Source organism: Paraburkholderia sp. BR14320 (genome assembly GCF_040948665.1).
Classification (GTDB): Bacteria; Pseudomonadota; Gammaproteobacteria; order Burkholderiales; family Burkholderiaceae; genus Paraburkholderia; species Paraburkholderia youngii.
In genome coordinates this window covers 111,415-572,787 of sequence record NZ_JBFPKG010000001.1, presented here as the reverse complement: position 1 = coordinate 572,787, position 461,373 = coordinate 111,415, and the positions used below count along the sequence as shown (strand labels likewise).

Sequence of the window (461,373 nt, the reverse complement as noted above, 5' to 3'; positions counted from 1 at the left end):
GGTCGATGTCACGCTTGGCCAGATAGTCCTGCGCGCCGTACTGGATTGCCAGAAGGCCAACCGACTTGTCGGCGAGGCCGGTGAATACCAGCACGGGCAACTCCGGCACCCGATCGCGAAAGGTCCTGAACGTGGAGATTCCGTGCGCGTCGGGCAAACCCAGATCGAGAAGTACGATGTCGAAGCGAATGGCCACACAGCGAGAAATGGCGTCCGCAAGACGTTCCACATGCACGAGGTCGTGCTGGAAATCGTCCACATCGGCAAGCGCCTCCCCGATCAAAAGGGCATCGGTCGGACTATCTTCGACAAGGAGAATTCGCAGATGCTGGGGCGTGTTCATGGCTTGGCCGGCGGCAATGTCACGACGCTGAACCAGAAGTCGTTGATTCGGCGCAGGACATCGACGAACATCGTAAAGTCGACTGGCTTGGTGACGTAGCAATTGGCATGTAATCCGTACGTTTTTGCAACGTCTTCCTCCGATCTCGACGTGGTGAGCACGATGACGGGAATACTCATCAGATCGGGATCGGCGTTCAGTTCCTCAAGGACTTCCCGGCCGCTCTTTTTCGGCAGATTGAGATCGAGAATGATCAGGCCGGGACGGGGCGCGTCGTGATGCCGACCGCTGCGGTGCAGGAAATCCATGGCTTCGGCGCCGTCCTGCACGACGTGCAACGGATTGAGCACCTCCTGGTCCTCGAGCGCTTCGCGCGTCATCAACACGTCGGTAGGACTGTCTTCGACCAGAAGGATGTGTACGGGATTGCTCGTAACCTGTGACTGCATTGGCGTCTCCTCGGGCGGACATTACGTTCGAGCGCCGCCATCCAACTTCGCATTCAGCGTGAAAAAGAAGGTCGATCCGCCGTCTGGCCCGGATTCCACCCAGATGCGGCCGCCATGCTGTTCGACGATACGCTTGCATAGCGCGAGGCCGATTCCCGTGCCGGGGTATTCGGCACGCGAATGCAGGCGCTGGAAAATCATGAAAATGCGTTCGAAGTATTGCGACTCGATACCGATTCCGTTGTCCTTGACCGAGACGATCCATTCGTCTCCTTCACGGCGGGCGCCGATGTCGATCCGTACCGGTTGATCGAGTCGCCGGAATTTGATCGCGTTGCCGATGAGGTTCTGGAACAGCAGAGCGAGTTGCGTCGGAATGCCCATGACCACGGGGAGCGCATCGCGATTGATCTGCGCGTGAGATTCCTGCAGCACGACGCTCAGACTTTTGAGCGCCTGGTCGAGAGCCGTTGTGCAGTTGACCAGTTCCTGGGTGGCGCCTGACCTTCCGACGCGCGAGTACGCAAGCAGATCCTCGATGAGCTTCTGCATGCGCGTCGCACCATCTACCGCATGTGCGATGAATTCGTCCGCGCGGGCATCCAGTTGCCCGTGATAGCGGCGCTGTAGCAGCTGAAGAGGCCCGGCGACGGCGCGCAACGGCTCCTGAAGGTCGTGCGACGCGACGTAGGCGAATTGCTCGAGATCATGGTTGGAACGCGCGAGTTCTTCGGTACGCCTGATAAGTTGCTGCTCGGCGCGCTTGCGTTCCGTAATATCGACGATCGCGGCCAGCACAAAGACTTCCTCCGGGGTCGTGACCGGATTGAGTCCGATCTCCACAAGGACTTCGGAGCCGTCCTTTCTGAGCGCGAAAAGATCGCGTCCGGTGCCCATCGGCCTGCTGCTGAGGTTGCCGTAGAACATGCGGCGATACTGAGGATGCGCCGAACGAAAACGCTCGGGCACGAGCATATCGACGCTATGGCCGACCAGTTCGTCTCGCAGATAACCAAACATCTTCTCCGCCTGCGCGTTGACGAGCACAATCCGGCCGTCCCGGTCCGCCATCACCATCGCGTTGGGGGCCGCTTCGACGACCTGGCGGAATAGCTCGTGCGTGGGGCTGTTCAATTGCTTGGACGATTCCATTCGATCTCCGGCTGTGCGAAGAGTACCGCCGACGAGCAACAAAGCTCATTCACTTTATAGCATCTATTACCCGCCTGGACGGGCAGGGAATGCAATTCTTGCGCCCGAATCGCAACATTGAATTAACCGTTCAGGTAGTACTGGTAAATCGCCGATCAGCTTGCACGAAAGCACCGGCTCGTTGACGTGATCCGGTTGACGTGCGTCAACGGGGCCCGGAGCGAGACGTCTAAATTGCTTCATATCGCGACACACTTTATGTGCGCCCAGCGCTCTTTGCGCGGAAGGGGGTTTGTTGCGACGAGCCGCAAAAAGATGGGGGAGCACTGCCATGGCGAAGAAACTTGAACGACGTGACAAGCGCCGGCTTGCCGGTTGTGATTCGAACTGCGAGGCCGAGTCGGCGTGTAGCGGCAGGAACAGGCGCTGTCATCGTATCAACGCCCGCTCGCGCAACGCGTCGCTCGCGCGGAGCGGCGCCGCGCTCACGGATGTGCCCCGCGTCGAAGTCGTGTTCTACAAGGAGATCCTCGACCACCGCGGCTTTCCACATCACTGCGAGGTCATGCGCGTCTGCTATGACGGCGCCGCGCAGGAGGCTGCGATTTCCGGCGCCATTCATCGTTTCGAAAGACTGCAACGCGTGACGACGTGGAAGGTCGCGGCCGACGGCTATGAAGTCGTTACACACTGACACGTTGCGGTTTGCCGGAATGGACTTCTGCGGTCTTGATCTCGCGTGCGGTTCGAAATCAGGCAGCGGTCAGCGGCATCGGAACAGTCCTGCTCTAATCTCTGATGTGCCGGCACACCGCGTCGAGTTGTGTAGCGTGGGTCATCACGATGGCTCGTTGCGCGTCGTTCCGCCTTGCGCGATTGACCCACATCAATGAGCCATGCGCGGGACCGCCTACAGTGAGCCTGAATGGATGCAGCGATGCGACCGACAGCTGCATGACATAGCTTCCGATTGTCGGAGATCGATACGGTCGCGTTGGAGAATCGCATGAACTGGCTTGCAGAGTTTTTTTCGCAGAAAACAGCATCGTTGGCTCTGTCGATGTGGGCCTACCCGCCACTGATTCTCGGACCGGAAGGGCCGGCCCCTCAGCAGATACACACTCTTCCGTATCCCGGCGCGACGCTCGTGTTCACGCCAGGTGAGCGGGTCGAACGGAGCGGTCTCGAGTACGAGATTCCCGCGCGGTTCGATTTGGGCCGCGCCTCCGGAGCGCGTGGGATCGACCTCGACCGCCCGTTCCAGACGTCGCAGTTCTTTCGCTCCGTGACGATCTTCGCGCCATCTCGCTACAACCGCGATTTTCTGATCACGGTGAACGATGAGTTCGCTTTCGTGCCGGTCTTCTCGTCGGATGGCGCCCCAGGGTTCTCGGGCACGTGCTTCGAATGCGGCGGCGAATCGGCGAGGCAGGCGCAAATGCAGCTGCCGTGGACTTTCCAGGGCTATATCAGCATCTAGTAAGAGCCCTGCTGCAGCCGGGACGTCGCGCCGCGCAGGCGCGCGCCCACGGCGCGGCAAATGGTCGGGGCAAGGAGCACAACATGGATCAAGCTGTCGCGCAGGTGATCTGGTTCGAGGACTTGCGACGCGAGGACGTCGCAAGCGTTGGAGGCAAGAACGCGTCGCTTGGGGAACTATTGTCCCAGCTGGACGGGCATGGCGTTCGGGTTCCGCCGGGATTCGCGACCACGGCGCAGGCCTATTGGCGCTTTATCGACGCCAATCGTCTGCGTGAGCAAATTTCGGCGCGTCTCGAGGACCTTGCGCAAGGGCGCCTCACGCTCGCCGAAGCCGGGGAGGCGATCCGCGCGGCCATCGTGCATGGCGACTGGCCGACCGAACTCGCGCAAGCCGTCTGTGCCGCATATCGAACGCTCGGAGAGCGCAGCGGCGGCGCTGACGCTGACGTCGCGGTACGTTCGAGCGCCACAGCCGAGGATCTTCCCGACGCGAGCTTTGCCGGCCAGCAGGAAACTTTTCTCAACGTGCGCGGCGAGCGGGCGCTGCTCGATGCCTGCCGGCGCTGCTACGCGTCGCTGTTTACCGACCGGGCCATCGCGTATCGAACGGCGAAGGGCTTCGACCATTTGCAGGTTGCACTGTCGATCGGCGTGCAACGGATGGTGCGCTCGGATCTCGGCGGCGCGGGCGTGATGTTTACGATCGACACAGAGACCGGGTTCGACAAGATTGTGCTGATCAATGCGGCCTGGGGCCTTGGCGAGAACGTCGTGCAGGGCGCGGTCGATCCGGACGAGTACGAGGTGTTCAAGCCGCTGCTGGCTGAACGCGGGTATTCACCGATCGTCGGCAAAAAGCGCGGGGAGAAGGCCCGCAAGATGATCTACGCGAAAAACGGACCTCATCCGACGAAGAACGTGCCGACCTCCAAAGCCGAGCGCGCCGCATTCGTGCTTGACGATGCCGAGATCCTGTCCCTGTCGCGCTCGGCCTGCGCGATCGAGGCTCACTACGGGCGGCCGATGGACATCGAATGGGCGAAAGACGGCGCGACCGGTGAGATGTTCATCGTGCAGGCGCGTCCCGAAACGGTGCAGTCGCGCCGGGAAGCGAGTTCGGTCAGGAACTACCGGCTGTGCGACGCGGGGCGCCGTCTTTTGCGCGGCGTCAGCGTGGGTGAAGCGATCGCGGCCGGCGCGGTTTGCGTGATCGAGCATCCGAGCGACATGCACCGTTTCGTCGACGGCGCGGTTCTCGTGACGCCCACCACCGACCCCGACTGGGTGCCGGTGATGCGTCGCGCCGCCGCGATCATCACGGACCACGGCGGGCGCACTTCGCACGCGGCCATCGTGAGCCGGGAACTGGGGCTGCCCGCGATCGTCGGTACCGGCAACGCCACGCATCTGCTGCACGACGAACAGGAAGTGACGGTGTCGTGCGCGGAAGGCGACGAAGGTTTCGTATACGAGGGCACGGCCGCGTTCGACGTGGAGGAGATCGATTTCCGATCGATCCCGCAAACGCGCACCCACGTGATGCTCAATCTGGCCAATCCCGCGGCCGCCTTCCGTTGGTGGCGCTTGCCGGCTGACGGCGTCGGTCTCGTGCGCATGGAGTTCGTCGTAAGCAACGACATCAAGATTCATCCGATGGCGCTCGTGCGATTTGATGAGCTCGCGGACGCGACCGCGAAGCAGCGCATCGAGGAACTGACGGCAGGGTACCCGGACAAGGCGGAGTATTTCGTGGATCGGCTTGCGCGTGGACTCGGCCGCATTGCCGCGGTCCAGTACCCGCGGCCGGCGATCATACGCATGAGCGACTTCAAGACCAACGAATACGCGCATCTGATCGGCGGCCAGGCGTTCGAGCCGCACGAGGAAAATCCGATGCTGGGGTTCCGTGGCGCTTCGCGCTATTACTCGCCGCGCTATCGCGAAGGTTTTGCATTGGAGTGCAGGGCGATCCGGCGGCTGCGTGAAGAAATGGGGCTGCGTAACGTCGTGGTGATGATTCCGTTCTGTCGCACGGTTTGCGAAGCCGATCAGGTGCTCGAAGTCATGGCGCAGAATGGCTTGCGGCGCGGGCAGGACGGACTGCAGGTATACGTGATGTGCGAGGTTCCGTCGAACGTGATTCTTGCGCGCCAATTCGCGCAGCGTTTCGACGGCTTTTCGATCGGCAGCAACGATCTCACGCAATTGACGCTCGGTGTCGATCGTGACTCGGCGGAGCTGGCGCCACTGTTCGACGAGCAGGACGAAGCCGTCGAATGGATGATCCGTCGGGTGATCGACGACGCGCATCGTGCAGGCGCGAAGGTTGGTCTGTGCGGTCAGGCGCCGAGCGATCACCCGGAATTCGCGGTGTTTCTCGTCGACTGTGCGATCGATTCGATGTCGGTGAGCCCGGACAGCTTCATTGCGGTCAAGCGCGCAGTGGCAAGTGCGGAAGCTCGCGTGGCTTCGCCGGCGGCGACGGCCTGAACGGGTTGAAGACGCCCCGGCGCGACCGGAGATGCCAGATGCCCGAGATCCTCACTCTGACACTGAACCCAGCGGTCGACGTCGCGACCTCGGTCGATAGAATCGTCGACACGCGCAAGCTTCGTTGCAGCGCGGCGCGGCGAGATCCTGGCGGCGGTGGGATCAACGTCGCGCGCGTGATACATCGGCTAGGTGGCGACTGCGAGGCGCTCTATATGGCGGGCGGTCCGCCTGGCCTGACGCTGAGCGCGATGATCGAAGCGGAAGGGGTGCACGCCACTTGTATCGGCATCGCCGGCGAGACCCGTGAAAGCTTCTGCGTCCGGGAGACCTCGTCCGGGCGCGAGTTCCGCTTCGTGTTACCCGGGCCCGTGCTCGCCGAGGCGGAATGGCAGGCCTGCCTGCGGCACATCGGTGAGCTCGCCGTCGTGCCACGCTACCTCGTACTCAGCGGCAGCGTGCAGCCGGGCGTCCCCGACGACATCTACGCTCGCGTCGCAAGGATTGCACGGGAACACGACACCCGCGTCGTGCTCGACACCTCCGGGGCGCCGCTTGCCGCGGCGCTGGCGGCTGGGGTTTTTCTGGTCAAACCGAGCCTGTCGGAACTTTGCACGTTGGCAGGCCGCGAGCTCGAAGACGATGGGCAGCGGCTCGCCGCCGCAAGGAAGGTCGTGCGTGACGGCGGCGCGGCGATCGTCGCGCTCACGCTCGGCGAACACGGGGCACTCGTCGTCACTGCGGATCGTGCGCTGCGCGTGCCTGGAGTTGCGGTACCGGTTTCGAGTTCGATCGGCGCGGGAGATAGCTTCCTCGCCGCAATGGTTTGGTCACTCAATCGCGGCATGACGTTTGACGAAACCTTGCGCTATGCGGTGGCGGCCGCTTCGGCGTCGTTGCTCACTGAGGGAACCCGCCTGTGCGAGCGGGAGCAGATAGAGCGGATTTACCGCGAGCTCGAGCTCGCGGGTGCAGATATCGTCTCCTTGGCTTGACGCCCGATTCCCGCGGACGAACGACGGACGCTTGGACCGCGATTCGTTTGACGCGAATCGATCAGACTGCGTGGCGACTCCCGGGTTTCCAGTTGGCTCTGCAGGATCTTTGGCGGTCATTGCGCAAAGCAGGGCAACTTCTAGAACACCAGGCCGAACAGTCTTTTCACCAGATCTTCCAACGACATCATCGTCAGGGCCAACGGCACGATCGGCACAAGTACCGCGGCTGCGAGGCGAAGGATGGCTTCCTTGGTAATGGGAGCGATACGCATGGTTCGGACCACGTCGAAACTGTTGGCGAGGTCCGCAAGCGATTGAATGTCACCGCTGCCCACCAACGCCTCACCGCCAGACGAGCCGCCCCGCAGCCACTTGGCGTCGAATTCACGCACGTACTGTTCGGCCAGAGCGCCGTATTCACTCAGGCCTGTTCGCTTCGCCTGGGCCAGTTGAGGCGCGAACACCAGTAAGGGACCAAAGACCAGACACAACAGGAAGAGAACCATCGATGCAGTCTCGACCTTGAATTCCGTGAGGGCGGCCCCGGCGAAGAAAATGCGGTTCGCGAACTGGGCCGCAAGCATCGCGCCGTGCGCGGCCAGGAGGGCCATGAACGCATAGACGGTGTTGGCGAGAAATCCCAGACCGCCGACGCGATCAGGATGAGTGGGAACAAGGCTCAGTTCGATGCGCGACACCTGCCAGAGAAACCGTGCCCAGATAAAGATCCGGAAATACCAGCGGATCAACAGGAACTGAAACAGTGGGACGCTCACAAAGGCATACCAGAATCCAGCGAGCGAAAACGTCAAGCCATTGGCAGTGGGTACTGCGTACCACGTCGACGTCGTTTGCAATGCGATGTATTGGCGCCACACCACAAGGACACCCACACCGTACACAAGAGCGATCAGCATCAGCTCGGCGGCCACTGAATTGCGCAGACGGAATGCCGACCTGACAGCTTCATCGAACCGCGCAACGGACGCTTCCGGAATGATCTTGCGTTCGAGGAAGGCCTGCGCGATCGGGCGCAGCCGCCGATGCACAACCAGCTCGGCGATGATCAAAAGGGGCACCGCCACGAGGAAGCGGATGTGAACTTCCAGGTCCAGCAGGAACGGTAGCGCCACACGGTTGCCTAGCAAATGCCCGCCCACAGCAGCGAGCACCAGTAGCGGCAGCCAGGCCAACAGCGAGATGACGAGAACCCGCTGGCGCACCAACGCCAGCGCATCGTCGGCCATGTGCGTGCGGCGCAAAAGCTGATAGAGCGGGCCGCCCAGAACCAGTGAGAAACTCTGCGTGTCCTGCAGGATTTCCTCGGCGGTCGGCGCATTACGTTCCGTTCTTTCAGGCCCAAGATGCAGGTAGCGATTCATGATTTGGCGCCTCATCCACGTTGTCGCGTACTCTCTCTCGACTTGGGATTCATCGTAGAACCGCACGGCCCGCGCATATTGATCCAGGTCATGCTTGCATGTTCGCGGACCGGTGCTAGCTGGGCGCACTTAAATTCATTCCCGTCCGAGAGAGAGTTCGCGACAGCTTGTATGACCCAGATCAAATGACGACGGGATGCGTGGCGTACGGTAGGCGAAAGACCGCCGGAGCGCATGATGTACTCGATCAAACCTTTCTTCGTTGAGATTTTTCCCGAACGTGTAGATGGATGGACGGCGGAGGCGCGCTTTTCTCGTCAAGGCGACTACGCGAAACCAATCAAAGTGCCGAAGGTCCGTTTCTTTCTCCGGGCGGTCAAGCCAACCAAGGCAATGGCTGAAGGTGACGCCATTGAATGGGCGCGTCGCTATATAGCGTCGTCTGCCGAAGTTTTGGAAACGTCGCTAAAACGGGAGGAGATGCGCGGGAATCCGCGTCCTCGTTCATAGAGTTCATTGACATGGTCCGTGACCTGGTTCTCGAAATCTGACAGCGATAGGAAGTCCACGATCGGTTCCGAAGTGAGGAGGCGGACGGCCGGCTTTCATAGAAGCCTTTTGATGGAGGACGGCGCTACAGCACGATGCCTGTTGCTCGCGCACCGCCCCCGTTTGGGGCGCGCGACAGCCGGCCTAACGGCGACCGCTCAGCAACAAGACGAGGGCGAGCGGGGCGAGCAGCACGATCCAGAACAAAGGCGTGGCGGCGATCGATGCATACAATCCGCTCGCCGCCCCGACGTATCCAACGACGCCCGTCAGCACGAGGCCCGCTGCCATATAGTTGTAGACGCGCAGCACATATTGCGCGAGCCCCGGGTCGCTACTTTCGAGTCCGCGCTGCGCCGTTGCTGGCTGGTCGCTGCCGGTGAATCTGTGTGCCATGGTCGCTCCTGTTACTGCGATTGCGGGACGCGTTCAGCGTACCGGAGCGCCGTCTCGCGTGATCTGAACCGCAGTCGCCTCGACGTAGTCGACGTGTACGCTGTCGCCCGCTTCGAGCCCTTCGAGCAAACCGTCTGACGACGCCTGCAGCACAACGGTGCGCGTCGGTCCGCGCAACGTCAATTGACGCTTGCCGCGATCGATCTGCACGACGGTGACCACTGCCTCGACCCGGTGTAGGGCAAGGGACGCGCCGAGCGATGCGCCGGTCGTGAACCCCTTATCGACGCGCTCGCGGATGCCACTCGAGTTGGACTTGTCGGCCCGCAGCAATAGCGCGCGGTTGAACGTGACGGCGACGGTGTCGCCCAGCCGCAGTTTTTGCACGTCTCCGATACTCGGGTCGACCACCACGTCGACGGGTTCACCGTTGTCTTCGAGGAGTGTCATGCTGTTTCGTCCGGCATCTATCGCGAACACGACCGCGTTCGCATGTGTGACGCTGGTGCCCGAGAAAGGCTTGTCGGGGGCCGTCTGGGTTGTGCCTTCTTCCGCCGTTGCCGCGCGCGGAAGCGCTGCGGCGAATATAAGTCCTGCCGTGGCCGCCAGCAGTCCGCCTTGCCATCTGTGTTTCATCGTGTAACCTCCGCGCCGTGCAACTCAAATGCGTTTGTTCACGCCGCCACGTTCGAAGAATGTGGACGGCGCAATACGTCTGTTCACACGAGCGAGCAACTGCGGCGCGTATGCGAGTTCGGCCAACCTTGCGCGGACGCGAGGATGAACGCACGCGAGCGACACGACGACGAACGAGCCCGGCAGTGCGAGAAATCCTATTAGCAAGATCCGTTTAAGCATGCTGAGCCCCGTCTGCACTTCACGCACGGTTTCATCGTAGGGGCTCGCGCGCCAGTTCGGTTGATGCATGTCAACGGCGATACGGATCTGATGCGAACGCGTGCTGTGCGAGGCACCGCGCGGCAAGATGCACACCTGACGCAGGTCAATCCGAAAGGCGTTCGACCGTTGACGCACGCATTGCGCCACATCGCGGAGTCCGAGACTGGGCGCGCGAATCATGTCCAGAGCGAACGACGGTATTCGCGAACATGGCGTACCTCACGCAAACTGCGCGGATTCAGTTCGACATCAGAACCGGGACAGTCATCGATTGCAGCAGCGCGCGCGTAACACCGCCCCACACGGCTTCGTGCCAGCGCGCGTGACCGTATCCACCCATCACGATCAGGTCGCTGCCATGAGCCTGCGCGCACGACAGCAACTTGCTTCCCACGCGCTCTCCGGTGGCGCCTTCGAGTTCGAGCAAGTCGATGACCGCGTCGTGACGGGCGAGCGTACGTGCCATTTCCGTGCCCGGAATGCGCGCGCCAAGCGGCGCGTCCGCCGGTCCATGCACCGTCACGAGGATGTTCTGTCGCGCGCGGGAAATGAACGGCAGGGCGTCGTGGATGGCGCGGGTCGCCTCGCGGCTTCCATCCCATGCGATCAGGATGCGGTTGCCGACGCTCGGGAATACGCCCGTGTAGGGCACGAAGAGCACGGGTCGCCCTGCTGTCATCATCAGCTGTTCGCCAACGTGATCGTGGATGTATGTTTCGGAGGCGTTCGGGTTCGACTGGCCGGCGATGATAAGGTCAGCCAGACGCGCGTACCGTACGATGCTACGCATGTCGCTGGCGTCGCGGCATCGGAATTGGCCGGCGACCTCTGCGTGCCGGCACGCGGCGTCGAATAGATCACGCAAAGCCGCTCGCTGTTGATCGCTCTGCCGCATTACTTCCGCGTACATGCTGGCCGCGCCCGGTATCGCGGACAATATGTGAGGATCCGGAATGGGGGTGGCGTCCAGCCCCACCAATAGCGCATCAAACTGCCGGGCGACGCGCAACGCGATTTCGAGGCGCTGCCGCGCTGCCTGACTATCGTCCAGATGGACCAGCAAGTTGCGGTAGTTCATCGCATTGACTCCATCGGCACGCAAAAGATGTCTTCGCGCATGACTGAATCCAGTCCGGGTAGGCGGGAGACCGCAGCGTTGACGCAAGTCAACCGGATTGGGGGCCTGCGGGCTGTACAGCACAAAGGGCTTTGACCGGCAGCAGGAGCGCCACTATCCGGCGGATCAGCGGCGCGCTATCCACTCATTGCCGCCCTTGACGTAACGCCGCTTGACTGCCGCCCATGCCACGCGATGCGCGATTTCTTCGTGACGCGCATCGGCCGCGTATTCCTCGTATGCAGCGTTAAATGCAGCCCGATAGATCTCCTGCGCGTGCTGCGGCAGATGATCCCGAACCGATTCGGGCAGATCGGCATTGCTGAAATAGGGCACTTCGTTCTCCGCTCGAAGAGTCGGCATGTGCGTCGCGTGCACGGCGGCAGATCACGCCCAATTGCAGATGACCGCTGGGATGAAAAAGCGTGACGCTCAAATAAGAGGATGAGCGCCTGCGAGGCGCAGGCGTTGACGTGTATCAATGATGGAGCATCGGGACGTCCGACTAAAGGGTCTAGTTCCGTTGAAACGACGTCGATTTTGGTTTTACGCCACCGGTTTCGAACCACGTTCCCCGGATTTCATTCAGATCCCGGTGGGCCGATATGTTCCGCATCTTGTGGAACCTGCCGTATTCGCTGAACGTTGAAGCCCATACCGGCGAGTCGGGCAATCAGATCGAGGTAAGTCTCGTCGCCCATCGTTGGACTGCGCGAGAGCACCCACACCATGTCGCTGTCGACCATGCAGCGAATCGTGTGGTGATACTCAGGATCCACATACGCGGTCACAACCCGGACTTCGAATGGCCAGATGAGTCCGACTCGCCACGTCGTATTCCCCGTTCCACCCGCAACCTTCGCCACGAAGTGGCTTCCTGTGACCGGCTGTTCGAATGAGTGTCGTCGGCCGCGATAGTCGTCTGTGATTTTTCCATCGGCACGCAACGTCCATTCGTCGTAGCTGCCGACATAGTCGTTGTCGCTGAGATATGGCGTTTCCGCAATGACGAACCACTTTCCCATGTAGCGTTGCAGATCGATCGGCGGACCCGCGACACAGGCTGTGGGTTGGCCGGGGGCCTGCGGCGAAGCTGCCGGGATGTGCGCGCAGCCGGTCAGGCAAGCGGCGATGGCCGTCAAGCACGCTATCGAATTTCGCATTGGCGCAGTGTATGTTGAGCGGTCGTCATCGAGACGCGATTTCGCGAGACCAGCGATGCAGCGACGGTTGATCGGAGCGTTTAGCGCATGTCGCCATTGCACTCGCGCTGACTGCTGGCTCCGTTGATCTGCATCAATTCGCGCGCATCTCGATTGCGCAGGGCGATTCCGGCTCGGAACGAAGCTTTTAACGATCACGCGCGCTACGATAACTGCCCGACCGAGACGTCCCCGCAAGCGAGTCACTTACCAGTCTTGACCTGGATCAATTGACATGTCCCCGTCCGGCAGTCTGATAGACGCGTGGCACATTAGCCTGACTGACGCGTAGGCGGGCAGGTGCATCGTAGCCGGCGCCTGTGACAGGGGGACACTCCGTTCGGCAGAAGAGCACACGCGTGGTCGCCGTGATATTTGCTAGCACGGAGCAGTCAGGGCAACTACTATTGCGATTGTGGATTCGCCACGGTTCACGTGACCACGCGCAATGTGAGACTCTTGTAAGAGGTGAATTATGGGATTGCTTGCCAGTCTGTTCCATCCCATGCGAGCACGAGCTGCACATGTCGAAAGCGCGCGCGTGGCCGAGATGATCGATCGCGTCATTGCGATGAACCCGCGCCTGCGGCTGGCACGACATTACAGGGAACGGCTCGAGAAAGCCGTTTCCGTCTCGCTGACCTACATCGACGATCTGATAGGCTCGCTGCCCGCGCCCCACGAAGCCAATGCGGCCGCCTGGTCGACCGATCCATTGATTCGCGTTTTCTTCGCAACGCCCGATGATCTGGTGAAGGCCTTCAGCCGCTCCGAAGAACTGCGCACATATTTCGCCCGGAACTCTTTGCTGACAGAAGCCTACGCGACGCTTGGTATGGCGATGTTCGAACGCCACGTGCTGGGCGTTGCATCCGAGGGCGGCGAGGTGCGGCACGACGTCCCCCAAACCACGCTTTGCTTCAGTGACCATCGTGTCAGCGTCTGTGGCAAATCAGACGCCGACCTCCGCGAGGAGATTGCGCGCCGCCTGGTGGATCAACTGGCGCTGGAGGGGCTCGCCAGACTGGCCGCTGATCGTCACGCGCTTGTAGCAAAAGGCAGAGAGCTTATCGAGGCGCGCGTCGCGCTACTGGAACGCCGCGGCGTGGGCATGCGCTCGGTGGTCGGGGGCAGTCAGGACGCTGATTCGGAAGAACTGGTGCGGCTCGAGAACCACATCGCTGAGAACACCCGAAAACTGGCTGCCCTCCGCGTCCCGACCGAACTTATTGACCTTCAACTGGACCGGGTTTGCGAGGTATTTTCGACTCCTGCCGAGCATATCTATGTCGAGAAGCGTCGCCTGCGTCTGGATTTGATGAATGTGATCCGCAACGACGATACCGAGGCCAGCCGCGAAATTGAGCTACGCCTTGCGCGCATTCCGGGCGATCCACCCCGCATGCGCGCATTCATACTCGTACGTTTCGCTCGTGACGAACTATTGCCCGCGGGGTTGCATGTCGACGCAGCAACGCGCGCGATGTGACGCTTCGGACCTTGGCGTATGCGTGCCGTCGCCCGTTCAAACAATGGAATCCGAGCACGATGCAGTGTGCCGTATTATCTCCGTTGCAGACTTCGACAACTTTCGACGGGCGATCGTTAGCACGATTGTGGATTTACCCGCAATGGACTCGAACGCGCCGCTCGACGGCACGAAGATCGGCTGGACCTCGAACCTTCTGTCGAACGGTAGCGAGGCGTTCAGCGTAACGCGCAGTTAGAGGTTCGAACATCCGCACGATCCGATAAGCCGATTCGGTATCGGGGGTTGGGTATTGCGAACTGAAACGGGGGCTTCATCTATTCTCCGGTTTACCTTCCCCGTACCGGTAACTGAATCACGTCAACATGGCCGGGTAAGGCTCCTGCCAGTTCACTTTCTGTGTAACTGAAATACAGGACCGATTGCCGGCTCGCATCGAGTATCCGGAATACGTGAAGGACCCTGAAAATCGGGTCCACGGATTCGTCGAATACCTGCGCCTGTTTGGGGACACGGTTCGAGGCCGTCAGCTTGCCCACTTGATGACAGGAAACTTCCGCATCAGGTGCCCGCGTCGGCTGAGATGTGCCACCCAGAGCATTTTCGTCGTGTGATTTGGAGACATAACAGGTGATGCCCCTCAAGAACGGATCGTCATACGCGGAGATTTCTATTTGCCCACCATAGCGGTGGGAATGCGTCGCGATTCTCGCCAATTGCTCGCCGGGAGCCGGATCGGGTAGCGAAATGGCCAGCGCGGCTGCCATACTCGAATAAAGGACGAGGCAACGTGTCATCACACATCTCCTTGATTCGCTGGACGGTATCGAGGAACCGTTCGGACGGTCGTATGGGTTGTTTCGGACAGACTATGGCCTCGTAAGTGCGAAGGCTTGACGCATGTCAACAGATGGCGGAAAGGGAGACACCGTGCGGGATCAGATCAGCGCGCCATCGCAACCGCGTGAAGCTTTTGCACGCCTGTAAAGGCGTGCAAAAACGCGCCTGGCTGGTCGAATAGCCGTGTTCAATCCTTAGGGGGTGGGCCGCGCTCAGCGACGGGGGGAAGGCTGACTGAGCGCCGCCACCTCAGCTTGCGTTGCTCCATTAGCATCTTCCAGTCAAGTTTCATCAGGATGTACACAAAACCTAGCAAGGCCAACTGGGAGATGACAAAGTAGCCGCTGAGATATCCGCCTTCGAAGTCGGACTCCGAATCGATAAATGTGGAAGCGAACCGCCCAAGGTGAGCCCAGACGGAATAACTGATCGTACGACCCGCGAAGAATGCGGCACCGATGACGCGCAGGGGCAATCCCGACAGTCCATATGCGATGAACAGGAAGTTTGAAGGCAACGGTCCCAGCGCATATAAAAAGAACACGCCCACGGTGAGCTTCCTGCGCTTCCTGAGCCATTCTTCAACAACAGCAATGTTTTCCCGGTCGGACTCGCGCATCAGCCGCCCGCGCATCAAGGACCTTGAAAACCTGGCCAGCACCAGCCGGCCAATGGTTGCGGCGCTGGCGGCTACGACGGCAAATACGAACGGATTGCCCTCGGAGATATTGAAGCCGACCCAGGACATGGCCATCCACGTAGGCGGCGCAAACGCAGGCGCGAGATTGAGCAGCAGCACGACAACGAACAGCGTTGCCAACGTCGACATGTCAGGGCCTCTTGACCGATTGACCACCTTTTCGAACTTGCCGTGCGACGGGAGGCGCGAATCGACACGGTTCGACCGGCGAACGGCAAGTATCGGATTGGCGGGGAAACGTCCGGTTTGACGCAAGTCAAGCAAATGTAAAAGATGGATCCCTACACTAATTATGATTCGGATCTCGCGTGATGCGCGCGCGTAGCGCTTCCTGGTCGACTGGACTCCTCTTCACCTGCCCGCCATGTCACGTCCGTTACCCGCAGTCGATCTGGCTCTCCTGCTCGTCTCGGGAGGGAGCCTGCTAGCCGGGGCTGCTTTCGCTGCGATCGGCAGGGGCGCGGTCGCACATGCGCTGTGGATAGCCGGTGCATTACCGATCCTGGTGGCGCTATCGATATCCATCGTCACGGCGCTACGGCGCCACGAAGCGGGCGTCGATGTGCTCGCGCTGCTTGCCATTGGTTTCGCACTGGGCCTCAGCGAATATCTGACAGCGGCGGTGATCTCCTTGATGCTCGCGAGTGGGAGGGCGCTCGAACAGTACGCCCAGCAGCGGGCGCGTCGCGAAATGACCGCGTTACTAAACCGTACTCCGCGTCACGCCAACCGCTTCGAGGCTGGCGAGTGGCGCCAGATCGGGCTGGACACGGTGCGTCCCGGCGATCGTCTGCTCGTTCGCAATGGCGAGTTCGTACCGGCCGATGGCTCGCTCACGGGCCACGCGCAGCTCGACGAGTCCGCACTGAGCGGGGAATCCGCGATTCAGCAGCGATCGTCCGGTGAATCGGTGTGCAGCGGCGTAGTCAACGTGGGGGCGGCGTTCGAGATGGTCGCCGCGGCGAGCGCCGCAGATAGCACGTTTGCCGGAATCGTCCGCATGGTGGAGTCCGCGCAGCAGGAGCGCAGCCCCGCAACGCGTCTTGCCGACCGCTACGCGCTGCTGTTCGTCGCTGTCGCGCTGGTGCTGGCCGGTGGCAGCAGGCTTGTCACCGGCGAGGTAGTTCGGGCGCTCGCGGTGCTCGTCGTGGCAACGCCTTGCCCGCTGATTCTTGCTGTGCCGGTGGCCGTCGTCTCCGGCATGTCGCGGTGCGCCCGACGTGGCGTGCTAGTCAAGGGCGGCGGCGCGCTCGAAACGCTCGCGCGAGCCAGTGTGCTGTTCTTCGACAAGACGGGAACCCTGACGAGCGGACGCGCGCGCCTCGTCTCGATCGAAACCGGTCCAGCTATTTCACCCGAGACCGTATTGCGCTTTGCGGCCTCTCTCGGCCAGGCTTCTGCGCACGTGATATCCGAAGCAGTGACGACGGCCGCACGCGAGCGCAATCTCGTGCTGCCAGCGCCCCGAGGGGTCGTGGAGCAGGCTGGAGCCGGGGTGCAGGGCGAAGTGGAAAACCGTGCCGTCGCAATCGGTTCGTTTGCCTACGTGTCGTCGCTAGCGACGCCAGCGCTGTGGAGCGCGGCATTCCTTCAGCGCGTGGGCTATGGGGGAGCTTCCGCCGTGTTCGTTAGCGTGGACGGCGTGATGATAGGCGCCCTCCAGATGGCCGATCAGATCCGTCTCGAGACGCCCCGGGCTCTGCGGCTGTTGCGGCAGGAAGGCATCCGGCGCTTGATCATGCTCACGGGCGACAGGCGCGACGTGGCAGAGACGATCGGCGCGACGCTCGGCCTGACTGAAGTGCGGCCAGAACAGACGCCATCGGACAAGCTCGAAGCCATTCGCGCAGCGCGCCGGGAAGGCACGGTCATCATGATCGGCGACGGCGTCAACGACGCGCCCGCGCTTGCGGCCGCCGACGTCGGCGTAGCAATGGGGGCGCGCGGAGCAGCGGCGTCGTCGGAGGCTGCCGACGTGGTGCTTCTGGTTGACCGGCTGGATCGGCTTGTCGAGGGATTACGGGTAGCACGCCAGACAAGGCGAATCGCCTTGGAGAGCGTGATTGCCGGGATGGCGCTCTCGTTTGCCGCAATGGTCGCCGCCGCCTTCGGGTTTCTGCCTCCTTTGCTGGGCGCGCTGATCCAGGAGGTCATCGATGTGGCTGTCATCGCGAACGCGCTGCGCGCGTTGCGGATACGTTCGACGGCGACTGCCGGCTCCCTGTCCCGTAGCGATGCGGAGCGCCTCAAAAGTGAGCATGTCGAGCTCGGTCCGGTTATGGAGCAAATCCGGGAACTGGCAGACAAGCTGCCCCGTTTGCCGCGAACGTCAGTGGTGGGCGCGCTCGCCGGCATGAACGATCTGCTGAAGCGTCATCTCGTGCCGCATGAACAGCGCGACGATCTGGAGGTGTATCCGGGTCTCGCACGTCTGGTTGGCGGGGAAGACCCGATGGCGGCGATGAGCGCTACGCACCGCGAAATATTCCGGATTGCCCGGTTGCTCGGACAAATGACGGAGGACATACGACCCGAGGGGCCCGATGCTGCCAGCCTGTGCGAATTCCAGCGCCTGCTGTACGGGCTCGATGCGATCGTACGTCTGCATTGCGCGCAGGAAGACGAACTGTTCCACGCCCTTGGAGACGGGGCATAAGGCCGAAGCTGCAGCCTGAATCCGTCAAGCCCCGGTCGCTTGAACGAGCAGGAGCGGCGTTTGCGTGATCTGAGCGACGCGCCCAGCAACGCTGCCCAGTATCCAGCGTGCCATGCCCCTCCTGCCATGAGTGCCCATCACGATCAGCTGCGCGTCCCAGCCGCTCGCTTCGCGCACGATAGCGTGCGCAACGTCGTCGCTGGCCGGGCCTGTCCTGACGAGCGCGGTAGTGGTCTGCGCCGACACGTCGGCAAGAACCGGTTCGGCGGCGGCTAGCGCCTGATTGCCTTCTTCGACGAACGCGTCCTGGAGCGCATCGATGGGGAAGAAATCGGAGAACCGCACGGCGCGATCGATCACGTAGACCGCTCGCAGGTGCGTGTCGGGCGTGGCGAACCGTGCGCCATGCCGCAATGCCGACATCGACTGAGGGCTTCCGTCGACCGCAAACAGGATGCGCTGCGGCAAGTGGCCACCCGTCATGCTGTGGTTTTCAGGAACGACGAGTATCGGGCATCGCAGACGTCTCGTGAGCGGTTCCGACACGGTACCCTCGACCCAACGCTGCAAACCCTGGTGTTGACGGGCACCGACAACCATCAGGTCGGCTCGCCACGAGTCGGCTGCCTCGAGCAGGGCATCCGCGACGTCGCCGCCGCGCTTCGAGAGATCGATCACTTCGGCTTCGATACGCACATCGCACTCGGACATCAATTCCCTCGCGCGGTCGAGCGCTTCGGCCGCATCGTGCAGCAATTCTTCGCGAGCCACGTCAAGTGCGCGGGCAACATGCCGGCCCGTTGGAAAGAGCGTATGCGGATTCTCGGCTACGCTCACGAGCCGTACCTCGGCACCGAAGGGAAGAATGTTTCGGGCGTAGGTGAGTGCCTGTCGCGAGGCCATCGACGAATCGACTGCGATCAGGACCCTGCACGGCAGCGTCGACATGGCGTCGCCTGAACGAGGGGAATTCATGATTTGCTCCGTACACACGAATTTAGTGTGCATTCATGGGCATCCTACCGTCGAACATGCAATGGCGGTTGACCAAGGTCAACTCTTCGGCCCGGGTCATTGATCGGGTCCGGATCGCCCCGGGACAGGTTCGAGCCAGTGCTGGCATCGCGAGGATGTCGATCAGTTCCCGGCCGGGTGCCACCTGAGCCCCCCGAGGGCACTGGAGCGCCGCACGTCGACCGACGCCGCGTGAAGGTCGACGATCCGTTGCACGATCGACCAGCCGAGTCCACTGCCGCTTTCCGCCGTGCCTGGCACGCGGAAGAAACGTTCCCCCAGTCGCGGGCGGTCCGAGTCCGCGAGCCCGGGACCGCTGTCCTCGACTGACAGGATTGCTCCGTCCTTGCCGTTTTCGGTTTTGATCAGGACCGATGCGCCGGGTGGGCTATCGCACCGTCGAATTCCAGCGACTGACGCTTCGTGATCGCCGTCGGTGCCAGTTCCGCGACCACGCGTTGCACCAGCGCGCTTAGATCAACTACGGTCAGTTCGAGAGTCGCCCCAGACTCGAGCCGTGATAGAACCAGCAACTGGTCCACCAGCCGCGTTGCACGGTCACACCCTTCCAGCGTAGCGCGCAATGCATGCTGGCGAAGCGCATCATCTGTTTCGGCGAGCGCAACCTGGGCTTGGGTTCGAATCGCCGCGATCGGCGTGCGCAACTCATGAGCCGCATCCGCAGTGAACCGGCGCTCTGCTTCCCAGACTGTCTGAATGCGGATGAAGAGATGGTTGAGGGCGTCGAGCACTGGGGACATTTCGGCGGGCGTTTGCGTCGTCACCACAGGCGCAAGGTCATCGGGACCACGCAGGGCGATCGTACGACCCAGCCGTTTGAGGGGCGCTACGCCTCGCCGCACGGCCCACCAGGTGACCAAGCCGAAAAGCGGTAACGCAACTGCCATAGGCCACAACGTGCCGCGCAATACTGCAAGCAGTATCGAAGTGCGCGAATCGACACGCTCACCAACATACACGCGTGTGTCTTCATGCGGCCCGCTGGTGGAAAACACCCGCCACGCTTCACCGTTGATTTGCACGGTTGCGAAACTCTGGTCGATCTGTCGATCCGCGGGAATCATGGGGGCTGTTGGAGCGTTGGCGGAACGCAGGACCGCCTGCCCCTCATGAAAGATCTGAAACGCAACCTTGGGCGCGTACGGGTGGGGCACACGCGAATCGATCGTGTCATCGTCGTCGATCGATTGAGTTTGCTGGATGACCAGCAGCGCCGCTGCCTGGGCGAGATGACTGTCGAGCAGTTCGTCGAGTTCGCCGCGTGCGTCGCGCCAGATGAACAGCGCGGTAATCAGCCAGACGCCGACCACGACCGCGATCACGAGTACGAGTACGAGCAGACGGCTCTGCAGTGAGCGCGGCCGGATCATCACGTGGTGGCAGCCCGCGCCACGCCTTCGGCAGATCGACGGCGAGCACGCGCCAGCGGGCCAGCACCACGGCGAACGTCCCGTTGAGTTTGGCGCCGCGGACTTTGTCGACAACGTTCCAGCCGCGCACGTACAGCGCGAAACTGCGCTGGCTTGACAGATAGTGCGGCGCGTGGACGCCGACCCATGCGAGTATCTCGTCGGGCGGCACGTCAGGCGCGGCGGGATCGGGCTCGATATTGACCGTGATGCCCGCAGCTACAGCTTCCGGCTGTGGATTGGCCGCCACGGCGGACGGCGCTGCGCCGGCGCTGGCCTCGCAGGTAATACGGCGCAGCAGTTCGATGCGATGCCACGGTGGGCATTCATGGATATCGGGGGCAGGTGCGCAATGTGACCATATGTAACGCAGGTTACAGTTTTCCGCATTGAACCTTAGAGAAATGCCGGCCTTGACTTTGTTAGCCGCTTCAACTTTACATAAGATAAATTATCAATATTTTTGATGTAGGTCCCAAATAGAAATGTCGGGTTTCCGCTAAATAGAAATGTCGTGTTCTGGGTAGTTTGACTGCCGGACATCCGCTCAGGGAGCCGGCGATGAACGCGACTCGGACGATCACGATGACGATGCGCGAGATCGATCGGCTGAAGGTCATCCAGGCCGTGACCGAGGCCCGGCTCAAGCCGGGCCAGGCCCCCGAACGTCTGGGGTTGAGCGTGCGCCAGATCGAACGGCTGGTGCTGCGTTACGACGCGGCCGGCGTGGCCGGGCTGGTGTCAGGCAAGCGTGGGCGTGCGGGCAACCACCAGCTGCCTGCTGGCAAGGCGCAGCGGGCGCTGGCGCTGATCCGCGAACGCTACGCGGATTTCGGGCCGACCCTGGCGCGCGAGAAGCTGCGGGAATGTCATGGCATCGAACTGGCGGTCGAAACGGTGCGCACGCTGATGATTGCCGCGGGACTGTGGGTGCCGCGCAGGGATCGGCCGCCGAAGGTGTACCAGCCGCGTAACCGCCGCGCGTGCCTCGGTGAACTGATCCAGATCGACGGCAGCGATCACCGCTGGTTCGAGGACCGGGCGCCCGCCTGCACGCTGCTGGTCTTCATCGACGACGCGACCGGACGGCTGATGACGCTGCACTTCACGGCGACGGAGTCGACCTTCAGCTATTTCGAGGCACTGTCGAAGTATCTGGGCGCGCACGGCAAGCCGGTGGCGTTCTACAGCGACAAGGCCAGCGTCTTCTACGTGAAGCAACGCTCGGAGACGGCGGGCAAAGGCGTCACCCAGTTTAGCCGGGCGCTGTATGAGCTCAATATCGACGCATTCTGTGCCAACACGAGCCAGGCCAAGGGACGCGTGGAACGCGCGAACCAGACGTTGCAGGACCGGCTGGTCAAGGAGCTGAGGCTGCGCGGCATCAGCACGCGGGACGCCGCGAATGCGTATGCGCCCTCCTTCATCGCCGACTTCAACCGGCGGTTCGGCAAGCCACCCAGGAGCGACTACGATGCACACCGGCCGCTGCGCGACGACGAGGATCTGCGGCAGATCCTGGCCTACCGTGTCCCGCACAGGATCTCGAATGCACTGACGGTGCAGTACGACCGGGTGCTGTACCTGCTCGATGACACGCCCGTCAGCCGGGCGCTTACGCATGAATATGTCGAGGTCGTCGAGTATCCCGATGGCGTGATCGAGGTGCAGGCCCGCGACGCGGTACTGCCGTACCGGCAATATGACCGCATCACCCATATCGATCAGGGCGCGGAGATTGAGAACAAGCGCCTCGCGGGCGCACTGGAAGTCGCCCGCCGCGTTCAGGCCATCCGCGACGATCGCCGGGCAGCGGGGTCCCCATCGCGCACGCACTGCGGCGAGCAGGTCCAGGCAAAGAAGGCGCTGATCGGGCTGAAGAAGCAGCGCGCAATCGAGGTCGCCGACCTTAATCAGGCGATTCTCGAAGTCAGCTCAAAATGAGGGATGGACAGGGGGCGGCTTCGCCGCCCCACCCCAAAACCTTGAAAAAAGACAGGAAACAGCGAGAAAAACCCGACATTTCTATTTAGCTGGCACCACGACGTTTGAACTTGACGGGGACATTTGATGCGATGCAATCGTACAATCGGAAAATTACGCGGCGGCTCCGCTGGTCCGTATCCGTTTCCCTGTGATAATTTCAATACGGGCGTGCTCATCGGCGCCCAACGACCGAACGCATGACCAAAGACCTGAGCGCTCCCGCATGGGCTGAGGATTGTCGTCACTGGTTTGCCGAGCTCAAGCAGCGCGCCGTGGTCAGCGCAAATCGCGAGCTGGTCACCCTGTATTGGCAGATCGGCCGCGACATTCTCGAGCGGCAGGAGCAGCAAGGCTGGGGGTCCGGTGTTGTAGACCGGCTCGCGCGGGACTTCAAGGCAGCCTTTCCCGACATGCGCGGATTCTCCTCGCGCAACCTAAAGTACATGCGAGCCCTGGCGCAAGCCTTTTCCGCAGCCGGAATCTGTGCAACAGCCCGTTGCACAATTACCGTGGTCGCATGTCGTCACGCTGCTCGACAAGCTGGACGACGGCGCACAGCGGCTCTGGTACGCAGAAAAATCGCTCGAGCACGGCTGGTCGCGCAGCGTGCTGACCATGCAGATCGAGACGGCGGCGCATGCGCGTGCCAGCAGCGCCGTCACGAATTTCGCCGACCGGCTGCCCCCCCCCAGCAATCCGATCTCGCGCGCGACGCCCTCAAGGATCCCTATATCTTTGACTTCCTCGGCTTGACCGAGAACGCCCAGGAGCGCGACATCGAGCGTGCACTCACGCAGCACATCACGCGGTTTCTCCTCGAACCGGGGTACCGGCTGGAGGTCGGCGGTGACGAGTTTTTCATCGACCTGCTTTTCTATCATCTGAAGCTGCGCTGCTATGTCGTCGTCTAACTGAAAACGACGCCGTTCAGGCCCGAGTACGCAGGCCAGCTCAACTTCTACCTTTTTGCGATCGACGCACAGGTCAAGGCTCCGGAAGACCAGCCGACCATTGGACTGCTACTGTGCAAGGAGAAGAACCGGCTCGTTGCGGAATATGCGCTGCGCGGCGTGGCCAAGCCGATGGGTGTCGCCGAATATCAGCTTTTGCGCCATGTGCCTGAATCGCTGGAAAGCGGGCTGCCATCCATCGACCAGATCGAGGCGGAACTCCGACCGGACTTGCCGACGCACACGGCCACTGAGCCACACGCGCGATTGGACGATTGCGCGATACATGGTGCCTGCGATGACGCCCTTGTCTGCCGGGACTTGTACGCACCCGAGCTTTTTCGAGCCGCTGCTGCGCATCCATCCGCCCCGGGGCTATTGAGTATGTTCTGGCGCACGAGACGCAGTCTCCTGCCCTACGTCGCCCATCTAACCGCGCTGCACGTCGCGCCAGACTGTCGCTTCGCTTGAGCAATCAGTTCCTTGAACACCTCGATCCCGGCATCCGTGAACCGGTTACCGTGACCAACTGCTCAGCGAGGACGTCCAGATCGCGGATGATCCCGAGGCACCCGTCCTCTGACTCCAGATTCATCCAGATTCATATTCGCCAGTTCGTCAAGCCAGTCCCTCCGACTCTCCGAGCATCGCGTCGCCTGACCAGACAGCCGCGCATCCAGCGCAAAGATTCGGCGTTGAAACAGCGCTGTCCGTCACGTCTCAACCAGCTTAAGCCCCTTTTCGGCACACCATTGCATCAACACGCTTTCGTCAGCATCGGCCGCCAAAGAATACCAACGCTCGGGAACGGCTTCACGCTCGAGCAAACCTTTGAAACGTGCACAGGCCCCCTGCCGCCGGAAGAATCCCTCGACCTGCTCGTAACGCGCAGGCAACTCCTGCGCGACAAAGCGCAGCGCGTGATGTCCTCCGAGATCAAACTCGTTCTTATGCGGTATCGCAAGATAAGTATCTGAAGTTTCAAGATTGTCGGGGAGCTCCTCGTCGAACGCGTCACTGGAATCGGAAGTCCACCAGATCATGCCCGTATCGAGCGAGACATACGCGTTATGCTCCATTGGACCTCCGTAACTGACGAAGTCAAAGGCCATCGCAAGATCGTCGTGTATGACTGCGACCATAGCTCTGCCCCGCTAGCGTTGCCACGTTCGAGCGGCCGGGCTGGAATACCGTTTCCGAGCCAACGTTCGGGGCCCATTCCGCAGCGTCGGCGTTGCAATTCAAAGCTCTTCGCGCGGATCAGCGATATCGAGCCGGAAATACCGTCCTTCCATGCTCATGAGCATTCGCCCAAGCTCGTTCCACGAGACCTTCTTGCCGTCGATCACCACAAGCGGCAGGTATCCTGCCTGCGACTCGTCCCGTCCGATACGCCCACGGACCGTGCTGTCGATAATCCGGCGTTCGTGAATATCGATGCGCCTCACCGACAGCGCGCGACTTACCATGTTAAGCCCCCAACACCTGGCGCCCGGCTTCCACAGCGTTTCCCCGGAAAGTATTCCATCCAGTGCCAACTATCCTTAGCTCAATTCGATGTTTTACCTTCTCCGTCCATGCGGTTTAGATTCGCAGCACAGTGCGACTTCCCCCTTCACACGGCGAAAGCCTGGACAACGAATCGACTACGACATGAACCGCGAGACAACCCGCTCCATCGCTCCGATCAAACGCGCCGCTGCCGCGCTTGCCGTCGCCCTCGGCGTATTGACAGGATTCAACGCCGTAGCCCACGCCCAAGGTGATGCCGATGTACCTTCGCTCAAAGGCAAGCGCATAGGTATTACGGCGGTGGGCACGGACCACTACTGGGATCTGAAAGCCTATCAAGGCGCCATCGACGAGGTGAAGCGTCTGGGCGGCACGCCGATCGCGCTTGACGCGGGCCGTAACGACAATCGCCAGATCGCGCAGATACAGACGCTCATCGCGCAGAAGCCCGACGCCATCATCGAGCAGCTCGGTACCGCGACCGTGCTGGAGCCGTGGTTGCAAAAAATTCGCCAGGCCGGCATCCCGCTGTTCACCATCGATACGGCGTCCCCGTCGAGCCTCAACGCCACCACATCGGACAATTTTTTCATCGGCGAACAACTGGCGCTCAAACTCGTCAACGACATCCATGGCGAAGGCAACATACTCGTATTCAACGGCTTCTACGGCGTGCCCGTGTGCGCGATCCGTTACGACCAGTTGAAGGCCGTGCTCAAGTATTACCCGAAGGTGCACATCATCGAGCCTGAATTGCGCGATGTGATTCCCAACACCGTGCAGAGCGCCTATGCGCAGGTGAGCCAGTTGCTCACGAAATACCCCAAGGGGCAAATCTCGGCGATCTGGGCCGCGTGGGACGTGCCGCAGGTGGGGGCGACCCAGGCCGTCGACGCCGCGCATCGCAGCGAGATTCGCACCTATGCCGTCGACGGCAGTCCGGACGTGGTGTCGCTAGTCAAGGATCCGAAGTCGAGCGCTGCCGCCGTGGTGGCGCAGCAGCCCGCGCTGATCGGCAAGACCGCCGTCGACAATGTCGCGCGCTATCTCGGTGGCGAGCGCAATCTGCCGCCCTACACTTACGTCCCGTCGATTCTCGTGACCAAGGACAACGCTGCCGAAGTGCAGAAGACGCTCGGTCAGTCCGCGCAGTCCGGCCAGCTCGCCTCGAAATGAGTGAGCCGCTCAACGGCAAGCGGGCCGCAGCCGTTGCGCCCGCACTCGAACTGCGCGCTCTCTCGAAGCAGTACGGCGGCGTGCAGGCGCTGCGTGGCGCATCGTTGAGCGCCGCGCGGGGCACGGTGCATGGACTGATTGGCCAGAACGGCGCAGGAAAATCCACGCTCATCAAGATTCTCGCGGGGCTCGAGCGAGCGGACGCGGGCGAGATTAAGGTCGATGGCGTTGAGATTGGCGCGGGAGTGCGCAGCGAGATTGCCTTCATTCACCAGGAGCGTCTGCTCTCACCGACATTCACGGTGGCCGAAGCGCTCGCGCTCGGTGACGAGCCAGTAGCCGTGCCCGGCGTGCGCCGTCTGCGCGCCCTGCTGCCGCTCGATTTGCGCCGCATGCGCCGCCGCGCGAACGAGGCGCTGGCCGCGCATTTCGACATCGCGTTGCCACCAGAGCGTCTGATCGGCGAATTGAGCGTCGCAGAGCAGCAGATCGTACAGATCACGCGCGCGCTCATGCGCACGCCGCGCATCCTCGTGTTCGATGAGCCGACCGCCGCGCTCGTGAGTCGCGAGGTCGAGCGCCTGTTGCAGACCATTGATCGCCTCCGTGCACGCGGACTCACGATCCTCTATGTCTCGCACTATCTGAACGAGATCGCCTCGCTGTGCGACCAGGTGACGGTGTTGCGCGATGGCGTCGATGTGGCGCACGTCGATGCGCGCGACACGCCTGTCGACGTGCTTGTCTCGGCGATGATCGGCACACAGCCTGCGGCGCGTTCGCGCCGTGAAACCGCATCGCCCCGGGAGGTCGTGCTTGAAGTAAGCGATCTATGCGCCCCGGGACGCTTCGGGCCGTTGTCCTTCGAGCTACGGCGGGGCGAAGTGCTGGGCGTAACCGGGCTGGTCGGCTCGGGCGGCAAGCCGCTGGTGCGCAGCCTGTTCGGCCTGGAGCGCGGAGTCCGTGGCGAATTGCGTGTGCGCGGCAAGCCCGTGCGCTTGCGCCGACCGGCCGACGCAGTGCGCCAGGGCATCGCTTTCGTGCCTGAGGATCGACGCCGCCAGGGCGTCGCGACTGCACTGTCCGTGCGCGACAACCTTTCACTGCCGAGCCTCGCGCGCTTCAGCCGCTTTGGCGTCTTGAATACGCGCCGCGAGACCGCGTCAGCATGTGCACTGATCGACACGCTCGGCGTGCGCACGCCTGGCCCGCACGCGCCTGTGCGCCATCTCTCGGGCGGTAACCAGCAGAAGGTCGCGCTCGGCAAGTGGCTCGGCCGCAAGACAGTCGACGGCGCGGCTATCTATATCCTCGACGAGCCGACAGTCGGTGTGGACGTCGGCGCGAAAGCGGACATTTATCGCCTCATCGATGCGCTCGTGGCTGAAGGCGCGGCCGTGCTGATTTTCTCCAGCGACCTGCACGAACTGCTCGATGTGACCGACCGCGTACTCGTGCTTGCGCGTGGCGCGATCGTCCAGAACGTGCCCTCGCACGCTGCCAATACCCAGGACCTGCTCGCGTGGGCCACGCTCGCGCGGTCGCGCGAAGAAAACGCGCCGAAACAGGAGAATGCAGCATGATCGGCAAGGTGATCGAGCGCCTGGATGCGCTGCGGGGCAACGACGATCTTGCCGGAGATCGCGCCGGTTCGGCGACGCCCCAGCCAGACGCCCCTCGCGCGCAATTCTGGCTGCGCGGCGGCGCCGTGCTGGCCTTCGCACTGGTGTTCGCGGTTTTCGCGGCGACCTCCCCGCTCTTTCTCACGCTCGCCAATCTCGCCAATATCTTGCAGCAGTCGGCCGTGCTCGGCGTGCTCGGGTTCGGTCTGACCGCAGTGCTGATCGGCGGCGGCGCGGACTCGATCAAGGGTGGACTGGATCTGTCGATCGCCGCGAACATGGGTCTATGCGCGGCTGTTCATGCGGTGGCACTGCATGCGGGTGTGTCGAGCGCGGGCGCGGTCGGCCTCGCGCTCGCGGCAGGCGTGACGATCGGCGCGCTCAACGCCTTCGCGGTGCTCGGCCTGCGCATCCTGCCGCTGCTTGCCACGCTCACAACGATGAACCTTTGCGCGGGCCTCGAACTCGTGCTCACGCAGAACACCTCGGTGCCGGCTACTTCCCCGCTGCTCGCCTTCCTGATCAGTGAAGGCGCATCAGGTATCCCGCACCTTGCGACAGCGTTGCTCGCCGTCGCCGTGCTCGTCACTCTGCTGGTGCACTACACGCCATTTGGGCTGCGCCTGCGCGCGTGCGGGGAAGACGGCCAGGCAGCCCGCGCGGCGGGATTGAATGTGCGCGCTTATGCGGCCGCAAGCTACATGCTCGGCGGCTTCGCGGCGGCGCTCGCCTCGCTTGCGTCGTCGGCGCTCCTGAGCGGCAGTTCGCCGGGCGCGAGCGAAAACCTGCTGGCCGTCGTGGCAGCGGCGCTGCTCGGGGTGGTTTTCTCGCGCCGCATGCTGCCGACGATGCCGGGCACGCTACTGGCCGTGCTCTTCCTCGGCGTCGTCAGCAACGGGTTTCAGCTCGACAACGTCTCCAGTTACTGGGTCAACGGCGTGGAAGGAGCGCTGATTCTGTTCGTCGTCTCCACCACGGCGCTGCTGCGTCGCCGTCACCTCGGAACGCATGCTCATGACTGATCGGCTCGTGCACATCCAGCGCTTTTCGCTGCCGGGCGCGCTGGTCGCCGTCAGCCTATTCTTCGCGGTGTGCTCGCCAGGTTTTGCGCAGCCCCGCAATCTAGGCAATGTGCTGCTCAACGATTTCGCGCTGCTGGCGATTGCTGCGCTCGGCATGACCCTTGCGCTATCGATCGGCGCCGTCGACCTGTCGCTTGGCACGGCTATCGACGTGAGCAGCCTCGTTTTCGTCCTTTTGAGCGCACATCACGTTGGGGTGCCGCTGGCCGCCCTCGCCGCGCTCGGCGCAGCGCTGCTGGTGGGCGCGTTCAACGGCATGCTGGTGGCGGCCCTCGGCATCGCACCATTTCTGGCGACGCTCGGCACGCTCTTCATCGGGCAGACTCTGCAGCAGCTTGCGACCGATGGCGGCCAGCCCGTCTACCTGCTCGGCCTCCCGTTGCCGCCGCTGTTCGGCGCGCTGGCGCACGGCACGTGCGCCGGCGTACCGGTGCCCTTGTGGATCGTGGCGGCGCTCGCGCTAGTCCTACACGTGTCGCTCGCGCATTCGGTGTTCGGCCGCTACAGTGCCGCACTCGGCACGCAACCGGGCGTCGCTCGTTATTCCGGCCTGCCGGTTGCGATCATCGTCGTCGCAACTTTCGTGGCGGGCGCGCTGGTCTATGGCGTGGTGGGCCTGCTGCTGTCATCGATGGTGAAAGCCTATGTGCCGCAAGCTGGCAACGGCTACCTGCTCAACGCGATCGGCGCGACCTTCATCGGCACGACGCTGTCGCGCGCGCGGCGGCCCAATGTGCCCGGCACGCTACTCGGCGTGCTGCTGCTGAGCCTCGTGGCAAACGGGCTGTTGCTGATCGGCTGGAACTTCTACTGGCAGCAGGTCGCCACGGGCGTGCTGATCTTCGCGGTGCTGGCGTTCAGCTTCGCATCGCGGAGCGAGCAACAGGCCTAGTATTCGGCGGACGAATCAGGAGTTTGGTATGGCCCAGCCCACGCAGCCATGTTTGATTCATAGGTGTTTGATCACACTGCCCGTCAGCATGCGTAGCTCGTCGAACTGCGTGGCGAGTTCGAGGCACACGATAAAGGCCAGCATCGCTGATGGTCCCGGGTAACGCTCCATCCATCGCAGCGCCGGAGTGGCGCAGCGCACGCGAATCGCGTCTCGCGTCATCAGATAGGTGATTCCGGCACCCACGAGCGCGCCCGCCAGCAAGTCGGTCGGGTAATGAAAGCCAAGATAGGCACGCGGCAGGCAAATGACCAGCACCACATAGAGAATCGCCAGCACGCCGATGCCCCGCCACACGAGGAAGATGCCAGTGGCGACCGCCATCCATAACATCGCGTGGTCGCTTGGGAAGGAACTCCAATTCGACAGCTGTGCGTCCTCGATGACGTGACCCGCAAAGTGCAGATGCAGTTCGCCGCTAAAGACAGGGCGCGCTCTGAACGGTAACCAGTGAGCCAGCAATCTTCCGACGAGGAGCGCCAGGAGACCGCTGAAAAGCGTTGTGAGCACCATTTCTCGCCGCCATTCTCGACGCTCATCTCGCTGAAACCACATCCACCACAGCAACGGTATGAGTACGAGCCCTTTGAAGGTGTAGAGGTCGGCAATGACCTCTATGGTTTTGGCCGCGAGATAACCGAAGTGGAGGGAGGACAGATATGTCTCGATAGACGAATCGAAGCTATTCATAGTCTTGTAAGAAAATCGGACAAAGCCAATTTCCGATGCGACTAGCTCGTATCGGGCTCTGTCGTCGGCAAAGCCTTGAACCAAAGACGTTGCAACCGACGACGATAAGCAATAACGACAGCCTCCTCGATGCGCCCCGTCGACCGATGCATTGTCTAGTCCGTCTGACTCTCGTGCGTCATGGTCGTCTGCGGTCGATATTTGAACTCAACGGGGACGCAGTTCATAGAGCCGATGTTCAGGTAACGTCGCAACGAGTTGCCATCCATCAAGCGTCTCGGGTAAGCGCCGGTACGGGTCAAGTACCGCAAGATAGACCGTCGTGAACCGGCTTGTAAGGTCAGGAAAACGATCCAGCAGCTCAGTGGACCACGCGCGTAACATGTCGCCATTTGCCAGGACATTCGGTTTTCGGGTAGAGCTGTCGTCCTGGAACTCCCTCAATGCTACGTTCTCGCTCCGGTAAAGCACGGGTTGCTGGCCCGCTTTGAGATACAAATCGGGCACGAGAACGCCATTCACTGTTGCGAGCGCCACCACCTTGTCCAAATATGGGTTCCAGCGGTAGGGGTCCTTCCATGGAGAGCGGTCGGCGGTGTCCTGCTTGTACTGGAACAAGACGGAACCAGCCTTCAAGGACGCGAACGTGGTGCGGTAAGTCTGAATGACAGGACTGCCGACCTGCCAATCCTCAGTCACGGTCACGATCCGGAAAACAAAGACAAGCGTGAGAGCGAGTGCGCCGACTCCCTGGAGACGTGGCGCCACCGAATGTCGTACGCCAACCAGCGCAGTCAGCAAAAACGCGAAGCTGATCGCGCATCGCTCTATCACACCGTACGAAGCAAACGCGTCAAACGGTGCGAGCAGGACTACCAGCGGAAGCGAAAAGACGGTTATCCGGAATTCTGGCTGGCACGTCCACCATTTCAGAACCAGACCAATGACCACGAACAGGCTCAGACCAGCCACGATAGCCACATCGCCCGCACGATTGCCCACTGAAAAGACATCGATGCAAAGAGCGAGCTTCGAAAGTACGTGGGTAACGCCGAAATGGGTTGACCCATGAAGGCCGCCGGTGCTGCTGTGGATCAACAGTGCAAGGGGGAGCAGCAACGGAACCAGACTCGCGGCCGCGTGACGAGCCAGTGAATGAATCGAGACCTTCCCCTCTCGAAGAAGACAACCAAGTTCCCACGTGCCGACAACCAGAGCGAAAACGGCAAGCGGAAACAGATGGCAAAAATAAATGACAAGGGCACTGAAGCACGAAACGAGGACCCGCGCGAGGGTGGCCCGGCGCAACGTCACGTGCGCAGCGATCGCCCAAAAGGAAATCCCGAGACCAAACAGAAAGTTATCGTAGCCGCGTATGAGTATCCAGTTATAGAGCAGCAGGAAGCTGATAAACGGTAACCACGACCAACGGCCATTGGCAACACGGCTCAACACGAGGCAACCCGACGTCAATAGCGCGAGTTCGACGAGGGTAAACAGCCAGGCAGCCCATTCTACCGGTATCAGTTTCGTGAACCACGGTAGGGCGAGGTCCATGGCAAGGTCGGGCACGGCTTCCCACCGAACGACAAAATTTCTTGCATACGATGCCGGATGAGAAAGGATATCGAGCCGGACGATATTGTAAAAGTGTTGCCCAAGAGGAGGATACGGCGTGACGAAGAATGGCATCGACGCAACCACGGCCGCAATCAGCCACACACTCCACAGACGCAAAGGAGAAATGCCAGTGTTCATCGGGCTTCTGATAGTCATCAAAAACCTCGGAAGGTTGATCTGGAACCCTCCACGCAAGGTATTCTCGATTTGTTGGGTTATACGAAATGCACATTGCTTACGGAAGATGTCGCGTAGCTAAATCCGTGGCCGGCTTTCGATCTCATCGTGCTATATGTCATTTTTTTGACGAGTATACGCGCGCCACTGTAACCATTTGTTCGTCACCTCACACAAAGCTCAAGACATTCCTTTGCGCTCGCTCACGAATGCACGGAGGTTCCTGGACAGGCGCGGGAAAAATGAAGCGATAAAGCAGACGAAATCGGTTTATCCGTCGCCGGTCACCAACGTCGTCGTCGGCTGTGCCGTTCGCTGGTATGACAGTTCGGCCTCTTCCTGCGCGGCAACCCGAACGAGACATGTAGAGACGACCACGCACGACAAGAATCTGCTATTCAAGCCCGCGTCGGTCGAGGGCCTGGGCCCGCTAAGCTCCACGGGTCCAGACGTCCTTGCTTTTCGTCATACGCCTTCGACGACAACCGCACGATAGCGCGCGCCCTTGAAACGGTGCTGCGCGACTTCCTGATACGCAGGGCCGTCGTACCACGCGCGCGCGGCCTGTTTTCGAAGAGACTTCGCCGAGTACCTACGTCAAACCGGTGTATCGACGGCCGAGGCATTACCCGGCGCGTTGTCTATGGGCCAGCAACTGGCTACGTCCGAAAGCGGAGCCGCGTCCTGACGATGCGCTGCTGATCGACTGGCCGACGCGCTGCGCGCGGGATGAGGAGACCGATAGAAGGTCCTCGTGGATAACGGTTTTGCGAGCCGGTGACTGTGTGGAGCGTAAGTACCGCGCGTTGTACGCCGCCTTCGTCTTGCACCGGTTCGAAGTGACGCTTCGACACTGCCAGCCTGTGTCACGCTTCTCGCAGCTTATTGCGCGGCAGGAATCCACGCAGCGGTGGCCGCATCACTCGAACGGAACGCAGGGAATTTCTCGCCAAGATCCGCAATCGTTTTGATGTCGTTCTTCAACAGATCGTCGCGCGTGATCAGCGTCGGCTTTACCGCGATGTGATGACCCGGGTCCTGTCCTGCCACCAGCAAGGCCGCCGCACGTACCGACACGGCGCCGACCACGGCGGGATTGGTCGCCGCTGTCGCCACCCAGGCGCTGCCTGGCGCGCGGATCGCTTCGATATCGGCAGTCGAAATGTCCGCGCTGTAGATGCGCAGCTTCGACGACAGCCTGGCTTCGTCAGCGGCCAGTTTGGCGCCACGCGCAAATTCGTCGTACGGTGCGAACACGACGCGGATCTCCGGATGCGCGCGGTACGCGGCCGACGCCTGATTCGCAACGGACTGCGCGATCGGGTTATCCACCGTGCCCCAACGCGCCTTCTCCTGCACGTTCGGATGCGCGCGCTTGAAGTCGCGCCACACCGCGTCACGCCTGTCGAGCGGCGCGAAGCCCGCGACATACACGTAACCCGCTGCGAACGCGTCGCCGTTGTCCTTCACAGCCTGATCGAGCAACAGCGACGCGAGATCGTGATCGCTCTGCTCGATTTGCGGCACCTTCGGATTGGCGAGATCCACGTCGAACGCGACGACCTTGACGCCCTTGTCCAACGCACGCTGCACGACGTCTTTCAGCGACTCCGGCAAGCCGTGATTGACGATGATCGCCGAGACACCCAGGCTGATTGCCTGCTGGATCTGCTCGCGCTGCTCCGACGCATCCTGGCGGCCCTCGTAGATGCGCAAGTCGACACCCAGCGCCCTCGCCTGCTTCTGCGCACCCGCTTCGTAAGCCTGGAAGAAGTCACCCGTCGACAGATAGTTGACGAGCGCGATCCGCACACCGCCCTTGTCGAACGGCGCCGGTGCGCCTTTGAGCGGCTCGCAATGTGCGGATACGGCAGACAGCACGGCAGCCGAGCACAACGTCAGTGCGCCCAGCGCACGCACCGAGATCGAACGGCTTTGAAACAGCGATTTCATCGAAAGTCCCCTTGTTCGATGCCTGATTACTGGCAGCGTCAGTTCCATGCGTGACGTGCCGGTTTCACGCCGTTCAGATAGTAGTTGCCGACGAGGTGATACTTCCATCGGACGGGATCGTGCAGCGTATGCGTGCGCGCGTTGCGCCAGTGACGGTCGAAGTTGTGGTCGCTCAGGGTCGACTGGGTGCCGGCCAGTTCGAAGAGCTTTTCGCCGGCCAGCAGCGCGATTTCGGTCGTCAATACTTTTGCCTCGCCGACGGCGACCGAGGCACGCGCGACATCGTCTGCCGTGGTCGCGCCTTTGGCCGAGAGTTCGTCGAGCACGCGTGCAGCGCGTTCGAGCAGGGCTTCGGCGGCATGCAGCTGGATGTGCAGGCGGCCGATTTCACGCAGCGTGAGCGGATCGTCGCTGGCCTTGTCGACACCGCTGTCGACCCACGGTCGCGTGCGCGTGCGAACGAATTCGAGCGTATCGGCGATGGCGGCTTTCGCGATGCCTGCGTCGATGGCAGCCTGAATGATCTGCGACACGGGGCCATTGAGTGTTGGTTCGTCGGAAACGCGCTGCGCAGGCAGCACATGCGACGCCGGCACGCGCACGTCTTCCAGCGTGACCGTACCGCTTGCCGTCGTACGCTGGCCAAAGCCGGACCAGTCGTCGATGACTTCAAGACCCGCCGTGCCCTTGGGGATATACGCGAGCCACGCTTTGCGTTCTTCATCGAGCCCAAGCACGGGCACGTAGTGCGCGAACAGTGCCCCTGTCGAATAGAACTTCGTGCCGTCGATCACATAGTCGTCGCCATCGCGCCGCACCGTGGTCCTGAGATCGAGCACGTTCTTCGTGCCCTTTTCGGAGAAGCCGTTGCCGAAGCGCTTGCCCGCCAGGATTTCCGCAAAGAAATAGCGCTTTTGTTCTTCGGTGCCTGTCAACACGATCACATCGACCAGGCCGAAATGATTCTGCGGCAACTGGCCAAGCGACGGGTCGGCCGCAGAGACGATCTTGATGACCTCCGTCAGCGTGACGAACGACACGCCCGCGCCGCCATACGCCTTCGGCACCGTGATGCCCCACAGCCCCGATTGCGAGAACCACTCGATTTCTTCGCGCGGCAACCGGCGCTCGCGATCGCGCTCGGATGCACCCGCCGCAATACGCCGCGCCAGCTCATGCGCGACGGCAATGGCTTGCGCATCGTCGGCGATCACCCGCACCGCGCGGGCATGCGCGTCCGCCCGCTGTTGATCGGCTACGTCGGTTTCGGCCATGAATGTCTCCCTTTGATGACGATTGGCACAATCTAGCAACGCTCGTCACGAACACAAACTGAGCGATTCGAAATTAGATATGACGTCGATGCGCAGAAGGTTTTCTCGTCTCACACGCGCGCACCCGAACGCGAGCCGACACTGAATGTGAAAGCCAATGCAAACACGAGCAGCACGCCCTTGATGAAGTCCTGCATGTAGTACGGCGCGTTCAGCATGGTCAGGCCGTTGAGCAGCACGCCGACGAACACCGCGCCCACCACCGTGCCGAGCACGTTGGGCCGCTTCGCGCCCCATACCGCGTAGCCGACCAGCGCCGCCGCGACGGCGTCGAGCAGCAACGAATGCCCCGCGCTCACATCGCCCCGGCCGACGCGTGCCGCAATCAGCACACCGCCCAACGCGGCAATCGTCGATGACGCGACATAGGCCGCGATGCGATAGCGAGCCGTCGGCGCGCCGGCGAGGCGCGCGGCCGTTTCGTTGCCGCCGATCGCATAGATCACCCGCCCCCAGCGCGTCGCCTCCATGACGAAGCACGCCACCGCCGTCAACGCCGCCAGCAGCAGAACAGGCAGCGGCACGATGTCCAACAGGCGCGAACGCCCCAGCGCGAGAAACAGATCGGGAAAGCTGCCCGTCGCTTCCGTGCCGTCGGGCAGCACGGTGCCCGTCGCAAGCGAACGCCCGCCTGTCGGAATCAATTGCAGACCCGCCAGCAGGAACAGCGTGCCGAGCGTGGCAAGCTGGTCGGGCACGCGCAGACGTGTGATAAGCACACCATTGAACAGGCCCGCGACCACGCCGAATGCCAGACAGGCCAGCACGGCGCTCCACGCTCCGCCATGCCATACGATCAGCACATAGCTCGCGACCATTTGCGCGGTTGCAGCGACGCTGCCTACCGAGAGATCGAAGCCGCCTGCCGCCAGCGTGATCGTGACGCCTATGCCCAGCAGCGCGACGATCGACACGGCCTGCAGAATGCTCAGCAGATTGTCGACGTTCAGAAAGGCCGGCTCGCGCACCGCGAACACGACGATCAGCACGGCCAGCACCAGCAGGATGCCCGTGCGTTCCAGATGCTCGCGCAGACTGCCCCAGCGCGGGCGCGCCGACGATTGGGCAGGGACGTTCGTCGTCACGGACGGGGTGGTGGATTTCATGAATGAGGGAGAGCAACAAAAGAAAGAGAATCGGCGGGAGCCGCGCGCTCGAGTGTCGTACCGCGATCGAAATGCACGACGCGATCGGCGATTTCGAACGCTTCTTCGAGATCGCTGACGAAAACCAGCGTGGCACGCCCCGCCGCACGCTTGCGCAGCAGTGCCACGATGTCGGCGCGCGCGCCTGCATCGACGCCCTGAAACGGTTCGTCGAGCAGCAACAGCTTCGATGGTTCCGCGTGCCAACGCGCGAGCACGACCTTTTGCTGATTGCCGCCCGACAGACGCGACAGCCGGTCGTCCGGTCCCGTGCAGCGCACGCCGAATGCGGCAATCGCCTCGCCGGCCGCCGCCCGCTCCGTCTCACGACGCACGAAGCCGCCCTTATGCCAGCGTGACAGAAATGGAAAACTGAGCGTGCCCGCGATCGATGCGAACGGCACGCGGTCCGGAAAGAGCGACGAGCGCCAGCGGTCCTCTCCCGCGAGGTAGACACCCGCGCGAATCGCGTCAGCGGGCGAGCGCGGTCGCCATGGCTGGCCGAGCAACTGCATGTCGCCTTGCACGGCGCGCGTTTCGCCAAAGATGACGCGCGCGAGACGCGATTTTCCGCCGCCGATGGGGCCTGCGATCGCCACGATCTTGCCTTCTTCGACGTCCAGATCGAAAGGTATCGAGGCTGGCGTCAGCTTCAGATCGCGCGCGCTGAACACCACGTTGCTGGATGTGCCGCTGTCGTGCGGCGCAGCGCGATCGGCGGGCAGTGCATGGCCGATCATCGTTTCTACCGCGGCGTCGAAATCGATGGGCGGACGCAGATCCGCCACGATGCGGCCATCGCGCATGACGGTCACGCGGTCCGCGATGCGGCGCAGGTCACCTAGCCGGTGAGACACCAGCAAGATCGCCGCGCCGTCGGCACGCAAACGCTCGATCAAGGCGAAAAGCCGCTCCGCTTCGGGCGCAGAGAGACTCGCCGTAGGCTCATCGAGAATCAGCAACGACGGATTGCCGGCCAATGCACGCGCCAGGGTCACAAGTTGCTGCCCTGCCAGCGACAGCGTATGCAACGGCGCAGACAGGTCGACTTCGAGTCCGACGCGCAGCGCAAGTGGCCGCGCGGCATCGACGCGCACCGCTGGCGTCATACGCCACGCAGACGCCGCATCGCAAAGCTGATCGAGCAACAGGTTATCCGCAATAGATAAGGCCGGTACCACGGCATCGGCGGTGCTCTGATGCACGGTCGCGACGCCAAGCCGTTTGGCCTGCTGCGGCGACGAAGGCGCGAAGGTTTCGCCGCGCAAAGTCAGCGCACCGCTATCCGCTCCGTAGACGCCGCTGATTATCTTGACGAGCGTCGATTTGCCAGCGCCGTTCGCGCCCATCAACGCAATCACTTCTCCCGCACGGATGTCGAGGTCGAGATGGGTCAGCGCAGTCGTCGCGCCGAATCGCTTCGTGATGGAGACGGCCTTCAGGACAGGCTGATTCATTGCAGGGAGGATCGCTTCTGGATGCATGACCGTTCATGCTAGACAAGCTCGTCCATGCCGCAAACGAATCGCTATTCATATGCTTAGTATTCTCAACCGATTGATGGCACTTTCTGTCCCTGCAGTCATACCACCGCTATCGCCGACATAAGTCGCCATACGGATAACGATCTGCCAATCCGTTATTTACGTGCGGCGAGCGGTGATTTTTATACTCGCCATTGTCCAGCGCTCAACCCGCGTCGTGGGCTTCGCTACTGCCTTTTCAAAGGATGTGCATGACCTCATCGAACGCCGCCGATCTCTCCGTCGGAACCGACTACGAATCACTCGCCAATCGCTTTCGCCCTATCTTCGCGCGTATCGCCGAGGGCGCGGCACAGCGCGACCGTTCGCGCGAATTGCCGCATGAAGCGATTGGCTGGCTCAAGGACGCGGGCTTCGGCGCAGTGCGGATACCGGTCGCGCATGGCGGTGCCGGTGCGTCGCTGCCGCAACTGTTTCGTCTTCTGATCGAACTCGCCGCGGCCGATTCGAATCTGCCGCAGGCGTTGCGCGCGCACTTCGCTTTCGTCGAAGACTGGCTGAATGTGCCGCCCGGCACCGAGCGCAACACCTGGTTCGACCGTTTCGTGAGCGGACAACTGGTGGGCAGCGCGTGGTCCGAAGTGGGCGACGTCGCCGTCGGCACGCTGTCGACCAGGGTATCCCGAAGCGATGGCCAGTACGTGCTGAATGGCTCGAAGTACTACAGCACAGGTAGCATCTTTGCCGAGTGGATCGACGTGCTCGCGAAACGCGAGGAAGACGGCGCCGACGTAATCGCCGCCGTCAGCACGAATCAACCCGGTGTGTCACGCAAGGACGACTGGGACGGGTTCGGCCAGACAACCACGGGCAGCGGCACGACGGTATTCACCAATGCCTCGGTCGATGCCCATAACATCATTGCGTTCGAGCGGCGCTTCAAGTATCAGACCGCGTTTTATCAGTTGGTGCATGTCGCCACACTGGCGGGCATCGGTGCGGCCATTACGCGCGACGTCGGCACGCTGGTGCGGCAGCGCAAGCGCATCTATAGCCACGGCAACGCGCCGCACGTGAGCGAAGACGCGCAGATCCAGCAGGTGGCGGGCGAAATCGCCTCATGGGCCTATGCGGCACAGGCGCTGACCGGGCAGGCGGCGCAGCCTTTGCAACGCGCGTACGAAGCCCGTTTTTCCAACGATGCCGAAGCGCAGCATCGCGCCAACGTCGATGCCGAACTCGAATCGGCGCAGAGCCAGCTTGTCGTGTCGGACCTCGTATTGCGCGCGGCGACGCATCTGTTCGATGCGCTCGGTGCGTCGGCGACCAGCACCACGCAGGCGCTCGATCGTCACTGGCGCAACGCGCGCACCGTGTCGTCGCACAATCCCCTCGTCTACAAGGCGCGCATCGTCGGCGACTGGGTAATTAACGGCAAGGAGCCGCCGTTTATCTGGAGTATCGGCAACGGCCCCGGCCGAGGGAGCAAGTGAGCGTCATGACCAAACCCATTCGCTTCAATGCATTCGAGATGAATTGCGTCGGTCATCAGTCGCCGGGCCTGTGGGCGCATCCGCGCGACCGCTCCTGGCAATACAAGGATCTCGAATACTGGACGGATCTCGCGAAGGTATTGGAGAAAGGTATTTTCGACGGCATCTTTATCGCCGACGTGATCGGCTATTACGACGTCTACAAAGGCAACAACTATCACGCGCTGCATCAGGCCGCGCAGATTCCCGTCAACGATCCGCTGCAACTTGCCGCGCCGATTGCGATGGTCACCGAGCACCTTGGCATCGGCATCACGGCGTCGACGAGCTTCGAGCATCCGTATACCTTCGCGCGCCGCCTCTCGACCGCCGATCATCTGACGAAGGGCCGGCTCGCGTGGAATATCGTCACGTCGTATCTGGAGAGCGGCGCGAAGAACATCAGCGAAGGCGGATTGCGCGATCACGGCAATCGCTATGAAGTCGCGACGGAATACGTCGAAGTCTTGTACAAGCTTCTGGAAGGAAGCTGGGAAGACGGCGCGGTTGTCCGCGACCGCGAGAAGCGCGTGTTCACAAACCCGGAGAAGGTCCACGAAATCGGCCACAAGGGCAAGTACTTCGAAGTGCCCGGCTATCACCTTTGCGAGCCTTCTGCGCAGCGCACGCCGGTGCTCTTTCAGGCGGGTGCATCGGGTCCGGGTAAGGCATTCGCTGCGCAGCACGCCGAATGCGTGTTCGTCGCCGCGCCGACGCAAGCCGTGCTGAAAAACTACGTGAGCGATGTGCGACGCCAGGCAGCGGAAGCAGGCCGCGATCCGGACAAACTGCTTATCTACAACCTCGTCACCGTGATCGTCGATGAAACGGATGCGAAGGCGCAGGCGAAGTTCGAAGAGTACAAGCGCTATGTGTCGTATGACGGGTCGCTCGTGTTCATGTCGGGATGGACGGGTATCGACTTCGGCCAGTACGCGCCCACCGATCTCGTGAGACGCGTCGAAACCAACGCCATCGTCTCGGCCGTCGAACATCTGTCAGGGGGCGACAAGGCATGGACCATCGAGGAACTCGCGATCTGGGGCGGCGTCGGCGGCATGGGTCCTGTATTCGTCGGATCTCCTTCGACGGTGGCGGACATCCTGCAGCAATGGGTCGAGGCGACCGGCGTTGACGGATTCAATCTTGCGTATGCCATCGCGCACGAAACGTTCGAAGACGTCGTCCATTACCTCGTGCCGGAGTTGCAGCGCCGTGGCGTGTACCCGACCGCGTACACGCCCGGCACGCTGCGCGAGAAGCTGTTCGGCGACGGTGCGCGTCTGCCGCAGACGCATCCGGCTACCCGCTTTCGCGATATCGAGCGGGTCAAGCGCGAGTCGCAACAGGTGCAGCCGGTCACGGCAACGCCCACCCTTGCCAAACCCCATGCGGTGAGGTAAGCGCGTTGCGGCCCGTCATACCGCTGTTCACATTCCTGCGTCTATCCGGCCGTGCCAGGCGCTTATCCGATCTTGCCCGTGCACGCTTCGGCAAGCATCAGAAGAACAATAGCGTGCGCAGTTCGATACTCCGACGCGGTCTTGCGTCCGGCGGCGACGACGGATCATCGAATGCCGTATGTGCTGTCAGCCGCGCGACACCGTCGCCCGCGGAATCGTAGATTTTCAGGAGCAGGACTTCTTCCGGCTTCATCAGCGGAAAGTAGTACCAGCGGTGCTTCGGGTTGTACACGAACGCATAGGTCTCGCCGACTTTGTCCTGATAGATCAGATCCGCCGGCACCAGATCAGTCGGCGCGATACTGCGCGCATCGCACAACGCCAGCGGCGACGATTCGACCGTCGATCCGATGGGACGCCACAGGTTGACGATCGCCACCCTGCCCTTGAGCAGTTCTTCCGCTTCGTGCGGCGGCAGGTGATCACGCACGCGGCGCGGACCCGATACGAAGGTCTGGTCGTTGTGAATGAACTTGACCGGCTCGCGCACGTTGCCTGGACGCGCCGCATGGCCATCGCGAATCGTGTGATCGAAGATGACGGCGCGCGTCGCGCCCGTCCAGCGCCTTAGCAGCGCCTCCGACTCGGGATAGTAAATGCGTTCGATCGCAGCAGGGTCCGTGAAATCGCGGAGCGCGCTCGCGTGCTGCCGCAACTCGAAACCGTTGCGGTCCAACGATAAACCACCCGGCGGCGGCGAAACCCGCGCATTGACGATGTTCACACGCTGCGTCCGATACACGCCACTGCGCTGCGGCACGCCAGCAGGCGGCTCATAAGCGTAGGTAGCGGGCTTTTCCCCCGTCGCGACGAGATAGTTCAAGGCGGCTTCGACGACGGCCGGCTGTTCAATGACGACATCGCTCATTAGTTGCGCTCCTTGCCTGCGAGTGAACGAATTCAGTCCGGCGCTATTTCGCCGATGATCTGACACGAATCGGATGTGACTGTGATGTTGAAGTAGCCGGCGCGCGCATAGCGGGCAATGCGTTCGAGGCGCTCAGGATTGTCCTTCCACGTATGCTCTGGTACAGACGGCACAGGCCGCGCCTGCGCGCGCCGACGCACGAATTCGAACGGATGAAGCACGGCCAGACGGCAAAACGATGCGAGGCTCATCGACATGATGCGCCCTCCTGCTCATGGCAACCTCAGTTGAATCTAGTCAGTGAAGTGGCAATGCACAAACAAGCATTTGTGCTTTGCTTTGCAACGTTTGGACCTTGTATAGGCTGGCCGTTCGAAGCGCGTGGCGCGTCTGCGCAGCGGCACACCCGCCGACGAAAGCCGACGCGCAGTCTGCTTCCCAAGGCGCGTCGGTGCGTCGGATGCACCGACGCTCTACACGATTTGCACATTCCTTCCGCCACGCTATCAATGTGCAAAACGCTTATTTGGGCGTCGCAAGGGTTGCTTTTTGGGCCGCTCACGAATGCCTCTTGAACGAATCAAGCGCACATCGTAGTTCGATCAAAAGCCGTTGAAAACGAATTGATCCGCACAACGATGTCAGCAGATGCAACAGCGTGGGCGGCTCAGAAGCGTGACTTACGACGACATCGGGACACCTCGCCAGCGGGACCAAAGCGGTTGTAAGATTGCTCGGGTGCCAGTTTGCCGGTCGTCCAGGGCCCCTTCGCAATGAAACTACTTCCAAAGCAACTGAACACCCGCCTGCAACTGCGCAAGCAACTGCGTCGCGCCAGCGGCTTTCAAATCGCTATTGCGCATCGCCTGCGACAGCTTAACGTGGAGGATTGGCGCACAGTCACTGCTGCGCAAAGCTTTTATTTTTCGCCTGAATACCTGCAAATGATCGAAGTGGCCGGTCCGGCCAATCTGGAGCCGCGCTACGCCTTGATCTCGGATGACGACGGACCGCGAGCCGCAGTCTGCATGCAAATCGTCCAGGTAAGCCTCGAGCACTTCGGTGAACCAGGCAAGCGCAAACTCAACGTGCCGCTCACCGAGCGTATTCTTGTCTGCGGCAACCTGCTCAGTTACGGGCAGCACGGCGTTTGTTTCGCGCCCGGCAGTACTCCTGCGGAACTGTGGCCCGCCGTGGCGGACGCACTGTATCGTACCCGCCGATGCGAAAAGCTGGACGGACAGACCAACCTTATTGTGGTTAAGGACATTCTCGAGGCCGACAAGGAACCCAGCGCCTGCCTCGGCAAACTCAGCTATTCCGCCGTCGAAACCGAACCCAACATGGTGCTGACGCTACCCGAAGGCGTCCATACCCACGCTGACTATCTTGCCAGTCTTGCTTCCAAGTACCGCAATGCGGTCAAGTCCCAGATCTACAAACCGTTCGATGCGGCTGGGTTCCGGATGGAACGTCTTGACGACGTGGCGTCGGTTACTGGACATCTGCACGATCTTTACCTGCAGACCCACACCAATGCCAGGTTGCGGCCATTTATGCTGGATCAGGAATACTGGCCAGCGTTAGCGGCAGCCGCCGGCGCAAGAATCGTTTTCCACGTCGCGGTCAAGGGTAGCCATATTTATGGCTTCGTTGTCACGCTCAAGGACGCGGACACGGCGGTCGTCTGGCATATCGGTTTCGATCGCGAAGCTGCTACCTATGGCGTGCCGCTTTATCTACGCCTTCTGCATGCGTCGCTGACGCAGGCAATCGATTTCGGTTGCCGACGTGTCTCTTTCGGCAGAACGGCGCTCGCACCCAAAGCCCGCATCGGCTGCCGGCCGGAGCCGATGCAGGTTTGGGTGCGCCACCGCCAGCCTTTGCTGAACCGGGCGATCAGCCCTTTGCTGCGACTGATCCAGCATGAAGACGCGCCGGAATACTCTCCGTTCAAAAAAGACAACCAACCGCTCTGAAGCGCTTCGATATCTGCTCGAAGCAATCCATCAGGCCGCGGACCGCGGCCTACGTGACCGTCAGCTGCTGCGCGAGCCTGGCATCGCCTCCGGTTCGCGGTCCACACGCCGAAATTCAATGGTTTGCTGTCGGAGTTTTCACGCGTCAAGATCCATGTCGGTGCTGTTGCAGTTTGTGTTGTGTGTTCTTTTGTCTGCCGCGGCACCGCCTATGTGTCGGCCTGAGCCGTCGAAAACACGAACTCGCCTAACGAGCCGTGTCGATAGCCAACGCGTCGAGAGGCTTGCGCTGATAGCCATTCGTCGAGGAACCAGGCGATGACGTTCTGAAAGGTTTGCGCGATCGAGCGATGCTGTCGATGCTGCTGCGGCACCGCCCGAGAGCGCGCCACATTAACTTACCCGCGGAGTTCTATGCAAAACGCTGGGAGCGGTACGGATCCATCAGGTTCACCATCACGCCGTCAAGCAATTCGGTCGTGATGAACTGAGACAGTCCGGCCGCAAGACTGATGCCTGCGTTCGTTGTAATGGAAAGCACGCCGGGCAGGTCTTCAGAACGGCTCACGACGGGCAGTCCATCAGCGGGAATGACGCGACGCGTTTCGGTGACTTTCTCCACGACGGCGTCCTTCAAGCCGGGCAGCACGCGCGCGGCGACACGTACAAGCTCCTCGGGGTCGGGCGTGCCTGGATCGCCAACGGGCGAACCGGAGAAGTGCCTGGCGATGACCACACGACCGTCGATGCGCTGGATCGCGTGAACATGCGCGCCAAGAATGACCGAATCGAAAATGCGTGGCAACGGCGCGAGATGGACGACGCTCCCCATGCTGTGGATGAGCGGGGCCTTAAGCCCCGTGCCTTCGACGAGTTCCGGGTTCGCGATGCCGCCCGCGAAGATGAGAATGTCGGCCTCGCGCTTGCCACTTCCGCTCTGGATCTCGTAACCGCCCGCCGTCTTCGCGAAGCCTAGATACGCATCGTGTGGCGAGTATTGCGCCCCGTGTGCGACCGCGGCATCGAGCATCCTTGACGTTAGCTGCACCGGGGACATCATCCCTTCGTCGGGCGTGTAGAAAATGTCCGTCTCGGCTCCCGGCTCAAACCCCGGCTCAATCTCGCGTGCCTGGGCCGCGGTGACGCGGTACGTCGGGCTGCCCCAGCGCAGGCGCCGGTCCAGTTCCGCCGCGAGTTCCCGTGCCTCCTCGGTGCCGGGCTCGGCGCTTTGAAAGCAGCCTGACCAGCGAATCGGCAGACCGTCGATTTCGCTTTGCAGGTAACGCCAGCGCAGGTGCGACAGGCGATGCAGATTGAAGTAATGCTGCGCGCCAACTTCGCCAAGCGAGTCCGCATTGCGGAACTTCGTCTGATTCGTTATCCACGCGAATGATCCAGAAGTGGCGCCTTTCGCGACTTCGTTCTTGTCGAGCACGGTGACGCGCGCGCCGCGTTTCGCGAAATCATAAGCGAGTGTGGTGCCGATGATGCCAGCGCCGATGATGATGACTTTAGGTGCCGAATTCATAGAGTGCCTCTTTGCATTGGTGCAAGAAGTGTTGCCAGGGTGAGATTCTTAAGTCCGAGTTGCTGTGGCTGACCGGCGTCAGCGATGGCTACGCCGTCCTTTCCGCTCAGCTGCGAGCCTCTCTTCGCTGCAGAGAGTGTTCGCTGGCGCTCGCTGCCATGCTCGGAGCATTCGCCGCGCCGAGCGACACGTTACGGGTCTCGGGAGCCATGCGAACCGATACGAGCAGGCCAATCAGGCTGATCCCACCCGCGATAAGCAGACCAGTCGCGCTTCCAAAATGGACTAGCACGGTAGGAAGGAGGAACGTTCCTGCCGCGGCTCCGATGCGGCTTGCAGACATCGCGAGTCCCATACCGGTTGCACGAAGATCAGTCGGAAAAACCTCGTTCGGGTAGATGAATTGCAGCCCGGAGCCGGCAGCTTCAGCCACCGTGAAGAGAACGAACAAACCGATCGCAACCGTGGCAATGTTCGACATCGGCGTTGCCAGAAGAAAAAGCGCGAGCGTTGCAAGAACGAAAGAGACCAGACAAAGCGTGCGCCGACCGACGCGGTTGACGACGAACATGCCGATCGCAGTTCCGACGATGGCAAATGAAATGATCACGAGCGAGCCGGCGAGTGGCTGAGTGACGCCGAGCGATTTCAATAGCATCGGTTGAAACGTCTTGATTGCGAACGAAGGCGCAATCTGACACATCCAGAAGATCGAGCAAAACACCAGCATGCGCCCATAGCCTCGCGAAAGCAGTTCGCGGATTTTGGACAGCCCGAGGCCACGCCCGGAGGTGCTGACTCGGGTTTCAGCAACGAGCGCCTCAAAGTCAACTTGCGGCCCAAGATGCTGTGCCACGATGCCACGAGCGGCGTCTACGCGTCCTGCGGAAATCAACCAGCGCGGCGACTCGGGGATGTTAAGGCGCAGCAGCAGGAAGATTGCCGAAGGAATCGCAGCGCTTGCAAGAATGTAGCGCCATACACCGCTTTCGCTGCCGCTAACGATCAAACCCGTTGCAAGGCTTATGGTGTATCCGACCCAGAGCAAAAGCACGAGGCTCGCGAGCACCGGCCCGCGAAGCTTCCGAGGCAGAAATTCAGCTGCCAGCGCGGTCGCTATGGGATAGTCCGCGCCCAGCGCAACCCCCATGACGAAACGAAGGATGAACAACGTCGTCACGTCATGCACGAACAGGTGCGCGAGTGAGCAGATAACGAATACGGCGAGATTAAGCACATACATCTTCTGGCGGCCGAAGCGGTCCGTCATGGGTCCGAAAACCAGGCCGCCGGCGAACATGCCGATCAGGCTCGACGCGCCGATCAGACCGATCTGCAGCGCGTTCAGCGCGAGGTCCTTCGCAATGAACGGCAGCGCTACAACGATGATCCCTAGCAGATACCCGTCACAGAACGGTCCCCCTGCCGCCACGAGGGCTATCCTCTTATGAAAGCGGCTCGGAGGTAAATCTTCGATGCCGACGAGTGCCTTGCCCATATGTGCCTCCAAACGTTACCGAATCAAATGACGGGATTTGTTTTTCTATTCAGCTAGGCTAAGGTGGGGGCACAATATCGGTCAATGTCAGATTTTATTCACCAAATATCGAAGGATTCGATATGCTGTTCAGCGAGGAGATCAACACGTTCCTGGCGGTGGTCCGCTCGGGAAGTTTGCTTCAGGCGGCCGAGATCGTATCTACGACGCAATCGACAGTCTCGTATCGGATCCAGTCCCTCGAGCGCCGGTTAGGACATCCGCTGTTGCGGCGTTCGAGGGGCGCGCGGGGCATATCGCTGACGGCGGAAGGTGAGCGTTTTCTCGACATTGCCGAGCGCTGGAAAATGCTCGAAATAGAGGCTGAGCAACTTCAGGCGAACCAGGTGCGGCACCTCGCTGTCGGTTCCGTGGACGCCGTTGCAATCAACGTGCTACCGCCGTTTGTCGCTGCGCTCTCTGATGAGACACCGCCTGTCCGATTACATATGGAAAGCTCGCGCTATTTCCAGCTCGCTAACCGGGTTGTTTCTGGTCACCTTGACGTAGCCTTCACACTGACTCCATCCGAACACGTCGATCTTGTTTCAAGAAAGATCCGAGACTATGCGATGTTTGTGGTCTACGCTGCGTCGGGTTCAGCCCCGTTGCCCGAAGTTCTCGACATGACGGATCTCGATCCATCAAGAGAAATTCATCTGCCGTGGTCGCCTCAGTTCGATCTATGGCGCGCTCGGCGCGGGTTTTCGCGGCACGTAAATTGGGTGGAGAAAGCACACATGCTGGCGCCGATGCTGAGAAACGGAGCGTGGGCCATTGTTCCTGCTTTTTTAACGACGCCATTGGCCAAGGAAACCGGATGCACGATCCATCGGATCGCTTTAAATCCACCCGATCCGCTTTCTCTTTTCATGATTTTGCGCAAACAGAGTGGCGATCCCAATGCACGACTGCAGCAACTCATCGAGATGGCTCTCACAGCCCTCAAATGACGTGACGCGGCAATAGAAGGAGAGGCCGGCGAAGATCACCTTTTCACGCTTCGCTTGCGGGTCTTCTTCGGCGTTGAGTCCGGCACTATCCGCGCCATTTTCTCCATCAGCTCGTCGTGCTCCTCGCGCAGCACTTCGATGAACGCGGACGCCAGCCGTTCGCGCGGCCGGTGCGGCGGGAACAGCAGATACATCGGGAACATCACCGCCGGCGAGAACGGCCGGATCGCGATGTCCGGCCCGACGAAGTCCAGCGCCACGCCTGGATGTGCGAGCGTCACACCCATGCCGCAGCGCACCAGCTCGCAGCAGATCGCCGTATATTGCGCCTCGATCGCCAGCTTGCGTTCGACGCCCGCCCGCAGGAACACCTCATCCATCTGCGCGCGCGTGCCGTCGCCGTGACACAGCGAGATGAACGACTCGCCCTCGAGATCAGCGGGCCTGATGACAGCCTTTGAAGCAAGCCGGTGCACCGCCGGCATCACGCACACGGCGGCCACTTTGGACAGCATCTCAACTTCGCAATTCGACGCCTCGCTGATGTACACCGCCACGCCCAGATCGCAGAACTGCGACGCCGTCCAGTGATTCACCGTGCCCGAGGTATTGACGTGCAGCGACACGGTCACACCGGGATGCAGCGCCTGAAAACGCTTGATCGCATGCGGCACGAGTGTGAGACCCGCTGAAGGCATCGCCGCGATGCGCAGACGCCCACTGCCCAGATTGCGGATCTGCGCAGCGGCGTTCGTGAGCCCCTGCAAGCCGACATACGCGCGCTCCACTTCGCGGAAAAACGCTGTGCCCTCGCTGGTTGGAATCAGCCGCACGCCGCTGCGCTGGAACAGCAGCAAGCCGGTCTCACGCTCCAACTGCGAGATCAGACGGCTCACATTCGGTTGCGACGTGAAAAGCGCTTTGGCCGCCGCCGTCATCGACCCGGCTACCATCACCGCCCGAAATGCCTCGACATGTTTCAGGTTCATCGGCTTCAACCCATATCAACAATGTATAGATTGCTATTTTATTCGTATTGGACTATATGACCATCCCGGCACAGACTGTGATGCATGGACACGCCACCAGAGCGTCCATTCCCACACTGACTGGAGATCGCCGTCATGCAAGAATCGCCGCGCCGCCGTTGCCGTTCTACGCTCCGCGCCCTCGTCTCCACACTGTCCGTCGTCTGTCTGACCGCTCCCTTCCACGTCCACGCCGAAACCACGCTGTATGTCGCGAACGTCGGCGGCTCGAACGAGCAGTTGTACCGGCAGAAAGTCATTCCGCCGTTCGAAAAAGCGCATGACGTGAAGATCGTTTATGTGGCGGGCAATTCAAGCGACACGCTCGCGAAGCTTCAGGCGCAGAAAGGCCATCAACAGATCAACGTTGCGGTGATGGACGACGGCCCCATGTATCAGGCGATGCAGCTCGGCCTGTGCGCGAAGGTCGAGGATGCGCCCGTGATGAAAGACCTCTACCCGCTCGCGCGGCTGGGCCCGACGGCCGTCGGCGTCGGCATGGTCGCGACGGGCATCGGCTACAACGAAGAGGCGTTCAGAAAGCTCGGCCTGCCCGCGCCCGATTCATGGCAGGCGCTCACCGACAAGCGCCTCAAGGGCAAGCTCGGCGTGCCGCCCATGACGAACACGTATGGACTGCACACGCTCGTCATGCTCGCGCGTCTGAACGGCGGCGGCGAAAAGAACATCGATCCGGGCTTCAACGCGATGACGAAACAGGTCGCACCCAACGTGCTGTCGTGGGCGCCGACGCCGGGCGAAATGGACGGCTTGATGCAATCCGGCGACGTCATCATGGCGCCGTACGGCAGCGGCCGCGCCGTCGCGTTGCAAAACACGGGCTTTCCGCTCAAATTCGTGTATCCGAAGGAGGGAGGCGTCGCGCTACAGGTAGCGGCCTGCGCGCTCGCCGAGAACGCACAGCCCAAGCTCTCGCAGGAGTTCATCCAGTATCTGCTGAGCCCGGAAGTGCAGGCGATGCAGGCGCAGGCAATCGGGCTCGGCCCCGTCAACAAGACCGTCAAGCTGACGCCCGAGGTCGCGGCGCGCGTGCCGTATGGTCCGGAACAGGTGCGCAAGTTGACGGCAATGGACTGGGCCACGATCAACCAGCATCGCACGGAATGGACGGAGCGCTGGAACCGCTCGGTCGAACGCTGAGCGCCGCAACCGCAGCATAGCCGCTTCACAGTTCCCACGTCCCGACTCCGAACCGGACCGACGCCATGACCTTTCTCACCCTGCAGGGCATCTCGAAGCGCTACGGCCATTTCACTGCCGTCGAGCAGCTCGATCTGTCCGTCGAACGCGGCGAGTTCCTGTCGCTGCTCGGGCCGTCCGGCTGCGGCAAGACGACCACGCTGCAGATGATCGCCGGCTTCGTCACGCCGAGCGCAGGCCGTATTACACTCGGCGGACGCGACATCACGCACGAGCGCCCCGAAAAGCGCGGCATGGGCGTCGTGTTTCAGAGCTATGCGCTGTTTCCGCATATGACGGTGGCGGGCAACGTGGGCTTCGGTCTCGAAATGCGCAACATGAAGCGCGACGAACGCGCGGTGCGCATCACCGAAGCGCTCGATCTGGTGCGGCTCAACGGGCTCGACGCGCGTTATCCGAAGGAACTGTCGGGCGGACAGCGTCAGCGCGTCGCGATTGCGCGGGCGCTGGCGATGCGCCCCAACCTGCTGCTGCTCGACGAACCGATGTCGAATCTCGACGCGAAGCTGCGCGAGGAGATGCACATCGAACTGCGCGCGATTCAGAAGCGACTCGGCATCACGACCATCCTGGTCACACACGACCAGGTCGAAGCGATGACGATGAGCGACCGTATCGCGGTGTTGCACAAGGGACGCATTGCGCAACTGAGCACGCCGTTCGATGCCTATGAACGTCCCGCTACGCCGTTTGCATCGACCTTTCTGGGGCGCACCAACACGCTGCCTGGCGAAGTGCGGGAGCGTAATCCGCGCTGCGCCGTCGTGGATGTGGCGGGCACGACGCTGCACGTGCCGCACGAAGGGCGCGATGTCGAAGGCGCAGTGCACGTCTACATTCGCCCGGAGAAAGTACGCCTTGCGAATGGCGACGCGCGCATGCACGGACGTATTGCGAACCGCGTGTTCATCGGTAACCAGTGGCTGCTCGAAGTCGATACGGCGCTCGGCAAACTCCATGTCGCGCAGCCGAACTTCGGCGCGCCGCCGCCCGACGAAGGCCATGAAGTCGGACTCTCGTTCACCGACGACGATCTGCGCGTGCTGACCCGGGAGCGTGCTCATGGCAACGCTTGACGATTCACGCGCGGGCGCGGCGCCCTGGCTGCTCTCTTCGCCGGCACTGCTGCTGTTCGGCGCGCTGCTGTTCGTGCCGCTCGTGCTGACGCTGCTGCTGTCGTTTCGCGTGTTCAGCGATGTGGCCGGTGTGCAGGCCGCGTACACGCTGAAAAATTACGTCGAAGTGCTGAGCGATCCGTACTACGGCGAAATCTTTTTGCGCACGGTGGGTCTCGCGCTCGCCGTGACGCTGCTAAGCGTACTGCTCGGCGTGCCGGAAACCATCGTGCTCGCGCGCATGAAGCGGCCCTGGCAGTCGCTATGTCTGCTGATCGTACTCGGCCCGTTGCTGATTTCCGTCGTGGTGCGCACGCTCGGCTGGCAGATTCTGCTTGGCAATAACGGCGTGCTCAATAACGCGCTGCAAGCCTTTCACATTACGTCCGAGCCGATCCGTCTCGTCTTCACGATGACGGGCATGATCATCGCGCTCACGCATGTGCTGGTGCCGTTCATGGTGATGTCGGTGTGGGCGACGCTGCAAAAGCTCGATCCGCACGTCGAATGGGCGGGGCTGTCGATGGGCGGTTCGCCACTGCGCGTGTTCCGCCGCGTGGTGCTGCCGCAGATCATGCCCGGTGTGCTGTCGGGTTCAATCATCGTATTCGCGCTGTCCGCCTCGGCTTTCGCGACGCCGGCGCTGATCGGCGGGCGCCGTCTGAAAGTGGTGGCCACCGCCGCCTACGACGAATTCCTCGGTACGCTGAACTGGCCGCTCGGCGCGAGCATCGCCGTGTTGCTGCTGATTGCGAACGTCGCGATCGTGATGGGTTGCAGCCGTCTCGCCGAGCGCCGTTTCAAGCATATTTTCGAGTGACGCCATGAAACAGAACGGATTGTGGGGCCTGCTGTTCAACGCGCTGTTCCTCACTTTCATCCTCGCACCGCTCGTCGCCGTGATGCTGGTCGCGTTCACCGACAAGGGCTTCATCTCGATGCCCTTCGACGGAGCGTCGCTGCGCTGGTTTCGCGCGATCCTGCAGAACGACGACATCGTGTCGGCATTCTGGCTTTCCGTGCGGCTCGCGTTCGTGGCGGCGACCATCGGCGTGGCGCTCGCGGTGCCCGCCGCGCTCGCTATTGCGCGCTATCGCTTCGCGGGCCGTGGCGCGCTGATGAGCTTCTTCCTGTCGCCGATGATGATTCCCGCCGTCGTGCTCGGCATCGCGTTCCTGCGCTTTCTGTCACTGCTGCATCTGAGCGGCTCGTTCTGGGCGCTGGCGGCAACGCACGTGATCATCGTGCTGCCGTATGGGCTGCGCCTCGCGCTGTCGTCGGCCGTCGGGCTCGATCGCGATGCCGAACGCGCGGCGCTGTCGTGCGGTGCGAGCCGCTTCACCGCGTTTCGCCGCGTCGTGCTGCCGATGATCCGCACGGGCGTCGCCGGCGGATGGGTGCTGTCGTTCATCCAGAGTTTCGACGAGCTGACGATGACCATATTCGTCGCGACCCCCGGCACGACCACGCTGCCCGTCGCCATGTACAACCAGATCGCGCAGACCATCGATCCGCTCGTCGCTTCCGTGTCGGCGGTGCTGATCGTCGGCACGGTTCTGCTGATGGTGCTGCTCGACCGCATGGTCGGACTGGACCGCATCCTCATTGGAGAAGCTCGATGATTCGTCACGCTACCGACAACCCCGACGTGCTCGTGCTGGGCGGCGGACTGGTCGGTTCCGCCGTTGCCTGGGGCCTTGCGCGCGAAGGCGCGAACGTCACCGTGCTCGACCAGGACGACGGCGCGTTCCGCGCGTCGCGCGGCAACTTCGGGCTGGTCTGGATTCAGGGCAAGGGCTATGGCTTGTCGCCGTATGCACGCTGGTCGCGCAGCTCGGCTTCGCGCTGGCCGTCGCTCGCTGCGGCGTTGCTCGACGAAACCGGTATCGACGTCGCGCTGCGCCAGCCGGGCGGCTTCCACTTCTTTTTCTCCGAAGACGAAATCGCAGAACGCGCGAAGCGTCTCGGCGCCTTGCAGCGTGAACTGGGCGACTACCCGTATCAGTTGCTCGATGCGCGCGAAGTGCGAGAGCGTATTCCCGAAATCGGGCCGGACGTGATCGGCGCGAGCTACACGCCGATGGACGGCCACGTCAATCCCCTCAAGCTGCTGCGCGCGCTCCACGCGGGCATGCAGCGGCGCGGCGTGAAGCTCGTCAACAACGAGGAAGCGCTGCGCATCACACCCGAACACGGCGGCTTCACGGTACAAGGCAAACTCGGCACCTACCGCGCGGCGCGCGTCGTGCTCGCGGCGGGCCTCGGCAATCGCGCGCTCGCGCCGCACGTCGGACTGCATGCGCCCGTCGCACCGAATCGCGGACAGGTGCTGATCAGCGAACGCGTCGCGCCGTTCCTGCGTTACCCGACCCTCAACGTGCGCCAAACCGACGAAGGCACGCTGCAATTCGGCGATTCGATGGAAGAAGTCGGTTTCGACGACTTCACGACGACGCCCGTGCTGTCCGACATTGCGCGGCGCGGCGTGCGCGCCTTTCCGCTGCTGAAGAACGTGCGGCTGGTGCGCACGTGGGCCGCGTTGCGCGTCTACAGCCCCGATGGTTTTCCGATCTACGACGAATCCGCTCGCCATCCCGGCGCGTTCGTCGTCACCTGCCACAGCGGCGTGACGCTGGCCGCCGCGCACGCGCTGCGCATCGCGCCGTGGATCGCGGGCGGCGCGATGCCCGATGAAATCCCCGCGCTGTCCGGCACGCGCTTTCTCGAATCCCCTGCACTCACCCCCGCTCACTGATTCCGACATGACCCTCACACCGCTCTTCAAGGCCTTGCCCGGCGCCGATGCGCCGGTCGACATCTGGTTCAACGATCAGCCGCTGCGCGTGCCGGGCGGCCGGTCGGTGGCGGCGGCGCTGCTCGCTGCCGGCATCGCGCGGTTCCGTGCGACACCCGTCTCGGGCGCGCCGCGCGCGCCGTATTGCATGATGGGCGCGTGCTTCGAGTGTCTCGTCGAGATCGACGGCGTGCCGAGCCGGCAAAGCTGCATGGTGACCGTGCGCGCCGGCATGCGCATCCGCTCGCAGGAGGGCGCGCGCGATCTGCCGCCCGTCGATGTTTCACTGGAGGACGCTCATGCCCGCTGATCACGCTGTCGAAACCGTGTCGAGTTTCCCTTCGGAAGCCGTCGATGTCGTCGTGGTCGGCGCCGGTCCCGCCGGCATGAGCGCGGCGACGCGCGCCGCGAGCGCTGGCCTGTCAGTGGTGCTGCTGGACGAACAGGACGCCGTCGGCGGGCAGATCTATCGGGCGATCGGCCGCGCCGATGCGCGCCGCAAGGAGATTCTCGGCCCAGATTACGCAGCGGGCGCATCGCTCGCCGACGCCTTCTCGCGCTCTGGCGCACGGCATGTCGCGCATGCGTCCGTGTGGCAGGTGACGCGCGAACATGCCGTGCACTATCTGAGGGACGGCAAGGTCGGCAGCTTCGACGCACGCCGCGTGATTCTGGCCACGGGCGCGCTGGAAAGGCCGTTCCCGATTCCCGGCTGGACGCTGCCCGGCGTACTGACGGCGGGCGCCGCGCAGATCCTGCTGAAAAGCGCGGGCGAGGTGCCCGCCGAGCCGCCCGTGCTGGCGGGCTGCGGTCCGCTGCTCTATCTGCTCGGCTGGCAGTACGTGCGTGCCGGCGTGCCGATCCGCGCACTCGTCGACACGACTCGTCACGAAGACCGCTGGCGCGCGAAGAAACATCTGCTGTCGGCGTTGCGCGCGTGGCCGTTCCTGAGCAAGGGCCTGCAACTGATCCGCACGCTGCGCGCCGCGGGCGTGCCCATCTACGAAGCCGCCGACGAACTGCGCGTCGAGTCGAAGCAGGACGCGCAAGGCGTCGAGCGCGCCGCCGCGCTGAGTTTCAGCACGCAAGGCCGTGCGCAGCGGATCGACGCGAACGTGATCCTCCTGCATCAGGGCGTCGTGCCCAATACGCAGTTCACGCTGTCGTTGCGCGCGCACCACCATTGGGACGCCGCGCAGCTATGCTTCGCACCGACCACCGACGCATGGGGCGAACTCGACGTGCCGGGCATCTTCGTCGCGGGCGACGGCGGCGGTATCGGCGGTGCGCTGGCGGCGGCCGAACAGGGCGCGCTCGCCGCGCTACGGGTCGCCAGTCAACTCGGTGCCATCGATGCAGCTGCCTGCGAGCGCGAAGCCGAGCCGCACCGCCGCGCGCTGGGGAGCGTGATGCGCATCCGTCCGTTTCTGGACAGCCTGTACCGCCCGCGCGACGCGAACCGCATTCCGCGCGACGACGTGGTCGTGTGCCGCTGCGAGGAAGTGACGGCGGGCGACGTGCGCGGTTTCGTCGAACTCGGCTGCCTCGGCCCGAACCAGGCGAAATCGTTCGGGCGCTGCGGGATGGGCCCGTGTCAGGGTCGCATGTGCGGCCTGACCGTCACCGAAATCATCGCCGACGCGCGCAAGGTGCCGCCGGGCGAAGTCGGCTATTACCGCATCCGTCCGCCCATCAAGCCGCTGACGCTCGGAGAACTCGCCGGTGAATGACGCTACCCGCTCCTCTTCCGGCGCCGTGCGCGAGGCCGACGTGCTGGTGATCGGCGGCGGGCTGCACGGCTCGAGCAGCGCGTTCCATCTGGCCGCGCGCGGCGCGAACGTGATCGTGCTCGAAGCCGACTACGTCGGGCGGCACTCGTCAGGCGTCAATGCGGGGGGCGTGCGCACGCTCGGCCGCCCGCTGCCCGAGATTCCGCTCGCGTTGATGTCGCGCAAAATCTGGCACAGCCTGCGCGAAACGATCGGCGACGACGGCGGCTTCGTGCCGTCCGGCCAGTTGAAGATCGCGGAGACGGAAGCCGAACTCGACGAATGCCGCGCCCGCGTCGCGCAACTCGAAGCGCACGGCTTCACGCACGAAAAGCTGATCGACCGCGCGAGCGTGCTCGAACTCGAGCCGGCGCTCGCGCGGCACGTGACGGGCGGCATCTGGGTCGAGCGCGACGGCTATGCGCTGCCGTTCAAGACCACCACCGCCTTCCGACTCGCCGCGCAGCGGCATGGTGCGGCGTTTTTCGAAGGCACGCCGGTCACGCGCATCGAACAACGCGGCACGCGCTGGTTCGCGCAGACGCCGCGCGGCGGGTTCAGCGCGGACAAACTCGTCGTCACGGCGGGCGCGTGGGCGGGACAACTGGCCGAACAGGTGGGTGAACGCGTGCCCGTGCACCCCGAAGGGCTGATGCTGATGGTCACGCATCGCGTCGCGCCGTTCTGCCGCGCGACGCTGGGTGCAACCGGGCGTCCGTTGTCGTTCAAGCAGTTCGACAATGGCACCGTCGTGATCGGCGGCAAGCTGATCGGTATCGCCGATCTGCACGGCCGGCATGGCGAAGTCGATTTCGCGCGGCTCGTGCGTAGCGCCAATACCGTCGTCGATCTCTTCCCGCATTTGCGGCATCTCGGCGTGAACCGCGCGTGGGCCGGCGTCGAAGCATTCACCGACGATGCGCTGCCCGTGCTCTCACCTAGCCGCCGCGCGTCGAATCTCGTCTATTCGTTCGGCTATTGCGGCAGCGGTTTCCAGCTTGGACCGGCCTGCGGGCGGCTCGTATCCGAACTCGTGCTCGACGGCAAGGCTTCGCTGCCGCTCGACGACTTCGCGATCGACCGCTTTACGCGCCAGTCCGTGCCGCAGCCGACGGCCAGCGCCGCCGCGCACTGATCGCACCCGCGCGCCGCCCGGTGCGCTTTCCTGTACTCAAACCAAGGAGAGCCGGGCGAAAAATCGACCGCCATAAGCCCATTCCGTCACGTCGACGACGCGCGCGTGTTGAATCAACTTGCGCACTGGGTACCCGAACCGGATTTGCGACAGCGCATCCTGGTCATCAATCCAACTACGCTTTATGGCTTTTGCTGCATTGTCCGGGTCCCGGAGGTTTTCAGAACCGGTACTTGAACCGGATCTGGCCGCCATTCTCGACCTCGTGCGCGGCAACGACGCCGTCATACTCCAGACGCACATCGAGACGTTTGGTCGTATAGACCTCTACCCCAGCGGAAAACTTGCCTGCAACGTGCGCATTGGTGAGCGTATTGGTGAAGCTGCCGAAACCCGGGGCAGCGGCGAACGACGCGTTGGTCGTGTAGCTATTGCCTGCAATGAAGCTCACCCCAGCGCCGACATAAGCGTCGACTGTCGCTGACCCTATCTGCGCGCGCGTCCCGATCCGCAGATTCGGCGTGCCGGTCGCAATGACGCTGTTCGCACTATTCACCTTCAGGTTGAGCGCGCCCGCACCGCTCTCCGTGTAGCCCGGGAGATTGATGTAGTTCAGGTCGCCGTCGAGCGCCGGCTCCAGGTAGAAACGGCCGAACGGAATCTGATAGGCCGCGCGCATGTGCATTCCGAGATTGAACGAATTGGGCGAGGCGGTCGCCACCGCATTGGCGCTCGGGATCACGCGCGAGCTGTTCAACCAGCCGTAGCTCGCGTCCATCGCACCGCTGAAAGTCCACGGCCCGACCTCGTGCTTGAGCGCGACGACGCCAAGAAGCGCATTGCCGTTGGCGCTCGTCAGGTTGTCGTTGCCGGTGAAACGGTCGGTCTCGTAGCCGATGGCGCCACCGAGGAACCAGCCGGGCTGTAGCTGGACCTGCCCGCCGACTTTCATCGTCGTACCTTGCCAGCCGAAACCTGGGAACGAAGCGTCGGCGCTGCGGTTTTCCCACATACCCGTGGCGCGGAACCACACGCAGGAGCCCTGCTTTCTCACGGTGGTGTCGTCGTCGCCGAACTCTGGACAACTGAAGACGGAGCGCGAGAATGCCTGGCTGGACTGGTAGCGTGCAGCGGCAACGCCGAGCAACTCCTGGCCGGAAACGGCGGTTAGCGTCTGGGCATAGCCCGCTGTGCTACCGGCGCTACCGAAGGCTCCGAAGATGGGAGCAAAGGTAGGATCGGCACTGTTCCACAACCGGTCCAGATTGGCTGCGACACTCTGCTGCGTGGCCGAAGCCCCCTTGCTCGCACCGACGAAGTCCGCATCGGTTTTGATCGCGACGGTGTTGCCCTGCACCAGCGGCGTGAAGCGGTAGACCGGCGTGGAAAAACCCGCGAGCGCCGTATCCGGCCGAATTCCGCCGGCCGCCGACAGCACGGTGCTCGTGCTCTTCAGATAGCTCACCGGATCGGCCTGCACCTTGCCGGCAAGCGCGGCGGTACCCGTGATGTTGAGCAGATCGGACCGCTTGTTGGCCGGATCGATCTGTACGTTCAGCGTGCCAGTCGAACTCTGCACGAGATTGCCGGTGAGAATCGTATTGCCGATCGACTTCGCGCCGCCGACTTTCAGCGTACCGGCGTTGTTCACCGTGCCGCCTCCGACGTTCAGCGTGGCCGGTGTGTCGATAACGCCACCGGGCAGATTGTTGACAACGCTGTTGCCGGGGCCACCAAGGACGTGGATGTCACCGGTGATAGTGCCGGAGTTGTTGACCGTGGTGGTGGCGGACGCCTCGCCATACAACGTGGGGTCCACCAGGATCGCGTATTTGCCCAAGGTCTGGATGGTGCCCTGGTTGGTGATGATGTTGTTATTGCCGCCGATCAGACGGACGGCGGCAGCGTCGCGAAACTCCGGGTCCAATCCCCCCATTGAGGAGGTCCGGAAATTGGGATCGGTCGTGCCGCCTATGACTTTCGACCCGGGCGCCAGGTGGATCGAGATTTGCCCGCCTTTCTGGCCGTCGCTTTGCGCGAGGATGCCGGCGGACCCGACACCTGTGGCCATGACCGTGTCGTTATCCCTGACGTTGACGGCGACCAGGCCGCCCACGCCGGCGCCACCCGCGCTGCCACGTGCCACATCATGCAGCGGGCCGAGCGGGCTTGAGTTGTAGTTGGAGGCCACCAGACCACCGCCACCGCCGATCGATTGCGCGAAGATTGCCGGCGCGTACCGGCCGGTCGTCACGACCTTCCCGCCGTCTACCACGATGACGTTGACGGTGCCGCCATTGCCGCTGTTGGCAAATACCACGCCGCCCGTATTGTCACCGTAGTAGTTCGGGGCGGACGGGTCGCCGGCAAAGCCCCCGCCACCGCCGATCGATTGTGCGACGATCCCATACGCACCGTCGCCGGTGGTAGAGACAGTGTGATTGGTGTCCACGACAAGAACGTTGCCGCCATTGCCGCTCGCGCCGCCGGCGCCAACGAGCGCGTTCGTGTTCGTGTTGATCTGTCCGCCCGCCACGAACCCGCCCCCGCCGCCGATCGACTGCGCGACGATACCGTGCGCGTCGAGCCCGCTCGTCGTCACGTTGCCTTGCGTGTTGACAGTGACGCCGCCGCCATTTCCCGAACTGCCGTTCTGACCGCCGAAGCTCAGTGTCACCCCGTAGATGTCGGCGATCCGTCCCTGCGGATTCTGGACGGCTTTGGAAGGATCGAACGTCTCATCGCTGCTCGCGGTCGTCACGACACCGCCGCCGCCTCCGATACTTTGCGCGAGGATGCCGACGCTGTGCTTGCCAAGTGTCGTGACCGTGCCGCCGTTGCTGACGCTCACGTCGCCACCATTCCCGGCGCCTCCGCCATTGCCGCCCACGGCGATCGACAGGCTTTTCAGCGAACCGCTGACCGCCCCCGACATCGCGCCGTTGCCGCCACCGCCGCCTACGCTCTGCGCGTACACGCCGAACGCTTCCACCCCCTGCGTCTCGACTGCACCATTTGCCTTCTGCACGACACTCACCGCCCCGCCCGAGCCCGCCGCGCCACCGCTGCCGCCCACGGCGACCGCGGCCTGCACCTTCGAATCATTATTCGACTTGCCGGTCGAATTCGCCGCGCCGCCGCTGCCGCCGCCGCCGCCAATGCTCTGCGCGAAGATGCCGTGGGATTGCGCGCCATAGGTGCCGATCGCGCCGGTGTTGCTGGCGTTCACCGCGCCGCCCAGGCCACCCGCGCCGCCACTGCCGCCGACCGCCACGCCGACGCTGATCTGGTTCACGGTGCCCAGAACTTTCGATACCCCGTCCGGCTGCGTGAGAAGTTTTTCCAGGTCACCATAAGTCGCTTTGATTTTTTCGCCGAGCACTCCGACCTGCAGGATGTTGTTGCCCAGGTTCTGCACGTTCTGGTTGAGGCCGAGGCCCTGACCCAGAATGCCAAACAGCGTCTGGGCGTTGGAGATCGTGTCGAGGCCGCCGCTGCCGCCCGCGGCCGCCGCGCCCTTGCCGCCTTTGCCCCCGCCGCCGCCGACGCTTTGCGCGAAGATGCCGGTCGAGGCCGCGCCGCGGGTGACGATGTTGCCGTTGTTGGTCGTCGTCACCGTGTTGCCGTCGCCGCCGACGCCACCCTTGCCGCCAACACCCACGGCGATGGCATCCTTGCCGCCGCTGGCCGCAGCGGTACCTCCGCCGCCTGCGCCGCCGCCGCCGCCCACGCTCTGGGCGAACACGGCATCGGCGCCGTCGCCACGCGTCGCGATCGAACCGTCGTTGGTCAGGCCGACCGTGCCGCCCGTCCCCCCCGTTCCACCCGTTCCGCCCACCGCGATTGACGCGCTGAAGCTGGCTTTGGCGTTAGCCGCCGTTGCCGAGGCATCGCCCGTTCCGCCATTGCCGCCGCCACCGCCAATTGACTGTGCGAACACGCCATGGGCGTCCTGGCCCAGGGTTGCGACGAGCCCTGAGTTTTCGAGGTTGACGGCGCCGCCCGTGCCGCCGCTGCCGCCGCTGCCCCCGAGAGCCACGGAGACCGACAGGGACGCCCCCTTGGCATGCGACGCGGAGTAGGACGCGGCGGTTGCGTCGCCGCCCGTACCACCGCCGCCACCGACGGACTGCGCGAAAACGCCGGTCGCGCTGTCGCCCGCAGTGGTGATCAGGCCGGAATTATCAAGCGTGACATTGCCGCCGGTGTTGCCGGTCCCGCCGGCGCCGCCGATAGCGGCGCTGACACTGATCGAAGGAATATTTGGGCTGGCCGATGCTGCAACGGCACGCGCCGTGGCGCTGCCGCCGGAGCCGCCGCCGCCGCCGATACTTTGCAGCACGACACCTTCGGCGTCCGAACCATACGTAACGACCTGCCCCGTGTTGGTCAGCGACACCGCGCCGGCCGCGCCGCCTCCGCCGCCTTGTCCCCCGATGGCAACCGAGCTCGACAGCGGGCCGCCGACGGTGAACGCTGTAGCGTTGCCGCCATTGCCGCCACCGCCGCCGATCGACTGAGCCTTGATACCGGCTGCGTGGTCGCCGTAGGTCGTGACGAGTGCGCCGTTGTCAACGGTGACCTGGCCGCCCGCGCCGCCACCGTGGGCATCACCGCCGATCACCATGGTGATCAGCCCCCCGCCGCTCGACGTCGCGCTGCCGGCATTGCCGCCGGAGCCGCCAATGCTTTGCGCAAGGATGCCGGCTCCGCCGCTCTGGTCGAGGCTGCCAAACACGCTGTTCTGGCCCAGCGTGAGTTTCACCGCGCCGCCATTGCCGCCCTGGCCGCCGTTGCCGCCGATCTCGAAGCCCGCGCCAGCGGTGAAGCCGCTGGCGTCACCGCCGCTTCCGCCGCCACCGCCGATGCTTTGCGCGATCAGCGGGATGCTGCCTACGCCTGATTGACTGCCGACCGTGACAAGGGCGTGGTCCGAGTTCACCGTGACCGCGCCGCCATCGCCGCCCGCGGCACCTGCACCGCCCGTGCCGGCCAGCGCGAAGCTGACACTACCGCCATTGCCCCCGCCGCCTCCGACACTTTGCACCAACGCGCCATGTGTATATGGGCCGTTCGTTTTAATCGTCGCCGTGTTCGCCGCGTCTCCAAGGGTCAGCGAAGCCTCCCCGCCAGCGCCTGCCTTACCACCATCACCGCCTTCACCCACGACAGTGCTCTGGGCGCCGTCACCGATACCGCCGGCGCCTCCATTGGCCTGCACCAGCACCCCCTCACCCCCGATCAACCCGGTAGCAGACTGCCCGGCCGGAACATTCGCGGTGTAATCGATGGAACCAAGGACGGTGGCGCTGGCGCTGCGGGCAATTCCGCCGTTGCCGCCCACACCACCCTCGTTGCGGAATGAGCCGTCGATGGCAGTGCCACCGCCCCCGCCCGCTCCGCCGTTCGCCTTGGCGGTTACGCCGCTGCCCGGCTGATACCGACTATTCGCCGGTTGCATCTGATCGGAGAACACGATATGGCCACCGCTGCCCAGTTCCGCGCTCGCTGTGCCGCCGTTGCCTCCGTTGCCGCCGGTCCCGCCAAAACTGCCACTTCCACCGTACGCGCCACCAGCGCTGCCGCCCGTACCGCCATCGGCGTCGGCCTGCATCGGAAAGATCTGGCCTGCCGGGGTGCTGGCGGTCAGACTGCCGTTCTGAAAGGCAAGCGTCGCGGTACCGCCGGCGCCGCCGTTGCCGCCCTTGCCTCCATGGCCTTCTACAACCAAATCGCCCGGAGTGGGCGAGTTGCCACCTACCCCGCCGGTCCCGCCCAGGGCGGACGCTCGCAGGCCGACACCATAGAACTGAATGCTGCCGGAGGCGTTAAGCGCTGCCTGACCACCCCGCCCCCCTGCTCCGCCGTTGCCGCCGTAGAGCGGCTCAGTACCTTGGGCATTGGACACGGCACCCACTCCGCCGGTGCCGCCATTGGCTTGCACGTCGAGCGCAACTTCCGGAAGGACACCTTTCGGGTCGGGACCAACCGTGCCGCTAAACTGCACGGAGACCGCGCCGCCATTGCCTGCCGCCCCGCCGTTTCCCGTGTGGGCGGAGCCATTGGCGTCATAACCGCCCTGTCCACCGGCACCACCATCACCACCGTCGACGGACCATCCCGCTCCCATCGTGGGGCTGATGAAGGTCGGCGCGAATCCCCCCTTCACCGTAATTCCGCTGTTGACACTGTTAAAGGAACCACCCGACTGACCAGCGAAGCCATCCTGGCCCACTCCGTTCCAAGAGCCGTCGTCGGCGCCTTTGCATCCCGCCTGCCCCGCGGCGTTCAGGTAGTACTGCGGAAGCGGCGCTGCGCCAAACGACTGATTGGAAAAGTTGGTCTGTGCCGGCGCCGCAGGCAGCGCCGGGTTGGCGCTGCTGTTGCACTGGGCTCGCACAGCGACCGGAACAAACAGCGCGGCAAGCGACGTTACGGCAGAGGCCAAGGCAACCACGGTCCGACGCTTGCGGCCGCAGCAATCCTCAAAACAAGGCGCCGACGTCAATGTCCGCGCAGACTCACAATGCGATGAATGCTTGAATATGTACACGAACTTCCTCATTCGGTTCTGTCGCAATAACAGGTGCAACTGGTTCCAGTCTTTTGAAAAGACATCGAATCTGTCTGCGAGTCGCACAGAGACTGGTTTTACTGGCGACCCGGCTCGATCGGACAAAATCCGATTTCTGGACACGACGAATGACCGCAAGCCGGCACTCGCAAGTGATGCCTACGAAATTGAGCGCTGCACAGGAAGATGATTAATTTCTAACTTTCGCCGGAATAATTCGGCGGAGGCATGGTCACATAATCATGAAACTTAAAAGCGACTTAATATGGTTAAATGCTTTCATAATAAATCTCACGATCCAGCGTGCCGAGGCACCCAATGCGCGTTTGAAAAGACATCAATCCGTTGCGCTTAAGTTGCATAGTGCGCGTGATAACTTAGATAACTATTAGTAGGAGGGAACATCAGGTGCCGCTAGCCGGGCTTTGTTCAATGGAACAAAAATGCGAATATCGAGGAGCTGAAGAGCGCGGCGCGAATTTCGAGCCTGGGACTCCGCTTCCACTACGGGCGTCGCGCTATGGCAAGCCGGTTGGTGTTCTATGGTGACCGGGCGAAGGTGTTCTGCTGAACATCGGCCGGCAAGACCGGCAACGGCGTAGTGTTGACGAAAGTATGGATTAGCACGATTCGATATGTGAATGGCTGCTTCCTGAGCGCCGCAGAACTATGCTTTTCTTCGGGGGTCTCCGATCATCACAAGTGCGCCGAAGAAGAATATTTGGAGATTCGCTTTATTTCCGCCAACAAGAGCCCGGAAAATTGACATCGCCGTCGTACGGGAACATAGCCGAAACGCGCGGTCACACCTCGGGCGATTCGCCGAGCGTCACAGTCCAGCCGAGGCCACGCACGTTGCGAATCACAGACTGTCCAAACTTCTTGCGTACACCGTGGATCAGCACGTCGACCGCGTTGCTCTCGACTTCCTTACCCCAACCATAAAGCTTCCCCTCGAGCTGATCTCGCGAAAGGATAGTGCCGGGGCGCTCAAGGAACGCGAACATCAATGCGAATTCGCGCGCCGACAGAACGGATGACACTCCGTTGCAGCATAGAGTTCGTTTGTCGAGATCGAGGTTCAACGTGTCATTGCCTAGACGCGACGACGCAAAGCCTGCCCTGCGACGCAACACGGCACGAATCCGCGCGAGCAGTTCGGGCAGGTGGAAGGGCTTGAGAACGTAGTCGTCAGCGCCGAAATCGAGCCCTTGGACCCGGGCGTCAAGGTCGTCAAGTGCGGTCAGGATCAGTATGGGTACCTTGCTCCCCTTCTCACGCGCCGCCTTCAGCAATTCGATGCCGCCCATGCCGGGCAAACCAAGATCGAGCAAGACCAGCGTATATTCAACGGCAGCGATGGCCGCGCTGCCGGCATTGCCGTCGCGGACCCAGTCGACGCTGTACTCCGCATCCTGAAGCGCGCGCAGCAAACTTTGACCGATCTGCAGGTCGTCTTCGACTATGAGCACTCGCATAGTGCAATGTCCACGGCAATGGAGCGTTGTCGTTGGGCGCAGGGCAAGGAACATTCTTCCGCGGGCGCGTTTCTCGCCTGAGCGATTTGCGATTCATGCGTAATGCGCCGGTTTTTCTCAAGAGTTCGGAAGCTTCGCATCAGGCGAATTAGCTCTCCGCGGGAAAACCTTCCTGAACCACTCGAGAATGCCGGAACTGATGAAGCTGTATCGCCCCGGATTTCCACAGGTGGCTGAACACTCACTATCCTCGGAATCGACGGGCAGTAAATACACATTAAGCATGTTGTCCCTCTCGCGTAGGCGACGATCTTGCGCTAGGGATTCCCTCGCAATAACTCCCGGAATCCACTCTGCACCGGGGCTTTTCAGCCCGCCAATCCGCAATCTTCGTCTCAGGAAATATTTTAGATCCTAAGAATTAGATTGGAATGAGAATCGACGGAACGGCCCTTCCTCGGGCCTATTAAATGGGGTCGGTCGCGATGCACGGCTGCGGATGAAGTCAGGCGACCTATGCATGCGCCCGCTGCGCCGCCAAAGTGTCCTTCCCTCGCCGCGATGATTGGCGTCTACCGACGTTCGATCACGCTACTCCCCGACACGTGACATCAAAGCAACGTCAGAAACCCATTCCAATCTTCTTATGTCTTCAAGTATTCGATCCATTTCCATTGATCGACAGATGTACTGTGAAGGGTTGCGATAATCCTTAGAACATCTCCAAAGCGCTCGCCGCAAGTCGCTATTGCAATCGCACTGATCGCAGGCATCACCAAAAGAGCTGCAAGCAACTCGCTGCTCAGAGAAGGCGACCTGACAGGAACGTAGTCACAATGCCAGTATGTACGGTGCCTATTTGATGAGAATTAGCGTTGCGCCGCTTCCCGACCGAAACCCGTGACCGGGTGCCATTCAGGGCCCACTCTCCTACATAGTGCCGCGCGCCGGCAGAACGATTGTAGCGATCAGACCACTGTGTCCATCGCTGCGATTTGCAAGCGAAATAGAACCCCGGTACTTCGCCACGACCGATTTGACGATCGAAAGCCCGAGACCACTACCTTCCGAATCCTCCGCACGCAGACGGAAGAAGCGATCAAACACCCGGTCCAGGGACGCTTCCGGAATGCCCGGTCCGTTGTCGGTCACGCGCACCACCACGTCGTCGGCGCTTCGGAACAGATCGATGTCGACGGTTCCGCCGGCAGGCGTATAGCGCAGTGCGTTCTCAAGCAGATTGCGCACGGCCATACGCAATTCTCCTTCACGCGCTTCAACTTGCGCGCTCTCGAACTTCCCTACACCAAGATCGATCGAGCGTGCATCCGCAACCGGCAGAAAATCCGCGACGAGCTTCTGAACCAACTGGGACAGATCCACTGTCTCGATTGCTGTCAGATCGAGCTGTGCATCAGCTCGCGCTAGCGAGAGAAGCTGTCGGATCATCGTCGACGCTCGAGCGATGGCCTCGCGCAATTCGCGCAGACGCTCGGAGCGTGCCGCCTCGTCGGGAGCGTTGACGAGGTTGTCGACGCGGAGCTGCATCGCAGCGATAGGCGTGCGCAACTCGTGCGCGGCATCGGCGACGAATCGTTTCTCAGCGTCGATACCAACCTGAAGCCGGGCAATCATCCGATTGACCGAAGCCGCGAACGGTCGTACCTCGTCCGGCACGCCCGATATATCGAGAGGCTCGAGATGCCGGATGCCGACTAACTCCGACTGCGCCGCTGCACGCGACAGCGACGCGAACGCCGCGTTGACGACAAACGGAATAGCGAGCCAGACGAGTGGAATCAGGATGAGCGTGGGTATCAGGCTTTCGAGCGCGGCATGCCTTGCTGTTTCTTCGCGGAACGCCACCGGCTGTCCGACCTGGTACGTGTACTGGCCGTCGGCCTTTCTCAACGTGTAAATGCGATAGGCATGCCCGCCGATACGCTCGATCGAATATCCGTCCGGCGCATTGCGATCGAATAGCAGCTCCGGATCGGTATTATCCGTTGGCGCCGCGTCGCCGCTCCTCCAGATTTGCCCGACAAAGCCGTCGACGGAGTGCTGCGGCGGACCGTGTGAGCCTATCGCGCCGACGTTGCCGGCGGACAGCCAGATAGCGGCGCCCTGTAAGTGTACGTCGAGCAGTTCGCCGATGTGCTTGCGCGACAGCCAATACGACGTATACGCATCGATGAGGCCGACTGCCGTGACCAGTACGATCAACGTTACAGTAATCTGGTTTTTCAACGAGCTCATGCGATCGAGTTCAGCGTATATCAGCGGTTACCCGTGCGGCCACACAATCTTCCAGACATTGTCCGTATCGACGACGGGGTAGTCGCCGCCCTCAAATCGGCCCGCGACCACTCCATCGACGAAACGCCGGAAAATGATGCCCGTGTCGATGATCACGCTCGCTGCGACGTTTCCGTACCGACGCGATGCATCGGCCATCCAGCCGATCACGCGGACGCGCGGATGGCGGGCGGCCGCGACGATCACCGCGTCATTTGCATCTGCAACGAGTACGTCGGCACCGGCGTCGATCTGCTGCACGGTCAACTGCTGCGTGCGTCGGCGGTCACCCCAGTTGCCGACCCAATCTATCAGAACCGTTGCGTCGTGCGCCTTGGCAAGTACGGCCTGCCTGAAGCTTTGCGCCTCCGTACCGTCGACAGACTCTACGCCGCCGACGAAGCCGACGGTCTTCGTCTTCGACACGCTCGCGGCAACAGCACCAGCAAGCGCGCCACCGAGGCTCTTGCAATCGAGACAATAGTTGACGACGTTGGGGCCACTCGCCTTACCCGACAAGGTCGCGAAATAGGCTTGCGGGTATTGTGCTGCGGCCGTTGCGGTGACTGCGCTCAACTCAGCGCCTGCCAGAATGAAACCGCGTACACCTGCCGTGTAGTGGCGGCCGATAACCGTGAGAATTCGCGCGGCACCCAGACTGTCGGCATCGCGCACGACGGTCATCCGGTAGCCGTCGTGGCGGACCTGGAGGTAGCCGCGATATGCGGCTTCGCTGAATCCGAGATCGCTTCCGGCGAAGGGAATGAACAGCAACACGGGCCATCTGCTAACCGTGCCTGCAACGGATGCATGCGTCGCGCCTCGGAGTGCGGTCGGGGCGAACGCAGACAGTGCGAGCAGCGAACAGGCAACGCGACGTCGCTCGTTGACGGGGGCCGGTTTCATTCGGGCAGGATTTCTATGCGCTTCCTCAGATAGTCGAATGTTCCGCAGAACTGACCTGAATACGTCCAAAGTCTATGCAGGCGCGGAAGATAACGTCAAGAGCGATTTGTCGCACCAACAGCGGGTTGTGGGTTTTTGCCGGCTTTGTCAGGTTAAGCGAAATGGGCTACTGCTTTCCACTCAGATAAGGTCACCGACCATGACAATTAAGTAGTTGAGATTTTTAGACTCGGGCTGCGGCTAATCCACACCAAGCTGAAGTTACAGCGCTCGGGAGGTGCTGCGCAACGAATTCTCCCCCTTGAGAATTAGGCTGGAATTAGATGCGTGAGACGGCGCCCCCGCCACGATCTCGCGAGAACGCGATGAAGTGGCGTGGTGATCCAGCGCACGGCTTTCTTTGTACGCAGGTTGCACCCCTCCGCGAGCTTGCTGCAGGCAACCATCCGGCTCGCAAAGCGCCGAATTGCGGGCTGGGTCCAGTCTTTTTCGAAGCTTCGCTTCGCCGAATTGCGGCCTAAGCTTTGGCTCAATTTCCTGCACTAAAACAAGGTAAGAACAGCGATGTCCACACGACGTCACCGGGCGTCTCGCGCGATCGGCTTTGCCCTTGCCGCCGCGACGTTCGTCGTGTCTGGCACGGCGGTGGCCAGACACCCCACCCGACTCTCCTCGCTTTCCGCTGACGATCAGATTTTCATCAAGTTGCGTGACGCCGCCCGCGACAACGATCCCGAGCGTGCCGCGCAGCTGGCGAGCCTGATCCGAAATTATCCGGCGCCGGCTTATCTCAGCTATTTTCAGATCAAGCCGCGTCTGTTCATCGGCGCGGGGCATGCGAATCTCGATGCGCCGGACGTACCGGTGCTATCGTTTCTGCAACGCTACGACGGACAGGCGATTGCCGACCGTCTGCGCAACGACTACCTGCGCGTGCTGGGCGCCCGCCACGACTGGAAGGATTTCGATTCCCAATATTCACTGTTCGTCCTGAACGACGACACGCAGGTGAACTGCTATGCGCTCGAGTCGCGCGCCGCGCGGGGTGAAAACGTCGCCGACGCGGCGCGCGCGCTGCTCGTCGAGCCGAAGTGGTACGGCGACGGCTGCGTCGATCTGATCACCGCGCTCGACGGTAATCACCAGTTCACTTCGGAGGATGTCTGGCAGAAGATTCGCGAGGCCTATGAACAGGGCGCGACGAGGACCGGTGGCGGACTGGTCGATGCGCTGGGCACGGCGCGCCCGGATCCGCTGCGGCTCGATCAGGCGAGGAACCAGCCGCGCGTGCTGCTGGCGAAAGGCGTCCCGATGGACTCGGCGTCCCATCAACTCGCGCTGCTCGCCATCACCCAGGTCGCGGCCAGCGATCCGGCAGCGGCCGCAGCCATCTTCACCGCGATCGCACCGGCGCTCACCCTGGCGGAACGCGCTATCGGCTGGGGCACGATTGCCTATCAGGCGGCGACCCGGCAGCTGCCAGGCGCGGTGGACTGGTACCGGCTGTCGGCGAACGCGCCCCTGTCGAGCCAGGCCTATGAGTGGCGCACGCGCAGCGCGCTGCTGGCAGGAGACTGGATGATGGTGCGCTGGTCGATCGAGCAGATGCCGGCCGCGCTGCGCTCACAACCACCGTGGGTCTACTGGTACGCACGCGCGTTGAAGCAGGCCGGCGAGGTGACAGCGGCGAACCAGGAATTCGGGAAGATCGCGGGAACCTATACCTTCTATGGCCAACTGGCCTCCGAGGCGCTCGGCCAGCAGATCGTGATTCCGCCACAGATCAAAGTGACCGACGAAGAAGTTAAGAAGGCCAGCCAGACACCGGGCTTCGAACTGGCAAAACGTTTTTATGCGCTGAACCTGCGCACGGAAGGCAACCGGGAGTGGAACTGGCAGTTGCGCGGCATGACCGACCGGCAACTGCTCGCAGTCGCCGAGTACGCACGCCGCATCGAGCTCTACGACCGGACTGTGAGCACCGCCGACAGGACGCAGACCGAGCATGATTTTTCGCTGCGCTATCTGGCGCCGTTCCGCGCGATTGTCGAGCGAGATGCGCAGTCCAACGGGTCCCATATCGAATGGGCATATGGCCTCATTCGCCAGGAGTCGCGCTTCAACATCAGTGCGCGCTCGGAGGTTGGCGCAGGCGGCCTGATGCAGGTGATGCCGGAAACCGCGGAGATGGTCGCGAGGAAAATCGGGCTCGGTCCGCTCTCGCGGGCGAGGATGAATGAGCTCGACACGAACATCCAGCTCGGCACGTATTATCTGTCGATGATTTACAACCAGCTTGACCGTTCGGCCGTGCTCGCGACCGCCGGCTACAATGCCGGCCCTGGACGCCCGCGCAAGTGGCAGGCCAACCTCCCGCGTCCGGTGGAAGGCGCGATTTTCGCGGAAACTATTCCGTTCAACGAAACCCGCGACTACGTCAAGAATGTGTTGTCGAACACGGTCTACTACGCGGCGTTGTTTGATGGCCGCCCGCATTCGCTGATGGAGCTGCTTGGTCATATCGAGCCCCGGTGACATAGCAACGCTTCCCCGCTGACCGCACGGATAAAACAAAGAGCCATTGTGGTACGTGGGCGAAGGTAACTGCAGTTCGGGGCATTCGTCCTTTTCGTGATAAATCTGGCGCTTTCATCCGCCCCCGCGCCTGGCCGGCGAGCGCATGATTGTGGGCGGTCAACAAAACCGCACCACGCGCTGCAGTCCTGCGGTCTGTGAGCATGCAGAACGCGTTCACGATCCAGCCATGCGCCGCCATGGCGCCGCATCGAGAAGCATCTCTCGATAGAGATCGATCGGAAAGCTCAGCGTTCCGCGGAAATTCACATGCGCAAAATGCGCTGGACCCATCCGCCGTAACCAGTCGTCGTCCACCCCTTGGCCCTTGCTTTGCCAACGATCAAGGGTTGCCTGGATGCGCTGTGTATTCCACGCAATGACCAGCCTGGTCAGCAGCGTCAAGGAGCCAGAAATCGCGATCATTTCGTCGCGGCGCCGCCCGCGCTCCTGCGCGATCTTGCCGGTATAGATTGCGCGCTGCAACTGATGGACCGATTCACTGCGGTTGAGCAGCGTATGCATTACACGCCGGAATTGAATGTTGCTGAAGTAGTCGCACAGCAAAAGCGTGCGCAGTAACCTACCGAGAACCAGCTCTGGGTTTCGGATTTCACCGACGTTTCTCGGCGACCGTCGGTTCCGCTAACGGCGCGGATGAACAGGGCGGACACCTCGGCAAGGCGAAGAACGCGCTGGAAACGGGTTTGAGCTTCGCTTGTATGGCCGGCCTGATTCGTGTGCCGAGGGAACCTGTGACTTACGACGGCAAATCCGCCAGCCGCCCGAACCACAGACCTTCCGGCACATTCCGCTCGAGGAAGATGTTGCTGGCGAAGTCCGGATTGCGCTCAGGAAAGTCTTCGCGGTAGTGACCGCCGCGACTCTCACGTCGGGCAAGCGATGCGCAGGCCATCAATTCACCGACCTGAATCAAGTTCGCCAACTCGATGCTCCGGATGAGTTCGGCCGGCGTGCGGATCATCGTGTCCTGAAACAACTGGTCGCGCGTCTCTCTGCAGATCCGCCGGAAGGTCTGAAGCCCGGCTTCCTCGCGCACGATCAGCAAATACCGGTTTGCACTCTGCTGAATCCGTGCTCTCAGTTCTTCCACCGTGTGTCCGCCACTTCGGCGGAATTGCGTGGCGACCGTGCGACTGTCGTCGAGGGCTGCCGCGGTCGCGCGGTGCGTTGTCATTCTCGCTCGTTCGGCCGCGGCGAGGCCCGCGCGGCGGCCGAAGACCTGGCACGTCAAGGCCATATTGCCGCCGAGACGGTCGGCGCCATGCGGACCCGCTGCCACCTCACCCGCAGCGAACAAACCCTTCAGATTGGACTGAGCGTTTTCGTCGATGTACAAACCGCCGTTGATCGCATGTGCGGAACAGGTGATCTGCACGCGGTCGCGATGAAGGTCGACGCCGTGTTCCTTATACCATTGGCAGGTCAGCGGCCACATCCTTGCGATGCTGCGGCTCTTGTCGGCCAGTATCGCTTCGAGATCGCATCCGACGAAGTCGAGAAACACGCCGCCTTCAACCGTGCCGCGGCCATCGTTGAGTGCCTTCTGAATCGAAATTTCGACGTAGCGCGAGATGTCGCTTGAGCTGAATGGGAAGTGCCGCTCTTTTTGCCGAATGACATCGACCTGAGCGAGTCCCGCCGGCAGATAGTCAGGGACGAACGCCCTGCCATCGCGGTCGGTGAGATTCGGCTGCGCGTCCCACAGGTAGTTGCCGAACAGGTTGACGAAAGGCGTCAGCACACTCACACCGGCCTGCATGAACTCCATGTTGACCAGTCTCGCGCCCGCGCGATAAGCCATTGCATAGCCGTCGCCGGTAATGTCCGATGGATACAGGTTTTGGGCGAACAGCTGACTTGCGCCGCCGGTGGTAAGAATCGTCGACTTGGCATGGATCAGCACCGGGTTGCCATCAGAATCGATCGCATATGCGCCGAGACATTCGCCGTCCCGCGATAGCAGGTCGACGAGCATCAACCGGTCCATGACCTTGATGCCTCGCCGGGACGCTTCGGTCCCCAGCGATTTCACGATGGGTTTGAAGTGCTCATGAATCACATGTGAGCGCGCCCTGGAAGAAAAGCATGCGCGAAAAACCAGGTAATGGTCGTCCTCGCGCTCGAACTTTACGCCGTACCGTTCGAGGTACCGCAGGGAATCCTGCGCTTCGTTCGCGAGAATCGCGCTCAAGCGCGGGTCGGCCATGCCTTGAGCGGCATGCAGGATATCGGCGAGAAAAACATCGGGACTATCGCTGGGATCCCCGGCTCCGTCCGGCACATTGAAGGCGCCTACTTCAGCTACGCTATGAAACGTCGCGCCGCTTTTGCCAAACTGACCTTTGATCACGACCAGCACGTCAGCGCCGCTGGAATCTGCTTCGAGCGCAGCCCGCAGCGCAGCGCCGCCGCTGCCAACGACCAGCACGTCCGTCATGACTTCCCTGTACTTGTCACTCATGCCCGCTTCTCCTGTTTCCATCGACACGTGCGGCACGCTTGCCGCGTGGACGGCGCACCCCTGCTTCACGCAACGCCGTCTTTTGCCGCATCCGCGGCAACGGCCGCGGCGTCCTCGGCAACGCCGATTACGCCGTCCGCCAGCAACGAGTCGATGGTCGGCCGGCTCATTCCCAACCCTGACAGGATGTCGATCGTGTGCGCGCCCAATCGTGGCGGCGGCGTGCGGATAGCCGGCGCGCTGCCGTTGTAGCGCACCGGATGATTGACGAGCGTCACGGGGCTGCCGGTTGCACCTTCGACTGTCTCGAAGCTCTTCAAGTGGCGCACCTGCGGATCGGCGACCACCTGCTCATAATCGTTGACGCGCGTGTGCCAGACATGCTGCCGCTCGAAGAGTGGCAACCAGTGCGCCGTCGTGTGCTGCGCAAGCCGGCGCGCAAGCCGGTCGGAGATTTCGTGCTGCTCGTCGAATGCGCGCTCCGCGGGAATCCGTTCCTTTGCCGGGATCTCGAGGATCTGATAGATGATGTCAAGAGGACTCAGCGACAATGCGATGAAACCGTCCGCAGTTGCGTATATGCCATACGGCGCGGGGAAGTACCAACCTGATACACGCCCAGCCTGTCGCACGTCGTCATGGCCTTCGCCGTTCAGGAAGCATGTGAGAGACTCCTGTTGCAGATCGAGCGCCGCCGCCAGCAAGCTAACGTCGACCCGGCAGCCCTCGCCCGTACGCTCACGGTTGAGCAGTGCCGTCAGGATACCGTTCGCATACAGCGCAGCGCCGTGATGATCGACGACGGACACGCCCACCGCGCGCGGACCGTCCTGCCGGGTTCCGGTGACTGTCGCGATACCCGACATGGCCTGAATGATCAGGTCCTGCCCCGGCCGGCTGGCATAGGGTCCGTCAGGACCGAACCCCGAGCCGGACGCGTAGATGATGTCCGGCTTGACTGCCCTGAGTGCGTCGTAACCCAATCCCAGCTGTTCCATCACACCGGGACGGTAGTTTTCGGCGACGACGTCGACTTGTGGCAGCAAGCTCATGACGATATCGATTGCCCGCGCGTCCTTGAGATTGAGCGCCAGACTGCGCTTATTGCGATTACCCATCAGAAGCAGCATCGTCTGTCCATCGATGGCGCGGTTAGCGCCGCCCCATTTGCGCTGAAATGCGCCGTCGACAGGTTCGACCGATATGACTTCGGCCCCGCAATCGGCGAGGTGCTGCACGCCCAAAGGCCCCATCAGAAAATGATTGAAGCTGAGAATGCGGATACCGTTCAGCCCGTTCATGCAATCTCCGTTAGGTCGTGAGTCCGGCTATCTGCCGAGGCGGCCCAAGGCCCTGCCGAACTCCGCGTTCACCCTGAACATTCGATGCCCGTCAAAACCAAAGGCAAGCGTTGCCCACCGCCGTCGAAAGGCGCATGTGCGACGCACCAGTGATCAGCGACCCTTGAAATGCGGCGGCCGCTTTTCGACGAATGCGCGGTGGCCTTCGGCGCGATCCTCCGTCTTGAACACGTCGAGATTCGCCTGATGCTCCAGCTCCAGGCCTCGTTGAAGATCGGTCTCGAACGAATCGAGCACCGCGCGCTTGGCCAGTCGGACCGCGAGCGGTGCGCGGGCGGCGATCAGCGACGCGATCTCGACAGCGCGCGCGATGCTGCGTGCCGGCGCGACGACCTCGGTCACCAGTCCGTGGCGCTCGGCCTCGGCAGCCGTCAGCGGTTCGCCGGTCAGCACGAGTTTCATCGCCAGTGTCTTGCCGAGCACCCGCGGCAGGCGCTGAGTGGCGCCGTCGCCCGGGAGCGCGCCGATCACGATTTCTCGTTGCGAGAAGGTCGCGTCGTCCGCCGCGACGACGATATCGGCCAGCATCACCAGTTCGTGACCACCACCGATGGCAAAGCCGTTGACCGCGGCGATCAGCGGCTTCGAAAACGTCTCGATCGTCTTCCAGCTCGCGAGGCGCACCGGGTCCGCATACGCTGCGACCCCGCGTGCCGCCATGTCGGCGATATCCGCTCCCGCGCTGAAGAAACGCTCGCCGCCGGTCAGCACGACAGCCCTGACGTCGTCGCTAGCTTCGGCCGCCGCGAGCACGCGCGCCAGTTCCTCCAGCAGCGGCACAGACAGCGCATTGCGCTTGTCGTGATGATTCAACGTGATCAACCAGACGAACTCAGCGGGTTGTTCCAGCTTCAGGTACCGCAGGTCCTCGCCTGCGGCCAGCGGGACCGGGGCGGCGCCGCTTCGTTCGATGTGAGCCGTGTTCATGATGAGCCTCTCGGTATTGCGATCGTTTTGCGCGCGAGAACAGTCGCCGCATACGAAGTTCTAAAGATTGGGCCGGGCGCGTGCGGCCGGTGGCCCATTCTCCTCGTGTTATTTGATTGCCAGCAGGTTCGGCAGGAACCGTGGGATATGCGGGAAGACGATGATCAGCAGCAGGTCGACCGTCAGCGCGAAGATGAACGGCAGGATCGCCCGAGTCGCTTTTTCGACGGACACGCCGCCGATCGATGCAGCCGTAAAGAGGCAAAAGCCGATCGGTGGCAGGTTGATGCCGATGGCCGAGTTGATCAGTACGATGACGCCGAACACCACCGGGTCGATATGCATCTGCGCGACGAGCGGCAGGAACACGGGGATCACCACCGCGATACTCGAGATCGTTTCCAGTACCGTATGGGCTGCCAGAAGGAAGAGATTGATCAGGATCAGCAATACGAACGCGCTGGTCGTCACGGCGAGAAAGCTGTTGGCGACGTGCAGCGGGATTTGCGCCTCGATCAGATAGCGGCCGAGCACGAACGCGAGCCCGAGAAGAAACGATACCCGCGTGGTATTGATAGCAGTGCGCGTGAGTATTTCCCTGAAGTGCGACAGCCTGAGCGACTTGAAGACGAAGGTGCTCACCAGCGTCACATAGACCGCCGCGATGACGCCTGCCTCAACCGGGGTGAAGATGCCGCCGAGAATGCCGCCCAGAATGATCACAGGAGTCAGCAGTGCCAGGATCGCCTGTCTGAACGTGGTCCACAGCCGTGCGGCGGAAAACGCTTCGACGGCCGTATAGTTCTGGCGCACGGCAGTGACGTAGTTCACGAGCATGAAGGAAATCACCACCAGCAGCATCGGCACGATCCCCGCGACGAACATCGTGCCGACGGACACGTTGGCGGTGTACGCATACACCAGCATGCTCATCGACACGGGCGACAGCAGTCCGAGCGAGCCCGCCGCCGACTGCAGCGCCACTGCGAACGCGCGTGAATAGCCCTGCTTGACCATCCCCGGAATCATGACCGAGCCGATCGCTGCGGTGTCCGCAGTCGCCGAACCGGAGAGGTCGGCGAAGAACATGCTGGCAACGATCGTCACCTGGCCGATGCCGCCACGCATAAACCCGACAAGCGCCTGCGAAAAGTCGATGATCCGGCGCGAGACGCCACCCGCATCCATGATGGCGCCAGTCAACATGAAGAACGGGATGGCCAGCAGGCCGACGTTATTCAGGTTCGCAAACAGCTGCTGCGGAATCACCAGCAGCGGGGTTCCATTCAGCGTCAATGCAATCGTCGCCGCAATGCCGATGCAAATGGCCACCGGCACACCGAAGCCGAGCAATCCGGCGCCTAGAGCGAGTGCCCACATGTTGATTCACCTCAGATATGTTCGGAGACGCCCTGCAACAGAGAGGGCCTCGTTTGCGCGCCGGGCGCGAGATGGGAAACCGCGATTCGCACCGCGGAATGAAAGACCAGCAGCGCGCCGCAGACGGGAATCGAGAGATACGGGTAGACCATGGAAACTGGCAAAGAGGTCGCGGTTTCCGTGCCCATCAGCTCCAGCATCTCTCCACCGTACATGACGAACACCACGCCGAGCGCGAGGACTACGCAGTCGGTAAGGTCCGCCAGTGTCTGCGCGAAGATGGGCGGACAACGGTCGGCCAGTACCCGCACCTCCGGATGAACCCGCAGCTTGGCCCCTGCCGCCGCACCGAGGCACGTGAGCCACACGAACAGATAAGCCGCGAGTTCGTCGGACCACGACAGCGAGTCCTGCAGGATGAAGCGAAAGACCACGCCGAGGCCAGCGACGCACACCATCGTGAGAAGCAGTCCACCGCATAGGAACAGCGTGATCTTCAGGACCAGGTCGTCGATAAACAGGAGACTACGCGCAAGCTTTTCCATGGCGCTCCCCGTTCATTTCGAAGCGACAGCGGACTGGTCGGCTGCTTCGATTTCCCGATAAAGCGCCTTGCCATCCGGAATGCCACTGAGCAGGCCGTCGCGCGCCTTTTCGGTTGCTGCGGCCCACGGCGCGGTGTTTATCCCGGTCACCTGGGTGCCGTTCTTCTTCATCGTTGTTAGCGCGTCGTCATACTCGCGCTTGTATTCTTTCATGTCATAGTCAGCGGCGACGGCGGCAGCCGCCTGAAACGCCTTCTGCTCGTCAGGCGAAAGACGCGTCCAGGCGCTCTTGCTCATTGCCAGCACCACGGGCAAGTAGTTCACGTGGGTCAGGTAGTAATGCTTCGCGACATCCGAGAACTTGTCCTGGATGAACTGCTCCGGTGACGTGTCGCCGCCGTCCACCAGACCTTGCGAAAGCGCCAGAAATAACTGGTTATAAGGCAACGGCGTCGGGTTTGCGCCCAGTGCCTTATAGCCCGTGATATAGCCGGGGCTCTGCATCACTCGCACTTTCATATCCTTCATGTCACCGAGCGAGCCGACGGACTTCTTAGCCGTGAACAGATTGCGTTCGCCCACCGATAGCCACGTCAGGCCGATCATGTTGACGGCCGGCATCATGTCGAGGAACTTGCGGCCGACCGGTCCTTGCAGAACCCGGTTGGCGTCGTCGATGCTGCTAAAGAGATAAGGCGTATCGAAGATCTGCCATTGCCTGATCGTGTTTCCGATCGGCGCCTGTGCGGAAATCATGAGCTCCTGCGTGCCGGTGCGCAGCGCTTGCGCCATCTGCACTTCGCCGCCGAGCTGTGACTGCGGAAAGATCTCGATCTTGACCTTGCCGTGGGTTCGCTGCGCGACCTCCTTGGCGAACACCTGGGCAGTCAGCTGATAGTGGTTGTTCGGAGCGAGGGTGTGGCCCAGCTTCATGACGATCGGGTCGTCGGCGCGGGCGACGCCTGCGACAACGACGCCTGCCGCGAGCAGCGTACCTACCATGATGGCGCGTCCTGCGCGGCGCGCGCTCAAGAATGCTTTCATTTCGTCTCCTTCCGTACTGGAATTTAGTCTTCGCTCCGCGTCAGGTCGATCCGTCAGCAGGCGCTTCAAGTATTCGTGAGTGCACGCAACGGGCGTTAGGACCGGTCGCCCGATTTCTTGTACTTTTTTACGGCGTCTTCGATAGCAAGCGTTTCCCGGACTGTCCGGCGATTGATCCGGCGCACACGGCGGAAGACCCTTGGCGATACTGGCGAAGGGCACAGCGGGGGCTATCCGCGGGCGCCTTGCGGATCAGGTGAAGACTGAAATCACCGCGTGCGTGCGGTCAAAAAAGTCCAAGCATTCCCCCAAACCGTCCTAACGGTCAGCAACCCGCACTGATTAGATTTGAGTCATGCCTGCCGGCCCCAATCAACGAGGAACAGGCAGGCTTCTCAACCCACTCTCACCGTCAGAACCACCATGGCCAAACGCCCGCACATGGATTGTTACGCGCTCGGCGACACTGCCGATTTCGCCAAGACCGTCACCGAATTCGATATCTACGGTTTCGCCGGGATCGTCGGCGATTTCTATGCCGTGCATTTGAACGAGGAATTCGCCAAAACCACGCGTTTCGAAAAGCGCATCGCGCAAGGATGTCTGTCGGTCGGCTTCTTATCGACTGTGATGGGCTATATGGCGCAAAAGGCGCCGAGCCCTGGTGCGGTTTCCTACCGCTACGACATCACGTTCAACGCGCCGGTATTTATCGGCGACACCGTCACTGCCCGGCTCACGCTGCGCGAGAAGGACGACGATCGCAACGTATGCGTGTTCAGAGCAGAGGTCACGCGCCAGGACGGCACGGTGGTCGCATCCGGCGATACCTATCTGAAGGTGCTGTAACCCAGCGCACTGCCTTTAATCTCTCCCGCTTTTCACGGAATCGAACATGCCGCATTGGTTAAACGAACAACACACCGCGATACGAGACGCCGTGCGCCGTTTTGCGGAAAACGAAATCGCTCCTGTCTCGGAAGAGCTCTGGGAAGCCGAAGCCTTTCCTTACGACATCTGGAAGCGTGCCGGCGAGCTCGGCTTCACCGGCCTGCCCTATCCGGAGAGTTGGGGTGGCGGCGGTGGCGAATGGCTTTCCTATGTGATCGTGCTGGAAGAACTCGCACGGGTGGATTGCGCAATCGCCAATTCGCTGATGGCCAATTCGACGGTCGCGAGCCTGCTCTCCAACTATGGCACCGATGAGCAGAAGGACCGCAATTTGCGCCCTATTCTCGACGGCCGCAAGGTCGGCGCGATCGGATTATCGGAGCCCAACGCGGGCTCCGACGCGGCTAACATCGCGACGCGTGCGACGCTGGAAGGCGACCGATGGATTATCGATGGATCAAAGACCTTCATTAGCAACTCCGGCACGGAAGTGACCGGACCGGTCGTCATCGCCGCGGTAACGGGCACGCGCCCCGACGGCCGCAAGGAAATTTCCAACTTCATCGTGCCCAACGGCGCCCCCGGTTTCAGCTACGGACGCAAACTGCGCAAGATCGGCTGGCGCGCATCGAGCACCTACGAGTTGTTCTTCGAGCGCTGCGCGATTCCGGCCGCCAACCTGCTCGGCGAACGCGGTGCGGGCTTGCGACAGACGCTCGCCCAGATCAGCACGGACCGAATCCTGATCGGCGCGCTCGCGCTGGGCATCCTGCAAGGGTCGCTGGATCGGTCGATCGCGTACATGAAGGAGCGGCGCGCGTTCGGAAAGCCGATCGCCGAGTTCCAGGCGCTGCAGTTCAAGATCGCCGACATGGCGGCCCACGCGCACGCCGCGCGGCTGATGCTCTACGATGCCGCCGCGCTGAAAGATGCGGGCGTTCGCTTCGATCAACAGGCGTCGATGGCCAAGCTCTTCGCCACCGAGCGCGCGATGGAGGCGGCTCATCAGGCGTTGCAGATACACGGCGGCTACGGCGTGATGAGCGAGTACCCGGTGTCGCGCGCATTCGGCGACGCCAAGGTTCTGGAGATCGTCGAGGGGACCTCGGAGATTCAAAGGATGATCATTTCGCGAAACCTGCTTGCCTGAGCGATCAGTCAAACAGATAGGAACACGCGCTCAGGAGACGAGTCATGCTGGAAGGCATCAAGGTAGTAAGTTTTACTCACTTCTTACAGGGCCCCGCTGCCGTGCAGATGTTGGCCGACGTCGGCGCGGACGTGATCAAGATCGAACCGCCGGGCGGCGCGTTCGAGCGAAGCTGGACCGGTTTCGATGCGTATGTCGAAGGTGTGAGCATGTTTTTCCTGCTCGGCAACCGCAATCAGCGCAGCATCTCGCTGGATCTCCGAGACGAGCGCGCGAGAGAGATCGTCTGGCGGCTGATCAAGGAAGCCGATGTCCTGATCGAAAACTACCGCCCAGGCGTCCTGCAGCGCATGGGCTTCGGTTACGACGATGTCCGCGAGATCAATCCGAGGCTCGTGTACTGTTCGTGCACCGGCTACGGGTCATCCGGGCCATATCTGAAGCGGCCAGGGCAGGACCTGCTGCTGCAGGCGATCAGCGGCATGACGATGCTCTCCGGCGACGCCGATTCCCCGCCCACACCAGTCGGCTCCGCGATCGTCGACCAGCACGCGGCGGCGTTGGCAGCCTTCGGCGTCGTCGCGGCGTTGCAGGCGCGTGAACGTACCGGCAAAGGCACGCTGGTCGAAAGCAATCTGCTCAACGCGGCGCTCGATCTTCAGATCGAGCCGTTCACCTACTACCTGAACAAGGGGCCGCTCTGGCCGCGCACAAACCCGCCGACCGGCAGCCGGTTCCATCCGGCGCCCTACGGGATTTACCGGACGCTCGACGGCTGGATCGCCGTTTCGCTGACGCCCACTGAAAAGCTGGCGGCGGCCTTGTCTCAGCCCACGCTCGCCGGGTTTTCGCACCCCAAGGACAACGTGCGCCGCCGCGACGAATTGAACCGCATCGTGTACGACGCGCTGACCACGCGCACGACGGCGGACTGGATGACGACCTTCGACGAGCACGACGTCTGGTATGCGCCCGTGAACGATTACGATCAGGTCGAGGCCGACCCGCAAGTGGCGCACAACCGCATCATCATGGAGGTCGACCATCCGCAGGCCGGGCCGGTTCGCTTGCTCGCGCATCCGGTTCGATACGACGGCGCAGCACCGCCGCTCACCCGCCAGCCGCCGCGGCAAGGCGAGCACACCCGTGAGGTGCTCGCCGAACTCGGCTACGAGCCACACGAAATCAATACGCTGGTTGAAGCCGGCACAGCGTTGACCGAGCGGAGAACCGCATGAACACTCATCCGAATCGGTGCCACGAGATGCTGCGTTTCGACGATATCGAGATTGGCCGCTGCCAGATCCTCGTGCATACCATCGCGGAAAGTGACGTGAACGCTTTCGGCCATCTGTCGGGCGACCTGAATCCGTTGCATATGGATCCCCACTTCGCGGCACGCACGCCATTCGGCCAGCGCGTGGCGCACGGCCTGCTGACCGCGGCATTGGTGTCGACGACGCATACCGGCTTGACCGGTCCCGGCTTCGTCTACGTCGGGCAGGAGTTGCGCTTTCTCGGACCCGTCTTCATCGACGATACGATCAAAATCCATGTGACCGTGGTCGAGAAGAAACCCGCCAAGCGCATCCTCGTGATGGACACGATGGTTCGCAATCAGGACGGCAAGCCGGTGCTGACCGGACTGTCGGCGCTGAAGGAATTGCGTTTCCAATCAGCAGACGTAATGAGCTGACAATCAGCACGCGAGGCCGAACCTGTGCGGGTTTTCGGCAACAGCCGTCACGCCGCTTTGCCAATTACAATTAGACTACTTTCGATGCCGAACGGGCGAAGGAGAAACAGCAGGCTTGACTTGGCTGGGGGGCAACTGGCTAGGCGAGCCTGAGAAGTGCGCTGGATGCAGGAGACAAGTCAGATGCCTAGCAGTTGTGGTTGTGAGTTGCCGGTCTTCAAGATCGCGCACTACGAGTATGGGTCGAGAATCAAGTCGATCGATTTTCATCTCGCGCCTCTCGAAGATATGAAATCGACGTTGCCGTATCCTCATCGGCACGAGTTCTATCACATCGTCTGGGTCGAGTCGGGCAGCGGTCACCACATCATCGACTCGATTCGCTACGAGGTGCGGCCCAATACGCTGTTTTTCATGGCCCCTGGCCAGATCCACGATTTCGCGTTGTCCGAAGACACCATCGGGCACGCGATCAGTTTCTCGTCCGAATTTTTCGCGTTCAAGGTGCAGAACCGCCATTCGCAGACCGAGATTCCCGTCTACGATTTCGAGCGAATTCCAAATACGGTTTATATGAGCGACGCACAGGCTCAGGACCTTCGCCGTGTGCTGGATGGAATCAATGCGGAATATCAGGGTGAAGAGGCTGGCTACGAGGACGTGATCTGGTCGTATCTGCGGGTTCTGCTCATCAAGTCCGCGCGCCTCGGCGGCGACACCGTCACCGAGGTCAATTCGTCGCGTAGCGTGCTGTTGTCGCGACGCTTCAAGAGCCTGCTGGAAAAGCATTTCGCCACGATCCACGACGTCGCTCGCTACGCCTGCCTGCTGAACGTCACGGAACGAGCGCTAAACGATGCGACGCGCCAGGCGCTCGGCAGCACCGCAGCCAAGCTGATTCGTGAACGCGTGATGCTGGAAGCGAAGCGTCTGCTGCTGCATTCCGAGGTCAATGTGGCCGAGATCGCAACACAGCTTGCGTTCGACGACCCGGCCTACTTCAGCCGATGTTTTCGCAAGCATACGGGCCGCTCGCCCATCGACTTCCGCCGCAGCCTGGAAAAACTGAGCATCTGAAGCAGTGGCACGACACACGCCGGTGCGCGTAGAAAAGTCCAACATAAGCCGCACTTCGTCCTAACTGCCGGAACCGCCGCGCTCCTAGAATTTGCGTGTCCCCGTCACTCGGGAAACGTGAAAGCAATCAGGAGAGAAAAGGCGTGAATGCTTCGTACCAAGATCAAGGGTTGTCCTCTGAACGGTCCGCGCTCTTCACCGGCGTCCTCGACCGCATGGCAGCCAAAGTTGCAGAGGACGAGCCGACGCTCGGCGTCGAATTCCCTCAGATCACGGCGGCCGATGGAAAGTGGGTGCTGCTCCCGGCGTCGCTGTCCGCAGGCTACAGCGGTTCAGCCTGGAGCCACGGCAACTGGTTTTGTGGCTTCTGGGTCGGACTTCTGCTGACGTCGTATTTGCACACCGGCGAGGACAAATACCTCTCGTGGGCCCGCGAGCGCATGCGCCTCGTCGCGCAGCGCGCGCAGGACCCCAACACGCACGACATTGGCTTCATCTTCGACAGCAGCGCCGTGCCCGGTTATGAAATCACCCGCGACCCGTGGTACGCGCAAATTGCAATGGAAGCCGCGGACAAATTGCGCGCCCGTCTCGTCACCACACACAGTGGCGCCTATCTCGCCTCCTGGGGCCCGCTCGACGATCCGCGCGGACGCAGCGCTTCAGCTATCGACACGATGGCTAATCTATCGTTGCTTTACTGGGCGGCCAACCATTCCGGGGACGGCAGTTATCGCCTCGCCGCGGAAGCACATTCCGTCATGACCGCGAAGTCGTTTATCCGCCCGGACGGTTCGACTTATCACGCGGTCGAGTACGACGTAACAACCGGTGAGCGTCGGCGCGGCTACACGTTTCAGGGCGCATTCGACGAATCGGCGTGGAGCCGGGGCCAGGCGTGGGCCGTCTATGGCTACGTGAACACGGCGCGTGAAACCGGCAAGCGCATCTGGCTGGATCTTGCAGGGCGCCTGGCGGCGTACTATCTGCGCCGGCTCGATGGACGTCTGGTGCCACCGTGGGATTTCGACGCCACTGGCGCGGACGCGGAAATCAAGGACACTGCCGCAGCAGCGGTGATGGCGTCAGCGCTGATCGAGCTGGGCCGTCTGCATCCCGATCCGGCCAGTTCGGTTCACTGGCGAGAACACGGACTTGCGATGCTCGAAGCTCTGTGTCGTGACGAGTTTGCCTACGAATCTGCACATCGCGGACTCCTGAGAAATTCCTGCTATTCGAAGCCGCACAATGAAGGCGTCGACGGCGCGACGATGTTCGGCGATTTCTTCTTCGCCGAAGCGCTGAGTCGCGTGATGTTGCCAGGCAAGCTTCGGCCCGGCACGCAACGCGTATCGCTCGCCGGAAGCACCCCTGCCTCGCGGTTCCGAACCCTCGCTAGCCAATCCGTCCATGATATCGAACGATCTTCCGCCTTTCGTACCTGCTGACCTACCCGATGCGTTGCTGGTCGGACGCATCTGGCGAGACGCGCCGATAGACGGGCCGTCGGTCGTCGTTGTCCGTGCCGGTCAGGTCTACGACATCACGGCGTCGGCGCCGACGAGCTCCGATCTGTTCGAGCGCGTGGACCTGTTGGAGTTTGCGCGTCACGTCGAGGGCGAGGCGCTCGGTCCCGTCGAGAACATCGGCCAGGCATTGCTCGCGCCATGCGATCTTCAGGCTATCAAGGCATGTGGCGTGACCTTTGCCGTGAGCCTGCTCGAACGGGTCATCGAAGAACAGGCTGCCGGCGACGCGACGCAAGCCGACACGGTGCGCGCGACGATCGCGCAACTGATCGGCATTGATCTCTCCAGAATTCGCCCCGGCACGCCAGCCGCCGACAGTCTGAAGCGGGAACTGGAACGGCGCGGTGCATGGTCGCAATATATGGAGGTCGGCATTGGGCCTGACGCAGAAGTGTTCACCAAGTCTCAACCGATGTCGGCAGTCGGCTACGGCGCGGACGTCGGGCTTCACCCGGCCTCCCACTGGAACAATCCCGAACCAGAAATCGTGCTGGCGGTAAACAGCCGCGGAACGATCGTCGGAGCAACCCTTGGCAACGACGTCAATCTGCGCGACATCGAGGGCCGCAGTGCGTTGCTGCTCGGCAAGGCGAAAGACAACAACGGCTCATGCGCGATCGGTCCTTTTATCCGCTTGTTCGATGATCGCTTCACGATGGACTCGGTGCGTGCGGCCAGCGTGTCGCTGAGGATAGAAGGCGCGGACGACGGATTCATTCTCGAAGGCGTGAGCCACATGCGCGAGATCAGCCGTGACCCGGAGGAACTCGTCGCTCAGACTGCCGGCCCACATCACCAGTATCCCGACGGCTTCATGCTGTTTCTCGGCACGATGTTCTCCCCGATTAAAGACCGGCATGCTCCGGGCAGTGGCTTCACGCATCACCTCGGAGACAAGGTGACTATTGCAACGCCGGAGCTCGGCGCACTGGTCAACACCGTGCAGTCGTCAACCGAAATCGCGCCTTGGCGATTCGGCGTGCGCGCTCTATACGAAGCCCTTGCAAAACGGCTTGCGCTTGCCCGCGCCATGGGGCCGGTAAGCGATGCGTAAATCAGCGAACGGGCCGACGAGGCTTCCATTCCACCCGCGTTAGCGAGTTCGCCCGCCCCCTCGCCGGGCTGCCGCTCCAGCACCGAAAATGATCAGGTCCCGGACGGCACAGCAACCGGATCGATTTGCACTCACCGCGCCAGAGGATGCGGCGAGTGCGCGGACGCTCGCGCGCCCGGCGCCGCGGCCGCCTCATCTCCCGGCTCGGCGGACAGATCGCGCTTGAAAGTCTCTGCGAGGAAAAACGCGCACGCGAGGCTCAGCAATCCTGTCGCCGCGATATAGATCGAAATGGGCAGCGTCTGGCCATACGTCGCGAACAGATAGGTGGCGATCAATGGCGTCGGTCCCGACGTGATGATGCCGGCGATCTGATACGGCAGCGAAGCACCTGTATAACGCACCCGGGTCCCGAACAGTTCCGCGAACCACGTCGATTGCACGCCGTACACCGACGCCTGGCTCAACGCGATGCCGCAGACGTACGCCACGAAAATCAAAGTCGGATTGCGTGTCTCGAGCAACGGGAAGAACGCGAATCCATAGATTGCCACGAATACCGCGCCGAGCATGAAGACGGTCCGGCGTCCGATAGCGTCCGACAGCTTGCCGAACAGCGGCAGCGTGAACAGCGCAACCACGCAGCCCACAATGATGGCGTTCAGCAGCAGTCCGCGCGACAAGCCGAGCCGCGTCGTTCCGTACACCAGCACGAACACGTTGATCACGTTGAAGGTGATGTCGACCGCGAAGCGCGTGCCGATCGTCAGCACGAGGTCTTTCGGATGCCGGCGCAGCAATTCGATCAGCGGCGCTTTCACGACCTGCCTGCTCGCCTTGATCTGTTCGAATACCGGCGACTCCATGACGCGCAGGCGGATGAACAGGCCGATCGCGATCAGCGCGACGCTCAGCAGGAACGGCAGGCGCCATCCCCAGGAATAGAACGCCTGCGAAGGCAGACTCGAGACGGCTTTGAACACGGCGGTCGAGAGCATCAATCCGAGCGGCACGCCCAATTGCGGAAACGCGCCGAAGAAACCGCGTTTTCTGGCCGGTGCCGTTTCGACCACCATCAGCACCGCGCCGCCCCATTCGCCGCCGACGCCGAGCCCTTGCAGGAAGCGCATCGCGACCAGCAGCATCGGCGCCCAGACGCCGATCGAGGCGTAAGTCGGCAGCAGGCCGATCACGAAGGTGCCGACGCCCATGATCGTCAGCGTCGCGACGAGCGTCGCCTTACGTCCGATGCGATCGCCGAAGTGCCCGAAAAACACGGCGCCGAAGGGCCGGGCGAGATAGCCGACCGCAAAACTTCCGAACGCCGCGATGGTGCCGACCATCGGATCGAACGAGGGAAAGAACAGCTTGGCGAAGACCAGCGCCGAAGCGGTGGCATAGAGAAAAAAGTCGTACCACTCGATGGCGGTCCCGACCACCGAGGCGACCAGCACACGGTTGACGGCCGACCGGCTGATAACCGGCGCGTTGCCGGATGAAATGGGCGATGTTTTCACGTCTCCTCCCTTCTCTGGGAATCTATGTTTTGAACTGCTGCGTGTCGGCGGCGCGGGGCCGCCCGCACGTTACGATCAGTTCACTGTGCTCACCAGTGCAGTTCCATCGGGAAATGGTCGAGCGTTTCGACGCCGCCCGAGGTCAACCGCACGATACGTTCCGTGCGCAGGCCGCCGACGTTCGGCACCGTGATCGTCGCCTTCAGCGTAAAGACCATGTTTTCCTGCAGCACGGTCCTGTTGCCCGGCCCGATCCACGGCGCTTCTTCTTCCGGGTCCATGCCGGTGCCGTGACCGGTGCCATGGCCGCGCGCTTCGCTCGAGTATTGCTCGTAGTTCGACTTCACCAGCGCCTGCTGGATCACCGCGTTCAACTCCATGGCCGCCATGCCGGGACGCGCGGCGGCCAGCCCCGCTTCGACCGCGCGCGCCGCTGCCGCGACGATCGCCATCTTCTGTGGATTCGCCGGACCGTAGGTAAAACCGCGTCCGCCGTCGGCCACATACCCACGATAACGCGCACCGATGTCGGTCATGATGAGGTCGCCCGGTTGCAGGATGCGGTCGGTGGGGCGCGCCAGGTTATACGCCGAGCGCGGACCGGATTGCACCATCGAATCGAACGCGGTCCGGTCCGCGCCTCCCGCGAGCATCGCGCGGTCGGCGATTAAAGCGAGTTCGCGCTCGGTGTAGGGACGGCCGTCGGCGAGCGCGTCGCGAATCGCGGCCATCGCCGAATCGGTCAAGGCCGCGGCTTTGCGCATCAGCGCGACCTCGGGCTCGCTCTTGATCGCCTTGATTTCGGCCAGCACCATCGTCGGTTCGAGCTTCAGTTCGCCGAGACCGGCGTTCAGGCGCTGCAACAGGTCCGCGGGGATATAGGCGGCGCCAGCGAGGCCGACCGTGCCGCTGCGGTGCCGCGCAGAAAAGGCCTGCACCTGTTGCGTGACTTCACGCAGGCTGCGGACCTCGAAGGCGGTCACGCTCGTCGCGTAATCGAAGCATTGATCCGACACGAACAGCACGGGGTCGCCGCCCACCGGCAGCAGCAGGATCGCATTGGCAATGTCCGACACGCCGTCGAGCGGGCGGAACTCGGTGAAGTAGCCGATGTTCGCGCCACGCCAGCAATCGCCGAATGCAAGCAGGCCGACCAGGCCCGCCTTGTCGAGCGCGCTGCGGACCTTGGCGACGCGGCCGAGGAATTCGTCGGAGGTGATGCCTTCCGGCGGGATGTCTGCAGTACGGATGTTCATTAACTCTTCGCCTCCTGTGCGGCTGCATGCGCGAATGCTGGATGCAGCCGGTCTCGATGCCCATGATGGGAAACCGCCCGCCTTGAAATGCAGGGCGACTGCTGCATAGTAGGATTGTTAGATATGCTTTTATAATGAAAAATAACGCAAGATCTATATCAATACGGAATACGTGGAGGCGACATCGTGAGCTCGGCACTTCATCCGGACGACGGCGCGGGGGCCCTCGCGCCGGGCCGCTTCGACCCCACGCGCCTGAAGACGCGCCAATTGGCCCTGATCGTTCAGCTCGACACCCATCGCTCGGTATTGCGCGCGGCGGACGCCGCGCACATGACCCAACCCGGGGCGACCAAGTTGCTGCGGGAACTGGAAGAGACGATGGGTGTGCCATTGTTCGAACGCCATCCGCGCGGTGTCGAGCCCACCTGGTACGGCGAGGTGCTGATCCGCCATGCGCGCAGCGTGCTGGCGGAGCTGCAGCACGCGTACGACGAAGTGTCCGCGCTCAAAGCCGGCCTGACCGGGCAGGCGATGATCGGCACCGAGGTCACGGCGGCCACCAACGTCGTGCCGCAGGCCGTGGCGCTACTCAAGAAGCGCTTTCCGCAGATTCGCGTCAACATCGAGATGGAGTTCAGCGAGGTGCTTGTGCAGCGTTTGCAGGAAGGCAAGCTGGATATGATCGTCGCGCGAGTCCGCAATCCGGACGATCTGGCGGAACTGCACTACGCCCCGCTCGCAGAAGCTCAGCATGCGCTGTTCGCGCGCGTTGGCCATCCGCTCGCCAGGCGTAAGGCTCTCAGTTGGAACGAACTGGCGCCGCAAACGTGGATCCTGCCGCCGAAGGGCAACGTGATGCGCAATCAGTTCACGCAACTTTTTCTCGAACGGCAGCTCGCGTTGCCGACGGATGTGGTGGAGAGCTCATCGCTGCCTGTCATTACGAGTCTGCTGCAGATCAGCGATATGATCGCGCCGCTTGCGCGCGAGCCGGTGCGGCCGTATTGCATTGCCGGCGCGCTCGAACCGTTGCCGTTCGAGCTCGATCTGAAGCTCGGGCCGGCGGGCATCGTCACACGGCGCGGGGACCGGCTCTCACCGGGTGCGCGGGCGATGCTGCAAGCGCTGCGCGAGGCCGCCGGATTCGATACCGGAGCCCCCGACGCCGACAACGACTGACTTACCTCGACGGGACTCAGCGCAGGCCGTCCACCGCGAAGGTGCGCGTGGCGGTCGATTTCCTGAGCCAGCAGTTGAGCGATGGACCGCTCGCCTTACGGCGCCTGTCCCTGCCCTTCACCGCAACGGCGCGATGCCTTCCGCCACGCCGGCCGGCATGCAGATGTGCTTCAACTCGGTGAAGTCCGCCAGCGCATCGTAGCCGTGCAGCCGACCCAGTCCGCTTTGGCGATACCCGCCCGTTTCGGCTTCGGCGAAAAGCTTGTTGTGGTCGTTGATCCACACCGTGCCGTTGCGCAGCGCACGCGCGACGCGCAATGCGCGCGCTCCGTCGTGCGTCCATACGCTCGCCGAGAGACCGAAGACCGTGTCGTTGGCTTTCTCGATCGCTTCCATTTCGTTCTCAAAGACCTCCAGCGTGACGAACGGGCCAAAGATCTCGTCCTGACAAAAGAACGCCTTCGGATCGTCATGCTCGACGAGCGTCGGCGACAGAAACGCGTACCCCGAGCAAGTGCCTCGCAGCAGCACACGCTCGGCCGCACGCGCGCTCGATCGTCCGTGCCACCGCATCGCGCGTGGTGCCGTCGATGAGCGCGCCGATATCCGTCGCCGGATCGATGCCCGGTCCGACCCGCAGCGACGCAAGCGCCGACGCGAGGTGCTCGCGCATTTGCGCAGCGCGCGACGCATGGACCAGCACCCGGCGCGCCGCCGTACATTGCTGCCCGGAGATGATCGTCGCGGCGCGCGCGAGACGCGGCGCGATCGCCGCGATATCGGCATCGTCGAAGACGACGCAGCATGACTTGCCGCCAAGTTCGAGCGACAGCTTCTTCATGCTGTCGGCAGCGGCCGCCATGATCTTCTTGCCCGTCGCCGTCGATCCCGTGAAGCTCACCACGTCGACGCCGTGCGAATCGACGAGCCGCTGGCTGGCCGCATATCCCCGTTCGTTGACGAGGTTCACCGCGCCTTCAGGCAACGCCGTGTGTTCGAAGCAGCGCAGCATCGCGGCCGTGAGCAGCGACGTTTGCGCCGCCGGTTTGACGATCGCCGTGCAGCCGGCCGCGAGAGCGGGCGCGAGCGAGCGCACGAGCAGCACGGCGGGCGCATTCCAAGGCACGATGATCGCCGCGACGCCGGCCGCTTCGCGCAGCATCGTCGATATCGTGCCCGGTTCCGGTTCGAGCACGTGCCCGGCAATATGGCGCGCGAGCCCCGCGTAATAGCGCACCTCCGATATCGCGCCGGCAATCTCGCCGCGCGATTGCGCGATCGCCTTGCCGTTTTCGCGCGTGAGCAGCGTCGCGAGCATGTCGCGTTCGGCTTCGAGCGCCGAAGCCCAGCCGAGCAGCACGTCCTGGCGCAAGCGCGCGTCCTGCGCCCATGTCGTGCGATCGAACGCGTGGCGAGCGGCGGCGATGGCGGCATCGGCTTCGCTCGATCCGCCGTCGGCGAACCGGCCGATGGCCTCGCCCGTCGCGGGATCCATGCTGTCGATGTTGGGCGTTCCGGTCCATTCGCCGGCAATCCAGTGTCGTGCGTTCATGAAGATCGTTCCTTGATGGTGTGTGAGGGCTCGTCGCCCGACAGGCTCGACGCGCGGTGCAACTCGTCGCCGATGATCTCGATCAGTGCTTCGGCCGCCGCGCTCAACGGGCGGCGCGGATGATTCACGCAGACGATGTGCCGCACGATGCGAGGCGCCAGAATCGGGTACGCGCGCAACGTGCCGTGCCGCGCGGCGCGCTCGACGACGATGCGCGGCAAAATCGTCGCAAAGCGCGTGTGCTCGACGAGCTTCAGAATCGTCGAAAGCACGTCGATCTCGAAGCGCGGCGCGAGCAGCACGTCCTCGTGTTGCGCGGCGCTGTCGAGCACGCCGCGCAGGCCGTGACGTTTGGTGGGCAGCACGAGTTCCAGTTCGGGCAATTGCGCGAGTTCGATCGCATGCGGCAAGTCGGGGCCATGCGCGGCGCTGGTGGCTAGCACCATCTCTTCGTCGAGCAGCGGGCGCGAGTCGAGCGACAAGCGCGCGCGCGGCTTGTTGATGAGGGCGGCATCGAGCTGCCCGCCCGCCACCCAGTCGATGAAGGTCGCGCTGTAGCCATCGGCGACGGTGACTTCGACATCGGGGTAACGCGCGTGAAAGCGCGACAGCGAATCCGCGAGCACGCTTTCCGTCACCGATGCGATCAGCCCGATGCCGACATGCCCCGTCACCACTTCATCGCGCTGCACGAGTTGCTGCCGTGCGTGGGCAAGGTCACGCACGATCGGTAAAAACAGGCGGTACATCAGCCGTCCCGCGGCGGTCGGCGCCATGCCGTGCGCGCCGCGCTCGAACAGCTGTTGATGCAGTTCGTCCTCGAGCTTGGCGATCTGCATGCTCAGGGCCGGTTGCACGATGTTTAGCCGCTTCGCGGCACGGGTGACCGAGCCGTCCTCGAATAGTGCGATGAAGTACTGGATTTGCTTGAGGTCCATGTTCCCTCACGGCATCAGCGATGCTAATGGGGCGCGGTGACATTATCACCCTGCGTTCGTCGACGGTGCAGGGCCCCTTTTGGTAGTGCGCCCTGCAGTACGGGCGTGTGTGAGCGGTCTATTGATACGTAACCGTAAGACCGCTGTCATCCGGGCTAACACCGATATAACGACGAATGATTCGTCGCATCAGTAAACAGTATTAGATGTTATGGCGCGATCTCGCTACGCTTCATCCCATGCGCTTGCTACGGTAGCGCGCACAGATGGAGACGCTGATGAACACACGCGATGCCGCAACGCACGGCAATCCCTCATTCACCTGGGCACGAGATCACGCCGACACCGGCTCGCTGTCGCTGCGCGACTGGCTCGCGCATCTCGCGAAAACCGGCCGGGTCGCGACGATCGACAAGCCCGTCGCGCTCGAGCACGAACTCGCCGCCATTGCAAAGCGCCTCGACGGCGAACAAGCTGCGTTTTTCACGCAGCCGCACGGACATGGGATTCCCGTCGTGAGCGGCTTCATGTCGAAGCGCGCGTGGATCGCCGAAGCGATGGGCGTCGATGAATCGGCGTTGCTCGCGCGTTTTTCCGCTGCGGCCGCGGCGCCGCTCGCATCGAAACTGATTCAACGTGAAGACGCGCCCTGTCAGCAGGTGGTGCATACGAGCGGCATCGATCTCCACGCCCTGCTGCCCATTCCCACGCACAGCGAACACGACAACGGCCCGTACATCACCGCCGGTCTCGTGATCGCGCGCAATCCGCGCACCGGCGTGCAGAACGTCTCGATCAACCGCATTCAGGTGCACGGCCCCGATCGCATGGCGATCCTGCTGCTGCCGCGTCATCTCTACGCGTTCCAGCGCGACGCGGAAGCCGCGGGCGACGCGCTCGACGTCGCCATCGCGATCGGCGTCGATCCCCTGACGATGCTCGCGTCGCAAGCGATCACGCCGATCGATCACGACGAACTCGAAATCGCAGGCGCGCTGCACGGTGCGCCGCTGCCTGTCGCGCGGTGCGTGACGAACGGCGTGCACGTGCCGGCGTTCGCGGAGATCGTCATCGAAGGGCGCATTCTGCCGAACGTGCGCGAGCCGGAAGGTCCGTTCGGCGAATTTCCCAAGTACTACAGCGCGAAGGAAGCACGCGAAGTCATCGAAGTGACGGCCGTCACGCATCGGCGCGATCCGATCTTTCATACGATCGTGCCCGCCGAAATGGAGCATCTGCTGCTCGGCGCGATTCCGCGTGAAGCCACGTTGCTCGCGCATCTTCAGCGCAGTCATCCCGCCGTGAAAGACGTGCATCTGTCGGTGGGCGGCGTGTGCCGCTATCACCTGTGGGTGCAATTCGACAAGAAGCGCGAAGGCGAAGCGAAGAACGTCATTCTGTGCGCGTTCGGCGCGCATTACGACATCAAGCAGGTCGTCGTCGTCGATACCGATGTGAACGTGCACGATCCCGCCGAAATCGAATGGGCCATCGCGACGCGCTTCCAGGCCGACCGCGATCTCGTCGTGATAGCAGGCGCGCAAGGCTCGCCGCTCGATCCGTCGACGACGGTCGGTCAGCCCGACGATGCGCCGTCGCATCTGCAAGGCGTCAGCGCGAAGATGGGTCTCGATGCGACGCGCCCCGTCGTCTACCCCGCGCATGTGTTCACCCGCGTGCGCATACCGGGGCAGGACACGGTCGACCTGCAAGCACTCGTCGCCGCCGACAACAGCGCGTTCGACGCCTATCTGTCACGCGATCATGGCTGAACGAAAGAAACGCATCGTCGTCGGCATTTCGGGCGCAAGCGGCGCGGTGATCGGCGTGCGTTTGCTCGCCGCCTTGCGCCGGCTCGGCACGCACGAGACGCATCTGATCGTGTCGTCGTCGGGCGCGGTGACGGCCGCCCAGGAACTCGGCCTCGCGCGCGGTGACCTCGAAGCCGCTGCCGATGTCGTGCACAACGTGCGTGATATCGGCGCGGCCGTGGCAAGCGGATCGTTTCTGACCGAAGGCATGGTGATCGCGCCATGCTCGATGAAAACGCTCGCGGGCGTCGCGAACGGCTTCGCGGACAACCTGCTGACGCGCGCCGCCGATGTGATGCTCAAGGAGCGCCGCCGCCTCGTGCTGGTCGCGCGCGAAACCCCGCTCAATCTCGCGCATCTGCGCAACATGACGCTCGCCACGCAAATGGGCGCGATCGTGATGCCGCCGGTGCCCGCGTTCTACGCGCATCCGCAGACTATCGACGACGTGGTCGACCACACTGTCGGGCGCATTCTCGATCTGTTCGAGATCGAGCACGACGAGATTGCGCGCCGCTGGAGCGGTCTAGCCGATGAATTCGGCGGCCGCGCCGCACGTGAGGAGTAAGGTCATGAATCAGCGCGAAACCGCATTCGCCGACATGGACGCGCGCGTCGCCGGCAACGAGGCGCGCGAAGCGAGCGCACCGCAGCGTCACATCGGGCGCTCGATAGAGCGCCTCGAAGACCCGGCGATCCTGACGGGCCGTGGCCGCTATGGCGACGACATCGCCGTCAAGCCGGGCACGCTGCACGCCGCGATTCTGCGTTCGCCGCACGCGCACGCGGACATCCTGTCGATCGATACGCAAGCCGCGTCGAAACTCGCGGGCGTGCGTGCCGTGCTCACGCGCGACGATTTGCGTCCGTGGTCGCGACCGTTCGTCGTCGGCGTGAAATCGCCGATGGAACAGTGGGCGCTCGCGCTGGACCGTGTGCGCTACGTCGGCGAGCCGGTCGCGGTCGTGATGGCCGAATCGCGTGCGCTCGCGGAAGACGCGCTCGATCTCATCAAGGTCGACTACGCGATGCTCGATCCCGTGACGTCGATCGAACAGGCCGCGAAGGACGACGCGCCGGTGCTGCACGAACGCGTCGGCAGCAACGTCATCAGCGACCGGCATTTCCGCTACGGCGAGCCCGAAGCGGCCTTCGAGCGCGCGCCGCATCGCGTGAAGCTGGTCGCGCATTATCCGCGCAACACCTGCGCGCCGATCGAGTGCGGCGTGGTCATCGCCGAGTATCTTTCGGGCGAAGAAGGCTACGACGTCACGTCCAATTTCATGGGGCCGTTCTCGCTGCACGCCGTCATGGCGATGGCGTTGAACGTGCCTGCCAATCGGCTGCGTCATAAGGCCCCGCGCGATTCCGGCGGCAGCTTCGGCGTGAAGCAGGCGGTGTTTCCGTATGTCGTGCTGATGTGCCTCGCGTCGCGCAAGGCCGGCGCGCCGGTGAAGTGGGTCGAGGATCGGCTCGAACACCTGAGCGCGGCGACATCGGCGACGGCGCGTGTTTCAACCATAGAAGCGGCGGTCGAAGCCGATGGCCGGATCGTCGCGCTGTCTTACGATCAGTTGGAAGACGTCGGCGGCTACGTGCGCGCGCCCGAGCCGGCGACGTTCTATCGGATGCACGGCTGCCTGACGGGCGCGTACGCGATCCCGAATCTGCTCGTGCGCAATCGCGTCGTGCTGACGAACAAGACGCCGACGGGGCTCGTGCGCGGCTTCGGCGGCCCGCAGGTGTACTTCGCGCTGGAGCGGCTGATCCAGCGCATCGCGATCGAACTGAAGCTCGATGTGCTCGACGTGTATCGCCGCAACTTCGTTCCCGCCGATGCGTTCCCGTATCGCGCAGCGGCGGGCGCCCTGCTCGATTCGGGCAACTACCAGGAAGCGCTGCGCCGTTCACTCGACGAAGGCGGCTACCGGGAACTCGTTGCGCGCCGCGACGCCGCGCGCAACGAAGGGCGGCTGTATGGCATCGGCTTCGCGGCGATCGTCGAGCCGTCGGTATCGAACATGGGCTACATCACGACCGTGATGCCCGCCGACGCACGCAGGAAAGCCGGGCCGAAGAACGGCGCGATCGCGAGCGCGACCGTCAGCGTCGATCTGCTCGGCGGCGTGGTCGTCACGATCGCATCGACGCCCGCGGGCCAGGGCCACATGACCGTGTGCGCGCAAGTCGTCGCCGATGTGCTCGGGCTCGATCCGAAGGACATCGTCGTCAACGTCGAATTCGATACGCACAAGGACGCATGGTCCGTCGCGGCAGGCAATTATTCGAGCCGCTTCGCGGGCGCGGTGGCGGGCACGGTGCATCTCGCCGCGACGCGCGTGCGCGACAAGCTCGCGCGCGTGCTCGCGAAGCAGTTCAACTGCGCGCCCGGCGACGTGCGCTTCGAACGCGCGCGCGTCTTTCCGCACGACGCCGAAGACCGCGCGCTGCCGTTCTCGCGTGCCGCGAGCAATGCGCCGCACTGGGCGCCCGCGCTCCTGCCCGAAGGCGAAGAGCCGGGCCTGCGCGAAACCGTGTTCTGGTCCCCGCCGCACATGGATGCGCCCGACGAACAGGACCGCATCAATACCTCGGCGGCATACGGCTTCGCGTTCGACATGTGCGGGGTCGAAGTGGATCGCGCGACGGGACGCGTGCGCATCGACCGGTATGTGACCGTGCACGACGCCGGCACCCTCCTCAATCCCGCACTCGCCGATGGCCAGATTCGCGGCGCGTTCGCGCAAGGCCTCGGCGCGGCGCTGATGGAAGAGTTCCGCTACGGCGCGGACGGCAGCTTCCAGTCCGGCACGCTCGCCGACTATCTGATGCCGACCACCTGCGAAGTGCCCGATCCGCTGATCGTGCATCTGGAGACGCCTTCGCCTTTCACGCCGCTGGGCGCGAAGGGTCTCGGCGAAGGCAACAACATGAGCACGCCGCCGTGCATCGCGAATGCGGTGGCGGACGCGCTTGGCGTCGAAGACATTCGCCTGCCGCTCACGCCGCCCAGAGTGATGGCGATGATCGGCATGGACGATCCCGAACCGTCGCGGCCGGAATATCGCGAAGCGCCCGCCGCGAAGCCGGCGACGCCAGGCGGCGGTCGCGCACTGACGGCGCAGGGCGCGGTCGACCTGCCCGCGACACCCGAAGCCGTGTTCGCCGTGCTGCTCGATCCGAAGGCACTCGCTAACGTCATTCCCGGCTGTCACGCGCTCGAAGAGACGGCGCCGAACCAGTATCGCGCTGACGTGACCGTCGGCGTCGGCATGATCAAGGCGCGTTTCGAGGCGCGTATCGGCTTGTCGGAGATCGATGCGCCGCGCCGCCTGCGACTCGCCGGCGCGGGAATCTCGCCGCTCGGCAGCGCGCGCGGCAGCGGTCTCGTCGAACTGACGCCGCAAGGCAGCGGCACGCGGCTCACGTACGACTACGAAGCACAGGTGTCAGGCAAGGTTGCGGCGGTCGGCGGCCGGATGCTCGAAGGCGCGGCGAAGGTCGTGCTCAAGCAGTTGTTCGAATCGCTCGGACGGCAGGCGGCGGGCAAGCCCGTGCAAGCGCACGGATCGTGGATCGCAAGACTCCTTGCACGTTTCAGGAGACACGCATGAAGCCCGCACCGTTCGATTACCTGCGCGCGATGACCGCGCAAGACGCGCTCGACGCGCTCACGCAATACGGCGAAGACGCCCGCGTGCTGGCGGGCGGCCAGTCGCTGATGGCCGTGCTCAATATGCGGCTCGCGCAGCCGAAGGTGCTCGTCGATATCTCGCGCACCGCCGAACTCGATGCCGTGCGCGTGGACAAGCAGGCGGGGCATCTCGTGGTGAACGCCGCGGCGACGCAAGGCAGCGTCGAATGGCGCAGCACGCTCACCGACGAAGCGCCGCTGCTCGCGATGGCCTTCCCGCACATCTCGCACTTTCAGATTCGCAATCGCGGCACCGTGTGCGGATCAATCGCGCATGCGGACCCGAGCGCGGAGTTGCCGCTTGTGCTTGCGGCGCTCGGCGGCGACGTGATGCTGCGCTCGCGAAAGAGGCGCCGCACGCTCGCGGCGCAGGACTTCTTTCAGGGAATGCTGATGACCGCGCGCGAGCCCGACGAACTCGTCGAAGCCGTGCGCTTCCCGCTGCGCAAGGAAGGCGAGCGCTACGCATTCGCCGAATTTTCCGCGCGGCACGGCGACTTCGCGATCGTCGCGTGCGCGGCCGTGGTCACCGACGAGTCGATCCGCATTGCTGTCGGCGGCGTCGCCGACCGGCCGGTGACGGAGCAATGGCCGCGTCTGCGGGGCGACGACCTGCGCGGCGCACTGAACGATTTGAGCTGGAAACTGAACGCGCAGGACGATGCGCAGATCAGCGCGGCATATCGCCGGAATCTGGTCCGGCAACTCGGATGGCGCGTGATCGAGGAGGCAAAGTGAGCAGGATACCGGACACCATCATGCGGCACGGCGAAGCGCGGCGCATCGCGCTGACGCTGAACGGCCGCGAACGAAGCGGCTATTGCGAGCCGCGCGAACTGCTGTCGGACTTCATCCGGCACGAACTCGGCGCGACGGGCACGCACGTCGGCTGCGAACACGGCGTGTGCGGCGCATGTACCGTGCAGGTCGATGGCGTCGCGGCGCGCTCGTGCCTGATGCTCGCGGTGCAGGCCGATGGGCGGCATATCGATACCGTCGAAGGCCTTGCGCCCGATCAGACGCTTGGCGACCTGCAGCAGGCGTTCCAGCGGCATCACGCGCTGCAATGCGGCTTTTGCACGGCGGGCATTCTCATGTCGTGCGCGGATTATCTGCGGCGCGTGCCCGATCCTTCCGAAGAGCAGGTGCGCGAGATGCTCTCGGGTCATATCTGCCGCTGTACGGGCTACACGCCCATCGTGGCCGCCGTGCTGGACGTAGCAGCGCGCCGCCGGGCCGAGGCAAGCGCGAAGGAGGCCGAACATGCTTGATCTCGGACGTACTTTCCTGCAAAGCGTCGAGCGCAGTCCGAACGCGCTCGCGCTCGTCGACGGCGATGTGCAACTGACCTACGCGCAGTGGCATCGCATGATCCTCAATGTCGCCGATGGCCTGCGCGAACTGGGCCTGGAACACGGCGACCGGCTGCTCGTCGTACTGCAAAACCGCTGGGAAATGGCGACGCTGCATTGGGCCGGACAGTTCGCGGGCATCGTGATCGTGCCGCTCAACTGGCGGGCGAAGCCGGAAGAAGTCGACTACTGCGTGACCGACGCGGGGGTGAAGGCGATCGTCTACGAGCCCGTCAGCGCGGATTCCGTCGCGCAGAGCGCCGCCGCGCAAAAAGTGCCGCGCGTCGGACTCGACGATGCGCCCGGCCGCACCACCACCTTCGATGCGCTCATCGTCGAACGAACGCGCAGTGCAGAGGCGACCGACACGACGCGCGCCACCGCCGACGACATCTCGCTGATCCTCTATACGTCCGGCACGACGGGCAAAGGCAAGGGCGTGCCGCGCCGGCATCGGCATGAACGCGCGGGCGCGCTCGCGCACGTCGCGCAGAACCTCTACAGGCGCGGCGAACGCACGCTCGGCGTGATGCCGCTCTATCACACGATGGGCGTGCGCTCGCTGCTCGCGATGGCGCTCGTCGATGGCCTGTTCGTCTGCGTGCGGCGCTGGAACGCGAAGCTCGCGCTCGATTGCATTTCGAAGCACGCGCTCACCTGCCTCTATCTCGTGCCGACGCTCTATCACGATCTGCTCGCCGACAGCGCGTTCGCGAGCACGGACACGTCGTCGGTCAGAAAGCTCGGCTTCGCCGGCGCACCGATGAACGACGGCCTGCTCAAGCGCCTCTCGGCCGCGTTCGAGCCGGAGCTGTTCGTCAATCACTACGGCTCGTCCGAGGTCTACACGTTCAGCATCGATCAGGACGCGACAAAGAAGCCCGGCAGCGCGGGCCGCGCGGGCATCAATACGCGGCTGCGCGTCGTGAAGCTCGATGCCCTCTCGCCCAACGAGATCGCCGAAGCCGGCGAAGAAGGACAGATCATCGTGGACCTGCTCGGCGACGAAGCCTTCGAAGGCTACTGGAATCGTCCGGACGCGAATGCGAAGTGCCTGCGCGAGGGCTGGTACTTCACCGGGGACACGGGCTATCTCGACCGCGACGGCGATCTGTACGTGACGGGCCGCGTCGACGACATGATCATCAGCGGCGGAGAAAACATCTCACCGGTGGACATCGAATCGGTGCTGTCGCTGCATCCCGCCGTCGATGAAGTCGCGGTCGCGGGCGTCAAGGACGAGCGCTGGGGGCAACGTGTGGTCGCATTCATCAAGCGCCGCGAGTACGTCGATGCCGACTCGCTCGATGCATGGTGCCGTCAGTCGGACCTCGTCAACTTCAAGCGTCCGCGCGATTACGTGTTCGTCGACGACATTCCGAAGTCGCCGGTCGGCAAGATTCTGCGCCGCAAGCTGCAAGCGGGCGAGTACACGCCCGATTCGAACGCCCAGGCCGCGCAACCTACAGAAACCACCAAGGAGTAACACAATGAGTGATCTCAACCATCGCGGCCAGACACTGCTGCAAGACCTCGACGGCTTCTCGGTCGAAATCGACGCGCAGCGCGAGCGCGCCGACATCATCCTGCATCGGCCGCCGTTCAACGTCATTTCGATGCACGCACGCGATCAGTTGCGCGCCGTCTTCGAAGCCCTCGACGAGGACGACCGCGTGCGCGTGATCGTCGTGCGCGGGAAGGGCGAGCATTTTTCGAGCGGCGGCGACATCAAGGGCTTTCTGGAAGCATCGCCGGAACACGTGTCGAAGCTCGCGTGGAATATCGCGGCGCCCGCGCGCTGCTCGAAGCCGGTGATTGCGGCCAATCGCGGCTTCTGCTTCGGCGTGGGCTTCGAATTGTCGCTGGCGTGCGATTTCCGCATCGTCACCGATACGACCTTCTATGCGCTGCCGGAGCAGAAGCTCGGCCAGATTCCCGGCTCGGGCGGTTCGGCGCGTTTGCAGTCGATGGTCGGCATCGGCCGAACGAAGGACATCGTGATGCGCTCGCGCCGCATTCCTGGCGAGCAGGCGTACGAGTGGGGCATCGCGGTCGAATTCGTCGCGGACGCCGAACTCGAAGCGGCGACGGACGCGCTCGTCGACGAACTGCGCGCATTCTCGCCGCTTGCGCAACGCACCGCGAAGAAGCTCTTGAACGATTCGGAAGACGCGCCCTTGTCGATCGCGATCGAACTCGAAGGCCATTGCTATAGCCGTCTGCGCTCGTCGGACGATTTCCGCGAAGGCGTCGAAGCGTTCCATGGCAAGCGCAAGCCGGTGTTTCGCGGCAGCTGATACCTGACACGCCGCGCGGCGGACGAGACAAGAGGAGACAACGCGATGAATCGCTTCGACTACGTGATCGTAGGCGGCGGCTCGGCCGGATGCGTGCTCGCGCATCGGCTGTCGGCGGCGCCGTCGGTGCGCGTCGCGCTGATCGAGGCGGGCGCCGATACGCCGCCGGGCGCGGTGCCCACGGCGATTCTCGACAGCTATCCGATGCCTGTCTTCTGCGGCGACGCGTACATCTGGCCCGATCTGAAAGCGAAAGCCACGCCGCACGCCGCGCCGCGCGTCTACGAGCAGGGCCGCGTGATGGGCGGCGGCTCGAGCATCAACGTGCAGTCGGCCAATCGAGGCCTGCCGCGCGACTACGACGAATGGGCCGCGAACGGCGCCGAAGGCTGGTCGTGGCGCGACGTGCTGCCGTACTTTCGCAAGCTCGAACGCGACGTGAACTTTCCCGGCGGCGAATTGCACGGCAGCGACGGACCGGTGCCGATCCGCCGGATCATGCCCAAGGACTGGCCGGCGTTCTGCCATGCATTCGCGAAGGGTTTGCGCGCGAACGGCTTGCCGGAACTTCAGGACCAGAATGGCGAATTCGGCGACGGCTTCTTTCCGGGCGCATTCTCGAACATCGACGACAAGCGCGTGTCGACAGCGATCGCCTATCTCGACGAAGCCACGCGCAAGCGTCCGAACCTCAGCATCTATTCGAATCTGCGCGTCGAACGCATCATGATGGCAGGCGCGACGGCCCGCGGTGTCGTCGCGATCGCTTCGAACGGCGAGCGCGTGGGTTTCGATGCGGGCGAGGTGGTGCTGAGCGCGGGCGCGTTGCAGTCGCCCGCGATGCTGATGCGCGCCGGTATCGGCGATGCTCGCCAACTCGTGGCGATGGGTATTCCGTGTGTGGCCGACCTGCCAGGCGTCGGACGCAATCTGCAGGATCATCCGTCGCTCACCTTCTGTCATTTTCTCGAGCCGCGCTTTCGCATGCCGCTCGCGCGCCGCCGCGCGAGCATGATGGCCGCGCGCATGAGTTCGGGCGTCGCGGGCTGCGACGAGTCGGACCTGTATCTGTCGAGCGCGACGCGCGCCGCGTGGCATGCGCTCGGCAACCGGCTCGGCCTCTTTTTCCTCTGGTGCAATCGGCCGTATTCGCGAGGCCGCGTGCAACTGGCATCGCCCGATGCGGCCGTTGCGCCGCGCGTCGATCTGAATCTGCTCGACGACGAACGCGATTTGCAGCGGCTCGCCGCCGGCGTGCGGATGCTGGCGCGCGTTGTCGACGCATCCGGTCTTGGCCGCGATTCGCGTGACTTCTTCCCGGCCGCGTTCTCACCGCGCGTGAAAGCGCTGAGCAAGGTCGGCGAAGGCAATGCGCTTCTGACTTCGATCCTCGGCGTGCTGCTCGATACGCCCGCGCCGCTGCGGCGTCTGCTGATCGAACGCTTCTTCACGCGCGGCCTGCAGATGCCTTCGCTGATCCACGACGAGCGCGCGCTCGCCGATTTCATCCGCGCGAACGTGTTCGGCGTGTGGCACGCGAGCGGCACGTGCCGCATGGGCGGCGCGCAGGACCTCGACGCGGTCACCGATACCGAAGGCCGCGTGCGAGGCACGCGCGGGCTGCGCGTCGTGGATGCATCGCTGATGCCGCGGCTGCCATCGGCGAATACGAACATACCGACCATCATGATCGCCGAGAAGATCGCCGATGCGATGGTCGCCCAGCGACGGGCGAGCGTGGCATCGCCGTTCGCCTCCGCGCACTGACGGTTTTTCAACCTCGACAAGAGCGCGCATCCAACAAAGCGCGCCTGTGACACAAAGGAGATGCAAATGTCTGTAGCAGCGCAAGACGGGGCCACCGTGCTTTCGGTCAATCAGCGCCAGGTGATGGGCGCTGTGATGGCTTCATGCTTCGGCTGGGCCCTCGACCTGTTCGACCTGTTCGTATTGCTGTATGTGGCGCCGGTTGTCGGGCGTCTGTTCTTTCCGTCCGAACATGCGATGCTCTCGCTCGCGGCGGTGTACGCGTCCTTCGCGGTGACGCTGCTGATGCGCCCGCTCGGTTCCGCGCTGTTCGGCTCCTATGCCGACCGTCATGGCCGCAAGGGTGCGATGATCGTCGCGGTCGTCGGCGTCGGGATTTCGACGGCGGCCTTCGGCGCGCTGCCGACGGTCGCCCAGGTCGGGCTCGTGGCTCCGGTCCTGTTTCTGCTGCTGCGTCTCGTGCAGGGCGTGTTCGTCGGCGGCGTGGTGGCGTCGACGCATACGATCGGCACCGAATCCGTCGCGCCGAAGTATCGCGGCGCGGTGTCCGGTCTCATCGGTGGGGGTGGGGCCGGGCTCGGCGCGTTGCTCGCATCGCTCACGTATCTGGCGATGTCCGCGGTCTTTCCCGGCGATGCGTTCGACGCCTGGGGCTGGCGTTGCATGTTCTTCACAGGCATCCTGAGTTCGGTGCTCGGTCTCTTCGTGTTCAACGGTCTGGAAGAATCGCCGCTCTGGAAGAAGCTCGCCGCGGAAAAGGCTGCGAAAGCCGCTGAACAGAAGAAGATCGTCAACGCCGATCAGGCGCGCTCGCCGATCCGCACGCTGTTCTCGCGGGAATATCGCGGCGTGCTGTTCGTCAATCTGCTGCTGACTATCGGCGGCGGCAGCGGCTACTACCTCACGTCAGGCTATCTGCCTACCTTCCTGAAAGTCGTGAGTCATGCGCCGAACGGCGCCGCCGCCGCGATCCTGATGATCTGCAGCGTGGCCGTGGTGATCGCTTCGGTCGCGGCAGGGCACGTCAGTACGTTCATCGGACGCAAGGGCGCGTTTATCTGGATCGGCATCATCCGGCTCATCGCGATGCCAGCGCTGTTCCTGCTGCTGCCGACGGCGCAAAGCATCACGATGGTCGGCGTCTACGCGGTGCTGCTTTCCGCGCTCGGCAGCGCCGGCTATGCGCCCGTGCTGATCTTCCTGAACGAACGCTTCCCGACCGCGATCCGCGCGACCGGCACGGGTCTGTCGTGGAACATCGGCTTCGCGATCGGCGGAATGATGCCGACCTTCGTGTCCCTCGTCGCGAAGGACGCGGGCCAGTTGCCGTCGACGCTCGCGATCTTCGTCGGTGCGATCAGCGTGATCTTTCTCGTGGGCGCGTTCGTGGTGCCCGAGACGCTCGGCAAGCTCGAAGGCGGTTCCGCGCGCAGTCGATCCTGAATCATTGGACGTAACGGCGGACGCCAACGGGCGCACGCCTTTCACTATAGCCGGAGACATCGATGAAATATGAAGAAGACGTTCGTGCGCGTTCCTACAAGTTCCGTGACGAGTATGTCAATGCCACGCCATGGTGGTATCGCGGCGAAATGCACCTCGGCTTCACATTGCTCTTCACCGGCGGCGTGATCGTGTATTGCCTGATGCAGCTTCATGCACCGACGCTTGCCGAATGGCTGGCGGTCATTCCGCTCTTTCTGTTCGGCAACTGGGCGGAATGGGCGGCGCACCGCTACGTGCTGCATCGTCCGACGAAGTATTTCAGCATGATCTACAAGCGCCATTGCGCGGTCCATCACCGGTTCTTCACGCATGTGACGCTTGAATACAAGGGCCACCGTCACTGGCGCGCGCTGCTGTTTCCGCCTTTTGCGCCGGTTGCGTTCGTGCTGGCGGCCGTGCCGTTCGCGCTCGTGATTGGGTTCGTATTCTCCCGCAATGCAGGCTACATCGCGCTGCTCACGATGGCGGCGTACTTTCTGATGTACGAGGGCCTGCATACGCTTTCACACGTCACCGACAGCCCGTTTCTCGACCGCGTTCCACTCGTCAACACAGTCCGGCGCCTGCACGCCACACACCATGATCCCGAAGTGATGGCGGCACAGAACTTCAACCTCACGTTCCCGATTTGCGACACGCTGTTCGGCACGCGCAGCGACGTTCCGAGCCGTGCGCGCGAACCGTTGGAACGCGGCCGCTAAGGCGCCTGTTTCCCCACAACACCCGTCGTCACGCGCTTTATCTCATCAGTGATGATCGTGATGAGCGCCTGGGCGGCCGGTCCGATCGGCCGCTTCGGATGCGTGACCTGAATGATGTGGCGCACGATCGGCGGCGACGCTATCGTGCGTGCGCGCAAGCGCCCTTCCTCCACTTTCGCCTGCACGACGACGCGCGGCAGGATGGTCGCGACACCGCTCTGCTCGACGAACTGCACGATGGTGCTGAGCAGATCGATCTCGAACTTCGGCTTGATGACGACGTCAGCGGCCATCAGCGCGGCATCGAGCGCGCCGCGCAGGCCGTTGCGGCGCGTGGGCAACACGAATTCGATGTCCGACTGCTGCGTGAGATCGATCTCGTCGGGCAGCTTTGGGCCGTGCTCCACGCTCGTCACCAGCACCATTTCCTCGACCAGCAACGGTTCTACGTGGAGCGTCAGCCGTCCGCGCGGCTTGTTGATGATGGCGGCATCGAGCCGGCCCGATTCGACAGCGTCGATCAGCTGCGCGCTGAAGCCATCGGCGACGGAGACTTCGACTTGCGGGAAAAGCGCATCGAATCGGGCGAGCGATTCGGGCAATACGCTCTGCGCCTCCGACGACACCATTCCCAGCGACACGCGGCCCGTCACGATGACATCGCGACGGCTCAGGTGTTCGCGTGCGTGATCGATGTCGCGCATGATCGGCGTGTAAAGGCGGTACATCAACCGTGCGGCTTCGGTCGGCGCCATGCCGTGCGGCCCCCGCTCGAAGAGCTTCTGCCGAATCTCCGTTTCGAGCTTGGCGATCTGCATGCTGAGCGCCGGTTGCGCGATGTTGAGCCGCCTGGCGGCGCGCGTGACGGTGCCTTCTTCGAAAAGCGCGATGAAGTACTGGATCTGCTTCAGTTCCATGGGACAGGCGTATACGTGACGGGCCGACGAAGATAGTACCGCGCACTGTCTTTCATGAGGTGGGCGTCGTATGACTAACCCACGGTATCGAGTCGCTGTTCGCAGCCGAGCGTCCCTATGCGTGCCCGATCCGGCAGCATGTCGCACTGAAACGACATGTGCTGCGTGCTTCTCTCTATCGAGAGCGTTGCAGATCGGCATCGATTTTTTTCGATGCGCTCCGTGAACATATAATCCGGACTCCGACGAGCTCACGCACGGCTCGTCTCCTGTAACGGAGCAGCAATCGATGCGCGACACGCGACTCGCCGGCCTGACCGGCGGCATGGTCACCAGCCCCCACGCGTTGGCGAGCGAGGCCGGACGCGACGTGTTGCGCGCCGGCGGCAATGCGATCGAAGCGGCTATCGCGATCGGTGCCGCGCTGTGCGTGACGTATCCGCATTTCACAGGACTCGGCGGCGACGCGTTCTGGGTAATCGGCGACCGCGAGGGAACCTTGCGCACGCTGTCGGGCATCGGCCAGGCCCCGGCGCAACTGCCCGCGTTCGACGGCGCGATCCCGTTGCGCGGCGCGGCATCCGCGCTCACCACCGCAGCGACCGTCGATGCATGGCAGCACGCATACGAGATCAGCAAAGGCGCATGGGGCGGCACACAGTCGTGGTCGTCGCTGTTCGACCGCGCGCTCAACTATGCCGGCGACGGCTTTCCCGTCACGCCGTCGCAGCATTTCTGGCAAAGCCTGCGTGCCGGCGAGCTGAATACGTTGCCGGGCTTTGCGGCAACCTTCGCTCCGCACGGCAGGATTCCCGCTGTCGACGAGCGTTTCACACAACCGGCGTTGGCAAAGAGCATCGAGCGGATTGCCCGTTTCGGCGCACGCGAGTTTTATGAAGGCGAACTGGCGGAGCGCATCGCGCGCGGTTTGCAGCAGGCCGGCTCGCCGCTCACTTCGAGCGATCTCGCCAGAACGCGCGCGCGCGACGAAGCACCGCTGCGGGTCGCGTATCGCGGCGGCGAACTGGTGAGCCTGCGTCCGCCTACGCAAGGCGTGACGACGCTGCAAATCATGGGCACGCTGGATCGCTTCGACATCGGCGCGATTCGCGAAGGGACTGCCGATTACTATCACCTGCTGGTGGAAGCGGTGAAGTGCGCGTTCGTCGACCGTGACCGCTTCGTATCGGATCCCGAGTTCAACACCGTGCCCGTCGAGCAGATGCTGTCGCCCGCGACGCTCGACGCCCATGCTCGTTCGATCGACCCACATCGAGCGCGAGCGTGGCCACACGTGTTCCATCCGGGCGACACGGTGTTCATCGGCGCGACGGATAGCCAGGGCCGCAGCGTCAGCGTGCTGCAAACGGTCTACTTCGACTGGGGCAGCGGCGTAGTCGCGGGCGATACCGGCATTCTGTGGCACAACCGCGGCGCGTCGTTCAGCACGCACCCCGCGCATCACAACGCGGTGCAGCCGGGCAAGCGACCTTTTCATACGCTCAACCCCGGCATGTACCTGAAAGACGGCCGACCGTACCTGCTGTTCGGCACACAAGGCGCCGACGGTCAGCCGCAAACGCTCGCCGCCATTCTCACGCGGCTGATCGACTACGGGATGGACCCGCTCACCGCACTCGCCCGTCCGCGTTTTCTGCTCGGCAAGACGTTCTCCGACACGCGCGATGCGTTGAAGCTCGAAGAAGATGCAGGCGCCGACGTGTTCGCGGCGCTCGCCGCGCGCGGCCACGAGGTGAGCGCGATCCCGACGCAGAGTCCGCTGGCGGGTCACCCTGGTGTGATACGCATCGATGCGCACGGCGCGGTGTCAGGCGCGCACGATCCGCGCAGCGATGGCCGCGCGCTCACCGTGTGATGGATCGGCGCGTGGGTTCTTTCCCACGTGCTGGTTCACGCGGGCCGTTCAGGTTCGCCTACGTGGCGGCCTACGCACAAGGTCCAGACGCAGTGATTCGCCAGCTAACGCAAGCGCGTCTATACGCGCGTTGATCGCCGAAGGGGCTAACGCTTGTGGTCCATACGCGTGAACGTCAACGTCAACCCAACGTAAAGCGGTCACGCGTCGTCACATAGTCGCTCGCGCCGAAACGGCCCACCGGAAAATAGTGCTGCAAACGCACGCGCCACGTTTCGGTGTCGATCAACCCGTCGCGCGCATGCAGCCGATGTACGCGGCCAATAAAGATCTGCCGGGTGGTGGTCTCCAGCGTCTCCCATATCGTGCACTCGAACGCAACCGGCGCTTCGGCGATGCGCGGCGGCGCAACGCACGAGCTCGGCACCGGCGTCAAGCCGACCTCGACAAGTTCGCTAACGTTGGGCGGCAGCCTTTCCCCGCAGCGATGCATTTCTTCGGCGATCGTCTCGTCGGCGAGATGCACGACGAACTCGCCGGTCCGCACGATGTTGACCGCCGTGTCCTTCAGCGTGCCGTCCGCCGCGCGGTTAATGCTGATCATCACGATCGGCGGTTCTTCGCCGAGCATATTGAACATCGAAAACGGCGCGGCGTTGATCGTACCGTCGGCGCCGAGCGTGGTGACGAGCGCGATCGGACGCGGCACGATCAGGCTCGCCATCAGCTTGTAGCGCTGGTATTCGGTGATCGCTTCGAAATCAATTTCCATGTCGGGCCGCCTGGTTCGTAGTCGCGTGCTCAATGATGCCGAGCAATTGGCCGAGGCTTTTCTCGCCGCGCATTCGCGAGGTTTCAATGCGTTCTTCGAGATCGCGCAGATGCGCTTCCATATGCCCCATTGCGCCCGCCGAGTCGCGCGCCTCGATGCAGTCGACAATCGCAGCATGCTCGGCGTGCTCGCACGGCGCATGCCCCGGCGGCTCGTACACCCCGACGATCAGCGAACAGCGCGATACCAGTTCCTTCAGATAATTCTGCAGGATCGAATTGCCGGCCAGCGCGGCGATGCGCATATGAAAGCCGCTGGCGAGCGTCGCCCACGAAGGCTGGTCGTAGCGGTGCATGGCGTCATGCTCGCTCGCGAGTTGTTGCCGCAGCGCCTTGATGTCCGTCGCACTCGCGCGCTGCACGGCAAGCTCTACCAGCATCCGTTCGACTGAGCGCCGCGCCTCGAATATCTCGCGCGTTTCCTCGGGCGAGGGCTCGGCGATTACCGCGCCCTTGTTCGGCCGCAATACGACGATGCCGTCATAGGCGAGCTTTTCCAGCACACGACGTACGACCGCGCGGCCCACGCCGAACAGTTGGCACAGTTCGGGCTCCGGTAACTTCGTGCCGGGAATCAAACGATGATTCATCACGCCGTCGAAGATCGACTGATAGATGCGTGCGTTGATATCCGTGTCGTCACCGGCGTTTTTCTTCGCGGTGGCCGCGCCGGCTTTCGCGCTCATGCGACGGCCGGGCGCACGATGCCGGCCCGCTCCAGATCGTCCATATGACTCGCGATCTCGCCTGGCGTGGTGATCCACACATCGCCTCGTGCGCGCGCCGTGGCGATATGTTCGAGCGCGCGGCGCAGATGCCGCAACCGGTATGGCTGTCCGACCAGATACGGATGCAGCGCGATGCCCATCACCAGCGCCTGCGCTTGCGCGCCGCGATTCGCCTGTTCGAGCATCTCGTCGAACTGATCGACGATCATGTCGGCGAACGCGCGGCCGTCCATGTGACGGCCCACCATCATCGGCAGATCGTTGAGTTCCTGCGGATACGGAATCGACCACAGCGGCGCGCCACGCGTGGCCATTCGTACGGGGCGGTCGTCGTGACACCAGTTCAACGTGTAGCGATAGCCGGTCTCGGCCAGCAGATCGGGCGTCAGATGCGACTCCGAAATCCACGGCGACAGCCAGCCTTGCGGCGGCGTACCGGATTCTTCCGCGATCCGTTCGTAGCAATGCAAAAGCAGCTCGCGTTCACCGCTTTCGTCGAGGTCGCTCTGCCGGTGCGCGTTCGTGTGGCCGTGGCCGATCAGTTCATCGCCACGCGCGACGCAAGCCTCGATCAGTTCAGGACAGTGGTCGTAGAGCGCGGTATTGATCAGCGTGCCCGCGGGCAGCGCGAGCTGATCGAACAGTTCAATGCAGCGCCACGCGCCGACGCGATTGCCGTACTCGCGCCAGCTATGGTTCAGCACATCCGGTTGCGGCGAGAGCGGACCGAGTGCCGCACCGAGGCCTTCGCCGAACGCAAAGTGCTCGATGTTGAAGCCAAGATAGACCGCGAGTCCGGTGTCGCCAGGCCAGCGGAACGCGTCACTATCGGTGATAGGGCGGTAGGGAAAGCGGCCATGCGTGGCAAGCGATTGACGCGCGCGGTTCTCTGCTACGGGCATGTTCCGTGTGTCGTTCATGAGCAAGAAATCGTGGATGTCGAAAAGCGCCACGACACGTAATGGATGAACCCGATTGGTCAGTTCATGCCCCGAGACGGATCGAAGACGCACCGTGATCGCGCAATCCCATCCTTTCTGATCGCAAACGATCGACGCTGCGGATCGTTTGCAATATGTGAGCCAACTCGTAGACGTTAAGCACAACGGTACGTCGGCAATCGCGAGCGTCACAATTCGATGGATGGCACACGTCTTGCGTTTGCATGGCTTCGCATGGGCGGCGCATTGATTTGACGCGTGCCCCACCCCACTGTTCGCCGTTCACGAGGACACATCCTTCATGATTCAGCCTGCTTCAACGGTGCTCGAAACCAAAGCCGCCGATATCGAACTGGTCCACGTGTCAAAGCAATATGGCGATTCGCTGGCCGTCGACGCGATCGACCTGCGCATCGCCGGCGGCCAGTACTGTTGCCTGCTCGGCCCGTCCGGATGCGGCAAGACCTCGACCTTGCGCATGATCGCCGGTCATGAATCCGTCACTGAAGGTGACATTCTGATCGCGGGCCGCAACGTCACGCGCGCCGAACCCGCCGCGCGCGGCACCGCAATGGTGTTTCAGAACTACGCGCTGTTCCCGCATCTGAGCGCGCTCGACAACGTCGCGTTCAGCCTGAAGGTGCGCGGCGTCGCGAAGGACGTGCGACGCAAGCGCGCCGCCGAACTGCTCGAACTGGTCGCGATGTCCGCGTATGCCGAGCGCAAACCAGCCCAGTTATCCGGCGGCCAGCAGCAACGCGTGGCACTCGCGCGCGCGTTACTGAATCAACCGGGCTGCCTGCTACTCGACGAACCGCTCTCCGCGCTCGACCCGTTTCTGCGTGTGCAGATGCGCGCCGAGCTCAAGCGTTGGCAGAAGGATCTCGACATTACCTTCGTGCATGTCACGCACTCGCAGGAAGAAGCGATGGCGCTGGCCGATCTCGTCGTGGTGATGAGCCATGGCCGTATCGAGCAGAGCGGCACACCGCACGAAGTATTCAACCGTCCGCGTACCGAATTCGTGGCCCGCTTCCTCGGCGGCCATAACGTCTTCAATACGAATGGCCGCCTGTTTACCGTGCGCGCCGACCATCTGCGCGTGGTGCCGCACGGCGTCACGCCAGTGCAGAACGCCGGCGGCGAGAGCGGCCTGACACGCATTGGCGGCGTACCCTGCAGGGTCCGTGAAACCGAATACCAGGGCACGCATCTGCGCATGACGCTCGACCCGCTCGACGGCTCGCCCGAATTGATCTCGCTCGTGAGCGACGGCGACTACGACGCGACACGGCTCGGTCCCGACGCGCGCGTGGTGATCTGGTGGAACGAGCGGGACGCGCATCCGCTGGCAGCCTGAGTGCTTGCATCGCAGCGCATCGCAATGCAGTGAACCGAACGTCGAATAAGCGCGAATTGAACGTCAACTGAGGAGAAAGCAATGAGTGAAACGAACGAGAGCCCGGCAGTGGCCGCAGCCGATGTGAAGGAAAAAGGCCTGTCGCGCCGCACGTTCATCAAGGGCGCGGTGGCGGCGGCCGGCATTGCCGGCTTTCCGTACGTGCATGCGCAGGAAAAGATCACGTTGCGCTACCTCGGCACCGCGGTCAATCAGAGTGCCGACATCGCGAAGAAATTCAAGGAAGACACCGGCATCGAGATTCAATACGTGCCAGTGACCACCAACGACGTCGCCAAGCGCATCATCACGCAACCCAACTCGTTCGATATTGTCGACACCGAATACTTCGCGCTCAAGAAGCTGATTCCGGCCGGCACGCTCGCGGGCATGGACGCCAAACGCATCAAGCTCGCCGACAAGATCACGCCCGTGTTGACGCGAGGTGAAGTCAATGGGAAGAAGATCGGCGACCAGGGCACCGCGCCAAAGAAGGTGATGTTCCTGACCGGCCCGCGCTCGACCGAGTTCTCAGCGACGCCGACCGAATGGATGACGCTGATCCCCACCACCTATAACGCGGACACGCTCGGCATTCGTCCCGACCTGATCAAGCGCCCGATCGACAGTTGGGCAGAACTGCTCAACCCGCAGTTCAAAGGCAAGGCGGCGCTGCTGAACATTCCCGCGATCGGCATCATGGATTCGGCGATGGCGATCGAGGCGATGGGTCACATGAAATACGGCGACAAAGGCAATATGACCAAGGCCGAGATCGACCAGACCATCAAGATCCTGATCGACGCCAAGCATGCTGGCCAATTCCGCGCGTTCTGGAAGGACTTCAACGAAAGCGTGAACCTGATGGCGTCGGGCGAAGTGGTGATCCAGTCGATGTGGTCGCCGGCGGTGACGAAGGTGCGCACGATGGGCATCGCGTGTAAATTTCAGCCGCTCAAGGAAGGCTATCGCTCGTGGGCCTCGGGCTTCGGCTTTCCGCGCTCGCTGCAAGGCAAGAAGCTCGACGCCGCGTACGAATTCGTCAACTGGTTCCAGGACGGCTGGGCCGGCGCCTACCTGATGCGCCAGGGTTACTACCCCGGCGTGATCGAGACCGCGAAGACGCACATGCAGCCGTACGAATGGGACTACTGGATCGAAGGCAAAGCGGCCGCGCAGGACATCAAGGCGCCGGACGGCCAACTGCTCGAAAAGGCCGGCGCCGTGCGGGACGGCGGTTCATACACCCAGCGCATGAGTGCGATTGCGTGCTGGAACGCGGTGATGGACGAGAACATCTACATGGTTCAGAAGTGGAACGAGTTCATCGCGGCCTGATCGACGCCGCGGTTCGATGTGCTTGCCGAGGTGTGACGCGTCGGCAAGCACGGCTCCTTTGAGCAGCGTAGTCATTTCTCGTTCTCGCGCAGCGATGCGCCGCGCAGTCATTCGATAGACACCCGCCCATGGCAACCATCGACCTTCCCTCGCACGCGCAGGACACGCCCGTCAAACATCGCCGCGCACCGGCATGGTTGCAGGCGACGCCGCTGTCGCTGACCTTCCTGCTGTTTTTCGTCGTGCCGCTGGTCATCACGCTGATCGTCAGTTTCTGGGACTTCAACGAATACCAGATCATTCCCGCGTTCACGCTGAAGAACTACACGGCGATCTTCAACGGCTGTTCGTCGATGACGGACGTTTGCGTGACCTTCAAGACGTACTGGTCGACGCTCAAGTTCTGCGCGATCGTGTGGGCAATGACCTTGCTGCTGGGCTTTTCGATCGCCTACTTCCTCGCGTTTCACGTACGCACGACGAGCATGCAGACGGCGCTGTTCCTCGTCTGCACGATTCCGTTCTGGACCTCCAACGTGATCCGGATGATTTCGTGGATGCCGCTGCTCGGCCGCAATGGCCTCGTCAATCAGGTGCTACTCGGCGCGCATCTTATCAACCAGCCGCTCGAATGGCTGCTGTACTCTAACTTCTCGGTGGTGCTCGCGTTCGTCCATCTCTACACGTTCTTCATGATCGTGCCGATCTTCAACGCGATGATGCGCATCGAGCGGTCGCTGCTCGAAGCCGCGCGCGATGCCGGTGCGAGCAGCTGGCAGGTGGTACGCGACGTGGTCCTGCCGTTGTCGAAGACGGGCATCGTAATCGGCTCGATCTTCGTGATCACGATCGTGATGGGCGATTTTCTGACCGTCGGCGTGATGGGCGGGCAACAGATTGCATCGGTGGGCAAGGTCATTCAGGTGCAGACCGGCTACCTGCAATTTCCCGCAGCGGCAGCCAATGCGATCATTCTGCTCGCCGTCGTACTGATGATCGTGTGGGGTTTGACGCGGGTCGTCGATATCCGCAAGGAGCTGTGAAAATGCAGGCCATTCGCGTCAAGCATCGGGAACGCCGTCCAGCCAGTTTCTACTGGCTTGCGCTGCTGTTCGGCCTGTTCGTGCTGTTCTTGTATGGGCCGGTGATTACTATATTCATTCTGTCCTTTCAGGGCCCCGAGGGCGGCCTGACGTTTCCGATGCGCGGTGTCTCGCTGCATTGGTTCGCCGCGTTGCGCGACGGCGTCGGCGATGTTGATATTTGGGGCGCGTTCGGACGATCCGTGCGGCTCGCGCTGGCGGTCACGGTGCTGACGGTGCTGTTTTCAGTGGCGGCGGGCCTCGCCTTTCGTCGAAAGTTTCGCGGCGACACGGCGGTGTTCTACGTGTCGGTCGCGAGTCTGATCATGCCGTCCATTATTGTGTCGCTTGGGATCGGTTTGACGTTCCGGCTGCTCGATAATGGGGTGAAGTACCTCGCGTCGGCATGGGGGTATCAATCGTTTTCCGATAGCTATACGACGTCGATGGGCCTGTTCACTTCCGCGCTCGGAGCGCATTTGACGTGGACGCTGCCGTTCGGTTTGTTGGTGATGTTCGCGGTGTTCAACCGCTTCAATCCGGCCTATGAAGAGGCGTCGCGCGATCTGGGCGCGACGCCGTGGCAGAGTTTCCTGCATGTCGTGCTGCCGATCATCGGACCGTCGGTGGTCAGCGTCGCGATGTTCGGCTTCACGCTGTCATGGGACGAGATCGCTCGCACCTCGCAGGCGATCGGCGATCAGAACACGCTGCCGCTCGAGCTTCAGGGGCTCACCACGTCGGTGACGACGCCGGTCATATATGCGCTCGGCACGATGACGACGGTGTTGTCGTTGACCGTGATGGGCGGGTGTCTGCTTGCGGTGAGGGTGTTGGCGCGTCGGCGCGCAGTGGCAGGGTTGAAATGACTCTTGGCGTGGCCGCGTGGCGAGCGCCAAGCGCCATTGCACGCTCACTGCCAAGAATCAGCGAAATGCTTCGTTGCTAGCGCCCCGCGTCCTCCCGTCTAGTGGATGCCATGCTATACGCGATGCCGACTTCGTTCAAAGTGATGCACCCGCGCTGCGACACGTATTTACCTGTCCCAACGGCTCCTTTGGGCAACGGTTCTCTCTCCGGTCCGAAAAGCATGGCAGCGCATATACATAGCTGCATTGCTTTCTTGTCCCGAGCAACACCGTCGACAAGAATGAGCATTCCACGACCACGCCGCGCTACACGTCGCCCCGACCAATGGCTAACCAGAGCTCTCGGAACCTTCTGCAAATCCTCTCACTGCTGAAGTGCACATTACTCGCCGCAGCTTTGGCACTCACGGCATCGGCCGCCCACGCGGACAAGCCAACGGTGATCCGCATCGGCGTCGCGCAGCAAGGTGCCGGCGACCCCCCAACCTTCGGCGGCTCGCCCGCCGCCACCGTGCAGCAGCTTCAACTGCTCGAAAAGGAGTTCGCCGCCGACGGCATCAAGGTCGAATGGCTCTTCTTCAAGGGCGCGGGCCCCGCTGTCAACGAGGCCATTGCCGACAAGTCGCTCGACTTCGCGTTTCAGGGCGATCTGCCGTCCGTGCTCGGCCGCGCGAATGGATTGAAGACGCGCATCCTGCTCGAATCGGGTGTGCGGGTCGGCGTCAAGATCGCGGTGCCGCCCGACTCGCCCGTGCAGACAATCAAGGATCTGAAGGGTCGGCGCGTGTCGATCTTTCGGGGCACCAACCTGCAGATCGTCGCGGACAACCTGCTCGCCGCAAACCAGCTTGACGAGCGCGATCTGCGCGTGATCAATCTCGATTCGGCCAGCGCGCTCGCGGCGCTGTCCTCCAAGGGCATCGACGCGTCGGTCAGCGACTATCACCTCTACAAACTGCGCGACCAAGGTCTCGCCAGGATCGTCTTCGAATCGCAGACGGCCGGTCCACAGTTCACCCGGCAATCGCACCTGCTAGTGATCGACGATTTCGATCGCGCCCATCCCGACATCGTGCAACGGGTCGTCAACGTGTTTGTCAAAGGCGCGCAATGGTCGTCCGATGAAGCGAACCGCGACGCGCTGTTCAAGCTATGGGCGAAGAGCGGCGTCAGCTACGCGTCGTGGCAGTCGGAGCTCGCGAACCAGCCGCTGAAGTCGCGCAACTCGCCGCTGATCGATCCGTTCATCGTCGCGCGCTACAAGGCCGTGGCGGGCGATGCGCTGAGGCTCAAGCTGATCCGGCAGCCCGTCGACGTCGACGGTTGGTTCGAGCCGCGCTATCTCGACAACGCGTTGCACAGCCAGTCGCTCGACCACTACTGGACGCGTTACGACGCGCAAGGCAAACCCCTCGGCTGACCGGAGTCGACAATGAGCAAGGTGCTTGGCGAATGGTCCCACGCCGCGGCGCACGCAACCGCGCGCCCCGCGGCCAAAGCGAACGACAGCAACCCGAAGGCACGCGCAAACCTGCAGCGACGCGCACGCGCCGTAGGCTGGCATCTCGCACCGTGGCTACTGCCCGCCGCGCTGTTCGCGCTGTGGACCGTTGGCTGCGAACGCGGCTGGATCGCGCCGCAAATTCTGCCGCCGCCGCAGACGGTCTTCGACACGTTGTACGAACTCGCGCGCAGCGGCGACCTCGCGCACCACACGGTCGTGAGCCTGCAGCGCGTGCTGCTGGGCTTCGGCGCGGGCACGCTGGCCGGTTTCCTGATCGGTGCGGCGCTCGGTATGTCGCGAACGCTCGAATCGTATGCGTTGCCGGGCTTCAATGCGCTCGTGCAGATTCCGGTGCTCGGCTGGCTGCCATTACTGCTGCTGCTCGTGGGCGTCGGTGAGCCGCTCAAGTACATCCTGATCGCGCACGCCGCGCTCGTGCCCGTCACGCTGAGTGCCATGCAGGGCTTTCGCCAGACGCCCGCCGCGCTGGATGAAGTCGCGCGCGGATTCGGCTATGGCCGCTGGCAGCGCATCGCATACGTCGTGCTACCCGCCGCCGTACCGACGCTCGCCACCGGCGTGCGGCTCGCGTTCACGAAAGCATGGCTAGCGCTGGTCGTCGTCGAACTGGTAGCGTCGTCAGAAGGGCTCGGCTATCTGATCGTCAATGGACGACAGCTCTTTCAACTCGATCTGGTCATGGCGTCCGTCGTGATCGTCGGCGCGATCGGATTTGCGATCAACCGTCTGCTTGATGCGCTCGAAGCGCGGCTGCGGCGCGGCCAACCTTCGGCGTTTCGCGAGTAAGCGCTGTAGTTCGGGGACTTGTCATGTCACTCACTTCTGCTTCCGACGCGCTGCGCCGCTTCCTTGAGCCGCGGCGAAGTGCTCCACCGCCATGCGGGTGCGAAGCGCCGGCGAGGCAAACTCGCGTGTCAGCGCTTCGGAAGCGCCTGGGCACATTCAACTGGCGCGGACTGGTGCTGCCGCTCGCGGTGTTCGCATTCTGGTGGCTCGTGTCGGCGTTGCATATCGTCAAGAGCGGCCTGCTCGTGAGCCCCGCCGATGTCGCGCACACCGCGTGGCAGCAAGTCGAAAGCGGCGCATTGCTGCGCGCGCTGTCGGCTTCGCTGGCGCGCGAGGCGAGCGGATTCGTCATCGGCACGGCGGGCGGCCTGCTGCTCGGCTCGGCGCTCGGGCTCTCGCGCCTTGCGACGCGGCTGATCGGGCCGACGTTCGATACGTTCAAGCAGATCTCGCTGTTCGCGTGGATCCCCCTGATCTCCGTCTGGTTCGGCCTCGGCGACATGGCGAAGGTCGTGTTCCTGTCGCTCGCGGCATTGCTGCCGGTCGCCGCCCATACCTGCGACGCCATCCATGCGGTGCCGCGCCGCTATATCGAGGTCGCGCGCGCGTTGCGCTACTCGCGCATCCAGCTGATCCGCTACGTGATTCTGCCCGCCGCGTTACCGTCGATTTTCACCGGTCTCTATCTGGGGCTCATCTATTCGTGGCTCGCGACGCTCGGCGCCGAGTATCTGCTCGTTGCAGGCAGCGGCATCGGCAATATGCTGATCGACGGCAGCGAGCAGTTCCGGATGGACCTCGTGCTATTCGGCATCATCGTCGTGGGACTGACGGGTTGGGCGCTCAACGCACTGGCGCGCGGCGTCGAGCGACGAGTAATCGCGCGCCGCAGCGGTGCGCCGCGCGAACGCGCCGTAGCTTGAAGCGGCTCAACAACAGGAAGCGAACTCATGACCACCACGATTTCCGAAGGCATACGCATGCGCGGGGTCAGCAAGCGCTATGCGCGCCAACCCGATGCGGACGACGACCTGCTCGTGCTCGATGACATCTCACTCGACATCGCGGCCGGCGAATTCATTAGCGTGCTCGGCGCCAGCGGCTGCGGCAAGTCGACGCTGCTGCGGCTAGTCGCCGGACTCGACACCGACTATCGCGGCGAGATCAGCGTGGACGGCGAGCGGGTGCACGATACGTCTCTCGAACGCGGCATCGTGTTTCAGGATCACCGGCTGTTTCCGTGGCTCACAGCCTCGCAGAATATTCTCGCCGCGCTGCGCAACGCGCCGCTTTCGCCGCAGCAGAAGCGCGACGCTGTGTCTGAGCACGTCGCACTCGTCGGCCTGCAAGGCTTCGAGCATGCGTATCCGCATCAGCTTTCCGGCGGCATGGCGCAGCGCGTGGCGATTGCGCGCGGGCTCGTAAATCGCCCGCGCGTGCTGTTGCTCGACGAACCGTTCGGGGCGCTCGACGCCCTCACGCGCACACGTTTGCAAAACGAGTTGCAGCGGATCTGGAACAGCGAGCGCATCACGATGATCCTCGTCACGCATGACGTCGACGAAGCGATCCATCTTGGCGATCGCGTGGTGACGATGGCGCCGCGCCCCGGCCGTATCAATCGTATTACGCAGGTTGGCTTGCCGCGGCCGCGTGATCGCAACGACCCGCGTTTCGTGCAGTTGCGCGAACGGATCCTCGCGGATTTCTCGGAGCGCGCCGAAAACGCACGCTGACATCTGCGCCGATCAACACGATCTTTCCTCAACGTCGGTCACAAGGAGCGAGCAGTGAGCGCAGCATCACAACATAAACGACAGATGAGCCTCGGTGCATTCCTGATGGAGACGGGCCATCATATCGCCGCGTGGCGTCACCCCGACACGCATGCGGCGGGGGGCCTCGACTTCGCCCACTACGCGCAGCTCGCGCGCATCGCCGAGCAGGCCAAATTCGACGCGATCTTTTTCGCGGACAGCGTCAGCGTGCGCGATACGCATCTGCCCTCGCTGTCGCGCACCGCGCGCGCCGATCACTTCGAGCCGTTGACGCTGCTGGCCGCGCTGTCGGTCGTGACGGAGCGCATCGGGCTGATCGCGACCGTGTCGACCAGCTTTAACGAGCCGTACAACGTCGCGCGCAAATTCGCGTCGCTCGATCATCTGAGCGGTGGCCGATCGGGCTGGAACCTCGTCACCTCCAGCACGGAAACGGAAGCGCACAATTTCAGCCGTGACAAACACCTCGATCACGCGGTGCGCTACGAGCGCGCGAAAGAGTTCTACGACGTGGTCGCGGGTTTGTGGGACAGTTGGGAAGACGACGCGTTCGTGCGCGACAAGGCGAGCGGCATCTATTTCGATGCCGACAAACTGCATGTGCTTGACCATCGCGGCAAGCATTTCAGCGTGCGCGGACCGCTGAACGTCGCGCGTTCGCCGCAGGGTTGGCCAGTCGTCGTGCAGGCGGGCGCGTCGGAAGCCGGGCGCGAGCTGGCTGCGCAAACGGCCGAGGTGATTTTCGTCGCGCATCAGACGCTCGACGAAGCGCAGCAGTTCTACCGCGACGTCAAAGGACGGCTCGCGCGTTACGGACGCGCGCCCGAACACCTGAAGATCATGCCGGGCATCTTCCCGGTGATCGGCAAGACGCAGCAGGAAGCGCGCGACAAGTTCGACGCGTTGCAGGAGCTCATCGATCCGGCGGTCGGTCTCGCGTTGCTATCGAACGTGTCCGGCGGCATCGACCTGTCGCAATATCCCGTCGACGGACCTGTGCCGGAGCTACCCGAAACCAATGGCGGCAAGAGCCGGCAAAGGCTGCTGCTCGACCTCGCACGGCGCGACAACCTGACGATCCGCGATCTGTATCTACGCATCGCGGGCGCGCGCGGACACCAGCAGGTGATCGGCACGCCGCAGAGCATCGCCGACCAGTTGCAGCAATGGTTCGAAGAGGAAGGCGCGGACGGCTTCAACATCATGTCGCCGTGGCTGCCGGGCGGACTCAGCGAATTCGCCGATACGGTCGTGCCGGAATTGCAGCGCCGTGGACTTTTTCGCACCGAGTACACGGGCAGCACGCTGCGCGAGCATCTGGGGCTGGCGCGTCCGGTCAATCGCTATACGCAGACAGCGCGGGAACGCAGGGAACTCGCGGTGGCCGCTTCCTGACCAGGGCACGCCGGCGAGCCGCCGAATGCGCATTGAGACGCGCATCGTCCGGCAGGATGCCGTTGCGGCTCAAGATGCATGCGCTGAGCGAACACGCTTCGCTCGGTTGTTCATGTGCACTGCACGCGCGGACAGCGGCGTGGCGCCAGTCGCCGTCCTGACTCCGGCGGGCGTACACGCGTAAGCATCGCCCCTCTCTCCCCCTCAATGGCACAAACATGACCACCTCGAACTCCCGTACCGCCGAGTATCCGATCGACAGGCAATTTCTCGAACGCTGGTCGCCGCGCGCGTTCACGAACGACACCATTCCAGAATCGACGTTGCTAACCTTTCTCGAAGCGGCCCGCTGGGCGCCCTCCTCGTATAACTCGCAGCCGTGGCGGTTCGTCTATGCGCGCCGCGACACGGAGCACTGGACGCGCTTTCTGGGCTTCCTGAACGAGTTCAACCGCGGCTGGGCACAACATGCCGCCGCGATCCTGATCGTGCTGTCGAAGCGCACGTTCGCGCCACCGGGGGCCGCAACGGAAGTTCCGCTCGCGTCGCATTCGTTCGATACAGGCGCCGCGTGGGGTTATTTCGCGCTGCAGGCAAGCCTCTCGGGGTGGAAGGCACACGGCCTTGCCGGCATTGAACGCGAGCATATCCGCGCGGAACTCGCGATCCCCGAGGACTATACGATCGAGGCGGCCGTCGCCATCGGCCGCGCTGGTGACAAGGCTTCGTTGCCTGAAGCCCTGCAAAAGCGCGAGACGCCGAGCCCGCGCAATCCGCTACCGACATTCGTCGCGGAAGGCCGTTTCGCGCTCTGAGCGCGCCGCTTGCGGGGCGCGTCGCCGTCACCGGGTTTCACGGCGCGCGCTTCAACGAACTCGACCGCCCCACGAGCGACCTGCGGCTCAGTTCAGCGCAATGGCTGCGGCCGCTCCCATCGGCGAACCTTCGAGCGACACCGACGGCCTTCCGTCTGGCCCGACCGGCACGTCACCAACGAGCGTCGTGCGATACAACTGACGGTCGAAGTCGAGATCGAAGATGTCGGTCGGCGCGAGATGTGCAGTCGTGCGGTTGTCCCAGAACGCCACGCTGCCGGCTTCCCATTTGAAGCGCACGGTGAATTCCGGTCGCGTGACGTGCTCCCACAGCAGTTCGAGCAGCACCTGGCTTTCGCGCGGCGTGACGCCGGCGATCTGCTTAAGAAAGCCGGGGCTCACGTATAGCGCGCGCTCGCCGGTCTCGGGATGCACGCGCACAATCGGATGCTCGCTGACGAGGGTATGCTGCTCGACCGCCGACGCAAACGCGTCAGTGCCTTTCACGCCTTGCGGCGGCGCAAAGCGATGCACGCCGCGCAGACCGTCGACGAACTTGCGCAGCGGTTCGGACAGCTTTTCATAGGCTATGACGAGGTTCGTCCATTGCGTGTCGCCACCGTACGGCGGAATCGTGACACCGCGCAAAATCGACGCAAACGGAGGATTGACGGCGGCCGTCACGTCGGTGTGCCAGCCTGTCCATGGCCGCAGCAGTGGTTGCCCTTCGAAGCGCGTCGCCTTGCGAAACTTCGAGATCGAGTAGACCTGTGGGTGCCCTTCGACGTGGCCGAATACCGGGTGCCCGACCGTCAGTTCGCCGAATTGCGCGGAAAACGCAACGTGCTGCTCATGGCTTAGAAACTGCTCGCGAAAGAACAGGACGCGCCACTTCAGCAATGCGGCGCGGATCGCCCGAACCTGTTTCTGATCAAGCGGTCGGGTCAGATCGACTCCGCTGACTTCGGCGCCGATATGCGCCGACAGCGGGCTGATCTGGAATTCGGCTTCCTCCGTAATGCGGGCTGCGCTCATCATTTCTCTCCTTGGTCGCGGCGCTTGTCGCTCGACGTGCGTCGGGGTATTGGTGACGTGGCGCCGTGCAACGCGCAGAACGCCACGCGCATGGAACGCTAGCTACGCCGCGCTGACGTGCCGCAATTCACCGACGATCGACTGCGGGTTTTTCAGCAGGTTGTAGATCGGGCAAACCGCCTCCACCGCTTCATGCAGCGCGCGAATCGCTTCGGGTGGCTCCGGCGACACGATATCGAGCGTATAGCGCAGGTTGTGCGGAAAGATCGGCACATGCTCGAAACCCGGTTGCTGTGCGAGCGGATGCTGTTCACCGGTCACTTCCACATCGATTGAATCGATCCGCAACTGCCGCTCGGCAGCCTGAATCAGCGTGATATGCGTGAGGCAACTTCCCAGCACACCGAGCTGTAATTCAGGCGATGCTGGTCCGAGGTTGTAGCCGGCGAAATCAGCGGGGCTGTCGCTGATGACCTGAAAGTCACGAATGCGGATTTCGCGTACGCCACTGCGTCCCAAGGCACGCACATTGGCTTTCAGCTGGTTAGCCTTGATATCCGGGTTGTTGCGCGCCGCTTCGCGTTTCGCGAGCCACGCAATGCGTTTGTGCTGAAGGTACTCGTTTAGCGTCGTCATGAATGAATGGTCCGATCGATCGTTGAAACTGCGAGTAGGATTCGCCGAAAAGCATAGCCAGCTACCGTGGATACACCAACGAAGCGATTCTGCTTTGCTTACATCCATGTATCGGTTTCGCTGTCTCCCGATCAAGGCGCATATAAGAATAGAAATTATTGTTTGTTGTCCAATGGATTCATTTACCGGTACATTTTTTTGCTCAGCGCTGCCTTAGAGAGGTTCTGCTCTAAAGCGAACGTTGTATGTCAAAGCATCGTATATGTCTGTAAAAACCGATTTTTCTGTCGCCACAGGCACTGAGCCGTCGTCGTGACCTCGGAAGAAGCCGACACCGCGTCACGTGTTTAAAAGCGATCCCGCGTTAAGCCTTAGCCCCGTTCCCGAATGCACTGCCCAGGAGTCGTCGATGACCGCCCACGCTTCAGACGTCGTGTTCCAGGAGAGCGCCCGAGCTACCGCACGCGCCTATTCACCGGCGCACGTTCTCAAATCCGACGATGAAGCGCTGCACACCGCGCGAACGCTCGCCCAGCGCTTCGCGCTCGACGCGGCGCGTCGCGATAGCGAACGCGTCCTGCCTTTCGCCGAGCTCGATGCCTGCTCCGGTGCGGGACTGTGGGCCATGACGGTGCCGCGCGAATACGGTGGAGCACAAGTTTCATACGCGACGGTTGCGCGCGTATTCGCGATCCTCGCGCAAGCCGACCCGTCGATCGCGCAGATCCAGCAGAACCATAACAGCGCGGTGTTCTGGATCTGGAAAACCGGCAACGCGCGACAGCGGTCGTTCTTTCTCGGCGAGATTCTGGGCGGTGCTCGCTTTGGCAATGCGAATGTCGACGTCGGCGGACGGCAACCAGGCGGCTCCGCGATGACCATCACACCGGATCAAGACGGCTTCCGGCTGTCCGGCACCAAACTCTATTCGACCGGCGCGCTTTTCGCCGACTATGTGTCGACCATCGGTCAGGACCAGGAAGGACGCCGCACGGTGGCGGTGGTGCCGGCCGGTCACCCAGGCATGAAGATCATCGACGACTGGCAAAGCTTCGGGCAGAAAACCACGGCAAGCGGAACTGTGATTTTCGACGATGTTTGGGTGCCCGCGCTCAACGTGCTACCGATTCACCAAAGCTACGCGCACTGGCCGCAAAACGCGGTCACACAGATCAGCCATGTCGGCATCGACGCGGGCATTGCGCGCGCCGCAATCGATGCGACGATCGCCTTTATTCGCGAACGCGACGCGGCTTCGTCGTCGAGCGCCATCTCGCCCCTCAGCGCCGATCCCTATGTGATCCATCAGCTTGGCGAATTGACGACGCGTCTGCACGCGGCCGAAGCGATGATGGAACGCGCCGGTCGCGAGATCGATCGCTGTCTCGCCGATATTGGGCCAGACTCGATTGCGGCCGCGTCCATCGCCGTAGCGCAAGCCAAGGCATTGACTACCGAAATCGCAATCGAAGCGAGCAGCAAGCTGTTCGAATTGGCCGGAACCCGCTCGACGCATCCGTCGCTCAATCTCGACCGGCACTGGCGCAACGCGCGAGTTCACACCGTGCATGATCCGGTGCGCTGGAAATACGCCGCTGTTGGCAACTTCTATCTTAACGGCGTGCGTCCTTCACCCACCGGTCAGACCTGAAACCCACGTGCGCGCTCGCGACGCGAGCATTCGGCAACTCCGGCAACGTGGGCTGCATCGTCCAGCAGGCGCCAGGCGGACATAACGACTAGATCTCCGCACAACCGTCGGGGCCGAACCGCGAGGGCATTCTGGTCCTCCGCGAGGATATCGACGGTTCCAAAGAAGCAGCTGCCTGGGCAAAGGCGCATTCCGAGGAAGTCGCCGCGGCGCTTTCCACATCCTCTGGAACGAGCAGCGCTGACTGACGTCCACAGAGCAGTGCAATGCGTCAAATGAAAAGAAGAATTCATTGTTTTGCGTTGCAAACCTTGCGTGATCTACTGTGTTATCGGGATCCCTCATGCCTTGCTTTCAGGTGTGATTCGCGCGCCAGGCGCCAACCACTATGCAAGATAGCCGAGCGCTTGAAAGAACAAGCGCCTTTTACGTCAAACGGCACGGACAATAACTGTGACCCAATCCATTTTCGCCGCTCAACCGCAAGCGCCGGCGCAGTCATTGGACAGCAAGCGCGACGCTACGCCCTTCGTACCGGTGCGCTCGCCTGTCGAATTCAACGATAGTCCGGTTGCCCGGGCGCTCGAGCAGCCGTTGCTGCTCGGCCTATTCCTGCCGATTCAGGCAGGCGGCTGGAGCGCCTCGACGTTGCCTCGCACCACCGACTGGAACTTCGACTACAACCTGGCGCTCGTGCAAAAAGCTGAGAGCCTCGGCTTCGATCTGGTGTTCGCGCTGTCCCAGTGGCTGCCGAAGGGCGGCTATGGTGGCGTGTTCAACGGTCAGGCCCTCGACTCGTTCATGTCGCTCGCGGCGATGACCGCGCGCACCGAACGCATCATTCTTGTTGCTACCAGCCATGTGCTTTATGGCCCGTGGCATCCGTTGCACTTCGCGAAGTTCTCCGCGACGCTCGATCACATTTCGAAGGGGCGTTGGGGCATCAATGTCGTGACCGGCCATCGCGCGGTCGAGCACGAAATGTTCGGCTGGCAGCGCATCGAACATGACCGACGCTATGACCTGGCGGGCGAGTTTCTCGACGCGGTGCAACAGCTCTGGTCACAACCGGAGAACTTCAGCTTCGTTCCCGAGCTGTCGAGCTGGAAGCTCGACAAGGCGTTCGTCACGCCAAAGCCGCAATACGGGCGCCCGCTGCTCGTGAATGCGACGGGATCGGATGCAGGGATCGACTTCGCCGCGCGTTACTCGGACGTCGTGTTCATCACCAGCCCCGCCGGCTCTGAAATCGAAGCGGCGCTGACGGCGTTGCCGGCCCACACGGCGCGCGTGAAGGCGACGGCCGCGAAGTACGGACGCAAAGTCCGCACTCTGATCAATCCGATGGTGATTTGCCGCGACACCGAAGCCGAAGCACTCGCTTATCGCGACGCGATCGTCGCGCATGGCGACGAAGGGAGCTTCCATCGCTTCGATAGTGACGCCCACGCATGGCGAGGCAACGCCGAGCAGCGAAACCAGGCGGCCGCGAGAGCAGTCGGCGGCAACATCTCGATCGTCGGCTCGCCGCAGCAGATTGCCGAATACATCGTGCGCCTGCATCGCGCGGGTATCGACGGCGTGCAGCTGAGCTTCTTCGACTTCCAGCCGGACCTCGACTTCTTTGGCGCGCGCGTGCTCCCGCTGCTACGTGAAGCGGGCCTGCGCCTCTGACTGCCCCGCCATCTCCGAATGCAAAGGTGATTGAATGAGCCGACTCTGGTACACCCGCTGCCCTGCCCCGACTCCGTTCGGCATAACCATACAGAAAGGCTGGCTCGAACAGGAATTCGCCGCCGACGGCATCGACGTCAAAGCGCTCCAGGACGCCGACGACGCCACCGTGCGGCGCTCGCACTTCACGCACACGCAGCCATGGTCGTTTCGGCAGGGTGGCAATATTCCCGCGCTATGGGCGCGCTCACAAGGCAGCGATACGCGACTGATCGGTGTGAGCTGGGTGGATGAATTCCAGGCGCTGATCACGCTCGACCGGCAACTCGATGCCAGCGCGCAAGCGCTTGCAGGACGCCGCTTCGGCTTTCCGCTCAATACACGCGCAAGCGTGGTCGACTTCCATCGCGCGACTGCCCTGCGTGGCTTCACGTCATTGCTCGGCGCGCTTGGCGTGCAACTCGAAGACGTCGATCTGGTCGACCTCCCGCATACGCCGCGCGGCCTCGAAGACGCCAAGCCCGCTGCCGATGCCCCGCTCGCCGACTGGCTGGACGCGCAGCGCTCTCACGAATTCGCCCGCGAAGCCGAAGCACTGCTGCGCGGCGAGGCCGACGTCGTGTTCGTCAAAGGCGCGACCGGGCTCGATATCGCAAACCTGCTGAACGCGAAGATCCTGATCGATATCAGCGCCCAGCCGAATCGGCTGCTGCACGCGAACAATGGTACGCCGCGGCCGTTGACCGTCGACGCGCAACTGCTGCGCGAGCGCCCCGATCTGGTCGAGCGGGTGCTGGCCCGCACGCTGGACGCGGGTGACTGGGCGCAACGCCATGCCGGCGACATTGCGCGCTACGTGGCGCGCGAAACGCGCAGCGCGGAGCACTGGGTCGAGCGAGCCTATCCGGGCGGGCTACATCGGCAATTGAGCATCGGACTCGATCCGCAAGCGTTGGCGGCGCTCGCCGACTTCAAGCATTTCCTGTTCAAGTGGGGATTCATTCCAACGGACTTCGATTTCGACGCGTGGGTCGATCCCGCGCCTCTGCGTGGCGCACTCGCGCGCCGTGACGCGACTGCTCACGCCACGGTCTGAGCCGGTTCCCGCTTTCTTCCCTTCTCTCTTCCCGCACAACCATACGATGGCATACGTCACATCGCAGGCGGCGCCGCGCCGGCGCGGCGCGCGCCTTGTCAATGGCGCGCTCGGATTCGCGGCCGCGCTCGTCGTCGCGCTCTCTGTTTCTCACGCTCACGCCCAAACGCGCGGCGGCACACTCAATTTCGTCGTCACGCCGGAGCCCACCGCTCTCGTCGATCTCGCGACGACCGCGACCAATGTGCTGAAGGTCAGTCCAAAAGTCGTCGAAGGTCTGCTCGAATACGACTTCAGGTTGCAGCCGAAAGCTTCGCTCGCGACGTCGTGGGAAGTCAGCGACGACAGCCGCAAATACGTTTTTCATTTGCGTCACGACGTGAAATGGCATGACGGTCAGCCCTTCACGTCCGCCGATGTCGCGTATTCGATCCAGACGCTCAGGCAAGTCCACCCGCGCGCCAAAACCACCTTCGCGAATGTCACCGCTGTGACGACGCCGGACCCTTATACAGTCGTCGTCACGCTGTCGAAGTCCGCGCCGTATCTGATCAAGGCGTTCTCGTCGTCGGAAACGCCGATCGTGCCTAAACACATTTACGAAGGCACCGACCCGCTGACCAACCCAGCCAATAACGCGCCGATCGGCACGGGCCCCTTCCGCTTCGTCAAGTGGGTGCGCGGCAGCTACGTCGAATATGCACGCAACGACGACTACTGGGACAAGGGCAAGCCCCTGCTCGACAAGATCGTCGTCAAGGTCATCACCGATCCTGCCGCGCGCACTGTCGCGTTCGAAGACGGCTCCGTCGACCTGAGCGGCGACACGCCCGTGCCGCTCTCAGATATCGAGCGGCTGAAAAGCAATCCGAAGCTCGCGCTCGACCAGCGCGGCTATGAGTTCCAGGCTGGTGTGACGCGCATCGAGTTCAATCTCGACAACCCGGTACTGAAGAAACTCGAAGTGCGTCAGGCGATTGCGTCGGCGCTCGATCGTGACGTGATCCGCAAGGTAATCTTCTACGGCTATGCGACGCCGCTCGCCAGTCCGATCATTCCGACGAGCCCCTACTACGACCCGGCACCTGCGCCGTATCCGTTCAACGTGGAGCGCGCCAACGCGCTGCTCGACGAAGCCGGCTATCCGCGCAAGGCGGACGGTACGCGTTTCGCGCTGACCGTCGACCCGCTGCCGATCGGCGATCTGCCCACGCGCACCGCCGCTTATGTGAAATCCGCACTGGCGCGGGTCGGCATTGCGGTCACCGTGCGCAGCCAGGATTTGCCCGCGTATCTGAAACGTATCTATACCGATCGCGACTTCGACTTTTCGATCAACGGCATGAGCAACCTGTTCGATCCGGTGGTCGGCGTAGCGCGGCTCTATACGAGCAACAACTTCCGGCGCGGCGTGCCGTTCACGAACGGATCGCACTATAGCAACCCGCAGATCGACCTGCTGTTCACGCAGGTCGCCGAAGAAACCGATGAAGGCAGACGCAAGCAGCTCTTCTCGCAGATTCAGCGCATTCTCGAACACGATCTTCCGGACATCAACCTGGTGTCGCCGCAATACCTGACCGTGTACTCGCGCGCGGTCCATAACCATACGACGGGCCCGGACGGCGTGTCGGCGAGTTTCGCCGACGTCTGGCTGCAACGCTAAAACGCTTTCGCCTCAAACTCTCTCACGGAATTCGACTCTCATGGAATACAGACAACTCGGTCGCAGCGGTATCAAGGTCTCGGCACTGACTCTGGGCACGATGATGTTCGGCGGCCCCACGGACGAGGCCACCGCTGCACGTATCATCGAACAGGCGCTGGAACAGGGTGTCAATTCGATCGACACCGCCGACGTCTACGTCAAAGGCGAGTCGGAACGCGTGGTCGGCCGCGCGATTTCCGCGCAGCGCGAGCGCTGGGTGCTGGCGACCAAATTCGCCAATCCGCTCGATGAGCGCGACGTCAATGCGCGAGGTGCGTCGCGCAAACATATCGCGCGCGCCGTCGATGCGAGCCTGCAGCGGCTCGGCACCGACTACATCGACCTGCTGTACATCCATCGCGAAGATCATCAGACGCCGGTCGAAGAAACCGTGCGCGCGCTCAACGAGCTGATCCGCGCTGGCAAGCTGCGCTACTACGGGCTGTCCAATCATCGCGCGTGGAAGATCGCCGAGTTCAGCCATACCGCCCAGGCGCTCGGACTCGACGCGCCTATCGCAAGCCAGCCGCTCTACAACATCGCGAACCGCCAGGCCGAAGCCGAGCAATTGACGGCGGCGCATCGTTACGGGCTCGGCGTCATTTCGTATAGCCCGCTCGCGCGCGGCGTGCTGACGGGCAAATACGAACCGGGCGCCACGCCCGGCGCCGACACTCGCGCGGGGCGTAGCGACCGGCGCTTGCAGCAGACCGAGTGGCGTCCCGAATCGCTCGAACTGGCGCGGCGCGTGCGTGAGCATGCGCAGGCCCGCGGTCTTTCTGCCGGTCAATTCGCGCTCGCGTGGGTGCTCAATAGCCGCTACATCAGTTCGACGATCGCCGGGCCTCGCACCGAGGCGCAGTGGCAGGACTATCTGCCCGCGCTCGCCTACCGCCTGAACGCTGAAGACGAAGCCTTCGTCGATTCGCTCGTGACGAGCGGACATCCGTCCACGCCGGGTTTCAACGATCCGGGGCATCCATTTTTTGGTCGCCTCGCGCGTCACGGCGAGGTTGAAGCCGTCCAGACGCCGCTTCAACAGGGATAGCCATGCGCTTAGATCGCCGGCATTTCATCCAGAGCTCACTGGCGCTTCTGTCCGCCGGCGCGCTGGACTCCTCGGTGCGCCTCGCACATGCGGCCAGCGCCGCTGCTTCGTCGAGCGCGCTTGCCGGAGCCAACGCCGCGCCCGTACAGGGCGGCACGCTGACCTACGCAGTGCAACAGGAACCGCCGTCGTTGGTGTCGCTGCTCGACACCAACACGGTGATCCGCAACATCAGCGCCAAAATCACCGAGGGACTCTTGCGCTATGACGCGCAGTTCAGGCCGCAGCCGTTGCTTGCCATCGCGTGGAGCACGAGTGCCGACGGTCTGCACTATACGTTCAGGCTGCGGCCCGGCGTGAAGTGGCACGACGGCGAGAACTTCACATCGGCCGACGTGCGTTACTCGATCCTCACGCAAAAACGTCTCGGTCCGCGCGGGCGCATCACGCTCGCGAACGTCGAACGCGTCGACACGCCCGATCCGTTGACGGCCGTGATCGTACTCGGCAAACCAACGCCGTATCTGATCAAGGCTTTGTCGTCGGCGGAGTTGCCGATCGTGCCGCAGCATCGCTATGGCGACGGCGATCCGCTCACGAGCCCCAATCTGAGCGCGCCGATCGGCACCGGTCCATTCGTGTTCGATGAGTGGGTGCGCGGCAGTCACATCAGCCTGCGCAGAAATGCGAACTACTGGCGCGCGGGGGCGCCGCATCTCGACCGTGTGGTCTATCGGATCGTGCCCGACCAGGCATCCATCTCGGCCGCGCTCGAAACGGGCGAAGTCGACGCCGCGGCCAATGTCGGTCTGGCCGATCTCGGGCGGCTCGCGAAAGTGCCGTATCTGAAAATCGACGACAGCTACGACGCGTACCTGAACAACGCGGCCTTCCTCGAATTCAACCTGGAAAATCCGGTGCTTGCGCAGCTTCCGGTTCGCAAGGCAATCGCGCATGCAATCGATCGGAACTTCATCAAGGACAACGTGTTCTACCGGCGCGCGAGCGTGGTCGACTCGCCGGTGCCAGCCGTCTTGGCAGCCTACTACGACGACAGCACGTTCCACTATCCGTTCGACATCGACGCCGCGAACCGTCAGCTCGACGCTGCGGGTTACCCAAAGCAGGCGGACGGTCAACGCTTCGCGCTGAAGATCAACTACATCAGCGGCGCGGATTTTCGGCACGCGGCGGAGTATCTGCGCGCCGCGTTGGCGCGCATCGGCATCAAGGCGACGATTCTCGACGGCGACCTGCCAACCTATTTGCGCCGCGCGTACACGGCACGCGAATTCGATTTGAACCTGAATGGTCTCGGCCGGTTGTATGACCCGACCGTCGGCGTGCAGCGCATCTACTGGTCGGACGGCGTCCGGCATCCGCTGATCTGGATCAACGCGTCGCATTATCAGAACCCGCAAGTGGACGAGTTGTTTCGCGCGGCCGCGACCGAAACCGACGAGACAAGGCGCGCGGCCGCGTTCAGGGAAGTCCAGCAGATCGTCGGCCGCGACCTGCCGGTGTTGCCGCTCGTTACGGTGCCCTCGGCATTGCAGGTGTATCACGCGCGCGTGCACAACCTGAACAACAGTATTGACCTGACCGCCGGCGATTTCTCCGACACCTGGATCGAACCGAAAACCTGACAAACCGACGAGGGCCTCGAACAATGAGCACACCAGAACTGGACGACCCGAAATCCGCGCTACTGAATGCGCTGACCTTTGCGAGCGCGAAGCAACAAGCCGACGCGCTGGCCGAGGGCCGCGTTTCTGCGGTCGACCTGCTGGAACACAGCCTCGCTCGCATCGCGCGCTTCGATGACGTATTGAACGCCGTGGTCGCGCGTGACTTCGACGCAGCGCGCAACGCCGCCCGCGAAGCCGACGCGGCGCTTACGCGTGGCGAGCGACGGCCGCTGCTCGGCGTGCCGATCACAGTGAAGGAATCGTTCGATGTTGCCGGGCTAGTTACTAGTGTCGGCAACCCGTCCTATGCGGATAATCGCGCCGAACGCGATTCGCTCGCCGTCGCCGCGTTGCGTGAAGCGGGCGCGGTGATCATTGGCAAGACCAACGTGCCGCTCGGTCTCGCGGATCTGCAAAGCTATAACGAAGTCTACGGGCTGACGCGCAATCCGTGGGATCTGGAAAGGACGCCCGGGGGATCGTCGGGCGGCTCGGCGGCGGCGCTCGCGGCCGGCTATGTCGCCCTCGAACTGGGCTCGGATATCGGCGGCTCGATTCGCATTCCCGCGCACTTCACCGGCGTTTTTGGCCATAAGCCGAGCTACGGCCTCGTGTCGCTCGCCGGCAGCGGTGTGCCGAGAGGACGTGCGTCCGCACGCGATCTCAGCGTGGCGGGCCCGCTCGCGCGCAGCGCGGCTGATCTCGAACTCGCACTGGATCTGCTGCTCAACCGCGATCCGCTGACGTCCAAGGCATGGCGCGCCACGTTGCCACCTGCGCGCCACGCACGGCTCGCCGAGTTCCGGGTGCTCGTGCTCGACACATGGCCAGGCACGCAACGCAGCCTGTCCGAGCGCCTCGTGATCGAGCGCGTGGTCGAGCGGTTGCGCACGCAGGGCGTGTATGTAAGCCGCCCCGCCGATCTGCCGCAGGGGCTCCTACCCGATCTGGTGCGTGCGCATGCGCTGTACCGGACGCTGCTCGGCTCGTCGCTCGCCGAACCGCCTGTGCCGAGCGAAGCGGCTCGACAACGCCTCGCGGCGCTCGCCCCCGCTAACGAGAGCGCCGACGCCGCGTGGCTGAGGGCGCCATACCTCGCGCACCGCGACTGGCTCAAAGCCGACGAGCAACGCCATGCATTGCGTCACCAGTGGGAGCGGCTTTTCAAAGCATTCGACGTGATCGTCACGCCGGTCGCTCCGGTCGCCGCGTTCCGTCACAACCATCAGGAGCCGAAAGACGAGCGCACCTATCCGGTCGCCTTCGACGACGGCGTGCGGGACGTGCGCTTCCTCGATTTCTTTCATTGGGCGGGTCTGCCCGTGCTGCCGGGGTTGCCGGCCACCAGCTTTCCGCTCGGTCTCGATGACGACGGCTTGCCCGTCAGTGCGCAAGCCGTTGGCCCGTGGCTCGAAGACCGTACGCCGATCGCGTTCGCGCATTTGCTTGAACAAGCGTATGGCGGTTTTGTCGTGCCGCCCGGATATGGGGCGTAGGCCGTCGCCATCGCGCGACGGGTGAGGTCAAGCCGCTCGCGCGTCGTCGAAGATCTTGCCCGGAATCGCGTCGAGCAATGTACGGGTGTAGGGATGCTGCGGCGCACGCCAGATATCGCGGTGGTCTCCGCTTTCGACGATCCGACCTGCCTGCATCACATGCACCCGGTCGGCGATGTAGCGCACCACGGACAGGTCATGCGAGATGAACAGATACGCGAGCCCGAGGTCGCGCTTCAGATCGACCAGCAGATTGAGAATCTGCGCCTGAATCGACACGTCGAGTGCGGAAACCGGTTCATCGCAGATCAGCAGATCCGGTTCGAGGACCAGGGCCCGCGCAATGCCGATGCGCTGCCGCTGCCCGCCGGAGAATTCGTGCGGATAGCGGCCGAGCGCCGAACTGGGCAAGCCGACGCGGTCCAGCATCGCGGCGATGCGTGTGCGGCGCTGCTGGGCGTTACCGATCCGATTCACCACGAGCACGGTGTCGAGAATCTCGGCCACGGTGCGGCGCGGATTGATCGACGAATACGGGTCCTGAAACACCATTTGCACATGGCGCCTCAACGGCCGCAATTCGCGTTCACCGAGCGGCGCGAGATCGGTGCCTCGCAAGCGGATCGCGCCGGCGGTAGCCGGCACGAGCCGCAGGATCGCTTTGGACAGCGTCGATTTCCCGCAGCCGGATTCGCCCACCAGGCCGACCGTCTCGCCGCGCGCGATCGTTAGCGACACGCCATCGACCGCGTGCAGTGCGGGTTGGCCGCGCCGCTGCGGATAGTCGACGCGCAGATCCTGCAATTCGAGCAACGGCATGGCGCTCACTGCGTTGCCTTCCAATGACGCATTGCTGTGCGCGTCCGCTTTGACATCCGCCACATGGAGCCCGGCGCGCGGCGAGCGCGGCAGCACCGTAAAGGAAGGCCCGCCGTCTTCGGCGATGCCATGACGGATTTCCGGCAGCTTCCAGCCGCGATAGTGCAGATCGTCCGCGAGATTGAGCGACGCGCCCAGCAGACCCCGCGTGTAAGGATGCTGCGGCTGCGGGAAGAGCCGGGCGACCGGCGCTTCTTCGACTTTTTCGCCCGCCAGCATCACGGCCACGCGATCCGCATGCTTCGCGACGACGCCGAGGTCGTGGGTGATCAGCAACAAGGACATCGACAGCTCCCGCCGCAAACCGTCGAGCAGCTCGAGAATGTGCGCCTGAATCGTGACGTCGAGCGCTGTGGTCGGCTCATCCGCGATCAGCAGACGCGGGCGGCATGCCACCGCCATCGCGATCATCACCCGCTGCCGCTGCCCGCCGGACAACTCGTGGGGATAATCGAACACCCGGCGTTGCGGCTCGGGGATCTGCACGAGTTCGAGCAATTCGACGGCGCGCTTTAACGCGGCCGCCTTCGACAGATCTTCATGCTGACGCAAGGTCTCGACGATCTGCGCGCCAATCGACAGCACCGGATTGAGCGACGTCATCGGCTCCTGGAAAATCATCGAAATCTGCTGGCCGCGGACCTGGCGGATTTCGCCCGGCGACAGGTCGAGCAGCTCGTGGCCATCGAAGCGCAAGCTCCCCGTCACGCGTCCCGGCGCGGGCACGAGGCGCATCAGCGACAGCGCCGTTGCCGATTTGCCGCAACCGGATTCGCCGACGAGCGCCAGCGTCTCCCCTTGCGCGATGTCGAAACTCAGGCCGCGCACCGCTTCGTGCGTGCCGAAACTGACGCGCAGATCGCGTACTTCAAGCAGGTTTGCCACAGAGCGTCCTCGATTACATTGTGAGCCGCGTGAGCCGCGGGCTCTTCAAGCTCGTTCCCGCAGGCGCGGATTGAGCGCGTCGTTCAGACCGTCGCCGAGCAGGTTCAGCGCGAGCACCGCCAGAACGATCGCGGCACCTGGCACGGCCGTCAGATACCAGGCGGTACGCAACGAGTCACGGCCCGCGCCGATCATGCCGCCCCAGCTGACCACGTTCGGGTCTCCCATGCCGAGAAACGACAGCGACGACTCGATCAGGATCGCACTCGCCACCATCACGGACGCGGTCACGATCACCGGTGGCAACGCGTTCGGCAGAATCTCGCCAAAAATGATGCGTGCGTTGCTGAAGCCCTGGCTGCGCGCGGCAAGCACGAAATCGGAACGGCGCAGGCTGCGAAATTCGGCCCGCACGATCCGCGCAACGGTGGGCCATGACGCAATGCCGATTGCCAGCGCGATGATCGTCACGCTCGGATGACCAATCGCGACGATCACGATGACCAGCAGAAAAGACGGCACGGTTTGAAAGAGTTCGGTAATGCGCACCAGCACATCGTCGATCACCCCGCCGAAGAAGCCGCCCGTCGCACCAACCAGCGTACCGATCACGAGCCCGATGCTGGCCGCGCTCGCGCCGATCAGCAGCGACACGCGCGCGCCGTGCGCAATGCCGGCGGCCACGTCGCGTCCGAGCGAATCCGTGCCGAGCCAGTATTGCGGATCGGTGCCCGGCCATACGAACGGCGCCGCCACCATGTCGAGCGGATCGCCCGGAAACAGATGTCCCGCGCCCAGCGCAAGCGCGATGAACGCCGCGAGCAGCGCGAAACCCCCGAGCGCCGAGCGATTGCGCAGCAGCGCGCGCCACACGCCGAACCCTGCCGCACCGTGCGGAGCGTGGTTCGTGGCAGTCGCCGCGCCGTCGCGCCGGAAACCGAATAGCGCGCCGCCAAGCTGACGCCGCCATGCGGAAGCACGGGGTTCGGGCGGCGTGGAAACCAGATTGGAAGAGTCGGAAGCCATGTATGCCTTGGGGGAGAAATCGCCGGCGCGTGCGATCACGCGACGCGCGGATCGAGCCACGCCTGCAAAAGATCGACCAGCACATTCGCCAGGATCACGAGCATCGACGACAGCAGCAGCACGCCGAGCAGCACGCTGAAATCACGCGCCATCACCGCATCGAGCGCGAGGCGGCCCAGTCCTGGCCAACTGAACACCGTTTCGGTCACCGCGGCGCCACCCAGCAAGGTGCCAAAGTGAATGCCGACCATCGTTGTGAGCGGCATCAGCGCGTTGCGCAGGACATGCCGCACCGTCACACGCCACGGATGCAAGCCCTTGGCCTGCGCGGTACGCACGAAGTCCTGGCGCTGCACTTCGAGCATCGCCGCGCGCGTAAGCCGTGCGTAGATCGCGATGAAGAACGTCGCCAGCGTCGCGGCAGGCAGCAGCACGTGCTTCAGTGCATCGATCACGTAGGCGGCGCCGTGAAGCTGCGCGCCGAGCGTAATATTGCCGCCGCTCGGCAACCAGCCCAGATGCACCGAGAACAGCACGATCGCGAGCAGACCGATCCAGAAGCCGGGTGTCGAGTAGAACAGCATAGCCACGACGGACAGCACGCGATCGGGCCATCTGCCAGCCCAATGCGCCATCACCACGCCGAGCACTACGCCCACGACGATCGCGACCGATAGCGCGACGCCCATCAGCAGCAGCGTATTGGGCAGGCGCGAGAGGATCAGTTGCATCACCGGCATGTCGTAGCGCGGCGAATAGCCCAGGCTGAAGTGCGACAGATGAGCGAGGTACGACCACAACTGGTGCAGCACCGGTTGATCGAGGCCGAACTTCGCGCGCAATACCTGCATCGTTTCCACCGTCGCCGAGCCGGCTTCGCCGGCCAGCACATCCGCGGCGTCGCCCGGCATCAGCTTCAGCAGGAAAAAGTTCAGGATCACGATACCGATCACCGTCGGTAGCGCCTGCCACGCGGTACGCCGCGCGATCGCGGCAAAACGCAAACCCCTGCTCATCGTGTCGCTCCTGTCATGCGCTCAGATAGACGTCGGCCAGATTGCCTTCGAGGCCTTGCGCGGACACGGTATGGTTGTGAACGCGCCGGTTCGCGAGCGTGACCATGCGAGGTGCGACGAGGTTGAGAATCGGCAGGTCGCGATAGACGATCTGCTGGAATTGCTGATAAAGCGCGACGCGCTTGTTTTCGTCGGTTTCGATCGCGGCGCTCTCGAGCAGGCGGTCGACCTCGGCATTGCTGTAGTGCGGCGCGTTCGAGAACGGCACGCCCGGCCGAATGTTCTGCGACCAGTAGAGCCGCTGCACGCCGACGCTCGGATCGAATAGCGTATTCACGCCGATGCTGGTGAAATCGAACTGGCGGTCGGCATACACGCGCTTCAGGAAAGCGGGCAGGTCCTGAGAGCGCACCGTCACGTCGATGCCAACGCGAGAGAGTGCCGATTTCACGTAATCGGCCTGGCGGCGGTACATGTCGCCGTACGGCAGGAAATCATGCGTGAGACCGAAGCGCACCCCGCCCGCCTTGCGCGGATAGCCGGCCGCGTCGAGCAGCTTTTCGGCGGCGGCAGTATCGAACGGGTACGGTGCGAGTTTGCCGTCGTGATAGGGCGAGCCCGGCGTGATCGGTGTCGGCGACAAGTCGGCGTAGCCATACGCGACCGTGCGCAGCACCACTTGCGGATTGATCGCATGCGCGATCGCCTGGCGCACCCGCAGGTCGCCGAGGATCGGATGTTGCAGATTGAAGTCGATCTCGGACAGCGGTTCGAGGAATCGATAGCCGCGCGTTTCGACAACCAGCTGCGGCAATTGAGTGAGGCGCGGCAAATCGGTGAGCGGTACTGGATTTTCGCCGCCCAGATCGAGCGCGCCCGTCTCGAACGCGGCGGATCGCGCGGCGGCGTCGGGAATCACCTTCAGTACGAGACTGTCGATGTACGGTTTGCCGGCATCCCAGTAGTCCGGATTGCGTTCATAGACGATGCTGGCACCGCGCGTCCACGACTTGAAGCGAAACGGCCCGGTGCCGATTGGCGCGTTATTGTGCGGGTTGGACAGCGGATCGCCCGACGCATAAAGATGTTTCGGGACGATTGGGGATTCACCGGCCGACAGTGCCTTCAACAGATAGGGCGCCGGCTTCGACAATTCGATCACCGCGGTCCGGGCGTCCGGCGTCGATACGCGCGTGACATTGGCGAAAGTGCTGCGTCCGCGCGGATGCACCGTCTTCAACAATTCGATCGAGAACGCTACGTCCGTCGACGTGAATGGCTGCCCGTCATGCCATTTGACGTTCTCGCGTAGTGTGAAGCTGTACTTCAAGCCGTCAGGACTGACTGCCCACGCGGTTGCCAATTGCGGCCGTGGACGCAGATCGAAGTCGTATGCGAGCAAGCCTTCGAGCACCTTGGAGCTCGCGACCAGAGCGGGCCCGGTGGTCTGAAAGATCGACACCAGCACTGGCGGTTCCGGATTGATCAGCATATTCAGCGTGCCGCCCCGCTTCGGCACCGATGCTGCGCTGCCTTGTGCGAACACGCGTGCCGGCATGCCGGCGGCCGCGAGAGCAGCGCCCGAGGAAATCAGAAAGTCGCGTCGATTCAGCCGTGCCATGTAATTCATATCCTGGTGCTTCGGCCGAGTCACGTTGGCCGCGTCAAAGTACCGAGCGGCTTGACGCTCGTGCAGCGCTTACGATAAAGCCGCAGTCGCAGTAAAAGAACCAATCGTTCGGCATATGCAAAGCACGCCACCGAAGAAAGACGGATTCCTCATCGAGCAGTCCGATCGCATCTTGCGCGACGGAGCCTAATCCAGTTGCGGCGCTATGCAATCGACAATCCATTACTAGCGTTTTGGCGGCAGGCTTCGCATACTCGGACCACCCTACTGTGGACCTCGCTCGTCATGTCTCTTTCAATCGACCACATCGTGATCCGCGTGCAGGATCTCGAGCAGACCATCGCCGATTTCACTACGCTTGGCTTCACCGTGCAACGCGGCGGCACGCACGCCGACGGCGCCACACATAACGCGCTGATCGGTTTCGCCGATGGCAGCTACATCGAACTCATCGCCTTTCTGCGCGACGCACCGGAGCATCGCTGGTGGGACGCTAGCCGTCGCATAGGAGATGGTTTCGTCGACTACGCGCTGCTGCCGCAATCGGTTGCCAGCACCATCGCCGCGGCACGCGAACGAGGTCTCGCTTACGACGGCCCCCTAGCCGGCGGACGTCTGCGTCCCGATGGCGAGCGCCTCGAATGGCAGATCGGCAAGCCGTCGAGCGCGGATCTGCCGTTCCTGTGCGGCGACGTGACGCCGCGCCACCTGCGCGTGGCCGAAGGCGACGTTCGCCATCATGCGAACGGGGCGCACGGCGTCGCGAACATTACGCTCGCGGTGCACGACCTGGATGCGAGCCTCGCACGATATCGCGCGCTGCTCGGAGAACCCGACGTGCAGCGCGCGCCGCTGCCTGGTTACGACGTCGCATTGGCGATCCTGTCGCTTGGCGCGACGACGCTCACGCTTGCAAGCCCGGCCCGCGAAACCCGTCCGCCAGCCGAAGGTCTTGCCGCTGACCTTCGGCATCACCTCGCCTCGCGCGGCGAAGGGGTTTTCGCGGTCGCCCTGGAGACGTACGTCGATGGCGCCGCGCGGCGCCTCGAGCGTACGCTCGCCCATGGCGCCATCATCGAACTGGTAGCAAACCCGTCGATCCGACGCGATCGATAGCGTCGCGCGGCGAGCGAAACACCAGGCGATCCGGCGCCGCTCACGACGCCGTCTGCACCGCCAGCGATCCGCCGAGATAAGCGTCGCGAATGCGCTGGTCGCCGAGCAATTCGCTCGCGGTGCCGGACAACACCATGCGCCCCGTCTGCAGCACGTAGCCACGATGCGCGATCTGCAGCGCGAGGCTCGCGTTCTGCTCGACCATGAAAAACGTGATGCCCTGCCGGTTGATGGTCTGGATCAGGTCGAGCACCTTGTCGACGTATAACGGCGACAGGCCCATCGTCGGCTCGTCCATGCAGACCAGCGCGGGGCGGCTCATCAACGCGCGCGCCATCGCCAGCATCTGCTGTTCACCGCCGGAAAGCGTGCCGGCCCGTTGGGTCAGCCGCTCTTTCACGCGCGGAAAAAGTTCGAGCATGCGTTCGTAGTCCTCGCCGATGCCCGCGCGGTCGTTGCGCGTGAACGCGCCCATCAGCAAGTTTTCGCGCACGGTCATGTCGCCGAAAAGCCGCCGGGCCTCCGGCACCGAAGCGATGCCTCGCCGCACGATCTGCGAAGTCGGCAGACCGTTCAACGGCTTACCGTCGAAGCTGATGGTGCCGGCTCGCGGTTTGTGCAGTCCAAGAATCACCTTCATCGCCGTCGATTTGCCGCTCGCATTGCCGCCCAGCAGGCTGACGATCTCGCCGCGCCCGATGCTGAGATTCACGCCGAAGTGCACCTGGATCTGTCCGTAGAACGTGTCGATCTGTTCGAGTTTCAGCAGCGGCTCGGTCATGGGGGCTTGTGCGGAGGCTAATGGGTTCGGCGCAAGCAGATGCAGGTTTGATGTCTTCATGCTGCCGCCGTTTCGTTGCGGCCGGCAGCCGCGCCGACCTGACGGTGTCCAAGGTAGGCCTCGATCACGGCGGGGTCCTCGCGCACCTCGGCCGGCAGGCCGGAAGCGATCTTGCGGCCGTCTTCGAGCACGAGCACGCGATCGGAAAGCTGCATCACCAGGTCCAGCTTGTGTTCGATAAGCAGGATGGTGAGCCCGTCGCGCTTGAGTTCGAGTATCAGTTCGAGCATTTCGGCGGTTTCGGACTCGTTCATGCCGGCGGTCGGTTCGTCGAGCAGAAGGATGCGCGGCCGCAGCGCTAGCGCACGCGCTATCTCGACGCGCCGGCGGTTCGCATAGGACAGGCTGTGCGCCGGCTGATCGAGTCGCGGCGACAGGCGCGTACCGAAGCGGGCCAACAGCGTCGTCACTTCTTCACGCAGCGCGGCGTTTTCGCGACGTACCGATGCAGGCCCGATCAGCGCGCGCAACGCTTCCGCAAATGCCCCCACCACCGGCCAGCCGCAGCGCGTCATCGCAAGCCTTGCGTGCGCGCCGATCAGCACGTTATCGAGCACGCTAAGATTGCCGAATACCCGTCCATGCTGGAACGTGCGGGCGACGCCGCGCGCGGCAAGCTGCTCGGGCGCCATGCCGGTCACGTCTTCGCCGGCGAATCTCACCTCGCCGGCGTCCGGCGCGTCGATACCGGTCAGCAGATTGAACAGTGTGGATTTGCCGGCGCCGTTCGGACCGATCACGCTCACGCATTCGCCGCGCGCAACCGACAGGCTCACCTCGTCGACAGCCACGAGACCGCCGAAACGGCGCGTAACGCGCCGCACGTCGAACAGGATATCCGTGCCGCGTGGCAAAGAAGATGTCATGGTCGCCTCCGTCATACCGAACCGAACAGCCCTTGCGGCCGGAAGCGCACGAGCAGCAACAAAATCATGCCGTAAATCAGCATCCGGTAGTCGGCGGCAAAACGGAACAGTTCCGGCAGGCTGATCAGCGCCACCGCACCGGCGACCGCACCGATCACGCTGCCGAGACCGCCGAGAATGACCATCGTCAGCGCAAGGATCGACACTTGAGAGTCAAAGGTCTGATAGTTGATATAGCTGTACAGGTGGGCGGCGATCCCGCCGCCGATGCCAGCCGCGAGGCCGCCGCAGGCGAACGCGATCGCCTTGTAGCGATTGGGGCGGATGCCATACGCGCGCGCCGCCACGTCGTCCTCGCGGATCGCGCGCCACGTGCGGCCCAGGTGCGAGTTCAGGAGCCGCGCCTGCAGCAGTGCGAGCAGCACGAGCACCGCGAGCGTGAACCAGTAGACGGCGCGCACGCCCGTCAACTGCCACCCGAACAGCGACAGCGGGGCAATGCCGGTGATGCCCACCGGACCGCGCGTCAGGCTGTCCCAGTTGAGCACCACGAGGCCGATGATTTCACCAATGCCAAGCGTCGCAATCGACACATAGTGGCCGCGCAGCCTGAACGACGGGTAAATCAGCACCGTGCCAACCGCCGCGGTGATGAGGCCGGCGAGCGGAATCGTCAAAGCCGGCGACCAGCCCAGATTGACGGACAGCAGCGCCGACGCATAGGCGCCGATCAGCAGCAGCGCCGCATGCCCTAATGAAATCTGCCCGACCGTGCCCGCGACGAGCGTCAGACTGAGCGCCAACAGCCCATAGATCCAGCCGTTGGTCAGCGTCTGCAGCACGTACGACGACGGCACGACGAGCGGCAGCACGAAGGCGAGCGCCACCAGTGCCACGATCGTGCGACGCGCAACGTGCAGCGCGCGGCGGTTCGACAGAAACGTGCCGGTGAGCGGCTCAGGCGGCAACCGGCGGCTGGCGCTGAAGAGACCATTTGGCCGCCAAACGAGAAACACCAGCAGCAGCACGAACGCGAAGAGGTCGCGATAGCTGGTGCCGAACAACGCGACCCCATAGCTCTCGACCAGACCGAGCAGCAAGCTGCCGGCAATCGCGCCGGGCACGTTCCCCAGGCCGCCGATCAGCAAGGCGACGACGCCCTTCAACGTCGCCTGAAAGCCCATCGCTGGATCGATGTTGTTGTAGTACATGCCGACGAGCAAGCCGCTGAGGCCGCCGAGCCCGCAGGCGATCGCAAACACGGCCTGATTCACGGCATTCACATTGACCCCCATCTGCTGCGCGGCATCGCGATCCTGCGCGGTCGCGCGCACCGCCCAGCCGAGCCGCGTGAAGCGCAGGAACAGGTAAAGCATGCCCGCCGCGCCGATGCCGATTGCCGCAATCAGCAGATCGAGCGAGCCGATGGCGGCCCCGCCAAGCGATAGCGTCCAGTCGGGCAGCGAACTCGGCACAGGACGTGGATCGGGCCCGAACACGATCTGCGCGAGCTGGTCGAGCACGAAGCTGATACCTATGGTGGCGAGCAGCGGCGCAATACGGGCCGCGCCTTGCAGCGGCCTGAGGCCAAGCCGTTCGATCAGGATGCCGAGCAGCGCGCAGCCCGCGACCGTCGCGAGCAGCGCCACGGGTAGCGGCAAGCCGAGCCGCGTCAGACATAGCCAGCCGATGAAGCCGCCCACCATATACACCGAGCCGTGAGCGAAATTGATCAGATGCGATACGCCAAAGATCAGCGCGAGGCCGACCGCGAGCAGCGCATAGATATTGCCGACGATCAGGCCGTTGACCGTGTAGTCGAACCAGGCGGTCATGGCGTATGCACGGCGCTCGCCCCATCCCACAGAGCGAATTTGCCGTCCTTCACGACGAGCTCGAGATTCTTCGCGCCTGCCACGCGGCGCGTCTGCGGATCGAACCTGAACTTGCCGAAGATCACGCTCGGTACATCGCTGATCTTCGCAAAGCCGTCGCGCACGGCCGCGCGATCCGCGCCGTAGCGGCGAATCACTTCGCCCGACAGGATCATCGCGTCGTAGGCGCGCGCGGCAAAGGTGTCCGGATCGGCGCCGTATCTGGCGCGGTAGCGCTGCACGAAGCTTTGTACTTCAGGACGCGGATCGCCGGGGAAGAAGTTCGACTCGGTGTAGACGCCGTTCACCGCAGGGCCGCCAAGATCGATGAACTTGGGTGAATACACCGAGCCGACCGCCGCGATCGGCGTGCTCACACCGGCCGCTCGCGCCTGGCGAACGATCTGGGCACCGTCGGAATAGTAGGAGATCAGCACGATCGAGTCGGGCTGTTCGCTTCGCACGCGCGTGAGCGTCGCGCGAAAATCCTTCTCGTTCGGTTGATACGCTTCGGCCGCGACGACCTGCGCGCCGTCCGCGCTCGCGGCCTTTGCGAAGATGTCCTTGCTGGTGCGACCCCAGTCCGTGTTCAGATAGAGCACGGCGATCTTCCTGAAGCCGAGTCCTTTGGTCACATAGTGCGCGAGCAGCGGCTGTTCCTCGGCCTGGCTGATCGCGGTACTCCACATATAGTCGCCGCCTTTCGTGAAGTCGGGATGCGAATTCGTGAAGCCGAACTGCACGAGACCCGCGCGCTGATACACCGGCGACGCGGCCATCGACGCACCGCTCGACAGATCCCCCAGTTCCAGCAGGATGCGCTTGTCGTCGGCGAACTTCTGTGCGATGGCTACGGCCTGACGCGGATCGCTGCGGCTGTCCTCGAACTGATAGCTGAGCGGATGGCCGTTGATGCCGCCGTTGCCGTTGATCTGATCGAGCGCGAGATCGAAGCCGCGCTTCCATTGCTCGCCGTACTGCGCATCCTGGCCGCTCAGCGGTCCGGTCACGCCGACCCAGTAAGGATCGGCCGCGTGCGCCACGGGCATCACGCCGCAGGTTGCCAGCGCCAGCGCGCCGGCCAGGTGAAGCAGTGAGCGGATCGCGCCACGCTTGTTGTTCCACAGAATCGCCATACAGGTCTCACGCATTCGAATTGAGTGAGGCCATGTAACCATGTCGCGCGGACGCGGGCCAACGAAGATACGCGACGAAGCTTATTCCATTGCATTAGCAAAGCTTTTGACGACGAATGCCGAAGCACTTTGGAAGCGCGCTCGGTACAGCATCGGATTACGAAAAACTCCTTGTTTCAAGCGCTTTTCCGCGATCGATGATCGTAGTGAACCGACCGCTACTAAGTACATAGGTGTCGGCGATTCGTCGTTTTCATCAATTACATAGCGGAATTTATTATAAGAATTGCGCATTCAAGCGCTCCTAAAATGCACCCATCACATGGATGAGGCATTGCATGGAGTTGCATCAACTCGAAGCGTTCTCCGCAGTCATGTCGACGGGCAGTATGACCGGGGCCGCTCGTATGCTCGGCCGCTCGCAACCCGGCGTCACGAGAACAATCCAGGATCTCGAACAGGAGATCGGCTACGCGTTGTTCGACCGTAAAGGACCTCGCGTCACGCCGACGAGCCGCGCGTTCCGGCTTTATGGCGAAGTCGAGCGCTCACTGATCGGCCTGGCCGCTATCGAGGCCAGCGCGCGGGCGATCGGCCGCGACGAGACCATGCCATTGCGCGTCGTTGCGACACCCGCGCTCGCCGCGACATTGGCGCCACGTGCAATCTCAAAGCTCGCGCAGGCAGGCACACGGGTCGACACGCAATTGCGCAGTGCGTCCGCCGAGCAGGTCGTCGAGGCGTTGCTGTCACGTTCGGCCGACATCGGCATCGCGACACTGCCGCTCGATCATGCGGCGCTCGACGTGCACTACATCATCGAGGCGCCCTGCGTCGCGGTGCTGCACCGAAACGATCCGCTCGCGCACGAGGCCGTGCTGCGACTCGCGTGGCTCGCGGGCAAGCCGGTCGCCACGCTGGCGAACCGTTATCGGCTGCGCAGCCGCATCGATCGCGCATTCGACGAGGCCGGCGTCGCGCTTCACGTTGCACTCGAAACGAATGCGTCGCTCAATGCGATGATGGCCGCGCAACAGCAGCTCGGCGTCGCCATCGTTGATCCGGTGACCGCTTTCGGCATGCGCGTCGCGGACGTCGAGGTCAAAGCGCTCGATGTGCCTATTCCGTTTCTGTATGGTGTCGTCACGCTTTCCGGCCGTCCCCACAGCGACGACGTCAACGCAATGATCGATGCGCTCGCGGAGGTATCGCACGGGCTGCTGCCCGGAGCCATGCGTCACGCAGCGTCACGGCATGGCGCGCTGGTTGCCCACGACCAGGCGGATGGAGCGCAAACCGCCGCCCAATCGCCCACTTTCACTCACCGCGACATCGGGACCACTGCATGAGCGCAACGACTCCTTTCCACGCCGCTGCCGGACTGAACGCGCTCGAAGCGCGGCTTCGCGAGGATCTCGCCTGGCTCGAGCTTCCCGCGCCTTCGTGGGTGCCCGCGCGGACATCGGCCGGCCAACGTGTGCTCGATGTGGCCATCATCGGCGCCGGCATGGCCGGGCTGACCGCGAGCGCCGAATTGCGCCTGCTCGGCATCGACAATCAGCGGCTCTTCGATCAGGCGCCGGCCGGTCAGGAAGGACCGTGGATCACCTACGCGCGAATGCAGACGCTGCGCTCGCCCAAGCAACTGACGGGGCCCGCACTGCGCTTGCCCGCGTTGACGTTTCGCGCGTGGTACGAGGCCCAGTTCGGCCGCGAACAATGGCACGCGCTCTACAAGATTCCACGCGTGCAATGGATGGACTACCTGCGCTGGTATCGGCGCGTGCTCGATCTGCCGGTCTCCAATGACACGCGCGTAGAGAAACTGCAGACGCGCAGCGACGGTCTGATCGAACTCGTGCTGTTGCGCGGAGCGGTCAACGACCGCAAAGATGCGCGGCGCGAAACCGTGCTTGCTCGTCATGTCGTGCTCGCGACCGGCCGTGAAGGACTTGGCGGCCCGTACGTTCCCGACGTGGCCCGCGACATTCCGCGGCACTTGCGCGCGCACTCGTCGGACCCGATCGACTTTGCCGCGCTGCGCGGCAAACGAGTCGGCGTGGTCGGCGCGAGCGCATCCGCGTTCGACAACGCCGCGAGCGCTCTTGAGGCTGGGGCCGGGCGAGTCGATCTATTCGTGCGGCGCGCCGCGCTGCCCCGTATCAACAAGCTGACCGGCATCGGTAGTCCCGGTCTCGTTCACGGGTTCGCGAATCTGCCAGACGCCTGGAAGTGGCGCTTCCTGCACTATTCGGCGCAAACGCAGGCTCCACCGCCGCGCGACAGCGTGCTGCGGGTCGCCGCTCACGCGCAGGCGCGCCTGCACCTGGCGAGTCCGCTGACGGGGTTGCGCCACGAAGGCGACACGATCGTCATCGACACGCCCCGAGGTCAATACACCCTCGACTACCTGATCTTCGCGACCGGCTTTCACTCGGAAATCGACACGCGCGACGAGTTTGCGCCCATTGCGCCGCACGTGCGCCGCTGGCGCGACCGCTTTACACCGGCGGCGGAATTGCCGAACGAAGAACTCGCCAGCTCGCCGGACCTCGACCGCAACTTCGCATTCCAGGAACGCGTTCCCGGGGCCTGCCCGGCCCTCGCGCGCATCCACTGCTTCAATCACGCAGCCAGTCTGACGCACGGCAAGGTCGCCGGCGACATCCCCGCGATCAGCGACGGCGCGCAGCGGCTCGCGCGCGCGATCGCCGCAATGCTGTTCGACGCCGACCGCGATACGCACTACGCGGCGCTGCAAGCCTTCGACACCGCGGAACTCGCGGGAGACGAATGGGACGACGCCGATGCCACTGCCGGCACGGTGGCCGCCGACAACGCTGCCCTCTAATGGACCCACATCTGATGTCTTCATCCGCTGATTCCCTATCGGCCACCATGGCCGATGACTTCGTCGCGCAACTCGCGGGATTGGCGCCCGACGGCGCGACCGCGGCTCTGCGCGCGTTTCGCGGCGACGCGACGCGTTATACGCAAGGCAGCCACGACGCGCTCTTCTCGACCGATGTCGCCGATCTGACGTTTCGCGAACGCCTCTTTGCGGCGTGGTATGCGGCGCTGTTGTCGAATTCGGAGCAGACGGCACTCGCATATCGCGAGCGTCTGCTGACACTGGCGGCCGCGGCTGACGCGCAAACTGAAACCACGAGGTCGCTTCTCGATGCAATCGCCGCGCAGCGCGCGGTTCCCGCCGCGTCGATGGCAACGACGGACCAGCGGCTCGTCGCGATCCTGCGTCACACGGAAGCCTTGACGCTGCGTCCCGCCGCGACCGGAAAGCCGGCGCTCGCAACACTGCAGGCTGCCGGCCTCACGACGCGCGCCATCGTCGCGCTATCGCAGCTCGTCGCGTTCGTCACGTACCAGGTGCGGGTCGTCGCCGCGTTGCGCGCATTGGAGGCACGAGCATGAGTTCCGATCACGGCTTTACGACGCAGACCCTCGGCTGGTCCGCATGGCTCGATACAGTCGCGCTCGAACAGGCATCCCCCGAGCAGACCGCGGTACTCGAAGCGAGCCACCCGCAAGCGAAGACTTCCGATTACTACCTGTTGCTGGTCCACCAAGCGGAAATCCTGCGGCAACGATCAGGCGCGTTCAACAGCATCATGTATGCGCCGGGCGGATTGTCGCGAGCGGAGCGCGAGCTCGCGAGCACGGTGGTCTCGCGTGTGAACGGATGCGTGTATTGCGCGTCGGTGCATGCGCAGCGTTTCCAGCAACTCGCGAAGCGCGAGGACGTCATCCAGCAGATCTTCGCCGCGCCTGAAACGGCGGGTACGACCGAACGCGAGCGCGCCATCGTGCGATACGCGATCGATCTCACGTTGCAGCCGCAGGCGCTCACGCCGGAATCGCTCGATGCGCTTCGCCGCGCGGGGCTCGACGATGCGCAGATTCTCGATCTCAGCCACACGATTGCGATCTTTGCCTGGGCCAACCGCTTGATGCTGACGCTGGGCGAACCGGTGTTTCCGGCTTGACCGGGACCGCCGCGTCGACTTCGCAGTAGTGCGGTCCCCAGCGAATGAATATGACAATCGCTTCGTTGCCGCACGATGCGATGCGTTAGAGACTTGCAGTCCCACTCACTACGAGAGAATCCGTCATGTATGCCTCGCGTTTCTCCGCGCTGCACCGGCGACTTTTCACGCTCGCCGGCGCGGTAATCGTTTTCTCGCTTTCCGCCGTTTCTTCTGCGGCGCCTGCCAGCGGCGAGCCGGTTTTCTTCGGCGTCAGCGGACCGCTGACGGGTCCGAACGCGCAATACGGCGCACAGTGGAAAGCCGGCTTCGACCTCGCGCTCGATGAAATCAACCACGACGGCGGCATTGACGGCCATCCGCTGCAGTACGTGTTCGAAGACAGCCAGAGCGATCCGCGCCAGGCGGTCGCGATTGCACAGAAGTTCGTCGACGACAAGCGCATCCTGATCGAACTCGGCGACTTTTCGAGCCCCGCTTCGATGGCGGCCTCGCCGATCTATCAACGCGCGGGCCTCGTCCAGTTGGGCTTTACCAACTCGCACCCGGACTTCACGAAAGGCGGCGACTTCATCTGGAGTCCGTCGGTCAGCCAGGCGGATGCGCAACCGCTGCTCGCGGATCTGGCCGTCAAGCAGGGCTTCAGGCGAGTCGCCGTGCTGTTCCAGAACACCGACTGGGGCCGCGCGAGCAAGGACGTGTTCGTGAAGGCAGCAGCCGCACGGGGGGCGCAGGTAATCGCGACCGAAGGTTACCAGCCCACCGATAAGGACTTTCGCGCGACGCTGCTGCGCGTGCGCGATACCAAGCCTGACGCGCTCGTGCTGATTTCGTACTACTCGGACGGCGCGCAGATCGTGCGTCAGGCCCGCACGGGCGGCATCACGCTGCCGATCGTCGCGGCGAGTTCGGTGTACTCGCCGAAATTCATGGAACTCGGCGGCGATGCCGTAAACGGCGTGACCACCAACACGAGCTTTTTCCCCGGTGACCGGAGCCCCGAAGTCCAGCGCTTTGTTCGCGACTTCCAGGCGAAATATCATCACGAGCCCGACGCGTTCAATGCGTTCGCCTACGACGCCACGATCATTGCCGCTTACGCGTTGCGCACCGGCGGACTCGATCGCCATGGCGTGCGTGATGCGCTCGCGAAGTTGCATGACGTGCCGAGCGTCGTCTTCGGCAAGGCGACGTTCGATCCGGCGAATCGACGCGTGATCGGTGTAAAAAGCGTCAATCTCGTCGTCGAGAATGGGCAGTGGGCGCTGCTTGGCAGCAAACCCGCACTGGCGGCCAGGTAGCGGCAGGCACATTCGCGCGGGCCGCCCGCCGATGCGGCCCCGCGCGATTCGCCTTATGCGGCAAAGAACCGGTTCGCAGGTCGTGGCAGCCCAAGATTCTCGCGCAGGGTCTTGCCTTCGTACTCGCGCCGGAACAGCCCCCGCTTCTGCAACTCGGGAATGACTTTGTCGACGAAGTCGTCGAGGCCGGCCGGAAGATGCGAGAACATCACGTTGAACCCGTCCGAGCCCTCTTCCAGCAACCACTGCTCCATCTGATCTGCAATCATCCGGGCGGTGCCGATCATCTCCAGCCCGGAGTATCCGCCGATGCGCTGCGCGAGCTGACGGATTGTCAATCCATCGCGCTGCGCCCATTCCACGACTCGTTGCCGCGCGGTACGGCTTGCGTTGGTCTCGGGAATTTCCGGCAACGGGCCGTCCGGATCGAGACCGGATACATCATGCCCCAACGCGATCGACAACGAAGCGATGCCGCTCTCGTAGTGGACGAATGTATCGAGCCGCTCACGCGTTTCGCGCGCCTCTTCGAGCGTATCGCCCACCACGACGAAAGCCGCCGGCAAAATCTTCATGTGATCGCGCGAGCGGCCGAGTTTCTCCATGCGGCTTTTTACGTCGGCGTAGAAACGCTTCCCGTCGGCCAGCGTGGTTTGCGCGGTGAACACGACTTCGGCCGTTTCCGCGGCAATCTGCCGTCCCGCCTCCGATGAGCCCGCCTGCACGATCACGGGCCAGCCCTGAATCGGCCGGGCGATATTCAACGGACCGCGCACCGAGAAGTTCGCGCTTTTGTAGTTCAGCACGTGCAGCTTTTGCGGGTCGAAGAATGTTCCGCTCGCCGTGTCGCGGATAAAAGCGTCGTCGGCCCAGCTATCCCACAGACCTGTGACCACGTCGAAGAACTCGCGGGCGCGCCGGTAGCGCTCGTCGTGTTCGACGTGCTCGTCGAGGCCGAAATTGAGCGCCGCGTCTGGATTCGATGTCGTCACGAGATTCCATCCAGCGCGGCCACCGCTGATATGGTCGAGCGAGGCGAACCGCCTTGCAACGTGGTACGGCGCGTCGAAGGTCGTGGACGCGGTCGCGACGAGACCCAGCCGCTCGGTGACCGCCGCGAGCGCGGGCAGCAGCGTGAGCGGCTCGAACGAGGTGACCGTGTGGCTGTGCCTGAGGGCGTCGAGCGGCATGTTGAGCACCGCGAGGTGGTCGGCCATGAAGAACGCATCGAAGCGGCCACGCTCGAGCGTCTGCGCAAAACGCTTCAGATGCCCAAAATTGAAGTTGGCATCAGGATAGGCGCCAGGATAGCGCCATGCACCGGTGTGGATCGTCGTGGGGCGCATGAAGGCGCCGAGGCGAAGCTGACGTGACATGAATCGACCTCAATCGGGAACAGGTCGCGCCAGTGTAATGCGGCCGCGCTGACGCTGCCTGGCGGCAACTCGATTTCAATTTGCAGACCGACAGCAGCGACGGTCAAAGTCCGCCGTATGCAGGCGCTTTATGCCTGATGCGCTGCGTACGGACGAATCGATTTCCTTCCTCGAGTGCTTTTCATATGCGCAAACATTGGTTGGATTTGCGCTGGCGCCGACTTACCTTCCTGAATCTGGCGCCGTGGAGCGCATTGTCAACAGCTACCCATCAGGAAGGAAATAACAGATGAGCCTACGTCCTTTACATGATCGAGTGATCGTCAAGCGTCTCGGTCAGGAGACCCGCACCGCGTCTGGCATCGTGATCCCCGACAGCGCCGCGGAAAAGCCCGACCAGGGCGAGATCCTCGCTGTCGGTCCCGGCCGCCGCGGTGACGATGGCAAGCGTGTCGAACCGGACCTGCAGGTCGGCGATCGCGTGCTGTTCGGCAAGTACTCAGGCCAGGCGGTAAAGGTCGACGGCGACGAACTGCTGGTGCTGCGCGAGGAAGATATCGTCGCAGTCGTTCAAATTTGAGGAGAAAGCAAACATGGCAGCCAAAGAAGTCGCTTTCAGCGACAACGCGCGTTCCAAACTGGTTGAAGGCGTCAACCTGCTCGCCAATGCGGTGAAAGTGACGCTCGGGCCGAAGGGCCGCAACGTCGTGCTCGAACGCAGTTTCGGCAGCCCGGTCGTGACGAAGGACGGCGTGTCCGTCGCGAAGGAAATCGAGCTGGCCGACAAGGTGCAAAACATCGGCGCGCAGCTCGTCAAGGAAGTCGCGTCCAAGACCAGCGACGCCGCGGGCGACGGCACGACCACCGCGACCGTGCTCGCACAGGCGATCGTGCGCGAAGGCCAGAAATACGTCGCGGCGGGCCTCAACCCTCTCGATCTGAAGCGCGGCATCGACAAGGCCGTCGCCGCGGCCGTCGACGAACTGAAGAAGATCAGCAAGCCCACGACCACCAGCAAGGAGATCGCCCAGGTTGCGACGATCTCGGCGAACGGTGAAGAATCGATCGGCCAGCGCATCGCCGAAGCGATCGACCGGGTCGGCAAGGAAGGCGTGATCACCGTCGAAGACGGCAAGTCGCTCGCGGACGAACTCGACGTCGTGGAAGGCCTGCAGTTCGACCGAGGGTATCTGTCGCCCTACTTCATCAACAACCAGGACCGGCAGCTCGCCGCACTCGAACAACCATTCGTGCTTCTGCACGACAAGAAGATCGCGAACATTCGCGATCTGCTGCCGATACTGGAACAGGTCGCAAAGTCCGGCCGGCCGCTTCTGATCATCGCGGAAGACGTCGAAGGCGAAGCACTCGCGACGCTCGTCGTGAACAATATTCGCGGCATTCTGAAGACAGTCGCGGTGAAGGCGCCAGGCTTCGGCGATCGGCGCAAGGCGCTGCTCGAAGACATCGCGATCCTCACCGGCGGCCAGGTCATTGCGGAGGAAACGGGTTTGACGCTCGAGAAAGCGACGCTCGCCGAACTCGGCGAGGCCGCGCGCATCGAGGTCGGCAAAGAAAACACCACGGTTATCGATGGCGCCGGAGAGAAGGCCAGCATCGAAGCTCGCGTCAAGCAGATTCGCGCGCAGATCGCGGAAGCAACCTCGGATTACGACCGTGAAAAGCTGCAGGAACGCGTAGCGAAGCTCGCGGGCGGAGTCGCCGTCATCAAGGTGGGCGGCGCGACGGAAATCGAGGTGAAGGAGAAAAAAGACCGCGTCGATGATGCGTTGCACGCGACACGCGCCGCTGTCGAAGAAGGCATCGTTCCGGGCGGCGGTGTCGCGCTGATTCGCGTGAAGCAGGCGATCGCCGCACTTCAGGGCGCGAACGCGGATCAGAACGCCGGCATCAACATCGTGCGTCGCGCGCTCGAAGAACCGTTGCGTCAGATCGTCGCCAATGCGGGCGAGGAACCGAGCGTGATCGTCGCCAGGGTGGCCGAAGGCAGCGGCAATTACGGCTACAACGCCGCCACGGGCGAATACGGCGACCTCGTCGAAACCGGCGTGGTCGATCCGACGAAAGTCACGCGTACGGCCCTGCAGAATGCCGCCTCCGTGGCGAGCCTGCTGTTGACGACCGACGCCACCGTGCACGAAGCGCCGAAAGATGCGGCACCGGCTGCGTCGCCGGCGGGACCTGGAGCCGGCGGTCCCGGCTTCGACTACTAATCGAACTGCTCGAGCCTGCTGACGCCGTGAGGCGTCGGCGCAACGCGCCGCGCATCGCGACCGTCGATGCGCGGCGCGTTGTTTTGAGGGGGCAGGCCGCAATCGCTTCGTGTGCCCTGCCCCGATCCTGATTCAATCCGTCACGGCTTCACGCTGGTAGCGCGACACCGGCTGTCGCAAGCCGAGATGCTCGCGCAACGTGCGGCCTTCGTATTCGTGGCGAAACAGGCCTCTGCGCCGCAATTCCGGCAGCACGAGCCGGATGAAGTCGTCGAGACTGTTGGGAAGCAACGCCGGCATCACGTTGTAGCCGTCTGCGCCGTAGTTGACGAAACGTTCCTCGAGCGCATCAGCTATCTGCTGCGGCGTGCCGACCAGTTGCCAGTGCCCGCGTGCGCCAGCCACGCGCAGATAAAGCTCGCGGATAGTCAGGTTCTCGCGCCGCGCCAGTTCGAGGGTCAGCGACTGGCGGCTCTTGCTCGCGTTGGTTTCGGGTAGTTCGGGGATCGGCCCGTCGAGCGGATAGCCCGACAGATCGAAGCCGCCGCTCAGCGTGGACACCAGCGCAAGACCGACCGCGGGGTCGATCAGTGCCTGCAGCGCATCGAACTTTTCGCGCGCCTCGCGCTCGGTCTCGCCGACGATTGGCATCACGCCCGGCATGATCTTCAGGTCGTCGGGCTCGCGACCGTATTGCGCGAGGCGGCCCTTGACGTCCGCGTAGAACGCGACCGCGTCTTCGAGCGTCTGTTGCGCGGTAAATATGACTTCCGCGGTGCGTGCCGCGAGCGCCTTGCCCGCTTCCGACGACCCGGCCTGCACGACGACGGGCCGACCCTGCGGCGAGCGTTCGACGTTCAGCGGTCCGCGCACGTTGAAGAACTCGCCGCGATGATCGAGCACATGGCGTTTCGCGGGATCGAAGTAGCGTCCCGCTGTCTTGTCGCGCACGAACGCGTCGTCGTCCCAGCTGTCCCACAGTCCGGCGACCACTTCCGCGAATTCGACGGCGCGCTCGTAGCGCCGCGCATGCGCGAGATGTTCGTCGAAGCCGAAGTTCTTCGCCTCGTGCGCGCTCGACGACGTGACCAGATTCCATCCTGCGCGCCCCGCGCTGATGTGATCGAGCGACGCAAACTTGCGCGCGATGTGATACGGCTCGTTGAAGGTCGTCGAAGCGGTGCCGACGAGGCCGATACGTTCGGTCAACCCGGCCAGTGCCGAGAGCAGCGTGATCGGCTCGAACTGGGCCACATAGCTATGCGCGGTGCGACTCAGGAAATCAACATTGTCGCCGCGCGTGCCCGAGCCGTCGGCGAGAAAAATCAGATCGAACTTCGCGGCTTCCGCTGCCTGGGCAAGCTGCACGTAGTGGCGAAGGTCGCGGCCGGCATCCGCGCGCGCGTCAGGATGACGCCACGCGGCGATGTGATGCCCGGTCGGATAGAGAAACGCGCCGAGGCGCAGATGTCCTTTGCGTTGGCTCATGATCTGTGCGAGTCGTTGATCTGGCGGTAAGGTGGCGCAGCCTATGCGCTGTCGCGCCAGCGTTGCGGGTTCGGTGGACGGTCCAGTCCGAGGTGCTCGCGCAGCGTCGTGCCCTCGTATTCGCTACGAAAGATGCCGCGCTGCTGCAGGATCGGCACGACCCCATCGACGAAATCTCGTAACCCGCCGGGCAGCGCATCGGGCATCAGGTTGAAGCCGTCGGCCGCGCCGCCGTCGAACCAGAGCTCGATGTCGTCCGCGATCTGCTCTGGCGTGCCGACGATCACCCGGTGACCGGTGCCGCCCGCCAGCGCACGGATCAGCTCTCGTACGGTGTGGCCATGACGGCGCGCCTCGGCGAGCGTCGCGTGAAAGAACGTGTGGTTTCCATTGCCGCCGCCGGGCAGCGCGAGATCGCCGGGCAACGGCGCGTCGAGCGTCAGACGCTCTACGTCGATGCCCAGCGTACCCGCGAGGCGGTTCAGGCTGTAGCGCCACGGAATCTGCTCGACGAGTTCATCGCGCCGGCGCAATGCTTCGCTGTGAGTCGCGCCGATGATCGTCGTCAGACCGGCGAGCACCTTGACGGGCGGGCGGCCATGGGCGGCTGCCCGCTCGTTCAGATCGCGCCGGTAAGCCGCCGATTCCTCGAATGATTGCGACGCGGAAAAGACCGCTTCTGCATGACGGGCTGCCAGCTCCCGGCCATCTGCCGACGCCCCCGCCTGCACCACCACAGGATGCCCTTGTGGGGAGCGCGGCAGGTTCAGCGGCCCTTGTACGTCGAAGTAGCGGCCGCGATGCGTGATCGCATGCACTTTTGCAACGTCGACGAAACGGCCGCCGGCTTTGTCGCCGACGAACGCGTCGTCCTCCCAGCTATCCCATAGCGCCTTGACCACTTCGGTGAATTCGGCGGCCCGCTCGTAGCGTTGCGCATGGTTCGGTACCGCGTCGCGGCCGAAATTGCGCGCCGATGGCAGGTCGGCGGTGGTCACGACGTTCCAGCCGGCGCGGCCGTTGCTGACGTGATCGAGCGTCGCAAAGCGCCGGGCGATGTTGTACGGCTCGTTGTAGCTGGTCGACGCAGTGCCGATCACTCCGATGTGCGTCGTCGCCGCCGCGATGCTGGCGAGCAGTACCGTCGGTTCAAGCGCGGTGATCGGGCGGAAGTCGATCTGGTCGACGATCGCTGCATTGTCGGCGAGGAATACCGCGTCGAGCTTGCCCGCCTCGGCGATCCGCGCGACGCGAACGTAGTGATCCGCATCGACGAACGCGCGTGGCTCGGCCTCGTCAAGCCGCCATGCCGAGGGCACGAAACCCGAGTGCAGAATGTTGACGTTCAGATGCAGGCGGCGCCGCGCGGCGCGTGCCGGAAGACGACTCATCGGCGATGACCTCGCGTTGGATCAGTGGACTTTCGGAAAACCGTGCCGCTCGGCGAGCAGGTCGAGGATGCGGCGCGGGTCGGTGACGAAGCGCCGCTCCCCGAGCGAGTCCGCATCGGCGGGCGCGGGCTGTTCGTCGCCGAACACGAGCGCGGGCAGCCCCTGATGCGCTTCATCGAGCGCTTCGATCACGGCCTTGCGAGGCCGCTCGAATGGCACGCGCAGCACGTCGAGCCGTCCTACGCGCGCGGGGTCGCTCGCAAGCAGCCCTTCGATCGGGGCGCCATGCGGACAGATAAAGCGTTCGCCGGGATGATGCGGGTCGGTGAATCCCGGTTCGAGCAGGATCAGAAGGTCTCGGCTCATTGCGCAGGTTTCCTCAAAAAATGTGCAACCAGACTGGTTGGCAGGCTGGCGACGCTATCTCGCCACCAGGAGAATCGCGGATTGATATGCCCCACTCGGCGTTGGCTAGAACACACGTCCTTCCGTCAGATGCGTCGTCACGCCGTTCAGCTCGTAATCGCCGATCACGCGAGCCTTATGCAACAGCGGGTTGTGGTTGAAGATCGTGCGCAGATTGCGCCAGTGCCGGTCGTAGTTGTGCGCGCGCGACGTCGCCGACGCGCCGCCCGCCTCGAACATGCGCTCCGCCGCGTAAAGCGCGAGCTTGCTGACCACCAGCTGAGTGCGTGCAGTCGCGAGTGCGCCCTCCAGCACGAGCTCGGGCGCATCGGCGGCGCCCTCGCGGATTGCCCGCGCCGAGCGGTCGAGCACGCGTGCGTTATCGCGCACGAGCGCATCGATCGTATGGCTGTGTGCGCCCAGATCGCCGATTACCTGCTGGATGAAGGCATCCTCGCGCGCGGAAGGCGCGGGGCTGTGCAACGCGGGACGGCCATGCCGCAACACGTAGTGCTTCGCATCGGCGACGACGTTGCGCACGATGCCTGCCGCCACCGCCACCAGATGCAGTTGCCGCAGCGCTCCGCCATGACGCCCAACAAGCGTGGTCTGCACGCGCGGCGTCACTTCGTCGTCGCGAACCAGCAGGTTGTCGAATTCGAGGCTGCCGCTTGCCGTCATGCGTTGCCCCATGCCGTCCCAGTCGTCTAGCACACGCAAGCCTTCGCGCTTCACCGGCACGATCGCGAGCACCGGGTCGCCGTCCTCGTCCTGCAGGTTCAGGCGCGCGAAGTCGGAGAACGCCGTGCCGGTCGCGTAGTACTTGCGGCCGCTTAGGCGGTAGTGCGCACCGTCGCGGCGCAACTGGGTCGTGATTTCGCCGGGGCGCGAGGTGCCCAGCTCAGTCGAGGCGCCGCCGAAAATCGCGCCATCGGCGATGCGCTGAATCTGGATCTCGTTGAACGCCGTGCGTGGCGACAGCAGTAATGCTTCGACCTGGTCGAAGTGGATGCGTAGCGCGTGCGCGAGATTGCTGTCCGCGGCCGCAAGCGTCGCGATGAGCTCGAACTCGTCTTCGAGCGAACCTCCGAGTCCGCCCCATTCGAGCGGCAGGCGCAGGCGTGCGAGACCGGAGCGGCGGAACAATGCGAAACCGTCGAACGGCAATTCGCGGCGCGCTTCCCGTGACGCGGCGTCTTGCGCAAGGGCATGCGCGAGCGCGGGTAGCGACGCCAGCGCGGTTCTTAGGCGCTCGTGCGCAGCGGTGGTATGTTGATCGGATTCAGCCATTTGTCGTTCCTCATACTGTTCAGGCAGACCGGCATACGTGCGCCGGGCGTCGGATTTCATCGACAGGACAGCGTGCCAGTATAGGGACGCGCATCGGTGCGGATAACAACCGATTTGCGCTTACGTTATTCGCGTGTCTGCAATGAAAATGCCGCGACCTCGATGTGCGGCGCACATTGCGAGAATTTGCGCGAGCACGGTGCGCAACCGCAGACATAGCGACGGCCGTGTTTGTCCGAACGGCCCAGGGCACGCTAAAGCAACAGGCGAGCCGTGCTGCGAACGCGGCGCGCTTCAAAGCTCAGAAATGCTTGCGATGTGAGCGATTGCGATAGCGCGGGTGCCCAGGGAGAATGCGCAAAGCCGTCGCGCCCGCTTGTCGTATCGCGGGCGGCCGCCAAAGAGATGTCACCCGAGTGTCGTCGGGTGACGTTAGGACGAAGGTCGGGAGGCCGCATTGGCGCTTCGCGAGGCGCGAAGCGAGCGGCGCTTGCGTCCCATAGCCGCTAGCGAACCGCTTTACGGCTGAATATACAGATCGGCGAAACTGCCACGAATCCCTTCACCCGTCGGCGCGTAGTCCTTCACTTTCTTCGCAACGATCGTGATATTGGGATTTGCACCGAACTCGATCGATGGGATGTCGTCATGAACGAGTTGCTGGAACTGTATGAATAGCTGCCGGCGCTTTGCATCGTCCGTTTCCACCGATGCTGCTTCCAGAAGTCGATCGACTTCCGGACTGGAGTAATGCGCGGCATTCGAGAACGGCAGCCCGACCTTGAAGTTCTTCGACCAGAACACCCGCTGCACGCCAACCGTCGGGTCGAATGCATTCGACAGTGCTTCGAGCGTGATGTCGAAGGCACGATCGGTGTAGGCCTTCTTCACGTAGGTCGCGAAATCGTAGCTTTCGACCTCGCCGTCAATGCCGATTCGCGCGAGCGATTGCCGCACGAAATCGGCGGCACGCGGGTCCTGGAACGGGTTGAAGAGCAGGCGCAGTTTGAAGCGCTTGCCGTCCGGTCCACGTTTCAATCCGGCGGCGTCGAGCGCCGCATTGGCCTGGGCCACATCGTAGGGGAAGTAGTGAATATCGGCGTCGTGGTACTTCGTATTCGCCGCGCCGATTGCGGCCGCGGACACCTGGCCATAGCCATACCAGACGACCCGGTTCAATGCATTGACGTCGACCGCTTGCGAAATCGCCTTGCGTACCGCCCTGTCCTTAAGAACCGGCGTGTCCAGATTGAAGATCAGCTGCTGGTGGTTGCTGACGTACGGCCAGTTGGTCGTATCCACGGTGAAGTTCGGCAGCGTCGCGAAGCGCTTCACATCCGACAGCGGAATCGCCTGGTCCCCGAGGTTGGCCGCGCCGGATTCGAGCGCCGCCGCACGAGCGGCAGCATCGGGCAGGAAGCGCACGAGGATCTTGTCGATGTACGGCTTCGGTTTATCCCAGTAGTCCGGATTGCGTTCGAGAAGAATATAGCTGCCATGCACGAACGACTTGTAGATGAACGGGCCCGTGCCGACCGGAGCGCTGTTGTATGGGCTCGAAACGATGTCCGTGCCTTCGTACAGATGTTTCGGGATGATCGGCGATTCGGTGCCCGCTAGCGCGGTCAGCAGGAACGGCGCCGGCTTCGACAATTCAATCACCGCGGTGTAGGGGTCCGGGGTCTTTACGTCGGTCACGTTCGCGAACGTGCTTCGGCCCCGCGGATGCACCTGCTTGAGCGTGAGAATCGAGAACGCAACGTCGGCGGACGTGAAGGGTTTCCCGTCGTGCCACTTCACGCCGCGGCGAAGCGTGAAGCGATACTCGAGCCCGTCTTTACCGACCGACCATGCGGTCGCCAGCAGCGGTTGCGGATTCAGATTCTTATCGTAGGTCAGCAGCCCCTCAACCACCTTGGGACCGATCTCCGCGTTGCCGCCGGCAGTGGTCGTCAAGGGGACGATCGACGCCGGCTCCGGGGTGACGAGCCATGTCAGCGTGCCACCGTGGTTGGGCTCGGCCTGCGCGGCAAGCATGCCGGCGCACATCGTCGTCGAACTGATCAATACCCCGAAAGCGTATCCGTACCACCTGTTTCGCATGCTCATAGTTAACCTGTTTTATTGTAAGAGTCATGGATACTAAGGCGCTTTGAACGGCTCGAAAAACAAGCAAAAGTGATTTGCTTTGCATCGCCGTTTCAGATCTCTGCCGCCTGTCTGCCTTTAGGTCCCTGCTTTACCTCGAAACTCAGCCGAGCAATCGATCGTCGACGTGGTGCTTCGGGTGGCCGAAGAAAGAGAGGCGCGTGAAACGCCACTCAGTGCCTTCCGGGTAGGCGGTCTGGTCGTATCCGTTCAGACACGTCGCGACATCCTTCACGTTGCGGATGCCGTAGAACGACTTGAGCTGATGCAGTCGCTGCGAGACCGGCGGCCTGACGCCTCACAGTCTGATTCGCAATTGGAGAACAGAAGGCACTTAAGAAAAGTCGGAGTTCATTGGGCGCTATTAACACTACCTTCAGTCAGATTCGCAGACCCCAATCCAGCCCCCGCTTTTGGCACAGTCCCGTTTCTTCACGCGTATGCCCTTGATTAACAACAGTGTCTAGCGGCGGCTATTGCCCACACACGGGGTTGGCGGTCACGGTGTCCGAAATCGGCGTCATAGTGGGCGGAACATAATAGATATAGGCACTGGCGACGCAGGCCGGCTGCCCGTCGGTTGTAACGGAACACGTGTTTCGGATGCTATTGCCGGACGCATCGGTTGCCGTGAATGCAGGGTCCGGAACCAGGTTGTCATAAGGCTGCAGTTTGTAGTTCTGGCGCAGGTCCCACAGGATGGTGTGCCAGGACTGATAGGTCTGGCTGTGATAGCCGCCGCCGCGCCCCGAACTGCCGCAGCGGGTCCACGCGTACACCTCGCCACGGATATACCCGTTCTCGTCGAATCCCGTGACATAGCTGGTCACATTCACGCCGCCACACGAGACCCCAAGCAGCGTTGGGTATCCTGGCGGCAACGGCAGGGTGGTCGGGAATGCCGGCGGCAACGGCAGGGTGACCTGAGCCTGCACAGCGGCACTCGCCAACAGTCCCAGCAAACCAATCATCTTCATGTCGTGTCTCCCGGCTGGTCGAACTGTCGTGACAGGTGGCTCGAACTGACGCATGGAGCCTCCTCGGGACTTGTGTCCGAGGAACTGACGGTGCTTTGCGGATATCCAATAGGGAATTCGAGAGCCGGTCGTGGCATGTTTACCACCTGTTCTGTCCTTGTTATAGGCGAATTCAGGTAATGCAACGAACAACTTGGCGCGTTGCGCCTAGGGCCGGCGCATTAAAACTGGCGATGGTTGCCGTTGTAACGCAGGCGTCGGACATTGTGTGCAGCGCATGTCCGTGACACCGATATCTACATCGTGAACGATGGACGGGAGCAATCGTCTGTATGATGATTTCCATCTTCCGCTGCAACTGGGCCACTGTCTGTTCAGCGCAAGCCGCCCATGCTGCGCCCATTGAAAGTGGGCAACGAGCCGTTCAGAGGATCGAAGGAGCTTGGCGGCTTCGGCGGCGCGCTCAGCGTGTTCGTGTTCGTGTAGTTACGCACGACCGGCGGCAAATAGAAGAACTGCCAGCCGCCGTAGGTCTTCTGATTTTCGAAGTCCTGATAGAGAAGCGGAAAACCAGCGTGTTTGATCGGCAAGTCGGTGGAACTGCTATACACGCCGTATATACGCGCGCCCTGTTGCATCAAAACCCAATCGTTCTTACCCGTCACCGGATCCGGATAGGCGCGGCGCAAATGATGCAGCGGCGCCGGAAAACGCGAGTCGTCGAGCAGTTCGTCGATCGACGCCGGCAGCGCCCTTCCAGCGCGGTAGTAGCGAAGAATCGCGAGCCGGTACTGATTGCCTACGAACAGCAGTTGCCGCTCCCGTTCGCGCTGCCGCTCAAGCGACCACACGTCGAGCGCGCCCATCAATGCGATCGACATCAGCATCAGCGCAATCAGGAGCGCCAGCAGAACCATTCCATTTTCGCGAGTGACAGGGTGACGTCGGATTGCCCGCGGGCTCACATCGCTCATTGCGCCGCTCCCGCCCGATCTTTCGGCATCCCCTGCGGACTGCTCGCCGGCATGACGTCGTACACACCCGTCTTGCTCTCGTCAGGCGATGCCACCGCCGCCCATTTATCGTCACCGTTGATGGGGTCCACCGGAATTGCGCGCAGATAGTGCCTTGTCACCAGATCGTCGAGCGTGTCCGGGTATTGGCCGTTGTCGCCATAGTATTTGTCGATGGCGTCCCGCATCACTGCCAGGTTCTGTTGACGCACCTGCTCCTTGCCGCGCTCGATACTGTGCATGTAACGGGGCAATGCAACCGTCAGCAACAGACCGATGATCGCCATGACGACCACCAGTTCGATCAATGTGAAGCCTCTGGCTTTACGCGCGCGCACGGTTGTCATGATGCGGCTCACCACTGTTTGTATGGAATGCCGTTGATGCCGACCCGATCGGATTTCGATGTCACGTCGAACACGTCCTTACCGGCGCGCGAATTGCCGGCGGAGCCGTTGTCCGCGTCACCGCCCTCACCTGGATTCGGTGCCTCGCCGAAGGCGCGCACGTTCCACGTGTCCTCGGCCGCAATATCCGCGTCCCCGGTAAAGAACGGATCGCGGGGCACGCGGCGAAGAAACATCAGCAAGCCGCCTTTGGGATCTTTCGCATTCTTCACGCCCGTCACCATCACGGTCAGCGAGGGCGGATAGCCGGATGCATCCGCCTCCCGCTCGATCAGGCCGGTGTCGCTCGCTTCCTTGTAAGCGTCCAGTGCGGTGCGAATCTCACGCAGCGCCGCGCTCAGTTGCTGCTCCTTCTGACGCTGCACGATCAGTTCCGAGAACGGCATGATCGCGAGCGCCAGGATGCCGACAAGCGCCAGCGTAATCACCAGCTCGATCAGCGTGAAACCGCGCTGGCGAGCGCCCGACCGGCCACGCGAAGCCAATGCGTCCGCCTGCGCTTTCATGGCTCAGTAACCACCGTTCTGAATCGGACGCAGCGGGTTGTCGCTCGGCATATCCCCTGGCGGCATCACGACGTTCCCCGGCGGAAACGCGGGCGGCGGAGCCGGCGCTTGAGCGGGTGCAGGAGCGGCCGCGGGGGCCTGAGCCGGAGCCTGAGTGCCTGGCTGTGCCGCATTCGCGTCTGGGGACGCAGCGCTCTCAGCCCCGCTCTGCTCCGCTCCCGGAACCGCCACAGGGCCCGGCGGCGCCGCTGGCACGCTCGGCAGTGTCGAGAAACGGCCACCGTAGGGCGCGGGCGGAGGCGTGGTGCGCGGCGCCGGCGGCAATTGGCCGAACGAACTGGTCGGCGGCACCGTGCCGGAACTCTGCGCAGCGGCTTGGGAATCGCGTGACGCCCCTGTCGTGCCGCCTCCGACACTGCCGGGCGCACGCACCGCGGGGACCGGCACCTGTTGAGCCGCCTCGGCGCCCACCGGATCGAGCCGCAACTGCTCCGCATGCACATTCACGTCGGTCCCCGACCACAGCTCTTGCGTATCGGCGTCGGCGGATTGCTGCGGACGCACGATATGCGGCGTAATCTGCAGCACGATTTCCGTCTTCAAGTGGTCGCCGTTGTGATTCGAGAACAGGCGCCCGAGCACGGGCAACTGTCCAAGCCCCGGCACTTTGTCGGCGGTCACGCGGTCCTCATCCTGAATCAGGCCGCCGAGGATCTGGCTCTCGCCATCGCGCACCCGCAGACTCGTCGACGCACTGCGCGTGCCGATCTGATAGGCGAGCGAAGTGAGCCCCGTTGACGAGTTACTGCTGGAAATCGTCTTGGTGATGTTGCTGACTTCGAGGTTCAGCTTCATGCCCACGTCGCCGTCACGGTAGACCTGCGGCTCGACCTCGAGCTTGATGCCGACATCGAGGTACTGAATGGTCTGTGCATAAGACGGCCCGCTCGTGCTCGGCGTGCTCGAACTCGAAATCACCGGTACCTTGTCGCCGATCAGAATCCGCGCCTTTTCCTTGTTGCGCGCGCGGATGCGCGGACTCGCCAGCAGGTTGGCATCGACGTCGCTGAGCTTGAAGTTCGCTGTGGCCGACAGACCGCTGACGTTATATGCATTGAGCGGCAAATGACGCAACGCGCCCCACGTGTCCACGGTAGACGGCGTCGACATCGTAAATGTATTAGGCCACTCGATACCGAGGTCGGTCAGCCGGTCGTGGGACACCTCCAGAACCTTCACTTCCAGCATCACCTCGGGCTCCGGCAGATCCTGCGCCGCGATCATTTCCTCGGCGACGCGAATGGTATCCGGCGTGCCCCGGATCGTGACGGTATTGGCGCGCTCGTCGACGACGACCTCCTTGATCTTCAACAGGCTTTTCAAAAGCGACTGGACCTGCTTGGCTTCGACGTTCGACAACTGGAATGTGCGCACTTTCAGCTCCTGGTATTCGAGCTGCTTCGCAGCGGTAGCCGGGTAGATGAAAAGCGTGTTCGCGTTGAGCTGTTTCTTGTCGAGCTGGTTCTGCATCAGGATCATGTTGACCGTGTCCTGCAGCGACGCGTTGGTCACGAAGATCGTGGTCTTCAGATCGGCACGCACGTCCCGATCGAAGATCACGTTCAAGCCCGAGGTCCTCGACAACGCTTCAAACACCATCCGCACATTCGCGTCGCGGAACTGCAGCGTCACCGGTGTGCGCATGATCGACGAAGCCGCAATGTCCTCATCTTTCGCCGCACGTTGCTGCTGCCGTTTTTCGTCGATCTCCTTCGCCATCTGCAGCGCCATCGCATTGGTTGGATTCTGGGCCAGCACGCGGTGAATGCGTTCGGAAGCCAACGTATATGAACCTCGCTGCATCATCCGGTCGGCCTCCTGCAGCGAGACCAGATCGCGGCGATCCCGATCGATCGCTGCGCCGATATTGCGCCCTCGTTCGCTGTTCGGATCGAGCCGGCTGGCCGCGTAGAGCTTCTGGATCGCCAGATCGAATTGATAGCTCTGACGCAACTGGTCGGCTTCGTCGAGCAGCGCATTGACCTTATGATCGCGGTCGCGCAGATAGTTGAGCTGCAACTCGGCGTTGGTCGGATCGCTCTCACGGGTCGGCGGATGAATGCAGCCGCTGAAGGCAAGCATGATTGCGATGCTCAGCAACGCGAGCCGCCCCGCGGCCCAATTGACGGTGGGACGCTGGTCGCGAGGCGATCTGGCAGCGGACAGATGTTTCCACGAGCCGCTGTCACCGTGGCGGCTTTCACCCCGGTTGCGTGCGGTTTTCATTTATTGTCCTTCGCTTGCGTGGTTAGTACCTGTCTCTCATTGAGAGGCAGATAAGTCAGCACGACGCCACTCTCCGAAATCGACTCGATGCGATACTGCCCGTCGATGACTTCACCCGGCGAAACGATCAGCAGGCGATCGCCGTTGCTGAGGAAAACCTGGGGTTTTGCGGCTTTGGCGTCGAGTTCGCCGAGATAGGTAAACGGCACGGGCGGCGCGGTGGGCGGCGCAACGGGCTCCGGTGGCGCGGGGGCGACGACCACGGGTGGCGGTGGCGGCAGCCACGACGACGCGGCGAACGGATTGTTCGCGGATTCAAGCGAGAGCGGCGTACGCAGCGCGCGGAGTTTGTCGCGCGCTGTCGCTGCTGATTTCGCTGACCCGGTCGTTTTGACAGGAGTCGGCGAACTTGCTGAAATTGCTGAACTCGCGGCGTTTGTCGCATTCGCCATGCTTGCCGGATTCGCTGCGTTCACTGGGCTCGCCACACTCGCGACATTCGGTGCACTTGCCACGGCCGGCGCAGCAGCCGGCACCGCACCGGCCGCACGCGCCGCCCCGTCGCGATGCAAGGCAACCATCCGCAGCGCAGCCCCGCTGCGAAGCGCGCCTGTCATCGCAGTCACGACCGTCGGCTTGCACAGCACGGCTTTCAGCTCACGCAAAGACATCCCTACCGCAGCGATCGCGCAGACCATCAGCAACACGCGGCCGACGAGATCGGGCTTCATGGCTGCGCTGCCCGATAGACGAGTTCAAAGCGCACCCGCGCATCCAGTACGTTGCCATCTACCGCGGGGCGTTCGACATGGATCTCGCGCAACGCCGCGTTCGGTACGTTATTGAGCACTGACGCCAGAAAACGCCGGATCGCACCATACTGATCCTTGACCGGCAGCAGCATCTGATAGCGCACAAAATGCGCGCTCGAATCGTTGGTCACGAGATACTCGGCCGAGCCGAGCGTCAGGTTGCTGTCGTGCGCCTGGGCGAGGATCGTCGCAATATCGTCGGCGCTCTGCGCGAAACCCGGGAACAGTTCGGGTAACGCATGAAGTGAAACCGCGTCGACAACCGCCGCACGCTCGGCGTCGGCATGACGCGCCCTGGCGGGGTGCGCAAGACGCTCGGAGTCGCGCAGCTCGTGCGAATCGAGGTTTGCGTCGACTCGCATAGCCGCTACGGCGACCACCGCCGCCGCCCCCAGCAGCAATGCGCCGAGCAAGCCCGGCAGTCCGAGCGTGCGCCGCAGCTCGAAACGCCACGTGAGCAACCTGTCCTCCATCTGAGCGCCGTTCATGACTTTCTCCAGACGGCGGTAATCTGAAAGCGCACCGGCGTGCCAGGCACATTGGTTTCGATAACGTGATCGTTGAGCACGGCTTCGCGCAGCAGCACACTGCCCTGCAGATACCGGAGGTACGCGATCATTGCGTCGAAGTTCTTCGCTTCCGCGGTGATACGGATCTGGCTTTGCGCAGGACTCTGATCGATGCCTATCAGCGCGACGTCGTGGTCCGGATAGTCCTCGACGATCGACAGCAGGTCCTGCCACGGCACGGTCAACTCGCGCAACACCGCGAGGCTCTGGTTTTCCGCGAGCCGCGTGGCAGGCGTTGGCGGCGTCTTCGCGGAGTGCGATTCTGCAAACAGCCGGTGCCGCTGCGCGTCCTGTTGCGCCTGCGCGCGGTCGCTTTCGTCGTAGGCGTGCCAGAGCCGTTCACCACTCACCAGCAACAACAGGCTGGCGACACACAGCAGCACCATCCCCGCGGGAGCGCCCTGCAAGCGGCGGCGGCCAAAATCGATGTGAAGGCGGGGCATCATCGCGCGGCCTCCATCAAACGATACGCGACCGGCTTGTCCATCGCCGGTTGCGCGACGCTCTGCGTCGCGCAAAAGCGCCCCTCGAATGGCGCAGGATCCAATTCGGCGCCGCACAGACATATTCTGCATTCTTCGCGTTTCCCGCTCGTTCGTCCGGCGAGACGCTCGAACGACTGTTCGGCGCGTGCGGCGATCCGCTCGGCGTCGCTAGCGTCGCCGGGAAAAATACGCTGCGAGTCATAGGCGACCCAACGGTTTTCCTCGAACAGCACAGCCTGCATCAGCGTGTCCGCGACGAACAACAGCAGCGCCGTGCCGGCGCCGGCGGCGGCGTCCTGCACGCGATTGAGCAATTCTGGCAGACATAGCTTGAGAGACCGGACGTCGACGCCCGCCGCCATCCCCACATCGTGGATGCCGTCGTGCAGCGTGCAAGCGATGGCACTCGCGAAGACCGCATGGCCCCCGCGCTGCACCGAAAAGCGCACCTGCACGGACTCGGCCTCGATGCCATACAGATCAGAGAAGTGAGCGAGCACGATCTGGTTGGTTTCGCTTGCGCTCAGTGTGCGGAAGTCGCCGCGCAAGATGGCGTGGCTCGCCCAGAAATCGTCCAGCATGATGTGCGCCCGGCGTTTGACCAATACCGTGCGCGCCGTCTGCCCGGCGTCCGCGGCTAATGCAATGTTCAACGCGTCGAGTACGCCTCTTTCGGTGAAGCACTGCTCATCGGGAATGGCAACGCTCGTGGGTTCCGCAAGCGCTGCGGCATGACGGCGCGCAACCCTCCAGCGCGGCGCCGTCGCCGCCATGACCAGTTCGCGTGTACCGACGCCGATGGCGAGCGGACTATTCAACCATGGTGACACGGTTGATCTCCTCGAGTGTGGTTTCGCCCTGCTTCACGAGCGAGAGCGCGGCCGTGCGCATGGTCTGCATCCCATAGCGCAGTGCGGCTGCCTTGATGTGCCCAAGTGGCGCGCGCTCCGATAACAATTGCCGCAACTCGTCGTTCATGCGCAGCGTTTCCGCGACCGCGCGCCGCCCGCGGTAGCCGCTGCCACGGCAAGCCGCGCAGCCAGCGCCGTGGCGAAAGCGGTAGCTGCCCACGTTGTCCGGATCGATGCCGGAACGGGCCAATGTGTCTCGATCGACCGTGTCGTCCACCACGCAGTCGGCACAGCACTGGCGCAACAACCGCTGCGCAATCACGCCATTCAGGGCCGACACGAAGCTGTACGGATCGACGTCCATGTTCGTGAAGCGGCCTATCACGTCGAACACGTTGTTCGCGTGCACCGTCGTGAACACCTGGTGTCCGGTCAACGCCGCCTGCACGGCGATTTGCGCGGTTTCAGGATCGCGGATTTCACCGACCATGATCTTGTCCGGATCGTGCCGCAGGATCGATCGCAATCCGCGGGCGAACGTCAGTCCCTTCGCTTCATTCACCGGTATCTGCAGGATGTCACCCAGTTGATATTCAACTGGATCCTCGATCGTGACGATCTTTTCCAGGCCGTCGTTGATCTCGGTGAGAATCGCGTACAACGTCGTCGTTTTGCCGCTGCCCGTCGGCCCCGTCACCAGCAGCATTCCGTAGGGCATGGACGCCACCGAGCGCATGAAGCGCGTGTCGTCGCTACGAAATCCCAGCGTTTCGAGTGTCAATCCGCCCGGCGCCTGCGAAAGCTGATAACGGTCGAGAATGCGCAGGACCGCATCTTCGCCGAACTGGTTCGGCATGATCGACACGCGAAAGTCGATTTCGCGGCCCGCGTACACCGCCTTGAAGCGACCGTCCTGCGGCACGCGGCGCTCCGCGATGTCGAGTTCGGAGATGACCTTCACGCGCGACAGCACCTGGTCCGCGACATCGCGTCCCTCGGCACGGCCGACCACGGTCAGCACGCCATCCACCCGGCACTTGATCTTCAGCCCGTTTGCACGGCATTCGAGATGGATGTCGCTCGCCATCATCTTCAACGCGTCGTAGATGGTGGAGTTGAGCAGACGCACCACGGCGCTGTCGTCGCTGCTGATGCCCTGCAACGTCAGCGCGAGCGAAGCGGGATCGGCGGTGTGCTGCACCTCATCGTCGAGGGCGAGCGAATCCATCGCGCGCACGTCTTTTTCGCGCATGGCGAGCCACGCGGTGAGGTCACCGACGCTCGCCAGCGCCCAGCTGTACCGCGAAGTGGGCCGCGCACGCATCCGGTGCTCCATCACGCCGCGCGTGCGGGCGTCGAGCGGATCGGCGATCACGAACAGCAGCGCGCCGTTCTGATCCGGCTCGCGAAAGCACACGCACAGCCGGGTGGTGGCTTCGACGAACGGCAGTACCTCGAAATCCGCTTCCAGCCGGTTCAATTCCTGCATGCCGATCGACTTCATGCGGAATTGCCCGGCGAGCCGAACCACCATTTCGTCGGCGCTTAGCGACGCCTGCACCATCAACTCTTCCAGTGCGCGAATGCCCGAGCCGTGCGTGTCGCTGAGCGTGCGCAGCGCGTCACGCAATTCAACGCCCTGAGATTGCGGTGCCTCGCTGATCGTATCCATGCGTTTCCCCTCGACACGGCCTACTGGATGCTCGACGCAATTTCAAAGATCGGCATGTACATCAACACGACAATCCCTCCGATCACCACGCCGATGAAAATCATCATCGCCGGCTCGATCAGTCGCGAAATCAGATCGATCGTGCGCGACACTTGCGCTTCCTGGAATGCGGCGATTCTGTCGAGAACAGGACCCAGGCCACCGGTCTTCTCAGCGACGGTCAGCAAGCGATAGGTAATCGCGTTGGCGAGACCCGCTTGCTGGAACGCGTCGGAGATCCTCGCGCCATTGCGTACCTGCTGCATGGCACTTTCCACGGCCGTCTGATCGGCCCGGCTCACCAGTCCACTGGCGAGTGTGAAGGCACGCGTGGCGGGAATGCCGCCTTCGACCAGCATCGCTGTAGTGCGAAAAAACTGCGACTGGCGAAACACGCGGAAGTGCAGACCAATCCCCGGCAATGCGAGCAGGCGATCCGCGATCCAGTTGCGCGCCGCGACCCGGCGCAGCGCGACGCCGACCGTCACCGCCACCACGGCGAGGCCCACAGTGATGGCCATTCCGTGGGCATGCACCATGCCGCCCCAGGCCATCAGCAACTGTGAGAGCAGCGGCAGCTCGCGTCCACTATGCTCGAGCAGGGTCGCAAAGCGCGGCACGACGAAACCCAGCAGAAACAGCACGACGGCCGCGCCTACGAGCAGTAGCACGGATGGATAGATCGCGGCCGACACCACGCGGCCGCGCAGTTCGTGAAGCAGCGCACTGTTGCGTGAATAGCGCGTCAGACTGTCGGCAAGACCGCCGGTCTGTTCACTGGCTTTCACGCACGCCACGAGGATAGGGGGAAACACGCGGCTAGCATGCTCGAGCGCCGCGGACAGCGAGTGCCCTTCTTCGAGCTGCCGCAGCAGATCGCCATAGATCTCCGCCGACGCCTCGCGGCGCTCATTGCCGCGTAGCGTGCGCAATGCGTCGATCACGCCGACGCCAGCATCGAGCAATGCCGCGAGTTCGCGCGCGAACAGCTCGACGTTGAATTTCGCGCCCGGCATTGCGCTCCAACCAGACCGGCGCTGACCTCGCGCTTGCGCGCGTACCGACACCACGCGCAATCCCCTTGCGCGCGCGAGCGCTATTGCGGCTGCGGACGAATCGCAGTCGACGCGAAGCGTCTGCACTGAACCGCTGGTATCGAAGCCGCGCAGCAGGTACTTCACGTCGATTCTCCTCGCTGAGAGCCGCACTACCAGGACGTGACGTTCGTGTTCTCACCGGTGCCGCCCACCTTGCCGTCCTTACCAAGCGAGTACAGGTCGTAGTCGCCATGCTCGCCGGGCGAGCGGTAATGGTAGGGGCGACCCCAGGGATCCGGCGGCACCGCTTTCTGCAGATACGGGCCACTCCAGTTCGTTGCGTCCTGAGGTTTGGTCATCAGCGCCTGAAGGCCTTCCTCGGTCGTCGGATAGACGCCCATGTCGAGCCTGTATTGATCGAGCGCCTTGCTCAACGAGTCGATCTGGGCCCGCGCGATCTTGGTGTTCGACTTGCCAACCTGTTCGAAATAGCGCGGCGCGACCAGCCCCGCGAGCAAGCCGATGATGACCATGACCACGAGCAGTTCGAGCAGCGTGAAACCGCCGTTGCGCCGACGTGCATCGCCAATGCCTGGAGGGAACGTCACGCTGCTGCGCATGGCGGCCCTGATCGGGAAAGATTCGTTGCGCACGGTGCCCCCTTTCTGTCGACCCACCGGCCCGATAACACCAGAGCCGTTTTACTCATTCTTGTTCAGGTGGACAGCGGCAAGAAGTAGGGAGACCAGACCAAAGGGATGGGTAAAGACCCTCCAGTTCCCGCGTCGTTCACAGGAAGCGATCGAGCGCGCGCGCCGGTTTCGACAACGGCAGCACACCCATGTCGAGCGCGATCAGCACGAGGCCGGTGATGTTCGTCACGTCGAGCTTGCGCATCAGGCTCGCGCGGTGCTTTTCGATGGTCTTCGGGCTGAGTTGCAGATACTCGCCGACCTGCCGATTGGTGCAGCCTTCCGCGACAAGCCTCAGCACCGCGCGTTCGCGAGCGGTCAAGGTGTGCCATAGCTGCGCATGGCGCGAAACGCCTGGCAGCGGATCGCACGATACGCCGTTCCCGGCATGCTGTTCGAACGCGGGGTTGCGTTTGCCCTCCATCACGAGGCGCATTTCGCCGACGAGTTCTTCGAACGAGGCGTCCTTGATCACGTAGCCATCGGCGCCCGCCGCGAACGCCTCCTGCACGTGTTCGTCGCTGCTGTGGATCGTCAGCGCGATGATCCGCACCTGCGGGATCCGATACTTGATCACGGTAATGGCCTCGATGCCGCTCATGCCTGGCATCGAGAGATCCATCAGGATCAGATCGGGCCGGATGGCCCAGGCGAGACTGCACGCCTTGATACCGTCGGTCGCCTCGCCCGCGACGGTGTAGTCAGGCAGGGAGGACACCATCGTACGGAGACCGCCGCGCAACAGATGCTGATCCTCGGCGATGAGTACGTGATAAGTCGTCGCCACTTTGCTCGCTCCTGGCGGCCCGCCATGACTAGTTCGAGGCGACGACGTCGTGGTAAGCACTCAGCAGTTCGGCCGGCGTTGCGAGACCGTCCAGACGCAGCCACGGCTCGCCGGGTGCCGCGCGGAAAAAGACTACGGCGGTGTGATTCATCTTGTCGCCACGATAGACGTTGAACGCGCGTTGAGCCGCGATACTAGCCTCGACGGTGCCGGTGTAGTGCTGCCACTCGGGGCCGGCATCGAAGCGGGCGGCGTAGGCCTTCAGGCGGGCTGTCGTGTCCTCTTCGGGATCGATCGAGATCGACACAAGATGAACCTTGTCACGGTCGGCGCCGAGCCTCGCTTGCAATTCCTCGAAGGTTTGACTGACCATTGGGCATATCGTCGTGCAACTCGTGTAGATGAACGTCAGGATGACCGGACGGCCGTCGTTCAGCTCGTCGGGGAGCGAAACAGCTTTGCCGTCGTCGCGAACCAGCGTCACCGCGGGCAGTGTGTATTGCACAGTCGAGCGCACCGTGCCCGTGGTCATGTCATGGTGGTGATGCATGTGCATCGCGGTGTCGTGGGCCATCTCATGGGCCATCTGCCCGGCAGGCGCCGGCTGCATGTCCGTCGCCTGATGATGTTGCACCTCGATCGCGGCGCCATCGGCGACGTCTTCGGCAGTCGCGGCCACCGCGCCGACGCCTGTCAGCCCCGCGCCGGTCAGCACGAGCGCGCCAATCATCCATGTGCGGTTCGTCTTCATGGGGTCTCCTGAGACAATGGAATGGCAATAGCGCGATAAGAAGCACAGCGACGCGCCCGGCCGTTCAATTCAGTCTCATGAAATCGCCCGCGCACGTCATTGGATAAAGTCCCCCAAAACGCGGTAGGGTACGTCTACCAGCGGTAACATCCACCCCGCATAAAGCGGAGTGTCCCCCGCGTGACGTGCGTAGTTGTCCCGTTGGCAGAGCGACGTGCGCGGACCTACAATTCATAACCAATGCTTAAGGTTTCCTTAAGCAAACTCGCTGGGGAGATCCCATGCAGGCACCTCCGCCCGCTGCACGGCAACTGAGGTTGCGCGACCTTGTCGATGCGATGCGCAAGCTTGGGATCGCGGCGCGACTCGACGAAACGCGACTGGACAACGTCACTGACGCGCGCGGCGCCGCGCTTGCGATCCTGTCGGCGCATGGCGCGTTCCTGTCGGTGAACCGCAGCGCCGCAGCGTTGCTCGGATACGCGAACGGCGAACTCGTCGGCCGCTCGCTGCTTGACATGGCGCCCGAGGGCGAACGCGCATCGCTCGCCGCCCAGCTATCGGTCGATCCCGCTCACGACTTTGCTCCGATCACCACGATGCTGACCTTGCGCAATGGCCGTCCCACCTTGCTGTTACTGCACCGCCAACCGATCGCGTCCGACGAGGCGCAGCAGAGACCGCCCGATGGGCAAGCCGCGCAACTGATGCTCTTCGAGGAACCCCTTGCAGCCGATGCCTCGCTTGCGCCTGGCGTCCATCTCCCCAAAGCGGCGGCCCGCGATCGGCTGAAGTATCTGATGATCGGTCAGCAACGCGAGCGTCAACGCCTCGCCGCCGAACTGCACGACGGTCTAGGCCAGGCGCTCACGCTGATCAAGCTGATGGTCGAGGACTCGCGCATGCGCCTGCGTCACGGACAAGCCGAAGACGCCGCGCAAAAGCTCGACGCCACCGTCCTGCAAATCCGCGAGGCGATCGGCGAGATGCGACAGATATGCGGCGAACTTCGTCCGCTAGCACTCGACCGGCTGGGTCTCGCCGTCGCGTTGAGCACGCTGTGCCGGCGCGTCGAGCGCAGTGCCGAAGGCCTGGCGGTGAACTTCCGCTGCGACGTCGACGACCGCGATGTGCCCGACTACCTGAAGGCGGACATTTTCCGCCTCGCTCAGGAAGCGCTCAATAACATCGTCAAACACGCAGCGGCAACCGAGATCCGGCTCACCCTGCAACGGATCGACACCGGTCTGCTGCTCACCGTTCAGGACAACGGCACCGGCTACGATGCGCGCCCCCTGTCACCTGAGGACATTGGTTCGATGGGCCTCGGCCTCGCCGGCATGCAACACCGTGTCGAATCGCAGGGTGGCTTTCTCTCGATCCACTCTTCCGACGCCATCGGCACACTCGTATCGGCGAGTTGGACGCTTTGACGGACACCGCCGGCTCACCTCCGCGCGCTGCCCTCATCCGGCTGCTGGTCCACTGAGCCTCGACGCTGGCAGTTCCTCGACATCGCCGGGTGCCGCTGGCGGCTCCGGATGCGCAACCGGCGGCTGGACTGGCTTGTCGGAATCGCGTTCCGCGCATTTGGTCGCGAGCGAAGTCAACAGCCCCATGCTGATCGCGACCAGCACGAGTTCCGTCAGATTCTCAATGGCGAGCTTGTGCATCACGCTCGCCCGATACTTCTCGATCGTCTTCGGGCTGAGGTTCAGATACTCTCCGACCTGGCGGTTGGTACGCCCTTCAGCAATCAGCTTCAGCACACTGCGCTCGCGCGCCGTGAGAATGTCCCACGCGTTCTTCGGCGCCACTGCTTCGCGGCCGGTAATGAAAGAGTCGACCATGTAGCCGTACACATCGGCGCTCAGATGCTTTTTTCCCTGCATCACCGCGCGCATCGCAACAATCAGTTCGTCGAACGAAACATCTTTCAGCACATAACCGTCGACGCCCGCACGCAGCGCTTCACGCACGTACTCTTCGTTTTGATGCACGGTGAGCGCCAGGATACGCACGTGAGGCGAACGGCGCTTGATCGCCGCGCTCGCGTCGATGCCGTTCATGCCGCGCATCGACAGATCCATCAGGATCAGATCAGGATTGAGCGCCATGGCGAACTGGCAGGCTTGCTTGCCGTCCGTCGCCTCTCCGACAACAGGAAATTCGCCTTGTGCTGACAGCATCGAGCACAATCCTTTTCGCAGCAGATCATGATCCTCGCTGACCAGGACGCGATATTTGGTATTCACGATCCCCACTCCCTCGTTAGAGCATGGACGGTTGATTCATCAACCGTAAGCGCCTGTGGCAGGACGATTTTCTTCTTTCAAATATTTCTTTCTAATTCCTTGGATATTTCTTTCCAATAAATTAACCTATTCTTACTTTGACTTAACATATTTTTTGACCACATCCGATTGCCCGCGCGGCCTTGCTGTGCAAGGTTCGCGCCATCTGGCTCAGGACCTTTTCCAGAGTCGGGAAGCACGACGCAACCTTTAGTTTGATTAACTAAGTTGGCGAAAAACGTTTCAAAACAGATACGTTCGACGGAAAAACTGATTTTGGTAAAAATAGGAATAAAGTGCGTCCTTCCTGTGTTTCGCGAATGCGAGGTAGTACAAACTACGCCATCCGCCCCCATCGGAACTATTTTCCTTCCCTGAGGCGAATGACAAACAATAGCCAAGCCTGACGGATCTCACGATTCGTTACAGATGTAACATTCCTGCAAATCAGTAAATACCCTCCTCGGCGCACCTCCAAAAGTAGGAGGGTGCCCCATTGCTCAGGTCCTTTTGCGCGACTCACAATGTCGACGCGGAGGGATGTCGAACATGCGCAAGCGCTCTTCTTTGCTGTCGGCGAGTACGCTTCGGGCGGTCACGATGACCCTCGGCATGACATCAACTGGGCTCGCGCATGCGGACATCTTTGGCGCGGTCGACAGCCAAGGTGCGATCGTCCTGACCAATACACCGGGCACGGCGGGACTGCGCGTGATCGTCGCGGGGGACCCGCCGCCCGAGCGAAGTGCGAAACGTACAAACAGCACATTCAGCGCCGTGATCGAAGAAGCAAGCCGCACCTTTCGCGTGGCGCCCGAACTGCTGCGCGCGGTGATCGACGTCGAGTCGCGCTACAACCCGAATGCGGTATCGGACAAAGGTGCCCAAGGTCTCATGCAGTTGATGCCCGACACCGCGCGGCGCTTTTCGGGCGGCAACATGTTCAATCCGCGCGACAACGTGCTGGCAGGCGCGCGCTATCTACGCTTCCTGCTCGATCTCTTCCAGGACGACATGGAACTTGCGCTGGCCGCGTACAACGCGGGCGAGAACGCCGTGATTCGGGCCGGCTATCGCATCCCTTCGATCCCCGAGACGCGTCAGTACGTGCCGCGCGTGCTGGACCGCTACCGGAGTCTGCTGACGGTCAGCGGCTGATGCGCGCCGGCGGCGCTGTCATGCCGCCCTGCCCGGCTGCTAGGGCACGATCCACGCGCCATCGGCAACGACACGCGTGTTCTCGGGTTGCGCAAAGCGAACGAGATAACCGCCCTTCGAGGCAAAGCGCTGACCCGGCGCGAGCGTCAGGCGCGGATAGTAGCCCGTCAGGATCCGATGGTCGAGCATGTCATCGACGCGTTCTACCAGGTAGTCTCTGACGAACGCATCGGCCATGTGACTGAGGGTCTCGGCGAGCAGCCCGCACGCGAGATAGGTATCCGCCTGAACGCGCTCGTCGACGACCTGAATATGCCTGATCGCGAACCAGCCGAACGCGTAATCGACACGCACGCGCCGTCCCTCGGGCAGGTCGACCGGATAGGCGATACGCGCGGCGTCGCGCCACCTTTGCGGCAAGGGTATGCGGTCCAGGCCACCCATCAGTCCCGACACAAAGACCTGAGTCGAAGCGGGCGGCTTGCCTGCGACCGCCGCGATATCAGGTGGCCGCAGCCACAGCACCAGCGCATCTGCTCCACGCGCACCGCGAAGCGCTTCGGCAACGCTATCGCCCGGCGCGAGCCTGTGGCTCGATACGCTCACGCCGTGGTCCTTCAGTGCGCTCGCGAGCGCAAGCGCCGCCGCCTCGCCGCTGTCGCCCGCGCGATACACCTGGCGTACGGTCTTCACCATGCCAGCCGGTGAGCCGCTATTCGCGTCGAGAATACGCTTCGCGATCAGCCCGGCCTCGAGCAGAACGCCCTTCGAGAAATACATCGAGTAAAAGTCCTGGTCGGTCTCGACTGGCACGTCGACGTTGGGAAAGAGGCACGGCACCGCTTCCTGCTCGCAGAAGTCGTGAACGGGCGCCCAGTTCTTGCCGCCGATTCCCGACAACACCGCAAATACGGGTTGCTGCGTCAGATACGCTTTCAACTGCTCGTGCCAGGTCTCGGGTGGGCCGTGCAGTTCCCACACATGCAACTCCCAGCGTCGGTTGACCATGAACATCATCTTGCGCGATGTGCGCAGCGGCGGCGTTGCACCGAGCGGCGAAGCGTTCTTGTCGGCGAAATAGTGTTCCAGCACGTCGAGCATGCCGCGCCGTTTCACCGGATCCGCGTCCGGTGTGATGATCGTCGCGAAGTGCAGCACGGTATCCGTGACGCCCGGCGCCCTGCGCCGGTCGAGCCGCTTCAGATAGCCGATCAACGCCGCCATGTCCGCGTCGTTCAGCGCGAACTGCGGCATCAGATTGCTGAGTGGCTTGCCCTCGGAGTCGACGCCTTCGCGGATCGCACGGGCGATCGTCGCGTCCGTGTACGGCTCGCGATTGGCCCGCATGCCGTCGACGTAGGGTATCTCCAGCTCCTCGGGATTCTGAACCCGCGGGTGGAACAGATACTGCCCGCTGATCGGTGGAATGGTGCTGTTGCCTTCGCGCGCGCCGAGCCCGCTGCGCCGGTGACAATTCATGCATGCGACGGCGGCGCCTTGCATGCGCACGCCGCCATCGTGGCTCGCTTGAACCGCTTCCCCGGAGCCGGCAATGCCGCGCTGGTAGATCGACTCGCCGGCATCGATGGGAGGCGCGCCGCGCGCTAGTTGCACGCCGGCCAGCAGCAGCGCGGCAAGCGCGGCCGCTACCCCAAAGAACCCGGCGCGGCGCATGACTAAGGAACCGGCCGGACCGGCGAGCCGCTCGCCGGCGAGGTGTCGGCGCCGATCGTGACGGAAGCGTGCCGCCCCTGCCAAACAGGTTTGGCGAACGTCAATCTGTCGAGGGGCGGATTGAGCGTGACCTTGTCGATCACCAGCCGGTCTTTTCTATCCGTCCCGATCGGGCCGCTTTCGATGACGAACGGAATCCGCACGCCATCCACGTCCCTGAAGTCGCGATACATCACCTCGACGATCGCGGGCTGGCCCGAAGGACCGCGCGCCTCGCGGTCGGACTTCACATCGAGGAAATTCTGCGCGTCGACCCACACGTGGCGCGTCGCACCGGAGGGCAAGCGCAGCGACAGACGATAGGTATCGCGTCCTTCGACCTTGTCGGTGCCTTCGAGTGCGACGTCGATGCCCTTCGCGGCGTGATCGAGCAACGGGCCGTCGATGACCTGCGCGTCGCGCGCGAACTTCACTTCATCGCTCGTATACGGGCGCACATCCGGACCGCCGCTTCCCGACGGGCGCACTTTCCAGCCTTCCTTGCCGTCGAATACGTGCACGATCATCTGATTGGCCGCCGTGACCTCGAAGCGAGTAAGGTCGGGACGTTTCAACGTGAGCATGAATGGCAGATTCGACGCGGGTGCATTCGGACTGTCCACGTGCCCGACCCACTCCATCGACATGACCTTGCGCCAGGCATCCGCGCCGCCGCGAGCCTCGGCGTTCCTCGCGACGATTTCCTCCGTGCCAAGGCTGTCGTCCGACCTCGCGGCCGGCATCTGCTCCAGCGCGAACGCGGCGGCGATCGCCACAAGCAACCACCACCAAGAAATCCGTTTCATGACCTTCTCCCGGTGTGCTGCCGTCGCTAGCGAGCCGGCACCTTGACCATGACGAGTTGCGGCTTGGCGAACAGCGAATCGTCGGCGGCCTGATTCACCGTCACGTGCTGAATCGTCATCTGATGGGTCTGCTTCACGCCTGCGACTATTGTCTCGAGCGTATGCGGCACGACCAGGCCGTTTTCCGCGTGGTAATCGCGGAAGTAGACGGCGACGTTGTGCATGCGCCCGTCAAGCTTGCGCGGGTCGCCATCCATTTTCAGCTCGAGAAAGTTCGTCGCGTCGATCCACACATGACGCTCGGTGTGATCTTTCGTCGTCAGCATGAGCCTGTAGGCGCGGTGGCCCTCCACGGTATCCATGCCCTGCACCGCGACCTGGCTGCCCTTGCTCGCGTAGTCGATCAGCGGGCCGTCGAGATCGGCGGTGTTCGCGGCCGATTTCGCCTCGGCAGACGTATAAGGCTCGGCGTCATTTCGTCCGAGGAACGGCCGGACTTTCCAGCCTTGCGAACCGTCGTAGACCTGATACGCGGTCTGATTGTCGAAACGAAGTTCAAAGCGGCTCTTGTGCGGCCGCTTCATCGTCATCGTGAACGGCAGCTTGACTGGTTTGGTGCCGCCCACGTCGATCTGTCCTGTCATCGTTATCGTGTTGACGGCGTGCCACGCCTTCAGACCGCCGCGCGCAGCGACGTTGCGCTCCACGATCTGCGCCGCGCTCAGGTCGGCCGCCGACGCCGCGGCCGGCATCAGGGCCGCGGCCAGCAAGGCCGCCATCGGGACCGTCATCGAAAACAACCGCTTCATGGCTCACCCCTCCCTTTCTTCGCGGATCGCTGACGCGATCATTCGACCACCAGTCCATCGATATGAAACGTGCCGATCAGCACGTTGACGCGATCGCCTGCCCTGATCAGGTTGCCTTTGTTGGAGAACACCACCCAGTATTGCTGGCCGACCTCCTGCGGACCGGTCTGGCGAAGCTGGCCGATCGTGTCCATCACCGGCACTTCGAGCAATGCATGACTTCTCTCGCCATACAGATACGGCGTCGAGTTCTTGTCGCCGAGCAACTGCGCGACCGCCGGGTCGGTGACCCGATAGCTGAAGCGCAGCAGATTGCCGGAGGCGGTGCGCCGCACGCTCAGGTTGTCGACGCCATGCATCATTTGATACAGCTGCTGCGCGTGCTGCGGCACTTTCACCGGCATATACGGCGACGCCCCTGCCGAAGTCGCGGCCGCCGGGTTTTGCTGCGCCGCGGCTGCATCCAGCATGGTCGCGGCCAGACAAACTCCCGATAGCAGCGATGCTCTGCGCCACGCCGACGACAACGGGTGTTTCATGGCAAGGCTCCCGTCAGGGTACTTTGCACCTGAGTCGCGTCGTTGATGACGTTCAGCAACTGGTCGAGCCCTGCGGGACCGAACGACAGATTGCTTCCTGTCACCAGCCCAGCGAGACCGGCAAGTCCACCCGTGCGCGGCAACTCGACCGCGCCGATATCGACCCCCCCGTTTTGCGGGCGGGCCGTGCCGAAGAAGTCGTGGTTCGGCGCACCAACCGGCGTGGCTGCGTTGACCGCCGGCGAATTCGACTGGATCGCATAGTTGCCGAGCGGCACGCCGTAGCCGGCGGTGCCCGACGGGATCGTCGCGTTGAACAGCGACAGCGGCCCGTACGACATGTTGATCCAGTTGTTGCCTTCATCCGGCGTGGCCGAGGGCAGCAGGCTGAAGAGCGGATTCGGCAGCACCGTGTCGGCAATCCCCGGAGGCACCGCAAAGCCGTTACCGCCACCTTCAGGCGGCACACGCGAACCGTTGCAGTACTGGCTGACCACGTTCGGATTCGCACCGCTGTTGTGCGCGTTCGGGTAATCGCCGGCATCGGTCAGGATCGAATACTGCGGGGCCAGCGTCACCCCCGACTCGTGAGTCGAGGGCTTCACATCGCCATACGCGCCGATGTCCCAATACATCGCATGCGGATCGCAATACCCGGTCTTCTGGCCCGACTGGTTCAGCGTCGGGTTCAGTGCGACCGTGTTCTGCAGGCCCGGAATGTTCGGATTGAGTCCAGCCACGGTGATATAGAACGAGCGGTTTTGCCAGAACACGTTGTTCGTCAGCACCGGGTTGGAGAACCTCGTGCAGTTCGGCAGGTTGCCAGGACACACCACGTTCGGGCTCGTGAACGCACTGATAAAGTTCGACGTATGCCGCGCGACCTCGAGACCCGACGGTTGGAACGTGGATGTCGTGATCGGGCTGCAGGTCGTTTCGGCGCCCACCGTCGTGCAGTTCGGCGGCCCGACGTTCGCCTGTGCAGCCAGCGCCGTGTTGAACAGCACGCCGGCCGACGAAGTCGAATCGTTCGAGATCACCGTGTTATTGACGAAGCTCACCCGCACCGCGTCCTGCAGCGACACGCCACCACCCGACCAGCCCGCCACGTTGTTCGCGATGATGTTGTTGATCACGCTAACGTCGTGCCACGCGTTGCGGTTGTTCGGACTGCGCTGCACGTCCGTGCCGTTGATGTTCTGCAAGCGCAGACCGCCGCCTTTACCGCTTTCCGCGGTATTGCCGACAATCAAGTTGCCATCGATCACGAGGCCCGGGCCGACGCCGTCGGAAAGCTGCGGCGCGCAGTCGATGTCGACCGTCGAGTTTTCACAGAAGGTGCCGTCCGGCGGCACGCCCTGGGCGATGATGCCGCCGCCGTACGTGGGCAACGTCGGGTTGTTGCTCTGGTTGAAGATCACCCAGTTGTGCGAGATGTCGCCGTTGTAGCTGAAGCCGAAGTGAGCGATGCCGCCGCCGTCGCCGCTGCTGATATTGCCGCACACCCAGTTGTAGTTGAAGTGATAGTTGTCGGCGCCCGAGCAGAACGTCACACCGGCTGCGGACGAAGGCGTCGTCGAGTTGATTTCATCGCCATACGATGCGTTCGCGGTCACCGCGTTGTGGTGCACGTTCACATGGGTGTTGTACGCGAACGGCAACTGCGTGATGCCGTTCGCCGCGATCGTGCCGTCCGGCACTTCGACCTGGCCGATCGTGATGCCGCCCGTGAGCGTTCCGGCGTTGCTCGACACGCGGTTGTTCGACACCTCCGTGTAGTGGTTCCAGCCGTGCAGGAAGATCCCGCCCCCGCCTTGCGAGCTATTCGTGAAGGTCATGCCGTCCACCCGCGACGGATTGCACAGGAAGTTGCTGGGGTACTGAGTGCAATCCGTGTTGCTGCTGGTGAGCGGCGTGCAGATGCCGTTGGCCGTGCAGTTCGGATCTGCCGCGTTGTTCACGTCGCGCACGCCCTTGGCGAGCACCGTGATGGCGGCGCCTTCGTAGGCACCCATCAGCGTGGGTTCGATCAGCAGTTCGCCGAGGTTGCCGTTGAGCGTGTTGTCCCAGCCTATCGTCGGTTCCAGCGGAATCGCATCCACTTTTCGTTGCATCGCGGTGCTGCACGAGTACTTTCCGGTCGGGTCGTACGGGTTGCCGGAGCTGATCAGCCCACCGTTTAGCGCCACGCCGAACAGGCAGTCGACCTGTCTGCGCCACGGGTCCATCTTGCCGGACGGGTGGGGATTCGCGTTGACCGTCACGGAACTCGCGCCGACGCCTTGCAGACGAACCGGCTTCCACATCAACAGCATCTCGTTGTAGACGCCGGGTCCGACGATGATCATGTCACCCGGGGTTGCACTATCGATGGCCTTCTGAATGGCGTTGCTCGTGCCGTTCTCGCCAGCCACATACGTCGGCGCCTTGCCGCCGATCGTGACCGTGACGGTATCGATCGACTTCTTGCCGTTGCCGGCCGTAATCGACAGTTCACCGCAACGCGTCGTCGTGTTGACGCCACGCTGCTGGATCGTGCAGCTCGATTGCGCCGCGCTCAGGTTCGGCACCGTCACCGTGATCTGCGTGTCGCTCCACGAGGTCACCGGCGCGACGACACCGCCAATCGTCACGGTGCCCGTGCCCTGCGCGGCCCCGAAGCCATAGTGACGCGTGACGAACTTCTGGTTATACGGCGCCGTGGTCGCGGCCGGTCCTGTATAGGCATGGTTGACCACGGTCTGGTCGCCGAGCGATTTGATCGTCAGCGCATGGCCGGCCGCACTGACCCACGGACCCGCCCCGCCGCCGCTCGAGTCGCCGGTCACCGTCGAGACGGCCGGGGTCGCGTCGGGATACGCGCAGTCGGGCTGGTTGTAGCCGTCCGCGAACGCCTGGACCGGCACGACCGGGGTATCCATGTACTGCGTCTGGCCGGGCATGAACGGAATCTCGTAGCAGAACTGGCTGTACGCCGGGTTATAGAGCGGATCGCGTTTCGTCTGGCCGGGATGCGCCGGATCGGGCATGTCGGGATCGTTCATGCAGGCCACCATCATGGTCGGCGCGTAACCCGTCGGGTTCGGCGGATTCACTTGCCACGTCGAATAGTTCAGGCCGTTGAAGATGCCCCACTGATCCGAATACACACGCGACACTTCGTTGCCGGCAAAGTCCTTCAGCGAAACCGGCACGTTCGGCACCGCGAACTTTTCACCGAACTGCGGCGAGTACGGGTCGAATTCCGACGAGAAGTCATCCAGCATGAAGCCCGTGAAGTGAGCGGCGACATGCGTGGAGCTGAACACCCAGAACTTCGCGACCGCCGACATCTGGTTGGTCAGCGTGACTTCCTTGCGGTCGCACAGATGCCGGGACGCGCCCGCGAACGGTGCGACTTCCTGCGAACCGGGGAACAGGCTGATGTAGTCGGGCACGATCCGCAGCGCGCCCACGCACGGCCAGGCAGGTTGAATGACGCCGGTGACCTCTTCGTTGCGAGGCTGCATGCCGAGATCCGTGGTCGGGTTCTGCGCATTGTTGGCGTTGTAGCTCGAATTCACCGCCGCCTGGTCGGGCAGGATGAAGATGTTGCCGAGACTGCCGAACTGTTGCGTCACCGGCGCGATGTAGTTATCGCCGATCAGGATGTTCTTGTCCTCCTCCTTCACGAGTTCATAACCCGGCGGCACGATGACTTCGACCACGTACTTGCCTGCGGGCAGCATCTTCGTGCCGTCGCCGGACGGGTTGGTCACGCAGATCGAGCAGTTCGTGCCGGTCGGCTTGCCGGTGGTCGGGTTGCGGCCCGTCACGCTCGGGAACTGATACATCCCGTCATACGGCGCGGGCTGCAACTGGTTGAACGCGTGCATGCCGTCATAACACTTGAATTGCGAGTTTGCCGGCAACGCGCGCTGCTGGGAATCGAGCCACTGCTTCGAGTTTTTCAGCGTGAAGAAGAACGGGTCCGTGGTTTCCTGGCCCGGACAGTTCATGTTCGGCACGCCGTCCGAGCGGAAGCCCTGCGCCCAGTCGTCCCAACTGCTGGTTTTGGTTGTATCCACGAGCGCGAGGCTCTGGGTGCCGTCCGCGGCAACGTTCTCCTGATAGAGGTTCACGGTGACGTTCGGCACGTTCGGCGTCCAGCTCGTGTGGACGAGCTGGGCCGGGTCGTCGAACGGCCGTGTCGACGCATAGACTACTTCGCCGTGAATGCCGCCGTTTTCGGTCGGGCCGAACGGCGCCTTGCCGAATTCGATGAACGAGCTCTGACCGGAGAAGCCTTGCCAACCCATGGTCGTCACCCATGGCGGATCGATCCGTCCCGTCGATGGATTGGTGCCTGAGCGATCGTTGCAGTCCGCGTCGTTGCAATACACCGAGCCGGGAAAGCGCAGGGTGGTTGGCAGGTGCGACGTCGCGGATTCCTTGGTGTTGGCGTAGTGAGCCGCAATGGTCGAGGTGCCGCCGCCGGGCGTGCCATCCGGCGGACCGCCCGCATCGTAGACCGCATGGACGCCGGTCTGCTTGTAGCGCGTCGTATCGGTCTCGGCGATGTACCAGTTGAACAGCGGGAATACTTCGTTGAACGACGCATAGCCGTTCAGGTCGGTGGTATTGAAGTTCGAATAGCTGCCGTCGCGGAACCGGATGGTGGTGGGTACGAGCGCGACACCGGGCTTGCTGGCATCCGACACGCCATTGCCATTGGTATCGAGGAAGGTTCGCGTGTACAGATTGGTGTGCCATTGAAGCACTGACAGCTCGCCGACGTTCGCCGTCTGGCCGCCCTTCACCGCTGCGGCCGTCGCCAGCCCGTCGACGATCTGATCGTTCCACTGATCGAACACCGTGATTCTGTACGTGCCGTCGGGCAAGCCGCTCACGCTGAACGAGCCGTCGGCCGCGCACTTGGTGAACGCAACATCCTCGCCGTCCGGATCGCCGACGCTCACATAACACTGCGTGAAGCTGAGCGAGTCGCGCGAGCCGGCGCCATAGAGGTTTTCATTAGGCGGCCGGCTGTAGTGCAGGTTGGTAATCCGGCCTTTGATGCCGTTGTTGCAGGTCACGCCTTTGCAAAGAGCAGGCAGTCGCGCATTGATGATCTTCGGATTTGCAAAGCCGATCGTCACGTGAAAACCCGCCGGCCCGAATTCCTGGAAGTACGCCGGGCCGCCGACCTTGATGAACGCATCGTGAGCTTTCTGGCCGTCGAGCGTGTTGGTCTGCAGCCACTCTTCACCGCGTCCGATACGGTCGGCCGCAGGGTACGCTTGCACACCATAGCGCCCCGGCATCAGATTGGCGATGATCGCCTGGCCCACCAGCGGCGACAGTGTCTTGCCGTCGGACTCGAATTTCGGGCATGTCGGGATCATGCCGACGATGCCGTCATGTGTCGTCTTCGAGATCGGGCAAGCGTCGAGACCGGTGGTCGGGTCCTTCATTCCGGCCAGCGAGTTGGACAGCGGCATGTTGAACATGTCGTAGCTCATCTGCCCGGTCGGGTCGCCCGTGCCGCCCGCGTCGTCGAAGAGTTTGATTTCGAAGCCGCCGAGGCCCGGTTCGCGCGCCGTGCCGAATGCGTCCGTACCGCCGCTCACGTCCACTTCGCCGTTGACCGGCGCGTCATCTTCAAACACGAACACCGAGATTTTCGCGGTCTGCAGCGGGGTCTGTTGCAACAGCACGTTCACTGCCGTTTGCGCTGCTGCGATCGGCGCGCCGCCCATTGCGTGACCGCATTTGCCGGTACCGGGCGCGAAGTCCGCGCCGCCCGGACCGGACGGGCAGTCCTTCGAGATGTCGAATTGCCGTTGCGTACCGTTCGGCCCCGGTTGCGGCGTGCCGGAGCCTTGCGAGAACGTGTTGCCCGCGTCGCCCGGCAGGATCGAAATGTAGTAATGCCTGGTTGGATCGAGCGCGACTTGCGCCGGATCGACCGGAGTCTGTTGCGCCGCGTCCGTGCGGCATACTCCGTTGCCGACGTCGCAAACGGCCGGCAGATGCGAGTTGCTGGACGGATCGAGCACCGTCTGCCCGGACTCGCACGATACGGTTCCCACGCAGCCCGACGCGATCACCGGCATGTAGCTGGTATGGAAACTGGTGCCGAGACTCGGCACCGGCAGCGGCGGACAGGTAGCCGGACGCCCGGCGCCGTTCACCTGGCAGGCGGGGTCGATCTGGAACGTGCGGTCCTCCTCGATGATCCAGCGATAGTCCTTGATCAACGTGCCGGTCGGCGCGTCCTTAACCGCCACGGCGAGTCCGCTGCCGCCGTTGAACTTCACGGTGACCGTTGCGGGTGCGCTAGCCGTGTTCTGCGAATTGACCGCCTTGTAGTGGAACGTGACCGTGGCTGTCGAGCTGCCCTTCGGCGGCACCGACGGTACGGCGTTGAACGAACCATCGGCGTTCAGCGTGACGGTGCCGCCCGTTACCGCACCCGACAAGGTCGCGGTGAGCGGCAGGCCAGACGGGTCAGTGTCGTTGGCGAGCACGCCCGGTGCGCCGATGTGCAGGAGCGAAGCGATATTGCTGGTGTACGAGTCGGCCTGCGCAACGGGTGCGCCGGACAGGCAATGGGAACTTGCCGTGCAGGGCGCCAGTGTCACTAGCGCTGTCAGCGCGGGATTGCCGTTCGCCTGATAGACGAAGCTGTCCGACGTCGTGCCGCTGTTCGGCACATACGTGAAGGTGCCGTTCTGATTCAGCGTGAGCACGCCGCCTGTCGGCGGGGTCTTGACCTGCACGCCGGAGACGCCCACATCGTTGGCGATCACGCCGCGTGCGGGATCGGCCACGCTCAGGGTGTTGCCGGGCACGAGGAAATACTTGTCGGGGTTGGCCACGGCGCCGGTGTTGGCAGCCGTCGACACCGGCGTTGCGCCACCGTTCACGCTGATATACCCCTGCATGCCCCCATCGCGTTGATTATTGGTGGACAGGCTCAACTCGCGATCGAACACAGGCAACGCGAGTGCGCCCGTTGCAGGCGCATTCATCAGCACGTCATAGGTTTTGCCGGCAGCGAGGAACACCTCCGACTGAACCCGCAGATTGCCCGGCAAAACGTTGCCGTCTTCCGCCAGCAGCGAGAAGCCGGACATCGCCGGGTTGCCGGTTTGCGCGCCCACCACGGACGGCACGTGCATGCGCAGCCCGGCATTGACGAAGCGCAGCAGCACGAGCCCCGTCGAGGCCGGCGCTGCAGCCGCAAAGGTCGAACCGGCCGCGTTGTTGCGGTCGAACGCGATGCCGTTGATCAGGTAATAGCGCGGGTCGTAGTTCACCGCCGGCGGATAGCAGGTGCCATACGTCGACGACGACGGATTGCCGCAACCGTTCGGCTGACCGGACCAGACTGTGGTCTCGCTGAAGCCGGACGTCGTCACCGCCGCTGCCACGGCGGCGTTCTGCACCGGATCGATTTCGCTCAGCACGAGCGGCACGTCCGCGTCATAGCTGACGCCGGGATAGGCCAGCGCGCGCGTCGAGCCATTGGCCGGCGTTCTGACCACCAGTACGCCGTACAGGCCCATCGGCCCTTGAATGGACGGATGCGTGCCCGACTCGATCAGGTAAGTGCCGGGGCTGAGATTGTTCCAGGTCAGGGAGGTCGTCTTTCCATGCGTCACTTCGTTGGCGAACGACTGCACACGCGGCGGCTGGGCGGGCGGCGTGAAACTCGCGCCGCTCGCGCTGCTGGCGATCGGCCAGGTGGTCGCGGTTTGCGTCGCATGCACCGGGCTTGCCGTGCTCGTCGCCGTCGTGCCTTGGCCGACACCGAGTTGGCCGACCACGACAAGCGAAGTCGGTATCGACCCCGGCAGACTGTTCGTGAGATTGATGGTCAGCGAGCCGGGCGGCACCGTGATCACGACAGGCGACCAGTTTGCGCCCGCGCCCGCATTCGACGCCGCGCATGTGGCGGGCGCCGTCGCCGCCGCTGAACAGGCGTAACCCCACATCGGCACGACCTGTCCGTCGGGAAGCGCAATCGTCGAGGCCTGCGCCGTCAGACTGACGCTTTGGGCGCAGGCCATGCCGCTTGCCGTGAGCAGAATCGTTGCGGCGACGCCCGCCTTGATCAGACCGAGGAGCGTCCCTTTGAAATGGGTGGATCTCATCGCGTTTCTCCCCGCCTCTAATTGCCTTCGTTGATCGTGAAAGCTTGTGGATCCACGAGCATCATCATCATCATTCCGCCAGGGAAAATGTTGTTCGTGGTGATCTCGCGTTCATTGTGTGAGTGCCACATGTAGGCGAAGCCGGCTTCCGCAGACGGTGAGTTAGCAACCGTGCCGCTGGGCGGCGTCGTCCCGTTGTAAGCGGTCGCTCGTGCCGTGGCGTCGGGCCCGAGATAGGGACTGCCACCGAACCAGGCGCCGTTGGTCAGCACACGCGCATCCGGCAAGGTGACCGGACCGCCGCTGCCCACGTTGCCAAATGGATGAGCTTCCAGCGCCTTGTTGTGATCGGCGCACCACTCGTAGTAATTCGGCGCTTTCGGGTCAGCGGTGTAGTAGCCGTTCGCATCCGGAATGCAGACGCTGCCATCGCCCGGCTTGTGTCCGTACACGTCCCAATTCAGGCCTTTGCCGGTCCAGTAGAAGATGCCGTCCATCGCGAGGCCCGGCGTGGTCGTGGTCGTGAACAGCAAGGGGCCGGCGAGCTTGGTCGCATCCGTCTTGCTGAGCAGCAGGTTGCCGTCGCGCGCCAGCACGCGCACGTGATTGCCGTGTTCGTGGAACGGATGCTGCCAGCGCCCCGTGCCGATCACCCGCAGCAGCACCAGTTCGCCGGGATGCATGTGCGGATTGCCGTTGTACGGCTGATTCGGATATTGCGGTGCGTAGTTCGGGTCCATGTCATCAGGCATGGAGCGCCCGTTGATCAGGAAATAGGCCGGGTGATAGGGCTCGGTTTCGACGGTCATACAACCGGTGGACTGGGTGCACGCTTTGGCCGCCTGCTGTTCCGCCTGCGAATGAATGCGCGGATCCATTTCGGAAAACTGGAACAGATACTCGCGGTCGTAGCAGGTCGCGCTATGGTTGTAGGCCGCCGCGGCATTCCGGTAATCGGGCTGTCCGTCGGGCAGCGTCGAGGATACGGCGCGGCAGCCCGTCGGCACCGCGAGGGTCCCGGGCGAGCTGGTCGGCAACACGATCAGCGCGCCGGACAAGCCCATTTCGATCTGCAGATCGCCTTGCGTGCCACTGTAGTAGCTATGCGTTCCCGGCGTCGCAGCCACGAAGCTGTAGGTGACCGTATTGCCGTGGGTCGCCTCGCGTGTCAGCACACCCGGCACGCCGGTCTGCGTCGCCGGACAGGTGCCGTCCGGATTCAGCGCCGCGGCGCATACCTGGAAGCCCGGAAACAGGATCGAGGTATTGCCCGCGGCGGCCGGCAGGTTGTTGGTAAGCGTGACCGTCACGACGTCGCCCTGCTTGACGATCAGTGTCGGCCCCGGAACCTGCATGCTGGGACAGTTCGCGCCCGCAATGCCCGCTGGCGAGAATCCCGCGGGCGCCGTGCGGCACCCGTAACCCCACGCGTAAATGCTCGAACCGTCCGGTTGACTGATACGGTTCGCCTCGGCGCTCAGATTGAACGTCGTTCCGGTGATGCCCGGCGCGGCGGCCTGCGCATGCAGGCAAATCAGTGCCGCCAGCAACGCGGCGCCGAATCGCGCGTAGCGTGCCAATCGCGCCAGGCATGCGGGGTACGCACGCATGGCGATCCCCCTTGCGTTGACGAAAATAGCCACGGTATTTCTCCTAGGAGCAGGACTTCGTGGTCGGGTCCACCGAGTGGCAGATATGGACCTCGGTCATTAACCCGCCGAAGTTCTCGGCGTCGTTGGACAGGTGATCGAGGTTCGGCGTGTACAGGTAATAGACCGAGCCCGGCGCGTACTTGGTCGTATCGCTCGCGTCGAGAATTACGTCGACCGACTCGCCGCCGCCCAGGGTGACCGAGTTGGTGTTGTAGGTCATGTCGTTGCCAGCCAGGTCGCGCAGCAGCCGCGCATTCATGCCGATCACGTGCATCGGAATACCCAGCGAAGCGAGCGTCTGAAACTCCGTGACGTCGAGGTCAGAGATTCTGAGCAGCGCACGGCCGCCGGCCGGAATGTTGACCAGTGCGGGCAGCGGTTGCGAATAGTGCTTCGTTCCGTCCGCCACCGGAGTCTGCATCGGCCCCGGCGTCACCGTGTCCGGATAGCTGCGGCCGTTCAACATGAAATGCTTGTCCTTCATGTCGACAAATGGCTCAGGATTGAACGTCATGCCGATGAAGTGGAAGTTCGGATCAAAGCCGTGGATCTGGATCGGATACTCGACGTCGTAAGCAGTCGAACCGTCGCCATCGTTGTAGGCGTAAAGCGTCGGCGTGCCGCTCTTGTTATTCACGTGCATCACGCTGTTTTGCGGCGGCAGCGGCGTCGAACACAGAATGTCGCTGCCGCATGCCGTGCGCGGATCGGTCTGCTGCGTCTGCAGCGAGGCGTAGAGCGTCCCCGTCTTGACGCGGTTCTGCCTGGGCCGCACGTAGATCTGCCCGACCATCCCCATCTGCAAATGCTCAGGCGGCGTGATGTGGCAGTGCCAGAAGTAAGTGCCGGCATCCGGCGCGAGGTAGTAGTACGTAAAGCTCGCACCGATGTTGATCGCCACCGACGCATCCGGCACCCCGTCGTAGAACGCGGACGCGTTCGGATAGCCATGAAAGTGCACCGTGTGCTGCTCGAACAGGTCGGGGCGCATGATCATCCCGACGTTGGTGAGTGTCAGGAAGAACTCGTCGTCCTCGTCGATGGCCATGGTCGGCGCGGGAATGTTGCCGTTCATCACGCCGATGTCCATGATCGGCCGCGGGTCGACGTGACCCGTCAACTGACCGGGTGGCACTGATTCCGGGTCGGGCACGAGGCCGACCGCGCCGTTGTAGTTCGGATTGGTTTTCGCATCGCCCTGGACGTTGAACACCGAGGCGAACTCGGTGCCGGGCAGTCCGTTGCGAATGTCGGCAAGACCGGACAGCGGGCCGAACGAGAACATATAGGTTTGCGTGCCGTCGCCCATCGTCGCGTATCCATCGCCGCCTGAAATCTGCTGGCACTTGATAGCGCCGTTGATCTTATTCGTCGGCGTAATAGCATGATTGATCAACGTCTCGGACGGGCCGGTGTAGGCCGGTTCGCCCGCACCGGCCGGCAATGCGGTCGGATGGAGCGTCGTCGTCGTTGGACATTGCACGCGGAACGACTGGGCAAATGATGGCAACGCGAATAGCAGCAGCAGCGCTGCAAAACCGTTCCGGCAGATTGGAATGCTGAACATATGACCTCCGTTCAGTGGGCAGCCAGCGCGAACCGCGCTGGAGGTCATGCTCTACGTTGGGGCACTCACTGGGTACCGTCGACCTGAACCCGTAGATGAATTCTGCAGATGCGTGCAGGCGTCCGGGATGGGTCAACCCCCTACACTTGCGGTAGGGGCGAACCCTGCGGGGGTGGGAGGTGTTTGCTGCGAACGGGATCTTCTAGCCGCCATGAGCCGCGTGCTCATAAGGGCAAGCGGCGCTCGCGATGCCAGGTGGATATCTACGTGCGCAATCACACACCCGGTATACGATCAGGTTGACGCTTGACCGCGCTGCACGCTAGATTTGAACGTTTAAGCGCCGAAAGCGGCGCGCAGCAAGCCGCGTAGCACGTGGCACCTCGATGAAATGTTCGTCACACTGCGTGGGGAACCGTGCGAGACCGCATAGCCGTCAAGCGTGATGGTCTTTGGTGGCTGGCCTTGATGTTTGATTGCCTTCCTGAAAAAGGCTTGTGCCGCCTCCACGTCGCGCTTTGCACGGAGCATGAAGTCAACCGTCAGGCCAGCCCGATCAACCGCTCGATAAAGGTAAACCCACTTACCACGAATCTTCAGGTAGGGCTCATCGACACGCCACGACTGGCCAGTGGGCCTGCCAAAGCGGTTCCACCGTTTGACGAACTCCGGCGCAAAGCGCCGCACCCAGCGCAGGATCGTCGTGTGCGCCAGCGCCACGCCCCGTTCCGCCATCATTTCGACCAGATCTTGCAGGCTAAGCTTGTAGCGCAGGTGCCAGCGAACACACAGAATGATCACATCGCGGTCAAAGTGGCGGCCGGCGAACAGTTCGTCCAGCCCCATCAGCTTGCTGATCGTCGGTTCTCAATTCGTTCAGCCCGACACCTTAACCGATTCGCCCCCGCGCTATTTGCGCCAGAGCCCGCATTACACCAATCCTGCCGCGCCGAGCGCTGGACCTTCCCTGCTGTGCCTCAAGGCGTCGCCGCTTTTATTGTGGTGCGTCACCCTCGCGATGCACGGGCTGCGTCTCTTTCAGGCTCCTCGCGAGGCGCGACGCCTGCACATAGCCGGGATTCGCGGGACGCTTCAGGTAACGTCCGGCGCCTCGCCGCGCCCGCAGGTCGCCGTCCACCCAGACGAGTTCGCCTTGCGAGACGGTGTGGGTCGGCACGCCGCGCACCGTCATGCCCTCGAACACGTTGAAGTCCACGTTCTGATGATGCGTTTTGACCGAGATGGTGCGCGTGGCCTCGGGATCCCATACGACGATATCGGCGTCGGCACCGACGGCCACCGTGCCCTTGCGCGGGTAGAGGTTGAAGATTTGCGCGGCATTGGTGGAGGTGACGCGCACGAACTCGTTCGGCGTGAGCCGGCCGGTGTTCACGCCTTGATCCCACAACACCGCCATGCGATCCTCAACGCCGCCGCAACCGTTCGGGATCCTCGTGAAATCATGGCGGCCCATGGCTTTCTGCGAAGCGCAGAACACGCAATGGTCAGTCGCGGTGGTGTGCAGCAGCCCGCCCTGAAGTCCGCGCCAGAGCGCGTCGCGATGCTCCTGCGTACGGAACGGGGGGCTCATCACGTGGGCGGCGGCGCGCGTCCAGTCCGGGTCGCGATAAACGGCCTGATCGATCACCAGATGCCCCGCGAGCACTTCGCCGAATACGCGCTGACCTTCGCTGCGCGCGCGCGTGATCGCCTCGAGCGCGTCTTTCGCCGACACATGCACGATGTACACCGGCACACCCAATACCTGGGCGATGCGGATCGCGCGATTCGCTGCCTCGCCTTCGACTTCAGGCGGCCGCGACAGCGGGTGCGCCTCCGGACCCGTGAAGCCGCGCGCCAGCAACTGACGTTGCAATTGAAATACGAGCTCGCCGTTTTCCGCATGCACGGTGGGCAGCGCGCCCAGTTCGAGCGAGCGGGCAAAACTGTTCACGAGGATCTCGTCGTCCGCCATGATCGCGTTCTTGTAGGCCATGAAGTGCTTGAAGCTCGACACGCCATGCTCGTTCACGAGCAGCCCCATGTCGCGATGCACGCTTTCATCCCACCACGTCACCGCCACGTGAAAGCCATAGTCGGCAGCGGCTTTTTCGGCCCAGCCGCGCCACTCGCGAAAGGCATCCATCAGCGCCTGCTTCGGGTTGGGAATCACGAAGTCGATGATGGATGTCGTGCCGCCCGCAAGCCCCGCCGCCGTGCCCGTGTAGAAGTCGTCGCTGGCGGTCGTGCCCATGAAGGGCAGTTCCATATGCGTGTGCGGATCGATGCCGCCAGGCATCACATATTGACCGCCGGCGTCGACCACGGTCGCGCCCGCGGGCGCGTCGAGGTTTTCACCGACGCTCTGGATAACGCCGTTTTCGCAGAGCACGTCCGCACGCCAACTCTTGTCTGCATTGACGACGGTGCCGCCTCGAATCAGGATCGCCATGATGCCAAGTCTCCTTCAGTTGAACATTGACGCTTGAAACGCTCACGCGCTCGCCACGCTCGGGCGCCGGCTCCGGCCGACTTTCATCATCACGCCGTAGACGAGCGCCGCAATCGCGAGCCCCACGAACCACGCATAGGTATAAATGCTTTTGAACGCGTCGGGCACCGAGGCAAACACATTCGGGAACGCGACATTCAGAAAGCCCGGCAGGTTCGGCAGCACCCCGGCGATCAGCGCGATCACGGCCGCCGGGTTCCAGCCGTTCGAGTACGCGTATTCGCCGTTTTCCTCGAAGAGCTGGGTCGTATCGAGGCGTGTGCTGCGAACCAGAAAGTAGTCGACCAACAGGATGCCGGCCACCGGCCCAAGCAGCGCCGAGTAGCCGACCAGCCAAGTGAAGATGTAGCCCTGCGTGGTCGCGAGGATCTTCCACGGCATCATCGCGATGGCGATGGCCGCGGTGATGAGCCCGCCCGTCTTGTACGAAATGCCCTTGGGCCACAGGCTCGAAAAATCGTAAGCTGGGCCGACGAGGTTCGCGGCAAGATTGCAGCACATCGTGTCGAGCGTGAGGATCACGAGCGCGACGCCCACGCCGACGCCCTCCATGCGACTCGTGAGGTCGATCGGGTCCCAGATCGCCCTGCCGTAAATCACGACCGTTGCCGACGTCACGACCACGGAGACCACCGAGAGCAACGCCATCGGAATGGGCAGGCCGATCGCCTGGCCCACGAACTGGTCCTTTTGCGTTTTTGCGAAGCGCGTGAAGTCGGGAATGTTGAGCGCGAGCGTGGCCCAGAAACCCACCATGGCCGTGAGGCTCGGCCAGAACGTCGCCCAGAACAGCCCCGCCTTCTTGCCGCCGGCAACGAACTGCGACGATTGCGACAGCATCGAGCCCACTCCGCCTGCCCTCGAACAGGCCCACCACACGAGCACTGCGCACATCACCACCTTGATGGGCGCGGACCAGCTTTCGAGCCAGCGGATCGAATCGGTGCCGTGCAGGATGAAGTACAGCTGCAACACCCAGAAGATGAGAAAGCAACTGGCCTGCCCGATCGAAATGCCAAGAAACGGCATTGCGTTGCCCACCAGCGCGTTGTGCGTGAGGATGTTGGCGAGCGTATAGATGGCGCTGCCGCCCAGCCATGATTGAATGCCGTACCAGCCGCACGCCACGATGGCGCGCAGCATGGCGGGCAGCTTCGCGCCCTGGGTGCCGAACGATGCTCGCACCAGCACCGCATAAGGAATGCCGTACTTGGTACCCGCATGACCGATCAGCAGCATCGGCACGAGCACGATCAGATTGCCGAGCAGCACGGTGAGCACCGCCTGCCAGGGCGACATGCCCTGCTCGGTGAGGCCGGCGGCGAGCATGTACGAGGCGATGTTCATCACCATGCCCACCCATAGTGCCGCGAAGTGATACCAGCGCCACGTGCGCTGCGCGACGCCGGTGGGCGCGAGGTCATCGTTGTATAGATCGCTTTCGGCGCGGCGCGCAGTGGCGTCGACGGCTAAGGGCTGGCTCATGAAGTGGGTTCTCCGTCGCTTGTCGTGGGTTCGGCTCGGTCCGGCTTCAACGTGTCAGGCGGCTTTCGGGTCGGCGACACGCGCCGGGTTGTTCGGGTGCGTGGTCCAGTTCTCGTAGCGCTCGCCCGAATCGACGCGCTCCATCGTGATGCATTGATCGACCGGGCAAACATGCATGCATAGATTGCACCCGACGCAGTTCGCATCGACCACCTCGAAGTGGCGCTGGCCATCGCGGATGGCGGTGATCGCCTGATGCGAGGTGTCTTCGCAGGCGATGTGGCAGAGCCCACACTGGATGCAGCGGTCCTGATCGATGCGTGCCTTGATGTCGTAGTTGAGGTTCAGGTATTGCCAGTCGGTGACGTTCGGCACGGCGCGGCCGCGAATCGTGTCGAGGCTGGCGTAGCCCTTGTCGTCCATCCAGTTGGACAGGCCGTCGATCATGTCGCCGACGATGCGGAAGCCGTAGTGCATCGCGGCGGTGCAAACCTGCACGCTGCCCGCTCCCAGCACGATGAATTCCGCGGCGTCGCGCCAGTCGGAAATGCCGCCGATGCCGGAGATGGGCAAGCCATGCGTTACCGGGTCGCGCGCAATTTCCGCGACCATGTGCAGCGCGATCGGCTTCGCGGCAGGACCGCAATAGCCGCCATGCGTGCCCTTGCCGTCCACAGTGGGCAGCGGCGCCATCACGTCGAGATCGACGCCTACGATCGAGTTGATCGTGTTGATCAGCGAGACGCCGTCCGCCCCGCCCTTCATCGCCGCGCGCGCGCCGTGACGAATGTCGGTGACGTTCGGCGTGAGCTTCACGAGGCAAGGCAGGCGCGTGCCTTCTTTCACCCAGCGGGTGACCATTTCGATGTACGCGGGCACCTGTCCCACCGCTGCGCCCATGCCGCGCTCGCTCATGCCGTGCGGACAGCCGAAGTTGAGTTCCACCGCGTCCGCGCCGGTCGCTTCCACCTGCGGCAGGATCCACTTCCAGTCATGCTCGTTGCACGGCACCATCAGCGAGACGATCAGCGCGCGGTCGGGCCAGTCCCGCTTCACCTGCGCGATTTCCTTGAGATTCACGTCGAGCGGCCGGTCGGTGATCAGCTCGATGTTGTTCAGGCCTGCAATGCGCTGGCCGCGCCAGGTGGTCGCACCGTAGCGCGAACTCACGTTCACCACGTGCGGGTCGAGCCCGAGCGTCTTCCAGACCACGCCGCCCCAACCCGCCTCGAACGCGCGGTTGACGTTGTAGGCCTTGTCGGTGGGCGGCGCGGAAGCGAGCCAGAACGGGTTCGGCGATTGAATGCCGGCAATCGTGCAGCGCAAGTCGGCCATGATGCGACTCCTTCGTTTTTGCTTGATTCAATGTAGCTTTCGCGCGGCTCAGGCGGCTCTCGCAGACAGGTTCGCAAGGAAGCGGTCGATCGCGTGCGCGGCGAGCTTGCCGTCCTGCACGGCCTGCACGGTCAGATCCGTCGCACCGTGGCCGGCACAGTCGCCGCCTGCGAAAACGCCCGTGAGCGAGGTGGCACCGTTCGCGTCCACTGCGATGCGCCCGGTTCCGTCGGTCAGTTGCAGCCCATCAAGGCCTGCGGGTAAGAGCTTCTGGCCAATGGCCTTCAGCACCATGTCGGCCTCCACGCGCACGATCTCCCCAGTGCCGCGCAACGCGCCGGCCATATCGAGCTCGGTGCGCTCGAATTCCACGGCCTGCACCTGCGTGTCGCCGACGATTCGCAGCGGCTTCATCCATTCGGCCACGGCCACACCCTGGCTACGCGCGAACTCCAGTTCGGCCCAGGTGGCGCTCATCTGCGCTGCGCCGCGACGATAGGCGAGCGTCACCTGCTCCGCGCCCAGCTTGCGGCTTTGCACGGCGGCGTCGATTGCCGTGTTGCCACCTCCGAGCACCACCACCTTGCGGCCGACGGGCACGCTGGCTAGATCGTCGGCCGCGCGAACGCCTGCGATGAAATCCACCGCATCGAGCACGCCGTCGAGCATTTCGCCTTCGACGGACAGCGTGTGCGTGCCGCCGAGTCCCACGCCGATGAACACCGCGTCGTACGCTGCGCGTAGTTCCTCTAGCGTCATGTCATGCCCCAGCCGCTGGCCCTGGCGCAGTTCTATCCCGCCGATTGAAAGCAGCCACCGCACCTCGCGCTGTGCGTAATCATCGACGGTCTTGTACGCCGCGATGCCGTACTCGTTCAGACCGCCCGGATGTTTGCCCGCATCGAAGACGCTCACGCGATGCCCGGCCAGCGCGAGCGTGTGCGCGCAGGCAAGACCCGCGGGACCCGCGCCGACCACCGCGACCTGACGGCAGGTGTCGCTCGCGGGCTTGAAGAGCGCAGGCGCACCGGCGGCTTCGCGCGCCATCTGGAAGTCGGTGGCATGACGTTGCAGCGCGCCGATCCGAACCGGCTCGCCATCCTGATGAATTCTCACGCAGGCGCCTTCGCAGAGAATTTCGGTGGGGCACACTCGCGCGCACATGCCGCCCAGCGGGTTCGCGCTCAGAATGTCGCGCGCCGCGCCCCTCAGATTGCCGTTGCCAATCTTGCGGATGAAGCCGGGAATGTCGATGCCCGTGGGGCACGCGTTCACGCAAGGGGCGTCGTAACAGTAATGACAGCGGTCGGCCGCGATCACGGCCGCGTTCGCGGAAAGCGGCGGCGCGACGTCGGCAAAATTGCAGCCGAGCTGCTCGGCGCTGAGACGGCCCGGGGCGATGCCGTCGGCGGCATTTGAAGTGGTCTGGGACATCCGGGTGCTCCTTGCGAGGCAAAACACGGGTCCGCCGGCCGTGCGCGTGATGCGCGCGGCCGGTACAGGGGAATCGTTGGAAAGACAGCGCGGCGCTGAGACCGCTAGCGTTCAATCGTCGTGCGTCAGCCGGGTTCGCTCGCGCGTTCCAGCATCGCGTGCAGCAACACGTTCGCGCCGGCTTCGATCCATTCGATCGTCGCGTCCTCGACTTCGTTGTGGCTGATGCCGTCGATGCACGGCACGAACACCATCGAGGTCGGCGCGACCGTCGCGAGATAGCACGCGTCGTGACCCGCGCCCGACACGATGTCCCGATTCGAATAGCCGAAGCGCTCGGCCGCCGCGCGCACGGACTTCACACACGCCTCGTCGAACGGCACGGGCGCGTAGTAGAAAATCTGCTCCACTTCGGCTTCCAGCTTGCCCTGTTGCGCGATCTTCGCGATGCCTTCGCGCAGTTCGGCGTCCATCTGCGCGAGCACTTCGTCCTGCGGATGGCGAAAGTCGATGGTGAAGAACACGCGGCCGGGAATCACGTTGCGCGAGTTCGGATGCACCTGCATCATGCCAACTGTCGCGCACGCGAGCGGCGCGTGATGCAGGCCGATTTCATTGACGAGCTGCACCACACGCGAGGCGCCCAGCAACGCGTCGCGGCGGCGCGGCATGGGCGTAGGCCCCGCGTGCGCCTCCTGCCCCGTGAGCACGACTTCGTACCAGCGCTGGCCTTGCGCGTCGGTGACCACGCCTATCGTTCTGTTTTCGGCCTCGAGTATTGGCCCTTGTTCGATGTGCAGCTCGAACGCAGCGTGAATCTTGCGACCGCCGCACGGCACTGCGCCCGCATAGCCGATCCGCTGCAATTCCTCGCCGATGGTCTTGCCGTCGACGTCCTTGCGCGAAAGCCCGTACTCGAGCGTGAACACGCCGGCAAATACGCCGGAGGCGACCATCGCCGGCGCGAAGCGCGAACCCTCTTCGTTGGTCCAGATCACCGTTTCAACAGGCCGCTCGGTTTCGATGCCGTAATCGTTCAGCGAACGAATCACCTCGAGCCCGCCGAGCACGCCATAGATACCGTCGAAGCGGCCGCCCGTCGGCTGGGAGTCGGCGTGCGAGCCGGTCATCACGGGCGGCAGGTCGTTGTCACGCCCCGCGCGGCGCATGAACACGTTGCCCATCTGGTCGACACTCACCGTGCAGTTCGCCTCTTTCGCCCATTGCACGATGAGATCGCGGCCCTGCTTGTCGAGGTCGGTCAGCGCGAGACGGCACACGCCGCCCTTGGGGGTGGCGCCAATCTTCGCCATCGCCATCAGGCTGTCCCACAAGCGCTGGCCGTTCACGTGGATCGCGGTCGTCAGCGCGGCTTCGCTTACTGCGTTCATACGTGTCCTCCTGTCCGTGTTCGTCAAACGTGCCTGCACGCCACCGTTTGGGGCGCGAAGAGCCATCGCGGTGCACGCCTGGATAGCACTATGCGGCTCCTGAAACCCCGCCCTTCGAATCCTGTCCGATTGGACAGGTTTTAGACGATAAACTTCGCTAATTCAATGCGGAGTTACCAGCGAGAACCGTGCCATCGATGCTGCAGTGCGCGAAAAGCACGCGGACGTCCGACTTGCGCGCTTCTGCCGACGCGGGTGAATACGCGACGCACTTGCATCGTGGCTACAATGAAGCCGGCACGCGCGCGGCCGACGCGCTTCTCATTTCTTTCGAATGGACCGAACACTATGCGCAACGACGAACCCACCGCGCGACCCGTGCCCTTCGGGACGCGTGGCACGGCGCTGGCGCAGCCAACCGCTGACGCAACGCATAGGCCCGGCCGGCGCAAAGCCGCGATTCGCGCGTCGAATGAATCTCACCTGCTCGCCTGTGCCGAAGCCGTGTTCGCCGAACGCGGTTTCGAAGGCGCGAGCACGGCGCTGATCGCCGAGCGCGCGGGCTTGCCGAAGGCCAATCTGCACTACTATTTCCCGACCAAACTCGCGCTCTACTGGCGCGTACTCGACGATGTTTTCGAGGAATGGAACGCGGCCGCCAACGTGTTCGATGCAAGCGACGATCCGGTCGAGGCGATAGGCGGCTACGTACGCGCCAAGATGGCCCTGTCACGGCGCCGCCCGCTCGGCTCGAAGGTGTGGGCCAACGAAATCATCAGCGGTGCGGCGCATATGCAGGAGATCCTGCTCGAACGCGTGAAGCCGTGGATGGACACACGTGTGAAGCTGATCGAGCGATGGATTGCCAAAGGCTTGCTCGCGCCCGTCGATCCGCCGACCCTACTGTTCATGATCTGGGCAACCACTCAGCACTATGCCGATTTCGAGGCACAGATATGCGCGCTCTCGGGCAAGCGCGCGCTAGCGACGAAGCGCTTCGAGGCGACTACGGAAGAAGTGGTGAGCATGATCCTGCGAGCGAGTGGAGCGCGATCGCCGGCCGAATGACGATGCGGATTCAACCGTTCGTGCCGTCCGTGAATCGTGGCAGCCGTCGATTGAACAACGGTCGTTGGATCGAGTTAATGAGCGCGCCCATCTGATACGTGACGAAGGTGGGTTCAGATGGCAACCGGTACGCCGAAAACCGAGGCAGCGGTCCACCTCGCCGACTTCGCGAGCGTGAAGCCGAACTGCGTCGTACACCAGGCAGCTAGTGTAGTGTTCGATTCTTGATGGAGCTTAAATGAATTGTGTCGCTCCAATGCTCTACTTCGGTTCGGATTGGAGAGAGCAATTGCGGGTCGCCCCGGTTGTTGTGTTGAGCGAGGAGCAGGAAGCAGAGTTGACCAAGCTCGCTTGTTCCAGACTGACGAGTGTGCGTCTGTCGCAGCGTGCACGAATTGTTCTGCTGGCCGCCCAAGGCCTACAGAACAAGGACATCGCTGAGCAACTGGGCATTGGTCGCGTGCAGGTTTCGCGATGGCGCGAGCGCTATGTTGAGTCTGGCCTTGAGGGCATCGAACGCGACTTGCCGCGCGGCGCCCCGCCGTTGAAGGTAGACGTTCAAAAGCTGGTTGAACTGACCACGCAAAGCAAGCCCCAGGCAGCCACGCACTGGAGCACGCGCAAGATGGCTGCCGAGCTGGGCGTCAGCGCCAGCACCGTGATGCGGCATTGGCAAGCCAATGGGCTGAAACCGCACATCGTTCGAGGCTTCAAGGTATCGCGCGACCCAAAATTCCTTGAGAAGCTCGAAGACATCGTGGGCCTGTACATGTCTCCGCCCGAGCACGCCCTGGTGCTGTGCTGCGACGAGAAGAGTCAGGTACAGGCGCTGGACAGGACGCAACCTGGCTTACCTCTGAAAAAGGGGCGTGCGCAGACGATGACTCACGACTACAAGCGCCACGGCACGACCACGCTGTTTGCAGCGCTCAACGTGCTCGACGGGCAAGTGATCGGCCAATGCCAGCAGCGACACACCCATGCCGAGTGGCTGAAGTTCTTGCGCCAGATTGATCGCCAAACGCCCAAGGGCAAGACGCTGCACCTGATTGCCGACAACTACGCCACGCACAAGCACCCGGCGGTACAGGAGTGGCTGGCCAGGCGCCCGAGGTTCAACATGCACTTCACACCGACCTCGGCGTCGTGGCTGAACATGGTCGAGCGGTTCTTCCGAGACATCTCTGAGAACCGGTTGCGTCGCGGCGTGTTCACCAGCGTGCCCGAACTCGTGACCGCCATCGACGAATTCGTCGCCCATCACAACACCAACCCCAAGCCGTTCATCTGGACCAAGACCGCGCGCGACATCCTGCAGAAGGTCATTCGAGCCAACTCGCGCTTAAGTTCCAAACAGAACGGAACACTGCACTAGATGCTGAGACCGTGACACCCGAGGTCTACCAGCAAGCACATGAAGATAATGCCGACACTGTGCCTGGTTACGCAATTGGGAAACGTACTCTCACGACCGTCACGTTGACCAACCTAGCATTGCGCGGCGATTGCGAAGAGGATGGCAACGAATTCGTTCACCGCTTGCGAAGCAGCTTCGTCTTTTCGTGTAATGACGCTGTAGTTCGACATTGTCCGCCGTATCGGCACGTCCAGATAACCTAGAAGGCCATGCTTGACGTACCTGTCCATCGCTGCCTTTGGTTGAAGGGAGATCATGTCGGTGGCCTGCAGCAACTCTAGCGTCGAAAAAATCGAGGGGGTTTCCACGATGCCCACAGGCGCGACCATGGCAGCCGCCGCGAACGTCTCTTCGAACAGCTGCCGCATGGCTGTGCCTTGCGGATACAAGATCCACGGCCACTCGCCCAGGTCGGCGATCCCGATGCGCCGCTGCTTTAGCAACGGATGATGCTGCCCGACGACCACACGCGCCGGCTCCGCCAATAAATCGACCACATTGAAAAGCGCTTCATGTCGTGGCTCTGTCGGGCGCCCAATCATCACATCTAGTCGCCTTTCCTCAAGCCATGTCGCGAGTTGATCGCTACTTTGCTCGACCAGCTTGATGACGAGTCTCGGGCGTCGGCGCTGGATCTCCTTGATGGCGGTGGTGACGAGTTGTGCGGCGGAAGCCGGAATGAAGCCGACCGTGAGATGACCATAGCCGCCATTCTTCAATGTCGCGAACTCGCTCGAAAACTTGCCCAGATCGGACAGCGTCGTGCTCGCATAGCGCACGGACAGCGTACCGAGATCGGTCGGCCGCATTTCGCGCGGTAGCCGGTCGAACAGCGACGCACCAAACATCGCCTCCAGGTCGCTCAGGATCTTCGTGGCGGCCGGCTGCGTGACGTGCATCTGCTCAGCCGCGATACGGAGGTTGCGGCTACGCCCGAGCAGTTCAAGCAACTGGAGATGCCTGAAGCGCAGCTTTGTCAGCAGTTGGGTAACGGAGAGGGTGCAATCTTGCGGCATAGGGTAAACACAGACAAACTCATAACCAGATGGAATTGATTTTACTCAATTCGCAATTGGACGCTTATCAAAAGCTCAAACGACAATCCGAAGCGCGTCGGGCATTTCCGACCCGGCAATCTTCGAACAATCACCCTCACTGACCCAATCACGATGAATACATCAGTCCGCTACTCCGCCGATGAACTGCAAGACTTCGCACAGCGTCTGCTGGTCAGGGTCGGAATGGAGGACGTCAAAGCGCGCACAGTCGCTCGTACGCTCGTAGACGGTGACTTGATGGGACACGACACGCACGGCCTTGCGTTGCTGCCCGCATATATCCGTGAGATCGAAAACGCGACGATGACCTGCTACGGCGAGCCCGAGGTCGTTTCAGACCGGGGCGGCAGCGTGTTGTGGGATGGTCGGCGTCTTCCGGGCCCGTGGCTGGTTGTCAGTGGCATCGAAACGCTGGCGCCGCGGGCGAGGAAGTATGGCAGCGCGACGTTGGTGATTCGGCGAAGCCACCACATCGCATGCCTTGCCAGTTATCTGGAGAACGCCACTGCCGAAGGATTCATGATCTTGCTCAGCAGTTCCGACCCGGCGGTGCAAAGCGTGGCCCCTCACGGCGGCACGCGGTCCGTATTTACACCTAATCCGATCGCGGCGGGCATTCCGACCTCGGGCACGCCGTTTCTGATCGATATCTCCTCGTCGACCGTGACGAACGGCATGACCGCGCGCCAACATAAAGCGGGACAATTCTTCGAGGAAGCATGCTTTCTCGATGCGGACGGGCAGCCCAGCCGAGATCCCGGCGTGCTCTCCGCTGAGCCCCCGGGATCCATCTTACCGATTGGCGGCATGACGTGGGGGCATAAGGGCTTCGGGCTGGCGTTGTTGATCGAGGCGCTGACGGGAGGCCTGGCAGGCCACGGTCGAGCCGATCCTGCCGATGGATGGGGCGCCACCGTGTTTCTGTCGCTATACGATCCGGCGGCTTTTGGCGGTCTCGGAGCGTTCGCGCGGCAGATGGACTGGCTCGGCGATGCATGCAGAGATAATCCGCCGCGCCCCGGAACGGCAGGTGTGCGGATGCCGGGAGATCGCGGACTCAGCCTCAAGCGCGAGCAACTGCGCGATGGAGTGGCACTGCACCCGACGATCGCCCCGGCGCTTGAGGCCTGCGCGCAGCGCTATGAAATCCGGCTTCCTGCCGCACTACCTGACTGATTAGAGCGAGAGCCCCAGACCCTCGCCCGCGGTAGCGTCGTTTTGCCGTTACACATCACGGGTAAGCGCGGCCGGCGGTATTGGGCCGCGTACGAGTAGCCAATAGCCGATCACCGCGACAGCGGCAACACCCGCCCCTACGAACAGCGCGGGCTGGAACGAGTGTGTTTGCTGCACGATGAAGCCCGTGACCACAGGTGCCAGCGCGCCCCCGAAGTAGCCCCCGAAATTCTGCATGGCGCCGATGGACGCGGTGCAATTGGCGGGCGCAGCAACGGACGCCGTCGCCCAGGCCGCACTGCTCGAGACATACAGCAGCAACATCGAGATCGAGATGAACACGACCGCCAGCGTTGCGCTGTGCGTGAGACCGGTCAGTGCCGTGAACACGGCGACACCGGCAAGCGAGGCCGCCATCGGGTACTTCCGGCTGTTGATTGCCGATACCCCTCGCCGCGCGAGCACATCGCAAATCTTTCCGCCAGAGAGGCTGCCCACCACGCCAAAGAGATAGGGAACCGCAGCCACCCATCCCGACTTCGCAATAGTCAGGTGAAGTTCCATTTGCAGATACGTCGGCAACCACGCGTTGTAAAGCCATAAGACGTAGATCGTGCCGAAGAATCCAAGCAGCATGCCCCACGTGGTGCCGAACTCGAACAGACGGCGCCACTCGCGCCATGTCGGACGGCTCTGGGCTTCCCCATCGACGTCGGATAGATGCGCGCGCTCCCGCGGCGTCAAGTCGACGTGATGCGGGTCGCGATGCACGAGGAAAAAACACAGTGCAACGAGGAGGCCCGCGATTCCCATGATGCCGAACATCCATCGCCATCCCACGGTCAACATTAAGACCGTCAGCAAAGGCGCCGATATTGCAGTGCCAAGCGTCGACGAACTGTTCCAGATGCCGGTCGCGGCGCCGCGCTCTTTTTTGCCGAACCAGTCGCGAACGACTTTGGCCGCCGTTGGAAACTGCGGTGCCTCCCCTATTCCCAGCACCATGCGAGCGGTGAAGAACTGGCCGAAGCTGTTCACGACGCCGCCGAACGCTTGCGCCACCGACCATGTCGCCAGGCTGACGGTTAACATGACGCGCGCGCCGAAGCGATCGACCAGCGCGCCCGCTGGCAGTTGCGCAAACGCATAAGCCCAGAGAAACGCCGAAAGCAGCAGGCCCATTTCCGCGACCGAGAGTCCAAGATCGTGCCGGATCAGCGGGTTCGCGATGGACAGCGTTGCGCGATCGATATAGTTGATGACCCCGCTCAGGAGGAGCAAAACAAGCGCGGTACGCTGAATTCGCCGCACCCTTGGCGAAGCCTGGTCGTTGGAAGCGATGTTCTGAGCGCCACTAGCGCCCGACTCCGGCACACGCGGCGCCGTAGAGGATTGCTCCATAAGGTAAGTCTCCTGGATGTTTTGTTCTATCGGCGAGGCCGTTTTTCGATCCGAACGCACGCATTGCGGCATTGGACTGACGCACGATATGTCCGCATCCGTTGGAAATCCAATCAAAATTCGTCGAAAAGCAATTCCATTTGTTTATCGCGAACCAGGGGCAAACCCGAGTCGTCGCCGGCGGCCGGAACGCTATGAGCTGGCACCGCCCAGGTCATTGCGGTCCGCCTCGTTCGGGCCGTCGCCTGTGAGGCATGCATGGATGAATTCGGCATGAAGCCGCTCCCGGTCGGCCGCCGTCAGGTGGTGCTCGAAGACATCGAGCGCGGTGCCCGGGAGCTTGTCCGCCGCAAGCGCGCGCCGCGTGCAGCGTCGCGATGGCCCGCCCCGCTATCCGCACTTTCATGACGGATAACTCCGGCCTTTTTGCGGTCCACGCAGACGGGATCAAAACGTATGCGCGCGACGTTGCCGTACGACTTCAATTCGCGACGGCAAGCGTCATGGCACTTGCCAACGCCATTGGCGAATAGACGCCCGACAGCGAGTAGTGCGTGTTGAACACGAAATGCGGCACGCCGCTCACCTTCGCGTCGCCGAACGAGCATCGCTGGCCGGCGAGCTCCGCGGCACGCTTTGACGCCGTCAGGTGTGCCGTCAGACTCGTGTACTCGAGGCCGAATTCGAGGCCAAGGCGCGCGAGGACCTCGCTGTCGCCAACGTTCTCGCCTTCCATGAAGTAGGCGGTGAGAATCCGGTCGATCAATTCCGTCGTCTGCACGCCGGTTCCACGGCTCGCCGCGAAGGTCACAAGTTCGTGCGCAGCGGCGGTGTTCGGCATCACCTCGATGCGGTCGAAGGCGAATTTGATGCCCGCGTCATCGCCTGCTCGCTGCACCTGCGCACGCCTCGCCGCCACGGCTTCCGCACTCCCAAGACGATCGCGATAGAACGCCTGGTAGGGCAAACCCTCGACAGGCATGCCGGGCAGCAACTGGTGAGAACGCCACTGCACCGATACGCGCACATCGGGCCGCGAGCTTTCGAAACGCGAAACGGCCACATCCAGATTGCGCTTGCCGATCAGACACCAGGGGCAAACGAAGTCGAAGAACGTTTCGATCTTGAGGACGGATCGCTCGCCTCTTTCACTGCAGGCTTGCTGATTCAGGTTTTTGTCAGAAGAGGTCATCGAGGAGTATCCTCGCGATCGGCGTGGCCCAGCAGGCTGGTCCGTGTGAAACACAAAATCATTTCGTATGGTTTCCCAAGCTCGTTAGTACCGCGCGGTCGCTGCAAGAACGGGCCACGCGGGCGCCTATGAAATGATAAGGCAATCCCGCGATGCGCTTTGATGATCAGGCGCCATGGTTTTAGGTTTTCGCGCCAACCGGCGTTAACCCCGAAGCATCACAAATTGCCGGCAATCGTTGCGTATGGCCTGGCCGCTATCTCGTCTGAAGTCGGCAATCGTCTTGACGTCCTAGTGCCGTGCGACTGCCGGTCAAGGGTGGTGTGCGCCAATGCACACGGACACGTTCACCCTCGGACCTGCTACTGCCCTGGCGGGCGGATGGAAACCGTGTTTTTCACGGAACTGACTCCGGCGACTCCCTTGGCAACCTCGCCAGCCCTATCGATCATCGTAGCGTCTGGCACGGTACCCGCGAGCGTGACCGCGCCATTGTTCGCCCGCACATTGATGTTGCTGATGTTCAGGTTTTTCGTCCTGGACAGAGCGCGGCGGACCTCCCTGGCGAGCGCTCGATTGGCCTGCTTTGCCGACTTGGCGCTCGATGCCGCCGTGCCGGCGTCGCTTGCCTGTGCGAAGACATTTGCGGTCGCCGCTAGTGCGAGCACACCGGCCGCAGCGACAAGAAGCTTTTTCCCTAGCATAGTTCTCTCCTGTTGACGCCAAATGGGTTGGCGCACAACGGCGGCCAACCGATCAGCGTCCTGACCGACGCTTCCTCTATCGAGGCCAGAATGTCAGTGCGCCGGTTCCATCTCACGACGCTGCACTCAAAGATTCGTTGCGGCCGAGCGGCTTGCCGCTTGCCAGCACATCGCACGCACATCCTGGCGTTACTCACTCTCACCCGGTTGCCGCATTTGATCACCTGCCCGAGCTTCGCCGCACTGGCCAACCACACGCCTACCCTCGCCGACGAACAGCTGACGCGGACGACCAATCTTCTGCTCAGGATCGGCGATCATTTCGTTCCACTGCGCGATCCAGCCGACCGTGCGTGCCATCGCGAAGATACACGTGAACATCGACGTCGGAATGCCCAGCGCGCGCTGCACGATACCCGAGTAGAAGTCGACGTTCGGGTACAGCTTGCGCGACACGAAGTATTCGTCTTCGAGCGCGATCTTTTCGAGTTCCATCGCGAGCTTGAACAGCGGGTCGTCGTGCAGGCCCAGTTCTTCGAGCACTTCGTGGCAGGTTTCGCGCATCAGCTTCGCGCGCGGGTCGTAGTTCTTGTACACGCGGTGGCCGAAGCCCATCAGCTTCACGCCCGAGTTCTTGTCCTTCACCTGCTTGATGAACTCGGGAATGTTGTCGACCGAGCCGATTTCTTCCAGCATGTTCAGCGCGGCTTCGTTCGCGCCGCCGTGCGCCGGGCCCCACAGACATGCGATACCGGCCGCGATACACGCGAACGGATTCGCACCCGACGAACCGGCGAGACGCACGGTCGACGTCGACGCGTTCTGCTCGTGGTCCGCGTGCAGGATCAGGATACGGTCGAGCGCGCGCACCAGCACGTCGTTGACCACATATTCTTCGCACGGGTTCGAGAACATCATGCGCATGAAGTTCGCGCTGTACGACAGGTCGTTCTTCGGATAAACGAACGGCTGGCCGATGCTGTACTTGTACGCCATCGCGACCAGCGTGGGCAGCTTCGCGATCATGCGGATTGCCGACACTTCGCGGTGACGCGGGTTATTGATGTCGAGCGAGTCGTGATAGAACGCCGAGAGCGCGCCGACCGCGGCAACCAGAATCGCCATCGGGTGCGCGTCCCGACGGAAGCCGCGGAAGAAGAACTGCATCTGCTCGTGCACCATCGTGTGCTGCTTGACGGTGTTCTCGAACTCGGCTTTCTGCTGCGCGTTCGGCAGTTCGCCCTTCAGCAGCAGGTAGCAGGTTTCGAGGAAGTCGGCGTTCTGCGCGAGGTTGTCGATCGGATAGCCGCGGTACAGCAGCTCGCCCTTGTCGCCGTCGATATACGTGATTTCGGAGTTGCACGCCGCCGTCGACATGAAGCCCGGGTCGTACGTGAATTTGCCGGTCTGGCCGTACAGTTTGCGAATGTCGATGACATCCGGGCCAATCGTGCCCTTGTAAATCGGCATTTCAACGCTCGGCGAGTTATCGCTGAACGATAGTGTGGCTTTGATCGTGGACTGCTTCATATTAGCGAACTCCATAAGAATGCAAAAAGCCATCAATTCATGACTTCTTCTACGTCCGGCCGCACCGAGTCGTTCGGGTCGCTGACGAGACGCGAACGTCGTTCCGGGGGCGACGAGTCGTACTGGAACACGCCGCGACCGGTCTTTCGACCGAGCCGTCCGGCACGAACCAGTTCTCTCAGAAGCGGACATGCGCGGTACTTCGGATCGCCGATGTCGCTGTGAAGGACATCCATCACCGAAAGACACACGTCGAGCCCCACGAGATCCGCGAGCGCAAGCGGACCAATCGGATGGTTGGCGCCGAGCCGCATTCCGGCATCGATTTCCTCCGCGGTCGCCACGCCCTCCGCGAGTACGAAAAAGGCTTCGTTGATCATCGGAACGAGAATTCGATTGACGGCGAAACCCGGCGAATTTTTGACTCGAAACGCGGTCTTGCCGAGACGTCGCGTCAGCTCGACGACAGCTTCAGCGGCCGCTGCGCTGCTTTGCAGACCGCAGATGATCTCGACGAGCTGCATGGTCGGCACCGGATTGAAGAAATGCATCCCGACGAGCCGTGAAGGATCCGCTAGCGATGCGGCCAGCGTCGTGATCGATATCGAAGAGGTGTTCGTGGCGATAACGGCCTTCTCGTTGGCGACCGATTCGATTCGCTTCAGAATGCCGAGCTTGATTTCGACGTTTTCCGTGACCGCCTCGATAACCAGATCGCTGTTCGCGAGCCGCTCATAGTCGGTCGATATCTGGATGCGCGCGAGAGCGGCTTCTCGCGCTGCGTGGTCTAGCTTCTCATTGCTGACCAGCCGCTCCAGGCCAGCTTTGATTGCGGCAAGACCTTTTTCCAGCGCGGCTTCGGTTACGTCGATGACCACGACCTCCAGGCCGGCAACGGCGGCCACCTGGGCGATACCGCTGCCCATCGCACCTGCACCGATCACGCTGATCGTTTCGATTGACATGTTGTTCCCCTGCGATCGACGAGCCTAGGCGCGCCGAAGATTCTCGAATATCGCCGCAATCCCCTGCCCGCCTCCAATACACATGGTCACGAGCGCATAGCGTCCATTGATCCGTTCGAGCTCATGCAGGGCTTTGACTGTGATCAGCGCACCGGTGGCGCCGATCGGATGGCCGAGCGAGATGCCCGACCCATTGGGATTGACTTTCTGCGGATCCAGTTCGAGCATCCGCGTCACCGCACACGCCTGTGCCGCGAACGCCTCGTTCGACTCGATCACATCGAGATCCGACGCATGCAGCCCCGCGCGCTTCAACGCAGCGAGCGTCGCGGGCACGGGACCGATGCCCATGTACTGCGGATCCACTCCCGCGTGCGCGTATGAAACGAGGCGCGCGAGCGGGCTGATCCCGCGCGTGCTGGCGGTTTGGGCGTCCATCATCAGAAGCGCCGCTGCCGCGTCGTTGATGCCCGAGGCATTGCCTGCCGTCACGGTGCCGCCTTCCTTGACGAACGCGGGACGCAAACCGGCAAGCTCGTCATATCCGAGGTCGGCGCGCACGTGCTCGTCGGTATCGAACACCGTGGTTTGCCCTTTGACCGTTTTCTTCAACGCGGCGATCTGATCTGCGAAACGTCCCTCCGCGATGGCCCGCGCCGCGCGCCGATGCGACTCCAGCGCGAGCTCATCCTGCTGCTCTCGCGTGATGCCGTACTTGCGCGCGACATTCTCGGCGGTGATGCCCATGTGAATCGAATGAAACGGGTCGTGCAACGCACCGAGCATCATGTCGACGAGGCGGCTGTCGCCCATCCGCGCGCCAAAACGAGCATCTGTCGCGAGATAAGGCGCGCGACTCATATTCTCCGCACCACCGCCGAGCGTGACCTCGGCGTCACCGAGCAGAATCGCCTGAGCAGCGCAAATGACCGCTTCCAGTCCCGAGCCGCACAGACGGTTCACCGTCATTGCCGGCGTCTCCTCGGAGACGCCGGCATCCAGCGCCGCGACCCGGGCCAGATAGAGATCCCTTGGCTCGGTGGCGATCACGTTGCCGAACACCACACGGCCAACGTCCTGGCCCTGCACGCCTGCGCGCGCCAGCACCTCGCGTGCGACGAATGCGCCGAGCGCGGTGGGCGGCTGATCCCTGAGACTACCGCCGAACTTTCCAATCGCGGTGCGCACACCGCCGACAACCACCACTTCCCTTTGCATGCCCGACTCCTGAGATCAGAACTGTTTTACAGCGCCCGTCAACCGCGGTCTCGTCGAGAATGCCGCTGGAGTTCGAGCCGGGCGATCGCGTTGCGATGCACTTCGTCCGGGCCGTCCGCCAGCCGAAGCGTGCGCTGGTTCGCCCACGCATAGGCCAGCGGGAAATCGTCCGATACCCCCGCGGCGCCGTGCAACTGGATCGCCCAGTCCAAGACCTTCAGCGCCACGTTCGGCGCGACGACCTTGATCATCGCGATTTCGGCTCGCGCCGCCTTGTTGCCGACCGTGTCCATCAGCCACGCCGCTTTCAGCGTGAGCAGGCGCGCCATTTCGATCTCACAGCGCGCTTCGGCGATGCGCTCCTGCGTCACGCCTTGCTCGGCCAGCGGCTTGCCGAACGCCACGCGGCTGAGACTGCGTTCGCACATCAATTCGAGCGCACGTTCGGCGGCGCCGATGCTGCGCATGCAGTGGTGAATGCGGCCCGGCCCGAGCCGGCCTTGTGCAATCTCGAAGCCGCGGCCCTCGCCGAGCAGCAGATTCGCCACGGGCACGCGCACATCCTTCAGTTCGACTTCCATATGGCCGTGAGGCGCATCGTCGTATCCGAACACGGGCAGATAGCGCTTGACCGTAATACCGGGCGCATCGGCCGGCACCACGATCATCGACTGTTGCTGATGACGCTCCGCGTCCGGATCGGTCTTGCCCATCACGATGTAGACCTTGCAACGCGGGTCTCCGGCGCCCGACGACCACCACTTGGTCCCGTTGATCACGTAGTGATCGCCGTCGCGCTCGATGCGGCAGCAGATGTTCGTCGCATCCGACGAGGCGACTGCAGGCTCCGTCATCAGAAACGCAGACCGAATCTCGCCGCGCAACAGCGGTTCCAGCCAGCGGTCCTTCAATGCCTCGCTCGCGTAACGCTCGAGCGTTTCCATATTCCCCGTGTCCGGTGCGGAGCAGTTGAACACTTCGGGCGACCAGGGGACGCGCCCCATGATTTCGCACAGCGGCGCGTATTCGAGGTTCGAAAGACCTTCCGGCGCGCGTGGCGAGCGCGGCAGGAACAGATTCCAAAGTCCGGCCTTGCGTGCGAGCGGCTTCAGTTCCTCGATAATGCGCGTCGGAATCCACGCGTTGCCGGCTTGCCGATTGGCCTGAATCTCGGCCTGGTACCGGTGCTCATTCGGATAGATATGAGTCTCGAAGAAATCGAGCAGCTGCGATTGCAGCTCTCGGACCTTCGGTGTGTAATCGAATTGCATCGTGTCTCCTTTCGCTCGCCTGCCGCGTCAAAACCGTGCACCGATCCGGTCGCGACGATATAGCGGCGGCGACTCCTTTCACTAGATGGTCAGCCCGCCGTCCACGACCAGGCATTCCCCATTGGTGTAGCTCGCGGCATCGGACACGAGATACAGCACCGCGCCGGCAAGCTCGCGCGGCTCAGCGTGGCGACGAAGCGGGATCTTTTTCATCCACTCTTCGTAGATCGACGGGGTCTCGAACAGCGCGCTGGCGAACTTCGTCCGCGTCAGGCCGGGAAGCAGCGCATTGACGCGAATCCCGAATGGGCCGCACTCCTTGGCGAACGCCCTCGTCATGTTGACGACCGCCGCCTTGCTGATCGAATAGATGCCCTGCATATCGCCCGGCTGCAGCGCATTCACCGAAGCGGTGTTGACGATGGCGCCGCCGCCATGCTCGCGCATCAATCGGCCGGCTTCCACGGACATGAAGAAATAGCCGCGAATGTTCACTTCAACGGTCTTGTCGTATGCCGCGAGATCGGTATCGAGGATGTGCCCGAAATACGGGTTGGCCGCCGCATTGTTCACGAGTATGTCGAGGCGCCCATGGTGCGTGCGAATGTAGTCGAACGTTCTTGCGATGTCCTCCATGCGGCCCACGTGGCAGGCCAGCGCTTCGGCGTTGCCGCCCTCGCGGCGGATCTTCTCCGCGACGGCCAGACACTCTTCCAGCTTGCGGCTAGACACGATCACGTGCGCGCCCTGCTCCGCCAGCAACCGGGCGATTTCTTCACCGATGCCTCGGCTGGCCCCCGTGACGAGCGCGATTTTTCCGCTCAGATCGAAAAGTTTGGTGCTCATGCTGCTCCGTACTCCTGTCGATGATTCATGTTCGTTGGGGCGTCACCCGTTTGCGCAGTGCGCTCCTCCGCAGCCTGTCAGCTTTGCTCTTCCAGCGCGCTCACTGCCATCTGCGCGAGTTGTTCCACCATTTCGCCGACTGCGCCCGCGTTGGCATGCGAAGCGTTGCCCTCCATCGCACGTTTCTTGACGCCCTGTGCGATGGCGGCGAGGCGGAAAAAGCTGACCGCGAGATAGAAGGACCAGCCGTAGATTCCCGGAATGCCGCGCAATTCGCAGTACCGCGCGACGATCGCCTTCTCGTCCGGAATACCCAGCGCAGCCCGGTTCATTCCTTGAAGGCCCGCGACCGGCCCATTGGCGGGAAGCCGCAGACACATGCAGAAGTAAGCGAGGTCGGCAAGCGGATTGCCCAGCGTCGATAATTCCCAATCGAGCATGGCCTTGATCCGGCACTCCTGCGAATCGAAGATCAGGTTGTCGACGCGGAAATCGCCGTGCACGAGCGAGCGGGTTCCGTCGTCGGCTGGGCAATGAAGCGGCAGCCATGCGATCAGCTTCTCCATCGCGTCGATACGGCTCGTCTCCGACGCCCGGTACTGCCTCGTCCACAGATTGATCTGACGCTCGAAGTAATTGCCGGCCCGGCCATAGTCGGACAGGCCGACCGTATCGACGTCCACGTCGTGCAAGGTCGCCATCGCGCGCACGATTGCGTCGTAATACTCGCCTCGCTGGTCACGCGAAATCTCCGGGAATGCGGGATTCCAAAAAATGCGTCCCTCCTCGAAGCTCATCACGTAGAACATCGTGCCGATCACATCGCGATCCGTGCACAGGTGATATGCGCGCGCGACCGGCACGTCCGTTTTCGTCAATGCCTCGAGCACGCGGAACTCGCGATCCACCGCATGCGCCGACTTCAGCAGCGGGCCGCCGGGCTGGCGGCGCAACACGTAGTTGCCGCTGGCCGCCTTCAGCAGGAAGGTCGGATTCGACTGACCGCCCGCGAACTTCTGCGCACTGACCGGCCCGTTGAACCCTTCGATCGTCCGCTCGAGATACGGGGCAAGTGTTCCCACATCTATTTGCATGGCGTCGTTCGTCATCGTTTCACCCTGTTCTCAATTAACCAAAAGTCTGGAAGCGGCGCCGGTCTGCGTGATCGAGGTGCGGATCGCTGTTGAAGCTGGCGAGGTGAAACGCATCCCGATTGAAGAAGAACCGGCAAAAGCTGCTGTTGCGGATCTGCAGATTCAGCGCAATCGCGGCGTCGGCCGGCGCCTGCAGCGCCTGTTGCGCGATGGCCGCCATCACACCGCCCGAGGTCACCACCAGCACCCGCTCAGCCGGGCTCTGCTGGATCGCCTGCCTCGCCGCTTCGACGCGATGCTGAAACTCCCGCCATGTCTCCGGAATCGGACCGCGGATCAAATCCTTCGACCACAGTTGCAGCACCCGCTTCAGGCTCCGGTAGAACTCTTGCCGGGAAGCACCGCGCCACGCCTTCAAATCCTGATGTGAGTCATCCAGTCCGTCGAAGAGCGCCTGAAAGTTGTACTCGTCCAAGCCGGCATGCTGCTCGACCGGCCCGAACGAACGACCCATGCCGCGACAGATTGCGTCGAGTGTCTGTCTGTGGCGGCGCATGCCGCCCGTCATCACGCGGTCGAAGTTCAGATCGAGCTGCGCGAAGTATTCGCCGAGCCAGACCCCCTGACGCTCGCCGACCTCGGACAGCACGTCGTAGTCACTCGCGCCAAAGGATGCCTGGCCGTGACGCACGAGATAAAGTTCTGCCATGAGTTTTCCTCGTCCGATCCGTCACGCCGCGGCCTTGACCATGTCCTCGATCACCTTCTTCGCATCGCCAAAGACCATCATGGTCTTGTCCATGTAGAAGAGATCGTTGTCGAGCCCGGCGTAGCCGGCCGCCATCGAGCGCTTGTTGACGATCACCGTGCGCGCCTTGTACGCCTCGATGATTGGCATGCCCGCGATCGGCGACTTCGGGTCATTCTTTGCTGCCGGATTCACCACGTCGTTCGCGCCGAGCACGAGCACCACGTCGACCTGGCCGAATTCGCCATTGATGTCCTCCATCTCATGGACCATGTCGTACGGCACTTCGGCTTCGGCGAGCAGCACGTTCATATGGCCCGGCATGCGGCCCGCCACCGGGTGAATCGCGTACTTCACCTCGATGCCCTTCTCGACCAGCTTGTCGGTCAGTTCCTTCAGCGCATGCTGCGCGCGCGCCACGGCCAGCCCGTAGCCCGGCACGATCACCACCGATTCCGCGTTGCCGAGCATGAACGACGCGTCATCGGCCGAACCCGATTTCACGGGACGCTGCTCCGTCGCGCCGCCCGCCGCCGTGCCCGGTTCGGCGCCGAAGCCGCCGAGGATCACGTTGAAGAACGAGCGGTTCATCGCGCGGCACATGATGTACGACAGAATCGCACCGGAAGAGCCCACCAGCGAGCCCGCGATGATCAGCATCGCGTTGTTCAGCGAAAAGCCGATGCCCGCCGCCGCCCAGCCCGAATAGGAGTTCAGCATCGACACCACGACCGGCATATCTGCGCCTCCGATCGGAATGATGATCAGCACACCCAGCGCAAACGCGATGGCTGTCATGGCGATGAACGGCAGCCACGACTGCGTGAGGAAGAACATCACGCCGAAGCCGATCATCGCCAGCGCGAGCACGAGATTGATCAGGTGCTGGCCCGGATAGACGACGGGTGCGCCTTGAAACAGGCGGAATTTGTATTTGCCCGACAGCTTGCCGAACGCAATCACCGAGCCGCTAAAAGTGATCGCGCCGACGAACGTGCCGATGAACAGTTCGATCCGGTTGCCGTAGGGGATGAAGCCCGCATGCGGCGCGTCCTGGACACCAAGTCCGAATGCCGCGGGTTCCGACACGACCGCGTACGCGATGCACACGGCGGCCACGCCGATCAGCGAGTGCATCGCGGCGACGAGCTCCGGCATCTTCGTCATCTCCACCCGCGCGGCGACGAACGCACCGACCGCGCCGCCGATGACTAACGCGGCAAACAGAAGCGCCAGTCCCAAAGCAAGGTTGGAGCCGAGCGATGCGGCCTGTTTCGCGATCAGCGCGACGGTCGTCAGAATGGCGATCGCCATGCCAGCCATACCGAATGCATTGCCGGCGCGTGCGCTTTTCGGGTTGGAGAGCCCCTTCAACGCCTGAATGAAGCAGACAGACGCGAGCAGATAAAAGAGCGTGACGACGTTCGCGCTCACGAAATCAAAGGACGTCATACGGCCTCCTTGCCGCCAGTGGCCAGTTTCTTCGGTTCCTTCTTCCTGAACATTTCGAGCATGCGTCTCGTGACGAGAAAGCCGCCGAACACGTTCACCGCGGCGAGCCCGACGGCGACCGTGCCGAAGAACTTGCCCGCGCCGCCGAGCGTGAGGCCCGCGGCAATCATCGCCCCGACGATCACGATCGCGGAGATCGCATTCGTGACTGCCATCAGCGGCGTATGCAGCGCCGGCGTCACGTTCCAGACGACGTGGGAGCCGACATAAATCGCCAGCACGAAGATGATCAGGTTGATCACCGTGTGATTGATAACTTCCATTGCGCTCCCCTCATCCGTTGCGCTTGACCACGCCTTCGTGCGTGAGCAGGGTTGCCGCGACGATGTCGTCCGCGAGATCGATATTGAGCGTGCCGTCTTTCGTGACGATCAGCTTCAGGAAGTCGACAAGGTTCCTCGCGTAGAGCGAGGACGCATCGGTCGGCACCATCGCCGCCAGGTTCGTGTAGCCGACGATCTTCACGCCGTTCTCCGTGACGACGACCTTGTCGGTCTCGGTGAGCGGACAGTTGCCGCCTCGATGTCCGCCGATGGCCGGCCCGCGTCCCGCGGCAAGATCGACGATGACGGAGCCCGTCTTCATCGCCTGCACCGTTTCGGACGAGATCAAGGTCGGCGCGTCGCGCCCGGGAATCAGCGCCGTCGTGATCACGATATCGGCCTGTTTCGCCTTTTCGTGCACGAGCGCCGTCTGGCGTTGCAGCCAGCTCGCCGGCATCGGCCGCGCATAGCCGCCCGTGCCTGCCGCAGCCTCGCGCTCTTCGTCGGTCTCGTAGGGCACGTTGAGAAACTTCGCGCCGAGCGATTCGATCTGCTCTTTCACTGCGGGGCGCACGTCCGACGCTTCGATGACCGCGCCGAGGCGCTTGGCCGTCGCAATCGCCTGAAGTCCCGCGACGCCTGCACCGAGCACCAGCACCCGTGCGGCTTTCACCGTGCCCGCGGCTGTCATCAGCATCGGCATGAAGCGCGGATAGTGCTCCGCCGCGACGAGGACCGCCTTGTAGCCCGCGATGTTCGCCTGCGACGACAGCACGTCGAGGCTTTGCGCGCGCGTCGTGCGGGGCGCGGCTTCGAGCGCGAACGCAGTCAGTCCCGCGTCGGCAAGACGGCGGGCGTTGTCGGTATTGAACGGGTCGAGCATGCCCGCCAGCACCGAGCCGCGCTTCATCAGCGACAGTTCGGAATCAGTCGGCGATGCGACTTTCAGCACGATTTGCGCGCCGAAGGCCGCCGCCGCATCCCCGATCTGCGCGCCCGCTTTGCGGTAAGCGTCGTCCGTGTAGTGCGCGCATTCACCGGCACCCGACTCGACGGTCACGCTGCGTCCTTGCGACACGAGCATCTTGACCGTCTCAGGCGTTGCCGCGACGAGCGATTTTTGACCCCGCGACTCGGCGGGCACTCCAATCTGCATTTCAGACCTCACCTTGCGCTTACCTGCGCCGATAGTCTCTGTGGTTCACCTGACGATGCGGTCTTCGCGCGCCGGGAACGGCGCGCGATATGCCGCACGTCTCATCATTCGACGTCCGAAATAAATTGATGTCGAAAGCGCATTCGTTCTGCATCGGCTCCTGTCAGACCGGCACTTCGCCCTCGAGCGTGATGCGGTTGAGCACGCGTTCAGCCTCGCCGTAGTCGTGCACCGCGTAGTGCATGGTGCAGCGGTTGTCCCACATGACGACGTCGCCTTCCTGCCACATATGGCGGTATACGTTGTCCGGCGTGGTCGAGTGTTCGTACAGGAAGTCGAGCAACGGGCGGCTTTCGGCGACGGTCATCCCTTCGATCTGCTGGGCGGTCTCACGGTGGCCGACGTAGAGGGCCTTGCGGCGCGTCTCCGGATGCGTGCGCACGATCGGGTGGACCGCCTCGGGAATCTTGTCGATCCCTCGCATTCTGGCCAGTCGCAGCCCCGTGAACCGCGCACGCAGACCTTCGAGCATGCGCTGCATGGTCGGAGACAAGCGCTCGTACGAAAGGTATTGATTGCACCACATCGTGTCGCCGCCGTGCGGTACCACGACTGCCGACAGGATCGAGATCTTCGGCGGCACCGGCGTATAGATCGAATCGGAGTGCCACGCCTCGGTCGACGCCGTTTCCTTCGGAATCTTGGTTACCTGAATGAGTCCCGGGAAACCCGGCACGCTCGGATCGAGCGGATTGTTTTGCGCAGGCTTGCCCCAGAGTTTGGCGAACTCGACGTGAGCCGAAGGCTGCAGCCGCTGGCCGCGAAACACGAGCACACCGTAGTCGAGAAACGCGCGATGCAGCACTTCGAAGTTCGTCACGTCGACCGGTTCGTTGAGGTTGATGCCTTCGACGCGCGCGCCCACCGAACCGGTGAGCGGAGTGATCTGGATACCCATGAATATCTCCTTTTCCTCTGCTTGAGGTTTAGTTTGTGGTGAGGACAATCTTGCCGATATGTTGATCGAGCAGCATGTAGGCATGTGCTTCGCCGATCGCATCCATTGCGAAGGTGCGATCGATCGGCAGGCCGATGCGGCCCGCTGCGAGATGGGGCAGCAAGTCGCGCGCGCATGCCTCGATGCACTGCAGCCGCTCCTCCTCGGTACGGGTGCGGAACGTCACGCCAATCAGCTTCAAACGCTTGAGCCAGAGCTGGCTCAGATCGATCTGAGCGGTGGCCGAGCCGAGTCGGGCGATGTTGACGAGCCGACCCTTGACCGCGAGGCTTTGCATGTTCGCCTCGAAGACCGGTCCGCCCACGGTGTCGATGATCAGATCGACCCCTCGCTTGTCGGTGGCGGCCATCACCACATCGAGCTGTGATTGGTGCGACGAGTCGATGCCTACGTCGACGCCGAATTCGGCCAGCCGATCGAGCTTCGCGGCCGAGCGCGATTGGGCCATCACGGGCCTGGCACCCCATACGGACGCGATCTGAATCGCCGCCATCGCAACGCCGCCCGAGGCGCCGTTGATCAGCACCGACTCGCCTGCGCGCAGTTCCCCATTGGTGATCACGGCGTCGTGCGCGGTGATGAACACGTTCGGGAAAGCCGCCGCTTCGATCCAGGAAAGCCCTTCCGGCACCGCCATCAAGGCCCGGGGATCAGAGAGCACGTACTCGGCCTGGCAACCCTTGCCGTGTCCCATCACGCGATCGCCCTCGCGCCAGCCGCTGACGCCCTCTCCGACTGCCGCCACTTCCCCGGCAAATTCGACGCCCGCGGTGATCGTATTGCCCGAGCGCAGGTCGCGAGCCTGATTGATCTCGCCACGATTCAGGCCGGCCGCGCGCACCCTGACCAGAACCTGTCCCGCGCCAACGACCGGGACCGGGATGTCTTGCACCTCCACGATGCCGCCCGACGGGGCCGGTATTACACGCACTGCTTTCATCGACGTCGTCTCCTTTGAAGAACTCGTTCTGTCTGGTCCGCTTTGCGACCCGCTAGCGCTTTTTTCCGACGAATATTCGCGCCTCGTTGACGCAGTCGGCGGATTTCTTTCGTTGAGTCAAAGATAGTCGCGCCCCCTTCGAGTGTCAACAACTTATATATAGGACCATGGAAAATACCTATATAGGACTTCGCGAACTCGACCTATTCTGTTTCCACGGATTCGCGCAATTTCAAACGCGATTCGCTGGATCCACCGGTCCTACGCTAGTTCATAGATCTATATAGGAGTTTAACCAATGCCTCGCGCCATCGTGCTTCATGCCACCGACAACGTGGCAACACTGCTGGACCCCGGACAGGAAGGGGAAACCTGCGTCCTGCAGGGAGAAGTAACCGGTCAGGTGACCCTGACGCAGGACGTCCCCTTTGGCCACAAAGTCTGCATCGCACCGACTATGGAAGGCGCCAAGGTACTCAAGTACGGCCAGGTCATCGGTACTGCTCGCCGCGCGCTCCGGGTTGGCGAGCACACCCATGTTCATAACGTCGATTCCACCCGCGCTCGCGGTGATCTGAAAACGAGGTAACTACGTGATGAAAACATTCCTTGGCTATCGACGCGAAAACGGCGCCGTTGGCGTACGCAACTGGGTCGCGGTGATTTCCGTCATGGATAACTGCAATCCCGTTACGCGCACGATCAGTGAGGCGGTCGAAGGCACGATCCCGGTCACGACGCTGTTCGTGCGCGGGCAGTTCGGCGCGGATCTCGATTTCGCCTATGAATCGCTGGCCGGTCTCGGGCGCAACCCGAATATCGCAAGCGTCCTGCTGGTGGGACTGGAAGAATCGTCCACCGAAGAAGTGGCGTCCCGTATCCGCGCCACCGGGAAAGCGGTCGAAACGGTGCATCTGCAGCCGAACGGCACCATCGCCTGCATTGCGGAAGGCACACGCAAGGCGATGCGCCTTTCGATTGCCGCATCCCGCTTGCGCCGCGAGCCGTGTCCTGTTTCCGAACTGGTCGTGGGCGTCGAGTGCGGTGGGTCCGATACGACTTCCGGACTGAGCTGCAACCCGACGATCGGCCGGATGGCCGACCAGATCATCGCTGAGGGCGGCACGGTCATCATTTCGGAGACCTCGGAGTTCATCGGCGCCGAGCATCTGTTCGCTGCACGGGCCATCGACGAAACGGTCAAGGCGGCCTTCGTCTCCGCGGTTCGCAACATGGAGCAAGGCGCGATCGACCGGGGCGTCGATATGCGCGAATCGCAGCCGTCGCCCGACAACAAGAAAGGCGGCTTGACGACGGTCGAGGAAAAGGCGCTCGGCGCGATGGCGAAGGCAGGCTCGAGCCCCCTCGTCGGCGTGCTGCGATACGGCGAAGCTCCTCGCCGCAAGGGTCTGCACTTCATGGATGCCCCTGCGGCGGCGGTCGAAAACCTCACAGCGCTTGCCGCGGGTGGTTGTCAGCTTACGTTCTTCGGCACTGGCGTCGGCAATCCGATCGGCAACATGGTTGCGCCGACGGTGAAGGTGTGCGGAAACATCAATACCGTCAGGACGATGCGCGACAACATCGATTTCGATGCGAGCGGCGTGCTCGAACAGGCCATGAAGATTTCCGATATCGGTGACCGGCTGTACGAATACGCGCTGGACGTCGCGTCTGGCACCTGCCTCGCGAGCGAAGTGCTCGATGTCCGCGAAACAGCGGTCAGCCGTTTCGAACGCAGCCTCTGAAGCAAGATGACAAAACTGTCCATGGTGTCGGATGCCATCATCCGCGATATCGAATCGGGGTCATTGCGCGAGGGTGATCGCCTTCCTTCCGAAGGCGAGCTGGCGGCACGGCACCATGTAAGCGTCGGCACGATCCAGAAGGCGCTCACCCAGCTCTCGCACTCCGGACTCATCACGCGCGAGCAGGGTCGCGGCACCTTCGTGTCGGGCACGCGCGTGGCTCCCGCGGACGTTCGCTACCTGCGCTTTCGCGGCGCAGACGGCAACGATCTGCCTTGCTATGTCCACGCGCGCTCCGTCAAGCGCACGACACGCAAGGGGCCGTGGTCGGAGTTTCTGGGCGGCGACGGCTTCGTGCGAATCGAGCGCATGATCAACGTCGGGGGGCGGTTCGACCTCTATAGCGAATTCTGGCTGCGAGAGGAAGACTTCGCGGAGCTGGGTGGCCTCGACCGCTCCGCACTCGAAAAAAACCTCCGCGAACTCGTGGGTCAACGGCTTTCGCTGCCCACCTTGCGCGTGGACCAGTGGATCCGATTTGGCGAACTGCCCTCGGCCGTCGCACAGGAACTGATGATCGCAACCGGCCAGGCAGGCTTAATCAAGGAATTGCGCGGCTACACACTGCGCAATCGGCCGCTCTACTACCAGTCCGTCTATGCCGGGCCGTTTCAGGAGCGTCTTGTCATCGAGCGGGAGAACGGGCAATGAGTACGCATTGGTCACCTGACACCATCGGGCATTGGACCGCGCGGATTTTCGAAACCTGCGGCGTACCACGGGATCACGCCGCGGAAGCTGCGTCGATCCTCGTTCGCAGCGAGCTGCGGGGTTACAAGACGCATGGCATGACGCGCCTTTCGTCCTACGTGAACCGGCTGAAGAACAGGGAGTTCAATCCGAAGCCCACGATGTCGCATCGGGCTTTCCCGGGCGGCATCGTGCTGAACGCCGACGGCGCAATGGGACAGATTGCCGGCCCTCACGCCGTGCGCCTTGCGCTCGAAGCGCTGAACACGAGCGCCTCCGTGCTCGTCGTGATGCAGTCGTGCGGCCATCTCGGTGCGCTCGGCATCCACACGCTGCTGGCCGCCGAAGCAGGCGCCTTCAGCATGATGGGGCAGCACACGCCGCCGGCGCTCGCGCTCGAAGGCTTTCGCGGCCCGGCGATCGGACACAACCCGATCTCCTTCGGCTGCCCTTTGCCGGGACAAGCGCCGATCGTCTTCGACGTGGCCTGCAGCGTGGCGGCGCGCGGCCACATTCTGCTCGCCGCCCGCGAAGGCAAGTCCATTCCCGAAGGCTGGGCGCTCGACTCACAAGGCCGGCCCACCACGGATCCGCAGTGCGCGCTCGAAGGCTCGCTGATGCCGATGAGCGGACACAAGGGCATGGGCATCGCGATGATGGTCGAGTGCCTGGCGGGCGCGCTTGCCGCTACCGCGGGTTCACTCAACTCGCCGCGCGGCGATGCGATGCAGGACGCGTTCCTCTGGCTCGTGCGTCCCGAATCCTATACGGGGCGTGAGGCCTTCGACGAGTACATGCGCCAGTGGACCGAGACCTACGTGACAGCAGGCGGCGACGCCCGGCTGCCGGGTGCGCGTGGCGACGTGCTCGAGCGCGAAGCCCGCGAACGCGGCATGACGCTGCCCACCGCCATCGCCGACGAACTGGCCGCACTTGGCGAGCAGCTTGGCGTGCGCTTTCCTGCGTAATCGCCCTGCCCCTGACAACATCAATTGACGAGTAACAGCAATGAATGCCCCACTCTCAGAAGCAAACCGTGAGGCCATGGCGGCCGTCACCCTCGACGACAAGTACGCGCTGGATTCCGGGCGTGCCTTCATGAGCGGCGTCCAGGCGCTCGTGCGCCTGCCGCTCGTGCAGCGCGCACGCGATGCGCAAGGCGGCCACAATACCGCCGCGTTCATCTCCGGCTACCGGGGCTCACCGCTCGGCACCTATGACCAGGCGCTGTGGCAGGCCAAGAAGCACCTTGCGAACAACCATGTCGTGTTCAAACCAGGCGTCAACGAAGAACTCGGCGTCACGGCGGTTTGGGGCTCGCAGCAGCTCGAGTTCGACCCGGCGAGCAAAAAATACGATGGCGTGTTCGGCATCTGGTACGGCAAAGGCCCCGGTGTGGACCGCAGCGGCGACGCGCTCAAGCACGCCAACCTCGCGGGCACCGCGCCCCTCGGTGGCGTGATCGCGCTAGCCGGAGACGACCATGTCTCCAAGAGCAGCACGCTCGCGCATCAGAGTGACCACACGTTCATCGCTGCCGGACTGCCGGTGTTCTTTCCCGCGAACGTGCAGGACATCCTGGACCTCGGCGTGCATGCCTTCGCGATGAGCCGCTTCAGCGGCTTGTGGGCGGGCATGAAGACCGTGCAGGAAGTGGTCGAGTCCGGCTCGTCGGTGCTGACTGCTGTCGACCGGGTGGGCATCCTGCTGCCTGAAGACTTCGCGGTGCCCCAAGGCGGCCTGCACATCCGCTGGCCGGACGACCCGCTCACCCAGGAAGCCCGGATGATGGAGTACAAGTGGCCGGCCGCGCTCGCCTATATCCGCGCGAACCGGCTCAACCACAATGTCATCGAAGGTCCGAATGATCGGCTCGGCATCATCGCGAGCGGCAAGGCCTACAACGACACGCGCCAGGCGCTGATCGACCTTGGGCTCACCGAAGAGCTGTGCCGCGAGCTCGGCATCCGGCTGCACAAGGTCAGCGTGGTATGGCCGCTCGAGCCTCAGGGTGTGCGCGAGTTCGCGCGCGGCCTGCGTGAAATCCTCGTCGTCGAGGAAAAGCGCTCGCTGATCGAACAGCAGTTGAAGGACGAGCTTTATCACTGCAACCCGGATACACGGCCGGTCGTGCTCGGCAAGTACGGTCGCGCCGACGGTGAAGACACCGGCGGCGAATGGAGCCACGGCAGGCCGGGCGACGACTGGCTGCTGCGCGCGAAGGCCGATCTCACGCCCGCGATGGTCGCCAGGGCGATCGCGGGGCGCCTGAAGAAGCTCGGCGTGCCAGCGGACGTGGTCGCCCGCATGGACCAGCGCCTCGCGCAGATCGACGCGGCCGAACGTACCGCCGCCGAAGGCGCGAGCGGCGGCGCGGACCGCCTGCCATGGTTCTGCCCCGGCTGCCCGCACAACACCAGCACGCGAGTTCCGGAGGGATCGCTCGCCACCGCCGGGATCGGTTGTCACGGCATGGCGGTGTGGATGGACCGCTCGACCACGTCCTGGTCCCAGATGGGCGGCGAAGGCGTGTCCTGGATGGGACAGGCGCCGTTCAGCAAGCGCTCCCACATGTTCGCCAATCTGGGCGACGGCACGTATAACCACTCCGGGCTGCTCGCCATCCGACAGTCGGTCAATGCCGGGGTCAACATCACCTACAAGATCCTGTTCAATAGCGCCGTGGCGATGACGGGCGGCCAGCCGGTCGACGGTCAGCTCGACGTGCCGGGCATGACCCGCGAGCTTGCCGCCGAAGGCGTGAAACGCACCGTAGTGGTAACCGATGAGCCGGAGAAGTACGCGGGCGTGACGGATCTCGCGCCCGGCGTCACGGTACGCCATCGCGATGCGCTCGATGACGTGCAGCGCGAGCTGCGCGAGCTCGAGGGCGCCACCGCGATCATCTACGACCAGGTCTGCGCCACCAAGAAGCGTCGCGAACGCAAACGCGGCACGATGCCCGATCCGGAAAAGCGGGTGATCATCAACGAGCTCGTGTGCGAAGGCTGCGGTGATTGTTCGGTCGAAAGCAACTGCGTCGCCGTTCAACCGCTCGAGACCGAGTTCGGCCGCAAACGCCAGATCAATCAGAACACGTGCAACAAGGACTTTTCCTGCGTCAAGGGTTTCTGCCCGAGCTTCGTCACGGTCGAAGGCGGTCAGCTCAAGAAGCCCGCGGCAGCGCGCAGCGCGAAGCTCACCGAGATGCCGGCCCTGCCCGAGCCGACGCTGCCCGACGCTGCCATCGCGCGGCGCATCCTGGTGGCCGGCGTGGGCGGTACGGGCATCGTCACGATCGGCCAGGTGCTCGGCATGGCGGCGCACCTCGAAGGCAAGTACGTGACCACGCAGGATGCAACCGGCATGGCGCAGATGGGCGGCGCCACCTGGAGCCACATCCAGATCACGAGTGACGACAATGCCCTGCACGCGACGCGGGTCGATACCGCTTCGGCCGATCTCGTGCTGGCTTGCGACACGGTGGTGGGCGCGAACAAATTCACCCTGTCCACCATGCATCCGGGGCGCACTTATGTCGTGCTCAATAGCCACGTGACGCCAACCGCGGCTTTCGTGCGCAATCCCGACTGGCAAGCCGGCACCGACCAGTCCATCGCGGCAATCCTGAACGGGGCAGGCCCTGGTCAAGTCGGCGTTTTCGACGCCGAGCGCATGGCCACGCAACTGCTCGGCCAGTCGATCTACTCGAACCTGATGCTGCTGGGCTACGCGTGGCAGAAGGGCCAGGTGCCGCTTACGCGGGCCGCGCTGATGCGTGCGATCGAGCTCAATGGCGTGCAGGTCGAAAGCAACAAGGCTGCCTTCGAGTGGGGCCGTCATTGCGCGCACGACCTCAACAGGGTGCCGGTGCGCTCCGCTGACGCCCAGGTGATTCAGTTCGCGAAGAAGCCGTCGCTCGCCGAGTTCATCGAGAAGCGATCGGCGTTTCTGGTCGGCTATCAGAGCCGCGCTTATGCCGCTCGTTACGAAGCGTTCGTCGCAAGAGTGCAGGAGGCCGAGAGCCGCTTTGGCAGCGATCGGCTCAGCAGAACCGTCGCGCGTTACCTGTTCAAACTGATGGCCTACAAGGACGAGTACGAGGTGGCGCGCCTGCATACCGACGCGGCATTCACGATCAAGGTCGCGGAGATGTTCGAGGGCGACTACAAGCTCGTGCATCACCTCGCACCCCCGCTCCTGTCGAAGCGCAATGCGAAGGGCGAGCATGTCAAGCGAGCCTTCGGACCCTGGGTTCGTAGCGCGTTCCGCGGCGTGGCAGCGTTCAGGGGCTTGCGCGGAACCGTCGTCGACCCATTCGGATACAGCGCCGAACGACGCACCGAACGTGCGCTGATCGGCGAATACCGCGCCTGTATCGAGGAACTTCTGCGGACGCTTTCGGAGGACAAGCTCGAACTGGCGCTGGAGATCGCGGCCCTTCCCGAGATCATCCGCGGTTACGGCCACGTCAAGGCCCGCAACCTCGATGCCGCACGGGTTCGCTGGGCAGCTTTGATGTGCCAGTGGCGCGATGGCGAACGCGCTCCGCAACGAACGTCCGTCGCGCTCGAACAAAGCGCCAATTGAGTGAAGCAACCTGCCGCGGCCTGATGCGCTCATCGGGCCGCGGCCCGCTGGGACGCGGCTTCGCCGGTCCCTTCAGCCATCACACAGATGCTGGCTGACACCTGACAAAAACCCAGGAGACACCATGCCTCATCATCGTTCCGTCATCAGCACGTCTTCGCCGTCGATGATTTCAGCCGTCTCATCCGGCAAACCGTTGTCGAAACCGTGGGCCATTGGTGCAATCACGGTTGGCAGCGGTCTCGAACTCTACGACTCGGTCGTCTACAACTTCTTTGCCACGCTGATCGGCCCACAATACTTTCCACTGACCGACCCTCTCGGCCAGTTACTGTTCTCTTTTGCCGCCTTCGGCGTCGGCTATCTGATGCGACCGATCGGCGGATTGGTGATCGGCGCCTACGCCGACCGCGTCGGCCGCAAGCCTGCCGTGGTGCTTACCCTGTGGCTGATGGCGTTGAGCGCCACGATGCTAGTGCTGGCACCAACCTACGCCCAGATCGGTCTGGCCGCGCCGGTCATCATGACGATTGCACGTCTGCTTCAGGGCTTTGCGATTGGCGGCGAGATGGGACCGGCCAGCGCGATGCTGCTCGAATACGCCGACGATAAGTCACGTGGGTTCTATACGAGCTGGCAGCCGTTCAGCCAGGGGCTCGCGGCGATCTTCGCGGCGCTCGTCGCCCTTTCGTTGACCAATTTCCTGCCGCAGTCCGCGCTGTCATCCTGGGGTTGGCGCGTCTCGTTCGTGATCGGCATTCTGGTGATTCCGCTCAGCGTGATGATCCGGTCACGTCTGGACGAGACTCTGGTTCCGACCAAGTGGGGCGAAAGCGATGCGATCTCGCACCGCCGCCTCGTGAAAGAACACCGGCGGGAGCTGCTCGCCAGTGTGCTGCTGATGATTGGACTGGCATCGGCCGTGCATATCGTTGTTTTCTATCTTCCCAACTACGGCGCGATCCAGCTTCATCTGCCGCTTTCGCAATCGATCTGGGCGGGCTTCGTGGGCTCGGTGGCGCTCACCCTGCTCTCACCGTTCGCCGGCTGGCTCAGCGATCGCATCGGCCGTAGAAAGGTCGTGTGGTGGTCGCGCGTCGCGATGCTGGCGATGATCTATCCGGCGTTTTACGCGCTGAATAATCTGCACTCTCTGACTTGCCTGCTGATCGTCGCCGGCTGCCTTGCCGTACCAATGGCCATGACTTCCGCCTCGACCCTGGTGCTGGTCAGCGAAGTGCTGCCGCAGCGGCTGCGCGCAACGGGATTGTCGGTCAGCTATTACGTTGCCGTCGTGATCTTCGGGAGCTTCTCGCAATTCTTCTCGACCTTGCTGATCCATTTGACGAAGGACGCCAACGCCCCCGCTTACTATGTGATCGGCTGTGGATTGATATCGCTCATCGGTCTTGCGATGGTCCACGAAACGAAGGGACGCCGGCTCGCATAGTTTGCGACGAACTAGCGCTTGTCTGCTCGCATACCGACACAGGCGAAGCTGCCCGCAAAACCGCCACCACCCCGCTTGTGTTGAACAAGCCAACGGGCGGTGGCGGTTTTCAGCTATCCGCCTTCTCAAATGTGCGAACTTAGTCGCTGAACCAATCGATTGGCGGCAGGGGAAAGCTGCCGCCCAGCACGCGTGATCAGATGAGCCTCAGGACTCTGAAGCAAGCGGTTCTCCACTGGCAAGGCCACTAACTCACCGGCGGCGATTTCGGGTGCAATGGAAATCGGCGTGAGAAAGGTGAAGCCGAGATTGCTCTTTGCGAACAGCTTGAGAACGGCGACTGAATTCGTCGTGATCACTGGCGTAAGCCGGACCTTGTCGACCAGCATCGCCGCATCGACCAACCGCCGCGTGCCATGCTCCGGGTGTGTCAACGCGACCGGATATGAAAGAAGATCGTGAAGCGTGACCGACTCGACTTTTCCCACCAGAGAAAACGTCGGGGAAACGATCGCATGCATCGGCTGACGCGACTTCACGCGGGTCACGATTCGGGCGTCCGGCGTCGGGTTGAACACCAAACCGACATCCGCTTCGTCCTCCGACACCCGGCGCATCACCTCGTTGGTGCTGCAAAGATCCAGCGTGATTGAAATGTCCGGATAGGTCTCGCAGAACTGCTTGATCGGTCCATCGACCATGGTGGAGGCAAACCCTTCACCCATGACGACGGTAACCAGTCCTCGACGCAGCCCCCTGATTTCCTGAAGCTTCGACACGAGATCAGCCTGATTGGAACGCTGCTGGCGAAAATACTCGACGAGCAGCGCACCGGCCTCGGTGGCCTTGACGCCACGCTTGTCTCGCTCCACCAGCTGCATCGCGAGTTCCTGTTCCAGCAAGGCGATCTGCCTGCTGACGGCCGAGGGCGCCAGGTCGAGATGCTCGGCAGCCGCCCGTACCGTGCCGCGCCGTACGGCTTCGTACAGGTATCCAATGCGGCTTTCGTTGATTGCACCGTCCATTCTGTGTCCTCGCGCATTGGACAAAGGCTTTCGGGCTTGCGATTCATTGTCGCATTCTGGGCCGTCACAATGCAACGCGTGTTCCGGCGCAGGTGGGGCGCTTGCGTCAGCTTCATCCACCTTCCGAAATGAAGCTCGTCGCTTTGCGTCGGCGAACGACGGGAAGCTCATGGCGTCATTCCGAAACCTGGCGACCCACGGCCATGGGCTTTCGATCGCCGCGCTTCTTATGCCTCGTGACCATCAACACCGACAATACGACCGGGACGATCAACAGCCCTTCGACCAGTTCGGGATCGAGCGGCAGCGCGGCCGCGTGAAGTGACTTGAGCGCCGCACCCGCGAGCGACAGCACATAGTATGAAACAGCTGCGACCGACAGCCCCTCGACCGCGTGCTGGAGCCTTAGCTGACTGCGTGCCGTCTGATTCATGCCTTCGAGAAGCCGCGTCGTATCCTCCTCCTGCGCGACATTGACGCGCGTGCGCAGCAGCGCGACCACCCTCGCAACACGCGCCGCGAACTGCTCCTGCCGGGTCCAGACCGCGTTGCACGTTTGCATCGCCGGGCCGAAACGGCGTTCCATGAACTCGGCGATCGTCGGCATACCCTCTATCCGTTCCTCCCGCAACTCATGAATGCGGGCTTGCACGAGACCCTCATAGGCCCGCGACGCGCTAAAGCGTGGCGCCGACCCGGCGAGCGTCTCGACTCGCACAGCGAGATGCGTCAGGCTCACCAAAAGTTCCGAATCGCGGTATCCCCTTTCGCTCTGATCCATGGTTCTCATGATCGGCACGAGTGAATACTGGAGTTCGTCCAGCGCCATGCTCATATCGCGAGCGACCGGCAACGCGAGCAAGGCCATCATCCTGTAGGTCTCTATTTCGTAGAGACGTTGAAGGAGCCGTCCGCTCTGAACTTCACGCAAGCCTTTGTCGATCACCAGGAAGCGTGAAAACCCGTCGCTCTTGATGGTCCAGTCGCAAAACACCTGCGCGCTTCCGAGCACATGACTACCCACCATCCCAGACCCATCGATCCATCTGTTTGCATTGTCGGACGCGTAAACGGCGGCCTCGCCCGACACCAGTTCGGTCCTGACGGCGACGAATTGCTTCCCCTTGATTGCTTCGAACCACGCAGACGGCACGTGTTCCGTCGCAAGGTCCGAGAAGTAATCGGTATCATCCCGGCGGGCTACGAAGGTAAAGGTCGAGAACTCGGTGTGTCGTTCCCATTTCAGCTGCTTGTCGTCGCTCCACCGGAACGAATAGTGCTTGGTATCGGCAATGGGCTCGGCAATGCCGGTGAGCCGGCACAGGTGCCTTAAAAGCGCTTCGTGAATCGTCGCTTCGCCGTCGGCATAGACCGCTATATGCGTCAATGACACCGACCCACTGATCCGCAGAAATGGCCGTGCGTGCAGCTCGTCGGCCAGCGTGGCTCGTAAGGGATGATCCATGGGCAACTCGCATACTTCGTCAATCATGAGCTGGACGGCACGCCGAGCGCGGTGCAAGCAGGCAAGACCGTGATCAGGCTTTCGAAAGGGAACTCGCGACCTCGCCCGTAGCGGGTTGTCCTGCACGCCGATAACGCCCAAGCGTAAGAGTCAGCACACACGCAACCAGCAAGATGCACGGCAAGATCAGGAGCGGCAAATCGTAGTTGCCGTGCCGGTCGAAGTAGCGGCCGATCGCCACCGGGCCGACCACAGCACCAAGGCCATACCCGCAGAAGCAGATGCCGTATAGCGTCCCGAACGAACGCAGACCGAAATAGGAGCGCACCAGGTACGAGATCAGATCGCCCTCCGCACCGATCGTCAGTCCGACCAGGGCCGCCGCCATCATCAGCGTCGGAAGTTCGTGCGAACCACGCAGCATGAGAAGACCAATCGCGCCGGACACGAAGAACACGCAAGTGACGAACGGCGCATGCATACGGTCGAGCATCAGACCGGTCAGAAGGCGCCCCGCGAGCAAGCCGGTTCCGAGCATCGACGCACCGCGTGCGGCATCGGCCGGGCTGAAGCCGCGATCGGCGAGCATGGTCGGCAGGTGCGGGACCAGGGCCAGCGTGCACGACGAACCAACCAGGAAAATCAGCCAGATCGCCCACAGTCGATAAGTCTTCGCCGCCTGGACGAGCGACAGACCGTCCGCAGGTTCGACATCAACCCGCCGCAAGCCGCGCGGCGCGCGTCTACGCTCCCTGATCAGCAGGCATGCCAGCAGCGTGAGCGGAATCGAGCCGGCCCCAAGCGCGACGTAGGCGGCTCGCCAACCGAATTCCGATACCAGCATTTGCGCGAGTGAAGGCATCAGCGTCGTACCGATGCCGAGACCGCACATGGCCAACGCAAGTGCCAGCCCGAGGCGACGGTCGAACCACTGCGGCAGTACGGCAAGATAGCCGACAACCGAGACCGCGGCCCCGAAGATGCCGACCAAAGCGGACAGCCCGACCCAAAGCATCTTGTCGCCATTCTGCAAGGCCATGCAGATGACGGCGAAACCGTAGGCAACGCCGAGCGATGCCACCACCCGACGCACGCCGAATCGATCCATCAGCATGCCAACCAGCGGACTGCCGACGGTGAGCCCCATCATCGAAGCAGAGTACGACAGGGACGCCATCGAACGACCCCATCCGAACTCTCCTCCCACTGCTCGCGCGAAAATACCTCCAGCCGCATGAAACGACGGCGTCAAGCCGGCGAACATGCCCAGTGCAGCACCTAGCACAACCGCACAATACGTCCACCTCCCGATTGGGCGGTCATTTTTCCGATCCATGGTGTCTCCTCCGTGGGCGGCCCGCCGGCCTTGGTGGCGGCTGTGGCTCGCAGCATCAGTTACGATGTGAATGGAATGTCAATCGTCAGGTCGCCCCGTCTGAACGCCACGCGTATCGGGCAGTTCGACGTGTGACGGGCTTCAGCGCATTGCATGCTTACTGGGATCAGACTGCTCCCGATCTATGTGCTGCCATCACGAGATCAGCGGCCTTTTCACCGATCATGATCGACGCAGCATTGGTATTAGGCGAGCACATCGTCGGCATCACCGAGGAATCGACGACGCGCAAACCGATGACGCCCCTGACTCTCAATTCTGGATCGACCACGGCCATTGCGTCCGTGCCCATCTTGCAGGTGCCGATTGGATGCCAGCTCGTCTGACCAGACTGACGGATGTACTGCAGTAGCGCGTCGTCATCCTGGACATCGATTCCCGGGCGCGTCTCCCGCGCGACGAACTCCGCCATGCCGGGCTGCCTGACGATTTCGCGCGACATCCGCAACGCTTCCAGCATGACCCGCTTGTCCGCCTCGTTGCTCAGGTAGCGTGGCTCGATGACGGGCGCATCCAGCGGATTCCGGCTGCGCACGTGCAAATGCCCGCGCGATTCAGGGCGTAGCTGGAAAAAGCCGACATTGAAGCCCGGGAAGGAATCGAGTCCGAATCCCTTGCCGGCGTACCGGTCGGCGCCGCTGAGGTGGCCGATCTGAATCTTCACGCTCGGCCGGGCATCATGAGGTCCCGAACGCGCAAGCGCATGGGCGGAAACGGACGGCGTTCCCATGATTCCGCGGCGGGTCAGCAGGTAAGCCAGTCCCATCCGGCCCTGGCGCCAGCGGCTGTGCATGATCTCGTTCAACGTAACCGGCTGCGTGCACGCATAGGTAAGGCGTGACTGCAAGTGATCGATCAGGTTCTCTCCGACACCGGGCAAATGCTGTTGAACCGCAATTCCCAGAGCGCGGAGCCGTTCCGCGTCGCCGATGCCGGATAGTTCCAGCAATTGCGGCGACTTGATCGGGCCAGCACTGACGATCACCTCGCGCCTTGCGAGGGCGCGACGTGTCTGCCCGCCCTGCGTGTATTCGACGCCTGTCGTCCGTTTGCCGTCGAACAACAAATGCGTGGCAAGCGCCTCGGTGACGAGGTGCAGGTTTCGATGCGGGCGACCACGCAGATAGCCCGCTGCCGTGCTGCAACGTCTGCCGCTGCCGGTCGACAGTTGCAGGTAGCTGACGCCTTCATAGGATGCGCCGTTGTAGTCCTCGGTAGCGGGGATGCCAGCGCTCCGGCATGCGCTGATGAACCCATCACTGAGCGGGTTCGGGCTGACCTGAGCCACCGACGACACCTGAATCGGTCCGCTTCTGCCACGGTAAGCGTCCTCGCCGAACGCGACCGCCTCGAGCCGCCTGAAGTAAGGCAGCAGCGACGCATAGTCCCACCCTCGATTGCCGAGTTCGGCCCAGTGATCGAATTCTGCCGGCTCACCGCGCACATAGATCATGCCGTTGACCGAGCTCGATCCGCCGGGCATGCGTCCGCGCGGCCAATAGACCTTCTGGTCGGCCAGATCTTTCTGCGGCTCGGTGGAAAACTGCCACACGTATTTGTCGTTCTGCAAAAGCTTGGCGACACCGATCGGAACCTTCACCCAGAAGTCCCGATCGCGAGGGGCGCCGGCTTCGAGCAACAGGACCGTCCCTGCGTTGCGCTCGGCCAATCGCGTAGCGAGCGTGGCACCAGACGATCCGGCGCCGATCACCACATAGTCGAAAGTCTCAGTGTGTACCGTATTCATGATCGGCTTGATTCTCCTTTTCCTTCGCTCAGGCGCGACCGAACGGGGTGACTGCCGAGGCGGCCGTCTGAACCCAGACACTCTTGGTCTGCGTGTACTCGTAGAGCGCCTCGATGCCGCTCGTGCGTCCGTATCCGCTGTTCTTGTAGCCGCCAAACGGCGAACCCACGTGAATCGAGCGGTAGCTGTTGATCCAGAAGGTTCCCGCGTCCACCTGTGCCGCCACACGGTGTGCTCGTGCGACGTCATTGGTCCACACGGCGCCCGCCAGACCAAACTCGTTGTCGTTGGCGATGGCGATCGCCTCTTCCTCGGTTTCGAACGGAATCGCCGCGATGACGGGACCGAATACCTCGGTGCGCGCGATGTCCATGTCGTTCGAGACGCCCGTGAATAGCGTTGGGGGTACGAAGTATCCTTCGTCGCCGAACTTCGTCGTCCCAGCGGCAAGGTGCGCGCCTTCCTCGACGCCTCTGGCGATCATTCGCTTGATGTGCTCGAACTGATTCCGGTTGTTGATGGGGCCGATCTCAGTGGTGTTTTCAAGGGGATGCCCAACGCGCAGCTTGCGCGCACCGTCGGTGACCTTGCCGACCACCTCGTCATAGACTTTGCGATGCACCAGCAAGCGTGATCCCGCCGTGCAGCTCTGCCCTGCGCCCGAAAAGACCGCCACTTGTGCGCCCGCCGCCGCCTGATCGAGGTTGGCGTCATCGAACACGATGTTGGCTGACTTGCCGCCGAGCTCCAGGATGCACGGAATGACTCGCTTTGCCGCAGCTTCGGCGATTCTCACGCCGGTTGCGGGCGATCCGACGAAAACGACCTTCTTCACGGCATGGTCTGCGATCGCCGCTTGAGCGGTGGTGTGACCGTACCCTGCCAGAACATTGATCAGGCCCACCGGCACGCCGGCTCGTTCCGCCAGCATCGCGATCGCGAGCGACGTGAACGGGGTCAGCTCGGACGGTTTGAGCAGCACGGCGTTGCCGACGGCGATGGTCGGAGCCACTTGCCACCCAAACGACAGCATCGGGATATTCCACGGTGCGACGTGCAGAATCGTGCCGTACGGCTCGCGGCGAGTGTAGTTCAGATGCGTGGTCGGCACAGGGATCACGTGGCCATAAAACTTGTCGGCCCACCCTGCATAGAATTCGAACATTTCCGCCACCATCTCGGCTTCGCGGCGGCTATCGCGAATCGGCTTGCCGGTCGAAATCGCTTCAAGGCGAGCGAGCGGCTCGTTGTGCTCCCGCACTTTGGCCGCGACGGCGTAGAGAATTCGGCCGCGCGCGGCATGCGTCATGCCCCACCATTTCTTCTGCGCTTCCTGCGCGGCGACGCACGCCTGCTGCGCGCATGCCGCGCCGCCGTCCCGATAGCTGACCGATTTTTCTCCGCTGGCTGGATCGTATAGCTGGATCTCGTCGCCGGTGCCCGGAATGAGTCTGCCGCCTACATAGGATCCGATCTCCGTCGCGCCGGGGAAAAACTCAGCAAATGCTTCGAACAAACCTTCTACCGTTGACTGCTCCATCAGTACGCTCCGATCAGATGTGGGTTGAATCTCTCGCTCACAGGCTGCGTTGGTCGTTCGACCGCTGCTATCGAACGCTGCCAGTCACTGTTTGCGTTGAATGCCGAAGCAGTATGTTTTGAAGAGGGGTGTCGATCAATTAGACAGGTTGAGCAATCGTGTTCTAACAAAGAGAACACCTCTGCTAGAGCCCCACGCGGCGGCGCGCTCTAACGTCGGCAGGTGGCCGCGGCACTGCGCGCTGACTGCAGGTGTCCGCGGAGTTTCAGGCGGACGCGAGGCATCCGCGTGTGCTCCGTGAACGGGTGCTATCAGCCTGGAATTTGCTCGGTGGGGTGAACGTCGCCCGCGCACTGAATTTCAACGGCGCGGGGACAAGGAATGCGAGCAGAACGGATGGCGCTGTCGCATCTGCGAGCCGGAAAGGATCGGCAGCAGATGGATTTTGAATAGCAAAGAAGCGGCGACTCCCTTTGCGAAGGAGTTTTGTCAGGTACGAGGCACCGTTGAATCAGCGCCGCGATCTGGCCGAAGTTTCGTATGTGACGCTCCGAATCATGCAGCCGATCGGGCTTGCGATGCGTTTGACGTAGGGGCGCCGACGCATCGCCTTGCGTTACGACGCAACCGCCTCGATGCGGCCGCTGGTCCCCGGATAACGTCCGAGCGTCAATATCAGCGCACACGCACCAACGAGGACGCACGGGAGCACGACCAGGAGCAGATCGTAACTACCGTGCCTGTCGAAATAGGCGCCGATGCCAAGCGGGCCGACGACGGAGCCCAGGCAATATCCCGAGAAAGCGATTCCGTACAGGGTGCCAAACAGGCGCATTCCAAGATACGCGCGCACGAGGTAGGAAATCAGGTCGCCCTCGGCGCCAATCGTCAAGCCGATCAGCGCCGCGGCCAGCAACAGCACCTGATAGTCTCGAGAGATATGAAACAACAGGATGCCGGCGGCGCCACCCAGAAAGAACAGCACAGCGACCAGAGGAGCATGCACATGATCGAGCAATACCCCGGTGAGGAGTCGGCCCGCCAACAGGCCCACTCCGAGCATCGAAGCACCGCGTGCAGCGTCTTCCACGTTGATGCCCCGATCGATGAACATGCTGGGAAGGTGCGGCACCAGTGCGAGCGTACAGATCGACCCCAGCATGAAAGTCAGCCAGATCGCCCACAACCGGTAACTCTTCATCGCCCGCCCGAGCGTCAGTCCTTCCGCACGCACCGGTACGGTTGAGCGCTGATCTGGCGCGTCGATCCTGTGCTCCCTCAGTAGCGAACAGGCCACCAGCATCAAGGGCAGCGACGCGCCTCCGAGGATGACATAGGCCGTACGCCACCCGAAATGGGTCACCAGATATTGCGCGAAAGTCGGCATGACCATCGACTCAACGCCGAGACCGCACATAGCCAGTGCGAGCGCGAGGCCGAGACGACGATCGAACCATTGTGGAAATACCGCGAGGTAGCCCAATACCGAGACCGCCGCGCCGACGACTCCGATCAGCCCGGAGAGTCCGATCCACATGATCTTGCTGCCGTCCTGCTTCGACATGCAGATGACGGCGAGGCCGAAAGCGACGCCAGACCAGAAGATGACGCGCCGAATTCCGAACCTGTCCATCAGCATGCCGATGAGTGGACTGCCTATAGCCATGCCAAGCAGCGTAGCCGAGAACGACAGCGACATTTCCATCCGGCCCCACCCGAACTCCGCCGCGAGTGGCCGGGCGAAGATGCCCGGTACCGAGTTAAACGACGTCACGCCGGCAAACATGCCGATTGCCGCGCCGATCACGATCGAAACATAAGTCCACCACCCGATGGAGCGGATACCCTCGCGATCCATGCCATTCCTCCTGGATCCAAACCAACGTTTCAGCGACGCAATAAGCGTCTATTACATTCGGCGTGAATCGACTGCCCTTATATTGCGCCGGTTGCGGCTTGCACAGGTGGTCACGCGCCACGAGAACGCCCGGCAGCACCACCCCCGTCGCCCGGCGCCTGTAGCCTGGGGCCTCAAAACATGTGACGAATGCCGATCTCCGCACCGAACTGATTGCCGCCAGGAGCCGGCGCGGCAGGCACCGTGCTCGCCGCGGAGACGGAATAGATGCCGCCTTTGCCGTTGTTCTTCAGGTAGGAGAGCACGCTGTATACCGCAGTGCGTTTGCTGAAGTTGTAGTTGACGCGCACCGTACCAAGGGTGCCGTCGGCATCGAACGCAGTGTTATCGATCCGAGAAATCTGCGCTTCGAACGTCCAGGCCTGATAGGGGTAGGTCGCGCCAAGATATTCGAGGTCGGTAGTGGCCGATTTCACGTCCCCCTGAATGCGCCGGTGCAGCCACCCGGCGCCCAGTTGCACAGGCCCGACGAAGAGCTTGGCTGCAACCTGGTACCGCCGATCAGTATCCGATGACTTCGTGAAAGCGATGCCCGGCAAGCCGGGAACTACTGTGACGGGTGCCGCTCCCGCTCCACCGCGCTGCTCGTCATAGGTTGTCGCGATGCCCCAAGCGTTAGCGTCATACTTGAGCATGGCGGACACAGCGCGACAGGCCAGAAAGTCATTGCCGCTCTGGCCCGGGCAGTTGCCTGCCGGACTCGAATCACGACCGAACGAATAGCTCGCCCCCACGGTCAAGCCAGCGAATGTGCCCAGATACACCACGTCGCTATCGAAACGTGCCGCCAGCAGGTAAGGATCGAACGAAGCCAGACCACCCATCCCGCCTGAGCCAAGGATATTCGAATCATACATTCCCCAGGTCGTCATGCTGTACTGGCGCCCGAAGGAGAGTTGCCCCCAAGGTCCAGCCAGGCCGGTGTAAGCCTGCCGGCCGAACAACCGACCACCCTGCTGCAACGAGCCGTTCGACATCGAGAATCCGCTCTCCAACGTGAAAATGGCCTTCAACCCGTTGCCGAGGTCCTCCGAACCTTTGATGCCCCAGCGCGACGCCGCGTCACCACCGCCAATCACCGGCATACGCACAACAGTCCCTCCGGTCGACGTTGCATGCGTGATGTATTCGACACCGGTATCGACAAGCCCGTACAACGTGACCGAGTTTTGAGCAAACACCGGTACCGATGTCATCGCGCAAGCCGCAAGGGCGGCTATCTTTGTCTTCCTCATTTCATCTCCTTTTCTGTGGAAGGCAAATCACCTTTCACCAATGATCATGAATTTGCGGGTGCGCCGGGGATCACGCGTACGGAACGGAGTCCATACATCGCGATGCCTTCCTAACGCATCCGTAGTACGCCGAATCAATTGATTGGTATTTACTGATTTACCTCGCGGCTGAACTACGTCCAGCGATAACGGGACCACCCGTGTCGATGGCGTTTTCTCCATCGCGTGTGGCCGCGAAAATGACGCATCAAACGACGTTTTCTGCCTTGCGACGAATGACCGACAGCAATTCGAGCGCTCGATCCGCCGCAGCCTTGGCGCCCGGCCGGTTTCCGCGCACGTATGGCGGACGCAGATCTTCGATTTCGGAAAGCGCCTTGACCATCTCTTCGTCAGCAACACATAGACGCCGGTACTCGTTCACCGTCAGCAGATAAGTATGAAATACGTCGGCGCCAGGACCCGTCGCACCCGTTCCATGCAGAACTGCGTTCAGCCAATGCGTGCCTGCCAGCATCGCCCCCTCGATCTTCATTTCGCAGTCGTCGTCGGCGCACTTCTTCAGGGATCGCTCGATGCGCCGCGCAGCTTCGAGATGTTTTTCAATGTCCATGCGCGTCTCCTTGCAGGCGCTCATTCAAAAGCCGCTGGCACCGCGCAAGCGCTGCGTCGCATTCGGCGACGATGGCTGTCGTCGGTACCACGCCTTCACGCACGCATGGATCGCGGTATCGTTCTACAGTCTCCATCAGGTGCATCATCGATTCGATGTCTTCCGGTATCGCAGCCTCGATTACCGGGCGACCTACATGCAGGATGTCGCCGAGCGGTCGAACTTCGGTCGTCAGCGAGCCGTCGGCGTGGGGAACGAGATAAACCCCCGGTTGTGTCGGATGGATGTCGTCGCTCGCGGTAACCCCTGCGCAATGGAGCGCGGCATTGACCGCATGGGTGCCTGCGGTCATGCCGGCCCAAAACCAAAGTTCGAAGTCGACGAGCGGGTCAAAGCGATTGCGCAGCAACTCCAGTCTCGCGATCTTCTCCAGGTGGGACTTCACATTCATTTGCTCAAAACCTCCTTCCGCGTGGCCCAGCACATTGCGTCTCCAATGTCTGCAAGATACGGCGCGTCGCACAGGCGAGTCAACACTTCTATATAGGAGTTAAGGGAAACTCCTATATAGGACATTATGATCAGACGGCAAAAGCTCTTGATTTAGATAAAATTAAGCATTACATTCATGCATAGGACTGGCGCCTGATACGGCGCGTGAGGAGTTCGATGCTCCAGCGGCAGGTCCCCGAGTACATTTCCCGCGGTTAGGGAGTTCGTTCACGGGGATTTCAACGCAGTGTTTGGAAAAAAATGACAAAACTATCCATGGTGTCGGAATCGATCATCCGGCACATCGAAACTGGCGACCTTCGCGAGGGCGACCGGCTGCCCTCAGAGGGCGAACTGGCGGCCACGCACGGCGTGAGCGTGGGCACCGTCCAGAAGGCGCTCATGCAACTCGTGCACTCGGGACTCATTACACGCGAACAGGGCCGCGGAACATTCGTGTCGGGCGCGCGCGTGGCCCCCGCGGACGTTCGCTATCTCCGCTTTCGCGATGCCGACGGTAATGACTTGCCCTCCTATGTTCATCCGCGTTCAGTGAAACGCCTTAAGCGCAAGGGGCCCTGGTCCGACTTCCTCGGAGGCGAAGGCTACGTCCGCATCGATCGTGTCATCAGCGTGGCTGGCCGGTTCGATCTGTATACCGAGTTCTGGATGCGTGATGAGGATTTCTCGGAACTGGGCGGACTCGATCGCGCTGCGCTCGAACGAAACTTGCGAGAACTGGTCGCCCAGCGTCTGTCATTGCCGACGCAGCATGTCGACCAGTGGATCAGGTTTGATCCGCTGCCTGACGTTGCCGCGAAAGAGTTGAAAATTGCAAGTGGCCAGCCAGGGTTCATCATGGAATTGCGCGGATATACGCTGCGTAACCGTCCGCTTTATTTCCAGACAGTCTATTCAGGACCGTTCTCCGACCGGCTGGTCGTTATGCGGGAGAGCGGCCAATGAGCCCGCTTGGTTTTGGCGCGAGTTCGACCGAACCAGGGGAATTGCCCTCGGCCGCCTCGCAAATGAAGTTCGCGATGAGAACGCGCCGAAATATCGAATGATTGCATCATGGCCCGGCATTTTGTCGGAGCGCCCGGCGAAGGCCGCTCAGCAATGCTTGATGGCGGGATAAGCCGGCCTCAATTAGGGTTAGTCAAGCGCGATCCTGACCGGAGAAATATTCCAGATCCGCTCACAATACTCGCCGATCGCGCGATCGGACGAAAATTTCCCCGAGCGTGCTGTGTTGAGGATCGACATCCGCGTCCAACGTCCCGGATTCTGCCAGGCGACGCTTACAAGTTCCTGGCACGCCACATATCCAGCGTAGTCGGCCAACACCAAAAACGGATCGAAGTTGCGCAGGTTGTCCACGAGCGGACGGAACACCTCCCGGTCGCCGCGCGAGAAGTATCCTGACGAGATCAGGTCCAGCGCTTCGCGCAACTCCGCATTGCCCTCAACGTGAACTTCAGGGTGATAGCCCTCGCGTTTGATACTCGTCACCTCTTCAGCGGACAAACCGAAAAGGAAGAAGTTTTCCTCGCCCACCTCCTCACGGATCTCGATGTTCGCACCGTCCAATGTTCCGATCGTGATTGCGCCATTCATCATGAACTTCATGTTGCCGGTTCCGGATGCCTCCTTGCCAGCCAGTGAAATCTGCTCTGACAGGTCGGCAGCCGGATAGATGAAATGGGCATTTTTGACGTTGAAATTTGGAAAAAACACGACCTTGAGCCGCCCCTCCATTGCCGGATCGTTGTTGACTACTTCGGCCAGACCTGTCATCAGACGAATCATCAGCTTGGCCATCGTGTAGCTCGGTGCCGCCTTGCCGCCAAAGATGAAACAACGCGGCACCACGTCTTGCTCCCGGTGGCGGCGAATACGCTGATAGAGCGTAATGATGTAAAGCAGATTCAGGTGTTGCCGCTTGTATTCATGGATGCGCTTGACCTGGATGTCAAACAATGCATCGGGATCGACAACGATGCCCGTGCTATTCCGTACGAGCTGCGCAAGATCCGCCTTATTGCATCGCCTGACGTGACGCCAGTCGTCCTGGAAAGCCGTGTCGTCGACGTGGGACTCGAGTGTGCGAAGACGCGCCAGGTCGGTTACCCATCCCTCGCCCACCGTCTGGTCGAGCAGGCGCGCGAGACGCGGATTGCCCAGCAGCATGAACCGGCGCGGTGTGACGCCGTTGGTTACGTTGTCGAACCTCTCAGGCCACAATTCGGCAAAGTCGCGCAGCACTGTCTGTCTCAGGAGCGTCGAATGCAGTGCGGCCACACCGTTGATCGCGTGACTGCCGATTGTCGCCAGATGGGCCATGCGGATCTTCTTCTCGCCGGTTTCGTCGATCAGCGACATTCTCGCAATACGCGCTTCGTCGCCGGGATAGCGTTGCCGGACCTCAGCGAGAAACCGACTATTGATCTCGAAAATGATCTCGAGCGGGCGCGGCAACAGGTTGCGAAAGAGCGGCAAACCCCATGTTTCCAAGGCCTCGGGCAGCAGCGTATGGTTGGTGTAGGCAAACGTGCGCTGTGTGATGTTCCACGCCTGCTCCCAGGGCAGGCGTCGCTCGTCCACGAGCAGACGCATCAGTTCGGCGACCGCGATCGACGGATGCGTATCGTTCAACTGCACGATGAACATTTCCGCGAAGCGTTCGACCGGCTCGCGCCTGCGGTCGAGCAGGCGCAGCATGTCCTGCAGCGAGCACGAAACGAAAAAGTATTGCTGTGCAAGGCGCAGGCGCTTGCCGGCGTCGGGTTCGTCGTTGGGATAAAGCACCTTGGACAGCGTTTCGGAATTTACCTTTTCCTGCACGGCCTGGTAATAGTCGCCAGCATTGAAGTCGTGCAGGTCGAAGGACTCGACAGCCTCACTCTTCCAAAGCCGCAACGCGTTGCACGTGTTGACCCGGTATCCGAGCATTGGCATATCGCAGGCCACGCCCTTCACCTGGTGCGCCGGTATCCAGCGCACGCGAAAGCCGCCCTGCGCATCGAACTCATATTCTGTATGGCCGCCGAAAGAGACATAAAAGTTGACGTCGGGGCGCACGAACTCCCATGGATTGCCACGCTGAAGCCACTTGTCGGTCACTTCTGCCTGCCATCCATCACAGATTTCCTGTTTGAAGATGCCAAACTCGTATCGAATGCCATATCCGATTGCCGGAATTTCGAGCGTCGCGAGCGAATCCAGATAGCAGGCAGCCAGCCGCCCAAGCCCCCCATTGCCGAGCCCGGGCTCTTCCTCGATCGCCAGCAGCGTATCAAGCTCCTGGCCGAGCGCCTGCATGGCGGCGCGCGTGTTGGCTTCGATCCCGAGGTTGACGAGGTTATTGCCGAGTTGCGGTCCAATCAGGAATTCAGCGGAAAGATAACAGGCAACCCTTAGTTCCCGGGCGGTGTAGCCCTCGACGGTTGCCGCCCAGCGCCCCAACATGCGGTCGCGCACGGTATGTGCAAGGGCCATATACCAATCATGCCCGGTGGCCAAGGCAGGATGGCGGCCTTGCAGACAGATGACGTTCTCGACAACGCCATGCCGCAGCGCATCGACATCCAGCCCACTGCGCGCGTCGCCAGCTCTCTCCTTTATGCCGAATCCTTCAAGAGTGCTCATGTTGCTTCCTCCGCGAGTTGCGGTCGGTTCGCGATCTGCGAAGCTGCATCAGCCGCACGGGCATTTCAATGGCGTCCCATTTAACTCACGCAGTGGGTCAGGTAACCGGACGGCGTTTCTGACCTGAAAACGAGAGCCCGCGTGCAGCGGTCGCTAGCGACAGTCCCAGAAGTCCAGACCAGCGGCCTATTACCGCCAAATCTAGTGCGCGGAGTTGAGTTTCGACCTTCGCTTCTGCCTGGCAGAGGAGGCCAAACGTGTATGGCGAACGCCCAAAGTCCAGTGCGCAGCGCCGGAGCGCGCTGTGGTTCGGTTCAACTTATCCGCTCATAGGTATCAACGGTATTTTACGTTCACGCGTATGGCACATGCACTCGCGATCGCGAGTCTTGGTTGAGTCGATCCAAAACAGGGCCGATCAGTCGATGGCGCGATCAGCCGCGACATTTGGTATGCGTACGCGCGTCACTGCGGTGCTTCAAGTCCACCCACTACGGCGAATCGTACGGTCGCCCCACTCAAGGGCTGCTAACGTTTACGGTTATTCGACGCCTGCCTTCATTCACATTGCTGTGAGCGTGTCGCGGCGCCTGCGGACAGGCGTCGCTCCCTGCCGGATACGTCGGGGTCATGTCGACCCACCGCCGCCTTTCGCGCCAATGCAAGGGCTATGGCCGGTTGCAAGCCCGAAGGGACGTTCGCCAATACCGGAAACGGACATTGAACGCTAGACTATGCGTTCTCTATTTCGATTGGAGCAACTCATGTCACGCCCGTCGGCGGTTGTTGTCGCGGTCTCGACCGCGGTCCTTCTCGGAATAGCTGTTCTTTCGTCGCCCGCTATCGCCGACGTTACGGCACGCCAGAGGGAAGTGGAGCAACACGGCACGGAGGTGATGCCGTTCTCCCTTGCGGCCACCACACACATCTTTACGAAGACGGCCGACGGCGGAATCCAGCAGGTCGTCACGAAGCATCATGATCCGAAGCAGGCCGCCATGATCCGCGGACACTTGGCCATGATCGCCCGGCATTTTTCGGAGGGAGATTTCAATGCGCCGGAGCTAATCCACGGCAACGACATGCCGGGCCTAGCCGTGCTACGTACCGCGAAGCCGGGCGAACTGACGATCCACTATCACGACTTGCCCGATGGAGGCAAAATCGTATATCACGCGGACGAGCCTCGCCTCGTCATGGCGCTGCACGAATGGTTCGACGCCCAGTTGTTCGATCATGGCCACGACGCGATGGCAGGGCACGATCCAAGCATGACGCACCATCATCCGGCAGACGCCTCGACAGCGGAATAGATAGCGCACACGATCAGGATGCCAATGATTGGCCGGTCCGATTTCCCGCTCGGTCAGTGGCGGGTCAGCGCCGGACCTTTAACTTGTTACGAATTCAAAAGTAAGCGCCGAAGGGCCGCTCGTGGCCGGCAGCACGCATTCGTCCGCGTCGCCGGAAAGCATCCATTGAAAACTCCATAGTCAGCTCTGGAAACAAGTTGGCAGAACTGCGCTCGCGTTGCGTTGGAAAGTCCGGTGACGACGCCTACGCCGACAAGGTTATCTGGTCACGAATACCGTTCCAGACCATGAGGTCGACTGATCCATCACCTTGTCGAACTTGATGATCACCGACACGACACGCAGGGAAAACCGTGTATAGACTTCGACGTTGATATCCAGCGCCGGCAACGGGATCGAAGGCGGAATTCGAACTCGCCGGCCTAGCGAAGCTCAGCCTCCTTCTTCTCGCGGAAGCGAACGGCCACTCTGCCTTTCGAAGAAGCCGTTCACCCCGTTCTTGTCACCTTCGCCCAGCCGCCTTCAACGGACTCTGCTTCTGCATGCTCAGCGACGGCCGCTTCATCAACCGGCAGGCGATGCCAGACGACACGTCACACCGGAATCGTTTCGCCCTAGCCGCCGATTGTTTTGAGCAACACATTTCTTCACAGATACCTGCGACGCATGCCATCGTTGTAGACGCTCAGGAGGATTCACGCCCCCGCGCGTAGTTACGCCTTGCTTTCGCGCAATTGCCGCAATCCCCCATCGAACACCAGCGCCTGTTTTGCGCACGGCTCTCATCGACGAAAAGCCATCCGCAGCCGCGCGCGTCTTCGCACTGCTTGATCCGTTTCGCGCGTGGCCCCGTCAGGAGCCCCAACGCCGAGACGACGAATGGCCTTATCAACGCCGCGGCGCGCAACGCGTTCGCGTCCCATGACCAGACGTACCTACCGTTTCTGTGCAGCAGCGTTGCGCCCGGCGTGTCGACGCTGAGCAATCGAAACAGCAACGACAGGTCCGCCGGCGTCTTCTTTTCCCTCGCGGCTCCGTAGAGGGCGGCATAGATCGCCTCGCGGGCTTCGATCGCAAGCCGGTATGCGTTGTCAGCCGCCCTGGGATCGCTCTTCCATTGGGCGCGGTACGCACGCAGCAGGCCATCGTCGACCAGCCGCTGCTCCCTCAGCACAACCAGCAATGAGCGGGCGGACTCGAGCCGCTCCTGAGGCTCCCCGGTTAGTCTCCATGCGACCGTATTCACGAACGGTATGCAAGGGTCCTCGGTGACGACGAATGCGCTGCTCGCCTGTGACGCGGTGTTGACCATGCTCATAGCCGACTCCTTGCAAAATACCGACCGTAGTCTAACCTGTTAACCGGTTATGTATTAGTGGAAAGCGCCAATGCGTGTACGCTTGCTCATCGCGTTTTCAATCATCTACGTCGTCTGGGGGTCGACGTATCTTTGCGTCGCCATCGCGTTGCGCTCGTTCCCGCCACTGATGCTGATGTGCATCCGCTGTCTGGCCGGCGGGACCATACTGCTCCTTTGGGGTGCCTTGCGCGAACGCGACCCGCTGACGCCGCGAACGCTGCTGCTGGCAATTGTTTGCGGACTCCTGTTTTTCGTAGGTTGCCATGGAGTATTGGCGCTCGCGCAGCGGCATGTGCCGTCCGGACTTGCCGCGGTCATGCTCGCCACGATCCCGTTCTGGATCGCCCTGCTGCGCTTCCTGCTACCGGGTCGACGCGCGCCCTCGCGGTCCGTATGGCTCGCGCTCGGCGCGGGCTTTGCCGGGGTAGGCGTCATTGCCTGGGCTCCCTCTTCGTCGGGGGCTATCGACGCGTTTTGGCTCGCCGCGCTGTTAGGCTCGAGTCTTTCGTGGGCGCTCGCAACCGTCGCCGCGCAAAACTTCGGCGGCACGAAACAAGGCCTGAGACTTTCGGGGATTGAACTGCTCTCAGGCGGCGTCGTGCTTGCAGCGCTGAGCGCAGGAGCCGGCGAAGCGCAGCTTTTCCGACCGGATCGAATCTCAGGATCCTCGCTCGTCGCGTTGGCTTACCTGACGATAGCGGGTACTGTCGTTGCATTTTCGGTGTACGTGTGGCTGCTCGACCGTGTTCAACCGACGTTGGTCGCAACGTACACGTTTGTCAATCCTGTGGTGGCGGTCGTGCTAGGGTGGCTTTTTCTGGACGAGCAGCCGAGCATGGGGATGCTCATTGGCGCGCCGTTGACGATCGGCGCGGTATGTGTCGCATGGCGGCTGGAACAAAGAAACCCCACCCGGCGGACACAGAAGCGCCGCGATCTTGTCGCATCGTCACTTTCGCGGGGCGGGCAGGACTGCGATCGCTAATCGTCGCGTCGCGCGCGGGTCATTGCTACGTAGAACAGTCGCCGCTCTTCTGGCTCGGTTGATTTGGGACCGGAACGATGGTCTCTTCGGAGCGTGTGATCCAGACTTGGTCCCACTCAAGCTCCTTCGAACTGTTCATCGTCGTGAGCATGAGCACGTCGGTGCCGGCTCGTTGTTGTCCTGGCGAAAGGACAGCAGCCGCTCGGCAAAGGTGTCGTTCAAGCGTGAGATGACGTCACACGTCGCCTGGATGGTGCGGATGCCGTTTTCCTTTTTGGTGTGCTTGAGCATCCCGGGTGCGAGACGTCTGTCATGAGGAGCACATCGCCAGCCGGGCGACGATCATGCAGCAGAAGACACAACGGCCGGTACAGTTTGAGATTACCGAGCAAACCCGCGACAGCGTGATGGCATAGATACGGCACGCGGGGCTGCATGGAACCGGCTTCCTGTTCCCGAGCCGAATTCACGAGTCTCCTCACTTGTCAACGCGACAATATGCGCGGCTGGGGCCTCGACGACACCGCTGACGGTGCGCATACGATGCACCGGACCAAGGCGTCGTTGATCTATCGTCGCACGAAGAATCTCCGCGCTGTCCAGTTGTTGCTCGGCAACACGAAACTTGAAAGTACAGTCCGCTACCTTGGCATCGAGGTAGATGACGCACTTGAAAGGCGGAACAAACAGGCGCACTTCCAGCGCCGCGGTATGCTGCATGCAACCACGCGTGAAGAAGGAGCATCAGCCCTGATGCCTCACTCGACTTCGTGGCGCGTCGGCCGACGCGTCGCGTGGAGCGCTTTTAGCTCGCACACCCGATGCCGACGGCCAGTAGTGCGAAGATGCCGCACAATTGAGCCCCAAGCAGTGCACCGACCGACGGCTGGAGTTTGTTCATCGAAAACACCACCCGACATCCGTCAACCATGGTCGCCAGCTGTGCTACGTCCCGTGCGGCGTTGTCCCATAAGATTTGATCCGGACAATGGCCGGTGCATCCTTCAGCTCACATTCCAGAATCGACTCCGACGGCGCGCGTCTTATCAGTCTGCAGTTAGCTGAGCGACGTGTTCAAGTGCAAACCGGTGCTAACCGATTGCATCTCGCCGCGACGGGCACCCTTTCGTCAGCTGTTTTTGACGCGAAGCCCGAGCATGGTGGTATGGCGAACTTCGCGACATTGAATGGCTAAAAGTTCCGCTCTGCATTGCGGAGTCGCCTTGTTCAGGGTAGCGGCAGCGGCAACGCTCGACGGAAACCTTATGAAAAACTGAAGCAAATCACGTTTGATACCTGGTGAATACGATACGGACGACTACTTAATGGAAAGCGTATGCTGTAGCGGCGGATTCCACTGTTGCGGACGCATTGACGAAGCTCGACATATTTCAACGATCAGAGGAGGTGGGCGATGCGAAGGTACATTTTGGCAAATGCAATGGCGGTTGCGTCGGTGGCGGTCGTTATTGCGGGCTGTGGCGGCGGGGACAACCTTACAAGCGGGCCGCATTATGTATCGGACATTGCCGTGCCGAACATCAAGACCGGCGTCAACTTTTCGTTTGATATCGGCGTCGTTTCCGGTAGCCATTACTTTTTTACCGACAGAAATAACGCTTCGCTGGATCAGATCGACATTCCGTCGAAGTCGTTCGTCAAGGCAATCCAGGGGAGCGGTCCGCTCGCGTTTACGGGACTTGGACCCGGTCCAAATTCGCAGGCCGGTCCGGACGGCGCGACGCCTGTCGGCAGCCTCATCTATGCGGGGGACGTGAATTCTGTGAAGATCGTCGACCCTGCAGCAGGGGCAGTGATAAGCAAGATAGTGGTCAGCACAACCGGCGTGCGCGCAGATGAAGGTTGTCTGGATCCGACGCATGGCCTGTTCATGATCTCGAGTCCGGAGGAGAACCCGCCCTTCGCGACATTCATCAACACGGCAACTCAGACCGTCGTGGCAAAGGTCACATTCACTGACAACGCGGGTAAACCCACTGCCGGACTCGAAGCCTGCCGGTACGACGCCACGAGCGACAACTTCTACGTGAACGTAGACGGCAGCACGACGAATCCTCATGGTGAACTCGTAAAACTGCCGGGAGCATCTGTTCGGGCAATACCAAACGGCGGCACGCAGAACTATACAACCCTTGCGGGCGTCGCGATGTATGGGGAAGGTAACTGCGATCCTACTGGGTTGGCGCTCGGGCCTGGGAACGATATTGCGGTCGGTTGCCGAGAAGGGACGACTGGCGCGCCGTTGCTCATGCAGATTATCGATCGTTCAAACGGCGCGCTCCTGGCGTCCCTCAACGCGGGTGGAGGTGATCAGCTTGAATACGATGTGTCCACCAATCGCTACTACAACGCGGCAAGCCGTTGGACTTCTTCCGGCAATGCCTCGACGAATGGCGCCTGCTCGGCAGCATCGCCGTGTACGCCAGTACTAACCATTGTCGACGCCGGTTCCCGCAGCGTTGTCACTCGCCTGAACACTGGTAACAATGCGCATTCGGTTGCAATCGACCCGGCGACAGGGCTGATTTTCGTTCCCTACTCTTCGGCGACATCGCCAGCAGGATGCCCGAGTTGCGCCGCAAATGGATTCGTCAATGGCGGGGTCTCGGTGTTCGCCGCAAGGTAGCGTCGATCCACACCCGCTTCCGCTTTGCGGGAGCTGTCGACCCGTGTGCTCTAGCGTGACCATTGATTGAAAGACGTCGCCGCTTCTCGGATGTACAGAGCGACGTTAAATCACTCCTGCTAGCGTGCGATCTATCACGCGGGGCTGTGCTCAACGACGCAGCCCCATCGGGACTGCATCCTGGTCATCGGGGGCTGCCCTGCGCGCGCAAGGTGGACTGCGTCCTCCAGGAACTGCTTACGATGGGGTCGGCCGTCGTTAATGACGGAGGCAAGAAGCAGCGAGAAACACTCGCCGCTTTTTTATTGCAGGTTGCCCCAGCGTGCGACTGCCGGCTCGGCCGTCGCCCACTTCCAGCCGTTGTCCTGCTGGCACGCGCTGGCCGTGAACCACCTCTCGGGCGCGTTCGGGCCGTCTCCGTCCTGCACCGAGAACACGAAGTCTTTGCACAGCGCGAGCGCCGAGTTGACCGCGCGCGTCACGCGCACCTGGCCGTGACCGTTCTCGATCGGCAACGTGTGCTTGACCGACCATGGTTTCGTTTCGCCGACCGGCATCGTGCCGACCAGCGCCGCCATCAGATCCTGCTGGTCTTTGTGCATGCTGCGCATGTAGCGCGCGACCGCTTCGTCGGTGGCGGCCTGCACCGCCACGCCGACGCCGAGCGCGACGGCCGGATTGCTGGTCACGATGCCCGAAGCGACACCCGCCGCCGCGCCGCTCGCGGCGCCGATCGACGCGCAGCCGCTCGCCAGCAGGCTCGCGCCGACGCATAGCGCGCCGGCCGCGACGAGCCGAAGCCGATCACCCCACGGAACGCCAGGCGAACGCAATTTCATTGCAGCGCACCCCAGCGCTCGGTGGCGGGTTCGGCCGACGCCCAACGCCAGTCCTTACCGTCACGGCAAACCGATGCGATGTAAAACGCGCTGCTCGCGGGCTTGTCGCGCGTTGCGGTCTGATCGACGGAAAAAACGATTTCCTTGCAGTCGAGCGCGCCGGTGCTGATCAGGCGGCTGACGGTCACGCGACCGTGCTCGTCGTCTTCGATCGGGAAAGAGTGGGTGATGCTCCAGGGAGCGACCGCCCCGACTTCGAGCGGACCGGCCGCCTGCGCGATGCTGTTCTGCGTATTCGTGTGGACCACGCGCTCCGAATACTGCACGCCGGCGCGCGCGGCGGCGACCGCGCCAAGACCGATACCGGTCGCGACCGCCGCATTGCTGGTGACCTTGCCCGCGACCGCGGCACCCGCGATACCGGCGCCCGCGACCGCGCCTTCCGAGTACAACGAGCTACAGCCGCTCAATGCCGACGATATTGCCAGCGCCAGCGCGATCAGCGCTGTCCCGTGGGGGCGTTTGCCTGTGACAACGGACTTCGCGTTGTCAGCCCACACCAAGTTCTTCTGCATTTCTACCGTCCCTGCCCTACCAGTGCCGTCGATCAAGGCCACACGCGTAACAGTCTGCGGCGATGAGGCTCATATGCGATCGCGTCCACGACAGAAGATTGACCCGTGCACTCGAGGCTTTCCAGGCGCGAGCGCAGTGTGCCACCGCCGACGGAGACACTTGAGCAAACAATGTTCCCATTCTCGGAGAGTGATCTGTGCTCGTCGGCCTCCGGTCGCTGAGACGGAACTATCGAATCGCGACAACCGAACCGATAATGCAAACGGAGTCCGCCTTTTCGGCGGCTTCTGTGCGCACCGCACTAATCTTTCGCTGGCATGGAACGGTGTCGCTACAATTACCTGATTGCCGGCTACGTCGCCTCACCGCCCGTTGCAAACAAGATGGCTGCGACAGGAGCGCTATGATGTCGACGGCGAACTTGGGACCTGGAACGGCGACTGTAAAACGGTGCTCTCGCCTGGCTGCGTTCGGCAAGCGTCGGGCGTGCCATACCAGATAGAGATGGGCAGTTATCGAGTGATGGGCGAAGCGGAGAGCGATGCCGTACTCGTTGCGCCAGTGCTTGCCTACGATCACGGTCGCGGCGAATGGCCGACGAGGACGGTCGCCACTTTGACGTTCAGTCGAGCATCACCGCCATGCATCGGGATATTTAGGAGGGTAGACATTTCTTCTGCTTTCATGGAGCGTCGCATCAGTTTTGCGCTGTGTCGCGTAGCTGGCGATCCGCCAACGCATCAATTCCCACGGGCTGTTAGCTTGTCGCTTGGCCCGATCACGCGGTCGACATGGACCGCGCAACAACGTACGGCGACCGGTGTCGGGGCAAGTCTGTCAGTTTGCATTGCGGCAGCGAATCGCTAGCTGCGTAGTCGAAAGGCGGGCTGTGTCGCGTGGACGTCAGCCTCGCGCGATGTTGACGCCGCGTGCAACCCGCTGTTATCGCTACCGGTCATCTTGCCTTGGGCTGTTCCGTGGTTTATTGACGTCGCTGTTCGCGCCGTCACGGGTACCCATATTCAGACCATTGGCCTTGCCGCGCCTGGAAGGCACCGTCGCAGGGCCACTGGCCGCTCCACTGCCCATGACATTCGGTGAATCGGATTCCCTCCCACTGGGGGTCTTCATCCAACCGGCGCCGCCATGGGATGTTGCGGCCGCTTCTGCTCTGCCGCCTTGTGCATATGTAGTTGCCGACAGCGCCATCACTAGAGCCGAAGCGAAAAACGTGTTAGCTGGATGTTTCATGGCTCACTCAAAAGAAGATATCTCATGTCAGCGTCTGCGGTTCACTTGAAGGAGGCGCCGCAAGCCGCGTGCCTTCTGTCGCTGACTAGTCGCCGTTGCCAATGCAAGCTGGTCATGAAATCAACAGCAGACCGTAGGCAGCGCGTAATGTCTCGAAAAGGCCACTATGCGTCTGTCCGTCGCCATGGCCGACGCTGGGCAGCGTCCTGCCTTGCAGCGGGCCGCTCGTGGGCTCCCGTTTCTCGCGGCTCTTTGGCATGGATTGGCGTGTGCTTCGTAAGAACTGCTTCGTCATTTCCGCGGGTCCATTCCCCTCTACAACACATGACAAACCTCAATAGAGGTCTCAGGCTTGGTCGTTGCCGCGAACGTTTGCCGCGTTCACATTGATAGGCATTCTGAGCCTGCTGGCACGACCTGAACTGCACAAATCTCACCGTTCGTCCCAGCCCCTCGACGACCGTTTCTTCGGTTGCGAAACAGATACTAACTTCCTTTGGGCACGCGCCTTGCGCACCAATAGAGCACAATTTTTTGATGGAGGTGAATGATGGGCTCAATCAACCCGCAAGGCACTCAAAGCGGAGCCAACATCGTCGGCGGAGGCGTCGGCGAAGGCCCGGGTCCGGAGGTCATGGCTGCAGCGACGCTCGACGGCACCAAGGTGATGTCTTCCGACGGCGAACACGTCGGGAAGATTTCAGACATCATGCTCGATGTCCGCAACGGTCGCATCGCCTACGCAGTGCTCTCCGAGGGCGGCTTCCTTGGCATGGGTTCGAACCTTCACGCCATCCCGTGGAGCGCGCTCACTCTCGATACGGACCAGAAGTGCTTTTTTGTTGATATTGCGGCGCAGCGCCTCAAGGACGATCCCGGCTTCGACAAGGACCACTGGCCGGCGATGGCAGATGCGAAGTGGGGAGAGACAACCTACAGCTACTACAACAGGAAGCCGTACTGGTCCGCAACCCAGGAGGTCGTAGAAAGCGACCCAACGTTCCGGCCGAGCGAGCATTAAATTAAAAGACTATGGCGTTAGCCGTCCGCGGTAAATGCCTTATCTGCCACTCAGCGCCTATGCCGCCGTGACCTGCTTTGGTGGCCTAGGCGCATTGCTTGAAGTACCAGACGCGCGGAAAAACGTCCCCTGCAACCAGGATGGTTTCGCTGCCTCCCTTCGCTGCTTCGCCGAGCTTGGCCAACGGTTCGACCGCGGCAGATATTTTCTAATGGCGGTGCCGCGACCGGGGTGGCTGTGCGCGACTGGATCGATACGCGGGGCTAAATCCCGCAGCATCTTCTCGCTCTGACCGCGAATGGCCGGCCTCCAGATCAATCGCTCTCCCTTGCACTTGTATGCGAGACGCCTGTCAGCCGAAGCGCATCGCTGCAGATGCGCCCCATGTCCTGCGGGGCCAAGCTGACTGGCGACGTGTCACCCAGCCGTCCGCGGGTGAAAACGAGGAGGTCATCAATCACCTCGTTCATGCGAATCGAGCCGCGTTGTACGCGCGCCGCAGCTCTCAGGCTGGATGGCGCATGTCGGCCGCGATGCCTGCCAGGATTCGGCGGCTGAATCACGCAGCTGGGTCTCGGAAAGGTAAGCGCTCTCGTGGCTGATCGCACGGGCATTTTTGGCCCAGTCGTCTATCAACCGACCTTTGGCATCCTGATGGACTCTTGAAGAGACGTGGGCGCCAGGATCTCCTCGACGGGCTATCTCAGCAAGCGGCCCCCTCCAGCTTCTCCATCAGTGTTAGAGCGTTAGGAACCGCCTGGCCGCGCGCGGTATTGTCGAAAATACACCAGACCTCGGACGCAGAGGATCGAGCCTCCAAGAGCCGCGCAGCCACCGCTTCGATGAACGCCTCGTCGTATGCCGAATAATAGATCTCTGGCGAGCCATGCAGACGGACGTACAGCGTCCCCGGATCACCCACCGGTTCGACGCCGGCGATTGGCGAAGGATGCGCGCGCACGCAGGCGATCCCAGCGCTTTTCAGTGTTTGCGCGCCCTCCTCGGTAAACCATGTGGCATGGCGCGGTTCGCAGACGATATGCGCTGCCGTGAGGCTACGCATCAGGGTAAAAAAATCTCGTGTCGCGACTTCATCGAACGCCAGGCTGGGTGGCAGTTGCAGCAACAGGCACCCCAATTTTCTGCCCAACGGTGTGACCTCCTGCACGAAATCGCTGACGGGCGCATCCGCGTCGCGCAACCTGAGCTCGTGCGTAATCCTCCGCGGAACCTTGACAGAGAACCGGAATGCATCGGGTACGCTTGCAGCCCATCGGGCATAGGTTTCCGGCCGGTGCGAACGATAGAACGACGAATTGATTTCAACCGAAGAAAAGATTTGCGCATATCGTTCGAGATGGCTACCCCGCGCGGGAAAGCGGGCCGCCACGTTGGCTGACAGTCCCCATCCAGCACATCCGATTCGTATCGGCGATGCAGTGGAAGGACTCTCGCAATGCTTCACATGGATCGGGGGGTTTCGATTCAGCAAGGTCGGCGCCAATGTTGGGTTCGTCGGTCCGCAGCGTTATCGACAGATTCTACTGATCGCGGCGAACCTGCTGTTCTCGCTGCCCCTCCCTGGGGGCCATGCCTGGGCATCCTCGCGGTGAGTTTTTGATCGGTCTGCACGTTTAGCGGTTCAGAGGCGGGTTTGCTCAGCAATCGGCGTGGTGACAATAACAGCCCGGGTCCATTTCGCGGCCCGCGTCATCTGCTCATCGCCGCTGAGGGTGCGCAAGAAAGAATCGCAGCGTTTCCGCACTTGCGTCAGGACCGACGGGGTCGGTGTAGCTGCCCCTCGCATTGCCGCCTGCCCACGCGTGCGGCCCTCCGTGAATAGTCCACAGTTCGGCATCGATACCGTCCGCTGAAACCAGCTGGGATACGGTGCAGGCACGTCGACCTGTATCGTTCCGACGCTGTTCGCGGCCGCCATGCGGTCGTGCGACGAAACCATGAACAAGCTGCATGGCATTTTGTATGTGAACAGCGGCGTCCGCATATCCGTGGAAGACGATGACTGGCCGTTTCGGCGATGAAGTGACAGCGTCCATGGCATGCCGCGCCTGTCTGGAACGCCTGCCGCCCTTCATCGCCGCGAGCGCGGATGGAAGATCGTGTGCGCATCGAGCCGGAAGACCGGAATGCACCCCCGCCGCCGCATACAGTTCGGGATACGTGTCAATCATGATCGCCGCCATTGCGCCACCCGCGGACAGACCTGCGACGTACACGCGTTCAGGATCGACGTTGTGGGCTGCGATAATTTCCCGTGTTATGCCTGCGATCAATGACGGTTCACCGCGTTCGCAATGCTGATCATCGGGTTTGAACCAGTTCCAGCCGTGCAGCATCACGCCAGCATCGCTGGCGACGTCACCCCGGAACTCGCACTCGCTACCATCGAAAGCGTCGTGGAGTTGGGGGCCTTTCACGCCTCGACTGCGGTCAAGACGGCGCTCGCCGACAGAATCCGCTAGCAGCGCAACGTCTGGCACTCAATCGCTAACGGACCAACAGAATGAAACTTGAAGTGGAGGACCGGCCGGTTGGTCAGGCAATCCACGGCATTCGGCGATGCCAGCATTCTTGGAAAACGTCGAACTTCGTGCCACAGAAGCTGAAAATCACTTGGACCTCGTGACGCCGCATTTTCAGCGGCTCGACGCTGGACTCACATGCAACGCGATCCGAATCTTCGAGAGCTCGACTGCCCCGTAAATCCTCACGATGCTTTGGCAGTATTCAAGTTTTGGCCCAGAGGCGAAAACGACAGCAGCCGCACTGTGTCCTCGATCAGGCTATTGCGGTCGGACTCTCCGTTTTTCATCAGCCGTACGAGTCGATGATCGAGAAGCAGCATCGACAGGCCATGCACGAAAGACCAGACGAAGACCGCGATCGAGCGCTGGCTCGCCCCATCGAGTTGAATAGCGGCGATTTCACGTTCCAGAACATACAGCGCGCAGTCGTTGGGGGCTGACGGCGTCTTGCCGTGCTGGTCGGCCGGCAGCGGCGGCCCGAACATGACTCGAAAGCGCTCCGGCCGGTCCAATGCGAAATCGACATAGACACGCGCGACACAGCGTAAGCGCTCTGCAGGGCCGCCCTCGATCCCGGCCAGCGCCGTTTCCAAGCGCTCTGCCAATTCTTCCACGCCTTTCTTGGCAATCGCGGCCAACAGGCCATTCATATTCGAAAAATGATGCGCGGGCGCGGCTTTAGAAACGCCGGCTCGCCGCGCACATTCGGCCAGCGTAAAGCCGGCCACACCTTGCTCCTCAAGCAGCGCTTCGCCCGTTTTGATCAGGGCCGAGCGCAGATCGCCGTGGTGATATGACGATTTGGTCGGAGTGGATGAATTTTGATCGGAAAGCATCTTGACGGAGTTAAGATGGCTGCATAAGATTCCATCTTACCGTCGTTCAGATGGAATTGCTAGGTCTTTGGTGTTTTATGCGGGCTGCGAACCTTGGAAGTCTGAACGGCTTTCGCCAACGTCGTCGCGACCGAGTGAGATTTGCAAATGCTGAATTCAACGATAAGTAGTACAAGTCATTTAACGTACTTACCACCGACCGATAACTGGAAAACACAGACACAGGAGCGGAAAGTCCTGACTGCGTTTGGCAAGATCAACGTTCGTACCGGTGGCAGTCAGGACGGCCGCACGATGGTTTTCTGGCCGAGCCTTATGCTAGACGCCTCCATGTGGAGTTATCAGTTCGATCACTTCGCGGCCGACTATCGCATTGTGCTTATCGATCCGCCGGGGATCGGCGGATCGGATGCGTTGCGCCGTCCGATTACCGTTGAGGATTCCGTTGCGTGTCTGAAAGAGATACTCGACGCACTCAAAGTGAAATGCTGCATCCTCGTCGGCAATTCTTGGGGATCTTTGGTCGCAGGCGTTGCAGCTGCAGATCTGCGGGAGCGCGTAGAGGCAGCAGTCATCACCAATGGCACCGCTTCTGCATCGACGCCGGAACTCATCGAGCAGATGAGCAGCATAGCCGACGCGCTAGAAGACTGCGAGACCGCCCCTGACTGGCTGCTGCCCGCCGTACGGCAAGGGTTCGGCGGGCAAACGGCCGAGGCTCGTCACCCTGAATTTCTGGCCTACCTCGGCCGAATAATGCAGGAAGATCCCGTGTCGATCGCGTTCGCCATCAAAGGCATATTGCTCGCCCGCGAAGATTTGCACGCCACGATGCGGCGGATCCGTGACGTGCCGGTCCTCGTCATCGCGGGCAGTGAGGATCGAATTTTCGATGTCGCTCAGACGCAAAGGCTGGTCGATGCGATCGCCGGCAGCGAATTCGTGCTGCTGCCGGAGACTGGCCATCTTGCTGCGCGGGAGAACCCCGTGGCCGTCAATGCAGCGATCGACGCTTTTCTGGCCGCTCGGATAACGCGATTACGAGACCCATCTGCAGAGCCTTGGAACGTCCGGCCGGCAGTCTGAAAAATATTTTCCGTATGTGCGTCAGCAGTTCTTCACTTACGTGGCGCAGCTCTGATCTGCGCTTGCTTCAAGTGTTACCTTTGCTTGTCGACGGCACTTCTCGTTAAGAATCTGATGACGCCGATGGTCCGTCATCTTCTTCCGCCCCGGATTTCGTCACTAAGGTGAACAGCTGACGAACTAGACGTGTTGCTTGCCCCCTTTGAATGTCCGCCTCCAGCTTGCGGCCGTTCGACCGGGGAACTTGTCAACGACAGAAGTGGGTCGGCAGTACACACTGCTGACCGGCCGCTGGTGACACAGCGCTTCATCAGCTTTTGAGGGACTTCCCGAAGGTCGCGCCTTTTCGATTGCGTCGGCGTGCCTTGGCGAGTAATGTAAGCGCTAACACGTCCCATATTGCAACGTTCACCGGTCCTCATTGCATGTCATCCCTGAAAACAGCCGAAGATGTAAGCGCTAACACGCGTTCTACCGAAGCATCCTCTTCGGTCCGGATCATCGTCGCAGGTAGCGCGAACATGGATCTCGTGGTGCACGCGGAGCGTCTGCCCGCGCGGGGGGAAACCTTGCTCGGCGGCGCGTTCGCTACATTCGCCGGCGGCAAGGGCGCCAATCAGGCTGTCGCGGCGGCGCGTCTCGGCGCTTCGGTGGCGATGCTCGGCTGCATCGGAGACGACGACTTCGGCGCGCATCTCCGCGCGCGTATGGACAGCGAGCACATCGATACGGCGCAGCTGCACACGGTGGACGACATGTCGACCGGCATCGCCGCCATCACGGTGGCCGCGGACGGTGCGAATACGATCGTCGTTTCGCCGGGCGCCAACGCCGCGCTTACGCCCGCCCACGTCGATGCGGCGCAAGACGCCATCGGGGCCGCCGGCATGCTGATTTGCCAACTCGAGGTGCCGCTCGACACGGTGCGGCACGCAATTTCGGTCGCAGCAAGGCTCGGCACGCCTGTGCTATTGAACCCGGCTCCGGCGCAGCCGCTTCCGGACACGCTGTATCGCCAGGTGGCTTTTATCGTGCTCAACGAGACCGAGGCCCACTTGCTGACGGACGTGCCCGTCGATGGCCCGGCGTCCGCGCGCGAAGCCGCAGCACACCTGCGCGCGAAAGGCGTGGAGACGGTGATCGTCACCCTCGGCGCCGAGGGCGTCTGGTACGCGACAAGCGGAGAAGAAGGTCACCTGCCCGCGCCGCGCGTCGATGCGATCGACACCACCGCGGCCGGCGACACCTTCGTCGGCGGCTTCGCAGCCGAGCGCGTGCGCGGCGCCAGCATCCGCGATGCGATCGACTTCGGACAGCGGGCCGCAGCGCTCAGCGTCACGCGTCAAGGCGCGCAGGCATCCATTCCGACGCAGGCCGAAGTGCGGGCACAACCCGCCTTCCCGGCAACGGTTCGATAGACCCGGCTACGCGAGATCGCAGCCGATCCACAACACAACATGGAGACGACAGCATGAACCCAACCCCCGTGTCCGAGCAGGCACCGCCGCGCGTGCGCCGCGCCCAGATCGTGGCGCTGACGCTGCTGATGGTGAGTGGCATCGTGAACTATCTTGATCGCGGCACGCTCGCGGTCGCGAATCCGCTGATCCGCTGATCCGCAAGGATCTTGGTCTGTCGCTCGGCGAAATGGGGTTGCTGCTGTCGGCGTTCTCCTGGAGCTACGCGCTCTTTCAACTGCCGGTCGGCGGCCTCGTCGATCGCATCGGACCGCGCAGGCTGCTCGGCGTCGGCCTGATCATCTGGTCGCTCGCGCAAGCCGCGGGCGGCATCGTGTCCACCTTCGGCTGGTTCGTCGTCGCGCGCATCGTGCTCGGCATCGGCGAGTCGCCGCAGTTTCCGTCGGCGGCGCGCGTCGTGAGCAACTGGTTTCCGCTGCGCGCGCGAGGCAAGCCGACCGGCATCTTCAATTCCGCGTCGCCGCTAGGCACGGCGCTCGCACCGCTGTGCCTGTCGGTGCTCGTCGTCGAATTTCATTGGCGCTGGGCCTTCATCGTTACCGGCGCGCTCGGTCTCGTGGTCGCGGTGATCTGGCTCGCCATCTATCGTGACCCGAACCCCGCTGCGCTCACTGCGGAGGAACTGCGCTACCTCAAGGGCGACGCCGTGGAGACGAAGCCTGCCGAGCAGCTCAGCTTCGCCGACTGGCGCGCGCTGTTCTCGAACGTAACGACTTGGGGGATGCTGATCGGCTTCTTCGGCTCGGTCTATCTGAACTGGGTTTATCTGACCTGGCTGCCCGGCTACCTGACGACAGAGCGCCACATGACCCTGATGCACACGGGGATCGCGGCCTCAATACCCTTCTTCTGCGGCTTTCTAGGTGCGCTTTGCGCAGGCTGGTTCTCCGACTTCATCACCAAGAAGAGCGCCTCGCCGGTGGCGAGCCGACGCAACGCGGTCGTCATCGCGATGCTCGGCATGGTGGCGTTCACCGTGCCGGCTGCACTCGTCGAAAGCAACACGATCGCCATCGTCTGCATCTCGGTCGTAATCTTTCTCGCCAATGCGGCATCAGCCTGCTCATGGGCACTGGCAACCGCGGCAGCACCCGCTAACCGCGTCGGCTCGCTCGGCGCCATCCAGAACTTCGGCGGCTTTCTCGGCGGCGCACTCGCGCCCATTCTCACGGGCTATATCGCGCAGGCGTGGTCCTTCGTGCCGGCATTGCTGACGGCTGCGGGAATCGCCTTCGTCGGCGCAATGAGCTATCTCTTCCTCGTGCGCAAGCCGATCGAGGTCGAGGTCGAGCCGGGTACGCCGGCGCGCGCTCACGCCTGAGAAGCGTCATATTCAATTCTCAAGAGGACAACACCGACATGACCCTCCCCACTTCCCTGCCGCGCTCGACGCCCTCGATCGAAGGCATCGTTCCCGTCATGCTGACGCCTTTCGACGACGCCGGCACCATCGACTATGCCGGGCTCGAACGATTGATCGAGTGGTATCTCGCGCATGGCTCGGACGCGCTCTTCGCGGTCGCCCAGTCGAGCGAAATGCAATTCCTGAGCCTCGCCGAACGCGCCGCGCTCGGCCGCTTCGTGGTCGAGCGCGTGGCCGGCCGCGTGCCGGTCGTGGTCTCAGGCCATATCAGCGACGATCCGGACGCGCAAGCCGAGGAGCTGAACGCGGCCGCGGCGACGGGCGCGGACGGCATCGTGCTGGTGACGAACCGGCTCGATCCGCGCCGCGAAGGCACAGAAGCGTTCTCGGCGAACCTGCATCGCCTGATGAGCCGCCTGCCCTCGGACATTCCGCTGGGGCTGTACGAGTGCCCCGCCCCTTATCGGCGCCTGCTGTCCGACGACGAACTCAAGATGTGCATTGATACCGGCCGCTTCGTGATGCTGAAGGACGTCAGCTGCGATCTCGACACCGTGAAGCGCCGCGTCGCGCTGGCGAAGGGCTCGCCGATGAAGATCCTGAACGCGAATGCCGCGATCGCTTGGGACGCGATGAAAGCCGGCTCGGCAGGTTTCAACGGTGTGTTCACGAACTTTCATCCGGACCTGTACAACTGGTTGCGCAACCGCGCCGACGAGAACCCGGCGCTCGCACAGGAGCTTTCGATCTTTCTCGTACTCGCGGCGGTATCGGAGGCGCTCGGCTATCCGGCGCTCGCGAAGATGTATCACCAGCGGATCGGCACGTTTCAGTCGATTCGTTGCCGCGCGATCGACTACGACGTGCGCGAGCGCTTCTGGGCGCTCGACGCGGTGCTCGACAGGATCGTCGAAGGCACCGAGCATTTCCGTTCGCGCATCGCCGCGGGGATTTGACCCATCAGTCACCCCGCCGCGGGTAAGATGACGGGCGTTCTTTTCGAATCACACCGTTGATGGCTCGCTCCTCTGACTCCGCCTCCACTCTCGAAGAACCGTCGCCGACCGGACGTTCGGCCGGCGGGCGCGCCCGCCGCGGCGCGGGCCGCCCTGTCCTGTCGGATGTCGCAAAACGCGCGGGCGTGTCAACGGCGACGGTATCGCGCGTCTACAACGAGCCCAGCAAGGTGTCCGACAGCGTGCGCGAGCGCGTCGAACAGGCCGCACTGGAGCTGAACTGGTTTCCGAATGCGGCCGGGCGCGCGCTCGCGTCCACCCGCAGTCACATCGCGGGCATCGTGATTCCGACGCTCGACGATCAGGTGTTCGCCTCGCAGGTGAGCGGCATGCAGGCGGAGTTCGCCGCGCGCGGCATCACGCTTTTTCTCGGCTGTTCGAACTACAACCCCAATGAAGCGCTCTCGCAGGTTCACGCGATGCTCGCGCGTGGCGTGGAGGCGATCGCGGTCGTGGGCGAAGCGCATCCGCCGGAACTCTTCGAAGCGCTGCGCGTGTGGCGCGTGCCTTACGTCGTGCTCTATGCGTGGCGCGAGGGAAGCACCCACGATTGCATCGGCTTCGACAACCGTGCGGCCTATGAGCAGATCACCGAACATCTCGTCGGGCTCGGACACCGGTCATTCGCGGTCTGCATCCAGCCGACGCGGGATAACGACCGCGTGCAGGCGCGACTCGCGGGAATTCGCGTCGCGCTCGAACGTCATGGTCTCGCGGTTCGGCCTGAGCATCTGATCGAAGGCGAATCCACACTCGATTTTGGAAGGCGGGCGTTGCGTGCGCTCTGGCAACAACCGGGGCCGCGTCCAACCGCGGTGATCTGCGGCAACGATCATATTGCGCTGGGCGTCTTGCGCGAGGCGGAAGACCTCGGCATCGCGATTCCTGAGCAGCTTTCGGTCACCGGCTTCGACGATCTCGCGATCGCGCGCGAAGCGCGGCCGCCTCTGACGACGATGCACGTGGACACGCGCGAGATCGGCACGGTCGCCGCGAAGCATCTGCTCGATGCGCTGGATGGACGACCGACGCGGCAAGGGTATGCGGTGCCGGCGGAATTGAAAGTGCGCGGGTCAACCGGGCCGTGCGTGGGATGACCGTTGTTGATGTCCTGCTGCCTGGGGCACGAAGGTCTGCTCTTCGAAGGTTGCGCACGCGCGCCGCATCTAGCCAACATCTATCGCCGCCCACGAGCAGCATGCCCGCAATTTGGCAGGCTGCTCCGGCCCGAACTCGTGCTGCTGCCGCCGCCGATCCGCTCAGGCGGCAACACCCCACTGAGGCCCGCAGCGATCGGCAGCGTGCTGTTCGCACTCTTGCTCATGCGCTTTCGCAATACACGCGATCAAATGGCCTGACGCCGGCGCGGGGGATCCACGCAGCCTGGGGTGTCGCCACTGCGCGTGTCAGAACGTGTCCCAGCTTTCTCCGTTGACTGTGGTGGCTGCAGCGGCGCGTGTCGCATTAGCCGTCACCGCGACCGGCCTCGTGTTGGCTAAGGTATTCCGGGGTGCACGCGGCGCAGTCCGCGCCCGTGCCACCGGGACGCTTGCCGGGGCAACGGGTCTGCCCGGTGCGTGCGCAGCGGCCTGGGAATCCAGACGGAAGAACGACACGGCCTGGTTCAGCTGCCGGCCCTGATCCTCGAGCGATTTCGACGCCGCCGCCGCTTCTTCCACCAGCGCGGCATTCTGCTGCGTCACTTCGTCCATCTGCGTGATTGCCTGATTGACCTGCTCGATCCCGCGGCTCTGCTCGGTCGACGCGGCTGCGATTTCCCCCATGATGTCGGTCACCCGCGCCACGGCCTGTGTCACCTCCGCCATCGTCTTCCCCGCCTCGTTGGCAAGCGACGACCCATTCTGGATCTTCTGCACGGACGCGTTGATCAGATCCTTGATCTCCTTCGCGGCACTGGACGAGCGCTGAGCGAGGTTGCGGACTTCGCTCGCGACCACCGCGAACCCACGTCCCTGCTCGCCTGCACGGGCGGCCTCCACCGCGGCATTCAGCGCGAGGATGTTGGTCTGGAAGGCGATCCCCTCGATGATCCCGGTGATATCCGCGATCCTGGTGGAACTCGTCCTGATTTCGCTCATCGTATCGACCACCTCGCCAACGACCTGATTGCCCCGTCCCGCCACTTCGGATGCGTTGGCCGAGAGCGAGCTCGCCTGCTGTGCGTTTTCGGCATTCTGCTTCACCGTCGACGTCAGCTCCTCCATGCTTGCGGCGGTTTCCTGCAGTGACGCAGCCTGCTGTTCCGTACGCGTGGAAAGATCCACGTTGCCAGACGCGATCTGGCTCGAACCCGTCGCGATATTGTCAGCCGAAGTACGAACCTGACCGATCAGGTGAACGAGGCTGACCTGCATCTTGCCCATCGAGGCGAGCACGCTTCCGGTCGGCGCACTGTTCGCCCCCGGCACCGGGCTCAGGTCGCCGCCGGCCACGCGCTGCGTCACTTCGACCAGTGCCGTGGGCTCGGCGCCCAAAGCGCGTAGCAGGCTGCGGGTGATGACTGCGCCTGCCACGACCGCCAGCACGAGCGCAACCAGACAGATTGCAATCAACAGATTCCGCTGAGTCGCGAATTGATCGCTCGATTCGCGGACCAGTTGTTGGGCGCGTTCACGGGTGAAGTTCTCGTACTCGTTGGACGCCTTGATCAGGGCCGAAAGAAGTGGCCTGCATTGGGTATCGATTGCCGCAATCGCCGCGTCGCGCTGATTGCTCACCGCCAGCCTGTTGATTTCCAGGGCCACGGGACGGTAAAGCGCCTCGATCCTGGGAAGTTCAGCCGCGAGTCTGCGTGCCTTGTCGGTCATGTCGGAAGCGCCCGCTACCATGGTATTGAACTTTTCCAGGTTAGCCTCGACTCTGCGTTCAGCGTCGATGACGGCGGCCTTTTCAAGTTCGATGTCGGCAGGCGTGGTGACCAGCACCAGATTGCGCACCGCCACGGCCCGATCATCCACTGCAGTGCGGACAGCTTCAGCCACTGTGGCTCGTGCGTTAATACCATTGATGTAGCCGGAAAAGCGGTCATTCGCGTCGTTCAGCTCCTTCAAGGCGAGTCCTGAAACAATCAGTACAACAACGGCCAATGCTCCGAAAGCAACCGTAAGCTTTGTCTTCACGGACAAGTTATTCAGGATCATTTTTCGCTTCCATTTTCGACGGAAAGATACGTAAATGCGGGCGATCGTTGTTGATGCCCGAGTCACGCACCGGTATGCGGCCGCGCCCGTGGAAACTGATGCGCCTCGCATATGTATTTACGGCGGCGGACTTAATGAACTGAAGCCAGGATTGACCCGTCGATCAATTGCGCAAACGTTGGCGCGGCATTGATTTGTACTATCGCGATTTAGGTATTGTTTAAGCGCGTTTTTATCAGACGAAATAGGATCGGCTAATATGGAGATCACACCAATTTTCTCTGGCGTTGTAAATAAATCGTGATCTTCGCGAAAGCGATTTTTAAATTCGGTTGGCAGTCCCGACATGAGTTTGCGAGGGAACGGCGCCATTCGCGCGAGACCACGCTTGCCGCCCCGTGCAACCAAACCGTTCCCGCGAAGGTTCTTACCGAGCGTTCCAGTCAGTGATCGGAATTGCGGTCATAGGGCTCGTCCGGCAATTAGGTGCGCCGGATCTTTTCGCAGAAAGCTCATTTAAATTCTGGTTGTGACGTGAAGTCGGTAGGCAACATCACGAGAGTCCAAATGTCTTTCTCAGGTTTGCGTCGACGGGTCCGGCAGGCATGAAGCGACGCAATTTGCTTAGCAGAGAAGCCTGGCCTTTAGGAGTGCCCCTCATTCTCCATGCGCCCAACGCGGCATCGACAATCGTGGTTGCAACGCCATCAGGCGCTGGCGCCTCATCGACGTTCTTTTGAATCGCGCGGGACACGATGGCGCGCTCATCGTCATAGGCTGCAATTTTGGAAGCCGCATGCGGTGCATTGAGATCCAGATTGGTTCTGGTATAGGAAGGCTCGACAAGCACCACGCGGATTCCTAACTTGCGCACCTCATGATCCAAGGTTTCAGACATTCCCTCGACGGCATGCTTGGATGCTGAATAGAGCCCCATGTACGGAGCCGGAAGGAAGCCGAGCACTGAGCTCACATTGACGATTCTTCCCGAACGTTGCGAGCGCATGTGCGGCAGTACCGCTTGTGTTGTGCGCAAGATACCAAAAACGTTGGTATCGAATAGCGACTGAGCCTCGGCAATCGACGTTTCTTCCGTCGCGCCGAGCAGCGTCACGCCCGCGCTATTGACAAGCACGTCGATGCGCCCGGCTTCTGCGATGACGCTCTGGACTGCCCGTTGCACTGAGGCGTCGTTACAGACATCCATCTCGACCAGCACCACACCGGGGATCGATTGTGTGGTTGTAGCGTTGCGTACGGTGCCGAATACCCGGCAACCCTGCCTGGCAAACTTCTCCGCGGTGGCTCGTCCGATCCCCGACGACACACCGGTAACCACGACGACTTTGGAATTGGACATGACAGTTTCCTTCAATGCACGTGAATGGGAATAAAAGGCGGATCAGCCGCTCCGATTGATCTTGCAGCCAAGGTTCATTGCCTGGCAGCGAGTACGTCTTGCGGCAGGTCTTTCGCAGCCTGCGCCTGCTTATGCCTGCCTCCGTGCAGTTCAGTGGTATCGCCCGGCCGGATCCTGAACCAGATGGAATACATGGCCGGCAGGAACACCAGGGTCAGGATCGTCCCTGCAAAAGTGCCACCGATCAGCGTATAAGCGAGCGTCCCCCAGAACACCGAATGAGTCAGCGGGATGAACGCCAGGATCGCCGCCAGCGCGGTCAGGATCACGGGGCGCGCACGCTGCACGGTTGCCTCGATCACGGCATTGAACGGATCCAGCCCGGCCTGTTCGTTCTGATGAATCTGGCCAATCAGAATCAGCGTGTTGCGCATCACTATTCCCGATAGCGCAATGAGGCCGACCAGCGCATTGATACCGAACGGCTGCCGGAAAAGGATCAAGGTTGGCACGACACCGATCAGTCCCAGCGGGCTGGTCAGAAAGACCATGACCATCGCGGAGATCGAGCGCACCTGCAGGATGATGATGAGCAGCGTGACTGCGAGCATGATCGGAAAGAGCGGCAACATGGCTGTCGTCGCCTTGCCTGATTCTTCGATCGAGCCGGCCTGCTCGATGCGGTAGCCGTCCGGCAGCTTGTCCATGATGGGCTGAAGCTGCCTCGTGATCGCCGTTGACACGTCTGGCGGCTGCAGCCCCTCCGCAATGTCGCCGCGCACGGTAATCATCGGCACCCGGTCGCGCCGGCGCATGATTGGTTCCTCCATGCGCACGTCGACCTTGCCCACCTGCGACAGCGGGATGCGCTGGCCGTTTGCGCCAGCGAGCGTGAAGTCGCCGATCCGCGCCGGGTCGAGCCGGACCTCGCCAGCCGAGCGCGCGATGACCTGCACCGTGCGAATGTCCTCGCGGACGACGGTGACAGGCACACCGGTGAGCAGGAATTGCAGTTGTTGTGCGACCGCGCTCGATGTCAGCCCCACGGCCTGCAGCCGGTCCTGCTGCAGGGTGAAGTGCAGCGTGGGCGTGCGCGTGCCCCAGTCGGTGTTGACGGTGCGCATCATCGGACTCGCATCCATCACCTGCTGAACTTGCTCCGCGATACCGCGGAGCTTGTCCGGGTCCGGACCCGTGACCCGGTAAGCGACCGGGAACGGCGAGTAAGGGCCGAATATGAGCTGCGTGACGCGCAGGCGCGCCTCGGGCGCAAGCCCATCGGCAATGGCCTGGCGCAGCCGCTGTTTGAGTGCCTCGCGCTCGTCCTGGTTATCCGTGCGCACCACGATCTTGGCAAATGACGGATCGGGCAGTTCCGGTCCCATCGAGAAGTAGAACCGCGGGGCGCCCTGACCGACATAGGCTGTGACGATTCTCGCTTCCTTCTGTCTGGCCAGCCAGCCTTCGACCTTCGCTGTGGCGGCGCTGGTCTGGGCGATCGACGTGCCATACGGCATCTGCACCTCGATCAGCACTTCAGGGCGGTCGGAGACCGGGAAGAACTGTTTCTTGACTACCGCCATGCCGAGGACGGCCAGCACGAAGAGGCCCACGACCGACCCGGCGACCAGCCACTTGCGCGCAATGACGCGCTCCAGCAGTTGACGGAAACGGTTGTATCGCGGCGTGTCATAAAGCGCGTCGTGGCCACCTTCGACTTTCCTGAAGTCGGGCAGCATCTTGACGCCGAGGTAGGGGGTGAATACCACGGCGACCACCCACGATGCGATCAGCGCGATCCCAACGATCCAGAACATGTTGCTGGTGTACTCGCCCGCAGTGGATCGGGCGAAGCCATTGGGCATGAAGCCGACCGCCGTGACCAGCGTGCCGGAGAGCATTGGCGCCGCGGTATGACTCCACGCATAAGCTGAGGCGGCAACGCGGCTGTAGCCCTCTTCCATCTTCACCACCATCATTTCGATGGCGATGATGGCGTCGTCCACCAGCAGGCCCAGCGCCAGGATCAGCGACCCCAGCGTGATGCGGTCGAAGTTCTTGCCGGTCGCGAGCATCACCAGGAAGACCACCGCCAGTGTTAGCGGCACGGCCGCGGCAACCACCAGGCCCACGCGCCAGCCCATGCTCACGAAGCTCACCAGCATGACCACCAGCAGGGCGGCGAAAAACTTCACCATGAACTCATCGACCGCCGAACTGATGTTGACGGCCTGGTCGGTGACCTTGGTCAGGCTCATGCCGAGCGGCAGCCCGCCGTTGATCGCGCCCACCTCGCGGTCCAGCGCGTGACCCAGATCGAGCCCGTTCCAGCCGTCGCGCATCACGACGCCCAGCAGCAGCGCAGGTTCGCCGTTGTTGCGGATCAGGAACGTCGCCGGATCTTCATAGCCACGCGTGACGGTGGCAATGTCCGATAGCTTCAGCGTGCGTCCCTGCGCCACGACGGGCGTGTCGCGGATCTTCTGCAACGCGTCGAACGCGCCGTCGAGGCGTATGAACACCTCCGGGCCTCTCGTCTGCACAGAGCCGGCGGGCGTCAGGGCATTCTGGCCGTTCAGCGCGGCGAACACGTCCTGCGGACTGACGCCGAGCGTCGCCAGACGATCATGCGAAAACTCGACATAGATCCGCTCCGCCTGCTCGCCAATGATGTTGACCTTCTTCACCCCCGGCACGTGCAGCAGCCGCTGGCGCAGCGTCTCGGCGTCGCGTACCAGCAGGCGCTGCGGTTCGCCCTTCGCCTTGAGCGCGAAAAGCGCAAACGTCACATCCGCGTATTCGTCGTTGACCATCGGCCCAATCACACCAGGCGGCAGATTGCCTGCCTCGTCGCTGATTTTCTTGCGGGCCTGGTAGAACTGTTCCTGCACTTCCGAAGGCGGTGTGCTGTCGAGCAGGGTCAAGGTCGTGAAGGCGAGGCCCGGTCTCGTGTAGGTCTCCGTACGGTCATACCAGCGGAGTTCCTGCATGCGCTTTTCGATCTTTTCGGCGACCTGGTCCTGCATTTCCTGCGCGGTGGCTCCCGGCCAGGCAGTGATGATGGTCATCACTTTGACCGTGAAGGCGGGATCTTCGGCACGGCCGAGCTTGAAGAATGAAACGAGTCCGGCCAGCGAGATCAGGCAGATCAGGAACAGGGTAATGGAGCGCTCGCGCACGGCGAGCGCGGAGAGGTTGAAACGACCTTCGCTCACGGACGGGCTCCCTCGGTCGCGGTCACGGGAGCCTGCCCCGCCACACGGACCAGTTCACCTTCGCGTAGCAGATGCGCGCCGAGCGCGACGATCCGGTCGCCTTGCTTGATCTGGCCGATGATGCGGACGTCGTCGTCATCCACATGCTGGACCGTGACCGGCCGCCATGAGACCTTCGGCGGCTCGCCGTCGACGACCCATACTCCCGGTCCCTTGCCCGCATCGAAAAGGGCGCCAAGCGGCACCTTCAGCGCGCTTTGCGCGGAACGATGCGCATCCTGGATCTGGATGGTGACCGTTGCTCCTAGCGGTGCATCGGACAGCGTGCCGTCGAGCACGTATCGAGCCTCGAAGGTGCGGGTGAGCGGGTCCGCAGCATCGGACAGTTGCCGCAATTCGGCGGGAACCGTGACGTCCTGCTTGCCGAAGAGCGTTGCCTGCGCGACGGAACCGACCTCAGGGCGAAGGGTTTCCGGCAACTGGATGACGGCCTCGCGACGTCCGGCGTGAGCCAGGCGCACTACGATCTGCCCGGCGTTGACGACCTGGCCGGGCTCGGCCAGCGTTTCCATGACGACACCATCGGCGTCGGCCACCAGCTCCGTATAGCGACTCGCATTCAGCGCGACGTCGGCTTGGGCTTCGGCTGCGCTGAGCTGGGCCTTGGCAGCATCCGCCGCAGCCTTGACCTGGTCGTAGGCCGACGCGGAAATCGCGCCCGTGCCGCGCAGATCGCGGTAGCGCGCTTCATCTTCCGCAGTCTGCTGCGCCCGTGCCCGCGCGGCAGCGACGGCCTGCTGCTGCGCCTGCGCGGCCAGCTTCAGATCGACGGGATCGATGCGCATGAGCGGCTGGCCGCGCCTGACGCTCTGCCCGGCATTGACCAGCCGCTCCAGCACCTTGCCGGAGACCCGAAACCCCAAGTCGCTCTGCACCCGGGCGGCTACCGTACCGGTAAATGAGCGCGAGGCAGGCGGTGCGTCCCGAACGACGGCGGAGCGCACCAGCGGCGCCTCCGTGCGCGGATCGGGCGGTGCTTTTGCGCCGCAAGCGGCCAGCGCAAGCGGCAAGGAGAAGACGACGGCTGAGGTGGCGAGGCGACGCGCAAGCATGAAAGACCCATCGACGAAAAGATGATGGATCCGATTATGGTTCTAGTGACCAATATAGTCAACAGTCACCATTCGTGCGCGTTAAGGTGAGAGGCTTCGGAGCACCAGACTGGACAGCTTCGCCGGCGCCTCATCGGTGTAATCGAAGCTGTGTTGCAGGATCAGAGGGTTGAGGTACGGGCGCAAAACCAGGTAGATCGCCATCGCGGTCTCATCCAGCGGCGTCTTGCGCTCGAAGTCCCCGCTTTGCCGCCCCTCCTGGAGGATGTCCTGAAGCAGCTTCTGGATGCGCTCTTCATAGGCGAGCGTCGCCTGCCACTGCTCGGTGGCGGCGGACGCGGCAATCTCGTAGAGCTTGCGGTCCTGGGAGAACAGGCGAAGGCTCGCCTCGACGATCGCCTTGAACATCCGCCGCAATTTCTCGGGCGGTCGGTCGACCTCTTCGACGGCAGCTTTGACCTCGCTTTCGATCTCACGCAGGCAGTTCGCGCAGATCATCTCGCCAATCGCCTGCTTGGACTCGAAGAACTTGTAGATATACGCCTTGGAAAAGCCGATGGACTTGGCGAGATCAGAGACGGTCGTTTTCTCGTAGCCATACCGGCTGAAGTGCTCGGTGGCCGCCGCAACGATCTGATCGCGCACCTCATGGTCGGCTGGGCCGCGGGCCGAAATGGGATAGGTGGCTGCATTTTTCATGGTTCCTAGCTTACCGCCGCTCCCGAAAATCGACAACAAGTGACTAAATTGCACTATAGTCACTTTCATCCGCCCTCCTCGCCCCGGAAGAAGCTCATGCTGCCCAAACACACCCTTGCCATGCTTATCGCCGCCAGCCTATCGGCAGGCTGCGCGGTAGGTCCCGAATACGTTCGGCCCGATGTACCGATGCCGGAGCGGTTCATCGGCCAGGCCGCGGTCGATCAGCGGCATGCGACGGCCACTGCGGACCTCGACACCTGGTGGACGGGGTTCGGCGATCCGCAACTGACGCGATTCGTCGCGCTTGCGCTGGACCAGAACCTTGACCTCGCGCAAGCTTCTGCTCGTGTCGCCCAGGCACGTGCGGCACTTGGGGCGGCGAATGCCGCGCTGCTGCCTTCCGGCAATGTCAGCGGCCAGGCAGCCAGGGTCTACCAGTCGGTTGAAACGCCCCTCGGGCGAGTTTTGAACTCGACGCCCGGTTTCGACCGCTACGGCAACGATTACGAAGCCAATCTCAGCGCGAGCTGGGAACTGGATGTGTTCGGAGGCCTGCGTCGTGGACGGGAAGCGGCGCTCGCCGAGTACGAGGCTTCGGAAGCCGGCGCCGCGGCCACACGCCTGGCCGTGGCGGCACAGACCGCCGACATCTACATCAGCATCCGCGGATTGCAAGCCCGTCTGAACGTTGCGCGGCGGCAGGTGCAGACGCAGCAGGATCTGCTCTCCACCATCAACCTTCTGTATGGCAAGGGGTTGGCAGCCGAGCTTCAGGTCAGACAGGCGGAGGGGGCACTTGCCCAGGTCCGGGCCTCCGTCCCGGTCCTCGAGACGGGCCTCGACGCGGCCATGAATGCACTGGATGTGATGCTCGGCGCCCAGCCCGGCGTACACCGGGCCGAGCTGCTCGAAGCCGGCGACATCCCCGTCCCCCCACAGATCGGAGCCACCGGATCCCCGCGCGAGCTGCTCAGACGCCGGCCCGACCTGATCGTGGCCGAGCGACACCTCGCCGCATCGAATGCACGTATTGGAGTGGCGATCGCCGAGTACTACCCCAAGGTCTCCCTGAGCGGACTGATCGGCAGCGCGACATCCGTGGCTAGCGGCAATCTGTTCTCGAGCGGCGCCAGCCAGGCCGCCGGCGTGCTCGGTCTGCGCTGGCGTCTGTTCGACTTCGGCCGGATCGATGCGCAGATCAACCAGGCCAAGGGCCAGCAGTCCGAGATGCTGGCTGCGTACCGGCTTGCCGCACTACATGCAACTGAGGACGTCGAGAACGCTTTTTCGGCACTGGTCAAGCGCGAGGAACAGGCCGCTGTGCTCAACCAGGGCGTGGACTCGCTCGGCCGCGCAAGAGCTGCCTCGTTTGCAGCCTATCAAAAAGGCGTGGTCAGCCTGATCGAAGTCCTGCAAGCCGACGACAGCCTGCTACGCACCTCCGATGCGCGAGTGCAGGCACAAACGGAGTCAGCCCGGGCAGCAGTTGCTGCTTTCAAGGCGCTCGGGGGTGGTTGGCAAGCCGGCGAATCCGCGGCGACGGTAGCCACCAGGTAGCTGGCGCACGCGCCGAAAGCACGCAAAGCGGCGTCGGGAAGCTCGCAATCTTTGTTGGTCGATGGCCGTTGCCGAGGATTCCGCTTCGCCCTCGCAGCGGAGCGACTACCTGTCGAAAAGTCCCTGCAGTCACTTGCCATCAGGAATTGGACGCGCAGCGTTTCGTCTGCGCCGCTTTATCGCATGTCACGCAAACGATTGAGCCGGGAAGAAACCCGCAAGCAGACCCGCAGGCGCCTGCTCGACGCAGCGGCCTCGAGCATTGCCAGGAAGGGGCTGGCCGCAACGAGCGTAGAGGATATCGCCGCCCGGGCCGGCTATACCCGTGGTGCGTTCTACTCGAACTTCGACAGCAAAAGCGACCTGTTCGTCGATCTGCTCCGTCGCGATCACCAGAACACCCGGGAAAACTTGCGGAAGCTGTTAGAGGACGGCTCGTCCAGCCAGGACCTGCGAAAGCAGCTCACCATGTTGTACGCGCAGCGCTATCGCGACGACGACAACTATGTCATGTGGGCCGAGGCCCGCCTGCATGCCATACGTGATGCGAAGTTTCGACAACAGATGAACGTCCTTTGGCTAGAAGAGCGCGATATGATCGCCTCCCTCATCGAGCAGTTCTGCAAGCACGTCAATATGCAAGTCCCAGGCGCGTGTGCCGCCCAGGCACTTGCCACGATCGCATTGATGGACGGCGTCCTCTATTTCACCATTACCATGCCCAACGAGCTGCCGAAGACTTCAGCCGAAGCGGTCGTGAGCAAGATCCTGACGAGAATGTTCACAAGTTCATCACCCTGAGTGAACCTTGCTTGGCGCAAGGTCCGTTCTAGCGGGCTGATCAATCCGTACCCGACGACGACGCGAAGCAGCGGTCTACGCGTACGAGATCGAGTTGGATTTCAGTAACCTCTTCCGCACGTTGGGTGCGAATCGCATCGTCGATGCGTTCGTCGGCCCCATAACGACGTGTCTTGTGGCCACTACCCGTTCATCACAGAGACGCGCCGATTTAGCACGTGGCGGCGCAAGGTGGAAAGCGCAAAGATCTTTGCGCCCCGTAGCCAGCAAAAGCCTCCCGCGCAAACGTCCCCATTTTCGAGGCAGGCAGCGAATCCGCGCACGCGTGTGGGCCGTTAACCGCGTCTTTCGGACAGGCATAGGCAAACCTCCGAGGCACATGGACTGCTTGGGAAACATGCATCGAAGCGTAGAAGCCAGAGAGGATCGAATGCACCGTCTGGGCGCTAATGGCTCATGGTCGAACGTATCAACCCGGTTACGCGGTTTGCGCCGCGTAGAAGACCCACTTACTACGGAGATTGGCCGCACCCGGCAAAGGGAAGGCGTCCATATAACTCAGAATGACCGACGTATCATTGCAGGTGACGCATCGGGAGTGGGTGATTCGTTCGTCACCGGAGAAGAGAGGCTTTCACTACCACGCTCGCGTGGAGGTCGAGCGCCGCCCTCAGGACTACGTGGACAATCGCCAGGTCTTTCGCTTCATCGACATCGGCTATTTCGACACCGAGGCTTCCGCAAATGAGCGCGGTGTGGCCTGGGCGAAGGCATGGCTCGACGTCAACTTCTAAGCGTTGGCGATTCCCCTCACATCACGCAAGTCTCTGGATGCGTGCCGCTCGGTCTCGGGCATATTCGTTGCGCCAGTGAGGGCTCCGAACAACCTTTTAGGAGCTCACAAATGTCACAGCGAAAGACGGTCGATGATCTGTTCGTGCACATGCTTTCCGATATCTATAGCGCGGAGAAGCAACTGACACGAGCGCTGGCGAAACTCTCCCGCGCCGCTTCCGACCCGGCGCTAAGCGACGCATTCAAGACTCATCTTGAAGAAACGCAAGGACAGGTTGAACGGATCGACAAGGTGGTGGAAACCTGTGACATCCGCCTGAAGAGAATGAAGTGCATCGCGATGGAGGGATTGATAGAAGAAGGACAGGAACTGATCGACGAGATTGAAAAAGGTCCGGTCCTGGATGCGGGCCTCGTGGCTGCCGCGCAGAAGGTCGAACACTACGAGATCGCCACCTACGGTAGTCTCTGCGCCATCGGCAAGCAACTAGGTTTCACCGAAGCCGTGAAACTGCTGACAGAGACGCTGGACGAAGAAAAGGCGACGGACCTCAAGCTTACCGAGTTTGCGGAAAGGGCCGGTAACAAGAAGGCGACGCAACAGTAAACCATGAGGACACAGCGCAGGCGTACCGGTCGAAATGGTCTGCCTGCGCTTGCCATCTTGTGATTTACCTTCGATTTATGCCAACCACATTCGTCCGTGGGTGTGATGCTTCCATGCATCACTGGCCGTTTTGCTGCTTGCCATCCGTATTGTCGTTCGTGCCGTGGCCGGTGTTGGGACGGGTGCTATTGTTCATCCCGCTCGACCGATCCCTCGACGGGTTGTCAGGCGCAGCGCCAGTTCCGGTTCCTGTCGCACCCGTTGCCATCCCTCCAGCGCCCCCAGCATTGCCGCCGTCAGCGGCCACACCGTTACCGGTTCCGCCGCCGCCACCGGCCCCGCCCGCTCCGCCTCCGCCGCCACCCTGCGCGTAGGCGCCGCCCGACAGTGCCGTCACCAGCGCAGATGCCAGCATCGCTTTAGTCATGAACTTCATGGTTCGCCTCCATTCCATTGGATCGATGTCGCCAGCTGTCGGGCGCAACGCCGTAGTCGCTTCGTCACTTTCGACAGCCCGCTACTGCCGAAGGTCAGTCCCGCGGCAGCATCAACTGGAATGAGCAGGGGTTATTCCCGGGATTGCAGCAAAGAAATCCGAATGGGGTATGCCCTTGTGTCGTGCCGTGGCATACCGGATGCGCGATCGCGATACATTCGTCGGCATTGAACGGGTCATGTCGCGGATTGCTCACTGCGCGAGCATTGGAAAGATCGACCGGCCGATGCCGCCGGGAGGAAGGGAGCCCCTTCCCCGTGGCAAGCGAACAGGTGAAACATGCTAATCCACATGACGATTCGCCTCGCGGACAGGTCAGGCCTTCTGCTGCTATTCCGGGCGTTGCACGACAGCGATGCGCAACTTGCGGGCGACGTCAGGCAGTTCGACGACCAGACCGTTGAACTGTGCATTTTCGCCACATGCTCGTCCGACGTGACATGGTTACGCGGAGAACTCGTCAACAGACAGCTTGTGGAAAACGTGCTGGTGCGACGACTCGACATGGACGCGACAAGCGGAATCTGATGAGCGCAAGCAGCCGCTTTGCGAGTACCCCCCATGCGTCAAGATACCCACGGATTCGACGGGCGCGAATGCCGGGGGCTTTCGTGAAGCCACGTTGCTTGTCGATCTCGCAAAGACCGCCACTGCTCTACCAATTGAGCTAACGGCCTGGCCAGCCAGAAAGTCGCCCGCCGCCGGGCAATTCTGGCGGCGGTGCTAACCGATATCGATGGTTCGAGTAGCGGACCGTGCCCGCTCCGTTTTTGGCACGGTCAATGTAAGAATGCCGTTGTCGAACTTTGCCAATGCATGGTCTGGGTCGGCATTGTCCGGCATCGGAATTCTGCGCACGAAGCTTCCATAGGCGCGCTCCAATCGATAGCATCCGTCTTCCTCGCTGCGCACGTCCTGCTTCTTTTCGCCACGCAGCACGATTGCCCCTTCCTCGACGCTCACGTTCAAGTCCTCGCGTACCATCCCGGGCAGTTCCGCAGTTACGCGAAGCACCGGCCCTTCGTCCACGACGTCGATGCGCGGCTGGAAGCGCGAGGAACTGAAGTCGCCAAACCATCGTTCAAACGGACCACCGCCTGCAAATGGGTCACGAAAGAATTCCTCCACGGCGCGCCACGGTTCGCGAAGAGATAGTCGTGGAATGTCAGGCCATGCGGCCCGCCACTCATCCGCGCGCCGACCGTCTGAGTCGTCCGCATCGGATTTGCGGGCGGTTCCGCGAAGGAACTTGAAGGGGTTCCATTTTTTCGGATCAGTGTTCATTGTGTGCTCCTTTCCTATCATCGACAAAACGGGATTCCGGTCTCCGCGCCGCGACTGCTTCGACTCGACAGCCGAAAGGCGGAGGCCGGAGGACAGCATCCAGCTTCTTGCTACTGCTGTCCCCCTCCCCCGGCCGACTTCAGTCGGTACGCACCTCGATGCGGCGCGGTCGCGCTTCGTCGCGGCGCGGTATCGTCAGCTTCAATACGCCGTCCTTCAGATTGGCTTCGATTTTCGACGCATCGAAGTCGGCGCTCATCGAGAACGCCCGCGCGAAGTGAGGCTCACGGATCTCCGCATGCTGCAGACGCAGTTCCGCCGGGGTCGGCACCATCGCCTCGGCTTCGATGTACAGGTTGCCATCGTGGACCTTGACCTCCAGCCGCTCCCTGGTCACGCCCGGCAGATCCGCCCACAGCGTGATGCCGTGGCTGTCCTCGAAGATGTCGACCGGCGGCGTCAACGTGATCCGGCGTTGCGATGCCTCACCGTCGCGCTGGGTCACCGCCGTTTGCTCCTTTCTGGCGAGTTCAGTCGTGTCGTTCATGATGTCCTCCGTAGTTCTGTCGGTGCTCACTGAACGGTGATCGCGCGCGGCTTCGACGCCTCGCTTTTGCCGATGCTCACCATCAGGCATCCATTGGTGTACCGCGCGCTCACCTTGCCAGGGTCCGCGTTTTGCGGAAGCTCGACCACGCGCCGGAAACTGCCGGCGAATCGCTCCTGTGCATAGGTGCGCGCATCGTCGCCGCGGGTTTCCGGTTGCGAGCTCGCGCGCTCGCCGCTGATGGTCAGCAAGCCCTTGTCTAGCGATACTTCGAGCCTGGCCGGATCGACCCCCGGCGCGAACGCGACGACCTCGATCGAGTCGTCGGTCGAACCGATGTTGATCTGCGGGAAGGCGCCCACGCGGCCCGAACGGATACTGGAAGGGAAGCCGCCGAAGAGGCTCGCCATCTGCCGTTGCAGACGGTCGAACTCACTGAACAGATCGGCCCCGAAGTAAAGGTCACTCATGATCGTTTCCTCCTTCGATGCAGCACGGAAACGAACCGGCCTACGCGCTCCAGTCCGTCTGCCGGGCTGCGGCAAACAAATCGAAACACGCAGCGCGCCGCATGGCGGGCGCGACTGCCTGAGCGGAATTTAGAATAGTATGCACGGTGAAAATTTCAAGGTGGGTGGCGTGAGTTGCTGTTCTCGAATTCGGCTCGCGTGCTGAGCGCTCCGGCCGGCATTCGCCGAAGGCTCGGGCGCTGCCCCTCGCCTCGATGCACTCCCGGCACAGTATCGGCCCGGAGGCGCCCTGCATCGTCCTTCACCGATCGGGAACCCGGCCTCTCTGTTCCTAACTCGACATTTACGGACGGCTCAGCGCAATCGCGAACCGACATGCACCGGGCCCGACAAGCTCGCAATCGCCACCAGGCGGAATTCGTGGCACGCCGGTTGCACACCCACGATGCCGCGCATCGCGCGGGCATGGTGGCAGTGCCCGGTCGCAACCGTGCGTTGGAGAGACCGCTGCAAACTAGCTCAATCTGCCACCATCGCACCAAGGATGACGGATGAGTCAACGTCGGGCCAACACAAGCAGCACACGGGCCGCGAACCCGGGCGCCCGTTCTCGCGACGATCACTGCGATGTCGACCGCACGGAAGCGGGCCACCCGCGTATGCATCCCAAGATCGCGCTGGTTGCCAGCGCCATCGCCGGGAGTGCCGCCGCCGTCGCGCTGCTGCACTACTGGGGCCGCCTGCGTCAAACGCCGGCGCTTACTGAAGGAAGCCGGCTCGCTGGAATTCGAGGGCGCTGGGTGCAGGCGGGTCCGTACCGGATGTTCGCTCGGACCGCAAGCCCGACCGACGCCACCGCCACGAATGCATTTGCCGCTCGCCCGCCAGTGATACTCGTCCATGGTCTCGTCGTCTCCAGCCGCTACATGGAACCGCTTGCCCTAGCGCTAGCCAGGTGGTTTCCAGTGTTTGCTCCCGATCTACCTGGCTTCGGTGAAAGCGCATTGCGCGGCCGCTGGCTCGATCTGCCCGGTCTCGCCGATGCTTTGCACCTGTGGCTGGTTGCCACCGGCCTCCGACCCGCCATTCTGGTGGGCAACTCGTTCGGCTGCCAGATCCTGACCGAGCTCGCCGCGCGTCATTCCGGCGACGTCAAGGCATTGGTGCTGCAAGGGCCCACCGCGGATCGCGGGGCCCGGCATCTGCCGGTCCAAATGTGGCGCGCCTTGGTCAACGGCCGCCGCGAGCGGCCTCATTCGCCGGCCGCGCCAAGGCGCATCGATTACGCCAAGGCCGGACTGCTGCGCGCACTGGCCACGATGCGCATCATGATTCGTGACCGCATCGAGAACCGGCTGCCGCTCGTTCGCGCGCCGGTCCTCGTGGTGTGCGGCTCACGGGACCCTGTGTCGCCGCGCGAGTGGGCCATCGAAGTGACCGCGCGGCTGCGCGCCGCGCAACTGATCATCATCGACGGCGGCACACACACCCTGAACTATGTGTATCCGCACAGTCTTGCGCTGGCGATCCGTCAGTTCGTCGACACGTTACCCGGCGAACCTTCCGGGCGAATGGAGCAGCCATGAGCGGCGCACCGCGAGGAATTGCGCGATTCGATTCGGCCGCCGCGATGGTCGGTGCACTGGGCGCCTGCCTGCATGGCAAGCCTTTTAGCAGCCCGAGCGGGTCACCACTGCTCGACCGCAGCATGCCGCTGATCAATCTCCTGCCTCGCTTCGCTCGCGAATGGGCGTACTCCATCGGCGGCGCAACTGAGGCCATAGGTGAGCGCGCAGCGCTGCGTCTTGACATCGAGACCATAGCGACGTGGCTTGCCGATCGTTATCCGCGCCGCCAATACCCGGCCGCCTTCGTTGGCTCGTCCAACGGCGCGCTCGTGCATCTGGCCGCCGCCATGGGCGTGCCCTGGCTGCCACAGACTTTTCTCTGCCCCGTCCGTGCGCCCGGCAGCGATCCCGATGATGCCGCAGCAGGCCTGCGCGACGGCAGACGTGCGCGCGAGGCGCTACTCGCGGCAGACGGACGAATCGCCGTTCACCACATGCACGATCCGAATCAGGACCGGCTCATGTTGCGCACGATGCGCTACTACCGCATCAAGCAGCGCGCGCTGGCGCTCGGGTTTCGCGAGTTCCTGCTACGCAGTCTGCCCGCCGGCGCGACGCTGTATGTAGACATATGCACGTTGCAGTGGCCCGTCACGCGTATCGGCGAGCGCGCCTTCTTTCAGTTTGGCGCGGCGGGTGGCGCGACACGCGACGAATACTTCGGTGCCGGCCCGCGCGTGCGGGAATACCTGGCCCGTTATGGCAGCGCCCGCACTTGCTGGGAGCCGCCCTCGCCGGATGCGCTCGCGCCTGAAGCCGAATGGGGCTTCGACATGAACCTGCTCGACTCTCTGCGTGCCCTCGCCCGGCAGGCCGACTGGCGTCTAGTCGAGTTTCGCTTCGAGGAACCCGAATCGCTGAGCTTTTTCGCGTTCGACACGCTGCGCGAATGGTACGGATTTGAAGGTATCGAGCCGCAGCATCTCGTCGTCGATAGCTTCGTCCTGCTCGATCCATACACGACGATGCATCTTGGCGCGTTGCCGTTCTGGCTGGTGTTCTGCACCGAGCCATCGGCACGCAACCTCGCGCGGCTGCTTCAACGGGAAGGCCGTTTCGAACATATTGACCTGATGCTGTTTTCGCACGGCACCGAAGGCGTCGGCGTGGTGCCCGCGCGCGAGTGGCAAACGATCATCGCGGCGGCCTCGCCCGACGCGCGTCTGTGCGGCGTCGACGCGCAACGTTTTCCTCTCGACTTTGCCACCTTTGTGCGCTTCGACGAAGCACTCGCTCAACGCGGCAGCGAAAGGCCACGCATGCCCTCACCGGCGCCGCTGACCGTGCAAGCATTCGACGCCGCCCTGCTGCGTCACGGGAGCCGGTATGGCGTCGCCGCGACGCTGCCGGGTGCCGAGCAGGTGTCATGACTGGCGTCACCGCGCTGCTGGCCTGGTTTTGCGGGGCCTGCGCCGCGACATATGGCGCGGCGGCCGCCACACTATTCTGGATACAGGGACGCCTGATTTATCCGGGGGAATGGCGGCGGCGTGAGCCGAACGAAGCGGGACTCGCCGACATGTCGGTCGTGACCGCCACCACAGCGGACGGACTCGATCTGCGTGGCTGGTACAAAGCGCCGGCATCGTCTCGACGCTTGACCGTCGTGCTTTTTCACGGCAACGGCGAAGACCTCTCGCAACGCGGGCATATCGCGCGCGCACTGCTCGACTGCGGCTACGGAGTCTACCTCGCCGAGTATCGCGGCTACGGAGGCAATTCGGGCATACCTCACGAAGCGGGCCTTTACGAGGATGGGCGCGCAGCACTTCGCTTCGTCGAGCGTACGAATGCGCGCATCGTTCTGCACGGCTATTCGCTCGGATCCGGCGTGGCGGTGCAACTCGCGGCCGAAGCACAGTCTCCAGGGCAGATCGAAGGCCTGATCCTCGAAGCGCCCTTTACACGGATCGCAGATGTCGCGGCACAGGTCTTCTGGTTCATGCCAGTGGGCCTGCTGGTTCGCGATCAGTATGACAATCTCGCGAAGATCGCGCGGGTGCGGGTGCCCGTCGTGATCTATGGCGGCACACATGACAACGTGATCCCACCGCAGCATTTCGCCCACCTATATGCGCACACTGCCGCGCCGCGGCGACTATTCATGCTGGAGGGTGCGGATCACACCAATTGCTGGGAACGCGGCGGCGGCGAAACCGTACTGAGACTTCTCGAGGATATCGAAAAGGCTTCCGGGACAGGCCGGTAGCAGCACAGGACAGGAGCTTGTGCGCCCCTAGGCGGCCGTGCGCAAGGCGCCGATCGAAGGGCGCGACTCGCCAGGTGGGAAGATGTACCAAGCGCCATCGTCGTGATGGAAGAAGAACATCCCCACTTCGCCCATGGCGCCGGCCGCGCTAACGTAGACGCACGACCCCCGCCAGCGTCGGCCATGCGCTAACCGCTTTGCGCGTACCTGCTTCTCTGGCTGCAAGCCGAGCCATTTGTCCGCCATGGCATGCAGCGACCGCGGCTTCCTCTCCATCATCGTCTCCTTCACCGCGCGGTGCAAAGATGGGGCGGGTCGACGGTATCGTCGCCGAATTACGGCCGGGGCGCCCGCCCGAATTGGTTGCGCTCGAGACCGGATCAGTCGCGATGGCGCGACGCATTGGCGAGCACGCCGGGCGTCGGGTCGCGCGACTCGCTGGCAAAATCGGCGGCGCGCGTTACGTCGAACCGTACCGGATTCCGTGGAGTCGGGTCCGTCGCATGGAGGTCGACATCGAGGTGGACCTGGATGCGCGCGATACCCCGCTTGGCAACTGGCAGCGCTGGCTACGCGAGCACATCGTCGAGCGTATTCCGGGATCGCGATGATGGCGCAGATCAACATCGATCTGATCGTCGGTCGGCAAGTGCTGACGCGAGACGGCTCATCACTAGGCCGCATAGAGGCGATCAAGGTGGTTCGCGACCACGACGCCTGGATGATCAGCGAATTTCACATCGGTCCGAGTGCATTGGTCGAGCGGCTCGCCGTCCGCTGGCTGCCAAGGCTGTTGCGTGAAGTGGCACAGCGCAAGGGGCGCCGGCGGCATCATCGGATTGCGTGGAACCAGATCGACGTCTCCGATCCCAGGCACCCGCGCCTGCTGTGCGATGTGGCTGAGGTTCACGGACTGGCGTAGCCGCTGAAATCTCGACCGGAGGCCGGAACGCGGCACAGAGCGTGCTTCCCGCTTAAGCGATAGAAAAAAGGACGGGGCGCCAAATGGCCGAGTATCTGAGCGCAATCTTTCGCTCGTATCGCGATGCTTCCGACGCACGCCAGGCTCTCGCTGAGTCCGGCTTATGTGAGCTGGACGTGTTCGTTTTCTCACTCGCGGCTTCGCCTGGCGCCGCGAAATGGGTGCTCCCGACGCACGAAATGGATCATGCGGAATATGCGGCTCACGGGGAATGGGGGTTGAACGCCGTCAACCGGTTCGTCGAGCCGCAAGCCGACTGTTTCGTGGCGAGCCTGCGTGAGGACAGCCGTGCCGCCCACGCATTGCTGGTCGCCGCCGATCCGCCGCCGGCACTGCTGGTACAGATTTGCGCAAGGCTGAAAGACTGCGGGGCGTTCGCCCTGAGGCCGCCGGGATCCCGCTGGCGACTTTGCAACTCGCACTGACGTCCCGGTGCCAGCCGCCCTTCTGCTCAAACACATGAAGGGTCGGCTGTGCGCCTTTGTTGTCGCCGCCGATACGAAATGAAGAAAGTGCCTGGAAGTTCTACGGTTTCATCACCACCTTGATGCAGCCGTCTTCCTTCTCCCGAAACACGCGGTACATGTCGGGCCCTTGTTCGAGTGGAACCGTATGGGTGATCACGAACGACGGATCGATATGCCCATCCTGGATCCGCTTCAGCAGATCGTCGGTCCAGCGATTCACGTGCGTCTGCCCCATGCGAAACGTCAAGCCCTTGTTCATCGCGGCGCCGAACGGGATCTTGTCGATCAGCCCACCATACACGCCCGGAATCGACAGCACGCCCGCCGGGCGGCATACGTAGATCATTTCGCGCAGCACATGCGGACGGTCCGTTTCGAGCATCACCGCCTGCTTTGCGCGGTCGTAAAGCGCATCGAACGAGCGCGTCGCATGCGATTCCATACCGACCGCGTCGATGCATTTTTCCGGACCCTTGCCCTGCGTTAGTTCCTTCAACCGGTCGAGCACGCTCTCGTCCTCGAAGTTGATCGTGATCGCGCCGACGGCGCGCGCCATGTCGAGGCGCTCGGGAACGCGGTCGATCACGATCACCTGCTTTGCGCCGAGCAGGATCGCACTGCGGATCGCGAACTGGCCGACCGGGCCAGCGCCCCAGATCGCGACAGTGTCGGTCGGCTGTATTTCGCATTGCACCGCGGCCTGCCAGCCGGTCGGCAAAATATCGCCAAGAAACAACACCTGTTCGTCGGTCAGGCCGTCGGGAATCTTGACCGGCGTGACGTCCGCGAACGGCACGCGCACGTATTCGGCTTGCCCGCCCGGATAGCCGCCCGTCAGATGCGAATAGCCGAACAGGCCAGCGGTGGTATGGCCGAACACCTTGTCGGCCATCTCCTTGTTGCGGTTCGAACGCTCACACACCGAAAAGAAGCCACGCCGGCACTGATCGCACTCGCCGCACGCGATCGTAAACGGCACGACGACGCGCTCGCCCACTTTCAGCCTCGCGTTGCCGGAGCCGACTTCGACGACCTCCCCCATGAACTCGTGACCGAGGATGTCGCCCGACTTCATCGACGGCATAAAGCCATCGAACAGATGCAGGTCCGAACCGCAGATCGCGCAACTGGACACCTTGATGATCGCATCGCGCGGATGCTCGATGACCGGGTCCGGGACGTTGTCGACGCGGACGTCTTTCTTGCCGTGCCAGCAAAGGGCTCTCATGTCGTGCCTCGTAGTCGATGGGCCCGTCGCGCGGGCCAACAGGGTCGGGATTCGCGGATACGCGTGCGCCGATGCGGCGTGTCGATCGCGCCGACGCCATCGCAAGCGCCACCGTGTAGGAGCAACGGACGTGCCGTCGTCAAACGGCTGTCCGAACCTATCGCACCACCGCGACGGAAATCATCAACATCCCCATGGGCGCGCGTGGTACAGCCATTGCTGGACCGGTTTATTCATCAACGGAGGAGTCAACATGGCAGGCGATAACTCTTTCAAGCCCGGCGAGATCGTCAAAACGTCCGGCATCTATTCGGTCGTCCATGACGATGGCAAGGGGACTTTCGAAGTAACGTGCGTAGAGGGAGAGCATTTTCCCCCGACACGCAGCGGCAAAGGAGCTCACTACGAGCTCAAGTACGCAGCGACGCATTCGCACCGGCACGCTGAGCTGAAAGGCACCGAGCAGCGCGGCAGCTAGCGCTTCATGCCCACGGCGCGGCGCATTGCGGCGGTGATTCCCTGCCGCGTGCGCCAGTAGTCTTCCCATGGATCGAACTGCAGCGAACGCTGACGTTCGATCGCCTTGCGCATGGTCCATTCGTCGCCTCGGCCGACCCGCCGCAATTCGTCCCACGACACCGGCATCGAAACCGCCATTCCGGAACGCGCCCTGACTGAGAAAGGGGCAACGGTGCTCGCGCCGCGGCCATTGCGAAGATAGTCGATAAAGATTTTGTCGATGCGGTTTTTAGGACCAAGGACCGCCGAAAAGCGGTCCGGTACCACCCGCGACATGTGACGGGCGACCGCCTGCGCGAACCCCTTCGCTTCATCCCAGGCCTGTCGTCGCGTCAATGGCACGACGACGTGGAATCCTTTGCCTCCGCTGGTTTTTGGGAATGACCGCAGACCTATCTCGTCGAGTACGACCTTTAGCAGTTCTGCCGCTTCCAGCATTGCACTCCATGGCAGGTTCGGGTCGGGATCGAGGTCGAAGATGATCCTGTCGGGATGCTCGAGGTCGGGTGCCGCGGCGTTCCAGCAGTGCAGTTCGACAACGCCCATCTGGGCGAGACCGACCAGCGCCTCCGGTTTGTTGGCAACCAGCAGCGGCGGATGCCTCGGATGCAATTCCGGCGGCAGTTCTTCGACGCCGGGAATCTGGAACTTTTCGCTGTGTTTCTGGAAGAACAACTCGCCTTTAATTCCGTTTGGCGCGCGAACCAACGCCAACGGCCGATTATGCAGATGCGGCAACGCCCATTCGGATATCGCAGCGTAGTACTCGACCATGTCGCGCTTGGTGTGCCCGGTCACCTCATCCATGACCCGCTCGGGGTTGGATATCCGGATGCCGCCGATCGTCACCGCACCTTTCGGCCCTGGACGCTGGCGAGTCGAACCCGCATCGGCCTCGACCGGTTCGTCCGACTCGACGGCGATCATCGGTTCTTCGGTGATCGAGCCAGCGGCCTTGTCTTCCCGGATCGCGTGAAAAACCGGATGTCGGACTTCGCCGGCGGGCGTCCATTCGAGGAACGAACACTCGACGACGAGCACCGGCTCCAACCAGAGGTAGTCGCGGTTTTTTTCCGGTTTGGGAGGGTTGTAGAACGCTGTTTTACTAGCGGTGACCGTGCCGGCACGCCGCAGGAAAGCGTTCGTGGCGCGACTGGACAGGTATGGCTTGACGTTGCCCGCGTAGCGCAGCGACCCATCCTGTTCGTACACGCCGAGCAGCAGGGAATGAACACCTGAGCGCGCACCTTTGGTCCGGGTGAAGCCGCCGACCACGAATTCCTGGCGCAAATTGCATTTGAGCTTGATCCACTCGGTAGACCGTCCGGAGCGGTATGGCGCATCGCCGCGCTTGCCGATGATCCCTTCGAGCTTCATGCGGCAAGCTGAAGCGACCAGCGACACCGGGTCTTTCGCGAAGTCTTCCGACAAGCGCAACACATCGGCGTCCGTTTCATGCATCAATGCGCGAAGAAGCTTGCGACGCACACGCAACGGGTGTTCACGCAGATCGGTGCCGTTCAGCCAGAGGATATCGAAGACGAACAGGACGATGTCCGCGGTGCTGCGCCGGTCGAAGGCATTCTGAAGCGCATTGAAGTCGGGGCGACCTTCCGCGTCCAACACGACCACCTCGCCGTCGAGCCACACCTCCTCGACTGGCAAAGCCGTGAGTGCGTCGGTCAGACTGCGCAAACGCGAAGTCCAATCATGTCCGTTGCGGGTGAAGATCTGGACGGTGCCACGCTCGATCCGGACCATCATCCGATAGCCGTCGAACTTGATTTCGTAGGACCAGTCGCCGCCCGCCGGTGCGCGATCGACCAGCGTAGCGAGCTGTGGCTCGATCAGAACGGGGAACGTCCCGGGCTCACCCACAGGAGCATGGGCGCGACGGGTCCGCGAGGAGTTCCACCGGCTGCTCATGTCATGGACCCACCTATTCGGCTTCGTTAGCGACGGTCAATTCGATCGGCATCGCCACATCCGCGTTCGCGCATTGATCGATCTGCGCCGCCTTGCCTGCCGGTCGGCCAACCAGCCTCTTCACCTCCCGCGGCAACGAGCATCTTTTCGAAGCAGCACGCATCGCACTGTTCTATATAGGAACCGTACCGTTGAACGGCCCTGAAGCCGTTGCGCTCATAAAATCGGATCGCGCGCCGGTTCACCGCGCGAGTCTCGAGGACCAGCCTTTTATAACCGGCTGCCGCCGCGTTGACTTCAAGCTGCTGCAGAATCACTTTGCCGACACCTGAATAATGCGGCCTGCTGTAGATTCTCTTGAGTTCCGCCGTGCGCGAGTCGAAATGCCAGAATGCGCCGCACCCAACCGGTTCACCGGCAAGGGTGCGGGCAACAAAAAACCGTCCGTGCGATGAGTGAAAATCGGCGAGACAAAACCTCGACTGCCCGCCATCGCCTGAAAATACCGCCAGCGTGGCGCTGAGTTCATCAAGCAGGATTTGTCCATCAAGCGAGGCAGGGTCCTCGCGGCGGACAGTTATGGCAATGCATGACTGAGTCATTGGTCCTCCGTTGGCGCGGCTTCGGCTTCAGCCTGTTTTCGTTGTATCAGTGGTCGTTCCTTGAACCCCCATGCGTCCGCGCCGGGATGCAAAGATGCGACTGACAGAACGAGTACACGAGTAAGCAGCTCATCGGACATCGCCTCGCTGCGCCTGTTTACTGCGCACCTGATGCAGCCGTGTCCGACGCGCCTTTAGCGTGTGAGCCTTTCTGTGGGAGTCGGGTCGGCGAGCTCGCCGTCGAACCTTTCGACATGGATGTCGAACCACTGGTCGCGCCTGTGTTCGGCGCACTTATTCCCGCACCACCCTGGCCCGCTCCGTTGGCTCCTCCCGCCACGCCAGCACCAGCGCTCGTCCCGCCGCCTCCACCGCCTCCACCGCCTCCACCGCCCTGCCCATAGGCCGCGCCGACCGACGCTAGCGCCAATGCAACACATACGGTTGCTGTCTTCGTTGCTTTCATGATTGCCTCCCTTCAGTGACCGCAAACTCGCGGCAACGACGTGGGACGAATCTGCGCTATACCCGGTGGGGGTGCCAGATTTCGCACGCCGGCATTTCCCGAAGCGCAACGACTATGCCAGACACGCGTCATGAGTAGCCGCACCTCAGGTGCTGCCCAACCGGAAACTCCCATCGACGTCCAACGCGCGGTCAGTATGGCGTCCTTGACGCGAGGTTGACGACGATATGGAAACATTGACCGCATGGGGCGCCATCTGCGCCGCCGACGGGTTTGAAGTAAGACGCGCTCGCGAGGGCCGATCGGCACCATGAATATTTATCGACTTTCCGTTGATGTGGTTGTCGCCGACTGACGGATGTCAGGCTTGGCCCGGCTCAGTGCCTAAGATGAACCATTGTCCTCAAACGCGGGCCCAAGAGACTTAAGAAGTTTTGCAAGCCTTGCTCGCTGCTCCGGAGCCAGCCCCGGTGTCGCGCTTACCTGTTCAAGCCGCGCACGCCAGTAGGTCCGGCCGAATAGAGAGTTTGCGCCATCGGCTGACAGGATCCGTTCGAGATGGGTTATCGCCGCTTCGGCAGTATGTGGGGTATAAGGACTCGTCCTTTCCGCAGGCCCTTTCCTGAATGTTTTTGTTTTCATCCATCTTTCTCTTGTGCTAGCCGACTGAGTCCGGTCATACCTCGGCTCTCTCGTCGAGACCGATTCTCTCAACCAACTCATGACGGTGCTCTCCGTTGTTATCTTTAGACGCTCGTCGCGTTTCCACGCGCGACGGTGCAATCACATTCGCCGATGCGTTTGATGCCACCATTCATGATGATTCAGATGTCGTAGCATTCTTGACCGCGACCGCTCACGCCGATAGTGGCCAATCACCATGAGCGCGGGGATGCCAAGGGAGGAGCCTCCGATAAAGAGGCCCAGCAGGTTTCACTCATGACTTATTCCCCTGATGGAAGCGCGAGGGTATGCGTGAGCCGGCTCACTTAACCGGGTTTGAAAATGGTCGATCCATTTCCGTTTGCCTGCAAACGACATTAACTCACGGCGTGTGAATACCGCTCACACTCGCAGACGAGCTGTCGGCAGCCGCGTTGCCGACGGTTGCAGGATGCGATCGATGAGCTCGATGCGCTTCCACCGCCAAGCACACTCAGCCGGAAACGACGCTGGCTGGCCAGCCGGCCGACGCAGCCCAGGCTGCGATCGACTGTTCAGTGTCCTGGCCTTCCTTCAATAGCCATTCGTAAAAGCTTTCCGTCACAGGGTTCATGTGGCTCGCGCACGCAAAGTACTTCCGGTACCGCGCTGCGCGCGGACCAAAAGGAACGCATAATCGGTTCGAAACGATCTCGTCGATGGCGAGAAAAAGCGGCACCAGGGCGATGCCTAGCCCCTCGGCGGCCGCGTGCAACGCAAAGTACATCTGTTCGAACTTCAGTTGGCCGATTGGCTTCAGACCTGGCACACCGGCCTCATCAAGCCATTCCTCCCATGGGTACGGCTCCGTCACATAGTGGATGAGCGTGTGGCCCGCGAGGTCACCGGGTTCGCGCAGACATCCTCCCTCAAGCAGATCACAGTGGCAAAGCGGCACGATCACCTCGGTCATGAACGGCAATGACACGCAGCCCTGGATCGGCTCGCACGCACCGCGAATCGCAATATCGTAGGCATTTTCATGGAAATTGACCGGTGCGATCGACGTCGTGAAGCGGATCTCGACGTCGGGCCGCCTGCGCTGGAAACTCGAGATGCGCGCAATGAGCCAGCGCATCGTAAAAGTGGGTGGCGCATTGATGGTTAGCGCGCTGGGTACCACCTGGTCCACGAGATGCATCGACGCGACGGCAAGGCGGTCTAGCACCGCGGTCGCCTCGGCGAGATAGCACCGGCCTGCTTCTGTCAGCACCAGCTGCGAGGCAGTGCGCATGAATAGCGGCACGCCGAGCCATTCCTCCAGCGACGCAACCTGTCGGCTGACGGCGCCATGGGTCACGTTTAGCTCCGTGGCGGCCCTCGTAAAGCTCACATGCCTGCCCGCTGCTTCGAAGGCTCTCACAGCGTTGAGCGGAGGGAGTTTTCTTGTCATCTCGAGAAGGCGCCAATCTAGCGTCGCTAACGATCCTTGCCGCGGGTGCGCAACGAGCATTCCCGCGCAGCCTGTACCGGAAGCGAACCGGCAGATCGAGGCCGATAGAAGTTCCGAGGCTTAAACGGAGAGGTTTTCTGCGCTTGAGAGGTCGAAGCCGCCGGCCGCGATGAATGAACCGGAGGGTCATTCATCGGACCAAATCCATGAATGGAAGGGCCTGCCACGCGGCAATTCCGGAGCACTGCGATCGCTGGCTGATTTCGTTCGCCTGGCGTTGATTTGCCTGCGCCACCCAGCGGGGAACGGGAATTGCTGCCATGAAAGCGTCATGCGTGCACCTGAGACGAACTGCCCCCGATGGAAGGAGGACACATCATGTTGTATTACGCCCTTGTATTTTTCATCATTGCGATCATTGCCGCAGCGTTCGGCTTTGGCGGCATCGCCGCAGGCGCAGCCAGCATCGCAAAAATACTTTTCGTCATATTCGTCGTGATTTTCCTTGTTACGCTCGTGATGGGCCTCATGCGGCGGTGACACACGAGTCGTTGCAAACGCGGGCGCCGCCAGGTGCGGCGCCTGCGAGCTTGTCTGTCGCACGCATACGTTTTGATCACGTCCGTATGGGTCGCAACACGGCGAGTTATCCCGTTGCCGATCGACTTCAATTCGCAACTGCCAGCGTCATGGCGCTTGCCAACGCCTTTGGCGAGTGGACGCCCGACAGCTAGTAGCGCGTGTTGAACACGAAATGCGGCACACCGCTCGCCTGCGTGTCGCCGAACGAGCTTCGCTGGCCGGGGAGGTCCGCGGCACGCTTTGACGCCGCCTGGTGTGCCGTCAGACTCGTGTACTCGAGGCCGCATTCGAGGCTAAGACGCGCGAGAACCTCGGCACGTCTCGCCGCAACAGCTTGCGCACTCCCAAGACGATCGCGATAGAACGCCTGGTACGGCAAACCCTCGACAGGTATCCCGGGCAGCAACTGGTGAGAACGCCACTGCACCGATACTCCCACATTGGGCCGCGAGCTTGCGAAACGCGACACGGCCGCATCCATTTCGATCTCGAGGACGGATCGCTCGCCACTTTCATCGCGGGCTTGCCCATTCAGGGTTTTGGTCAGACGAGGTCATCGCGGAGTATCCTCGCAACCGGCCCGCACCAGCAGGCCGGTCCGTGTGAAAGGCAAAATCCTTTCGTATGGTTTGCCAGACTCGTTAGTACCGCGCATCTCCGATAATGCCGGCTCGCTTCATCTGCATACCCAGTACTCAGGAATGCCACGGCTCTACCGTGGTGGTAACAGAGCGTGAGGGGCGATCGAACGTCCATTCGTGCCCTCGCCGTTATCACACCAGCGAACCACTTGTTGCCGACTGCGGTGTGTGAGTCGATTGCGCGGTCACCGACGGCATCTGTTCGCAGTACACGTGTTATCGCCGCGGGCAGTTCGACCCTCAACAGATCTTCGCAGCTCTCCAAAACGGACATTCAGAGACTCGGTGTACGTGGCTTCACATTAGAGTATCGGTCGTGACACTGCAGTGCGCGACCAATGGTCGGCCGTGTCTCCCACAACGTTGTAGACCTGCATCTGGCGCAAAGACACTCAGCAGCCCAAGGTCAGTGCCCTGGCAAGTCTGCTTTAGGAAATCCAACGAAAATGAATAAAGGCGTTTCGGACAATTTCGATAAGGCCGACCATTGTCACTAATCAGTTCTGGCTACAGATCGTCGGCGATCTGCATGTGGGCATCGACTTGCGCAATTTGGCCGATTGTCCCCTGACGCTATTGGCAGAGCGCTAGTCAGCGCTCAGCTCGCGGACCCCGTTTCCATAAGCTTGCTGACGACCTGCTTAAAGCTTGGCAGCAGAAGCCTGTTCGCATAGCCGCTGAGGTGATCGCCATCGAAGACGAGCGGCCGGCCGTCGGCGGTGTGCGTTGAGCAGACCGAATCTGGACACAGTGGTGGCAACGGGTCCCATACGCTAACTTCAGGGACCGCCTGCACGATGTGAGCATACGATTCGAGCACCGGCGCCCGCAAGGCTTCCAGATCCTCACGCGCGATGCTGTCGCCGCCGGAACAGATCGGATTGTCGCGATTGAACCAGTCCGAGCATCGGAACGGCTGGCTCCGAAACTCGGGTGTGGGTCCCTCCAGGATGACCTTCGCCCCTTTGGCTGCCAGTTTCTGCAAGATTGGAATGGCCTCTCGCACGCCGTCTACCCGGCTTTTCACGGCCTCTGGACCAAACATGTAGTCCCGGGCGCTCGAGTCGTCGAAGCGGGCCCACTCGTCGGAGAAACGTGGCAGTCGCAGCGAGGGCAGGAAGATCACGTCACCAGGCCTGACCTGTGCCTCGATTTGAGCGAGTGCCGCATCCGTCTCCGGCGCACAGCTCTCCACCTCATCCTGTTTGCGCGGCAGCAAAACCATGAACGGACAGCCGCCATTGTTGTACGCGAAGACCTTCACGCCAGTATCCCGGGCGAATTCGCGCAACATCCTGTTGTAGGCCATCGCATGCGAATCGCCGATCACGTACAGGCGCCCGCGATAGGTCGCCGGAAGCGAACATCCCGCACGTGAATACGTCCATATGCGCCCCCCGTTGAGCTTGGTCCTATCCCACGCGTCCAGACATCCGTCAGTGCTGGCCTCAAGGGGGCGGCTCGGATACCAGTCGTCGGCACGTTGTGACACCACGCTCAGCGACAGATTCAGCTGGGCTACCTGAATGCCTGCCCACAACAGCGCTCCGCACATCAACGCAGCTACGCCCGCACCTACGACAGCGGGACGCCGCATGCCTTTGAGGACCGCCGAGCGCCGCACCGGATTCTCGACGTAGTACCAGGACGCTGTCGCCAGTGCGAAGGTCAGTACGGCCGCAAGCACGCGCCAGACTGGCGCATCGAGCCCCGTCGTCCACCGCAGCAGCACGATCACAGGCCAGTGCCAGAGATAAAGCGAATATGAGATCTTGCCGACGAAAGTCACCGCTGGTGAAATGAGCAGCTTGTGCAGCCAATCCCGCGGCTCTCTTCCGTGCAGCGCATACAGTACGCCAAGCGTGCCGGCAACCGGCAGCAGCGCACCCGGAAAAGGAAGCTGCTGCGGGCGCAAGCCGTTGAAACCGGCCGCAAGCAGCACCAGCGAACCGCCGAGCAACACCATCGAAACCAGCGTCCCATTGCGGTCGATCACGCCGAGCGGGCGCTTCGCGAGCGCGAGCAACTGGTATAGCAGGATACCGGATGCCAATTCCCAAAAACGCCCTGGAATCAGGTAAAAGTCGATCCCTTCATTCCGCCTCGAAAGCCACCATGCGCTCAACACGGACAGAGCGAACCCGCCGGCGAACAGAACAACGCAAAGCGATTTTCTCGGACGTTTGCTCACCCACATGAAGAAAAGCAACGGAAAGATCAGGTAAAACTGCTCTTCTACCCCAAGCGACCAGGTATGCAGGTACGGGTTGAATTCGGCGCGTGGCGAAAAATAGTCATCACCGATGAACGCGAGCACCAGATTGCTCAACCCAAAGAAAGCAAAGAAGCCGGTGTATTTGTTGGTATCGCTCAGCCATGCGTTTGGAATGAACAGTGCTGAAAACAAGCCGGTCACCAGCAGGCACACCACCAGCGCTGGCACGATCCGCTGCACTCGACGCGAATAGAAATAGAACACGAAGCGCGAAAATTGCATTGATTCGAGATTTCCAACTGAAGCGCTGACAACAAACCCGGAAACCACGAAAAAGACGTCGACTCCCGCAAGCCCGCCGGGCAGCCACTGCGCGTACATGTGATAAACGATAACCGACAATACTGCGACCGCACGCAAACCGTCGATGTATGGCGCGTGCGCGGGACGGGCGAGTTGCGGCGCAGTAGTAGCGCTATGGCGTGGATTCATGGCATGAGGGTTGATGAGGTCGGAATCCGTGGACGCCAACGGGTTTAGCAGCGATCTTGTTCAGATAGAGCGCTGCGAGAAAACCGCAGGAGCCAGATGGTCGAGCTGCGCTTGTGTCCGCTGCCGGTTACAAAGGATCTCGATGTAACAACCAGAAAAAGCGAAGGTGCCGTTGCCCTTCCTCTCGTTTGCTTTTGCGTACGATTCTGACGTAAAAAATCTGGGGAAATGTATAGGCCCGCGATGTGTTTCGTGCGCTGCCCCTCAGAAGCGATAAGAAATCTGTCGGACTTCGGTAAGGCTATGACCCACATTCGCGCTCTTAACTTAATCCGGACGTTCTGCGTGAGCCGGCACTTCGTGCCGCCTAAACCTGCTGCTTGTCGACTCCGGACGCGCGCAATAGTGTTCGAGGTCCTCGTGGATCGGCAAGGGCGTTGCTCCCCGTTGCAGTTCTAAAGTTCATAGCAGTGATGCCGATAAACGGTTTGCCGGTTCCTGATTTCCCGGGATGGTCATTATTCAAAGGCGCTGGGCGTCGACGCTCTCAATCCACAGATACAGAATCATGAAGACCAAAGCACTTTCAAAGTTCTTACTCGCCGCGGGGTTTGTCGTCACAACACTGCTCACCGGTTGCGCTTCGCTTCCGAAAAACGACCTTGCCGCCAGCAATCGACAAAAGCTCCATACGATCGCCATGTTGGACGTCAAGGAACCGCGCGGAGAGAGCGTGGTGAACTTCGGTGGCGCTGCCGGAGCATTTGGACTGATTGGTGGATTGGTGCAAGCAGGGGTCAACGCCAATCATACGAGTACGTACACGCAGCGTGTGGCGAGCGAAAAAATCGTTTTCGCTCCCGTTGTTGACAATGGGCTTACAGAGCGACTTTCCAATGCCGGCTATCAGATCGTTGCGTTGCATGGCCAGAGCGTCAAGCTCGCAAGCGATGGCAAGTCAGACGACTTCTCAGATATCAAGACCGACGCGGATGCCATCCTGAATGTATGGATTACTTCGTTTGGCTATGCATCCCCACCGAATACGAGCGACTTCATTCCGTGGGTCGTTATCCGTGCGCGCCTGCTCGATTCGAAGTCCATGCAGGACATGTACTTTAAGACATTCGCTTGCGGCTGGGACATCAAGGCCAATTCGATTCATATCGAAGCAGACGCCAAATATCGTTTTGGCAGCTTCGGCACGCTGACCGACCAGTTCGACCAGTCGGTAGCAGGCCTCAAGGATTGCGAACAGGCGGTCGTCGCAGCAATCGGTCAGGATTTGACGAAGACGCAGTAAGCGGTTGATAGCCGAAGACGGCTGGCCAACCGCAATCATTGCAGCAGGCACTCGGTTTGGAACCAATAGTCGACCAGGCGCTGGGCCGCTTGCAGATCATCCGGATAGTACGGGTCGTCATTCCACGGCGACGGGTCGTAACCGGCTTTCCTCAGAGCCGCGAGTTCATTCTGGTGCTGTGCCAAGGTCGGAGGCGCGTTGGTTTTGAGCGCCGCCAGATCGCGGCACTCTGCTGGGCTGAGATGCCGCCCGGTATATGGCGTGCCGCCGACGACACAGCCAGCGAGCAAAAGCACCGCGGCAGGAAGTGTCAATCGTGTTTTAAGCGACTTGGTCATAGTGCGTGGACTTCCCTTCGATTGCATGATAGTACGTCGTCGCCAAGTGCGACCGCATGAAACCCCTGATTTACGTCGGACTGGCCCGTCTTCAACTCCCCGTTGAACGTGGTCTTGAATGACACCTTATCGTCGCCCGCGAGACCAGGCGGGGAACCGGCTGTCGCCGAGGTGTTCAGCGCGCTGCTCAGGCTGGGTACGCATTGCGCGCTGAAACAGCCGGCGAGTAAGCCTTGTGCGAATCGAACTTTTCCGCCAGCAGTTGCAAGATCGAAGTATGGTCGAGGTCGCCCGAAAACACGCCGCCCGCCGACACGTAGGGCGACACGGGAATCGCGGGAACGCGTAGCCCTGTCGTTTCGAAAGCGAAGCCAGCGACGTTACAGGGAAGGCGAAGCGGCGAAACGTGGTCAAAAAAACCGCCATGCTCGCACCGTCTTCGGATTCTTGCTGATGAAGTCCTGCGTCGCGAATAGGCTGGACTCGGGGTAATCGGAGCCGAACACCTTGACGTTGCCCTCGGCCGTGCGCATGTTCTCGAGCGGCTTGAGGCTGCCGTCCTTCGTCAGGATCGTGGCACTCGGATCGTTGACGATCAGCGCATCGAATTGCCCTGCCCGCACCGCCGCGACTGCGCCCGCCGCCTGGCCCACACCGATGATCGCCACGTCCGTCGGCTGCAGCCCCGCCTTATGCAGAATGTAGTTGACCGCCATGTGCGTGCTCGAACCCGGCGCGCTCACGCCGATACGCATGCCCTTCAGGTCCTTCGCCGCTTGACTTTGCCCTGGCGCTTCTGGGACACGCCGAAGATCCAGCCCGGACAGATCTTGTCGCAAAGCGTCCGCGGACCAGCCGTCGCCTGGTCTGGTTGCATTGCTTCGTCGCGCTCCATCAATGTGGTTGATGCCGATGTGAGAGCATCATGCCCGAGGCCATACGGGTTGGACGTGGTCTTTTGGCAAGGCACCATCACCGATCGCGATGACGCAGATCTCTTCGATCGACTCTCCGAATTCAGACTCGATGAATGTGAAGACCTCCATCGATATGCAAAGCGTCTCCGGTGCTAAACGGCAAACAGCCCAACGCCAACGACGCGACGGCCTTGCCGATCTCGTCCACTGTCCTCCATCGCGCGATTGGCGAAAATCCTCGTCGAATCTTCTCGTCGTCGTCGGCCTGTGCGACTTCCGTCATTCTGGTTCGAAAAATTCACGGCCGTATCTCGTACACCGGTACGCCAAGCTCGCCGAGTCCGGCGGCGAAAAGTTTCGTTACCGTGGTCAATGCCTACTTCGAGATGCAGTACTCCGCTCTGTTGGGAGCGATCAGAAATGCGTCGCCGAGGAGATATTGATGATCGAACGGGCGTGTCCCCCGGCATCGGCGCTCCCAACTAAACGGCGCGCCAGCCGTTGCGGCAGAAAGAATGTGCCACGCATTCGATCGAGGGAAATCCCTTATTCAGCGAAAGTCGATCCCGCACGTATCCGGCTCGACCTGAAATCTGATGGGAGTATTCGATCCTGTCATGACCGCGAGGTATGTCACGCGGGCCGCAGAAAGGCTTGAGATTACGCAGTCGTCCGTCAGCGATCTTCCGAACCAACTGCGCGAGCCATTGAGGATGAGCTATTGAGAAGTCCGCCAGTTGTAGCCATGATGGCCGTCGCCCGGCTTATCGAAGCAGGTTGTCAACGAAGAGACGCAACCCAGGATCCAAAGTCATTCAACCAGGCCAGCGTGAACTTCCTTGACGACAGCTCGCTACCTCCGCCGCCTAGTCGCGATTTGCCTGCAACACCGTGAGCGCGGCCATATTGATGATTCGACGAACCGTCGAACTGGACGTCAGTATGTTGACGGGCGCGTTGACGCCGAGCAGGAACGGCCCCACGGCGACATTACTTCCTGCCTCGGTCTTCAGCAGGTTATACGCAATATTTGCCGAGTCGACATTCGGACAGACCAGCAGATTGGCCGCGCCCTTCAGTCGCGACGTGGGCAAAACACGCTGACGCAGCGCTTCATCCAGCGCGCAATCTCCGTGCATTTCGCCGTCGATCTCGAGGTCGGGTGCCTTTTCGCTGACGAGTGCGAGTACTTTGCGCATCTTCTCTCCCGACGCGGAACTGCCCGAGCCAAAGTTCGAACGCGATAACAACGCAACTTTGGGCGACAGATTCAACCATGCCATTTGCGCTGAGGCCGCAATGGTGAACTCCGCGATCTGTTCGGCAGTCGGGTTGTCGTTGACGTGTGTATCGACGAGTGCCAGCGTGCGCTTGTCGAGCAGCAGGATATTCATGGCCGCATAAGTTTGTGCGTCGGGTTTCCTGCCGATCACTTCGTCGATGAAGCGCAGATGCTTGTGATAAGCACCGACGGTGCCGCATATCATCCCGTCCGCGTCGCCCAGTCGTACCATCATGGCGCCGATCAGCGTCAGGCGGCGGCGCATTTCAACGCGCGCCATTTCCTTCGTAATTCCATCGCGGCACCGCAGTTCCCAATACGTCGTCCAGTATTGGTGAAAGCGTTCGTCGTTTTCTGGATTCGTGACCTCGACGTCCTCGCCCAGCTTCAGCCGCAGCCCGAATTTCTCTATTCTCGACAGCAGCACTTCCGGCCGGCCGACAAGAATCGGCCGCGCCAGCTTCTCGTCGACGATCACCTGAACCGCCCTCAAAACACGCTCCTCCTCGCCCTCGGTGAAAACGATGCGCGAGTTCCCACCCTCGCGCACGAATTGCTTCGCGGCCGAGAACAGCGGTTTCATGAACGCGCCGGAGTGATAGACGAACTGCTGAAGCTGATCCGCGTAAGCGTCGAAATCGGCAATCGGGCGCGTAGCCACGCCGTCCTCCATCGCGGCCTTTGCGACCGCGGGTGCGATGCGCACGATAAGCCGCGAATCGAACGGCTTTGGAATCAGATACTGCGGCCCGAAGGAAAGATCGTACGCACCATAGGCGGCGGCGACGGAGTCGTTCGGTTCCTCTTGCGCGAGGCCGGCAATCGCTTGAACGGCGGCCACTTCCATGTTCCGCGTGATGGTGGTCGCACCAACGTCGAGCGCACCGCGGAACACATAGGGAAAGCACAGGACATTGTTGACCTGATTCGGATAGTCCGAACGGCCCGTCGCGATCACCGCGTCATCACGGGCCTCGCGCACTTTCTCGGGAAAGATCTCCGGCGTCGGATTGGCGAGCGCGAGAATCAGCGGACGCGGCCCCATCTGCTTCACCATCTCCGCGGTCAGCACGCCACCCACCGAAAGACCAAGGAACACGTCGGCGCCTTCGATGACATCGGACAGCAGCCGCGCCGACGTGGCCTGTGCAAAGCGCGCCTTGTCGGGGTCCATCGCTGCCTTGCGTCCTTGATAGACCACACCTTCGATGTCGGTCACCCAGACGTTTTCGCGCGGCAGCCCGAGATCGACCATCAGTTCGAGACACGCGAGCGCCGCGGCACCTGCGCCTGAAGTGACGACCTTCACCTTCGAGATGTCCTTGCCCACCACTTTCAGACCGTTGAGAAACGCAGCGGACACGGTGATCGCAGTACCGTGCTGGTCGTCATGGAAAACGGGAATCTTCATACGGTCGCGCAGCTTTTGCTCGACGATAAAGCAATCGGGCGCCTTGATGTCCTCCAGATTGATCCCGCCAAATGTTGCTTCGAGACTCGCGATAATATCCACGAGCTTGTTGGGATCGCTCTCGGTAATTTCGATGTCGAAGACGTCAATGCCCGCGAACTTCTTGAACAGGACCGCCTTGCCCTCCATCACCGGCTTGGACGCAAGCGCACCGATATTGCCGAGACCCAGCACCGCCGAGCCGTTCGTGATCACGCCGACCAGGTTCCCTCGGCTCGTGTAGCGAAACGACTCGCGCGGGTCCGCCGCGATTTCCTCGCATGCGACGGCGACGCCGGGCGTATAGGCGAGTGCGAGATCCCGTTGCGTGACGAGCGGTTTGCTTGCGCTCACCGATATCTTCCCCCGCGTAGGAAACTCGTGATACTGCAGGGCTGCCTCGCGTTCGGTCCTGTCCATTTGTGCCGTGCTCCTATGTGTGCGCCGGGCCCATCCCGGCTGATCGCCATGGAACACATTCTAGGAACGAGGCATGCGAGGTTTATTTTGTTTTATTATCGGGGCATCACCTTTTGGTTATGTCTGGATTCGCCCTATCGTGTCATTCAACACGGACGAAGTGATAAGGCGCTTGAGTGCACGCCTGAAAATGCGCCATCTCATGTTGCTGCTGCAAATACGGCAACATGGCTCTCTCACACGCGTAGCCGAGCACATGGCGAGCAGTCAGCCAGCCATCACGAATGCGCTCGCTGAACTGGAAGATATGTTCGGTGGTTCGCTGTTCGAGCGTTCGTCACGCGGCATGATTCCGACCGCGCTCGGCACGACCGTCCTCTCACGCGCTGAGTCGATGCTGCACGATCTCGACCACCTCGCATCCGATGTCGGCGCGCTGATCTCCGGTCACGCGACGCGGTTTCACATCGGCGTGATTTCCTTCATTTCAGGAAAGACTCTGGCGGCGGCAATCCGTCATACGCAGTCGCAGATTACGCAGGGGCTCACTTTTTCCATCCACGAAGGCACGAGCGAAGGGCTAATGTCCCAATTGCGCGACCATACACTCGACATTGTGATCGGACGTGCATCGTCGAGCGTCGATCTCGATGATCTTCATTTCGAAGTGATTCATCAGCAAAAACCCCGTTTGATCGCTTCCCGGCGCCTCGCTGCCAGACTCTCACGCAGCGCAATGAACTGGCGAAAACTCGCCGAACTCGACTGGATTCTCGGTGCATCGCAAACCCCGATGCGCGACCAGATATCCGATCTGTTCCTGCACGCCGGCGTCACACCGCCCTTTCCTGTTGTCGAAAGCCTATCGCCGCGGCTGATTGGCGAGACGGTCGCATTGAACGAGAACGCCGTGTCCATCATGCCGGCAGACATCGCGGAAGAACTCGTACGGATTGCGGGCGTGGCGATTGTCCCCTATGCGTTCGACTGGACCTTGCCACCCGTAGCGCTGTTCACCCGCCCGGGTATTCCGCGCGACATAGACACGATTTTCGCTGCATCATTGCGCGCGCAATATCAGACCAAGGTAGTGAGCGACCCAGCGTCGCTCGGGTAGCGTTGGTCGCAAGTCGCTGCTCGACAAACGTGACCGGTTTCTATTGCGCCCGCATGGTCGTATGCCTAAACCTCCGGAACGAACCATATGAAACTCGACGAAAGTGCAAAAGCAGCCGGACTGACCCCGACCGCTGAACTGCTGCAGGACGCCGGGCAACGTGCGCTCGCTTATGTTCAGTCTGTGCATGACAGGCCGGTCAACGTTTCTACTCAGGCATTGCAAGGCCTGAATGACTTCCGGCACACATTGCCGGACGCCGGGCTGGATGCACGTGAAGTCTTGCGCCGCCTCGACGAGGCTGGGTCCCCCGCTACCGTCGCGACAACGGGCGGACGGTACTTCGGTTTGGTGATCGGCGGCGCGCTGCCCGCAACGATCGCAGCGAACTGGCTCGCGACTGCCTGGGATCAAAACGCGTGCTTTCGATGGACTTCGCCGATTGCGGCAACGCTCGAAGACGTTGCGCTACGCTGGATCGGCGATCTGTTCGGCTTGCCGGACGACGTCGCAGGAGCCTTCGTTACGGGCGCGTCGATGGCCAACTTTGCGGCGCTGGCAGCAGCACGCCACGCGCTGCTATCCCGCCTGGGCTGGGACGTGGAGGCGAAGGGACTCTACGGCGCTCCGGAACTCCGTATAGTCGTCAGTAAAGAGACTCACGTGACCGTTTCCAAGGCGTTGTCGATGTTAGGACTCGGACGCGAGCGGGTCATCGTAGTGCCAACAGATCACCAGGGCCGGATGCGAGTCAGCGAACTTCCGGAACTGGATGAGCAAACGATCGTGTGCATCCAGGCTGGCAACGTCAATACCGGCGATTTCGATCCGGCGCGCGAGATATGCCGCCTCGCGAGGAAAGCCGGTGCCTGGGTCCATGTTGATGGTGCATTCGGGCTATGGGCGCTTGCAAATCGTCAGTTCGACAGTCTGACGGATGGCGTGGCCGAAGCCGACTCCTGGGCGACGGATGGGCATAAATGGCTCAACGTACCGTATGACAATGGCATCGTTCTAGTGCGCAGAGCCGCCACTCTGCGTGCGGCAATGTCGTTGAATGCCGCGTACCTGGCAGAGGGCGACGCGACTGAGCGGGAACCGTCGTACTACACGCCGGAATCCTCGAGACGAGCGCGCGGTGTGGATATCTGGGCGGCGCTTCTTAACCTGGGCAAAGATGGCGTTGCGGGGCTAGTCGAACGTACCTGCCGGTATGCCCGAATGTTTGCCCAAGGTCTCGAGGCCAGTGGCTTTGAAATCCTGAATCGTGTCGTACTCAACCAGGTGATCGTCTCATTTGGTACGCCGGAGGTGACGCGCGCCGTGATCAACCGTCTTCAGGCCGAGGGCATTTGCTGGTGTGGCGGCACAGTATGGCAGGGCCGCGTCGCCATGCGAATCAGTGTCTCCAGTTGGGCCACCACTGACGCGGATGTGCAAACGAGCCTTCGGGCAATGATTCGCGCCGCGCAAGTCTGCGTGCCGTGACGAAACACGAACCACCGTAGAGCGTGCGTGCTCATACAGATGAGCTTTGCAAATCTTCATTGACTTTTCTGGACTGCGCGGTTTATAAATTGAGCATGCGTAACGTAAACTCCATCACCGACCGGCAGCGAGGACGTCCCCGCGAGTTCGACGTCGACCACACTATCGAGCGTGCAATGCAGGTCTTCTGGACGCTCGGCTATCAAGGCACGTCTTTGCCGGACCTGATGCAAGCGACCGGGCTCTCCCGAGGGAGTCTGTACGCAGCCTTTGGCGACAAACACGGTCTTTTCCTGCTCGCCCTCGATCACTACATCGTGCAGGCGCTCAAACGTCTCGACTTTGAGCTTGCCTCAGGGCAGAAAGCTCTGGCGGGGCTAAAGGCGTGTATGGACGGCTACGTCGAGCGTACCAATGGTGCTGCCGGCAAGCGCGGCTGCCTGGTTGTGGCTACAGCGATGGAATTGGCGGCGCATGATCACGAGGTTTCGAACCGGATCGCCTATTTCTTTAGGGCGATGGAGGCCCGGTTGGTCAAAGCGTTGAAGCACGCCCAGAAGGAAGGCGATCTGGGCAGGAACGTTAGCCCTGAGGCGGCCGCTCACGTGCTGGTTTGCTTTCTCGAAGGGCTTCGTGTCGTTCGCAAGACAGGAATCGAATCTGACAGGGCAAGGGATGCCGTGCAGACACTGATCAGCAGTCTGGCACGTTGACTGCTGACGATGAGGCGCGACGCATTTCTCGCGTCTATTTATGGACTGATTGGTTTAGTTATCAATGGAAGCTATTCATATAGCAGCGGCGCTGCTTGTTCCTTTGCTGTGGGGATTTCAATTTGTCGTCGTAAAAGCGGGGCTCACGGTGCTGCCACCGCTCTTCTTCGCGGGCCTGCGATTTGCCGTGATTGCCGCGATTCTTATTCCGTTCGTGGCACGAATTCGGGGCCCGGAGATTTGGCCGATCTTCCTGATTTCCTGTTTCATGGGAGGGGTGAATTTCGCGTGTTCATTCATAGGATTGACGCAATCGCCGGCGGGAATCGCCGGGATTGCCAATCAGCTTTGGACGCCCTTTACCCTGATGCTTGCCTGGCCAATGCTTGGAGAGAGGCCCTCTGCCCGAATGGTGATCGGCGTCGGCTTCGCGCTGTGCGGTGTGGCCCTGTCAATCGCCGATCCGGGGTTGAAGGTCTCGACCATTCCGACTCTATTCGTGATCGGGTCTGCCTTCGGGTTGGCGATGGGCAACGTACTCGCAAAGAAATTCGGCCCTTTCGACCCTGTGATGCTCTTCGCCTGGGTATCGCTCTTCACGGCATTCCAGCTTCTTGGACTTTCGATGATCGTGGAAGGTGGGCAGATCGACGCGCTTCAGAGGGCGTCGAGTTCTGAGTGGCTGGCTTTCGCCTTTACCGTGATGCTCGGCGGAATCGTCGCATTTACGATCTGGTTCTGGCTTATAGCCCGATTCTCGATGGCTCGGGTTGCCCCCTACGCGTTGCTTCAATCATTCTTCGCAATTGGCGCTGGCGTCGCCTTCAGGCATGAACCCATTACCCCTACGCTGATTTTGGGCGCCATTATCTGCGTTTTCGGAGTCGCGCTCAGCCAGTGGCCGATCTCCACCAAGCCGCGTACCGGAGACGGGGCACAGTGAATCGCTCACAAGGAAACAGAAGGAACAATCGTCATGGCGAAATTCGTGCTAGTTCATGGTGCTTTTCAGGGCGGCTGGGTGTACGCAAGAGTCGCCCGCCAGCTTCGCGAGGCCGGACATGATGTCTACACTCCCACGCTGACCGGCCTCGGCGAACGCTCTCACCTGGCCGACCGGGCGATCAACCTGGACACTCACATTCAGGACATTGTTAACGTCTTCAAGTACGAGGACATCACCGACGCAATCTTGTGCGGTCACTCGTATGGCGGCCTCGTCATAACTGGTGTAGCGCATGAAATCGGGGAGCGCATCCGCAGGCTTTTCTATCTCGATGCCTACGCGCCAGCCGATGGGCAGTCACTTGTCGATATTACCGGCGCCGAGACCGCGCTGGCTTTCCTCACGCAGGCGGGCCAATCCGGCGGAATGATTCCGCCTATTCCAGCAGCCCTATTCAATGTAAATGAAGCAGACGCCGCCTGGGTCGACAGGATGTCGGTGCCGCAGCCCCTGGCCACGTTCGTTCAAGGCGTCCGCGCAGGAGCGGATTCGGCACCCGTTGCTAACCGCACCTATGTATTCGCGAGCGATAACGGAGGCGATTGGTTTGTCGAGACGTATGCCCGATTGAAGGACGCCCCCCGATGGAAGGTCCACGATATTCCGTGTGGTCACTCCATCATGCTGGATCGTCCGGCGGACCTGGCTGCGCTACTGCTGGCGGAAGCGACGCATTGAGGTCTCGCGGTTCAGATTGCCCCAACGTCTTAAGGACGGCGCTATCGCCGGCGAGACATGAACCCGGTACCCGCATCGAGCAGTCAACTTTCCGAATCGCCACACACGATAAGCCAACCCGCTATATGTTGTTTACCGGTGCGAGTCGCGGAATCGGACATGCGACCGTAAAACTGTTCCAGAAGCATAGCTGGAAGGTTTTCACTATTTCGCGGCAACCCATCTCCGAAGACTGCAAGTGGCCGGCCGCGCGGGATTCGCATATCCAGGCAGACCTTGCCAATTCCGGACCCATGCACTCACGCAACCGGTTTCCTGCGACGAGGTTGAGGTTGAGGTTGAGGTTGAGGTTGAGGTTGAGGCCATGCCGACAGCGCAATATCAGCCAGTCGCTTCAATATTGCCCTGCATGCCCCGTCGCAGGCTTGCGCCGACATGCCTTGCACGACCGCCTCGTAAAAGCGGGCGAGAGCTTCAGTGTCGGTCTCCGGGGCAAGCTCACCCTCGGCGACGGCACGGTCAAAGCGTGCCTTGACGGCCTGGAACCAGGACTCCCGCCGCTCGGCGACCGCCCGTGCGACGGATTCGCTCTTTTCGGCATATTGAAGAACAGCCGTCGAAATCATGCAGCCGCGCGGCCTTCCGGGGTCGGTAAAGCGTGCCGCGGCGTCGTGCAGGTAGAACGCTATCGCATCGTAGGCGGGCATGTCTCCTTGCAGCGCTTCCAGCCACTTCCCGTTCTCACGCTTGCTGATGTGGTCGACCGCCTGTCTATAAAGCTCCTCCTTTGAGCCGAACGTTGCGTAGAGGGACGGCGGCGGAATACCCATGGCCTCGGTCAGATCGGCTATCGAGGTGCCCTCGTATCCATGCTCCCAGAACAGCCGCGCGGCGACATCAAGCCCCACGTCGCGCTCCAGCAACCTCGGTCTGCCACGTTTTCGGGCGGGGTGACTCATTTTGTAACGATTCCTATAAAAAACATTGACAGCGTGTTTTCAGCGTTATTAATATAACGATCACTATTCAATTCGAAAAGGAATGAATGATGTCTGGAAAACTTTCAGGTAAAACGGCCATCATAACGGGAAGCTCGCGGGGTATCGGCCGTGCTGTGGCGCTGGCCTTCGCGCGAGAAGGAGCCGCGCTCATCGGCGTGCACTACGGCAGCAACGCGGATGCTGCTCACGCCACCGTTCGCGAGATCGAGGCCCTCGGAGCAAAAGCCATCGCCATCAAAGCGGACTTGAGCCGCGGGAAGCAAGCAACGGACAGTATCTGGGAGCAGTTCAAGGCAGCCGCGATTGCCGCCACCGGTGAGCCGCGGTTTGACATTCTGGTCAACAACGCCGGCATTGCACCGGGGATTCCCTTGTCTGAAACCAGTGAGGCGACCTTCGACGAGGTGCTCACGGTCAACTTCAAGGCACCGTTCTTTCTGATCCAGGCCGTTTCCGATCACATTCGCGACAATGGACGAATCATCAACGTTTCGACGGGCTTTACGCGTGTCGCCGCTCCAACGCATCCCGCGTACGCCGCATCGAAAGGTGCCGTTGAGACCCTGACGCTGGCGCTTGCCCCTGAGTTCGGGCGTCGCGGCATCACGGTCAATACGGTCATGCCGGGCGTGACGGACACGGACATGAATGCGGAGTGGCTAACCGTGCCCGAAGCGCGCGCCGGCGCGGAGGCGATGTCGGTATTCTCGCGAGTAGGTCGAGCTGACGACGTCGCTGACGTCATCACCTTCCTGGCTTCGAATGACGCACGCTGGACTACGGGACAGGTGATCGACGCGACAGGCGGCGCCCGGCTCTAAGCATTGCGCCCGGTAAATCCACCGAGCGCACTAGTTCCAACTGCTGTGCTCCAATCGGTGCCATCTGCTGCTTCGTTTTCATCGCCGCGAGATCAACAATGGCATCAACGTGGTCCGGGATCTCCAGTGTACGACTTCAACGACCGAACCATGTTGGGCATGCTGCATTGATCCCGGGAATAAGCACCCCGAAGTGCAGAACTTGCGGCAACTTCGCAGCGCGCGGCGAGTACGACCCCGGCGGTTCGCTGCCGGGGTCTCCTTTTCAAGCCCCATCGCTGAGGTCTGCGAGCCCCGCTCTCCCGTCCGGGTCTACCGCGATCCCGGCGTCTCCGACGCGAGCCGCCACGTGAGATTCCCGCGAGCACGCATCTCGCATCTCGCGTGGAAATAGTCCGTGAAATAGATGCGAGGTCGTGCAAGCAGGCTGCCGAGGAACTTTCGTTCCTGCAAGTCATACGCGAGGTCGTCGAGGTCGGAGCGCTCTCTGCGCACGCGCACTCCTTCCGCCAGAAACCGGGATCTCGCGGCGCCTAGCACAGCGAGGTCGATGTCGCACGTAAAGCGTTCATCGAGTTCTTCCGGCGCGCCGGTATGACGGGTAGCGAGGACCATTTCGCAGATGCGCTGACACATCGCAATGCGATCGCCGGCCGAGCGTCGAAGCCAGTCCGCGCTGCGCTGTTCGTTGTCGCTTGCGCCTGGAACATAGATGATGTCGTGGCACCACAGCGCAAGTTCCACGAGATCAGGATGCGGAATCGCGCTGCGCGCCACATCGAAATAGCGCAGACAGCGGCGAACGTGACGCAGCGTGTGATAGTGACGAATGGGTTCGCCGTAACGTTGCGCGAGGTCGGCATAGACCGCCTCAGCGCGTGCGCCGCCGCAGCGCGTCCACAACTCGACGAAGCGTTCCTGCAAGTGGGTCATCTCTGCTCCTTCGCGCACTTCGGCTCACTACGACTGCCAGACGCTTTAGTCAGCAGGCTGCTCAGAGAAACTCCGCGCGAATGTCGATGCTGGAGCGTCGACAGATATCCGCGTAGTGCCGCGCGAGTTTCGCCTCTTGCTTCCATCGCGACGTGCTCGGCACGGATACGCTCGGCAAGATGATGGGGCGTGTAGTTGACCGGTGCAGGCGGTGGTTGCTGGACGGAGCTCGCCGGCTCCGGCGTTTCGCTGAGCGGCGCCCCGCACTTGCTACAGAATCGGGCGGTTGCGGCGGACCCGCGCCCGCAACGGGGACACACGCACGTCAGCATGGTCACGCAGGCTTCGCAGACCCTGGCCCTGCTGAGATTATCGAATCCGCAGTTTGTGCAGCGCATACAACCTCGCCGCGGCACGACCAGTAGGAATTCATTATGCGCCGGATGCACCACGGTAGCAGTCCGGCTATTCACCTGGTATTTCGGCCGCCGAATCCCCGGAAAGCTATACTCCCCAAAAGTATTGTCCTATACTGCCCCCTAGTATCCACACATCGTCGCTGTCATGCCTCATTCCGTCGAAGAAAAGAAACGCGTCCTGACACGCGTGCGCAGGGTCCGCGGCCAGCTGGACGCGCTCGAGCGCGCGCTGCAGGATGGCGCCGATTGCGCTCCGGTGCTCCAGCAACTGGCTGCCATCCGCGGCGCGATCAACGGGGTGATGGCCGGTGTGCTCGAAAGTCATCTGCGCGAGGAGTTCACGCACCTTGCGGGATCCGCGGATGCCCCATCGGGGTCGATCGACGATGTCGTGACCCTCGTTCGAACCTATCTACGCTAGTTGAATGCGGGATTTCCAACCCGCAATTGGCCGCCCCTTTCTTAACAGGACCACTATGAAATCGCGTGCTGCAGTTGCGTTTGCGCCAGGTAAGCCCCTCGAGATCGTCGAGATCGACGTCGAACCGCCTCGCAAGGGCGAGGTGCTGATCAAGATTACGCATACCGGTGTTTGCCATACCGATGCCTTCACCCTCTCGGGGGACGATCCCGAAGGCCTCTTCCCCGTCGTGCTCGGTCACGAGGGCGCCGGCATCGTCGTGGAAGTGGGTGAAGGCGTGACGAGCGTAAAACCCGGCGATCACGTGATCCCGCTCTACACCGCGGAGTGTGGCGAGTGTCTGTTCTGCAAGAGCGGCAAGACCAATCTGTGCGTGTCCGTGCGCGCCACGCAGGGCAAGGGCGTGATGCCGGACGGCACGACCCGCTTCAGCTACAACGGCCAGCCTCTCTATCACTACATGGGCTGCTCCACGTTCAGCGAGTACACCGTGGTGGCCGAGGTGTCGCTCGCCAAAATCAACCCGCAGGCCAATCCCGAGCAGGTGTGCCTACTCGGCTGCGGCGTGACCACGGGTCTGGGCGCGGTGAAGAACACCGCCAAGGTGCAGGAAGGCGATACCGTCGCCGTATTCGGGCTGGGCGGCATTGGCCTCGCCGTGATCCAGGGCGCCAAGCTCGCCAAGGCTGGCCGCATCATCGCCATCGACACCAATCCGGGCAAGTTCGACCTGGCGCGCGCCTTCGGGGCGACCGATTGCGTCAACCCCAATGATCACGAAAAGCCGATCCAGCAGGTCATCGTCGAAATGACGGGCTGGGGTGTGGACCACAGCTTCGAATGCATCGGCAACGTCAACGTGATGCGGGCGGCGCTCGAATGCGCGCACCGTGGCTGGGGCCAGTCGGTCGTCATTGGCGTGGCCGGTGCGGGCCAGGAAATCTCCACCCGTCCGTTCCAGCTCGTGACCGGCCGCCGCTGGCTGGGCACGGCCTTTGGCGGCGTGAAGGGCCGCTCGGAACTGCCCGACATGGTGGAAGACGCGATGGAGGGCAAGATCCAGCTCGCGCCGTTCGTCACCCACACGAGGCCACTGTCTGGCATCAATGAAGCGTTCGATTTGATGCACGAGGGCAAATCGATCCGGACCGTGGTTCACTACTGACACCGAAGGACGGAGAGAGGCCTGGGTCTCGGCAATTCGTCCGTCCGTTGACCACGCCAACTGCTCGTACGCGAGGCGCCGACGCCTCGCTCGACAATTTGCCCATGGTCCCGGCACCGATCAGGTATCGCGTTCGCCGGCGCTGCATGGGCAATCGAGGATGCTCCGGGCCGAGGGCTCCCCGGAATCGGAAAAGCTACAGATCGAGAATCAGATCCGAAGTCGGCCGGCTGCAGCACATCAAGCGCATGCCCTTGTCGATTTCACGCGGGCGGATGCCTCCGTTGTGCTTCATGTCCACCGAGCCTTCGAGGACTTTCGTCTTGCAGGTCCCGCATATGCCCTGGCTGCATGACGATGGCAAGGGCACACCGTCCTTGCGCGCGGCGACGAGCACCGTCTGCGAACCGTCCATCATGAACGCGCGACCCGAGCGCGCCAGCTGCACCGTATAGCCTATCTGCCCGCTCGCTTCTGCGGTGGACTGCGCGCCCGGCCCTTCGGCGCACTCCACAGTCTCCGCGAAGTTGAAGCTTTCCTGATGATATCCGGAGGGATCGTGCCCACCTTCCTCGAGCATCTTTCGGAAGCCTCCATATAGCCGCCCGGGCCGCAGATGAACACTTCATGATCGCGGTAGTCCGGCACATGCCGGCTCAACAGTTCAAGATCAAGACGCCCCACGGGACCCGACCAATCCGGCTCGTTCCCGGTCGCCTCGCATACGTGCACGACCCGGAGCTTGTCCGAGAGCGCGCACAAGCACGCAAGCTCGTTGCGAGAGATGATGTCTTCCGGCGTCCGGGCGCTATGAATAAACACGATGTCGCGATTCAGGCCGAGGTCGAGCGCCGCCCGCGTCATTGACAGCAACGGTGTCACTCCCGATCCCGCCGCAAGATACAGAAGCTTTGCAGCGGGGTCCGAAGGCTTTCAGCTCGACACCCTCCCTCATGTTCTCGTGCAGCCAGTTCGACATGATGCCGCCCGGCGTGCGCTTGACCGTAATGGAAAGCGTATGGGGGCGTGTCGGCGGCGAAGAGATCGTGTAGCAACGGCTGACCTCCTTGCCGGCGATCTCGGCGGACACCGTAATGAACTGGCCCGGCTCAAAGTTGAAGAGCCGGCCGTCCCGGGCGCTAAACACGAAGGTGAGCGGCATTACGCTGAGCAACGTGGTGATTGCGGGCACCACGTACAACACGTCGCTGACCGCGCCGGCAACCTGATGCGGGCGCACATGGGCGCGGGCAACCGCGTCCGTGTGCGCGTCACAGCGGGCAGATCGAGCGACCAAACGATGTAAACCGAAATACGACTACCACGCCTTGTTCTTTGTCTCCGTGGCCCAGTCGTCGTGTCCTATTGCCACTTCGCGTGCTTATGACGATTGCGAGCGACTACGTCCCACTGCTTTCTCGCTTCCTTTTGCGCCGACTTGCCGTGATCATGCTGATGTTCTCCGTCGGCTGCCTGACCAGCCTTGGGGTTCCGCCTTGCGAACCTGAACATTTCGGCGAATTTCATCTCGATCTCCTTGTGCGGTAACGACGCCGCAAATCCAGTTTACTCCGGCTGCCAGGCCAAGAAATGCAATGATCGACGCGTCAATTCAAATGATCGTTCTCGTTCTTGTCGTCTCGAACGCTGTCGGGCCCGGGTGGGAATTTTTCTGAATCTCAGCGTTGCAGCGCGTGGCGTAGATGAATGTCAGATCCGAAGCGTCTCGATTCGGCACCTGGAAAGTACCCCAATCCTCGCCTGGTTCGCTGAGGCGGTCACATAACAGTTCGATCACTGCATCGGGAGCGGGTGCGCAGTTCATGAACGGCTTGTGCGACATCAGAAACGTCCGCATTGTCTCTGGTTGTTCCAGGTCGAGCGGAACGTGCCACGGCAGCCGGCCAGATGTTCCGTCAAACTGCACATACAACACCGGCGGAGCCTTGAAGTGCATGTGGAACAGCCCATGCACATGGATCGCGAAACGCTCGAAATAGTCCTCCATGCGCGACTGCAGGCTCGAGTGGGAATAAAGGAGGGTCGCGCTCGCGGTGGCTTCCAGACGAAAGGTGACAAACCTCGCTTCGCCTTCCTGTGAAACCACCCCGACTCCGTACTGCCCTATCACCTGGAACGGGGTCGCGCGAGGCGGAGTGTAAAAGTACCGATCGACGTAAGAGATGGGTTCCCCATCGTCGTCATCGTCGCCGAAGTTGCCCGCTCGAGAACTCGCGGAGGCTGGATTGCCGGGATTCAATCGGGTGGATCTGGCGTCCCTATCGCTTTTGCTCGACATAGTGGTGCCTCCGCATCCGGTTCTGGGAGAAGCAGCATATGCGTCCAATCCGACGGGTTTGGCCTTGCGTCTGCCTTGCGAAAATTACCCCTTCGGATCTTTACGTACCAGGGAGTTTTGCGGTCCGTGAGTCGTGCGCCTCCAGGCCTCGTCCGCTCTTTGCTGAGCCGATTTCACGGTATGTTCGATCCGACGCTTACTAGTGGGCGCATGCGTAATCGCCGAAGTCAGACTGGAAAGTGTCCGTCGGACAGTCCTCGTGACCATAACTCGCTCCGCGTTCTAGTCCATATCCACATGTTAAGTCTAGGCCGTTACGTGAAGTGCGCGCTACTGTACGTTTGAACAGCACCTTGGTGAGTCCACGATGCACATCGTCCCGTTTCATCGGAGCAATGAGCCTCCGGTTAAGGCAGCGCTTGATTTACAACTGCCCTGAAGGAACCGCGCAGTTCAGCCGGGGCTTCATGTGTCTGGCTTGGGGCTCCTGACCGCAGCGAAGCGGCGTTGTATCGCGACGAGCTGGTCGTCCGTGGTCGCTACCAGCCACAAGCGTGCGTGCTCCTCGATTTTCCGGTTGTGGTCCTTCAGCGGCCCCATCGAGGTCGCAGCCTTCCAGACCACCGGGCCCACCCGGCTACTCCTGCCGGACGGCGCGCCTACCAGCAGGCAGTAAGGTCCAAGGGGAAGCGATACGAACGGTACCGCTGGACTCCCTCGCGTGCGCCAGTCGATGAAGGGCGTCTCGCTGATAAGCAGCGGCATGGCCAGACCGTAAAGCACGCTGAAATCGTACAGCGCCAGTTGCTTGCGCAGGCCCGCGTAACCGCGCCGGATATCAGCGATGACTGCCGCGCGGATTTCATCCTCGAACATCGGCTCGTTCGCATAGCGCGCGAGCGCCTCCCGGGCGTCCGACTGATATGCGCTGAACACCCCGAGCTCCACGCAGTCCTGAACCGCGCGGTGGATCTCCGCTACCGAGCCGGCCTCATCTGGCTTGCCCAATTGCGCTGCCCGCAAAAACCGGGCAAGTCCCGCTTCCTGGATCGGCGGGCCATCCGCAGATGTGTCGTCGTCAGCGTCTGGATCGAGCGGCACGTAGATATATTTTTCGGCCGCAAAGCGCGATTTCTTGCCTTCATCAAACTTGATTTCGCCATCGATACAGTCCAGATAGCGAGTCCCGATTCGTCCATGCTCCCAGATCCAGTTCTTCAGGAGCGGGCGGAGTGGATGCAACGTGTCGTGCTCAGCAGCCATTCAAGCCTCCCAATGCTTTCGGATAGTTCCGCGCGGTCGCCTGTTTCGTCGAGGATCCCCATCAGCGATGGTAACGGAGACACGGCCTCCAGCTTCCGTCAACTCAAAGTGTGCGAGTGACGCCAACAGGTATCGCGTGTCTGTTGGGCGATCGGCGTCAAGAGGCGTTCGCGGCGCCCGAACCGCAAAGCCAATTTCCTTGTAAATCAATGAGGTAGAGAAATATGACGAATTGGCACGTCGCGTGCAGTGTTGGGTCCAGCCAGCGTTGCCCTGCGCTGAATGGCGTAAGACGCCATCCCAGGGACTTCGAAAACACTGTCGCGCATCGGCGTCCGGTGTGGCTTCCTGGAGTCTACCTATGCCACTCGCTCGACTGCTCCTCTGCTTTCTCCAGTGCTCGCTCGCAGCCGCGGTGCTGTTGCCGGTCGTCGCCGGCGCCGCGATCCTGCCAGACGCATCGCAACGCTATGCGTCCGGCACGCTCGACGCGAGCCCCAGCGATTCGGCGACGCCTCAAGAGCTGAAAGCCGGCATCGAGCGCCTACGCACCGGGACGTGGTGGGAAGCCAACCGCAAAATCCGCCCGGAACTCGCGCAAGTCGGCGACCTGATGTTCCTGCTGCCGCTTGCCGACAGGCAGCTCGAACCATCGTCGGATGCGATCGGCCGCGTGCAGCGCCTGCGCGAGGCGCTGCGCGGACACCTGATGCGCGAACCCGCCGGCTGGACCCGTCTCGTTACGCAGGTGCGGGCAGAGCGCGCGAAGGCCGGCGATGCGTCAGCCGTGCTGCTCGCTGACGCGCTCGTCAACGAGGTCCGCTACCGCGACGGAACCGACGGCAGCTACTACACGCCGGCACGATTCTTTGCCGAAAGCGGCGTATGCAAGGATTTCGCCGTCGCCAAATACCTGCTGCTGCGCGACGCGGGTTTCGAGATCGAGCGGCTGCGTCTCGTGTCGCTCGCGCCGCGCTACAACAACACGCCGGACGACTGGCACGTGATCCTCGTCGTGCGGATCGATGGCGCGAGCGAACCGCTCGCACTGGATTCACCGAACGCGAAGCGCGCCGCAGATGCGTCCAACGAGACATCGGCTTCGAGCGGTCCGTCCGCACTGCTCGGTGCAATCCTCGCCGGCCGCGAGCGCGCCGACGCGGTGCTGCGTGCGCCCGCCGGACCGCTTGCCGCACCGCTCAGCCGGTCTGGCCAGGCGCGGCGGCCGCTGGCGACAGTGTTCAACGAGCTGGGCAGCCGGTCGTTCGAACGCGCTGCGCCGGGCGCGCTGCGGCGCGCGTCGGCGGCCGGGCGAAGCCCGAACGCGATGTATGTCGACGAAATGGGCGAGTCGTGGACAGTCGACGGCTCCGGCACGTTTCCGAAGTGGCGCGTCGCCGTTGACCAGGCAGACGCGCTGGCGAAGCCGGGTCCGGCGGCAAGATTAATACGCGTGGCGGCACGTTGACCGAGGTGGGCATGGCGCGCCACCTGCACAGTGGAATCCCGCCGCCCCGGAAGATCCGGTATTGCCCTTCGCCTCGCAGTACGGTGAACAACTCGCTCTCGCCCGCTAGCTCGTCGCATAGCGAACGGGCCCGCGTATAGGCGTCGAGCACTTCTTTGGCAGCCCAGCCCGTCGCCGCCATCATCGTCACGCCCATGACCTTTTGATAGTCGAGTTCATGCCTGAGCAGCGCCGGCGTGCGAGGTAAGGTCCGGACGATGTCGAGTCCCCGGTTCAGACACCGGTGGCAATACATCATTTCTGGAGTGCAGGAACCGCGCTCTAGTCATGCCCTCGGCAGCATGATTACCGCGAACCAGGTGTCCCGGATCGAAACTGCGACGGCACCAATCATGAGTTAGCGCGCGCGACGGGCCGCTGCGGAAATTCGCGCGGTCCGTCCCATTGCCCGCCCTCGATCTTCTAACGCAGGTCCCTCATCCAAACCGGACACAATAGACAGGCGGCAAATGCGCAGAAATCAATTGCCAGTTTTCGCCGCCGTCGTCGGACGTCCAGAGCGAACCGGTGGTCGACCCCATCGCGAGGCGCATGCCAGTGTCATCTACCGCGAGCCCGTGCCGATACACAAGGTCATACGCCGGTGTTTGCGGCAACCCGCTCGAGAAGCGTTCGAACGTGCGGCCGCCGTCGCGTGTGCGCGTGACGACGAATTGGCCGTCCACCGGAATGCGGCACTGGTCTTTCACGGCAGGCACGAACCACGCGGTGTCCGGGTCGCGCGGATGGACGGCAACCGCGAAGCCGAAGCTCGACGGCTGCGCTTCGATCCGCTGCCAGTGAGCCGCACCGTCGATCGAGCGGAAGATGGCGCAGTGATGCTGAGTCCACAGCGCATCCGGGTTTGCCGGACATTGCACGACGCGGTGCGGGTCTTGCACGTTGGCTTCGCCGCGCCGCTCCGGCGGCATGTAGTCGGCTTCCATGCCCTCGGCACTCACGCGCCAGCTCGCGCCGCCGTCGTCGGTTTGCCAGACGCCGCCGCACGACACACCGATCGTCACGTGCCGGCTGTCGCGCGGATCGACCATCACGGAATGGATTCCCGCCGCGTCGTAGCCGCCTCCGAACCATTCACGGCGCTCCGGGCGATCCCACAGCGCGCGGTTGAGCACCCATGTGTCGCCGCCATCGCCGGAACGGAAAAGCCCGCCCGGAATCGTGCCGGCCCACAAGACGCCCGGCTCGTCCGGGCCGCCTGTTTCGAGCGACCAGATCTGCTGAAGCGTCCAGGGAGTGGCCGGCCGGCTGGGCGCGGCTCCGTCATCGCTGTCGGCGCCTGCGCTCGCGTGCGCGCCGTCTGCGGCAGGCGTCTCGTCGGCAGGCTGCGGCGGGTAGACCGGAACCGCGCACTCTTCCCAATCCGTCATGCCCGCGCGCCGGCGATGCAGCTTCACGCCGAAGTGGCCGAGATTGAGCGCCGCATACAGCGAGCTGTCGCGGGGATCGGGCAGCACCATACTCACTGGCTCGCCGGCGAAATGCAGATCGCCGACGTGCCAGCCGCCCTCACCGTCGGCTCTGACATCGAACAGGCCCTTGCGGGTCGCGACAAGCAATCGATCGCTCATATCGAGTGACTCCTCGAGTACTGTTGGCCCTCTCACCCGCCCGACAGCGCCTGAACCACGTAAACCCGGCTTTGCTCGCCGAGCGCGTCGGACAGATGTTCCCGGTCGTGGACCCGCCGGCCGTCGACGAATACCGCGAGATGCGGTCGCAGCCAGCCCTGATCGTCAAGGATGTAGCCGCGCAGTCGAGGCTGCGCGACGAACACGGCTTCGAGCGCTTCGCCGAGTGTGCGCGCGTCGATCTCGCGCTCGGGCGTTGCGATATGCCGCTGAATCGAAGCTGCGAAAAAGATATGCGCCATGGCCGGATAGAGTCGCGGGGACGACAGCGTCCGTCGGTTCTGTAGTCTAGGCGATTCCCCGCTTTCGGTTGAGTTGCGCGATGACCGCTATTAACGCCGCGCTGCGCGCCGCGTGCTGGATCGTCTCAGCCAAGGCGGTGCCTCGCTCACCGCCAGCTTGAGACCCATGACGACGATCGCTATCGAAACGAGTAACGGCATCGACGGCGGCCGCCGCGCGATGAACAGTTCGATGGCCGCAGCCGTGACCGGCCCGAGCGCCTGAAACGCGACGACGCGGCTCGCATCGATACGCGCGAGCGCCCACAGCAGACAAAAATATCCGATGCCGCTCGATAAGCCAATGACGCCGACGTTCGCCCATTGCGTTGCGCTCAAGCCGGGCACGAGCGGCTGCGAGGTCAGAGCGCACCATACGGCGAGAAAGACGACCGCGGCGGTCATCGCCAATGCGCTGGTGGGCAGCGCCGGATAGCGTTGCACATACGGCCGGTACATGATGCTGCACACCGCGCCGATCAACGTCGCGCCGAACAAAGCAGCGAATGCGGGGGCCGTGCTCGGATGCGCGCCGGTAGGTGAAGCGGACGCAGCCAACAGCAACGCGATGCCGCAAACCGCAAGCGCCAGGCCGGCGAGCTTGGTCCAGCGAAAGACCTCGCGGCCGATCACGATTGCGAAAATCATCGTAAAAAGCGGCATGGTCGAGAACACGAGCGCGCAGCTAGCGGCGGACAATGTTTGCAACGCGTCATTGATCAGCACGATCAGCAGCGCGAACTGAAAAACGCCAAGCACGGCGATCGCGACCGCGTCTTTCAGCGCGAAGCGCGGCCGCGAGCCGCACAGCACCGGGATGGCGAGTACCAGCGTGCCGATCAGGTACCGAAGAAAAGCGAGCGTTGGCGGCGATGCATCGCTCGACACCGCGCGCGTCGACACCATTGCGACACCGACCAGCACACCTGTGATCGCAGCGGCCGACGACGCCTTGCCATCCACCTTCACAGATCGAGCGCCCAGTTCTGACCGATCAGGTCCTTGCCGAAGCTGTGATGCGGCTCCTCCTCTACCAGCGTGAAACCCGCCCTTTCATAAATGCGGCGAGCGTCGGTGAGGACACTGTTGGTCCACAGTACGAGTTTCCGGTAACCGGCGTAGCGCGCGTAGCGGATGCACTCGTCGACCAGACGCTGGCCGATGCCGAGGCCACGCGCGCTTGCTTCGACGGCAAGCAGCCGCAGCTTCGCGGTCGTGTCGTCCTGCCGTACCACGAACACCGAGCCGACCGGCTTGCCGTCTTTCTCGGCGATCCAGCAGCGTTCGCGCTTCGGATCGAATTCGCGGACGAACTTCGCGACGATTTCAGCGACCAGCGCCTCGTACTCTGCGTTCCAGCCGAACTCCCGCGCGTACAGCACGGCTTGCCGATGCACGATCCAGCCCATGTCGCCCGGTTGCGGCTCGCGCAGAATGAAGCCCGGCTCCGGATCGCTCAGCAGCGTGCGGATCTGTTCCATCGCGTCGACCAGTTGTTGCTGGGCGGTTTGCGGCAGCCGCTCGAGCATCGCGATGACCTCGCGCTGCGATGCTTGATCGAGCGGCGCAAAGGTCGCGCGGCCCTGCTCCGTCAGTTCCAGATGCGCAACGCGCGCATCCGCCGCCGAGCGCGATTTGACGACGAGGCCTTTCTTTTCGAAGCCCGAGATCACGCGGCTCAGATACCCGGCATTGAGGCCCAGTTCGCGGCACAGGTCCGACGTCGTGAGGTCCGTGCGGTGCGCGAGCTCATACAGGATGCGGACCTCGGTCAGCGAAAACTCGCTTTCGAGCAGATGCTCGTGCAGCACGCCGATCTGGCGCGTATAGAAACGGTTGAAGCTGCGAACGGTTTGCGCGCGCTGGTCGACGGTGACATCGGACATGATTGCACCTTTGTATTTGCCTCAGGCAAATTATTATATGCTTCAGGCAAATATGTCAACGACCGAGCAACTGGGTGAACGACGCTTAGACACTGCCAATGACTCGCGCAACGTCCGTCATTTTCCCGTGACCGACCTCGGCGCCGAGCGCAGCAGGCCGACCGAGGCCAGCGCCCATGCTGCAAAGGCGACAACGACGGTAACGCGAGCCACGGAACTGAGAAAGTGCAACCGGGTGGCCTCGGCGTACAGGCAGGTCGCGGCGGCGTACATGCCGAGTGGGAAGACGCCAGACCACTCAGCCGCCGTAGAGCGTATTGACTCGCCGACGATCACGTGCTTTTCGATGAAAAGCGCGGCGAGCAGAGGAATCCAGAATGTCGCCATGAACCAGCACGCGGTGGTGAGGACCCTCAGCACCAGGTAGTCGTCGCCGGGCCAACCCGCCCAGGTTATGCCCTGCCAGAATGAGACGGCTGCCGGCCAACGTCGTAATGGCCATCGCTCCCATGTTGATCCACCACGGCTCCGTGAGGTCGGCGGCCGTCACGGGACACGAAGCACCATCGGTTGAAAATCAGTGTGACGCCGTATACTCGACAAGCCGGACCGCTTCGTTCAGATGAAGTGAATGTACGAATGTTTCATTCAGAGCTTGTTCAGGAAATCGACTTCAATGCGAAACACGCCCTACATCCAAGGCCGGTTACTGATCGTCGCGATGTTCGCTCTGCCCGCGTTCGTGTTCACGAGCGGCTGTAAGTCGACGACCACAGCGAGACCGTCCGCGACCGCGCCGACGGCAGTCGCCACTGACGACGCCACGCTCGCCGGCCGCGTGAAGCAGGCGCTTGCCGCGGACTCCACGCTACGTTCGTTGCCGATCAGCGTGGCAACGTACCGAGGCGTCGTGCAGTTGTCGGGAGACGTGGATTCACAGGCTCAGATTCTGGAAGCCCTTGCGGTGACCCACAGCGTGCCGGGGGTGCAATCCGTGAGCAACGATCTGCACCTGAAGTCGCAATGACATGCGTTCGCCGGTGGACGGATAACTCGAGAGTCACGCGGGATCGCGCACGTACCACTTTGAATATATCTCAAAGTGATATGTCGACCGGCAGGCCGACTGCGAAACCGGTGTTCAACAATCGAAAGGTATGCTGATTGCTCATGTGTTATGACGAGGCGGTTCGCGATTGACCGGTTCAGTGTCACTTTGCGGCCGTCTGATCGTGTCTCGAAAGGAGTTTCGATCGTGTCGCTCTCTCGCCGTCATTTCATGATACTTGCCGCATCCGTTGCCTCAACGACCATTCTCTCGACGAAGTCAAACGCGGACGCGCCCGTGCTCGCCGAAAACGATCCGACCGCGCAGGCGCTCGGATACAAGATGGACGCGTCGAAGGTCGACAAGTCGAAATTCCCTCGGTACCAGACAGGGCAGACTTGCGCCAATTGCCAACTGTATCAGGGCAAACCCGGTTCCACGAATGGGCCGTGCCCGACCTATGGGGGCAAGCTGGTCGAAGCAAAAGGATGGTGTAACGCCTACGTGAAAAAGGCGTAATTTACAAACTGCGAGTGTTGAACGAGAACCGTCACGCACCGCAAGGAACAACAAGCCCGCCTTCCGTTCAGCACCATATCACCTGGTCATATCCAACCGTGCGCCGGTAGACGTGCGTGGCGTTCCAGTTGCACGTCGTGTATTCCATGTACGCATTGGTAAGAACAACGATCCAGTGTGACAGCGTTTGCATCACGATCTCCATAGGTCGGAAAATGCCCTTGAGGCTCCTGAGGCGCAACAATTCCGTGATTTGTTGAGCTCATCATCGCCTTCTACGGCAGCAACCGATTCTTCGAGGACCTGAATCGACCCAGAGCCAAAAACCGCCAATGAAAAAAATGGCGAACCGTCGTCGCGATGCAGCATTGAAGCGACCCGGCAACGGAGAGCGATGCATGATGTGAGTCATGCTGCCGGTTGTGTCCCGACGCGGCAATTGCGAAATCCGCCACCGCGATTGCTGATTCTTGCCGTCGTCGAAAACTGATCGCTCTCGCCTTCGTCAGACGGATCGTTTCGTACCAGGGGCTTTACTACGTCGACCACCTTTTACGTCACGCCTGGAACGTGCCGCGCGTCGCGTGTCCTGCATCGCGTCGACTAAATTCTCCAACTGCGTAGCCACACGATCCGCGCCTAAACCTTGCGCCGCGATCTGGGCACCCTCGAAGCACAGATGGAGGATCATCGCGCAATGTTCGGGATGTCCAAGCCCGGCCTCGCCGCACGAACACCACGCATTTGTCGTCGCTGCCTTTTACCTTGAACATCTGAAGCGGGCGAGCGCGCCACGGCCGATCCCCTCTGTTCAGCGCTGAAAGTACGTCAAGCCCAACGCGCTTTTGACCTCTGACAAAGTTTCTCCCGCCACCTCCCGCGCGCGCATCGTCCCGCGACGCAGGATCGCAAGCACCTCGGCCGGGTCTTCCTCCAACTCGCGACGGCGTGTGCGAATCGGTTCAATGAGCGACTGGAGCCGCTCGTTCAGCACGCGCTTGATCACGCTATCGCCAAGTCCACCCCGCCGATAGTGGGATTTCAGTTCGTCGACCTTCTGCACGTCCGGCTCGAATGCATCGAGAAACGCGAACACGACATTGCCTTCCACCTGACCAGGATCGCTGATTCGCAAGTGGTTCTGGTCGGTGTACATGTTGTTGACTGCCTTGGTGATTTCGTCCGGCGTGGCGCCTAGTGCGATGGCGTTCCCGAGGGATTTGCTCATCTTGGCTTTGCCATCGATACCGGATAATCGCGTGACCTGTGACAGCACCGCCTCGCATTCGACCAGCACGGGTCGGTCGACGGTGCTGTTAAAGCGCCGCACCAATTCGTTGGTCTGCTCGATCATCGGTAGCTGGTCATCGCCCACGGGTACGTGGGTTGCCTTGAACGCGGTGATATCAGCCGCCTGACTGACCGGATACGTGAGGAAGCCCGCCGGGATGTCGCGCTCGAAACCGCGCAGGCGAATCTCTTCCTTGATAGTCGGGTTTCGCTCGAGGCGCGCGACCGTCACGACGTTCAGCAGATACTGAAACAGCTCGGCCAGTTCTGGTACCTGGGACTGGATGAAGATGGTCGACTTCGCTGGGTCGATGCCCACCGCAAGATAGTCGAGCGCTACTTCGATGACGTTCTGGGTAACCTTCTGATGCCGGCCCACGTTGTCGGTTAACGCCTGGGTGTCAGCAAGAAGCAGGAACTGCTGCGCCTCATGCTGAAGTTGGACGCGCGCACGCAGCGAGCCGATATAGTGGCCGAGGTGAAGCGGGCCGGTGGTGCGGTCACCGGTCAAGATCGTGGGGCGGTTGGTGTGTGTCATGGACAGGAGGCTCCTGGTTTGGATGCCACCAGCCACGAGCGCGCAGAAACGAAAATGCCGCCAGGACTGGCGGCATCATGTTTGCAAATATGCGTGTGTGTGGAAACGGGCCGCCGGATTCAGGCGTGCCACCAACGGTGCACTTTCAGCGAGGTCGGTTTCGTATCCATGGAATCGAGTATAACGCAGCCTCAAACAAAATTGCCCGATGTCGGCGACGCGTACGAGAGTGACGCGCTACGTGCAGGCGCGAAAAAGGGAAAGTGATACGATTGTCGGGCGTCCGATCAGGAGACGAATATGCCCATCTATCAGATCACTCGCAGTGTTCTGGAGCGCGTCGCCCAGGCGGTATCGCGCTCCTTCCACGATGACGCTATCTACAGCGAAGAGGCTGCGGCGGACGGTCGGTTGAACGTGCTGCTAGTGCGCAACCCGGCCGGGCCCGATACCCCCTACATTTCGCTTCGCTTCCCCGGTGACCTGCTGGGTCGCCTCGAAACACTGGGGCCCAGGCAAACCGCGATAGTCGGCAATCACATTCGAAACATTGTTTCGGCCCGTCTTGCCGAGTACCGGAACGCGTCCGACGCCGGAACGCTGAGCCGGAACGCCCCCTTCCCGATCGAATTCGACGAGCGCATTTTCGACGACACCGCTGGGGCGGATGAGCCTACTTGAGCTCGTCGGCAGGAAATGCCGTGAGGAAATCAAAGTCGCACCCTGCCGCGGCGGATAGCACGTGATCGTGATAAAGCCGCTGGTAACCGCGCGCATAGATCCCTTCCGCCGGACGGAGCTCACTGGCACGACGCGTCAGCTCGGCCTCGTCAACCAGTAGATCGATCCGCTTGTCCCGCGCCGACAGCCGGATCCGGTCGCCATTGCGCACCAGCGCCAGCGGGCCGCCGAGCGCCGCCTCTGGCGTCACGTGAAGCACGATGGTCCCGTATGCGGTGCCCGACATGCGCGCATCGGAAATCCGCACCATGTCCTTCACCCCCGCCCGCGCAAGTTTCTGCGGAATCGGCAGATAGCCGGCTTCGGGCATGCCTGAAGCACTGCGCGGCCCGGCGTTCTGCAATACGAGGATGTCGTCCGCGCGGACGTCAAGATCGGGGTCGTCGATGCGCGCGGCGAGATCTTCGAGTGAGGTAAATACCACCGCGCGCCCTTCGTGTTCCAGCAGTTCGGGAGTCGCGGCGGCGCGCTTCAGCACCGCGCCGCCGGGGGCGAGACTACCGTTCAGAACGATCAGGCCGCCCTCGGCACTGATCGGTTGCTCGGTCGAGCGGATCACGGCCGTATCGATCGGATCGGCAAGCGGCTTGTTCAAACGCTCATCGAGGCTCTGCCCGGCGATGTCGCGACAGGTCAGATCGAGTTGGGGCATCAAGCCGCGCAGAACACCCTCCAGCCCGCCTGCCGCATGAAAATCCTCCATGTAGCCGTTGCCTACCGGCTTGAGATCCACGAGTACCGGCGTTTCATCCGACAGCCGGTTGAACTCGTCGTAATCGATCTTCAGTCCGATACGACCGGCGATCGCCGCCAGATGAATCACGGCGTTGGTCGAACCGGAGACCGCCAGCAGCACACGCAACGCGTTGCGCACCGATGCGGGCGTCACGATTTCGGCCGGTTTCGGTCCGCCATCGAGGGCCATGCGCGCAACCAGCGCTCCAGTCTCCTCGCAATTGCGCAGTCGATCCGCATGCACGGCCGGAATCGCCGCCGACCCGGGCAGCATCATGCCCAGCGTTTCCGCAATCAGCGCCATGGTCGACGCCGTACCCATGACCGCACACGTTCCCGAGGTGACGGCCAAACGCCCCTCGACCTGCCTGATCTCCTGCTCCGGGACTTTCCCGGCGCGGAAATTCGACCAGAAGCGGCGGCAGTCCGTGCAGGCGCCAAGCCGCTCGCCGCGATGCCGTCCGGTCATCATCGGACCGGCCACCACCATGGCCGCGGGCCGCCCTGCGGAGATCGCGCCCATCAACATTGCCGGTACGGTTTTGTCGCATCCGCCGAGCATTACCACCGCATCCATCGGCTGGGCGCGGATCATTTCCTCGACGGCCATCGCCATCAGATTGCGATAGACCAGCGAAGTCGGCGAAAGGAATACCTCGCCGAGCGAAATCACCGGAAACACCACCGGCAACGCGCCCGCCGCGAGCACGCCGCGTTCGACCGCCTTGATCATTTCGGGGAAATGGCGATGGCAGTTGTTGAAACCACTCTCCGACGTGCAGATCCCGACGATCGGCTTGTCGAGCGATTCCCCGGTGTAGCCCATCGATTTGGCAAACGACCGGCGCAGATAGCGCGCGAAGTCGTGATCACCGTAGTTCGTCAGGCCATTGTCCAGGCCACGCGGTTTTTGGTTCATGTCCCATTCCTTACGATCAGGCGATGACGAATGTATTTGGGCGTCAGGTAGTCCAGTATGCCAAGGCTGCCGCCCTCGCGGCCAAAGCCCGATTCCTTGATACCACCGAAGGGCGCCTCGGCCGTCGCCAACAGCGTCTCATTGATGCCGACCATGCCTGCCTCGAGCGCTTCCGCGGTCATCGCGGCCAGTGCCGAGTCGTGCGTGAAGACGTAGGCCGCCAGACCAAATTCCGTTGCATTGGCGCGCGCGATCACGTCCGCGACGTCGTGGAAAGCCGCAATCGGCGCAACGGGTGCAAACGGCTCCTCGCACATGATCCTCGCGTCGTCGGGAACGTCAACCAGCACGGTCGGCTCGATGAAATGTCCTCGTTCGAGATATGACGGCCGTTGGCCGCCAGCCAATACTCGCGCACCACGGCCGCGGGCATCCTCGATCAGCGACAGTGCGCTCTCTACCGCCCGGGCGCGAATCATCGGACCAAGGGTGGTTTCGGGGTCACGCCCATCCCCTATCCAGAGTTCCCTCGCAACGGCCGCGAAGGTCTCGGCAAACGGCGTCAGAATCGAGCGGTGCACATAGAAACGCGACGGCGAGATGCAGACCTGACCACAATTGCGGAACTTGGTCGTTGCGAGCTTTTTCGCGCTTTCCACAGGGTCCGCGTCGGCATGGACGATCACGGGTGCATGTCCGCCCAACTCCATCGTAACCTTCTTCACGTGATCGGCGGCGAGCCGCAGGATCTCCTTGCCGACCGGCACCGATCCCGTCAGCGACACCTTGCGGATCACCGCGGATTGAACCAGCCGGGCCACCATCGGTTTGGCGTGACCGGTCAGGATGCCAAGCACCGCGGCCGGCAAGCCCGCATCGAGCAGAACCTGCCCGAGCGCCATGCAACTCCCCGGCGCTTCCGAAGCCGGACGCGCGATCACGCTACAGCCGGCCGCCAGCGCCGCGGCGATCTTGCGCGCCGGCAGCAACATCGGGAAATTCCATGCCGACAACGCAAGGCACGGCCCCACTGGCTGATACCCGACGGCAAGCCGCTCGTCGGCATGGCGCCCGGCAATAGTGTGTCCGTAGATGCGCTTGGCCTCTTCCGCATACCACTCGAACTGATCCGCGCTCGCATTGATTTCGCCACGCGCCTCGAGCAATGGTTTGCCGGTCTCGCCGCTCATCAGGAACGCGTACGTGTCAATCCGGGCTCTCAGTAGATCCGCTGCACGGCGCAGCACCGCGGCCCGCTCCCACGCCGGCGTCTTCGACCACAGCGCGAAACCGCGCCCGGCTGCCGCAAGCGCAGCCGCTTCGTCGGCTTCGGTCGCTGCCGGCACGCTGCCAACCGGCTCGCCGGTCGCCGGACTTCTGACCTCGATACATGCGCCGTCGGACGCACCGCGCCACGCGCCATCGATCAACAGGCCACCAGATTCGTACATGCTCGCCCCTTTCAGATTCGCGTCTTCGTATAAGCGTCCTGCACGCCGTCGGACCATGGGCCGACGTTCCACTGGCCATACGCACCCATCCCGCCCGCGGGGTCCGCACCGTAATAGACCGGCACGTGAATCAGACTCAGGCCCGGGTGAGCGTGCGCCTGCGCGAGCGCATCGCGCAGACCTCGCTCCGTATCGCCCGCCGACAATGCCATCACGCCCGCCACGGCTCCCGCCATCGCCACATAATCGACGGCGACCGAATCGTTGGTGCGGTAATCGGTATCGAACTGCGCTTCCTGCAAGCTGCTGATCGCCGCCATGCGGCGGTTGTCGAGCAGCAGGATGGTGCCGTGCACGCCATGCTCGATACCGTCGATCAGGATCTGCGGATTCATCATGAACGAGCCGTCGCCGGTGAACGCGACGCCATAGCATCCTTTCCCCGCGATCGCCTGAGACAGCAGCGCGGAAACGGCGAAACCCATATACGACGCACCGGACTCGGTGTACGTTTCGCCGGGCAAGTCGTCGCGGATCACCTGGAATCCATTAGCCTGCACGTCGCCGGCATCGAAAAACTTCAGCGCACCGATCTCGCGGCAAAAACGCTCGGCGATGGCGATGGCCTGCGGTTGCGTCAGCACCTCGCGCCGCCAGACCGCATCGAAACATCGCGGGCCGCCGGCGCGCGCGTCGCGCAAGGCCAGCCACTCGGCTTTCTTGCGCGCGGCCTCTTTGAGCCACGCCGATTTCGCCGGCGTCAACGGTCCCGCCAGCGCCACCGCCAGCCGCTCGCAGATGGCCGCAGCATCTCCCAGCAACGCGGTGCTTTCGTTGTAGTGCTGGACGTCGGTCGGATCGGCGTTGATATTGACCACATGACGAACCTTGGGCCACCCGATGCCCGAGCAGTCCGACTGGCACACCGCGCGGCTGCCGATCACGATCAGCAGCTCGGCCTCCTGCATGGCCCAGTTGCCGCTGATCGACCCTTTCGAGCCCGCCACGTGCAGGTTATGCGGATGGGCGTCGGGCAGCACACCAACCGTTCCGGGGCTCAGGACCGCGACCGCACCGCCGGCTTCGGCCAGCCGCCGCACCGCCGCCGCAGCATGACGCGCACCGGCGCCGACCTTGATGGCCACCCGGTCCGCGCCCGCGATCAGCTTCGCAGCCACGGCCAGGGACGCCTCGTCCGGTATCGGCAAACGCGGCCAAACGGGTCGGGCCGCAAGCGCATCGAGTCTCAGCGACACCCGCGCCAGTTGCGTGTTCAGCGGCAGATTCAGATAGAACGGCGCGGGCCGCCACGGATGAAACACGGCCGCACTGCCATTGCGCAACGCGTCGCGCAATGCAGCGGGCGTATGCAACGTATAGGACGCACCCATCCGTTCTGTCAGGGACCCAAACAGTCCCTGCCCGGGGCGAGGAATCTGCTGCATGTTGTAGCCCTCGCCGTGCGTCGTCTCGTCGCCATACAGATGGTAGACGCCGACCCCGTTCGACGCAGCGGCCAGCGAGCCGGCGAGCGCTTGCAACGCGCCGGGCCCGATCGACGTGAGCACCGCGGCGACTTCGCCGTAGACCCAGGAAAGCGCGGTGGCCGCGTGCGCCATTTCCACTTCGTTGCGGAACTGCCAGCATTTCACGAGACCGTGCGCCTCGTAGATACGCAGAATCTCGGCAATCGCGGTATTGCCGTGTCCGAAGATCGCCAGATACTTGGTCACGCCCTGCTTCATCAAACCCAGCACGAGCGCTTCGGCCAAAGGCAGTTCGACGACATCGGAAAGCAGGCCGTCCGCCAACGCCTCGCTCAGCCCGCCCGCCTCGCGCAACCAGGCGGCGCGGCTTTCTGTCGTGACCGGAAGCTGCTTCGACGGAGTAACGAGATCAGACATGGTTGTGCCTCGCGGGATCAAAATGCCAGGCGAATCGCCTTGCCTTCACGAGCCGACTGCTCGGCCGCCGACGAGAAACGCAGCACCTGGCGGGCCTCCCTCGCCGTCAGCACCGGCGCCCCACCCGTTTGCAGCGCATTCAGAAAATGCCGGGTCGACAGCACGAAGCTCTGCTCCCACCCGCTCGGCACGTCGTAGGTCGTGAGCTGGCCGTCGCGGTACAGGGTCACGGGCGGCGTCGCCCCGAGCCGTCCATGGCCGCCGTTGATGAAGAGCACACCCGACGTGCCGGTGATCTCGACGCGATCGTCCTGCGCATAGTGGCGCGTCGCGAGTTCCATGTCCGGCGAATAGACGATCTCCAGATTGCCGACACGATTGCCGGGAAACCGGAACGAGATGATCGACTGTGCATCGAAACGCATGCCGCCCGGACCTTCGGTATCGCCGATAAACGCATGCACCTCTTCCGGATCACCCATGAAATGCCAGGCGAGCGCGAACTTGTGATGTCCGTCGTCGAAAACGAGCGGCCCGCCGCCCGCGTGAGACTTCTCACTGCGCCATGCCGATGCGGACGGTGGCACTTCCCACGCCGTCGCGCTGCGCGCCGGGTTCGACTTGATGCGGATCGACAGCGGCGTGCCGATCGCGCCCTGATCGATCAGCTCGCGCGCTTTCAGCACCGGCGGATAGAAGATGAAATTCTCGAAGACCTTGAAAGGCCGGTCATAGGCCTCGGCGGCCGCCACGAGTTGGTCCGCCTCGGCGAGATCGACGCACATCGGCTTTTGCAGCGAGACGATCTTGCCCGCCGCCATCGCTTTCAGCGCCACCGGCAGATGCAGATGATGCGGCAACAGAATCTCGACCAGATCGATGTCCTCACGCGCGAGGAAGCGATCCACGTCCTCCTCGACCGCGACGTCGGAAATGCCCCAAGCGGCGAGCTTGCTGCGCGCCTGCGCCACATCCCGGTCGCAGACGCCGACGATGCGTGCCAGCGGATTTTGCAGGTATTCGATGGCGTGCAGATCGGAGATGCGACCCGCACCGATGATCCCCACGCGAAAACGAGATCCCGTCATTTTTCTTCCTCTATTTGAATAGTCTCTGTTGGCGATGGTTTGCGTTCATCGCTTCGCGTGGCGTGATTCCCGATAGCGATTCCGTCCGAGTCGAAGCGATGCAGCTTCGAGCTGTCCACATTCAGTCCGACTTCGTCTCCGCGGCGCACCGCGTGCGCGAGCGGCGAGCGCACCGTGAGCGTCGGCAGGCCATTGCCGATGCCGAGGTAATACAGTGTCTCCGCGCCAAGCTGCTCGACGAGTTCGATGCGCCCGCCAACGCTCGCCTGCCCGCGCGGGCAAAGTGTGATGTGCTCGGGCCGGATACCGATACAGTCCACACCATCCGGCGCGCTGCGCGGACCGGCATCATCCCGGCTCATTAGATACGGCCAGGCCGACGCCGGTAGCACGTTCATCGCAGGCGCGCCGATAAAGCGCGCGACGAACAGATTCGCGGGCCGTTCATAGAGCTCCATCGGCGTGCCGACCTGCTCGATCTTGCCGCCGTTGAACACGACGATCCGGTCCGCCAGCGTCATCGCCTCGACCTGGTCGTGCGTGACGTACACCATCGTCGCCCGCAACCCGGCATGCAGTCGCGCGATCTCGAGGCGCATCTGCACCCGCAACGCGGCATCGAGATTCGAGAGCGGTTCGTCGAACAGAAAGATCTTCGGATGACGAATGATGGCGCGCCCGATCGCCACGCGCTGCCGCTGCCCGCCCGACAATTCTCTCGGCGTGCGTTCCAGCAGATGATCGAGCTGCAGCGTCTTGCCGACCTCGCCCACCTGCCGCCTGATCTCGCGCTTGTCGACGCCCGCGAGCCGCAATCCGAAGCCGATGTTTTCAGCCACCGTCATGTGCGGAAACAACGCGTAGGACTGGAACACCATCGCTATTTCGCGCTTCGACGGATGCACCTGCGTCACATCCCGGCCATCGATGTGGATCGTCCCGCCCGACACGTCTTCGAGGCCGGCGATCATTCTCAGCATCGTCGATTTGCCGCAGCCCGACGGGCCGACGAACACCACGAACTCGCCGTCGGCGATGTTCAGATCGACGCCATGGATGACCTCATGGCCAGCGAACGATTTGCGTATGCCCTGCAGACTCAATTGCGCCATTCGATCACCCTTTTACCGCGCCCATGGTCATGCCCTTGATGAAGTAGCGCTGGAAGAACAGAAACACCAGCAGCGTCGGCAAGCTCGCCAGAATCGACAACGCGCCCTGCACGCCCCAGGCGACGGAATACTGGCCATTCAGATTCACGATGCCGAGCATGATGGTGCGTTTGTCGTCGGATTGCGTGAACACCAGCGGCCACAGAAAGTCATTCCAGATCCACGTGAACTGCAGCGTCGCCAGCACCGCGAGCGCCGGCAAACTGAGCGGCAGCACCACCGACAGCAGCACGCGCGGCTCCGATGCGCCTTCCATGATCGCGGCTTCACGCAGCGTGGTCGGCACCGTTGCGAAGAAGTTGCGCATCAGCAGCGAGCAGATCGGAATACCCAGCGCCGTATGCACGAGGAAGACTGGCCACAGTGTGTCGATCAGGCCGAGAAAATTGAAAAGCCGGAACAGCGGAATCAGAATCACCTGCGGCGGAAAGAACATGCCGGACACCAGCACCAGGAACAGGCCATTCGAGCCGCGAAAAGGCAGCTTCGCGAATACGTAACCGGCGAGCACGCCAAGCGCGGTCGAGACGATCGTGGCGGGCACGGTGACGGTCAGCGTGTTCACGAAATACTGGTGTACCGCGGGCTTCGACAGCACTTCGATGAAATTGCCGAGGTACAACCTCACTGGCAAGCTCCAGAGATCGCCCAGCGCGATGTCGCGCTGCTCCTTCACCGACGACAGCAAGACGCCGACAGTGGGTAACAGGAACAGCACCGCCAGCACCACGAGAATCGTGAAAGTGGCCGCTCTCGCCGGATTGAAGCGGGCATACAGACGCTCATCCATAGATGCGGTCCACCTTGCGCAACTGACGGAAATACAGGCCGATCACCGACACGGCGATCAGGAACAGCACCACGGAAATCGCACTGCCATAGCCCATGTGATATTTCTTGAAGCTCTCGTTGTACATGTGCATGGCCAGCGTATCGGAACTGTTGAACGGTCCACCGCCGGTCATGATGTAGAGAATGTCGAAACCCTTCAGTGAGTTGATCACCGACAGCGCCACCGCGACCACGGTGGAGGGCGTCAACAACGGCAGAATCACGAGGCGGATGCGCTGCCAGCGGCTCGCGCCTTCGATATGGCATACCTCCTGCAAGTCTTCGGGAATCGCGGTGAGCCCGGCAAGATAGATCACCATCGACAGCCCGGTCTGTTGCCACGACCACGCGACGATCACGGACCACAGCGCCGTATTCGGTTTAGCGAGCCACGCAAAGTCGTGAGGGGTTCTTGTCGCGTGAGACAGAAACAGGTTGAGCAGCCCCCAGTCGGGCTGATAGATCCAGATCCAGATCTGGCCGACGATCACGGCCGACAGACAGATCGGCAGATAGAAGATGCTCTTGAACACCCGGGAACCGGGCACCTTCGAATCGAGCAGCAGCGCCAGACACAACCCCAGTAGCGTCGGCAACGCGATCGCGGCAACGATCCAGAGCGCGGTATTGAGCGCCGCATGCGAAAACAGATGATCGTCGCGGATCCGCGTGAAATTAGAGAATCCGACAAAATCATAGTCGGACGAAAAGCCATTCCAGTCTGTAAAGCTGTAGTAGAACGACGACAGCAGGGGGCCCACCACCAGTATTCCGAAAACGCCCAGGGGCAGCGCGAGAAATACCACGCGCCATAGCCGATCGTGTTTCCTCATCTCGCGTCTCTACCGGAAAACAAGGCGGGCCGCCGCCGGGCGACCCGCCATCGTGGAGGTATTACTGCTTCTTGAACGCGGCCTGCGCATCCGTCTGGGTCTGACTCAGCAGGCCCTTGATATCGCCAGGCTGGTCGATGAACTTCGCGAACATCGACAGACCGACTTCCGACACCGGCGGCGGCGTCGCGAGGTCATAGTTGAAGGCGAAGCTGTTGGACTTCTCGACCGCGGCGGCGGCTTTCTGCATCACCGGGCTGTAGTGGGACTGATCGACCTTCACGTTGGCCGACAGCGCGCCCTGGGACGACGTCCATGCCGACTGCACGTCGGTGTTGCTGACCATGTAGTCGAGCAGCTTTTCGCTACCCGCCACGTTCTTCGAGTTGGCGGAAATCACGAGGCCGTCCACCGGACCCAGCGCGACGTTCGGCACACCTGCCTGCATCTGCGGGAACACCGCAACGTCATAGTCCTTGCCCGCCACCAGATGGTTGTTGTTCCAGTAGCCGGTGATCCACGTGCCCATCAGCGTCATCGCGGCATCGCCCTTCGCGACCTTGTCGGCGGCATCGGTCCAGTCGATTGCGTTGGCGTTATTGTTGAAATAGCCCGCATCGAGCATGGACTTCCATTGGCCCATCACCGAGCTCACCTGCGGATCGTCGTAGCGGGCATGCCCCGTCATCAGCTTCGCGCGATAGTCCGGCCCCGCGGTACGCAACAGCATGTAGTCGAACCAGAACTGCGCAGGCCAGCGATTCTTCGAACCCATCGCAATCGGCGTGATGCCTTGCGACTTGAGTTGCTTGCACATGGCGAGGAAGCCGTCCCACATCGTCGGCATCGTCGTGATGCCCGCCTTGGCCATCACCTTCGGGTTATAGAAAACCCCGACGAAGTGATAGTCGACCGGCACCAGATAGCGATGCCCGCTGTAGCTCGTCGCCGCTGCCGCGATCGGTTTGGAGATCACGGAATCCAGCCCCGCGGACTTCCACATCCCGTCGATCGGATGCAGGCTCTTCGAATCGGCGATGAATTGCGTCTTGGCGCCCGCCCAGAAACTGAATACGTCGGGCAGGCTATGCCCGGCCGCGCGTACCAGGATCACCGACTTGAAATCCTCGTGTCCCACCGGGCTTTGCTTGATTGCGATCCCGGTCGCCGTGGTGAATTTGGCGAGTTGTTCGTTGAACGCCTTCTCCCCCATGTCGCCGGTGAAATAGTCGCTGATCGACACTTCGCCCGAATCCGCGAAGGCCGGGGTCGTGAATCCCGCGGCCGAGGCCAGTAGTGCAGCCAGCACAAGCGCGCGGCGCTTTACTCCGTGTCTCCCCAACATGCCTGCCTCCGTAAAGTTGACGCATGCAAAACAACTTGGATTAAAAACTGAACTCACCCGACAGACCGACCCAATTCACCAGTACTGAATTTGCATAGGCACAACATTACTTCACATCTAGCGTAAAAAAATCCGTGTAATTCCCTACGTTAAGTGATTTTTCGGCTAAAGTTTTCCTATGTAAAACTTTTTAATGTTTTGCACACGAAAACTTTTATTGGTGTGGAGGGATATTTCATGCGACTGCTCCAGTCCCTGACTCGCGGCCTCGAAGCACTGACGTATCTGCGGACTCATCACGGCCCCGTCCGGCTAACGGAACTCGCGAGCGAACTCGAGATGGACAAATCCATGGCCGCCCATCTTCTGAAGACGCTGGTTGCCGCCGGCTATGCGGCGCAGGATTCCAACCGGCGCTATCTGGCCTCGAACGGCAGTCAGCCGGGCAAGCCGGTACAACGCACGCTGGAGGAAGTCGTCGCGATCAAGGAAGCATGGCGCCCGGCGCTGGAAAGACTCGCCGCGTCCACCGGGGAATGCACGCATCTGGCGGTGCTGGTCGGCTCGCGCGTCTGGTATATCGACAAGGTCGACTCGACCTTGCCGCTCAAGGTCGATCATCCGATCGGCGCGCTGTCGCCGCTGCACTGCACGGCGCTCGGCAAAGCGTTCCTGGCCTTCGGCCACGCCGAAACGCCCGCCGAATTGGCCGCGTACACGTTGCGCACCCTGACCTCGGAGCTGGCTCTCGCGCAGGAGTTGGAACTAACGCGCCAGCGCGGCTATGCCATCGATGACGAGGAATTCACCGATGGCATCCGCTGCGTGGCTCGCCCCATCTACGACGGGCACGACGAGATGATCGCCGCGATGGGCATCTCGTGCCCGAGCGTGCGCGTCGACGCGGCCCGCCTCGCCGAATTGGGCGACATCGTGCTGCGCGAGTCGGGTAGTTGAACGGGGGGATATCGTCGGCGGTGATTTCAGTCGCGACGCTCGCAAGCGACGATGCGTTGACGCGAGCCGAGCCACGCGACACGGGTTGAGCCAGCAGCCTGCTGGCTACAACTTATGAGGTCCAGTGTATTTCGACGGTCGAAACGGCAAACTTCAAATCGTCCGCCTCAAGACAACAGGTTTTCCACCCATCGTCTGTTTGGTCATCCATGCGGCAAGCGCCGAATCCAGGTAGTCGGCGTGTCCGGGAAACCAGTTGTACAGATGCATGCCGATGTCATGCACCAGCGCGCAACCGGCCTGCCCCGCTTCGACCGCTGCTTTAACGTCGCGGACTGACTTCAGCACGGCTTCGTGCTCTTCGATGTGGCAGTCGCGCGGGGGAAAGTTGGTGGTGCGCATCCATTCGTCTTCCTGCTCGAAATGACTGACCGCATGCTTCTCGAATTCCTCGATCGCGGCAAGGGCGCTCGCATCGGAGCAGGTCACGAGCCGTAGCGCGACTTCATAGAATTCCTTATGCACGTCATCCATCGGCGTGAAGCCGAGGAGCCGCGCGTCGGACCACATAAGGCTGTTGTCACTCTCCCGCACAGGGGCTTCGACATCTTTCAATACAGGGTCTGTCATGTCCGTTCAATCCGGCTTTATCAAGAGTTCTATGATAGCCGTCAAACATGGAACGCCGCGAATTTCCCAGCATTCCATCATCAGCGTGGCTTAAATCCTTCCGTCTTTCGAGACTAGCTGGCTCGAACACCAGCGCCTCGCAGATCGAATATTCCTGACCCGGCTGGCCACGGCATATTGCTCCCTCGCTCAACACGACTTGCAGGAGCGCGATCGCTACGTCATCGCGGTCAAGCGTGACAGCAACGGACGCGGCGGTTCGATGAGCTTCATCGACGACACCGCCGAGGGCGACGCCGTGGACGTCTCCTTGCCCCGCAACGAGTTTCCGCGTGCTGGTTCTGATTCAGGAAATCCTGACGGCTGAAATCAGTGCTTCCTGAGACGACATTCCGCCGGCGCCGATTGGACGCACGCACCGATCTCCATAGCATCGACTCATCGTCTATCGAAGGGAAAATCATGGCGGGCAACAGGTCACTGCGTTCCGAGGTCGAAAAACTCGTTGGCCCGACGCGAGGCCGCGGGGCGTGCGTGCGTCTGCTCGACCGCTCCCGCTCGGGTGAAACATGCCGCGTGTGCATTCAGATCGATCGGCCCTCCGGGACGTTTTCACTCTTTTTCTTTCGCCATGCCGACGGCACATGGCACGTGTTCCCGCCGGGCCTGCGCCGTCCGGAAATGGGGATAGGCCGCCTGGCGGCCTGATCGTTCATCAATCGATGAAACGTCACATCGTCGGGCGCTATCGCGGATTCGTTATCGAAGCACACATGGAGCCACGCACGGCCCGTTTGTCCGATCGAATTGCGCTGACCTATCACGTCACGTGGTCGTTACGCAGAAGGACACGAAAACAACACCTCACCGGTGATTTCGCCGATCCGGTTACATACGAGTCGGAGAGCGTTGCCCTCGTGTGCATCGACCGCGAGGCTCGCGCTCTTATCGATACGATGCTGGCGAATCACGCCAGGCACACGCCAACCGCTACCACGCGTTCTGCAGATCCGCGATCGTCGCCGCCAGGAAGCGCGCCGCCTCGCCGCCTGTCACGACGCGATGATCGAACGTCAGACTGAGCGGCAAGATCCGGTGCACGGCAGGCGCACCGTCTGCCGCGACCACCTGTTCATGGATGCGCCCCGCGCCGAGAATCGCGACGGTGGGCGGCACGACGATCGGCGCTGCGTACTTCCCCGAAATCATTCCGAAGTTCGACAGCGTGATCGTGTTGCCGCGCATTTCTTCCGGCGGAATCTTGCGCGCGCGGATATCGGCGCGCATCCGGTCGAGACCGCCGCGCAGATCCGCCGCATCGCGATGCGCGACGTCGCGCAGCACCGGCACGAAAAGCCCATCGGGCAGATCGACGGCAATGCCGAGATCGATCTTCTCAAGGACATGGCGTCGCCCCGTATGTCCGTCGAACCATGCGTTCAGTGGCGGCTCGGCGCGGCAGCCCGCGACCAGCGCGCGGATCAGACGGATCGTCACGTCGGTGTGCGGCGGCCACGCATGAATATCGGCGTCGTCGATCACGGTCGCGGCGGCCACTTCGCTTTGCGCGCGCGCCATGTTGTGCGCCATCGCACGCCGCACGCCGCGCAGCACTTCGGCCGGACCGACTTCGCCAAGTATCTTCGCGACGCGCTGCACGTCAGCCGCCGTGATCACGCCTTCAGGGCCGGACGGCGTCACCATCGAGAGATCGACATCCAGTTTGCGCGCCAGCGCGCGCGCCGCCGGAATCGCCTTGATCACACCACCGCCCGCGCTGACGCCACCGCCCGTGCCAGGCGACGCAGGCGCTTCCTGCACGACATGCTGGCCAACTTCCATATGGCCGACGACAGTGCCCGCGTCTGCATCATCGGCCTCGCCCTCGAACGCGACGAGGGGCGCGCCCAGGTGCACGATATCGCCCGTCCGTCCGAACAGCTTCGTGATGCGGCCGGATTGCGGCGACGGAATCTCGACGATCGCCTTCGCCGTTTCGACCGACAGCAACGGTTGATCCGCGCGCACTTCGTCGCCATCTTTCACATGCCATTCGACGATTTCCGCTTCCTGCAAGCCTTCGCCGAGGTCCGGCAGTTTGAAGATTTTCATGGCTTTACGACGCCTCCATAGCTTGCCGCACCGCCGCGACGATGCGCGAGGCACCCGGCATGTATTGATTCTCGAGCCGGTACAGCGGCACCACCACGTCATAGCCGGTCACGCGCTGCACAGGCGCGAGCAGCGAATAAAGCCCGCGCTCGGCGATATTGGCGGCGATCTCCGCGCCGATGCCGCCCGTGCGCGAACCCTCGTGCACGATCACGCAGCGGCCCGTCTTCGCCACCGAGGCCAGGATCGTGTTCATGTCGATCGGCTTGAGCGTCGCGACGTCGATCACTTCGGCCATCACGCCTTCCTGCGCGAGCAGATCGGCGGCGCCCTGTGCGTCCTGCACGGCGCCGCCCCAGCACACCAGCGTCACATCCGAGCCGTCGTGCAGCGTAAAGCAGGTGTCGAGCGGCAGCCCTTCGCCGTTGTCTTCCACTGTCTGCCGGAACAGCCGATAAAGGCGAGTCGGCTCGAAGAAGATCACCGGGTCGGGATCGCGAATCGCGGCCAGCAACAACCCGTACGCGCGCGCCGGCGACGAAGGCGTGACGACGCGCAAGCCAGGAATGTGCGCGAACAGGGCTTCGGGGTTTTCCGAGTGATGCTCCGGGGCATGGATGCCTGCGCCGCACGGCGCGCGGATCACCAGCGGACAGGTGAGGCGTCCGCGAGTCCGATGGCGCAGACGCGACGCATGATTGAGCACGTGATCGATCGCCGGATACAGAAACCCGCTGAACTGGATCTCGGCGACGGGCTTCAGTCCCATCGCTGCCATGCCGATCGCGGTGCCCGCGATCGCTGACTCGGCGAGCGGCGTGTCGAGCACGCGCTGCGCGCCGAAGCGTGCCTGCAAGCCGGCCGTCGCGCGAAACACGCCGCCGTTCACGCCGATGTCCTCGCCGAGCAGCACGACGGCGGGATCGTGTTCGAGTTCGTATGCGAGCGCCAGATTGATCGCATCGATCATGTTCAGATCAGCCATGGCCGTTGCCTCCGTTCTGACCATGCCGACCATTGCCCGCTATCGGTGCGAATCGCTGCGCGTTTTCCAGTTGCTCACGCATGGCATGCGGCAGCGTCTCGTACAAGTGATCGAACATCGCCGAGGTATCGGAGGGCGGCACAGCCAGATACGCCTCGACGGCTGCCTCGACCTGCGCGTGACACGCCCGGCCGAGTTGCTCGTCCTGCGCTTTGTCCCAGAAGTTCATCCGCATCAGATACTTGCGCAAACGCAGCAGCGGCTCGTATTCCCATTGCTTGCGAATCTCATCCGGGTCGCGATAACGCGTTGCATCGTCGGCCGTCGTGTGATCGCCGAGTCGATAGCTGAGCGCTTCGATCAGCGTCGGGCCATCGCCTCGGCGCGCTTTCGCGAGCGCCGCATGCATCACCTGATGCACGGCGATGACATCGTTGCCGTCGACCTGCAAACCGTCGATGCCCGCCGCGATTGCCTTCTGCGCGAGCGTTTGCGCCGCGCTCTGCGTGCTGCGCGGCACCGAAATCGCCCACTGGTTGTTGTTGACGACGAGCACGAGCGGCGCCTGCCAGACGCCCGCCATGTTCATCGCTTCGTAGAAGTCGCCCTTCGATGTGCTGCCATCGCCGCAAATCGTCACGGCGACGCGCGGTTCGCCGCGCAACTTGAACGCGTAGGCCGCGCCGGCGGCATGACACACCTGTGTGCCGATGGGAACGCAATTTGGAAAGTCGAGCCGCGGTACGCTGAAGTCGCTGCCGCGTTCGTCACCGCCCCAATACAAGAGGCTTTCCGTCATCGTGACGCCGCGCAGCAATTGCGCCGCATGATCGCGATACGAAGGAAACAGCACGTCATCGGCCTGCATCGCGCTCGCGACGCCCACTCCGATCGCCTCCTGCCCCACCGACGAAGCAAACGTGCCGAGCTTGCCAGTGCGCTGCAGCGCGACCGCTTTGGTATCGAATGCGCGGGTCAGCACCATCGCGCGATAGAGGGAGATCAGCGCCTCGGGTTCCCGCGCAAAGGCCGGCAATGGCTGTACGGGCTCGCCTTCGGGACCGAGATATCGCGTATACCCGATGTGAAAACTGGCAGTCGTGGTCATGACCGCCCTCCTTATTCTTCCGATGTGGAATGCGTGCAGGAGATCACGTGCACAACCCGTGCCTGTGGGCGCGGAAGTGCCGGCGCCCTGAACGGCGGTTCGGGCGGCTTATCGTTTGACACGGAAAGCGGGGATAAGGTGCGAAATTTTTCTGCGTAGTGCGTGTCAGTGCAGGAGCCGCATCTTTACGGCAGCACGACGCTGAAGGACATCGAATAGAACTGCCTCGTGCTGGCCGACGGCTACTTGCTGGCGGTCCGCGCAATTGACGATCTGTGGGCCAACCAGACCTGAGCCGCCTCTTCGGTCAAAGAAGCACGCGGGCTCCGCGATGGAGCCCGCTTCGGCCGAATGCTTCGGATTACTTTGCGACGCTATCCAGCGCGGTGGCCCGAATGAGCCGTGTCTCCTGTGCCGTGATCAGATGGCCGGATGCCTTCAGATAGGCGGGGAAGTCCGGGTGCGTATCGCGTGCCAGGCACCGTCGTTCGTAGTCGGCCAGATCGTCATACCCCCACAGGTGAGTGAACTGGTTCTGCGGTCCGACCATACTCGTCCAAAAACCGAGCGGATATCCAAGCGTCTCGAGCAGGATTGGCATCGCGAGCCTGTCGAACACTTCGAGAAACTCGGGCATCTTGCGTAGCGCGATCGTGTAGACCCGGAAATCGACGAGGGGCTTGGCCAGAAACATTGGTTGGGTATTCATGCGTATGCCTTCTCTTTGCGAGTCATCGCTTTGGTGGCGATCGCATTTCCGGTGACGAACCCGAACGTCATATTCGGCCCGTGGGTGATACCGGCGCCCGGGTAGTTGCCGCCCATCACGCTGCGCCGGTCATTGCCGACCGCGTATAGGCCCTCGATCTCGCTGCCGTCGGCCCGCAGCACCTCGCCTGTGACGCTCGTCTTGAGGCCGTCGAACGTGCCCAGATCGCCCATCACCACCTTCACCGCATAGAAGGGGCCGGTCGCAATAGGCGCAACGCAAGGATTGGGCTTGTGGTCCGGATCGGCGAGGTAGCGGTTGAACGAGGTGCGGCCGCGTTGGAACGCCGGGTCTTCTCCGCGCTCGGCATCGCGATTGTAGGCATGGACCGTCACTTCGAGCGCATCGGGAGCGATGCCGCAATTGCGCGCCAGCTCGCCGATCGTGTCGCCCTTGATCAGATAGCCTTTGCGCAGCAACGGCCCCACCGGCATCGGCGCGGGCTTCGCATAGCCCAGACCATATTTGCCGAGCGCCACCTTATCGCAGATCAGCCACATCGCCGTCTCCCGTTCACCCTCGCAGGCGCGCATCAACGCGGCGCCAACGTCGTGGTAGGAGTTCGATTCATTGGTGAAGCGCTGACCGTTGCGCAGCACGCCGATCACCCCGGGCTTATACCGGTCGAGCAGATGCGGGAACACGCCAGTGCGGCCCTTGCCAAACGGCACCTTCGAGACAGGCATCCAGGCCGCCGCATCGGCGAAGCCGAGCTTCACGGCACCGCCCACCTTCTCCGCCATCGTCAACCCGTCGCCGGTATTGCCGACGGGCGTGGGCGACAGATGCTCACCGCCACGCTTCACATGCGGATAGACCTGCGCAATGCGCTTGAGATCGTGCGGGAAGCCGCCACAAGCCAGCACGACGCCGTGCCGGGCGGTGATTCGAAGCTCACCGTCCGCTGCGCTCGCGCGCACGCCGATCACCTTGCCGCTCTTGCTCAGCAGTTCCTTCACGGGCGTCGAAGTGAGGATCGGAATGTCGATCGCCAGCGCCGACTTCGCGAGTCTCGCGGCGAGCGCGTTGCCGCTCGTGACGTTGATCCCCCGCCGGTAGAGCGCCAGCTCCTTGATGTGCGTAGCCAGACGGCGGGCCACATAGAGGAACGAAACGATGGACTTGGTCGCGCGGAAGAAGTGCTTGAGGTCCGCGTTCGAGGAATTGAACATCATCCCCATGAACGTGATCGTCTCGAGCGGCTGCTTGAGGCGGCGCATGTCCTTGCCCAGCCCGCGAATGTCATATGGCGCGGCGAGGATCGAGCGACCGACGTCGACGCCGCCGGGCGCATCCGGGTGATAGTCCGGATAGAGCGTGGGCACGAACTTCATCTCGGTCTCGCGCTCGAAGAACTCGACCATTTTCGGCCCGTTCTCGACAAAGCACTCGACCGCGGCGGCATCGTAGTTATTGCCCGTTTCGCTCATCATGTATTCGCGCACGCGCTCGACGGTGTCAGCCGGGTTCTGCTGTCGGCCGTATTTGCTCAGCGGAATCCATAAGACGCCGCCCGACAGCGCGGTCGTACCACCGAACACGGGCTCCTTCTCGAGCACGATGACATCGAGGCCGCGCTTGCGTGCCGTGATCGCAGTGGCGAGGCCCGCGGCACCCGATCCGACCACGACCAGATCGCAGGTGATCTCCTTGGTCATATCCAATCTCCTTGTCGTTGTGGTGTGACGGCGCTCACGCGGCCGCAGTAGCGTTGAAACCGGGGCGCGGAACCATGTCCATCAGCATGCAATCGAGCCCGCCGTCGACGAGCACCTCCGCGCCATTGACGTAGGCAGCCATATCAGAGGCGAGGAACAGCGCCGGGCCGGCGAGGTCTTCCGGCTCGCCGATGCGGCGGCTCGCGGTGGCGGCGGCGCGGCGAGCCTCGAAGCCGGGCTCCTCGTAGAACTTCGCGGACAGCGCGGTGCGGATCATGCCGGGCAGCACACAGTTGCTGCGCACGCCGCGTGGGCCCCACTCCGCCGCCAACTGCCGCGACAGCAGCAGCACGCCCGCTTTGCTCGGGCTATAGGAACCGCTATTGGTCTGCGGATTGAGCGACGCAATCGACGCAACGTGGACGATACTGCCTTTGCCCGCCGCCAGCATGTCGCGCCCGAAAGCCCGGGCACACAGCAGATAGCCGGTCAGATTGACGGCGATGGCCTGGTTCCAGTCCTCGATCGAGACTGTCTCGAGCGCTCCAGCGCGCAGCAGCCCTGCATTGTTGACGAGCGCGCCGACCGGCCCGAGCTCCGCTCGAACCTTGTCGGCAGCAGCGGCAACCGAGGCTTCGTCCGACACGTCGCAGCCGATCGCTCGCGCCACCGCACCGGCCTTCCGAAGTTCGGCGGCGACAGCTTCAGCACCGGCAAGGTTCCGATCCACGAGCGCGACGTGTGCGCCGACAGCGGCGAACGCGCGCGCGATGCCGGCACCAATGCCACTGCCGGCACCCGTCACCACGCAGACCTTTCCGTTCAAGTTCAGCGCGTACGGGGTCGAGGCCGCTGCGCGATTTTCAAGTTCCTGTCTCATGTAATTACCTTCCTGAAATATGTATGCGATTACGCTTCCTGATATCCGTATCGACATTGAACGCCCCGAGCGCCTGTGGAACAATGGACAGAGTCGACATAGAGCAGGACATAACGTGCATCATGGCCTCTGACCAGCAGCGCCGCCGGACCGTGCTGCATTTCGCGCTCTATGGCGCGGAAGCCGACCAGCCTTGGGTCGACATGGTCCATTACGAGCGCATTCCGCTGCGTGCCGGGCGTTTCGATTTCGACATCGAACCGCACGTCCACGATGCGCTGATCCAGGTGCTCTACGTGACCGCCGGCGGCGGCGAGACTTTCATCGACGGCAAAACCTGGGCCGTCCAGGCGCCATGCCTCGTGGTCGTGCCGGCGCGCTCGGTCCACGGCTTTCACTTCCGCAGCGACGTCGACGGTCACGTGATCACCGCCGCGCAGTCCGCGCTGGAATCGCTGGCGATGACGGCCGCGCCCGAGCTGCTCGAATTCATCCGCACGCCGACGGTGTTGTCGATCGATCCCGCCGTGGAGCGCGGCACATCTCTGGACACGCTGTTCCAGTCGATCGGGCACGAGGCGGAGAGCCACGAGCGCTGGCAGTTCACCGCGGGCGCCGCACTCACTATCACCCTGTTCGTCAAGATCGGGCGTCTCAGCGAGAGCGCCCGGCTCTCAGCCAGTTCCGAGCAGCGCACGATGGCCGCGCGAATCGAGCGGTTCCGCGCCCTGCTCGACCGCCATTGCCGTGAGCGGCGCCCGGTCGCCAGCTATGCCGGCGAGATGGGCGTCACCACCGGCCAACTTTCGCGGATCTGCCGCGCTACGTTCGGGGTCTCGGCCATCGAGGCGATCGATGCACGCTCGATTCATGAGGCCAAGCGGCTGCTCGGCTATTCGACGCTCAGCGTGAAGCAGATCGCCAGCGAACTGGGCTTCCAGGACGAGGCGTATTTCGGACGCTTCTTCCGCAAGCAGACGGGACTGCGGCCAACCGAATACCGCTCCGCAGCGCACGACCGATCCTTGCCGCCTGAAAAGGCAAGAGCGAACTGACTCGCTCTCGCCCCTTGATCCGCTTCAGGCCGACAACGCCCCCAGCTTCACGAACAGATGCTCGGGCCCGGAGTTGGTCAGATTGTTGCCCCGCACATACTGGATCGGCCTTGCCGGATCGAGCGCAATCTCGCCGATCTTGCGGGCCAGAGCCTTCGTCGCGATCAGCGTCTCCAGCTTGGCGAGCGGCGCACCGAGGCATTTGTGCATGCCGTTGCCGAAGCCCAGATGACCGCTGGAATCGCGGTCGATGTCGAAGGTCTCGCCATCGGCAAACTTGCGGCTGTCGCGGTTCGCGGCCGACAGCAGCAATCGCACCACCGCGCCCTTCGGCAGATCGACGCCCGCGACGGTGGTCGCCTCGGTGGTGATGCGGCTCACGCGCTGGACCGTGCCACGGTAGCGCGCCACCTCCTCGACGTAACGCTCGGCGTCGGCGGGGTTTTCGCGGATACGTGCCAGCAGGTTCGGCTGTTCGGCGAACATGCGAAACGCGTTGGCAACGAGGATGGTCGTCGTGTCGTGCCCGGCGATGAACACGAACGCGCACAGCTCCTTCGCTTCCTTTTCGGAAAGCAGCCCGTCTTTCCACATGCGCGCGATATGTCCGCCGATCGACTGGCTGTCGGTCAAAGCGAGCCGCTCCATCGCTTCCTTCAGGTAAGCGAAGAAGGCGTGCGCGCTCTGCTCGTCGGTACCGGTCCCCGGCGCATTGCGGGCCAGGCGCCCGAAATAGCTAAAGGTCTCGTCCGACCAGAACTTCATTTTTTCCTCATCCTCGTTCGGCACGTCGATCATCGCGGAGATCGTCGAGATGCTGAGCGGGATCGCGAAATCGTCGACGACGTCACCGCCGCCCTTGGCGATCATCACGTCGAGCAAATCCTCCGCCCTTTGCGCGATCTGATCGATAAAGGGATCGAGCGCCAGCGGCAGGAACGACGGCTGGACGACCTTGCGCAAGCGCGAATGCGCGGGCGCATCGAACAGCGTCAGGAACGTCAGCGGCGGCGGGCTGACCACCTCGGAGGAAAACAGCTTCGGATTGCGGATCGCCTGGTAGACATCGTCATAGCGCGACAGGAACCACACGTCCGAAGTCGCCGATTGGCAACGCAGCACCGGCGCATGCTCCCGCATCCAGCGGTAGTGCTCGTAAGGGTCGCCTTGCGAGCCGTCGTCGACCACCTTGAATGGTTCCAGCCCCTCGGGCCAGTCCAGCTCGTGTGAATAAGCCGGAAGCGTGCTGCCCGAGAATGGACACACCTGCGGCGCGCTTTGCGGCACGGCAGGCGGGAGAGCGGGAGCCGCTGCGGCAGCCGGTGCCGTCTTGCCCGTCGCCATGCGCTCCAGCGCCCGGCTCATCGTGGCCTTGGAATGGAGCGCATGCAGCGCAATCACGTCCCGCGCCGCGTTCAGGTCGCCCAGTTCGAAGGCGGCGACGATGTCCCGATGCTGCTGGACGATATCGCCGACGATCTCGATCTGGTCGGTCAGCGCGCGAGCGATGTAGTCCTGCACGGCCAGCTGCCGGTAGAGCGCGATCAACTGCGCGTTCCCGGAAGCTTCGATCGTGAACAAGTGGAACGCGTGGTTCGCCTCGATGTAGCGTGGCACGTCGGTAAAGTGCCGCCCGCGCACGAACGGCGCGGTCGCCTCGGCGAGCTGGCGGAAGGTGATCAGTTGCTCGCTCGACAGCCGGCCCATCGTCAGTTGAGCCGCCCCCAGTTCGAGCGCCATGCGCAGGTCGAACGCTTCATCGACATCGACAGGAGCGATGCGCTCCTCGCCGGTCTGGACCACGAGGCCCGTGCCGGCGAACTTCTCATAGTAGAAATTGCGCGGCGTCAGCCCCTCTGACGACAGAAAATCGCGCACCGCATCGACCATCGGCGGCGGGCCGCAGAGATAGACATCCGCTTCGCCACCATTGAGCTGGGACGCGTTGATGTGGTGGGTCACATAGCCCTTGTTGGGATAGGCACTGTCAGGGTTGGAAACGGTGCAGGCATACGTGAAGTTCGGCAGGCGCTGCGCATAGGTTTCGAGCCGGTCGATGCCGACCAGATCCTCATCGGTGTTCACACCGAGGATCATGTGGATCGGATACGGACTGCCGCCGTCCTCGACGATCTTGTCGAGCATCGACAGGAACGGCGCGAGACCCGTGCCACCCGCCAGAAACAGCACCGGCCGCTCGATGGCGCGCAGATAGAAGCTTCCCATCGGGCCGCGAAATTCGATCGCGTCGCCGACTTTGGCGGTTTCGCAGAGCCAGCTCGACATCACCCCTTGACGCACATTGCGCACAAGGAACGACACGTGCGGCTCGGACGGCCCCGAGCTGAACGAATAGGACCGGGTCTGATCGGTGCCGGGCACCTGGACATTGACGTACTGCCCGGGAAGAAAACTGAGATCCGCGCGGTTCTCGAGCTCGACCGAGAAGGCGATCGTAGTGTCCGACGCTCGTTGGCAGGCGACGATCCGCCCCTTGTGGGAGGACGGGCCGGTTCCCGAGACATCGGAGTTCGTGGCGATCTGGATCACGCAGTCGGAGCGCGGGCTCATCTGGCAGGTGAGAACCTTGCGGGCGCTCACCTCGTCCGGGCTCAGCGCATCTTCCACGCAGTCGCCCAGAACGTACTCACCGGACTCGCAGACCGCCTTGCAGGTGCCGCACACGCCATCACGGCAATCGAGCGGGATATTGATCCTGGCGCGGATGGCGGCATCGGTGACGCGCTCGCCCTCCTCGCAGTCGATGAAGCGGGTCACTCCGTCCTCAAAACGGAGGGTTATCTGGTGGGCCATGCCGGTGTCTCCTCTAGAGCCGCCCGAACAGTCCGCTTCGCTGTCGGTATGTTCGGGCGGGTGGCGCGCGAGGTAATCTTGTTTCTCTCGCAAGCGCCAGGTGGGCTTAGTGGCGCCAATTTAGAGCCTGGGCCGCGTTCGCCTCAATGGACAGAGACGACGTTTGCCCGGACAAAACGTGCATCTAGATGGATACCCGATGGCGTTCGTAGTCTGCCCCTCACTGCTTCGGAGCCGAACTCAATAACGCCAAACGGCGCCTATCATCCAAGTACCGCCCGGCGGCGCATGCGCCACAGCACCGGGGTGGATTCACGCACCAAACGTGTTCGGCAGTCGATCCCGGATTGGGAGGTCACATGTCATCGCTACGCGCAAACGATCTGCTCCGTTCGAAGGAAGGAAGCCGTCTGCATGGCCCGGACCTCGATTGCTGGCGCCGCTGGGGGCCTTATCTGAGCGACCGGCAGTGGGGCACGGTTCGCGAGGACTACAGCGACTACGGCACCGCCTGGGAGTATTTCCCCCACGATCAGGCGCGCAGCCGCATGTACCGCTGGGGCGAGGACGGCATTGCCGGATTCGGCAACGACCCACTCGACTGGTGCGTGTCGCTCGCGCTCTGGAACGGGCGCGACGCCATCCTGAAGGAACGGCTGTTTGGCTTGACCAATGCGCAGGGCAATCACGGCGAGGACGTGAAAGAGCTTTACTTTTATGTCGATGGCACGCCGACGCACTCGTACATGAAGATGCTCTACAAGTACCCGCACGATGCGTATCCGTATCAGGACCTGATCGACGAAAACGGCCGGCGCGGCGCCGATCAGCCCGAATACGAAATCCTCGATACCGGCGTGTTCGACAACGATCGCTATTTCGACGTCTGGGTCGAGTACGCGAAGCACACACCCGACGACATCGTGATGCGCATCAGCGTCGAAAATCGCGCGGATCAGCACGCGCCACTGCATGTGCTGCCGCTCCTCTGGGCGCGCAACCGCTGGGCGTGGTCAGGCAAGCCCGGCAGGCCGTCGCTGACGCTCGAGACGGAGTCCGCCGAAGGCGCGCGGGTGATCGCGCACAATCCCGCGCTGGGCACGATGATCGTCACGGCCTCCGCGCAGCAGCCGATCGAATGGCTGTTCTGCGAAAACGAAACCAATGTGCGCCGCATTTTCGGCATCGCCGGCGCGGGCCCGTTCAAGGATGGCTTCAACGATTACCTCGTCGATGGCGACGAGCAGGCGATACGCCGCGACGCGGGCACCCGCGCCGCCGCGCATGTGGCGCTGTCGCTCGCGCCGCACGAACGCGCGGTGCTGTATCTGCGCTGGCGTCCGGCGGCACTGCCGGGCATCACGCGCGACGACGCGCCGCTCGACTTCGAAGCGCTGTTCGCGCGCCGGATCGCGGAGGCCGATGAGTTCTACGCGGCGCTCCAGCACGATATCGCCGACGCCGATGCACGGCTCGTGCAACGCCAGGCGCTCGCCGGCATGCTATGGACGAAGCAGTACTACCAGTTCGACGTGACGCGCTGGCACGACGGCGACCCCGGTCAGCCGAAGCCGCCGAAAGGACGCCGGCACGGCCGCAACGCCGACTGGCGGCATATGTGCAACGGCGATGTCGTCTCGATGCCGGACAAGTGGGAGTACCCGTGGTACGCGTCGTGGGATCTCGCGTTTCATGCCGCCGCGTTCGCGATGATCGATCCCGACTTCGCGAAGAAACAGTTGCTGCTGCTCGTGAAAGAACGGTACATGCATCCGAACGGGCAGTTACCCGCCTACGAATGGGCTTTCGGCGACGCGAACCCGCCCGTTCATGCATGGGCGACCTGGCGCGTGTACGAACTCGACCGTGAAGTCACGGGCGTCGGTGACCACCAGTTTCTCGAAGTGATGTTCCACAAGCTGCTGCTGAACTTTTCGTGGTGGGTCAACCGCAAGGATGCGGAAGATCGCAACATCTTCCAGGGCGGCTTTCTCGGGCTCGACAACGTCGGGATCTTCGACCGCTCTTCCCCGCTGCCGACGGGCGGCCGCATCGACCAGGCCGACGGCACCGCGTGGATGGCCTCGTATGCGCTCGACCTGATGCAGATCGGACTCGAACTCGCGATGACGAACAACGCGTATGTCGAAATCGCGGTGAAGTTTTTCGAGCATTTCCTGTATATCGCGGAAGCCGTCGGTTGCAGCGAGGGCTGCAGAACAGGGTTGTGGGACGGCCGCGACGAGTTCTTCTATGACGTACTGCATCTTCCGGACGGAACCCGTGTGCCGATGCGCGTTCGCTCGATCGTCGGTCTGATTCCGCTGTTCGCCGTGCATGTGCTCGAAGAGCGGATATACGGTCACCTGCCTGGCCTGCGAGAGCGGCTCGCGTGGTTTCTCGATCACCGGCCGAATCTGGCCAAGCTGGTGTCGCGCTGGACCGAACCCGGCAAGGGCAATACCACGCTGCTGTCGCTGCTGCGCGGATACCGGATGACGGCGCTGCTGCGCCGCGCGCTCGACGAAGACGAATTCCTGTCCGATCACGGCGTGCGTGCGCTGTCGCGCGTGCATCGCGGTACACCGTACGAGTTCGATCATGGCGGCGCACATGTCTGCATCGAGTATCAGCCGGCCGAATCGGATTCGCGCGTATTCGGCGGCAATTCGAACTGGCGCGGACCCGTGTGGATGCCCGTCAACTATCTGCTGATCGAATCGCTGTATGAATTTCATCGCTACTACGGCGACGAGTTCCGCATCGAATATCCGACGGGGTCAGGCAACCGGTGCTCGCTCAGCGAGATCGCCGACGGTCTCGCACGGCGTGTCACCACCCTCTTTTTGAAGGACGAGCACGGCATGCGGCCGGTGATGGCGGCTTATCCGCAATTGCAGGCCGACCCGCGTTCGTCTGATCTCGTGCTTTTCCACGAGTACTTTCACGGCGACAGCGGGCGTGGCGTCGGCGCTTCGCATCAGACGGGCTGGAGCGGTCTCGTCGCGCTGCTGCTGCAGCCGCGTCTGATGAAGCTGGCCCATGTGGCGTCCGATATCGCCACCGCTGCCGAAGATGTGCGGGCAGGCGCGCCAGTCGCCGAAGAGACACTCCCCACGATGGCACGTTAGACGACGCTCGCCTGCGGCAATCTTCATAACGCCTGTCGGACCAAAGTCTCATTGACCGACCGCAAGGTCGCGTGTCTTATTGGTTGGGGAGACTCCACGTGCCCGAGGAGTCTCCATTTCATCGTCCAAGGCGAAACCGCGAAGCAGGAAGAGCGCAAACATGGACTGGAACCGCTGGTACAGCTTGAAGAGTTACCTCAGATCTTCCCTGTGGACGGTCCCGCTCGTCGCAGTAGCGATCTATGCGGTGGTGAAGCCGCTCACTGAAATGCTGGGAAGGTGGTTGATCGGACACGACATCCTCGACCCGAAAACCGGCCTTTTCGGGCTGTCCATGACTGGCGCGCGGTCACTTGTCGGCGACATCGTTTCCGCAGACCTGGCGTTTCTGGTATTTACCTTCGGTTCGCTGCTCGTCGCGATCCAGGTCGCTGGCGGTCAATACACCCCGCGGATCATCGCGACGACCTTGCTGCGCGATAACGTGATCCGCAACATCTCGGGATTGTTCGTTTTCACACTTCTATTCGCCAACAGGACCTTGGGCTGGATGGGTGACAGCGAGGTGCACCAGCTTCAGGTATTCATTGCAGCGCTATTCGGATTCGCTTCCGTCGTCGCATTCCTTTTCCTGATCGACTATGCGGCGAAATTTCTGCGTCCAGTGAGCCTCGTGGCGCGCGTTGGAGAGCACGGCATCGCGGTCATCGAGAGCGTTTATCCCGCGCCGGCGACGGGCCGGATCGCCCCGCCGTGCGTTGACCGCAAGCGAGGCGTGCCTGATCGCATCGTTCGCCACAGCGGTACATCCGGCATCGTTCTGGCCGTGAATCTGGAAAGACTGGTCGCCAAGGCGAGGCGCACGAACTCGGTTATCGAATTCGTGCCGCAAGTCGGCGATTTCGTCGCAGTCGACGAACCCTTGTTTTATCTGTACGGTGACGCTGGCGCAATCGATGAAAACCGGCTGCGGACACTGGTCGCCTTTGGGACCGAACGCACGATGGAACAGGATCCGATGTTCGCGTTCCGCATCCTTGTTGATATTGCGCTCAAGGCGTTATCGGCCGCGATCAACGATCCCACAACGGCCGTGCTGGCCATCGATCAACTACAGCGGCTATTGCGCGTAGTCGGAAAACGGTCTTTGTACACCGAAGAGATCAGGGATAAGTCTGGCCGTGTGTGCGTGATCTTTCGAACGCCGAACTGGGAAGATTTCGTGCATATCAGTTTTCGAGAGATACGTCAGTATGGCGCCGGCAGCATCCAGATCGCGCGGCGTCAGCGCGCGGCGATAGAGAATCTCCTCCAGTGCTTGCCGGAGCATCGTCACGACGCATTGCGTGTCGAGCTGACCCTGCTGGACCGAGAGATCGGCGCGCGGCATCCATTTCCGGAGGACCTGGCGTTGGCCCGTATCCCGGACTCGCAAGGGCTTGGAGGGTCGGAGACGTCGGCGGCAAGGCAACCGGTCGTTTGAGAGGCGATCATGCGAAAACTCATCATGGGCATCGTCGAGTTCCGGGAGAAGATGCTGCCGCAATACGCGCAGCAGTTCAGCAAACTGGCGCTCGCGCAGACTCCCGATGCGCTCTTCATCACCTGCTCGGACAGCCGCGTCGTGCCGGACCTGCTGGCATCGACCCATCCCGGCGATCTCTTTACGATGCGCAACGTGGGCAATCTGATCCCGCCGGCGACTGCGGAGGGCGTCTCTACCGGAGATCTTTCCGAGGCAAGCGCAATCGAATATGCGGTGCTGGTGTTGAAAGTCGCGAATATCGTCGTGTGCGGGCATTCCGAGTGCGGCGCGATGAAGGCCGTGTTCTCACGCAACGCCAAGCTGAAATCGCCAAACCTCGATAAATGGCTATGCCACGCCAACAACGCGGCGTTTAGGCTCGAACAGGAAGGTCCGCTCGATGACCGCTTGAAAGCGCACGATCAATTGTCGCAACTCAACGTGCTGGTGCAGCTCGAACACCTGATGACCTACCCGATCGTCCGCCAGCAAGTCAGCGCCGGGGCACTCGTATTGAGCGGCTGGTGGTTCGATATCGCGACTGGCGCCATGTATGCCTATGAGCGCACGAGCCGTTCATTCGAAGTCATCGACCGCGCGATGGCTGAGCGGATCATTACGCGCCTTGCGGCGCGGGCGAGGTGACGGTTTCCGAAGCTTCGCAACGGGACCGAATTGGCGCGCATGAAGTTAAACGACAGATATCAGAGTCAATCAGTGGCTCGGCACCGCCGCTCGATAACCAAAGTTAGACGCTTCTCTCTAATCTGCCAATAACCCCGGTATTGCACCACGCGGGTAATTCCGAATATTACATATAGATTAGCAAATCCATACTGCGTCACGACAGGCGCTCAGGCTCCCTGAGAACGTCCAGTCGGCGTGCATGGAAGCCGCTTCCAGGCTCTGTGCAAAAAAAGACATGCTACGGAGACAGTATGGGAATTCGCTTGAAGAGCGTCGTGAGTGCGCTCGCGTTGTGTGCCCTCATTGACGTCAGTTACGCCGCCGACCCGATCAAGATCGGTGTCGACGGACCTTTCACCGGCGGTTCGTCTTCGATGGGCGTGAGCATGCGCGACGGCGTGCGGCTCGCCACCGCGGAAATCAATAAGGCCGGTGGCGTGCTTGGCCGTCAGATCGTGCTGGTCGAGCGCGACGACGAGGCGAAAAATGAACGCGGCGTACAGATCGCGCAAGAGCTGATCAACAAGGAAAAAGTGGCTGCGGTGGTGGGCTACATCAATACCGGCGTGGCGCTCGCGTCTCAACGCTTCTTCCAGGAAGCCAGGATTCCGGTGTTCAACAACGTCGCGACTGGCAGCGTCCTGACGAAGCAATTCACCGATCAACCGGATAACTACGTCTTCCGCAACGCCGCCGCCGACCGCATTCAGGCGCCGATGATCGTTGAAGAAGCGATCGCGAAACGCGGCTTCAAGAAGGTCGCGATTCTCGCGGACTCCACCAATTACGGTCAGCTCGGCCGCGAAGACCTCGAAAAGGCGTTGGCCACGAAAGGCGTGAAGCCGGTTGCGGTAGAAAAATTCAATATCAAGGACGTCGACATGACCGCGCAGCTGCTCAAGGCCAAGGAGGCCGGCGCTGAAGCGGTGCTGACCTATGGCATTGGGCCGGAACTCGCGCAGATCGCCAACGGCATGGCCAAGCTCGGCTGGAAAGTGCCGCTGATCGGCAGCTGGACCCTGTCGATGGCGAACTACATCGACAACGCGAGCACCAACGGCGAAGGCGCCCGGATGCCGCAGACCTTCATTCAGGAAGCGAACACGCCCAAGCGCAAGGCGTTCATCGACGCGTACCTCAAGGAGTTCAAGCCGAAGAACAACCGCATCGAATCGGCGGTGTCCGCCGCCCAAGGCTACGACTCGGTCTATCTGCTCGCCGCGGCGATGACCCAGGCGGGTTCGACCGAAGGTCCGAAGGTGCGCGCCGCGCTGGAAAACCTCAACGGCAAGGTGGAAGGCGTCGTGATGGTGTACGACAAGCCGTTCACGCACGACGACCACGAGGCGATCAGCCCGAACGTGCCGGTGTTTGGCGAGGTCAAGGGCGGCCGCGTGATCTATGCGTACGACGCTGATCGCAAGGACGGCAGCCAGTTGCGCGCCAAGCAGGCGTCGACGAACTAAGCGCGGATACAAGCGCAAATCCAGCGCGGCAGCATGCTCCAAAGCCGCACCCGCCCGCCAGCGGGGGCGGCTTTGTTTTATAGATGGTGAACTCTAAGGCGCTCGACGATGACCATTCTTTTACAGCTCATCTATAGCGGGATCGCACTCGGCATGATCTACGCCGTGATCGCATTCGGCTATCAACTCACATTCGCGACCTCCGGCACGCTGAACTTCGGCCAGGGCGACGCGCTGATGCTCGGCGCGCTGGTCGGCCTCACGCTGGTCTCGCTCGGCGTCAACTACTGGCTGATGATCCCGCTCGTCTGCGCGTTCGGTCTGTTGCAGGGCGCGTTCGTCGAACGGATCGGGGTGCGGCCCGCGATCAGGATCAAATCCGAATTCGGCTGGATCATGTCGACGATCGCGCTGGGCATCATCTTCAAGAACGTCGCGGAAAACGTCTGGGGCCGCGACGATCTGCGCTTCCCGTCGCCGCTGCCCGAAGCGCCGCTCAAGGTGTTCGGCGCGAACGTTCTGCCGATGGAACTTCTGGTGGTCGGCGGCGCGCTCGCGATGATGCTCGCCGTCGAGTTCTTCAACCGCAAGACGATCTTCGGCAAGGCCGTCGTGGCCACGGCGAACGACCGCGACGCCGCCGCGCTGATGGGCATCAACACCGGCCTCGTGATCACGTTTTCGTATGCCCTCTCGTCGCTGACCGCCGCGTTCGCCGGCGTGCTGATCGCGCCGCTCACGCTGACCGGCGCGACGATGGGCGCGGTGCTCGGCCTCAAGGCGTTCGCGGTGGCGATCATCGGCGGTCTCACGAGCGGTTTGGGCATCCTCGTCGGCGGCGTGATTCTCGGCATCGCCGAGACCACTACCGGCTTCTATCTCTCCACCGGCTATAAGGACGTGCCGGGGCTGGTCCTGCTGCTCATCGTGCTCGCGATGAAACCCGCCGGGCTGTTCGGCAAGACTTCAATCAAGAAAGTGTGAGGGCCGCCGTGAATCTGAAGAAACTCGTTGCGACGGCACTTGTGCTGATCGCGCTTGCGGTGTTCCCGGTGCTGTCGGGCAATCCGTACTACATCCATCTGGTCGAGACCATCATGATCTACGCGATCCTGCTGTTCGGTCTCGACATCGTGGTCGGCTACACCGGCCAGGTTTCGCTCGGACATGCGGGGCTGTTCGGGGTTGGCGCCTACACGGCGGGCGTGCTGTTCATGAAGCTCGGCTTGCCGATTTTCGTGACCGCGCCGCTCGCGATTCTCGTCACGGCCGGCTTCGGCGCGATTCTCGCGCTGCCCGCGCTACGCGTGTCCGGCCCCTACCTCGCGATGGTGACGCTCGCGTTCGGCACGATCCTTCAGATTCTCATCAACGAGATGGATTTTCTGACCAACGGGCCGATGGGCGTCAAGATTCCGAAGCCGTCGCTCGGCGCGCGGCCGATGAACGAAGTCGAATACTACTGGCTCGTCGCGGCCCTGCTGGTGGCCTCGCTGATCGTCGTGCACCGGGTGCTCAAGTCGCATCTGGGCCGGGCCTTCGAAGCCCTGCGAGACAGTCCGATCGCGTCGGACTGTATGGGCGTGTCGGTGTACCGCTACAAGGTCTACGCGTTCGTGATCAGCGCGGGCTTCGCCGGTCTGGCCGGCTGCCTGTACTCGTATTCGGAGCAGTACATCTCACCGAATACCTACAACTTCGAGCTGACCATCCTGTTCCTGCTCGCGATCATCATGGGCGGGCGCAAGACGCGCACTGGCGCGGTGCTCGGCTCGGCGATCATCGTGCTGTTACCCAAGCTGCTCGATGACATCGATATGTTCCGCATCGTCGCATCGGTGCTGGCGGTCGCGGTCGTGATCGGCGCAGGCGTAGCGCTCGCGCGCAAGGTGTCGACGGCACGCAAGGTGGCGATTCCGGTGCTCGGTACGGTGGGGCTCGCCGCGTTTTCATACTGCATCGATACGCTCGCCGACTGGCGGCTGAGCATCTTCGGCCTGATGATCCTGCTCGTCGTGTACTACCTGCAGGACGGCGTGATCGGATTCGTGCGCAAGAGCATGATGGGCGGGGCGGGGCGCACGAGCACCGTCGACACCCATCATGCCGCGACGATCGGCGCAGACGCGGTCGCCGCCGTGCACGCGGGCGACACGGAAGAGATCCTGCAGCTACGCGGCATCCTGATGCAGTTCAGCGGGCTCAAGGCGCTCAACCAGGTCGACCTGAGCGTGCGGCGCGGCACGGTTCACGGACTGATCGGCCCTAATGGCTCCGGCAAGAGCACGATGATGAACGTGTTGACCGGCATCTATGTGCCGACCGCAGGCTCGATCGAGTACCGTGGCATGTCGATCGCGGGTAAGACTTCGTCGCAGATCGCGTTGGCGGGCATCGCGCGCACCTTCCAGAACGTGCAGTTGTTCGGCGAGATGACCGCGCTCGAAAACGTGCTGGTCGGCTTGCATCACACGTTTCGGGCACATATCGCGGACGTCGGACTGATGTCCCCGCGTTACCGGCGCGAGGAGCGCGCCGCCCGTGAACGTGCGTTGGGCATGCTGCGCTTCGTCGGGCTTGAACATGCGGCCGGCGAAGAAGCGCGCAACCTGCCCTACGGCAAGCAACGGCTGCTGGAAATCGCGCGGGCGCTCGCGCTCGACCCGCAAGTGCTGCTGCTCGACGAACCGGCGGCCGGCCTGACCGCGCCCGACATCAAGGAGCTGGTCGCAATCATCCGCAAGGTGCGCGATCACGGCATCACCGTCGTGCTGATCGAACATCACATGGACGTCGTGATGAGCGTGTGCGACCGCGTGTCGGTGCTCGACTTCGGACAGAAGATCGCGGAAGGCAATCCGGCCGACATCCAGTCGAACGAAAAAGTCATCGAGGCTTATCTCGGCGGCGAGGCGGCGGGGCAAGCGGCCTGAGCCGCGCTCCCCTGCCTCGACTCACGAGATACACAGGAACACTCAGGAACACACATGCTATCGGTCAAGAATCTGCATGCAGGATACGGCAAGGTCAAAGTGCTGCACGGCATTTCGATCGACGTGCCCAAGGGCTCGGTCGTCACGCTGATCGGCTCGAACGGCGCGGGCAAAACCACCACGATGCGCGCGATCTCCGGCATGATCCGCGCGAGCGACGGCGAGATCACGATGGGCGTGGGCGCGAGCGCGAAGCGGATCGACGCGCTCGACTCGCATCGCATCGCGCGTCTCGGACTCGCGCATTCGCCGGAAGGACGGCGCGTGTTCGCGACGATGAGCGTGCACGACAACCTGATCCTCGGCGCCTTTCCACGCCTCACGTGGGCGCGTCCGCGCGGCGATGTGAACGCCGATCTGGAACGCGCGATCGAACTCTTTCCGCGTCTGAAAGAGCGGCGCCATCAACTCGCCGGCACCCTCTCCGGGGGCGAGCAGCAGATGCTCGCGATGGCGCGCGCGATCATGCTGAACCCGGAACTCGTGCTGCTCGACGAACCTTCGATGGGGCTCGCACCGATACTCGTCGAAGAGGTCTTTCGCATCATCGAAAATCTGAAGGGCCAGGGCGTGACGATGCTGCTCGTCGAGCAGTTCGCCGCGGCGGCGCTCAACGTGGCGGATTACGGTTACGTATTGGAGAACGGCCGGATCGCCGCACACGGGCCGGCGCTGCAGTTGCGCAACGATCCGTCGGTGAAGGCCGCTTATCTGGGCACGAGTCATTGAAGTAGTGCAGGCATCCCTGGGTCTCTAACACCCCGGGTGGCTTCTTTGAATCCAAGCCCGCCCTCTTTCGAGGGCGGGCTTTTTTTTTGGTTGTCGATCTCAAACGCCACGATTCTGCAGCGGATACATTCTTCGACCGCGATGTGTGATCCGCTGCAATCACCATGCCATGGCAGCAATGCTGGGGATATCAAGTGTTGAAATGGCATACGCCAAGATTTATTCACACAAATCTGGCCACCGCGACCTAGTGTGTTTCGGTAGATACGTGCCTTGCTGCATGTCTTCGGCGGACGGCAAGCAAGCATCGTTTCTGCGCTGGGAAAAGACGTTTTCACATATATCGGAAGGTCGGAAGTGATCGCGCCGGCGAAGGAAAGCCGGCAACTCACAGGCGTTTTCCCTTTTTCGCGAGGCCCAGAATGAAAATCAATTTCAGTTGCCTATCCCGGTCTGTTTTGCAGGGCATTGCAGGTGGTGGCGTCGTCGCGCTCGCATGCTCGATCGCCACGGGCGCGCACGCGCAAACGCTGGGATCGCTCGTCCAGGTGGCCGCGGGCGACCCATTTAGCGGTTGCACCGCCGACCAGCTGAACGCGCAGGAGTCGGCATTCGGCAGCGTCCTGTTTCCCGCCACCTCGATCGAACCCTGGGTTGCGGTGGACCCGACGGACTCGTCTCGCCTCCTCGCTGGCCACCAGCAGGATCGCTGGAGCGACGGCGGCTCACGCGGGCTCGTCGGCGTCGTCTCCAGAGATGCGGGCAGCACCTGGTCCAACTCGATTCCGTCCGGCGTGACTAACTGCACTGGCGGCAAATTCCGCCGCGCTTCCGATCCCTGGGTGGACTTTGCGCAAGACGGAACGGCCTTCTTCTTCTCTCTGGTGCTGGACCCCGCGCAACCGACCACGCCGTTTGGCGCGCGCAATAGCGGAATGCTGGTCAGCCGCTCCAGCGACCATGGCGTAACGTGGCAGACTCCCGTTACGCTGATCCGCAGCAACTCGCCACACGTGCTCAACGACAAGAACTCGCTCACTGCGGACCCGACCGCGACCAACTACGTCTATGCAGTTTGGGACCAGTTGAGCGTGTTCCCTCCAACGAAGGAAGGCGCCAGGTTGCTCGCGGAAAACGATGGCGTTCTGATCGCGCGGCAATTGCGCAACGGTGCAGCATCCGCGGCGGGCGGCGCTCCCGTATTCAAGTTCAACTTCACCGGCCCGAGCTTCTTCTCGCGATCCACTGATAAGGGCGTGACATGGAGCACCGCCGCCCCGATCTACCAGCCCGGGACGAACGCACAGACAATCGACAACATGGTGCGCGTTTTGCATGATGGAACCCTGCTCGATTTCTTCACGGCGATCAATGCCACGCCGTCGGGCCTGAGCATCGGCTATATCAAGTCTGCGGATAAAGGCGCGAGCTGGTCGGCGCCGACATTCACCAACGACATTCAGGCGGTCGGAGTGGTCTCGCCTGACAGCGGCCAGTCGATACGCGATGCGTCCATTCTGTACAGCGTCGCTGTGAACCCGACGTCGGGGGCAATCTATCTCACCTGGCAGGACGACCGCTTTTCGTCCGCGACCTGCACCACGCCCACTGGATCGATTCCGATCGACGGGATCGCCTTCAGTGAATCGACGGATGGCGGTGCTACCTGGTCAACGCCGGTAAAGATCAACAAGACGCCGCCAAACGCAACCAACCCCTGCCGTCAGCAGGCGTTCATTCCGGCGGTGGTGCCGTCGGGCGACGGCAATACGATCGTGGTGACCTACTACGACTTTCGTAACGACACGAACACTCCCGCCGGCTTCGAGGGAACCGACTATTTCGCGGTGTTCTGCTCGACTGCTACTGCGTGTACCAATCCGGCGAATTGGAGTAATGAACGCAAGCTCACCGACACCTCGTTCAACATCCTTAACGCGCCCGTGGCGGGCGGCCACTTCCTCGGCGACTACATGGGCCTGGCTGCTAGCGGCTCGAAAACTGTCTACCCGGTATTCGGTGTAGCCACGGGTCACAACGTGACGGCCGAATTCACGCGCAAGATCACTTTGCCGTAAGCGCAAATGGCGGCGACGGGAGGGTCGCCGCCCAGCCCTCCTTCACCGCTCGTAGGCTTTAATTTTCAGGCACTTTCGCGGCGCTCCAACTCTGATAGTGCGGGCTATGCCACCGATTCACCGCCCCCCTTCACTTCGACGGCATCCCCGACACGTACACCAAGCTGCGTCGCGGCGCTGCCGCGATTCACGGCGATCTCGACGAGCCCGATCGAGTTCTCATACCAGAAAGCTTGACCGGCCGTTACATCGGAAAAGACCCGCGCGTATTCGACATCGGCATCTCCGATGCGAAGCCGTGCAGACCTCGGCACCGTTCCAGCCCGCAGCCCCGTCAGCGCATTGCCGTAGTGATCGACGTAAATGACCTCGGCGAAATCGCCCGCATCCAGTTGCACGCTCAAGCCTGCCCTCTCAACGAGCTTGTCGGAAGGCAACTCGCCGCGGCTGACCCATGCCGCCATCGGCGCGAACAGATCGCGACCATGAAATGAGGCGGAAAGCGCGCCCGGACGCCATGTAATCCGCCAGGTCCGGGTATGCGCCGCGCGCGCCGCCACGACCGAGAGCAGCCCGTTGTCCGGCCCGACGAACCGCTGCCCGTCGGCTTGCAGCACGACGGCATCCCGCTCGCTACCCACGCCGGGATCGACCACGGCAAGGAACACACAGTCCGGCGGATACCAATGCGATAGCGCGGCGAGCAGATGCGCGCCTGCCTTCGCGTCGTAGTTCGGCGCAGTGTGCAGCACATCGACAACGGGAGTGCCGGCTACCGCGTGTCGTAGCAAGGCGACCCTCACCTGCCCGACATAGATGTCGTCGGCCCCGAAATCGGTAAAGAGTGCGAGCATCGCATAGCCTCCTTGAGTCCTGTGCCGCCTCGCCGGTCAGCGTTCGTTAAATATCTGAAATCCCCGCTCCTCGCCTTCTCCGCATACATCAGCGCGACCGGGAACGCGAACGCCTCGATGGGGATCGGCTCCGCTTTGCTTGCGCCGAGGCCGCAGATCCATTCGGCGTGATCTGCGCATCAACGCAGAACGCGATGAACGCCTGCACCTTTGCGGCCAGATGCCGACGCGACGGGTAGAGCGCATATAGAGGGAAACGTTCATCCGGCCAGTCCGGAAACAGATCGACAAGCTCTCGCTGTGCGATCAGTGCTTCCGTTCCGATCGACATGACCTGGGCGATTCCTGCGCCCGCTACACAAGCGTTCAGCATCGTGCCGACATCGGAGACCAGCAGCCGCCCGGAAACCGGAATGCTGACGACTTCCTTGCCCCGATGGAACTCCCATTCAAAGGGGCGTCCCGATAACGGATTGTAGAAAAGTACGCGTTCGTGATCGACGACGTCATCAGGACGATTGGGTCTGCCGTTGCTTTCAAGGTAAGCCGGAGACGCGACCGTGATGATCCGCGCTTCCAGCAGCTTGCGAGCAACCAGAGTACCAACGGGTGGCGGCCCGAAACGTATCGCGAGGTCGAAGCCATCCGCAACGAGATCGCCCACGTCATCGCGCATGATCAATTCCACCGAAAGCTCTGGAAACTGCTGCAGAAATGCCGGCAGCTTCGACGCGAGGACGGTCCGCGAAAAGAACGGGTCCACGTTGACGCGTAACTTGCCCTGGACCACGCCGGCAGAACCCGATGCCGTACTTGCCGCGCACTCGATGCCGACCAGATGCGGGCTGACGGTCTCGTAGAGACGCCTTCCTTCGTCGGTCAAGGTTTGCGATCGGGTCGTACGGTCGAGCAAGCGGACGCCGATCTGCTTTTCCAGCCGGCTTATCGCTCTGCTTACGCCGGACGCTGATACGCCGAGCGCCTCCGCGGCGCGAACGAAACTTCCGCTTTCCGCGACAGCGGCAAGCACCGTTATCCCCGCGAACAATCGACCGTCGAAGGTCATGATGCGCCTCGAGCAATGATGGATTCGTGATTTTAATCATTTCAGATTTGATTGAACCATACTTTATTCATCAATTGGCGCGTGAGACATTGGACGCCTCACCCACACGGAGGAACAGCATGGAAACGATCAAACGCGCAGAGCTCGCAATACCACGCCTGGGCTTCGGCACGTTCCGCATGCCCGGCAACGACTGTCAGCCGGTCGTAGAAAGCGCGCTGGAAGTTGGCTATCGGCATATCGATACCGCCGAGATGTACCAGAACGAGGAATCAGTGGGCGCCGCCATCGCCGGCTCGGGGATCGCGCGGGACGAGCTATTCGTGACGACCAAGGTATGGCACGAGAACCTCGAACCCGATGCCCTGCGCCGCGCATTTGCCAGCAGTCTCGAGAAGCTGCGACTTGATTTCGTCGACCTCTACATGATCCATTGGCCGTCCCGCGACATGAATCTTGCGGCTGCTTTGGAGACGCTCATGGAACTCAAGGAGGCGGGGCTTACCCGCGGCATTGGCGTGTGCAACTTCAATATGCCGCTGATCAAAGCGGCCGTTGAGGACATTGGCGCGCCGATCGCCTGTCATCAACTCGAATATCACCCGTTCCTGGATCAGTCCGCGATGCTCGCCTATCTGCGTTCGAAAAACATCCCGTTGGTGGCGTATGCGCCGCTCGCACAGGGACGTGCGGCAAGCGATACGACTTTGGCGCGGATCGGCAGCAAGCACGGTGCGACTGCCGCACAGATTGCCATTGCCTGGCTGCTCGATCAGGACGGCGTTATTGCGATCCCCAAGGCACAGCGGCGCGAAAGCCAGCAAGCCAATCTCAATGCGCTAGCGGTTCGACTCGACGACGATGACCGCAAAGCAATCGCAGCGCTTCGCAAGGACCAGCGTTACGTCACTCCCCCCTTCGCTCCCCAGTGGGACGCGTGATTCAGCAGGCTTAGGTGCTCGGGCGACGGGCACACTCATCCAGTGCAGAGTTCGGACGATGCGCTTGCGTGCCCAGTCCGAACGCGACGACGCTGAGCAGCGCCAAAGCCCATACACAGATCACGGCGTACAGCATCACGAGACCAAAGCCGTGGACGAGCGCCGCATGAGCGATCACGCCATGCGGATCGGCGCTTGCGAGTTTCGCGCTGTCCTGCGTGAGATCCGCAAAATTGCCTGCGGCCACCTTTTGCGCGAGAAAACGCAGCGACGATGCTTCGGAAAAGCCGGCAAGCGCGCGAGAAAGATAAGAAAGCACGCCTTCGAAGAGTATGTAACCCATCAGCGCGATATTGATGGCCAGGCTGATCAGTCTCGCGCTCATATCGATACCCGAGGCCATGCCTGCGCGGTTCGGCGAGACCGAGCCGGTCGCGGTATTGGTGACCGGCGTGTTGGTCATCCCCAGCCCGGTTCCGCACAACAGACATCCCGGCAGCATCGTGAGCCAACTCGCCTGCTCCACGCCAGCGCCGAACCTCATCACGATGAAGCCGAGACCGATAATGAACAGTCCGAGCGGAATGACCCTGCGCGCATCGAAGCGCAGCGCAAGCCGCTCGGCAAATGGCGGCACGATCAGTGTCGGTAGCGTATAGGCGAGCAGCGACAGTCCGGACTTCACGTTCGAGTAGCCGAGCGCGCCCTGAAAATAGATCGGCAGGTAGATCATGAACGGCCAGTAGCTGAAGTTCATGCCCATCGATCCGCATATCGCACCTGAAAACCGGCGGGTCCGGAACACGAAAAAATCGAACATCGGCCGACGACTACGCTTCTCGACGACGATGAACGCGATAAAACTCAACCCCGTCGCCGCGACGATGCCTCGCGCGACGAGGCTGTCCAGGCCGAGATCCGGTCCTTGCGTAATGAAATAAACGAGGCCGAAACATGACGCGGAAAGCGTGAGGATGCCGGCAAGGTCCAGGTGTTGCGCATGTGGGTCACGGGACTCCTGCACACCCGCGTAGACGAGACCTAGTGCCACGATCGAGATCAACGCGTGGACGAGGAACACCCACTGCCAGTTGGCGACTGCGACGATCATGCCGCCGATGATCGGACCGAACCCAAGGCCGATGCCGAAGATGATTCCCCAAGCGCCAAACGCTTTGCTGCGCTCGCGCCCCTCCTGGAACTGATGCGACAGCACCGCCACCTGGCAGATCAGCATCGCTCCGCCGCCCATCCCTTGAAAAAAACGGCTGACGATCAGGACCGGCGCACTCTGTGCGAGCCCGCAGATGAGCGAGGTGATCCCGAACATCACGATGCTGACCACATAGACGCGTTTGCGTCCGAAACGATCTGCCAGCGCGCCCGTGCCCATAAGCACGGTGGTACACGCGAGCGTGTAGGCGTTCATGATCCATTGAATCTCCTTGAAATTTGCGTGCAGCACGCTTTCAAGGGTGGAAAGCACCGTCGGCACACTGGAAATTTCGAGGCCGAACATCAGCGAGGTCAGGCATACCGCGGCGAGCGCCACGGCATTTTTCGGAGGGGTGGCGAGTGTCATGAGATATCGCAAGGAAAAGGTGCGTTTGCGCGTACGGGTCGGCGTACACAGAGGGAGCTAATCGATCAGCAGCATCACGTCCGATGTACTATAACGGGAACAAACGTCCCTATTGAGGCAGTTTTTTCCCACAACTTATTCCCACAAGGACCCAATTCGATGGATCAACTCGATGGCGTAGCGGTCTTTGTCAAGGTGATCGAAGCCGGCAGCTTTACGGTTGCGGCCGAACGCATGCACCTGACGCGGTCGGCCATCGGCAAAGTAATTGCGAAGCTCGAGGCGCGCCTCGGCGTACGTCTGCTCCAGCGCACGACGCGTAGCCAGACACTGACGGAGGCGGGGCGCAGCTACTACGATCGATGCGTCCGGGCGCTTGCCGAGCTGGACGCCGCCGAAGCCGAACTGGAGACCGGATACAGCGAGCCACGCGGGCGCCTGCGGGTCAGCGCGCCCCTCGCATTCGGCCACCATTGCGTCGCTCCGGTGTTGTTCGGACTGGCACGCAAGCACCCCACACTACAGATCGACATCTCGTTTACAGACCGGGCAGTCGATCTCGTCGAGGAAAACATCGATCTTGCGGTGCGCATCGGCGATTTGCGCGACAGCACGAGCCTCGCCGCACGGCATCTCGGCGTTCAGGAAACGAGCATCGGAGCGGCCCCGGCGTATCTTGCGCGGCATGGGACGCCCGTCGATATCGACGATTTCGCGAAACATGCGGGCATCGCCTACTCGCGCGCCGGTGTGATGTCGCCGTGGCGCGTACTCGACACGGACGGGATTGAACGTGAATTGCTGATCAAGCCGCAACTGAGCCTGGACGATATCCAGGCGATTGCCGGAGCAGGCGTCGCCGGTCTGGGGCTCGTGCAGTTGCCATGCTGGTTGCTGACACGATATGTGATGACGGGCGAACTCGTCGCGGTGAGGGAGCGTTGCGGCGTGCGACCACAGGACATCCACGCGGTGTGGCCGAACACGCGATATCTTCCGTCGAAGACTCGTTGCGCCATCGATGCACTGGTTGCGGAGATCCCACCAATGATTCTCCGTTGAGGTGCGTCAAGGATCCAGAACCGATTCAGTCATGCAGCCAGACTGCCAACGAATTGTCTGATGCTGGTCAGCACGGCTCCCTGGTCGCCAGCGAAAACCCAGTGATCCGCGCCGTCGAGTTCGACGTATCGTGCGTGCGCGATGTGGCTGGCAAGATGCCGCCCAGCGCCGATCCGAACGGCGTGGTCGTCGTGACGGTGCAGCACCAGAGTCGGAGCCGCAATCCGGCCCAGCAGAACCCGCACATCCATATCGCGCAACGCCTCGAGCACGCCCTTGAGCGCTCCCGGGCTCGACGCGGCCCGCAGCAAACCTGCCCACCACGCTCGCGCCTGGGGGTCACGAGACAGGCTCGGCGCGAACGTTTCGATGCCCGCGGGCCCGCCCCACGCCGCGACGAGTTGCTGGAGCCACGCGTCGTACTGGCTAGCCCGCAGCGCGTGCGGATAGTCGGGTGCCGCGCTTCCCTTCGCCAGCGAGCCAAACAGAACGAGACCGATGACTCGATCGGGATGATCGGCGGCAAATTTGATGCACGCCGGGCCACCCTCGGACGCACCGAACAACACCACCCGGCGGCTTCCGGCGGCGTCGAGCACCGTGCCGATGTCCTGCGCGGTTGCGTCGACGCCGGGGTTGAAGCCGACACGATCGGAAAGCCCGATACCGCGACGATCGAGCAGGATGAGCCGGCCCATCTCAGCGAGAGAGGACAGGAACGCCCGGCACCGTGGCTCCTCCCAGATCCGTTCGACGTGGGACACGAAACCAGGCAGCAGCAACACATCGATGCGGCCGGCGCCGTAGGTCTGGAACGCGAGATGGACGCCGCCGCCGAGGACATAACGGGTCGGCGGCGGCGCCTCGATCGGCAATGCGGTGACGGCGTTCAGCAGCGCACGGGTCTCGGTTTCGGGCGCCACATCGAGCGTGTCGCGAAGGCGCTGGGTCAGCGCATCGAAGTGGCGCTCGGCCGTAGCCCGATCACCGGCGAGCAGCAGATTGCGAATCAGATGCCGCGCGTACGCTTCGCTGAGCGGGTCCAGCGCAACGAGACGGCCCGCGTGCGCTGCCGCAGCCGCGTAGTCGCCTGCCGCATGCCTGTCTTGCACCACCCGCTCAAGCGCGTTGATCGCCCTGCCCCGCAAGGCCTCACGGCGAAAGAAAGCCCACTCGTCGAACTGCGGGCAATCGCCGGGTGAAAAACCTTCGAGAAAGTCGCCCGAATATTGACGGCATGCCCGCTCGAACTCTCCTACATCGCAGGCTTGCTCGAACAGTTGCGAATCGATATGCAGGTCGATCGCCGATGACCATCGAAGCGTCGACCGGTCGGTGGTGAGGACGTCGCCGCCCAGCGTCAGCTGAGGCGGTACATCAGGCGCCGCAGCCGCACCCGTACGACATCTTCGCTGCTATCCGGCCACAACATGGTCGCGACGACGTCGCGTCCGACCGGCCCCTTCGCTTCGGCCAGATAGATCAGCAGGGCCAGGCCTTTGCGCAATCCTATCGGACACGGCTGGTCGTCCCGACGAATCTCCGGAAAACCAAGCGTCCGCACGTTGAACAGAGCCATCGTCATGCAAGCCTCCATGACGGCGTCGAGGGGACGCTCAGGGGACGCGTCGATCCTACCATGCACGCCAGACGATCATCGCTGCACTCATTGCGGCGGATCGCACCGGAGGATTTGCCATGAAGAACCTGGGTAAGCATGCGATCGTGATAGGCGCCGGAATGGGTGGGCTGCTGGCCGCGCGCGCGCTGTCGGATTTCTATTCCACCGTGACCGTGCTCGAACGCGATGCGTTTCCGGCAGAGGACAGCTGGCGCAAAGGCGTTCCGCAGGGCCGTCACACACATGGGCTGCTTGCCCGCGGCAGCGAGGTGCTCGAGGAGTTCTTTCCCGGATACAACAACGAGGTCGTCACGCAAAGCGGCGGGTTGCTCGGCGATGTCGTGAACGACCTGCTCTGGATCGGCCGCAACGTCACGCTTGCCAATGGCAACAGCGATTTGACCGGCCTTCTCGCGAGCCGTCCGGTGCTCGAAGGCCATCTGCGACGGCGGCTTCTGGCACTGCCGAATGTGCGCGCCATCGAGAACTGCGCGGTGCGAGGGCTCGCCAGCGACTCCGCCCGCGAGCGCGTGACGGGTGTGCGCATACGCGCCGAAGGCAAGCCCGAAGAGACCCTCGACGCGGATCTCGTCGTCGATGCGAGTGGGCGCGGTTCGTCCAGCGCGACGTGGCTCGCAGTGCTCGGCTACCCGGCTCCCGTCAGCGAGAAGGTCGAGGTCGGCATCGGCTACACGACCCGCACCTATCGACGTCGGCCGACCGATCTCGACGGCAAGCTCGGCATCATCGTCGCCGGTAGTGCGCCGAACTGGCGAAACGGCGTGATCCTCGCACAGGAGAACGACAGTTGGATCGTTAGTACCGGCGGCTTTCTCGGCGACGAGGCGCCCGATAACGATGAGGGCTTTCTCGCGTATCTGGCGACGCTGCCGACCATGGAAATTCATGACATCGTCGCCGCAGCCCAGCCGTTGAGCGGCTACAGGCGCTACCGCTACGTCCACAGCTTGCGACGTCGCTACGAGAAGCTTGCACGCTTTCCCGGCAACTACCTGGTGTTCGGTGACGCAATCTGCAGCTTCAACCCGGTCTACGGACAGGGCATGACGGTCGCGGCGCAGGAGGCGCTGACGCTGCAACGGTGCCTGCTGCGCGCAGGCGCGCACGATCTTGCGCGGCGATTCTTCGCGGAGGCCGCGAAAATCGTCGACATTGCATGGGATATCGCGGTCGGCAACGACCTTCGCAATCCGCTCATCGAGGGCCGGCGGCCGCCGATGCTACGTTTCATCAACCGGTATATCGGCTGGCTTCACGTTGCCGCGACCCGCGACAGCGCATTGGCAACCGCGTTTCTGAAGGTCGTCAACCTGATGGTTCCACCGCCGTCGCTGCTGAGGCCAGCCATTGCCTGGCGCGTCTGGCGAGGCAACCGAAGCTCTGCGTCACCGCTTTCTCGCTCGCAATCGAGCGAGCCGCCCGCTAACGAGCGAATTGAACTAACGTAGATCAGGCAAGCCCAGCCATACCTGCATGCGCGAGTCCGCGCGCGTGCAGTTCCTGCCAAGACGGCCCCTTCCGTCGAAGCTTCCATTGATGATTGCGTCGAAAGGAGTACGACATGATCGGTGTATTCGTTACGTTTCGCTACGGCGACAATTTCGATGAACGAGCTGTGCGGACGATTGCCGAGACCGCACGTGGGAGGTTCGAGGGAATGCCGGGGCTACGTTCAAAGGCTTTCACGCTCAATTCCGCAAAGCGTGAAGCCACGAACTTCTACGTTTGGGACTCGGAGGACGCAGCCAAAGCGTTCTTCACCGATGAGCTCCGCGATCGGGTAACCGGTCTTTACGGTGTACGCCCCGACGTCGAATTCGTGCAGATTGCCGCGCTCGTGGAAAACGCTCGAACATGACGTCGTGCAGCGTCGCGGGTAGACCAACACGAGATTGTCTACACCATGATGAATCCGTGCCGCATGCCGAGCATCACCGCCTCGGTGCGGTTGGTCGCACCGAGTTTGCCGAAGATGGACGACAGGTGGAATTTCACCGTGTTATCCGAGATGTCGAGTTGCCGCGCGATCTCCTTGTTGCCGAGTCCGTCGGCGAGCATCGCCAGCACTTCGATCTCTCGTAACGTCAACGCTTCGAACGTGTCGCCGGGTGCCTTCTGGCGCGACGGTCTCGTTTCGGCGAGCAGCCTTGCGAGGATGTCGGGCGTCAGCACGCAAAGGCCCGCGGCGACGGCTTCGATGGACGCGACGATTTCGGCTGGCATCGCGTTGCGCGGCAGGATGGCCACCGCGTCGGCGAGCAGCGCATCGAGCATCCAGTCGCTGTCCGGGTCGTCGCTCAACAGCACGAGCGACGGCGACGCGTGCGAGAGTTCGAGCAGAGTCTTGAGCGCGTCGCTTGCCTCCGGCGCGATGTCGGTGACGATCACATCCGGCACCGAACCGGCGAGGCAATCGACGAGCTTTTCGGCGTCGGCTGCGCTACCCAGGAACTTGAGTGCCGGGTTCGCCTCGACAAGCGCTTGCAGGCTCGCGCGCTCTTGCCACGATGCCGCAATCACGGCGACCCGCAAAGGCGCTGTCTGTCCTGTCTGTCCATCCGACATTTCGTCCCTTCCCGGACCTCATCTGCACGAATTCCGTTGGGGCCGTTCGCCCACCGTGACCGAACACGCGTGGCGTTCGCCACCTCGAATCAAGGCGATCTGCAACTGCTGCCCAACGCTTGCCGAACCCAGCGCGGCACTGACGTCGTCCATGTCGCGGCAAGCCTTGCCGTCCAGTTCGATCAGTACATCGCCTATCAGCACGCCCGCCTGCTCCGCAGGGCCGCCCGGCGCAAGCGAGTTGATCAACAGGCCACTGCCGAACGACAGGTTCATTTCCTTGACCCAGGCGTCCGGCAGGCCGACCCGCTGCGTGCCGACACCAAGGTAGCCCCGCGACACGCGCCCTTTCGCCAGCAGTTCATCGGCGACGCGCTCCACGGTCGTCCCCGGAATCACGATGCCGGCGCCGCGCATCAGCGCCGACGTGCAGATGCCGACGACCTGCCCGCGCATATCCGCGAGGGCCGCCCCGGAGAAACCAGGGCGCAGGCCGCCGTCCAGTCGCACGAACGCATCGAGTTGTCCGCCTCTCCACGTGCGCCAGGCTCCCCCTACGCCGCCGATCACGCCAAAATCAGCGCTAACGCCGGAATCGTCCGCACGGGCGACGGCGAGCGCAAGATGACCCGGCTTCAGTGAGTGGGCATCGCCAGAATCGATCGGGTCGAGATCGACGCCGTCCAGTTTCAGCACGCCGACGTCGGAGCCCGGGTCCAGGCCCGCGAGGACCGCGGCGACCGTGCGGCCGTCGGCCAATGTGACTTCGATTCCTTCCTCACGCCTGATCGTGTGTGCGGCCGTCACGACGACGCCACGTCGCCAGATTACGCCGCTCGACGGCATGCGATGCCGGCCGTGTACCGCCACGACACTCCGCCCTACACGCGCGACGATGTCCGCCAGATTGTCCGAGAGATCCATCAAAGGATTGCCGCTCGAGGATGTGGTTTCCATTTCAAGCCCCCTGCCCATTGCGTGATGACGACGGATTCACAATGACAGAACCACGGGGGGCGCACACCACCCGAATGGGTAGCCGGGTAGATGCAGTTCGGACCTATTTCAACCCGCGCCTAGCGTCGCCCGCTACGGCCCCATACATAGCGCACCCATCGCTGCCAGCGGCTTTGCGGAGGAGCGGGCGCGTGGCGTGCAGTCTGCGCTTCGCGGTCGCGCTGGGCGGACTTCCGCACCTGTTCGTGGATCTGCCTCAAGCTCATGCCGCCTGGGCCTTTCAGTTCGTCGGGATTGGTAGCGGGATCGTCATCGGGATCGTCTGTCATCAGAGTCGCCTGTTGGTGAAGAGGCGACTTGATCTTGATACAGATGCCCAGCAGCAGCAAGTTGGACGCGGATCGCCGACCGGTGCGCCGTCCAACGGGCCTTGCCCGCCTGCCGTTCGTGAAGTAGATTTTTCTAATGAGGTTCGAGCCGGGAGGGACGGCCATGGAACTGAGTGTGGAACATGTCGAGGTTTGGGCAGCTACCATCGACGACAAACCGGGAGGTCTTGCGAAAGTCTTAAGCGTCTTGCGGGATGCTGGTGCCGACTTGCAGTTCATCGTGGCGCGTCGCACGCCAGAGGCATCGGGTAAGGGAGTCGTGTTCGTCGCTCCGCTACAGGGAGACAGTGTGACCCGCGCCGCCACCCAGGCGGGGTTCAGCGTCACGCCGAGCCTTCACTCCATCCGTGTAATGGGTCTGGACCAGTTGGGCATCATCGCGCAATTGAGCCAGATGCTGGCGGATGGCGGGATCAATCTCCGCGGCGTGTCGGCCGCTGTACTTGGCACGCAGTTCATCGCTTATCTCGCGCTCGACTCGCTGGACGACGCCGAAAAGGCGATTGACCTTCTACAAAGGGCCTGAAGTCCCCTTACCGGACTGCGGACCGGCTTGGCTCTTGCTGGCAGCGAATCGCGATGCCGGTAGCGAGGTCGGCAGGGATGAAGACACCGACGACCACAAGGCGGGTGCTTTGGGCGCTCTCGCTTTGCATTGTTGCGACTTGCATCGCAATTGGCGGGGTATTGCTGTTCGAGCTGTTGGCGGTCGGCCGTGCCGTCAGCGATTTCCGCCGGGACGCGGATCTAGCGCAGGTGGGCATCGCACGTGGCGAGCCGGCTACGCTCGAGGAGCGCATCAACCCGCCCTATCTGAAGCGGTACGGCCTGGACCGCAACCTGTATAAGGACATTCACGGAAACTTTTCGCCGACCGGCGCCGACTGGCGGCAATGGGGGCTGCGAACCAAGGTCGCGGCCACCGTGATGTGGCTGGGTCACGATCCACCGGGAACGTGGTGGACCTACGTTCAGATCAGGTGCGTTGATCGGTTTCCGGAAGCTCACACCGACAGCGAGCCGATCGTCGATGTTGCCGACGCTTGCCTCGGCGAGCCGCATTGATCGACGCACAGGCATTCAACGACCTGTTCCCTGTCCCGCTGGTGATTTTTGATCATCGGAACGGCCAGCACCGAGCGCCTCGAGCAACGGCCGCAGCGCATTCAGTTCCGCGCCGAAGCCGCTCCAGTCTTCCGCCTTCAATCGCTCGATGGCGCGGTCATAGTGAGCAAGTGCCTCTCGCGCGCGAGCATCCACCGTGCCCCGGGACGGCGATGACGCTCGCGCGGTCTGCTGGAATAGCGCCGCCAGCGCTTGATCCAGCGTGTCCTCCATCACCACACGCTCGCCATAGGCGGCAATCACTCTCTTCATCTCCGGCAACTGACCGGACGCCGCGCGCAAATAGAGCGGAGAAACGTAGAGGATCGAGTTCTCGATCGGCACGACTACAAGATGACCGCGAATGACGCGTGAGCCCATCTGGTTCCACAGCGAGATCTGCTGCGAGATCTCGGTATTCTGCTGAATGCGCGCTTCGATCTGAAACGGCCCGTAGACCAGCTTGTCCTTCGGAAAGGTATACACGATGAGCTTGCCGTACCCGGGCTGATCGCAGCGCGCCGCGAGCCACGCAATCATGTTCTCCCGCTGGCTCGGCACCATCGGCAGCATCAGAATGAACTCGGCGCGCGGATCGCCGGGGAGTCGCATGATCGTGTAATACGGCGGCATGGTACTGGCGGAGCTTCCGCCATCCATGCCGACCAGTTCCTGAGGAAACTGCCACAGGTCCTCGCGGTTGTAGAACACTTCCGGCGCATCCATGTGATACGCGCGGTAGAGCTGCGCCTGGATCAGGAACAGATCTTCGGGGTAGCGGATATGCTGCCGTTGACCCGCTGGCATCGCGTCCAAAGGCTTGAACATACCGGGGAAGATGCGCTCGTATGTGCGCAAGAGCGGGTCGGCGGGATCGCTGGCGTAGAAATCGACCGTGCCGTCATACGCATCGACCACGACCTTGACCGCGTTTCGAATGTAATTGGCGTTGTCGCCGAAACCGGGCCGGGAGTACGGAAACCACCGGCTGACGGTGTAGGCGTCCTGGATCCAGAACAGCCGCCCATCGCTCGCGACGACATAGGGGTCATGGTCCAGAGTCAGGAACGGCGCGATCGTCCGCACGCGGTCCTGAATGTTGCGGTGAAGCAGGATCCGGCTCTGGTCAGTGATATAGCCGCTCAGCAAAATGTTCGGATCGTCGAGCTGCCAGGCGAAGAGACTGCGGCGCCCCACACCGCCGAGCGTGACGCCGTCGCGCCCGCTATACCTCGTGTATGCATTCGTCGGCCTGCGCGGATAGTCGAACTCAGCTACGTTGCCGTTTACGATCACATAGTCCTGGCGGCCTTCACTGAAATACAGACGTGGTTCGCGAATGGCCGGGCCGCCGCTGGAGACGGGCGGAATATCGTGCAGATAGAAAGACGGTAAGCCTTCAGTGGACTTCTCGGTGACTGGCGACATCACGACGCCGATGCCGTGAGTAAAGATAAGGTGCAGGTTCACCCAGGTTTGGGCGTTGGATGGAAGCATCGCCGGGTCGAGTTCGCGCGCCGACAGCACCACCTGTCTGTATCCGCTATCGAGCTGATAGCGGTCGATGTCCACCGAAAGAAACTTGTAGTAAGTCCTGATCTCCTGCAACTGTGCGTAAGTGTCCATCAGCGGTGGCACATCCCATAGCCGGATGTTGTCGATGGTCGCCCGATTGGCCTGCAGCGAGTCGAGCGTCAATCCCTGCTCGGCCTCGAACGGTTTGACCTCGATGTTTGCGAGGCCGTATGCCTGTCGCGTTAGCGCGATCGTATGCTCGATATAGGGTGTTTCCAGTTTCAGCTCGCTCGGCTTGACATAGAAGCGCTGAAACAGCGATGGGTAGATCTCGGCGAACACGATCGAACTGCCGAATACGAGCAGGGCGAGAACGACGGGCTGCAGATGGCTGCGCAGCCGCATGTTGATCCACAGGGCAACGGACGAGGCGGCTCCAAGGCCGATAAGCATCCACAGGACCGGCAACTCGACGTGGACATCGGTATAGCTCGCGCCGACCACGACGCCGTTGTCGCCATAGAGCAGCAGAAAGCGGTCGAGCCACCACGACCATGCCTTCACCGCGAAGAACAACCCGAGCAGTGCGGAGCCATGAGTGATAGCGGCGGCCGACAGCGTGCGTGGTGGCCGCTCCAGCGCAATGTCGCCGCGCAACGCGAAGACCGCTCCTGCCACGGCCGCGCTCCAGAACACTATCTGCAGCAGCCAGTTCTTCAGAGCGACATACGCGGGGAGCGAGAAAAGATAAAAGCCGATGTCCCTGTCGAAGATCGGATCGCGCGCGCCAACAGGCACCTGATAAATGAAGCGAAGCGCGATGTCCCAGCTCGAAGCTTCGCTAGCGGCGACAACCAGCCCCAGGACGATCGCGGCGCAGGCAATACTGGCGCGCCAGGGAACGTGCGGCGCGATCAGTTCCGACAGTTCGACCGCAACCTCGCTCGCATGCGACGGATCGGCCGCTTGCGCTCGCAAGACATCGACGCGCCTCGCGTAACGATGCGCCAACATCCCCGACAGCCAGATCGCGCACGCCGAGACTACGAACACAGCCGCAAACAGCAGCACCCGCGCGGAAAGGAGGGTCCAGAAAACGCCACCATAGCCGACCGAGGAGAACCACAGCCAGTCGACGAGGACGCCGGTGATGCGGCCGACGACGATCAGCGCAACGACCACGGCCGCCACCGCGATTGCATAACGTCTCAGACGCACGCCGGACTTCACTTCCGACCGCATAGTCCCTCCTGTGCTGGCCGTCGCCGATGCCGTGCCGCGGTTGTGATCCTGGTTCGGATGGGCCGGGTCAGACAGCTTGAATTATTGTAGGAGCCATAGTCAGAATACTAGTGACCCTACTTTCTACATGCTATCGAGTCCGCCGGACGGTTTCTCTGGCGGCGGCACACCCTTTGCTGCGATGAAACGGTCGAGTTCATTTCAAGAAAGGGGGACCCCTGCCATGAAGCTCTACTATTCGCCTGGTGCCTGCAGCCTCGCCGACCATATCGCAATGCATGAGGCCGACCTCACTTTCGACAGGGTTCGCGTCGATTTGAAGTCGAAGGAGACCGAAACGGGGGAGCAGTTCAATCAGATCAATCCAAAGAGCTACGTCCCAACCCTCGAGATGGATGACGGTCAGCGGCTTACCGAGAATGTCGCGATTCTTTCGTGGGTCGCACAGCGCAAGCCTGCGCTTGCGCCCAATAGCGAACCTGGCAACCTGCGCCTGCTCGAGATGCTCGCGTTCATTTCGACAGAAATCCACAAGCAGTTCGGCCGTGTTTTCAAGCCCACTTCGGATGCTGAAGCAACGGCAGCGCGTGAGAAGCTCGGTCAACGCTTTCAGTTGATCGCCACCATGTTCAAGGGCGATTACCTGTTCGGCAGCGAAGCGAGTGTGGCTGATGCCTATTTGTTCACCATGTTGCTCTGGGCTAAAAAGATGGGTATCGAAGTGCCCGAGAAATTGGCAACCTTTGCCGAACTCATGCGCGCGCGTCCGGCCGTCCAGCTTGCGATGAAGCACGAGGGACTGGAATGATGAAGCACCGACCGTCGCCGCGCCCGCTAATGATTGTCTTCACCGCCTCGTAAGGTCCACGCCAGGCAAACGCGGCGCGGCGAAAACCATCCGGTCCTCGCCGCGCGCGTCACGCCTTGCCATTCACTCGACGACGAACGTCGCTTTCAACGCAACCGCATTCGCCAGGTTGTAGACGTTCGGAGACGTCGCCATCACCGCGTCATGCACTTCCGCGAATTGCTCCCTGGTGCCGTTGCCCTTGATACGAACGGTGTAACGCAAACTCTCGTAGCCGTTCGCGACCTGCGGATCGAGCCCGAGAAACCCCCTCAGGTCGATGTCGCCTTCCGTTTCGATTTCGAGCGATTGCAGCGTGATCCCGCGAACCGCGCATTGCGCGACGTAGCCCACCGTCATGCACGCGTTCAACGCTGCGATCAGATGTTCCTGGGGATTCGCAAACCGGTTCGATCCGCCGAGTTCGCAAGGCTCGTCGATATCTATCGTGAATCGGCGCGGCACACGCTGGCCGCCGATCGAGAACCCGTCGACCTCCGCGCGACTATGCGTCTGGCCTTGCCAGACGGTCGCGACGCGCCAGCTGGTCGCGGCTTTCGACACATCGCGCCTGACGTCGTCGATCAGCGCGAGCAGATCGTCGACGTTGAGTCCGTTGACGATATGCGCTTCGGTAGGCTGTACATTGGCATTCATATTTCTCTCCTTTAGCTGGATGAGTCGTGTGCGTCCGCGCGCTCAATGCATCGTGGCGAGGACCGCCCGGATGCTCGTCCCCTGCTCTTCGGAGACGAGCCCATCGAGCACATCCGCGAAATGAGGATGATGCATACCGGAATGGAGGTACTGCCACCGGTAAGCGTGATGGAAATTCGCTTCGATCGACATGGCTTCGGCCTCGACTACGGCACGCCCGCAGTTCGCGATGAAATAGCGCGAGTCCGCTGCCGCCTGCACGCGCAAAATGCCGTCGAACGCGGTCAGCAGTTCGATGAACTCGTTGACCGCGTGATCGCGCGCCGCATCCGTCAGCGTAGCGTCGTGGCGTTTCCATTCGAGCTCGTCGAGAATCGCGTGCTGACTTTCTTCCTTCCAGTGGTAGAGAAATACATCTTTGAACAGCTCGGATAGCTGATCGTCAGGATGAATGCTCTGGCGGTAGTGAATCTGCGAGAACAGTTCGATATGCAGCGTCATGGCCAGCACCGCCCACGTGCTCTTGCCGAGGACCACGGCGGCAAGCGCATCGGGATCGACGTCGAAGCGATAACCGGCGGGCAGCGTTTCGCCGATCATTCGTTCGATGCGCCGAAACAGCGCCTGGTGTTTGAGCTCTTCGTCGCTGAAGCGCACCAGCGCTTCGAGCGCGACCTGATCGCCGAGCCAGTAGTCTCGGCTCACTTCCAGCACCTTGGCATTGATGAAGCGCTCGACCAGCCCGAATACGTTCGCGTAGGTGCGCCCCTGAATCTGGCTAACGAACCGCTTTTCCGCGTCCGACAGCGTGATGAAATCCGGCACCAGCGAGAGTCCGTCCGGCAAATACTTCTGGGACATATCGAAGGTACGGCCTCCGATCACATCACGGTCGATATCCCAATTGACCAATTTCGAAGCGCGAATGCATCGGGCGTAGCGATCGCGATCGGACAGCCGCAATACTGCGTTCATAAAAGTTCTCCCAATGTGGACCGCTGCGCGGTCCGGCGTTGAGCGTCGGTTCGCCGGGCAGAGCCAGTCGAATGGTCTGGCTTTCCGGCACGCTCAATTTACGATTGGGAGTCTGGAGGTTCTATGATCGAGTGGCCGCGCGATATGACTGAAACGCCGTTTCTTCTCGCTGCTTGCACGGATCGACAGACGAGGTCGTCGAGCCGGCACGGCGCCTCCTGGCAGACATCACCGGTCCGGCATTGCGGCGAGGCCACCCGGATGTTGCGCGGGCTGCGCTGATGTTGCCGCGCCGTTGGGCTGTCCCTTGCTCTTGCGCCAGCCGGCAGGCGGCATGCCGAATTCGCGTCTGAACGCGCGACTGAACGCGGCTTCCGACTCATAGCCAATCTGTTCCGCCACAGCGTTGAGCGGCTTGCTACCGGTCAGAAGTTCGTGCGCCGCAATCTGCATGCGCCATCTGGCGAGGTATTGCATCGGCGGCTGCCCCAGTAGATCGGCAAAGCGTTGCGCCAACGCGGAGCGCGACAGTCCCACTTTGCGCGCAAGCTCCTCGACGGTCCACGCATGCGCCGACTGCGCATGAAGCAGCGAAAGCGCGCGTCCAACGTAGCGGTCACGCACGCCGGCCAGCCACCCGGTCTGGTTCTCAGGCAGCGCTTCGATACAGTTGCGGATCGCTTCGACGAAAAGCAGTTCCGATAGCCTGGCAAGCACGATCGTGCCGCCCGCGCGCGACTCGGCCGCTTCGGCGGCAGCAAGTTTGAGAGACGACTCGAGCCATGCCGCGCGCGGATCCTGGCGCATGTCGATCTTGAAGAGTCGTGGCAGCGCCGAGAGCAGCGGATTGTTCAAAGTATCGTCGCAGGCCAGAAAGCCGCACACGATGCGCGTCACAGCGCCCCCGCCGCCATGGGACAGCGTCATCACTTCACCGGGTGCTGTCGCCATCTGCCCGGCCAGCAGCGAGTCCGACGGCACCGGAGATAAGCCGATCGCGCTGCCCATGATGTGCGTTTCCCCTTGGGGCACCACGATCAGTTCGCCGGCATGGACGTGAATGGCCGAACCGGGATCGCCGGCCAGCTTCGCCCAGCAACTCCCCTCTGTGATCAGATGATAGGAAACGACGCGCTCGGAAGGCGGCAAATAAGCGCCGCAGAGCGATGCATCGGTGCGGCCGATCAGACACCACGGCGCGGTGAATGTCCCGTTCAGAAACACGGCGCCGCTCAGACGAACGGCGCGCAGAACATCAGAGACTGCATCCATGGATAGCTCGCGTGAAATGCGATTTCCCGGGCGAGAAACCTGGCCGTCGCGCAATCGCGAGGACGGCCAAGGGCTACATGTTATACCCGCTATCTCACGCGATGACAAATTCCTTACCGATGTTTTCGCGAAGCTTATGAAGCATTTTGCGGATCGGCTGGAGACTCGCGCAATGCGTCGGCGAGAAGTGGACGATCGGTCAAGAAACATCGACTCACGGGCAGGACGGCAGCGGCTTGTCGCAGGCAGAGTTCACGACAGGAAGGAACATCACGGATCGACGTCATCCGTACTTCGGCAGTCAAGCCTTCCTCGGACTTTAGAACCTGGCGCGTCGCTGAACTGACCGCTTCGCGCGAACACTACAGCGTGAGATACCGATGAAAAGCCTGATAAGCCGTGCGATCTACCACCCGATCATTGCGCTTTCCGTTTTCTATCTGGTCGACGTTATGCATCACGTCGACTACAGCGTCGCCGGCGCGTTGCTGGTGCTGACCACCAAGACGGTCTCGCGTGTTTTAAGTCTTTTCAACAAGGGATAGACCTGGGATACGAAGCGGCGCCGTAATTCAGCGGTGACATAAAAGGTGCTGGCTGCGATCGGCAAATCAGCGAAAAGAGGCCAGAAAAATGGCCTTTTCGCGATGCAAATGCGCGGAGATGATCGATAGAATTTTCTGTAGCGCGTTACGCACCATGACGCGTCCGATATCTGTGGGATCGCGTTCCCACAGCGGATTTCCGGTTAATTCAGCATGACACGGCTCGCACGGCACTACGTCCCCGAACAACCGCAACACGTTATCTTGCAGGGAATCGCGGGCCCTGCATTCCTGGACGAGGGAGACTACCTGTACTTCCTCGCCTGTCTGGCAGACGCCGCGCGCGTCGCCGATCTGGCAGTCCACGCGTGGGTGCTCATGCCTGACGCGGTCCAGTTCCTCGTCACGCCTTCATACGAATCGAGCGTGGCCATGGCGATGCAGGCAGTGTGCCGCCGCTATGTCGAGACCTTCAACCGCCGCCATGGACGCCGCGGTGCGGTGTGGCGCGGCGGGTACCGGGCGACGGTGATCGAGCCCGAGCGGTATTTCCTGCTCACGAGCCAGGTCATCGATCAGGCGCCGGTGCGCAAGCGTCTTGTTGCCGACCCGGCAAACTACCAGTGGTCGAGTTGCGCGCACCACATCGGGTCGCGTGTGGATAGCTTCATCAAGGATCACGCGCTGTACCGGGCGCTCGGCAATACGCCGTTCGAGCGCCAACAGGCTTACCGCGATCTGGGCGCGCAGCCGCTCGACGAATGCGAGGTCGATAACCTGATGCAGGCGACGCTCAACGGCTGGGTGCTCGGCAGCGCCGCGTATTGCGAGTGGGCGGCGCGGACAGCCAATCGGCGTTTGATGCCACTACTGCTGCGCGACCGCCCGTCCACGGTTCGCACGGCACGCGCGCTCGCGCACGTGGGCTAAGCAAAGGAGAAACGAAACGGAATTCAGTCTTTCTGCTGTCCGGCCATTTCCGTCGCCACTTGAATTCCGTTGTCCAACGCGGTTTCCTCCAGAGCGTAAGCGATACCCGGTTGGTGGCGCACTTCCTTGATCACGTTCCGAGAACGGTCGATGTGGATGATTTCAAATGTGTAGCCACCTTCCGCTACCCCAATGGTTACGATCCGGTATGTATGGTTGCCTTTAGTGATCGTTCTAGTGGGCATCGATTCCTCGCGTCCGCGTCATGTTTCTCCTCCATCCGATAAGCCATTTCCTTCCCAAGTCGATTTGCTCGAAAAGCCTTCGACCAAACTCAGCTCGGCCAGCGTTCAATCTATGAAGTGAGGATTAAGGCAGGCTTAAAGTTTCGATTCGCAAATTGCGCGATTCGACGCATGTCGACGCAATACCCGTGCTGCCCCTTACATACAATAGCAAGGTCATCTTCTACGATCAGGTGGTGACTGAATGCACGGCTTATTCGTTCAAGGCGACAGGCAGTCGGTCCCGCAGCAGTCAACGCAATTGGCAAGTGTCGGTGGAATATATTCCTTCAACCATTGCAGCATCACGGGTCCGACCGTGAACCACGATGGAGGCAGCATGCGCAGAAGAAGCTTCTTACAAACAGGTGCCGCGGTTCTGGCAGTCGCGGGTGTGGCGCTGAGCGGGTCTGCGGTCACGATGAGTGACGCCGTTGCCGCCGAATCCAACGCATCGAAGCGGCAGGTCATCGATGCGAAGGTCAACGAGACCCTGGCGCGGCTGTTCGAGACGGTCAAAGGTTCAAGAGAACTCGTCGACAAGGCGAACGGCGTACTCGTGTTCCCGTCCGTGCTCAAGGTCGGCTTCATCGCGGGTGGCCAATACGGTGAAGGCGCTTTGCGGGTGCACGGGAAATCGGTCGGCTACTTCAAGACGATATCGGGCTCGTTCGGCTTACAGGCGGGCGCGCAGTCGAAGGCCATGATCTTTCTGTTCATGACGCAAGAGGCGCTCGACAGCTTTCGCAAATCCAATGGATGGTCGGTCGGTGGCGAAGGTTCGGTCGCGCTCGTGAAGGTCGGAGCGAACGGCACGATCGATACGACAACGGCCACCGAACCCGTTCAGGCGATCGTGCTGACGAATTCAGGTCTGATGGCTGACGTGTCGCTGGCCGGCACGAAGGTTTCTCGACTGAAAATCTGACGGCATTGCTTGCGGCGTTTGTCTGACAGGGCTTTGCGCTCGTCGCGCAAGGCCCCGGATTTCACGCGCAACACATCGCAGCTCGCATCTGTGCGAACCCCTCGCGGTAGCGCGCGGCGAGGTGTGTGGCCGTCCGCCCCAACAACGCCCGGTCGATCGTCAGCGCATCGAGCATTGCTTCCGAAAGCGCCTCGATCCCGACGCTGCCCGGCACGCCCGCTGCCTCCCACGTCGCGGCAAACGCGGACTGTTTCGTCGCGTCATGCGCGCGCGCCGGATGAACGAAATTCACCCGCGGCACGCCGAACGCCATCGCGACGATCCGTCCGTGCAGGCTGCTTCCCGCATAGGCCGCGGCATCGGCGATCAGTGCGCAGATGTCCCATATCTCCAGCGAACGGAAGAGTTGAGTACGCGAGACGTTCATCCGTGCGGCAATCCGTTCGTAGCACGCCATATCGTCATGCCAGGGCGCGGCACCCGCTCGGAAAAAGACGCTACCAAGCCCGCTCTCGTTCGACACGCGATCGAGCTCGCCCGCTAGCACACCGAGCGTTCTATCGTCGCCGAAGTCCGCACTGAACTGCACGGCGACATATCCGTCCGGAAACGCCCGCTGCAAATTCGCCACGCCGCTCCGCTCTTTGCGAGCGCGAATGGTCGCGCCGAACAACTCGGCCACCATCACCGCCGGGTCCGGCACGAGCCGCGCGACAATGCCCGCCGCGGCGAGCCCATTCTGCGTGTGGACGTCGCGCACGCTGACGTCGTCGGCTTGCGTGAGCTTCGCGAGGACTTCTGCTCGCATGCAGGGGTCCAGCCGCTCGACATCGACGCCGCCAACCGCTTGATAAATGACGCTCGACGCAAAGGGAAACATCTCACGGGACGCCATGTAGGGAGCAAGCGCATCGAGACCCGTCAGCGCACGTGCCCATGCGCGTCGCTCATCGTCATGTGCATCCAGTCGCGCGATGATCTTCCGTGCCTCGTCCCGCGGCAGCAGCATCACCGCCGCCTCCCAGTCGCCGCAAGTCAGGATCTCGCCGCCTGCGTGCACGATATGCACGCGGTCCTTGCCGCGTTCGGCGGCCAATTGCGCGAGCGCCTGTACAGCGTGACCGCCGTGGACGCGCAGGTCGCGCTGCGCGAGGCCGGCGAAGATCACGTCATCGCGCGCAAGCAGTCTTGCGACGACGTGAGGGAACAGCAGATCACCCAGGTTGTGGCGATCGAAGGCGCCGAACAGCACTACCGCATCATGTTTTCCAGTGTCTCGCATCATGATTTGCGACCGACCCTCTGCGAAGGGCGGCTACGGTGCTCACCGGGATCCTCTGCGGCGCCACCTGCCGCCGCACCGGCCGGAGCCCGCCGCTTGTCGCGCCATTCTTCCACCTGCCACGCAATCAGCCCCGGCAGAAAGACGATGATGTCACGAAAACGGCGCGCACCCGCGAGCGCGAGGGATAGCTGCGGAGGAAAACCAAGCACCGTACCGATTAGCAGAAACCCACCTTCCTGAACGCCGAGCGCGCCAGGCACAAAGAACGCGATGCTGCTGAGCGCCTGGATCAGCGACTCGAGCACGAGTGCCTGCAGGAAACCTGCTTTGGCCGACAGAAAATAGAGCGCGAGCCATAGCTCGAGCGCGGTCGCGATGCATTGGAGTGATTGCCAGATGAGCAGGTAACGGATGATCACGCCAGGCTGATGCCAGAGTTCGCTGATCGACTGATCGATGCGCACCGACTCGCCGACGACCGAGCGGAATTTGCCGCTGGTGATGCGATTGAACAGCTTCGTCAGACGGGCGAACGGACTCGCGCGCTGCACGAACGAAAACGCCAGAAGCAGAACCGCCAGAATGGCGATGCCGCCTCCGAGCCTGGCCGCAAGGTGCAACGCCGCGGCGCCCGCATGGGCGATCAGATAGCCGATTGCCGCAATGGCGAACAGCATTTCGCTGATCAGCGTCAGTTGCAGATCGACGACGAGGCTCGCCATGGCGGGGGCCGGCTCCATGCCCCATTTGCGCATCATGCGAAAGGTCACAACTTCGCCGCCCACTCGGGCGACGGGCAACATGCCGTTCACGGACTCCCGAATCCAGACGAGGCGCAGCACGGCGAACAGATTCGGGCGTATCGGGCCGCGCATCAGCATCTGCCAATTCCTCGCGTTGGCGAGCATCGGCAGAACATGGACCATCCCTGCAAGCGCGAGCCCGGCGCCGGCCGCGCGCATCAAACCGAGCACCTTCTGCGCGTCGACGTGCCACACGAGCCAGACGGCAATAGCCAGGCCGGCAAGTGCGGCAACCCGGGCGAGATATTTCATAAGCTGGTGGCAGCATCCTGTCGGATGTTTTCAGGTATCGAACCGCGAGCCTCGGTTCGAGCTGCCGCATAATTCGTTCCCCGCGCCGGGAGAATGCTGTGTTATCTGCTGTCTGGCACCAGTCAACGGACCCTTGCGAACGCACGCAGCACAGCATCGCCACGCGGCGTCACGTGAGGAAGCGGGAATCCCGAGCCAGCTGGCTCATTCGCGATCAATTGCAGTTCGCGCAGCGCGCCAAGTTCTACCCGATCCGAATCGATTCGTTCAGGCGCATCCTTCAACAGCAGCAGCGTGGCCACTTCGTGCGGGCTCAACATATCGCTTACCTCGCGGCGGGAAGAACAACGGGTGACCAGATCCGGCCACGGCTGCATCGGCAGCACGCGAGAACCAGACCCGGCAGAATTTGTGGAAGCTTGTCGCCTATCGTGCCGACGAGCGGCGTGCGCGAGGCGGACTTCCGCGTTCCGGCGTGTCGGGGGTCGGCTTTGCAACGCGCTCGAGAATGGCACGGACCATTTCCTCTAGGTCTGCTTCGGCGACGGACTCGCCGTCCCGCTGCTCCTGCGGCGGCACGAGGTCCTCGCTCAGCGTCGCGTCGATGCTCGTTGCGCAGGCCGGCTGCTCAGCGGACATGCTGCCCTCGTGGAGCTTGTGCCCGTCGTCGTGATTGCTGCCGGCGCGACACGGCGCGATGGTTTCCGACGCGATGTCCATCCAGCCGCGCGTGTAACCGGTGAACTGCAGGACGAGCCAAGGCATCACATCGGCCTGGCGTCTGATCAGCTGTTCAGGTGTCTGGGCGCGCAATAGGCTTTCCCAGTGCAGCGCGGCACCTGTGACCGCGGACCTGCACGCATCGACGTTCAACCTCATCAGCGCGCAAAAGCCGGCGACGAACTGGTTCGGCAGTTGCGACACGTCGGTCGAAACGGATAGGGCAAATGGCATCTGTTTTGGGCTGCTCACGGGATATCTCTCAGGTTCTCGCGGACACGGTGATCGCTGCCACTGCGATTCGTGAAGGTCGTTCCCACGCCGGGCCGTCGGTCGGGCAGACGGTCTGAAGCCGTCTTAGAGCAGTCATTCTAACTTTGTTAAGTCGAATTCCAATTTTCGAGAGCCAGGGAGTTTCCCCGATATGTGGGAAATGCGCGCTTATGATGAGCGGGCGAGACGTGCGCGAGGCAACCGCAATGGCGAGCGCCGGGCGACCGGGCGGGTGCCAGGTACTTGCGCCTGGCACCGTGCTTCGAGAGGGAGTTTGCGGTCGATGAACCGCCAGGAGCGGCGAGACTTAATGCACGGTTCCGAAGAACAGCTGCGCAGCCTCCTCCGGCGTCAACCCCGCTGCGAAATAGGCCTCGAGGCGTGTGGCCTTTGCATCGTCGAGCAGAAACGGCGGCCGTACGAGGCCCACTGCGACGGCATGGTCATACCATCGGCTTATCCACGCTCGCAATTCGATTTCACGCGCCGATAGCACTTCCATGCGATGTTCTCCCATCAGGTGTACCCGCGCGACGGGTTCGTTCGAAAGCAATGGTCCAGCTTCATCGACTACTCGCTGATCAAGCCGTGCCTGATCGCGTAACGGATCACCTCCGCGTTGTTCGAAAGACCCAGCTTTTGCATTAGCCGCATCTTGTGCGTGCTGATCGTCTTGGCGCTGAGCGAGCACGCTTGCGCGATGTCATTGATGCTCCGGCCGCTGGCGAGCAGCTGCAGCACCTGAAACTCCCGATCCGTCAGGACTTCGTGCGGCGGCACGTCTCCCGCGTGCTTTTCAAAGACCATCGCGTCGACCAGTTTCGGGTCGATGAAACGTCCGCCGTCGGCGAGCTTACGGATTGCCGCCAGCAATACCTCCGGATCGCTGTCCTTGGTCACGTAACCGGTCGCGCCTGCCCTCAGCGCGCGCGACGCCACCTGCGCCTCGTTGTGAATGCTGAGCACGAGAAGCGGCAACCCGGGCCGGTCCGAGCGCACGCGTCGGATCAGATCGACACCGCTAATGCCGGGCATCGTCATGTCGAGCAACAGCAGATCGATGTCACAGCTGCGAAGTTTGTCGATCACCTCCGAGCCGTGGCCAGCCTCCTCCACCACGATCATGTCGGCGGTAGTTGCGATGATCTGCTTGAGGCCGCCGCGCACGATCGCGTGATCGTCGGCGATGAGGATCTTGATCATGTCCCGAATCCGAACTCGTGCGTGAGGCGCCCGATTGGTGAAGCCTTGCTCCGTTCATCTCGCAGGATTCGCGGCGGGCAAGTTCCGCCCGGCTAGGTGACCAGCGAAAGCGTCACCGGGATTTCTGCCCGATCGATCAATTCGTCGAGACGGTCGACGAGCTGATCGAGCGCCACGAACGTGCCGGCATCGAAACCTTCCGCATGATCGCGGCGCAGTTCCTTCAACGTCTGCTGCAAACGTCGTATCGCGACAGGACGAGTGTCGCGCAACGGCCAGCAAAACAGCAGGTATGTCAGCGGTGTCAGGCTGCGCGCCTCGCACCACGTTTCGAACAGGCGCTGGCAGATTCTGTCGATCTCTTGCAAGCGCCTGCGTCGGTCCAGAAAGTCCGCAATCATTTTGCACATCGCCTTTCGATCTTCGCAAGCCCCACCGATGATGGATGAACGGGCGATTGCATGCAGTCGTCGGCGGCTGCAAATGACTACGGCAAAGCCTGATCCGGAGGTCAGGAAATCCTGAAGCCTGCAACTGCGAGGTCGGCCGTGCGCCTGCTGTTGCACGAGCCGGCGACGGTCGGGAAGGATTTTCAGACGCTCCGGCGCCGCTCGGCCCCCACCCGCCGCGGACGTACGCGGCCGCTGAAATGTCGCCCGCGCAGCCTATTACAATGGTTGCTATCCAAAAGACGAATGCGACCGCCATGCACCTTCCTTCGAGCCGCCGAGCGCAAAAACGAACCGCACTGCCAGCCTGGATCGCCGCATGTGTTGCGCTCCTGTTCTTGCCGCTCTCCGTTCTTGCCCAGGACGAAAAACCCGGTATCGCCTTTTCCACGAGCGAGCCCGGCGCATCGCTGCCCGCCGGCTGGAAGAACCTGCCGGTGGTGCGAGGCAAGCCCATCACGCAATACACGCTGGTTCACGACGACCACACCACGGTGCTGCAGGCGGACGCGAACCGCTCCGCTTCTGCGTTGATGCACGAAGGGAATATCGACCTCGCGCGCACACCCGTCGTGGCATGGCGCTGGAAAGCAGAGGGGCCGATCGAGGGCGCCGATAACCGCGTCGCGTCGAAGGAAGACGCGCCAGCGCGGCTGATGTTCATGTTCGACGGCGACAAGAGCAAGCTGTCGATGTTCGACCGGGCGAAGATGGGGCTGGCCAAACAGCTGAGCGGCGAAGATCTGCCCTATGCGACGTTGATGTACGTCTGGTCGACCAACGCCGCGCCGGGCACCGTCATTGCGAACCCCCGCACGAACCGCGTACAGATGATCGTGGTCTCTGGTCAGCCCGGCGATGCGGGTCAATGGCAAAGTCTGCGTCGCAATATCGTGCAAGACTACGAGCGGGTCTTTCACGAACCGCCAGGGAGAATAACCGGCTACGGGCTGCTGACCGATACCGACAATACCGCTACCACGACGCGCGCCTGGTACGGCGATGTCCAGTTCCTTCCCGCGCCTTGAAACCCGGTGCCGTCGAACTGATCGAACCCGCCAGCACGACGCGGCTGGCTCGGTTCCTGAACCGATTTCCCGATCCTGCCCAGCTGTGGCATAACACGTGCTACGAGATCATATTCCCCAGGATCGCATAGCATGAATCAATCGAAACCCGGCGACTACCGAGCAACAAACGGCGCGCAAGGCCAGCCATCCATGCCTCACGACTGGGCGCAGCGATGGATCGACTCGGTCATCGACTACGCGGTCATCGGACTTTCGCCGGAAGGCATCATCCGTACCTGGAATGTCGGCGGCGAGAAAATTCATGGCTTTCTGGCTGACGAAGTCATCGGGCAGCGTTTCGACATTTTCCACACGCAGGACGATCGCGACAAAGGCAGCGCCGCTGCGTTGCTCGATATCGCCCGAAGCACCGGCCGCTCCGAGTCCGAAGGCTGGCGCATCCGCAAGGACGGGTCACGCTTCTGGGCCAATGTCGTGATCACCGCTCTGATCGACGACACGGGGCGTGTGCTCGGCTTCGGCAAGATCGTGCGCGACATGACGGACAAAAAGACCGCGCACGATGCCGTCGTCGAGAGCGAACGGCGCTTTCGCATGCTCGTGAACGGAGTGACGGACTACGCGATCTTCATGCTTTCTCCCGCCGGCATCGTCACGAACTGGAACGCCGGCGCGCGCCGGATCCACGGGTACAGCGCCGACGAAATCATCGGCTCGCACATGTCGCGCTTCTACACGCCCGAGGATGCCGCGGCCGGCCTGCCGCAACGGGGACTGTCGATCGCAGCCAGCGAGGGACGGTTCGAAGCCGAAGGGTGGCGGGTGCGCAAGGACGGCCGGCGCTTCTGGGCGCACGTGGTGATCGATGCGATCCGCGACGAAGAGGGGACGCTGGCCGGCTTTGCGAAAATCACGCGCGACATCACCGAGCGTATGGAAGCCAGCCGGATGCTGGAGGACACGCGCAAGGCGCTGTTCCAGTCGCAAAAGATGGAAGCAGTCGGCAAACTCACGGGCGGCGTTGCTCACGATTTCAACAACGTGCTGCAAATCCTGCGCGGCAATCTGGAATTGCTCGACAGCCGGCATTACCGCGACGAATGGACTCGCGAGCGCGTGGCAAAAGCGATAACGGCGGTCGAGCGCGGCTCGAAACTCGCGTCGCAACTGCTCGCGTTCGGACGGCGGCAGCCGCTACAGCCGGTCGTTATCAACCTGGCCTCCGCTCTTCGCGGCATGGACGATCTGCTGCGCCGGGCTCTCGACGAGACGATCGACGTGGAAACGGTCGTCGCCGGCGGCTTGTGGAACACGCTCGTCGATATCCATCAGCTGGAAAACGTGATCCTCAATCTGGCGATCAACGCACGGGACGCGATGTCCGAGGGCGGCAAGCTGACGATGGAACTCTCCAATGCGATGCTGGACGACGAGTACGTCGCTTCGGTGCCGGACATCCAGGCCGGCCAGTACGTGCTGCTGGCCGTCACCGACACCGGCACAGGCATGCCGCCGGACGTGGTGGATCGCGCTTTCGATCCTTTCTTTACGACCAAACCGGAGGGCAGAGGAACGGGTCTCGGGCTCAGCATGGCCTACGGCTTCGTCAAGCAGAGCGGCGGCCATATCAAGATTTACAGCGAGGTCGGGCACGGCACGACGGTCAAACTGTATCTGCCCCGCTCGACCCGGCCGGCAGTCGAATTGCCGCCACGCGTCACGCCGGCGCCCAAGGGAGGATCGGAAACGATCCTCGTCGTGGAAGACGACAGGAACGTGCAGTCGACCGCCCTCGACACGCTCTCGGACCTCGGTTACCGGGTCCTGAAAGCCGACGCCGCGGAGGAAGCGCTCGCCGTATTGCGCAGCGGCGTCCACATCGATCTGGTTTTCTCCGATGTCGTGATGCCGGGTCCGCTTCGCAGCACGGACATGGTCGCGCAAGCTCTGCGGCTGCTGCCGCATCTGAAGGTCCTTTTCACGTCGGGGTATACGCAGAACGCGATCGTCCATGGCGGCAGGCTGGACCCGGGCGTCGACCTGCTCAGCAAGCCGTACAGCCGCGAGCAGCTTGCGCATAAGATCCGCCAGGTGCTCGATGCCGGCGACCCGATACGCAGTAAGACTTCGCGCGATGCGGCGCTCGGCGGCCCTCTCACCCCGTTGCGTATCCTGCTGGTCGACGACGACGTGAATCTGGCTCAAGCGACCAACGAACTGATCGGCCTGCTCGGGCATTCGGGGAAATTCACGACGTCGCCGCATGAGGCGCTCGAGTGGCTGGCAAAAGAACCCTTCGACGTGCTGATCACGGACCTGCGCATGCCGGATATCGACGGTATCGAACTGGCGAAGCAGGCGACCGCGCGAGCGCCTTCACTGCATGTGGTGTTTTCGTCGGGATACGCAAACCCGCAATTGCCAGCGATGCAATTTCGCTGGACCGCATTGAGCAAACCGTTCACCATCGACGAACTCGCAAGGGTGCTGGCCGGCGTTCGTAAGCGGCAATGACGTGCACCTGCGCTCACCGGCGCGTCGGCGGGAGCCTTCCTCTATCTGACCTGTTCGCCCCGCCGGTCAACAGCGTAGCGCCGGCAGTGCTCCAGATATTCCGCTGCGTTTGCGACGGTCAATTCAACCATGCTGCGTTTGCCGGTCCAGCTTGCGCCACGACTGGTGTAGCGCCCTTTTCATCGCGACCTGCACGACCGCCGGCCGTTGCGCCCGCTTCGTCTCGTTGCTGCGGGTGTCGTCGAAGGCCTGCTGGTAGCCGTCGATGAGCGCTTCCGCCATGCAACTGGTGATGACGCCCGGCAAGTCCGCGCTGCGCGCGGCGGTCGCGAGCGACAGTCCCAGCCTGAGCAGGTCGTGCGCAGGATTGCCGATCACGCATTGATCCAGATCCCTGATCTGGACTGCCACGTGACCCGCCGCATCCGCGACCGGGCCGAGATTCCCGAGATGACAGTCGCCACAGATCCACACGGGCGGACCATCGGGCAACGCGCCGGGAGCCTGGCTGTCGAGCCACGCATAAAAGCGCCTGGCGCCTCCGCGTACGTAGTCGTACGCCGATCGAGCCATTTTGTGCCGGCGAAGCTCTGCCAGAAGAGGCGCCCGTTGGTCAGGAGCCGGCAATTTCTTCGAGGACGCCTTTTCACAGTGCACCTCGCTACAACGGCCATCTGCCACAACCGCGTAGCTAAAACCGTGCCGCACCTGTCTTCAGCGGGCCGCGCGCCGATAGCCGCGATCATCGAGCCGAACGAACAGACCGACGATTTCCCGGGTGGGTATGCTGGCCGACAAGGTCGCGATCTTGATCGGAGTAAACCATCGGCATTGGACGATCTCATTGCCGGGCTCAGGTGATATGTCGCGCGCGAACTCGGCCAGGAAAACATGATGCCGCTTGTTCAGCCCGCCAAACTGGAACAGATACGTCAGGTGGACCTCGACGACGTTCGTTTCTTCCTCCAGTTCGCGTCGAGCTGCGTCCAGCGGGGTTTCGAGCCGCTTTATCGTGCCGCCGGGCAGCGACCAGCGCGAGCGCGAGCGAGCGACCAGGAGCAGTTTGCTGTCGCGTGCGCATAGGATTGTGGATCGATCTTTCATTTCCAGGTCGCGGGCATTCAGTCGTGGGAGCCGATCGCAGCACGACGAGCAAGCAGCGTGCGCGCTGACCCGATAAGTCACTGGCAGGCCGCGAGTTGTTCGACCCGGAGAAAGCTAAATACAATGCGATGCATGGCCCGAAGCACCGTCCCAATCAAGCCGGCTCGTGTCTTCGACTCCTTTGCGGATGATCGTGAGGACGAAGTGCGAGCTGCGCCAATCTGAGCGAGCACGCATGCGGAACTCCCACGAGCCGATAGCCGCCGGGCCCCGAGGCGCACTTCGGACGCCGACGCTCAGCGGCTCGTTGCTCGCGCTCGTGTTCTGGTGGCAGTCACTGACGCCAACGCTGATTCCGCGGTCGTGGGTAACGCAAACCGTCGTCGGCGCGTTTTGTCTGGCCATCGGCTACGGGGTAGGCACTTTGGCTGGCTGCGGGGTGAATCGGCTGCTGGAGCGATGGGGGCGCGTGCCCGGCAGCGAGATCCGCCGGCGCATAGGGATCGTTCTCGCGGCGGCGTGGCTCATTGCACTATTCGTTGGCGCGAAGCTATGGCTCGGCTGGCAGAACGAGCAACGTAGTTTCATGGGGATGACAAGCATCGGCTGGTTGGATGGCGTGCTGATGAGCGTGGTGTCGCCGTTGGCGGCGGTGCTGCTGGTGGTCATCGGGCGAGTGGCGGCCCGTGGTGTCGCGGCAGTCAACCGGGTGGTCCAGGGTCACGTGCCGTCGATCGTCTCCGTGCCGGCAACCGCGCTGCTCATCATCGTGATTGGCGTGGCGCTCGGTCGCGCAGTGGCTTTTCCCGCCCTCGCCACGGGCTCCGATCTCGTCCATGAGCCGAAGAACGAGAACACGACCGAGGGAACCTTGTCCCCCACGTCGCCCACGGTGTCCGGCAGCAGCATGTCGTTGGTCGCATGGGACAGCTTGGGACGCATGGGGCGCGACTTCGTCGCAACGGCGACAAGCAGGCAGGAGCTGGCGAAGTTCCACGGAGCGGATGCGAGGCTGGTAGATCCAGTGAGGGTCTATGTGGGGGTGCGTTCCGCGGATTCGCTCGAGCAGCGTGCGCGGATTGCGGTCCGCGAGCTCGAGCGCGCGGGCGGGTTCGACCGCAAAGTACTGGTCGTATGGATACCCACCGGCACGGGCTGGATCGTGCCCAAAGCCGCCGCCTCGCTGGAGCAACTGCACGGTGGCGACACGGCGATCGTGGCGATTCAATACTCCTTCCTGCCTAGCCGCTACGCGATCTTCATGGACGCTGGGCTCGCGGACGTGGCGGGCATCACGCTCTTCAACGCCGTTCGCGCCCGTTGGTCGACGCTCCCACCGCAAAAGCGGCCGAAGCTCATTCTGTTCGGCAAGAGCCTCGGCGCCGCGGGAGTGGAAGCGCCTTTCGTGGGAGCGGACGCATCCGCGTCGGTGGCCAATATGGTGGCCGCGACCGATGGCGTGCTGATCGCCGGCGCCAAACAGAGCAATCTCATCCATGCGCAACTCACTCGTGAGCGCGATCGCGGGTCGCCCTTCTGGCAGCCGGTCTTCAATGGGGGGCGTGTCGTACGGTTCCTGAATCGCGATCCGCATCAGGTGGCATTGAATGCCGACTGGTCGGCTCCGCGAATCGTGTACCTTCAGCATCCAGCCGATCCGGCTGTCCTCTGGAGCGTCAGCGCGTTCTGGTGGCCGCCGGAATGGATGGCTCCGCCTCGCGGCTTCGACATGCCTCGCGCGATGCATTGGTTTCCGATCGTCTCAGGCGTGCAGGCGGTGGGCGACATGATTCACCAACTCGCCGTGCCGCCGGGTTTTGGTCACAACTACTCTTCGGAGGATTACGTCAACGGTTGGGCCAGCGTGATGCCGCCCGACGGCTGGACGAAGGCCGACACCGAACGACTGGCGCGGTTCCTCGACAACGTCGCTGGCGACGAAACAGAACCGTGACCAGGCAGAAGGTGAACAGAGTGGAGCGATGCTAACGCCACGCCTGGGTGAATTCGCCGATGACCCGCGTCAGATGCGCCTGCATCGCCGTGCGCGCAGCGGTCGCGTCTCGCGCCATGATCGCCGAGAAGATGCGCTGATGCTCGTCCTGCGACGCCGCCCGCAATGCGGGAGTATGGAAGTGCTCCTCGATCTTTTTCCACAACGGGTCGGCGCGCGAGTTATCCCACATCGCAGTCACCACGAGCCGGAGCATTTCGTTTCCCGTCGCCCGCGCAATCGCCAGATGGAAATCACGGTCAGCGGCCTCGTTCGCCGACTTGTCGTGCATGTTTTCGCGCATCGCGCGCAACGCGGCGAACAGCCGGTCCAGGTCTGAATCCTTGCGTTCGGTAGCGGCCAACGCGGCGATCCCGCTTTCGATCACCACCCGCGCGCGCAGCGTCTCGATCGGCCCTAGCCCGCGCGGCAGTTTGAACATGGCGGAGCGCGGGTCCGGCGCGTCTGCCACATAGATGCCGGAGCCGACACGAACCTCGACCACGCCCTGCACTTCCAGCGCGATGATCGCCTCCCTCACTTGTGTGCGACTCACGCCAAAGCGTTCGGCCAGCGTGCGCTCGGAAGGCAGGCGCGCACGCGGCCCGACGTCGTCGGCGGCGATCAGATCGTAGATCTGTTTCGCGAGCCCGACATAGGAACGGTCGGTCGCGTCCTCATCGGCACCGCGGCCGTTCGGCGTGTGTGAAAGCTCGTCCATTCAGGATTTCCGAAAGCTTCGAAGCGGCCAAAGGATCGGTTCGAGTTCGACAAAATGGTACACCAATTGACGGATAAGCCCGCCACGGGCCCGGCGCCACCCTTCCTGGCCATCGGACCGAGTCAGCAGGGGTTTCAGACCGTTCGGCTTCGCCGCAACGCCGTGGTAAACCACTATCGCGCGCGGATTGGTATGCCAGTACTGTCAGACGTGACTGATTTCGGACGGCCCTTCGTTTTGCTTCGGAGGCGACGCCTTTGAATAAGTCGTTCCGCTGCTTCGGCGAGTCCGAATTCAGCCCCGCCGCAGCACATCCCGCAAGATTCCCTGCTTCACGCACAGAATTCGGCGGCGATTCATGACCGCCATGTTCGCCGGCAATCGGCAAGTTCAATCCAACAAAAAGGAGACGACATGCTTTCAGGAATCCAGGTGCTACGAGCGGCGGCGACCGCGGCATTCACGCTGTGCGCAAGCGCGGCTTTCGCGCAGGCAACGATCGTTTCCGGGCCGTCCAGCGATCCCACATGCATGGTCCCGTGGAAGAGCGACACGAAGTACATCAAGTATCCGAAGAAGAATGGGCCCTACCGGATCGCACTCGTGAACGGCTATATCGCGAACACGTGGCGTATCCAGATGATCAAGACGGCCAAAGCCTATGCGGCACAGCCGGCCGTCGCCGCGAAGCTCAAGGAGTTCAAGGTCGTCTCGACCGGCGAGGACGTGCCGGCGCAGATCTCGGCCGTCAACAACTTCATCGATGCCGGCTATGACGCGATCATCGTCGACGCGCAGAATCCCACCTCGTTCGGCCCCGCGATCCGCCGCGCGAAGAACGCCGGCGTCGTGCTGATCGCGTTCGACAACATCCTCGACAGCGAAGACGCGATCAACGTCAACGTCGACCAGTACGGGCTCGGCGTGCTGTGGGCGAAGTGGCTCGCGAACCACCTGTCGAACGGCGGCAAGGTGCTCGAGGTTCGCGGAGTGGCGGGCACGTCGGTCGACACGGACCGGCACAATGGTTTCATGAAAACCTTGGACGACACCGGCAAGAAGTGGAACGTCGTGCAGGTCTACGGCAAGTGGGACGACGGGGTCGCGCAAAAGGCCGCCGCCGACGCGATCGCCGTGCAGGGTCATTTCGATGGAATCTCGGCGCAAGGCGGCGACACGGGCGTCGTGCGCGCGATGATCGATGCGAAGCATCCGTTCGTGCCCTTCGGCGGCGAGACGGAAAACGGCTTTCGCAAGTTCTGCGCGCAGTACGGGGGCCAGGGCCTGAAGTGCACGTCGGCCGGCACCGGCCCAGCGCAGGTCGCAGTAGCGATCAAGACGGCGCTCGCCGCGCTGGACGGCCAGACGATCCCGGTCTCGATCAAGCTGCCGCTCGACGTCACCGACGATTCGAAGCTGAAGTCGGGCGTCAACTATTTCCCGAACGACTCCGACAACTTTTTCGTCGGCAACTCGTTTCCGACTTGCGGCATCAATTTCTCCGCGCAGGAGATCATGAAGCAGAGCCAGGGCAACCAGTGATCGGATGATGGCCGGAATGTGACGGGAGACGAAGCATGCCGCAGGATGCAGCGCAGCCGTTCTTTCAGATGTCTGGCGTGTCGAAAAGCTACGGCGGCGCGGTCGCGCTGGATCACGCCGAGCTCGCGGTGAAGAGGGGCCGCATTCACGCGATCCTCGGTGAGAACGGCGCGGGCAAGTCTACGTTGCTGAAGGTGATGTCCGGCGTCGTGCAGCCCGACGAAGGCACGATCCACTACGATGGCAGGCAGGTCTCGTTCGCATCCCCGGCCGAGGCGAACGCGGCGGGCATCGTGTGCGTGTATCAGGAGCTGTCGCTGATCCCCGACTTGAGCGTAGCCGACAACATCTTCGCTTCGAACCCGCCGCGACGTTTCGGCATGATCGACCGCCGGGCCCAGCGCCGCCAGGCCGAGGAAGCGCTCGCCCGAGCGGGCGCCGCCGACATCAATCCACTTGCGAAAGTCCGGGACCTGCCGCTGTCGCGCCAGCAGATGGTCGAGCTTGCCAAGGGTCTGGCGCACGAGCCTCGCATCCTGATCCTCGACGAAGCCACATCGGCGCTGACCGCGGCCGACGTCGCGCGCGTGATCGAGGTGCTCAAGCGCCTGCGCGACGAAGGGCTCGCGCTGCTGTTCATCTCGCACCGGATGCACGAGGTGAAGGCGCTCGCGGACGAATGCACGGTCTACCGCAACGGCCGTCATGTAATGAGCTTCGAGGCCGGCACACGCACCGACAACGAAGTCGTCGAAATGATGATCGGCCGCAAGTACCAGCATGTGTTTCCGGCCAAACCCGCCAACGGCCGCGCAGCCGCCCCGGCTCTCGCGTGTCGTGATCTCGCGTGGAACGACACGCTGCAAGGCATCAGCTTTTCGTTGAAGCCCGGTGAAATCCTCGGCCTGGGCGGCCTCGACGGACAAGGCCAGCGCGAACTGCTGCTCGCGCTGTTCGGCGTGTTGCGCGGTTGCGCGGGCACGATCGAGGTCGACGGCAAAGCGGTGTCGATCGGCAGCCCGAGGGCCGCGCGCGCCAACGGAATCGGCATGGCGCTGATCCCCGAGGACCGCAAGACCGAAGGCCTGATGCTGCCGATGTCGGTACGCGAGAACCTGTCGTTTGCCGCGCTCGATCGCATGTCCAGCGGCGGCGTAATCGATCGCGACCGCCAGCAGTCGCTGGTCGAGCGGATGATGGAGCTGCTCGCGATCAAGTCGTTCAGCGTCGATGCGCCGGTGGGCTCGCTGTCGGGCGGCAACCAGCAGAAGGTGGTCATCGCGAAGTGGCTGATCCGGCAGCCGCGAATACTGCTGCTCAGCGACCCGACGCGCGGTATCGACGTCGGCACCAAGCAGGAGCTCTATCAGCTGCTCAGGCGCCTCGCCGACGAGGGCGCGGCGATCGTGTTCTATTCGACCGACTACGACGAGCTGATCGGCTGCTGCGACCGCGTGCTGGTGCTGTACGAAGGCAGGATCAAGAAGGAACTCGTCGGCTCGGCGATCACCGAGCAGAACCTGATCGCCAGCGCACTGGACCTGCCCGTCGGACAGGTTTCGCCTTCCACGGGAGTCGCGCTATGAGCGGGCTGCGCTACTGGTATGCGGAGAATCGCGGGGCGGTGTTCGCGTTCGGCCTGTTCGTGCTGATGTTCGCGATCTATCTGTTCAACTATCCGTCCGCATTGTCGGCCAACGTGTTTCAGACGGCGGCGAACAAAGCGGTGCTGCTCGCGCTCGTCTCGATGGGTCAAGCGCTCGTCGTGCTGACGGCCGGCATCGACCTGTCGATCGGCATGACGCTGGTGCTGACGAATTGCATCGGCTCGTGGATCGTCACCGGCGATGCGCTGCACAGCGCGCTCGGCATCGCGGGCGTGCTCGCGGCGGGCGCACTGTGCGGCGCGCTGAACGCCGTGATCATCATTTTCGGCCGGCTGCAGCCGATCGTGACGACGATCGCGACGAGCGCGGTCTTCTACGGACTCGCGCTGCTGCTGCGCCCGGTACCCGGCGGCTCGATCAACGAGAACCTCGCCGACGCACTGACCGGCAAGGTCGCCGGCGTCCTGCCGGCGAGCCTGCTGATTCTGCTCGCAGCCACACTGCTCGTCTGGGTTCCGTTCAAACGCTCGGCAATCGGGCGCGCGGCGTACGCGACCGGTTCGTCCGAACCGGCCGCGTTTCTGTCCGCCATGCCGATCCGCCGCGCGAAGTTCGCGAGCTATACGCTGGCCGGCCTGCTCGCCGCGATCGGCGGCCTGTTTCTGACGTTCTTCACCGACACCGGCGAAGCGAGCCTCGGCAGCGCCAATTCGTACACGCTGTTTTCGATCGCGGCGGTGGTGATAGGCGGCGTGTCGCTGCTCGGCGGCAAGGGCAGCGCGATCGGCGCGATCTTCGGCGCATTCGCGTTTCGCTCGATCGGCGACCTGCTGTTCGTATTCAACGTCGATGCGCTGTGGCAGCCGCTATTTCAGGGTGTGATTCTTCTGCTCGCTGTCGCGATCGGCGCATGCGGGCTGTTCAGGGTACGCAACCGTCTGGAGTGGTTTCAATGAGCCACGTCTCGACAACCGGCCGCAGCACCTTCGTGTCGAAGCTCACGCGCAGAATCGACAAACCGATCGTGATCGCGTTCGCGTGCATCGTCGCGCTGCTGCTCGTCGGCGGGATGTTTTCGCGCAGCTTCACGTCGCCTGAGTACATCCTGCTGCAACTGAAGGTCGGCGCGTTCCTCGGCATCATCGCGACCGGCCTGATGATGGTGATCCTGCTCGGCCACATCGACCTGTCGCTGCCATGGACGATCACCGTCGGCGCAATGATGGCGTGCGCGGTAGCGGGACACGGCGAACTCGGACAGATCCTCGCGATTCCGGTGGGGATCGGTTGCGGCGTGCTGATCGGCGTCGTCAACGGCATCCTCGTTGCTCTTCTGCGCATTCCGTCGATGATCGCCACGCTCGCGACCAATGCGGTCGCGCAGGGCATCATGATCGTCTATACGGGCGGATCGTCGCCGCAGGATTCCGCGCCACAGGTGATGCGATGGCTCGCGGCGGGCTGGCTCGTACCGGGCGTGCCGAATGCGGTTGCGCTGTGGGTGGTGATCGGCGGCGTCACGGTGTTCCTGCTGTCGCGGACGACCTTCGGCCGCACGCTGTACGCGATCGGCAATACCGAGCGCGCCGCGTATCTGTCCGGCATCAATACGCGGCTCGTGACCGTGGCCGCATTTGCGGTGTGCAGCGGATTCGCGGCGTTCGGTGGCGTATTGCTCGCCGGCTATGCATCGAAGGCCGCGCAGTCGATGGGCGATGCCTACCTGCTGCCGGCGATCGCGGCAGTCGTGCTCGGCGGCACGTCGATTCTGGGTGGCCGAGGTTCATACCTCGGCACGGTAGCGGGCGCGATCCTGATCACGCTGCTGCAGTCGATCCTTTCAGTCGCGCAGATGCCGGAGGCTGGACGTCAGATCATCTACGGCGTGGTGATAGCGGCGATGCTGCTGCTGTATGGACGCAGCAAGCGGGAAACGTAGCCCACGGCCACGCTCGCGCTCATCCATGCGCATCCACCCACGCGCGTGCCCAATCGAGGCCTGCATGGTGGGCTTCTTCCTCGCTATCGAATAGTCCGAGAATGCCCGATGCTTCGACCAGCTTTCCGCCCCGGGTGATGGTTCCGCTCGCCGCATAGCGCTCCGGTTGCAGGATGCCCTCGCCTTCCTGCTGAAGGATGGCATGCCCCCACAACGTGTAGCCGTCGTAGTCGCTGGTTTCCATTAGCGCACGGCCCTGACGGTTGCGGCGCGAGTGGGCATGCGATGCGCATTCTCTTCGAGTGTCATTAACGGCGGAATCTCTGACATCTCCGGTTTTACCGTCGGCATGGTCTGCTGCATGTGGCGCGCGGTAGCAATAGTCATAGAAATGACGACGCGAAAAATATAGCACCGGTTAACGCTTCAGTGGTGGCGACCATCGGGGCTTCGCGCATGGGGTGGTAGTCGGCGTAGCCAACGGTTCGATTCGACGAAGGAACGTTTCGTGCGAGCGCTACAGCATCCCCGGTTTCGGACGATCAGCCGCATGCACTCTCCCCCCGACAGACGCACCGCGTCCCCCACCGCACAAGGTAGTGCGCCCGCTTCATCGTCGCAGCCTGCCCGCTCGTGGGCCGCCGATCTCGGACCGGGGCTGGCAAGCCTCGGTTGCGATAACGACCCCAGCGGCATCGCCACCTACTCACTCGCGGGCGCGTGGTACGGCTACGACATGCTGTGGACCTGCATACTGTCGTATCCGTCGATGGTTGCGCTGCAACTGGTCTCGGCGCGCGTCGCCGCCGTCACCGGACATGGCCTGACGGCGAACATGCGCACCCACTATTCGCCGGTGTTCTTCTATTTCGCTGTGGCGCGCTTCGTGATTGCGAACACGCTGAACATCGCCGTCAATGTGATGGCGATGGCCGCAGTTATCCAACGCTTCACGCATGGGCCGCTCTGGTTGCTCGCGCTCGCATGCGGTTGCACGTCGATTGCACTGCAGTGGTTCATTCCGTATGCGCGCTATGCGCAGGTGCTCAAATGGTTGATGCTGCCGATGTTCGCGTACGTCGGCGTGCTGCTGATCGTCGATGTGCCGTGGCACACGGTCGTGCTGCGCTCTCTGGTGCCACACGTCGAGTGGAAAGAAGAGTTCGTGACCATGCTGATGGCCGTGCTCGGTACGACGATGAGTCCGTATCTGCTTTTTTCGCAGGCCGAGCAGGAAGCCCAGCAAGAACATCGGCAGCACCAACAGCACGCCGCGCGGGGCGATCGACGTTCGTCGCAGCAGCTTCGCCGATTGCGTAACCAGACCTTGATGCGCACCGCGTTATCGAGCGTGGCGGCATCGTGCATGATGATTGCGGCTGCGGCGACGCTGCATGGCGCACAGACGCAGCCCGGCGAGCCCACGGAGCTTTCGCGAGCGCTCGAACCGCTGCTGAAGGGCTATGCCGGCCCCCTGCTCGGGCTTGCGCTGGTCGGCTCGGCGCTGCTCGCACTACCTCCGCTTGCCGGTTCCGCTGCGCAAGCGGTCGCGAGTTCCTTCGACTGGCCCCACGGCAAACAGCGTGATCGGCGCATTGCCGTTTTGCTCATCGCGCTCGCGGGGCTCGGGACGCTGCTTGGTCTCGCGCTCGGCCTGTGGCGCGTCGATCCTGTCAAGGCGCTGTACTGGAGCGCCGTCGTCAACGGTATGACGATTACGCCCGTGCTGGTGCTTCTCGTGCTGCTGAGTGCGAAACGCGAAGCGGTCGGCGAACTCGTCGCGCATTGGTCTTTACGCGCGCTGTGCTGGCTCGCGACCCTGACCACCGGCGTGGTCGTGGTCGCGCATTTCGTGCTCGAAGCGGTAGAGCGTGTGTCGCGATGAGCCCGGGCTACTTCACGCTTCGTAGATGTTCAGCGAGGCGCGCGAACATCGCGTCGCACCGGTTCAGTTGTTCGACCGTGATGAACTCATCCGGCTTGTGGCCCTGATCCATGCTGCCGGGTCCACAGACCACGGTTGCAATGCCCGCCTGCGTGAACAGTCCGCCTTCCGTACCAAAGGCGACCGTTTCGTATTGTTTCGATCCGCTCAACAGCGCGAGCAGGCGTGCCACGTCGCTATCTGGCGAAGTCGCGAGTCCAGGATACGCATTCAGCATTTGCACGCGGACATCGGTATCGGGCTGCACCGCGCGCATCTTCGGCAGCAGTTCGCTTGCCGCGTAGGTTTGCAGTTGGTCCACCACCCTGTTGGGATCGAAGCCCGGCACGCCCCGCACTTCGAAATCGAACTCGCATTCGGCGGGCACGATATTCAGCGCGCGTCCGCCCTTGATGACACCGGTCTGCACCGTCGAGAACGGCGGATCGAAACGCGCGTCATGGTGTTCCGGCTGCGCGAGTTCGTCGCCAATCTGCTCGAGCCGGTTGATCAGCCGCGCCGCGTATTGAATCGCGTTGACGCCCTGCGGCGCGTACGCGGAATGACATGCCGCGCCCTTCACGTGGCAGCGCATCGCGAGCTTGCTCTTGTGGCCGAGCACCGGTTTCAATTCGGTCGGCTCGCCAATCAGACACATGCGCGGCCTATGCGCGCGCTTTTCGAGTTCGGCCAGCATCGGCCGCACGCCGAGACAGCCCACTTCCTCATCGTATGAAAACGCGAGATGCACCGGCACTTCGAGCTTCAGCCTCAGGAATGCGGGCACTGCCGCCAGCACGGACGCGATGTAGCCTTTCATATCCGCCGTGCCGCGTCCGTACAGACGCCCGTCTTTCTCGGTGAGACGAAACGGGTCTACGGTCCACGCCTGACCGTCGACGGGCACCACATCGGTATGCCCGGAGAGCACGATGCCACCACGGTCTCGCGGCCCGATGGTGGCGAACAGATTTGCCTTGGTGCGATCGTCGTTATGGAACAGCTCGCTTTCCACACCTAGATCCGCGAGGTATTGCCGCACGAAGCCGATCAGCTCCAGATTGGAGTCGCGGCTGACGGTCGCAAAACCGATCAGCCGTTCGAGCAGCGCACGGCTCGACAGCTCACTCATCGCCGGGCACTCCGTAGCTCGGCGCCGCGGTCGGATTCAACGCACGCGCGATGTAGTCCCGCATCTGCGGCCGATACGCTTGCCATAGCGCGTCGAGTTTGCCGATCGGATCGTCATCCGCCCAATCGACACGCAGATCGACGACCGGCCAGACGTGTGTATCGACGATCTTCAGAGCCGCCGAATGCACGGGTCCGGCTTCTCCGCCTGCTTCGACGGCAGCATGCATCGCGTGCAGCAGACGATCGGCGAGCGCGCCTTGTGCGCTCTCGAACGCTTTCACCATCGCGTCGATCACCGGCTTGCCGGCGAGCAGATTACCCGCTGCCACACACTGATTTCCCGCGACCGCGTGATGCACGCCGAGGGCTTCCTTGCCGGTAAACAGCGCGGTTCGACCTTCGCTGTCGACCACCGTCACCTGCCGGTACTCGCTCCATTCGCTCGCGCCCAGCGCCCGTTCGAGCGCCGCATCCGGCGCGATACGCTCGCTTTCGAGCAGATCGAGAATCTGCGGGCCGAGCGCGGGCAGCGTCACGTTCTGCGTCGCCACCGCACCGACGCCCGCGCGCACCCACGGACACCGCGCACCCACCGCAATGCTCGACGAACTGATCGCGATACCGAGTTGACCCGTCTTCTCACAACGTCCGACGATCGAGAATGTCATGGGAATCCCTTGAAGCCTGCGTCGGCGTCCAGTTGTCCGGAATCACGGCGATCACGTCGATTTCCATCAGCCACTGCGGCTGGCCGAGCGCGCTGACGCAAAGCCCCGTCGAAATCGGATACACGCCCTTCAGCCACTTGCCGACTTCCTGATACACCGGCTCGCGATAACGAGGATCGGTGATGTAGGTCGTCGTCTTGACGATATGCGACAGGTCGCTGCCCGCTTCCTCCAGAAGCTGCTTGACGTTCTTCATCGCCTGCTCGGCCTGCGCGCGCGGATCGCCGAGACCGATCAGGTTGCCGTCGAAATCCGTACCGACCTGGCCGCGCACGTAGACCGTATTGCCCGCGCGAACCGCCTGGCAAAGATCGTTATCGAGCGACTGGTTCGGGTACGTGTCCTTCGTATTGAACATACGGATGCGGGTATGCGTAGGCATCAGTTCACTCCCACTTCTTTGGTCTTCGGCGCGTGCGATGCGTCACACGCGGTATCGGGTGCATTCGCGGCATGCGCGCCGCGCGCGTCCTGCTGACGCTGCGACGCGTCGCGATAGGCGAGGTATTTGCGCTGCGTGACGATGTGATCGGCGATGTGCCTGGCGTCGTGCCAGACGCCCCAGATAAACGACGACGCGCGCCGCGACAACCACGGCAAGCCGAGGAAATACACGCCAGGCTCCTTCGATACGCCGCGTTGATGCTGCGGCTTGCCTTTATCGTCAAACGCGTTCACGTGCAGCCAGCTGAAATCGACCGCATAGCCGGTGGCCCAGATGATCGTGCTAACCCCCGCGTTCCGCAGATCCAGTTCCGGCAGCGGATGCGTCACGCACTCCGGGTCCGGTGGAATCAGCCGTGCGTCGGGGTCTTCCGGCAGGTCGACGCCGTTGCGCTCGATGTAGGCGTCGGCGGTGTCGAGCAGCGACATCAGGTATTCGTCGCCACGCTTCAGATTGACGGCGAGGTCGGGTTCGAAGGTCACAACGCGATTCGCGAACGATTTCGTGGTGCCGACGAGCGTCATGCCGCGCTGCGCGAGCCGGCGAAAATCGATGGTCTGGCCGCCGTATGCGCCGCTGACGGCGATCGTCACATGCTCGCGTCCCGGCACCGCGACTTCCTTGTCCCATTCACCGAGCACACCCAGCCACCAGCAGAAATCGCGGCCGCGATAGGCGCGCGGCGGACGGTCATGCGCGCCGACGGACAGATAAACCTTACGGCCCGAGCGTTGCAGTTCGTCGGCGATCTGCACGCCGGACGACCCCGCGCCCACCACGAGCACCGCGCCCTCGGGCAGTTGCTCAGGGTTCCGATAGTGGGCCGAATGAAGCTGCGTGAGTTCGAGGTCCTGCGGCGCGATGGGGGGAATGACGGGACGCTGGAACGGCCCGGTCGCAACGACGACGCGACGAGCTTCGATCGTGCCGTCGGACGTTGCGACCGCAAATCCTGCCCGGCCCTTCAGACGCTCGACGCTCGTGACTTCGACGCCGGTGCGGATCGGCGCATTGAACATGCGCGCATAGGCTTCGAAGTACTCGGCGACCTGATCCTTGCCGGCGAAGCCATCGGGATCGAGTCCTTCGAACTCCATATTAGGGAAGCGGTCGTGCCAGGCGGGACCATTCGCGACCAACGAGTCCCAGCGGCAGGTGCGCCAGCGTTCCGCGATGCGGTCGCGCTCCAGCACGAGATGGGGCACGCCGAGTTTGCTCAGATGTTCGCTCATCGCCACGCCAGCCTGACCCGCGCCTATGACCAGCGTGTCGATCGACAATTTTTCAGCCGCCATGGCCTTCTCCTTCTGAAATACGCTCTGGATTCGGGTCTCTCGGTCGGACAGAATGTACGCCGCGCGGCGGCCAACAAAAACTATATTTTAAAAATGCTCTGCATCGTTTTTCGCTATGCAATCGAAAATTGTCGAGCGACAATCGGTTCGACCGAACACGGAGCAATTGATGGACGGCACCTCGATCCGCTACTCGTTGCGTCAGCTCAGGTATTTTGTCGTCACGGCCGAAACGCTTTCGTTCACCGCCGCGGCAAAGCGGCTGCACATCTCGCAGCCGTCTATCTCGACGTCGCTCGCGGATCTGGAGGAATCGTTCGGCGTCCAGCTGTTCATCCGCCATCACGCGAGCGGGTTGTCGCTCACGCAACCGGGCCGCGATCTGCTCGGCCACGCTCGCAATCTGCTTCAGAACGCCGAAGAATTACAGCTGACCGCAACCGAAATCGACGGCGGCATGTCGGGCTCCATTTCGCTCGGCTGCATGGTGTCGCTGGCGCCGCCGCTGATGCCCGGCATCATCAGCCGCTTCGTGCAGGATTATTCGGCGATCACCTTCCGTACCACGGAAGCGCATCAGGACACGCTTTTGAGCGGCCTGCACGACGGCTCGCTCGATATCGCGCTGACCTACAGCCTCGATATCACCGATGGAATCGCGTTTACCCCGCTGCTTTCGCTGCCCCCGTATGTCATCCTGCCCAAAACACACAGGCTTGCACGGGCGCGCCAGGTGTCGCTGGCCGATCTGCTGCCCGAGCCCTATGTGATGCTGGATCTTCCGCATAGCCGCGAGTACTTCTCCGCGCTGTTCGACGCGGTCGGCAGCCGCCCTACCGCGGCGTTCCGCTCGTCACAGCCTGAAGTGGTGCGTGGCATGGTCGCCAACGGCTTGGGTTACAGCATACTCAACTTCCCGCTGAAGTCGACCCGGACTGTGGACGGCGAAGACTTCGTGATTAAACATTTCAGGGAGAGTGTCAATGCGACGACGCTTGGCATTGCGCTATCGGGCGCCGTCAAGCCGCGCGAGGTTGTGAAACGCTTTTCGGCATTCTGTGAAACGTATATCCGGCGTCTGCGCATCAGCTAACAGGAGCCCGCAAGTGTCACTGCATAGCCATGTGCTATGCGCTGCATGCAAAAACAATATTTTACCTAGTAATTTGGATTGTTAGATTGGTGCTCATCGGATGCAAACACTGATGGGGGGCCCCTATGTCAGCCATTCTTCAGTCGACGGACACTGAGCTCGACATCGTTCACGCGCTGCGCGAGAACTGCGAGCGTCCGTTCGAGGATGCACACGCGATGCCGCCGGCCGTCTACACGTCGGAGGCGTTTCTCGCGCTCGAGCAGCGCGACGTGTTTCGCAACGAGTGGCTGTGCGTGGGCCGCGCGAGCGCGCTGGCACAGACCGGCGACTATCTGACCGCGCAGATCGACGACCAGCCGGTGTTCGTGCTGCGCGATGCGAGCGGTGCGCTACGCGCGTTCTCGAATGTTTGCCTGCACCGGATGTCGGTATTGCTCGAAGGGCGCGGCAACGTGCGCCGGATCGTCTGTCCGTATCACGCATGGAACTACACGCTCGATGGCTCGCTCGCGGGCGCGCCGTTGATGGATCAGCAACCGGGCTTCTGCAAAGACCAATACAGGCTGCCTGCCGTGCGCTGCGAGAGGTGGCAAGGCTGGATTTACGTCACGCTCAACGCGCACGCGCCTTCGGTCGAATCGCATCTGTCCGAACTGGCGAAGCTGATCGCGCCATACGGCATGGGCGACTACGTCGAGACCTTCCACGAGGAACACGTGTGGGACACCAACTGGAAGATCCTCGCGGAAAATTTCATGGAGAGCTACCACCTGCCGATGCTGCATCGCGCAACGGTCGGACCGCACTCGAAGCTCGAAGAAATGGAATGTCCGCCGGGTTTGCCTGCGTTCAACTATCACTGGATCACCAAGGAAGCATCGCTGCCGATCGGCAACGCGCATCCGGCCAACACGCGTTTGCAAGGGCACTGGCGCCGCACCACCGCGCTGCTGGCGATCTACCCGACCCACCTGATCACGCTGACGCCCGGCTACTTCTGGTATCTGATCCTGCAGCCGCGCGGCGTCGGCCAAGTGCATATCCGCTTTGGCGGCGGCCTCGCGCCGGAATTCGTCGACGATCCGCGCGCCGCCGAGTACATGTCTACGCTCAAGACCCTGCTCGACGAAGTCAATGCCGAGGACCGGCGCGGCGTCGAGGCGGTGTTTCGCGGCGTGCACGCGCCACTCGCGAAGCCCGGTCATCTGAGCCCACTCGAACGGCCGAATTACGACTTCGCCCGCTACCTGGCGGGACGCGTGGGCGCGACGTGATCCGCCGCCCCACGTAGACCGCCAACACTCTGCCGAGATGCCCATGTCAAGCCAACCATTTATCTCGTTCGACGGCGTCAGCAAGTCATACGACGGCGTGCATAGCGTCGTCGAGGGACTCGATCTCGACGTCGGGCACGGTGAATTCGTTTCGCTGCTCGGTCCGTCCGGTTCCGGCAAGACCACGACACTGATGATGCTGGCGGGATTCGAATCGCCGACCCGCGGCGAAATCCGCCTCGCCGGCAAGCGCCTGGACGACAAGCCGCCGCATCGGCGCGATATCGGCATGGTGTTTCAGAACTATGCGCTGTTCCCGCACATGACGATTGCCGAGAACGTCGCGTTTCCGCTGTCCGTGCGCAAGGTCAGCCGCAGCGAACAGAAAACGCGCGTGACGCGCGTGCTCGACATGGTGGAGTTGTCGCATCTGGCGGGGCGGCGTCCGTCGCAACTCTCGGGTGGCCAGCAGCAGCGTGTCGCGCTGGCCCGCGCGCTGGTTTTCGAGCCGAGCGTGGTGCTGATGGACGAGCCGCTCGGCGCGCTCGACAAGCGCCTGCGCGAAACCATGCAATACGAAATCATGCGGCTGCATCGCGAACTGTCGCTGACGATCGTCTACGTGACCCACGACCAGAACGAAGCGCTGACGATGTCGAACCGCGTCGCCGTGTTTTCCGATGGACGCATCCAGCAGGCCGCCACGCCGACCGAACTCTATGAAAACGCGGCGAATGCATTCGTTGCCAATTTCGTCGGCGAGAACAACGGACTCACTGGCCGCGTCAATTCCGACGGCGGCGAATGGGCCGCGATGCAACTGGCCGACGGCAGCACGGTGCGCGGACGCCCAGGCGCCGGGCTCGCGTCTGGCGACACGGCGATGCTGGCGCTGCGTCCCGAGCGCGCGCACATCGCCGCAACGCCGGAAGCCGTGCAGGAAGCGACACGTCAGAACATGAACGTCGTGCACGCGCTGGTCGAGGAGCTCGTCTACTGCGGCGATCATCATCGCGTGCATCTGAAGCTCGGCCATGGCGAAAGCATGGTCGTCAAGGTGCCGAATACACAGCATCATGATCTGCCCGCACTCGGCCGCCAGACCGCCGTGACCTGGCGACGCGACGACTGCAAGGTGCTACCCGCGATGGCGGCCGCGCCGAAATCCTCCGCCGCGTCCGGCGGCGCCGACTATTCCACTGTTGCCGTTCCCTCGTCCGCCTCGCCACTTATCGCAGGAGCCAACTAGAAATGAAGACCACGTTCTCGTCATTCCGGACCACCCTCGGGGCATGCGCGCTCGGGATGTTTGCCACGGCCACGGTTCACGCGGCCGATACGATTTCCGTCGTCACCTTCGGCGGTGCGTATGAAGCGGCCGCGAAAAAAGCATGGTTCGAACCGTTCACCGCTAAAACCGGCAACCAGTTCTCCACCGAGTCCTACGATGGCGGCCTCGCCAAGCTGCAGGCAATGGAGCAGTCGAAGAACCCGACCTGGGATCTGATCGACCTCGAAACCAACGACGCGATCACCGCCTGCGACGAAGGCCTGATCGCCAAGTTCGACAGGAAGGCCCTCGGCAACACCAGCGACTTCCTGCCGGGCTCGATCAGTGATTGCGCCGTCAGCGCGATGGTGTGGTCCACCGTCTATGCGTACGACAGCAGCAAGCTGAAAACCGCGCCGACCACCATCAACGATTTCTTCGACCTGAACAAGTACCCCGGCAAGCGCGGCATGCGCAAGTCGCCGAAGGTCGCGATGGAATGGGCGCTGATCGCCGATGGCGTGGCGCCCAAGGACGTCTACAAGACGCTCTCCACGCCTGCCGGCGTCGACCGCGCGTTCAAGAAGCTCGACACGATCAAGCCGAGCATCGTCTGGTGGGAAGCGGGTGCGCAGGCGCCACAGCTGCTCGCCGACGGCGCGGTCGTGATGACGCAGGCGTACAACGGCCGTATCGACGACGCCGTGCACAAGGACAAGAAGCCGTTCAAGATCGTCTGGGATGCGCAGGTGTACGACTACGAATGGTGGGCGGTGGTCAACGGTGCGAAGCATGCCGACGCGGCGCAGAAGTTCATCATCGCGTCCTCGACGCCGCAAGCCTATGCGGATCTGTCGAAGTACATCGCGTACGCGCCGCCGCGCAAGGACGCCATTCCGCTGATCGACAAGGCGCGTCTTAACGATCTGCCGACGGCACCGGACAACTTCAAGCGTCCGCTGCAGATCAACGCGACGTTCTGGGCCGACAACGCGGATGCGATCAACAAGCGGTTCCAGAACTGGCTGACGCAGTAACGCCGGATCGAACGAACGTCACCCGAGAGATCGAGCACGATGAATACGCCGCTGCCATCCACCGCCCCTTTCGGCCGCGGCCCGCAGGCCGCGAACCGCGAGTCGTTCAGGGCTGCGCGCCGCAAGGCCGCGATGCGCGCATTGCTGCTGGCTTTGCCGTTGCTGATCTTTCTGCTGGTGACGTTCGTCGCACCGATCGCCAGCCTGCTCGCGCGCAGCGTGCGAAATCCTGAAGTGCGCACCGGCATGCCGCAGTTGAGCGCCGCGCTGGCCGGATGGGACGGCGCGGGCGTGCCCGGCGAACCGGCGTTCGCCGCACTCGCGCACGACCTGAAGGGCGCCAGCGAATCCGGCCAGCTCGGCAATATCGCGCGGCGCATGAACTTCTATCAGCCGGAGTTCCGCAGCCTGCTGTTCAAGACGGCGCGTGCCACACGTTCGGAAACACCCGCGCAATGGAAACCCGCCCTGATCGATCTGGACGAACGCTGGAACACGCCGGAAACCTGGCGTCTGCTCAAGCGTGCGTCGATCTCGCCCACACCCGACTATTTGCTGAACGCCGTCGACGCGCAAGTCGCGCCTGACGGTTCGGTGACGTCCGTCGCGGCGGACAGCGCCATCTTCCGCGCGGCGTTCGGGCGCACGGTCACGATCAGTGCGACGGTCACGCTGCTGTGCCTGGTGCTGGGCTACCCGGTCGCGTATCTGCTCGCGACGCTGCCGGAGAACCAGAGCAACCGGCTGATTCTGTTCGTGATCGTGCCGTTCTGGACCTCGCTGCTGGTGCGCACCACCGCGTGGTATGTGCTGCTGCAACCCGGTGGCGTGATCAATAGCGCGTTGCTCCGCTTCGGCATCATCAACCATCCGCTGCCGCTGATTTTCAATCGCACGGGTGTGTTGATCGGCATGACGCATATCCTGCTGCCCTACATGATCCTCGCGATCTTCTCGGTCATGAAAGGCGTGCCGCCCGTGTACATGCGCGCGGCGAAATCGCTCGGCGCGCATCCGGCCGTGGCCTTCGCGCGTGTGTATATCCCGCAGACGCTGCCGGGTGTCGGCGCGGGATGTTTTCTCGTGTTCGTGCTCGCGCTCGGCTATTACATCACCCCCGCCCTGCTAGGCGGCGCCGGCGACGAAATGATCAGCCAGCTGATCGCGTCGCAGACCAACGATCAGCTCAACTGGGGACTCGCGGGTGCGCTGTCGTGCTATCTGATCGCATTTACAGCGGTGTTCTATTTCATCTTCAACCGGCTGGTCGGTATCGACCGCTTGCGCTTCGGCTGACGCGCCGCGCAAGCGCCGCCAAGTAGTTGTCGCTCATTCGGATAGTTGATCAACAGGCAGACTCAGATGAAAGACGGACGAACCCGGCTACTCTCGGAACGCATCGCTGGCGCCGGACTGCGCGTGCATTGCGCGCTGATTTTCTTTTTCCTCGTCGCGCCGATCCTCGCGATCGTGCCGCTGTCGTTCAACTCCGGCTCGTTCTTCTCGTACCCGATGCAGGGCTTCTCGCTGCGCTGGTACGCGCAGGCGCTGAGTTCGCCGGACTGGCAACGCGCGTTTGCCAACAGCATCGGCATTGGCGCGGCGTCGACGCTGATCGCGACGGTGCTCGGCACGCTGGCCGCGCTCGGCTTGAGCCGCGCGCAGTTTCCGTACCGTTCGATCATCATGCCGATCATCGTGTCGCCGATGATCGTGCCGATCGTCGTCGTCGCGGCGGGGTTTTATCTGGTCTTTTCGCCGCTCGGGCTGGTCAATTCGTACACTGGCGTCGTGCTTGCGCATGCGGCGCTCGGTACGCCCTTCGTGGTGATCACCGTGACGGCTTCGCTGCTGTCGTTCGATCAGAGCCTGCTTCGCGCCGCGTCGGGTTTGGGCGCGCAGCCGTGGGTCGCGTTTCGTCGCGTCACGCTGCCGCTGATCACGCCGGCCGTCGCGACGGGCAGCGTGTTCGCATTCGCGACGTCGTTCGACGAGGTGATCGTCATTCTGTTCATTGGCGGCCCCGAGCAGCGTACCGTGCCGCGGCAGATGTGGAGCGGCATCCGCGACCAGATCGACCCGTCGATCCTCGCCGTGGCCACACTGCTGATGGCATTCGCGATCGCCCTGTTCGCCTGCATGAACTGGCTGCGCAAGCGCGCGGCGGCAGCCAGCCGCTCATTTGCGTGAGCCGACTGTTGCGCCAGTATGATGACGTGAAGATGCGACTGGATGGCCTCGCTCTGACCGTGGAGCGTTGCTAACCGCTGTGCGGCGAAGCCGGAACTCCTGGCGCGGCGGTCCTTGACAGTTAGTTGCAGTTTTATAAAGAAAAATATTGAGCGCGTGAGTGCGTGACGATATGCTTCGCATCGCCGCTAAACCACATGCAACGACCGAGGGTCGGGAAGGAAACGACAACATGCGATTGCGACGCATCACCGCACGACGCTCACCCGTGCATGGCATGGGACTGTTCGCGCTGCAGCCGATCGCCGCAGGCGAACGGGTCATCGAGTACAAGGGGGAAGTGACCAGCTGGCGGCGCGCCGCCGCCCGTCAGCGAGCCGATGCGGGCCACACGTTCGTGTTCGGTCTGTCCGATGGACGCGTGATCGACGGCAGCCGCGGCGGCAACAGCGCGCGCTTTCTGAACCATGCGTGCGCCCCCAACTGCGAGGCCATCGAAACGGGCGACCGGGTGTTCATTCATGCGCTCGCCACCATCGCACCCGGGGAAGAGCTTTTCATCAACTACGGTCTGTCGGTGGACGGTGCGGTCACCGACGACATTCGCGCCCAGTACGCGTGTCATTGCGGTGCACCTACATGTCGTCGAACCATGCTGGGAAATGACGGGTAGTCGCGTCTCGCCGTTGCCAATGCGAACTTGCGACGCAAAGCGGTAGTAACTATTAAGCCGGCGGTTAAAGCAACATGATTTACTGCCCCGGCGGCTCTTTTACCTGGCTCTCTGCCGGTAGGTTAGGCGTATGGCCAGACAGGTTACCGCGGTCGCTTGGCGCTCGAGAACGCATTCTTAACACCTGAAGTTCAAGCGCCGCATTAAATAACTCGTCATGCCGATCCTTCGTCATTTCGCCTGAACGAAGCTGACGTTCGAGAATGAGACAATCAGTTTCGGTTTCGAGCTCAATATCCAAAAGACGGAGCGTGCCAAGCTGCGTAATATCTGGTTGCGCGCGGCCGAGCCCATTCAGCAAAGCATTTCTTATTTGGATGAACTTCGGCAGTCTTTCGCGAAGAAGCGGTGACAGTCGTTGATAATAATCGCCGTCATCCATCAGTTGCTTCATTGCGGAGGACTCGACTATCACTGGCCCGTCTTTCGATGAAGGCACGGCAATATCGTTACCCTCCAACTTCAATTCCCCGATTTGTTTGAGTGACGAGAGCTGGTTCCTGATCGATTTGGCATCTTCGATTGCGGCAAGCAACGCACCGTCCAATCGTTTTTCTGTCGGATCGGACGTAAAGATCAGCGGCCAAAGAAAGAACAGAACTGCCAAAAGAAGACTCAGAACTCCGACGAAAGTCCCAACAAAAGTGAGCTTGCTGGGTAAAGACCATTTATCCCATTGTTCTTTCGTCGGAATCAGGAGCCAGTTTCGCATTTAAGTGCCCCTATCAGCAACTTCGTTATCCGGAGACCGCTATCCGCCCCAGCTTCGACGGTGATTCCCCTGGCAATACAGAAGTATATTGCACGGAAGATAGCTCGTTGACCCGGTTCCAGACACGTGGCTCGACGACGTGACACAGATCGCCGACAATGCGCACTGCAAAGCCATCAATAGCAAATGACCAAAGGAAGGTAACAATGTCTATAGCGAAGACCAGAGCCACTCCCTATTACGCGGTGATCTTCACGTCCATCCGAACCCCCGGGGACAATGGGTACGGAGACATGGCCGATGCAATGGTCGAAGCGGCCGCTAAACAGCCCGGATTCCTGGGTGTCGAGTCTGCGCGGGAGGAACTCGGAATTACGGTTTCCTATTGGGATAGCCTCGAATCCATCGCCGCCTGGAAACGGGATTCAATGCATCTGGTAGCACAACAGGCCGGGCGGGAAAAATGGTACGAATCCTACAAAACCCGCATTTGCCTTGTTGAGCGAGACTACGACTTCTCGAAAATCTAGTTTCCCGCGCCTTGTCTGTTGACTGCGCGGCCCTGCCGGCCGTTCGCGCGACCTGGCTGCCGATGAAAGCCGTGGTCGCGGGTTGACCGGTGCAAGTGCCGAAGATCGAAGAGGATCGCCCGCGTTGTGACACGGCTCGGCCGCTACCCGCCTCCCCTCATCTCACCGTCATGAGCGCTTCCTGCCAGCCCCTGGTGGCGGCGCTCCACCCTTCGAGCTTTTCAAGCCACCCTGCGCGCCTGCCGCGCAGCGGCCAGCGTGCCACGCAACCCTTCGAACGAGTAGAGCGCGAGTGCTGCCCAGATTGCGCCGTAGCCGATCGCGCGCACGGACCCGAACGGCTCGCCGTAGATCAGCACGCCAGTGAGGAGCTGAAGTGTGGGGGTCACGTACTGGATCAAGCCGAGCATCGAGAGCGGGATGCGTCGCGCCGCAGCCGCGAAGAGCAGCAGCGGCACGGCTGTGATAGGCCCGGCGGCGGCCAGCAGCAGTTGCAATCCGAGCGACGCATGCGCGAAATGGCTCGCGCCGGCCATGCCGATCATCATCAGATAGACGATCGCCACCGGAAAGAGCAGCACCGTTTCGAGCGCGAGGCCTTCGAGCGCGCCGAGCTTTGCAGTCTTGCGCAACAGGCCATAGCCGCCGAACGTCAGCGCGAGCGCGAGGCTGATCCACGGCGGCGCGCCGTTTTGCCAGGTGAGCCAGGCCACGCCGAGCGACGCAAGTGCCACCGCGCACCATTGCAGCGAGCGCATCCGCTCATGCAGGAAAACGAAGCCGAACAACACGTTGATCAGCGGATTGATGAAGTAGCCGAGGCTCGCCTCGACGATATGGCCTGCGTTCACGGCCCAGATGTAGATGCCCCAGTTGGCCGAAAGCAGCGCGGCGCTCGCGGAGAAGCGGCCGACCAGGCGCCTGTCGCGCAGCGCGGGCCGCAGCCAAGCCCAGTGGTGTCGCGCGACGAGCACGGCGAGGATGAACACGAGCGACCACGCCATCCGGTGGGCGAGCATCTCGAGCGCGGGAATCTGGTGGAGCGTCTTGAAGTAGACGGGAAAGAGCCCCCAGATGACGAAGGCGGAAAAGGCGTAGACGATGCCGGGGTTCATGGTTGGTTGTAGTTGGCCGGTGCGCGTGGTCGGTGCTAGGGCGCGCCGGTCGCAAAGATTTTCGCGCTGATTTTACCCGCGCAGTGCAGGCTCCGCTCAGCGCATCGTCGTCAAAAAGGGCCTGCTCTCGCCGTTCAGCGAGCTTTGCTTTTGCTGCCTACGATGTACATGTCGTCTTCGCAGAATGACAGAGCGACCTTGGCGGCGATAACGAGGTCGGGCTCGTCCTACGCGACGACGATCAAGGCAATCGTTTGGAGACGGCCATGCATTTCGACTACCAACAGTTCCACATCGACGCGTCACCTCTGGATGAAGGCGGCCGCTATTACGCTCGCGCAAAGATCTACCGGCGCGCGTCGGCGAGCGGCGATGCCGTCGAGGTAAAGTATTCGGGCGACCTCGGCGATTACCCGTCCGACGTGGATGCGATGGAGGCGGCGCAGCGTTGGGCGATTCAGTGGTGCAACGAGCACTCCGCTTAGGCTTCATTCGCCATCAAGCTCTACGCTGTTCTTGGGTTCCGCTCATCCCCGGCAAAATAAGCGGCGCATAATGCAAACATCCCTTTGTCAGGACGATGGAGGTGAATGTGACAACCTTTGCTATCGACGCCGTTCGCATCAACCCTGCGAACGACAGGTTCACCCACGTGCGTTGGGCTCCCGTCGATCCGTCGACGCGGGAATGGCTGTCCCCCCCTGCGGTTGTGGAGGTGGTCGAAGTCGTCGCCGCGATCCGCCGGGGAGATGTCGTTTGGTCCCTTTTTACACTCGGCGGCACACGGTATCTCGGGCCAAAAATCGTATCTGTCTCTCACACCGACGGACCCGCCGGGATCGACACGGATGTCCCCGGCGATCATGTCGAAAAATGCATCGACGATTTGCCGCACCTTTGACGGCATACCTTTGACGCCGTCGGGCAGCCGCTAGAATTGCGGTTTTAGCCCGGAATACGTCAATGTCTTTTGCCTCGCTTGGCCTGATCGATCCCCTGCTGCGTAACGTGCAGGGCCTCAATTACCAGACTCCTACGCCGGTGCAGGCCAAGGCGATTCCCGCTGTGCTCGGTGGCAAGGACGTGATGGCTGCGGCCCAGACCGGCACTGGCAAAACCGCGGGCTTTGCGTTGCCGCTGTTGCAACGGCTGGTGCAGCACGGCCCGGCAGTGTCCAGCAATCGCGCGCGTGTGCTGGTGCTGGTGCCCACGCGTGAACTGGCCGAACAGCTGCTGCAAAGCTTTATCGCTTACGGCAAAGGCCTCGACCTGCGATTTCTGGCCGCCTACGGCGGTGTGAGTATCAATCCGCAGATGATGAAATTGCGCAAAGGCGTGGATGTGCTCGTCGCCACGCCGGGCCGTCTGCTGGATCTCAATCGCCAGAACGCAGTGCAGTTCGATCAGGTACAAACGCTGGTGCTGGATGAAGCCGATCGCATGCTCGATCTGGGCTTTGCGCGCGAACTCAACGCCGTGTTTGCCGCCTTGCCCGCTCAGCGCCAGACTCTACTGTTCTCCGCCACGTTTACCGACGATATCCGCGCGATGGCGGCGACGATTCTGCACGGCCCGGTCAATATCAGCGTCAGCCCGCCCAATGCCACCGCCAGCAGGATCAAGCAGTGGGTGGTGCCGGTGGATAAAAAGAACAAGCCCGACCTCTTCATGCACCTCGTGGCTGAGAACCGTTGGCAGCACGCGCTGGTGTTCGTCAAAACCCGCAATGGCGTGGATTACCTGGCGGCCGTGCTGGATGAAGCCGGCTATGCGGTCGACACCATCCACGGCGACAAACCCCAACCCGCGCGCCTGCGTGCGCTGGAGCGCTTCAAGGCAGGCGAAGTACAAATGCTGGTAGCCACCGACGTGGCCGCTCGCGGGCTTGATATCGACGAGCTGCCGCTGGTGATCAACGTTGATCTGCCGATCGTGGCGCAAGACTACGTGCACCGTATTGGCCGGACTGGCCGCGCGGGCGCGAGCGGTGTAGCGGTGTCTCTCGTGTGTGCCGATGAAGCGCCGCAACTGGCAGCGATTGAAGCGCTGATCCGGCAAACGCTGCCCCGTAAAGAAGAGCCGGGTTTTGAAGCCGAACACCGCGTGCCGCAAACCAGCGCGACGGGCCAGATCATCAAGAAGCCCAAAAAGCCCAAGGCACCGAAGGTGCCGCAAGCCGCACCGGGCGCGATTCAGCCGCTCGGCAAAAAACCGCGCCCGCAAAATGGCGAAAACAAACGCAAGCCTGCGGCGCAGCGCGCCGCGGCCGTTGGCAAAGGCGCACGCTCGTCCAGCGGTAACTCCTTGAGCGCGCCAAAGCCACGCAGCAAACCCTTCGGCAAGCCCGCTGCGGGTTCACGTAAGCCGGCTGGCAAGCCCGCTGGTGGCCGAGGCAAACGCCAACCCTGATCCGTTGCCGGGGCGACTGCGCGCTAAACTGGGTGCGTGCTATCGAAAAGTTCGGTGGGTCGAGCGCAAGACGATGAAATTCACCCGAATGATGGTCGGCCTCGCCGTCACGTACCTGATCGTGTTAGCCGGAGTCGCCATCTTGCAGGATCGTTTTCTCTACTTCCCTCAGAAGGCCACGATCGAGGAGGTCACCTCCGGCGGACTGCGCGCCTGGCCGACACCTGAGGCGTACCGGGGCCTCGTCGCGGAGCCGGACGGTTCCGCGCGCGCCACGGTCATCGTCTTTCATGGCAATGCCGGGCATGCCGGCCACCGCTCGTTCTATGCCGCAGCGCTCACCCGGCTCGGGATTCGCGTGATTCTCGCCGAATATCCAGGCTACGGACCGCGCACCGGTGCGTTAGGCGAAGCCAGTCTGGTCGACGATGCGCAACAAACCATCGCGCTCGCATATCGCCTCTATGGAGCGCCGCTGCTGCTCATCGGCGAATCGCTCGGGGCCGGCGTGGCGGCTGCGGCCGGCTCGCGTGAACGCGACAGGATCGCAGGCATGATGCTGATCACGCCATGGGATCGGCTCGAGCACGTCGCCGCTCATCACTTTCCGTGGCTGCCCGTGAGGTGGCTGCTGCGCGACCGATACGACAGCGTGACCCACCTGGCGTCGTTCGACCGCCCGATTCTCGTAATGCTTGCCGAACGCGACAGCATCGTCCCTGCGCGCTTCGGCGAGGCGCTTTACAACTCGCTGTCCGCACCGAGAAAACTCACGGTGGTGAAGGCGGCTGACCATAACGACTGGATTGGCCATGTCGACCAAACCTGGTGGCGGGAGGCGATGGACTTCCTGCTCACGCCTTCGCATTGAGATATGAAGACGCCACCGGTCCCGTCCAGCTCGGCACGCATCTATGTTCTCGATGCGAAGAACCGGCCCGTCGAGGTGTTCGACCACGACGCGTGGTCGCGCTGGATGACGGAAAACGAACTGATCTTCCGCCGCACACTGCTGGACGACTACGGTGTGACGGTCACGACCCGCTTCCGTGGTGTGTCCAATCCGAAAACCGCGGAGGTTCTGCTGTTCGTAACTCGCGTCGCCGGAATGCAGACGCAAGACAACAAGAGCTACGGAGCACGTACGCTCGCTGAGGCGCTGGAGCAGCATGAGCGCATCGTGCAGAAAATCCTCCGGATGATGACGGGGCGGTGAACATCACTGCACGCGACGGTTCCGCGAAGTGGTGAGCCGAGGAGCTCGGGCGTAAATAGCGCGAGCGAACCGCGTGGAGTGTCGTGAGGCTCAGATGAAGCTCACGCCGCCATTGACGGGAATCGTCTGGCCGGTAACAAAGCCGTTGCCGACCACCATCAGCACGACCTGGGCGACCTCGTCGACTTCACCGAGGCGTCCAACGGGGAGCCGTTCCGCGACGTTCGCGGCCTTCAGCGGCGCGGCCATTTCTGTGTCGATCGGTCCCGGGGCCACGGCGTTCACGGTGATCCCTTCGCGGGCCAGCCGCGCCGCATAACCGCGTGTCAACCCTTCGAGGCCGGCTTTCGAGGCGTTGTAGTGCACCCCAACCAACCCAGCGCCACGGGCAGCGGCCGACGACAGGTTGACGATGCGGCCCCAGCGCTGTGCGCGCATTCCGGGCAGCACCGCCTGCGTGCACAGAAACGCCGATTTCAGATTGACCGCAAGCGTTCGATCGAATTCGGCTTCCGTGAGCCTATCGATATCGACAATCGTCCCGGTGCCCGCGTTGTTGACGAGAATACCGACGACGCCAAGGCGGTTTCCCACCTCATCGATCATTGCCTTGACGTCGGACGCAACCGATACGTCGGCTTGCACCGCAATCGCACGGCCTCCCGCACTTTCGATCTGCTCGACGATCCGAGCGGCCTCATTCCCGCGTTGCCGATAGTTGACCGCCACCGCTGCGCCAGCCGATGCAAGCGAGAGGGAAACGGCGCGGCCGATTCCTCGTGATCCGCCGGTCACGAGGGCGACACGATCGTTCAAAGCGGGCAAATGAGCGGGCATGGAAATCCTCCTGTCCTGTGGAACCATCAAAGGGGCTGTGCTCGCGCCCGCCGGGTGCCGCTGCGTCGCGTTTCAAGGTGCAACGTCACAGCGCGAACAGCCGCCCAAGATGAGGCTCGCTATCCCCCACGCCGGCGAGCCGCAACGCGTGCCACGCCATCGCGTAGTTGCTCGAGATCACCGGCTTGCCGATCGCCGCTTCCAGCTCCGGAATCAACGCAGCGATGCGCAAGCTCGTGCACGACACGAAAATCGCGTCCACGTCGCGATTGCGCGCAAGTCGCTCGACGCCAGTTCGCAACGACAGCGCATCGATCCGCGCCACTTCGTTGTCGTTCGCATGCTCGAACGACGCCATGCGCGTAATCCGGTGACCACGCGACTCGATATAGTCGCGCATGTATTCGTTGATCGAACGCACATAGGGTGTGAGCAAGGCCGTACGTTGGACGCCTAGCGCACGAAGCGCCGCCAGCGCCGCAGTGATCGGCGTGGTGCACGCGGCGTCCGCGCGCGCTTCGCGAATCCGCGCGAACACCTTGTCTTCCCCGATCACCATCGACGCGGACGTGCAGCCAAACGCCACCACGTCGATACGCTCGGCCGGACGGATCAACGCGACCGCCGGTGCGATACGGTCCTCCATTTCCGCTAGCCGTTCAGGCGTGATGTCCGCCGAGTTATATACACGGCTTTCGTAGAACGCCACGCCCTCCTGCGTCATCAAGCCCCGCCACTCATGCTCAATCGTATGATCGGTGGCGAGCACCACCAGCCCAATCGCGGCGCGGCGGCAGATGCCGTCGTCCAGCGTGAAATCGAGCTTCGTGTACACATCGTCATGCTGTGCAATCGCACTCATTTCGGAGTCTTCCTGTCTTGTCGCGTTCGGCTTCGCGAGTCGCTGCCGTCACTGCCTCTTAAAGGTAGAGGATCGAAGGCGCCTTTGTGTAACGGTTTATACGCAAATACCCTATACCGTCCCTTCGAACCCGGCTCCTATCATGAAAGCAGCGCTTTTGTGTCAGCGCTCCGGTGCAAGCCAGCCGTCACGCTGTTGACCTGGTGGGTATGAATCACTCGCAATCGCCCCATTTCCGTCCGCTTTCCGATGTCACCGGTATGCCCGTGTGGCGGATCGTCCGATCCCTCTCACAAAAAGGAGTCGCTAACATGTTTGCTCAGACGATTGGCTGGTCCCGTGCAGAGCGCGGCTCGCGGCGAACGACTGTCGCGGGCATGGCGGCCGCCGTGGCCTTGCTTGCGGGCTTGGTTCCGGGTTCGGCGCAGAGCCAGGGTGCCACCATCAAGATCGGTGTGCCGGTTCCGCTGTCGGGCAGCAGTGCCAATGCCGGCACGGATATCGTCAATGGTGCGAAGCTCGCCGCCGCCAAAATCAACGCGGCCGGCGGCGTGCTCGGCAAGCAGATCGAGCTGGTGCCCGAAGACGACGCCTGCGATGCGCAGACCGCGGTGCAGGCGGCGCAGAAACTCGTCGATGCTGGCGTTGTCGCGGTAGCGGGCGGCTATTGCTCGAGCGCGGCGTTGCCGGAATCGACGACCTTTCATCGCGCCGGGATTCCATATGTGCTGGATGCGTCGACCAATCCGCAGCTGACCGAGATGGGGTACGACAACGTGTTCCGCACGATCGGCCGTGACGACCAGCAGGGCCCGTTCGCGGCGAGCTTCATGAAGGACGTGCTGCACGCGAAGCACGTGGCGGTGATCGACGACAACACGACCTATTCCAAAGGCCTCGCCCAGAACACCGTGCAAGCGCTGAAGAAGGACGGCGTCGATGTGGTGTACGCCAATTCGATCACGCCCGGTCAGATGGACTACTCACCGACGCTCACGCGGGTCTCCTCACTCAAGCCTGACGTGATCTACTACACGGGCTATTTCTCCGAAGCCGGCCTGATCGTCAAGGAGGCGCGGCAACTGGGTCTGAAAATGACCTTCATGGGCGGCGACGCCACCAACGACCCGACCCTGATGAAGACGGCCGGTCCCGCCGCCGACGGCATGATAATCACGACCGCCCCACTCGCGCAGTTCCTGAGCGGCGCGCACGCCTACGTCGATGACTATACGAAGGCTTACGGGCAAGGGCCGGGACCGTACTCGGTCTATGAATACGATGCGGTCGGGGTCACGGCGAAAGCCATCGCGGACGCGAAGTCCACCCAGCCTGCCGCGATCACCGCTGCCCTGCACAAGATCCAGAACTACCCGGGCGCGACCGGAACGATTGCCTTCAATCCGAAGGGAGACCGCAGCAAAGCCGTGTACATCACCATCGTCGTGCACGACGACAAGTTCGAGCCCTACCAGAGGCAGGATGCGAACGGACATTGGGTGGCGATGAAGTAAGTGCGATTGCGCACCGCGCGCCGTCATGAGCGACTTCTTCCAGTTCGTGATCGAAGGGCTGACGACCGGCTCGTTCTACGCGCTCGTCGCCCTCGGCTACACGATGGTCTACGGAATCATCCGGCTGATCAACTTCGCTCATGGCGACCTGTTCATGGTCGGCGCGTTCATCGGCTGGACCGGCCTGATGGTGCTGGCGTCCGCGCATCTGCCGCTCGCCCTCGCACTGCTGATCGCTCTGGTGGCCGCCATGACGGTCACAGGCGCGCTCGGCCTGCTGATCGAGCGGCTCGCGTATCAGCCGTTGCTGCGCGCGCCGCGGCTGTCGATTCTGATCACCGCGCTGGGCGTCTCGCTGGCGTTGCAAAATAGCGTGCTGCTGATCTACGGCGCGGGCTTTCGCACCTATCCGCATGTGCTGAGCCAGGCGGGGTTCGAGCTCCACGGCGTGCAGATCACGTTCGCGCAGATCGGCATCATCGTCGCAAGCCTGGCGCTGATGCTCGCGCTGTATTTCTTCGTTCATCACACCTTCCTTGGGACCGCGATGCGCGCGCTGGCCATCGATCAGGACGCCGCGCGTCTGATGGGCATCGACGTCGAACGCCTGATCCAGCTCACCTTTCTGCTGGGGTCGGTGCTGGCCGCCGTGGCGGGCGTCATGGAAGGGCTTTACTACACGCAGATCAATTTCTTCATGGGTTTCGTGCTAGGCCTGCGCGCGTTCACCGCCGCCGTCCTCGGCGGTATCGGCAACATCCCGGGCGCGATGGCGGGCGGCATCCTGATCGGCCTGCTCGAAGCCTTCGGCGCGGGCTATGTCTCTTCCCAATGGACCGACGTGTTCGTGTTCGGCGTGCTGATCGCCGTGCTCGTGATCAAGCCGACCGGGCTGTTCGGCGAACGCGTCGTCGAGAGAATGTAGTTTATGAGCGCCCGTCAGGCTTCCGCGCGCTGGGCCAGGCCTGCCGGCGCTGCGCTTTTGGCCGCCGCCGTGGCGCTGCCCGCGGTCGCCAGCAACTATGTGGTCGATGTCGGCCTGACCATCGTCACCTATTCGATCCTGGGTCTTGGACTGAACATCGTGGTCGGTTACGCCGGATTGCTCGATCTGGGCTACGCGGCCTTCTTCGCAATCGGCGCGTACACGACGGCGTTGCTGGAAACCCTGCTGCACTTCTCGTTCTGGGAAACGCTGCCGTTCAGTCTGGCGTTCACCGCGGTATCGGGCATCGTGATCGGCTACCCCACCCTGCGCCTGCGCAGCGACTATCTGGCGATCGTCACGCTGGGGTTCGGCGAAATCACGCGTATCGTCGCCACCAATCTCGACATCACAGGTGGCCCGAACGGCATCTTCGGCATCGCGAGCCCGAGCCTGTTCGGCTTCGAGATCAGTTCGCCGCAAGCGCTCTACGAACTGGGCATGGCGTTCCTCGTGGTAGTGCTCGTGTTCGCGATCCGGCTCGGCCGTTCGCGGTTGGGGCGCGCCTGGACCAGCATCCGCGAGGACGAGGCGGCTGCCGAGGCCGTCGGCGTGCCGACGCTGCGCGTCAAGCTGCTCGCCTATGTGATGGGCGCGCTGATCGGCGGGCTGGGCGGCAGTCTGTTCGCCGCCCGCTTCGGCACCATCGATCCGACCGGCTTCACGTATCTGCAATCGGTCACCATCCTGATCGTCGTCGTGCTCGGCGGGCGCGGCAGCATTCCCGGCGTGATCCTCGGCGCCATCATCGTCGCCGGCTTGCCGGAGATACTGCGTTTTCTCAACCTCTGGCGCATTTTCGCTTTCGCGATCGGGCTCGTGATCCTGATGCTGCTAAGGCCGCAGGGCTTGTGGCCAGCGCCGTTGCGCCGCGTCGCGCCGGCGCGCAAGGGCGCTGACGCCGATCGGGCTCCGGCGCCCAGCCACGCGGTCACCGATGAGACCCTGCTGGAGGTACGCGACATGCAGCGCCGCTTCGGCGGCGTGCTGGCGGTCGGCGGTGTCAGCTTCGCGGTGAAGAGCGGCGAGATCGTGAGCCTGATCGGTCCGAACGGCGCCGGCAAGACGACCGTGTTCAACTGCCTGACCGGCGTGATCCGCCCGACCGGCGGTCAGATCGTCTGGTGCGGAGAACGGCTTGCCGGCGGCGCGCCTCATCGCGTCGTCCATCAAGGCATGGCGCGCACCTTCCAGGGCATCCGCCTGTTCGGCCACATGACGGCCTTCGAAAACGTGCTGACCGGCATGGATCATCGGCTTCGGACACCGCTCGCCGCCGAGCTTCTGGCGTTGCCGTCCGCGCGCGCCGAGGCGGCCGACCATTCCACCGAGGGCCTACGCTGGCTCGCCTTCGTCGGTCTTGCCGGCAGGTCGGGCGAGCGCGCCGCCGATCTGCCCTACGGCGACCAACGCAGGCTGGAGATCGCCCGTGCGCTCGCCAGCAGCCCGCGACTGCTGCTGCTCGACGAGCCGGCAGCGGGCATGAACCCGACAGAGAAACGCGCGCTGATGGAACTGATCCGGCGGATCCGGGATCATGGCGTGACGGTGCTGTTGATCGAGCACGACATGATGCTGGTGATGGGCGTGTCGGACCGGATCATCGTGATGGATCACGGCGTCATCATCGCCGAGGGCCCGCCCGCCGCGATCCAGGCGGACCCGCGCGTGATCGATGCCTATCTCGGCACAGCCGAAAAGGACGAGGCGAGCGACGATACCGCCGGGGAGAAATCGCTGTGGGACTCCTAGAAATCCGCGATCTGCGTGTCAGTTATGGGACTGTCGAAGTGCTGCACGGCATCTCGCTGGACGTCGCACAGGGCGAGGTCGTCGCGTTGCTAGGCAGCAACGGCGCGGGAAAAACGACCACACTGCGGGCGATTTCCGGATTGATCCGGCCGCGCGCGGGCAACATTGCGATGGACGGCCAGCGCCTGACGGGATTGCGCGCACACCAGATCGTGGCGCTGGGTTTGGGTCACGTGCCGGAGGGACGGCGCATTTTCGGGGCGCTGACGGTGGAGGAAAACCTGCATCTGGGCGGCTATCTGATCCGGCGCGGCAGTACCGCATTGCAACAGCGAAGGGATCAGCTGTATGCGACTTTCCCCCGGCTCGGCGAGCGCCGCAGCCAACTGGCAGGCACGCTCAGCGGCGGCGAACAGCAGATGCTGGCGATTGCCCGAGCCCTGATGCTGCGCCCGCGTATCGTCGTGCTGGACGAACCATCGATGGGACTCGCGCCGAAGCTGGTCCGCGCGATCTTCGGCATGGTCGCCGACATTTGCCGCGAAGGCACTTCGATACTGCTGGTCGAGCAGAACGCCCGCCAGGCGCTGCGAATCGCGCATCGGGCTTACGTGCTGGAAAGTGGGCGCATTGCGCTCGCGGGGTCCGCCCGCGAGCTGGCTCAGGACAGCCGGGTCCGCGCTGCCTATCTGGGAGGCAGTGCCATGTCGGCAGAGTGACCCGCCGACCGAGCCGCGCGAGGAGGTCCTAATACAGGCTCAGGCCTGAGTTCGAGGGAGAATCCATGATGCAGAATTACCCTGCTGCCTATCAGTCCACCAAAGGCTCGGCGCTCGACGTCGACAAGACGTTCTATCAGCGCATCGCCTCACAGCACGACACCCGCACGCTGGTCGAATCGATCGTCGTGCCGATCCGCTCGGGCCGAGCGTGGACCGTGCCGGCCGGCCACGTGTTTCGCATCGTCACGATCGAAGGCCCGCAGGTTGCCGACCTGAACATGTGGAACCGGCACAACCCGCGCGAGCGCATGTGGGCATCGCGCACGCGCCAGTTGCAGCAGGCGCACGTGAGCACGTTCGACCGTCTGTGGTCGACGCTGCCATTCCTGCGTCCGATGGTGACCATCACCGATGACAGTCTCGCCGGCTACGGCGTCGACGAGCACGGCGGCCGCGTCCACGATCTGCTCGGCACGCGCTGCGATCCCTACGTGAACCGCATGCTGACCGGCGAGGATTTTCATTTCCACTGCCACTCGAACCTGACGCGCGCCATCGCCCCGTATGGCTTGACCGAATACGACGTCCACGACGTGCTCAACGTATTCCAGTGCACCGGCCTGAATCTCGACGACAAATACTTCATGAAGGCGTGTCCGGCAAAGAAAGGCGACTACCTCGAATTCTTCGCGGAGATCGACTTGCTGTGCGCACTGTCGACCTGTCCGGGCGGCGATCTGTCGGTGCCGATGTGGGGACCCGACGCGCGCGATCCGCTGGAAGTGTGCCGGCCGCTCGGCATCGAGGTCTGGCAACTCGCGCCGCAAATGCTGGACGGCTGGACCCCGCCGGCTGTGGCTGCCTACAAGGGACAGCACGGCATGGTGCTGAATCAGCCGCAATGGAAGTGAGAGCGCCGCAGCCCCCGTTGTATCTCAGGACATTATGAAAATTATCGTGCTCGGTGGCGGGGTGGTCGGTGTGACGACCGCGTACCAGTTGCAGAAAGACGGCCATGAGGTCGTGATCGTCGAGCGGCAGCCTTTAGTCGCCGCGGAAACCAGTTGGGGTAACGCGGGCATGATCGCGCCCGGGCATTCCTTCGTCTGGTCCTCGCCGAAAGCGCCAATGATTCTGCTCAAATCGCTAGTGCTGAAAGATCAGGCGTTGCGCTTCAAGTTCTCGGCGGACCCGAGGCTTTACAGCTGGTCGTGGCGTTTCCTGATGGAATGCACATCCGAGAAGGCACGCCGCAATACCCTGCTCAAGCATCGGCTTGCCGCGTATTCGCAGCGAGTACTACAGGATGTAATCGCCGAGGAGGCCATCGAATACGATCGAAACGAGCGCGGAATTCTGTATCTCCATCGGACTCAGGAGGCGCAGGACCGCGGAATCGAACACATGAAGCTGCTGGAATCCGATGGGCAGGTCATCAGGGTCCTCAGCCCCGATGAGGTGGTCGCGCTCGACCCGTCGCTGGCTTCGGCAAAAGACCGGATAGCGGGCGCCATTCACTGCCCAACCGATGAGACCGGAGACCCTGCGAAATTCACCCGCGCGCTTGCGGAAAAGATCGTCGCGCGTGGCGGCACGCTTCTGAGCGAGACGACTATCGACGGCTTTGAAACCGCCGGGCAGGACATGGTCGGCACGAGAACGAGCCGAGGCCTTGTCAAAGGCGACGCGTATGTGCTCGCCCTCGGCCCCTATAGTCCGGTTCTCGCCCGACAGATCGGCATCGATCTTCCGATTTATCCGATCAAGGGATACTCGCTGACGATTCCCATCGACGGCCGGCCCATGCCGCCCGCCGTTGCAGCGGTCGACGAGCACAACCTGGTCGCAATCTCGCGCTTCGGCGACCGGATCCGGGTCACCGCGACGGCCGAGTTTGCCGGCTACGACACGAGCCACAAGCCTTCTGATTTTGCGTTCATGAAGAGCGTGACGCAGGAACTCTACCCGGCCGGCGCGAACTACGATCGCGCCGAAATGTGGGCCGGTCTCAGGCCGATGACGCCAACCAACCTGCCGTTTTTTGGCCGCAAGAGGTATCGCAATCTTTATCTAAATACCGGCCACGGTCACATCGGCTGGACGATGTCACACGGATCGGCTCGAATCACGGCCGACCTGATCGCGGGACGAATCCCCGCGATTCCGATGGTTGGGCTGCTTTGCGACTGACGGCGGCACCACCCGGGCCCCGCCTCAGGCCCGGCCGCTGCCCAGCCCTCGCATCCGCCGTGCGAAATGCGCGCGCTCCGCATCGCCCATCAGCGCGAGAAACTGATCCGCTTCCATATGAATCAGTTCTTCGTGATCGCCCGCCTCGAAGTAGACGTCCGGCTGACCTGCCAGGCTCGATTCCAGGTAGGTTTTCATGCCATACGCCATACAAATCGGCGGCACCGCTCCGGCATCGCAGTCCTTGAACAATTCGCGCAGTTCGACTTCCGTGGCGAGAGCAAGCCGGCGCCCGGTCTTGCTCCAGAACTCGGAGAGCTGCACGGCGTAAGTCGATGGCAGCACGGCGGCCACATAGCCGTGTTCGTCTTCGAGCAGCACGGTCTTGGCAAGGCGGTCACCCGGAATGTGCGCCGCGGCAGCCGTTTCGACACTCGAGTGGCTGTACGGATGACGCACGACTTCGTAGCGGGAACCCTTGCTGCGCAGGCACTCCTGCAAGGTTGGCGACATCGCCATGGCACACCTCCTGTCGAATATCTGAAAAGGAATGAACACTTGCGATCTTTTCAGAATAGTTCACGCACCGGCAATCCGCACGCCGGCTGAATGCGCGGAAATGAGCGGCGGATCAGTACGACGCAAGTGCAGCGTGCATCGGTGAGCGGCGCCGCAACTTCGCGTGACAAGCGGCGCAAAGGCCTAGAATGAAAGCACGGTTTGTACCTTATAAGGGGCCGTCTATGTCTCGATCGATCACGGTTTTTTCGGTGAGACTCAGCCCAAAGGAGGCGCCCAATGTCAGTGATCGCACCCGACGAAAGGGCTGATTTTCTCGCCGTCCTGCGTCGGCACCATCTCGCCGAATCCGACTTTGTGCTTCAGGAGACCGGAGCGACCGATATCGTCGACGAGGTCTACCCGCTGAGGGGCAGTGTCACCGTCGTTCGCACGTCGTCACTGCGGGAACGGGAGTACCAGACCGGACACGGCACGGCGTGGACAGTCGAGTTCGAGAAAGACGTGATCCGGGGCGTATTCGGCTGAGCGCCGACAGGCGACGGTTTCCCCCACTGCTCTGACTCTGTGGCGGCGCTGTCGCTTGCCTCGGATCTATGGCGCCCGCGTTGAATCGATGAGCTCGTCGGCCTCGCGTTCCAATGCGTCGCCTTCCGCCGAACGTTGCGTGTGGCTGAGCAGGGTGCCCAAATTTCGCAACGTGCGTGCTTCATCCTGCCGCCAGGTCAACGGATCGTCGTGGGCGAGTTTGCGGTACACATCCAGCGCCCGGCGCCATGCGTCTTCCGCTTCGCGCGGCCTGCCCGTGCGGCTGTAGAGCACGCCCAGATTGTTCAGTATCCGTGCCTCGTCAGGCTGGTACGCGACCGGCGTATCGCGCGACAGCGCGTGGACGATCCGCAGCGCGTCCTGGTAGGTCTGCAGCGCCTTGGCCGGCTGCCGTTCGAGGCGGTACAGCACGCCCAGATTGCCCAGCGTATGCGCGAGATCTGGCTCGTAAATCGCGGGATTTTCCCGGGCGAGCTGTTGACGGATCTTCAGAGCTTGCCGGTAAGCGTGCTCCGCTTCCGACAGCCGCCCGCTTGCGCTATAGAAGTTCCCGAGGTTATTCAGCGTGCGCGCAAGCGCCGGACGCCAGGCGGCGGGATTGTCATGTTCGAGTGCGCGCTGGATGCTGAGCGCTTCGAGGTAGGCGAGTTCCGCGTCATGGGTGCGCTGGATCGCACTGTAGAGGATACCGAGGTCGTTGAGCGTCATCGCGACCGCGGGCCGGTACTTTGCCGGGTCCTGGCGGGCCAGCGCACGGTCGAGGGCCAGAGCTTCGCGCCACGCGTCGGCCGCATCCTGCAGACGCTGCGTGTCGCGGTACAACGTTGCGAGGCTATCGAAGGTGTTAGTCACTGCGGGACCGTAGGCCGAAGGGTCCACGCGCGCGAGCGCCCAGTAGACTTCGAGCGCGTGCAGCCATGCGGCTTCGGCTTCCTTCTGCTGCCGCAGCATCACATACAGACTGCCGAGCTTGCTGAGCGTGCGCGCGACGGACGGCTGCCACGCGGTAGGCCTCTGTTGCGCAAGCGTCCGATACTGAACCAGCAGCGCCCGATACACCGGCTCGGCACGCTCGGGCTCGTGCTGCGCGAGCAGCGTGTCGGCGAATGCCGCGGCGATGTTCGTATCGTCGGGTTGCAGCGTATGGGCATGCTCCAGGTACGGCAGCGCGTTCCATGGCATGAAGCGAAGCAGTTCGATGTTCGCCGCTTCGTAGTTGCGCGCGGCGCTTAGCTGTACGTTACCGGCTGCATCTGCCAGGAGCCGCGTGAGCAACGCAGATGCGTGATCCAGATCGAGGCGCCTCACGGCGGCGGCGGCCTGCAATTCGGTGGGGGCCGTGCTGTGCGTAATCGATAACCTGCGCAGCAGCTCTTCATAACGTGCGTTCCATTCCGAAGCCTCGGCTGCGAGGTCGATGTCGGAGCGCGTCCTGATCTGCGATGCGAGGCTTTCGAGGATCGGTTCGAAGTTGGCGAGCGCGGCTTCGTTGGTGGCTTCGTCGTGATCTGTCTGCGAGAAGATCGCGTGCAGCATCGTGTTGGCCGCGCTCGCCAGCGCGGCACGTTGCTCGGCGGAAAGCCCGTCGTGCTTCACCGCGCGGTTCAGGCGTTCGGTGACGCGTGAGAGCGCGGGCGCGGAGACAGCGCAGCGGGTCCGCACTGCGAGTCCATCCTTGACGGCGACCTCGGAGAACGACGGCACACACGCACCGGACGCCCCCGCAGCGGCGCATGCGGTGGACAGCGCGGCCATCGCGATGCCGGACAAAATCTTGCCCGTACTCATTTGCGGTCAGGCCTACAGAATTACCGCTACAGCGTTGCGCGGCGCATCGCATTCGCCCGGAATGCCGAAATGCCGTCGCGTGTATTCATTCTATCGAATACAGTTAGCCTACATTCGCCAACTTGATAACGTCCATCGTGAAACTCGAACGTGGCCACACCTTCTCGTTTAGCCCCGACGGCGAACACTTCCTGCTCGACGGCCTGCCGTTCCAGATTCGCAGCGGCGAGATGCATCCAGCCCGTATCCCACGCGAATACTGGCGACACCGGATCCGCATGGCAAGGGCGATGGGGATGAACTGCATCGCGTTGTACATCATGTGGAATTACCACGAGACGCACAGCGGCGTGTTCGACTTCCATAGCGGTAACCGCGATATCGAGGCCTTCATCCGCCTATGCCAATCCGAGCAGATGTGGGTGCTGTTGCGTCCCGGGCCTTACGTTTGCGCAGAGTGGGACCTGGGCGGCCTCCCTTCGTGGCTGTTGCGCGATCCGGACATCCAGTTGCGGACCGACTCGGCCACCGATCCTCGCTACATGGCGGCGGTGGCTCGCTATATCGACGAACTGGTTCCGCGCATCAAACCATTGATGTGCGAGCACGGCGGTCCGATCCTGATGATCCAGATCGAAAACGAATTCGGTTCGTATGCGAGTAACCCGGCTTACCTCGAAGAGCTCAGGCAGCTTTGGCTCAAAGGAGGCATAACCGGGCCGTTCTACACCGAAGACGGTCTCGCGCAACTGGAACGCAATCACACCACGGTGACCGGCGGCGCGATCGCGCTGAGCAACGGCAATGCAGCGCAAATCGCAACGTTGCGCCGCAAGTTCCCCTTGGTGCCCGCGATGGCCGGCGAGGTGTATCCGGGGTGGCTTACCCATTGGGGCGAAGCGGGCTTCGCGGGCGTGGACTACGACCTCTCCAGCATCCTGGCCACGTTCATGCAGGCGCGACTGTCGTTCAACCTGTATGTGATTCACGGCGGCACGAGCTTCGGCTTTTTTGCCGGCGCTAACGTGGACGATGCAGGCAACTATCAGCCCGACATCACGAGCTACGACTACTGCGCGCCGATCAACGAGCAAGGCATGGCGACGCCGAAGTACTTCAAGTATCGAGACCTGATCTCCAGCTATCTGCCGGAACCGTTGCCAGCCATACCCGACGCCATCGCCACGCTTGACTGCGCAAGCGTTGGGGTCTTGATGCCGACGCTCTATGCGTCGATCTGGGATAACCTGCCCGCGGCACTGCCGCGCGAGCAAGGCCTCGATCCGCAGTCGTTTGAACATTACGGTCAGGCGTTTGGCTTCGTGCTGTATCGCAAGCTTTTGCCGAAGCACGCGAGCGGCGTGCTTGATATCAGCGGCGTCCACGACTATGCAACCGTTTTCGTTGGAGAACAGTACGCGGGCGGCGTATCGAGAGCGCAACTGCCGCGCAGGTACGCGCGGTCGCTTCACATGATGCACCGCGCGCCGCTTGCGCTGCCTTCGGTGCGGCAAAATCAAGAGGCGATCCCGGACGGTCCCGTACCGCTGGAGATACTCGTCGAGGCCATGGGGCGCGTCAACTTCGGACCCGCGCTCGTCGACCGCAAAGGTCTGCTCGAACCGGTCACGATGCAACACGTAGACGGCTCAGTCTCGTTGATCGAGGAATGGGACGTCCACCTGTTGCCGATGGATGACACGTTCATCGCTAACCTCAACGAAGCGTGCACGAACCCGAGCAAATCCGGTCTCTTTTTCAAGGCGAATGTGCTGCTGACTGAAGTCGGCGACACATGGCTCGACATGAGCAATTGGACCAAGGGTCTCGTCTGGGTCAATGGTCACAACCTGGGACGCTACTGGAACATCGGCCCGCAAAGGCGCTTGTATTGCCCGGCGCCGTGGCTCGTGCAAGGTAACAACGAGGTGCTGGTCTTCGACCTCCATCAGATCGACGCGAAGCCGATTCCACTCGCCGATCGCTTGTACTAGCGCGCACGCCCTTTCCCCTTCACCGTTTCGCGGCGGCAACCGGCAGCAGTTCGAGCGTCAGCACTTCGAATGGCGCGAGTTGCACGGCTTGCGGCAGATCAGCGTAAAGTTGAGCGGGAGTGCCGGAAGCCGTTGCACGCCACACGCTGCGCGCTTCGAATCGTCCCGCCGCTCCATCTGGCAACTCGAGTTGGCGCCGCAGGTCGAGCGTGAAGCGTTGCTTGCGACTGTGAGGATTGCGCAGCGTCACGATAGCCTTGTGCGGCGCCCACGCTGCCCAACCGTAAGCCCCCTGTTCGTCCGGCGCGCCGCCAATCCAATGACTGTCGCGCAGGATGTCGCGGTTTTCGCGCGCCCATTTCGCGGCGCGCGCAAGCACATCCCAGTCGTGCTCGCCCAGCAGCGCCGGCGTGATGTAGAGCTCCTGCAATTGCGTGCCGGTCCCGAAGTACGACCACACCTCGTTGGAAAATGCGTCTCCCGTCGAGGTATTGAGGCGCGGATTGCACTGCGCGTACAGGATGCCGTGCAGCATCAGCGAATTGAGCGGAAAGAGCGGACTGCGCTCCACGACGTTGTGATACGTCTGCGTGTCGCGGTAGGTGATCCAGCGCTCGCGGTTCGTGCCGCTGCCTGCGAGGCCATCGTCGCTGCCGCCGCGCCAGATGGAATCGACATGGCGCAGCCAGAACGGCGACGGATGCGTACCTGTAGTGAGATTGATGAAGGTGTCGGGCTTGGCCGCGCGGATGTCCTCGATCAGCTGAATCGCAGCGTCCCAATCGCTATCGAACAGGCTGCCGGGAAACACCCTGTCGGCATTGCCTGTGCCGTCGAACTTGAATTGATTGATGCCGCCCTTGTCGAGCAAGTCCATCACGACTTCATGAAAGCGCCGGTAATACGTCGGACCCGACAACGCGAGACCGTTGTCGATGACCTCATAACCAGCGGCACGTCCTCGCGCTACGCGCTCCTGTTTCGGCGTACCGTAGCCGCCCCACGGCGAAAGCCATATGCCGGGAGCCGCGCCGAATCGCGCGGCAGCGTCGCGCAGCGGAACGAAGCCATCTGGAAAGGCATTGCTAAATTGCCAGCCGCCGCCAAGATCGTCCCAGCCATCGTCGAACAGAAAAGAATCGATTTGCACCCCGCGCGCTGTATGCAACTCGTGGCCGATCGTCTCGATGCGTTCGAGCGCCTGTTTCTGCGTATACGGCGTCAGGTAGCCGATGTCGCCCCAGCTGTTGTAGTGCAGAAACGGACGATACGGGCGAGCACGTTCCCGCTCCAGATAGATGCCGAAATCGCGCCGAAGCTGGCCGTCACTAGCTACACCTGCCACTGCGGCGTAGACCAACGTCCTGTTTTTCTGTAGCGGCAACGCGCGATGCAGCGTAAAGCTCAGAGTGTCGCCATCTACCCGACTGGTCGCCAACGGATGCTCGAAGCCCAGATAGAAGTTGCCCGTAGTGGCTGGCGTGCCCTTGCGCTCAGGACTGGCCTTGGCGCCAGGGGCACGCGTCTGCAGCAATGACACGGCAGTGATCGCTTCATCCTGAAGAAGCGCCGTAATTGCCAGTTGGACGCGCAGATATCGTGATCCTTCGCGTTGCTCGACGCTCCATTGCAACTTTAGGCGTCCATGAATATCGATCAGGGAGACGCTCGCGCGCCGCCCTGCGATTCGTTCGCCCAGGCGGGACGCGTGTGGGTTGGGTTCGAGCGCAGCGTCGTCGCTCGCCGGTGCCACGACCTTCACCTCGTCCAGGCCCACGGTGGTTCCGTCAGCGAGCGTGAGCGTGAACGGCGTGGCGATCAGCAGCGTGCGTTTTCGCTCGCAATCGATCAGCGAGACACCCGCGAGACGTTCGTTCTCGTGCGTCCAGCGCAATGCAATCGCGTCGTTGCCGAATGAGCAGAAATGGCCCGTCGTCTGGAACACGGGCATGCCAGTTTGCGTAGGCAAAGAATGGTTGGCGCGCATGGAGCACCTGTCTCGGGCCAAAGCAGCAAATAGCGTAACGGCAACGGACCCACGTGTTCAAGGCGGAGCGTGCGCGGATGAAACCTTCTCATGGGGCGTCGGGTATCTCGCTGCATTGCGCTCGATACCGCTGCGCCGTCTGCGCCGGCGCCATCCCATGCAAATGACAGACCGGTCACCCGCGAAGTGCGCGTGGACTGAAGCGACCTTGCTGGCCTGCCCGACGTGCGGCAGCTATCAAATCCGCGCAGGCGGGCGAGTCGGAGCGAGGAAACGCGTAGAAACGTACAACCGGCAACGCGGGCAATCCTTCTTTGCGACCCAGCAGGCGCAAGCCTTCGGCTCGCTGACTATCGGCGATGAGACGATGAAGCGCCTCTGAATCCGGCACCGGCGCTATCGGTTGCAACGCTGGTGCTGCACGGCGGTGCGGACACCTGCAATCATCCCGATAGTTCGAGCGGACGGGAGTCCTTCTTCCTTGGGCGATATGAACGGAAGGTTCTCGATGGTGTCGGCCACTTTCCGCAGCGCGAAGCGCCGCGGGAGGTCGCCGATGCCATCTTGCAGTTCTGCCGATGAGACTGCGCGGAGGTCTTTCGTTCGGGCGGCGTTGTGGGCGGGCGCAGGCAGGCGTTCCAAAGCGGGCGCGTGCGCGGACGTCAAATCTCGAGCGAAATGCCTTCACTATGGAGCGCGCGCTGTACCGCCGGCCGTTCAACGACGCGCCTCGCCGATGCAGTCCAAGCCTGATACCTGTCACCCATCGGTAGGCCGATGCGCATGCCCCACCGATAGAGAACAAGTAGAAACGGATCGACGATCGTGTAGCCGCATGGCAACGCGTACGAACATCCGTCGGTGAGCGTGCTCTCGATCTGCGCAAACGCGGTCTCAATAGTCTGTCGAGCGTGTGCGGACACCGCGGCATGCAACGACACCTCTGCGACGAAACGTGCGGGTCGCCACAGGCCACCGAAGCCGACGCCGTGCACCCAGCCCGCGAGCCATGCGAACCACTCATGGCAGCGGGCTTCATCGACGGGGGCTGTTGGCAGCATGGCCAGGGTTTGGTAATGGCGCCGCGCGATAAACGTCACGATTGCCGGGAGTTCCGTCAATACGCGTGGTTCCCCGGGAATAGCGAGCGCCGGCACCCGGCCCTTCGGGTTGACCGCGAGATAGCCGGGTTGCAGATTGGCTCCCTTAGCGACGGGCACTGAGATCAGCTCGAACGGCGCCCCCGTTTCTTCAAGCACGATATGCGCGGCCAGCGAGCATGCACCGGGCGAAAAATAGAGTCGATAAGCATTCATGCACAAAGTCTAAAGAGACACCCACCCGCGCTCAAACGATATATTGTGATCTTTCGGCATTAGTGATACTAATGCCTGATGACGACCGCCCGCCTCCCACCCCTTCAGACGTTGCGTGCTTTCGAAGCTGCCGTACGGCTGCGTAGCTTTACACGTGCGGCTGACGAACTCGCCCTCACGCAAGGCGCTGTCAGCCAGCACGTGCGGGCGCTCGAATCGCAGCTCGACGTCGCGCTGTTTTCACGTGGCCGCACGGGTGTCGAGCCAACCCATGCGGCATTCGCACTCGCGTTGCAGGTCCGTCAAGGGCTCAAGGTACTCGAGCGCGCGTTCGGTCTGTCTTCGGCAAGAGCGGTTCGGCGCGCGAACGCATCGAAGGGCAACACCACGCTAACGGTCAGCGCGTTGCCGTCGTTTGCCGCGCGCTGGCTCGCACCGCGACTGCCACGCTTTCATGCCGAGCATCCAGGGATCACGATCGACGTGCGCGCCAGCGTGCAGCTTGCACGCCTGGACGAGCGCGATGGAATCGATGTCGCGTTGCGCTACGGCCCTGGCCATTGGCCGGGCCTTGCCAGCGAGAAGCTGATGGACGAAGAGGTCTTCCCGGTTGCAAGCCCTGCTTATCGCAACGGCCGGCTGCCGCGCCGACTCGCGGACCTCGCGCAATGCACGTTGCTCGTGCAGGCGACTCAGCCTTGGGAGCCGTGGTTCCAGGCAGTGGCCCTCGCACTGGAAGTACCGGCCGACGCCCCTTCATTCGATGACGTGAGCAGCATGCTGAACGCGGCCGTGGGCGGCGCCGGCATCGCGCTGGCGCGACGCTCGCTGGTCGAGGCGGAACTGGCGGATGGCCGGCTGATACGGCTGTGGCGGCGCAGCATCGTCGACGTACACGGTAATTACATCGTGTGGCGAGCCGACAGCAAGAGACTCGCCGCGATCGATGCGTTTCGGGCATGGCTGCGGCGCGAGGTGATTGCGGCGGCGCCTGCGGGGGCCGAAGGCCGCCCGCGCAACCGGGCGAGGCGCGGTCCGACGCGGCGCTAACAATCGATCGTCCGGGGTGGTGTCTCGTTGAGGTCACCAGGAGCCATCCTACCTTTCGCTGTTCTTGCCGCCGACACCGACCTTGCCGCGCCCGATCTTGCGATGCGGCGCACTTGGGCGCAGCTTTTTCCTCGAAATAGCTGTCAACGTGACGTGCTCCGAAGGGTAGCGGGTCCATCGGGAGAAACAGCTCTTCGAGATTCACGGCAGTCATCGGTTAAGTGTCAACGACTCGAGCGCCGCGCTAGCGGCTGGACTTGCAGGGCTCGGCGTACTCACCACCTATGCGTTCCTCGTCACCCCGCACCTTCGCTCCGGCGCGCTCGTGCGCCTCTTTCCCGATTGGCGCGGCGATGACGTCGCTGTGCACATTGCCTATCCGGCTAATCGGCATCTCGCCTCCAAGGTGCGCGTATTCGTCGAATGGGCGATTGAACTTCTGAGGGCAAGCGAACCGGCGTAACTCTTCGCGTCGTCACGCAGACAATCTTTTGTCCGCCAGTTCGCCAAATGAACGATGTCCAAGTGTCTGGACGAAGATATAAACGCTCTTCGTAGCGAATAAAAGCGAAGGCGGTCGGCAAGTCGGCATCGAATCGTGCGTCGTCCTGCCAAAGGTTGGGCAATTCAAGCGCAGCGCGGATTGCCTGTGTCCTTTGGGATTACCGTCAGTTCATCTTTCGGAATTCGGGTCGGTCTGCCAATGAAGGGGAAAGCATTGCCGTAGTAGCGAATCTCGACGGGTATTTGTTCCGGCTCGAGTATCTCCGATACAAACGCGGGAGTCTGCATCTGATGATCGCATGCTCGCATTTCCACGTCGCCCCAAACTGCTGCAAATCTGGCTCCCTCCCACGTCGAAATCAACCTGGCAGTATCCAGCGTGCCTGCTCGCTTTATCACGTCACCGATCCACAGAATCGCACTTACCACGATGAGGTCCGGATATTTGTAACTGATCGGGGCGTCAGGATAGTAATCGCGCCATTCCCGGATATCCGCTATGTTTTCCGGTGTATCGAGCGTTGTGTGATAAACGTTCGCGGTGATATGACCGACCGCCGCGTCCTTCACCGCTTGCAATACTGTGGGATCGCTGAGAAAGTATCCGCCCGTCTTCACCTTCCAGCCCAAGGACTTCCCCTGTTGGAGCAGCAGGCGCAGATCCTGGCCCCAGTCCCCGGTGATGACGACGTCAGCATCGGAAGCCATGATCTTGGTGACGTACGGACCAAAATCCTGGACCTTCTGGAGCGGGTGGTATTCATCCCCGACAATGCTCTGATTGGGCGCCTTCATCTTGTCGAATGCCTTTTTGAAGCCATCCGCGCAAGCGTGTCCGAAATTGTAGTCCTGGTTCAGAAGATAGAATCTTGCAGGCTTGTGCTTCGCCATTCTGGTGAAGTAGAAAGCGAGTATTCTCGAGTGCATATCGGTATTCAGGCAGCACCGAAAGGTCGTGTCCAGGAACTCTTCACCCGTAAGTTCAGCGGCTTCAGAAGCGTATGTGACGAATAGCTTTCGATTCAGGTTGGCAACCTGAGAAACCGCCTTCGCAACAGCCGATCCGGGCCCAACCGCAAGAACGTCTACCTTCTCACGGTAGAGCAGATCATTCGCGCGGCGAGTTGCGACGTCGGGTTTGAGTTCACTATCCGCGGGTACGATCTCCACCTGCCGTCCGAGCACCCCGCCGGTCCGATTGAGCTTGTAAGCGCCGAATCTGGCGGCCGCGACGAAAGCCCCTCCAACATAGGCTACCGGCCCCGACAGTGGTTCAATTACACCAATCTTGATGGAACTACTCTGACTCCAGGCAGGGCGCGCGACAATCCATGGTCCGACAGCAACGGCGCCAGCCGCAGCGACGCCTTTGACAAACGTGCGCCGACCGGTTCGAACGTTCATGATTAGCCTCTCTGAAGAAGCGGTCACGCACCCTAAGTGCGCATTTTCATAACTCCAGATATCGCTTTCTGACTTGCTCGTCCGCAATCAAATCCACCGAGCTGCCGTCAAACACGATGCGTCCCTTCGACATCACATAGAAGCGGCTTCCGAGCGACAGCGCGAGCCCCATCGTCTGATCGACAAGCAGGATGGCCGTGCCATCATGATGAGCCGCGCTGAGTATTCTCTCGACTTGCGTGATGATTGCGGGAGCGAGTCCCTCGGTTGGCTCGTCTACCAATAGCAAGCTTGGGTTGCCCATTAGCGCGCGACCGGTGCAGAGCATTTTCTGCTCGCCGCCGGACAAGGTACCGGCTCGCTGGGCATTCCGCTCTCGCAGCCTCGGAAAGAACTCATAGACTCGGTCCAAGGTCCAGCGGTTGCCGTTCGTGGCGCTGGCTGACGGCGGTGCCTCTTTCATTCCGATCAGAAGATTTTCCTTCACGGTGATAGTCGGAAAGATACGGCGCTCCTCGGGCACATATCCAAAACCCAGCCTCGCAATGGAGTGAGCCGGAAAATTGGTTATGTTTTTGCCATTAAAGACCACTGAGCCTGACGCCAGCTTGACGAGTCCCATCATGGACTTCAGTGTCGTCGACTTGCCGACACCATTTCGGCCCAAAAGACAAACAACCTCACCATCGTCGACCATCAAAGACGCACCTTGGAGAACGTGCGATTTTTCATAGTAGGCGTGCAACTCCGTGGCTTTCATCATGATCTTCTTCCCGCGCGAGAGTCCGATCCGAGATACGCCGACTGGACATCCTTGCTATGGCGTATTTCATCCGGTGTCCCGCACGCGAGCAACGTACCGTAGTGAAGTACGCTAATGCGGTCGGCCACTGCGAAAACGACGTCCATGTCATGCTCAATCATCACGAGCGTCTTGTTCTTGCTTATCTGACGAATCAACTCGACGACCTTCTGTGATTCGTCGACGTCGAGACCTGCGGTCGGTTCATCGAGCAGGATCAATTGAGGAGACGTCGCGATGGTGAGCGCAATCTCCAGCTGTCGCTGTTCGCCGTATGAAAGCGCGCATGCCGGCGTGTCGCGTCGCTCGAGTAGCTCCAGCAATCCGAGAACATAATTTGTCTCCCGGGCTGCGGATTCCTGATGATCGACGACGTGCCAGAAATCGAGTCGGCTGCCGCGGCGGGATAAAACAGCACTTCGCACGGACTCGAAGACAGTCAGGCGCGGAAAGGTGTTGATACTTTGGAAGGAACGAGCAACACCTAGGCGGGCGATACGATAGGGAGACATCCGCGTGATGTCCTTTTGTTTATAGAAAATTCCCCCTTGCCTTGGATGCAAGCGCCCGCTGATGATATTGAACAACGTCGTCTTGCCTGCGCCATTCGGTCCGATGATCGCGTGCCGCTCACCCGGAAAGATCTTCAGGTCGATTCCCGCCAACACACGAAACCCGCAAAAATCGTGATGAATTTCGCGGAGTTCGAGCATGGGGTTCATGGCTGTTCTCGCGTGGGTGAACGCCACATTCCGATCAGATATTGGATTGGACCCGCAGGCCCGACGATGCCAGACAAACCGGTACGCATGAACAGTATTAGCAGGACGAACAGCAGACCGACCACGAACGGCCAGTGTTCGCTGATACTCGACAGCCAGTTTTGTAACAGAATATAAGCTGCTGCACCTAATAGAGGCCCGACAAGTGTTCCGGTACCGCCGAGAAGCGCGATCAACACCACCTCGGCACTGGTGTTGAAATCCAGTGCTTCAGGCGACACAAGTTCTTGAAAGCTCGCAAAGAGTCCACCCGCGACCGCTGCAAAAGAAGATGCAATACAGAACACGCTCAACCTTGTGGCGAAAACATTGTAGCCAAGCGATGCAGCCCGCTCGTCGTTTTCGCGCACCGTCACTGAGGCGTTTCCCAATGGGGTGCGGGTGATGTGCCATATCGCAGCAATGCACAGCATCACCACCGTCAGTTCAAGCCAGTAAAAGTGCCGTGGCTCGTTCATGTGCAACAGAAGCCCGCCTGGCAAGCGCAAATCCGGTGCACGAACGCTCAGGCCGTCGTCGCCCCTCGTCACGGTCCGCCATTTCAGTGCGACTGCAAAGAGAAATTGACTGAATGCCAGCGTGAGCATCGAAAAAGACGTGCCTCGAGAACGAACACAAAAGACTCCCACGACGATCCCCAAAGATGCGCCAGAGAGCGCGCAACCAATCAAAGTCAGTGGAACTGGCACGGCACCGAGGAATTTCCATGTCAGACCGGCTGCGTAACCACCTATTCCGAACGCGGCTGCATGACCGAAAGAAAGCATTCCGCCATACCCGAACAGAAGATTGAACGAGGCGGCAAAGAGGCCAAAGTAAAGTATCTCTATGACAAGTCGCAGCGAAGCGATGTCCAGAATCAGAGGTAGAAGGTAGAGCGCGATGAGCGCTGAAATCCATCCGGCGAGCAGAATCACCGCGTCTTCCCCAATAGGCCTTGTGGCCTGACTATCAGCACTGCCGCCATCAGAAGGAATTGAAAAACGAGTGCAAACTGTGGAACGAAAAGTATCCCGAATGACTGTATCTCACCGATCAGAATGGAGGATATCAACGCTCCAGAAAGCGATCCGAATCCGCCGATTACGACAACGACAAAAGTATCGACGAGAATTGCCTGTCCCATCGATGGTTCGACCTGCAGGAAAGGAGCCGCAACGACTCCAGCGATAGCAGCGAGGGCAGAACCCAGGCCAAAAACCGTGGTCATCACCAGACCCGTGTTGACACCCAGCGCACTCACCATTTCCCGATCCGAAACGCAGGAAAGAATGACGATGCCAAGCCGCGTCCGGTTGAGGACAATCCCCAGAAGCACGCAAATCAGACCTGAGAATGCGAGAATGAACAGGCGATATGTCGGATATCGTCCGCCCAACAGGGGAATCGATCCGGCCAGCAACGAGGGCGTTGGAACCTCCAACGTATAGCTGCCCCAGATCCACCGCGTTGCTTCGGAGATCATGTAAAACAGACCGAGAGTCAAAAGCAATTCGCGCTCGTGTCCATGCCCGCGAATGCGCCGCAATAGCCCGTATTCAACTGCCGCACCGAGTAATCCCACCGCAATAGGGGCGATGAGCAGAGAAAGCCAAAAGTTCTCTGTGATCGCGACGATCGCATAGGCGAGATAAGCGCCCAACATATAGAAGGCCGCATGAGCGATATTTAAAACCCGCAGCAACCCGAAGATAAGAGTCAGTCCGGACGCAACCAGAAAGAGCAGCATCCCATAGACCAGGCCGTGCAAGGCCTGCATTGTGTAGAGACTGATCATGTCACCAGTGACCGATCTTCAACCGGTCATCGTGCGGATGAAGCGTCGAACGTCATAGCCTCCTCCATTCAGTGACGGCGTTTTATCCTGTATTAGCCGAACGTCACTCTATAGATAAAGCGTGGCGACTGGAATGAGTCGGTTAATCGTAAGGTTCCAGGATCGTCAGGGCGCAAGTCGACGACCTTTTTTTTCTTGCCAACAGCATCGACAAAAGCCTTAAGCGTTCTAAGCATGATAGTTGATGAGTTTGGCAAACGAGTGCGGTTTGGAAGTCGAAATCCGCCAATCCGGTCAAATGCTTCGAGACCGGATCGCTCCATCACTCTTCGTCTCGATCGCCAATTTGAATCATGTCTTCCACTAAAAGATGATCTTGCGCAGAACGGACCTTGTCGGGTAGCGCGCGAATGCACGCTTGCGTCCGAAAAGGCATCAAACACTGGCGGCGAGGTCCCTAGAGTCATATGCTCCATCAATGGATGACTCGGACAAGGATAGTCAGGGAGGCGTCGACTCACACGACGATTGGCCGAATGAACGCCGAAAATTCCGCGAAATTCATCACGACGCCGGACTCCGTCAGCGACGCCATCGTATCTGTACTGCACTACCCCGGATTCGACATCGATAAAGGGCGCGGCGAACTGCGCGTCGAGGGACGCCCTGTTGCCCTCAGACCCAAGACCTTTGCGCTATTGCTGCATCTGGCGCAGCACCCCGGCCGCCTGCTAGGCAGGATCGAACTCATCGACGCCGTATGGCGCGACGTTATTGTTACTGACGATTCGCTGGTGCAGTGCATCGGTGAATTGCGCGCGGCGCTGGGCGATCGAAGTCAGCAGTTAATTCGGACGGTGCCGCGCCGGGGCTATATTTTCGACGTCCGGCCAGTCGGGTCATTTTCCGCCGAAGGCCCGGACCTGACGGCACCTTCGTCATCGCTGGCGCTCAATGGGGACATCGGCGTGCCGCAATCGGTTCGGGAAGCGGCGCTGAAGCGGTCTTCTTCTGATTTCGTCGATACGGCTGTCAGAAGAGCAGTCCCTTCGAACACAGAGTCCGCTGGGGAAGAGCGCGCTTCCCTGACGAGGTCAGCACGCGCGGCCGGTAATCTGCCGGCCCAGATGCCACCGCTCTATGGGCGTGCGGACGACATCGCCACGCTCGCGCGTTTGCTGGAAATCTGCCAGCTCGTCAGCGTGGTGGGCCCCGGGGGCATCGGCAAGACACGGGTGGCGCAGGCCGTGGCGCACCGGCTGCGCAACGACTATGCAGACGGCGCCTGGCTCGTCGAACTGGCCTCGCTGGCGGACGCTCAACTTCTCGTGCCGACCGTGGCGCGCGTGCTGGGACACCAGATCGCGCTCGAAGCAGGGGGACTCACGTCGCTGGTGCAGCTGATCAGGGACCAGCGACTGCTGCTGTTGCTGGACAACTGCGAACACCTGCTCGAACCTGCCGCGGACCTGGTCGCGCGGATCGTGGCCGCCGCACCGGGCGTGCGGGTGCTGGTCACCAGTCAGGAACCGTTGCATATCGATCAGGAGCAGATCTTCCGCCTCGACGCGCTGGCCGTGCCCGCGAGCGCCGACGCGACCGTCGCGCTGGGCTTTGGCGCGGTTCAGCTGTTCGTCGCCCGCGCCCAGGCGGCCGATCCGAAGTTTACGGTCGACAGCGGCAACGTGGGCGATGTGGTCGAGATCTGTCGGCGGCTCGATGGGATTCCGCTGGCGATCGAGTTCGCCGCGGCGCGGGGGGCGCTCCTCGGACTGCATGGGCTGAGGCTGCGGCTCGACGAGCGGTTGAGGCTGCTGGCGGGCGGAACTCGAACCGCGCTGCCTCGCCATCAGACTTTGCGGCGGGCGCTGCAGTGGAGTTATGGGCTGCTGACGGCGCCCGAGCAGACCGTGTTCGACCGGCTCGGCGTGTTCATGGGCAGTTTCTCGCTCGAAGCTGCGCAACGCGCAGCGAGTGACCAGACAATCGATAGCTGGGCAGTCATTGATCACCTGGCCTCGCTGGTGGACAAATCGCTCGTGATGATTGAAGGCGGCGGAATGCCGCGCTACCGGCTGCTCGAAAGCAGCCGGGCCTTTGCCTTGGAGCGGCTCGCCGTCACCGGTGCGCTCGATGCGACGCGCCGGCGCCACGCCGAAGCGCTAGCGGAGAACCTGACCGGAGACGATCCCTTCGAGGAGCCTCTGGCGCGGATGCGTCGCATCGCGCCAGACCTGGACAATGTGCGCGCAGCCGTGGCGTGGGCACTTGGACCAACGGGCGATCGCCGGATCGCGGTCGAGCTTGCCGCCGCCACGGACACGCTATGGGATGCACGCGGCTTCAACGACGAAGGCGCGCGGCTGTACCGCACGATCGAACCCTGGGTGGACGAGTCAATGCCGCCTCGACTGGCAGCGCGCTTCTGGTTTGCCGTCGCGGACCTGCGCATGCGTACGGAGACGAAGCGCCAGGCCGCTTCGGCACTGAAGGCGGCTCGACTCTTTCAAAGCCTGAACGACCGCTTCGGAGTCTTCAGCTCCTTGATGGTTGCAGCGCTCCAGTTTGCCATGCTGACCGATCGCGACGCGGCGAAGGCAGCACTGGCCGAGGCAGAAGCCCTGTTCGACGACGCATGGCCGTCGTGGTTGCAAACGTACACCGATTGGTGCAGAGCGGCTTGCGCGTACTATATCGATGGCACTCCCGAGGAAGCGCGAAGACTAGCCAATGCTGCATTGCAGGCGCATCGCCGTGGCGACAGCTTCTTCGGAGACCGCTGCCAATTTTTGCTGGCCGCCTGCGACTTGATGGCGGGCGACTTCGCTTCCGCATTGCGGCGATGTAACGATATTCTCGACAGCGCCAGCGTGACCGGAAGTGTCCACCTGCGGTCGCAAATCCTCGTTGTACGCGGCGCGGCGCTCGTTTATCTCGGCGACATCGAAACGGCTGAGCTTGAATTGCGCAGCGCTTGCACGCTGTCGATGCATGCGGATGGTCCGATGACCTGTCCCTACTGCTACGTAGCGCATTTGCTGGTGCGGCAGGGCCGTCTCGCCGACGCCGCGAGGACAATTGCCTGGATTGACAGGCGCCTTCTGCAGGCAGACCTTGGTTACCGCGATTGGATACCTCCGCATGCGGTGTCCAGCTACGAGCATGCGCGAGACATTGTCCGCTCGTCATTCACGCCCGAAGAACGTGATCGATTTGCCAGCGAAGGCGCGCGGCTCGATGTCGAGCAAGTCACAGCAATGGCATTTCCGGCGCGATAGAACGAAAAGCGACGCGGCGGATTTGGACTCATTGCACCGGAAACCGCGGCTGCCCGCGCCCGCCTGAAGCACAAGTCATCTTCCACCAATCGAACCGATTGCCTTCAATACGCCGTCGTCGTGGTCACATCTTTCGGCGCAATTTCGGCGTTGATTCGGCATCCCTTCGTGCGACCCGACCCCGCCGTGCCTACGCTGCTCTTGCCAGCGAACTCGCATATTGCAACGAATCGCGCATGGATGCGGCGACCGCTGCGTCATTAATGGCGGAGGCGCGCGACTAATCCTCATCACGGGCCCTCGCTCACGCGCATCCAGCGTATTCGAGCCGAATTCAACCGCTTGCGCACTGCCGCTACGCAAACGGTTTGTCGCCGTGAGCGGCACATCAGTCCCGACGCGAATCAATCTCGTCGAACTTGTAGGAGACGCATCATGAAGTATGCACTGAAGGTGGCCTTGGCTTGCACAGCCGTTACTATGGTGGCAGGCGTCGCGTTTGCTCAGGGGGGCGGAAATGGCAATGGTGGAAGCGGCGGAGGTAGCGCGCATGGCGCGGCAACTTCCGGCATGACACGTAACGGAGACCCTGTGTCGAGCCCGTTGGATGCGATACCGGGCAAAAATGATTTCGGCAAGAACGAGTCCGATACGCACTCGATGCCGCCGAGCGATGCCCTAAATACAGCGAAGAGCGGTCAATAAGGCGACTGTCCGGTCATGCAACGGCTGACCGAAGTCACTGGCCGGCGCCGTCGCAGGAGTGTTTTGCTTGCAGCAAGGGTGCATCGCCATCCTTTCTGCAAGCATTACCCACACTATCTCTATTCAAACCAAGTATCTATAACAGTTCTGTGGAGCCCGCAATGGAGTACGAGTTTCGAAGTAGTCAACGGAGCAGGGAAAATGAAATCAACGTTAAGAAAATTGGCATTGGCCGCATCCATGACTGTTCCCGCCGGCGCGACATTGGCCCAGACGTTCGATATGCCTCGGCACGGTAGCACGACCTACACGAATTACGCTATCAACCACGAACTGGCCACCATCGACATGGGCGATCAAGGGTCCAGTTTGCTGATTGAGGGGTTCGGGATCACGCGCAATTCGGTCGGCGAAAAGCCTTTCGATCGTATGTCGGTTCACTGCCTTTTCTATGAAAGCGCTAGAAGCGGCAAATATGAAGTAAAGGGTGCTTGCACCGAAACTGATGTGGACGGTGACAAGATCAACCTCACCTTCGAAACCGACACTCAAATTTTGACCGGAGGTACCGGCAAGTACAAAGGAATAAGCGGTTCGGGGACATTCTCGGGACAGCTATTGCACCCACCCGCCGTGGGCACGCATGCGGTCGAGGTGAATAACAAGATCACCTGGAATATGAATTAGCGATATGCGCCGACCCATGCGGTCGACTCCGAAACTGGTTCCCTCGCAAAAATCTTGCACGCGCAGTCGCGTCAGATCGCATGCCCAAGGTTTCCTATCAACCGCAGGATTGAGCATGCCAGTAGCGAGGGTTCGAAGTCGTATTCGGTCTTGTGCGAGCCACCCAGACTTTCGAAAGCTTCCACGGTAAAGCACGCCGTTGCCATTCACCCCAATAGCATTGCTCGACACGTCAGCATTGCGGCGCTTCTTCCGGCAATGCTCGACGTTGCGCGCGATAACGTGTCATCTCCTCGTCCAGCCATGTGGCGAAAGCGACGAATGGCGCCCACTCGCGCCGCTGCTCCGGAAACATCAGATAAGTCTTCTGCGCATTGATCGCCGCATATCCGCCGATGCGCACCAACTGGCCCAACGCCAGCTCCTGCTCGATCAGCACGCGCGGCAATAGCGCGAGGCCCAGGCCCGCGACCGCTGCTCGAATCGCCATGATGAAGAAGTCGAACGAGTGGTCGCTGCCGTTGCGCGGCGTGTGTTCGATGGCTTCGTGCGCGGCGGCTTCGCTCCACGTCATCCAGGCGGCGGGCAGATCGCGCGTATGAATCCACGGCATCTCGACGATGTCCTGCGCGGCGAGTTCATCGGCCATTGATGGCGAGGCGACCATCCACACTTCGTCGTCCGCCATCAGCACCTTGCTCGCGAGTCCCGGCAGCGGCGACTGCTCGAAGTGAATCGCGGCGTCGAAGTTCAGGTCGTGGAAGTACGTTGGTTGATCACGGCCAATCAGCCGTACCTGGATGTTCGGCTGCGCACGATGAAAACCCGGCAGCCGAGGCACCAGCCATTGCGCGCCGAAGGTGACGCCTACCGCGACGCGCAGCGTCGAGCGTTCGCGATTGGCTACGAGTTGCCGCGTGTCCTGGCGAATCTGCTCGAGATTCACGCGGATGCGATGCGCGTAATCGGCGCCCGCATCGGTCAGCACCAGACGCTGGCTGACGCGCCGGAATAACTCGACGCCGAGGCTGGATTCGAGTTCGTTGACCTTCTTGCAGATGGCGCCGTGTGTCTGCTGCAGTTCAGTGGCGGCCTTCGAGAAGCTTTGATGACGCGCCGACGCCTCGAAGGCCTGCAACGCCGTCAGGCTTGGAATTCCTCTACGCAATGACACGAGCGGGTCTCCATAGGAAGTTCGCTCATTTTAGCGCCATGCTTGCGGCGGGCTCGCGTCGACGTTCGGTGTCGAGCACGATCGCAAGCACTGCACCGGCGGTCATCGCCACCGCGATGCCGATGAATGCGAGCTGAAACGTGCCGGTCGTATCGCGCACCCAGCCGATGAGATACGGCATCAGAAAGCCCGACGATACGCCGATGCTCGTAATGAGCGCGATGCCCGCCGCCGCCGCGCGATCGGTGAGGATGTTTCGCGGCAACTGCCAGAACGTGCTGATGCTGCAGAAGCACGCGGACGTGCCGACCGCCAGCACCGCGATGGTCGCGAGCGGCGACGACAGATAGAGTGCGCTTGCGAGCGCGATTGCCGACAGCAACATCGGTCCGGCGACGTAGCGCGCATGAATGCGCTTGCGACTCACGATACGTCCCCACACGATCACGCTGACCACCGCGGCCGCGAACGGCGCGGACGTGATCAGGCCGATCTGCGTGAGCGAGTACTGCGCGCTACCCTTGAAGGTCTTCACGACCTGCGGAAGGAAATACAGCAGTCCGATGATGCCCGAGTTGATGCCGAAATAAACCAGGCCGAGGCCCCAGACCTTCAGGTTGGTGAGCGCGTGGCGCGCGTTGCCGGGCTGCACGGCGGCGGACGCGGCCTGCTCCTCGCCGATGAGCGCCGCGCGGATCGTCTGACGGTCTTTCTCGCTCAGGCCGCGCCATGCGTGAGGACCGTCCGGCAAATAGAACCACGCGACCACGCCGAGCACGATAGCGGGCAGACCTTCGAGCAGGATCATCGCGCGCCAGCCGGTGATGCCGAACACGTTCGCATGCTCCATGATCCACGTCGACACCGGCGCGCCGATCATGCCGGTGAGCGGGATCGACATCGTGAAGAGCGACATCATCCAGACGCGATTGCGTGCGGGCATCCACAGCGTCAGGTAGTAGACCATGCCGGGATACAGCCCCGCCTCGAACACGCCGAGCGTGAACCGCGCGATATACAGCCATTGCGCGTTCGGCACGAAGCTCGTGAGCGACGACAGCAGGCCCCAGGAGACCAGTATGCGTGTCATCCAGCGCCGCGCGCCGAAGCGATGCATGCACAGATTGCTGGGCACTTCGCACAGGATGTAGCCCAGAAAGAACAGACTCGCGGACAGCCCGTATTGCGCGGCGCTCATGCCGAGTTCGGCGTTCATCGTCAATGCCGCGTAGCCGACATTGGCGCGATCGAGCTGGTTGGCGACGTACATCAGCACCATCAGCGGCGCGAGCCGCCACACGATGCGTTTCATCAGATCGGGCGGCAACGCGCTTTGGGTATCGAGAGTCTGCATGGGTGTTGTCCGGGCACGAGTCCTTTCGTGGCTTCATTTAGCACTAGCCGAATTTCCATGACAATCCACGAAAAGTATCTGTCCTGTGACGCTTCGGCATAACCTCGTGCAAAGCCATGCGCGACGGGCCTTCGTGGCGAGTGGTGCCGAAATCTCACACGACATTGCGCAAACCGCCATGGACGGCGGCACTTCTGGCGCACCAGAATAACAATGTCCCGTCTCTTTCATCGAGGGTGCCGCATGTGCTCGGTCGACTCCGACGATTATCAGATTCCCACTCCCATCGGCGGAGCGTTGCCGGTTCCGCGTGTCCATGAAGACCACGAGACCGAGCGGCGGCATCGCAAGCTCAAGCTCGCGGCGGCGTTCCGGCTGCTGGCGCGCTTCGGGCTGACCGAGGGCATCGCCGGTCATGTGACGATGCGCGATCCCGAGCATCACGACCGCTACTGGGTCAATCAATATGCGCAGCACTTTTCGACCATCCATCCCGACGATCTCATGTGCATCGACGACAAGGGCGCGGTGCACCACGGCAGTGGGCCGGTCAATGCGGCGGCGGTCGCGATTCATTGCGGGCTGCATCGCCAGAATCATGCGGCGGCGGCCGCCGTGCACACGCATACGACCTATGGCCGCGCGTTCGCCGCGCGCGAACGGCTGCTGGCGCCGATCAATCAGGAAGCGTGTCTGTTCTTCGAAAACCATGTGATATTTCGCGGAGACATCGTCGTGCTCGCCACCGACGAGGGCGCGCGTATAGCGCAGACCATGGGCGAGTGCAAGGCCGCAATCCTATTGAATCACGGCCTGCTGACGGTGGGATCGAACGTGGATTCGGCCGTGTATCGCTTCATCGCCATGGAGCGGTGCGCGCAGGTGCAGTTGCTGGCAGAGGCGGCCGGCCCGCTCGAGCCGCTGAGCGCGGAAGAGGCACGGGCGACGCGCCGGCATCTGGCGTCAGACTACGTTGCCTGGCTCGGTTTTCAGGGCTTATTCAAGCAGATACTGCGCGAACACAGCGACCTCAACGACTACGCGCGCATGCTCGACACTTAGTCGTTGATCAAAGCGACGATACACATGCGTACGGTACCTTCCACTTCAAGCGCGCTCATGACGCTTATTGCAAATACATCAGGAACAAGGTCAGCGGCCCATTACTTCTGATCATTGGCACCGAGCGCATTCGCGGCAGTATGCAAGCGATCACCATATCAGCCGGCCTCGCCTTTGTGAATATCAATATCTACTCCACGTGATGCGATATTTGTCGCGTCACCGCTCTTGACGTTGGCTTCTTGCCGAATGATCATAACCTCTGAGCCTGCATCGAACTTCTGTCAGTCGCAGCTTCAGAAATATCGATACCCGTGCGTAGTCATTGTTGGGAGACGTGCAATGACCTACCCGTCCCAATCCATTGTTCAATGGACGAAAGACAACGCGAAACAGCTTCTTCCCGATGCGGTTTTCCTCAGCTTGCTACATCGCAAGCGCATCGGGCGCTTCCCCAAACTTTTTCACCCCACAACCTACAACGAGAAAATCCTGCTACGTTGCTTGCGGCCGGACTCGCGATACAGCGCTTTGACCGACAAACTGACCGTGCGCGATTACGTCAGAGAAAAGATCGGTGAGAAATACCTCATCCCCATCATCTCCGCGCCCTCGGACTTTACGCAAAAGACGTTCGACATGTTGCCGAATTCCTTTGTCATGAAGGCGAACCATGGAAACAATTTTGTGGAAATCGTCCGGGACAAGTCGCAGCAGAGTTTCGAACATCTCCAGTGCCTCGCCAGCCAATGGCTCTCCACCAATTTCTACAGAAATGCGCGGGAACGGCACTACCGAGGAATTCAGCCACGCATTTACTTCGAGAGTCTGCTGCTCGACGAGCACGGCATGATTCCAGCCGACTACAAGGTTCACTGCTTTGCGAACGGATCGGGACGACCCGTGATGTATATCTTCGTCATCTCAGACCGTTTCGGAAGCAACACGCGCGGCGACACATACGACGCACAATGGAACCGTATCGACCTCGAGTTTGCTCCCTACCTTCGCAGCACGCGGCCGGCACCGCGACCGAACAATCTGGAGCTGTTGCTCGATACGGCGGCGCTTCTGTCCGAGGGTTTCGATTATGTTCGCGTCGACCTGTACGCACCATCTGACCGGGTGTTCTTCGGCGAACTCACTTTCACGCCGGGGGCTGGCGTAAGTCCCATGTTGCCCGATCGGGTCGATTATGAATGGGGACGTCTTCTGTCGTGAGGGTGTCTGCAGTGTGGTCGTGACGGCGTTCCTCTTCATCAGCCTGGCGGCCGACTGCGACCGCCAGCCCCATTAGCGGCACTCAGCTCTGTTAGTCGCTGGACGCGACCCGTTCACGGGTCAATTTCGCCGCGACCGTCCTTCCTCCATCAAGCCTTTTTTACTCGATCGGCGCCATCGGTTGCCGGGTGGTCTGTCAGGTTCGCCCACTTCTTCCATAAGCTCATATTACAATGCCGGGCTAAAAACGCCACCCGGTACGGTGGCACACAGACCAAAACGCTCAATGTCGACCCAGCTTTCGAATCCTCCGTCGCTCGCCTCGGCCTCCGACCAACCTGCCGCCGCAGGCATCGCATCACTCGGCTGGCTGCTCCCCTTCCACGCAGTCGTCTGGACGCTCGCCGCCTGGCTCGCGCGCGGCAATCTGGACATCCAGGGCGACATGGTCGAGACCTACGTCTGGGGCATCGAGTGGCAGGCCGGTTACGCCAAGCACCCGCCGCTTTCGTCGTGGGTCGCCGCGGCCTGGTTCAGCGTGTTCCCACATACCGATCTCGCCTATTTCGCGCTTTCGGCGGTGAACGTGCTGGTCGGCCTCGCCGGCATCGTCGCGCTCGCCGGGCGCTTCGTGCCGCGCCAGATCGCGATCTTCGCCGGGCTTGCGATGGCGGTATCGCCGCTTTACTCGAATCTCGCCATCAAATTCAATCCCAACTCGATCCTGTTGTCGGTCTGGCCGTGGACCGCCTACTTTTTCGTCCGCTACGTGCAGCCGGGCAGCCGCGTCGCGCGCGGCGGCGCGGCGCTCGGTCTCGGGGCCTGCGCGGCGCTTGCGGTGCTGGGCAAGTACTTCACGATCGTGCTGCTGCTCGGGCTGTTGCTGGCGTTGCTCGCGCGCCCCGCATGGCGGGCGCGCCTCGTCAGCGTCGATTCGCTGCTCGCGGTGGCGGCGGGCGTCGCCGTGCTGGCCCCGCACGTGCACTGGATGATGGTCAATCATTTCCCGACGCTCGAGTATGCCGCGCAACGCACCGGCGGCACGCTTCTCGCCGCGGTCGGGCGCTTTGGCATCTACACGCTCGCGCAGATCGGCTACCTCGCGCTCAGTTTCGTTTTCGTGCTGTTGATGGTGCGCACGCGCGGGGCGGCGCGGCTAATGGCGCTGAGCGTCGTTCGGCCCGCGTCGCACCCGGATCTCTGGTGGCTCGCGCTGGGGCCGCTGTTCGCCGTGGGCGTGCTGTCCGTGATCGGCAAGACGCAGATGGCCTCGGTCTGGGGCATGGCGCAGTGGTTCGCGATCGTGCCGCTCTGGCTTGCCGTGCTCGCGCAAGCCCGCGTCGAGTTCGCGCCGCAGCGTGCGATACGCGCGATGGCGGTGTACTGGGCGCTGGTGCTCGCGGTGTCCGCCGTGGTCGGCTACACGGGGGCGCAGCGCAATACCGACGACGCGGCCGAGCCGCGCGCGGAACTCGCGGCAGCCGCGCAGGCGGTGTGGCACGAACACACCAGCCGGCCGCTGTCGATCGTGGCGGGCTCGACGCATGAAGCCGCTTCGATGGTGTTCTATGACGGCGGCCGCGCCCGCTTCTGGGATCTCGACTGGCCGGCAGCAACGCCTTGGGTCGCACCCGCCGATTTCACGCGCCAAGGCGCGCTGATCGTGTGCCGTGGCGACGACTCGGACTGCATCGCGACCGGATCGTCGCTAAGCCATGCCGCGCCGGTTGCGCTCGAGGTGGGCAAGACCGCATGGGGACGGGAGTTGCCCGCGCGTCCCTACCAGCTGTTCGTGATCGTGCCGCAGTCGTGAGCCATGCGCCGATCACGCCGGACCGCGGCCGGCCGCTCGTCGTCGATCTCGACGGCACGCTGTTGCGCTCCGACGTTCTGATCGAGTGCGCGCGGGCGTTTCTGAAGACCTCGCCGCTGCGCTGCTGGCAACTGCTGGTCTGGCTGCTGCGTGGCGGCAAAGCGGGCCTGAAGGCGCGGCTCGCGGCCGCCACGGATCTCGATGTCACCGGGCTGCCGTATGACGCGTCCCTGCTCGCGCAGTTGGCGGCGGAGCGTGCATCCGGCCGTGCGCTCGTGCTTGCGACCGCCACCCACCAGCGCTACGCGCAGGCCATCGCGGATCATCTGGGCTGCTTCGACGAGGTCCATGCGACCGACGGTAAGGTCAACCTGTCCGCGAGACGCAAGCGTGACCGTCTGATCGCCGCCTTCGGGGAGCGCGGCTTCGACTACGCGGGCACTTCGCGCGACGACGTGCCGGTCTTGGCCAGCGCCGCGCGCGCGTGGGTCGTGAACCCGGAGCGCGGCGTCGAGCGCGTGGCGCTCGCGCAGGGCAATGTCGATCGCGTGATCGAGACCCGGCCGAGGCGCCTGAAGGTGCTGGGCAGAGCGCTGCGCCTGCACCAGTGGCTCAAGAATCTGTTGATTTTCGTGCCGCTGCTCACCGCGCACCAATTCGGGCAGCCGGCGACCACGCTCGCCGCGGGGCTCGCATTCGTCGCCTTCGGGCTGTGTGCGTCGAGCGTCTACCTGCTCAACGATCTGATCGATCTCGAGGACGACCGCCATCATCCTTCCAAGCGCAATCGGCCGCTCGCATCCGGCGCGTTACCGCTACGCAGGGGGGTTGCGTTGTGTCCGGTATTGCTGGCCGGCGGCGCGCTACTCGCATTCGGCTGCCTGCCGCTGCGCTTCGGGCTCGCACTGCTCGCCTACTACGCGCTCACGCTCGCGTACTCGCTTTACCTGAAGCGGCTGGTGATGGTCGACGTGGTGGTGCTTGCCGCGCTTTACACCGCGCGCATCGTGGCGGGTGCAGCCGCGATCGGGGCACATCTGAGCTTCTGGCTGCTCGCGTTCTCGATGGTCATGTTCCTGAGCCTCGCGCTGGTCAAGCGTTATGCGGAACTGCATGCATTGCAGGCGCGCGGGCTGACGAAAACACGCGGGCGCGGCTACCAGTCCGACGACCTGGCGCTGATTTCATCGCTCGGCGCCGCATCCGGCTATCTCGCCGTGCTGGTCCTCGCGCTCTATATCCAGGACCGCAATACCGCGCTGCTTTATCGTCACCCGCCGATGATCTGGCCGGTGTGCGCTATCCTGCTGTACTGGGTCGGCCGCATCTGGCTGATCGCCCATCGCGGACAGATGCACGACGATCCAGTGCTGTTTGCGGCGAAGGACCGCGCGAGCTGGCTCATGATCGCACTCTGCGCGGCGTGTTTCTGGATGGCGTTATAGAGCGGCGATCATGCGTCGGATGGTGCGCTTGTCGGAGCCGCCCTCTGCCGTTCTGCAATACGCTCGCAACCTGACCGGGCGTGTGGAAAGCGGTACCATGAAAACACCATCGGACGCCAGGTTCATCTGTGCCTGAGCGTGTAACGTCTCCGTCGCCAGGGGTCCCGCCATGATCGTGTATCACACCGTAGCCGATTCACCGGTGATCGAAATATCCGTCGAAGGCAAAATCACCGACCACGAACTGCGCGAAGCCATCGAGCGCATGCGCGGCGATCTTGAACTGAACGGTAAGACCCGCGTGCTCGAACGTATCGAGCATTTCAGCGGCATCGAACCGAAGGCACTGTGGACCGACCTGACGCTCGGCGTCTCCGTCGCCCGCAAGGTCAAGCGCGCCGCCGTGGTAGCCGACGCGGGCTGGATTCACGCGTCGATGCATTTGGCGCGGTTCTTTACAAAGGCCGAAATCAAGGCGTTTCGCGTCAACGAGCTGGAACAGGCGCGGGCCTGGATCAACGCCTGAACGTCGTCTCCAGCCGGACGCATTGAGCAGAGACGGGTACTGCCGCATCAGGGACATGCAGTGCCACCCACACAAGAAGCACAACAGGAGAAGAGGAGCACATGACGAAGCGAGTGATTGTGACCGGCGGCAGCGGCCTGGCCGGAAAATGGGTCGTCCAGGACCTGGTCGAGCACGGCTACGAAGTGATGAATGTCGATCGCGTGCCGATGGCAACGCGCACCGCACGCACGTTGATTACGGACATCACCGATGCGGGCCAGGTATTCAATGCGCTGGCATCGAGCACGGCCCCGGGCGAATTCGCCAACGACCTCGAACCCAAGCCGATCGACGCGATCGTGCATTTCGCGGCGATCCCTCGCATCATGATCACGCCCGACAACGAGGTGTACCGGATCAACGTGATGGGCACGTACAACATCCTCGACGCAGCGTCGAAGCTTGGCATTCGCAAGGTTATCGTGGCATCGAGCGAAACCACCTACGGCATCGTGTTCGCGCACCGCGACCGCAGTCCGGAATACTTCCCGCTCGACGAGGAATATCCGGTGGACCCGATGGACAGCTACGCGACGTCGAAGGTGATCAACGAAGTGACGGCGAAGGCGTTTCACGCGCGCACCGGCTCCGACATTTACTGCTTCCGTATCGGCAATGTGCTCGAACCCAGCGACTACGCGAAGTTTCCGGAGTGGCTCAAAGATCCGGCACTGCGCAAGAGGATCGCGTGGAGCTATATCGACGGCCGCGATCTCGCGAGCGCGTGCCGGCTCGCCATCGAAAAGGACGGTCTCGGCTTTCAGGTCATGAACGTGGCGGCCGACGACGTATCGTCCGACGTGCCCACCGCGGAACTGCTCCGGCGCTACTACCCGGGCGTGCCGGTCAGAAAGCAACTCGGCGAGTTCGAGACTCTGCTCAGCAATGAGAAGCTCAAGCGCCTTGTTGGGTGGAAACAGCAACACTACTGGCGCGACGAAACGAAGAAGATCGCCTAGTAGGCATGGCGGGCCGGTGCCCGGCCGGCCCAATCATGCCGTGCGAGTCCTGATTGCCTACCTTGCAACGACGCTGAAGGGTGCAATGGCGCCGTTCTCGATCCCGCGCAGATCAGTGCTTGTGCACCTTCTCCAGACTGTCCGCGCGATGCACCGCATGCTGACCGCTTTTCTCGCTTTCGACCTCGTATCGGGGGTCATCCTTCGACGCACTGATAACCTGACCCTCCAGTTCCGTATCCCTGATGATCCTGCGGACGACCGTACCTGTCGTCACGCCTTGCGGGGTATTCCACGTGACGCGATCACCTGTTTTCAGTCGATGGGACATGATTGTGCTCTCCAGTGGTTGAACCCATAGGATCGCAGCATTCGTCGTTCCTGAGCCGGCTCGAGCGTCTCATCCGTTATTCGCCGGGTTGCGGCGTATAGCGCAGATACGGACGCTCCGCACGATAGCCCTTGGGAAATTTCTCTTTGATAACGGCTTCGTCCTGAAACGTGAGCGGAATGATCACCTCGTCGCCGTTCTTCCAGTTGCCAGGGGTGGCCACCTGATGTGCATCGCTTAGCTGCAACGCGTCGATGACCCGCAGAATCTCGTCGAAGTTACGGCCGATGCTGAGCGGATAGGTCAGCGTCAGCCGCAGGGTCTTCTTCGGATCGATGATGAAGACCGCGCGCACCGTGGCCGTTCCCGACTGGTTCGGATGGATCATGCCGTATAGCGCGGCGACCTTTTTGTCCTTGTCGGCGATGATCGGAAAGCCGACCACGGTTTTCTGCGTCTCCTCGATATCTTTCGTCCATGCCTTGTGCGATGCGACGTCATCGACTGAAAGGGCGATCGCCTTGACGTTGCGCTTCTCGAACTCGGGCTGCAATTTCCCCGTCAAACCGAGTTCCGTCGTGCACACGGGTGTGAAGTCCGCGGGATGGGAAAACAGAACGACCCATGCATCGCCGGCCCACTCGTGGAAGCGGATCCGCCCCATTGACGTGTCCTGCTCGAAGTCAGGCGCGGTATCGCCCAGACGAAGACTACTCATGATGTTGACCTCTCAGGTTAGATCGCCCCACGGAGAATTCGTGGAGTCGCGGAATGAATCAGTTCGGCGCGTAGATATAGCGGCGTGACCACGGAAGCTTGCTGGCACGGATGCCCGCCTTGCGCGCGACGATCTGGTAAATGGCCACTTCGTCGTTCTCGAATGCGTGAGCACAGCCCGCGAGATACAGACGCCAGATCCGGAATGTCTTTTCGTCGACCAGTTCGCGCAGCTTCGCTGCGTTCGCCTCATAATTCGCGCTCCACAGCCGCAGGGTTTGCGCATAGTGCTTGCGAAGGTTCTCTACGTCGAACGCTTCGAGACCGCCCTCCTGCATCGACTTCAACGTGAGGCTCAGATGAGGCAACTCGCCATCGGGACACACGTACTTATCGATAAAGACGCCGCCGTACGGCGTTTCGCCGCTTTCCGCATCGGTCGATGTGATGCCGTGATTCATCAACACGCCGTCTTCGGCGAGGAGTCCTTCCACGTGCGCGAAGTATTCGGCAAGGTTTTGGCGCCCCACATGTTCGAACATGCCGACGCTGGTGATCCGATGGAAGCGTCCGGATACATCGCGGTAGTCCTGCAAGCGGATTTCGATGCGATCCGTCAGACCTCGTGCTTTCACGAGTTCAGTTGCCCACTCGAAGTGGTTTTTCGACAGCGTGATGCCGACACACCGCGCGCCGAATTTACGCGCGGCGCGAATCACGAGCGCACCCCATCCGCAACCGATGTCGAGCAATGTCTGACCGGGCTTCAGCTGGATTTTCGCGAGGATGTGGTCGATCTTCTTTTGCCGGGCGGTGGCCAGGTCCTCGTCGCCATTCTCGAAGTACGCACACGAGTAGACCATGCGGCGGTCCAGCCACAGCCGGTAGAAATCGTTCGACACATCGTAGTGGTGGCGGATGGCGCGCAGGTCGGACGCGTTCGAATGAGTCAGATGTCGCGCGAGGCGGTGCAACCGGCCCTGCGCCTCCGGCGAAGCCATCGCGAGCGCATAGCCGATATCGACGATGTCGGTCAGGTCCCCTTCGAGATCGATCTTTCCCTGTACGTAGGCTTCTCCCAGCGTGTCCAGCCGCGGCGACAGCAGCAGTCGCGTGACTGCCGCGCTTTTCGCGTGCAGCGTGACGGCTGGCTGCCTGAATACGCCAAGATCATGCGACTGGCCATTCCAGAGCGAAACGCGTGCTGGCAAATTCCTGTGCTCGCGAAGATCGGCCGCCCACGAGGCCAGCTTTCTTTCCCAAAACATCCAATTCTCCTTCATGCACCGCAAGTAAAGCGACATCGTCGAAGCAGACCGTGCAAAACGCTGGATCAACGGTTGAAATCGCGGCCCGAGGTCACGGCATCGACATAACCCGCGCGAATGACGAAGTCACCGAAGTGCTCATCCTCGACGCGTTCGCTGGCGAAATGGCCGAGCGTCGTGTCGAGCGACTCGAGGATCGTCTGTTCGCCGACGTTCTCGCGATACAGGCGATTGAGTCTTTCCCCGTGAAAGCCGCCACCCAGATAAAGGTTGTACTTGCCGGGCGCGCGTCCCGACAGTCCGATCTCTGCGATATAGGGCCGGGAGCAACCGTTCGGGCAGCCGCTCATGCGCATCGTGATCGGCACATCCGTCAGCCTATGCTTTTCGAGCAAGGCTTCGATCTTCGTCACGAGAGACGGCAGGTAGCGCTCGCTTTCGGCCATCGCCAGACCACATGTCGGCATCGCGACGCAGGCCATCGAGTTCAGGCGCAACGCGCTGTCACGAACGTGCGCGAGCAGGCCGTGTTCTTCGGCGAGCCGCTCGATTTGCTCGCGGTTCGCGTCGGGCACCTGAGCAATCACGATGTTCTGATTAGGCGTCAGGCGAAACGTGCCGACGTGCACGCGCGCGATTGCACGCAAACCGTCGAGCAGCGCATGGTCCGGCCCGTTGCTCAGGCGGCCGTTCTCGATGAACAGCGTCAGGTGATGCGCGCCGTCGTCGCCCGTCTGCCAGCCGAGTGCGTCGCCGTTCGTCGTAAAGGCAAACTGGTGCGCGTCTCCGAGTGCGAAGCCCAGCCGCCGTTCGATCTCGGCTTTGACCCAGTCGAGACCGAGATCGTCGATCGTGTACTTGAAGCGCGCGTGCGCGCGTTCCTTGCGGTCGCCGTAATCGCGCTGAACGCTCATCACGGCTTCGCAGGTGGCAAGCACCTGATCCGGCGCGACGAAGCCGATCACGTCGGCGAGCCGCGGATAGGTCGCCGCCGATTGATCGCTGCGTCCCATTCCGCCGCCGATCGCCACGTTGAATCCCTTCAGTTCGCCGTGCTCGGCAATGGCGACAAAACCGAGGTCCTGTGTGTAGACATCGATGTCGTTGACCGGTGGAACCGCGAAGCCAATCTTGAACTTGCGCGGCATATAGGTCTTGCCGTAGAACGGCTCCTCGGGCTCCGGGCCCTCGATGCGTGTCTCGCCATACCAGGTCTCGTGATAAGCGCGCATGCGTGGAATCGCCTGGTCGCTGGCGCGGCGTGCGAGATCATAGACAGCGGCATGGAGTGACGACAGATGCGGATTGATCGAGCACATCACACCGCGGGCGTCGTCGCCGCAGGCAGAGATCGTATCGAGCTGCACTTCGCGCAGGCCCTGAATGAGAGGTCGCAGGTCGTCTTTGAGCACCCAATGGAATTGGACCGTTTGCCGCGTCGTCAGCCGCAGTGTTTCGCCGCCGTTCTCGCGCGCGAGTTGGTCGAGTTTGAGCCATTGCGCAGGCGTGCAGACGCCGCCTGGCATCCGCACGCGAATCATGAACTGAAACGCCGGTTCCAGCTTTTGCCGCCGGCGCTCATCGCGCAGATCGCGGTCGTCCTGCTGATAAATGCCGTGGAATTTCATCAGCTTCGTGTCGGTATCGGCTACGGCGCCCGTCAACGGATCGGCCAGGCTTGCGCCGATCGTGCCGCGCAACTGGTCGCTCGCGGCCTTCAGACGTTCGTCCGCGCTCAAGCGTTCGACGGGCTGTGACAGGTCGCGGCTGCGATCCGGTTCGGTATGTGGGTTGCTCATCATCTCGCTCAGTAGACGTCGCGCTGGTAGCGCCCGTCGCGTTGAAGCTGTTGAAGGTATGCTTGCGCGCATTCGGTATCGAGCGCGCCCTCGCTGCCGATGATCTCGAGAAGCGTGTGATGGACATCGGGCGCGAGGCGGCTTGCATCGCCGCAGACGTATAGGTGCGCGCCTTCTTCCAGCCACGCGAAGAGGTCGTGGCCCTGCGCCTGCATCCGGTGCTGCACGTAGGTCTTCCCTTCGCCGTTGATGCGCCGGTCGCGCGAGAAGGCAACGTCCATCCGGGTCAGCGCGTTGTCTTTCAGCAGCCGTTGCCACTCTGTCTGGTAGAGAAAGTCGGTGCGGAAATTGCGTTCGCCGAAGAAAAGCCACGACCGTCCGTTGGCCCCGCGTGCTTCGCGTTCCTGCATGAAGGCGCGGAACGGCGCAATGCCGGTGCCGGCGCCGATCATGATGATCGGCACGTCGCCTCCGGGCAGCCGGAAGTTCGAATTCCGGTGTACGTACACAGGCAATTGAGCATCGAGCTCGATGCGCTCGGACAATTGACCCGACGCTACGCCTGCGCGCGGTTCGCCGTGCAGTTCGTAGCGCAGCGCCGAAACGGTCAGGTGCACTTCGTCGGGTGCCGCGGCGAGGCTCGATGCAATCGAATAGAGCCGCGGCTGCAACGGTCTTAGCGCGGCGAGGAAGTGCTGCGCGTCGATACCCTTGACGGGAAACCGCCGTAACACGTCGATGATGTGGTGGCCGCGCATGTAGGCGGTTCGCTCGCCAGCATGCGCGTTGTCGACGAGACGTTCGAGTTCTGCCGCGCCGGAAAGCCGTGCCCAATGCTCGAGAAAGCGCGGCGTGAGTGCAGTGACTTCGAAGCCCGCGCCGAGCGCATCGCCGAGTGTGGTGTCGTTGCCCTTCACATCGACCGCTTGCGAGGCATCGAGATCGAGTTCCTGCAGTACCGCGCGTACCACGGAAGGATCATTCGTCGGCACCACGCCCAATGCGTCGCCCGGTTCGAAGCTGAGCCCCGAGCCTTCGAGCGACAGTTCGATATGCCGGGTTTCCTTCGATGATCCACGCCCCGTCAGCGCGATGTTTTCAATGACGCGGGCGTGAAACGGATGTTGCCTGTCGATGGCCGCCCGCCGTTGCGCCACAGCGCCTGCGGGCGGGCGCGGTTCGGCGCTGAGCGGATGACCGCCTGCGGATAAATTGCTGCCCAGAAGCGCAAGGGTCTGCTCGATCCAGGCGTTCGCAGGTTGTTCGTAATCGACGTCACAATCGACTCTCTGCGCGAGGCGCTCGGCGCCGAGCTCCTCGAAACGGCGGTCGAGCCGCTTGCCCGCCTCGCAATAGTGTTCATACGTCGAGTCGCCCAACGCAAGCACGGCAAAACGCACGCCGTTCAGCTTCGGCGCCTTGCGTCCTTCGACGAACTCGAAGAAGTCGGTGGCCGATTGCGGCGGATCGCCCTCGCCATAAGTGCTCGCGACGACGAGGACATCCTGCTCGTCCTTCAACTGACGAACCTTGTAGCTCGCCATGTCATGCAGCGATGCGACGAGACCGCGTTGCGCCGCCTGCTCGGCGAGCGTGCGGGCGAGCGCCGCGCTGTTGCCGGTTTCGCTGCCGTAGAGCACGGTGAGCCGGCGTGCCGAAGTGCCGCCGAGGCGGGCTTCAGCAGCCGGTGCACTCGCTTCGGCTCGGAGTGTGTTGGCTTGGTCGAACCCCGCGAGATATCCGCTGACCCAGACGAGTTGCCGGGAGTCGAGCGAGGTCGTGAGGGCCTTGATGTGTTCCCACTGGACCTCGGTCAGCCCCGGGTCCCGAAATTCCGCAACAGCCATCTCTCTATCGACTCCAGACGTACGCTGCCCCCGGGTGTCCGCGTGAGCGTGTCGCGCGGACCTCGACAGGTCAGCTTGGTGATGAACCAACAGCCATTTTCCGCCACCGGTTATCCGCACGCAAATGGATTATCATTGCAATTCAATGCAAAAATTTTGATATGAAACGATGGATATCACACTGGCTCGCACCTTTCTCGAAGTCTCGGCAAGTGGCAGCT

General features: G+C 62.4%; 390 protein-coding genes and 19 pseudogenes (2 of these 409 cut by a window edge). 186 read left to right on the top strand and 223 right to left on the bottom strand.

Annotated elements, in window-relative coordinates; translation table 11 throughout:
- The 3 genes and pseudogenes from AB3X89_RS02590 to AB3X89_RS02580 form a co-directional block, all read right to left on the bottom strand.
- Positions 1-343 carry the 5' end (the start) of a PAS domain-containing protein gene (locus AB3X89_RS02590; protein WP_368581657.1) on the bottom strand. Its footprint begins 1,133 nt before the window's first position, so 343 of the gene's 1,476 nt are visible here — the first part of the coding sequence; its start codon is at positions 341-343; its stop codon lies off the left edge, out of view.
- Positions 340-792, bottom strand: a complete 453-nt coding sequence (locus AB3X89_RS02585; RefSeq protein WP_368581656.1) for a response regulator — start codon at positions 790-792, stop codon at positions 340-342. The genes AB3X89_RS02590 and AB3X89_RS02585 overlap by 4 nt, the downstream gene beginning before the upstream one ends.
- Positions 793-813: 21 nt before the next feature.
- Positions 814-1,908: pseudogene (locus tag AB3X89_RS02580) on the bottom strand (PAS domain S-box protein); the annotation flags it as partial.
- Between the two features lie 367 nt (positions 1,909-2,275).
- Here AB3X89_RS02580 and AB3X89_RS02575 point away from each other — a divergent pair.
- From AB3X89_RS02575 to AB3X89_RS02560, 4 genes are all read left to right on the top strand, one after another.
- The gene (locus tag AB3X89_RS02575) at positions 2,276-2,638 is read left to right on the top strand and encodes a hypothetical protein (RefSeq protein WP_368581655.1); all 363 of its coding nucleotides are present in this window, start codon (positions 2,276-2,278) and stop codon (positions 2,636-2,638) included.
- A 312-nt stretch (positions 2,639-2,950) separates the two neighbouring features.
- Positions 2,951-3,424, top strand: a complete 474-nt coding sequence (locus AB3X89_RS02570; RefSeq protein WP_368581654.1) for a hypothetical protein — start codon at positions 2,951-2,953, stop codon at positions 3,422-3,424.
- Positions 3,425-3,507: 83 nt separating this feature from the next.
- Complete coding sequence (gene ppsA / locus AB3X89_RS02565) at positions 3,508-5,916, top strand: phosphoenolpyruvate synthase (protein ID WP_368581653.1); 2,409 nt, start codon at positions 3,508-3,510, stop codon at positions 5,914-5,916.
- A gap of 38 nt (positions 5,917-5,954) precedes the next feature.
- The gene (locus tag AB3X89_RS02560; RefSeq protein ID WP_368581652.1) at positions 5,955-6,911 is read left to right on the top strand and encodes a 1-phosphofructokinase family hexose kinase; all 957 of its coding nucleotides are present in this window, start codon (positions 5,955-5,957) and stop codon (positions 6,909-6,911) included.
- A gap of 140 nt (positions 6,912-7,051) precedes the next feature.
- Here the strand turns inward: AB3X89_RS02560 and AB3X89_RS02555 are convergent, their stop codons facing one another.
- On the bottom strand, positions 7,052-8,296 hold the full coding sequence (locus tag AB3X89_RS02555; protein ID WP_368581651.1) for a hypothetical protein: 1,245 nt from the start codon (positions 8,294-8,296) through the stop codon (positions 7,052-7,054).
- Between the two features lie 234 nt (positions 8,297-8,530).
- Here AB3X89_RS02555 and AB3X89_RS02550 point away from each other — a divergent pair, with 234 nt between their 5' ends.
- Positions 8,531-8,806, top strand: coding sequence for a hypothetical protein (locus AB3X89_RS02550; RefSeq protein WP_368581650.1), 276 nt, complete (start codon positions 8,531-8,533; stop codon positions 8,804-8,806).
- 183 nt (positions 8,807-8,989) lie between these two features.
- Here the strand turns inward: AB3X89_RS02550 and AB3X89_RS02545 are convergent, their stop codons facing one another.
- The 5 genes from AB3X89_RS02545 to AB3X89_RS02525 form a co-directional block, all read right to left on the bottom strand.
- On the bottom strand, positions 8,990-9,241 hold the full coding sequence (locus AB3X89_RS02545) for a Bax inhibitor-1 family protein (protein ID WP_368581649.1): 252 nt from the start codon (positions 9,239-9,241) through the stop codon (positions 8,990-8,992).
- Positions 9,242-9,274: 33 nt separating this feature from the next.
- Positions 9,275-9,877: a hypothetical protein gene (locus tag AB3X89_RS02540; protein ID WP_368581648.1), complete on the bottom strand. Its 603-nt coding sequence runs from the start codon at positions 9,875-9,877 to the stop codon at positions 9,275-9,277.
- A gap of 502 nt (positions 9,878-10,379) precedes the next feature.
- Complete coding sequence (locus AB3X89_RS02535; RefSeq protein WP_368581700.1) at positions 10,380-11,219, bottom strand: universal stress protein; 840 nt, start codon at positions 11,217-11,219, stop codon at positions 10,380-10,382.
- 165 nt (positions 11,220-11,384) lie between these two features.
- Positions 11,385-11,621, bottom strand: a complete 237-nt coding sequence (locus AB3X89_RS02530; RefSeq protein WP_368581647.1) for a ChaB family protein — start codon at positions 11,619-11,621, stop codon at positions 11,385-11,387.
- 218 nt (positions 11,622-11,839) lie between these two features.
- Complete coding sequence (locus tag AB3X89_RS02525; protein WP_368581699.1) at positions 11,840-12,421, bottom strand: lipocalin family protein; 582 nt, start codon at positions 12,419-12,421, stop codon at positions 11,840-11,842.
- A 589-nt stretch (positions 12,422-13,010) separates the two neighbouring features.
- Here AB3X89_RS02525 and AB3X89_RS02520 point away from each other — a divergent pair.
- Entirely contained in the window at positions 13,011-13,949 is a 939-nt protein-coding gene (locus AB3X89_RS02520) for a hypothetical protein (protein ID WP_368581698.1), read from the top strand.
- A 329-nt stretch (positions 13,950-14,278) separates the two neighbouring features.
- Here AB3X89_RS02520 and AB3X89_RS02515 read toward each other — a convergent pair whose 3' ends face one another.
- Positions 14,279-14,746 carry a CreA family protein gene (locus tag AB3X89_RS02515; RefSeq protein ID WP_368581646.1) on the bottom strand — a complete coding sequence of 156 codons (468 nt, stop codon included), beginning with the start codon at positions 14,744-14,746 and terminating at the stop codon, positions 14,279-14,281.
- Between the two features lie 230 nt (positions 14,747-14,976).
- Entirely contained in the window at positions 14,977-15,618 is a 642-nt protein-coding gene (locus tag AB3X89_RS02510) for a hypothetical protein (protein ID WP_368581645.1), read from the bottom strand.
- A 235-nt stretch (positions 15,619-15,853) separates the two neighbouring features.
- Here AB3X89_RS02510 and AB3X89_RS02505 point away from each other — a divergent pair, with 235 nt between their 5' ends.
- Entirely contained in the window at positions 15,854-18,145 is a 2,292-nt protein-coding gene (locus AB3X89_RS02505; RefSeq protein ID WP_368581644.1) for a heavy metal translocating P-type ATPase, read from the top strand.
- 24 nt (positions 18,146-18,169) lie between these two features.
- Here the strand turns inward: AB3X89_RS02505 and AB3X89_RS02500 are convergent, their stop codons facing one another.
- Together AB3X89_RS02500 and AB3X89_RS02495 are read right to left on the bottom strand one after the other, a co-directional pair.
- Positions 18,170-19,120, bottom strand: coding sequence for a universal stress protein (locus AB3X89_RS02500; RefSeq protein WP_368581643.1), 951 nt, complete (start codon positions 19,118-19,120; stop codon positions 18,170-18,172).
- Positions 19,121-19,282: 162 nt separating this feature from the next.
- Positions 19,283-20,550, bottom strand: a pseudogene (locus AB3X89_RS02495) (histidine kinase dimerization/phospho-acceptor domain-containing protein).
- A gap of 600 nt (positions 20,551-21,150) precedes the next feature.
- On the opposite strand from AB3X89_RS02495, the gene AB3X89_RS02490 reads away from it, so the two are divergent.
- Both AB3X89_RS02490 and AB3X89_RS02485 read left to right on the top strand, forming a co-directional pair.
- A complete protein-coding gene (locus AB3X89_RS02490) occupies positions 21,151-22,533 on the top strand; it encodes an ISNCY family transposase (RefSeq protein WP_368581642.1) in 1,383 nt (460 codons plus the stop codon).
- A 239-nt stretch (positions 22,534-22,772) separates the two neighbouring features.
- Positions 22,773-23,756 (top strand): annotated as a pseudogene (locus tag AB3X89_RS02485) (YhcG family protein); the annotation flags it as partial.
- 482 nt (positions 23,757-24,238) lie between these two features.
- On the opposite strand, the gene AB3X89_RS02480 reads toward AB3X89_RS02485, so the two are convergent.
- Positions 24,239-24,637 carry a hypothetical protein gene (locus tag AB3X89_RS02480; protein ID WP_368581641.1) on the bottom strand — a complete coding sequence of 133 codons (399 nt, stop codon included), beginning with the start codon at positions 24,635-24,637 and terminating at the stop codon, positions 24,239-24,241.
- 129 nt (positions 24,638-24,766) lie between these two features.
- A complete protein-coding gene (locus tag AB3X89_RS02475; protein ID WP_368581640.1) occupies positions 24,767-24,994 on the bottom strand; it encodes a hypothetical protein in 228 nt (75 codons plus the stop codon).
- A gap of 184 nt (positions 24,995-25,178) precedes the next feature.
- Between AB3X89_RS02475 and AB3X89_RS02470 the strand changes: the two genes are divergently transcribed.
- The 4 genes from AB3X89_RS02470 to AB3X89_RS02455 are packed head-to-tail and all read left to right on the top strand — an operon-like array spanning position 25,179 to position 29,809.
- On the top strand, positions 25,179-26,213 hold the full coding sequence (locus AB3X89_RS02470; protein ID WP_368581639.1) for a sugar ABC transporter substrate-binding protein: 1,035 nt from the start codon (positions 25,179-25,181) through the stop codon (positions 26,211-26,213).
- Entirely contained in the window at positions 26,210-27,796 is a 1,587-nt protein-coding gene (locus tag AB3X89_RS02465) for a sugar ABC transporter ATP-binding protein (protein ID WP_368581638.1), read from the top strand. Before AB3X89_RS02470 ends, AB3X89_RS02465 begins: the two co-directional genes overlap by 4 nt.
- On the top strand, positions 27,793-28,857 hold the full coding sequence (locus AB3X89_RS02460; protein WP_368581637.1) for an ABC transporter permease: 1,065 nt from the start codon (positions 27,793-27,795) through the stop codon (positions 28,855-28,857). The genes AB3X89_RS02465 and AB3X89_RS02460 overlap by 4 nt, the downstream gene beginning before the upstream one ends.
- Positions 28,850-29,809: an ABC transporter permease gene (locus AB3X89_RS02455; RefSeq protein WP_368581636.1), complete on the top strand. Its 960-nt coding sequence runs from the start codon at positions 28,850-28,852 to the stop codon at positions 29,807-29,809. The genes AB3X89_RS02460 and AB3X89_RS02455 overlap by 8 nt, the downstream gene beginning before the upstream one ends.
- 57 nt (positions 29,810-29,866) lie before the next feature.
- Here AB3X89_RS02455 and AB3X89_RS02450 read toward each other — a convergent pair whose 3' ends face one another.
- The 7 genes and pseudogenes from AB3X89_RS02450 to AB3X89_RS02420 all read right to left on the bottom strand — a co-directional run bounded on the left by AB3X89_RS02450 (position 29,867) and on the right by AB3X89_RS02420 (position 38,245).
- Entirely contained in the window at positions 29,867-30,559 is a 693-nt protein-coding gene (locus tag AB3X89_RS02450) for a phosphatase PAP2 family protein (RefSeq protein WP_368581635.1), read from the bottom strand.
- A gap of 207 nt (positions 30,560-30,766) precedes the next feature.
- Positions 30,767-32,335, bottom strand: coding sequence for a hypothetical protein (locus AB3X89_RS02445; RefSeq protein WP_368581634.1), 1,569 nt, complete (start codon positions 32,333-32,335; stop codon positions 30,767-30,769).
- Between the two features lie 486 nt (positions 32,336-32,821).
- A pseudogene (locus tag AB3X89_RS02440) lies at positions 32,822-32,923 on the bottom strand (DUF1330 domain-containing protein); the annotation flags it as partial.
- Positions 32,924-33,238: 315 nt separating this feature from the next.
- Positions 33,239-34,309, bottom strand: coding sequence for a substrate-binding domain-containing protein (locus AB3X89_RS02435; RefSeq protein ID WP_368581633.1), 1,071 nt, complete (start codon positions 34,307-34,309; stop codon positions 33,239-33,241).
- A 38-nt stretch (positions 34,310-34,347) separates the two neighbouring features.
- Positions 34,348-35,583 carry an SfnB family sulfur acquisition oxidoreductase gene (locus AB3X89_RS02430; protein ID WP_368581632.1) on the bottom strand — a complete coding sequence of 412 codons (1,236 nt, stop codon included), beginning with the start codon at positions 35,581-35,583 and terminating at the stop codon, positions 34,348-34,350.
- A gap of 110 nt (positions 35,584-35,693) precedes the next feature.
- Positions 35,694-36,749, bottom strand: coding sequence for an ABC transporter permease (locus AB3X89_RS02425; protein ID WP_368581631.1), 1,056 nt, complete (start codon positions 36,747-36,749; stop codon positions 35,694-35,696).
- Positions 36,746-38,245 carry a sugar ABC transporter ATP-binding protein gene (locus AB3X89_RS02420; protein WP_368581630.1) on the bottom strand — a complete coding sequence of 500 codons (1,500 nt, stop codon included), beginning with the start codon at positions 38,243-38,245 and terminating at the stop codon, positions 36,746-36,748. The genes AB3X89_RS02425 and AB3X89_RS02420 overlap by 4 nt, the downstream gene beginning before the upstream one ends.
- 278 nt (positions 38,246-38,523) lie before the next feature.
- Here AB3X89_RS02420 and AB3X89_RS02415 point away from each other — a divergent pair, with 278 nt between their 5' ends.
- The gene (locus AB3X89_RS02415) at positions 38,524-39,765 is read left to right on the top strand and encodes an acyl-CoA dehydrogenase family protein (protein ID WP_368581629.1); all 1,242 of its coding nucleotides are present in this window, start codon (positions 38,524-38,526) and stop codon (positions 39,763-39,765) included.
- 5 nt (positions 39,766-39,770) lie between these two features.
- Positions 39,771-41,207, top strand: a complete 1,437-nt coding sequence (locus AB3X89_RS02410; protein WP_368581628.1) for an LLM class flavin-dependent oxidoreductase — start codon at positions 39,771-39,773, stop codon at positions 41,205-41,207.
- Positions 41,208-41,304: 97 nt separating this feature from the next.
- On the opposite strand, the gene AB3X89_RS02405 is transcribed toward AB3X89_RS02410, so the two are convergent.
- Positions 41,305-42,135, bottom strand: a complete 831-nt coding sequence (locus AB3X89_RS02405; RefSeq protein WP_368581627.1) for a CmcJ/NvfI family oxidoreductase — start codon at positions 42,133-42,135, stop codon at positions 41,305-41,307.
- A gap of 32 nt (positions 42,136-42,167) precedes the next feature.
- Entirely contained in the window at positions 42,168-42,392 is a 225-nt protein-coding gene (locus tag AB3X89_RS02400) for a hypothetical protein (RefSeq protein ID WP_368581626.1), read from the bottom strand.
- A 516-nt stretch (positions 42,393-42,908) separates the two neighbouring features.
- On the opposite strand from AB3X89_RS02400, the gene AB3X89_RS02395 reads away from it, so the two are divergent.
- The gene (locus AB3X89_RS02395) at positions 42,909-44,114 is read left to right on the top strand and encodes a GNAT family N-acetyltransferase (RefSeq protein WP_368581625.1); all 1,206 of its coding nucleotides are present in this window, start codon (positions 42,909-42,911) and stop codon (positions 44,112-44,114) included.
- 412 nt (positions 44,115-44,526) lie between these two features.
- Here the strand turns inward: AB3X89_RS02395 and AB3X89_RS02390 are convergent, their stop codons facing one another.
- Together AB3X89_RS02390 and AB3X89_RS02385 are read right to left on the bottom strand one after the other, a co-directional pair.
- Positions 44,527-45,642 carry an NAD(P)/FAD-dependent oxidoreductase gene (locus AB3X89_RS02390; RefSeq protein ID WP_368581624.1) on the bottom strand — a complete coding sequence of 372 codons (1,116 nt, stop codon included), beginning with the start codon at positions 45,640-45,642 and terminating at the stop codon, positions 44,527-44,529.
- Between the two features lie 106 nt (positions 45,643-45,748).
- A complete protein-coding gene (locus tag AB3X89_RS02385; RefSeq protein ID WP_368581623.1) occupies positions 45,749-47,140 on the bottom strand; it encodes an MFS transporter in 1,392 nt (463 codons plus the stop codon).
- 122 nt (positions 47,141-47,262) lie between these two features.
- On the opposite strand from AB3X89_RS02385, the gene AB3X89_RS02380 reads away from it, so the two are divergent.
- The gene (locus tag AB3X89_RS02380; RefSeq protein WP_013093470.1) at positions 47,263-48,132 is read left to right on the top strand and encodes a LysR family transcriptional regulator; all 870 of its coding nucleotides are present in this window, start codon (positions 47,263-47,265) and stop codon (positions 48,130-48,132) included.
- Between the two features lie 35 nt (positions 48,133-48,167).
- Here the strand turns inward: AB3X89_RS02380 and AB3X89_RS02375 are convergent, their stop codons facing one another.
- Positions 48,168-49,121, bottom strand: a complete 954-nt coding sequence (locus AB3X89_RS02375; RefSeq protein WP_368581622.1) for a LysR substrate-binding domain-containing protein — start codon at positions 49,119-49,121, stop codon at positions 48,168-48,170.
- Positions 49,122-49,256: 135 nt separating this feature from the next.
- On the opposite strand from AB3X89_RS02375, the gene AB3X89_RS02370 reads away from it, so the two are divergent.
- The 8 genes from AB3X89_RS02370 (at position 49,257) to AB3X89_RS02335 (ending at position 57,194) form a co-directional block, all read left to right on the top strand.
- The gene (locus tag AB3X89_RS02370; protein ID WP_368581621.1) at positions 49,257-50,321 is read left to right on the top strand and encodes an ABC transporter substrate-binding protein; all 1,065 of its coding nucleotides are present in this window, start codon (positions 49,257-49,259) and stop codon (positions 50,319-50,321) included.
- A gap of 65 nt (positions 50,322-50,386) precedes the next feature.
- Positions 50,387-51,457 (top strand): ABC transporter ATP-binding protein, encoded by a 1,071-nt coding sequence (locus AB3X89_RS02365; RefSeq protein WP_368581620.1) that lies wholly within the window; start codon positions 50,387-50,389, stop codon positions 51,455-51,457.
- Positions 51,444-52,316 (top strand): ABC transporter permease, encoded by an 873-nt coding sequence (locus tag AB3X89_RS02360; protein ID WP_368581619.1) that lies wholly within the window; start codon positions 51,444-51,446, stop codon positions 52,314-52,316. Before AB3X89_RS02365 ends, AB3X89_RS02360 begins: the two co-directional genes overlap by 14 nt.
- Positions 52,317-52,320: 4 nt before the next feature.
- Positions 52,321-53,118: an ABC transporter permease gene (locus tag AB3X89_RS02355; RefSeq protein WP_368581618.1), complete on the top strand. Its 798-nt coding sequence runs from the start codon at positions 52,321-52,323 to the stop codon at positions 53,116-53,118.
- Positions 53,115-54,251, top strand: coding sequence for an NAD(P)/FAD-dependent oxidoreductase (locus tag AB3X89_RS02350; protein WP_368581617.1), 1,137 nt, complete (start codon positions 53,115-53,117; stop codon positions 54,249-54,251). The genes AB3X89_RS02355 and AB3X89_RS02350 overlap by 4 nt, the downstream gene beginning before the upstream one ends.
- A gap of 7 nt (positions 54,252-54,258) precedes the next feature.
- Positions 54,259-54,600, top strand: coding sequence for a (2Fe-2S)-binding protein (locus AB3X89_RS02345; RefSeq protein ID WP_368581616.1), 342 nt, complete (start codon positions 54,259-54,261; stop codon positions 54,598-54,600).
- A complete protein-coding gene (locus tag AB3X89_RS02340; RefSeq protein ID WP_368581615.1) occupies positions 54,590-56,020 on the top strand; it encodes an FAD-dependent oxidoreductase in 1,431 nt (476 codons plus the stop codon). The genes AB3X89_RS02345 and AB3X89_RS02340 overlap by 11 nt, the downstream gene beginning before the upstream one ends.
- On the top strand, positions 56,013-57,194 hold the full coding sequence (locus tag AB3X89_RS02335; RefSeq protein WP_368581614.1) for an NAD(P)/FAD-dependent oxidoreductase: 1,182 nt from the start codon (positions 56,013-56,015) through the stop codon (positions 57,192-57,194). The genes AB3X89_RS02340 and AB3X89_RS02335 overlap by 8 nt, the downstream gene beginning before the upstream one ends.
- 36 nt (positions 57,195-57,230) lie before the next feature.
- Here the strand turns inward: AB3X89_RS02335 and AB3X89_RS02330 are convergent, their stop codons facing one another.
- From AB3X89_RS02330 to AB3X89_RS02310, 5 genes are all read right to left on the bottom strand, one after another.
- A complete protein-coding gene (locus tag AB3X89_RS02330) occupies positions 57,231-57,449 on the bottom strand; it encodes a hypothetical protein (RefSeq protein ID WP_368581613.1) in 219 nt (72 codons plus the stop codon).
- Positions 57,415-63,834, bottom strand: a complete 6,420-nt coding sequence (locus AB3X89_RS02325; RefSeq protein ID WP_368581612.1) for an autotransporter outer membrane beta-barrel domain-containing protein — start codon at positions 63,832-63,834, stop codon at positions 57,415-57,417. The genes AB3X89_RS02330 and AB3X89_RS02325 overlap by 35 nt, the downstream gene beginning before the upstream one ends.
- Before the next feature lie 737 nt (positions 63,835-64,571).
- Positions 64,572-65,246: a response regulator transcription factor gene (locus AB3X89_RS02320; protein WP_368581611.1), complete on the bottom strand. Its 675-nt coding sequence runs from the start codon at positions 65,244-65,246 to the stop codon at positions 64,572-64,574.
- Positions 65,247-66,176: 930 nt separating this feature from the next.
- A complete protein-coding gene (locus AB3X89_RS02315; RefSeq protein WP_368581610.1) occupies positions 66,177-67,112 on the bottom strand; it encodes an ATP-binding protein in 936 nt (311 codons plus the stop codon).
- Between the two features lie 417 nt (positions 67,113-67,529).
- Complete coding sequence (locus AB3X89_RS02310; RefSeq protein ID WP_368581609.1) at positions 67,530-68,318, bottom strand: BMP family ABC transporter substrate-binding protein; 789 nt, start codon at positions 68,316-68,318, stop codon at positions 67,530-67,532.
- Positions 68,319-69,011: 693 nt separating this feature from the next.
- Between AB3X89_RS02310 and AB3X89_RS02305 the strand changes: the two genes are divergently transcribed.
- Positions 69,012-70,982, top strand: a complete 1,971-nt coding sequence (locus AB3X89_RS02305; RefSeq protein ID WP_368581608.1) for a transglycosylase SLT domain-containing protein — start codon at positions 69,012-69,014, stop codon at positions 70,980-70,982.
- Positions 70,983-71,198: 216 nt separating this feature from the next.
- On the opposite strand, the pseudogene AB3X89_RS02300 reads toward AB3X89_RS02305, so the two are convergent.
- From AB3X89_RS02300 to AB3X89_RS02270, 7 genes and pseudogenes are all read right to left on the bottom strand, one after another.
- Positions 71,199-71,612, bottom strand: a pseudogene (locus AB3X89_RS02300) (Tn3 family transposase); the annotation flags it as partial.
- 169 nt (positions 71,613-71,781) lie between these two features.
- Complete coding sequence (locus tag AB3X89_RS02295; protein ID WP_368581607.1) at positions 71,782-73,542, bottom strand: FAD-binding protein; 1,761 nt, start codon at positions 73,540-73,542, stop codon at positions 71,782-71,784.
- 29 nt (positions 73,543-73,571) lie between these two features.
- On the bottom strand, positions 73,572-74,807 hold the full coding sequence (locus AB3X89_RS02290; protein ID WP_368581606.1) for a CaiB/BaiF CoA transferase family protein: 1,236 nt from the start codon (positions 74,805-74,807) through the stop codon (positions 73,572-73,574).
- A gap of 153 nt (positions 74,808-74,960) precedes the next feature.
- On the bottom strand, positions 74,961-75,794 hold the full coding sequence (locus AB3X89_RS02285) for an enoyl-CoA hydratase-related protein (RefSeq protein WP_368581605.1): 834 nt from the start codon (positions 75,792-75,794) through the stop codon (positions 74,961-74,963).
- Between the two features lie 108 nt (positions 75,795-75,902).
- Complete coding sequence (locus AB3X89_RS02280; RefSeq protein ID WP_368581604.1) at positions 75,903-77,174, bottom strand: TRAP transporter large permease; 1,272 nt, start codon at positions 77,172-77,174, stop codon at positions 75,903-75,905.
- 11 nt (positions 77,175-77,185) lie between these two features.
- A complete protein-coding gene (locus AB3X89_RS02275) occupies positions 77,186-77,719 on the bottom strand; it encodes a TRAP transporter small permease (RefSeq protein WP_129961552.1) in 534 nt (177 codons plus the stop codon).
- A 12-nt stretch (positions 77,720-77,731) separates the two neighbouring features.
- A complete protein-coding gene (locus tag AB3X89_RS02270; protein ID WP_368581603.1) occupies positions 77,732-78,832 on the bottom strand; it encodes a TRAP transporter substrate-binding protein in 1,101 nt (366 codons plus the stop codon).
- A gap of 354 nt (positions 78,833-79,186) precedes the next feature.
- Here AB3X89_RS02270 and AB3X89_RS02265 point away from each other — a divergent pair, with 354 nt between their 5' ends.
- From AB3X89_RS02265 to AB3X89_RS02235, 7 genes are all read left to right on the top strand, one after another.
- On the top strand, positions 79,187-79,612 hold the full coding sequence (locus tag AB3X89_RS02265; RefSeq protein WP_013093447.1) for a MaoC family dehydratase: 426 nt from the start codon (positions 79,187-79,189) through the stop codon (positions 79,610-79,612).
- Positions 79,613-79,658: 46 nt separating this feature from the next.
- Positions 79,659-80,804, top strand: coding sequence for an acyl-CoA dehydrogenase family protein (locus AB3X89_RS02260; RefSeq protein ID WP_368581602.1), 1,146 nt, complete (start codon positions 79,659-79,661; stop codon positions 80,802-80,804).
- A gap of 44 nt (positions 80,805-80,848) precedes the next feature.
- The gene (locus tag AB3X89_RS02255; RefSeq protein ID WP_368581601.1) at positions 80,849-82,042 is read left to right on the top strand and encodes a CaiB/BaiF CoA transferase family protein; all 1,194 of its coding nucleotides are present in this window, start codon (positions 80,849-80,851) and stop codon (positions 82,040-82,042) included.
- Positions 82,039-82,500, top strand: coding sequence for a MaoC family dehydratase (locus AB3X89_RS02250; protein ID WP_368581600.1), 462 nt, complete (start codon positions 82,039-82,041; stop codon positions 82,498-82,500). Before AB3X89_RS02255 ends, AB3X89_RS02250 begins: the two co-directional genes overlap by 4 nt.
- 183 nt (positions 82,501-82,683) lie before the next feature.
- Entirely contained in the window at positions 82,684-83,577 is an 894-nt protein-coding gene (locus AB3X89_RS02245) for a helix-turn-helix domain-containing protein (RefSeq protein WP_368581599.1), read from the top strand.
- 143 nt (positions 83,578-83,720) lie between these two features.
- Positions 83,721-85,025: a glycosyl hydrolase gene (locus tag AB3X89_RS02240; RefSeq protein WP_368581598.1), complete on the top strand. Its 1,305-nt coding sequence runs from the start codon at positions 83,721-83,723 to the stop codon at positions 85,023-85,025.
- Complete coding sequence (locus AB3X89_RS02235; RefSeq protein WP_368581597.1) at positions 84,988-86,160, top strand: fumarylacetoacetate hydrolase family protein; 1,173 nt, start codon at positions 84,988-84,990, stop codon at positions 86,158-86,160. Before AB3X89_RS02240 ends, AB3X89_RS02235 begins: the two co-directional genes overlap by 38 nt.
- Before the next feature lie 131 nt (positions 86,161-86,291).
- On the opposite strand, the gene AB3X89_RS02230 is transcribed toward AB3X89_RS02235, so the two are convergent.
- Together AB3X89_RS02230 and AB3X89_RS02225 are read right to left on the bottom strand one after the other, a co-directional pair.
- A complete protein-coding gene (locus AB3X89_RS02230) occupies positions 86,292-87,677 on the bottom strand; it encodes an MFS transporter (RefSeq protein ID WP_368581596.1) in 1,386 nt (461 codons plus the stop codon).
- 89 nt (positions 87,678-87,766) lie between these two features.
- Positions 87,767-88,933 carry a M24 family metallopeptidase gene (locus tag AB3X89_RS02225; protein WP_368581595.1) on the bottom strand — a complete coding sequence of 389 codons (1,167 nt, stop codon included), beginning with the start codon at positions 88,931-88,933 and terminating at the stop codon, positions 87,767-87,769.
- A 186-nt stretch (positions 88,934-89,119) separates the two neighbouring features.
- Here AB3X89_RS02225 and AB3X89_RS02220 point away from each other — a divergent pair, with 186 nt between their 5' ends.
- The gene (locus tag AB3X89_RS02220) at positions 89,120-90,115 is read left to right on the top strand and encodes a LysR substrate-binding domain-containing protein (RefSeq protein ID WP_368581594.1); all 996 of its coding nucleotides are present in this window, start codon (positions 89,120-89,122) and stop codon (positions 90,113-90,115) included.
- Between the two features lie 117 nt (positions 90,116-90,232).
- Here AB3X89_RS02220 and AB3X89_RS02215 read toward each other — a convergent pair.
- Positions 90,233-91,667 (bottom strand): annotated as a pseudogene (locus AB3X89_RS02215) (aldehyde dehydrogenase family protein).
- Entirely contained in the window at positions 91,664-92,605 is a 942-nt protein-coding gene (locus AB3X89_RS02210; protein WP_013093435.1) for a LysR family transcriptional regulator, read from the bottom strand. Before AB3X89_RS02210 ends, AB3X89_RS02215 begins: the two are co-directional and overlap by 4 nt.
- A 278-nt stretch (positions 92,606-92,883) precedes the next feature.
- Here AB3X89_RS02210 and AB3X89_RS02205 point away from each other — a divergent pair, with 278 nt between their 5' ends.
- The 10 genes from AB3X89_RS02205 (at position 92,884) to AB3X89_RS02160 (ending at position 105,733) form a co-directional block, all read left to right on the top strand.
- Positions 92,884-94,377, top strand: coding sequence for a UbiD family decarboxylase (locus AB3X89_RS02205; protein WP_368581593.1), 1,494 nt, complete (start codon positions 92,884-92,886; stop codon positions 94,375-94,377).
- A complete protein-coding gene (locus AB3X89_RS02200; RefSeq protein WP_013093433.1) occupies positions 94,370-94,984 on the top strand; it encodes a UbiX family flavin prenyltransferase in 615 nt (204 codons plus the stop codon). Before AB3X89_RS02205 ends, AB3X89_RS02200 begins: the two co-directional genes overlap by 8 nt.
- 4 nt (positions 94,985-94,988) lie before the next feature.
- A complete protein-coding gene (locus AB3X89_RS02195) occupies positions 94,989-98,030 on the top strand; it encodes a molybdopterin cofactor-binding domain-containing protein (protein ID WP_368581592.1) in 3,042 nt (1,013 codons plus the stop codon).
- On the top strand, positions 98,027-98,848 hold the full coding sequence (locus AB3X89_RS02190; protein WP_368581591.1) for a xanthine dehydrogenase family protein subunit M: 822 nt from the start codon (positions 98,027-98,029) through the stop codon (positions 98,846-98,848). Before AB3X89_RS02195 ends, AB3X89_RS02190 begins: the two co-directional genes overlap by 4 nt.
- Positions 98,845-99,381 (top strand): (2Fe-2S)-binding protein, encoded by a 537-nt coding sequence (locus AB3X89_RS02185; protein WP_368581590.1) that lies wholly within the window; start codon positions 98,845-98,847, stop codon positions 99,379-99,381. The genes AB3X89_RS02190 and AB3X89_RS02185 overlap by 4 nt, the downstream gene beginning before the upstream one ends.
- The gene (locus AB3X89_RS02180) at positions 99,374-100,948 is read left to right on the top strand and encodes an AMP-binding protein (protein WP_368581589.1); all 1,575 of its coding nucleotides are present in this window, start codon (positions 99,374-99,376) and stop codon (positions 100,946-100,948) included. Before AB3X89_RS02185 ends, AB3X89_RS02180 begins: the two co-directional genes overlap by 8 nt.
- A gap of 4 nt (positions 100,949-100,952) precedes the next feature.
- Complete coding sequence (locus AB3X89_RS02175; protein WP_368581588.1) at positions 100,953-101,759, top strand: enoyl-CoA hydratase/isomerase family protein; 807 nt, start codon at positions 100,953-100,955, stop codon at positions 101,757-101,759.
- A 45-nt stretch (positions 101,760-101,804) separates the two neighbouring features.
- A complete protein-coding gene (locus AB3X89_RS02170) occupies positions 101,805-103,526 on the top strand; it encodes a GMC family oxidoreductase (RefSeq protein ID WP_368581587.1) in 1,722 nt (573 codons plus the stop codon).
- A 66-nt stretch (positions 103,527-103,592) separates the two neighbouring features.
- On the top strand, positions 103,593-104,969 hold the full coding sequence (locus AB3X89_RS02165; RefSeq protein WP_368581586.1) for an MFS transporter: 1,377 nt from the start codon (positions 103,593-103,595) through the stop codon (positions 104,967-104,969).
- 62 nt (positions 104,970-105,031) lie between these two features.
- Positions 105,032-105,733 carry a sterol desaturase family protein gene (locus AB3X89_RS02160; protein WP_368581585.1) on the top strand — a complete coding sequence of 234 codons (702 nt, stop codon included), beginning with the start codon at positions 105,032-105,034 and terminating at the stop codon, positions 105,731-105,733.
- Here the strand turns inward: AB3X89_RS02160 and AB3X89_RS02155 are convergent.
- On the bottom strand, positions 105,730-106,650 hold the full coding sequence (locus AB3X89_RS02155) for a LysR family transcriptional regulator (RefSeq protein ID WP_368581584.1): 921 nt from the start codon (positions 106,648-106,650) through the stop codon (positions 105,730-105,732). The two genes, AB3X89_RS02160 and AB3X89_RS02155, sit on opposite strands and share 4 nt — an antisense overlap.
- 289 nt (positions 106,651-106,939) lie before the next feature.
- Here AB3X89_RS02155 and AB3X89_RS02150 point away from each other — a divergent pair, with 289 nt between their 5' ends.
- Complete coding sequence (locus AB3X89_RS02150; RefSeq protein WP_368581583.1) at positions 106,940-108,526, top strand: gamma-glutamyltransferase family protein; 1,587 nt, start codon at positions 106,940-106,942, stop codon at positions 108,524-108,526.
- 181 nt (positions 108,527-108,707) lie between these two features.
- On the opposite strand, the gene AB3X89_RS02145 is transcribed toward AB3X89_RS02150, so the two are convergent.
- The 3 genes from AB3X89_RS02145 to AB3X89_RS02135 are packed head-to-tail and all read right to left on the bottom strand — an operon-like array spanning position 108,708 to position 111,005.
- Positions 108,708-109,298 carry a flavin reductase family protein gene (locus AB3X89_RS02145; protein WP_368581582.1) on the bottom strand — a complete coding sequence of 197 codons (591 nt, stop codon included), beginning with the start codon at positions 109,296-109,298 and terminating at the stop codon, positions 108,708-108,710.
- Complete coding sequence (locus tag AB3X89_RS02140) at positions 109,288-110,043, bottom strand: GntR family transcriptional regulator (protein ID WP_152853466.1); 756 nt, start codon at positions 110,041-110,043, stop codon at positions 109,288-109,290. Before AB3X89_RS02140 ends, AB3X89_RS02145 begins: the two co-directional genes overlap by 11 nt.
- Complete coding sequence (locus tag AB3X89_RS02135) at positions 110,040-111,005, bottom strand: polysaccharide deacetylase family protein (RefSeq protein ID WP_368581581.1); 966 nt, start codon at positions 111,003-111,005, stop codon at positions 110,040-110,042. The genes AB3X89_RS02140 and AB3X89_RS02135 overlap by 4 nt, the downstream gene beginning before the upstream one ends.
- A gap of 322 nt (positions 111,006-111,327) precedes the next feature.
- On the opposite strand from AB3X89_RS02135, the gene AB3X89_RS02130 reads away from it, so the two are divergent.
- The 10 genes from AB3X89_RS02130 to AB3X89_RS02085 all read left to right on the top strand — a co-directional run bounded on the left by AB3X89_RS02130 (position 111,328) and on the right by AB3X89_RS02085 (position 122,013).
- Positions 111,328-112,386 carry an ABC transporter ATP-binding protein gene (locus AB3X89_RS02130; RefSeq protein ID WP_368581580.1) on the top strand — a complete coding sequence of 353 codons (1,059 nt, stop codon included), beginning with the start codon at positions 111,328-111,330 and terminating at the stop codon, positions 112,384-112,386.
- Positions 112,387-112,467: 81 nt separating this feature from the next.
- Positions 112,468-113,763, top strand: coding sequence for a PotD/PotF family extracellular solute-binding protein (locus tag AB3X89_RS02125; RefSeq protein ID WP_368581579.1), 1,296 nt, complete (start codon positions 112,468-112,470; stop codon positions 113,761-113,763).
- A gap of 128 nt (positions 113,764-113,891) precedes the next feature.
- Positions 113,892-114,806 (top strand): ABC transporter permease, encoded by a 915-nt coding sequence (locus AB3X89_RS02120; RefSeq protein WP_368581578.1) that lies wholly within the window; start codon positions 113,892-113,894, stop codon positions 114,804-114,806.
- 2 nt (positions 114,807-114,808) lie between these two features.
- On the top strand, positions 114,809-115,714 hold the full coding sequence (locus AB3X89_RS02115) for an ABC transporter permease (protein ID WP_368581577.1): 906 nt from the start codon (positions 114,809-114,811) through the stop codon (positions 115,712-115,714).
- A 352-nt stretch (positions 115,715-116,066) separates the two neighbouring features.
- Complete coding sequence (locus AB3X89_RS02110) at positions 116,067-117,134, top strand: ABC transporter substrate-binding protein (RefSeq protein WP_368581697.1); 1,068 nt, start codon at positions 116,067-116,069, stop codon at positions 117,132-117,134.
- Positions 117,135-117,146: 12 nt separating this feature from the next.
- Positions 117,147-118,025 (top strand): ABC transporter permease, encoded by an 879-nt coding sequence (locus AB3X89_RS02105; RefSeq protein WP_368581576.1) that lies wholly within the window; start codon positions 117,147-117,149, stop codon positions 118,023-118,025.
- A gap of 23 nt (positions 118,026-118,048) precedes the next feature.
- Complete coding sequence (locus AB3X89_RS02100) at positions 118,049-118,948, top strand: ABC transporter permease (protein WP_368581575.1); 900 nt, start codon at positions 118,049-118,051, stop codon at positions 118,946-118,948.
- A 27-nt stretch (positions 118,949-118,975) separates the two neighbouring features.
- On the top strand, positions 118,976-119,761 hold the full coding sequence (locus AB3X89_RS02095; RefSeq protein WP_368581574.1) for an ABC transporter ATP-binding protein: 786 nt from the start codon (positions 118,976-118,978) through the stop codon (positions 119,759-119,761).
- An 84-nt stretch (positions 119,762-119,845) separates the two neighbouring features.
- Positions 119,846-121,198 carry an LLM class flavin-dependent oxidoreductase gene (locus tag AB3X89_RS02090; RefSeq protein ID WP_368581696.1) on the top strand — a complete coding sequence of 451 codons (1,353 nt, stop codon included), beginning with the start codon at positions 119,846-119,848 and terminating at the stop codon, positions 121,196-121,198.
- 218 nt (positions 121,199-121,416) lie between these two features.
- A complete protein-coding gene (locus AB3X89_RS02085; protein WP_368581573.1) occupies positions 121,417-122,013 on the top strand; it encodes a nitroreductase family protein in 597 nt (198 codons plus the stop codon).
- Between the two features lie 87 nt (positions 122,014-122,100).
- On the opposite strand, the gene AB3X89_RS02080 is transcribed toward AB3X89_RS02085, so the two are convergent.
- Positions 122,101-123,048, bottom strand: a complete 948-nt coding sequence (locus tag AB3X89_RS02080; RefSeq protein WP_368581572.1) for a TauD/TfdA dioxygenase family protein — start codon at positions 123,046-123,048, stop codon at positions 122,101-122,103.
- 102 nt (positions 123,049-123,150) lie between these two features.
- Positions 123,151-123,684, bottom strand: a complete 534-nt coding sequence (locus AB3X89_RS02075; protein ID WP_368581571.1) for an OsmC family protein — start codon at positions 123,682-123,684, stop codon at positions 123,151-123,153.
- A gap of 409 nt (positions 123,685-124,093) precedes the next feature.
- On the opposite strand from AB3X89_RS02075, the gene AB3X89_RS02070 reads away from it, so the two are divergent.
- From AB3X89_RS02070 to AB3X89_RS02040, 7 genes are all read left to right on the top strand, one after another.
- On the top strand, positions 124,094-125,335 hold the full coding sequence (locus AB3X89_RS02070; RefSeq protein ID WP_368581570.1) for an SfnB family sulfur acquisition oxidoreductase: 1,242 nt from the start codon (positions 124,094-124,096) through the stop codon (positions 125,333-125,335).
- A 501-nt stretch (positions 125,336-125,836) separates the two neighbouring features.
- Positions 125,837-127,009: an LLM class flavin-dependent oxidoreductase gene (locus AB3X89_RS02065; RefSeq protein WP_368581695.1), complete on the top strand. Its 1,173-nt coding sequence runs from the start codon at positions 125,837-125,839 to the stop codon at positions 127,007-127,009.
- A 34-nt stretch (positions 127,010-127,043) separates the two neighbouring features.
- Positions 127,044-128,105: an ABC transporter substrate-binding protein gene (locus AB3X89_RS02060; RefSeq protein ID WP_368581569.1), complete on the top strand. Its 1,062-nt coding sequence runs from the start codon at positions 127,044-127,046 to the stop codon at positions 128,103-128,105.
- 46 nt (positions 128,106-128,151) lie between these two features.
- Positions 128,152-129,771 (top strand): ABC transporter substrate-binding protein, encoded by a 1,620-nt coding sequence (locus tag AB3X89_RS02055; RefSeq protein WP_368581568.1) that lies wholly within the window; start codon positions 128,152-128,154, stop codon positions 129,769-129,771.
- Between the two features lie 40 nt (positions 129,772-129,811).
- On the top strand, positions 129,812-130,861 hold the full coding sequence (locus AB3X89_RS02050; protein ID WP_368581567.1) for an aldo/keto reductase: 1,050 nt from the start codon (positions 129,812-129,814) through the stop codon (positions 130,859-130,861).
- A 2-nt stretch (positions 130,862-130,863) separates the two neighbouring features.
- Positions 130,864-132,507: an ABC transporter substrate-binding protein gene (locus AB3X89_RS02045; protein WP_368581566.1), complete on the top strand. Its 1,644-nt coding sequence runs from the start codon at positions 130,864-130,866 to the stop codon at positions 132,505-132,507.
- A gap of 23 nt (positions 132,508-132,530) precedes the next feature.
- Positions 132,531-134,045 (top strand): amidase, encoded by a 1,515-nt coding sequence (locus tag AB3X89_RS02040; RefSeq protein WP_368581565.1) that lies wholly within the window; start codon positions 132,531-132,533, stop codon positions 134,043-134,045.
- A 27-nt stretch (positions 134,046-134,072) separates the two neighbouring features.
- Here the strand turns inward: AB3X89_RS02040 and AB3X89_RS02035 are convergent, their stop codons facing one another.
- The 4 genes from AB3X89_RS02035 to AB3X89_RS02020 are packed head-to-tail and all read right to left on the bottom strand — an operon-like array spanning position 134,073 to position 139,472.
- Entirely contained in the window at positions 134,073-135,809 is a 1,737-nt protein-coding gene (locus AB3X89_RS02035; RefSeq protein ID WP_368581564.1) for an ABC transporter ATP-binding protein, read from the bottom strand.
- A 45-nt stretch (positions 135,810-135,854) separates the two neighbouring features.
- Entirely contained in the window at positions 135,855-136,835 is a 981-nt protein-coding gene (locus tag AB3X89_RS02030; protein WP_368581563.1) for an ABC transporter permease, read from the bottom strand.
- A gap of 35 nt (positions 136,836-136,870) precedes the next feature.
- Positions 136,871-137,851, bottom strand: coding sequence for an ABC transporter permease (locus AB3X89_RS02025; protein WP_018436397.1), 981 nt, complete (start codon positions 137,849-137,851; stop codon positions 136,871-136,873).
- A 13-nt stretch (positions 137,852-137,864) separates the two neighbouring features.
- Entirely contained in the window at positions 137,865-139,472 is a 1,608-nt protein-coding gene (locus AB3X89_RS02020) for an ABC transporter substrate-binding protein (RefSeq protein WP_368581562.1), read from the bottom strand.
- Positions 139,473-139,766: 294 nt separating this feature from the next.
- On the opposite strand from AB3X89_RS02020, the gene AB3X89_RS02015 reads away from it, so the two are divergent.
- Positions 139,767-140,597, top strand: coding sequence for a VOC family protein (locus AB3X89_RS02015; RefSeq protein ID WP_368581561.1), 831 nt, complete (start codon positions 139,767-139,769; stop codon positions 140,595-140,597).
- Between the two features lie 40 nt (positions 140,598-140,637).
- Here AB3X89_RS02015 and AB3X89_RS02010 read toward each other — a convergent pair whose 3' ends face one another.
- The 5 genes from AB3X89_RS02010 to AB3X89_RS01990 all read right to left on the bottom strand — a co-directional run bounded on the left by AB3X89_RS02010 (position 140,638) and on the right by AB3X89_RS01990 (position 145,608).
- The gene (locus tag AB3X89_RS02010; protein ID WP_368581560.1) at positions 140,638-141,438 is read right to left on the bottom strand and encodes an ABC transporter ATP-binding protein; all 801 of its coding nucleotides are present in this window, start codon (positions 141,436-141,438) and stop codon (positions 140,638-140,640) included.
- Positions 141,435-142,304, bottom strand: a complete 870-nt coding sequence (locus AB3X89_RS02005) for an ABC transporter ATP-binding protein (RefSeq protein WP_368581559.1) — start codon at positions 142,302-142,304, stop codon at positions 141,435-141,437. Before AB3X89_RS02005 ends, AB3X89_RS02010 begins: the two co-directional genes overlap by 4 nt.
- 11 nt (positions 142,305-142,315) lie before the next feature.
- A complete protein-coding gene (locus AB3X89_RS02000; RefSeq protein WP_368581558.1) occupies positions 142,316-144,139 on the bottom strand; it encodes an ABC transporter permease in 1,824 nt (607 codons plus the stop codon).
- On the bottom strand, positions 144,136-145,314 hold the full coding sequence (locus AB3X89_RS01995; protein WP_368581557.1) for an ABC transporter substrate-binding protein: 1,179 nt from the start codon (positions 145,312-145,314) through the stop codon (positions 144,136-144,138). Before AB3X89_RS01995 ends, AB3X89_RS02000 begins: the two co-directional genes overlap by 4 nt.
- Before the next feature lie 81 nt (positions 145,315-145,395).
- Positions 145,396-145,608, bottom strand: coding sequence for a hypothetical protein (locus AB3X89_RS01990; protein WP_368581556.1), 213 nt, complete (start codon positions 145,606-145,608; stop codon positions 145,396-145,398).
- Positions 145,609-145,652: 44 nt separating this feature from the next.
- Between AB3X89_RS01990 and AB3X89_RS01985 the strand changes: the two genes are divergently transcribed.
- The 5 genes from AB3X89_RS01985 to AB3X89_RS01965 all read left to right on the top strand — a co-directional run bounded on the left by AB3X89_RS01985 (position 145,653) and on the right by AB3X89_RS01965 (position 150,619).
- Positions 145,653-146,663, top strand: coding sequence for a LysR family transcriptional regulator (locus tag AB3X89_RS01985; RefSeq protein WP_368581555.1), 1,011 nt, complete (start codon positions 145,653-145,655; stop codon positions 146,661-146,663).
- The gene (locus tag AB3X89_RS01980; RefSeq protein WP_368581554.1) at positions 146,660-148,165 is read left to right on the top strand and encodes an NAD(P)-binding domain-containing protein; all 1,506 of its coding nucleotides are present in this window, start codon (positions 146,660-146,662) and stop codon (positions 148,163-148,165) included. The genes AB3X89_RS01985 and AB3X89_RS01980 overlap by 4 nt, the downstream gene beginning before the upstream one ends.
- A 14-nt stretch (positions 148,166-148,179) precedes the next feature.
- Positions 148,180-148,746, top strand: a complete 567-nt coding sequence (locus AB3X89_RS01975) for a CMD domain protein (protein WP_368581553.1) — start codon at positions 148,180-148,182, stop codon at positions 148,744-148,746.
- A complete protein-coding gene (locus AB3X89_RS01970; protein WP_368581552.1) occupies positions 148,743-149,318 on the top strand; it encodes a peroxidase-related enzyme in 576 nt (191 codons plus the stop codon). Before AB3X89_RS01975 ends, AB3X89_RS01970 begins: the two co-directional genes overlap by 4 nt.
- Before the next feature lie 125 nt (positions 149,319-149,443).
- Complete coding sequence (locus AB3X89_RS01965; RefSeq protein ID WP_368581551.1) at positions 149,444-150,619, top strand: ABC transporter substrate-binding protein; 1,176 nt, start codon at positions 149,444-149,446, stop codon at positions 150,617-150,619.
- 53 nt (positions 150,620-150,672) lie between these two features.
- Here AB3X89_RS01965 and AB3X89_RS01960 read toward each other — a convergent pair whose 3' ends face one another.
- Entirely contained in the window at positions 150,673-151,995 is a 1,323-nt protein-coding gene (locus tag AB3X89_RS01960; protein ID WP_368581550.1) for an LLM class flavin-dependent oxidoreductase, read from the bottom strand.
- 289 nt (positions 151,996-152,284) lie between these two features.
- Here AB3X89_RS01960 and AB3X89_RS01955 point away from each other — a divergent pair, with 289 nt between their 5' ends.
- Both AB3X89_RS01955 and groL read left to right on the top strand, forming a co-directional pair.
- On the top strand, positions 152,285-152,575 hold the full coding sequence (locus AB3X89_RS01955) for a co-chaperone GroES (RefSeq protein ID WP_368581549.1): 291 nt from the start codon (positions 152,285-152,287) through the stop codon (positions 152,573-152,575).
- Positions 152,576-152,588: 13 nt separating this feature from the next.
- Positions 152,589-154,229 carry a chaperonin GroEL gene (gene groL / locus AB3X89_RS01950; protein ID WP_368581548.1) on the top strand — a complete coding sequence of 547 codons (1,641 nt, stop codon included), beginning with the start codon at positions 152,589-152,591 and terminating at the stop codon, positions 154,227-154,229.
- A 132-nt stretch (positions 154,230-154,361) separates the two neighbouring features.
- Here groL and AB3X89_RS01945 read toward each other — a convergent pair whose 3' ends face one another.
- The 19 genes from AB3X89_RS01945 to AB3X89_RS01855 form a co-directional block, all read right to left on the bottom strand.
- The gene (locus tag AB3X89_RS01945) at positions 154,362-155,717 is read right to left on the bottom strand and encodes an LLM class flavin-dependent oxidoreductase (protein ID WP_368581547.1); all 1,356 of its coding nucleotides are present in this window, start codon (positions 155,715-155,717) and stop codon (positions 154,362-154,364) included.
- A gap of 41 nt (positions 155,718-155,758) precedes the next feature.
- A complete protein-coding gene (locus AB3X89_RS01940) occupies positions 155,759-157,108 on the bottom strand; it encodes an LLM class flavin-dependent oxidoreductase (RefSeq protein ID WP_368581546.1) in 1,350 nt (449 codons plus the stop codon).
- Between the two features lie 21 nt (positions 157,109-157,129).
- The gene (locus tag AB3X89_RS01935; protein ID WP_018436380.1) at positions 157,130-157,474 is read right to left on the bottom strand and encodes a DUF3088 domain-containing protein; all 345 of its coding nucleotides are present in this window, start codon (positions 157,472-157,474) and stop codon (positions 157,130-157,132) included.
- 105 nt (positions 157,475-157,579) lie between these two features.
- Complete coding sequence (locus tag AB3X89_RS01930; RefSeq protein WP_368581545.1) at positions 157,580-158,803, bottom strand: acyl-CoA dehydrogenase family protein; 1,224 nt, start codon at positions 158,801-158,803, stop codon at positions 157,580-157,582.
- A 519-nt stretch (positions 158,804-159,322) separates the two neighbouring features.
- Positions 159,323-160,912 (bottom strand): ABC transporter substrate-binding protein, encoded by a 1,590-nt coding sequence (locus tag AB3X89_RS01925; RefSeq protein WP_368581544.1) that lies wholly within the window; start codon positions 160,910-160,912, stop codon positions 159,323-159,325.
- A gap of 512 nt (positions 160,913-161,424) precedes the next feature.
- Positions 161,425-161,928: a hypothetical protein gene (locus AB3X89_RS01920; protein WP_368581543.1), complete on the bottom strand. Its 504-nt coding sequence runs from the start codon at positions 161,926-161,928 to the stop codon at positions 161,425-161,427.
- Positions 161,929-162,302: 374 nt separating this feature from the next.
- A complete protein-coding gene (locus AB3X89_RS01915) occupies positions 162,303-162,845 on the bottom strand; it encodes a type II secretion system protein (protein ID WP_368581542.1) in 543 nt (180 codons plus the stop codon).
- Between the two features lie 53 nt (positions 162,846-162,898).
- Complete coding sequence (locus AB3X89_RS01910; protein ID WP_368581541.1) at positions 162,899-163,288, bottom strand: type IV pilin protein; 390 nt, start codon at positions 163,286-163,288, stop codon at positions 162,899-162,901.
- Between the two features lie 8 nt (positions 163,289-163,296).
- A complete protein-coding gene (locus tag AB3X89_RS01905; protein ID WP_176108502.1) occupies positions 163,297-163,854 on the bottom strand; it encodes a type II secretion system protein in 558 nt (185 codons plus the stop codon).
- Positions 163,855-163,857: 3 nt separating this feature from the next.
- The gene (locus tag AB3X89_RS01900) at positions 163,858-166,140 is read right to left on the bottom strand and encodes a secretin N-terminal domain-containing protein (RefSeq protein WP_368581540.1); all 2,283 of its coding nucleotides are present in this window, start codon (positions 166,138-166,140) and stop codon (positions 163,858-163,860) included.
- Positions 166,137-166,871, bottom strand: coding sequence for a hypothetical protein (locus AB3X89_RS01895; RefSeq protein WP_368581539.1), 735 nt, complete (start codon positions 166,869-166,871; stop codon positions 166,137-166,139). The genes AB3X89_RS01900 and AB3X89_RS01895 overlap by 4 nt, the downstream gene beginning before the upstream one ends.
- Positions 166,868-167,440 (bottom strand): hypothetical protein, encoded by a 573-nt coding sequence (locus AB3X89_RS01890; RefSeq protein ID WP_368581538.1) that lies wholly within the window; start codon positions 167,438-167,440, stop codon positions 166,868-166,870. Before AB3X89_RS01890 ends, AB3X89_RS01895 begins: the two co-directional genes overlap by 4 nt.
- Positions 167,437-167,967 (bottom strand): PilN domain-containing protein, encoded by a 531-nt coding sequence (locus tag AB3X89_RS01885; RefSeq protein WP_368581537.1) that lies wholly within the window; start codon positions 167,965-167,967, stop codon positions 167,437-167,439. The genes AB3X89_RS01890 and AB3X89_RS01885 overlap by 4 nt, the downstream gene beginning before the upstream one ends.
- The gene (locus AB3X89_RS01880) at positions 167,964-168,836 is read right to left on the bottom strand and encodes a hypothetical protein (protein WP_368581536.1); all 873 of its coding nucleotides are present in this window, start codon (positions 168,834-168,836) and stop codon (positions 167,964-167,966) included. Before AB3X89_RS01880 ends, AB3X89_RS01885 begins: the two co-directional genes overlap by 4 nt.
- On the bottom strand, positions 168,817-170,529 hold the full coding sequence (locus AB3X89_RS01875; RefSeq protein WP_368581535.1) for a GspE/PulE family protein: 1,713 nt from the start codon (positions 170,527-170,529) through the stop codon (positions 168,817-168,819). Before AB3X89_RS01875 ends, AB3X89_RS01880 begins: the two co-directional genes overlap by 20 nt.
- Positions 170,530-170,549: 20 nt before the next feature.
- The gene (locus tag AB3X89_RS01870; protein WP_368581534.1) at positions 170,550-171,749 is read right to left on the bottom strand and encodes a type II secretion system F family protein; all 1,200 of its coding nucleotides are present in this window, start codon (positions 171,747-171,749) and stop codon (positions 170,550-170,552) included.
- A gap of 26 nt (positions 171,750-171,775) precedes the next feature.
- Positions 171,776-172,225, bottom strand: coding sequence for a type II secretion system major pseudopilin GspG (gene gspG, locus AB3X89_RS01865; protein WP_368581694.1), 450 nt, complete (start codon positions 172,223-172,225; stop codon positions 171,776-171,778).
- 169 nt (positions 172,226-172,394) lie between these two features.
- The gene (locus AB3X89_RS01860) at positions 172,395-173,084 is read right to left on the bottom strand and encodes a response regulator (RefSeq protein ID WP_368581533.1); all 690 of its coding nucleotides are present in this window, start codon (positions 173,082-173,084) and stop codon (positions 172,395-172,397) included.
- A gap of 28 nt (positions 173,085-173,112) precedes the next feature.
- Positions 173,113-173,835 carry an SCO family protein gene (locus AB3X89_RS01855; protein WP_368581532.1) on the bottom strand — a complete coding sequence of 241 codons (723 nt, stop codon included), beginning with the start codon at positions 173,833-173,835 and terminating at the stop codon, positions 173,113-173,115.
- A 281-nt stretch (positions 173,836-174,116) separates the two neighbouring features.
- On the opposite strand from AB3X89_RS01855, the gene AB3X89_RS01850 reads away from it, so the two are divergent.
- A complete protein-coding gene (locus AB3X89_RS01850; protein ID WP_368581531.1) occupies positions 174,117-175,268 on the top strand; it encodes a histidine kinase in 1,152 nt (383 codons plus the stop codon).
- A 33-nt stretch (positions 175,269-175,301) separates the two neighbouring features.
- Here AB3X89_RS01850 and AB3X89_RS01845 read toward each other — a convergent pair whose 3' ends face one another.
- Both AB3X89_RS01845 and AB3X89_RS01840 read right to left on the bottom strand, forming a co-directional pair.
- Positions 175,302-176,090, bottom strand: coding sequence for a response regulator transcription factor (locus AB3X89_RS01845; RefSeq protein ID WP_176108491.1), 789 nt, complete (start codon positions 176,088-176,090; stop codon positions 175,302-175,304).
- A 77-nt stretch (positions 176,091-176,167) separates the two neighbouring features.
- Positions 176,168-176,485 carry a hypothetical protein gene (locus AB3X89_RS01840; RefSeq protein ID WP_368581530.1) on the bottom strand — a complete coding sequence of 106 codons (318 nt, stop codon included), beginning with the start codon at positions 176,483-176,485 and terminating at the stop codon, positions 176,168-176,170.
- Positions 176,486-176,729: 244 nt separating this feature from the next.
- Between AB3X89_RS01840 and AB3X89_RS01835 the strand changes: the two genes are divergently transcribed.
- Positions 176,730-177,287: a lytic transglycosylase domain-containing protein gene (locus AB3X89_RS01835; RefSeq protein WP_368581693.1), complete on the top strand. Its 558-nt coding sequence runs from the start codon at positions 176,730-176,732 to the stop codon at positions 177,285-177,287.
- A gap of 39 nt (positions 177,288-177,326) precedes the next feature.
- Here AB3X89_RS01835 and AB3X89_RS01830 read toward each other — a convergent pair whose 3' ends face one another.
- From AB3X89_RS01830 to AB3X89_RS01800, 7 genes are read right to left on the bottom strand one after another with little or no spacing between them, the layout of a single operon-like run.
- Positions 177,327-178,961 (bottom strand): c-type cytochrome, encoded by a 1,635-nt coding sequence (locus tag AB3X89_RS01830; RefSeq protein ID WP_368581529.1) that lies wholly within the window; start codon positions 178,959-178,961, stop codon positions 177,327-177,329.
- Positions 178,962-178,963: 2 nt separating this feature from the next.
- A complete protein-coding gene (locus tag AB3X89_RS01825) occupies positions 178,964-179,806 on the bottom strand; it encodes a hypothetical protein (RefSeq protein ID WP_368581528.1) in 843 nt (280 codons plus the stop codon).
- A gap of 26 nt (positions 179,807-179,832) precedes the next feature.
- Entirely contained in the window at positions 179,833-180,615 is a 783-nt protein-coding gene (locus AB3X89_RS01820; RefSeq protein WP_368581527.1) for an outer membrane lipoprotein-sorting protein, read from the bottom strand.
- Between the two features lie 38 nt (positions 180,616-180,653).
- Entirely contained in the window at positions 180,654-181,154 is a 501-nt protein-coding gene (locus AB3X89_RS01815; protein ID WP_368581526.1) for a hypothetical protein, read from the bottom strand.
- On the bottom strand, positions 181,151-189,292 hold the full coding sequence (locus AB3X89_RS01810; RefSeq protein ID WP_368581525.1) for an Ig-like domain-containing protein: 8,142 nt from the start codon (positions 189,290-189,292) through the stop codon (positions 181,151-181,153). The genes AB3X89_RS01815 and AB3X89_RS01810 overlap by 4 nt, the downstream gene beginning before the upstream one ends.
- 17 nt (positions 189,293-189,309) lie before the next feature.
- Positions 189,310-190,902 (bottom strand): multicopper oxidase domain-containing protein, encoded by a 1,593-nt coding sequence (locus AB3X89_RS01805; protein WP_368581692.1) that lies wholly within the window; start codon positions 190,900-190,902, stop codon positions 189,310-189,312.
- 43 nt (positions 190,903-190,945) lie between these two features.
- A complete protein-coding gene (locus tag AB3X89_RS01800) occupies positions 190,946-192,511 on the bottom strand; it encodes a multicopper oxidase domain-containing protein (RefSeq protein WP_368581524.1) in 1,566 nt (521 codons plus the stop codon).
- Positions 192,512-192,857: 346 nt separating this feature from the next.
- Here AB3X89_RS01800 and AB3X89_RS01795 point away from each other — a divergent pair.
- Positions 192,858-192,929, top strand: a pseudogene (locus AB3X89_RS01795) (IS6 family transposase); the annotation flags it as partial.
- On the opposite strand, the pseudogene AB3X89_RS01790 reads toward AB3X89_RS01795, so the two are convergent.
- From AB3X89_RS01790 to AB3X89_RS01765, 6 genes and pseudogenes are all read right to left on the bottom strand, one after another.
- Positions 192,929-193,369: pseudogene (locus AB3X89_RS01790) on the bottom strand (IS6 family transposase); the annotation flags it as partial. The pseudogenes AB3X89_RS01795 and AB3X89_RS01790 sit on opposite strands and share 1 nt — an antisense overlap.
- A gap of 136 nt (positions 193,370-193,505) precedes the next feature.
- Positions 193,506-194,963 carry a dihydropyrimidinase gene (gene hydA, locus AB3X89_RS01785; RefSeq protein WP_368581523.1) on the bottom strand — a complete coding sequence of 486 codons (1,458 nt, stop codon included), beginning with the start codon at positions 194,961-194,963 and terminating at the stop codon, positions 193,506-193,508.
- Between the two features lie 42 nt (positions 194,964-195,005).
- Positions 195,006-196,508 carry an NCS1 family nucleobase:cation symporter-1 gene (locus AB3X89_RS01780; RefSeq protein ID WP_368581522.1) on the bottom strand — a complete coding sequence of 501 codons (1,503 nt, stop codon included), beginning with the start codon at positions 196,506-196,508 and terminating at the stop codon, positions 195,006-195,008.
- Between the two features lie 54 nt (positions 196,509-196,562).
- Positions 196,563-197,843 (bottom strand): NAD-dependent dihydropyrimidine dehydrogenase subunit PreA, encoded by a 1,281-nt coding sequence (gene preA, locus AB3X89_RS01775; protein ID WP_368581521.1) that lies wholly within the window; start codon positions 197,841-197,843, stop codon positions 196,563-196,565.
- A 48-nt stretch (positions 197,844-197,891) separates the two neighbouring features.
- Positions 197,892-199,277 carry an NAD(P)-dependent oxidoreductase gene (locus tag AB3X89_RS01770; protein WP_368581520.1) on the bottom strand — a complete coding sequence of 462 codons (1,386 nt, stop codon included), beginning with the start codon at positions 199,275-199,277 and terminating at the stop codon, positions 197,892-197,894.
- Between the two features lie 125 nt (positions 199,278-199,402).
- Positions 199,403-200,668, bottom strand: a complete 1,266-nt coding sequence (locus AB3X89_RS01765; RefSeq protein ID WP_368581519.1) for a Zn-dependent hydrolase — start codon at positions 200,666-200,668, stop codon at positions 199,403-199,405.
- A 348-nt stretch (positions 200,669-201,016) separates the two neighbouring features.
- On the opposite strand from AB3X89_RS01765, the gene AB3X89_RS01760 reads away from it, so the two are divergent.
- Together AB3X89_RS01760 and AB3X89_RS01755 are read left to right on the top strand one after the other, a co-directional pair.
- A complete protein-coding gene (locus tag AB3X89_RS01760; protein ID WP_368581518.1) occupies positions 201,017-201,736 on the top strand; it encodes a TetR/AcrR family transcriptional regulator in 720 nt (239 codons plus the stop codon).
- 289 nt (positions 201,737-202,025) lie between these two features.
- Positions 202,026-203,111 (top strand): IS630 family transposase, encoded by a 1,086-nt coding sequence (locus AB3X89_RS01755; protein ID WP_368581691.1) that lies wholly within the window; start codon positions 202,026-202,028, stop codon positions 203,109-203,111.
- A gap of 113 nt (positions 203,112-203,224) precedes the next feature.
- On the opposite strand, the gene AB3X89_RS01750 is transcribed toward AB3X89_RS01755, so the two are convergent.
- Entirely contained in the window at positions 203,225-204,169 is a 945-nt protein-coding gene (locus tag AB3X89_RS01750) for a LysR family transcriptional regulator (protein ID WP_368581517.1), read from the bottom strand.
- 153 nt (positions 204,170-204,322) lie between these two features.
- Here AB3X89_RS01750 and AB3X89_RS01745 point away from each other — a divergent pair, with 153 nt between their 5' ends.
- Positions 204,323-205,387 carry an Ldh family oxidoreductase gene (locus tag AB3X89_RS01745; RefSeq protein ID WP_368581516.1) on the top strand — a complete coding sequence of 355 codons (1,065 nt, stop codon included), beginning with the start codon at positions 204,323-204,325 and terminating at the stop codon, positions 205,385-205,387.
- Positions 205,388-205,435: 48 nt separating this feature from the next.
- On the opposite strand, the gene AB3X89_RS01740 is transcribed toward AB3X89_RS01745, so the two are convergent.
- The 15 genes and pseudogenes from AB3X89_RS01740 to AB3X89_RS01670 all read right to left on the bottom strand — a co-directional run bounded on the left by AB3X89_RS01740 (position 205,436) and on the right by AB3X89_RS01670 (position 221,245).
- Positions 205,436-206,788, bottom strand: a complete 1,353-nt coding sequence (locus AB3X89_RS01740) for an MFS transporter (protein WP_368581690.1) — start codon at positions 206,786-206,788, stop codon at positions 205,436-205,438.
- 481 nt (positions 206,789-207,269) lie between these two features.
- Positions 207,270-207,980, bottom strand: a complete 711-nt coding sequence (locus AB3X89_RS01735; protein ID WP_368581515.1) for a DsbA family oxidoreductase — start codon at positions 207,978-207,980, stop codon at positions 207,270-207,272.
- A 362-nt stretch (positions 207,981-208,342) separates the two neighbouring features.
- Positions 208,343-208,684 (bottom strand): BON domain-containing protein, encoded by a 342-nt coding sequence (locus AB3X89_RS01730; RefSeq protein WP_368581514.1) that lies wholly within the window; start codon positions 208,682-208,684, stop codon positions 208,343-208,345.
- 189 nt (positions 208,685-208,873) lie between these two features.
- Entirely contained in the window at positions 208,874-210,214 is a 1,341-nt protein-coding gene (gene gltA, locus AB3X89_RS01725) for a citrate synthase (protein ID WP_368581513.1), read from the bottom strand.
- A 125-nt stretch (positions 210,215-210,339) separates the two neighbouring features.
- Positions 210,340-211,179: pseudogene (locus AB3X89_RS01720) on the bottom strand (3-hydroxybutyryl-CoA dehydrogenase); the annotation flags it as partial.
- A gap of 24 nt (positions 211,180-211,203) precedes the next feature.
- Positions 211,204-212,397, bottom strand: coding sequence for an acetyl-CoA C-acyltransferase family protein (locus AB3X89_RS01715; RefSeq protein ID WP_368581512.1), 1,194 nt, complete (start codon positions 212,395-212,397; stop codon positions 211,204-211,206).
- A gap of 38 nt (positions 212,398-212,435) precedes the next feature.
- Positions 212,436-213,668, bottom strand: coding sequence for an acyl-CoA dehydrogenase family protein (locus AB3X89_RS01710; RefSeq protein ID WP_368581511.1), 1,233 nt, complete (start codon positions 213,666-213,668; stop codon positions 212,436-212,438).
- A gap of 81 nt (positions 213,669-213,749) precedes the next feature.
- On the bottom strand, positions 213,750-214,514 hold the full coding sequence (locus tag AB3X89_RS01705) for an SDR family oxidoreductase (protein ID WP_368581510.1): 765 nt from the start codon (positions 214,512-214,514) through the stop codon (positions 213,750-213,752).
- A 77-nt stretch (positions 214,515-214,591) separates the two neighbouring features.
- Positions 214,592-215,623: a phosphotransferase gene (locus tag AB3X89_RS01700; RefSeq protein WP_368581509.1), complete on the bottom strand. Its 1,032-nt coding sequence runs from the start codon at positions 215,621-215,623 to the stop codon at positions 214,592-214,594.
- Positions 215,624-215,642: 19 nt separating this feature from the next.
- Positions 215,643-216,317: a histidine phosphatase family protein gene (locus AB3X89_RS01695; protein WP_368581508.1), complete on the bottom strand. Its 675-nt coding sequence runs from the start codon at positions 216,315-216,317 to the stop codon at positions 215,643-215,645.
- A gap of 21 nt (positions 216,318-216,338) precedes the next feature.
- Positions 216,339-217,790, bottom strand: a complete 1,452-nt coding sequence (locus tag AB3X89_RS01690; RefSeq protein WP_368581689.1) for an NAD(P)(+) transhydrogenase (Re/Si-specific) subunit beta — start codon at positions 217,788-217,790, stop codon at positions 216,339-216,341.
- 14 nt (positions 217,791-217,804) lie between these two features.
- On the bottom strand, positions 217,805-218,131 hold the full coding sequence (locus tag AB3X89_RS01685; RefSeq protein ID WP_368581507.1) for an NAD(P) transhydrogenase subunit alpha: 327 nt from the start codon (positions 218,129-218,131) through the stop codon (positions 217,805-217,807).
- A 10-nt stretch (positions 218,132-218,141) separates the two neighbouring features.
- Positions 218,142-219,287 (bottom strand): Re/Si-specific NAD(P)(+) transhydrogenase subunit alpha, encoded by a 1,146-nt coding sequence (locus AB3X89_RS01680; protein ID WP_368581506.1) that lies wholly within the window; start codon positions 219,285-219,287, stop codon positions 218,142-218,144.
- Positions 219,288-219,450: 163 nt separating this feature from the next.
- On the bottom strand, positions 219,451-220,245 hold the full coding sequence (locus AB3X89_RS01675; RefSeq protein WP_368581505.1) for a TauD/TfdA dioxygenase family protein: 795 nt from the start codon (positions 220,243-220,245) through the stop codon (positions 219,451-219,453).
- A gap of 28 nt (positions 220,246-220,273) precedes the next feature.
- Entirely contained in the window at positions 220,274-221,245 is a 972-nt protein-coding gene (locus AB3X89_RS01670; protein WP_368581504.1) for a zinc-binding dehydrogenase, read from the bottom strand.
- Positions 221,246-221,543: 298 nt separating this feature from the next.
- On the opposite strand from AB3X89_RS01670, the gene AB3X89_RS01665 reads away from it, so the two are divergent.
- The 6 genes from AB3X89_RS01665 (at position 221,544) to AB3X89_RS01640 (ending at position 229,783) form a co-directional block, all read left to right on the top strand.
- Positions 221,544-221,834 carry a UxaA family hydrolase gene (locus AB3X89_RS01665; RefSeq protein ID WP_368581503.1) on the top strand — a complete coding sequence of 97 codons (291 nt, stop codon included), beginning with the start codon at positions 221,544-221,546 and terminating at the stop codon, positions 221,832-221,834.
- A gap of 4 nt (positions 221,835-221,838) precedes the next feature.
- The gene (locus AB3X89_RS01660) at positions 221,839-222,993 is read left to right on the top strand and encodes a UxaA family hydrolase (protein ID WP_368581502.1); all 1,155 of its coding nucleotides are present in this window, start codon (positions 221,839-221,841) and stop codon (positions 222,991-222,993) included.
- 6 nt (positions 222,994-222,999) lie between these two features.
- Positions 223,000-223,704: a GntR family transcriptional regulator gene (locus AB3X89_RS01655; RefSeq protein WP_368581501.1), complete on the top strand. Its 705-nt coding sequence runs from the start codon at positions 223,000-223,002 to the stop codon at positions 223,702-223,704.
- Positions 223,701-224,711 (top strand): Ldh family oxidoreductase, encoded by a 1,011-nt coding sequence (locus AB3X89_RS01650; protein WP_368581500.1) that lies wholly within the window; start codon positions 223,701-223,703, stop codon positions 224,709-224,711. The genes AB3X89_RS01655 and AB3X89_RS01650 overlap by 4 nt, the downstream gene beginning before the upstream one ends.
- 40 nt (positions 224,712-224,751) lie before the next feature.
- Positions 224,752-228,333: an indolepyruvate ferredoxin oxidoreductase family protein gene (locus tag AB3X89_RS01645; protein ID WP_368581499.1), complete on the top strand. Its 3,582-nt coding sequence runs from the start codon at positions 224,752-224,754 to the stop codon at positions 228,331-228,333.
- A 166-nt stretch (positions 228,334-228,499) separates the two neighbouring features.
- Complete coding sequence (locus AB3X89_RS01640) at positions 228,500-229,783, top strand: MFS transporter (RefSeq protein ID WP_368581688.1); 1,284 nt, start codon at positions 228,500-228,502, stop codon at positions 229,781-229,783.
- A gap of 125 nt (positions 229,784-229,908) precedes the next feature.
- Here the strand turns inward: AB3X89_RS01640 and AB3X89_RS01635 are convergent, their stop codons facing one another.
- The 9 genes from AB3X89_RS01635 to AB3X89_RS01595 all read right to left on the bottom strand — a co-directional run bounded on the left by AB3X89_RS01635 (position 229,909) and on the right by AB3X89_RS01595 (position 241,173).
- Entirely contained in the window at positions 229,909-230,808 is a 900-nt protein-coding gene (locus tag AB3X89_RS01635) for a LysR family transcriptional regulator (RefSeq protein WP_368581498.1), read from the bottom strand.
- A 175-nt stretch (positions 230,809-230,983) separates the two neighbouring features.
- Positions 230,984-232,273: a DUF3422 family protein gene (locus AB3X89_RS01630; RefSeq protein ID WP_368581497.1), complete on the bottom strand. Its 1,290-nt coding sequence runs from the start codon at positions 232,271-232,273 to the stop codon at positions 230,984-230,986.
- A gap of 73 nt (positions 232,274-232,346) precedes the next feature.
- Positions 232,347-233,609: an MFS transporter gene (locus AB3X89_RS01625; RefSeq protein WP_368581496.1), complete on the bottom strand. Its 1,263-nt coding sequence runs from the start codon at positions 233,607-233,609 to the stop codon at positions 232,347-232,349.
- Positions 233,610-233,775: 166 nt separating this feature from the next.
- Positions 233,776-235,416, bottom strand: coding sequence for a GMC family oxidoreductase (locus AB3X89_RS01620; RefSeq protein ID WP_368581495.1), 1,641 nt, complete (start codon positions 235,414-235,416; stop codon positions 233,776-233,778).
- A gap of 28 nt (positions 235,417-235,444) precedes the next feature.
- Positions 235,445-236,956 carry an aldehyde dehydrogenase family protein gene (locus AB3X89_RS01615; RefSeq protein WP_368581494.1) on the bottom strand — a complete coding sequence of 504 codons (1,512 nt, stop codon included), beginning with the start codon at positions 236,954-236,956 and terminating at the stop codon, positions 235,445-235,447.
- 616 nt (positions 236,957-237,572) lie between these two features.
- A complete protein-coding gene (locus AB3X89_RS01610) occupies positions 237,573-238,814 on the bottom strand; it encodes an MFS transporter (protein ID WP_368581493.1) in 1,242 nt (413 codons plus the stop codon).
- 173 nt (positions 238,815-238,987) lie between these two features.
- On the bottom strand, positions 238,988-240,109 hold the full coding sequence (locus AB3X89_RS01605; RefSeq protein ID WP_368581492.1) for a porin: 1,122 nt from the start codon (positions 240,107-240,109) through the stop codon (positions 238,988-238,990).
- Between the two features lie 247 nt (positions 240,110-240,356).
- Positions 240,357-240,722: a hypothetical protein gene (locus tag AB3X89_RS01600; protein ID WP_368581491.1), complete on the bottom strand. Its 366-nt coding sequence runs from the start codon at positions 240,720-240,722 to the stop codon at positions 240,357-240,359.
- Complete coding sequence (locus tag AB3X89_RS01595) at positions 240,712-241,173, bottom strand: hypothetical protein (protein ID WP_368581490.1); 462 nt, start codon at positions 241,171-241,173, stop codon at positions 240,712-240,714. The genes AB3X89_RS01600 and AB3X89_RS01595 overlap by 11 nt, the downstream gene beginning before the upstream one ends.
- Before the next feature lie 302 nt (positions 241,174-241,475).
- Between AB3X89_RS01595 and AB3X89_RS01590 the strand changes: the two genes are divergently transcribed.
- Positions 241,476-242,180, top strand: coding sequence for a GntR family transcriptional regulator (locus AB3X89_RS01590; protein ID WP_368581489.1), 705 nt, complete (start codon positions 241,476-241,478; stop codon positions 242,178-242,180).
- Between the two features lie 189 nt (positions 242,181-242,369).
- Here AB3X89_RS01590 and AB3X89_RS01585 read toward each other — a convergent pair whose 3' ends face one another.
- A complete protein-coding gene (locus tag AB3X89_RS01585; protein WP_368581488.1) occupies positions 242,370-244,862 on the bottom strand; it encodes a glycogen/starch/alpha-glucan phosphorylase in 2,493 nt (830 codons plus the stop codon).
- Positions 244,863-245,626: 764 nt separating this feature from the next.
- Here AB3X89_RS01585 and AB3X89_RS01580 point away from each other — a divergent pair.
- Positions 245,627-246,175: an aspartate carbamoyltransferase gene (locus tag AB3X89_RS01580; protein ID WP_368581487.1), complete on the top strand. Its 549-nt coding sequence runs from the start codon at positions 245,627-245,629 to the stop codon at positions 246,173-246,175.
- 685 nt (positions 246,176-246,860) lie between these two features.
- On the opposite strand, the gene AB3X89_RS01575 is transcribed toward AB3X89_RS01580, so the two are convergent.
- Entirely contained in the window at positions 246,861-247,493 is a 633-nt protein-coding gene (locus AB3X89_RS01575; RefSeq protein WP_368581486.1) for a CGNR zinc finger domain-containing protein, read from the bottom strand.
- A gap of 70 nt (positions 247,494-247,563) precedes the next feature.
- Between AB3X89_RS01575 and AB3X89_RS01570 the strand changes: the two genes are divergently transcribed.
- On the top strand, positions 247,564-248,520 hold the full coding sequence (locus AB3X89_RS01570) for an EamA family transporter (RefSeq protein ID WP_368581485.1): 957 nt from the start codon (positions 247,564-247,566) through the stop codon (positions 248,518-248,520).
- Positions 248,521-248,528: 8 nt separating this feature from the next.
- Here the strand turns inward: AB3X89_RS01570 and AB3X89_RS01565 are convergent.
- Positions 248,529-248,778: pseudogene (locus AB3X89_RS01565) on the bottom strand (3'-5' exonuclease); the annotation flags it as partial.
- Between the two features lie 35 nt (positions 248,779-248,813).
- On the opposite strand from AB3X89_RS01565, the pseudogene AB3X89_RS01560 reads away from it, so the two are divergent.
- Both AB3X89_RS01560 and AB3X89_RS01555 read left to right on the top strand, forming a co-directional pair.
- Positions 248,814-249,195, top strand: a pseudogene (locus AB3X89_RS01560) (integrase); the annotation flags it as partial.
- Between the two features lie 739 nt (positions 249,196-249,934).
- Entirely contained in the window at positions 249,935-251,167 is a 1,233-nt protein-coding gene (locus AB3X89_RS01555; RefSeq protein WP_368581484.1) for a hypothetical protein, read from the top strand.
- Positions 251,168-251,469: 302 nt separating this feature from the next.
- Here the strand turns inward: AB3X89_RS01555 and AB3X89_RS01550 are convergent, their stop codons facing one another.
- Together AB3X89_RS01550 and AB3X89_RS01545 are read right to left on the bottom strand one after the other, a co-directional pair.
- Positions 251,470-252,006, bottom strand: a complete 537-nt coding sequence (locus AB3X89_RS01550) for a hypothetical protein (RefSeq protein ID WP_368581483.1) — start codon at positions 252,004-252,006, stop codon at positions 251,470-251,472.
- Positions 252,003-252,581, bottom strand: a complete 579-nt coding sequence (locus AB3X89_RS01545) for a hypothetical protein (protein ID WP_368581482.1) — start codon at positions 252,579-252,581, stop codon at positions 252,003-252,005. Before AB3X89_RS01545 ends, AB3X89_RS01550 begins: the two co-directional genes overlap by 4 nt.
- A 409-nt stretch (positions 252,582-252,990) precedes the next feature.
- On the opposite strand from AB3X89_RS01545, the pseudogene AB3X89_RS01540 reads away from it, so the two are divergent.
- Positions 252,991-253,182 (top strand): annotated as a pseudogene (locus AB3X89_RS01540) (NADP-dependent glyceraldehyde-3-phosphate dehydrogenase); the annotation flags it as partial.
- A 1,201-nt stretch (positions 253,183-254,383) separates the two neighbouring features.
- Complete coding sequence (locus AB3X89_RS01535) at positions 254,384-254,854, top strand: PRC-barrel domain-containing protein (protein WP_368581687.1); 471 nt, start codon at positions 254,384-254,386, stop codon at positions 254,852-254,854.
- A gap of 703 nt (positions 254,855-255,557) precedes the next feature.
- On the opposite strand, the gene AB3X89_RS01530 is transcribed toward AB3X89_RS01535, so the two are convergent.
- Positions 255,558-256,244 (bottom strand): DUF72 domain-containing protein, encoded by a 687-nt coding sequence (locus AB3X89_RS01530; RefSeq protein WP_368581481.1) that lies wholly within the window; start codon positions 256,242-256,244, stop codon positions 255,558-255,560.
- Between the two features lie 328 nt (positions 256,245-256,572).
- Positions 256,573-257,199 (bottom strand): annotated as a pseudogene (locus AB3X89_RS01525) (PHB depolymerase family esterase); the annotation flags it as partial.
- Positions 257,200-257,214: 15 nt separating this feature from the next.
- Here AB3X89_RS01525 and AB3X89_RS01520 point away from each other — a divergent pair.
- Positions 257,215-257,337: pseudogene (locus AB3X89_RS01520) on the top strand (CopG family transcriptional regulator); the annotation flags it as partial.
- A gap of 245 nt (positions 257,338-257,582) precedes the next feature.
- Here the strand turns inward: AB3X89_RS01520 and AB3X89_RS01515 are convergent.
- Positions 257,583-258,236, bottom strand: a complete 654-nt coding sequence (locus tag AB3X89_RS01515; RefSeq protein ID WP_368581480.1) for a TetR/AcrR family transcriptional regulator — start codon at positions 258,234-258,236, stop codon at positions 257,583-257,585.
- A 147-nt stretch (positions 258,237-258,383) separates the two neighbouring features.
- Here AB3X89_RS01515 and AB3X89_RS01510 point away from each other — a divergent pair, with 147 nt between their 5' ends.
- The 5 genes and pseudogenes from AB3X89_RS01510 to AB3X89_RS01490 all read left to right on the top strand — a co-directional run bounded on the left by AB3X89_RS01510 (position 258,384) and on the right by AB3X89_RS01490 (position 264,276).
- Positions 258,384-259,322 carry an alpha/beta fold hydrolase gene (locus AB3X89_RS01510; RefSeq protein ID WP_368581479.1) on the top strand — a complete coding sequence of 313 codons (939 nt, stop codon included), beginning with the start codon at positions 258,384-258,386 and terminating at the stop codon, positions 259,320-259,322.
- A 497-nt stretch (positions 259,323-259,819) separates the two neighbouring features.
- Positions 259,820-260,740 (top strand): ribokinase, encoded by a 921-nt coding sequence (gene rbsK, locus AB3X89_RS01505; RefSeq protein WP_368581686.1) that lies wholly within the window; start codon positions 259,820-259,822, stop codon positions 260,738-260,740.
- Between the two features lie 53 nt (positions 260,741-260,793).
- Positions 260,794-262,121 (top strand): annotated as a pseudogene (locus tag AB3X89_RS01500) (MFS transporter).
- A 38-nt stretch (positions 262,122-262,159) separates the two neighbouring features.
- Positions 262,160-263,119, top strand: coding sequence for a dihydrodipicolinate synthase family protein (locus tag AB3X89_RS01495; RefSeq protein WP_368581478.1), 960 nt, complete (start codon positions 262,160-262,162; stop codon positions 263,117-263,119).
- 59 nt (positions 263,120-263,178) lie between these two features.
- On the top strand, positions 263,179-264,276 hold the full coding sequence (locus tag AB3X89_RS01490; RefSeq protein ID WP_368581477.1) for a LacI family DNA-binding transcriptional regulator: 1,098 nt from the start codon (positions 263,179-263,181) through the stop codon (positions 264,274-264,276).
- Positions 264,277-264,585: 309 nt separating this feature from the next.
- On the opposite strand, the gene AB3X89_RS01485 is transcribed toward AB3X89_RS01490, so the two are convergent.
- From AB3X89_RS01485 to AB3X89_RS01465, 5 genes are all read right to left on the bottom strand, one after another.
- Positions 264,586-266,340: a methyl-accepting chemotaxis protein gene (locus AB3X89_RS01485; protein ID WP_368581476.1), complete on the bottom strand. Its 1,755-nt coding sequence runs from the start codon at positions 266,338-266,340 to the stop codon at positions 264,586-264,588.
- Between the two features lie 553 nt (positions 266,341-266,893).
- Positions 266,894-267,700 (bottom strand): oxidoreductase, encoded by an 807-nt coding sequence (locus AB3X89_RS01480; protein ID WP_368581475.1) that lies wholly within the window; start codon positions 267,698-267,700, stop codon positions 266,894-266,896.
- Positions 267,701-267,774: 74 nt separating this feature from the next.
- Complete coding sequence (locus tag AB3X89_RS01475; RefSeq protein ID WP_368581474.1) at positions 267,775-270,915, bottom strand: efflux RND transporter permease subunit; 3,141 nt, start codon at positions 270,913-270,915, stop codon at positions 267,775-267,777.
- Positions 270,912-272,027 (bottom strand): efflux RND transporter periplasmic adaptor subunit, encoded by a 1,116-nt coding sequence (locus AB3X89_RS01470; protein ID WP_368581473.1) that lies wholly within the window; start codon positions 272,025-272,027, stop codon positions 270,912-270,914. Before AB3X89_RS01470 ends, AB3X89_RS01475 begins: the two co-directional genes overlap by 4 nt.
- An 81-nt stretch (positions 272,028-272,108) precedes the next feature.
- Positions 272,109-272,726: a TetR/AcrR family transcriptional regulator gene (locus AB3X89_RS01465; RefSeq protein WP_368581472.1), complete on the bottom strand. Its 618-nt coding sequence runs from the start codon at positions 272,724-272,726 to the stop codon at positions 272,109-272,111.
- Between the two features lie 96 nt (positions 272,727-272,822).
- On the opposite strand from AB3X89_RS01465, the gene AB3X89_RS01460 reads away from it, so the two are divergent.
- The 4 genes from AB3X89_RS01460 to AB3X89_RS01445 all read left to right on the top strand — a co-directional run bounded on the left by AB3X89_RS01460 (position 272,823) and on the right by AB3X89_RS01445 (position 276,489).
- Positions 272,823-274,286 carry an efflux transporter outer membrane subunit gene (locus AB3X89_RS01460; RefSeq protein WP_368581471.1) on the top strand — a complete coding sequence of 488 codons (1,464 nt, stop codon included), beginning with the start codon at positions 272,823-272,825 and terminating at the stop codon, positions 274,284-274,286.
- 183 nt (positions 274,287-274,469) lie between these two features.
- Positions 274,470-275,087 carry a TetR/AcrR family transcriptional regulator gene (locus AB3X89_RS01455; protein WP_368581470.1) on the top strand — a complete coding sequence of 206 codons (618 nt, stop codon included), beginning with the start codon at positions 274,470-274,472 and terminating at the stop codon, positions 275,085-275,087.
- A 563-nt stretch (positions 275,088-275,650) separates the two neighbouring features.
- Positions 275,651-275,881, top strand: coding sequence for a hypothetical protein (locus tag AB3X89_RS01450; RefSeq protein ID WP_368581469.1), 231 nt, complete (start codon positions 275,651-275,653; stop codon positions 275,879-275,881).
- 110 nt (positions 275,882-275,991) lie between these two features.
- Positions 275,992-276,489 (top strand): ferritin-like domain-containing protein, encoded by a 498-nt coding sequence (locus AB3X89_RS01445; protein WP_176383142.1) that lies wholly within the window; start codon positions 275,992-275,994, stop codon positions 276,487-276,489.
- Between the two features lie 118 nt (positions 276,490-276,607).
- Here AB3X89_RS01445 and AB3X89_RS01440 read toward each other — a convergent pair whose 3' ends face one another.
- On the bottom strand, positions 276,608-276,925 hold the full coding sequence (locus AB3X89_RS01440; protein ID WP_368581468.1) for a hypothetical protein: 318 nt from the start codon (positions 276,923-276,925) through the stop codon (positions 276,608-276,610).
- Between the two features lie 339 nt (positions 276,926-277,264).
- On the opposite strand from AB3X89_RS01440, the gene AB3X89_RS01435 reads away from it, so the two are divergent.
- Positions 277,265-277,513, top strand: coding sequence for a hypothetical protein (locus AB3X89_RS01435; RefSeq protein ID WP_368581467.1), 249 nt, complete (start codon positions 277,265-277,267; stop codon positions 277,511-277,513).
- 195 nt (positions 277,514-277,708) lie between these two features.
- Here the strand turns inward: AB3X89_RS01435 and AB3X89_RS01430 are convergent, their stop codons facing one another.
- The 3 genes from AB3X89_RS01430 to AB3X89_RS01420 form a co-directional block, all read right to left on the bottom strand.
- On the bottom strand, positions 277,709-278,269 hold the full coding sequence (locus tag AB3X89_RS01430; RefSeq protein WP_368581466.1) for an Hsp20/alpha crystallin family protein: 561 nt from the start codon (positions 278,267-278,269) through the stop codon (positions 277,709-277,711).
- 139 nt (positions 278,270-278,408) lie between these two features.
- Positions 278,409-278,816: an Hsp20/alpha crystallin family protein gene (locus AB3X89_RS01425; protein ID WP_368581465.1), complete on the bottom strand. Its 408-nt coding sequence runs from the start codon at positions 278,814-278,816 to the stop codon at positions 278,409-278,411.
- Between the two features lie 26 nt (positions 278,817-278,842).
- Positions 278,843-279,286 carry an Hsp20/alpha crystallin family protein gene (locus AB3X89_RS01420; protein WP_368581464.1) on the bottom strand — a complete coding sequence of 148 codons (444 nt, stop codon included), beginning with the start codon at positions 279,284-279,286 and terminating at the stop codon, positions 278,843-278,845.
- A gap of 659 nt (positions 279,287-279,945) precedes the next feature.
- On the opposite strand from AB3X89_RS01420, the gene AB3X89_RS01415 reads away from it, so the two are divergent.
- The 6 genes from AB3X89_RS01415 to AB3X89_RS01390 all read left to right on the top strand — a co-directional run bounded on the left by AB3X89_RS01415 (position 279,946) and on the right by AB3X89_RS01390 (position 284,530).
- Complete coding sequence (locus AB3X89_RS01415) at positions 279,946-280,872, top strand: alpha/beta fold hydrolase (protein ID WP_368581463.1); 927 nt, start codon at positions 279,946-279,948, stop codon at positions 280,870-280,872.
- Complete coding sequence (locus tag AB3X89_RS01410) at positions 280,869-282,284, top strand: hypothetical protein (protein WP_368581462.1); 1,416 nt, start codon at positions 280,869-280,871, stop codon at positions 282,282-282,284. Before AB3X89_RS01415 ends, AB3X89_RS01410 begins: the two co-directional genes overlap by 4 nt.
- Positions 282,281-283,123: an alpha/beta hydrolase gene (locus AB3X89_RS01405; protein WP_368581461.1), complete on the top strand. Its 843-nt coding sequence runs from the start codon at positions 282,281-282,283 to the stop codon at positions 283,121-283,123. Before AB3X89_RS01410 ends, AB3X89_RS01405 begins: the two co-directional genes overlap by 4 nt.
- A gap of 305 nt (positions 283,124-283,428) precedes the next feature.
- Positions 283,429-283,734: a hypothetical protein gene (locus AB3X89_RS01400; RefSeq protein ID WP_368581460.1), complete on the top strand. Its 306-nt coding sequence runs from the start codon at positions 283,429-283,431 to the stop codon at positions 283,732-283,734.
- On the top strand, positions 283,731-284,045 hold the full coding sequence (locus tag AB3X89_RS01395; RefSeq protein ID WP_368581459.1) for a hypothetical protein: 315 nt from the start codon (positions 283,731-283,733) through the stop codon (positions 284,043-284,045). The genes AB3X89_RS01400 and AB3X89_RS01395 overlap by 4 nt, the downstream gene beginning before the upstream one ends.
- A gap of 83 nt (positions 284,046-284,128) precedes the next feature.
- On the top strand, positions 284,129-284,530 hold the full coding sequence (locus AB3X89_RS01390) for a hypothetical protein (protein WP_368581458.1): 402 nt from the start codon (positions 284,129-284,131) through the stop codon (positions 284,528-284,530).
- Positions 284,531-284,630: 100 nt separating this feature from the next.
- On the opposite strand, the gene AB3X89_RS01385 is transcribed toward AB3X89_RS01390, so the two are convergent.
- Positions 284,631-285,800, bottom strand: coding sequence for a zinc-dependent alcohol dehydrogenase (locus AB3X89_RS01385; RefSeq protein ID WP_368581457.1), 1,170 nt, complete (start codon positions 285,798-285,800; stop codon positions 284,631-284,633).
- Between the two features lie 253 nt (positions 285,801-286,053).
- Here AB3X89_RS01385 and AB3X89_RS01380 point away from each other — a divergent pair, with 253 nt between their 5' ends.
- Positions 286,054-286,278, top strand: coding sequence for a hypothetical protein (locus tag AB3X89_RS01380; protein WP_368581456.1), 225 nt, complete (start codon positions 286,054-286,056; stop codon positions 286,276-286,278).
- Here the strand turns inward: AB3X89_RS01380 and ligD are convergent.
- From ligD to AB3X89_RS01365, 3 genes are all read right to left on the bottom strand, one after another.
- Complete coding sequence (gene ligD / locus AB3X89_RS01375) at positions 286,275-288,245, bottom strand: DNA ligase D (RefSeq protein ID WP_368581455.1); 1,971 nt, start codon at positions 288,243-288,245, stop codon at positions 286,275-286,277. The genes AB3X89_RS01380 and ligD overlap by 4 nt on opposite strands.
- Before the next feature lie 26 nt (positions 288,246-288,271).
- Positions 288,272-288,847, bottom strand: a complete 576-nt coding sequence (locus tag AB3X89_RS01370) for a GNAT family N-acetyltransferase (protein ID WP_368581454.1) — start codon at positions 288,845-288,847, stop codon at positions 288,272-288,274.
- 1,622 nt (positions 288,848-290,469) lie between these two features.
- The gene (locus tag AB3X89_RS01365; RefSeq protein ID WP_368581453.1) at positions 290,470-291,468 is read right to left on the bottom strand and encodes a LysR substrate-binding domain-containing protein; all 999 of its coding nucleotides are present in this window, start codon (positions 291,466-291,468) and stop codon (positions 290,470-290,472) included.
- 318 nt (positions 291,469-291,786) lie between these two features.
- Here AB3X89_RS01365 and AB3X89_RS01360 point away from each other — a divergent pair, with 318 nt between their 5' ends.
- Complete coding sequence (locus tag AB3X89_RS01360; protein ID WP_176122082.1) at positions 291,787-291,948, top strand: DUF1328 family protein; 162 nt, start codon at positions 291,787-291,789, stop codon at positions 291,946-291,948.
- A gap of 190 nt (positions 291,949-292,138) precedes the next feature.
- On the opposite strand, the gene AB3X89_RS01355 is transcribed toward AB3X89_RS01360, so the two are convergent.
- Positions 292,139-292,471: a hypothetical protein gene (locus AB3X89_RS01355; RefSeq protein WP_368581452.1), complete on the bottom strand. Its 333-nt coding sequence runs from the start codon at positions 292,469-292,471 to the stop codon at positions 292,139-292,141.
- Between the two features lie 758 nt (positions 292,472-293,229).
- Positions 293,230-295,338, bottom strand: coding sequence for an acyltransferase family protein (locus AB3X89_RS01350; protein WP_368581451.1), 2,109 nt, complete (start codon positions 295,336-295,338; stop codon positions 293,230-293,232).
- A gap of 568 nt (positions 295,339-295,906) precedes the next feature.
- Here AB3X89_RS01350 and AB3X89_RS01345 point away from each other — a divergent pair.
- Entirely contained in the window at positions 295,907-296,641 is a 735-nt protein-coding gene (locus AB3X89_RS01345; protein ID WP_368581450.1) for a hypothetical protein, read from the top strand.
- A 35-nt stretch (positions 296,642-296,676) separates the two neighbouring features.
- Here AB3X89_RS01345 and AB3X89_RS01340 read toward each other — a convergent pair whose 3' ends face one another.
- The 3 genes from AB3X89_RS01340 to AB3X89_RS01330 all read right to left on the bottom strand — a co-directional run bounded on the left by AB3X89_RS01340 (position 296,677) and on the right by AB3X89_RS01330 (position 297,734).
- Complete coding sequence (locus tag AB3X89_RS01340) at positions 296,677-296,979, bottom strand: DUF4148 domain-containing protein (protein WP_368581449.1); 303 nt, start codon at positions 296,977-296,979, stop codon at positions 296,677-296,679.
- Between the two features lie 187 nt (positions 296,980-297,166).
- Positions 297,167-297,424 (bottom strand): alkaline phosphatase family protein, encoded by a 258-nt coding sequence (locus AB3X89_RS01335; RefSeq protein ID WP_368581685.1) that lies wholly within the window; start codon positions 297,422-297,424, stop codon positions 297,167-297,169.
- On the bottom strand, positions 297,390-297,734 hold the full coding sequence (locus tag AB3X89_RS01330) for an ABC transporter substrate-binding protein (protein ID WP_368581448.1): 345 nt from the start codon (positions 297,732-297,734) through the stop codon (positions 297,390-297,392). Before AB3X89_RS01330 ends, AB3X89_RS01335 begins: the two co-directional genes overlap by 35 nt.
- Positions 297,735-298,492: 758 nt before the next feature.
- Here AB3X89_RS01330 and AB3X89_RS01325 point away from each other — a divergent pair.
- Complete coding sequence (locus AB3X89_RS01325; RefSeq protein WP_368581447.1) at positions 298,493-298,621, top strand: LysR family transcriptional regulator; 129 nt, start codon at positions 298,493-298,495, stop codon at positions 298,619-298,621.
- A gap of 141 nt (positions 298,622-298,762) precedes the next feature.
- Here the strand turns inward: AB3X89_RS01325 and AB3X89_RS01320 are convergent, their stop codons facing one another.
- On the bottom strand, positions 298,763-301,048 hold the full coding sequence (locus AB3X89_RS01320) for an NADP-dependent malic enzyme (protein WP_368581446.1): 2,286 nt from the start codon (positions 301,046-301,048) through the stop codon (positions 298,763-298,765).
- 139 nt (positions 301,049-301,187) lie between these two features.
- Between AB3X89_RS01320 and AB3X89_RS01315 the strand changes: the two genes are divergently transcribed.
- The 5 genes from AB3X89_RS01315 to AB3X89_RS01295 all read left to right on the top strand — a co-directional run bounded on the left by AB3X89_RS01315 (position 301,188) and on the right by AB3X89_RS01295 (position 306,050).
- A complete protein-coding gene (locus tag AB3X89_RS01315) occupies positions 301,188-302,165 on the top strand; it encodes a LysR family transcriptional regulator (protein WP_368581684.1) in 978 nt (325 codons plus the stop codon).
- Between the two features lie 87 nt (positions 302,166-302,252).
- A complete protein-coding gene (locus AB3X89_RS01310; RefSeq protein ID WP_368581445.1) occupies positions 302,253-303,653 on the top strand; it encodes an aspartate aminotransferase family protein in 1,401 nt (466 codons plus the stop codon).
- Between the two features lie 59 nt (positions 303,654-303,712).
- Positions 303,713-304,366, top strand: a complete 654-nt coding sequence (locus tag AB3X89_RS01305; RefSeq protein WP_368581444.1) for a TetR/AcrR family transcriptional regulator — start codon at positions 303,713-303,715, stop codon at positions 304,364-304,366.
- Positions 304,367-304,430: 64 nt separating this feature from the next.
- Positions 304,431-305,309 carry a DMT family transporter gene (locus AB3X89_RS01300; protein ID WP_368581443.1) on the top strand — a complete coding sequence of 293 codons (879 nt, stop codon included), beginning with the start codon at positions 304,431-304,433 and terminating at the stop codon, positions 305,307-305,309.
- 33 nt (positions 305,310-305,342) lie between these two features.
- Positions 305,343-306,050, top strand: a complete 708-nt coding sequence (locus AB3X89_RS01295; RefSeq protein WP_368581442.1) for an alpha/beta fold hydrolase — start codon at positions 305,343-305,345, stop codon at positions 306,048-306,050.
- A gap of 299 nt (positions 306,051-306,349) precedes the next feature.
- Here AB3X89_RS01295 and AB3X89_RS01290 read toward each other — a convergent pair whose 3' ends face one another.
- Positions 306,350-307,009 (bottom strand): TetR/AcrR family transcriptional regulator, encoded by a 660-nt coding sequence (locus tag AB3X89_RS01290; RefSeq protein WP_368581441.1) that lies wholly within the window; start codon positions 307,007-307,009, stop codon positions 306,350-306,352.
- Between the two features lie 89 nt (positions 307,010-307,098).
- On the opposite strand from AB3X89_RS01290, the gene AB3X89_RS01285 reads away from it, so the two are divergent.
- Positions 307,099-307,872, top strand: a complete 774-nt coding sequence (locus AB3X89_RS01285; protein ID WP_368581440.1) for an SDR family oxidoreductase — start codon at positions 307,099-307,101, stop codon at positions 307,870-307,872.
- A 312-nt stretch (positions 307,873-308,184) separates the two neighbouring features.
- Here the strand turns inward: AB3X89_RS01285 and AB3X89_RS01280 are convergent, their stop codons facing one another.
- Both AB3X89_RS01280 and AB3X89_RS01275 read right to left on the bottom strand, forming a co-directional pair.
- On the bottom strand, positions 308,185-308,805 hold the full coding sequence (locus AB3X89_RS01280) for a hypothetical protein (protein ID WP_368581439.1): 621 nt from the start codon (positions 308,803-308,805) through the stop codon (positions 308,185-308,187).
- Positions 308,802-309,203 carry a zinc ribbon domain-containing protein gene (locus AB3X89_RS01275; protein WP_368581438.1) on the bottom strand — a complete coding sequence of 134 codons (402 nt, stop codon included), beginning with the start codon at positions 309,201-309,203 and terminating at the stop codon, positions 308,802-308,804. The genes AB3X89_RS01280 and AB3X89_RS01275 overlap by 4 nt, the downstream gene beginning before the upstream one ends.
- 166 nt (positions 309,204-309,369) lie before the next feature.
- On the opposite strand from AB3X89_RS01275, the gene frmR reads away from it, so the two are divergent.
- Together frmR and AB3X89_RS01265 are read left to right on the top strand one after the other, a co-directional pair.
- Positions 309,370-309,645, top strand: coding sequence for a formaldehyde-responsive transcriptional repressor FrmR (gene frmR / locus AB3X89_RS01270; protein WP_368581437.1), 276 nt, complete (start codon positions 309,370-309,372; stop codon positions 309,643-309,645).
- Positions 309,646-309,700: 55 nt separating this feature from the next.
- Positions 309,701-310,810, top strand: coding sequence for an S-(hydroxymethyl)glutathione dehydrogenase/class III alcohol dehydrogenase (locus AB3X89_RS01265; RefSeq protein WP_368581436.1), 1,110 nt, complete (start codon positions 309,701-309,703; stop codon positions 310,808-310,810).
- Positions 310,811-311,006: 196 nt separating this feature from the next.
- On the opposite strand, the pseudogene AB3X89_RS01260 reads toward AB3X89_RS01265, so the two are convergent.
- The 4 genes and pseudogenes from AB3X89_RS01260 to AB3X89_RS01245 all read right to left on the bottom strand — a co-directional run bounded on the left by AB3X89_RS01260 (position 311,007) and on the right by AB3X89_RS01245 (position 314,372).
- A pseudogene (locus AB3X89_RS01260) lies at positions 311,007-311,972 on the bottom strand (2Fe-2S iron-sulfur cluster-binding protein).
- 200 nt (positions 311,973-312,172) lie between these two features.
- Positions 312,173-312,337 (bottom strand): hypothetical protein, encoded by a 165-nt coding sequence (locus AB3X89_RS01255; protein ID WP_368581435.1) that lies wholly within the window; start codon positions 312,335-312,337, stop codon positions 312,173-312,175.
- Positions 312,338-312,422: 85 nt separating this feature from the next.
- Positions 312,423-313,109, bottom strand: a complete 687-nt coding sequence (locus AB3X89_RS01250; RefSeq protein WP_368581434.1) for a hypothetical protein — start codon at positions 313,107-313,109, stop codon at positions 312,423-312,425.
- A 465-nt stretch (positions 313,110-313,574) separates the two neighbouring features.
- Positions 313,575-314,372, bottom strand: a complete 798-nt coding sequence (locus tag AB3X89_RS01245) for a hypothetical protein (protein WP_368581433.1) — start codon at positions 314,370-314,372, stop codon at positions 313,575-313,577.
- A gap of 361 nt (positions 314,373-314,733) precedes the next feature.
- Between AB3X89_RS01245 and AB3X89_RS01240 the strand changes: the two genes are divergently transcribed.
- Positions 314,734-315,840, top strand: coding sequence for a transglutaminase domain-containing protein (locus tag AB3X89_RS01240; RefSeq protein ID WP_368581432.1), 1,107 nt, complete (start codon positions 314,734-314,736; stop codon positions 315,838-315,840).
- A 476-nt stretch (positions 315,841-316,316) separates the two neighbouring features.
- Here AB3X89_RS01240 and AB3X89_RS01235 read toward each other — a convergent pair whose 3' ends face one another.
- The 5 genes from AB3X89_RS01235 to AB3X89_RS01215 all read right to left on the bottom strand — a co-directional run bounded on the left by AB3X89_RS01235 (position 316,317) and on the right by AB3X89_RS01215 (position 320,118).
- A complete protein-coding gene (locus tag AB3X89_RS01235) occupies positions 316,317-317,471 on the bottom strand; it encodes a WD40/YVTN/BNR-like repeat-containing protein (protein ID WP_368581431.1) in 1,155 nt (384 codons plus the stop codon).
- A 32-nt stretch (positions 317,472-317,503) separates the two neighbouring features.
- Positions 317,504-317,773, bottom strand: coding sequence for a MoaD/ThiS family protein (locus AB3X89_RS01230; protein ID WP_368581430.1), 270 nt, complete (start codon positions 317,771-317,773; stop codon positions 317,504-317,506).
- A gap of 90 nt (positions 317,774-317,863) precedes the next feature.
- Positions 317,864-318,781, bottom strand: coding sequence for a DMT family transporter (locus AB3X89_RS01225; protein WP_368581429.1), 918 nt, complete (start codon positions 318,779-318,781; stop codon positions 317,864-317,866).
- Positions 318,778-319,698 carry a GNAT family N-acetyltransferase gene (locus AB3X89_RS01220; RefSeq protein WP_368581428.1) on the bottom strand — a complete coding sequence of 307 codons (921 nt, stop codon included), beginning with the start codon at positions 319,696-319,698 and terminating at the stop codon, positions 318,778-318,780. Before AB3X89_RS01220 ends, AB3X89_RS01225 begins: the two co-directional genes overlap by 4 nt.
- A gap of 117 nt (positions 319,699-319,815) precedes the next feature.
- Entirely contained in the window at positions 319,816-320,118 is a 303-nt protein-coding gene (locus AB3X89_RS01215; protein ID WP_368581427.1) for a hypothetical protein, read from the bottom strand.
- 256 nt (positions 320,119-320,374) lie between these two features.
- On the opposite strand from AB3X89_RS01215, the gene AB3X89_RS01210 reads away from it, so the two are divergent.
- Both AB3X89_RS01210 and AB3X89_RS01205 read left to right on the top strand, forming a co-directional pair.
- Entirely contained in the window at positions 320,375-320,725 is a 351-nt protein-coding gene (locus tag AB3X89_RS01210; RefSeq protein ID WP_368581426.1) for a BON domain-containing protein, read from the top strand.
- A gap of 228 nt (positions 320,726-320,953) precedes the next feature.
- Positions 320,954-321,265, top strand: coding sequence for a high-potential iron-sulfur protein (locus AB3X89_RS01205; RefSeq protein ID WP_368581425.1), 312 nt, complete (start codon positions 320,954-320,956; stop codon positions 321,263-321,265).
- A 67-nt stretch (positions 321,266-321,332) separates the two neighbouring features.
- Here the strand turns inward: AB3X89_RS01205 and AB3X89_RS01200 are convergent, their stop codons facing one another.
- Together AB3X89_RS01200 and trpS are read right to left on the bottom strand one after the other, a co-directional pair.
- Entirely contained in the window at positions 321,333-321,458 is a 126-nt protein-coding gene (locus AB3X89_RS01200; RefSeq protein ID WP_260332324.1) for a hypothetical protein, read from the bottom strand.
- A 618-nt stretch (positions 321,459-322,076) separates the two neighbouring features.
- Complete coding sequence (trpS, locus tag AB3X89_RS01195; RefSeq protein WP_368581424.1) at positions 322,077-323,093, bottom strand: tryptophan--tRNA ligase; 1,017 nt, start codon at positions 323,091-323,093, stop codon at positions 322,077-322,079.
- A gap of 300 nt (positions 323,094-323,393) precedes the next feature.
- Here trpS and AB3X89_RS01190 point away from each other — a divergent pair, with 300 nt between their 5' ends.
- The gene (locus AB3X89_RS01190; protein ID WP_368581423.1) at positions 323,394-323,774 is read left to right on the top strand and encodes a hypothetical protein; all 381 of its coding nucleotides are present in this window, start codon (positions 323,394-323,396) and stop codon (positions 323,772-323,774) included.
- Here AB3X89_RS01190 and AB3X89_RS01185 read toward each other — a convergent pair.
- From AB3X89_RS01185 to AB3X89_RS01150, 8 genes are all read right to left on the bottom strand, one after another.
- Positions 323,767-325,488 carry an IlvD/Edd family dehydratase gene (locus AB3X89_RS01185; RefSeq protein WP_368581422.1) on the bottom strand — a complete coding sequence of 574 codons (1,722 nt, stop codon included), beginning with the start codon at positions 325,486-325,488 and terminating at the stop codon, positions 323,767-323,769. The genes AB3X89_RS01190 and AB3X89_RS01185 overlap by 8 nt on opposite strands.
- A complete protein-coding gene (locus AB3X89_RS01180; protein ID WP_368581421.1) occupies positions 325,485-326,939 on the bottom strand; it encodes an NAD-dependent succinate-semialdehyde dehydrogenase in 1,455 nt (484 codons plus the stop codon). Before AB3X89_RS01180 ends, AB3X89_RS01185 begins: the two co-directional genes overlap by 4 nt.
- Before the next feature lie 11 nt (positions 326,940-326,950).
- Positions 326,951-328,843, bottom strand: coding sequence for a thiamine pyrophosphate-dependent enzyme (locus AB3X89_RS01175; RefSeq protein WP_368581420.1), 1,893 nt, complete (start codon positions 328,841-328,843; stop codon positions 326,951-326,953).
- Between the two features lie 17 nt (positions 328,844-328,860).
- The gene (locus AB3X89_RS01170) at positions 328,861-329,931 is read right to left on the bottom strand and encodes a Gfo/Idh/MocA family protein (protein ID WP_368581419.1); all 1,071 of its coding nucleotides are present in this window, start codon (positions 329,929-329,931) and stop codon (positions 328,861-328,863) included.
- Complete coding sequence (locus tag AB3X89_RS01165) at positions 329,928-331,043, bottom strand: ABC transporter ATP-binding protein (protein ID WP_368581418.1); 1,116 nt, start codon at positions 331,041-331,043, stop codon at positions 329,928-329,930. The genes AB3X89_RS01170 and AB3X89_RS01165 overlap by 4 nt, the downstream gene beginning before the upstream one ends.
- A 4-nt stretch (positions 331,044-331,047) precedes the next feature.
- Positions 331,048-331,893 carry a carbohydrate ABC transporter permease gene (locus AB3X89_RS01160; protein ID WP_368581417.1) on the bottom strand — a complete coding sequence of 282 codons (846 nt, stop codon included), beginning with the start codon at positions 331,891-331,893 and terminating at the stop codon, positions 331,048-331,050.
- The gene (locus AB3X89_RS01155) at positions 331,886-332,767 is read right to left on the bottom strand and encodes a carbohydrate ABC transporter permease (protein ID WP_368581416.1); all 882 of its coding nucleotides are present in this window, start codon (positions 332,765-332,767) and stop codon (positions 331,886-331,888) included. Before AB3X89_RS01155 ends, AB3X89_RS01160 begins: the two co-directional genes overlap by 8 nt.
- Positions 332,768-332,828: 61 nt before the next feature.
- Entirely contained in the window at positions 332,829-334,112 is a 1,284-nt protein-coding gene (locus AB3X89_RS01150) for an extracellular solute-binding protein (protein WP_368581415.1), read from the bottom strand.
- A gap of 237 nt (positions 334,113-334,349) precedes the next feature.
- Here AB3X89_RS01150 and AB3X89_RS01145 point away from each other — a divergent pair, with 237 nt between their 5' ends.
- On the top strand, positions 334,350-335,069 hold the full coding sequence (locus tag AB3X89_RS01145) for an IclR family transcriptional regulator (protein WP_368581414.1): 720 nt from the start codon (positions 334,350-334,352) through the stop codon (positions 335,067-335,069).
- A gap of 153 nt (positions 335,070-335,222) precedes the next feature.
- Here AB3X89_RS01145 and AB3X89_RS01140 read toward each other — a convergent pair whose 3' ends face one another.
- Positions 335,223-335,699, bottom strand: a complete 477-nt coding sequence (locus AB3X89_RS01140) for a bacteriohemerythrin (RefSeq protein ID WP_368581413.1) — start codon at positions 335,697-335,699, stop codon at positions 335,223-335,225.
- A gap of 193 nt (positions 335,700-335,892) precedes the next feature.
- Here AB3X89_RS01140 and AB3X89_RS01135 point away from each other — a divergent pair.
- Together AB3X89_RS01135 and AB3X89_RS01130 are read left to right on the top strand one after the other, a co-directional pair.
- A pseudogene (locus AB3X89_RS01135) lies at positions 335,893-336,030 on the top strand (oxidoreductase); the annotation flags it as partial.
- A 131-nt stretch (positions 336,031-336,161) separates the two neighbouring features.
- Positions 336,162-336,407 (top strand): hypothetical protein, encoded by a 246-nt coding sequence (locus tag AB3X89_RS01130; RefSeq protein WP_368581683.1) that lies wholly within the window; start codon positions 336,162-336,164, stop codon positions 336,405-336,407.
- A 282-nt stretch (positions 336,408-336,689) separates the two neighbouring features.
- On the opposite strand, the gene AB3X89_RS01125 is transcribed toward AB3X89_RS01130, so the two are convergent.
- The 6 genes from AB3X89_RS01125 to AB3X89_RS01100 all read right to left on the bottom strand — a co-directional run bounded on the left by AB3X89_RS01125 (position 336,690) and on the right by AB3X89_RS01100 (position 343,211).
- Entirely contained in the window at positions 336,690-337,811 is a 1,122-nt protein-coding gene (locus AB3X89_RS01125; protein WP_368581412.1) for a dihydrolipoamide acetyltransferase family protein, read from the bottom strand.
- 4 nt (positions 337,812-337,815) lie between these two features.
- On the bottom strand, positions 337,816-338,796 hold the full coding sequence (locus tag AB3X89_RS01120; RefSeq protein ID WP_368581411.1) for an alpha-ketoacid dehydrogenase subunit beta: 981 nt from the start codon (positions 338,794-338,796) through the stop codon (positions 337,816-337,818).
- Complete coding sequence (pdhA, locus tag AB3X89_RS01115) at positions 338,789-339,904, bottom strand: pyruvate dehydrogenase (acetyl-transferring) E1 component subunit alpha (RefSeq protein ID WP_368581410.1); 1,116 nt, start codon at positions 339,902-339,904, stop codon at positions 338,789-338,791. The genes AB3X89_RS01120 and pdhA overlap by 8 nt, the downstream gene beginning before the upstream one ends.
- Positions 339,905-340,265: 361 nt before the next feature.
- Positions 340,266-340,613 (bottom strand): NIPSNAP family protein, encoded by a 348-nt coding sequence (locus tag AB3X89_RS01110; protein ID WP_368581409.1) that lies wholly within the window; start codon positions 340,611-340,613, stop codon positions 340,266-340,268.
- A complete protein-coding gene (locus AB3X89_RS01105) occupies positions 340,610-342,337 on the bottom strand; it encodes an FAD-dependent oxidoreductase (RefSeq protein WP_368581408.1) in 1,728 nt (575 codons plus the stop codon). Before AB3X89_RS01105 ends, AB3X89_RS01110 begins: the two co-directional genes overlap by 4 nt.
- A gap of 28 nt (positions 342,338-342,365) precedes the next feature.
- Positions 342,366-343,211: an SDR family NAD(P)-dependent oxidoreductase gene (locus tag AB3X89_RS01100; RefSeq protein ID WP_368581407.1), complete on the bottom strand. Its 846-nt coding sequence runs from the start codon at positions 343,209-343,211 to the stop codon at positions 342,366-342,368.
- 122 nt (positions 343,212-343,333) lie between these two features.
- Between AB3X89_RS01100 and AB3X89_RS01095 the strand changes: the two genes are divergently transcribed.
- Complete coding sequence (locus AB3X89_RS01095; RefSeq protein ID WP_368581406.1) at positions 343,334-344,266, top strand: helix-turn-helix domain-containing protein; 933 nt, start codon at positions 343,334-343,336, stop codon at positions 344,264-344,266.
- 24 nt (positions 344,267-344,290) lie between these two features.
- Here AB3X89_RS01095 and benC read toward each other — a convergent pair whose 3' ends face one another.
- Positions 344,291-347,080, bottom strand: a complete 2,790-nt coding sequence (benC, locus tag AB3X89_RS01090; RefSeq protein WP_368581682.1) for a benzoate 1,2-dioxygenase electron transfer component BenC — start codon at positions 347,078-347,080, stop codon at positions 344,291-344,293.
- A 359-nt stretch (positions 347,081-347,439) separates the two neighbouring features.
- On the opposite strand from benC, the gene AB3X89_RS01085 reads away from it, so the two are divergent.
- From AB3X89_RS01085 to AB3X89_RS01050, 8 genes are all read left to right on the top strand, one after another.
- Positions 347,440-350,211, top strand: a complete 2,772-nt coding sequence (locus AB3X89_RS01085) for a glucosidase (RefSeq protein ID WP_368581405.1) — start codon at positions 347,440-347,442, stop codon at positions 350,209-350,211.
- 160 nt (positions 350,212-350,371) lie between these two features.
- The gene (locus tag AB3X89_RS01080; RefSeq protein WP_368581404.1) at positions 350,372-351,694 is read left to right on the top strand and encodes a DUF2254 domain-containing protein; all 1,323 of its coding nucleotides are present in this window, start codon (positions 350,372-350,374) and stop codon (positions 351,692-351,694) included.
- A gap of 9 nt (positions 351,695-351,703) precedes the next feature.
- A complete protein-coding gene (locus tag AB3X89_RS01075; protein WP_368581403.1) occupies positions 351,704-352,381 on the top strand; it encodes a carbonic anhydrase in 678 nt (225 codons plus the stop codon).
- A gap of 293 nt (positions 352,382-352,674) precedes the next feature.
- Complete coding sequence (locus AB3X89_RS01070) at positions 352,675-353,889, top strand: ABC transporter substrate-binding protein (protein WP_368581402.1); 1,215 nt, start codon at positions 352,675-352,677, stop codon at positions 353,887-353,889.
- A 108-nt stretch (positions 353,890-353,997) separates the two neighbouring features.
- Positions 353,998-354,873 carry a branched-chain amino acid ABC transporter permease gene (locus AB3X89_RS01065; protein ID WP_176122035.1) on the top strand — a complete coding sequence of 292 codons (876 nt, stop codon included), beginning with the start codon at positions 353,998-354,000 and terminating at the stop codon, positions 354,871-354,873.
- A gap of 8 nt (positions 354,874-354,881) precedes the next feature.
- Positions 354,882-356,822, top strand: a complete 1,941-nt coding sequence (locus AB3X89_RS01060) for an ATP-binding cassette domain-containing protein (RefSeq protein ID WP_368581401.1) — start codon at positions 354,882-354,884, stop codon at positions 356,820-356,822.
- Positions 356,823-356,876: 54 nt separating this feature from the next.
- Entirely contained in the window at positions 356,877-357,611 is a 735-nt protein-coding gene (locus AB3X89_RS01055; protein ID WP_176111174.1) for an ABC transporter ATP-binding protein, read from the top strand.
- A gap of 422 nt (positions 357,612-358,033) precedes the next feature.
- Positions 358,034-359,689, top strand: a complete 1,656-nt coding sequence (locus AB3X89_RS01050; protein WP_368581400.1) for a sialidase family protein — start codon at positions 358,034-358,036, stop codon at positions 359,687-359,689.
- 104 nt (positions 359,690-359,793) lie between these two features.
- Here the strand turns inward: AB3X89_RS01050 and AB3X89_RS01045 are convergent, their stop codons facing one another.
- Positions 359,794-360,543: an S-adenosyl-l-methionine hydroxide adenosyltransferase family protein gene (locus AB3X89_RS01045; protein ID WP_368581399.1), complete on the bottom strand. Its 750-nt coding sequence runs from the start codon at positions 360,541-360,543 to the stop codon at positions 359,794-359,796.
- An 88-nt stretch (positions 360,544-360,631) separates the two neighbouring features.
- Positions 360,632-361,609, bottom strand: coding sequence for a LysR family transcriptional regulator (locus AB3X89_RS01040; protein WP_368581398.1), 978 nt, complete (start codon positions 361,607-361,609; stop codon positions 360,632-360,634).
- Between the two features lie 119 nt (positions 361,610-361,728).
- Between AB3X89_RS01040 and AB3X89_RS01035 the strand changes: the two genes are divergently transcribed.
- Positions 361,729-362,550: an aldo/keto reductase gene (locus tag AB3X89_RS01035; protein WP_368581397.1), complete on the top strand. Its 822-nt coding sequence runs from the start codon at positions 361,729-361,731 to the stop codon at positions 362,548-362,550.
- 10 nt (positions 362,551-362,560) lie between these two features.
- Here AB3X89_RS01035 and AB3X89_RS01030 read toward each other — a convergent pair whose 3' ends face one another.
- Entirely contained in the window at positions 362,561-364,132 is a 1,572-nt protein-coding gene (locus AB3X89_RS01030) for an MFS transporter (RefSeq protein ID WP_368581396.1), read from the bottom strand.
- Between the two features lie 159 nt (positions 364,133-364,291).
- Between AB3X89_RS01030 and AB3X89_RS01025 the strand changes: the two genes are divergently transcribed.
- Positions 364,292-365,194, top strand: coding sequence for a LysR family transcriptional regulator (locus AB3X89_RS01025; RefSeq protein ID WP_368581395.1), 903 nt, complete (start codon positions 364,292-364,294; stop codon positions 365,192-365,194).
- A 29-nt stretch (positions 365,195-365,223) separates the two neighbouring features.
- Here AB3X89_RS01025 and AB3X89_RS01020 read toward each other — a convergent pair whose 3' ends face one another.
- Both AB3X89_RS01020 and AB3X89_RS01015 read right to left on the bottom strand, forming a co-directional pair.
- On the bottom strand, positions 365,224-366,474 hold the full coding sequence (locus AB3X89_RS01020) for an alpha/beta fold hydrolase (RefSeq protein ID WP_368581681.1): 1,251 nt from the start codon (positions 366,472-366,474) through the stop codon (positions 365,224-365,226).
- An 80-nt stretch (positions 366,475-366,554) separates the two neighbouring features.
- Positions 366,555-366,779 (bottom strand): hypothetical protein, encoded by a 225-nt coding sequence (locus AB3X89_RS01015; RefSeq protein WP_368581394.1) that lies wholly within the window; start codon positions 366,777-366,779, stop codon positions 366,555-366,557.
- A 113-nt stretch (positions 366,780-366,892) separates the two neighbouring features.
- Here AB3X89_RS01015 and AB3X89_RS01010 point away from each other — a divergent pair, with 113 nt between their 5' ends.
- Both AB3X89_RS01010 and AB3X89_RS01005 read left to right on the top strand, forming a co-directional pair.
- Positions 366,893-368,284, top strand: coding sequence for an FAD-dependent oxidoreductase (locus tag AB3X89_RS01010; RefSeq protein WP_368581393.1), 1,392 nt, complete (start codon positions 366,893-366,895; stop codon positions 368,282-368,284).
- Between the two features lie 113 nt (positions 368,285-368,397).
- Complete coding sequence (locus AB3X89_RS01005; protein WP_368581392.1) at positions 368,398-368,694, top strand: hypothetical protein; 297 nt, start codon at positions 368,398-368,400, stop codon at positions 368,692-368,694.
- A gap of 38 nt (positions 368,695-368,732) precedes the next feature.
- On the opposite strand, the gene AB3X89_RS01000 is transcribed toward AB3X89_RS01005, so the two are convergent.
- From AB3X89_RS01000 to AB3X89_RS00990, 3 genes are all read right to left on the bottom strand, one after another.
- A complete protein-coding gene (locus tag AB3X89_RS01000) occupies positions 368,733-369,401 on the bottom strand; it encodes a LuxR C-terminal-related transcriptional regulator (protein ID WP_368581391.1) in 669 nt (222 codons plus the stop codon).
- Between the two features lie 18 nt (positions 369,402-369,419).
- A complete protein-coding gene (locus AB3X89_RS00995) occupies positions 369,420-370,325 on the bottom strand; it encodes a S1C family serine protease (RefSeq protein ID WP_368581680.1) in 906 nt (301 codons plus the stop codon).
- A gap of 152 nt (positions 370,326-370,477) precedes the next feature.
- Positions 370,478-370,687 carry a hypothetical protein gene (locus AB3X89_RS00990; RefSeq protein ID WP_368581390.1) on the bottom strand — a complete coding sequence of 70 codons (210 nt, stop codon included), beginning with the start codon at positions 370,685-370,687 and terminating at the stop codon, positions 370,478-370,480.
- A gap of 163 nt (positions 370,688-370,850) precedes the next feature.
- Here AB3X89_RS00990 and AB3X89_RS00985 point away from each other — a divergent pair, with 163 nt between their 5' ends.
- Positions 370,851-371,273 (top strand): ACT domain-containing protein, encoded by a 423-nt coding sequence (locus AB3X89_RS00985; protein WP_368581389.1) that lies wholly within the window; start codon positions 370,851-370,853, stop codon positions 371,271-371,273.
- Positions 371,274-371,434: 161 nt separating this feature from the next.
- A complete protein-coding gene (locus AB3X89_RS00980; protein ID WP_368581388.1) occupies positions 371,435-371,812 on the top strand; it encodes a hypothetical protein in 378 nt (125 codons plus the stop codon).
- 15 nt (positions 371,813-371,827) lie between these two features.
- Here AB3X89_RS00980 and AB3X89_RS00975 read toward each other — a convergent pair whose 3' ends face one another.
- Positions 371,828-374,608: a UPF0182 family protein gene (locus AB3X89_RS00975; protein ID WP_368581387.1), complete on the bottom strand. Its 2,781-nt coding sequence runs from the start codon at positions 374,606-374,608 to the stop codon at positions 371,828-371,830.
- 223 nt (positions 374,609-374,831) lie between these two features.
- Between AB3X89_RS00975 and AB3X89_RS00970 the strand changes: the two genes are divergently transcribed.
- Positions 374,832-375,416 (top strand): glutathione binding-like protein, encoded by a 585-nt coding sequence (locus AB3X89_RS00970; RefSeq protein ID WP_368581386.1) that lies wholly within the window; start codon positions 374,832-374,834, stop codon positions 375,414-375,416.
- A 123-nt stretch (positions 375,417-375,539) separates the two neighbouring features.
- Here the strand turns inward: AB3X89_RS00970 and AB3X89_RS00965 are convergent, their stop codons facing one another.
- The 3 genes from AB3X89_RS00965 to AB3X89_RS00955 form a co-directional block, all read right to left on the bottom strand.
- Positions 375,540-376,112 carry an OsmC family protein gene (locus AB3X89_RS00965; protein ID WP_368581385.1) on the bottom strand — a complete coding sequence of 191 codons (573 nt, stop codon included), beginning with the start codon at positions 376,110-376,112 and terminating at the stop codon, positions 375,540-375,542.
- Between the two features lie 42 nt (positions 376,113-376,154).
- Positions 376,155-377,087 carry a hypothetical protein gene (locus tag AB3X89_RS00960; RefSeq protein WP_368581384.1) on the bottom strand — a complete coding sequence of 311 codons (933 nt, stop codon included), beginning with the start codon at positions 377,085-377,087 and terminating at the stop codon, positions 376,155-376,157.
- Between the two features lie 228 nt (positions 377,088-377,315).
- Complete coding sequence (locus AB3X89_RS00955; protein ID WP_368581383.1) at positions 377,316-378,359, bottom strand: AraC family transcriptional regulator; 1,044 nt, start codon at positions 378,357-378,359, stop codon at positions 377,316-377,318.
- Between the two features lie 380 nt (positions 378,360-378,739).
- On the opposite strand from AB3X89_RS00955, the gene AB3X89_RS00950 reads away from it, so the two are divergent.
- Both AB3X89_RS00950 and AB3X89_RS00945 read left to right on the top strand, forming a co-directional pair.
- Positions 378,740-378,904, top strand: coding sequence for a hypothetical protein (locus AB3X89_RS00950; RefSeq protein WP_368581382.1), 165 nt, complete (start codon positions 378,740-378,742; stop codon positions 378,902-378,904).
- Positions 378,905-379,117: 213 nt separating this feature from the next.
- Positions 379,118-379,834, top strand: a complete 717-nt coding sequence (locus AB3X89_RS00945; protein ID WP_368581381.1) for a transposase — start codon at positions 379,118-379,120, stop codon at positions 379,832-379,834.
- A 23-nt stretch (positions 379,835-379,857) separates the two neighbouring features.
- On the opposite strand, the gene AB3X89_RS00940 is transcribed toward AB3X89_RS00945, so the two are convergent.
- Positions 379,858-380,079: a hypothetical protein gene (locus AB3X89_RS00940; protein WP_368581380.1), complete on the bottom strand. Its 222-nt coding sequence runs from the start codon at positions 380,077-380,079 to the stop codon at positions 379,858-379,860.
- 379 nt (positions 380,080-380,458) lie between these two features.
- Here AB3X89_RS00940 and AB3X89_RS00935 point away from each other — a divergent pair, with 379 nt between their 5' ends.
- Entirely contained in the window at positions 380,459-381,046 is a 588-nt protein-coding gene (locus AB3X89_RS00935) for a YSC84-related protein (RefSeq protein ID WP_368581379.1), read from the top strand.
- Positions 381,047-381,107: 61 nt separating this feature from the next.
- On the opposite strand, the gene AB3X89_RS00930 is transcribed toward AB3X89_RS00935, so the two are convergent.
- The 7 genes from AB3X89_RS00930 to AB3X89_RS00900 form a co-directional block, all read right to left on the bottom strand.
- Complete coding sequence (locus AB3X89_RS00930; protein ID WP_368581378.1) at positions 381,108-382,331, bottom strand: polysaccharide pyruvyl transferase family protein; 1,224 nt, start codon at positions 382,329-382,331, stop codon at positions 381,108-381,110.
- Positions 382,328-383,386 carry a lysylphosphatidylglycerol synthase domain-containing protein gene (locus tag AB3X89_RS00925; protein WP_368581377.1) on the bottom strand — a complete coding sequence of 353 codons (1,059 nt, stop codon included), beginning with the start codon at positions 383,384-383,386 and terminating at the stop codon, positions 382,328-382,330. Before AB3X89_RS00925 ends, AB3X89_RS00930 begins: the two co-directional genes overlap by 4 nt.
- Before the next feature lie 122 nt (positions 383,387-383,508).
- Positions 383,509-383,706, bottom strand: coding sequence for a hypothetical protein (locus AB3X89_RS00920; protein ID WP_368581679.1), 198 nt, complete (start codon positions 383,704-383,706; stop codon positions 383,509-383,511).
- 106 nt (positions 383,707-383,812) lie between these two features.
- On the bottom strand, positions 383,813-384,358 hold the full coding sequence (locus AB3X89_RS00915; RefSeq protein ID WP_368581376.1) for a phasin family protein: 546 nt from the start codon (positions 384,356-384,358) through the stop codon (positions 383,813-383,815).
- 328 nt (positions 384,359-384,686) lie between these two features.
- Positions 384,687-384,881, bottom strand: coding sequence for a hypothetical protein (locus AB3X89_RS00910; protein WP_368581375.1), 195 nt, complete (start codon positions 384,879-384,881; stop codon positions 384,687-384,689).
- Positions 384,882-384,949: 68 nt separating this feature from the next.
- Complete coding sequence (locus AB3X89_RS00905; RefSeq protein WP_368581374.1) at positions 384,950-385,582, bottom strand: response regulator; 633 nt, start codon at positions 385,580-385,582, stop codon at positions 384,950-384,952.
- A 92-nt stretch (positions 385,583-385,674) separates the two neighbouring features.
- Positions 385,675-386,148, bottom strand: coding sequence for a hypothetical protein (locus AB3X89_RS00900; protein WP_368581373.1), 474 nt, complete (start codon positions 386,146-386,148; stop codon positions 385,675-385,677).
- 140 nt (positions 386,149-386,288) lie between these two features.
- On the opposite strand from AB3X89_RS00900, the gene AB3X89_RS00895 reads away from it, so the two are divergent.
- Together AB3X89_RS00895 and AB3X89_RS00890 are read left to right on the top strand one after the other, a co-directional pair.
- Positions 386,289-387,059 (top strand): DUF3047 domain-containing protein, encoded by a 771-nt coding sequence (locus tag AB3X89_RS00895; RefSeq protein ID WP_368581678.1) that lies wholly within the window; start codon positions 386,289-386,291, stop codon positions 387,057-387,059.
- A 192-nt stretch (positions 387,060-387,251) separates the two neighbouring features.
- On the top strand, positions 387,252-389,576 hold the full coding sequence (locus AB3X89_RS00890) for a PAS domain S-box protein (RefSeq protein ID WP_368581677.1): 2,325 nt from the start codon (positions 387,252-387,254) through the stop codon (positions 389,574-389,576).
- Between the two features lie 135 nt (positions 389,577-389,711).
- On the opposite strand, the pseudogene AB3X89_RS00885 reads toward AB3X89_RS00890, so the two are convergent.
- Positions 389,712-390,233 (bottom strand): annotated as a pseudogene (locus AB3X89_RS00885) (DUF2252 family protein); the annotation flags it as partial.
- A gap of 57 nt (positions 390,234-390,290) precedes the next feature.
- Entirely contained in the window at positions 390,291-390,680 is a 390-nt protein-coding gene (locus AB3X89_RS00880) for an NUDIX hydrolase (RefSeq protein WP_368581372.1), read from the bottom strand.
- A 307-nt stretch (positions 390,681-390,987) separates the two neighbouring features.
- Between AB3X89_RS00880 and AB3X89_RS00875 the strand changes: the two genes are divergently transcribed.
- Positions 390,988-392,634, top strand: a complete 1,647-nt coding sequence (locus AB3X89_RS00875; protein ID WP_368581371.1) for an alpha/beta-hydrolase family protein — start codon at positions 390,988-390,990, stop codon at positions 392,632-392,634.
- A 31-nt stretch (positions 392,635-392,665) separates the two neighbouring features.
- Here AB3X89_RS00875 and AB3X89_RS00870 read toward each other — a convergent pair whose 3' ends face one another.
- On the bottom strand, positions 392,666-393,394 hold the full coding sequence (locus AB3X89_RS00870; RefSeq protein WP_368581370.1) for a FadR/GntR family transcriptional regulator: 729 nt from the start codon (positions 393,392-393,394) through the stop codon (positions 392,666-392,668).
- 414 nt (positions 393,395-393,808) lie between these two features.
- Here AB3X89_RS00870 and AB3X89_RS00865 point away from each other — a divergent pair, with 414 nt between their 5' ends.
- Genes AB3X89_RS00865 through AB3X89_RS00850 form a run of 4 tightly spaced genes read left to right on the top strand, consistent with a single transcriptional unit; the run spans position 393,809 to position 398,482 of the window.
- Positions 393,809-394,936 carry a sugar ABC transporter substrate-binding protein gene (locus tag AB3X89_RS00865; RefSeq protein ID WP_368581369.1) on the top strand — a complete coding sequence of 376 codons (1,128 nt, stop codon included), beginning with the start codon at positions 393,809-393,811 and terminating at the stop codon, positions 394,934-394,936.
- Between the two features lie 35 nt (positions 394,937-394,971).
- Positions 394,972-396,522: a sugar ABC transporter ATP-binding protein gene (locus tag AB3X89_RS00860; protein ID WP_368581368.1), complete on the top strand. Its 1,551-nt coding sequence runs from the start codon at positions 394,972-394,974 to the stop codon at positions 396,520-396,522.
- Complete coding sequence (locus tag AB3X89_RS00855) at positions 396,519-397,499, top strand: ABC transporter permease (protein ID WP_368581367.1); 981 nt, start codon at positions 396,519-396,521, stop codon at positions 397,497-397,499. Before AB3X89_RS00860 ends, AB3X89_RS00855 begins: the two co-directional genes overlap by 4 nt.
- On the top strand, positions 397,496-398,482 hold the full coding sequence (locus AB3X89_RS00850; RefSeq protein ID WP_368581366.1) for an ABC transporter permease: 987 nt from the start codon (positions 397,496-397,498) through the stop codon (positions 398,480-398,482). The genes AB3X89_RS00855 and AB3X89_RS00850 overlap by 4 nt, the downstream gene beginning before the upstream one ends.
- Before the next feature lie 19 nt (positions 398,483-398,501).
- Here the strand turns inward: AB3X89_RS00850 and AB3X89_RS00845 are convergent, their stop codons facing one another.
- Positions 398,502-398,726 (bottom strand): hypothetical protein, encoded by a 225-nt coding sequence (locus AB3X89_RS00845; RefSeq protein WP_176111200.1) that lies wholly within the window; start codon positions 398,724-398,726, stop codon positions 398,502-398,504.
- A 306-nt stretch (positions 398,727-399,032) separates the two neighbouring features.
- On the opposite strand from AB3X89_RS00845, the gene AB3X89_RS00840 reads away from it, so the two are divergent.
- A complete protein-coding gene (locus AB3X89_RS00840) occupies positions 399,033-400,367 on the top strand; it encodes an NRAMP family divalent metal transporter (RefSeq protein ID WP_368581365.1) in 1,335 nt (444 codons plus the stop codon).
- Positions 400,368-400,374: 7 nt separating this feature from the next.
- Here the strand turns inward: AB3X89_RS00840 and argE are convergent, their stop codons facing one another.
- From argE to AB3X89_RS00820, 4 genes are read right to left on the bottom strand one after another with little or no spacing between them, the layout of a single operon-like run.
- Positions 400,375-401,538, bottom strand: coding sequence for an acetylornithine deacetylase (gene argE, locus AB3X89_RS00835; protein ID WP_368581364.1), 1,164 nt, complete (start codon positions 401,536-401,538; stop codon positions 400,375-400,377).
- Complete coding sequence (locus AB3X89_RS00830) at positions 401,531-402,208, bottom strand: DUF1028 domain-containing protein (protein WP_368581363.1); 678 nt, start codon at positions 402,206-402,208, stop codon at positions 401,531-401,533. Before AB3X89_RS00830 ends, argE begins: the two co-directional genes overlap by 8 nt.
- On the bottom strand, positions 402,180-402,650 hold the full coding sequence (locus AB3X89_RS00825) for a RidA family protein (RefSeq protein WP_368581362.1): 471 nt from the start codon (positions 402,648-402,650) through the stop codon (positions 402,180-402,182). Before AB3X89_RS00825 ends, AB3X89_RS00830 begins: the two co-directional genes overlap by 29 nt.
- Positions 402,650-404,008, bottom strand: coding sequence for a flavin-containing monooxygenase (locus AB3X89_RS00820; RefSeq protein ID WP_368581361.1), 1,359 nt, complete (start codon positions 404,006-404,008; stop codon positions 402,650-402,652). The genes AB3X89_RS00825 and AB3X89_RS00820 overlap by 1 nt, the downstream gene beginning before the upstream one ends.
- 169 nt (positions 404,009-404,177) lie before the next feature.
- Here AB3X89_RS00820 and AB3X89_RS00815 point away from each other — a divergent pair, with 169 nt between their 5' ends.
- The 7 genes from AB3X89_RS00815 to AB3X89_RS00785 all read left to right on the top strand — a co-directional run bounded on the left by AB3X89_RS00815 (position 404,178) and on the right by AB3X89_RS00785 (position 411,548).
- On the top strand, positions 404,178-405,101 hold the full coding sequence (locus tag AB3X89_RS00815) for a LysR substrate-binding domain-containing protein (RefSeq protein ID WP_368581360.1): 924 nt from the start codon (positions 404,178-404,180) through the stop codon (positions 405,099-405,101).
- A 125-nt stretch (positions 405,102-405,226) separates the two neighbouring features.
- A complete protein-coding gene (locus AB3X89_RS00810) occupies positions 405,227-406,378 on the top strand; it encodes an SRPBCC family protein (RefSeq protein WP_368581359.1) in 1,152 nt (383 codons plus the stop codon).
- Positions 406,379-406,421: 43 nt separating this feature from the next.
- Positions 406,422-407,627, top strand: coding sequence for an ABC transporter ATP-binding protein (locus tag AB3X89_RS00805; protein ID WP_368581358.1), 1,206 nt, complete (start codon positions 406,422-406,424; stop codon positions 407,625-407,627).
- Positions 407,628-407,629: 2 nt separating this feature from the next.
- Positions 407,630-408,685, top strand: a complete 1,056-nt coding sequence (locus tag AB3X89_RS00800; RefSeq protein ID WP_368581357.1) for an ABC transporter substrate-binding protein — start codon at positions 407,630-407,632, stop codon at positions 408,683-408,685.
- A gap of 39 nt (positions 408,686-408,724) precedes the next feature.
- Positions 408,725-409,981, top strand: coding sequence for an ABC transporter permease (locus AB3X89_RS00795; RefSeq protein ID WP_368581356.1), 1,257 nt, complete (start codon positions 408,725-408,727; stop codon positions 409,979-409,981).
- Positions 409,982-410,047: 66 nt separating this feature from the next.
- Positions 410,048-410,875, top strand: coding sequence for an ABC transporter permease (locus AB3X89_RS00790; RefSeq protein ID WP_368581355.1), 828 nt, complete (start codon positions 410,048-410,050; stop codon positions 410,873-410,875).
- 232 nt (positions 410,876-411,107) lie between these two features.
- Complete coding sequence (locus tag AB3X89_RS00785) at positions 411,108-411,548, top strand: SET domain-containing protein (RefSeq protein ID WP_368581354.1); 441 nt, start codon at positions 411,108-411,110, stop codon at positions 411,546-411,548.
- 79 nt (positions 411,549-411,627) lie between these two features.
- Here AB3X89_RS00785 and AB3X89_RS00780 read toward each other — a convergent pair whose 3' ends face one another.
- Complete coding sequence (locus AB3X89_RS00780) at positions 411,628-412,320, bottom strand: hypothetical protein (RefSeq protein WP_368581353.1); 693 nt, start codon at positions 412,318-412,320, stop codon at positions 411,628-411,630.
- A 206-nt stretch (positions 412,321-412,526) separates the two neighbouring features.
- Between AB3X89_RS00780 and AB3X89_RS00775 the strand changes: the two genes are divergently transcribed.
- Positions 412,527-412,850, top strand: a complete 324-nt coding sequence (locus AB3X89_RS00775) for an antibiotic biosynthesis monooxygenase (protein ID WP_368581352.1) — start codon at positions 412,527-412,529, stop codon at positions 412,848-412,850.
- A 221-nt stretch (positions 412,851-413,071) separates the two neighbouring features.
- Here AB3X89_RS00775 and rarD read toward each other — a convergent pair whose 3' ends face one another.
- Positions 413,072-413,965 carry an EamA family transporter RarD gene (gene rarD, locus AB3X89_RS00770; RefSeq protein WP_368581351.1) on the bottom strand — a complete coding sequence of 298 codons (894 nt, stop codon included), beginning with the start codon at positions 413,963-413,965 and terminating at the stop codon, positions 413,072-413,074.
- A gap of 266 nt (positions 413,966-414,231) precedes the next feature.
- Here rarD and AB3X89_RS00765 point away from each other — a divergent pair, with 266 nt between their 5' ends.
- From AB3X89_RS00765 to AB3X89_RS00745, 5 genes are all read left to right on the top strand, one after another.
- Entirely contained in the window at positions 414,232-414,450 is a 219-nt protein-coding gene (locus AB3X89_RS00765; RefSeq protein WP_368581350.1) for a hypothetical protein, read from the top strand.
- Between the two features lie 107 nt (positions 414,451-414,557).
- Positions 414,558-414,866 (top strand): hypothetical protein, encoded by a 309-nt coding sequence (locus tag AB3X89_RS00760; protein WP_368581349.1) that lies wholly within the window; start codon positions 414,558-414,560, stop codon positions 414,864-414,866.
- Positions 414,867-414,928: 62 nt separating this feature from the next.
- The gene (locus AB3X89_RS00755) at positions 414,929-416,374 is read left to right on the top strand and encodes a DEAD/DEAH box helicase (RefSeq protein ID WP_368581348.1); all 1,446 of its coding nucleotides are present in this window, start codon (positions 414,929-414,931) and stop codon (positions 416,372-416,374) included.
- A 73-nt stretch (positions 416,375-416,447) separates the two neighbouring features.
- Entirely contained in the window at positions 416,448-417,245 is a 798-nt protein-coding gene (locus AB3X89_RS00750; protein ID WP_368581347.1) for an alpha/beta hydrolase, read from the top strand.
- Between the two features lie 3 nt (positions 417,246-417,248).
- Positions 417,249-417,590, top strand: a complete 342-nt coding sequence (locus tag AB3X89_RS00745) for a hypothetical protein (RefSeq protein WP_368581346.1) — start codon at positions 417,249-417,251, stop codon at positions 417,588-417,590.
- Between the two features lie 90 nt (positions 417,591-417,680).
- Here AB3X89_RS00745 and AB3X89_RS00740 read toward each other — a convergent pair whose 3' ends face one another.
- The gene (locus AB3X89_RS00740; protein WP_368581345.1) at positions 417,681-418,427 is read right to left on the bottom strand and encodes an SDR family NAD(P)-dependent oxidoreductase; all 747 of its coding nucleotides are present in this window, start codon (positions 418,425-418,427) and stop codon (positions 417,681-417,683) included.
- An 85-nt stretch (positions 418,428-418,512) separates the two neighbouring features.
- Entirely contained in the window at positions 418,513-419,289 is a 777-nt protein-coding gene (locus AB3X89_RS00735; RefSeq protein WP_368581344.1) for an aspartate/glutamate racemase family protein, read from the bottom strand.
- A gap of 311 nt (positions 419,290-419,600) precedes the next feature.
- On the opposite strand from AB3X89_RS00735, the gene AB3X89_RS00730 reads away from it, so the two are divergent.
- The 6 genes from AB3X89_RS00730 to AB3X89_RS00705 all read left to right on the top strand — a co-directional run bounded on the left by AB3X89_RS00730 (position 419,601) and on the right by AB3X89_RS00705 (position 426,452).
- Complete coding sequence (locus AB3X89_RS00730; RefSeq protein WP_368581343.1) at positions 419,601-420,803, top strand: branched-chain amino acid ABC transporter substrate-binding protein; 1,203 nt, start codon at positions 419,601-419,603, stop codon at positions 420,801-420,803.
- Positions 420,804-420,828: 25 nt separating this feature from the next.
- On the top strand, positions 420,829-421,728 hold the full coding sequence (locus AB3X89_RS00725; protein WP_368581342.1) for a branched-chain amino acid ABC transporter permease: 900 nt from the start codon (positions 420,829-420,831) through the stop codon (positions 421,726-421,728).
- A 3-nt stretch (positions 421,729-421,731) separates the two neighbouring features.
- Positions 421,732-423,540 carry an ATP-binding cassette domain-containing protein gene (locus AB3X89_RS00720; RefSeq protein WP_368581341.1) on the top strand — a complete coding sequence of 603 codons (1,809 nt, stop codon included), beginning with the start codon at positions 421,732-421,734 and terminating at the stop codon, positions 423,538-423,540.
- The gene (locus AB3X89_RS00715; RefSeq protein WP_368581340.1) at positions 423,528-424,259 is read left to right on the top strand and encodes an ABC transporter ATP-binding protein; all 732 of its coding nucleotides are present in this window, start codon (positions 423,528-423,530) and stop codon (positions 424,257-424,259) included. The genes AB3X89_RS00720 and AB3X89_RS00715 overlap by 13 nt, the downstream gene beginning before the upstream one ends.
- A 68-nt stretch (positions 424,260-424,327) precedes the next feature.
- Positions 424,328-425,173, top strand: a complete 846-nt coding sequence (locus tag AB3X89_RS00710; protein WP_368581676.1) for an urea carboxylase-associated family protein — start codon at positions 424,328-424,330, stop codon at positions 425,171-425,173.
- Between the two features lie 34 nt (positions 425,174-425,207).
- Complete coding sequence (locus AB3X89_RS00705; protein WP_368581339.1) at positions 425,208-426,452, top strand: D-amino acid dehydrogenase; 1,245 nt, start codon at positions 425,208-425,210, stop codon at positions 426,450-426,452.
- Between the two features lie 24 nt (positions 426,453-426,476).
- On the opposite strand, the gene AB3X89_RS00700 is transcribed toward AB3X89_RS00705, so the two are convergent.
- The gene (locus AB3X89_RS00700; protein WP_368581338.1) at positions 426,477-426,971 is read right to left on the bottom strand and encodes an aminoacyl-tRNA deacylase; all 495 of its coding nucleotides are present in this window, start codon (positions 426,969-426,971) and stop codon (positions 426,477-426,479) included.
- A 279-nt stretch (positions 426,972-427,250) separates the two neighbouring features.
- Between AB3X89_RS00700 and AB3X89_RS00695 the strand changes: the two genes are divergently transcribed.
- Positions 427,251-427,499: a hypothetical protein gene (locus AB3X89_RS00695; protein ID WP_018436237.1), complete on the top strand. Its 249-nt coding sequence runs from the start codon at positions 427,251-427,253 to the stop codon at positions 427,497-427,499.
- 66 nt (positions 427,500-427,565) lie between these two features.
- On the opposite strand, the gene AB3X89_RS00690 is transcribed toward AB3X89_RS00695, so the two are convergent.
- Positions 427,566-429,308 carry a tetratricopeptide repeat protein gene (locus AB3X89_RS00690; RefSeq protein ID WP_368581337.1) on the bottom strand — a complete coding sequence of 581 codons (1,743 nt, stop codon included), beginning with the start codon at positions 429,306-429,308 and terminating at the stop codon, positions 427,566-427,568.
- A 122-nt stretch (positions 429,309-429,430) separates the two neighbouring features.
- Here AB3X89_RS00690 and AB3X89_RS00685 point away from each other — a divergent pair, with 122 nt between their 5' ends.
- Complete coding sequence (locus tag AB3X89_RS00685) at positions 429,431-431,302, top strand: beta-galactosidase (protein WP_368581336.1); 1,872 nt, start codon at positions 429,431-429,433, stop codon at positions 431,300-431,302.
- Between the two features lie 19 nt (positions 431,303-431,321).
- Here AB3X89_RS00685 and AB3X89_RS00680 read toward each other — a convergent pair whose 3' ends face one another.
- On the bottom strand, positions 431,322-433,253 hold the full coding sequence (locus AB3X89_RS00680) for an enterotoxin (protein ID WP_368581335.1): 1,932 nt from the start codon (positions 433,251-433,253) through the stop codon (positions 431,322-431,324).
- A gap of 399 nt (positions 433,254-433,652) precedes the next feature.
- On the opposite strand from AB3X89_RS00680, the pseudogene AB3X89_RS00675 reads away from it, so the two are divergent.
- Positions 433,653-433,871, top strand: a pseudogene (locus AB3X89_RS00675) (alpha/beta fold hydrolase); the annotation flags it as partial.
- 80 nt (positions 433,872-433,951) lie between these two features.
- Here AB3X89_RS00675 and AB3X89_RS00670 read toward each other — a convergent pair.
- Positions 433,952-434,605 carry a glutathione S-transferase family protein gene (locus AB3X89_RS00670; RefSeq protein WP_368581334.1) on the bottom strand — a complete coding sequence of 218 codons (654 nt, stop codon included), beginning with the start codon at positions 434,603-434,605 and terminating at the stop codon, positions 433,952-433,954.
- Between the two features lie 78 nt (positions 434,606-434,683).
- Between AB3X89_RS00670 and AB3X89_RS00665 the strand changes: the two genes are divergently transcribed.
- Both AB3X89_RS00665 and AB3X89_RS00660 read left to right on the top strand, forming a co-directional pair.
- A complete protein-coding gene (locus tag AB3X89_RS00665; RefSeq protein WP_368581333.1) occupies positions 434,684-435,655 on the top strand; it encodes a LysR substrate-binding domain-containing protein in 972 nt (323 codons plus the stop codon).
- Between the two features lie 199 nt (positions 435,656-435,854).
- Positions 435,855-436,118 carry a LysR substrate-binding domain-containing protein gene (locus AB3X89_RS00660; protein ID WP_368581675.1) on the top strand — a complete coding sequence of 88 codons (264 nt, stop codon included), beginning with the start codon at positions 435,855-435,857 and terminating at the stop codon, positions 436,116-436,118.
- Between the two features lie 164 nt (positions 436,119-436,282).
- Here AB3X89_RS00660 and AB3X89_RS00655 read toward each other — a convergent pair whose 3' ends face one another.
- Genes AB3X89_RS00655 through AB3X89_RS00635 form a run of 5 tightly spaced genes read right to left on the bottom strand, consistent with a single transcriptional unit; the run spans position 436,283 to position 440,924 of the window.
- Positions 436,283-437,563 (bottom strand): ABC transporter substrate-binding protein, encoded by a 1,281-nt coding sequence (locus tag AB3X89_RS00655; RefSeq protein WP_368581332.1) that lies wholly within the window; start codon positions 437,561-437,563, stop codon positions 436,283-436,285.
- A gap of 46 nt (positions 437,564-437,609) precedes the next feature.
- Positions 437,610-438,326, bottom strand: coding sequence for an ABC transporter ATP-binding protein (locus AB3X89_RS00650; protein ID WP_368581331.1), 717 nt, complete (start codon positions 438,324-438,326; stop codon positions 437,610-437,612).
- Entirely contained in the window at positions 438,323-439,087 is a 765-nt protein-coding gene (locus AB3X89_RS00645) for an ABC transporter ATP-binding protein (RefSeq protein ID WP_368581330.1), read from the bottom strand. The genes AB3X89_RS00650 and AB3X89_RS00645 overlap by 4 nt, the downstream gene beginning before the upstream one ends.
- Positions 439,084-440,064: a branched-chain amino acid ABC transporter permease gene (locus AB3X89_RS00640; protein WP_368581329.1), complete on the bottom strand. Its 981-nt coding sequence runs from the start codon at positions 440,062-440,064 to the stop codon at positions 439,084-439,086. Before AB3X89_RS00640 ends, AB3X89_RS00645 begins: the two co-directional genes overlap by 4 nt.
- A complete protein-coding gene (locus AB3X89_RS00635) occupies positions 440,061-440,924 on the bottom strand; it encodes a branched-chain amino acid ABC transporter permease (RefSeq protein ID WP_368581328.1) in 864 nt (287 codons plus the stop codon). Before AB3X89_RS00635 ends, AB3X89_RS00640 begins: the two co-directional genes overlap by 4 nt.
- Before the next feature lie 536 nt (positions 440,925-441,460).
- On the opposite strand from AB3X89_RS00635, the gene AB3X89_RS00630 reads away from it, so the two are divergent.
- The 3 genes from AB3X89_RS00630 (at position 441,461) to AB3X89_RS00620 (ending at position 445,594) form a co-directional block, all read left to right on the top strand.
- On the top strand, positions 441,461-444,202 hold the full coding sequence (locus AB3X89_RS00630) for a winged helix-turn-helix domain-containing protein (RefSeq protein WP_368581327.1): 2,742 nt from the start codon (positions 441,461-441,463) through the stop codon (positions 444,200-444,202).
- A gap of 435 nt (positions 444,203-444,637) precedes the next feature.
- Positions 444,638-444,907: a hypothetical protein gene (locus AB3X89_RS00625; RefSeq protein ID WP_368581326.1), complete on the top strand. Its 270-nt coding sequence runs from the start codon at positions 444,638-444,640 to the stop codon at positions 444,905-444,907.
- A gap of 15 nt (positions 444,908-444,922) precedes the next feature.
- Positions 444,923-445,594 carry a hypothetical protein gene (locus AB3X89_RS00620; protein ID WP_368581325.1) on the top strand — a complete coding sequence of 224 codons (672 nt, stop codon included), beginning with the start codon at positions 444,923-444,925 and terminating at the stop codon, positions 445,592-445,594.
- A gap of 232 nt (positions 445,595-445,826) precedes the next feature.
- Here the strand turns inward: AB3X89_RS00620 and AB3X89_RS00615 are convergent, their stop codons facing one another.
- Together AB3X89_RS00615 and AB3X89_RS00610 are read right to left on the bottom strand one after the other, a co-directional pair.
- The gene (locus AB3X89_RS00615) at positions 445,827-446,768 is read right to left on the bottom strand and encodes a LysR substrate-binding domain-containing protein (RefSeq protein ID WP_368581324.1); all 942 of its coding nucleotides are present in this window, start codon (positions 446,766-446,768) and stop codon (positions 445,827-445,829) included.
- Positions 446,769-446,793: 25 nt separating this feature from the next.
- Complete coding sequence (locus AB3X89_RS00610) at positions 446,794-448,122, bottom strand: MFS transporter (protein WP_368581323.1); 1,329 nt, start codon at positions 448,120-448,122, stop codon at positions 446,794-446,796.
- Positions 448,123-448,365: 243 nt separating this feature from the next.
- On the opposite strand from AB3X89_RS00610, the gene AB3X89_RS00605 reads away from it, so the two are divergent.
- The 6 genes from AB3X89_RS00605 to AB3X89_RS00580 all read left to right on the top strand — a co-directional run bounded on the left by AB3X89_RS00605 (position 448,366) and on the right by AB3X89_RS00580 (position 455,190).
- Positions 448,366-449,184 (top strand): class II aldolase/adducin family protein, encoded by an 819-nt coding sequence (locus AB3X89_RS00605; RefSeq protein ID WP_368581322.1) that lies wholly within the window; start codon positions 448,366-448,368, stop codon positions 449,182-449,184.
- A 342-nt stretch (positions 449,185-449,526) separates the two neighbouring features.
- A complete protein-coding gene (locus AB3X89_RS00600; RefSeq protein WP_368581321.1) occupies positions 449,527-450,405 on the top strand; it encodes an ATP-grasp fold amidoligase family protein in 879 nt (292 codons plus the stop codon).
- A gap of 286 nt (positions 450,406-450,691) precedes the next feature.
- Positions 450,692-452,218 carry a glycosyltransferase family 39 protein gene (locus AB3X89_RS00595; RefSeq protein WP_368581320.1) on the top strand — a complete coding sequence of 509 codons (1,527 nt, stop codon included), beginning with the start codon at positions 450,692-450,694 and terminating at the stop codon, positions 452,216-452,218.
- Complete coding sequence (locus AB3X89_RS00590) at positions 452,215-453,663, top strand: UbiA family prenyltransferase (RefSeq protein ID WP_368581319.1); 1,449 nt, start codon at positions 452,215-452,217, stop codon at positions 453,661-453,663. Before AB3X89_RS00595 ends, AB3X89_RS00590 begins: the two co-directional genes overlap by 4 nt.
- A 169-nt stretch (positions 453,664-453,832) precedes the next feature.
- On the top strand, positions 453,833-454,189 hold the full coding sequence (locus AB3X89_RS00585) for an STAS/SEC14 domain-containing protein (RefSeq protein ID WP_368581318.1): 357 nt from the start codon (positions 453,833-453,835) through the stop codon (positions 454,187-454,189).
- Between the two features lie 101 nt (positions 454,190-454,290).
- Positions 454,291-455,190 (top strand): NAD-dependent epimerase/dehydratase family protein, encoded by a 900-nt coding sequence (locus AB3X89_RS00580; protein WP_368581317.1) that lies wholly within the window; start codon positions 454,291-454,293, stop codon positions 455,188-455,190.
- A gap of 112 nt (positions 455,191-455,302) precedes the next feature.
- On the opposite strand, the gene AB3X89_RS00575 is transcribed toward AB3X89_RS00580, so the two are convergent.
- From AB3X89_RS00575 to AB3X89_RS00555, 5 genes are all read right to left on the bottom strand, one after another.
- Complete coding sequence (locus AB3X89_RS00575) at positions 455,303-455,521, bottom strand: DUF2945 domain-containing protein (protein WP_368581316.1); 219 nt, start codon at positions 455,519-455,521, stop codon at positions 455,303-455,305.
- Between the two features lie 76 nt (positions 455,522-455,597).
- Positions 455,598-456,239 (bottom strand): peroxiredoxin, encoded by a 642-nt coding sequence (locus AB3X89_RS00570; protein ID WP_368581315.1) that lies wholly within the window; start codon positions 456,237-456,239, stop codon positions 455,598-455,600.
- A 58-nt stretch (positions 456,240-456,297) separates the two neighbouring features.
- Complete coding sequence (locus AB3X89_RS00565; RefSeq protein ID WP_368581314.1) at positions 456,298-457,506, bottom strand: class I SAM-dependent methyltransferase; 1,209 nt, start codon at positions 457,504-457,506, stop codon at positions 456,298-456,300.
- A 65-nt stretch (positions 457,507-457,571) separates the two neighbouring features.
- Positions 457,572-459,305 (bottom strand): NADPH-dependent assimilatory sulfite reductase hemoprotein subunit, encoded by a 1,734-nt coding sequence (locus tag AB3X89_RS00560; RefSeq protein ID WP_368581313.1) that lies wholly within the window; start codon positions 459,303-459,305, stop codon positions 457,572-457,574.
- A gap of 8 nt (positions 459,306-459,313) precedes the next feature.
- Positions 459,314-461,152, bottom strand: a complete 1,839-nt coding sequence (locus tag AB3X89_RS00555) for an assimilatory sulfite reductase (NADPH) flavoprotein subunit (RefSeq protein WP_368581312.1) — start codon at positions 461,150-461,152, stop codon at positions 459,314-459,316.
- Positions 461,153-461,321: 169 nt separating this feature from the next.
- On the opposite strand from AB3X89_RS00555, the gene AB3X89_RS00550 reads away from it, so the two are divergent.
- Positions 461,322-461,373, top strand: partial view of a LysR family transcriptional regulator gene (locus tag AB3X89_RS00550; RefSeq protein WP_368581311.1) — the start only. It continues 884 nt past the right edge of the window; only the first 52 of its 936 coding nucleotides appear in the window; the start codon lies at positions 461,322-461,324; its stop codon lies beyond the right edge, outside the window.

Excerpts from the sequence above, each read along its gene's own strand:
- AB3X89_RS00995 (WP_368581680.1), bottom strand. The coding sequence starts at position 370,325 with ATGGATCTCTCGGACAATCTGGCGGACATCGTCGCGCGTGTAGGGCGG.
- AB3X89_RS02410 (WP_368581628.1), top strand. The coding sequence starts at position 39,771 with ATGACCAAACCCATTCGCTTCAATGCATTCGAGATGAATTGCGTCGGT.
- AB3X89_RS00850 (WP_368581366.1), top strand. The coding sequence starts at position 397,496 with ATGAGCCACGTCTCGACAACCGGCCGCAGCACCTTCGTGTCGAAGCTC.
- AB3X89_RS00560 (WP_368581313.1), bottom strand. The coding sequence starts at position 459,305 with ATGAGCAACCCACATACCGAACCGGATCGCAGCCGCGACCTGTCACAG.
- AB3X89_RS02070 (WP_368581570.1), top strand. The coding sequence starts at position 124,094 with ATGACCGCCCACGCTTCAGACGTCGTGTTCCAGGAGAGCGCCCGAGCT.
- AB3X89_RS02510 (WP_368581645.1), bottom strand. The coding sequence starts at position 15,618 with ATGTCGACGTTGGCAACGCTGTTCGTTGTCGTGCTGCTGCTCAATCTC.
- AB3X89_RS01770 (WP_368581520.1), bottom strand. The coding sequence starts at position 199,277 with ATGTCCCAGACCACTTCAAATGCCGCCGACGGCATCGCCCCGGGCCGT.
- AB3X89_RS01210 (WP_368581426.1), top strand. The coding sequence starts at position 320,375 with ATGCGAAACACGCCCTACATCCAAGGCCGGTTACTGATCGTCGCGATG.
- AB3X89_RS01190 (WP_368581423.1), top strand. The coding sequence starts at position 323,394 with ATGCCCATCTATCAGATCACTCGCAGTGTTCTGGAGCGCGTCGCCCAG.
- AB3X89_RS02225 (WP_368581595.1), bottom strand. The coding sequence starts at position 88,933 with ATGAACATCCGTACTGCAGACATCCCGCCGGAAGGCATCACCTCCGAC.
- AB3X89_RS00970 (WP_368581386.1), top strand. The coding sequence starts at position 374,832 with ATGAAGCTCTACTATTCGCCTGGTGCCTGCAGCCTCGCCGACCATATC.
- AB3X89_RS01180 (WP_368581421.1), bottom strand. The coding sequence starts at position 326,939 with ATGTACGAATCTGGTGGCCTGTTGATCGATGGCGCGTGGCGCGGTGCG.
- AB3X89_RS01300 (WP_368581443.1), top strand. The coding sequence starts at position 304,431 with ATGGAAGCTATTCATATAGCAGCGGCGCTGCTTGTTCCTTTGCTGTGG.
- AB3X89_RS01290 (WP_368581441.1), bottom strand. The coding sequence starts at position 307,009 with ATGAGTCACCCCGCCCGAAAACGTGGCAGACCGAGGTTGCTGGAGCGC.
- AB3X89_RS01840 (WP_368581530.1), bottom strand. The coding sequence starts at position 176,485 with ATGGGGGCGGATGGCGTAGTTTGTACTACCTCGCATTCGCGAAACACA.
- AB3X89_RS00955 (WP_368581383.1), bottom strand. The coding sequence starts at position 378,359 with ATGGATGCAGTCTCTGATGTTCTGCGCGCCGTTCGTCTGAGCGGCGCC.
- AB3X89_RS01165 (WP_368581418.1), bottom strand. The coding sequence starts at position 331,043 with ATGGCGCAATTGAGTCTGCAGGGCATACGCAAATCGTTCGCTGGCCAT.
- AB3X89_RS00710 (WP_368581676.1), top strand. The coding sequence starts at position 424,328 with ATGCAGAATTACCCTGCTGCCTATCAGTCCACCAAAGGCTCGGCGCTC.
- AB3X89_RS01130 (WP_368581683.1), top strand. The coding sequence starts at position 336,162 with ATGGCGGGCAACAGGTCACTGCGTTCCGAGGTCGAAAAACTCGTTGGC.
- AB3X89_RS02210 (WP_013093435.1), bottom strand. The coding sequence starts at position 92,605 with ATGGACCTCAAGCAAATCCAGTACTTCATCGCACTATTCGAGGACGGC.
- AB3X89_RS00705 (WP_368581339.1), top strand. The coding sequence starts at position 425,208 with ATGAAAATTATCGTGCTCGGTGGCGGGGTGGTCGGTGTGACGACCGCG.
- AB3X89_RS01360 (WP_176122082.1), top strand. The coding sequence starts at position 291,787 with ATGTTGTATTACGCCCTTGTATTTTTCATCATTGCGATCATTGCCGCA.
- AB3X89_RS02400 (WP_368581626.1), bottom strand. The coding sequence starts at position 42,392 with ATGTCGATGAGCCTCGCATCGTTTTGCCGTCTGGCCGTGCTTCATCCG.
- AB3X89_RS02405 (WP_368581627.1), bottom strand. The coding sequence starts at position 42,135 with ATGAGCGATGTCGTCATTGAACAGCCGGCCGTCGTCGAAGCCGCCTTG.
- AB3X89_RS02095 (WP_368581574.1), top strand. The coding sequence starts at position 118,976 with ATGACCACCACGATTTCCGAAGGCATACGCATGCGCGGGGTCAGCAAG.
- AB3X89_RS02040 (WP_368581565.1), top strand. The coding sequence starts at position 132,531 with ATGAGCACACCAGAACTGGACGACCCGAAATCCGCGCTACTGAATGCG.
- AB3X89_RS00940 (WP_368581380.1), bottom strand. The coding sequence starts at position 380,079 with ATGCCCACTAGAACGATCACTAAAGGCAACCATACATACCGGATCGTA.
- AB3X89_RS00725 (WP_368581342.1), top strand. The coding sequence starts at position 420,829 with ATGAGCGACTTCTTCCAGTTCGTGATCGAAGGGCTGACGACCGGCTCG.
- AB3X89_RS01695 (WP_368581508.1), bottom strand. The coding sequence starts at position 216,317 with ATGGCAGAACTTTATCTCGTGCGTCACGGCCAGGCATCCTTTGGCGCG.
- ppsA (WP_368581653.1), top strand. The coding sequence starts at position 3,508 with ATGGATCAAGCTGTCGCGCAGGTGATCTGGTTCGAGGACTTGCGACGC.
- AB3X89_RS02320 (WP_368581611.1), bottom strand. The coding sequence starts at position 65,246 with ATGCGAGTGCTCATAGTCGAAGACGACCTGCAGATCGGTCAAAGTTTG.
- AB3X89_RS00945 (WP_368581381.1), top strand. The coding sequence starts at position 379,118 with ATGACACGGCTCGCACGGCACTACGTCCCCGAACAACCGCAACACGTT.
- AB3X89_RS01805 (WP_368581692.1), bottom strand. The coding sequence starts at position 190,902 with ATGCGTGCGTACCCCGCATGCCTGGCGCGATTGGCACGCTACGCGCGA.
- AB3X89_RS02395 (WP_368581625.1), top strand. The coding sequence starts at position 42,909 with ATGAAACTACTTCCAAAGCAACTGAACACCCGCCTGCAACTGCGCAAG.
- AB3X89_RS02160 (WP_368581585.1), top strand. The coding sequence starts at position 105,032 with ATGAAATATGAAGAAGACGTTCGTGCGCGTTCCTACAAGTTCCGTGAC.
- AB3X89_RS00860 (WP_368581368.1), top strand. The coding sequence starts at position 394,972 with ATGCCGCAGGATGCAGCGCAGCCGTTCTTTCAGATGTCTGGCGTGTCG.
- AB3X89_RS01675 (WP_368581505.1), bottom strand. The coding sequence starts at position 220,245 with ATGGGTATCCAGATCACTCCGCTCACCGGTTCGGTGGGCGCGCGCGTC.
- AB3X89_RS02255 (WP_368581601.1), top strand. The coding sequence starts at position 80,849 with ATGCTGGAAGGCATCAAGGTAGTAAGTTTTACTCACTTCTTACAGGGC.
- AB3X89_RS02390 (WP_368581624.1), bottom strand. The coding sequence starts at position 45,642 with ATGAATTCGGCACCTAAAGTCATCATCATCGGCGCTGGCATCATCGGC.
- AB3X89_RS00610 (WP_368581323.1), bottom strand. The coding sequence starts at position 448,122 with ATGCAGACTCTCGATACCCAAAGCGCGTTGCCGCCCGATCTGATGAAA.
- AB3X89_RS01615 (WP_368581494.1), bottom strand. The coding sequence starts at position 236,956 with ATGGAGCAGTCAACGGTAGAAGGTTTGTTCGAAGCATTTGCTGAGTTT.
- AB3X89_RS01110 (WP_368581409.1), bottom strand. The coding sequence starts at position 340,613 with ATGAATACCCAACCAATGTTTCTGGCCAAGCCCCTCGTCGATTTCCGG.
- AB3X89_RS01075 (WP_368581403.1), top strand. The coding sequence starts at position 351,704 with ATGCGAAAACTCATCATGGGCATCGTCGAGTTCCGGGAGAAGATGCTG.
- AB3X89_RS01275 (WP_368581438.1), bottom strand. The coding sequence starts at position 309,203 with ATGCGCTGCACAAACTGCGGATTCGATAATCTCAGCAGGGCCAGGGTC.
- AB3X89_RS02195 (WP_368581592.1), top strand. The coding sequence starts at position 94,989 with ATGAATCAGCGCGAAACCGCATTCGCCGACATGGACGCGCGCGTCGCC.
- AB3X89_RS01265 (WP_368581436.1), top strand. The coding sequence starts at position 309,701 with ATGAAATCGCGTGCTGCAGTTGCGTTTGCGCCAGGTAAGCCCCTCGAG.
- AB3X89_RS01155 (WP_368581416.1), bottom strand. The coding sequence starts at position 332,767 with ATGAGGAAACACGATCGGCTATGGCGCGTGGTATTTCTCGCGCTGCCC.
- AB3X89_RS01285 (WP_368581440.1), top strand. The coding sequence starts at position 307,099 with ATGTCTGGAAAACTTTCAGGTAAAACGGCCATCATAACGGGAAGCTCG.
- AB3X89_RS00895 (WP_368581678.1), top strand. The coding sequence starts at position 386,289 with ATGCACCTTCCTTCGAGCCGCCGAGCGCAAAAACGAACCGCACTGCCA.
- AB3X89_RS01230 (WP_368581430.1), bottom strand. The coding sequence starts at position 317,773 with ATGGCGCATATCTTTTTCGCAGCTTCGATTCAGCGGCATATCGCAACG.
- AB3X89_RS01575 (WP_368581486.1), bottom strand. The coding sequence starts at position 247,493 with ATGAGCATGGTCAACACCGCGTCACAGGCGAGCAGCGCATTCGTCGTC.
- AB3X89_RS00810 (WP_368581359.1), top strand. The coding sequence starts at position 405,227 with ATGTCAGCCATTCTTCAGTCGACGGACACTGAGCTCGACATCGTTCAC.
- AB3X89_RS01340 (WP_368581449.1), bottom strand. The coding sequence starts at position 296,979 with ATGACCAAGTCGCTTAAAACACGATTGACACTTCCTGCCGCGGTGCTT.
- AB3X89_RS02305 (WP_368581608.1), top strand. The coding sequence starts at position 69,012 with ATGTCCACACGACGTCACCGGGCGTCTCGCGCGATCGGCTTTGCCCTT.
- AB3X89_RS01810 (WP_368581525.1), bottom strand. The coding sequence starts at position 189,292 with ATGAGATCCACCCATTTCAAAGGGACGCTCCTCGGTCTGATCAAGGCG.
- AB3X89_RS01655 (WP_368581501.1), top strand. The coding sequence starts at position 223,000 with ATGACAAAACTGTCCATGGTGTCGGATGCCATCATCCGCGATATCGAA.
- AB3X89_RS01895 (WP_368581539.1), bottom strand. The coding sequence starts at position 166,871 with ATGAAGCCCGATCTCGTCGGCCGCGTGTTGCTGATGGTCTGCGCGATC.
- AB3X89_RS01030 (WP_368581396.1), bottom strand. The coding sequence starts at position 364,132 with ATGACACTCGCCACCCCTCCGAAAAATGCCGTGGCGCTCGCCGCGGTA.
- AB3X89_RS01440 (WP_368581468.1), bottom strand. The coding sequence starts at position 276,925 with ATGAAGTTCATGACTAAAGCGATGCTGGCATCTGCGCTGGTGACGGCA.
- AB3X89_RS00635 (WP_368581328.1), bottom strand. The coding sequence starts at position 440,924 with ATGATCAGTCTCTACACAATGCAGGCCTTGCACGGCCTGGTCTATGGG.
- AB3X89_RS00925 (WP_368581377.1), bottom strand. The coding sequence starts at position 383,386 with ATGAAATATCTCGCCCGGGTTGCCGCACTTGCCGGCCTGGCTATTGCC.
- AB3X89_RS01055 (WP_176111174.1), top strand. The coding sequence starts at position 356,877 with ATGCTATCGGTCAAGAATCTGCATGCAGGATACGGCAAGGTCAAAGTG.
- AB3X89_RS01220 (WP_368581428.1), bottom strand. The coding sequence starts at position 319,698 with ATGTCCGATGTCACCGTCGACCAGCGCGCGCAAACCGTTCGCAGCTTC.
- AB3X89_RS01280 (WP_368581439.1), bottom strand. The coding sequence starts at position 308,805 with ATGACCCACTTGCAGGAACGCTTCGTCGAGTTGTGGACGCGCTGCGGC.
- AB3X89_RS00750 (WP_368581347.1), top strand. The coding sequence starts at position 416,448 with ATGAAATTCACCCGAATGATGGTCGGCCTCGCCGTCACGTACCTGATC.
- AB3X89_RS01585 (WP_368581488.1), bottom strand. The coding sequence starts at position 244,862 with ATGAGCACTCTTGAAGGATTCGGCATAAAGGAGAGAGCTGGCGACGCG.
- AB3X89_RS01735 (WP_368581515.1), bottom strand. The coding sequence starts at position 207,980 with ATGACCTCTTCTGACAAAAACCTGAATCAGCAAGCCTGCAGTGAAAGA.
- AB3X89_RS01240 (WP_368581432.1), top strand. The coding sequence starts at position 314,734 with ATGCCACTCGCTCGACTGCTCCTCTGCTTTCTCCAGTGCTCGCTCGCA.
- AB3X89_RS01400 (WP_368581460.1), top strand. The coding sequence starts at position 283,429 with ATGGGGCGGGTCGACGGTATCGTCGCCGAATTACGGCCGGGGCGCCCG.
- AB3X89_RS02425 (WP_368581631.1), bottom strand. The coding sequence starts at position 36,749 with ATGAAATCCACCACCCCGTCCGTGACGACGAACGTCCCTGCCCAATCG.
- AB3X89_RS01705 (WP_368581510.1), bottom strand. The coding sequence starts at position 214,514 with ATGAGCACCAAACTTTTCGATCTGAGCGGAAAAATCGCGCTCGTCACG.
- AB3X89_RS01825 (WP_368581528.1), bottom strand. The coding sequence starts at position 179,806 with ATGAAACGGATTTCTTGGTGGTGGTTGCTTGTGGCGATCGCCGCCGCG.
- AB3X89_RS00735 (WP_368581344.1), bottom strand. The coding sequence starts at position 419,289 with ATGAGTGCGATTGCACAGCATGACGATGTGTACACGAAGCTCGATTTC.
- AB3X89_RS00805 (WP_368581358.1), top strand. The coding sequence starts at position 406,422 with ATGTCAAGCCAACCATTTATCTCGTTCGACGGCGTCAGCAAGTCATAC.
- AB3X89_RS02505 (WP_368581644.1), top strand. The coding sequence starts at position 15,854 with ATGTCACGTCCGTTACCCGCAGTCGATCTGGCTCTCCTGCTCGTCTCG.
- AB3X89_RS00965 (WP_368581385.1), bottom strand. The coding sequence starts at position 376,112 with ATGAATGCCAATGTACAGCCTACCGAAGCGCATATCGTCAACGGACTC.
- AB3X89_RS01495 (WP_368581478.1), top strand. The coding sequence starts at position 262,160 with ATGACCCTCCCCACTTCCCTGCCGCGCTCGACGCCCTCGATCGAAGGC.
- AB3X89_RS00815 (WP_368581360.1), top strand. The coding sequence starts at position 404,178 with ATGGACGGCACCTCGATCCGCTACTCGTTGCGTCAGCTCAGGTATTTT.
- AB3X89_RS00620 (WP_368581325.1), top strand. The coding sequence starts at position 444,923 with ATGCAACGGCTGACCGAAGTCACTGGCCGGCGCCGTCGCAGGAGTGTT.
- AB3X89_RS01345 (WP_368581450.1), top strand. The coding sequence starts at position 295,907 with ATGAAGACCAAAGCACTTTCAAAGTTCTTACTCGCCGCGGGGTTTGTC.
- AB3X89_RS01000 (WP_368581391.1), bottom strand. The coding sequence starts at position 369,401 with ATGTCGGATGGACAGACAGGACAGACAGCGCCTTTGCGGGTCGCCGTG.
- AB3X89_RS01595 (WP_368581490.1), bottom strand. The coding sequence starts at position 241,173 with ATGAATGTGAAGTCCCACCTGGAGAAGATCGCGAGACTGGAGTTGCTG.
- AB3X89_RS00910 (WP_368581375.1), bottom strand. The coding sequence starts at position 384,881 with ATGGAAGTGCTATCGGCGCGTGAAATCGAATTGCGAGCGTGGATAAGC.
- AB3X89_RS02100 (WP_368581575.1), top strand. The coding sequence starts at position 118,049 with ATGTCACTCACTTCTGCTTCCGACGCGCTGCGCCGCTTCCTTGAGCCG.
- AB3X89_RS02130 (WP_368581580.1), top strand. The coding sequence starts at position 111,328 with ATGATTCAGCCTGCTTCAACGGTGCTCGAAACCAAAGCCGCCGATATC.
- AB3X89_RS02480 (WP_368581641.1), bottom strand. The coding sequence starts at position 24,637 with ATGGCCTTTGACTTCGTCAGTTACGGAGGTCCAATGGAGCATAACGCG.
- AB3X89_RS00665 (WP_368581333.1), top strand. The coding sequence starts at position 434,684 with ATGACGACCGCCCGCCTCCCACCCCTTCAGACGTTGCGTGCTTTCGAA.
- AB3X89_RS02265 (WP_013093447.1), top strand. The coding sequence starts at position 79,187 with ATGGCCAAACGCCCGCACATGGATTGTTACGCGCTCGGCGACACTGCC.
- AB3X89_RS01415 (WP_368581463.1), top strand. The coding sequence starts at position 279,946 with ATGCATCCCAAGATCGCGCTGGTTGCCAGCGCCATCGCCGGGAGTGCC.
- AB3X89_RS02550 (WP_368581650.1), top strand. The coding sequence starts at position 8,531 with ATGATGTACTCGATCAAACCTTTCTTCGTTGAGATTTTTCCCGAACGT.
- AB3X89_RS01590 (WP_368581489.1), top strand. The coding sequence starts at position 241,476 with ATGACAAAACTATCCATGGTGTCGGAATCGATCATCCGGCACATCGAA.
- AB3X89_RS02165 (WP_368581586.1), top strand. The coding sequence starts at position 103,593 with ATGTCTGTAGCAGCGCAAGACGGGGCCACCGTGCTTTCGGTCAATCAG.
- AB3X89_RS00890 (WP_368581677.1), top strand. The coding sequence starts at position 387,252 with ATGCCTCACGACTGGGCGCAGCGATGGATCGACTCGGTCATCGACTAC.
- AB3X89_RS00765 (WP_368581350.1), top strand. The coding sequence starts at position 414,232 with ATGCATTTCGACTACCAACAGTTCCACATCGACGCGTCACCTCTGGAT.
- AB3X89_RS00645 (WP_368581330.1), bottom strand. The coding sequence starts at position 439,087 with ATGAACCCCATGCTCGAACTCCGCGAAATTCATCACGATTTTTGCGGG.
- AB3X89_RS02105 (WP_368581576.1), top strand. The coding sequence starts at position 117,147 with ATGAGCAAGGTGCTTGGCGAATGGTCCCACGCCGCGGCGCACGCAACC.
- AB3X89_RS01140 (WP_368581413.1), bottom strand. The coding sequence starts at position 335,699 with ATGACAGACCCTGTATTGAAAGATGTCGAAGCCCCTGTGCGGGAGAGT.
- AB3X89_RS01665 (WP_368581503.1), top strand. The coding sequence starts at position 221,544 with ATGCCTCGCGCCATCGTGCTTCATGCCACCGACAACGTGGCAACACTG.
- benC (WP_368581682.1), bottom strand. The coding sequence starts at position 347,080 with ATGGCCCACCAGATAACCCTCCGTTTTGAGGACGGAGTGACCCGCTTC.
- AB3X89_RS00975 (WP_368581387.1), bottom strand. The coding sequence starts at position 374,608 with ATGCGGTCGGAAGTGAAGTCCGGCGTGCGTCTGAGACGTTATGCAATC.
- AB3X89_RS01780 (WP_368581522.1), bottom strand. The coding sequence starts at position 196,508 with ATGAGCCAGCCCTTAGCCGTCGACGCCACTGCGCGCCGCGCCGAAAGC.
- AB3X89_RS02285 (WP_368581605.1), bottom strand. The coding sequence starts at position 75,794 with ATGAACACGGCTCACATCGAACGAAGCGGCGCCGCCCCGGTCCCGCTG.
- AB3X89_RS01045 (WP_368581399.1), bottom strand. The coding sequence starts at position 360,543 with ATGCTCGCACTCTTTACCGATTTCGGGGCCGACGACATCTATGTCGGG.
- AB3X89_RS02375 (WP_368581622.1), bottom strand. The coding sequence starts at position 49,121 with ATGAACCTGAAACATGTCGAGGCATTTCGGGCGGTGATGGTAGCCGGG.
- AB3X89_RS00870 (WP_368581370.1), bottom strand. The coding sequence starts at position 393,394 with ATGGACGAGCTTTCACACACGCCGAACGGCCGCGGTGCCGATGAGGAC.
- AB3X89_RS01820 (WP_368581527.1), bottom strand. The coding sequence starts at position 180,615 with ATGAAGCGGTTGTTTTCGATGACGGTCCCGATGGCGGCCTTGCTGGCC.
- AB3X89_RS00795 (WP_368581356.1), top strand. The coding sequence starts at position 408,725 with ATGAATACGCCGCTGCCATCCACCGCCCCTTTCGGCCGCGGCCCGCAG.
- AB3X89_RS02475 (WP_368581640.1), bottom strand. The coding sequence starts at position 24,994 with ATGGTAAGTCGCGCGCTGTCGGTGAGGCGCATCGATATTCACGAACGC.
- AB3X89_RS01430 (WP_368581466.1), bottom strand. The coding sequence starts at position 278,269 with ATGAACACTGATCCGAAAAAATGGAACCCCTTCAAGTTCCTTCGCGGA.
- AB3X89_RS02140 (WP_152853466.1), bottom strand. The coding sequence starts at position 110,043 with ATGAGCGCGAAAGCCGGCGCGGCCACCGCGAAGAAAAACGCCGGTGAC.
- AB3X89_RS01355 (WP_368581452.1), bottom strand. The coding sequence starts at position 292,471 with ATGGATGCGGCCGTGTCGCGTTTCGCAAGCTCGCGGCCCAATGTGGGA.
- AB3X89_RS01015 (WP_368581394.1), bottom strand. The coding sequence starts at position 366,779 with ATGACGATGGCTCTGTTCAACGTGCGGACGCTTGGTTTTCCGGAGATT.
- AB3X89_RS02465 (WP_368581638.1), top strand. The coding sequence starts at position 26,210 with ATGAGTGAGCCGCTCAACGGCAAGCGGGCCGCAGCCGTTGCGCCCGCA.
- AB3X89_RS01930 (WP_368581545.1), bottom strand. The coding sequence starts at position 158,803 with ATGGCTGAATCCGATCAACATACCACCGCTGCGCACGAGCGCCTAAGA.
- AB3X89_RS01245 (WP_368581433.1), bottom strand. The coding sequence starts at position 314,372 with ATGGCTGCTGAGCACGACACGTTGCATCCACTCCGCCCGCTCCTGAAG.
- AB3X89_RS01925 (WP_368581544.1), bottom strand. The coding sequence starts at position 160,912 with ATGAGCATGCGAAACAGGTGGTACGGATACGCTTTCGGGGTATTGATC.
- AB3X89_RS00670 (WP_368581334.1), bottom strand. The coding sequence starts at position 434,605 with ATGAATGCTTATCGACTCTATTTTTCGCCCGGTGCATGCTCGCTGGCC.
- AB3X89_RS01765 (WP_368581519.1), bottom strand. The coding sequence starts at position 200,668 with ATGAACGCAGTAAGCGAAGCCGCGCTGACGACCGCGATCCACGTGAAC.
- AB3X89_RS02145 (WP_368581582.1), bottom strand. The coding sequence starts at position 109,298 with ATGGAAATTGATTTCGAAGCGATCACCGAATACCAGCGCTACAAGCTG.
- AB3X89_RS02180 (WP_368581589.1), top strand. The coding sequence starts at position 99,374 with ATGCTTGATCTCGGACGTACTTTCCTGCAAAGCGTCGAGCGCAGTCCG.
- AB3X89_RS02525 (WP_368581699.1), bottom strand. The coding sequence starts at position 12,421 with ATGCGAAATTCGATAGCGTGCTTGACGGCCATCGCCGCTTGCCTGACC.
- AB3X89_RS01085 (WP_368581405.1), top strand. The coding sequence starts at position 347,440 with ATGTCATCGCTACGCGCAAACGATCTGCTCCGTTCGAAGGAAGGAAGC.
- AB3X89_RS02245 (WP_368581599.1), top strand. The coding sequence starts at position 82,684 with ATGCCTAGCAGTTGTGGTTGTGAGTTGCCGGTCTTCAAGATCGCGCAC.
- AB3X89_RS01365 (WP_368581453.1), bottom strand. The coding sequence starts at position 291,468 with ATGCTCGTTGCGCACCCGCGGCAAGGATCGTTAGCGACGCTAGATTGG.
- AB3X89_RS01985 (WP_368581555.1), top strand. The coding sequence starts at position 145,653 with ATGGAGTTGCATCAACTCGAAGCGTTCTCCGCAGTCATGTCGACGGGC.
- AB3X89_RS02350 (WP_368581617.1), top strand. The coding sequence starts at position 53,115 with ATGATTCGTCACGCTACCGACAACCCCGACGTGCTCGTGCTGGGCGGC.
- AB3X89_RS01380 (WP_368581456.1), top strand. The coding sequence starts at position 286,054 with ATGGCAGGCGATAACTCTTTCAAGCCCGGCGAGATCGTCAAAACGTCC.
- AB3X89_RS01050 (WP_368581400.1), top strand. The coding sequence starts at position 358,034 with ATGAAAATCAATTTCAGTTGCCTATCCCGGTCTGTTTTGCAGGGCATT.
- AB3X89_RS00630 (WP_368581327.1), top strand. The coding sequence starts at position 441,461 with ATGAACGCCGAAAATTCCGCGAAATTCATCACGACGCCGGACTCCGTC.
- AB3X89_RS02250 (WP_368581600.1), top strand. The coding sequence starts at position 82,039 with ATGAACACTCATCCGAATCGGTGCCACGAGATGCTGCGTTTCGACGAT.
- AB3X89_RS00800 (WP_368581357.1), top strand. The coding sequence starts at position 407,630 with ATGAAGACCACGTTCTCGTCATTCCGGACCACCCTCGGGGCATGCGCG.
- AB3X89_RS01975 (WP_368581553.1), top strand. The coding sequence starts at position 148,180 with ATGTCTTCATCCGCTGATTCCCTATCGGCCACCATGGCCGATGACTTC.
- AB3X89_RS01470 (WP_368581473.1), bottom strand. The coding sequence starts at position 272,027 with ATGCTTGCGCGTCGCCTCGCCACCTCAGCCGTCGTCTTCTCCTTGCCG.
- hydA (WP_368581523.1), bottom strand. The coding sequence starts at position 194,963 with ATGGCGATCCTGATTCGAGGCGGCACCGTCGTCAATGCAGACAAGAGT.
- AB3X89_RS01980 (WP_368581554.1), top strand. The coding sequence starts at position 146,660 with ATGAGCGCAACGACTCCTTTCCACGCCGCTGCCGGACTGAACGCGCTC.
- AB3X89_RS01640 (WP_368581688.1), top strand. The coding sequence starts at position 228,500 with ATGATTTCAGCCGTCTCATCCGGCAAACCGTTGTCGAAACCGTGGGCC.
- AB3X89_RS02205 (WP_368581593.1), top strand. The coding sequence starts at position 92,884 with ATGAACACACGCGATGCCGCAACGCACGGCAATCCCTCATTCACCTGG.
- AB3X89_RS02560 (WP_368581652.1), top strand. The coding sequence starts at position 5,955 with ATGCCCGAGATCCTCACTCTGACACTGAACCCAGCGGTCGACGTCGCG.
- AB3X89_RS01510 (WP_368581479.1), top strand. The coding sequence starts at position 258,384 with ATGCTGAATTCAACGATAAGTAGTACAAGTCATTTAACGTACTTACCA.
- AB3X89_RS01035 (WP_368581397.1), top strand. The coding sequence starts at position 361,729 with ATGGAAACGATCAAACGCGCAGAGCTCGCAATACCACGCCTGGGCTTC.
- AB3X89_RS00595 (WP_368581320.1), top strand. The coding sequence starts at position 450,692 with ATGTCGACCCAGCTTTCGAATCCTCCGTCGCTCGCCTCGGCCTCCGAC.
- AB3X89_RS02555 (WP_368581651.1), bottom strand. The coding sequence starts at position 8,296 with ATGAATCGCTACCTGCATCTTGGGCCTGAAAGAACGGAACGTAATGCG.
- AB3X89_RS01630 (WP_368581497.1), bottom strand. The coding sequence starts at position 232,273 with ATGGATCATCCCTTACGAGCCACGCTGGCCGACGAGCTGCACGCACGG.
- AB3X89_RS00650 (WP_368581331.1), bottom strand. The coding sequence starts at position 438,326 with ATGATGAAAGCCACGGAGTTGCACGCCTACTATGAAAAATCGCACGTT.
- AB3X89_RS02460 (WP_368581637.1), top strand. The coding sequence starts at position 27,793 with ATGATCGGCAAGGTGATCGAGCGCCTGGATGCGCTGCGGGGCAACGAC.
- AB3X89_RS02280 (WP_368581604.1), bottom strand. The coding sequence starts at position 77,174 with ATGTGGGCACTCGCTCTAGGCGCCGGATTGCTCGGCTTCGGTGTGCCG.
- ligD (WP_368581455.1), bottom strand. The coding sequence starts at position 288,245 with ATGAGCAGCCGGTGGAACTCCTCGCGGACCCGTCGCGCCCATGCTCCT.
- AB3X89_RS01480 (WP_368581475.1), bottom strand. The coding sequence starts at position 267,700 with ATGTCCAATTCCAAAGTCGTCGTGGTTACCGGTGTGTCGTCGGGGATC.
- AB3X89_RS02490 (WP_368581642.1), top strand. The coding sequence starts at position 21,151 with ATGAACGCGACTCGGACGATCACGATGACGATGCGCGAGATCGATCGG.
- AB3X89_RS01325 (WP_368581447.1), top strand. The coding sequence starts at position 298,493 with ATGGGAGTATTCGATCCTGTCATGACCGCGAGGTATGTCACGCGGGCC.
- trpS (WP_368581424.1), bottom strand. The coding sequence starts at position 323,093 with ATGACACACACCAACCGCCCCACGATCTTGACCGGTGACCGCACCACC.
- AB3X89_RS01390 (WP_368581458.1), top strand. The coding sequence starts at position 284,129 with ATGGCCGAGTATCTGAGCGCAATCTTTCGCTCGTATCGCGATGCTTCC.
- argE (WP_368581364.1), bottom strand. The coding sequence starts at position 401,538 with ATGAGTGAGCTGTCGAGCCGTGCGCTGCTCGAACGGCTGATCGGTTTT.
- AB3X89_RS01350 (WP_368581451.1), bottom strand. The coding sequence starts at position 295,338 with ATGAATCCACGCCATAGCGCTACTACTGCGCCGCAACTCGCCCGTCCC.
- AB3X89_RS02445 (WP_368581634.1), bottom strand. The coding sequence starts at position 32,335 with ATGACTATCAGAAGCCCGATGAACACTGGCATTTCTCCTTTGCGTCTG.
- AB3X89_RS02260 (WP_368581602.1), top strand. The coding sequence starts at position 79,659 with ATGCCGCATTGGTTAAACGAACAACACACCGCGATACGAGACGCCGTG.
- AB3X89_RS02020 (WP_368581562.1), bottom strand. The coding sequence starts at position 139,472 with ATGGCACGGCTGAATCGACGCGACTTTCTGATTTCCTCGGGCGCTGCT.
- AB3X89_RS02530 (WP_368581647.1), bottom strand. The coding sequence starts at position 11,621 with ATGCCGACTCTTCGAGCGGAGAACGAAGTGCCCTATTTCAGCAATGCC.
- AB3X89_RS01550 (WP_368581483.1), bottom strand. The coding sequence starts at position 252,006 with ATGAAATTGCGTTCGCCTGGCGTTCCGTGGGGTGATCGGCTTCGGCTC.
- AB3X89_RS01535 (WP_368581687.1), top strand. The coding sequence starts at position 254,384 with ATGGGCTCAATCAACCCGCAAGGCACTCAAAGCGGAGCCAACATCGTC.
- AB3X89_RS01700 (WP_368581509.1), bottom strand. The coding sequence starts at position 215,623 with ATGACGAACGACGCCATGCAAATAGATGTGGGAACACTTGCCCCGTAT.
- AB3X89_RS02030 (WP_368581563.1), bottom strand. The coding sequence starts at position 136,835 with ATGGCTTCCGACTCTTCCAATCTGGTTTCCACGCCGCCCGAACCCCGT.
- AB3X89_RS01160 (WP_368581417.1), bottom strand. The coding sequence starts at position 331,893 with ATGGATGAGCGTCTGTATGCCCGCTTCAATCCGGCGAGAGCGGCCACT.
- AB3X89_RS01460 (WP_368581471.1), top strand. The coding sequence starts at position 272,823 with ATGCTGCCCAAACACACCCTTGCCATGCTTATCGCCGCCAGCCTATCG.
- AB3X89_RS02010 (WP_368581560.1), bottom strand. The coding sequence starts at position 141,438 with ATGAAGACATCAAACCTGCATCTGCTTGCGCCGAACCCATTAGCCTCC.
- AB3X89_RS02085 (WP_368581573.1), top strand. The coding sequence starts at position 121,417 with ATGACCACCTCGAACTCCCGTACCGCCGAGTATCCGATCGACAGGCAA.
- AB3X89_RS01910 (WP_368581541.1), bottom strand. The coding sequence starts at position 163,288 with ATGACAACCGTGCGCGCGCGTAAAGCCAGAGGCTTCACATTGATCGAA.
- AB3X89_RS01150 (WP_368581415.1), bottom strand. The coding sequence starts at position 334,112 with ATGTTGGGGAGACACGGAGTAAAGCGCCGCGCGCTTGTGCTGGCTGCA.
- AB3X89_RS01800 (WP_368581524.1), bottom strand. The coding sequence starts at position 192,511 with ATGTTCAGCATTCCAATCTGCCGGAACGGTTTTGCAGCGCTGCTGCTG.
- AB3X89_RS00855 (WP_368581367.1), top strand. The coding sequence starts at position 396,519 with ATGAGCGGGCTGCGCTACTGGTATGCGGAGAATCGCGGGGCGGTGTTC.
- AB3X89_RS02170 (WP_368581587.1), top strand. The coding sequence starts at position 101,805 with ATGAATCGCTTCGACTACGTGATCGTAGGCGGCGGCTCGGCCGGATGC.
- AB3X89_RS01320 (WP_368581446.1), bottom strand. The coding sequence starts at position 301,048 with ATGGACAGGACCGAACGCGAGGCAGCCCTGCAGTATCACGAGTTTCCT.
- AB3X89_RS00790 (WP_368581355.1), top strand. The coding sequence starts at position 410,048 with ATGAAAGACGGACGAACCCGGCTACTCTCGGAACGCATCGCTGGCGCC.
- AB3X89_RS00740 (WP_368581345.1), bottom strand. The coding sequence starts at position 418,427 with ATGCCCGCTCATTTGCCCGCTTTGAACGATCGTGTCGCCCTCGTGACC.
- AB3X89_RS01620 (WP_368581495.1), bottom strand. The coding sequence starts at position 235,416 with ATGAATACGGTACACACTGAGACTTTCGACTATGTGGTGATCGGCGCC.
- AB3X89_RS01600 (WP_368581491.1), bottom strand. The coding sequence starts at position 240,722 with ATGGACATTGAAAAACATCTCGAAGCTGCGCGGCGCATCGAGCGATCC.
- AB3X89_RS00840 (WP_368581365.1), top strand. The coding sequence starts at position 399,033 with ATGCACTCTCCCCCCGACAGACGCACCGCGTCCCCCACCGCACAAGGT.
- AB3X89_RS01250 (WP_368581434.1), bottom strand. The coding sequence starts at position 313,109 with ATGTCGAGCAAAAGCGATAGGGACGCCAGATCCACCCGATTGAATCCC.
- AB3X89_RS02005 (WP_368581559.1), bottom strand. The coding sequence starts at position 142,304 with ATGACATCTTCTTTGCCACGCGGCACGGATATCCTGTTCGACGTGCGG.
- AB3X89_RS01940 (WP_368581546.1), bottom strand. The coding sequence starts at position 157,108 with ATGAGTCGTCTTCCGGCACGCGCCGCGCGGCGCCGCCTGCATCTGAAC.
- AB3X89_RS01175 (WP_368581420.1), bottom strand. The coding sequence starts at position 328,843 with ATGTCTGATCTCGTTACTCCGTCGAAGCAGCTTCCGGTCACGACAGAA.
- AB3X89_RS01715 (WP_368581512.1), bottom strand. The coding sequence starts at position 212,397 with ATGCAAAGGGAAGTGGTGGTTGTCGGCGGTGTGCGCACCGCGATTGGA.
- AB3X89_RS01545 (WP_368581482.1), bottom strand. The coding sequence starts at position 252,581 with ATGCAGAAGAACTTGGTGTGGGCTGACAACGCGAAGTCCGTTGTCACA.
- AB3X89_RS02115 (WP_368581577.1), top strand. The coding sequence starts at position 114,809 with ATGCAGGCCATTCGCGTCAAGCATCGGGAACGCCGTCCAGCCAGTTTC.
- AB3X89_RS01890 (WP_368581538.1), bottom strand. The coding sequence starts at position 167,440 with ATGAACGGCGCTCAGATGGAGGACAGGTTGCTCACGTGGCGTTTCGAG.
- AB3X89_RS02385 (WP_368581623.1), bottom strand. The coding sequence starts at position 47,140 with ATGGGCAAGGCACTCGTCGGCATCGAAGATTTACCTCCGAGCCGCTTT.
- AB3X89_RS01745 (WP_368581516.1), top strand. The coding sequence starts at position 204,323 with ATGAATACATCAGTCCGCTACTCCGCCGATGAACTGCAAGACTTCGCA.
- AB3X89_RS02545 (WP_368581649.1), bottom strand. The coding sequence starts at position 9,241 with ATGGCACACAGATTCACCGGCAGCGACCAGCCAGCAACGGCGCAGCGC.
- AB3X89_RS01760 (WP_368581518.1), top strand. The coding sequence starts at position 201,017 with ATGCGCAACGACGAACCCACCGCGCGACCCGTGCCCTTCGGGACGCGT.
- AB3X89_RS01605 (WP_368581492.1), bottom strand. The coding sequence starts at position 240,109 with ATGAGGAAGACAAAGATAGCCGCCCTTGCGGCTTGCGCGATGACATCG.
- AB3X89_RS01570 (WP_368581485.1), top strand. The coding sequence starts at position 247,564 with ATGCGTGTACGCTTGCTCATCGCGTTTTCAATCATCTACGTCGTCTGG.
- AB3X89_RS02585 (WP_368581656.1), bottom strand. The coding sequence starts at position 792 with ATGCAGTCACAGGTTACGAGCAATCCCGTACACATCCTTCTGGTCGAA.
- AB3X89_RS02420 (WP_368581630.1), bottom strand. The coding sequence starts at position 38,245 with ATGAATCAGCCTGTCCTGAAGGCCGTCTCCATCACGAAGCGATTCGGC.
- AB3X89_RS00950 (WP_368581382.1), top strand. The coding sequence starts at position 378,740 with ATGAAAAGCCTGATAAGCCGTGCGATCTACCACCCGATCATTGCGCTT.
- AB3X89_RS02045 (WP_368581566.1), top strand. The coding sequence starts at position 130,864 with ATGCGCTTAGATCGCCGGCATTTCATCCAGAGCTCACTGGCGCTTCTG.
- AB3X89_RS01885 (WP_368581537.1), bottom strand. The coding sequence starts at position 167,967 with ATGATGCCCCGCCTTCACATCGATTTTGGCCGCCGCCGCTTGCAGGGC.
- AB3X89_RS02575 (WP_368581655.1), top strand. The coding sequence starts at position 2,276 with ATGGCGAAGAAACTTGAACGACGTGACAAGCGCCGGCTTGCCGGTTGT.
- AB3X89_RS01025 (WP_368581395.1), top strand. The coding sequence starts at position 364,292 with ATGGATCAACTCGATGGCGTAGCGGTCTTTGTCAAGGTGATCGAAGCC.
- AB3X89_RS02435 (WP_368581633.1), bottom strand. The coding sequence starts at position 34,309 with ATGAAATCGCTGTTTCAAAGCCGTTCGATCTCGGTGCGTGCGCTGGGC.
- AB3X89_RS01955 (WP_368581549.1), top strand. The coding sequence starts at position 152,285 with ATGAGCCTACGTCCTTTACATGATCGAGTGATCGTCAAGCGTCTCGGT.
- AB3X89_RS00785 (WP_368581354.1), top strand. The coding sequence starts at position 411,108 with ATGCGATTGCGACGCATCACCGCACGACGCTCACCCGTGCATGGCATG.
- AB3X89_RS01580 (WP_368581487.1), top strand. The coding sequence starts at position 245,627 with ATGTCACGCCCGTCGGCGGTTGTTGTCGCGGTCTCGACCGCGGTCCTT.
- AB3X89_RS02015 (WP_368581561.1), top strand. The coding sequence starts at position 139,767 with ATGTCTCTTTCAATCGACCACATCGTGATCCGCGTGCAGGATCTCGAG.
- AB3X89_RS01515 (WP_368581480.1), bottom strand. The coding sequence starts at position 258,236 with ATGCTTTCCGATCAAAATTCATCCACTCCGACCAAATCGTCATATCAC.
- AB3X89_RS02535 (WP_368581700.1), bottom strand. The coding sequence starts at position 11,219 with ATGAACTACCGCAACTTGCTGGTCCATCTGGACGATAGTCAGGCAGCG.
- AB3X89_RS00570 (WP_368581315.1), bottom strand. The coding sequence starts at position 456,239 with ATGAGTAGTCTTCGTCTGGGCGATACCGCGCCTGACTTCGAGCAGGAC.
- AB3X89_RS00605 (WP_368581322.1), top strand. The coding sequence starts at position 448,366 with ATGTGCTCGGTCGACTCCGACGATTATCAGATTCCCACTCCCATCGGC.
- AB3X89_RS01420 (WP_368581464.1), bottom strand. The coding sequence starts at position 279,286 with ATGAGTGACCTTTACTTCGGGGCCGATCTGTTCAGTGAGTTCGACCGT.
- AB3X89_RS01830 (WP_368581529.1), bottom strand. The coding sequence starts at position 178,961 with ATGCGCCGCGCCGGGTTCTTTGGGGTAGCGGCCGCGCTTGCCGCGCTG.
- rarD (WP_368581351.1), bottom strand. The coding sequence starts at position 413,965 with ATGAACCCCGGCATCGTCTACGCCTTTTCCGCCTTCGTCATCTGGGGG.
- AB3X89_RS00960 (WP_368581384.1), bottom strand. The coding sequence starts at position 377,087 with ATGAACGCAGTATTGCGGCTGTCCGATCGCGATCGCTACGCCCGATGC.
- AB3X89_RS01445 (WP_176383142.1), top strand. The coding sequence starts at position 275,992 with ATGTCACAGCGAAAGACGGTCGATGATCTGTTCGTGCACATGCTTTCC.
- AB3X89_RS01095 (WP_368581406.1), top strand. The coding sequence starts at position 343,334 with ATGGCCTCTGACCAGCAGCGCCGCCGGACCGTGCTGCATTTCGCGCTC.
- AB3X89_RS00935 (WP_368581379.1), top strand. The coding sequence starts at position 380,459 with ATGCGCAGAAGAAGCTTCTTACAAACAGGTGCCGCGGTTCTGGCAGTC.
- AB3X89_RS01965 (WP_368581551.1), top strand. The coding sequence starts at position 149,444 with ATGTATGCCTCGCGTTTCTCCGCGCTGCACCGGCGACTTTTCACGCTC.
- AB3X89_RS01370 (WP_368581454.1), bottom strand. The coding sequence starts at position 288,847 with ATGACTCAGTCATGCATTGCCATAACTGTCCGCCGCGAGGACCCTGCC.
- AB3X89_RS01610 (WP_368581493.1), bottom strand. The coding sequence starts at position 238,814 with ATGGATCGCGAGGGTATCCGCTCCATCGGGTGGTGGACTTATGTTTCG.
- AB3X89_RS02455 (WP_368581636.1), top strand. The coding sequence starts at position 28,850 with ATGACTGATCGGCTCGTGCACATCCAGCGCTTTTCGCTGCCGGGCGCG.
- AB3X89_RS01625 (WP_368581496.1), bottom strand. The coding sequence starts at position 233,609 with ATGGATCGGAAAAATGACCGCCCAATCGGGAGGTGGACGTATTGTGCG.
- AB3X89_RS01410 (WP_368581462.1), top strand. The coding sequence starts at position 280,869 with ATGAGCGGCGCACCGCGAGGAATTGCGCGATTCGATTCGGCCGCCGCG.
- AB3X89_RS00830 (WP_368581363.1), bottom strand. The coding sequence starts at position 402,208 with ATGACATTCTCGATCGTCGGACGTTGTGAGAAGACGGGTCAACTCGGT.
- AB3X89_RS00600 (WP_368581321.1), top strand. The coding sequence starts at position 449,527 with ATGACCTACCCGTCCCAATCCATTGTTCAATGGACGAAAGACAACGCG.
- AB3X89_RS02430 (WP_368581632.1), bottom strand. The coding sequence starts at position 35,583 with ATGGCCGAAACCGACGTAGCCGATCAACAGCGGGCGGACGCGCATGCC.
- AB3X89_RS02060 (WP_368581569.1), top strand. The coding sequence starts at position 127,044 with ATGAGCCGACTCTGGTACACCCGCTGCCCTGCCCCGACTCCGTTCGGC.
- AB3X89_RS00625 (WP_368581326.1), top strand. The coding sequence starts at position 444,638 with ATGAAGTATGCACTGAAGGTGGCCTTGGCTTGCACAGCCGTTACTATG.
- AB3X89_RS01815 (WP_368581526.1), bottom strand. The coding sequence starts at position 181,154 with ATGAAACACCCGTTGTCGTCGGCGTGGCGCAGAGCATCGCTGCTATCG.
- AB3X89_RS00655 (WP_368581332.1), bottom strand. The coding sequence starts at position 437,563 with ATGAACGTTCGAACCGGTCGGCGCACGTTTGTCAAAGGCGTCGCTGCG.
- AB3X89_RS01450 (WP_368581469.1), top strand. The coding sequence starts at position 275,651 with ATGACCGACGTATCATTGCAGGTGACGCATCGGGAGTGGGTGATTCGT.
- AB3X89_RS02000 (WP_368581558.1), bottom strand. The coding sequence starts at position 144,139 with ATGACCGCCTGGTTCGACTACACGGTCAACGGCCTGATCGTCGGCAAT.
- AB3X89_RS00775 (WP_368581352.1), top strand. The coding sequence starts at position 412,527 with ATGTCTATAGCGAAGACCAGAGCCACTCCCTATTACGCGGTGATCTTC.
- AB3X89_RS01900 (WP_368581540.1), bottom strand. The coding sequence starts at position 166,140 with ATGAAAACCGCACGCAACCGGGGTGAAAGCCGCCACGGTGACAGCGGC.
- AB3X89_RS00695 (WP_018436237.1), top strand. The coding sequence starts at position 427,251 with ATGTCAGTGATCGCACCCGACGAAAGGGCTGATTTTCTCGCCGTCCTG.
- AB3X89_RS00905 (WP_368581374.1), bottom strand. The coding sequence starts at position 385,582 with ATGATCAAGATCCTCATCGCCGACGATCACGCGATCGTGCGCGGCGGC.
- frmR (WP_368581437.1), top strand. The coding sequence starts at position 309,370 with ATGCCTCATTCCGTCGAAGAAAAGAAACGCGTCCTGACACGCGTGCGC.
- AB3X89_RS02135 (WP_368581581.1), bottom strand. The coding sequence starts at position 111,005 with ATGAACGACACACGGAACATGCCCGTAGCAGAGAACCGCGCGCGTCAA.
- AB3X89_RS01330 (WP_368581448.1), bottom strand. The coding sequence starts at position 297,734 with ATGCGTATCGGCGTGAGCGCGCCGGGTTCGAGCACGCACATGGCGGTC.
- AB3X89_RS01455 (WP_368581470.1), top strand. The coding sequence starts at position 274,470 with ATGTCACGCAAACGATTGAGCCGGGAAGAAACCCGCAAGCAGACCCGC.
- AB3X89_RS01740 (WP_368581690.1), bottom strand. The coding sequence starts at position 206,788 with ATGGAGCAATCCTCTACGGCGCCGCGTGTGCCGGAGTCGGGCGCTAGT.
- AB3X89_RS02200 (WP_013093433.1), top strand. The coding sequence starts at position 94,370 with ATGGCTGAACGAAAGAAACGCATCGTCGTCGGCATTTCGGGCGCAAGC.
- groL (WP_368581548.1), top strand. The coding sequence starts at position 152,589 with ATGGCAGCCAAAGAAGTCGCTTTCAGCGACAACGCGCGTTCCAAACTG.
- AB3X89_RS01425 (WP_368581465.1), bottom strand. The coding sequence starts at position 278,816 with ATGAACGACACGACTGAACTCGCCAGAAAGGAGCAAACGGCGGTGACC.
- AB3X89_RS01070 (WP_368581402.1), top strand. The coding sequence starts at position 352,675 with ATGGGAATTCGCTTGAAGAGCGTCGTGAGTGCGCTCGCGTTGTGTGCC.
- AB3X89_RS01255 (WP_368581435.1), bottom strand. The coding sequence starts at position 312,337 with ATGAAATTCGCCGAAATGTTCAGGTTCGCAAGGCGGAACCCCAAGGCT.
- AB3X89_RS00690 (WP_368581337.1), bottom strand. The coding sequence starts at position 429,308 with ATGAGTACGGGCAAGATTTTGTCCGGCATCGCGATGGCCGCGCTGTCC.
- AB3X89_RS02515 (WP_368581646.1), bottom strand. The coding sequence starts at position 14,746 with ATGACACGTTGCCTCGTCCTTTATTCGAGTATGGCAGCCGCGCTGGCC.
- AB3X89_RS01635 (WP_368581498.1), bottom strand. The coding sequence starts at position 230,808 with ATGGACGGTGCAATCAACGAAAGCCGCATTGGATACCTGTACGAAGCC.
- AB3X89_RS01235 (WP_368581431.1), bottom strand. The coding sequence starts at position 317,471 with ATGAGCGATCGATTGCTTGTCGCGACCCGCAAGGGCCTGTTCGATGTC.
- AB3X89_RS01650 (WP_368581500.1), top strand. The coding sequence starts at position 223,701 with ATGAGTACGCATTGGTCACCTGACACCATCGGGCATTGGACCGCGCGG.
- AB3X89_RS02290 (WP_368581606.1), bottom strand. The coding sequence starts at position 74,807 with ATGAACGGGCTGAACGGTATCCGCATTCTCAGCTTCAATCATTTTCTG.
- AB3X89_RS02330 (WP_368581613.1), bottom strand. The coding sequence starts at position 57,449 with ATGGCGGCCAGATCCGGTTCAAGTACCGGTTCTGAAAACCTCCGGGAC.
- AB3X89_RS01730 (WP_368581514.1), bottom strand. The coding sequence starts at position 208,684 with ATGCTAGGGAAAAAGCTTCTTGTCGCTGCGGCCGGTGTGCTCGCACTA.
- AB3X89_RS01710 (WP_368581511.1), bottom strand. The coding sequence starts at position 213,668 with ATGCAATTCGATTACACACCGAAGGTCCGAGAGCTGCAATCGCAGCTG.
- AB3X89_RS00730 (WP_368581343.1), top strand. The coding sequence starts at position 419,601 with ATGTTTGCTCAGACGATTGGCTGGTCCCGTGCAGAGCGCGGCTCGCGG.
- AB3X89_RS02340 (WP_368581615.1), top strand. The coding sequence starts at position 54,590 with ATGCCCGCTGATCACGCTGTCGAAACCGTGTCGAGTTTCCCTTCGGAA.
- AB3X89_RS01385 (WP_368581457.1), bottom strand. The coding sequence starts at position 285,800 with ATGAGAGCCCTTTGCTGGCACGGCAAGAAAGACGTCCGCGTCGACAAC.
- AB3X89_RS02025 (WP_018436397.1), bottom strand. The coding sequence starts at position 137,851 with ATGAGCAGGGGTTTGCGTTTTGCCGCGATCGCGCGGCGTACCGCGTGG.
- AB3X89_RS02090 (WP_368581696.1), top strand. The coding sequence starts at position 119,846 with ATGAGCCTCGGTGCATTCCTGATGGAGACGGGCCATCATATCGCCGCG.
- AB3X89_RS01945 (WP_368581547.1), bottom strand. The coding sequence starts at position 155,717 with ATGAGCCAACGCAAAGGACATCTGCGCCTCGGCGCGTTTCTCTATCCG.
- AB3X89_RS01485 (WP_368581476.1), bottom strand. The coding sequence starts at position 266,340 with ATGATCCTGAATAACTTGTCCGTGAAGACAAAGCTTACGGTTGCTTTC.
- AB3X89_RS00700 (WP_368581338.1), bottom strand. The coding sequence starts at position 426,971 with ATGGCGATGTCGCCAACCTTGCAGGAGTGCCTGCGCAGCAAGGGTTCC.
- AB3X89_RS01960 (WP_368581550.1), bottom strand. The coding sequence starts at position 151,995 with ATGTCACGTCAGCTTCGCCTCGGCGCCTTCATGCGCCCCACGACGATC.
- AB3X89_RS00680 (WP_368581335.1), bottom strand. The coding sequence starts at position 433,253 with ATGCCCGTGTTCCAGACGACGGGCCATTTCTGCTCATTCGGCAACGAC.
- AB3X89_RS01465 (WP_368581472.1), bottom strand. The coding sequence starts at position 272,726 with ATGAAAAATGCAGCCACCTATCCCATTTCGGCCCGCGGCCCAGCCGAC.
- AB3X89_RS01850 (WP_368581531.1), top strand. The coding sequence starts at position 174,117 with ATGCAGGCACCTCCGCCCGCTGCACGGCAACTGAGGTTGCGCGACCTT.
- AB3X89_RS01185 (WP_368581422.1), bottom strand. The coding sequence starts at position 325,488 with ATGAACCAAAAACCGCGTGGCCTGGACAATGGCCTGACGAACTACGGT.
- AB3X89_RS02150 (WP_368581583.1), top strand. The coding sequence starts at position 106,940 with ATGCGCGACACGCGACTCGCCGGCCTGACCGGCGGCATGGTCACCAGC.
- AB3X89_RS01920 (WP_368581543.1), bottom strand. The coding sequence starts at position 161,928 with ATGAAGATGATTGGTTTGCTGGGACTGTTGGCGAGTGCCGCTGTGCAG.
- AB3X89_RS02500 (WP_368581643.1), bottom strand. The coding sequence starts at position 19,120 with ATGAATTCCCCTCGTTCAGGCGACGCCATGTCGACGCTGCCGTGCAGG.
- AB3X89_RS01750 (WP_368581517.1), bottom strand. The coding sequence starts at position 204,169 with ATGCCGCAAGATTGCACCCTCTCCGTTACCCAACTGCTGACAAAGCTG.
- AB3X89_RS02055 (WP_368581568.1), top strand. The coding sequence starts at position 128,152 with ATGGCATACGTCACATCGCAGGCGGCGCCGCGCCGGCGCGGCGCGCGC.
- AB3X89_RS00845 (WP_176111200.1), bottom strand. The coding sequence starts at position 398,726 with ATGGAAACCAGCGACTACGACGGCTACACGTTGTGGGGGCATGCCATC.
- AB3X89_RS01395 (WP_368581459.1), top strand. The coding sequence starts at position 283,731 with ATGATGGCGCAGATCAACATCGATCTGATCGTCGGTCGGCAAGTGCTG.
- AB3X89_RS00880 (WP_368581372.1), bottom strand. The coding sequence starts at position 390,680 with ATGAAAGATCGATCCACAATCCTATGCGCACGCGACAGCAAACTGCTC.
- AB3X89_RS02345 (WP_368581616.1), top strand. The coding sequence starts at position 54,259 with ATGACCCTCACACCGCTCTTCAAGGCCTTGCCCGGCGCCGATGCGCCG.
- AB3X89_RS01915 (WP_368581542.1), bottom strand. The coding sequence starts at position 162,845 with ATGGTTCTGCTGGCGCTCCTGATTGCGCTGATGCTGATGTCGATCGCA.
- AB3X89_RS00755 (WP_368581348.1), top strand. The coding sequence starts at position 414,929 with ATGTCTTTTGCCTCGCTTGGCCTGATCGATCCCCTGCTGCGTAACGTG.
- AB3X89_RS01835 (WP_368581693.1), top strand. The coding sequence starts at position 176,730 with ATGACCCTCGGCATGACATCAACTGGGCTCGCGCATGCGGACATCTTT.
- AB3X89_RS00930 (WP_368581378.1), bottom strand. The coding sequence starts at position 382,331 with ATGATGCGAGACACTGGAAAACATGATGCGGTAGTGCTGTTCGGCGCC.
- AB3X89_RS01295 (WP_368581442.1), top strand. The coding sequence starts at position 305,343 with ATGGCGAAATTCGTGCTAGTTCATGGTGCTTTTCAGGGCGGCTGGGTG.
- AB3X89_RS01970 (WP_368581552.1), top strand. The coding sequence starts at position 148,743 with ATGAGTTCCGATCACGGCTTTACGACGCAGACCCTCGGCTGGTCCGCA.
- AB3X89_RS01170 (WP_368581419.1), bottom strand. The coding sequence starts at position 329,931 with ATGACGGGATCTCGTTTTCGCGTGGGGATCATCGGTGCGGGTCGCATC.
- AB3X89_RS02540 (WP_368581648.1), bottom strand. The coding sequence starts at position 9,877 with ATGAAACACAGATGGCAAGGCGGACTGCTGGCGGCCACGGCAGGACTT.
- AB3X89_RS00920 (WP_368581679.1), bottom strand. The coding sequence starts at position 383,706 with ATGTTGAGCCCGCACGAAGTGGCCACGCTGCTGCTGTTGAAGGATGCG.
- AB3X89_RS00985 (WP_368581389.1), top strand. The coding sequence starts at position 370,851 with ATGGAACTGAGTGTGGAACATGTCGAGGTTTGGGCAGCTACCATCGAC.
- AB3X89_RS02080 (WP_368581572.1), bottom strand. The coding sequence starts at position 123,048 with ATGAGCGCAGCCCGCATTACGGAGGAAGCCGAATTCCAGATCAGCCCG.
- AB3X89_RS01120 (WP_368581411.1), bottom strand. The coding sequence starts at position 338,796 with ATGGCTGATCTGAACATGATCGATGCGATCAATCTGGCGCTCGCATAC.
- AB3X89_RS01010 (WP_368581393.1), top strand. The coding sequence starts at position 366,893 with ATGAAGAACCTGGGTAAGCATGCGATCGTGATAGGCGCCGGAATGGGT.
- AB3X89_RS00825 (WP_368581362.1), bottom strand. The coding sequence starts at position 402,650 with ATGCCTACGCATACCCGCATCCGTATGTTCAATACGAAGGACACGTAC.
- preA (WP_368581521.1), bottom strand. The coding sequence starts at position 197,843 with ATGGCCGACTTGCGCTGCACGATTGCCGGCATTCAATCGCCGAACCCG.
- AB3X89_RS01435 (WP_368581467.1), top strand. The coding sequence starts at position 277,265 with ATGCTAATCCACATGACGATTCGCCTCGCGGACAGGTCAGGCCTTCTG.
- AB3X89_RS01680 (WP_368581506.1), bottom strand. The coding sequence starts at position 219,287 with ATGCAGATTGGAGTGCCCGCCGAGTCGCGGGGTCAAAAATCGCTCGTC.
- AB3X89_RS02155 (WP_368581584.1), bottom strand. The coding sequence starts at position 106,650 with ATGGAACTGAAGCAGATCCAGTACTTCATCGCGCTTTTCGAAGAAGGC.
- AB3X89_RS02360 (WP_368581619.1), top strand. The coding sequence starts at position 51,444 with ATGGCAACGCTTGACGATTCACGCGCGGGCGCGGCGCCCTGGCTGCTC.
- AB3X89_RS01935 (WP_018436380.1), bottom strand. The coding sequence starts at position 157,474 with ATGAGCCGAGACCTTCTGATCCTGCTCGAACCGGGATTCACCGACCCG.
- AB3X89_RS02120 (WP_368581578.1), top strand. The coding sequence starts at position 113,892 with ATGGCAACCATCGACCTTCCCTCGCACGCGCAGGACACGCCCGTCAAA.
- AB3X89_RS01145 (WP_368581414.1), top strand. The coding sequence starts at position 334,350 with ATGCGACTGCTCCAGTCCCTGACTCGCGGCCTCGAAGCACTGACGTAT.
- AB3X89_RS00580 (WP_368581317.1), top strand. The coding sequence starts at position 454,291 with ATGACGAAGCGAGTGATTGTGACCGGCGGCAGCGGCCTGGCCGGAAAA.
- AB3X89_RS01995 (WP_368581557.1), bottom strand. The coding sequence starts at position 145,314 with ATGGCGATTCTGTGGAACAACAAGCGTGGCGCGATCCGCTCACTGCTT.
- AB3X89_RS00565 (WP_368581314.1), bottom strand. The coding sequence starts at position 457,506 with ATGTTTTGGGAAAGAAAGCTGGCCTCGTGGGCGGCCGATCTTCGCGAG.
- AB3X89_RS02365 (WP_368581620.1), top strand. The coding sequence starts at position 50,387 with ATGACCTTTCTCACCCTGCAGGGCATCTCGAAGCGCTACGGCCATTTC.
- AB3X89_RS01855 (WP_368581532.1), bottom strand. The coding sequence starts at position 173,835 with ATGAAGACGAACCGCACATGGATGATTGGCGCGCTCGTGCTGACCGGC.
- AB3X89_RS01200 (WP_260332324.1), bottom strand. The coding sequence starts at position 321,458 with ATGCAAACGCTGTCACACTGGATCGTTGTTCTTACCAATGCGTACATG.
- AB3X89_RS02125 (WP_368581579.1), top strand. The coding sequence starts at position 112,468 with ATGAGTGAAACGAACGAGAGCCCGGCAGTGGCCGCAGCCGATGTGAAG.
- AB3X89_RS02275 (WP_129961552.1), bottom strand. The coding sequence starts at position 77,719 with ATGGAAAAGCTTGCGCGTAGTCTCCTGTTTATCGACGACCTGGTCCTG.
- AB3X89_RS00780 (WP_368581353.1), bottom strand. The coding sequence starts at position 412,320 with ATGCGAAACTGGCTCCTGATTCCGACGAAAGAACAATGGGATAAATGG.
- AB3X89_RS00555 (WP_368581312.1), bottom strand. The coding sequence starts at position 461,152 with ATGGCTGTTGCGGAATTTCGGGACCCGGGGCTGACCGAGGTCCAGTGG.
- AB3X89_RS02415 (WP_368581629.1), top strand. The coding sequence starts at position 38,524 with ATGACCTCATCGAACGCCGCCGATCTCTCCGTCGGAACCGACTACGAA.
- AB3X89_RS01040 (WP_368581398.1), bottom strand. The coding sequence starts at position 361,609 with ATGACCTTCGACGGTCGATTGTTCGCGGGGATAACGGTGCTTGCCGCT.
- AB3X89_RS00745 (WP_368581346.1), top strand. The coding sequence starts at position 417,249 with ATGAAGACGCCACCGGTCCCGTCCAGCTCGGCACGCATCTATGTTCTC.
- AB3X89_RS02355 (WP_368581618.1), top strand. The coding sequence starts at position 52,321 with ATGAAACAGAACGGATTGTGGGGCCTGCTGTTCAACGCGCTGTTCCTC.
- AB3X89_RS01555 (WP_368581484.1), top strand. The coding sequence starts at position 249,935 with ATGCGAAGGTACATTTTGGCAAATGCAATGGCGGTTGCGTCGGTGGCG.
- AB3X89_RS02190 (WP_368581591.1), top strand. The coding sequence starts at position 98,027 with ATGAAGCCCGCACCGTTCGATTACCTGCGCGCGATGACCGCGCAAGAC.
- AB3X89_RS02470 (WP_368581639.1), top strand. The coding sequence starts at position 25,179 with ATGAACCGCGAGACAACCCGCTCCATCGCTCCGATCAAACGCGCCGCT.
- gltA (WP_368581513.1), bottom strand. The coding sequence starts at position 210,214 with ATGAAGCAGTCCACGATCAAAGCCACACTATCGTTCAGCGATAACTCG.
- AB3X89_RS01310 (WP_368581445.1), top strand. The coding sequence starts at position 302,253 with ATGAAACTCGACGAAAGTGCAAAAGCAGCCGGACTGACCCCGACCGCT.
- AB3X89_RS02370 (WP_368581621.1), top strand. The coding sequence starts at position 49,257 with ATGCAAGAATCGCCGCGCCGCCGTTGCCGTTCTACGCTCCGCGCCCTC.
- AB3X89_RS01905 (WP_176108502.1), bottom strand. The coding sequence starts at position 163,854 with ATGAAAGCGCAGGCGGACGCATTGGCTTCGCGTGGCCGGTCGGGCGCT.
- AB3X89_RS01685 (WP_368581507.1), bottom strand. The coding sequence starts at position 218,131 with ATGGAAGTTATCAATCACACGGTGATCAACCTGATCATCTTCGTGCTG.
- AB3X89_RS00865 (WP_368581369.1), top strand. The coding sequence starts at position 393,809 with ATGCTTTCAGGAATCCAGGTGCTACGAGCGGCGGCGACCGCGGCATTC.
- AB3X89_RS02520 (WP_368581698.1), top strand. The coding sequence starts at position 13,011 with ATGATCGATCGCGTCATTGCGATGAACCCGCGCCTGCGGCTGGCACGA.
- AB3X89_RS01645 (WP_368581499.1), top strand. The coding sequence starts at position 224,752 with ATGAATGCCCCACTCTCAGAAGCAAACCGTGAGGCCATGGCGGCCGTC.
- AB3X89_RS01080 (WP_368581404.1), top strand. The coding sequence starts at position 350,372 with ATGGACTGGAACCGCTGGTACAGCTTGAAGAGTTACCTCAGATCTTCC.
- AB3X89_RS01405 (WP_368581461.1), top strand. The coding sequence starts at position 282,281 with ATGACTGGCGTCACCGCGCTGCTGGCCTGGTTTTGCGGGGCCTGCGCC.
- AB3X89_RS02380 (WP_013093470.1), top strand. The coding sequence starts at position 47,263 with ATGCTGTTCAGCGAGGAGATCAACACGTTCCTGGCGGTGGTCCGCTCG.
- AB3X89_RS02175 (WP_368581588.1), top strand. The coding sequence starts at position 100,953 with ATGAGTGATCTCAACCATCGCGGCCAGACACTGCTGCAAGACCTCGAC.
- AB3X89_RS01670 (WP_368581504.1), bottom strand. The coding sequence starts at position 221,245 with ATGAAAGCAGTGCGTGTAATACCGGCCCCGTCGGGCGGCATCGTGGAG.
- AB3X89_RS00575 (WP_368581316.1), bottom strand. The coding sequence starts at position 455,521 with ATGTCCCATCGACTGAAAACAGGTGATCGCGTCACGTGGAATACCCCG.
- AB3X89_RS02235 (WP_368581597.1), top strand. The coding sequence starts at position 84,988 with ATGATATCGAACGATCTTCCGCCTTTCGTACCTGCTGACCTACCCGAT.
- AB3X89_RS01125 (WP_368581412.1), bottom strand. The coding sequence starts at position 337,811 with ATGAAAATCTTCAAACTGCCGGACCTCGGCGAAGGCTTGCAGGAAGCG.
- AB3X89_RS01100 (WP_368581407.1), bottom strand. The coding sequence starts at position 343,211 with ATGAGACAGGAACTTGAAAATCGCGCAGCGGCCTCGACCCCGTACGCG.
- gspG (WP_368581694.1), bottom strand. The coding sequence starts at position 172,225 with ATGCGCAGCAGCGTGACGTTCCCTCCAGGCATTGGCGATGCACGTCGG.
- AB3X89_RS02450 (WP_368581635.1), bottom strand. The coding sequence starts at position 30,559 with ATGAATAGCTTCGATTCGTCTATCGAGACATATCTGTCCTCCCTCCAC.
- AB3X89_RS01490 (WP_368581477.1), top strand. The coding sequence starts at position 263,179 with ATGGCTCGCTCCTCTGACTCCGCCTCCACTCTCGAAGAACCGTCGCCG.
- pdhA (WP_368581410.1), bottom strand. The coding sequence starts at position 339,904 with ATGACCACGACTGCCAGTTTTCACATCGGGTATACGCGATATCTCGGT.
- AB3X89_RS02075 (WP_368581571.1), bottom strand. The coding sequence starts at position 123,684 with ATGACGACGCTAAACGAGTACCTTCAGCACAAACGCATTGCGTGGCTC.
- AB3X89_RS01875 (WP_368581535.1), bottom strand. The coding sequence starts at position 170,529 with ATGGATACGATCAGCGAGGCACCGCAATCTCAGGGCGTTGAATTGCGT.
- AB3X89_RS00820 (WP_368581361.1), bottom strand. The coding sequence starts at position 404,008 with ATGGCGGCTGAAAAATTGTCGATCGACACGCTGGTCATAGGCGCGGGT.
- AB3X89_RS02570 (WP_368581654.1), top strand. The coding sequence starts at position 2,951 with ATGAACTGGCTTGCAGAGTTTTTTTCGCAGAAAACAGCATCGTTGGCT.
- AB3X89_RS00990 (WP_368581390.1), bottom strand. The coding sequence starts at position 370,687 with ATGACAGACGATCCCGATGACGATCCCGCTACCAATCCCGACGAACTG.
- AB3X89_RS00720 (WP_368581341.1), top strand. The coding sequence starts at position 421,732 with ATGAGCGCCCGTCAGGCTTCCGCGCGCTGGGCCAGGCCTGCCGGCGCT.
- AB3X89_RS02050 (WP_368581567.1), top strand. The coding sequence starts at position 129,812 with ATGGAATACAGACAACTCGGTCGCAGCGGTATCAAGGTCTCGGCACTG.
- AB3X89_RS01005 (WP_368581392.1), top strand. The coding sequence starts at position 368,398 with ATGATCGGTGTATTCGTTACGTTTCGCTACGGCGACAATTTCGATGAA.
- AB3X89_RS01990 (WP_368581556.1), bottom strand. The coding sequence starts at position 145,608 with ATGCGCAATTCTTATAATAAATTCCGCTATGTAATTGATGAAAACGAC.
- AB3X89_RS00585 (WP_368581318.1), top strand. The coding sequence starts at position 453,833 with ATGATCGTGTATCACACCGTAGCCGATTCACCGGTGATCGAAATATCC.
- AB3X89_RS01065 (WP_176122035.1), top strand. The coding sequence starts at position 353,998 with ATGACCATTCTTTTACAGCTCATCTATAGCGGGATCGCACTCGGCATG.